The 392,673-nt window shown below is 44.1% G+C and carries 322 protein-coding genes, 1 tRNA gene, 1 other RNA gene and 2 pseudogenes; 129 read left to right on the forward strand and 197 right to left on the reverse strand.

What is annotated here, in order from left to right; all coding sequences use genetic code 11:
* The first annotated feature begins 149 nt into the window (after window positions 1-149).
* The 14 genes and pseudogenes from DYD21_RS09030 to DYD21_RS09090 all read left to right on the forward strand — a co-directional run bounded on the left by DYD21_RS09030 (window position 150) and on the right by DYD21_RS09090 (window position 9,913).
* Complete coding sequence (locus tag DYD21_RS09030; protein WP_199535497.1) at window positions 150-599, forward strand: hypothetical protein; 450 nt, start codon at window positions 150-152, stop codon at window positions 597-599.
* A 4-nt stretch (window positions 600-603) separates the two neighbouring features.
* A complete protein-coding gene (locus DYD21_RS21035; protein ID WP_158551479.1) occupies window positions 604-780 on the forward strand; it encodes a hypothetical protein in 177 nt (58 codons plus the stop codon).
* Window positions 781-998: 218 nt separating this feature from the next.
* Complete coding sequence (locus DYD21_RS09035) at window positions 999-1,316, forward strand: type II toxin-antitoxin system RelE/ParE family toxin (RefSeq protein WP_116035555.1); 318 nt, start codon at window positions 999-1,001, stop codon at window positions 1,314-1,316.
* The gene (gene nadS / locus DYD21_RS09040; protein WP_116035557.1) at window positions 1,313-1,600 is read left to right on the forward strand and encodes a NadS family protein; all 288 of its coding nucleotides are present in this window, start codon (window positions 1,313-1,315) and stop codon (window positions 1,598-1,600) included. Before DYD21_RS09035 ends, nadS begins: the two co-directional genes overlap by 4 nt.
* Window positions 1,601-1,729: 129 nt before the next feature.
* The gene (locus DYD21_RS09045; RefSeq protein ID WP_116035560.1) at window positions 1,730-2,161 is read left to right on the forward strand and encodes a hypothetical protein; all 432 of its coding nucleotides are present in this window, start codon (window positions 1,730-1,732) and stop codon (window positions 2,159-2,161) included.
* A gap of 129 nt (window positions 2,162-2,290) precedes the next feature.
* The gene (locus DYD21_RS09050) at window positions 2,291-3,484 is read left to right on the forward strand and encodes a hypothetical protein (RefSeq protein ID WP_116035562.1); all 1,194 of its coding nucleotides are present in this window, start codon (window positions 2,291-2,293) and stop codon (window positions 3,482-3,484) included.
* Window positions 3,485-3,629: 145 nt separating this feature from the next.
* Window positions 3,630-4,133 (forward strand): immunoglobulin-like domain-containing protein, encoded by a 504-nt coding sequence (locus DYD21_RS09055; RefSeq protein WP_147303543.1) that lies wholly within the window; start codon window positions 3,630-3,632, stop codon window positions 4,131-4,133.
* Window positions 4,134-4,298: 165 nt separating this feature from the next.
* Window positions 4,299-4,625, forward strand: a complete 327-nt coding sequence (locus tag DYD21_RS09060; RefSeq protein ID WP_116035568.1) for a hypothetical protein — start codon at window positions 4,299-4,301, stop codon at window positions 4,623-4,625.
* A 182-nt stretch (window positions 4,626-4,807) separates the two neighbouring features.
* Window positions 4,808-5,203: a hypothetical protein gene (locus DYD21_RS09065; RefSeq protein ID WP_116035570.1), complete on the forward strand. Its 396-nt coding sequence runs from the start codon at window positions 4,808-4,810 to the stop codon at window positions 5,201-5,203.
* Window positions 5,204-5,295: 92 nt separating this feature from the next.
* The gene (locus DYD21_RS09070) at window positions 5,296-5,493 is read left to right on the forward strand and encodes a hypothetical protein (protein ID WP_116035573.1); all 198 of its coding nucleotides are present in this window, start codon (window positions 5,296-5,298) and stop codon (window positions 5,491-5,493) included.
* A gap of 283 nt (window positions 5,494-5,776) precedes the next feature.
* A complete protein-coding gene (locus DYD21_RS09075) occupies window positions 5,777-7,108 on the forward strand; it encodes a kelch repeat-containing protein (protein WP_116035575.1) in 1,332 nt (443 codons plus the stop codon).
* 90 nt (window positions 7,109-7,198) lie between these two features.
* Window positions 7,199-7,465 carry a hypothetical protein gene (locus tag DYD21_RS09080; RefSeq protein WP_116035578.1) on the forward strand — a complete coding sequence of 89 codons (267 nt, stop codon included), beginning with the start codon at window positions 7,199-7,201 and terminating at the stop codon, window positions 7,463-7,465.
* 282 nt (window positions 7,466-7,747) lie between these two features.
* Window positions 7,748-7,978: pseudogene (locus DYD21_RS21485) on the forward strand (type II toxin-antitoxin system HigB family toxin); the annotation flags it as partial.
* A 294-nt stretch (window positions 7,979-8,272) separates the two neighbouring features.
* Complete coding sequence (locus DYD21_RS09090) at window positions 8,273-9,913, forward strand: acetolactate synthase large subunit (RefSeq protein WP_116035583.1); 1,641 nt, start codon at window positions 8,273-8,275, stop codon at window positions 9,911-9,913.
* Between the two features lie 154 nt (window positions 9,914-10,067).
* Here DYD21_RS09090 and leuS read toward each other — a convergent pair whose 3' ends face one another.
* Together leuS and DYD21_RS09100 are read right to left on the reverse strand one after the other, a co-directional pair.
* Window positions 10,068-12,653 (reverse strand): leucine--tRNA ligase, encoded by a 2,586-nt coding sequence (leuS, locus tag DYD21_RS09095; protein WP_116036315.1) that lies wholly within the window; start codon window positions 12,651-12,653, stop codon window positions 10,068-10,070.
* A gap of 157 nt (window positions 12,654-12,810) precedes the next feature.
* Complete coding sequence (locus DYD21_RS09100) at window positions 12,811-13,674, reverse strand: carbon-nitrogen hydrolase (protein WP_116035585.1); 864 nt, start codon at window positions 13,672-13,674, stop codon at window positions 12,811-12,813.
* Between the two features lie 272 nt (window positions 13,675-13,946).
* On the opposite strand from DYD21_RS09100, the gene DYD21_RS09105 reads away from it, so the two are divergent.
* Window positions 13,947-14,816 (forward strand): universal stress protein, encoded by an 870-nt coding sequence (locus tag DYD21_RS09105; protein ID WP_116035587.1) that lies wholly within the window; start codon window positions 13,947-13,949, stop codon window positions 14,814-14,816.
* Here DYD21_RS09105 and DYD21_RS09110 read toward each other — a convergent pair.
* The 8 genes from DYD21_RS09110 to DYD21_RS09145 form a co-directional block, all read right to left on the reverse strand.
* Window positions 14,813-16,363: an OmpP1/FadL family transporter gene (locus tag DYD21_RS09110; protein WP_116035590.1), complete on the reverse strand. Its 1,551-nt coding sequence runs from the start codon at window positions 16,361-16,363 to the stop codon at window positions 14,813-14,815. The genes DYD21_RS09105 and DYD21_RS09110 overlap by 4 nt on opposite strands.
* A gap of 54 nt (window positions 16,364-16,417) precedes the next feature.
* Window positions 16,418-18,016 carry a hypothetical protein gene (locus DYD21_RS09115; protein WP_147303544.1) on the reverse strand — a complete coding sequence of 533 codons (1,599 nt, stop codon included), beginning with the start codon at window positions 18,014-18,016 and terminating at the stop codon, window positions 16,418-16,420.
* Window positions 18,017-18,158: 142 nt separating this feature from the next.
* Window positions 18,159-18,791, reverse strand: coding sequence for a response regulator transcription factor (locus DYD21_RS09120; protein ID WP_116035594.1), 633 nt, complete (start codon window positions 18,789-18,791; stop codon window positions 18,159-18,161).
* 23 nt (window positions 18,792-18,814) lie between these two features.
* Window positions 18,815-21,622 carry a sensor histidine kinase gene (locus DYD21_RS09125; RefSeq protein ID WP_158551481.1) on the reverse strand — a complete coding sequence of 936 codons (2,808 nt, stop codon included), beginning with the start codon at window positions 21,620-21,622 and terminating at the stop codon, window positions 18,815-18,817.
* 266 nt (window positions 21,623-21,888) lie between these two features.
* Entirely contained in the window at window positions 21,889-22,743 is an 855-nt protein-coding gene (locus DYD21_RS09130) for an RNA polymerase sigma factor RpoD/SigA (RefSeq protein ID WP_116035600.1), read from the reverse strand.
* A 155-nt stretch (window positions 22,744-22,898) separates the two neighbouring features.
* Window positions 22,899-24,062 carry a phosphopentomutase gene (locus DYD21_RS09135; protein ID WP_116035602.1) on the reverse strand — a complete coding sequence of 388 codons (1,164 nt, stop codon included), beginning with the start codon at window positions 24,060-24,062 and terminating at the stop codon, window positions 22,899-22,901.
* A gap of 19 nt (window positions 24,063-24,081) precedes the next feature.
* Complete coding sequence (locus DYD21_RS09140) at window positions 24,082-25,521, reverse strand: GAF domain-containing protein (protein ID WP_116035605.1); 1,440 nt, start codon at window positions 25,519-25,521, stop codon at window positions 24,082-24,084.
* Window positions 25,522-25,543: 22 nt separating this feature from the next.
* A complete protein-coding gene (locus DYD21_RS09145; protein WP_116036318.1) occupies window positions 25,544-27,346 on the reverse strand; it encodes a M3 family oligoendopeptidase in 1,803 nt (600 codons plus the stop codon).
* A 270-nt stretch (window positions 27,347-27,616) separates the two neighbouring features.
* Here DYD21_RS09145 and DYD21_RS09150 point away from each other — a divergent pair, with 270 nt between their 5' ends.
* Window positions 27,617-31,240 carry a multifunctional oxoglutarate decarboxylase/oxoglutarate dehydrogenase thiamine pyrophosphate-binding subunit/dihydrolipoyllysine-residue succinyltransferase subunit gene (locus tag DYD21_RS09150; RefSeq protein ID WP_116036321.1) on the forward strand — a complete coding sequence of 1,208 codons (3,624 nt, stop codon included), beginning with the start codon at window positions 27,617-27,619 and terminating at the stop codon, window positions 31,238-31,240.
* Between the two features lie 88 nt (window positions 31,241-31,328).
* On the opposite strand, the gene folE2 is transcribed toward DYD21_RS09150, so the two are convergent.
* From folE2 to nuoL, 19 genes are all read right to left on the reverse strand, one after another.
* Window positions 31,329-32,228 (reverse strand): GTP cyclohydrolase FolE2, encoded by a 900-nt coding sequence (folE2, locus tag DYD21_RS09155; RefSeq protein ID WP_116035607.1) that lies wholly within the window; start codon window positions 32,226-32,228, stop codon window positions 31,329-31,331.
* A gap of 22 nt (window positions 32,229-32,250) precedes the next feature.
* Complete coding sequence (locus DYD21_RS09160; protein WP_116035609.1) at window positions 32,251-32,682, reverse strand: 6-carboxytetrahydropterin synthase; 432 nt, start codon at window positions 32,680-32,682, stop codon at window positions 32,251-32,253.
* Between the two features lie 415 nt (window positions 32,683-33,097).
* On the reverse strand, window positions 33,098-34,750 hold the full coding sequence (locus DYD21_RS09165; RefSeq protein WP_116035612.1) for a T9SS type A sorting domain-containing protein: 1,653 nt from the start codon (window positions 34,748-34,750) through the stop codon (window positions 33,098-33,100).
* A 61-nt stretch (window positions 34,751-34,811) separates the two neighbouring features.
* On the reverse strand, window positions 34,812-37,721 hold the full coding sequence (locus DYD21_RS09170) for a TonB-dependent receptor (protein ID WP_116035614.1): 2,910 nt from the start codon (window positions 37,719-37,721) through the stop codon (window positions 34,812-34,814).
* Window positions 37,722-38,110: 389 nt separating this feature from the next.
* Window positions 38,111-40,249, reverse strand: a complete 2,139-nt coding sequence (gene ftsH, locus DYD21_RS09175; RefSeq protein ID WP_116035616.1) for an ATP-dependent zinc metalloprotease FtsH — start codon at window positions 40,247-40,249, stop codon at window positions 38,111-38,113.
* 222 nt (window positions 40,250-40,471) lie between these two features.
* Entirely contained in the window at window positions 40,472-41,506 is a 1,035-nt protein-coding gene (thiL, locus tag DYD21_RS09180) for a thiamine-phosphate kinase (protein WP_116035619.1), read from the reverse strand.
* A gap of 117 nt (window positions 41,507-41,623) precedes the next feature.
* Window positions 41,624-42,070 carry a biopolymer transporter ExbD gene (locus DYD21_RS09185; RefSeq protein WP_116035622.1) on the reverse strand — a complete coding sequence of 149 codons (447 nt, stop codon included), beginning with the start codon at window positions 42,068-42,070 and terminating at the stop codon, window positions 41,624-41,626.
* Window positions 42,071-42,073: 3 nt separating this feature from the next.
* Window positions 42,074-42,616, reverse strand: coding sequence for a biopolymer transporter ExbD (locus tag DYD21_RS09190; RefSeq protein WP_116035624.1), 543 nt, complete (start codon window positions 42,614-42,616; stop codon window positions 42,074-42,076).
* Window positions 42,617-42,619: 3 nt separating this feature from the next.
* Window positions 42,620-42,889 carry a hypothetical protein gene (locus DYD21_RS09195; protein WP_116035626.1) on the reverse strand — a complete coding sequence of 90 codons (270 nt, stop codon included), beginning with the start codon at window positions 42,887-42,889 and terminating at the stop codon, window positions 42,620-42,622.
* A gap of 38 nt (window positions 42,890-42,927) precedes the next feature.
* Entirely contained in the window at window positions 42,928-43,653 is a 726-nt protein-coding gene (locus DYD21_RS09200; RefSeq protein ID WP_116036324.1) for a MotA/TolQ/ExbB proton channel family protein, read from the reverse strand.
* Window positions 43,654-43,986: 333 nt separating this feature from the next.
* Window positions 43,987-47,436 (reverse strand): hypothetical protein, encoded by a 3,450-nt coding sequence (locus DYD21_RS09205; RefSeq protein WP_116035629.1) that lies wholly within the window; start codon window positions 47,434-47,436, stop codon window positions 43,987-43,989.
* A gap of 187 nt (window positions 47,437-47,623) precedes the next feature.
* Entirely contained in the window at window positions 47,624-48,235 is a 612-nt protein-coding gene (locus DYD21_RS09210; protein ID WP_158551483.1) for a protein-disulfide reductase DsbD domain-containing protein, read from the reverse strand.
* A 317-nt stretch (window positions 48,236-48,552) separates the two neighbouring features.
* Window positions 48,553-49,011, reverse strand: a complete 459-nt coding sequence (rplI, locus tag DYD21_RS09215; protein WP_116035635.1) for a 50S ribosomal protein L9 — start codon at window positions 49,009-49,011, stop codon at window positions 48,553-48,555.
* 14 nt (window positions 49,012-49,025) lie between these two features.
* Entirely contained in the window at window positions 49,026-49,277 is a 252-nt protein-coding gene (gene rpsR / locus DYD21_RS09220) for a 30S ribosomal protein S18 (RefSeq protein ID WP_116035637.1), read from the reverse strand.
* A 14-nt stretch (window positions 49,278-49,291) separates the two neighbouring features.
* Window positions 49,292-49,675, reverse strand: a complete 384-nt coding sequence (gene rpsF, locus DYD21_RS09225; protein WP_116036327.1) for a 30S ribosomal protein S6 — start codon at window positions 49,673-49,675, stop codon at window positions 49,292-49,294.
* A 493-nt stretch (window positions 49,676-50,168) separates the two neighbouring features.
* Window positions 50,169-51,608 carry an NADH-quinone oxidoreductase subunit N gene (locus tag DYD21_RS09230; RefSeq protein ID WP_116035640.1) on the reverse strand — a complete coding sequence of 480 codons (1,440 nt, stop codon included), beginning with the start codon at window positions 51,606-51,608 and terminating at the stop codon, window positions 50,169-50,171.
* Between the two features lies 1 nt (window position 51,609).
* The gene (locus tag DYD21_RS09235; protein WP_116035642.1) at window positions 51,610-51,900 is read right to left on the reverse strand and encodes a 4a-hydroxytetrahydrobiopterin dehydratase; all 291 of its coding nucleotides are present in this window, start codon (window positions 51,898-51,900) and stop codon (window positions 51,610-51,612) included.
* A 6-nt stretch (window positions 51,901-51,906) separates the two neighbouring features.
* Window positions 51,907-53,523, reverse strand: a complete 1,617-nt coding sequence (locus DYD21_RS09240) for a NuoM family protein (protein WP_116035645.1) — start codon at window positions 53,521-53,523, stop codon at window positions 51,907-51,909.
* A gap of 17 nt (window positions 53,524-53,540) precedes the next feature.
* Window positions 53,541-55,562, reverse strand: coding sequence for an NADH-quinone oxidoreductase subunit L (gene nuoL / locus DYD21_RS09245; protein WP_116035647.1), 2,022 nt, complete (start codon window positions 55,560-55,562; stop codon window positions 53,541-53,543).
* A 298-nt stretch (window positions 55,563-55,860) separates the two neighbouring features.
* On the opposite strand from nuoL, the gene DYD21_RS09250 reads away from it, so the two are divergent.
* The 11 genes from DYD21_RS09250 (at window position 55,861) to DYD21_RS09300 (ending at window position 63,290) form a co-directional block, all read left to right on the forward strand.
* Window positions 55,861-56,412, forward strand: a complete 552-nt coding sequence (locus tag DYD21_RS09250) for a Na+/H+ antiporter subunit E (protein WP_116035650.1) — start codon at window positions 55,861-55,863, stop codon at window positions 56,410-56,412.
* An 8-nt stretch (window positions 56,413-56,420) separates the two neighbouring features.
* On the forward strand, window positions 56,421-56,702 hold the full coding sequence (locus tag DYD21_RS09255) for a monovalent cation/H+ antiporter complex subunit F (RefSeq protein WP_116035652.1): 282 nt from the start codon (window positions 56,421-56,423) through the stop codon (window positions 56,700-56,702).
* Entirely contained in the window at window positions 56,699-57,022 is a 324-nt protein-coding gene (mnhG, locus tag DYD21_RS09260; protein WP_116035655.1) for a monovalent cation/H(+) antiporter subunit G, read from the forward strand. Before DYD21_RS09255 ends, mnhG begins: the two co-directional genes overlap by 4 nt.
* The gene (locus DYD21_RS09265) at window positions 57,022-57,267 is read left to right on the forward strand and encodes a hydrogenase subunit MbhD domain-containing protein (RefSeq protein ID WP_116035657.1); all 246 of its coding nucleotides are present in this window, start codon (window positions 57,022-57,024) and stop codon (window positions 57,265-57,267) included. Before mnhG ends, DYD21_RS09265 begins: the two co-directional genes overlap by 1 nt.
* Complete coding sequence (mbhE, locus tag DYD21_RS09270) at window positions 57,264-57,569, forward strand: hydrogen gas-evolving membrane-bound hydrogenase subunit E (RefSeq protein ID WP_116035660.1); 306 nt, start codon at window positions 57,264-57,266, stop codon at window positions 57,567-57,569. Before DYD21_RS09265 ends, mbhE begins: the two co-directional genes overlap by 4 nt.
* The gene (locus DYD21_RS09275) at window positions 57,566-58,006 is read left to right on the forward strand and encodes an MnhB domain-containing protein (RefSeq protein ID WP_116035662.1); all 441 of its coding nucleotides are present in this window, start codon (window positions 57,566-57,568) and stop codon (window positions 58,004-58,006) included. Before mbhE ends, DYD21_RS09275 begins: the two co-directional genes overlap by 4 nt.
* Window positions 57,999-58,367, forward strand: coding sequence for a cation:proton antiporter subunit C (locus DYD21_RS09280; protein WP_116035665.1), 369 nt, complete (start codon window positions 57,999-58,001; stop codon window positions 58,365-58,367). The genes DYD21_RS09275 and DYD21_RS09280 overlap by 8 nt, the downstream gene beginning before the upstream one ends.
* Entirely contained in the window at window positions 58,364-59,848 is a 1,485-nt protein-coding gene (locus DYD21_RS09285) for a complex I subunit 5 family protein (RefSeq protein WP_116035667.1), read from the forward strand. Before DYD21_RS09280 ends, DYD21_RS09285 begins: the two co-directional genes overlap by 4 nt.
* A 100-nt stretch (window positions 59,849-59,948) precedes the next feature.
* Window positions 59,949-61,370, forward strand: a complete 1,422-nt coding sequence (locus DYD21_RS09290) for a monovalent cation/H+ antiporter subunit D family protein (protein ID WP_233505510.1) — start codon at window positions 59,949-59,951, stop codon at window positions 61,368-61,370.
* Entirely contained in the window at window positions 61,367-61,582 is a 216-nt protein-coding gene (locus tag DYD21_RS09295) for a hypothetical protein (RefSeq protein ID WP_116035672.1), read from the forward strand. The genes DYD21_RS09290 and DYD21_RS09295 overlap by 4 nt, the downstream gene beginning before the upstream one ends.
* On the forward strand, window positions 61,572-63,290 hold the full coding sequence (locus DYD21_RS09300) for a Na(+)/H(+) antiporter subunit D (protein ID WP_116035675.1): 1,719 nt from the start codon (window positions 61,572-61,574) through the stop codon (window positions 63,288-63,290). The genes DYD21_RS09295 and DYD21_RS09300 overlap by 11 nt, the downstream gene beginning before the upstream one ends.
* A gap of 43 nt (window positions 63,291-63,333) precedes the next feature.
* On the opposite strand, the gene DYD21_RS09305 is transcribed toward DYD21_RS09300, so the two are convergent.
* The 5 genes from DYD21_RS09305 to DYD21_RS09325 all read right to left on the reverse strand — a co-directional run bounded on the left by DYD21_RS09305 (window position 63,334) and on the right by DYD21_RS09325 (window position 66,879).
* Window positions 63,334-63,891 (reverse strand): DUF421 domain-containing protein, encoded by a 558-nt coding sequence (locus DYD21_RS09305; protein WP_116036330.1) that lies wholly within the window; start codon window positions 63,889-63,891, stop codon window positions 63,334-63,336.
* 124 nt (window positions 63,892-64,015) lie between these two features.
* Window positions 64,016-64,600 (reverse strand): hypothetical protein, encoded by a 585-nt coding sequence (locus tag DYD21_RS09310; protein WP_116035678.1) that lies wholly within the window; start codon window positions 64,598-64,600, stop codon window positions 64,016-64,018.
* A gap of 527 nt (window positions 64,601-65,127) precedes the next feature.
* The gene (gene nuoK, locus DYD21_RS09315; protein WP_116035680.1) at window positions 65,128-65,430 is read right to left on the reverse strand and encodes an NADH-quinone oxidoreductase subunit NuoK; all 303 of its coding nucleotides are present in this window, start codon (window positions 65,428-65,430) and stop codon (window positions 65,128-65,130) included.
* On the reverse strand, window positions 65,427-65,948 hold the full coding sequence (locus DYD21_RS09320; RefSeq protein WP_116035683.1) for an NADH-quinone oxidoreductase subunit J: 522 nt from the start codon (window positions 65,946-65,948) through the stop codon (window positions 65,427-65,429). The genes nuoK and DYD21_RS09320 overlap by 4 nt, the downstream gene beginning before the upstream one ends.
* Before the next feature lie 106 nt (window positions 65,949-66,054).
* Window positions 66,055-66,879, reverse strand: a complete 825-nt coding sequence (locus DYD21_RS09325; RefSeq protein WP_116035685.1) for an undecaprenyl-diphosphate phosphatase — start codon at window positions 66,877-66,879, stop codon at window positions 66,055-66,057.
* Window positions 66,880-67,062: 183 nt separating this feature from the next.
* On the opposite strand from DYD21_RS09325, the gene DYD21_RS09330 reads away from it, so the two are divergent.
* Window positions 67,063-68,061: a MoxR family ATPase gene (locus DYD21_RS09330; RefSeq protein WP_116035687.1), complete on the forward strand. Its 999-nt coding sequence runs from the start codon at window positions 67,063-67,065 to the stop codon at window positions 68,059-68,061.
* A gap of 46 nt (window positions 68,062-68,107) precedes the next feature.
* Here the strand turns inward: DYD21_RS09330 and DYD21_RS09335 are convergent, their stop codons facing one another.
* The 3 genes from DYD21_RS09335 to DYD21_RS09345 all read right to left on the reverse strand — a co-directional run bounded on the left by DYD21_RS09335 (window position 68,108) and on the right by DYD21_RS09345 (window position 71,423).
* The gene (locus DYD21_RS09335) at window positions 68,108-69,028 is read right to left on the reverse strand and encodes a mechanosensitive ion channel family protein (protein WP_116035688.1); all 921 of its coding nucleotides are present in this window, start codon (window positions 69,026-69,028) and stop codon (window positions 68,108-68,110) included.
* Window positions 69,029-69,052: 24 nt separating this feature from the next.
* Window positions 69,053-70,777 (reverse strand): Ig-like domain-containing protein, encoded by a 1,725-nt coding sequence (locus DYD21_RS09340; protein WP_116035690.1) that lies wholly within the window; start codon window positions 70,775-70,777, stop codon window positions 69,053-69,055.
* A gap of 142 nt (window positions 70,778-70,919) precedes the next feature.
* Window positions 70,920-71,423 carry a metallophosphoesterase gene (locus DYD21_RS09345; protein ID WP_116035692.1) on the reverse strand — a complete coding sequence of 168 codons (504 nt, stop codon included), beginning with the start codon at window positions 71,421-71,423 and terminating at the stop codon, window positions 70,920-70,922.
* 97 nt (window positions 71,424-71,520) lie between these two features.
* Between DYD21_RS09345 and DYD21_RS09350 the strand changes: the two genes are divergently transcribed.
* From DYD21_RS09350 to DYD21_RS09370, 5 genes are all read left to right on the forward strand, one after another.
* Window positions 71,521-72,567 carry a glycosyltransferase family 2 protein gene (locus tag DYD21_RS09350; protein WP_116036333.1) on the forward strand — a complete coding sequence of 349 codons (1,047 nt, stop codon included), beginning with the start codon at window positions 71,521-71,523 and terminating at the stop codon, window positions 72,565-72,567.
* A 640-nt stretch (window positions 72,568-73,207) separates the two neighbouring features.
* Entirely contained in the window at window positions 73,208-74,386 is a 1,179-nt protein-coding gene (locus tag DYD21_RS09355; RefSeq protein ID WP_116035694.1) for a lycopene cyclase family protein, read from the forward strand.
* Window positions 74,386-75,327 carry a Brp/Blh family beta-carotene 15,15'-dioxygenase gene (locus DYD21_RS09360; RefSeq protein WP_116035696.1) on the forward strand — a complete coding sequence of 314 codons (942 nt, stop codon included), beginning with the start codon at window positions 74,386-74,388 and terminating at the stop codon, window positions 75,325-75,327. Before DYD21_RS09355 ends, DYD21_RS09360 begins: the two co-directional genes overlap by 1 nt.
* A gap of 79 nt (window positions 75,328-75,406) precedes the next feature.
* The gene (locus DYD21_RS09365; RefSeq protein ID WP_116035698.1) at window positions 75,407-77,998 is read left to right on the forward strand and encodes a zinc-dependent metalloprotease; all 2,592 of its coding nucleotides are present in this window, start codon (window positions 75,407-75,409) and stop codon (window positions 77,996-77,998) included.
* Window positions 77,999-78,209: 211 nt separating this feature from the next.
* Window positions 78,210-79,499, forward strand: a complete 1,290-nt coding sequence (locus DYD21_RS09370) for a phosphatidylserine/phosphatidylglycerophosphate/cardiolipin synthase family protein (protein ID WP_199535498.1) — start codon at window positions 78,210-78,212, stop codon at window positions 79,497-79,499.
* A 46-nt stretch (window positions 79,500-79,545) separates the two neighbouring features.
* On the opposite strand, the gene DYD21_RS09375 is transcribed toward DYD21_RS09370, so the two are convergent.
* Window positions 79,546-80,520, reverse strand: coding sequence for a squalene/phytoene synthase family protein (locus tag DYD21_RS09375; protein WP_116035699.1), 975 nt, complete (start codon window positions 80,518-80,520; stop codon window positions 79,546-79,548).
* 179 nt (window positions 80,521-80,699) lie between these two features.
* On the opposite strand from DYD21_RS09375, the gene DYD21_RS09380 reads away from it, so the two are divergent.
* Entirely contained in the window at window positions 80,700-81,716 is a 1,017-nt protein-coding gene (locus DYD21_RS09380; RefSeq protein WP_116035701.1) for a LacI family DNA-binding transcriptional regulator, read from the forward strand.
* Window positions 81,716-82,678 carry a phosphoribosylaminoimidazolesuccinocarboxamide synthase gene (locus DYD21_RS09385; protein WP_116035704.1) on the forward strand — a complete coding sequence of 321 codons (963 nt, stop codon included), beginning with the start codon at window positions 81,716-81,718 and terminating at the stop codon, window positions 82,676-82,678. Before DYD21_RS09380 ends, DYD21_RS09385 begins: the two co-directional genes overlap by 1 nt.
* 61 nt (window positions 82,679-82,739) lie before the next feature.
* Here DYD21_RS09385 and DYD21_RS09390 read toward each other — a convergent pair whose 3' ends face one another.
* Genes DYD21_RS09390 through DYD21_RS09400 form a run of 3 tightly spaced genes read right to left on the reverse strand, consistent with a single transcriptional unit; the run spans window position 82,740 to window position 84,497 of the window.
* Window positions 82,740-83,459 (reverse strand): SDR family oxidoreductase, encoded by a 720-nt coding sequence (locus DYD21_RS09390; protein ID WP_116035705.1) that lies wholly within the window; start codon window positions 83,457-83,459, stop codon window positions 82,740-82,742.
* Window positions 83,459-84,085 carry a 7-carboxy-7-deazaguanine synthase QueE gene (locus DYD21_RS09395; protein ID WP_199535499.1) on the reverse strand — a complete coding sequence of 209 codons (627 nt, stop codon included), beginning with the start codon at window positions 84,083-84,085 and terminating at the stop codon, window positions 83,459-83,461. The genes DYD21_RS09390 and DYD21_RS09395 overlap by 1 nt, the downstream gene beginning before the upstream one ends.
* Before the next feature lie 22 nt (window positions 84,086-84,107).
* Entirely contained in the window at window positions 84,108-84,497 is a 390-nt protein-coding gene (locus DYD21_RS09400) for a 6-carboxytetrahydropterin synthase (protein WP_116035707.1), read from the reverse strand.
* 370 nt (window positions 84,498-84,867) lie between these two features.
* Here DYD21_RS09400 and DYD21_RS09405 point away from each other — a divergent pair, with 370 nt between their 5' ends.
* Window positions 84,868-86,385 (forward strand): S10 family peptidase, encoded by a 1,518-nt coding sequence (locus tag DYD21_RS09405; RefSeq protein WP_116035709.1) that lies wholly within the window; start codon window positions 84,868-84,870, stop codon window positions 86,383-86,385.
* A 206-nt stretch (window positions 86,386-86,591) separates the two neighbouring features.
* Here the strand turns inward: DYD21_RS09405 and rho are convergent, their stop codons facing one another.
* From rho to DYD21_RS20890, 6 genes are all read right to left on the reverse strand, one after another.
* Window positions 86,592-88,103 carry a transcription termination factor Rho gene (gene rho / locus DYD21_RS09410; RefSeq protein WP_116035711.1) on the reverse strand — a complete coding sequence of 504 codons (1,512 nt, stop codon included), beginning with the start codon at window positions 88,101-88,103 and terminating at the stop codon, window positions 86,592-86,594.
* A gap of 115 nt (window positions 88,104-88,218) precedes the next feature.
* The gene (locus tag DYD21_RS09415; RefSeq protein ID WP_116035713.1) at window positions 88,219-89,484 is read right to left on the reverse strand and encodes a folylpolyglutamate synthase/dihydrofolate synthase family protein; all 1,266 of its coding nucleotides are present in this window, start codon (window positions 89,482-89,484) and stop codon (window positions 88,219-88,221) included.
* Window positions 89,481-90,344 carry an aminotransferase class IV gene (locus DYD21_RS09420; protein ID WP_158551485.1) on the reverse strand — a complete coding sequence of 288 codons (864 nt, stop codon included), beginning with the start codon at window positions 90,342-90,344 and terminating at the stop codon, window positions 89,481-89,483. The genes DYD21_RS09415 and DYD21_RS09420 overlap by 4 nt, the downstream gene beginning before the upstream one ends.
* Window positions 90,331-90,867, reverse strand: coding sequence for a TlpA disulfide reductase family protein (locus DYD21_RS09425; protein ID WP_116035716.1), 537 nt, complete (start codon window positions 90,865-90,867; stop codon window positions 90,331-90,333). Before DYD21_RS09425 ends, DYD21_RS09420 begins: the two co-directional genes overlap by 14 nt.
* 325 nt (window positions 90,868-91,192) lie before the next feature.
* Window positions 91,193-91,918 carry an HNH endonuclease gene (locus tag DYD21_RS09430; protein ID WP_116035719.1) on the reverse strand — a complete coding sequence of 242 codons (726 nt, stop codon included), beginning with the start codon at window positions 91,916-91,918 and terminating at the stop codon, window positions 91,193-91,195.
* Window positions 91,919-92,210: 292 nt separating this feature from the next.
* The gene (locus DYD21_RS20890; RefSeq protein ID WP_147303545.1) at window positions 92,211-92,399 is read right to left on the reverse strand and encodes a hypothetical protein; all 189 of its coding nucleotides are present in this window, start codon (window positions 92,397-92,399) and stop codon (window positions 92,211-92,213) included.
* Window positions 92,400-92,515: 116 nt separating this feature from the next.
* On the opposite strand from DYD21_RS20890, the gene DYD21_RS09440 reads away from it, so the two are divergent.
* From DYD21_RS09440 to DYD21_RS09455, 4 genes are all read left to right on the forward strand, one after another.
* A complete protein-coding gene (locus DYD21_RS09440) occupies window positions 92,516-92,707 on the forward strand; it encodes a hypothetical protein (protein ID WP_116035724.1) in 192 nt (63 codons plus the stop codon).
* Window positions 92,708-93,349: 642 nt separating this feature from the next.
* Window positions 93,350-94,756, forward strand: a complete 1,407-nt coding sequence (locus tag DYD21_RS09445) for a nicotinate phosphoribosyltransferase (protein WP_116035726.1) — start codon at window positions 93,350-93,352, stop codon at window positions 94,754-94,756.
* 7 nt (window positions 94,757-94,763) lie between these two features.
* Window positions 94,764-95,378, forward strand: a complete 615-nt coding sequence (gene pncA, locus DYD21_RS09450) for a bifunctional nicotinamidase/pyrazinamidase (protein WP_116035728.1) — start codon at window positions 94,764-94,766, stop codon at window positions 95,376-95,378.
* Window positions 95,375-96,490 carry an FAD-binding oxidoreductase gene (locus tag DYD21_RS09455; RefSeq protein WP_116035731.1) on the forward strand — a complete coding sequence of 372 codons (1,116 nt, stop codon included), beginning with the start codon at window positions 95,375-95,377 and terminating at the stop codon, window positions 96,488-96,490. The genes pncA and DYD21_RS09455 overlap by 4 nt, the downstream gene beginning before the upstream one ends.
* A gap of 321 nt (window positions 96,491-96,811) precedes the next feature.
* On the opposite strand, the gene DYD21_RS09460 is transcribed toward DYD21_RS09455, so the two are convergent.
* From DYD21_RS09460 to rimP, 10 genes are all read right to left on the reverse strand, one after another.
* Window positions 96,812-98,308 carry an asparagine--tRNA ligase gene (locus DYD21_RS09460; protein WP_116035733.1) on the reverse strand — a complete coding sequence of 499 codons (1,497 nt, stop codon included), beginning with the start codon at window positions 98,306-98,308 and terminating at the stop codon, window positions 96,812-96,814.
* A gap of 170 nt (window positions 98,309-98,478) precedes the next feature.
* Entirely contained in the window at window positions 98,479-99,744 is a 1,266-nt protein-coding gene (locus DYD21_RS09465; RefSeq protein WP_116035736.1) for a pitrilysin family protein, read from the reverse strand.
* 115 nt (window positions 99,745-99,859) lie between these two features.
* Window positions 99,860-101,977 (reverse strand): polyribonucleotide nucleotidyltransferase, encoded by a 2,118-nt coding sequence (pnp, locus tag DYD21_RS09470; RefSeq protein WP_116035738.1) that lies wholly within the window; start codon window positions 101,975-101,977, stop codon window positions 99,860-99,862.
* Window positions 101,978-102,106: 129 nt separating this feature from the next.
* Window positions 102,107-102,376, reverse strand: a complete 270-nt coding sequence (rpsO, locus tag DYD21_RS09475) for a 30S ribosomal protein S15 (protein ID WP_116035740.1) — start codon at window positions 102,374-102,376, stop codon at window positions 102,107-102,109.
* Between the two features lie 48 nt (window positions 102,377-102,424).
* On the reverse strand, window positions 102,425-103,387 hold the full coding sequence (locus DYD21_RS09480; RefSeq protein WP_116035743.1) for a bifunctional riboflavin kinase/FAD synthetase: 963 nt from the start codon (window positions 103,385-103,387) through the stop codon (window positions 102,425-102,427).
* A 5-nt stretch (window positions 103,388-103,392) separates the two neighbouring features.
* Window positions 103,393-104,127: a tRNA pseudouridine(55) synthase TruB gene (gene truB, locus DYD21_RS09485; protein WP_116035746.1), complete on the reverse strand. Its 735-nt coding sequence runs from the start codon at window positions 104,125-104,127 to the stop codon at window positions 103,393-103,395.
* A 5-nt stretch (window positions 104,128-104,132) separates the two neighbouring features.
* Window positions 104,133-104,507, reverse strand: a complete 375-nt coding sequence (gene rbfA, locus DYD21_RS09490; RefSeq protein ID WP_116035748.1) for a 30S ribosome-binding factor RbfA — start codon at window positions 104,505-104,507, stop codon at window positions 104,133-104,135.
* Window positions 104,508-104,526: 19 nt separating this feature from the next.
* Complete coding sequence (infB, locus tag DYD21_RS09495; RefSeq protein WP_116035751.1) at window positions 104,527-107,448, reverse strand: translation initiation factor IF-2; 2,922 nt, start codon at window positions 107,446-107,448, stop codon at window positions 104,527-104,529.
* 60 nt (window positions 107,449-107,508) lie between these two features.
* Window positions 107,509-108,768, reverse strand: coding sequence for a transcription termination factor NusA (nusA, locus tag DYD21_RS09500; protein ID WP_116035754.1), 1,260 nt, complete (start codon window positions 108,766-108,768; stop codon window positions 107,509-107,511).
* A 34-nt stretch (window positions 108,769-108,802) separates the two neighbouring features.
* The gene (gene rimP / locus DYD21_RS09505; protein ID WP_116035756.1) at window positions 108,803-109,261 is read right to left on the reverse strand and encodes a ribosome maturation factor RimP; all 459 of its coding nucleotides are present in this window, start codon (window positions 109,259-109,261) and stop codon (window positions 108,803-108,805) included.
* 271 nt (window positions 109,262-109,532) lie between these two features.
* Between rimP and DYD21_RS09510 the strand changes: the two genes are divergently transcribed.
* Window positions 109,533-110,057 (forward strand): DUF192 domain-containing protein, encoded by a 525-nt coding sequence (locus tag DYD21_RS09510; RefSeq protein ID WP_158551487.1) that lies wholly within the window; start codon window positions 109,533-109,535, stop codon window positions 110,055-110,057.
* 331 nt (window positions 110,058-110,388) lie between these two features.
* Here DYD21_RS09510 and fbp read toward each other — a convergent pair whose 3' ends face one another.
* The 10 genes from fbp to DYD21_RS09565 all read right to left on the reverse strand — a co-directional run bounded on the left by fbp (window position 110,389) and on the right by DYD21_RS09565 (window position 122,800).
* On the reverse strand, window positions 110,389-111,411 hold the full coding sequence (gene fbp, locus DYD21_RS09520; RefSeq protein WP_116035763.1) for a class 1 fructose-bisphosphatase: 1,023 nt from the start codon (window positions 111,409-111,411) through the stop codon (window positions 110,389-110,391).
* Window positions 111,412-111,485: 74 nt separating this feature from the next.
* Window positions 111,486-112,082 (reverse strand): dephospho-CoA kinase, encoded by a 597-nt coding sequence (gene coaE, locus DYD21_RS09525; RefSeq protein ID WP_116035766.1) that lies wholly within the window; start codon window positions 112,080-112,082, stop codon window positions 111,486-111,488.
* Window positions 112,079-113,201, reverse strand: a protein-coding gene (gene prfB, locus DYD21_RS09530) for a peptide chain release factor 2 (protein WP_116035768.1) whose coding sequence is annotated in 2 segments (ribosomal slippage) — window positions 112,079-113,134 and window positions 113,136-113,201 — 1,122 coding nt in all. Because the reading frame shifts where the segments join, the coding sequence is not laid out codon by codon here. Before prfB ends, coaE begins: the two co-directional genes overlap by 4 nt.
* 100 nt (window positions 113,202-113,301) lie before the next feature.
* Complete coding sequence (locus DYD21_RS09535) at window positions 113,302-113,559, reverse strand: hypothetical protein (protein WP_116035771.1); 258 nt, start codon at window positions 113,557-113,559, stop codon at window positions 113,302-113,304.
* A gap of 24 nt (window positions 113,560-113,583) precedes the next feature.
* Window positions 113,584-115,377, reverse strand: coding sequence for an ABC transporter ATP-binding protein (locus DYD21_RS09540; RefSeq protein ID WP_116035774.1), 1,794 nt, complete (start codon window positions 115,375-115,377; stop codon window positions 113,584-113,586).
* 10 nt (window positions 115,378-115,387) lie between these two features.
* Window positions 115,388-116,626: a ribonuclease Z gene (gene rnz, locus DYD21_RS09545; protein WP_116035776.1), complete on the reverse strand. Its 1,239-nt coding sequence runs from the start codon at window positions 116,624-116,626 to the stop codon at window positions 115,388-115,390.
* A gap of 66 nt (window positions 116,627-116,692) precedes the next feature.
* Complete coding sequence (locus tag DYD21_RS09550) at window positions 116,693-118,492, reverse strand: ABC transporter ATP-binding protein (protein WP_116035779.1); 1,800 nt, start codon at window positions 118,490-118,492, stop codon at window positions 116,693-116,695.
* 68 nt (window positions 118,493-118,560) lie between these two features.
* On the reverse strand, window positions 118,561-119,598 hold the full coding sequence (locus DYD21_RS09555; protein WP_116035782.1) for an NAD(P)/FAD-dependent oxidoreductase: 1,038 nt from the start codon (window positions 119,596-119,598) through the stop codon (window positions 118,561-118,563).
* A gap of 177 nt (window positions 119,599-119,775) precedes the next feature.
* A complete protein-coding gene (locus DYD21_RS09560; protein ID WP_116035784.1) occupies window positions 119,776-121,143 on the reverse strand; it encodes an acyclic terpene utilization AtuA family protein in 1,368 nt (455 codons plus the stop codon).
* 46 nt (window positions 121,144-121,189) lie between these two features.
* On the reverse strand, window positions 121,190-122,800 hold the full coding sequence (locus tag DYD21_RS09565) for an acyl-CoA carboxylase subunit beta (RefSeq protein WP_116035787.1): 1,611 nt from the start codon (window positions 122,798-122,800) through the stop codon (window positions 121,190-121,192).
* 124 nt (window positions 122,801-122,924) lie between these two features.
* Here DYD21_RS09565 and DYD21_RS09570 point away from each other — a divergent pair, with 124 nt between their 5' ends.
* Genes DYD21_RS09570 through ftsE form a run of 4 tightly spaced genes read left to right on the forward strand, consistent with a single transcriptional unit; the run spans window position 122,925 to window position 126,827 of the window.
* On the forward strand, window positions 122,925-124,328 hold the full coding sequence (locus DYD21_RS09570; protein WP_116035789.1) for a GWxTD domain-containing protein: 1,404 nt from the start codon (window positions 122,925-122,927) through the stop codon (window positions 124,326-124,328).
* Window positions 124,329-124,368: 40 nt separating this feature from the next.
* Window positions 124,369-125,367, forward strand: a complete 999-nt coding sequence (gene pdxA, locus DYD21_RS09575; RefSeq protein ID WP_116035792.1) for a 4-hydroxythreonine-4-phosphate dehydrogenase PdxA — start codon at window positions 124,369-124,371, stop codon at window positions 125,365-125,367.
* Window positions 125,368-126,153, forward strand: a complete 786-nt coding sequence (locus tag DYD21_RS09580) for a class I SAM-dependent methyltransferase (protein ID WP_116035794.1) — start codon at window positions 125,368-125,370, stop codon at window positions 126,151-126,153. It abuts the gene before it with no gap.
* Complete coding sequence (gene ftsE / locus DYD21_RS09585) at window positions 126,150-126,827, forward strand: cell division ATP-binding protein FtsE (protein WP_116035797.1); 678 nt, start codon at window positions 126,150-126,152, stop codon at window positions 126,825-126,827. The genes DYD21_RS09580 and ftsE overlap by 4 nt, the downstream gene beginning before the upstream one ends.
* Window positions 126,828-127,132: 305 nt before the next feature.
* Here ftsE and recD read toward each other — a convergent pair whose 3' ends face one another.
* The 3 genes from recD to DYD21_RS09600 are packed head-to-tail and all read right to left on the reverse strand — an operon-like array spanning window position 127,133 to window position 135,755.
* Window positions 127,133-128,971, reverse strand: a complete 1,839-nt coding sequence (gene recD, locus DYD21_RS09590; RefSeq protein ID WP_116035799.1) for an exodeoxyribonuclease V subunit alpha — start codon at window positions 128,969-128,971, stop codon at window positions 127,133-127,135.
* A complete protein-coding gene (recB, locus tag DYD21_RS09595; protein WP_116035802.1) occupies window positions 128,968-132,600 on the reverse strand; it encodes an exodeoxyribonuclease V subunit beta in 3,633 nt (1,210 codons plus the stop codon). Before recB ends, recD begins: the two co-directional genes overlap by 4 nt.
* Window positions 132,597-135,755, reverse strand: coding sequence for an exodeoxyribonuclease V subunit gamma (locus tag DYD21_RS09600; protein ID WP_116035804.1), 3,159 nt, complete (start codon window positions 135,753-135,755; stop codon window positions 132,597-132,599). The genes recB and DYD21_RS09600 overlap by 4 nt, the downstream gene beginning before the upstream one ends.
* A 167-nt stretch (window positions 135,756-135,922) precedes the next feature.
* Between DYD21_RS09600 and DYD21_RS09605 the strand changes: the two genes are divergently transcribed.
* Entirely contained in the window at window positions 135,923-137,278 is a 1,356-nt protein-coding gene (locus tag DYD21_RS09605; protein WP_116035807.1) for a carboxypeptidase-like regulatory domain-containing protein, read from the forward strand.
* An 8-nt stretch (window positions 137,279-137,286) separates the two neighbouring features.
* Here DYD21_RS09605 and DYD21_RS09610 read toward each other — a convergent pair whose 3' ends face one another.
* Window positions 137,287-137,646 (reverse strand): hypothetical protein, encoded by a 360-nt coding sequence (locus DYD21_RS09610; protein ID WP_116035809.1) that lies wholly within the window; start codon window positions 137,644-137,646, stop codon window positions 137,287-137,289.
* 2 nt (window positions 137,647-137,648) lie between these two features.
* The gene (locus DYD21_RS09615; RefSeq protein ID WP_116035811.1) at window positions 137,649-138,401 is read right to left on the reverse strand and encodes a ParA family protein; all 753 of its coding nucleotides are present in this window, start codon (window positions 138,399-138,401) and stop codon (window positions 137,649-137,651) included.
* Window positions 138,402-138,815: 414 nt separating this feature from the next.
* Here DYD21_RS09615 and DYD21_RS09620 point away from each other — a divergent pair, with 414 nt between their 5' ends.
* The 4 genes from DYD21_RS09620 (at window position 138,816) to DYD21_RS09635 (ending at window position 141,404) form a co-directional block, all read left to right on the forward strand.
* Complete coding sequence (locus DYD21_RS09620; protein WP_116035814.1) at window positions 138,816-139,187, forward strand: acyl-CoA thioesterase; 372 nt, start codon at window positions 138,816-138,818, stop codon at window positions 139,185-139,187.
* A 2-nt stretch (window positions 139,188-139,189) separates the two neighbouring features.
* The gene (locus DYD21_RS09625; protein WP_116035816.1) at window positions 139,190-139,558 is read left to right on the forward strand and encodes a taurine dioxygenase; all 369 of its coding nucleotides are present in this window, start codon (window positions 139,190-139,192) and stop codon (window positions 139,556-139,558) included.
* A gap of 51 nt (window positions 139,559-139,609) precedes the next feature.
* Window positions 139,610-140,629, forward strand: coding sequence for a UDP-glucose 4-epimerase GalE (galE, locus tag DYD21_RS09630; RefSeq protein WP_116035819.1), 1,020 nt, complete (start codon window positions 139,610-139,612; stop codon window positions 140,627-140,629).
* A 202-nt stretch (window positions 140,630-140,831) separates the two neighbouring features.
* Window positions 140,832-141,404: an ECF-type sigma factor gene (locus DYD21_RS09635; protein ID WP_116035822.1), complete on the forward strand. Its 573-nt coding sequence runs from the start codon at window positions 140,832-140,834 to the stop codon at window positions 141,402-141,404.
* Between the two features lie 50 nt (window positions 141,405-141,454).
* On the opposite strand, the gene DYD21_RS09640 is transcribed toward DYD21_RS09635, so the two are convergent.
* Entirely contained in the window at window positions 141,455-142,531 is a 1,077-nt protein-coding gene (locus tag DYD21_RS09640) for a M20/M25/M40 family metallo-hydrolase (protein WP_116035824.1), read from the reverse strand.
* Between the two features lie 236 nt (window positions 142,532-142,767).
* Between DYD21_RS09640 and DYD21_RS09645 the strand changes: the two genes are divergently transcribed.
* The gene (locus DYD21_RS09645; RefSeq protein WP_158551489.1) at window positions 142,768-143,205 is read left to right on the forward strand and encodes a thioesterase family protein; all 438 of its coding nucleotides are present in this window, start codon (window positions 142,768-142,770) and stop codon (window positions 143,203-143,205) included.
* Window positions 143,198-144,448: an HD domain-containing protein gene (locus tag DYD21_RS09650; RefSeq protein ID WP_116035830.1), complete on the forward strand. Its 1,251-nt coding sequence runs from the start codon at window positions 143,198-143,200 to the stop codon at window positions 144,446-144,448. The genes DYD21_RS09645 and DYD21_RS09650 overlap by 8 nt, the downstream gene beginning before the upstream one ends.
* 11 nt (window positions 144,449-144,459) lie before the next feature.
* On the opposite strand, the gene DYD21_RS09655 is transcribed toward DYD21_RS09650, so the two are convergent.
* From DYD21_RS09655 to pfkA, 15 genes are all read right to left on the reverse strand, one after another.
* Window positions 144,460-145,557: a response regulator gene (locus DYD21_RS09655; RefSeq protein WP_158551491.1), complete on the reverse strand. Its 1,098-nt coding sequence runs from the start codon at window positions 145,555-145,557 to the stop codon at window positions 144,460-144,462.
* Between the two features lie 110 nt (window positions 145,558-145,667).
* Window positions 145,668-146,144: a dihydrofolate reductase gene (locus DYD21_RS09660; protein ID WP_116035833.1), complete on the reverse strand. Its 477-nt coding sequence runs from the start codon at window positions 146,142-146,144 to the stop codon at window positions 145,668-145,670.
* Complete coding sequence (locus DYD21_RS09665; protein WP_116035835.1) at window positions 146,141-146,989, reverse strand: thymidylate synthase; 849 nt, start codon at window positions 146,987-146,989, stop codon at window positions 146,141-146,143. The genes DYD21_RS09660 and DYD21_RS09665 overlap by 4 nt, the downstream gene beginning before the upstream one ends.
* Window positions 146,990-147,052: 63 nt before the next feature.
* Window positions 147,053-147,814, reverse strand: a complete 762-nt coding sequence (gene rnc / locus DYD21_RS09670) for a ribonuclease III (RefSeq protein ID WP_116035837.1) — start codon at window positions 147,812-147,814, stop codon at window positions 147,053-147,055.
* Between the two features lie 2 nt (window positions 147,815-147,816).
* Window positions 147,817-149,061, reverse strand: coding sequence for a beta-ketoacyl-ACP synthase II (gene fabF / locus DYD21_RS09675; RefSeq protein WP_116035839.1), 1,245 nt, complete (start codon window positions 149,059-149,061; stop codon window positions 147,817-147,819).
* A gap of 20 nt (window positions 149,062-149,081) precedes the next feature.
* Complete coding sequence (locus DYD21_RS09680) at window positions 149,082-149,318, reverse strand: acyl carrier protein (protein ID WP_116035842.1); 237 nt, start codon at window positions 149,316-149,318, stop codon at window positions 149,082-149,084.
* Window positions 149,319-149,436: 118 nt separating this feature from the next.
* Window positions 149,437-150,180, reverse strand: coding sequence for a 3-oxoacyl-[acyl-carrier-protein] reductase (gene fabG / locus DYD21_RS09685; RefSeq protein ID WP_116035844.1), 744 nt, complete (start codon window positions 150,178-150,180; stop codon window positions 149,437-149,439).
* 3 nt (window positions 150,181-150,183) lie between these two features.
* The gene (gene fabD / locus DYD21_RS09690; RefSeq protein ID WP_116035846.1) at window positions 150,184-151,068 is read right to left on the reverse strand and encodes an ACP S-malonyltransferase; all 885 of its coding nucleotides are present in this window, start codon (window positions 151,066-151,068) and stop codon (window positions 150,184-150,186) included.
* Window positions 151,068-152,057, reverse strand: a complete 990-nt coding sequence (locus DYD21_RS09695) for a beta-ketoacyl-ACP synthase III (protein WP_116035849.1) — start codon at window positions 152,055-152,057, stop codon at window positions 151,068-151,070. Before DYD21_RS09695 ends, fabD begins: the two co-directional genes overlap by 1 nt.
* 9 nt (window positions 152,058-152,066) lie before the next feature.
* The gene (gene plsX, locus DYD21_RS09700; RefSeq protein WP_116035851.1) at window positions 152,067-153,056 is read right to left on the reverse strand and encodes a phosphate acyltransferase PlsX; all 990 of its coding nucleotides are present in this window, start codon (window positions 153,054-153,056) and stop codon (window positions 152,067-152,069) included.
* Between the two features lie 15 nt (window positions 153,057-153,071).
* The gene (gene rpmF / locus DYD21_RS09705) at window positions 153,072-153,251 is read right to left on the reverse strand and encodes a 50S ribosomal protein L32 (RefSeq protein WP_116035854.1); all 180 of its coding nucleotides are present in this window, start codon (window positions 153,249-153,251) and stop codon (window positions 153,072-153,074) included.
* A 13-nt stretch (window positions 153,252-153,264) separates the two neighbouring features.
* The gene (locus tag DYD21_RS09710) at window positions 153,265-153,786 is read right to left on the reverse strand and encodes a DUF177 domain-containing protein (RefSeq protein ID WP_158551493.1); all 522 of its coding nucleotides are present in this window, start codon (window positions 153,784-153,786) and stop codon (window positions 153,265-153,267) included.
* 40 nt (window positions 153,787-153,826) lie between these two features.
* A complete protein-coding gene (locus DYD21_RS09715) occupies window positions 153,827-154,462 on the reverse strand; it encodes a deoxynucleoside kinase (protein ID WP_116035859.1) in 636 nt (211 codons plus the stop codon).
* A gap of 7 nt (window positions 154,463-154,469) precedes the next feature.
* Window positions 154,470-155,759 carry a glucose-6-phosphate isomerase gene (locus DYD21_RS09720; protein WP_116035862.1) on the reverse strand — a complete coding sequence of 430 codons (1,290 nt, stop codon included), beginning with the start codon at window positions 155,757-155,759 and terminating at the stop codon, window positions 154,470-154,472.
* Between the two features lie 22 nt (window positions 155,760-155,781).
* Window positions 155,782-156,759 carry a 6-phosphofructokinase gene (gene pfkA / locus DYD21_RS09725; protein ID WP_116035864.1) on the reverse strand — a complete coding sequence of 326 codons (978 nt, stop codon included), beginning with the start codon at window positions 156,757-156,759 and terminating at the stop codon, window positions 155,782-155,784.
* A 165-nt stretch (window positions 156,760-156,924) separates the two neighbouring features.
* Here pfkA and DYD21_RS09730 point away from each other — a divergent pair, with 165 nt between their 5' ends.
* From DYD21_RS09730 to DYD21_RS09800, 15 genes are all read left to right on the forward strand, one after another.
* Window positions 156,925-157,896, forward strand: a complete 972-nt coding sequence (locus DYD21_RS09730; RefSeq protein WP_233505513.1) for a polyprenyl synthetase family protein — start codon at window positions 156,925-156,927, stop codon at window positions 157,894-157,896.
* 21 nt (window positions 157,897-157,917) lie between these two features.
* Window positions 157,918-158,688, forward strand: a complete 771-nt coding sequence (locus tag DYD21_RS09735; RefSeq protein WP_116035869.1) for a UDP-2,3-diacylglucosamine diphosphatase — start codon at window positions 157,918-157,920, stop codon at window positions 158,686-158,688.
* Window positions 158,688-161,042, forward strand: coding sequence for a penicillin-binding protein 1A (locus DYD21_RS09740; protein WP_116035872.1), 2,355 nt, complete (start codon window positions 158,688-158,690; stop codon window positions 161,040-161,042). Before DYD21_RS09735 ends, DYD21_RS09740 begins: the two co-directional genes overlap by 1 nt.
* Before the next feature lie 362 nt (window positions 161,043-161,404).
* Complete coding sequence (locus tag DYD21_RS09745; protein ID WP_116035875.1) at window positions 161,405-161,794, forward strand: NADH-quinone oxidoreductase subunit A; 390 nt, start codon at window positions 161,405-161,407, stop codon at window positions 161,792-161,794.
* Window positions 161,795-161,799: 5 nt separating this feature from the next.
* On the forward strand, window positions 161,800-162,282 hold the full coding sequence (locus DYD21_RS09750; protein ID WP_116035878.1) for an NADH-quinone oxidoreductase subunit B: 483 nt from the start codon (window positions 161,800-161,802) through the stop codon (window positions 162,280-162,282).
* 13 nt (window positions 162,283-162,295) lie between these two features.
* Window positions 162,296-162,808, forward strand: a complete 513-nt coding sequence (locus DYD21_RS09755) for an NADH-quinone oxidoreductase subunit C (protein WP_116035880.1) — start codon at window positions 162,296-162,298, stop codon at window positions 162,806-162,808.
* A 6-nt stretch (window positions 162,809-162,814) separates the two neighbouring features.
* Window positions 162,815-164,107 carry an NADH dehydrogenase (quinone) subunit D gene (gene nuoD / locus DYD21_RS09760; protein WP_116035883.1) on the forward strand — a complete coding sequence of 431 codons (1,293 nt, stop codon included), beginning with the start codon at window positions 162,815-162,817 and terminating at the stop codon, window positions 164,105-164,107.
* 4 nt (window positions 164,108-164,111) lie between these two features.
* Entirely contained in the window at window positions 164,112-164,642 is a 531-nt protein-coding gene (nuoE, locus tag DYD21_RS09765) for an NAD(P)H-dependent oxidoreductase subunit E (protein ID WP_116035885.1), read from the forward strand.
* Window positions 164,643-164,648: 6 nt separating this feature from the next.
* Complete coding sequence (gene nuoF, locus DYD21_RS09770) at window positions 164,649-165,944, forward strand: NADH-quinone oxidoreductase subunit NuoF (protein ID WP_116035888.1); 1,296 nt, start codon at window positions 164,649-164,651, stop codon at window positions 165,942-165,944.
* A gap of 136 nt (window positions 165,945-166,080) precedes the next feature.
* Entirely contained in the window at window positions 166,081-167,811 is a 1,731-nt protein-coding gene (locus DYD21_RS09775; RefSeq protein ID WP_116035891.1) for a 2Fe-2S iron-sulfur cluster-binding protein, read from the forward strand.
* 9 nt (window positions 167,812-167,820) lie between these two features.
* Window positions 167,821-168,822, forward strand: coding sequence for an NADH-quinone oxidoreductase subunit NuoH (nuoH, locus tag DYD21_RS09780; RefSeq protein WP_116035894.1), 1,002 nt, complete (start codon window positions 167,821-167,823; stop codon window positions 168,820-168,822).
* A 251-nt stretch (window positions 168,823-169,073) separates the two neighbouring features.
* Window positions 169,074-170,147, forward strand: coding sequence for a M28 family peptidase (locus DYD21_RS09785; protein ID WP_116035897.1), 1,074 nt, complete (start codon window positions 169,074-169,076; stop codon window positions 170,145-170,147).
* Window positions 170,148-170,226: 79 nt separating this feature from the next.
* Window positions 170,227-170,631 (forward strand): VOC family protein, encoded by a 405-nt coding sequence (locus DYD21_RS09790; protein WP_116035899.1) that lies wholly within the window; start codon window positions 170,227-170,229, stop codon window positions 170,629-170,631.
* Between the two features lie 61 nt (window positions 170,632-170,692).
* On the forward strand, window positions 170,693-171,631 hold the full coding sequence (locus DYD21_RS09795) for a mechanosensitive ion channel family protein (protein WP_116035902.1): 939 nt from the start codon (window positions 170,693-170,695) through the stop codon (window positions 171,629-171,631).
* A gap of 326 nt (window positions 171,632-171,957) precedes the next feature.
* Complete coding sequence (locus DYD21_RS09800) at window positions 171,958-172,530, forward strand: DUF4168 domain-containing protein (protein WP_158551495.1); 573 nt, start codon at window positions 171,958-171,960, stop codon at window positions 172,528-172,530.
* 94 nt (window positions 172,531-172,624) lie between these two features.
* Here the strand turns inward: DYD21_RS09800 and DYD21_RS09805 are convergent, their stop codons facing one another.
* A complete protein-coding gene (locus DYD21_RS09805; protein ID WP_116035907.1) occupies window positions 172,625-173,335 on the reverse strand; it encodes a PIG-L deacetylase family protein in 711 nt (236 codons plus the stop codon).
* 60 nt (window positions 173,336-173,395) lie between these two features.
* Complete coding sequence (locus tag DYD21_RS09810) at window positions 173,396-174,148, reverse strand: SDR family NAD(P)-dependent oxidoreductase (protein ID WP_116035909.1); 753 nt, start codon at window positions 174,146-174,148, stop codon at window positions 173,396-173,398.
* Window positions 174,149-174,324: 176 nt separating this feature from the next.
* Between DYD21_RS09810 and DYD21_RS09815 the strand changes: the two genes are divergently transcribed.
* The 9 genes from DYD21_RS09815 (at window position 174,325) to DYD21_RS09855 (ending at window position 191,672) form a co-directional block, all read left to right on the forward strand.
* Window positions 174,325-175,638 (forward strand): glycerate kinase, encoded by a 1,314-nt coding sequence (locus DYD21_RS09815; protein WP_116035912.1) that lies wholly within the window; start codon window positions 174,325-174,327, stop codon window positions 175,636-175,638.
* A 477-nt stretch (window positions 175,639-176,115) separates the two neighbouring features.
* The gene (locus DYD21_RS09820) at window positions 176,116-178,407 is read left to right on the forward strand and encodes an ATP-dependent helicase (protein WP_116035915.1); all 2,292 of its coding nucleotides are present in this window, start codon (window positions 176,116-176,118) and stop codon (window positions 178,405-178,407) included.
* Between the two features lie 147 nt (window positions 178,408-178,554).
* Window positions 178,555-180,075, forward strand: a complete 1,521-nt coding sequence (locus DYD21_RS09825; RefSeq protein WP_116035918.1) for a DUF5723 family protein — start codon at window positions 178,555-178,557, stop codon at window positions 180,073-180,075.
* Window positions 180,076-180,219: 144 nt separating this feature from the next.
* On the forward strand, window positions 180,220-182,760 hold the full coding sequence (lon, locus tag DYD21_RS09830; protein WP_116035920.1) for an endopeptidase La: 2,541 nt from the start codon (window positions 180,220-180,222) through the stop codon (window positions 182,758-182,760).
* A gap of 379 nt (window positions 182,761-183,139) precedes the next feature.
* Window positions 183,140-186,703, forward strand: a complete 3,564-nt coding sequence (locus DYD21_RS09835; protein WP_116035923.1) for a hypothetical protein — start codon at window positions 183,140-183,142, stop codon at window positions 186,701-186,703.
* 52 nt (window positions 186,704-186,755) lie between these two features.
* The gene (rsgA, locus tag DYD21_RS09840) at window positions 186,756-187,667 is read left to right on the forward strand and encodes a ribosome small subunit-dependent GTPase A (protein ID WP_116035925.1); all 912 of its coding nucleotides are present in this window, start codon (window positions 186,756-186,758) and stop codon (window positions 187,665-187,667) included.
* Between the two features lie 88 nt (window positions 187,668-187,755).
* On the forward strand, window positions 187,756-188,859 hold the full coding sequence (locus DYD21_RS09845) for a DUF6588 family protein (protein WP_116035928.1): 1,104 nt from the start codon (window positions 187,756-187,758) through the stop codon (window positions 188,857-188,859).
* Between the two features lie 117 nt (window positions 188,860-188,976).
* Window positions 188,977-190,296 (forward strand): BNR-4 repeat-containing protein, encoded by a 1,320-nt coding sequence (locus tag DYD21_RS09850; protein WP_116035930.1) that lies wholly within the window; start codon window positions 188,977-188,979, stop codon window positions 190,294-190,296.
* A 104-nt stretch (window positions 190,297-190,400) separates the two neighbouring features.
* Window positions 190,401-191,672: a DEAD/DEAH box helicase gene (locus tag DYD21_RS09855; RefSeq protein WP_116035933.1), complete on the forward strand. Its 1,272-nt coding sequence runs from the start codon at window positions 190,401-190,403 to the stop codon at window positions 191,670-191,672.
* Between the two features lie 36 nt (window positions 191,673-191,708).
* Here the strand turns inward: DYD21_RS09855 and DYD21_RS09860 are convergent, their stop codons facing one another.
* The gene (locus DYD21_RS09860) at window positions 191,709-192,452 is read right to left on the reverse strand and encodes a type III pantothenate kinase (protein WP_116035936.1); all 744 of its coding nucleotides are present in this window, start codon (window positions 192,450-192,452) and stop codon (window positions 191,709-191,711) included.
* A 139-nt stretch (window positions 192,453-192,591) separates the two neighbouring features.
* Between DYD21_RS09860 and DYD21_RS09865 the strand changes: the two genes are divergently transcribed.
* The gene (locus DYD21_RS09865; protein ID WP_116036341.1) at window positions 192,592-193,314 is read left to right on the forward strand and encodes an SDR family oxidoreductase; all 723 of its coding nucleotides are present in this window, start codon (window positions 192,592-192,594) and stop codon (window positions 193,312-193,314) included.
* Window positions 193,304-193,693 carry a DUF4296 domain-containing protein gene (locus tag DYD21_RS09870; protein WP_116035938.1) on the forward strand — a complete coding sequence of 130 codons (390 nt, stop codon included), beginning with the start codon at window positions 193,304-193,306 and terminating at the stop codon, window positions 193,691-193,693. Before DYD21_RS09865 ends, DYD21_RS09870 begins: the two co-directional genes overlap by 11 nt.
* 36 nt (window positions 193,694-193,729) lie before the next feature.
* Here the strand turns inward: DYD21_RS09870 and DYD21_RS09875 are convergent, their stop codons facing one another.
* The 4 genes from DYD21_RS09875 to DYD21_RS09890 all read right to left on the reverse strand — a co-directional run bounded on the left by DYD21_RS09875 (window position 193,730) and on the right by DYD21_RS09890 (window position 199,474).
* Complete coding sequence (locus DYD21_RS09875; protein ID WP_116035941.1) at window positions 193,730-195,661, reverse strand: ATP-dependent DNA helicase RecQ; 1,932 nt, start codon at window positions 195,659-195,661, stop codon at window positions 193,730-193,732.
* A 403-nt stretch (window positions 195,662-196,064) separates the two neighbouring features.
* Window positions 196,065-196,802: a succinate dehydrogenase/fumarate reductase iron-sulfur subunit gene (locus tag DYD21_RS09880; RefSeq protein WP_116036344.1), complete on the reverse strand. Its 738-nt coding sequence runs from the start codon at window positions 196,800-196,802 to the stop codon at window positions 196,065-196,067.
* 17 nt (window positions 196,803-196,819) lie between these two features.
* Window positions 196,820-198,739, reverse strand: coding sequence for a fumarate reductase/succinate dehydrogenase flavoprotein subunit (locus DYD21_RS09885; RefSeq protein ID WP_116035944.1), 1,920 nt, complete (start codon window positions 198,737-198,739; stop codon window positions 196,820-196,822).
* A gap of 30 nt (window positions 198,740-198,769) precedes the next feature.
* Window positions 198,770-199,474, reverse strand: a complete 705-nt coding sequence (locus DYD21_RS09890; protein ID WP_116035947.1) for a succinate dehydrogenase cytochrome b subunit — start codon at window positions 199,472-199,474, stop codon at window positions 198,770-198,772.
* Window positions 199,475-199,674: 200 nt separating this feature from the next.
* Here DYD21_RS09890 and DYD21_RS09895 point away from each other — a divergent pair, with 200 nt between their 5' ends.
* The 3 genes from DYD21_RS09895 (at window position 199,675) to DYD21_RS09905 (ending at window position 201,641) form a co-directional block, all read left to right on the forward strand.
* The gene (locus DYD21_RS09895; RefSeq protein ID WP_116035950.1) at window positions 199,675-200,304 is read left to right on the forward strand and encodes a YigZ family protein; all 630 of its coding nucleotides are present in this window, start codon (window positions 199,675-199,677) and stop codon (window positions 200,302-200,304) included.
* 235 nt (window positions 200,305-200,539) lie between these two features.
* Window positions 200,540-201,115, forward strand: a complete 576-nt coding sequence (locus DYD21_RS09900; RefSeq protein WP_116035952.1) for a cob(I)yrinic acid a,c-diamide adenosyltransferase — start codon at window positions 200,540-200,542, stop codon at window positions 201,113-201,115.
* Between the two features lie 7 nt (window positions 201,116-201,122).
* Window positions 201,123-201,641: a PH domain-containing protein gene (locus DYD21_RS09905; RefSeq protein ID WP_116035955.1), complete on the forward strand. Its 519-nt coding sequence runs from the start codon at window positions 201,123-201,125 to the stop codon at window positions 201,639-201,641.
* 261 nt (window positions 201,642-201,902) lie between these two features.
* On the opposite strand, the gene DYD21_RS09910 is transcribed toward DYD21_RS09905, so the two are convergent.
* The 7 genes from DYD21_RS09910 to DYD21_RS09940 all read right to left on the reverse strand — a co-directional run bounded on the left by DYD21_RS09910 (window position 201,903) and on the right by DYD21_RS09940 (window position 208,717).
* Complete coding sequence (locus tag DYD21_RS09910; RefSeq protein ID WP_158551497.1) at window positions 201,903-202,898, reverse strand: LD-carboxypeptidase; 996 nt, start codon at window positions 202,896-202,898, stop codon at window positions 201,903-201,905.
* A gap of 7 nt (window positions 202,899-202,905) precedes the next feature.
* Window positions 202,906-203,502, reverse strand: a complete 597-nt coding sequence (gene nadD, locus DYD21_RS09915) for a nicotinate (nicotinamide) nucleotide adenylyltransferase (RefSeq protein ID WP_116035960.1) — start codon at window positions 203,500-203,502, stop codon at window positions 202,906-202,908.
* Window positions 203,499-204,341, reverse strand: a complete 843-nt coding sequence (locus tag DYD21_RS09920) for an outer membrane protein assembly factor BamD (protein WP_116035963.1) — start codon at window positions 204,339-204,341, stop codon at window positions 203,499-203,501. The genes nadD and DYD21_RS09920 overlap by 4 nt, the downstream gene beginning before the upstream one ends.
* A 7-nt stretch (window positions 204,342-204,348) precedes the next feature.
* A complete protein-coding gene (locus DYD21_RS09925) occupies window positions 204,349-205,320 on the reverse strand; it encodes a polyprenyl synthetase family protein (protein ID WP_116035965.1) in 972 nt (323 codons plus the stop codon).
* 105 nt (window positions 205,321-205,425) lie between these two features.
* The gene (gene fni, locus DYD21_RS09930) at window positions 205,426-206,445 is read right to left on the reverse strand and encodes a type 2 isopentenyl-diphosphate Delta-isomerase (protein WP_116035968.1); all 1,020 of its coding nucleotides are present in this window, start codon (window positions 206,443-206,445) and stop codon (window positions 205,426-205,428) included.
* 406 nt (window positions 206,446-206,851) lie between these two features.
* Window positions 206,852-208,237 carry a sugar porter family MFS transporter gene (locus tag DYD21_RS09935; protein WP_116035970.1) on the reverse strand — a complete coding sequence of 462 codons (1,386 nt, stop codon included), beginning with the start codon at window positions 208,235-208,237 and terminating at the stop codon, window positions 206,852-206,854.
* Between the two features lie 165 nt (window positions 208,238-208,402).
* The gene (locus DYD21_RS09940; RefSeq protein WP_116035973.1) at window positions 208,403-208,717 is read right to left on the reverse strand and encodes a hypothetical protein; all 315 of its coding nucleotides are present in this window, start codon (window positions 208,715-208,717) and stop codon (window positions 208,403-208,405) included.
* A gap of 157 nt (window positions 208,718-208,874) precedes the next feature.
* Here DYD21_RS09940 and DYD21_RS09945 point away from each other — a divergent pair, with 157 nt between their 5' ends.
* The 5 genes from DYD21_RS09945 to DYD21_RS09965 all read left to right on the forward strand — a co-directional run bounded on the left by DYD21_RS09945 (window position 208,875) and on the right by DYD21_RS09965 (window position 212,827).
* The gene (locus DYD21_RS09945; RefSeq protein WP_116035975.1) at window positions 208,875-209,465 is read left to right on the forward strand and encodes a LemA family protein; all 591 of its coding nucleotides are present in this window, start codon (window positions 208,875-208,877) and stop codon (window positions 209,463-209,465) included.
* Window positions 209,466-209,550: 85 nt separating this feature from the next.
* A complete protein-coding gene (locus DYD21_RS09950) occupies window positions 209,551-211,506 on the forward strand; it encodes a M48 family metallopeptidase (protein WP_116035978.1) in 1,956 nt (651 codons plus the stop codon).
* A gap of 101 nt (window positions 211,507-211,607) precedes the next feature.
* On the forward strand, window positions 211,608-211,799 hold the full coding sequence (locus DYD21_RS09955; protein WP_147303546.1) for a hypothetical protein: 192 nt from the start codon (window positions 211,608-211,610) through the stop codon (window positions 211,797-211,799).
* Between the two features lie 20 nt (window positions 211,800-211,819).
* On the forward strand, window positions 211,820-211,990 hold the full coding sequence (locus DYD21_RS09960; protein ID WP_116035983.1) for a type II toxin-antitoxin system VapC family toxin: 171 nt from the start codon (window positions 211,820-211,822) through the stop codon (window positions 211,988-211,990).
* 423 nt (window positions 211,991-212,413) lie between these two features.
* Complete coding sequence (locus DYD21_RS09965) at window positions 212,414-212,827, forward strand: hypothetical protein (RefSeq protein WP_147303547.1); 414 nt, start codon at window positions 212,414-212,416, stop codon at window positions 212,825-212,827.
* 4 nt (window positions 212,828-212,831) lie between these two features.
* Here the strand turns inward: DYD21_RS09965 and DYD21_RS09970 are convergent, their stop codons facing one another.
* Together DYD21_RS09970 and DYD21_RS09975 are read right to left on the reverse strand one after the other, a co-directional pair.
* The gene (locus DYD21_RS09970; RefSeq protein ID WP_116035988.1) at window positions 212,832-213,959 is read right to left on the reverse strand and encodes an FAD-dependent monooxygenase; all 1,128 of its coding nucleotides are present in this window, start codon (window positions 213,957-213,959) and stop codon (window positions 212,832-212,834) included.
* On the reverse strand, window positions 213,956-214,453 hold the full coding sequence (locus tag DYD21_RS09975; protein WP_116035990.1) for a DUF2867 domain-containing protein: 498 nt from the start codon (window positions 214,451-214,453) through the stop codon (window positions 213,956-213,958). The genes DYD21_RS09970 and DYD21_RS09975 overlap by 4 nt, the downstream gene beginning before the upstream one ends.
* Before the next feature lie 80 nt (window positions 214,454-214,533).
* Between DYD21_RS09975 and DYD21_RS09980 the strand changes: the two genes are divergently transcribed.
* Complete coding sequence (locus tag DYD21_RS09980; protein ID WP_116035993.1) at window positions 214,534-215,160, forward strand: TetR/AcrR family transcriptional regulator; 627 nt, start codon at window positions 214,534-214,536, stop codon at window positions 215,158-215,160.
* 455 nt (window positions 215,161-215,615) lie between these two features.
* Here DYD21_RS09980 and ssrA read toward each other — a convergent pair.
* Window positions 215,616-215,983: a transfer-messenger RNA gene (gene ssrA / locus DYD21_RS09985) on the reverse strand.
* Between the two features lie 512 nt (window positions 215,984-216,495).
* Here ssrA and DYD21_RS09990 point away from each other — a divergent pair.
* The 6 genes from DYD21_RS09990 (at window position 216,496) to DYD21_RS10015 (ending at window position 223,466) form a co-directional block, all read left to right on the forward strand.
* Window positions 216,496-218,727, forward strand: a complete 2,232-nt coding sequence (locus DYD21_RS09990; RefSeq protein WP_233505515.1) for a TonB-dependent receptor — start codon at window positions 216,496-216,498, stop codon at window positions 218,725-218,727.
* Window positions 218,728-218,733: 6 nt separating this feature from the next.
* Window positions 218,734-219,627 (forward strand): DUF4249 family protein, encoded by an 894-nt coding sequence (locus DYD21_RS09995; protein WP_116035998.1) that lies wholly within the window; start codon window positions 218,734-218,736, stop codon window positions 219,625-219,627.
* A gap of 449 nt (window positions 219,628-220,076) precedes the next feature.
* Window positions 220,077-220,523, forward strand: a complete 447-nt coding sequence (gene rpiB / locus DYD21_RS10000; RefSeq protein ID WP_116036001.1) for a ribose 5-phosphate isomerase B — start codon at window positions 220,077-220,079, stop codon at window positions 220,521-220,523.
* Between the two features lie 2 nt (window positions 220,524-220,525).
* On the forward strand, window positions 220,526-221,824 hold the full coding sequence (glyA, locus tag DYD21_RS10005) for a serine hydroxymethyltransferase (protein WP_116036003.1): 1,299 nt from the start codon (window positions 220,526-220,528) through the stop codon (window positions 221,822-221,824).
* 79 nt (window positions 221,825-221,903) lie between these two features.
* Complete coding sequence (gene tatC, locus DYD21_RS10010) at window positions 221,904-222,779, forward strand: twin-arginine translocase subunit TatC (protein ID WP_233505516.1); 876 nt, start codon at window positions 221,904-221,906, stop codon at window positions 222,777-222,779.
* A gap of 153 nt (window positions 222,780-222,932) precedes the next feature.
* Window positions 222,933-223,466 (forward strand): FKBP-type peptidyl-prolyl cis-trans isomerase, encoded by a 534-nt coding sequence (locus DYD21_RS10015; RefSeq protein ID WP_147303548.1) that lies wholly within the window; start codon window positions 222,933-222,935, stop codon window positions 223,464-223,466.
* Window positions 223,467-224,184: 718 nt separating this feature from the next.
* On the opposite strand, the gene alr is transcribed toward DYD21_RS10015, so the two are convergent.
* Both alr and DYD21_RS10025 read right to left on the reverse strand, forming a co-directional pair.
* Window positions 224,185-225,261 (reverse strand): alanine racemase, encoded by a 1,077-nt coding sequence (gene alr / locus DYD21_RS10020; protein WP_116036011.1) that lies wholly within the window; start codon window positions 225,259-225,261, stop codon window positions 224,185-224,187.
* Window positions 225,258-226,868 carry an NAD(P)/FAD-dependent oxidoreductase gene (locus tag DYD21_RS10025; RefSeq protein ID WP_116036013.1) on the reverse strand — a complete coding sequence of 537 codons (1,611 nt, stop codon included), beginning with the start codon at window positions 226,866-226,868 and terminating at the stop codon, window positions 225,258-225,260. Before DYD21_RS10025 ends, alr begins: the two co-directional genes overlap by 4 nt.
* 116 nt (window positions 226,869-226,984) lie before the next feature.
* Between DYD21_RS10025 and sppA the strand changes: the two genes are divergently transcribed.
* From sppA to DYD21_RS10055, 6 genes are all read left to right on the forward strand, one after another.
* Window positions 226,985-228,775 (forward strand): signal peptide peptidase SppA, encoded by a 1,791-nt coding sequence (gene sppA, locus DYD21_RS10030; RefSeq protein ID WP_116036016.1) that lies wholly within the window; start codon window positions 226,985-226,987, stop codon window positions 228,773-228,775.
* A gap of 673 nt (window positions 228,776-229,448) precedes the next feature.
* Complete coding sequence (locus tag DYD21_RS10035; RefSeq protein WP_116036019.1) at window positions 229,449-230,297, forward strand: MBL fold metallo-hydrolase; 849 nt, start codon at window positions 229,449-229,451, stop codon at window positions 230,295-230,297.
* Window positions 230,298-230,354: 57 nt separating this feature from the next.
* Window positions 230,355-231,014 carry a lysophospholipid acyltransferase family protein gene (locus tag DYD21_RS10040; protein ID WP_158551499.1) on the forward strand — a complete coding sequence of 220 codons (660 nt, stop codon included), beginning with the start codon at window positions 230,355-230,357 and terminating at the stop codon, window positions 231,012-231,014.
* A gap of 392 nt (window positions 231,015-231,406) precedes the next feature.
* On the forward strand, window positions 231,407-233,164 hold the full coding sequence (locus DYD21_RS10045) for a response regulator (protein ID WP_158551501.1): 1,758 nt from the start codon (window positions 231,407-231,409) through the stop codon (window positions 233,162-233,164).
* 36 nt (window positions 233,165-233,200) lie between these two features.
* On the forward strand, window positions 233,201-236,740 hold the full coding sequence (locus DYD21_RS10050; RefSeq protein ID WP_116036028.1) for a two-component regulator propeller domain-containing protein: 3,540 nt from the start codon (window positions 233,201-233,203) through the stop codon (window positions 236,738-236,740).
* Window positions 236,741-236,855: 115 nt separating this feature from the next.
* Window positions 236,856-240,299, forward strand: a complete 3,444-nt coding sequence (locus tag DYD21_RS10055; protein WP_116036031.1) for a sensor histidine kinase — start codon at window positions 236,856-236,858, stop codon at window positions 240,297-240,299.
* A 109-nt stretch (window positions 240,300-240,408) separates the two neighbouring features.
* Here the strand turns inward: DYD21_RS10055 and DYD21_RS10060 are convergent, their stop codons facing one another.
* The 3 genes from DYD21_RS10060 to DYD21_RS10070 form a co-directional block, all read right to left on the reverse strand.
* Window positions 240,409-241,488 carry a PAS domain-containing sensor histidine kinase gene (locus tag DYD21_RS10060; protein ID WP_116036033.1) on the reverse strand — a complete coding sequence of 360 codons (1,080 nt, stop codon included), beginning with the start codon at window positions 241,486-241,488 and terminating at the stop codon, window positions 240,409-240,411.
* Complete coding sequence (locus DYD21_RS10065) at window positions 241,488-242,303, reverse strand: alpha/beta fold hydrolase (protein WP_116036036.1); 816 nt, start codon at window positions 242,301-242,303, stop codon at window positions 241,488-241,490. The genes DYD21_RS10060 and DYD21_RS10065 overlap by 1 nt, the downstream gene beginning before the upstream one ends.
* A gap of 266 nt (window positions 242,304-242,569) precedes the next feature.
* Entirely contained in the window at window positions 242,570-244,495 is a 1,926-nt protein-coding gene (locus tag DYD21_RS10070; RefSeq protein ID WP_158551503.1) for a PAS domain S-box protein, read from the reverse strand.
* 780 nt (window positions 244,496-245,275) lie between these two features.
* Here DYD21_RS10070 and DYD21_RS10075 point away from each other — a divergent pair.
* A tRNA-Leu gene (locus tag DYD21_RS10075) sits at window positions 245,276-245,363 on the forward strand.
* Window positions 245,364-245,544: 181 nt separating this feature from the next.
* Here DYD21_RS10075 and DYD21_RS10080 read toward each other — a convergent pair.
* The 15 genes from DYD21_RS10080 to DYD21_RS10145 form a co-directional block, all read right to left on the reverse strand.
* Complete coding sequence (locus tag DYD21_RS10080) at window positions 245,545-246,072, reverse strand: hypothetical protein (protein ID WP_116036041.1); 528 nt, start codon at window positions 246,070-246,072, stop codon at window positions 245,545-245,547.
* Between the two features lie 40 nt (window positions 246,073-246,112).
* The gene (locus tag DYD21_RS10085; protein WP_116036044.1) at window positions 246,113-246,298 is read right to left on the reverse strand and encodes a hypothetical protein; all 186 of its coding nucleotides are present in this window, start codon (window positions 246,296-246,298) and stop codon (window positions 246,113-246,115) included.
* 724 nt (window positions 246,299-247,022) lie between these two features.
* Complete coding sequence (locus DYD21_RS10090; RefSeq protein WP_116036047.1) at window positions 247,023-249,167, reverse strand: DUF3466 family protein; 2,145 nt, start codon at window positions 249,165-249,167, stop codon at window positions 247,023-247,025.
* A 378-nt stretch (window positions 249,168-249,545) separates the two neighbouring features.
* Window positions 249,546-249,731 carry a hypothetical protein gene (locus DYD21_RS10095; RefSeq protein ID WP_116036049.1) on the reverse strand — a complete coding sequence of 62 codons (186 nt, stop codon included), beginning with the start codon at window positions 249,729-249,731 and terminating at the stop codon, window positions 249,546-249,548.
* 177 nt (window positions 249,732-249,908) lie between these two features.
* A complete protein-coding gene (locus tag DYD21_RS21040) occupies window positions 249,909-250,079 on the reverse strand; it encodes a hypothetical protein (RefSeq protein ID WP_158551505.1) in 171 nt (56 codons plus the stop codon).
* Window positions 250,066-250,278: a hypothetical protein gene (locus tag DYD21_RS10100; RefSeq protein ID WP_116036052.1), complete on the reverse strand. Its 213-nt coding sequence runs from the start codon at window positions 250,276-250,278 to the stop codon at window positions 250,066-250,068. The genes DYD21_RS21040 and DYD21_RS10100 overlap by 14 nt, the downstream gene beginning before the upstream one ends.
* Window positions 250,275-250,520, reverse strand: coding sequence for a hypothetical protein (locus DYD21_RS10105; protein WP_116036054.1), 246 nt, complete (start codon window positions 250,518-250,520; stop codon window positions 250,275-250,277). Before DYD21_RS10105 ends, DYD21_RS10100 begins: the two co-directional genes overlap by 4 nt.
* Before the next feature lie 81 nt (window positions 250,521-250,601).
* Window positions 250,602-250,835, reverse strand: a complete 234-nt coding sequence (locus tag DYD21_RS10110) for a hypothetical protein (protein ID WP_116036057.1) — start codon at window positions 250,833-250,835, stop codon at window positions 250,602-250,604.
* Window positions 250,832-251,389 (reverse strand): hypothetical protein, encoded by a 558-nt coding sequence (locus DYD21_RS10115; RefSeq protein ID WP_116036060.1) that lies wholly within the window; start codon window positions 251,387-251,389, stop codon window positions 250,832-250,834. Before DYD21_RS10115 ends, DYD21_RS10110 begins: the two co-directional genes overlap by 4 nt.
* A 16-nt stretch (window positions 251,390-251,405) precedes the next feature.
* A complete protein-coding gene (locus DYD21_RS10120; RefSeq protein ID WP_116036063.1) occupies window positions 251,406-252,398 on the reverse strand; it encodes a PriCT-2 domain-containing protein in 993 nt (330 codons plus the stop codon).
* Complete coding sequence (locus DYD21_RS10125; RefSeq protein WP_147303550.1) at window positions 252,395-252,895, reverse strand: hypothetical protein; 501 nt, start codon at window positions 252,893-252,895, stop codon at window positions 252,395-252,397. Before DYD21_RS10125 ends, DYD21_RS10120 begins: the two co-directional genes overlap by 4 nt.
* Before the next feature lie 43 nt (window positions 252,896-252,938).
* Complete coding sequence (locus DYD21_RS10130; protein WP_116036068.1) at window positions 252,939-253,217, reverse strand: hypothetical protein; 279 nt, start codon at window positions 253,215-253,217, stop codon at window positions 252,939-252,941.
* A 96-nt stretch (window positions 253,218-253,313) separates the two neighbouring features.
* Window positions 253,314-253,508, reverse strand: a complete 195-nt coding sequence (locus DYD21_RS10135) for an AlpA family transcriptional regulator (RefSeq protein WP_116036070.1) — start codon at window positions 253,506-253,508, stop codon at window positions 253,314-253,316.
* Window positions 253,509-253,609: 101 nt separating this feature from the next.
* Window positions 253,610-254,815, reverse strand: coding sequence for a site-specific integrase (locus DYD21_RS10140; RefSeq protein WP_116036073.1), 1,206 nt, complete (start codon window positions 254,813-254,815; stop codon window positions 253,610-253,612).
* 214 nt (window positions 254,816-255,029) lie between these two features.
* Window positions 255,030-255,212: a hypothetical protein gene (locus DYD21_RS10145; protein WP_116036075.1), complete on the reverse strand. Its 183-nt coding sequence runs from the start codon at window positions 255,210-255,212 to the stop codon at window positions 255,030-255,032.
* Between the two features lie 491 nt (window positions 255,213-255,703).
* On the opposite strand from DYD21_RS10145, the gene DYD21_RS10150 reads away from it, so the two are divergent.
* Complete coding sequence (locus DYD21_RS10150; protein ID WP_116036078.1) at window positions 255,704-256,516, forward strand: type II CAAX endopeptidase family protein; 813 nt, start codon at window positions 255,704-255,706, stop codon at window positions 256,514-256,516.
* A 240-nt stretch (window positions 256,517-256,756) separates the two neighbouring features.
* Here the strand turns inward: DYD21_RS10150 and DYD21_RS10155 are convergent, their stop codons facing one another.
* The 18 genes from DYD21_RS10155 to DYD21_RS10255 form a co-directional block, all read right to left on the reverse strand.
* Window positions 256,757-258,127: a serine hydrolase gene (locus DYD21_RS10155; RefSeq protein ID WP_116036081.1), complete on the reverse strand. Its 1,371-nt coding sequence runs from the start codon at window positions 258,125-258,127 to the stop codon at window positions 256,757-256,759.
* Window positions 258,128-258,814: 687 nt separating this feature from the next.
* Complete coding sequence (locus DYD21_RS10160; RefSeq protein WP_147303551.1) at window positions 258,815-259,885, reverse strand: exo-alpha-sialidase; 1,071 nt, start codon at window positions 259,883-259,885, stop codon at window positions 258,815-258,817.
* 516 nt (window positions 259,886-260,401) lie between these two features.
* Window positions 260,402-261,256, reverse strand: a complete 855-nt coding sequence (locus DYD21_RS10165; RefSeq protein WP_116036087.1) for a DUF5694 domain-containing protein — start codon at window positions 261,254-261,256, stop codon at window positions 260,402-260,404.
* A gap of 199 nt (window positions 261,257-261,455) precedes the next feature.
* Complete coding sequence (locus DYD21_RS21045; protein WP_158551507.1) at window positions 261,456-262,040, reverse strand: TlpA disulfide reductase family protein; 585 nt, start codon at window positions 262,038-262,040, stop codon at window positions 261,456-261,458.
* Window positions 262,041-263,668: 1,628 nt separating this feature from the next.
* Window positions 263,669-264,013 (reverse strand): hypothetical protein, encoded by a 345-nt coding sequence (locus DYD21_RS10185; protein WP_147303552.1) that lies wholly within the window; start codon window positions 264,011-264,013, stop codon window positions 263,669-263,671.
* A gap of 637 nt (window positions 264,014-264,650) precedes the next feature.
* Window positions 264,651-265,532 carry an endonuclease/exonuclease/phosphatase family protein gene (locus DYD21_RS10190; RefSeq protein WP_116036098.1) on the reverse strand — a complete coding sequence of 294 codons (882 nt, stop codon included), beginning with the start codon at window positions 265,530-265,532 and terminating at the stop codon, window positions 264,651-264,653.
* A gap of 181 nt (window positions 265,533-265,713) precedes the next feature.
* Complete coding sequence (locus DYD21_RS10195) at window positions 265,714-267,396, reverse strand: alkaline phosphatase family protein (RefSeq protein ID WP_158551509.1); 1,683 nt, start codon at window positions 267,394-267,396, stop codon at window positions 265,714-265,716.
* Between the two features lie 218 nt (window positions 267,397-267,614).
* Window positions 267,615-268,628 (reverse strand): aldo/keto reductase, encoded by a 1,014-nt coding sequence (locus DYD21_RS10205; RefSeq protein ID WP_116036107.1) that lies wholly within the window; start codon window positions 268,626-268,628, stop codon window positions 267,615-267,617.
* A gap of 169 nt (window positions 268,629-268,797) precedes the next feature.
* On the reverse strand, window positions 268,798-270,993 hold the full coding sequence (locus tag DYD21_RS10210; RefSeq protein WP_116036109.1) for an alginate lyase family protein: 2,196 nt from the start codon (window positions 270,991-270,993) through the stop codon (window positions 268,798-268,800).
* Between the two features lie 53 nt (window positions 270,994-271,046).
* Window positions 271,047-271,820, reverse strand: coding sequence for an outer membrane beta-barrel protein (locus tag DYD21_RS10215; RefSeq protein ID WP_116036112.1), 774 nt, complete (start codon window positions 271,818-271,820; stop codon window positions 271,047-271,049).
* Between the two features lie 16 nt (window positions 271,821-271,836).
* On the reverse strand, window positions 271,837-273,648 hold the full coding sequence (locus tag DYD21_RS10220; RefSeq protein WP_116036114.1) for a hypothetical protein: 1,812 nt from the start codon (window positions 273,646-273,648) through the stop codon (window positions 271,837-271,839).
* 154 nt (window positions 273,649-273,802) lie between these two features.
* The gene (locus tag DYD21_RS10225) at window positions 273,803-276,178 is read right to left on the reverse strand and encodes a DUF4962 domain-containing protein (protein WP_158551511.1); all 2,376 of its coding nucleotides are present in this window, start codon (window positions 276,176-276,178) and stop codon (window positions 273,803-273,805) included.
* Window positions 276,179-276,253: 75 nt separating this feature from the next.
* A complete protein-coding gene (locus DYD21_RS10230; protein ID WP_147303553.1) occupies window positions 276,254-276,793 on the reverse strand; it encodes a hypothetical protein in 540 nt (179 codons plus the stop codon).
* A 5-nt stretch (window positions 276,794-276,798) separates the two neighbouring features.
* Window positions 276,799-278,958, reverse strand: a complete 2,160-nt coding sequence (locus DYD21_RS10235; RefSeq protein WP_116036122.1) for an alginate lyase family protein — start codon at window positions 278,956-278,958, stop codon at window positions 276,799-276,801.
* A 123-nt stretch (window positions 278,959-279,081) separates the two neighbouring features.
* Entirely contained in the window at window positions 279,082-280,788 is a 1,707-nt protein-coding gene (locus DYD21_RS10240; RefSeq protein ID WP_116036124.1) for a T9SS type A sorting domain-containing protein, read from the reverse strand.
* A 60-nt stretch (window positions 280,789-280,848) separates the two neighbouring features.
* Window positions 280,849-284,073, reverse strand: a complete 3,225-nt coding sequence (locus DYD21_RS10245; RefSeq protein ID WP_158551513.1) for a TonB-dependent receptor — start codon at window positions 284,071-284,073, stop codon at window positions 280,849-280,851.
* Window positions 284,074-284,106: 33 nt separating this feature from the next.
* The gene (locus DYD21_RS10250) at window positions 284,107-285,225 is read right to left on the reverse strand and encodes a FecR family protein (RefSeq protein WP_158551515.1); all 1,119 of its coding nucleotides are present in this window, start codon (window positions 285,223-285,225) and stop codon (window positions 284,107-284,109) included.
* Between the two features lie 209 nt (window positions 285,226-285,434).
* On the reverse strand, window positions 285,435-286,073 hold the full coding sequence (locus DYD21_RS10255) for an RNA polymerase sigma factor (protein ID WP_116036132.1): 639 nt from the start codon (window positions 286,071-286,073) through the stop codon (window positions 285,435-285,437).
* Window positions 286,074-286,410: 337 nt separating this feature from the next.
* Between DYD21_RS10255 and DYD21_RS21490 the strand changes: the two genes are divergently transcribed.
* The 11 genes from DYD21_RS21490 (at window position 286,411) to DYD21_RS10305 (ending at window position 299,721) form a co-directional block, all read left to right on the forward strand.
* Window positions 286,411-286,548: a transposase gene (locus DYD21_RS21490; protein WP_348636183.1), complete on the forward strand. Its 138-nt coding sequence runs from the start codon at window positions 286,411-286,413 to the stop codon at window positions 286,546-286,548.
* A 369-nt stretch (window positions 286,549-286,917) separates the two neighbouring features.
* Complete coding sequence (locus DYD21_RS20895; RefSeq protein WP_147303554.1) at window positions 286,918-287,172, forward strand: hypothetical protein; 255 nt, start codon at window positions 286,918-286,920, stop codon at window positions 287,170-287,172.
* The gene (locus DYD21_RS10265; protein WP_147303555.1) at window positions 287,136-287,489 is read left to right on the forward strand and encodes a hypothetical protein; all 354 of its coding nucleotides are present in this window, start codon (window positions 287,136-287,138) and stop codon (window positions 287,487-287,489) included. Before DYD21_RS20895 ends, DYD21_RS10265 begins: the two co-directional genes overlap by 37 nt.
* A gap of 100 nt (window positions 287,490-287,589) precedes the next feature.
* Complete coding sequence (locus DYD21_RS10270; protein ID WP_116036141.1) at window positions 287,590-287,838, forward strand: hypothetical protein; 249 nt, start codon at window positions 287,590-287,592, stop codon at window positions 287,836-287,838.
* Window positions 287,839-288,302: 464 nt separating this feature from the next.
* Window positions 288,303-291,494, forward strand: coding sequence for a BTAD domain-containing putative transcriptional regulator (locus tag DYD21_RS10275; RefSeq protein ID WP_116036143.1), 3,192 nt, complete (start codon window positions 288,303-288,305; stop codon window positions 291,492-291,494).
* 115 nt (window positions 291,495-291,609) lie between these two features.
* On the forward strand, window positions 291,610-292,992 hold the full coding sequence (locus DYD21_RS10280; RefSeq protein WP_199535500.1) for an FAD-binding oxidoreductase: 1,383 nt from the start codon (window positions 291,610-291,612) through the stop codon (window positions 292,990-292,992).
* Window positions 292,993-293,042: 50 nt separating this feature from the next.
* Complete coding sequence (locus DYD21_RS10285; protein WP_116036146.1) at window positions 293,043-294,011, forward strand: alpha/beta hydrolase; 969 nt, start codon at window positions 293,043-293,045, stop codon at window positions 294,009-294,011.
* Between the two features lie 88 nt (window positions 294,012-294,099).
* A complete protein-coding gene (locus DYD21_RS10290; protein ID WP_158551519.1) occupies window positions 294,100-294,969 on the forward strand; it encodes an alpha/beta fold hydrolase in 870 nt (289 codons plus the stop codon).
* Window positions 294,970-295,039: 70 nt separating this feature from the next.
* Entirely contained in the window at window positions 295,040-295,981 is a 942-nt protein-coding gene (locus DYD21_RS10295; protein WP_116036152.1) for an alpha/beta fold hydrolase, read from the forward strand.
* A 61-nt stretch (window positions 295,982-296,042) separates the two neighbouring features.
* Window positions 296,043-298,154: a PQQ-dependent dehydrogenase, methanol/ethanol family gene (locus tag DYD21_RS10300; RefSeq protein WP_116036154.1), complete on the forward strand. Its 2,112-nt coding sequence runs from the start codon at window positions 296,043-296,045 to the stop codon at window positions 298,152-298,154.
* A gap of 259 nt (window positions 298,155-298,413) precedes the next feature.
* On the forward strand, window positions 298,414-299,721 hold the full coding sequence (locus DYD21_RS10305; protein WP_116036156.1) for an IS1380 family transposase: 1,308 nt from the start codon (window positions 298,414-298,416) through the stop codon (window positions 299,719-299,721).
* A 297-nt stretch (window positions 299,722-300,018) separates the two neighbouring features.
* On the opposite strand, the gene DYD21_RS10310 is transcribed toward DYD21_RS10305, so the two are convergent.
* Window positions 300,019-302,178 carry a carbohydrate binding family 9 domain-containing protein gene (locus DYD21_RS10310; protein WP_147303556.1) on the reverse strand — a complete coding sequence of 720 codons (2,160 nt, stop codon included), beginning with the start codon at window positions 302,176-302,178 and terminating at the stop codon, window positions 300,019-300,021.
* A 724-nt stretch (window positions 302,179-302,902) separates the two neighbouring features.
* Between DYD21_RS10310 and DYD21_RS10315 the strand changes: the two genes are divergently transcribed.
* Together DYD21_RS10315 and DYD21_RS10320 are read left to right on the forward strand one after the other, a co-directional pair.
* Window positions 302,903-303,517, forward strand: coding sequence for a sigma-70 family RNA polymerase sigma factor (locus tag DYD21_RS10315; RefSeq protein WP_116036159.1), 615 nt, complete (start codon window positions 302,903-302,905; stop codon window positions 303,515-303,517).
* A gap of 15 nt (window positions 303,518-303,532) precedes the next feature.
* Window positions 303,533-306,100, forward strand: coding sequence for a serine/threonine-protein kinase (locus DYD21_RS10320; protein WP_116036161.1), 2,568 nt, complete (start codon window positions 303,533-303,535; stop codon window positions 306,098-306,100).
* A 932-nt stretch (window positions 306,101-307,032) separates the two neighbouring features.
* Here DYD21_RS10320 and DYD21_RS10330 read toward each other — a convergent pair.
* The 17 genes from DYD21_RS10330 to DYD21_RS10405 form a co-directional block, all read right to left on the reverse strand.
* On the reverse strand, window positions 307,033-307,953 hold the full coding sequence (locus tag DYD21_RS10330; protein WP_116036164.1) for a hypothetical protein: 921 nt from the start codon (window positions 307,951-307,953) through the stop codon (window positions 307,033-307,035).
* A gap of 131 nt (window positions 307,954-308,084) precedes the next feature.
* Complete coding sequence (locus DYD21_RS10335; RefSeq protein WP_116036166.1) at window positions 308,085-309,005, reverse strand: nuclear transport factor 2 family protein; 921 nt, start codon at window positions 309,003-309,005, stop codon at window positions 308,085-308,087.
* A gap of 141 nt (window positions 309,006-309,146) precedes the next feature.
* A complete protein-coding gene (locus tag DYD21_RS10340; RefSeq protein WP_147303557.1) occupies window positions 309,147-310,076 on the reverse strand; it encodes a hypothetical protein in 930 nt (309 codons plus the stop codon).
* Window positions 310,077-310,210: 134 nt separating this feature from the next.
* Complete coding sequence (locus DYD21_RS10345) at window positions 310,211-311,671, reverse strand: multicopper oxidase family protein (protein WP_158551523.1); 1,461 nt, start codon at window positions 311,669-311,671, stop codon at window positions 310,211-310,213.
* A 73-nt stretch (window positions 311,672-311,744) separates the two neighbouring features.
* Window positions 311,745-312,650 (reverse strand): hypothetical protein, encoded by a 906-nt coding sequence (locus DYD21_RS10350; protein ID WP_116036171.1) that lies wholly within the window; start codon window positions 312,648-312,650, stop codon window positions 311,745-311,747.
* A 91-nt stretch (window positions 312,651-312,741) separates the two neighbouring features.
* Window positions 312,742-313,647: a hypothetical protein gene (locus tag DYD21_RS10355; RefSeq protein ID WP_147303558.1), complete on the reverse strand. Its 906-nt coding sequence runs from the start codon at window positions 313,645-313,647 to the stop codon at window positions 312,742-312,744.
* A gap of 29 nt (window positions 313,648-313,676) precedes the next feature.
* On the reverse strand, window positions 313,677-314,207 hold the full coding sequence (locus DYD21_RS10360; protein WP_116036174.1) for a nuclear transport factor 2 family protein: 531 nt from the start codon (window positions 314,205-314,207) through the stop codon (window positions 313,677-313,679).
* A gap of 58 nt (window positions 314,208-314,265) precedes the next feature.
* Window positions 314,266-315,186 carry a hypothetical protein gene (locus DYD21_RS10365; RefSeq protein ID WP_116036175.1) on the reverse strand — a complete coding sequence of 307 codons (921 nt, stop codon included), beginning with the start codon at window positions 315,184-315,186 and terminating at the stop codon, window positions 314,266-314,268.
* 503 nt (window positions 315,187-315,689) lie between these two features.
* Window positions 315,690-315,890, reverse strand: a complete 201-nt coding sequence (locus DYD21_RS10370; protein ID WP_158551525.1) for an ester cyclase — start codon at window positions 315,888-315,890, stop codon at window positions 315,690-315,692.
* Window positions 315,887-316,075, reverse strand: coding sequence for a hypothetical protein (locus DYD21_RS10375; protein WP_116036179.1), 189 nt, complete (start codon window positions 316,073-316,075; stop codon window positions 315,887-315,889). Before DYD21_RS10375 ends, DYD21_RS10370 begins: the two co-directional genes overlap by 4 nt.
* A gap of 33 nt (window positions 316,076-316,108) precedes the next feature.
* The gene (locus DYD21_RS10380; RefSeq protein ID WP_116036180.1) at window positions 316,109-316,495 is read right to left on the reverse strand and encodes a DUF4440 domain-containing protein; all 387 of its coding nucleotides are present in this window, start codon (window positions 316,493-316,495) and stop codon (window positions 316,109-316,111) included.
* 214 nt (window positions 316,496-316,709) lie between these two features.
* Complete coding sequence (locus DYD21_RS10385; protein ID WP_116036182.1) at window positions 316,710-320,522, reverse strand: collagen binding domain-containing protein; 3,813 nt, start codon at window positions 320,520-320,522, stop codon at window positions 316,710-316,712.
* 509 nt (window positions 320,523-321,031) lie between these two features.
* A complete protein-coding gene (locus DYD21_RS21055) occupies window positions 321,032-321,199 on the reverse strand; it encodes a hypothetical protein (RefSeq protein ID WP_158551529.1) in 168 nt (55 codons plus the stop codon).
* 189 nt (window positions 321,200-321,388) lie between these two features.
* The gene (locus tag DYD21_RS10390) at window positions 321,389-321,781 is read right to left on the reverse strand and encodes a hypothetical protein (protein ID WP_147303559.1); all 393 of its coding nucleotides are present in this window, start codon (window positions 321,779-321,781) and stop codon (window positions 321,389-321,391) included.
* Window positions 321,757-322,056 (reverse strand): methyltransferase domain-containing protein, encoded by a 300-nt coding sequence (locus DYD21_RS10395; RefSeq protein ID WP_158551532.1) that lies wholly within the window; start codon window positions 322,054-322,056, stop codon window positions 321,757-321,759. Before DYD21_RS10395 ends, DYD21_RS10390 begins: the two co-directional genes overlap by 25 nt.
* A gap of 402 nt (window positions 322,057-322,458) precedes the next feature.
* Complete coding sequence (locus tag DYD21_RS10400; protein WP_116036190.1) at window positions 322,459-324,381, reverse strand: serine hydrolase; 1,923 nt, start codon at window positions 324,379-324,381, stop codon at window positions 322,459-322,461.
* Window positions 324,382-324,581: 200 nt separating this feature from the next.
* Entirely contained in the window at window positions 324,582-324,842 is a 261-nt protein-coding gene (locus DYD21_RS10405) for a hypothetical protein (protein WP_116036193.1), read from the reverse strand.
* A gap of 393 nt (window positions 324,843-325,235) precedes the next feature.
* Between DYD21_RS10405 and DYD21_RS10410 the strand changes: the two genes are divergently transcribed.
* The 3 genes from DYD21_RS10410 (at window position 325,236) to DYD21_RS10420 (ending at window position 330,214) form a co-directional block, all read left to right on the forward strand.
* The gene (locus tag DYD21_RS10410) at window positions 325,236-327,209 is read left to right on the forward strand and encodes a hypothetical protein (RefSeq protein WP_116036195.1); all 1,974 of its coding nucleotides are present in this window, start codon (window positions 325,236-325,238) and stop codon (window positions 327,207-327,209) included.
* Window positions 327,210-327,747: 538 nt separating this feature from the next.
* Complete coding sequence (locus DYD21_RS10415; RefSeq protein WP_116036198.1) at window positions 327,748-329,016, forward strand: nucleotidyltransferase family protein; 1,269 nt, start codon at window positions 327,748-327,750, stop codon at window positions 329,014-329,016.
* 175 nt (window positions 329,017-329,191) lie between these two features.
* On the forward strand, window positions 329,192-330,214 hold the full coding sequence (locus DYD21_RS10420) for a hypothetical protein (protein WP_116036200.1): 1,023 nt from the start codon (window positions 329,192-329,194) through the stop codon (window positions 330,212-330,214).
* Between the two features lie 58 nt (window positions 330,215-330,272).
* Here the strand turns inward: DYD21_RS10420 and DYD21_RS21305 are convergent, their stop codons facing one another.
* The gene (locus tag DYD21_RS21305; RefSeq protein WP_233505519.1) at window positions 330,273-330,422 is read right to left on the reverse strand and encodes a hypothetical protein; all 150 of its coding nucleotides are present in this window, start codon (window positions 330,420-330,422) and stop codon (window positions 330,273-330,275) included.
* Here DYD21_RS21305 and DYD21_RS10425 point away from each other — a divergent pair.
* On the forward strand, window positions 330,357-330,782 hold the full coding sequence (locus DYD21_RS10425) for a lasso peptide biosynthesis B2 protein (RefSeq protein ID WP_233505518.1): 426 nt from the start codon (window positions 330,357-330,359) through the stop codon (window positions 330,780-330,782). The two genes, DYD21_RS21305 and DYD21_RS10425, sit on opposite strands and share 66 nt — an antisense overlap.
* Before the next feature lie 106 nt (window positions 330,783-330,888).
* A complete protein-coding gene (locus DYD21_RS10430) occupies window positions 330,889-331,170 on the forward strand; it encodes an HPr-rel-A system PqqD family peptide chaperone (protein WP_116036203.1) in 282 nt (93 codons plus the stop codon).
* A 409-nt stretch (window positions 331,171-331,579) separates the two neighbouring features.
* Here the strand turns inward: DYD21_RS10430 and DYD21_RS21060 are convergent, their stop codons facing one another.
* From DYD21_RS21060 to DYD21_RS10565, 27 genes are all read right to left on the reverse strand, one after another.
* Window positions 331,580-331,744, reverse strand: a complete 165-nt coding sequence (locus DYD21_RS21060) for a hypothetical protein (RefSeq protein ID WP_158551535.1) — start codon at window positions 331,742-331,744, stop codon at window positions 331,580-331,582.
* 45 nt (window positions 331,745-331,789) lie between these two features.
* Window positions 331,790-333,682 carry a T9SS type A sorting domain-containing protein gene (locus DYD21_RS10435; RefSeq protein WP_116036205.1) on the reverse strand — a complete coding sequence of 631 codons (1,893 nt, stop codon included), beginning with the start codon at window positions 333,680-333,682 and terminating at the stop codon, window positions 331,790-331,792.
* Between the two features lie 281 nt (window positions 333,683-333,963).
* Window positions 333,964-335,052, reverse strand: coding sequence for a sugar transferase (locus DYD21_RS10445; protein WP_116036210.1), 1,089 nt, complete (start codon window positions 335,050-335,052; stop codon window positions 333,964-333,966).
* Between the two features lie 760 nt (window positions 335,053-335,812).
* Window positions 335,813-336,988: a YjbH domain-containing protein gene (locus tag DYD21_RS10450; RefSeq protein WP_158551537.1), complete on the reverse strand. Its 1,176-nt coding sequence runs from the start codon at window positions 336,986-336,988 to the stop codon at window positions 335,813-335,815.
* Between the two features lie 86 nt (window positions 336,989-337,074).
* Entirely contained in the window at window positions 337,075-337,764 is a 690-nt protein-coding gene (locus DYD21_RS10455; RefSeq protein WP_158551540.1) for a YjbH domain-containing protein, read from the reverse strand.
* Between the two features lie 605 nt (window positions 337,765-338,369).
* On the reverse strand, window positions 338,370-339,566 hold the full coding sequence (locus DYD21_RS10460) for a carboxypeptidase-like regulatory domain-containing protein (RefSeq protein ID WP_116036218.1): 1,197 nt from the start codon (window positions 339,564-339,566) through the stop codon (window positions 338,370-338,372).
* Between the two features lie 413 nt (window positions 339,567-339,979).
* Entirely contained in the window at window positions 339,980-341,020 is a 1,041-nt protein-coding gene (wecB, locus tag DYD21_RS10465) for a non-hydrolyzing UDP-N-acetylglucosamine 2-epimerase (protein WP_116036220.1), read from the reverse strand.
* Between the two features lie 191 nt (window positions 341,021-341,211).
* Window positions 341,212-341,523 (reverse strand): type II toxin-antitoxin system RelE/ParE family toxin, encoded by a 312-nt coding sequence (locus DYD21_RS10470; RefSeq protein ID WP_116036223.1) that lies wholly within the window; start codon window positions 341,521-341,523, stop codon window positions 341,212-341,214.
* Complete coding sequence (locus DYD21_RS10475; RefSeq protein WP_199535501.1) at window positions 341,511-341,756, reverse strand: hypothetical protein; 246 nt, start codon at window positions 341,754-341,756, stop codon at window positions 341,511-341,513. The genes DYD21_RS10470 and DYD21_RS10475 overlap by 13 nt, the downstream gene beginning before the upstream one ends.
* Before the next feature lie 221 nt (window positions 341,757-341,977).
* A complete protein-coding gene (locus DYD21_RS10480) occupies window positions 341,978-342,850 on the reverse strand; it encodes a hypothetical protein (RefSeq protein ID WP_116036226.1) in 873 nt (290 codons plus the stop codon).
* Window positions 342,847-343,326 (reverse strand): acyltransferase, encoded by a 480-nt coding sequence (locus tag DYD21_RS21420; RefSeq protein ID WP_116036229.1) that lies wholly within the window; start codon window positions 343,324-343,326, stop codon window positions 342,847-342,849. The genes DYD21_RS10480 and DYD21_RS21420 overlap by 4 nt, the downstream gene beginning before the upstream one ends.
* Window positions 343,326-344,345: a DUF354 domain-containing protein gene (locus DYD21_RS10490; RefSeq protein ID WP_116036232.1), complete on the reverse strand. Its 1,020-nt coding sequence runs from the start codon at window positions 344,343-344,345 to the stop codon at window positions 343,326-343,328. The genes DYD21_RS21420 and DYD21_RS10490 overlap by 1 nt, the downstream gene beginning before the upstream one ends.
* Before the next feature lie 19 nt (window positions 344,346-344,364).
* The gene (locus tag DYD21_RS10495) at window positions 344,365-345,519 is read right to left on the reverse strand and encodes a hypothetical protein (protein ID WP_116036235.1); all 1,155 of its coding nucleotides are present in this window, start codon (window positions 345,517-345,519) and stop codon (window positions 344,365-344,367) included.
* Window positions 345,516-346,676 (reverse strand): hypothetical protein, encoded by a 1,161-nt coding sequence (locus DYD21_RS10500; protein WP_116036238.1) that lies wholly within the window; start codon window positions 346,674-346,676, stop codon window positions 345,516-345,518. Before DYD21_RS10500 ends, DYD21_RS10495 begins: the two co-directional genes overlap by 4 nt.
* Complete coding sequence (locus DYD21_RS10505) at window positions 346,666-347,226, reverse strand: haloacid dehalogenase-like hydrolase (RefSeq protein ID WP_158551543.1); 561 nt, start codon at window positions 347,224-347,226, stop codon at window positions 346,666-346,668. The genes DYD21_RS10500 and DYD21_RS10505 overlap by 11 nt, the downstream gene beginning before the upstream one ends.
* A complete protein-coding gene (locus DYD21_RS10510; RefSeq protein WP_116036243.1) occupies window positions 347,201-348,061 on the reverse strand; it encodes a polysaccharide deacetylase family protein in 861 nt (286 codons plus the stop codon). Before DYD21_RS10510 ends, DYD21_RS10505 begins: the two co-directional genes overlap by 26 nt.
* On the reverse strand, window positions 348,058-349,140 hold the full coding sequence (locus DYD21_RS10515) for a glycosyltransferase family 4 protein (protein WP_116036245.1): 1,083 nt from the start codon (window positions 349,138-349,140) through the stop codon (window positions 348,058-348,060). The genes DYD21_RS10510 and DYD21_RS10515 overlap by 4 nt, the downstream gene beginning before the upstream one ends.
* Before the next feature lie 82 nt (window positions 349,141-349,222).
* Complete coding sequence (locus tag DYD21_RS10520) at window positions 349,223-350,287, reverse strand: RimK family alpha-L-glutamate ligase (RefSeq protein ID WP_116036249.1); 1,065 nt, start codon at window positions 350,285-350,287, stop codon at window positions 349,223-349,225.
* Between the two features lie 199 nt (window positions 350,288-350,486).
* On the reverse strand, window positions 350,487-351,731 hold the full coding sequence (locus tag DYD21_RS10525; RefSeq protein ID WP_116036251.1) for a hypothetical protein: 1,245 nt from the start codon (window positions 351,729-351,731) through the stop codon (window positions 350,487-350,489).
* A 33-nt stretch (window positions 351,732-351,764) separates the two neighbouring features.
* Window positions 351,765-352,598 carry a glycosyltransferase gene (locus tag DYD21_RS10530; RefSeq protein ID WP_116036254.1) on the reverse strand — a complete coding sequence of 278 codons (834 nt, stop codon included), beginning with the start codon at window positions 352,596-352,598 and terminating at the stop codon, window positions 351,765-351,767.
* Between the two features lie 13 nt (window positions 352,599-352,611).
* Window positions 352,612-353,841 carry a lipopolysaccharide biosynthesis protein gene (locus DYD21_RS10535; protein ID WP_147303560.1) on the reverse strand — a complete coding sequence of 410 codons (1,230 nt, stop codon included), beginning with the start codon at window positions 353,839-353,841 and terminating at the stop codon, window positions 352,612-352,614.
* Window positions 353,842-353,984: 143 nt separating this feature from the next.
* On the reverse strand, window positions 353,985-354,152 hold the full coding sequence (locus DYD21_RS21495) for a DegT/DnrJ/EryC1/StrS family aminotransferase (protein ID WP_116036258.1): 168 nt from the start codon (window positions 354,150-354,152) through the stop codon (window positions 353,985-353,987).
* 3 nt (window positions 354,153-354,155) lie between these two features.
* Window positions 354,156-355,250 carry a DegT/DnrJ/EryC1/StrS aminotransferase family protein gene (locus tag DYD21_RS10545; RefSeq protein ID WP_116036261.1) on the reverse strand — a complete coding sequence of 365 codons (1,095 nt, stop codon included), beginning with the start codon at window positions 355,248-355,250 and terminating at the stop codon, window positions 354,156-354,158.
* A 133-nt stretch (window positions 355,251-355,383) separates the two neighbouring features.
* On the reverse strand, window positions 355,384-356,082 hold the full coding sequence (locus tag DYD21_RS10550; RefSeq protein ID WP_116036264.1) for an acyltransferase: 699 nt from the start codon (window positions 356,080-356,082) through the stop codon (window positions 355,384-355,386).
* 110 nt (window positions 356,083-356,192) lie between these two features.
* The gene (locus tag DYD21_RS10555; protein ID WP_116036266.1) at window positions 356,193-357,146 is read right to left on the reverse strand and encodes a Gfo/Idh/MocA family protein; all 954 of its coding nucleotides are present in this window, start codon (window positions 357,144-357,146) and stop codon (window positions 356,193-356,195) included.
* Between the two features lie 506 nt (window positions 357,147-357,652).
* Window positions 357,653-358,186, reverse strand: a complete 534-nt coding sequence (locus DYD21_RS10560; protein ID WP_116036269.1) for a hypothetical protein — start codon at window positions 358,184-358,186, stop codon at window positions 357,653-357,655.
* 464 nt (window positions 358,187-358,650) lie between these two features.
* Entirely contained in the window at window positions 358,651-361,056 is a 2,406-nt protein-coding gene (locus DYD21_RS10565) for a polysaccharide biosynthesis tyrosine autokinase (protein ID WP_116036272.1), read from the reverse strand.
* A 171-nt stretch (window positions 361,057-361,227) separates the two neighbouring features.
* Between DYD21_RS10565 and DYD21_RS10570 the strand changes: the two genes are divergently transcribed.
* A complete protein-coding gene (locus tag DYD21_RS10570) occupies window positions 361,228-361,920 on the forward strand; it encodes an IS4 family transposase (RefSeq protein WP_116036274.1) in 693 nt (230 codons plus the stop codon).
* 261 nt (window positions 361,921-362,181) lie between these two features.
* On the opposite strand, the gene DYD21_RS10575 is transcribed toward DYD21_RS10570, so the two are convergent.
* The 7 genes and pseudogenes from DYD21_RS10575 to DYD21_RS10605 all read right to left on the reverse strand — a co-directional run.
* Entirely contained in the window at window positions 362,182-364,050 is a 1,869-nt protein-coding gene (locus tag DYD21_RS10575) for a hypothetical protein (RefSeq protein WP_116036277.1), read from the reverse strand.
* Window positions 364,043-369,781: a hypothetical protein gene (locus DYD21_RS10580; protein ID WP_116036279.1), complete on the reverse strand. Its 5,739-nt coding sequence runs from the start codon at window positions 369,779-369,781 to the stop codon at window positions 364,043-364,045. Before DYD21_RS10580 ends, DYD21_RS10575 begins: the two co-directional genes overlap by 8 nt.
* Window positions 369,782-369,924: 143 nt before the next feature.
* Complete coding sequence (locus tag DYD21_RS10585) at window positions 369,925-373,410, reverse strand: hypothetical protein (RefSeq protein ID WP_116036282.1); 3,486 nt, start codon at window positions 373,408-373,410, stop codon at window positions 369,925-369,927.
* On the reverse strand, window positions 373,407-376,859 hold the full coding sequence (locus DYD21_RS10590; protein ID WP_116036284.1) for a DUF6603 domain-containing protein: 3,453 nt from the start codon (window positions 376,857-376,859) through the stop codon (window positions 373,407-373,409). The genes DYD21_RS10585 and DYD21_RS10590 overlap by 4 nt, the downstream gene beginning before the upstream one ends.
* Before the next feature lie 59 nt (window positions 376,860-376,918).
* Window positions 376,919-379,240, reverse strand: a complete 2,322-nt coding sequence (locus DYD21_RS10595; protein WP_116036287.1) for a S8 family peptidase — start codon at window positions 379,238-379,240, stop codon at window positions 376,919-376,921.
* Between the two features lie 202 nt (window positions 379,241-379,442).
* Window positions 379,443-380,108: a LuxR C-terminal-related transcriptional regulator gene (locus DYD21_RS10600; protein ID WP_199535503.1), complete on the reverse strand. Its 666-nt coding sequence runs from the start codon at window positions 380,106-380,108 to the stop codon at window positions 379,443-379,445.
* A 792-nt stretch (window positions 380,109-380,900) separates the two neighbouring features.
* Window positions 380,901-381,695: pseudogene (locus DYD21_RS10605) on the reverse strand (IS66 family transposase); the annotation flags it as partial.
* Between the two features lie 172 nt (window positions 381,696-381,867).
* On the opposite strand from DYD21_RS10605, the gene DYD21_RS21500 reads away from it, so the two are divergent.
* The gene (locus tag DYD21_RS21500) at window positions 381,868-382,035 is read left to right on the forward strand and encodes a tyrosine-type recombinase/integrase (protein WP_348636184.1); all 168 of its coding nucleotides are present in this window, start codon (window positions 381,868-381,870) and stop codon (window positions 382,033-382,035) included.
* A 63-nt stretch (window positions 382,036-382,098) separates the two neighbouring features.
* Complete coding sequence (locus tag DYD21_RS10615; RefSeq protein WP_147303561.1) at window positions 382,099-383,040, forward strand: hypothetical protein; 942 nt, start codon at window positions 382,099-382,101, stop codon at window positions 383,038-383,040.
* Window positions 383,041-383,541: 501 nt separating this feature from the next.
* Here the strand turns inward: DYD21_RS10615 and DYD21_RS10620 are convergent.
* The gene (locus DYD21_RS10620) at window positions 383,542-384,885 is read right to left on the reverse strand and encodes a C2 family cysteine protease (protein WP_116036297.1); all 1,344 of its coding nucleotides are present in this window, start codon (window positions 384,883-384,885) and stop codon (window positions 383,542-383,544) included.
* Between the two features lie 383 nt (window positions 384,886-385,268).
* Here DYD21_RS10620 and DYD21_RS10625 point away from each other — a divergent pair, with 383 nt between their 5' ends.
* The 7 genes from DYD21_RS10625 (at window position 385,269) to DYD21_RS21385 (ending at window position 392,642) form a co-directional block, all read left to right on the forward strand.
* The gene (locus tag DYD21_RS10625; RefSeq protein ID WP_158551549.1) at window positions 385,269-385,862 is read left to right on the forward strand and encodes a sigma-70 family RNA polymerase sigma factor; all 594 of its coding nucleotides are present in this window, start codon (window positions 385,269-385,271) and stop codon (window positions 385,860-385,862) included.
* 105 nt (window positions 385,863-385,967) lie between these two features.
* The gene (locus DYD21_RS10630) at window positions 385,968-388,850 is read left to right on the forward strand and encodes a serine/threonine-protein kinase (protein WP_116036303.1); all 2,883 of its coding nucleotides are present in this window, start codon (window positions 385,968-385,970) and stop codon (window positions 388,848-388,850) included.
* A gap of 866 nt (window positions 388,851-389,716) precedes the next feature.
* A complete protein-coding gene (locus DYD21_RS10635; RefSeq protein WP_116036305.1) occupies window positions 389,717-389,998 on the forward strand; it encodes a helix-turn-helix domain-containing protein in 282 nt (93 codons plus the stop codon).
* Between the two features lie 5 nt (window positions 389,999-390,003).
* Window positions 390,004-390,780: a hypothetical protein gene (locus tag DYD21_RS10640; RefSeq protein WP_116036307.1), complete on the forward strand. Its 777-nt coding sequence runs from the start codon at window positions 390,004-390,006 to the stop codon at window positions 390,778-390,780.
* Window positions 390,781-391,134: 354 nt separating this feature from the next.
* Window positions 391,135-391,926 (forward strand): ParA family protein, encoded by a 792-nt coding sequence (locus DYD21_RS10645; protein WP_158551552.1) that lies wholly within the window; start codon window positions 391,135-391,137, stop codon window positions 391,924-391,926.
* A complete protein-coding gene (locus DYD21_RS10650) occupies window positions 391,913-392,500 on the forward strand; it encodes a hypothetical protein (RefSeq protein WP_116036313.1) in 588 nt (195 codons plus the stop codon). The genes DYD21_RS10645 and DYD21_RS10650 overlap by 14 nt, the downstream gene beginning before the upstream one ends.
* A 10-nt stretch (window positions 392,501-392,510) precedes the next feature.
* Complete coding sequence (locus DYD21_RS21385; protein WP_255415920.1) at window positions 392,511-392,642, forward strand: hypothetical protein; 132 nt, start codon at window positions 392,511-392,513, stop codon at window positions 392,640-392,642.
* Window positions 392,643-392,673 lie beyond the last annotated feature (31 nt).

Raw genomic sequence — 392,673 nt, forward strand, 5'->3', positions numbered from 1 at the left:
TTGTCTAAAACGAAGCCGAAGTCAAGAGCTCAGAAAATGACAATTCGCTCCATATTATATCTCGAAATTTGTACTTTCCGTCATTGGTAAAAAAGAGATAGACATTGAAATTGACCGGCTGACCAACTCTATCGAAAACAGTGTCACAGGTGAAGTTTTTGATACGGAAGGTTGTTCAACTTGGTAAACCAGACAAGAAAGAGATCAAACCTGCTGAATGGCTCTTCGATTGGGAAGAAGAATTAAATTTATCAGAACGGGAGGTTTATAAATTAGTTACCGTCAACAATCCTAAAATCATTCATGGTTTGTTGTGCCTTGAAGACAAGAGCGATCATATTTTTATTCACATTGTTGAAAGTGCGAATTTCAATAAAGGCACCAACAAAATATATCTGGGTGTAGCCGGGAATCTTTTTGCTTTTGCGTGTAAAGCCTCTTTTGAGAAAGGATATGAGGGATATGTTGCCTTTGACTCCAAGTCTGCGTTAATTGAACATTACAAGAAAAAACTTGGTGCCACACATTTCAAAGGACAACGAATGTACATTGAAACCGTTAATGCATTGAAGCTTGTGAAAAAATATTTTCAGGATTAAAATCATGGCTATAGTTAAAGAACCCAAAGGAGTCGATTTCGTTGTTAAGTCAGAACCCTGGTCTGATGAAGAGCTGAAAGAGTTCAGGAAACTGATGAAAAAGCAGAAGTCCGAGCTCGGTGAAAAAAAGCGATCTAAGATCAAAGAGAATTATAAGAAAGTTTCTAAGCAACCAGCGTAGCTTCTACTCACCTTTCCTGTACTACACCAAATGACCAGCGGCTCAAACGGACGAGTTTATGTTTCTGATCTTTGGATAGTTGTTCGTTTAGCCGTTTAGCCGCCAAGCCGTTATTTGCCTATCCTTTTCTTAAAATTTCGATTTAAAATCACAATTCATTCATCAGTTGCAGATTATACGTCATTGGCGTACTTTCCTTAAAAATCAATCGTTAGTAAATGGAATTCTTTGAAACACCCGTTTTCACAAGGCTGATTCAGAAGCTGATCAACGATGAAGAATATCACCTGCTCCAATTGCAGTTGTCGGTCCGGCCAGAGTCCGGCGATATTATAAAAGGAAGCGGTGGAATTCGTAAACTTAGATGGGCCGGATCAGGACGTGGAAAACGCGGTGGCATTCGGGTGATTTATTATTACTTCACTGAGGATGAACAAATTTATATGCTTTATGCGTATCCAAAGAGCAAAAAAGACGATCTCACTGCAGATCAATTGAAGCAATTGAAACAACTGGTTGAGGAACAACTGCCATGAATGATGAAATGTTTAATGAATTACTCGAAAGCGTCAAACAAGCCGGTGATATTCGGAAAGGCAAACGCAAACCATCCAGACACACTGTGATTGAAGAACCTGATGTTGCAGCGATTCGCGAAAAGTACGACATGACCCAACAGGAATTTTCTTCCCTGCTTGGTATCAGTGTTGGTACCCTTCGAAACTGGGAACAAGGAAGGCGTAAACCTCAGGGGCCGGCCAAAGTACTTTTGAAAATTGCGGAAAAGAGGCCGAAAGCAATTTTGGAGTCTTTATCGTAAACTGTTCGTCAAATAACCAGCGGTTCGTGTGGATTCGTTTTGACTTAGGGACATTGGATCATTTATCGCCTCACCGCACAACCGCCAAACCGTTAGGTTTAAAACGAATAATATTTTAAATCAATATTTATGTTTATAGATTCTGAATTGTATTTAATCTTGGGACTTGCAATAATTCTAGTCTTAATTTTCACTATCGGCTTCAAGTTTTGGGAGGGCGAAAAACAAGATGAATTAGATAAAGCAATTTCACTGCTAAAAATTAATATTTTCGGAGTAGGTTTTCTATCAATAGTCTTATGGTTTATGCTTCCTATAACTTCAACACTTAGTACGTTTGGGTTTCCTGAAACTATCAATGAGATACAATCAAATGAGCAATTACTTGATTATTTACAGAAATATAATAAAGCAATTGTACGCACAACTGAAATAGTTCATTGGTTTATTTTCATCTTTGTTTGGGGATTTTTAACATCACTTTACTCTATCATAAAAACATTCAAAAGTTTACGTGAAGAGCATTATTCTAAAAATGTGGAGGATAAGTTTAACACCTAACAAAGTGGCTAAAGCGGACGAGTTTGCGATTTGGACCTGTATTAAATTATAATGCCTCGCCGCTAATTTACCAGACCGTTATTTTCTCTGATTGAACATATTCATCAATCTCATTATAAAAACGTAACTATGATTCATCATCGATCAAATAATACGATACGATTTGTACTGGGAATGATATTTTTAACAATGTTAACCTCCGAAGGTTTTTCGCAGGGGTTTACTTCGCCTATTCAATGGCATCATTCGATCCACGAAGCACGTGTATCTGCTTTAGGCCAGTCTACAGCTGCTCTCAACAACGGAACTTCTTACCATGCGAACCCTGCTATTCCATTAGAAAATGGGGTTTTGAGTTTGTCAAGCTTTCTTTTTTCCGTTACAGCTTTTGATTCACCTACTGACGGAGCCAATTTATATAGTCCGGCTGTAAGTTTTGCACACGGAAACTTTTCATACTCTGCAATGATTGATTATACATCGTATTCCATCCCTCCAATAGACTCCGAATCCGGCAATTTAGACTTTAGCAACAGGTTGTTTCGCTTTCAAACAGGTTACCAGCTTAATGAAAACTTTTCCATAGGAATTGGATTTCTTTACAGTTCTTATCAATCAACAGAATTTAGTTTTAATAATGAAACTCATGGGGGTGATGCTTCTGCATGGGGAATCACAGCTGGCGCCCATTATCAAAATCAGTTCGAATCCGATAATTTTGTTTTTAGATCACAGACAGGTTTGTCTCTCAATGATATAAGTGAGGGATTTAGTTTTGAAAGCACTGATATGAATGAAACGAATCTACCCGGTCAAATCAGATTAGGATTGGGATTGGACATCTCAAGCAAAAATTTACGACATAACCGTCCTCTGTTTGGAGGTGGAATATATACCGGATTCAGTAAATATCTTGCAAGATGGGAATTTAATGATAACCCTTCTCAGGTATCAACCCCAAGCGGTTTTGAAGCTCTGTTTACTACCTGGAATAGTTTTGAAAGATTTACCGGCTCTGAAATAGCAGAGATATCATTGGGTGAACAAATTTCTACAAGTATCGGCTTTGAACTTCATTACCTGGAAACCATTTATCTGAGATATGGAATCGTAGGTGGTTCAGATTACTGGATTAGGCCACAAAATGGTTTAGGTGCAGAAATAGATCTTTACTATATATCACTGGCAGTTACTCACTTGAACTATCATTCGTCCGACCACTGGGGTCCTCGAGATAATTCTGCTTATGTTCAAGCGACTTTTCGATTACCCATTGATGGTCAGTCAAGAGACACATTATTGGGCAGATTGTTCAATCGATAACTCTTGTTTGCTGTAAATCAGATTTTCAAATGTGAGCCTACAGAAAAATAACCGCCACACCGTAATATCGCTTTTTCAAAATTAAATCGTTATCCAATAGGTGTAATGCTTTGATGAAGTGTATACATCAATAAAAGAGATAAAGATGCAATTGAGTTCAACATATGGCTTCTCCCTGCTGATAGCTTGCTTAATGCTATCGATATTTCAGTCTGGTTGCGATTTACTAAGCCAAAACTCAAATGATTTTCAAAATCTTATCATTCAAACCGAGAAGGAAACGTATTCTAAAGAAGAGAACGAGCTTATTACTGCAAATATACTTAATGAGTCGGCTGAAGCAGTATTTATTACAATGCCGGGCCCTGTAACACTTGATAAAAAAATCGACGGGAAATGGGAGAACTTAGGCAGGTGGTATATTACAGCTGCAATTGCCCCACGCCTTGTTGAAATAGCACCGGAGGAATTTTTATCTGAAATCGCAAAACTAAATACTGACGATCCGATCATTGAGGAAACTGGTTTATATCGTTTTCATTTCAGCATGTATTCATCAAAATTTGATATGGCAGGCGGAGAAAATGGCTCAAAATCCATATTACCGTTGAAATTCCGCATATCAAATACATTCTATATTTCCGATTGATTATAGGTATTGCTGATAATTCCTATAACAAAGCATCTGTTTATGATATAACCAATGCTTCCTGCGAATCGGTTCAGGTTTCTTGCTAAACTTTTAAACCAGTCGCCCGGCCGCAGAAGCACCAAACCGTTATAGTGCCTAATTAATCAAATCAAGGAGATCACAATGAAGAACTCAACAATCATACTCCTTTTTACTTTTGTTCTATTTTCCGTGTCAACTGCCTGTAATACAACTTCGAGTGAAGTTGAAGCAGAATATACCCCAGGTGAAGTAATTATCGCATTAGAAGATGGTATCGAAGAAGCTGATATAGTGCCAAGAATTGAAGAATTTGAACTCCAGTGGAAAGAATATTTCGAGAATATTGGCTACGCTTTAATTGGTGTTCCAGTCGGTGAAGAAGAACTGTGGGTAGAGAAGCTTAAACAAGAGCCTATGATTCGAAATGCTCAACTAAATCGAAAAGTTGAACTAAGAGGAAGTAGTTAAATATTGCACCGGCACTATATCAATGTGCATTAACTGGGAATGCTAATGTGCCGCTGGCTTCCGGTGTTATTTGTCATGAATTTTTAGCCGTTTATTAACCCATAATCTCCGCGCCCGATCTGCGCTGAGCCGTTTTGAGAGACTTGCTAAACGTTTACAGCGTTTGTATTATATGAGTAATAATGATAAAAAAAGCTACATACCCTAAAGCCTTTTCTATAAACGGGTTGTTCGCCTTATCCGTGGTGTTCAGCTTGTTTGCTTTTCCGGGACTAATAAATACAGCTGAAGCCTGCCGTCCACAACCACAGCATATCGAAGTTGTTGCCGACGAACAAGATGTTGCCAAACCTACGGTTTTTTTATACCAGATAGCTGATTCGGAGTTTTCCTCTAATTCGTTAAAAACAACAAGAGAGTATCAATGTAACCTACAAATGGTGTATCAGCGGCAAGTCAAAGAAACGCTGGACACAATTTTAAAACAATACAAAACTTATTCCCCTCCTAACTTATTCTGGATTGCTAAGGTGATCTCTGCACTTCGCGATGACAACCCACATCTCATTTTAGGGTAAAATCACCTGCCTGCCGGTGTATCCGGTTTTCATTATTTAATCCAATTTATGCTCTTGTCAACAGGCAAAAGCAGGCAATCCAATTATTCACCATGAAATCATTCAAAAAAGTCGTACGACTACTTTATCTGGGTTTAGTGATATCATTAGCAACTATAGGTATAGCACTTGTTGGGCCGATTCCTTTGCAAATTACTCATAAAAAGATGCCACTGGAACATCCTATTGAACTGGTGAGATCTGATGACGAATCTGAACAAGAATCGGATCAAATCAAAATTATACATTAACCCATACATCTCAGGCAGCCCGATACATAACAACGTCTCTTGCGGACGGGGCTGCACATGATGGATTTCCGGTGTTTCTGAACTGGTTAGGTTTTACTACTTTGCAAAGTGGCAGAACGCACCGTCGCATAACTGCCAAACCGTTATATGGCAATCCATTTAACAAGCAGATGAAAAAATAAATTCTTTTAGATTCGACTTCTCTAAACAAATTTTAAGCTGATTAATCAAATCAGTATACTTTCAGAAGTGTTTAATAATTCTCTATCTAATTCTTTCACGCATGACAACTAAAAGCCTTTTTCTCTCCCTGCTCTTTCTGGTTCTCGCTTTACTCCCTCTTCAAACAGTTGGCCAAACCTACAACTGGCATTCACTTGAATCTGAAGGAAATGCTACCGAACGCCATGAAAATGCTCTTGTTCGAGCCGGTAATAAATTCATTTTACTTGGGGGGCGCGGAATGAAGCCAATTGACATTTACGATACCCAAACCCAGGAATGGACCGAAGGTGCTCAGCCACCGTTTGAAATTCATCACATCCAGGCAGTAGAGTTAGAAGGACTCGTCTATGTTGTTGGAGCGATGAGTGGCGGATGGCCGTATGAAACATCACTTTCACATATTCTCATTTATGATCCTGTTTTAGATAAATGGGCCATCGGACCAGAAATACCGGAAGATCGCAGACGGGGGGCTGCTGGAACCGTTGTGTACGATGGAAAGATTTATGTCGTTTGCGGAATTATCAACGGCCATACTTCGGGATGGGTGAGTTGGCTGGATGAATTTGATCCAAAAACGAATGAGTGGCGAACATTGCCAAATGCACCGAGATCAAGAGATCACCTTCACGCCGCCGTTGTTGATGATAAACTGGTCGTTGCCGGTGGACGACGATCCGGGTATGGCGGCGGCGGTTTTGAAACGACTGTTGCACAAACAAATGTCTTTGATTTTGATACAATGGAGTGGACTGAACTGCCCTCTCCTGAAGGTGATATCCCAACCCAGCGTGCAGGGATTGCTGCAACCGTCCATCAGGGAAATGTCGCCATAATTGGCGGTGAAAGCGGCAGCCAGGAAACAGCACACAGTGAAGTGGAGATGCTGGTTCTTTCAACTGGAAGCTGGGAATCCCTCCCCTCCTTAAATCGCGGACGACACGGCACTCAGGCCATCTTATTTGATGATATGATTGTGGTTGGAGCGGGAAGCGGAAATCGAGGCGGCGGACCTGAACTGAATTCATTTGAAATCTTTTCATCTGAAGAGAATCCTGAATTCCCCGATACACCCCTCACCAAAGCAGAACTTACCACATCAACCGAAGAAATTATTTTTACTGATGATGATTCCAGCGACAAAGAAGTCATTCTGAGTAGTCAAAACGGAAATCAGGCCAGTTTGATCCAGTATATTCAATTGGATAACACCTCCGATTTCGCACTTAATTTACCCATTGAGTTTCCGTTTGTCCTTGCGCCGGGTCAGGAGATTCCTATTGAAATATCCCGGATCAGCACTGAGACAGGAAATCCGCAGGCAACACTTTTCATCAAACCTTTGGGAAATACTGAGCCCATCAGTGTAAGCATTCGGATTACCGATTAAATCGGATATCTTATCATTTCTAAATGATATAAAATCAGTTTAGGTACAATCTGTTATATTGCCTGTTTAAAAAAACAAAATGAATTCGTTATGAAAAGAGACACCGCATCAAGCATCATAAAATTAACCGCAATTCTTGTAGTATTTTCAGGCATGATACTATTCTCAGTCGTCTATCTTCAAGTTCTGAATATGAATACCATGTTTCAAGAGATGCAAGGTCAGGCGGAAATGTTTAACAGCGCTTTTTCAACTCTCGGCTGGCACGGTTATACAACTCCGATAGTCGTAATTATTTGGGGAATAATGTTATATGTTATGAATAGACCGTTATCTTTTCTAATCGCTAAAAATTGACATAAATAACGGCATTGCGCATAAAATCGGTTTCAACGCAGTATTGGTCACTTTTTATAAAATTCAAAGTGTAATCCCTTATAGTAATTCTGTTTAATAAAACCCTTATTAGTGTCAAGTCAATTTTGATTTGTCGGGTTAAGGAAATAGTCTCATCCGTTGACTTCCCGTCATCGGATGAGTGGATAGGGCTACATGTTACTCTGTGAGCTTATGCAATGGATAATGTAAAGGTCGGACAATTCACCGGATGAAACGAATTCATCCGGTGAAGATTTAAAGGCTTGGTTTACTCAATCATCCCAAGCAAATCTGGGACAATGGGATAGGCAGTTTTTTTTTATAAAAAATAAATATTCACATGCCAGTTTACTTCCTGACAATCGAGTGGTTTTCAATACTATGGGCAATACCTCTAGATTAGTGGTTAAAGTTATTTATTGTTACGAACCGGTTTTCATCCGTCTTGTTTATCCATTTTGTAGGTGCACATGCCCAATCAGAAAAAATTAGACGCAACTACAATTTAAAACGGAACTTTTTTTGCAAATTCATCCAATACATACCTGATACGAATATAAAAATGCCTTTGATGATTTTTGCTCGCATTGAAACACCCCTTCACATTCTGACGATACTGAAGATCGGAATGCATGTATTTTATTATCAATAAGAGCAACTATGGTAATGCCCCTGAAGGGATGCCTTCATCAGGAGTTTTTACAGTATTGCAGTTATTTGCAGAACTCAGATTTTAAATTAAATTATTAAGGTAATGTTCATTTTTCACTCTCATCAGTCACTCCTATGAAAGCATCCGACCTGTTTGTTAAAGCCCTTGAAAATGAAGGTGTTGAATATATTTTTGCCGTTCCCGGCGAAGAAAATGTGGATCTGCTGAACTCACTGAAAGATTCTACGATAAAATTCATTGTAACACGCCACGAGCAGGGCGCTGGTTTTATGGCGGCAACGTATGGCAGGCTGACCGGCAAACCGGGAGTCTGTATGGGAACGCTCGGGCCGGGAGCTACCAACCTGGTTACTCCCGCAGCCTATGCCCAGCTGGGTGCCATGCCCATGATGATAATTACCGGCCAAAAGCCTATAAAAACCAGTAAACAGGCCCGTTTCCAAATTCTGGATGTGGTAAATATGCTACAGCCGGTCACGAAATTCACCAAACAGATTGTGAACGGAAACACCATCCCATCACTGGTACGTGAGAGTTTTCGGCTTGCAACAGAAGAGAGACCCGGGACGGTACACCTGGAACTGCCCGAAGATATTGCCCGTGAAGACACAGACAGCCATTTGTTTGAAGTGGTGGGCCATCGGCGTCCGGATGCTGATGAAACTGCAATCAGGGAAGCTGTTAAAATGATAGAAAATGCTAAAATGCCGCTGCTTATGATTGGTGCAGGTGCCAATCGTAAGGAGACACGGGAGGCATTAACAGAATTCATTGACAGCACTGGTATCTTCTTTTTTTGTACCCAAATGGGAAAAGGGGTGATCGATGAGCGACACCCGCAATACCTGGGTACGGCAGCACTTTCCGATGATGACTTTGTTCACCGCGCGATTGATGAAGCCGACCTGGTTATAAATGTAGGTCATGATACAGTAGAAAAACCACCCTTTTTTATGCAAGAGAGTGGGAAAAAAGTAATCCATCTGAATTTTTTCCCCGCTGAGGTGGACGCCGTCTATTTCCCGCAGCTCAACGTTGTGGGTGATATCAGGACCTCTATTGAGCATATATGCCGTCATATTAACGAGGAGATCGAATGGGATTCCGGTTTTTTCCAGCAGATCAAGGAAGATGTTGACTCCCACCTGAGTAAGTATTTCAACGATACGCGCTTCCCGATGCTGCCTCAGCGGCTGGTCAGTATTATGCGGGACACACTTGCCGATGACGATATCATCACTCTTGATAACGGGATGTATAAAATCTGGTTTGCCCGGAACTACAAATGTTATGCGCCAAACACCCTTTTACTCGATAACGCACTGGCCAGTATGGGGGCCGGTCTGCCCTCAGCCATGCTAACAAAACTAATCAATCCCGATAAAAAAGTAGTTGCAGTCTGTGGCGACGGCGGATTTATGATGAATTCACAAGAACTGGAAACCGCTGTTCGAAACAACCTGGACCTGGTAGTGATCATTGTGAACGACAGTGCCTACGGCATGATCAAATGGAAACAGGAAGATATGGACTTCGACAATTTTGGCCTCGATTTCAACAACCCCGATTTTGTATCCTACGCCAATAGTTACGGGGCTACAGGGCACCGGCCCGAAAGTGATGCCGAGTTCCGTGAGACCCTCAATGACTGCATGAATTCCAAGGGTGTGCACCTGATTGACTTACAGATCGATTACTCATTAAATCACTCTATTCTGAATGTGTTGATCAAAGAGAAAACGCAAAATTTATAAACGTGAGTTCGATTTTTGAATTTGTCAGATTTCACCTGAACAGATTCAGAAAGATCGGCCCAGCTGGCTGCTCCGGGAAATATCATCTCACATTCTTTGGTACAGTTATCAAACCGAATCGTTCATCGGATGAAGCGAATTCATCCGATGAAGATCATTTTACCACAAAATTTATGATCCGTTCCGGCACAAAGATCTCTTTGATGATGGTGGTTTCATCAAGATAACGCTGAATGTTTTTCTGCTCTTTGGCAAGACCCAGAACATAATTTTTATCTTTCGCTTTCTCAGCCGGCACTTCGATGTTTGCCCTGACTTTGCCATTCACCTGTACCGGGTAGCTGATGCTTTTCTCAACAAGATACGCTTCGTTCAGCTCCGGCCATGGTTCGTATGAAATAGACGAAACCTCGCTACCAAGATAGCTCCACAGCTCTTCTGCGATGTGCGGAGCAAAAGGTGAGAGCAGCTTTACAAATGGTTTTGCGATCTCCGATGGAAGTTCTTCCCACTGCTTTGCCTCGTTCACAAAAATCATAAGTGCGGAAATTGCAGTGTTAAACCGAAGGTTTTCGATGTCATCCGTAACTTTTTTTATCGCTTCGTGAAGAACTTTCAGCTGATCGGCATTAGGCTCGGCATCCTTTGACAATAGTGACGCTTCATCCTCATCACCCACAATCAGTCGCCAGGCACGATTCAGAAAACGGTTCACCCCTTCCACTCCTTTTGTGCTCCACGGTTTTACTTGTTCCAGCGGTCCCATAAACATCTCGTAGAGCCTCAGTGAATCGGCTCCATACTGATCCACCACATCATCCGGATTGATGACGTTTCCGCGCGATTTCGACATTTTATGTGCTCTCGATTCCACCTGGAAATCAGTCCCTTTCAAAAAGAAATTCTCTCCGCGTTTTTCAACATCGGTTTCACTGACCCGCTCCCGGGTAATCTCTTCACCATCTTCAGCCTGTTCCGCTGATACATACGATCCGTTCTGTTTAAAAGCTGTGTATTCCATTTCTCCCAGAATCATTCCCTGGTGAACCAGTTTCTGAAACGGCTCCGGAGTAGATACAACACCGCAATCGTATAACACTTTATGCCAGAAACGCGCATAGAGCAGGTGAAGCACCGAATGTTCCGATCCGCCAACATATAAATCTACCGGCATCCAATATTTTTCCTCATCACTCTCTACCGGGCCACCGTCAAATTCCGGGCTGATGTAACGCAGATAATACCAGCAACTTCCTGCCCATTGTGGCATCGTGTTGGTTTCGCGAAGGGCCTCTTTTCCAGTTTCCGGATCGGTGGTTTTTACCCAGTTTTCAGCTTTGGCAAGCGGCGGTTCCCCGGTTTTTGTAGGCTGATAAATATCTATTTCAGGGAGTGTAACGGGCAACTCACTTTCAGGCAGCGGTTTCGGTTTGCCATCCACGTGAATAATTGGAAAAGGCTCGCCCCAGTAGCGCTGACGCGAAAACAGCCAGTCACGCAGCTTGTAATTTATACTCTTCTCCCCTACTCCATTCTCCTCAAGCCAATCGATAATTTTTGACTTTGCTTCGGTGATTTCCAGTCCGTTCAGAAAATCACTGTTAATTGCAATACCATCGCCCACATACGCTTCTCCTTCAAAATCTTCCGGAGGTTGTACAGTTCGGATGATCGGCAGATCAAACGTCTTTGCAAATTCCCAGTCGCGCTGGTCCTGACCCGGAACTGCCATAATAGCGCCGGTACCGTAGTGGGCCAGCACATAGTCGGCCACCCAAATTGGAATCTCTTGGTTATTCGCCGGGTTGATTGCATACGCCCCTGTAAAAACACCCGTTTTCTTTTTTGACTCTTCCTGCCGTTCCAGGTCCGATTTTAACCCCGCTTTCAGAACGTATTCTTCCACATCTTTCCGCTGCTCGGAGGTTGTGATATCACGTACCAGGTGGTGTTCCGGGGCCAAAACCATATAGGTTGCGCCAAAAAGCGTATCAGGACGAGTGGTAAATACGTTCAGCTGTTCATCGTGTTTGGCTACCTGAAACTCAATTTCCGCACCGATCGACCGGCCAATCCAGTTTCTCTGCATCTCCTTGGTTGATTCCGGCCACTCCAGATCATCCAGCCCTTCCAGTAGTTTTTCGGCGTATTCTGTAATCTTCAGAACCCACTGACGCATCGGCTTTCGAACCACCGGAAATCCGCCCACTTCACTTTTGCCATCAATGACCTCTTCGTTGGCAAGAACAGTTCCAAGCTCTGGACACCAGTTCACCGGCGCTTCATCTTCATACGCCAACCCTTTTTCATACAGCTTCAGGAAAATCCATTGCGTCCATTTGTAGTAGTCGGGATCCGTCGTATTCACTTCCCGATCCCAGTCATATGAAAAACCGAGCATCTGCAGCTGTTCCCGGAAAACATTTACGTTTTTTTCTGTCGTTTCTCTTGGATGTGTTCCCGTTTTAACCGCATACTGTTCAGCAGGCAGACCAAACGCATCCCAGCCAATCGGGTGAAGCACATTAAAACCATTCATTCGCTTGTAGCGGGCAAGGATATCCGTTGCCGTATATCCCTCAGGGTGGCCCACATGCAGGCCTGAACCGCTTGGATAGGGAAACATATCAAGAACATAATACTTCGGCTTGTCTGAGGCTTTTTCAGTTTTAAAAGTCTTCTGCTTCAGCCAGTGTTTCTGCCATTTCGGTTCAATTTCAGATGGATCGTATGAACTCATGCGGTTTTTTGGGTAATTATAAATATTCGGTTTGATTTCAAGACCGTGAAGATAAGGAAAATAATAACCCGATAAAGAGAGATCACCGCTCCCGGTAGAATATCTCACATTTTACAAAATTGACATACACGTTTCTTTCGTTGATTCTTGACTTATTCTATCCGTCGATTCTTTTTAAAATGGAATGGTAGCTGTCAATGCGTCGATCTCTCATAAATGGCCATGTTTGCCGCTGTGGCTCAATTTGTGAAGGATCAATTTGTACGGATAAAATTTGCTCGCCCTCCCCGGCTTCGGCAAGGATATCGCCAAACGGTCCCGCTACAAACGAATTCCCCCAAAATAGTGACTTCTCTTCTCTGCCTACACGATTTACACCGGCAACATAACATCCATTTGCAATAGCGTGACTTCTCTGTATCGTTTTCCATGCATTCAAAAACTGCTGTTTTTCATCGGATGATTCAGTGTGCAGCGTTCCAATAGCGGTTGGATAGACCAGCAGATCCGCCCCTTTTAAAGCGGTTATTCGGGCCGCCTCCGGAAACCACTGATCCCAGCAAATGAGAGTGCCTATTTTACCATAAGCAGTATCAAAAACTTTATAACCCAGGTCCCCCGGTGTGAAGTAATATTTTTCGTGAAATCCGGGGTCTTCCGGGATATGCATCTTCCGGTAGATACCCAACAGAGATCCGTCAGCATCAATTACAGCCATAGAATTGAAATATATACCAGCCGATGCCTTTTCGAATAGGGGAACAAGCAGCACAACTGATAATTCGGCAGCTACTTTTGCCAGGTGATTGGTTGCAGGACCGGGAATGGATTCCGCAAGTTCAAAATTTTTCTGATCAACCCTTGAACAGAAATACTCCGTGTTGAATAACTCCTGCAGGCAGATCACATTTGCACCTTCTGCAGCAGCTTCCCGAATGAGAGTCTCCGTGTGTTCAAGATTCTGCTTTTTATCTGATTGAACAGCAGTTTGAATAAGTGAAAGTTTATACGCCCGGCTCATAAGTTTTTTTGTTGATCTCTGACATGTTACCTGTTACTATCACATCAAATATAAATCAGTGAATCTACAATTCCGAAGCTGGTTTGAGCGGTAATAGTGACCTTCCATTCATGCTGCCAAAAATTTGCACAACCAACATGGTTCAGTAAACCCTCTACGCGTCTGCATACACTGTATTTTCAACAATTTTCGTCTAATAATATTTGTTCTTTTTATGAGAGCTTCACAGTTTTTTGCTACATTGCCTTAAACTCCATAAAAACCTATTTCCCATGAAGATACTTGTCCCAACCGATTTCTCTGAACTCAGCCTGAAAGCCATTCAGGCAGCAAATACCTATGCATCCATTTTTGGTGGAAAAATCTCACTTTTTAACTCGCATATACCTATCACCGAACTTGACGAACCGTATGCTCTTGGTATGAGTAACCAGGTGTACCAGGACTATGAATCGATAGAAAATTCAATTCGCGAGCGGCTTACGATTCTGTCTGAAGAAAATGTGGATGAAAAATATCGGGGCGACCTAATTGTTCACGTTGGAAACCCGGCACAAAGTATAGTAGAAGAGGCTGAGGCATACGATCTCATCATTATGAGTACTCACGGACGAACCGGCTTTTCCCGCCTGTTACTTGGTTCAGTAGCTGAAAAAGTGCTGCGGCTTTCAAAAATTCCGGTGATGGTTGTGGAAAATGAGTCTGAAATTGGCTCTTTTAAAAATATCCTGGTAACAACGGATTTCTCAGAGAATGCTGAAGCTGCGTTCCCTCACGCCCTGAATATTGCGAAAAAAACCGGCGGGAATGTAGATGTACTGCATATTTTAAGCCTCGACCAGTTTGAGGAAAATGAAACCGATCCGTCTGTAAAAAAAATCCGTGAACAGCGGATGAAACTAATTGAAAAAGAGCATTTTCATGAGCTGGATGATCGGGTGAAGAGTTATACAATTGTTTCAGAAGATTCACCTCATGAGGCTATCCTGAAGTTTGTAAAGGGATCTTCATACAACCTGATCGTGATGGCTACCGTGGGTAAAACAGGGATCAACTATATGATGATGGGAAGCACAACTGCCAATGTTGTGCGTCACGTAAAAACGGCGGTACTAAGTGTTAAACCACCCAGCCTGGATTAGTTAAATTTTATTCGGAGGGTTCCCATAATCTGGAACAGGTCAGCGGTTCTGAATGCATCTTCCGATCGTAAGCCTGCTACATTTGGAGCGGCATCCGGAAGAGGACTGTAGTCATATTCAGTGTATGTATAGACTGCAGATTCTTCTTCCCAGCGGGTGTAGAGTCCGCCTATTTCAAAGAATGTATCCCTGTTGAGGGCGAAACCTGCACCGGCCGAGAATGTGCTCCTGTCATCTATACCATCAACAAATCTCGATGGCTGATACGCATATCCAGCCCTGATATTCACCAGCGGATTTACACGGTAAGATACCCCGCCCTTAAAGTTCCAGATGGCTTCAAACTGGTTGCTGATAAATTCGTTTTCGTCAATCTGATCTTCAAAAAGCGCATCATCCTCAAAGTCGATCTCAACATTTGCATAGTTCACATATTCCGTCGCCAGGGAAATGGAAAATCCATTGATATTTTCAAAAGCTAATCCGAGGTTGGTTCTGGAGGGATAGCGTATGGAGTAGGAGAACTGGCCATCCAGCTCATCAACGAACGTCTCATTATTATTAAAGGTGGTTCGGATAGTCGCATCGTAGTTCTCATCAACCGAAATACGAGAAGGTAGTGTGTAACTCGCTCCGAGATTTATATTCGGAGTGATTTTATACAAGCCGCCAACCCTGGCCCTGAATCCGCTGTATCGGCTGCGGATTTCATCAGAAAGAAGAATGTTGTCGATATCGGTATCCGGTTCGCCATCACCACTGGAATCAATTGCCAGGAAATTGTAATCGTTAAATTCATCAACCTCCTGGAAAACACGGTCGTATGTTGATCTTCCCGCAATGATTCCCACGCTTGCACCCAGCATCAGGTTGGGCTGGAATTCAGTTGCAATAAACGCCGAATACTCGCCGCCATAACCGCTTTGAATAATTTCACCTTGCTGGCGAATACCGAGAAAATCACCAAACTGATCAAATCCTGTTCTCAATATTGATTCATCCCAGTCCTCAAATTCATCACCATGATCAATCGCGAAGGTATTAAAAGCGATATCGTTATATGTGTTACCTCGTGATTTAAATTGATCTGTGATGGTGCTCCGCTCATTTCTTGCATTAAACCCGAGGGCACGATTTGCCGCACTGTGCTGATTATACCCTGCCCCAATTACGAGACTTCCCTGTGCTGTTGGAAATGAATACACAAATCCAAGATTTGAAAGAGTGGTCTGCCCGTCATTTATAGAACGGGTGTTCCCAAGATAGGTTGCATCTTCATTCACGGTTCTGTAGGTCAGTCCAAACTCACCAAAACTATTATTCATAAGGGCCACACTTGCAGGATTATCTAAAAATGTTGCAAACCCGGATGCCAGCGCCGTGCCGGGCATGATCCCTGTAACCGGATTTATAAGCTCTCTTTGATCGCCAAACTGAACGGCTTGATTACTGTATAGAAGCGGATCATTTACATTCTGGGCGAATGTAGTCACACTCAAAAATGCGCAGAAAATTCCCAGTAAAGTAATTCTTTTTAAGGCAGACATAGTTATTCCGTTCGTATTGGCTGTTAAGAATGAGAGAGTAAAAAACGTCCGATTTTATCTATTCCGGTTATTTGAAGAAGACCGGCTTCTTGTTGATGAACCTGAATTGTTGTTACTGCTTCTGGTTCTCGTCACAGAACTTCCGCTGCTCCGAGTGTTAGACGATGAACGTACAGTTGTTGATGATGACCCCGAATTTGAAGAAGATCGGGATACGTTTGCGCGGCTCCGGCTGCTGTTACCTGAGGATGTGGAAGTCCGGACCTGACTACTCGCAACTTCACCAACGGATCTTGCAACAGCCCGGCCAATTCTGCTTAACGTACCTGATGTTGAACTTCGATTGACTGATGTGCTGCGACTTACAGAAGAACTCCCTCCTTCCACCGTTCTGATCCTGTTTTGAACAGCGGCTGAGGGTGTCGATGAGGTATTGCTTCTTGAAAGTGTAGATGTATTTCGTGTAGAAAGCGCAGAACCACTACTCGTGATCGTTCGCGGTTCGCTGTTCTGACTTCGAAGAATGGTTACAGCACTGGCCTGGGAATCGTCATTTCCTCTTTGCCTTGTATTACTGCTGCCGGAACTTCGGTTATTGTTATTACTGCGCTGAACATTACCACTGCTTCTGTTATTATTATTTCCGGATGACCGGTTCACGTTTCCACTTGAGCGATTGTTGTTACCTGAACGATTTACATTTCCGCTGGACCGGTTGTTATTGGAACTGCTTCGATTTTGAACATTACCGCTGCTTCGGTTATTGTTGTTGGTGCGTCCAACTGAGCCTCGGTTTGTTGAACTGCCGGTTGAACGATTATTCACCGTACCTGATTCGGTTCTCGAACGTACCGTATTGCTTCGGCTATTTACTCTTGTAGACGGAGTTGTGCGTTCAATTTGACGAGTTCGGGTTACGCTTCTGATATTTGAACGGGCATCTGTGCGCTGCGTTTGAATATTACTTCTGCTGGAGGCAGCATTCGTTCCCCGGTTTCTGTTCGAAGCTACACCACCGGATCGCAAACCTGTGGATCGAATCTGATTACTACGTACAGCCCTTGAACTTGTGTTGTTTATGTATACGTAAGTGTTACCGTAAAATCCGTAGTAAGGTCTGTGACCGTAGTGGTATCCCCAGGGATAAACCGAATAATAGGGTGAATGGTGTCTGTAAAAACCATGATGGTGATATCCCCATCCCCAGCCGAATGACATTGAAAAGCTGTGCCGGTACCTCGGGTAGCTATAATAAATCGGGTAGGGATAATACGCATAGTGGTATGGAGCGTAGTAGAATCGGTCGCTGTACCCGTAATAGTTATTAATTACAGTCGTTCCGGGTTGAGCAGAGAGAGTAACCCCGTTTTCATTGTACCAGTTTTGAGCTTCATAATCTTTGAAGAAAAAGGATTCAGCATCTTCCCAGCCATCTTCATACCCCAACTCATAATCTTCCATGTTAACAATTTGTTCCTCACGCTCGGGGCGATCTGCTCTTGCTGTAGCTGGATCCTGTTGTGAGCGCTGAGGTGCAGTAGTTGAAACTGTTGAGCGTTCAGGAGATCCGCTTTGTACTCCTTGTGAACGATCTACCGTTTCAAGCTGGGTATAGCACCCTGTGGTTAGTACGCCGGCTAAGGCTGCAATCAAGACTGTTTTTAAAGTTACTGAGTTCATATCTGCCACCGGGAACTTAATTTTGGGGTTTTTCTCTACCTGAAATTTAACCAATATCAACCACAAAGTATATCACATAAACATGTGAAGGATCTTCTGAACATCAGGTAATACGTCAGATCTCACCTCGAAGCGACTTTGCAATCACTTCCGCTTTGGAGTTTACGTGCAATTTCTTATAAATGTTCCGTATATGCGCCCGAACGGTATCTATCGAGATATCAAATCGGTCTGCTATAAGCTTATAACTCAAACCATCGACCAATCCGTTCACTATATCCTGCTCGCGCGGAGTGAGGTCGCTTTCCGGTTTCTTTTTTTTGCCCGGATCGTTAAAGTGCTGAATCACTTTTCTTGCAATTTGAGGTGACATTGGGGCTCCGCCTTCTGCCAGGTTTTCGATCGACTCTTTAATTTCGGGCAAAGATGTATGTTTTAACAAATAACCGGATGCACCGGCCACCAGCGAATCGAATATTTTGTGCGAATCGTGATAAATGGTGAGCATAATGATCTCAATCTCGGGGTATTTTTCCTTGATGATTCCTATCCCTTCAATCCCTGACATGCCGGGAAGCTGGATATCCATCAGCATCACATCCGGCCTATCATTCTCATTCAGATATTCAAGCATATCTTCTACCGAATCCATTGCCGCTTTACAGCTCATGGTTTCCTGCATGTCAAGATATTTCCGGATTAAATCCCTGATTTTTGTGTTATCCTCTACGATTCCAACATTTATCATACCGATCCTCTTTCTTTATGTATTTATACGGTTCCTTTTACATGAACTGTAAATCCATCGCTATTGTAGATCTGAACATCCGCTCCAATTCGCCTGGAACGCAGTTCGATATTTCGCAAACCTTGTCCGCTTTTTCGCTTGCCGTTTGATTGTGTTCCGTTATCGGAAACTTTCAGTTCAAAATTCTTGCCGTTATATACAAACGTTATATCAACCGTATCCGCATTTGAATGTTTTGCGATATTGTTAACGGACTCTTTAAAAATAAGGTAGATATTCTCTTTAACGTGAACCGGAAGGCGATCGTCCATTTTAATATTTTCAAAATGATAATGGACATCCGGTGTGCCCGCGCGGAACACGTGATTCACATAATCCTGCATTCTGTCGGTCACATCACCAGCTGTATCATTTCTTGCATCAATCGACCAAACGATATCATCCAGGCTTGAAACAATTTTTCTGCTCTGATCACCAAGCTGTTTTAATGTATCCCTCAGCTCATCACTTACATTTCCTGCGCGCAGAAAGTCGGTTTGGAGGGCTAATTCAGTAAGGGATGATCCCACATCATCATGCAGATCACTTGCTATCTGAACCCGCATTCGCTCAATATCAACCTGCTTACGCGTTTTAAAGAACCTGTAATAAAAGAAAATCAACCCGATAATGCCTGCTGTAATGAGCACCAAAAACCACCACTGCATCCATATCGGGCTTTTGATCAAAAAACTGATGGAGGCTTCATCTGTACTTCGGAATCCATCTGCATTGTACGATCTAACCCTGAAATTATAATTCCCCGGCGGCAGCGAAGTGTAGCGCACGGTACGCTCACGTGTGGTTTGCCACTCATCTTCCAATCCTTCAAGGCGATATTCATAAAGTATCTGAGCAGGACTCTCAAAACTCAATCCGTGAAAACTAACCTGGAAAAAGTTCTGATCATGATTAAACTCTTCCGATTGGTCTGCTTCCATCTGCCTCCCGCTCATCATCACCTCTTCAAACTCTATTCCCGGTGGTGTTTCATTAATTCGGACACGATCGGGGAAAAAACGGCTCAGTCCCTCTACGGTTCCCAGCCAGACAGACCCGTCAGATGCAACAAATGAGGCGCCGGCATTCAACTCATTTGCAACCAGCCCCTGGTTTTGGTCAAACAATTTAAACGATTTTAAACGCTCCACCCTCGTACGGGCAGAAAAAAAATCAACGGGATTAAATCTATATAATCCCCGGTTTGTACCCACCCAATACTGTTCTTCCTGATCCTGGAATGAAAAATAAGTAATTGTACCGGACTGATTATCTGATATGATTGATCGCACATTTTCACCATCGTAATAGGCCAGGCCGCTGAAGGTAGAAAACCATTTTATTCCGTCAACATCGATATTGATGTGGATTACACCATTGTTAGGCAAGCCATCCGCAATTGTCAGATGTTCAAACATTCCATCTTTTAAGACTGCAACACCACCATAGGTAGCAAACCAAAAATCCCCCTCCTCATCCTTTTTGATATCCATTACGGTATTGTTCAGCAAACCGCTGCTGGTATTAAACTGCTCATACGATTCGCCATCATACCGAATCACTCCGCTGTTATAGGTGGCTATCCAAAAATCACCAGTGTCTTCATCTTCATACACTTTTCGTATGGTTTGAAAAGGAAATTCACTTTCTGGCAGCGGCGTGAATTCTCCGTTTTCATAAATTGTCAAACCAGCCCTTGCCCCGATCCATATCCTGTTTTGACTATCTTCAAAAATCGTATACACTTTATTGTCTATAAGACCGTCTGATTCACTAAAATGCTCGAACTCTTCACCATCATACCGTAATACTCCGCCTCCGTAGGTTGCTATCCAGATATTTCCAAGTCGATCTTCCTCAAAACCGGTGACTACGTTATTTGTAATTCCGGTATCTACATTGTAATTCTGAAAGAGTTCACCAAGAAAAATATTTGCTCCTGCTCCAAGAGTCCCCAGCCAAACATTGCCTTCCCTGTCAATCATGGTTTCATGTACAATCACCGCATTCAGCCCATCTTCAGTCGTATAGTTTGTAAATGAGTGTCCATCAAAATAGGATGCCCCGGCGTCTGAGCTGACCCATGCACTGCCTTCGCCTGTTATAGAGACTGAGTTGAGCCTGCACTCATTTAACCCGGCTGCTTCATGAAAAATTTGAAACTCCTCCCCCTCTTTTTTGATAAGGCCTGCGTTCGAAGCTATCCACAAAACGTCGTCTTGGTCAACGGTCATATCATTCATTGGAACTTCGGGGTAGCCATTTTGCGATCGATATTTCCTGAAAGTGTTTCCGTTAAAGCTGAATAGCCCCTCTGATGTGCCAAGCCACAACATACCATCTTGTGTTATAGCAAGTGATCTTACCTGCATATTTCGGTATCCGTGCTGATGCGTGATGTTTTCAAATCGCTGCTGTCTGTCGTATCTCCACAATCCGTTTCCTTCGGTGGCTACCCAAATATTTCGGTTTTCATCTTCAACAATAGACAGAATTACCGATTCATTCACCGAATTAAACTGTTCAGGCGAGTGTATTTCCCCATTCTCATAAAAAGCCAAACCACTGTCCGTACCAATCCAGATGCGACCCCGATAATCCTGGAAAAGTTCATTTACCCGGTTGTTAGGCAAGCCATGTTCCTGGTAGAATTGAGTAAACCGTACTCCATCGAATCGATTCAGCCCAAAACCGGTGCCTAACCAAATGTATCCACTTTCGTCCTGGAGCATACTATGAACAACGGATTCACTCAAGCCATGCTCAATAGAATAACTGCGAAAAGGGGTCATTTGGGAGTAAAGGGATTCCCCAAAAAAAGTGAGCAACAGAAATAATATGGCAGAAATTGACGCAGTTCTCATCTTCGAAAGCTAACAACAATTGTTTAAGGTACAAATCGCATATTCATGTTAAGTGTACAATTGACGTCAAGCCCCATTCTCATTTTTTTTAGCGCCAAAAAGATCACTTTCCACAAATAAAAAACCCCGCCGTTTCTGGCAGGGTTTATAATATGATCATTCGATAAAAACTACTTCAGAAAAGTAGTAGCTGATTACCCGAGATACGCCCGGAGTGCAGCGCTTTTGTTATGATGACGCAATTTCCGGAGTGCTTTCTCTTTAATCTGACGTACTCGTTCGCGAGTCAGGTCAAATCGTTCGCCGATCTCTTCAAGTGTGAGTGAATGTTCGCGACCGATACCGAAATAGAGACGAATCACTTCGGCTTCTCTTTTGGTCAGTTTTGAAAGAGCGCGTTCAATTTCAACCTTCAGAGATTCTCCCATCAGCTCATTATCCGGATCGGGGATCTCTTCATTTTCCAACACATCAAGCAGGCGGTTATCTTCACCTTGCGCAAATGGTGCATCCATGGAAAGATGTCGACCGGAAATTTTAAGAGTATCGGCAACTTCCGATACGGTCATCTCCAGGCTTTCAGCAAGTTCTGCAGCAGATGGTACTCGTTCATACTCCTGCTCCAGTTTTGAAAGTTCTTTTCCAATTTTATTTAGTGCGCCAACACGGTTCAGCGGCAGACGAACAATACGGCTCTGCTCGGCAAGTGCCTGAAGAATGGACTGCCGGATCCACCAAACAGCATATGAAATAAATTTAAAACCACGGGTTTCATCAAACCGTTTTGCCGCTTTAATCAAGCCAAGGTTTCCTTCGTTAATAAGGTCACCCAGAGATAATCCCTGGTTTTGATACTGCTTGGCTACAGATACAACAAACCGGAGGTTGGCTTTGGTCAGATCTTCAAGTGCCCTCTGGGAGCCTTTCTGGATCTCTTTGGCTAAGCGAACTTCATCATCAGGTGTGATAAGCTTCTCTTTTCCAATTTCATGAAGGTAGCGATCTAATGATTCAGATTCGCGGGTAGAAATTCCTGAACTTTTAGCCACAATTGATATTATTTAGTTGATTTTACTACGAGAGGATTGTCTCAGCAAATGGGACACTCAGTTTTTATACGTTCGAAAGCGCAAATTGTTGCTTATTTGTATAGTTTCTGACAATCAGGAAAGATACGATTTTTCCAGATAAACCGAAAATCCCTCTACCTGCCAAACGTTCGTCCGGGAAGAGGGTTTGAAATACCAAAAAAGTCGAGTGTAGTAGCAGATACATCAGAAAATGTTTCTCTGATATTCAAACCGCCTGCAGCACTACCCTGCTGATACACCAGGAGCGGAACAAATTCCCGGGTATGGTCGGTGCTGTCATCTGCCGGATCGTTTCCGTGATCACCAGTTATGATCAGAAGATCTTCCGGATCCAGTTTTCCAATCAGTGCCGGGATAGCCCTGTCGATCTCTTCAAGCGCTCTGCCATACCCATCCGGATCCTGACGGTGTCCGTAAATCTGATCCGTATCTATTAAATTTGTAAACACAAAACTACGGTCCATTTTTGCACTTAATAAACTCAGCAGCTGGGACACCCCTTCAGCATTGCTTCTGGTTTTTCTATATTGAGTAAATCCATTTCCCGCAAACAGATCAGCCACCTTACCGATTGAATAGGTTTTAATTCCATTTTCCTGTAACAAACTGAGCAAGTTGGGTTCCGGCGGAACGGATGAGAAATCTCTCCTTTGATCGGAAATTCGCTCATACGTTCCCGGAGATCCGGTAAAGGGACGCGCAATCACTCTTCCCACTTCAAATTCTCCTACCATAATTTCATTCCGCGCAAGTTCACACCATTCATATAGCACGTCAACCGAAACTACGTCTACATGACAAGCAACCTGGAACACGCTGTCTGCCGAGGTATAAACTATCGGCTGACCAGTTTCACAGTGCGCTTCACCATAATCGCGAATTACATCTGTACCGGAGTATGGGGCATTACACAGAACACCTTGCACACCGGTCTGCTCACAAAATGCATCAATCACAGATTCCGGGAAACCACTTGGAAACGTTGGAAAAGGACGATCAAGATGAATTCCGGCCAGCTCCCAATGCCCGGTTGTAGAATCTTTTCCTGCAGATACCTCACGCATTTTCCCCCAGGATGCGAGTGGCTTTTCAACCGGTGGCACCGAAGCGAGCGGTTTGATATTTCCCAGCCCAAGTTTTGCAAAGTTTGGAAGCTCACATTCGGAAATTTCACTAACATGGCCAAGGGTATCCGCTAAAGAATCACCATATTGGTCTGCATCTTCCTGTGCTCCAATTCCAAGGCCGTCAATTACCAAAAGTACAACTCGTTTCATATTCTGACTTCTGAGATATTTATCCGGTGGCGTTCAGAACTCCTTTAAGCTCCTCTTTCGCTTTTGCAATCACAGAGTGAACATCACCCGAACCCGGCAGCACTTTGGCAGATCCATATTTGATTCCAACCTGTATTTTTTTTCCATCTGACAATTCCAGCGGATTACTGAATTTCTCGTGAATGCTATCAACCCAACGCTGATGCTCTTGTTCCGATTTACAGTACACCATGCTGGTAAAAACGTAATCACTGTTAAAACCGATGTATCCTCTGAAATCGTAGAGTGAGGGATTCAGATTTTTCACCATCGTTCGCTGAATGCGATTTAGTTCTTCAAGCCTGTATTTTGACCGAAGGGTTTGAAGGTTATCCAGGGTAATCATCCCAAACCATAACGAATGGTCTGATTTCCGGTCACCTGCCAGTTCACGATTCAGTGCTGCTTCCCAAATATCGGGAATAAAATTTCCATAGTTCTCTGTAAAAAGATCTTGATCAACCGGCAGTTTCCCAAGATTTACCTGGATAGCCAGAACCGCCATCCGGACAAGATTAATCAACTGATGTTTTGTTGATTCTTTGAACGTTAGTGGATTTTTATCATACGCAATCACCACTCCGTGACGCCTGCCATTTACAAGCATCGGAATTGCAAGTGTGGCACCATCGGTGTTAATCTCGTCCGTGGAAACTCGTTTTGGATTCTGATTAAAATGGATAGAAAATTGAGTCTCCCCTTTTTGCAATGCGTCATACGCCATAGATTTCTCTTCAAGAGAAAGGCCGGGAAGAAGCGCAGAACCCGCCGATCTCTCTGACTGCAGCACCGTAGTCCAGACTTCCATACCCCGCAACAATACAGAAACACCTCCATCCGGCAGAAGCTGCTGCATCTCCGTCACCATATTGTTCAGAATTTCTGCTTTATGCTGGCGCGGAGTAATTGAGGAGAGTGACTCTTCGTACTGTTCCCACATTTTCTCTGAGTTATACAGATCGGTCAGCTCCAGGTACGTGTTCAGAACATTTAAAATCGCACTTCGGTATGCAGAAATTGCCTGTTCGCTTGCTGAAGATTTTAGTGGTGTTTCTGTTTCCAAAACGGTAATCGCCACCGTTTCGCCATTATTTACGAATGGAATAAGCATGAGGTGCTTTACCGGCATAAAATCGTAATAATGAGTGAGTTCCTCCTCCTCAATATCAAAACCAACTTTTAGCCGCACAGTTGATTCAAGATCCCGGTATGAATTTAGAAAATGCGCATCAAAACCGGTTCTGTCGCTGAACATTACATTTGGAAGTGTTGTTGAATTGGTTTCCAGAACGAACTGCTCTCTCGCCCGGTTCACCCAGTACAGGCAGGCTGTTTGCGACCCGGTGGATTCGCGCAACAGATGCACCAGGTCATCGATAATTTGTTTAAATTCTACAAGTGCTTTTTCTTCGCGTTTCATGATTGTGATATTACCTTAGTTTCTATATATCAATATCATCGGCCAATTTTTCAGCTTCATCAATCATTTTTTCAAAAAGCTTCAGACCCTGGTTCCAGAACGATTTATCCCGGATATCGATGCCGAGTCCAGACACCAGTTCATGCGGCCAGTCGGATCCACCCGCTTCGAGCAGTTTAATGTAATTTTCTTCAAACCCATCCTGCCCTTCGCGATATGCGTTGTAGAGTGCCAGTACGAGCAGCTCACCGAATGCATACGCATACACATATCCAGGAGTGTGCAGAAAATGCGGAATATAACACCACCATAACTTGTACTCATCCGTAATTTCCACGGAATCGCCATAAAGATCCCGCTGCGTTTCAAGCCAGAGATTAGAAAATTGCTCGGTAGTCTGCTCACCATTTGTCCGCCGGGCAGTATGGATTTTGTCCTCAAAACGATTCATTGAGATCTGCCGGAATACGGTTGCAATCGTATCGTCAATTTTGCTTACCAAAAGCGCCAGTTTTTCCGCCGGATCATCCAGCTTATTCATCAGCCGGTTAAACACCAGCATTTCACCAAACACAGATGCCGTTTCAGCCGTAGTGAGTGGGGTTGATGACTGCAGTTCACCCTGCTTTCCGGACAGGTATTGATGTACTCCGTGCCCCAGTTCATGGGCCAGCGTCTGTACATCACGCAGCTGCCCGTCGTAATTCATAAACACATACGGATGCACAGTTGTTACCGTACTTGCGGAATATGCCCCGCCTCTTTTTCCCGGCTTAATGGCCGCGTCAATCCATTTTTTTTCAAAGAACTCGCCCGCGATTCGCTTCATTTCCGGGTGAAAATCGCCGTATGCTTCCAGTACATTAACTTTTGCTTCTTCCCAGCGGATCTGTTTACGGTTTTTGGCCAGTGGAGCGTAGCGGTCGTAATCGTAGAGCGTATCATAGCCCAGCAGTTTTTTCTTCAGCTTGTAATATCGCTGCACCAGGTGATAGTTGTCCGTCACGGCATCCACTAAACTATCTACAGTAGATTGATCTATTTCGTTGGCAAGGTTTCTTGATGATATCCAGCTTTCATAACCGCGCAGTTTGTCGTTTGTGAATTTATCTGCAAGGATCGTATTGAAAATGTAGGTAAGCGAGCGGGAGTGATCCCTGAAAGTTGCAGTAAGCGATTGATGTGCTTTTTTTCTTAGATCCCGATCCGGGTTGTGCAGTTTGCTTAGTACTTGTTGTTCGGTAAGAGACTCTCCATCAAGTTCAAACCGGGCTGCACCAAGAGTTTCATCAAAGTACCTGTTCCAGGCAGAACGGGAAGTAACCGATTTGGCGCTCATCACTTTTTCAGCCTCTTCAGTGAGCGTATGATCTTTGTATCGGCGGGAAGTGATCAGGTAGTGTTTCCAGCCGGACAGCAGATCTGATTGAATCATCTTATCCGCTTTTTCATCGTCCACTTTCAGCCATTCAACATCAAAAAACACAAGTTTCTGGCTGATTTCAGATCCAAGTTCCCTCGCCTCCTGAAGTAATTTTCCAAGTGCGGGGTCTTCGGTATTTGTAGACCAGATCAGCTGAGCGTATGAGCCGATTTTCCCTGCAAGCTCAATAATAGCCTCATATTCCTGCATGGCCGTTGCAAAACCTGAGGCTTCAAGACGGCTTACTTTTCCTTTATAGGATTCGGAAAAACGATCGGCCAGCAATCTTAATTTCTCTTTATCCTGATGTAGTTTTTTATCGTCCGGTGAAGCGTACAGATCTGAAAGATCCCACACGATTTCTTCAGCTCCGGTTTGCTCATTTTTTTGGGTAGTGCTCATTTTTTTCAATGTAAAAATCTGTTTATAAATTTCGTGATCAATATAACCAATCAACAAGAGGCTTTAAATCTAAGTTTGATAAAAGATTTTACCGTATCCGAATGGGCGAATTGAATCGTTTTTTTGTGATATAATGGTTAATTTAACAACCGCTTTTTAGTGTTTCTGAAGGCTTTTCGGGAAATTTATCTACCCACCTCAGAACTTCACGGCCAAAGTTTTGTTACAGAACATACTGTTATTACCATAACCAACATAGATTCAAATATTTTGAAATCCTTAGAAGCTGTTTTTGGACCTAATTCTGCACTGGTAGAAGAATTATATAACCAATATAAAGAAGACCCCGACAAGGTACCCGATCATTGGCGAACCTATTTTGATGAACTGAACGGAGACAGTGCTAAAGCCCCGGAAGTAAAAAAAGAAGAGCAAAAAAAAGCCCCGGAAAAACCCCGGAAAGAAAAGCAAAAGAAAGAAAAACCGGATGAAGTTTCTATCCCTGAAGGGGCCGAACTTCATAAAATTAAAGGCGTGGCATCCAAGATTGTTGAAAACATGGATGACAGCCTGCAAGTGCCCACTGCCACATCACTTCGGGTACTGCCGATGAAGATGCTCACGGAAGATCGAGCAATCATCAACCGTCATCTGCTGCAGCATGGCGAACCCAAAGCTTCTTTCACCCACTTTATAGCGTGGGCTGTGATCCAGGCGCTGAAGGATTTCCCTTCACTGAATACGTATTACACACGCAAAAACGGAACTCATTATAAAGTTGAACCAGGCCAGGTGAACCTGGGAATTGCGGTAGACCTGAAGTCCCGTGACGGTTCAAGAAATTTAGTTGTACCCAACATTAAGGGCGTTGATAAAATGAACTTTAAGGAGTTCCTCTATGCCTACGCTGTAGTGATCGATAAAGCGAGAAACGGCAATCTTGAGATTAAGGATTTCCAGAATACGACAATTAGTGTTACCAATCCCGGCACCATTGGTACAGTCTCATCGGTACCCCGCCTGATGCAGAACCAGGGTGCCATTATCGCTACAGGCGCCATCAATTATCCGGCAGAATTTCAGTCGATGGCGCAGGATGTTCTCAACCAGCTTGGCGTTAGTAAAGTAATGTCGATTACCTGTACCTACGATCACCGAATTATTCAGGGTGCTGAATCGGGTTCATTTCTACAAAAAATTCATCAGCTGTTAAATGGTGAAGAAACATTTTATGAGAAGATTTTCAAAGATCTGGATATCCCATACGAGCCTCTCCCGTTCGGGGAAGATCAGTACCAGGGACAGCTCAGTGGCGGATCAAACACGCTGGAGCACGATCGGCGGGCGATCGCCGTTTGGCGCCTGATCAATATGTACCGTATGCGGGGACATGTTCTGGCTGATCTCGATCCGCTCGAAGCGTCTCCGGGACACGGCCCCGAACTCGATCTTGAGTATTACGGCCTCACACTCTGGGATCTTGACCGCGAATTTTACTGTGGCGGTCTTGGAGGTTTCAAAACAGCCAAACTGCGCGATATCATCAAACTTCTGCGGGATACGTACTGTGGTAAAATCGGTGCGGAATATATGCACCTCCTTGATCTGGATGAGCGCAAGTGGCTCCGCAAGCAGATGGAATCCACAACCAATACGCCCGATCTTTCAAAAGATGACAAAGAGAACATTCTGCATAAACTGAACCAGGCTATGGCCTTTGAACAGTTTTTGCATAAAAAGTACATCGGGCATAAACGATTTTCGCTCGAAGGTGCTGAAACCATGATCCCCATGATGCATTTCCTCATGGAACGGGCGGGTGAAAATGATATCGAGAAGTTCTTCCTCGGAATGGCTCACCGCGGCCGTCTGAATATTCTTGTAAACATTCTGAATAAGCCTTACAGCAAAATCTTTGCTGATTTTGAAGGCAACATCGATCCAAGCACCATCCAGGGATCGGGCGACGTGAAGTATCACCTGGGTACAAAAGGCACATTCAAGACCGGTGATGGAAAAGAGATCGGACTCGAGCTTTTGCCGAATCCAAGTCACCTCGAATCGGTAAATCCTGTTGTAGAGGGTGCAACCCGCGCACTCCAGGATATGAGCAAAGATGAAAAGCCATCGAAGAAAATTGCACCGATTCTAATTCACGGAGATGCCGCTTTTGCCGGTCAGGGTGTCGTGGCTGAAACATTGAACATGTCGCAGCTTCGCGGATATGAAACCGGCGGTACAATTCACATTATCATTAACAACCAGATTGGTTTTACCACGCTGCCGAGTGATGCGCGATCTACCGAATACGCTTCGGATATCGCCAAAATGATTCTTGCCCCGATTTTTCACGTAAACGGGGATAATCCCGAATCTGCGGTTCACGCAGTTAAAATGGCTCTCGACTATCGCCAGAAGTTTGGCAAGGATGTAGTGATTGACCTGATCTGCTACAGAAAACACGGCCATAACGAAGGTGATGAACCTGCGTTTACCCAACCGGGAATGTACGAAGAGATTGAAAATCACGAAGCAGTGCGTGATATCTATGTGAAAGAGCTCCTCAGAAAGGGGGAGTTCACCGAATCGGAAATGCAGGAAATTTTTGATGAGTTTGATGAGCTGCTGCAACAGGCATTTGAAGATGCCAAGAGCTCTCCAGCCCTGGAAGTTACCGAAAAGATGCTCGACCGATCAGAAACCGGTCAGAAAGAGTGGGATGAATATCCCGATACCACATATCCCGTGGATGACCTGAAAGATATTGCCGTTCAGCTGAATACGGTACCGTCTGATTTTGATGCCAACCCAAAACTGTTGCGTCAGCTCGCAAAACGTGCCGATGCCGCTAAGAAAAACAAGAAGAAAATTGATTGGGGCTTTGCGGAGGCTCTTGCCTTTGGCTCACTTCTCAAAAAGGGAACCCCAATCCGAATAACAGGTCAGGATGTGGAACGGGGTACCTTCAGCCACAGACATGTAGTTCTGCACGGTACAAAAACCCAGCAACGGTTTGTACCACTGAATCATCTCACTGAAGACCAGGCCCGGTTTTATCCCTATAACAGTCTGCTGAGTGAGTTTGCCGCGCTGGGATATGAATTTGGCTACAGTGCCAAAAATCCCGAAGCGCTCGTTATCTGGGAAGCTCAGTTTGGAGATTTTGTGAATGGAGCACAGGTTATTATCGATCAGTATATCTCATCCTCTGAGGCAAAATGGGGGCAACAATCGTCGCTTGTGATGACGCTTCCACACGGTTATGAGGGGCAAGGTCCAGAGCACTCTTCTGCACGGCTCGAACGATTTTTGCAGCTGTGTGCCGAAGATAATATGCAGGTCGCAAATCTCACAAATCCGGCGCAATATTACCACGCTCTCCGCAAACAGGTGCTTCAAAGCAAGCGTAAACCGCTGGTTATTATGTCGCCCAAGAGCTTGCTTCGGCATCCACAAGCGGTATGTAGTGTGGAGGAGCTGGCCAACGGTTCTTTCCAGCCGTTCATTGATGATGCCCGCGAAGACAAAGAAAATGTTGAGCGCCTGGTTATTTGCTCAGGCAAAGTGTACTACGATATCCTGAAAGAGATAGAAGAGGATAAAGGCTCGATTGCCGTTGCAAGACTCGAGCAGTTTTATCCATTTCCGAACAAAGATATCACCAGGGCGTTATCGGCGTATAAAAACGTCAAACAGGTCGTCTGGTGCCAAGAAGAGCCTAAAAATATGGGTGGCTGGTCGTTTGTTGCCCCTCGTATTCAGGCACTTCTCTCCTCTTCTCACGAACTGATTTACGCAGGACGCCATGCTTCGGCATCTCCTGCGGCGGGTCAGAAAAAAATTCACGAGGCTGAGCAGCTCAAACTGATTGAAAAAGCTCTCGGTAAATCTTAACGACAAAACGATTTATAAAAAAAGCTGTGCCATCTTACCGGCACAGCTTTTTTATTTTTTATCAAATGCGACTTTCGATTAGTTCTGATCACCTCATCCCATTCGGCACACCTTTGCATATCCGGCTGACCGCATCGTGGCTGTGAAGGCTTTCAAGGTGGGCGCACCGAACCAAGAAATCGTAGATTCGATCCTCCTCAGAAAGTTTATCGTAAAGGAGCCTTGCCGCGTCTTCCACAAACTTTTGATACGCTCCATTCATCTCTGCAAATGCCTGTTCATCTTCTCTTTTTACCATCACCTGTGTTTCGGTGTGAAGCGCATCCCTGCTGATTTCAACCAGTTCGTCGACAAAAATATCATCCGAAAGCTCAACAGAGATCGATGCCACACTTCTCTGGCTGTGAGGTATAGCTGCTACATCGCGCTGTTCGCGTGCATGCTCTGCAAGTTCAAATGAACAGGGGCATGCGCTGCTGTAGACAAAATCGAGATGCATGAACTTTCTGAAATTTCCATATTCATCCAGCTTTCCCTCGATGGACACATCGTAATACTGGTATCCTTCAAGTCCCGATCGTAAGCTCTTTTTGATCATCGGGTAGCTGTATGAAAGTTTCAGAAAAGCCGAACGGCTATCGAGGTCTCTTTGGTACGCCTCAAGAAGATCTTTTAATTTGCCCGGGTAGAACACCTCGTCTCTGAAATCATAGAAGGTTCGCATAATGCGGCTCATGTTAATTCCCTTTTTGCCGGCATCCAGACCAACGTAACCATCAACTGAGGTTTCCAGGGTCAACAGCTCACCACTCGGCGTGGGATATTTAAGCGGAAGTTTGAAGTTAGAAATTCCTACCTGCTGAATCGGCACATTGGCTCCTTCAATCAGAGAAGATGGTCCGTTTTGAAGATCTGGCAGGCTGGCTTTGTACTGATCGGTTACTGTGAACGTAGGGTCGTAGAATCGTTTTAACTGGGTGGTAATCATACTTCTGAGAGTTGTAGCACTTTTAAATGCGAGGGTTAGGACGATATTCTGCGATGTTTCTTTCCGTCTCATACAATTTTACGGAGTAGAGAAAAGAAGATCCGTAAGATTTCGCATTGATATCGTCTTCAAGTTCCTGGAAAAATGCTTTTACCAAATTCTCTGATGTTGGATTGATCCCTTTTAAAAAAGAGACTTCCAGATTCAAATTTTTATGGTCACACTTATCCAATATTCGTTTTTGGATGATATTTTTTAATACACCGAGATCAATTACATAACCTGTATCGGGATCTGCTTCACCCGCAACGGTTACCTCAAGCCGGTAGTTGTGGCCGTGCCAGTTTGGATTGTTGCATTTACCGAAAGTTTTGACATTCCATTCTTCCGTTTTATCGGGGTTATGCAGCCTGTGAGCCGCATTGAAATGGGATTTTCGCGTTACGTAGATCAATGTTTGTGTATTTATTTCTGTATCGACTGATACAACGCAGACGAGCTGATGCGGGTTCCCTCTGATGTTAATTATTTATCGTTCCAAAAAAAAGTGCCGGTTCCCCGGCACTTTCCTTGTGATCAGCTCATCTCATGTTGAGAGATGAAGTTCATGCAGTAATTTCTTTTACTAAAATTATGATTTTAAATCACCTTAATATTGAGTCTGGATTAACTTCATGTTACCATCAAAAATATATAATAATGATAAGTTTACGATTTAGGAATCCATATATCTGAGGCCTTCCTTTTTTCGGTTGTTACCTGTAACGGGCCAATTATTTATAAAAAAGGCTCTGGTTTCCCAGAGCCTTTTGGTGTTCAGCACACCAATCAGATTCACCGGACAGTGAACCTAATCGTGGTTTCTTTTTTTATTTTAACAATGTCATCTTCCTCGTAATTGTAGCACTATTACTTTGCAGCCTGTAAATGTACATGCCACTGGAAAGATTTGAAGCGTCAAAACTCACTGTGTTCGTACCTGCCTGCTGAACTCCATCTACCAATGTTGCAATTCGTCGCCCGGTAATCTCAAATACTTCAAGTTTTACGTTCTCATTTTGTGGTAGTGTAAAGGATATTTGAGTAGTTGGGTTAAATGGGTTTGGATAATTTTGGGAAAGTTCAATTGATGTTGGCAGCTGAGAAACCTGTTCTTCTGTATTTGTGGAAACGGCTGCCAGAATTCCAAGTTCAGAAATAGCAGTCCATCCGCTGGCCCAGTTTTCAAGGCCAAATGCACCCCGGTAATCAACTTCAGTGAAGAAATCATCATCTTCAGGTATGGGACGAACATTTTGAAATGCCGGACCTGAAGTATTAGGTAATGGATTTAATCCTCCGTCATTCGTTCGGCTGATGCCTTCGAGCTGCGGATCGGCAACTTCATTGAACTTGCCAGATGCCAACAACGCATCGCGTACAAAATCCTGGGGGATAAAATCTTCTGCATTGTTGCCGGCGCCAAAATTCCACCAGATATTGTTGGCAAGATCCAGCTCTCCATCATCGAGCCGCTGACGACTGTCCTGACCTGATTCCAGATCTTCAATGGTGATCCCGCGGCCGCCAAAATCAGTGAAGATGGAATTGTAATAGTAACCACCGGCATTATCCCGAAAGATGAGAGCATCATTATTGCGCGGGTCATCTGCTCCGCTTCCAATATAGGTGACATTGTAAATCAACGGAGTTGCATACGGCTGGCCATCTTCCGGGTCAGTTCCGCCATCGTGCTCCCCTGCCCGGTCGGCATCGGATCCCTGGATTGCAAACCAGAACTGGCCTTTCCCGCGGAATCCTTCATCGTAATCAAAGGAATCATCACCGGCAAACGCGGCCACCAGGTAACGGGTATTTACCGTTCCGCCAAACCATTCAAAACCATCATCAAAGTTGTTAAACACTTCTACATATTCAATAGTGGTGCCACGCCCTACACCGCCCATCGTCAACCCGTTGATCTCATTACCGGCACCAATTTCGGAGCCGCCATAGCGAATTGAAACGTATCGGAACACACCGGAATCATCATCGTCATCGCAATCCATGGTAACCCCGCACCCGTAGATTCCCCGGGTTTCTGTAGACGGAATCCCTTCAATCACCGTTTCACCGGGCTCTGAGTTCAGCGTGGTATTACCCAGGATGATCACTCCACCCCACAGACCATTGACATCCAGCGGTAGATTGCCATTGAGTTCATCGGCTTCAGCAGTAAAGATAATTGGCTGCGTAGATGTACCTTCAGCGAAGATCTTTCCACCACGCGCTACAATCAGTGCACTGGCTTCGGCACCGGTTCCGGGAAGGCCCTTAATCACAGTTCCCGGCTCGATGTTTAGTACCGCACCCTCTTCCACGAACACAAATCCATCCAGAAGATAGATTGTATCATTTGTCAGCGTTAGCGTCTCTCCCGGATTGATCGAAGCATCGTTCAAGGTTACTTCAGCCTGTGCAATTACCAAATTTGGTAACAGCAGCAAGAGAAATGTTAATATGGAAGCAATTTTGTATTTCATATTTGATTGGTTGGTTTTTTAGGGTTGATTTATGATTAGCTGTTTTTGGTTGAAGCATTATTTAAAAAGAGTAGCTGACTCCCAGCGATAGCGAACGACCCAGCTGGTAGCGCTGTACAAAAAAGTCATTACCTTTAAATTCATGCCCCTTTCTGAACTCTTCGTTCAGAATATTCTTGACAGATGCGTTTATTTTCATCTCACCAAAAATTCTCTGTTCTGCAATAAAATCCAGTTGATTTCTTGAGTACTCAAACACGTTTGGGGTACCACCCACGCTTACTTCCGACATTCTTGGCCCGAATACATTGTAGAACAGACTCATTACGGTGCCGATAGACGGGTTACTGTAGGTAATATCTGTATTCACTACATAAGGGGACTGTCCCTGTAGCGGTCGTTTACTGCCGGAGCCGGGATTAAGCGCCCGGATTAACTGTAGCTCATCGTCAGCTATGCTCACTTCGGAATGGACAAAGGTCAGGTTCAGCCCCACATCAAAGTTTTGGAAGATTCCTGAAAGCTGATCGAGTTGTTTACGTAATTCAAATTCAACTCCATAAACTCTTGCTTCACCAACATTTCTGAATTGGATTTCAGGATTGGAAGCTGCTGCGATTGGATTAAACACTTTTTCGATTGGCTTATCGAAATCTTTCATGAATAAACTGATGGCATACAGCTCACCCGGTCTTGGAAACCATTCGAATCTGAAGTCGTAGTTTTGAACCAGTGTTCGCTGAAGTGAAGGGTTGCCAACAACAATATTGGAATTCACAAAATCAAATGAAGCAAACGGAGCCATCTCCCTGAATGTAGGCCGGGCTAGCGTTTTCCCGTAAGCGAGTCTCAGATTGATGTTATCAAAAAGTTCATACACAATGCTGACTGATGGCAAAAGATCTTTTTCGTCAATTCTCCCTGCTGTAAGAGCTGTATCTGCACTGGCTACGTTAATTTCCGTCGTTTCCAATCTCACCCCGCCCGATACCCTTAAGCGGTCAAAAAGAGTCATTTCAGCCATTCCAAATGCAGCCTGAACGGTTTGATTTCCGGAATAACTGTTTCGGCGTTGGGTATTATCAATCAGATAATGATTAAAACGAAAGAAACTCTCGTTTGATCTCTCTTCATCAATTCCTAAGTTTTCAGGGGCGAAAAACTGATTTGGGTCCCCAGTGTAGTTAAATCTGTCTTGTGCGAGCTGAAATTCGCGATCGTTAAATTCACGTTCTTTTTCACTCAAGCTTCCACCAAATTTCACCCTTGTTCTTGTATTAGTGACATTGTCGAGTGGGATTTCTACAAATGCATCAAGCGATCGGTTTTCTTCCTGCAGATCCCTGAAATACCGGGTGGGCCTTGGGTAAATAGATGTACTGACCTGGTAGGTCGTATCAAAATCTCCATTCGAACGCTGCCGGGTCAGAACGTCATTTGTAAAGAACCGAAGATCTGGTTCATTCTGCTCTGTTGTTGATCTGTTGGCATTCCATTCAACACGGATTCCATTTCTCTCCCCAAAAAGCTGATGCTCTCCTTTTAGTTGAACCGAATTCAGTGATCGTTCAGTATATTTCAGTACACGGGTCTCAAATATTCCGTCCTCAGGCAAATCCCGTGTAAACGGACCTGATAAGAATCTTGCTGACGATTCTACATTTTTGCTGTACATATAGTTGACCCCAACTTTATGATTTCTCAGCGGGCTGTATGCCAGATTGACCATTCCGCCCCACAACACCTCCTCTTTTCCATACTGATCGTTTAAAAGAAATTGATTGGAAAGTCCTTCTGTTGTTGCTGCATTACTCGTGAGCTGATACCGGGCTGATTCCCCATCCGTATAGCCAGATATATCTTTTGACTGGCTGAAGGCAGCCATGATACCAAGTGGTTTTCCAAACAGATCGAATTGATTTCCTGCCGACGCAGAAAAACTTTGATCAAATGGGGCCTTTATCTCTCTTGGTGCCATCACTGAGCTAAATGATTTGGTTAAGCGATCCAGCTCAAGGGCGTTTTCTTCATTGGTAAAAGATGAAGATAAAGGTGGAATATTATTGGCGCTTAAAACAGCTTCGGGTATCTGTCTGTTCGATCCCGGGTTCCCAAATATCCCGGTTCGTCCGCCATCATATAAAAGCATATCGCCTCCTGCCCCAACTGCTGTGTTGAACCCGCTTGAAGCAGATAATTTTATCTCAAATCTGTCAGGATAATCTTTCGTCTGAATGTTTACAGATCCACCTGTAAAATCTCCCGGCAGATCTGGTGTGAAAGATTTAGTTGTGGTGATATTTTCCAGGAGAGAAGATGGAAACAAGTCAAATGGAACAGCATTTTTATCAGGATCGGATGATGGAATCTTAGAGCCGTTCATGTTGGTATTCATGTAACGGTCGCCAAGCCCGCGAACGTAAACATACTTGCCATCCAATACACTTGCTCCGGAGACTTTTTCCATGGCGTCTGCAGCGTTCGAACTACCAGAGCGACTGATATGCTCTGCACTGATTGCGTTACTGACAACCATAGATTTTTGTCTCAACGACAAAAGCGAAGCCTCATTATTTCGCATGACTCTGGCAGAAACTATCACTTCATCCATTTCGGAAGTGGCTTGCTGCAGATCTACTTCAAGCCGTAATGTTTGTCCGCTCTCAACTTCAACATCAGTTATCACCTTGGTTGCATATGAAACATAACTGACTCGAAGCGTATACAGACCCGGTTCCACGTTCCCTATAGAGAAGTAACCATCCAGGTCCGTTACTGCACCCTGTTCAGTTTCCTCCACATATATCGTGGCACTAAGTAAAGGTTCACCGGTGCTGCTATCAACTACTCTGCCAACAATCCGTACACCGTCTGATAGTGTTGGTTGTGCGTAAAGATCTGTCGTATCAACTAAACTTACAGCAGAAAGGAGTGCTGCAAGAATGATTGTAAATTGAATTCGTGTTTTCACTGTCCTTTTTTTTGTCAGTTAATGATGTGCTGGACAGCAAGTTACACGGGCAATGTTTCAACACTATTACCGGCTTGTTAACAAATTGTTCTCTTAATGTGTTCTTAATGTAACCTTCACTTAGAGGGCTTTGGAAAACCGTGCTTTCGTCAAATTTCGGCGTTATCGTGGAATCGAAATCCTCACGTATTGTATATACGCTCCGGTTCCGATTCCACTCTGGTCTTGAACTATGACAAAATCCCTGGTTTTGCAAAACCCTCACTTACTCTATTTTTTCTGTATTGAACGTGAGTATTATTGCTGCTCTAAGTGTATGGCGGACAGAAAAAAAGGCTGAATTCTATATGAATTCAGCCTACGTTGAGTATTCTTAAGTAATAAAAGTGTTACACGTCTTCTTTAGTCTGTTCCTTTTTTTTATCCTGTGGTTCTTCAGGCTGTTCTTTCACAGATTCAGATTCACTTTTCTCTTCCTCTTTTTCCGACATCAGATCGAGCTGTTCAGGTCCGTTGCTCTTATCCTTTTTTTCTTTTTCTTCGGAACTCGAGCCATTTGTAACTGCTTTTTTCGAAGTGTCATTCGTTTCAAAAATTCCTTCCGGATAATTTCCTGTGGGACGGTCGCCTAACAGGTCTCGGATATCGTGATGGTTGATCACCTCTTTATCCAGCAGGGTTTCAGCCATTTTCTCCAGTTTATCCTGGTGATCTTTCAGCAGATCAAATGTTCGTTTATAATTAGTTTTTATGATCTCCTGAATGGCCATATCAATTCTCTGGGCCGTTTTTTCAGAGTACTTTTTGTTAAATCCATAACTATTATTCGGATTATTGGAATCTTTAAGTGAAAGGTATCCCAGCTCTTCACTCATTCCATATTCTGCCACCATTGCAAATGCCATAGTGGTAATCCGTTCAAGATCATTCTGAGCACCGGTAGAAATCTTACCAAAGATAATCTCTTCAGCCACACGGCCGCCAAGCAGTGCGCAAATTTTATCGTTTAGTTCTTCAGTAGTCATCAGGAACCGGTCTTCAAGTGGTGTTTGCAGCGTATAGCCTAAAGCAGCAAGCCCACGCGGCACAATACTCACTTTTAGTACCGTATCGGTATGTTCCAGATACCAGCCCACAATTGCATGACCCGCCTCGTGATACGCAACAATTTTACGTTCGTTTGGATTGATCAGTTTATTCTTTTTCTCTAAACCAGCCACAACCCGTTCAATAGAATCCTGGAAATCAACCATTTCCACGGCTTTCTTATTTCGTCTTGCAGCCATTAATGCTGCCTCGTTACACAGGTTTGCAAGTTCAGCCCCTGCGAATCCCGGAGTTTGTGATGCGAGTACTTTTAAATCGATATCATCTGAAAGCTTCAGCTTTTCAACATGGACTTCCAGTACCTGCATCCGTCCTTTCAGATCGGGTTTATCGATCAGAATTTGCCGGTCAAAACGTCCCGGGCGCAAAAGTGCGGAGTCGAGAACGTCCGGGCGGTTTGTTGCCGCCATAATGATTACACCATTATCGGAGTTAAAACCGTCCATCTCACTCAATAGCTGATTGAGCGTATTTTCACGTTCATCATTAGAGTTCATCTGCATACCACTTCCCCGCGATCGCCCGATTGAATCAATCTCATCAATGAATACAATACACGGAGCTTTTTCCTTGGCCTGTTTAAACAGATCACGTACACGGGCAGCACCAACACCTACAAACATCTCAACAAAATCGGACCCACTGAGTGAGAAAAACGGCACATCGGCTTCACCCGCTGTCGCTTTGGCAAGCAGTGTTTTACCTGTTCCCGGAGGGCCGACAAGCAGCACACCTTTGGGAAGGCTGCCGCCAAGATTTGTAAATTTCTTAGGATTGCTCAAAAATTCGACAACCTCTTCGACTTCTGCCTTTGCTTCTTCGAGTCCGGCAACATCCTGGAAAGAAACTTTGCTCTCGGTCTGTTTGTCGTAAAGAGAGGCTTTATTTTTGCCAATATTTAGAACCTGCTGCCCCGGATTCATTCGCTTGAAGATAAAAATCCAGAAGGCAATAATAAGCGCTATAGGAATCAGCCAGATAAAGATTCCGCTCCACCAGTTCTCTTCGACTCTCACGTCATACACTACGTTATATTCATCAAACATAGCCCTGACTTCATCACCCTCAAGCATTGTGGTGGTAAATTTAGGTCCGGAGGGTTCAGATGAACGCCACCTGCTTTCTTCCTGCTCAGGGCGTTCAACTATTCCTTCTTCAATAGCTTTTTCAGAGTATTCCCCTTCAATCTCTGTGTTGTTAATAATCAGGATTTCCTGTACATACCCCTCCTGAACATACTCCAGGAACTCACTATATTTTATTCTTTCAGAGCTGTCACCGGGAGCAACAAGAAAATTAAATCCAATTAAAACGAGAAACAGAACAACGTAGATCCAGATTGGAAAACGAGGTGCTTTCTTTTTTTCGTTTTTGTTTGAACCGGAGTTAGAAGAATTTTTGGATGTCTGTTTTTTAGTCATTTAACTTTTTTGAATATCTTAGCAACCCTAAAGATAGTGTTTTTTCTGCAGAATTATACATTATCAGAATGGGTTCTGAAGATTTTTTCACGGAAATAAAGTTTTTCGAAAGTTGCTATAGTCAACGATTGTAATCCGTTTGGTGAGGATACACCGGTCTGGAAGTGCTTAGAAAGTATAACACAGTGGGTAAACTGAAAGGATAACGGTTATAAGCATTGATTATGTTTCAAAAAGATCAAATTTTATGGTCTCTTCTTCCCCGGTATTGATCACAAACTGTTTTTCGCGTCCCACAATTTTACCAATAACAGCAAAATCCTCAAATTCTGTTTTTAGCTTTTCAACATCTTCTTCTTTGAGTGTAAATAGCATCTCAAAATCTTCGCCGCCATAAAATGCGTATTTATCAACATCTTCCTGCATCTCATCGGCTACATTCCGAACCTCAAAAGAAATGGGAACAGCCGGTGAATACATTTGAACCCCCATATTGGAACTTCTGGCTATATTTTGAAGGTCATTAACAACACCTTTCGTGACATCCGTCATGCTTGTAGGACGAATACCTGTGTTTTTAAAACTTTCGATCAGATCAAACCGCGCTTTAGGCACCAGCTGGCGCTGAACAACAAACTCATATTTTTCAAGATCAGGTTGAAAATGGTCACTGCCGCTCTCTTGCCATGTTTTTTTTTCTCTTAGTAAAATTCTCAGACCAGCCATCGCTGCGCCCAGTTCACCAGTCACGCATATAATGTTATCTTCTTCAGCATCAGACCGTTTTACAGCAGATCCTTTTTCCACTTCGCCGGTAACAGAAACAGAAACGACTAATATTTGATGAGATGCAGTTGTATCACCACCCGTGATCTGTACCCCATAGTCTTTACATGCTGCATCAATTCCTTCGTAAAGCTGTTCCATCATCTGTACCGAATACCGATTGGGAACAGCGAGATTTATATTTATTGTTTTTGGCTGACCATTCATCGCATAAATATCACTTACAGCAGCCGTAACAATTTTATATCCTAAATGTTTGAATGGAGTGTAGGTCAGATCAAAATGAACCCCTTCTAAAAAGATTTCCGAAGACGTTGTGATTTGGCAGCCTTCCTGAACATTGAAGAGTGAAGCATCATCCCCCATTCCGAGTTCTGTTTCCTTTGAAACTGATCCGGTGAATTTTGAGAGTCGTTCAACAAATCGGGCAAAACCGATCTCCTGAATTGTTTTAAAATCGTTTTTTTTCATGAATGGGATTTTAATAAAATAAAAAAAGGCATTTACACAAAGTGTAGACGCCTTTTGATCGTTTGAAAAAGATTCCCGGTTAAAACCGGGAATCGATAATTTTTGATTCGTATCAGACTAAATTTCGCGAAGTGTTGAATAGTTGATACGCAGTGTTCCTGCATGCCTGAGTTCCTGCTGAACATCGGTTACGATGCCAAATTCGGAGTCTGCATCTACGCGAAGAGAAACAATGAGCCTGGGCTCGTCCATCAGTTTATCATACATGATATTACGGATCGACCCCATATCATCTATCAGGGTATCATCAATCTGAACGCGGGTTTCACCAAGTTGTCCGCCACCAAGGCGTTGCGGGCCGATATAAATATAGCTAACGAGCCTTTTCTGCTCGATCTTCTCTATATTTTCAGCCGAGGTATACTCAATCTGTACCTGCAGTTCAACCTCACGAAGTACCGTTGTAACCATGAAGAAAATAAGCAACATGAATACAACATCCGGCATCGCAGAGGTTGGCACCCCCTGTTTCGTTTTCGCCTGCTTCTTTTTAAATCTACTCATAAGTTAGCCCTCATCCGGTTCAGCGATTGATATTCGTCGGGGATACATGTCCCGAATCTCGTCCTGTTGAACACTGTCATCCTCAAGTGCCGAGTATGGAACACCAAAACGATTCTGAGAGGCGACATTCCGCAATTCTGCGTACGCCCCCATCACTTCATCGAGCATATCGATATAAACGTTATACGGTGTTCGCCTGTCGGTTTTGATGGATACGATCGCATCATCCGGTGATTCTGACAAGTTTGGATCGTTCGTTGGATTGTCAACAAAATCCATGACCCTTTGCCTGATTTCAGATATTGCGGCAGGTTCTTCATCGAGAAGCACCATTCCCTGAGCATTCACAAGAATGTTCAGGAGGTTTCTTTCACGAACCGGTGGCGGCTCAATATCATCCGGAATCGGAGGTAATGTCATTCCGATACCGGCGTCCACATCAATGGTTGTTACCACAAGGAAGAATATCAAAAGCAAAAATGCGATATCCGCCAGTGATGAACCATTGATTTCCGGTTCTTCTCTACGTTGTTGTTTATTGAGCATCGCTTAGAGATTAAATGTTCTTCTTGTACTTGATATCACGATAGCCAGAGCCATAAGCGACATCATGATCACAAGAGTGAGCATAGCCGCTCTGTCGACGCTGTTTAAAATTGCGTAACAGATACCAAATATCGCAAGCGGTACAATCATCACGCTCACCTTTTTAAGGCTTGCGCGTCCCTGTGCTACGTTGCGTATGCCTGCAGCCAGTGCTAATATCGCACCGATTGCAATCAATCCCAATCCAAGTCCAATTGCTATTGTTTCAACCATAAGTTATACCTGTTGGTGTGGTTAAATTGAGATTATAATTACACTTCGTCTTCGTCAGATACCTGATCATCTTTAACTACAACAATTGGCTTGCCTTCTTTCATTAAAATAATGGAATCGATCAGCGTAATGGAGCTCTCTTCCATATCTGCAATTATTCGATCGATCTTAGACACGCAGTAGTTATAACCAATCTGCAGAATAATACCTGCGAGAAGACCGGCTGCTGTTGTCAAAAGTGCAATTTTAATACCACGTGCAACAAGACTTGGTGAGATATCAGCTGCTGCTTCAATAGCGTCAAACGCCTCAATCATACCTACAACAGTTCCAAGGAATCCAAGCAGAGGGGCGATCGCAATAAAAAGCGCAAGCCACACAAGTCCTCGTTCAAGGAAGCTCATCTCAATGGAGCCGTAGGTTGTAATTGCTTTTTCCGCGGCTTCAACTCCTTCATCAGCGCGCATAAGTCCGGCCTGAAATACAGAAGCGATTGGACCTCTTGTTTGTGCGCAAAGTTCCTGGGCTGCCGGAATCCCACCGTCTTGAAGAGCTTGCTGAACATCGAGAATAAATTTTCTTGTGTTAATATCAGCAAGATTGAGAGTGATTACTCTCTCGAGAAAAATTGCAAGGCCCAAAATGAGAGCGATCAGCACAGGCCACATCCACTCCTCACCTTCGTTGAATTTTTCTACTAAGACGTTAAAGAAGCCAGCATCAGTTCCTGCCTGTAGGAAAAAATATCCGAGATCCGCTCCCATTTGAAGAACAGACTGAGCTAAAAGTGAAGTCATAAGATTACTCCGCGTTATGTTTTGGTTTTGGGCTTAATTTAAAGCAAAATGATAGATCATTTGAAACTAAATGTCAAAACGTAGTATGGGTTTTAACAATATTATATTGATCTAATCATTCGCATATCAATGATTTAAAATGAGATTTATTAACCAGCTGAGAATTTTAGAAAAACTGAAGTGTAATTTTAACAATTATATTCCGGCTCATCTGCAATTCATTGCGAGATTGAGCCACAATACTCCGAAACCTTTCTATACATTAAGCTTCAGCAGTTAATAAAGCTTGGCTACAATATATTAGAACACAGCACTAACTACCAAACGTAATGTTTGAATTATTTGATTTTGTGCTGTAGTCCTTCCATTGTACTGCAAAGATAACCGAACGAGTGATGTTGCGCGGTAATCACTGTTTAAACTCCATACGATATTTGTACCCGTTCCAATGCCGTCTGTTAATTCAAATTCCGCTTGTCCGGCTGCCGGCCCGTCGATTATAGTGCGCCTCAGTTGCAGCCGCAGCCGGTTTTGAATTCTATTGAAGAGAAAAAGCTGTGTGCGGTTCTCTACTGAAATAGTTCGTGCTGATGCATCACCACCCGGGGCACGGTTCCGCTTAAAGCCATAGAGTGTCCTGAATTCGGTTTGTGCGGAACGATTAATAAATAAACTGAAACCCGGTTCTGCCTCAAAACCTGAGATATTAAAGTTTCGGGATGAAAAGCGTGAGTTTTGATTTTCACTTTCGAGCATACGAAATTGTGACAACAGTCGCAGTGGCCTGCTTACCTGCAATTCTCCTTCAAACAGCATTTCACGATTTTTTGCAGTCTGTACTCCTGCTGCGCGCTGAAACAGACTGTTTGATTGATTGTAGGACATCGAAGCTTCTGCTGTGCGTTCTTCACTTCTCCAGCTTAGCCGCTGCCGAAAAAATTGCTGACCGTTAATGGAAGTTTCTTCATCGAGCAGGACAGATCGGTTCAGAAAATAAACTTTCCGGAGCTCTTCTTCCCGGCTGGTTTCCCTGATTTCAAATAACGACCGAAGTACAAGATGCTCAAGTGCTCCCGTATCTCTTCCCCGCAAGTGTGCGATCATCTCGCCGATCCGAAACTCATTTCTTGCCCTTAACGTTACATCGATCACGGGAAGAAGTTCATCGGATGGCACAAACTGCCGAATGTATGTCCCCTCATTGGGTGTGACCTCCGGAAAGAATTCATCAACCTGCCGAACCCCGTCTTCATTCAGGTCAATCCAGACATACTGGCCAAGTTCAGGCCCTACTTCGATATACGTTTCCTGCAGAAGTGCTCTGCGCTCGGTGTTGGCTTCGTAAAATAGCTCTCCGTCCGCCAGATTATTCAGCAATGAGTAATTCGTTGCTGAACGCATGAGTACTCCCCGGCTTCTTGGCGCGGCACTCTCCTGCTGAAATTCATTTTCAAACGTTTTTTGACGAAACTGCACGCTATTTTCAGTTCTGAAACTGTCTGATGGTCTGTATTCCATCCGAAATCGCTGTGAACGGCTCACAGATTCATCCGCAAGTTGATTATCCAACGGACGCCGGTTCCTTCGATATCCAAGCCCCCCTTCCAGCATTAATGAAGAAAGTTGAAGCTGCAGGCCGGGATTGAGATCGTAAAACTGGAGTGATTCTGAGAGCAGATCCCCATCAAGTGTACGCTGATCCCGGTTTTCAGCCTCCCAGTGAAAAAACGGAGTTACTGTCGATTGGTTCACAGAAAAATCCTGACGGATCGTACCCCGGTTTCTCAGCCAGTCCCCCCTGCGGTTAAGGATTTCATCCCGGCTGTTTACATAACTTGCCGTGGTGAAAATTTGTGGTACTCCCGATTCCTGCAGCTGAAGTTCACCTTCTGCCCGCCTGCCCTCGAACCTGTTGCGCTGAAGCTCTCCAGCGTTTAATCGAAGACGTGAACCGGTATCCCTGGTCAGGCCGGCATAGATCGTTGTTTCGCGCTCCTGATCGCCATCCTCTTCTCGCTGGATATTCCAGCGGCGATCAAACTCAATAACCCGGGGACGATCAAAAAACTCAAACTGTTCGCCGATGTAGTTCTGTTCGATTCCGGCATCAAATGTGCCCATTCGCGATTCAATGCCGGCTATCGAAAGTTCGCCGTTCACTGCATGATCCACGTTTCCGCTGCCGGTTTCTGAGAAACGGTTCGGATCGAACTCACTTATGGCCCATTCCCCGCTCAGCTGAATATGCTCACTTAATTGAAAAGATGAGTTCAGCGACACCATCTGGTGACTCTTCGGGGCCTGCAGCCTGATTACCGGCTCATATCTTCCCTGTCCCGGTCCGGCCCACTCATATAAAATACCATTCACCGCACCACCCACTCTTCGATATGATCCATTTCCTTCGCCAAGATTTGAGAATCGCACCCTGTATACGCCTCGCGGATCCCCGGGCAGATGCCTGAAAATTTCGTACACTTCCCCATTATATACTGTATCAACCCTTGCGTATTGCAAATACTGAGCGTCTTCCCGGAATCCAACGGAATCAGCCCCGCTTACAAAAAGCTCATCCTGATCATCTCCAAGATTTCTGAGCCTGTCGATATCTTCATCAGAAAGATTCAACTGTGTTGCCGGGTTCTTGTTATCCGCCTCACGAATGTAAGTCGCCCCAACCGACAATCTTCCCCCAGCCAGGTTATCTTCGCTGCCGCGTGCTGTAAACAGAGTGCGCGTAAAATTTTGAGTGATATATTGAAACTCCACTACAATTCGGGTTTCATCCGTCACCACCAGGTTGTTTGTGAACGTAATTTCACCCAGGCTATAATCGATAATATATTCATTTTCAGCACCCCGGTTTACTTCATTGCCGTCGATATAAACTGTTTCTGAACCTGCAATCACAATAATAAATGCCTCGTTCTCTGCGCCAGATAACCGGTACGGCCCCTGCACACCTTCGAGACCATTGAACCGCTGTGTTCGAAACTGCCCTCTTGCAACCGAAGCTCCGCCACCAAAATCACCGACAGGCGTGGTGCCGGATCCTACCGCACCCTGTACTCTCCGATTGATGCGTGCAAACCGGCTTTGATCGTACCGAATATCCACATCACCCAGTTCAAGTTCTCCAACGGGAGCCTGAAGCTGGATGTACACCCTGTCGAACTCACGAATAGTTTGAGTCGTGCCATCCGGCTGAATGGGGGTCGACCGATCCGTGAGAGATGCCAGGATCGTAATTTCGTCCGTGATGTTTCCACTCAGATCGAGCCGTAAGCCGCTGTCCAGTGCTAAATCCTGCCGGTTTCCAACGGTAAAACCCCGGGTTAAGCTGCCACTTTGTGACAGATCGGCCTCTCCAAACAAATCATCGCCGGTAAGAATCTGGCGCCTGACAGGTTCATCGATTCCGGTCATACCCTGAAGTGTATCATCAATCACCTGAAATTCTCTGAGACGGAAACTCTGAGTAATATCAAACAGTGGTTTTTCATAGGTGATTGCGACCTCTGTGTATTCCAAAAAAATCTCTTCAGGGATGTGAAATGATATCATTCCGCTATGCGGATCAAACGTCCACCAATCAGAGTTGATTTCCAGGTCATCCGACATTACCTCCACGGTTTCCCAATCGATCAGAAATCCGAGAAAAAAAGTTGTATCACTATCAGCGAGAGTTACCTCTAAGGTGTCCAGATCTGCGCTCTGAGAGTACGACGGTGCTGCAGCCTGCGTGAGCATCACCACAAGTAGGATAAGCAGTTTTATGTAGCTGGATATCGGGATAAAGAAACCTGTTTTGCGCTTGAACGAGGAGCTCCAATGTAAGAATCCCTGCTGATTTTTTATATATCCGCCACTTGTGAATTAACGGAGCAATCTGATCTGAATAATTCTGCGTATCCCGATATCAGAGTTTGATACCATGCTAAACTTTCTGATTCCTCAGAATAAAACCGACCGCTATTAGAAAGATAAGAGATCCCCAAAACATCCACTCTCTCTCGTTCAAGACTGGCAATACTTCTGCAGGAGATGAATAAATCGAATAAAATAGGTTTGAGGATCGGGTAGCTGCAGGCTGGAAAGGAGAGTCTGAAACTCCGGAAACAAAGATCTCAGTAGAAACCTGTTTAGTTTTGGGAGGCAGGCATGAGCGATCATCACACACCTGGTAAAGAACTTCGATCGTTACGTTTTGTATACCTCTGCTGGTGGTATCGAACGCTACGGGGAGCCTAAACACTGCACGTTCGGAGTGCCAGCCAAGTTCTGCGTTAAAATTGGGATCCAGGACAATCTTAGGTTCTGTTTCTTCGATGTCTCCCGCCAGGAACAGGTGATCTTCTACAGATGAGAACGTAGTTGGATAAGGCCCCGCATCTGGATCGTTTTTTGCAGAATAGAGGTGCCAGTCTCCATCAATAGTGGCCGTAACAGAGATCGTAAAGATTTCCCCGGCCTGAACCTCATCGGGAATATCTGAAATTTCATATGAAACAGGGTCAAGTAACTGGGCCTGTGCTGATAAGACGAACATCAGCAGTAAAAAAAGGGGCAGGAACAATTTGCAGAAATTAACCATAAGTTTACTGAAGAGGTACGGATATGTACTGATTCTGAGATTTACTTAACACCTCATCAAGGCACTTTAGTACAATAGAATCAGAGTTCGGCAATAATGTACTGAATAAGTTGAGTTTAGGGAATTCACCAAGGTGATCAGAAACCTGATTTATCAAATAGGATTTATAATCTTGATTTCAGAGATCATTTCCCTGAATTGATAGGTTTCGCAAACAAAAAAGGCTGCTCAAAGAGCAGCCTTTTTTGAATACAAAGCTGGAAGCTGAATGATCAGGCTTCGTCTTCATCGGCTTTAACTACCCAAATTTTGATCTTTGGATTGAGATCGCCAAGAAGATCAATCGTAGCCGTGTATTCACCCAGAGATTTGATATCCTGATCGATGGAGATTTTACGTCTGTCGATCAAAATATCTCTTTCTTCAAGAGCATCAGCTACATCAATATTTGTAACAGTTCCGTGAATTTTGTCGTCTTCTCCCACGGATGCAGGAATAGTAATGGATGTGGTTTCCAGTTTCTGAGCGAGTTCTTTCGCTTTTTCAACCGTGAGTTCAGCACGAAGTTCAGCTTCTCGCTGAAGTGCTTCATACTCTTTTACAGCGCCTGCTGTAGCCATTACAGCCTTGCCCTGCGGGATCAGAAAATTACGTCCGTAACCCGGCTTCACGTCAACCAGATCACCGGCTGAACCGAGTTTATCAACATCATCTTTTAATATCAGTTTCATTCGATTGCTCCGGTTTATCTTAGATTTTCAGTTACATAAGGAATAAGTGCCATAAATCGGGCTCTTTTAACAGCTGTTGAAAACTGACGCTGATGGCGTGCACTATTGCCGGTTACACGACGAGGTAAAATTTTGCCTTGGTCGTTTATAAATCGAAGCAGAGTTTCGGTGTCTTTGTAATCGATGTACTCGATTCCTGCTTTTGTAAATTTACACTCTTTTGTTTTTAAGTGTCCTTTTTTCGGATGGGATGGATTATTAATCATAGTAGTGGGGTTTATTAATTATCGTCAGTGTTTTCTTCCTCTTCGAGATCTTCAAATATGACCGGCAGATCTCCTTTTTTCTTGAGATCGTAGTGGCGCTTCATTTTTGCATCATATTTGAGCGTCAGGTAACGCATGATGTCATCATGGATTCTCATGTTTCTCTCTACAGGTTCAATGGCTGTTTTAGGTGCATTGAAATAGAGGTTCACATAATAGCCGGAGTTTTTCTTCTCAATCGGATAGGCAAGCTGTTTTACTCCCCACTCATCGGTATCAACTACGTCTCCGCCGTTGTCTTCAATCAGTTTCTGAACGTGATCAACAAGTTCTTTAAATTTTTCGTCATCCAGAACCGGGTTCAGGATGTACGTCATTTCATAAAATTCTTTTTTCATCTGAATTTTTCTTTGGTTGTATTCCATTATTGGAAACAGTCACCGATCTATCGCCGGCAACAGAGCCTGTAAAGATAAGCAAGGCTATTCATTAAAACAACGTGAAGCTCCTCTACTTTTTACGAAAAACCTCAGTTGGATTGTTGAATATTAATTATCAAAGTTCCAAGGCAAAATTCGACGAAACACCCCTCCTAAACTCCCCTTGTTAGAGGCTGTGAGGAAATTGTTTTCCAAAAAATTGCACTTAAAAAACTAAGATTTCTGCCATTTTCACAGCTCGCAGACTTTCTGACCCACCCCCGTCCCCTCCCTATCGCGCCCTGACGGGACTTGATAGGGAGGGGAGCTTCAATACAAGCTTTCATACCTTAAAAAATAATGAATGCCTACAAATGAGAGGGTAAATTCTCACACAGCCTCATTAGCGGAGACTTCTACTTGGATACTTCAAGTAGATTATTCATCGAAATGAGGCTACTGTATTCTAACTTTAGATCGTGTAGTAAGATGAGATCAGCTCGATCAACCCGGAAAACGGAAGAACCGGTTCTACACCATAATAGACCGTAAGGATTGCAAGAAATGCCAGTGTAGATGTAAAGAGCATACTTGGCGTTTTGAGTTTGAACTCTTTGTGCGCCTCTTTAAAGTACAGATAAACCATTACGCGAAGGTAGTAGTAAACACTCGCTGCGCTTGCAAGTACCCCGATAATTGCCAGGGGGATCAATCCTGCGTTCACTGCTGCTGCAAATACATAATATTTACCGATAAAACCTACAAACGGAGGAATACCCGCAAGTGAGAACAGAAAGATGGAGAGCATCACACCCATAACAGGCATTTTAAAACCGAGCCCTGCATAGCTTTCAATACTTGTGAAATCAATACCGCGGTTTCTCTCGTAAAAGGCGATCACTCCGAATGCTCCTACGTTCATCAGGGTATAGGCAAAGAGATAGTATAAGACTCCGGAGTATCCCTCTGCTGTACCAGCTGCAAGGCCGACCAATAAATAACCGGCATGGGCGATACTTGAATAGGCGAGCATCCGCTTTACGTTATCCTGAACAAGTGCGATAAGGTTTCCGATGATCATTGTCAGGATTGCAATCACCTGAATTACATTGGTCCAGTCTCCGCCCTCAGCACCCGGAAGCATTCGCGTCATTATCAGAATAAATGCCACAAAAGTTGCTGATTTTGCAGCTGTTGCCATAAAGGCGGTTAATGTTGTAGGAGTACCTTCGTATACATCAGGGGTCCACATGTGAAAGGGAACAGCGCCAAGCTTAAAGAATATCCCCACAAGTAAGAGTCCGGAACCACCAAGAAGCAGCAAAGACGGCTCGGCAGCAGCGGCAATTTCATTAAAGTTTGTGTGCCCGGTCGCCCCGTAAATCAGCGCAATACCGTAGAGCAAAAATCCTGTTGCAAAAGCACCTAATAAAAAATATTTGAGTGCAGCCTCTGCTCCTGTTTTTTCCTCAGATATCAGGCCGGCCAGCACAAAAAGACAGATAGACATTGTTTCCAATCCCAGGAAAAATGAGATCAAGTCGTTCGAAGTTGCAAGTGCAAGCATTCCTACCGTTGCAAAAAGGATCATTGCATATACACTTCCGTCGTGCAGATGAAGTTCATTGAGATAATCCCTGGATATCATCACACAAAAAAGAGTACCGGCAAGCACTACTGCAGACCCAAAAGAACCTACCCCGCCGTATACAATCATCCCTGAAAATGCCACTCCGGTCTCCCCGAACATTGCTGGAAAGACAGCCACAAGCGCAGCAAAAATACCAGCAATTGAGAGTGCATACACCGTATCAGCACTCTTTTTATACGCATCTAACAAGAGTGCTAAAAGCCCGGTTACAGCAATGATAATACCGGGTAAAAAAGCCAATAAATCGTGGGTATAGTTCATACTAAAACGTTTTGTAAATCGCGTCTATCGCTTTTGCAAGTTTAATATCTTTGCCTGTTACTTTATCACCGGCGTCGTGAGTGGCAAGACTGATCTGAACCGTGTTGTAAACATTAAACAGTTCCGGGTGATGCCCCTGATCTTCTGCATCGAATCCAACCCTGACAATGAATGAGAGAGCTGTTTTGAAATCCTCGAATGAAAATTCCCGGTGAATTTTATCATCCGTAAAATTCCAGTCGTTCAGATTTTTGAGTTCCGTCTGAATCTCTTTTTCGGTAAGTGGTTTCATAATAGATCAGTCTCCTAAAACGATTTGTTTATCTGTTTGAGATTGATTGTCAAGCCCATATACTCTTGCTGTCCAATCGGGCAGTTCATCACGGTTCACTTGTTCAAGAACAGCGATGCTTTTGTCCTCTGTTACCGAGATAAAATTATCAACCCAACCTTCTGAATAGACCGTGAAGTCTACCGGACGAATTCCAATCCAAATCATGAAAATGACAAGAGGTACAAGCAGGGATATCTCCCTGGCATTCAGATCGATCATTTTTCGGTTCTCTTCTTTATCGATCTCGCCAAACATCACCCGCTGATACATCCATAGCATATATACTGCTGCAAGAACAACACCTGTTGCAGCCAATACCGCAAAAGTTATATTGCCGTAGAGTTCTGAATTAAATGATCCGATCAGGATAAAAAATTCGCCTATAAATCCATTCAGTCCCGGGAGGCCGATTGAAGCGAGCGTAGCGATCATAAACATCACTGCAAGAACGGGTACAGATTTGGCAATACCGCCAAAATCATCAATCATTCGGGTATGCCGCCGGTCGTAAATCATCCCAACAATCAGGAAAAGTGCTCCTGTGGACAGGCCGTGATTTACCATTTGAATAATTGCTCCCTGAACTGCAATTGTATTGAATGCAAATATTCCAAGTACCACAAAACCAAGGTGGCTTACAGATGAGTATGCTACAAGTTTTTTAACGTCTTTCTGAACCATGGCGACCAGTGCTCCGTAAATAATGCCGATCACAGCGAGCCCGGCGAGCCAGGGAGCAAATTCCATAAATGCATTGGGGAAAACAGGCATGCAAATTCTGAGGAGTCCGTAAGTACCGAGTTTAAGCATGATCGCCGCAAGTACAACAGATCCTGCTGTGGGAGCTTCGGTGTGCGCATACGGGAGCCAGGTGTGGAATGGGAAAAGCGGTACTTTAATACAAAATGCGAGTGCAAAAGCGAGGAACATGTAGGTCTGTTCTACCAGTCCGATCGTAAATTCAGGACTTGAAATAAACCGCCAGTCGGCTGTAAAGCTGTACGTGCCTGTTGCCTCTCCTGCCGTGAAACCGAGATAAAGAAGCGCCACGAGCATGATCAGTGAACCAACAAGCGTATAGATAAAGAATTTAATTGTCGCCTGAATTCTATCGGCCCCACCCCAAATACCAATCAGGAAGTACATGGGGATCAGGGAGAGTTCAAAAAATACGTAGAATACTACAAGATCAAGTGAGGCAAAGGTACCGAGTGATGCCGTCTGCAAAATCAGCAGCATCGCATAATATCCTTTCAGACTTTTTGATACCGATTCCCAGGAGGAAAGAATAACAATCGGCCCCATCAGCGTAGTTAGCATGAAGAGCAAAAGGCTAAGGCCGTCGAGACCTACAAGGTATTTCACATCCATTGTGCTCAAAATCGCAGAACCTTCCGTGACATATTGCGGAACGGCAGAATTTGCAATATCAAAATTCAGCAGAAGCGGAATAGACAACAGAAATGTAGCCGATGTTGCCAGCAACGCAGTCCATTTTACAGCCGTGTCATCTCTGAGCAACAGAACCGCAAGCACACTAAGAAGCGGCAGGTAAATAACTAAGTTTAGAAGAAACTCCATAATCTATTTTTGCGCGATTAAAACAGTAACATTGACATTACAAGGATTACGCCGAGTATAAGGGCGAATGCGTAACTGCTGGTTACCCCGGTTTGGATATAACGAGTGAGGCTGCCTACGAGGCGAACCGTTCCTGCTACGGCATTTACAAATCCGTCCACAATCTTAATGTCGAATACAGCCAGCACACGATCTGAAAATTTCACGGTTGGCCGGACAATGACTGCTTCGTAGAACTCATCAAAATTATACTTCTCTTTCCAAACCACGTAAAGGGAACCAAACTTGGTTGCAATTTTTTCATCAGAAGCCAGCTGCTGGTTATTCCCATACATTCTGAAAGCTGTATACACTCCGCCGACGGCTACAAGAATGGAAAGCATCATCAACCCCCACTCTGCCGGCACGGAAAGTGTAAGTGCAATATCTGCTGCGATTGGTTCCAGCCAGCCCTGCAGCCAGTTGATATTCACATATTCACCTGTAAAGGTTTTCCCGATAAAATTCGGTATCCCCATAAATCCACCGACAATGGAAAGCCCGGCGAGTGTCCAGAGCGGAATGGTCATTGTTTTGGGGCTTTCATGCAGATATTTTTCAGAACCTTCAGCCTCTTTAAATAGCTGTGAGAGTTTAAAGCTGCCATGGAACGTGGTAAGCGTTAGCCGGAACATATAAAATGCTGTCAGGAATGCAGTAATCATCGCAACACCCCAAAGGATGAAATACATAGCGCCGGCAAACTCGCCATAACCCATATTCGTTGCGTGCATCAAAATCTCATCTTTGGAGAAAAATCCGGCCAGCGGCGGAATACCCGCAATCGCGATGGTTGCGATCATAAATGTTTTATAGGTGGAAGGCATCCATTTTTTCAAGCCTCCCATGTTACGAATATCCTGGTGGTCAAACTCCACGTGCTTTCCATCATCGTGCAGTTTATGCTTCAGATGCTCCATCGTATGGATAACAGATCCGGATCCAAGAAAGAGACACGCTTTGAAAAATGCGTGAGTTACCACATGGAACATAGCCGCAGTAAACGCCCCTGAACCGAGAGCCAGGAACATGAAACCAAGCTGTGAAACTGTAGAGTAGGCAAGCACTCCTTTAATATCATTCTGAGTAATGGCAATTGTTGCAGCCACGATTGCCGTAAGCGCACCGACCACAGCGATAATCATCATCACTTCAGGTGATATTACGAACATTGGCGAGAGCCGCGTAATCAGGTAGATACCGGATGTAACCATCGTAGCGGCGTGAATCAGCGCAGAAACCGGCGTCGGACCTGCCATCGCATCGGGCAGCCAAACAAAAAGAGGAATCTGCGCACTTTTACCCGTTGCTCCAATCAGCATCAGTAATCCGATCCAGAAAACCGCGCCTGCAGAGAACAGATCAAGATTGGAGAGAACCACATCAAAATCGAGGCTCCCAACCGCATTAAAGACCATAAACATCGCAATCAGGAAGGCAAAATCCCCTACCCTGTTATATAGAAAAGCTTTTTTGGCAGCATCGGATTTAGCCATATCGGTATACCAAAAACCGATCAATAGATAAGAGCAGAGCCCTACACCTTCCCAGCCGAGAAACAGAAGCAGCAGATTATTCCCCATAATGAGGTTCAGCATGGCAAAAATAAAGAGATTCAGGTAAGCAAAATACTTCCAGTACCCTTTATCGTGATGCATATACCCAATAGAATAGAAATGGATCAACGAACCCACACCAGTTACCACGAGTGCCATAATCAGTGAAAGCTCATCCAGGCGGTAGGCAATATCAACCGTTAAATCACCAACTGTAATCCAGTTAAAGAGTGTTACAATAAGAGCATCTGCCCCTGAACTGTGCCCAATAAAAAAAGAAAGGGATATAAGAAAAGGTATAAATACAGCAAGATTAGCAATGATACCGATCAATGATTTCTTTTCCCGGTAGCCTTCAGAAGCCAAACCGGCCAATCCATTAATAAGAAAGCCAAGTAACGGTAAACCAACAATCAAACTGACTAACGCAGTAGGTGATTCCATTCAAAAGGTTTATTTATTTCACTCTTTCACAAGGCACAATATAGTCGCCGTGATTTAACAGGAGGCAAAGATACAAAAATCTCTTTCAAGATAAACTCAAAAGACAGGATTATTGCCCTATTCTTGAAAAAGATTTCTGATATCTCTTCTTGATTTTTTCCAAAACGTTTTTTCACCGATCTCATGTAAATTTTTATAATTCAGCACGAACTTTAATTGCAGGTAACCCATCTTTTTTGATAAGCTTGGGGCTTAAAATAATTCTGCTGCTAACTGCCTGGCCGAACGCAAAAAACTGATGCATAAACTTTCGACCTATAACCTAACACTCTCTTTCATTTCTCTTATGGCTTTTTGGCTGGCTATGAGCGGAATACTGGATTTTGTACATATCCTGTTTGGAGTTATCACAGTAGCCGGTGTGATGGCACTCAATTATCGCTTAAAGATGTTCCACTTCTTTAAAGATGATATGGATGATCTGCGTGAACTGCGTTTCTGGAAGGCTCCAATTTATGCAATTTGGATGTTTGGCCAGATTATTCTCGCGGGACTTCATGTGCTCAGAGTTATTGGCTCACCCAGAATGCATATTGAAACAACAATGGTAACTTTTAAAGTAAATTTGCCAAGCGCACATGCCAAGATGATTCTTGGTAATTCTATTACCCTCACACCCGGCACGCTAACTATTGATATTGTAGGTGATACGTTTACAGTACATGCGCTTGATAAAGCCTCCTACGAAGGTATCATTGATGATACAATGCCCAAAAAAGTCCTTCAGCTGTTTGAAAATACAGACCGGCCGGTCGTCAGTGACGTAAATATTCAAATCTCAGATTCATAACCTTTTTGATGGAAACCTTTTTTCTTTACAGTGCTGTGTTTCTGACGATCATTATCGCTGTGCCCATCATACGCGTGATTAAAGGGCCAACAGTTTTCGACAGATTGCTTGCAACAAACGCTATTGCGACCAAAACTATCGTATTAATCTGTCTGATTGGTTTTATTTTTGACCGGGTTGATATGTTTCTGGATATCACACTTGCTTACGCAATCCTTGGATTTATCGGCTCATTGATGATTGCAAAATACCTTACCTCAGAAGCAAAAAAACGGGGTGAAGCCAAATGACAATCATCAATATAATCAGCATTATATTTATCACTTTTGGAATAATCTTCATGTTTGTTGGAAGTTTTGGGATTTTGCGGCTGCCCGATTTTTATGCCCGCACACACGCAGTGAGCAAAAGTGATACGCTCGGGATTATCTTTGTCATTCTTGGACTCGTTATATATGAAGGATTTACGCAAAGCGGCTTAAAATTAATTTTGATAGTCATTTTTATTGCACTCTCAAACCCTATTGGCTCACACGCACTTGCAAGGGCCGCACTTAAGAAAGGGCTCAAACCTCTGTTTAGTAGTTCAAAACAAAACAAGAAAAGCTGATGATCTGGGAACTGGAGCTTGTTATCTACATTTTCATTTTGATTTCAGCCATTGTTGCGCTCGAAGTGAAAGATCTACTCGTAGCTGTGGTTATGATGACCATCTTCAGCTTTTTGATGGCTCTTTTGTTTGTAGCCATGGGTGCTATTGATGTGGGATTCACAGAAGCCGTAATTGGAGCCGGCGTTACCGGACTCTTTTTTGTAGCAGCTCTTTATAAAACTTCAAGAAAAACAAACGATTGAAAGCACTTAAAATACTTACGCTCGTATTTTTTGCCGCGGTGCTTATTTATGCATCACTGGACTTGCCCTATCGGGGCGATCCGGGTAACTATATGCATGCCGAACGAAGCATGACCGATACACCTGTGAAGGGAAGTTACTTCATTCAGGAGGCATATAATGACGCACGCACCCCAAATATGGTTACCGTTGTTCTTGGCGATTACAGAAGTATTGATACGTTTGGCGAACAGGTGGTGATCTATGCCGTTGGATTGATCACACTGCTCATTTTCAAAAAACGACGGAGGGACAAGGAATGAAACGTCATTTCGAAAGTCCGATCGTATTACTGGGTGCCCGACTTTTAAGCCCGTACATCATGGTTTTTGGATGGTATGTGATTTTTCATGGCCATTATAGTCCGGGCGGCGGATTCCAGGGAGGCGCACTTTTAGCAGCTTCCGTTTTGTTGATTCGTGTAGCGGGCGGTGCACATCTGGGAAATCTTCAAATTAAAGAGTGGGTCAATAATCCCATTGCGGCAATCGGCGTGTTAATCTATTTCGGAACAGGGTTAGTTGCCGCTCTTGCCGGCGGATATTTCCTTGATTATGGCGAACTGCCTATACCTGGTGTAGAAGCCGCCTGGCTCCGGTACATAGGAATTTTAATCATTGAGGTTGGCATCGGGCTCACGGTAATGGCTGTGCTTGTGATGATTTATGATAACATCGTAACAGGAGAAGATAATGATTGAGTTTTTTACAGGCCACTACGCCTATTGGTTTACCGTAATTCTGCTTTGCGTTGGCACATACGGCATACTGTTCAAGAAAAACCTGATCAAAAAAACAATTGGGCTTTCCATACTGCAAATTTCGGTGGTGATGTTTTTTGTATCGATTGCATCAAAGTGGGATGCTACTGTCCCGGTTCGCGACACAGCTTTTCCGGTTGAAGATGTAGCAAATTATCTGAATCCCCTCCCGCACACCTTAATGCTCACCGCCATTGTTGTGGGTGTTGCAACTCTTGGTGTAGCTTTCACTCTGCTGGTTGCGATTTATAACCGTTACGATACACTTGACGAACAAGAACTGTTAGAAAAAATTCAATGATCGATTCGCATTTACCGGCAATCATTGCTTTAACCTTTCTGCTATTTTCTGTCCTGATTCCGCTTTTTGGTCTTTGGAAAGAAAAGCTTTGCCACCCGCTTGCTGTGCTTGGTGCCGGCATTGCTGCAGCCTATTCCATCTATGGATTTATCACCTACCTTGATACCGGTGCCATCCGGTACTTCTTTGGCGGATGGGAGGCTCCCATTGGAATAGAGTTCGTCTACGATGGACTCTCCGCCTTTTTTGCGATGGTGATCAACACTGTTGCATTTATTGTACTGATTTACGCTTTAAAACCGGCCCGAACGGAGCTTGAAGGCAAAGAGATGCCGTACTACTCCATTATTATGCTGATGATGTTCGGTTTCAATGGCATGGTAATGACCGGCGACCTGTTTAACCTCTATGTTTTTCTTGAAATCGCATCACTCACTGGTTATGCGCTGATTGCAATCGGGAGCAAACCGGCCCCATATGCAGCGTTTCGCTATTTGATCATCGGAACCGCTGGCGGAACACTTTACCTGCTCGGTGTCGGGTTTCTGTACACCGTAACAGGTACGCTGAATATTATTGACATGACGGCGATGCTGCCGATGGTTGCTGAAAATACCGCCGTTGTAGCTTCACTGATCCTTATGGTTATAGGTATAGGGGTAAAAGCGGCTATATTTCCTATGCACGGATGGCTGCCCGATTCGTACACCTATACTGCAACTCCAACCTCAGTGCTGATTGCACCCATTGGCACCAAAGTTGCCGCATATATCCTGTTCCGGGTTTTTCTTTACCTGTTCGGAATAGAGCTTGTTGATGCCGTCGTACCTCTATCCTATCTTCTCGGGCTTTTTGCTTGTGCCGGAATCCTTTACGGATCCATAATGGCCATCGCACAAAATGAAATGAAGCGGATGCTGGCCTACAGCAGTATTTCCCAAATCGGGTACATTATTATGGGGCTTAGTCTCGCAAATCCGTGGGGATTTGCCGGCGCACTGCTTCATGTGCTCAACCACGCCGTGATGAAAGCATGTCTCTTTATGATTGCCGGAAACATACGTATGCAGGAGGGCCATTCCGACATCAGCCGTTTTGATGACGGTTATCGAAAAAAATATCCCTGGACAATGGCATCACTCAGTGTTGCTGCGATCTCCATGATCGGCCTGCCTCCTCTTGCAGGATTCTTTAGTAAGTGGTACCTGGCACTCGGAACTGTGGATAACGAAAACTGGCTCTTTTTAGCCGTGATTCTCATCAGTTCACTTCTGAATGCTGTGTATTTCTTCAGAATGCTTGAGAAAGTATATATGAAGGATCCAAACAAACCGGATGAGAAAACCCTTGAAGTGGCTGAATACAACGAAGTTTCCGGAAGTATGCTCAGCCCGACTATTTTGCTGGCTATATCCATGTTTGTGATCGGACTCGCAAACGTGGCCATTGTAAGTGTTTTGCTGGGAATAGCACCATTTTAGAATCAACTAACGTTAAATTTTTGACTGTCGATTGATGGATCTATCTATCGTACCTTTATTAGCAATTTTAGTGTCACTGGCCGTTGTGCCACTGATACTGATGAGCTCTGCAAAGCCTAATTTGCGAGAGACATGGACCATTCTGGCTGCACTGATTAAGTTCGGGCTGGTCCTGACGCTCCTCCCCGGGGCGATCGATGGTCAGAGTGTGGAGATTCATATTCTGGATCTCGCCCCCGGCCTTCCGCTTGCGCTGAAAGCCGATCCCTTTGGTGTCTTTTTCGCCGTAATTGCATCCGGACTCTGGATTTTCACTTCGTTCTATTCCATCGGGTATATGCGGGGTGCAAACGAGAAGCATCAGACCCGGTATTTTGCCAGTTTTGCCGTCTGTCTCTCCGCTACGATAGGTATTGCGTTTAGTGCCAACCTGCTCACATTTATCCTTTTTTACGAAGCGCTGACGCTGGCCACCTATCCGCTGGTGATTCACAAAGAAAATAAAGCTGCGATTAAAGCCGGTCGCGGATACCTGGCGTATACACTTACGGCCGGTTTACTGCTGGTTGGCGGTGCTGCAATTATCTACTCTTACACCGGCACACTCGACTTCACTCCCGGAGGGCTTTTTACTGAGGTGGATCTTCCTCAACATGTCATGCTGGTACTGTTTATTATGTTTCTTGGTGGTGTGGGTGTAAAAGCCGGTATCATGCCGATTCACAGCTGGCTGCCCGAAGCGATGGCTGCTCCTACTCCCGTGAGTGCCCTCCTGCACGCTGTGGCCGTTGTTAAATCTGGTGTTTTTGCTGTCATTCGTGTGGTAGGATTTGTATTCGGCACCGATGTGATACTCGATTACGGCTTCCAGGATATTCTAATCGTTATTTCCGGAGCCACCATTTTACTGGCTTCACTTCTTGCTTTCGGGCAGGATAACCTTAAACGGCGGCTTGCCTACTCAACAGTCGGTCACCTTTCTTATATCGTTTTAGGTGTAGCCATGCTCACTCCTCTTGGCATGACCGGAGGAATTATGCACATCGCAGCGCACGCCACCATGAAAATCACTTTATTCTTCTGCGCCGGTGCAATTTATGTGAATCTGCACAGAGAAAACATCAGCAATCTGAATGGAATCGCGACCGTTATGCCGTGGACGATGGCTGCGTTTGTGATCGGCTCGATGGGACTTGCCGGCCTTCCCCCGATAAACGGATTTTTCAGTAAATGGCATCTGGCTATGGGTTCACTGGAAGGTGATATGGTTATCCCCATCACAATTCTTGTTGTTTCCGGTCTTTTAAATGCCGGGTATTTTTTCCCGATTATTAAACGAGCGTACTTTGGAAAACCCGAGGGCCTGGAAAAGTATGGTGAAGCTTCACCCTTTATGGTTGTACCGATTATGGTAACCGCCACGCTCTCTGTGCTATTTGGACTCTTTCCGAATCTATTTTTCAACTTTTTTGATCTGGCTGTCGATATTTCAGCATCGATCTTTAATTCTGCATCGCCATGAAGAAAATTTACTGGATCTTAATAGGCCTTGTACTGTTGCTTACACTTGTGCTCGAATTCATGTTTCTGGCTGATTATGACAGCCACTGGTGGAACGCTATACCGGGATTCTACGCCATTTTTGGCTTCCTCGGGTGTATACTGCTGGTTTATGCGGCAACTTTTATTTCAAAGAAAATCGTAAACCGCGATCTTGACTACTATGACAATTGAGTTACTTGCCATACCGGGAGTTCTTCTTGTGCTCGGAGCTGCACTGCTTCCGCTGATTCCGGAAAAACTACGCAGTTCTGTATTTTTGATTTTCCCCGTTGCCGCCCTCGCTATGGCAGCTATGCACCAGGATGGCTACACCCTAACCGGTGCAATCGGAAACTACGATCTTATCCTTCTGGAAGTTGATTCTCTAAGCCGTGTGTTTGGCTTGATTATAGCCTTCGCAGCCGTATTTGGCGGTATTTATGCATATCATCTGAAGGATCTTGGTCAGCAATGCGCGGCCCTGCTCTATGCAGCCGGTGCCCTCGGCGTTGTCTACGCCGGTGATCTTTTCACCCTGATTGTCTACTGGGAGTTAATGGCCGTGAGTTCCACATGGCTGATCTGGGCTACACGAACAGATGCCGCGCGAGCTGCAGGTATGCGATACCTGGTCTACCACGTGCTTGGTGGAGGGCTCCTTTTCGCCGGAATCATTTTACATGTAACCCAAACCGGTTCGCTGGCAATCGAGTCGTTTGAACAGGTTTACTCGATTTCAAACATCCTCATTTTCCTGGGTGTTGGCGTGAATGCTGCATTTATTCCGATTCATACCTGGCTGTCTGATGCATATCCCAAATCGACGATTACAGGTGTTATTTTCCTGAACTCTTTTACGACAAAGTCAGCGGTTTATGTGCTGATCCGAATGTTCCCCGGCTGGGATATTCTCATCTGGATCGGGGTTATTATGGCGATCTATGGTGTGATGTACGCTGTGATCTGCAAAGATATCCGTGAAATTCTTACCTACCATATTATCAGTCAGCTCGGTTTCATGATCGCAGCGATTGGTGTGGGTACAGAACTGGCACTCAACGGTGCCGCCGCACTCGCTGTGAGTAATATTCTGAATAAATCTCTCCTTTTTATGGCTTGCGGAGCCGTATTATATGCAACAGGAACATCCAAAATGTATCACCTGGGCGGATTGGTGAAAAAATTGCCCTATGTGCTGGGCCTCTACCTTGTGGCAAGTTTGTCGATTTCCGGCTTACCGTTGTTTACTGCTTTCGTGACCAAACCGATGGCAGTTACGGCTATAGGCTACTCCGGTTATGATACTGCCATGTTACTTCTGATTTTTGTATCGATTGGTACGTTTTTAAGCGTGGGTCTGAAACTCCCATATTACACCTGGTTCCACGCTGATTCATACGACAAGGAAATCAAACCGATTCCTTTTAACATGTATATTGGAATGGGATTTGTGGCGGTTGTTTGTATGGTTATCGGAATTGCACCATCCACTCTCTATGCATTTCTTCCCTACGAAACTGATTTCAATCCATATACAATCTACCTGTTTGTAGAGATCATGCAGATCGCAATAATGACATTTATCGGTTTCTGGATGCTTAAACACCTCATGAAAGGCAAGCTTGTTATTGCACTTGACCTGGATTGGTTCTACAGAAAAGCTTCACCGGCAGCCTACAGAATGTTTATCAAATCAACCGATGGTTTTTTTGGATGGGCTGAAAAAGTGGTGCTCAACACAGCTGTACTCTCTACAAAGGTTTTCCGTAACCCGATGACATGGCTAAATCCGTTTGGCAATAAAGAAAATGATGCAACAACCTATAGTCCCGGTATGGAAGTGGTGATGAGCTTTATCCTGGTCTGCTTTCTTGCATTCTCTCTTTTTTACTTCTTATAGATACTATCCAAAGTCGTATGGCTAACTGCCCGGAACAGGAAGTTTATTGATTTTCATCTTTCATAAACGACAGATGCTCCTCTCCCCGGATTCCCTTAAAGATCCAGGGTGAGATCCTGTCACTTCGTTTCATCACAGATACATCGCCGGTTGTTTCAAGTACAACTGCCAGAACCTGATCCTCACTCACAACTCCTGCTTCACGCAATTTTGATTTGAGGTCCTCCTCTGTTATTCTCCCGGTGTTTAAGTGATCAGTCAATACTTTCTCCCCCGCCATCAATAACAGCGGCCTGTTATCTACAATCAACTCTACAGTTTTAGAAAGCCTCCGTGAATGAGAAACGATATACTGGATACCGTAGAGCAAAGTTAATCCAAATGCACCTGCAAGAAGCGGAGGATCGTCAGTCAGAAGTGTACTCGCAATAATCGTCCCGATAGCAACCGTAATTGCGAAATCGAAGCTGGACATTTTCGAAAAACTTCGAAGACCTGTTATGCGGGTTAGAATCATCAACGCGATATAAATCCCCGCAGCAGAGAGTAGAATCATAAGAAGTGTGGTGCCTGTAGTTGTTATCCAGCTCCAATCGATCATAAGAATCTCTTTTTTTTGGTTAAATGTTGATTTAAAAAGCACACAGAATGATTGACAATCATGAGCTCCCTCTTGATGGATATCTACGAAACTTTTTAGACCTGTGAACGCTTGCAGCCTTCGCTTAATCCTGAGCTGTCACCTCGTTGTCAACCGGATCAAACTTGTAACGTATTCCGTCAACCTCAAAAACGAGCATCTCATCATCCCACCTGATCGGTTCATATACGGATTCAGGCGGAACGGAACCCGAATGATCCGAAATCCGAACATTCATTGAATTTTCGTTCACAGTGCGGCCCGGCTGACTCATAGTGGCCACCGAGAGTGTTTGGGACGGCGCCGGCCCGATGTTGATAAAAACTGCAAATTCTCCGGATTCACTCCATGGACCCGCTTCTACGGATCCGCCATATTGAAACGCCGCCGGATAAATTTGGTTTTGATCCCTATCAACCAGCCAACCCGCGCCATGTGATATACCGGCTGTAGTTACGGCGAACCACTCCCCTTGTGGCTGCATGACGGCCTCAGTAAATCGCTCAGACGCCCCGAACTCCACTTCGGCATCAACTTGTACCATTGATGGGATATCATCAATCTGAAGTAATATTTCACCCTCATTCGTACTGATTTCATGTTCGGTTTGATGAAGAACGATCTGCTTCTGAGATATATCAGAACATCCATAAAACAGAATCACAAACATGAGTATACATAAAAATGACAACGGAGATCTCATAAATAAAAACAGAGTGGTTGTAAGTGTTACAGATAAAAATTCCTTTTGCAGCTCAGGCAAACCAGAATTATCGCCCGATATACAGTTATATCTATTTTATAAATGCACAGATGTTTCGATGATATAATCAAAAATGGTTTAATTCCCAGAGCGCTTTATCTCGGAGACTATTCAAAAGAATCAGGAGAATATGAATAAATAACCACCGCGGCTGTTTGCGCCCCTGCGGTTAAAAAATTAAAGACACCGATTATTTGACAAGGTATTTGCTTACAGCCTCTCGTTGGGTAGACACTCCAGAATAAACATCATATCAATCAAAAAGGTACGTGATCCAAGCTGATACCTCGTGGGCTCTGTCCAGAGATAGTTCATTTTTCCCCACTGGAAAAAGGCCGCCGCATAATTTCAAATAGAAGAGAACGGATATATAAACAAAAAAAGCCCGGTGGAATCAAATCCAGCAGGCTTTAAAGAATCGATTTTAGTGACCGTTACCAGCGCAAAAGGTTCACTTTCGTAATATCAACCGAAAGATTGTTTCGGAAAATTGCGATAATAATTGCAAGCCCGACAACCGCTTCTGCAGCAGCAACGGCTAATGAAAAGAATACGAGTATCTGTCCGGTAATATCCCCGTGAAACGCGCTGAAGCTCACCAGTGAAACATTAACTGCATTAAGCATCAATTCAACGCACATAAAAATAACAATGGCGTTTCTGCGAATTAATACGCCAATTACCCCAATCGTAAATAATATAGCACTTAGTGCAAGATACCAGTCAATGCCGATCATTCAGAGTCCTCAGTTTTTTTCACTTTATATTGTGCGACCATCAGTGCACCCACAACTGCTGCGGTCAGAAGAATAGCGGTTAGTTCAAATGCGTATAAAAATTCTGTATAGAGTACTTCACCCACAGCCTCAACCGTTCCAACATACAGCATGTCACTGGAAATTTCCGGCAGCATATCCGTTACACCGCCCAAGCTGTAGAGTATCTGTCCGAATATGACAACTCCCAACAAAAACGCCAGAAGATATTTCACCCTGAATTTATCGAACAATTTCTCCTCCTCTTCAACATTCAGGAGCATAATAACAAACAGGAAAAGCACCATAATGGCACCGGCGTAGACAAGAATCTGAATCAGAGCCAGGAACTGAGCCTGGAGAAGCAGATAAATGCCGGCAATTGTTACCAAATTAATGACCAACAGTAGTGCGCTGTTAACTGTATTTTTATTCAAAATCATCCCCAGTGCGCTGGCGATGGCTAATACAGCAAGTAAAACAAATGCGTAGATTTCCATTCAGAAGGTTCTTTTATATTGAAGCCTCCAAGGTAGCCAAATTTAAAAATGGCTTCAAGAAGTTTGTGTTAGTTTTTTGAACTTTAACGCAACGAAAATCGGATCGCTACAGGATGAAATAAAAATAGATTATTCCAAGTACCCCTACCGTCCAGCAATAAAATGAAAAGTAATAAAACTTATCGCGTTTCAATAATTTAATCAGGTATGATAATGCGAGGTAACCCGAAATAAAGGACGTGAAAAATCCTGCGACCAAACTGCCCGCTGGCAATAAAATTTCACCGGCTTCCATCAATTCCAGGATTTCAAGCAGCATGGCTCCTGCAAGGACAGGCAGCACCATCAAAAAAGAAAAATTAGCGATTTTATCTCTTTCAATCCCGAGCAGCAAGCCCAGTGATATGGTAGAGCCGGATCGGCTAATGCCCGGAATGATCGCAAACGCCTGCGCCACACCAACCCAGAGTCCGCGCGATACATTTACATCCTTATCGGGATTTCCAACAAATTTTGTGCTGTAAAGTATGGTGCCGGTTACAAGCAGCATCAGAGAAACAAAACCCGGGTTTAAAAATGCGTCTTCGATACTGCTTTTGAGCGTAAAACCCACGATCATTGCCGGTATCATACTCAGAAGAATAATGTATGAAAGTCGTGTATTCTCATCGTTTTTAAATCTTCCGTCGCGAATTCCGGCCGGCGTGATACTTTTAAACAGGTCTGACAAAATTTGCAGAATCAGTTTTCTATAATAAACGGCAATGCTGCAAAACGAGCCGAAGTGAACAACTATCTCAAATGTTATTCCCGGTTCGATATTTGACCCGGATAGTGCACGCGCCAAAACCAAGTGGCCGGAACTGCTGACCGGTAAAAATTCTGTAATGCCCTGTAGTAAGCCAAGAAGTATCGCTTCAATTATTCCCAAACCTGTTTCCTTGCAACCATTTTTTAATGTTCAATTTTCCCCAATACCAATCTCCAAAAATAAAAGTTACCTTTTGGGGCGGGTATCGTTGTAGAAGTCCGACATTATTCTTTCTTTAACTACCCGAATGACCCGTTGAAAATAGGTAAATTGAACCAAAAATTATCAATAAAGATTGAAGTAATGGAACAAACGATTGACATGCAGGCGCTGGGTGAAAAAATTGAGAAAAGCAGTGCCTTCATTGATGATATTTATCGAGAACTTGAAAAAGTGATTGTTGGGCAGCGATATATGATCGACCGGCTGCTGATCGGCCTGCTGGCTGATGGTCACGTTCTGCTTGAAGGAGTTCCCGGACTGGCTAAAACACTTACTGTATCTTCTCTCTCCAAAGCGATAAACACCAAATTTCAACGGATTCAGTTCACCCCGGATCTGCTTCCTGCCGACCTGATCGGTACACTGATCTATAATCAGAAAGAGGCTGATTTCACGGTTAAAAAAGGGCCTATCTTTTCAAATATCGTGCTTGCGGATGAGATCAACCGTTCCCCTGCAAAAGTGCAGAGCGCGCTGCTCGAATCGATGCAGGAGAAACAGGTTACGATTGGTGATACCACTTTTCCGCTCGATAAACCCTTTCTTGTGCTTGCAACTCAGAACCCGGTGGAGCAGGAAGGAACCTACCCGCTGCCGGAAGCGCAGGTTGACCGTTTTATGCTGAAACTAAATATCGGTTATCCCTCCGAGGCAGAAGAGCTTGAAATTATGCGCCGGATGGCAAAAACCGGTGATAAACCATCGATTTCGCCGGTAACCACTGCAGACACAATCCTGGAAGCACGTGATGTTGTGAATGAAATTTATACAGATGAGAAAGTTGAGAAGTACATCATCAGCCTGATTTTCGCAACACGTAAGCCGGAGAATTACAACCTTTCCGATCTTAATGACCTGATAAACTTTGGCGCTTCTCCCCGCGCATCAATCAATCTGAACCTTGCGGCACGCGCACACGCGTTTATGGAGCATCGCGCGTATGTAACCCCGGAAGATGTGCGATTTGTGGCCATGGATGTGCTTCGCCACCGGATCATCCCAACATTCGAGGCGGAAGCGGAGGAAATTACCAGCGAAGATATCGTTTCCAAAATTCTTTCCACGGTTCCGGTTCCGTAAACAGATCTAACAAATCCCGGAATTTTAAAGAGAAGAGATTCTAAATTTATCTCTTCTCTTTTTTCAAACCTGCCTCGCCTGGTTTCGTTTCATCTTGAATCGCACCGCTTTTTGCCGGTTCAAGATAGCTGATGGTTCTCTGCGGGAATGGAATTACAACACCTTCTCTGTCGAACCGTTTCTTTACGGATTCTATCACATCACACTCCATTGTAAAACTATTTGGCGGATCAGAAGCCCACGCCCACGCCCGTATCGATACGGATGAATCAGAAAGGGCAATGACACGAACCAGAACCCGTGGAGTACCTTTTTCAATATCCTCCGGTTTGCGGTTATCAATATTTAGCGGGTGACTTTCCACCTCTTCTGCCATAATCTGTTTCGCCTTATCAATATCTGAGCCGTAGCTTATGCCAATGGTAATCAGTTTACAGATCTTATCATCATTGTAATTCGAATTTATCAGAATTTCATTGCTGATTAGCGAATTAGGTATTACAATCCGCTGATTTTCAAAATTCCGGATAATCGTATGGCGAAGGTTAATATCCTCAACAACACCGCGCAGTGTGTCTCTCATGCTAATGCGATCGTTAATCCGGTACGGTTTAAAAATGACGATAAAAAGTCCGCTTACAATGTTGCCAAGCGCCTGCTGTGACGCAAATCCAAGAACTATCGCCAGGATTCCGGCACTCGCCAGCATCGATTGGGCGATGTGACGCAACGACGGAATATTCCATATCGCAAAACCAATCCCTGTTACGTATATCAACGCTACAATTGCGTAATAAAGAAATCTGTAATTTGTAGGATCATCAACTTTAAACTGAGTGCTATTCTCTTCAAAACGTTTAAACGCCCTTTTCACAAGCCATTGAGCAATAAACGTCAGTAAAATAATGACGATAATTGTGATCGTGAGAGTCAACTCCTGGTAAACTCCCGAAAGTAGTTCATTCATCTTGCTATGATTTAAATTTCTTATTTACTGATCATTCTGATTATTTCCGTCATTATCTTCATTGCCATCATCGTTATTGGCATCTTCCGGCAGTTCAATGGTTTCGGGAAGCTCTGTTTCTTCCGGCATTCCTGAAAATTCCACCGAAACATCTGAAGTAAATCCCTCCCGAACCGGGATATTCCGCCTTAAAAAGTACGGTTCAGGCCTTCTGAATGGATCAATTCCGCCACGGTCCCACGTTCCGTTTTCATCCAGATCCCTGAAAAGCCTGGCATGGTAACGTACCGGGGCCAGGTTCGAAATTTCAATGGATCCTGTAAATGTAGTATCCAGTTCCATTGTGTTGAATTCATCGCGAAGCATAAGGCGGGTAGATGTTGTGGTGTCGCCATCCGCGGGATTGAACTCGATACTGCCCAGTTGATTCCGCTGCCAAATGTCGGGTTCTACGGTTCGGCGCTCCCTAAAATCGGGATCCCAGATGCCAAAACGATGCCGGATTCCGGTATCCCAGTCTCCGTTCGGCAGTATCCGCAAAATATTGCGGAAGATTTCAACATATTCATACTCTTCCACCATCTGTTCACCTTCATATACAATCAGCGAATCTACGACAGCATCATCGTCTATAAATTTTGAATAGGTAATTTCGAGGGCCTGATCGGGGAAAAGTCCGCCATCGGCATTATCTTTAATCAATCGCAGCAGAGTTGTATCCGGTTCAGCCGAGCCGGTAAATGGATCAACCGTCACTTGCAATGAGTTGCCCGCCTTGTCTCGAAAACCATTCTGTTGAACTGAAAACCGATTTTCTTCCTCCAGCGGATCTTCAGTTTGTGCCAGTACAACACGCGGATCATCCCTGCTGGTGTATAATGGATATGCAGTGGTGTAAAAATCGCCAAGCGAATCGCTGATCGTAAGTTCAGCCCCGGGATCCCATACCACCTCTTCAGACATCCGCAGCCGCAGCCGCTCTTCCGAAAGCAACCCTACTCCCTCAAGACGAGGAGCGGTTGTGTCCGGGCGCTGTATATAGATGGTACCGAGATCCACCTCTTCACCCTGCTCCACAAAAAATGACTCCACATGAAATGGCTGGGCCCGCTCACGTTCACGATTCCACTGGCGGTCCCGGTTGATGTCATCCACCCAAACCGCACTATACATACCTTCGCGCAGATAAGAAAAGTTTACAATCCCGGCCGTATCCGACTGAGCTACATAATTTGCACTTCGGGTAAAATCAAGCGGCTCCCTGAAAAGAAATACACGTTCACCAGCTTCCACACTGCCCTGGTCTGCATCCCTCAGCCTTGCAATTACATTACCGTCGTCAATTACCGGACCGGTGGAGAAAGCCAATTCATATGATGACGTCATCCGGTTATTTCTTGTATCAGACACATCGGACCCCATAACCACAATGATTGTGGTATTTTCGGGTAAAGGCTGAGAAAACTCCACGATGGCCGTTCTTCGGCTGAAACTCACCTCATATTGGATACCAAGACTCGGCTCGATTGAGACATTTGTTCGAACAGACCCTCTGTCGGGGAATTTTGAAAATTCAAAGCGTACTTCATCACCGGTAAAATTTGTAGTTCCCACATCGGGAGTAGTGCTTACAATAACTGGCGGGGTTCGGTCAGGTGGTCCTCCTGTTGGTGCCGATGGTGTTGCACAGCCATAAAATATAAGGAGGCCGATAACAAAATTACCGGAGATAATTCGTAATACGTTCAATCTGCTGAATCTGAGTGGTGTTTATCGACTGAATATAACGAAGATTTCGGCCTTTCGTGAAGATGATTTCAGATCGCGTCAAGTCAGAAATAGGTTTACAGATTTCAAGATCACCTTCTTTGATAGATTTATTCAGATAGTACTACTTCTCCCCCACTTTCCCCATGTTGATGACTTCCATATTTTTCACCTGTCCGAACGTAATTTCAAACCGAACCACTGTTCTGTATAAGTGAAAACCGTGTTTACCGGCAGCTCCAGGGTTCACATAGAGCATTTTGTTGAGCGATTGATCTCTGGCAATCTTCAGAATATGTGAGTGGCCGCAAATGAAGAGATCCGGGGGATTGTTCTCAATTTCATCTTTAATAGGCAGGCAATACCGTCCGGGCAGCCCGCCAATATGAGTCATCCAAACATTAATACCCTCACGGTTAAACCTTTGGTGGAGCGGATACTCTTTCCGGATGTCATCACCATCAATATTGCCATATACGCCATAAACCGGGGCTACCTTCTGCAGCTCTTCGGCAATTCCGATAGATCCAAAATCCCCGGCGTGCCAAATTTCATCGCACCCGGAGAAATATTCCGCAATTCGGGGATCCAAATAGTTATGAGTATCCGATAATAGCCCTATCTTCATCTTCTGCTTTTTTAATGCTTTTTTTGATGATAGGGAACCCAATATACGGGTGCAATCCTATTGTTCATTTTTTTAAAAATCTAATACCTTGCCGGAAATGAATAACTCTTTCAGCATCATTATCGTCTCCTGGAATGGGCTGCATTACCTTAAAGAATTTTTACCTTCTGTTGCCGAATCTGAATATGAGAATTTTGAGATTATCCTTGCCGATAATTCCTCCAATGATGGGAGTGCTGAGTGGATAAACAGAGAGTGTCCACAGTGCAAAGTTGTGAAATTTGATCAAAATTACGGGTATTGCGGCGGAAACAACCGCGCTGTTCCGTATGCAACGGGTGATATACTGATTTTTTTAAACAATGATGTCCGGGTTGATCCGCACTGGCTTAAACATCTGAACCGTTCATTCGCTGATCCACAAACTGCCATTGTTCAACCTAAAATATTATCCCACGAAAATCCTGAATATTTTGAATATGCAGGCGCTGCAGGCGGAATGATCGACCGGCTTGGATACCCGTTTTGCAGGGGCCGATTGTTTGAAAATACTGAACTCGACACAGGACAATATGATGATGATGCCCCGATTTTCTGGGCCAGCGGCGCGGCATTAGCCATCCGAAAAGAGGTCTTCAATGACCTGGGTGGATTCGATGAGGATTTTGAGTTTCATATGGAAGAGATCGACCTTTGCTGGAGAGCATGGAGAGACGGTTATACCACCCGTTTTCAGCACAAAAGTGTCGTATATCATCTCGGGGGCGGTTCAATGCCGATGGGATCTCCCCGAAAAGTGTATTACAACTACCGAAACAGTTTAATCATGCTCACAAAAAATCTCAATTCATCTCTTTTCATAACGATTTTTATTCGCCTCTGTCTTGATGGTGTTGCCGGTATACGATCCATACTCTCCTTAAATCCAAAAGAAACACTGGCTATCATCCGGGCGCATTTTGCATTTTATAGACGTCTTCCCTCATCTCTGAAAAAAAGGTCAGCTGTTCAAAAGAAAAGAAGTGCCAAAAATTCAATCCAGGTGCCAATTTATACCAATCTGGTAATTTTTGATTTTTTTCTGAAAAGGAAAACACAATTTTCCGAACTCCCTGCGGATAAGTTCGGAATGGATATTGATTAGTCAGCTATTCTCAACGTTCAGCCCAGCACCTATTTTTAATTCTAAATGAACTACCTCGGGGCAGAGCCCAGGAGATATCAACTTGAATCCCAAAACTTTTTTATCGAAATGGAGTTTCCTCCTCCAAAGGTATTGTCACTAACATTAGTCAATTATAGATTATTCTCCTGATACTTTTGAACGGTCCCCGAGACAAAAGCGCTCGGGGCAGGCGGCAGTATCCAAAACCCGCCGGGCTGGTGATTCCATCAGTCGGGATTTGCGGTCCGTTTTGCGATGTAAAAACAAAGGTCCATATCACTTAGTGGCAGTAATCATAGAATTGGCCGGTAGTTTTTACAAGCATCGCATGCACTCCCCGCAAACCAAGCACCTCCTTCAGTAATCAAAGGCCGGACTATTTAAAAGTTGATAAAAGATTTTAGGTATATCAGCTCATTTGGGTCTGTTTGAAAAAAACCGTGAAAGTTAGCACCATTGCCTTTGAAGGGGGACTCTCAACCTTTTCGGCCCAAAAGGTTAGGGAATTAAATCAATTATGATTCAACTTTTCGCGGCCGATGGAATGTTTACATGCGGTGAGCCTGTTAACTGCTCATATTTCGTATGTTTCTAAATATTCCGAATCATAAATAAATTCATGTCTGATCAATCATCATTTGATATCATTATTGCAGGTGCCGGAGCTTCAGGACTCAGTCTGCTCTGGAATCTGCTGCAATCTGATGTATTGAACCGGAAAAAAATCCTGCTTCTTGACCAATCACTTGTACCTGCAAATGATAAAACATGGTGTTTTTGGGAAAAAGCCTCACTCCCCGGTCAGGAGTTGATTCATCACACATGGCCGACACTTCAGGTTCGGGCATTTGATGACATTTTCAGCGAGAAGCTGGATTGCTACCAATATCACTGTATTCGAAGTATCGATTACTCAACTTCTATTCTGCAGCTTGCAGCCTCTCACCCCTCTGTTACCTGTCTTGAAACATCAATAACCGGATTTAAATCCGCGGAAACCCATTCAATTGTACATACAACTAATGGTGACTATTCTGCGGAATGGATTTTTCAAAGCGCTGTTAAACCAAAAAATTTCCATTCCCTCCCGGTGGATATCAGCCTGAAACAGCATTTTATGGGAGTAGAAATTGAGACGAGGGAACCCGTTTTTGATCCGGATACAGCGATGCTCATGGATTTTGACACCTCACAGGCTGAGGGCGTCACCTTTTTTTACGTGCTTCCATTCACGCAGACTAAAGCACTTGTAGAGTATACTTTCTTCACGGAAAATGTACTCACTGAAGATCAATATATGAGAGGAATCCGGGCCTACCTGCACAACCGTTATGAGTTATCTGACAACCATTACACCATATTACGAACCGAGCTGGGTTCAATCCCAATGGAAGATCGCCGTTATCCTGCATGGCACACTGACAGGGTTATGAATATCGGAACGGTAGGCGGGCTTACAAAACCATCTACCGGATACACATTTACCCGAATTCAGCGACATTCAAAATCCCTCGTTCGTGCTCTTGAAAATGGAGATCCACTGCCTGAAGCAAACCGGTCAGACTATCGGTTCCGGGTATATGATATGATGCTCCTTTACCTGCTAAAATCAGATCCTTCAATCTGCAAAAAAATATTTCATGATCTGTTTCAAAAAAACAGCTTCGATAAAATTCTACGATTTCTTGAGGAAGATACCCGTGTCCCGCACGAGCTTTCGATTTTCTCCTCTCTCCCCTACACCCCATTTTTCAAAGCGATTTATCAAATGAAACATCGCATTTTTACAGGAGCCTGATGCGTCACTCACAGCAATCTCTTAATCGCATCACGTTGCTACTGAGTGCTTTTTTTATTTTCATATCGCTCGCAGCTCCTGAATTTGCAAACAGTATTGCACTTTGGATTGTTTTGATTTCGGTTCTTGCAATCGGCATACCGCATGGAGCGATTGATCATATGATGGCAGCCGAACTCTACGGTTTAAATCAAACACTAAAAGATCACCTGGTTTTTTATTCGAGCTATCTGCTCATTATGCTGATCATTGGTGCACTTTGGGTCTACTTTCCCGCTGCCGGTATGGCTTTTTTTCTGATCATTTCCATTTATCATTTTGGTCAGGCCGATATGGAAGATTTCATCACGGAGCGGCGTTACTACTCCCGAATCTTGTATGTTAATCGCGGCTTGATGATCATTGGCATCATTTTGTTTGCAGCCCCCTCGGTAACCTATCCAATTGTGGCAGACGCCATTCGAATTTCGTCCGCTGAATTATCAGCTTTCATGCCCGATGCAACCTCTGCACTTTGGAGTATCGCGCTTCTTTATATTGTGATCTCTGCAGGCGGAATATTTACCGGGCAGATTAAAAATAAGATATCATATTGTATCGACAGTGTTGTTTTAGGTGCCGTACTACTTATTACCGGGCCATTGATCGGTTTTGCACTTTATTTTGCACTTTGGCATTCGGCCGGCCACGTGAACGAAATGCGTGCATTTTTTGAACAGAAGAACAGCAGCCTTACACTCGTTCAATTTTATAAAAAAGCTTTGCCGTTTACGCTCGTTTCACTGGCAGGCCTTGCGTTTTTATTGTGGCTGAATCGCTTTTTTATGCTTGAAAACCAATTTTTAACCCTGATGTTTATACTGATCAGTGTACTCACTCTCCCTCACATGCTGATTGTTGAGAGAATGTACAATTCAAAAACAGTGGAGAATTCCGGCTAAAAGTTTTTAAATATTTTTGCGAATCCGCTTCGTAACTTCATCCCGGAGTTTCCAAAATCCTTAACACCAATCGAAAATTATGAGATATACTCTAATTCTACTTTTCGCTTTTTTATTTCTACCGCTGTTTACATCAGCTGAAGCAAACGACAATACGGATGAAAAATTCAATGAACTAATTGAAGATGCTGAGAAGTTTGAAGGCTTCTTCGATTTTTACAGAAAAGATGACCGTCTGATGATGGCTGTGGATCTGAACAAAATCGACGAAGAATTCCTGCTCAACTATCAGATCGCCCGCGGAATTGGCGCCGCCGGACTTTATGGCGGGACAATGCTGAATATTTTCGAAGCTGAAGTAGTTGCCCTTCGAAAAAAAGAAAACAAGATATTCCTGGTCAACAGACCGCACCGATATACCGCTGAAGAAGGCACTCCTCAAGCCCGCGCACTGGAACTTACCTACGGTGAATCCGTTCTCGAAACTGCATCTATCGAGGCGATAAATAGTGACAGCGTAGCTTTGGTCAATGTATATGAATGGTTTGTCGGAGATTTATCCAACATCAGCCAGCGGGTACAGGGCGCACTTTCCTCACGCCCCGGCCAACCCGGAAGAGCTACTTTTGACCGCTCCAGAAGTTATGTGGAAATGGTAGAATCGTTTCCAAAAAACAGCAATATCCAGGCAAATCTGACTTTCCGTAACCAGGAAACCTCAGCACCACGTACCGTACCCGACCACAGGTTTGTGCCGGTTTCCATTTTCTATTCTCTCTCTGAGCTTCCGGAAGAGCCGATGAAACCAAGAGCAGCCGATGACAGGCTTGGATATTTTATGACCGTTCAGAAAGATTTCTCTGATACGGATGATGAATTTTTCGTTCGCAATATCAATCGGTGGCGCCTGGAGTGCGACGGAGAACCGGGTGCTGACGGGCTTTGTGACCCGAAAAAACCGATCATTTATTATCTCGAGAATACCATCCCTGAGCGATATCGCCAGCCAATGAAAGAAGGTGTAGAGGCGTGGAGCGAAGCGTTTGAAGAGGCCGGATTCCGAAATGCAGTGCAGGCAAAAATGCTTCCTGATTCCGCTTCTGCTGGTGATATACGCTACGCAACGCTTCGGTGGAATGTTTCCGATCAGCCGGGATATGGCGCTATCGGTCCTTCAGTTGTTGACCCGCGAACCGGTGAGATTCTGGATGCCGATCAGCTCTATGAAGCCAATATGTTCCTGGGATTCCGAAATACGTTTCGAAATCTCGTTGATCCACAAACGGCCATCAATGAGATTTTTAATGTAGATGAAGATGAGATGGAAGCGATGAAGATGGGAATCAAAACTGAATCTTTCTTCAATGAAATGGGCACACAGGCCAACCTTCTTCGGTCAGCCCTGTTACTCCGTGGTGAAATGACTCCGGGTGAACCGATGCCCGATTATTATGTTGATCAGGCCGCAAAATGGGTTACCATGCATGAAGTGGGTCATACACTCGGGCTTCGTCACAACTTCCGCTCCTCTGTGGATACTCCGTTCGATAAACTGCATGATGAGGAATTTACAGGTCAAAACGGCGTTTACAGCTCTGTTATGGATTATCCATCTCCAAATATCGCTTCGAATGGTGAAGATACCGGTCATTTTTACAATAAAAGTGTTGGTAGCTATGACCGCTGGGTGATCAGTTACGGGTACACCCCTGATGATGATAAAGCAAAAGAGATCGCTCGCCGATCTGCCGAGCCGGGCCATGCCTACGGAACCGATGAAGATGCGCGTGGTGCCGGAGCCGTTGACCCTCATGTAAATGTGTACAGCCTGAGTGAAGATCCGATCGCCTGGGGTCGTGACCGTGCGAACCTGATTCGCGAAATGCTGCCGCTTCTGCCCGATTTTGCATTGGAAGATAATATGCCTTTTTACGAGGTTACCGATCTCTTCCAAAGTGTGTTCTTTCAATACGCTCGGGCACTCACACCGGCTGTGAAATATATTGGCGGACAGCATCAATACCGCGACCATAAGGGAGATCCTGATGGAAGAATGCCGTTTGAACCGGTACCGCTTGAAAAACAGCAGGAAGCGCTGAATACTATTATTGATTACGCATTTGATGCCAATGCCATCAATCTGCCAGAAGATGTTTTTCAGCAATTTGGGGCCAACCGGTGGAGCCACTGGGGCCAAAGCAATACCTGGCAGGGACGTATTGATTATCCGCTGCACCAAACACTTTTAGGAGTTCAAACCAGTCTGATGAGCCAGCTCCTGAATCCAACCCGCCTGGAACGAATCCGGGATACTGAGGTAAAGTTTGGAGCCGAAAATACGGTAACGATACCAGAAGTAATGGAGCAACTGACAAACGCAATCTGGGAAGAAGCGTGGACTGCACCCGGTGGTAACATCAACAGCAACCGGCGGGATCTGCAGCGGGCTCATCTCGAACAGATGATTCGCCTGGTCACCAATGCACCATCGGGCACTCCTGCTGATGCCCGTTCCGTCGCCAGGTATACGCTAACTGACCTGCACGAACGACTTGAACTGCGGCTTACGCCACCTACCTACGATTTTGATGCCTATACAAGAGCACATCTTGCTGAATCAAAAGATCGTATACAGCGTGCACTGGATGCCGGTTTTAGTCTCGAAAACTGACATCACAAAACTATCAAAAAAGGCAGCTATCTTTCGGTAGCTGCCTTTTTTTAATTATCCTCATGATCAGGTCTCTTCAATACATCAATCTTATCAAAACATTTTTTGTGAATTTCTTAGCCTTTCCAACGCATTTTCCAGTTTCTTGGTTACCGATCTGCGGATTATTATAATCAACATAACCGTTTAATCAATTCTTATAACCGCTCCTATGAAAATAAAGCTGAACATAAAAGGTATTCTTATCTCTCTGCTTACCCTGTTTTTAGTTTTTTTGATCGGAACAGTTCTCTTCTTCAATGCCGTACCGAAAGAGAAGCGTCTTCTTGAGCTGATAAATACAGACCACAGCATCGAGGATCCAGAGTTCATCTATGAGAGTTGTTTACTCATTGGCAGACCCTGGACAAAAAACAACCAAATTGAAGTTCTTGAAAACGGTGAAGAGATTTACGATTCCATGGTCGAAGCGATCAACAGTGCTGAACGCACGATTACTTTTGAAACCTACGAATACTACGGTGACGAGGCAGCACAACGATTTTCTGAAGCATTTTCCGCAGCAGCAGAACGCGGCGTAAAAGTACACGCTCTGCTTGATTTCATTGGATCCGTTAATGCTACTGATGAACAGCTTGAGATGATGGAAGAAGCAGGTGTTGAGCTGATTCGCTGGCGTAAACCGAGCTGGTATCAGTTTGCAAGATTTAATCATCGAACGCACAGAAAATTGCTGATTATTGATGGAAATATTGGGTTCACAGGTGGCGCCAACGTCGGAGATAACTGGCTTGGAAGTGTAGAAAACGGAGCCTACAAAGATTATCATTATAAAATACGCGGATCCCTTGTTTCTGAATTGCAGGCCTCATTTTCGGAGAACTGGACATCAGCATCCGGAAGACTCATTTATGGAAACGACTATTTTTCGATCCAGGATAGTGCAGGAAATAAAAAAATGCAGGTTAGTTCAAGTCATCCTCGCGAAGGCAAGCAGAAAATGAGAAAAATGTTTATCTACTCGATGGCATCAGCCAGAGATACCGTTCGGTTTGCAACCGCCTACTTTTATCCAGATCAGCTATTTTTGGATGCGTTGCAGGAGACAGCTGAACGCGGTGTTACTGTGCAAATTTTGGTGCCTGGTGAGAGTATTGATAAGGGTTTTGTTCGCCATGCTTCGGTTAATAACTGGAGAGGAATACTCGAGTCTGGAGTAGAAATTTATGAATATCAGCCCTCGATGTATCACGCAAAATTGATGATAGCTGATAACCGTATGGTTAGCATGGGTTCATCAAACCTCGATAATCGCTCTTTCAGATTAAATGATGAAACAAACGTTAATATCTTGTCTGAAGAGTTTGCGGCTACGATGACTGAACTTTATAAAAACGATAAATCTGAAGCAGAACGCTATACGCTGAAAATGTGGGAAAACCGGCCTTATAGCAATCGGCTCTATGGATGGGTTACCGAACTGTTTGGCGCACATCTATAGGTTTCTTTCAGCCATTTTAATAAATCATTCATCAATCTGAAAATCCTCATTTCCGGGTCTTAAGGTGATAAACCACCTTCGGCAGAATTGAAAATTTTTCCGTGGAATTGAGATAGGCCCGCTCATTGAAAACGTTGTAGTTGTTCTCTTCAATTTTATCCAGAATCCGGCTGTAATTTTCCCGAGCCAGTAAAACAGGCAGGCGGCTGTCTTTAGTAAGCATCGAAACACCTTTATCCGCTTCTGCATAAAAACGTCGCGCACGCGCAATTTGAAATTTCATAAACTGGATAAATTCAGGAGTTTTTTCCCTTCTGATCAGGCTCTGTTTTGAAATACCATACTCCTGCAGCTCATCTTCAGGAAGATAAATTCGATCTCGATTTAAGTCTTCCCCGATATCCCGCAATATATTGGTAAGCTGCATAGCAATCCCCAGGTCTACCGCGTAATCAAGTGCTTTTTTGTCGGAATATCCAAAAACCTCGCTGGTCATCAAACCAACTACCGAAGCAACTTTGTAAGAATAATCGTAGAGTTCGTCGAAAGATGCGTACCGGTTTTTAATCAGATCCATTTTGACGCCTTCAAGCAAAAGCAGCGGCAACTCCAGTGAAATATTATACGTTTTCAGAGTATCAAAAAATGCAATCAGGATCGGGTCTGACTGCTCTAATCCGTTGTAGCTATTGACCAGGTTCTGCTTAAATGTATCCAGGCGCTGCTCTACTTCTTTTTCTGTAATCTGATGATTATGAATTAAATCTTCGGCCTCATCAACCAGATCATCCAGGTATCTGCACAGGCCATATATTGCAAAAATGCTGCGCTGTTTATGATTTGGCAGAAAACGAGTGGCCATATAGAACGTTTTTGCATGGATGCGGGTGATCGACCTGCAGTGTGTATAGGCTTTTTGCAAATCCGCATCATCAAGTTCTGTAATTACACCTTTATGGAAATGTGTTTTTTCATAAAACGGGCGAAAGATTGAAACCGGTAAACGTAACAGACTATTCATGCTTCTATGATTAACAAAATTATCACTGATACTGTTACTAATGATTCAGCGATTCAAAATCGTTCCTTTACCATGAATTAAAGTATTTATCTTGAAATAATTTCACTATTTTTTGTACTTCATTTGAATAGCAGTCAACGTATTCGCTAATTGACCTTTAAAGTTTTATAAAAAACGTAATGGCTCCTCAAAAAAAAATTACCATCTATCAGGTTGCCCAGCGTGCTGGTGTGGCTATTTCTACTGTTTCGCGTGTATTGAACAACTCTCCTAATGTTTCCCAGGGTACAAAAGACAAAGTTGAAGAGGCGATCAAAGAGCTAAACTTTCGCCCCCAGGTATCGGCCAGAAAGTTGGCCAGCCGAAAGCCGCAGATGCTCGCTATTGCCGTTCCATCTTTTACAACACCCTACTATAACGAAGTTCTGAAAGGCGTGAAAGATGAAATCGATGACCTTGATCTTGATATTGTAATTTATAATACGGGATCAAAAAACCCTGAAGAGGGAATCCAGAATTTCTTCAATCGCGGTACCGCCGATACGGTTATTACCATAAGCATTGACATCACTGATGAAGTTCATCACCGGCTGCAGTCTTCTGAAATTCCGATCGTTTTGGTTGGAAGCAGCCACCCGATGTACAACTATTTTGAGCTGAACAACCAGAAAGGTGGATTTATGGCGGGCGAACACCTTGTTAAACAGGGCTATAAATCCTTTGGGATGATCCTTCCCGCAATGAATACAAAATCATCGCTGCTGCGTTACAATGGATTTATTGATGCACTCAAAGAGTTCAAAATGCCGGTAAATGAAAAATTCTTTGTCCGCGGAGAAAGTAAAAAGCACGCCGGATTTACTGAAGAAGCCGGATTTGAAGCGATCTATGAATACGACAGAATGGGTGAATTCCCCGAGGCAATATTTTGCTCAAACGATACACAGGCGATCGGAGCATACCATGCCATTTCAAAGCTGGGATTAAAAATCCCCGAAGATGTTGCTATCATGGGATACGACAATATCAAATTCACGAAGTACCTCGATCTGACAACCATTGATCAGAAAATGTACAGTGTGGGTGTGGAAGCCACCAAACGTCTTGCACAAATCATCCGGAACAAAGATGAAACGAAGGTTCAAAAAACCATCGATCCGGTACTTATCCCAAGAGGTTCAACGCTACGAAAGTAATGACCAACCGCACTGATCGAGAGTTTCCCCTGGAGAACTGCATCTACGACACACGGTGTCCCGGCCTGCCAGAACCGTACCGTGGTAAAGTGAGGGACGTATATCCTCTGAATGATAAGACGCTGGGTATTGTGGTGACCGATCGCATCAGCGCATTTGATCATATCATGGGAGAGGCAATACCGTTCAAAGGCCAGATTCTGAACCTGCTTTCAAAATTTCAGTTTGAAGCCGTTGCCGATATCATTCCTACTCATATGATTGAAGTACCGCACAACAATGTAACGATTGCGCGGCGATGCGATCCAATACCCATTGAGGTGGTTGTCCGCGGATACCTGACGGGGCACGCGTGGAGAGAGTATAAATCGGGAAAACGAATGCTTTGCGGAGCATCTATGCCTACAGGCATGAAAGAGCACCAGGCATTTCCCAAACCGATCCTCACCCCTGCCACAAAAGCGGAAGAAGGCCATGATGAAGATATTTCACCAGCTGAAATTCTCGAAAAAGGGATTGTAGAAGAAAATCTCTGGCAGCAGATCGAACAGAAAGCATTTGAACTCTTTGAACGCGGCAGTGAAATTGCCGACAGGCAAGGCCTGATCCTTGTTGATACCAAATATGAATTTGGACTGTGGAACGGAGAACTCACACTTATCGATGAAGTTCATACATCCGATTCATCCCGATATTTTTATAAAAACGGGTATAAAAGACGTCTGGAAAACGATGAGCAGCAAAAACAACTCTCCAAAGAATTTTTGCGCGAATGGCTGATGGAAAAAGGTTTCAGCGGCAAAGAAGGACAGCAAGTACCCACACTACCCGACTCCTTTCGATGGAGTGTCTATAACCGGTACAAGGAGCTCTTTGAAGTATTAACCGGAAATATATTTGAACCGGAAGAAATCACGGAGTTTAATGAGACACTGGAAAAGATTCTCAAGAGATATCAATAGCAGCTGATAACTTTATCAATTCCTAAATCAGCACAATTCGATTTTGGCTGTTGATTTTTGATTACATGGGAGCTACACGCCCGTGTTGCGGCTGGATGATAATCTCTTCAACCAGCGTTCGTTTGGTTAATTGAGACATGGTAACGATCAAAGAAGCCACATCCGAAGGATTGATTAATTTATCCGGACTCATATCCGATTCTTTCCAGGATGTGGAGTGTGTCTGCCCGAGGTTAATGGCCGTAACTCCAATTTCGGTATCTTTCAGCTCTTCCCGGAGGGATCGTGTGTAACCCAGAAGTGCGTGTTTGGCAGATGCATAGGCGCCGCTTTCAGCCAGGCCGCGAAGCGCGCCCACTGAGCAGATGTTTATGATAAGTGCGCGATCCAGTTTTAGAAGATCCTTCAAAAAACGGTTCACGATATGAACGGCCGTAAATAGATTTACGTCAATCTGCTCTTTAAACTCTCCCGGTGATGTTTCGGTTGTTTTTTTATAAAGATAACTTCCGGCGTTATTGATGATAATTCCGGGAAGAGGAATGTCTGGGTCAATCGAAAGCTGAGAGATCTGATCGGGATCGGTGGCATCACAAACCAGGATTTCTACCTTCGATGCACCCGCTTTTATACACAAGTCACGGGTTTCATTCAGCATTTGCTCATTCCGCGCAAGCAGTAAAATCGGCCGGTTGGTAGAGGCTGCAAATGTGATGGCAACACTGCGCCCTATCCCCCGGCTTGCACCGGTGATGAGTACAGATGATTTGAGATACTCCATTACGGAACATTCATAAATTTGTGCGTCTGCAGGCTAATGCCCCATTGTGGATTTTTCTTCACATAATCCACTATCAGTTTGACAGATGATGGCGTCTCCCACTCCGGCTGCAGCAGCAATTGTGTAGAGGGCGGACATTTTTTAGCATTCAGCTCCGCCCACTCAATATCTTTATTTTTCAGAACCACAACTTTCAGCTCATCTACATACGGGAAATTTTCATCCAGCGGTTTTTTGAAACGTTTTGGAGAGAGCGTGACCCAATCGAGCTGACCGGACAGCGGTGATGATCCGCTTGTTTCGATATGCACATCCAGCCCTTCCTGCTTCAGGCGCACAGATAACGGTTCAAGGTTATGCAGCAACGGTTCTCCTCCAGTAATTACCGCGAATTCAGCGCCGCTATCCACCGCACGCTTAACAATATCGCCAGTTCGGGTCATAGGATGTTTCTCTTCATCCCAGCTCTCCTTCACATCACACCACCAGCAATTTACATCACAGCCGGCCGTGCGAATAAAATAGGCTGCACGTCCCGTATGCGCTCCTTCTCCCTGGATGGTATAGAAATCTTCGACCAATGGATATTCCACAGCGTCCATCTCAAGGTTTCCGGCCTTTTCCATCGTATTTATTGATCTTGTTTGTTTATACATCCTGATCGGTGTATTCAACCCAGCTTGTCTCGGTCTCCCAAACGGTGACGTGAAGATCGATATCAGCCGGTATTCTATTTTTAGTTTCTTTGTGAATATACTCTGCAATTCGCTCTGCAGTGGTGGCTACCGGAATTTCCTCATTCAAAACAGAATGGTCAAGCCCGCCTTTTTTTGAGTCAGACGCTGCCCACTTCAGCTCTTTAAAATCGCACACCATATCCGGTGTTTTCAGGTATTTTGATGGATTCAGTTTGTGTGATTTCGCTTTGATATGCACTTTATAGGTGTGTCCGTGCATACGTCCGCACTTCCCGTCATACCCATCTATAAAATGAGCGGCATCAAATTTAAACTCGGTATGTAGTACCCAGGTCGGCATATCAGTAATTCTTCAACTAAAATTTATTTTTCAGAGCGATGTCAACAATCACAGCCTTTTAAAATAAGGATTATATCGGTAGCAATCATTCTTCGATTTCGCCCTTTCACAGAGTGTATAATTACGCAAATCGGTACATTTTTTTGGGTGATGATACCACACCAAGTTCAGTGTTGAGTTAATGACAAGGAATCCACATTCATTCAGCGGAGGTGCCATCGGTGACACACAATTTTCTGAACCCTCCACACCGAACGACTTTTTACAGCTTCTATTTTGTGTGATCAACTCTCAAAACCTATATTCATAAAATTTCATTTTCTATTTAAAATCGCTTCAATTTCAACCTGCCAATAATTGTATGTATTGCATGAATGATAATGCTACTTCCCTCCACCAAAATATACTATCCGGAATCTTTGTGATTCTGTTAACACTATTGAGTTTTGAATTTACACATGCACAAAATCGAACCCTCGATGCAGACAGTTCTGTTACGACTGAATCGCAGGTAACCATAAACGGGGAGACGATTCCCTATCGTGCGACAGCCGGAACGCAGCCGGTCTGGAATAGTGATGGCGAGCCTGATGCCGCACTTTTTTATGTCTTCTATGAACGTACGGATATTGATGATACAGCTCGCCGGCCACTTGTATTCTCATTCAACGGGGGGCCGGGCTCAGCGTCGGTTTGGATGCATATCGGGTACACCGGGCCGAGATTTCTGAATATTGATGATGAGGGGTATCCTGTTCAGCCATACGGCGTTACAGAAAACAACCATTCTATCCTCGATGTAGCAGATATTGTTTACATCGACCCGGTAAACACCGGTTTTTCAAGAATTTTAAATGATGATGCAGACCGAAACGATTTTTTTGGGGTGAATGCAGACATCCGCTACCTCGCGGAATGGATTGATAACTTCGTTTCACGACACGGCCGCTGGTCTTCCCCGAAATATCTGAAAGGAGAAAGTTACGGCACGACTCGTGTTGCAGGCCTTGCGCGTCAGCTGCAGAGTTCGCACTGGATGTTTTTCAATGGCGTGATTTTGGTGTCTCCCACCGGTATGGGCCTCGAACCGCCGGCAATGACTCCGCGCTCTGAAATCCTGAAATTACCCTATTATGCTGCCACCGCATGGTATCATGAAGAGCTGGAACCCGACCTCCAAAACCTGGATCTATATGATATTCTTTCGGAAGTTGAAGATTTCACCATTGAAACCTACCTCCCGGCAGTTGCCCGCGGCGGAACACTCGACCCGGCTGAACGCGATGACATCGCTCTACAGGTGGCCCGCTACTCCGGCATCGATAAACAACATATCCTGGATTATAACCTCACCATCCCAACCTCATTTTTCTGGAAAGAGCTGCGCAGGGACAAAGGCGAAACCGTTGGGCGCCTCGACTCCCGGTATCGTGGAATTGATCGTATGAATGCAGGAAACAGCTATGATCACGATCCGGCGCTTACCAGCTGGAATCACTCCTTTACACCGGCTATTAATCATTATCTGAGGGAAGAACTGGGGTATCAAACAGATTTAAAGTATAACATATTCGGACCGGTACATCCATGGGACCGCAGCGGAAATTCAACCGCTGAAGATCTGAGAAGAGCTATGGGTGAAAATCCCTACCTGCATGTGATGGTCCAATCCGGTTACTATGATGGTGCTACGGATTATTTCTCTGCGAAATATGTGATGTGGAATATGGATCGCAGCGGGAAGGTGCAGGACCGGCTTCGGTTTGAAGGATACAGAAGCGGCCACATGATGTATCTGCGACAGGAAGATTTGGTAACCAGTAATGAACATATCCGGGAATTTATTCTCGATTCACTCCCCGGTGACGGAGTTCCGGCTGATTATTAACCTCCGTTTGATGAATAAACATTTCTATTATTCGGCATTAAGTCTCTCCGTTTTCAGGCGGAGAGCTATGGCGGGATAATATTGATCGTTGAGAATCTTCTACCCATCACACATAATTCAGCACAACTCAGCGTGGTACTTTGCGAAACTCTGCGAGTATAAAACCATACGATTTTATGGTTTATATACTTATATGCATCTAATTTCTACTTGTTCATCGAAATCAGAAACTCTTCGTTTGAAGGGGTTCCTTTCATTTTATCGAGCAGAAACTCCATTGCCTCAAAGGCATTGTGCTGGTTGAGGTAACGGCGCAAAAGCACCACTTTTTCTCTCTCTTCATCGGAAACGATAAGTTCTTCACGCCGGGTTCCGCTTTTGAATACGTCAATGGCGGGGAAAATACGTCGTTCGGCAAGTCGCCTGTCCAGCACCAGTTCCATGTTACCGGTTCCCTTAAACTCTTCGAAAATTACATCGTCCATCCGCGACCCGGTATCCACCAGTGCAGTTGCAATGATGGTGAGACTTCCGCCATCTTCGATATTCCGCGCGGAGCTGAAAAGCTGCCGCGGTGCTTTCAGCGCTTCCGAATCGATACCGCCCGACATGGTTCGTCCTGAGTTGGTGCCAGCTACGTTATACGCGCGTCCCAGCCGGGTGATGGAGTCCATTAGCAACAGAACATCATGGCCGCTTTCCACAAGGCGTTTTGCTTTTTCAAATACAATTTCAGACAACCCGATATGATTTTCCGGCTTCTCATCAAATGTTGAAGCTACAACTTCGGCATCATTTACCGTTCGCTGCATCTCTGTAACCTCTTCCGGACGTTCATCAACCAGAAGAATGATCACTTTCGTTTCGGGATTATTTTTGTTTACAGAATTGGCAATATCCCGCATAATTGTGGTTTTCCCGGTTTTAGGCTGGGCTACAATCAAGCCCCTCTGCCCTTTTCCAATCGGAGCAAAAAGATCGATCAGGCGGGTGGTATATTGTGATGGATGCGTTTCAAGTTTGTAACGCATATCGGGATAAACCGGCATCAGGTCTTCAAAATCGCCCCTGTTATCCATATCGGTAGGAATACGTCCATTCACTCCCTCTACCCTTAGCAGTGCGAAATAGCGCTCGCCAACTTTGGGCGGACGAATGATACCAATCACACAATCACCCTGGCGCAAGCGAAACCGTTTAATCTGAGATGGAGATACATAGATATCATCCGGGCTCGCCTTATAATTATAGTTTACGGAACGCAGAAAACCATAACCATCGGGAAGAATTTCAAGTGTGCCCTCGTTAAGCAGAAATTTACCCAAATCGGGTTTAATCTCTTCAAGGCGTTCATCAAGCGAAGGGGCTTCTGATTCGGGCAGCACATTGCTTACATGCTTTTTATTTTTTTTATACTGGCCTCTTTTTTTGCCCTTGTGTTCCTGCATCTGCTTTTTGCGGTTCTGGTCCGACCTTCGATTGTCGTACGTCTGAATATGAGAATCCTGTCCATATTCAATATTAGGCACACCAGCCCCGGAAGATGAGTCGCTTTCGGATTTCTGTGTATCCGCAATCCGTTCAATCAAACTCTGTTTTCGAAGTGTTGAAACACCTTTCAGCCCGATTGATTTCGCGATCTCTTTGAGCTCTTTAACAGATTTTTTTTGTAGTGATTCCAAATCAGTATATGATGTATCGGTTTGATTCTCCGACATAAGTAAATATTAATTCTTGAGTAAATTTCATGTAGAATAACGTACTGCCGTATTCGTGGAGTACGACGAAGAAAAGATCAGTTCTTTTGAGTAGTCTGGAAAAGGTTTGAACCGGTTATTGAGCAATAATGTTTCCCATCCATCGCCTAACGGTTTGATAAAAGTAAAAACTTCCTCCAAAAATTACTAATTCTGTTTTTTTATTTACAATCCAGCCTGTTTCTAAATCTTCATCTTTAACAGGCAATTTCGTTGCGTACTTAAAATATTTTTGATATTGCTCCTCCCCGGCAGCCCGTTCCGAATTGATCGGATAATAATATAATGAACCGGTTTTTGATACCAGTGAAGCCGTTTTACTATTGAGTTTATCAGACATCATAGCAAGCACGAATGTCCATTGGTCCAAAGGGGCTATTTCCTTTAATTGCCGGATCAGGAGCGAAAGTGAATCTGTGTTATGAGCTCCATCATAATACCATTGCAGATCCGGGTGCAGCTGACGGAAGGACGCTCCGTCGGGATATCGTTTTTGCCACTCATCTAAGCCATCTTGCAGAGACAGTAATGATACGGGATATTGTTCACTTAAACAACGTACTACTGAATAGACGATTGGCAGATTCAATTTCTCGGACAGCAAAAACGGACGTGCTGCATCTCCGCTCCCGGTAATCATAGTGTGGTATTCCGGAATTTGTGCAGCCTTTATCCATTCAGATTTTACCTTCTCAGCGATCGATTCAATTACCTGATCCGCTTCTGCGGGCAGATTTCCAGTTACCACAGGCCGGCCGGGTTTGATGATTCCCGCTTTTTCAGCTGCAATCTGTGCAATTGTATTTCCAAGAATATCGGTATGGTCCAGGCTAATCGAGGTGACTAAACTTACAAGAGGTTTCACAATATTTGTAGCATCAAGACGCCCGCCAAGCCCGGTTTCGTATATGGCAATATCCACCTCCTGGTCACTAAAATACCAGAACGCTATCACCGCCGAGAGCTCAAAGTAGGTTAAAGAGTGCGTTTCGAGTTCGGTTTCGTGCCGCTGAAAAAATTCCACAAGTTTGGCATCTGGAATCATTTGAGCGTCAACCGAGATCCGCTCCCTGTACTCTACCAAATGGGGCGATGTAAATAAACCCGTTTTATAACCGGCTGACTGGTACACCGATGCAAGTATCCGGCATGTTGTGCCCTTTCCATTTGTACCCGCTACATGAATGCACGGAGTGGAGAGATGCGGATTTCCAATCTTTTCGCAAAAATCCCTGATTGAATCGAGCGAAAAGTTTGCCGCGGATGCACCGCTTCTGCCAAACATCGGTATCGAATCTATGTAACCGTACACATCATCGGCCGTTTGAAATCGGGTACTCACTGTAATGCGTTCCGTTTGTAGTTTTTTAATTCACGACTCAATTCTGTAAAGAGTCCGGATTTTGAATCAAAATCGAGATCATCAATCTTCCGCACCGGCACACATTCCATCAGGCTGTTGGTACACCATATAAAATCACTATCCAGAATAGAATCAGGTTGATATTTTCCCTGCTCTGTTTTTAATCCCATTTCTTCCAGCAGGTTGATTACGATGTTTCTCATCACTCCGGGAAGAATATCACACTCAATGGACGGTGTATGAACGGTATCCCCTGTTACCCAGAACAGGTTGGCGATGGACGTTTCAGCCACATAGCCATCTGTTGTAAGCATCAGGGCGTCATCCGCGCCTCTGGCTTTTGCCTCAATAGCTGCCTGTCTGTAGTGAAGCATGTTGCTCAATTTAAGATCCGAAGGAACGGATGTATTCGGCACTACCGTAACGGATGAAGTCACGAGATTTCTTGGAGATGCCGATCGATTGTAAACATCCGCCGTTATTACCCGGTTCAGTTGAACAGGTTCCCGAACGGAATATCCGTTGGTGCCGGCAATGGATACCTGGATACGAATTTTAGCATCTGAACCGGATAAGTTGTTGGATTGAATCAGATCCGAAATTTCTTCCCTGATGACTGAGCTGTTCAAGGGTTCTGCATGGGAGTGGGTCAGATACTCAATTCCACGGTTCAGCCGGTTGAGATGTTCATCAAACCGTAAAAATGTACCGCTGTAGCTTTTGAACGTTTCAAAACAGCCCGCGCCATGGTAAAGCCCATCTGATTGTGCGTGGATTTTTCCTGCATCTTCAGAAACAACATTGCCATTTAGAGAGAGCGCCATCTTACGACTCCTCATCAAGAAGTTGTTCAATTTTCCGGACCATTTCATCTGTGTCTTTGCCCACAAGATGATCCACAATTTCACCCTTTCGATTTATAAATAATAGCGACGGCATCCCCGGCACCATCAGATCCTGGTACACCGATGTCCCGTTCACAAAAACGAAATCATAGTTCACACCGTCGATATACTCAAGTACTTGCTCATCCCCGTCCCGCGAAGCGGCGGCCACAATAATCAACTCCGGACGATTCTGTTTCTCACCGGAAAGCACCTGGTTTACTTCCATAGACATACCCGACCAGGTTGACCAGAAATGCACAACAACCGGGCTTCCCGAAAACTGTTCAACAGTAACTGAATCCTGCTCTGTGTAGCGATACAGATTCCAACTGCTTAAATCCGCTTCGCGAATTTCTTCTCTGAACGTTTCCTGCTGGTTGGATACATAACGGACTGTGCTGAAAACAATCACAAGTGCTGTTATAGCCGCACAAACAACAAGAAACAGGTTAAAATATTTGGGATCTAAACGCATAAAGAGACTGGATACTTACAGTGTGATGCTCGTTGAATATTCTCGTTAAGATACAAATAAGACTTGGAATCATCAGTGAGCAATTTGGATATGAATGGGTTTTACCTGATATAGATTTTAAAATTGAATAAAAAAAGACATGATTAATCGAACATAGGTATAATGGTATTTGACCAACACATTAAAGATGCCTTTTCTTTGGATCAATCGTTCTATATCAACTTGATCTGTACGATCTATCAAAAACCAATCCACCCAGTGATGAATTCATTTTAAAAGTAATTTATAAGCTCAAATTGAAAATTTTTACTCAAAATAACTACTTCTAAGAACCCACTTTCCGTATATTTCTTATCTGTTCAACCGTGAACGCAGGTCTTTTCGAATGAATCATTGCATGGCAATTCGGGCAGACTGGTATCAAATCAGATATAGGATCAACCTCGTATTCTCCCCCAGTCTCAGATATTTGATTTCTATGATGAACGTGGATAAATCCTTTTCCCACTTCACCGAATTTCTCTTCAAAATTGAAGTCACACACTTTGCAAGAAAACCCGTGATGTTTTAAACATACTTCTCTTGCTTCTGTACTTCTTTCATAAGAGGTTTGAAGAATATTTCTAGCATTACCTTCTATAAAAGTCTGATTGGTACTTTGCTTTTCAATCGAACCAAGATATTTGACAATAGACATTAACAGTCTATCCAAAGAAGATTGATTTTCTCTATTAGTCCAAGCTGGCTTTTTTTTATGTGAATCGATAGCATTGGGTTCTACAAAGAAAGAATCGTCAAATAAAGCAGATGTTGTACCAGTTACTAAGCCTATTTCGCAATCAGGCTCATCTGAAAGTGGCTTTATATAAAACTTTTCAGCTCTTACTTCGTAGCCATCTTCATCAAACTTTTCGATTAACAGAGGATGGACGAAAACAAGCTCATTCTCTTTTCTATTTTGCCTGTGCGGTCTTTGCTCTTTCTCGAATTGAAAACCAGCATCTTCCATCTTGAGTCTGAGCGTGTGATATATTTCCTTTCTATCTGCCATATTTTGTTACTCTGCTTAATGAATTTGCTCATAAAGAGTATAAGCATAGTATTTTACTCTTTGAAATGATTGGTCTGAAATCTCTGAATTTTAGAGATTTGAACAGTCTGTAAACTTTTACTTTATGGGATTGCCGTTTTTCTGATCATACAGTTACACCAATAAAAGATCTGAGACTATGAACGACGAGATATTTTCATATACTTACACGCAAACGACACTAAAGCAGATTACACTTGATGAGCTATCGGATATACTTTGATAAACGGCATTCGATCCCAGAATTTGGGATTTAATTTTGATTGAGGCTATTTTGAGAAATGGAAAACGAAGAAGTTAAAAAGGGAAAAATTCTATCAGGTTTATCTTTTGCTCTATTTGTATATAACTTAGCAGGTGGACGCATATCAGAGTCAGGCAACCTTCTTGGATCAGCTGTTATTGTGGAAAATCCAACTGTAGTTGAAGTATCAATTTTCATCTTTTTTTGTTACTTGGCGTATCGTTACAAAATGGCGTTGCCGAACCCTTTGAAATCATTTAGGAAAGCTACAATGGGTCATATCATAAGAGACAAGTCATATCATAAGAGACAATATGTTTAACAAGTATAAAAAGGTATTACTTGATAAAAAAAAGAGAGAGATAAACGAAGGAAAGGGGCAAGATGAAAATGTCAATTCATTATCTTTTTTTGCTAGTACTGGTATAAATTCTGGATCTATTGAAAAATCACGCAATGGTTACACAATAAGTCTATTAATTAGTTTAAACCCAGGGGGGGGGTAAAAACAATCACACCGAGACTTGAAACATGGCGTGTTTGGTTTTATAGTTTAAAAACAATTTTCTACAAAGAGGATTTTTGGGTGATTATATTGCCTTGGCTTCTTTTTGTAATCGCTTTCTTATCATACATACCTAAAATAGTATGTATAATTCAGGGGAATTATTAAATGGTACTTGCAAACCTCAACAATATCTTCCGCACCTGAGTGGCGTGAAACCTCTATCTATCCGCGTGCGATTCTCTTTCTCATGTAACTGGTCGGCTATGGTATGAAACGATTCTACTAATGAACTGGGGAAAGATAAAGATAAGTGAGATATCTCAGTTCAAACGCCGCCTCCCTCCATACATGCATTGAAGCGGCAAATCGTTGATTATAATTCAGCAGACAATCAACGGAATATGTTTCAAACCCGTCGCACGATCTCGCATGATGGTTGATTGTTGTTTATCTCCATCAAGCAGAGATTCAAAATGGGTGTAACCCGTCAGATCCATCCTCTCGAAAGGTTATGAACGATACTGAAAAAATTCCTATTTCTAACATGTTATGCATGACGAATGAAATTGTAAGCAAAAGGAACACATACACTTCACTATATTTTTGTAGATTCTGCCAACTCTTCATTTAAAGATCACTCATGTATATTGATAAACCGACCTCCTTCACGGATTATTACGAACTTACGATGGCCCAGGGATACTTTTTGGAGGGTGATAGAGAGAAAAAGGGTGTCTTCGATTACTTCTTCAGAAAAGTGCCTTTTGATGGCGGATATGTAGTTTTTACAGGCCTGAATGATCTGCTGGAAGCACTGGAGAATTTCACTTTCCGGGATTCCGAATTAAGCTATCTGAAAAAAGAAGGTTTCGACTCCGGTTTTCTGAACTACCTGGCTGATTTCAAATTTACCGGTTCACTCTATTCACCCAAAGAAGGCGAGGTTGTATTCCCGAATGTACCGCTGATCCGCGTGGAAGGTGATTTGATCGAAACACAGCTCATTGAGACGCTTTTGCTCAATATCCTGAATTTTCAAAGTTTGATTGCGACCAAAGCGTCCCGAATGCGCTATGCCGCTGGTGAAGATGCAACCCTGCTCGATTTCGGTCTTCGCCGTTCACAGGGGCTTGGCGGAATCCACGCTACCCGGGCCGCTTACATTGGCGGATTCGACGGCACATCCAATGTCTACTCATCCCAGCAATTTGGCATACCTGCCAGCGGAACCATGGCTCACTCCTGGGTCCAGTCGTTTGATGACGAACTCGAAGCTTTTCGCACCTATGCCAGACATTTCCCCGATTCCACTGTGCTGCTTGTTGATACATACAACACACTTAAATCCGGCCTCCCAAATGCTATCACCGTAGCAAAAGAGTTGAAAGAAAAAGGGCATTCACTCAAAGGAATCCGTCTCGATAGCGGTGACCTCGCCTATCTGTCCAAACAATCACGAAAATTACTGGACAATGCAGGCTTCACGGATGTGAAAATTGCGGCTTCCAATCAGCTTGATGAGCGCGTGATTGCCAGTCTAAAAAACCAGAATTCCCCGATTGATATATTCGGCGTGGGAACGCGGCTTGTAACAGGGCACAACTCTCCTGCGCTGGATGGCGTTTATAAGCTGAGTGAATCGGGCTCTGAGCCTAAACTAAAAGTATCAGAAAACATTGAAAAGATTACACTGCCGGGAGCTAAATCCGTTCGGCGATATCTGAATGGTGACGGAATGTATTACGCGGACGCCATCGGGATGAAACAGGATGATCCGTTTGAATTGATTCATCACCCAACCTTTCCCGCAAAGGAGGTATCTCTTGAAGGAAGAGAGTTTTATCCGCTGTTAAATGAAATAATGAACAATGGTGAGATCAAATCCAGGCAGGTTTCTATTTCGGATTCGAAGGAATATTGCAGAGAGAGCCTGGCTAAACTTCCGCGGGAGTATAAACGTTTTGATAATCCGCACATTTATAAAGTTGGAGTTACACCGAAATTGTTAACCTTGCGTGATCAGCTTCTTGATCAGCATAAAATCTAATTTACCCATGAAAGCGCTGCTTTTAGTAGATATTCAAAATGATTTTTGTAAAGATGGTGCACTTGAAGTGCCGGATGCCAATCGTATTCTGCCTGTTGTAAACAAGCTTATCGATTCGTTCGACAGGATTATTCAAACGCAGGACTGGCACCCGGACGGACATCACTCGTTTGCTGCCAGCCACGAAGGAAACGAACCGTACGATACTGTGGAGATGGATTACGGAACCCAGGTTCTCTGGCCGGATCACTGCGTTCAGGGTTCTCATGGAGGTGAGTTCCACCCGGATCTGAATACTCAAAAATCCCAGGTGATTATTCGCAAAGGATATCGCAAAGAGATCGATTCATACTCTGCATTTTATGAAAATGACCAAAAAACGAAAACCGGGCTGACAGGCTACCTGAACGATCGCGGAATCACGGATCTCTACACCGCAGGACTGGCTACTGATTTTTGCGTTAAATGGTCAGTTCTGGATGGAATCAAGGAGGGATTTAAGATGCATATCATCGAAGATGCTGTCAAAGGAATTGACATCGACGGATCGCTGGATGCTGCATGGAGCGAGATGAAAGAAGCCGGCGTTGATGTGGTAACCTCAGAAAGCCTGATCTCTTGAGTACGTCAGCCAGTGATTTTGATGTTACGATTCTTGGAGCTGGAATTGCGGGTTTAGCTGCCGCAGATGCACTTTTACAACGCCAGGTAAACGTTGCAATCATCGATACGGGCTTGCCGGGGGGCGGATCATCCGGAGCTCCGCTTGTTCTAATTAACCCAGCTACGGGCCGCCGTGCAAAGCTTGTTGAGCATGCTGAAGAATCCATCATAGCAACAGAAGACCTTCTGAAACGAACCGCGAAATTTGCAGGGGAAATCTTCTATTCAAAAAACGGAGTCCTGCGCCCCGCCTTAACGAAAGACCTTGCTGATGACTTCCGCCGATCTCCTGATAAGTATGACTGGCCGGGCGAAGACTGGATCAGCTGGCTTGATAAAGAACCGTTCGAGAAGAAATATCCTTGGTTTGGGGAGCATTCAGGCGGACTTGAGATTCCACACGCGTTTACGGTGGTAGCCGATCGGTACATAGAATTTCTCACAGATTATTTGCGATCGAAAGGTTTACAAACGTTTTTTGAGACGGATTACAATATCAATACTTCAGAGGATCAGACTTTTTCCATTGATCTTGAAAACGGCCGGTCGTTTTCAACGAAAGCGATTATTTACGCTGCGGGCTCTGCCATCACACAAATTCCTGAATGGGATTTTCTGCCGGCGAATAGCATTAAAGGTCAGCTTCTGGACCTTACATTTGCGGAAGAACTGCCTTTCAATCACTCCGTTTCCAGCATGGGCTATTTCGCTTTCAACCCGGCTACTCCCCATCGGCTGGTTGCAGGCAGCACGTATGAACATCACTACACTCACCTTGACACAGATAAAGAAGGTGAAACATACTTATACAAAAAACTGGAACGTACATTTCCCGGTTTACCAAACCGACGTCATTCCAAAAAAATGTGGGCCGGTGAGCGCGTGAGTCTGAACGACCATAAACCGGTGATCGGGGCACATCCCGAACTGAAAAACCGCTATATCATTGGCGGACTGGGATCTAAAGGAATAATATACAGTCCGCATCTTGCCAAACAGCTTTCAGACCTCGTCCTTGATGGTCGGCCTGTGGATCTTGAATTCAGCCCTTCCCGTTTTCTGGATCACTAAATGGCTTTTCGCCATCTAAAAATTCAACTGCAACTTCGCTTCACAGTCATTTTCGATCCGTTTGGATTCTATGACTGAGATTGAATTCAGAGTTCGAATGATGCCACACCTACGGTGCTTCTATAAAAATCGGTCTCCTTGTACCCCAGAGATTCACTTTGTGAACCTCTGGGGCTACGAATATGCCGCCCCGAAACGGGGCTGGCTTGCAGCCATAAAAAGATGAATGCCATTCATTATATATACGATCTACTGTTTTAAATGAAACCTATTTTGTAGCCAAACCATCGCCATTTTGTGGAAGTTGAAATAGAGAAACCACTATGGACGCAGGCGGCCGAGCATTCTCGGGAACGGAATGGTTTCGCGAACATGGGATAGACCGCAGAGCCAGGAGACCGTTCGTTCCAGTCCGAGGCCGTAACCGCTGTGAGGAACCGATCCATATTTTCTGAGATCAAGGTACCAGTCGAACGCTTCCTCGGGCAGATCGTGCTCTTTGATTCGCTCCTGAAGATTTTCCAGGCTGTCTTCCCGCTCACTTCCGCCAATAATTTCACCGTAGCCTTCAGGAGCCAGCACATCCAGTGCAAGGGCCAGTTTTTCATCTTCTGGATCACGCTTCATATAAAACGCTTTTACCGCCGCAGGATATCGGTGGACCATTACCGGAGTATCGTACTGCATGGTAAGAATGGTTTCATCACTTCCGCCAAAATCGTTACCCCACTCAAAGTTTGCGGCCGACTCTTTCCAAACCGGAATATTTCTGAGGTCCTCTTCAATCTGATCAATTCGCGCGTGAATCTCCTTAACCCGTTCATCAATCTGGGCTTTTCTCCACTTTTTGGCAGATCCATGCTCTTTTTTGATCTCTTTCTCTTCCTGCTGAATATCTTCAAGCTCTTTTTTCCGATCTTCTTCCATCTCATTAAGCATTTCAGCCGTAGCATCACTTTTCAGCTGTTCAACCGCATCGGTATAGGAGATTTTTTTGAACGGTTCAGCGACAGCTTTTTTCAGATATGTAGTATCCCGTTCCAAAGTTTTCAGCTCGCTTTCATGTTTTTCAAGCACGGTACTGATGATAAACTTGAGCATTTTTTCAGCAAGCTCCATGTTCATATCCAGGTCATAAAACGCCATCTCCGGTTCAATCATCCAGAATTCGGTAAGGTGTCGGCGCGTTTTGCTTTTTTCAGCTCGGAAGGTTGGCCCGAAAGTGTACACTTTTCCGTGCGCCATCGCCATCGCTTCAGCGTAAAGCTGACCGGACTGAGTGAGGTACGCTTTCTCATCAAAATAGTCCGTTTCAAAAAGTGTGGTTGTGCCTTCGGCCGCATTCCCGGTAAATATCGGGGCATCCATCTGGATAAAACCTTCCCCCTGGAAAAATTGATGAATCGCGAAAACAATCGTATTTCTAACCTGCATTGCCGCCCACTGGCGCTGACTTCTCAGCCAGAGATGACGGTTTTCCATCAAAAATTCTACACCATGATCTTTTGGTGTGATGGGATAATTTTCAGCCACCTGGTAAACTTTCACATCCGTGGCATGAAGTTCATAACCGCCCACGCTTCTGTCGTCTTTTATCACTTTGCCTGAAATTTCCAGGGAGCTCTCCTGTTTCAGCGTACCGGCGGCTTCAAAAACTTCCGACGAAACTTCCTGCTCCGAAACGATACACTGGCAGAGGCCGGTTCCGTCCCGCAACTCCAGAAAGTGAAGCCCTTTACTGCTCCGGCTGTTATATATCCAGCCTTTTAGCGTTACAATTTCATTTTCGTGATTTGAAAGCTGATGTATGGTCGTCATAAAATAATGTTGTATATCGGTCTTGTGATTATTAAATCAGAAATTCGTTTTGAGAACAAGTTGCTAACCTTATCCTCTTATTTAGTCATCAGATGAGTTGTTAGAAATATCGAGTTATGCTGAATCAATATTAATATATGATTCATGGGTGACTCATCACTGACTTGAAATTAGTTGTCCTTCTGCTCTTTTTCAGGCAGTAATATTGTTTCTGAAAAAAGTGTCGGATCAAAGAAAGATTTCGAGAATTTAAGAAGATCTTCCTGGGTAACTGAATTAATATTCTCCACAAGTTCATCGAGTGAAACGAATCGGTCGAAGTAGATCTGGCTTTTGGCAAGGCGAGTCATTCGGTTACTTGTGCTTTCCTGAGACAGCATCAGTTTCCCTTTCAGCTGTGCTTTAGCCTCAGCAAGCTCCTGCTCCGGGACCGGTTCCTCTCGAATCTTCTCGAATTCCCGAGTAATAAGTTCCCGTACGTGATTCACATACTCTTTGTCTGTTCCAATATATACGCCAAACAGGCCGGAATCGGTATACGATTGGTTGAACGTGCCTATGGAGTAGCAATATCCATACTTCTCGCGAATATTTTGATGCAGTCTTGAGCTCATTCCGCCTCCCAAAACCGTATTGGCCAGCAGCAGCAGATATTTATCTTCATGATCGTAATACAACCCTCTGCGACCCGTTATCATATGAGTCTGTTCGATCGCTTTGTGCAGCTCTTTTTTAAACGGTTTATAATCCGTCAGTGGCTGATCCATCGGTTCAACATCCCCTCTGCTCTCCATATCCAGAGATTCAGAAACCATCTGTACAACGTTTTCGTGATCTGCATTTCCGGCAACGGCAACAATCAGGTTTGATGGTTTATAGCGATCCCCGATATAATTAAAAAGATCATCCCGAGAAAAAGAGGATACCGTTTCCTCAAATCCGATGACAGGCCGGCCAATAGGGTGTTTATTAAATGTGCGCTTGCTGAACTCCTCAAAGATGGTATCGTCCGGGCTGTCGCGATACATTTTCATCTCTTCAATCACTACTTTTTTCTCTTTCACCATCTCCTCTTCGGGAAAGGTAGAGTTTCTTACCATATCAGATAGAACATCCAGGGCAACCGGCAGTTTCGTATCAAGGCAGCGGGCGTAGTAGCAAGTATATTCAGTTGATGTGAATGCGTTCAGGTATCCGCCTACAGATTCCATGCTAAGTGCAATATCATAAGACGATCTGTTTTCTGTGCCTTTGAACAGCATATGTTCCAGAAAATGAGTGATTCCTGCCTGTTCTTCGGTCTCATTACGGCTTCCTGTTTTTACCCAAATGCCAACAGTAACACTTTTCACGCTTTTTATCTCTTCTGTTACAACCTGGATACCATTGGGAAGCGTTGTTTTGTGTACCGATTCGATTTCACTTACTGCTTTCATGCGAATGTTTTTTTGAAAATATTACTGTTAATAAACCTATATATCGCTTTGTAAAAAAAATAGCGCCCTCTGCTCAAGGGCGCTACAAGATTCATATAAAGCAAGGCGAAGAGTGTTACGCTTCGTCCGGATGAGGAAGCAGAGCCTTTCTTGAGAGGCGCAGTTTTCCGCCATGCTCAACTTTAAGCAGTTTAACTTCAATTTCATCTCCTACAGAAATCACATCTTCCACATTCTTCACGTGGTCATGATTCAGTTCGGAAATATGAAGCAAACCTTCTTTTCCAGGCACAATCTCTACAAAAGCACCATACTCTTTAATTGCTTTCACAGTGCCTTTATACGTTGCTCCTTCGTCGAGCTGACCCGCAACGGCCTGGATTCGTTTCTTGGCAGCTTCCGCTTTCTCGAGTGAATCAGCAGTAATAGTAATCTGACCTTTGCCCGCTTCATCCTCTTCGATCCAGATTTCAGTATCTGTCTCTTTCTGAAGTGTTTGAATCACTTTTCCGCCCGGCCCAATCACTGCGCCAATGCTGTCGCCGTCAATCGTCATATTGATAAACTGCGGTGCATATTGCGAGATCGTGTCTCGTTTCTCTGAAATGGTTTTTGCCATCTCTTCAAGAATGTGCATACGTCCGCCGTGAGCCTGCTGGAGTGCCTGCTCGAGGAGTTCAAACGAAATTCCTTTCACTTTCATATCCATCTGTGTAGCTGTAATACCGTCAGCTGTACCGGCTGTTTTGAAGTCCATGTCTCCCATGAAATCTTCCTCGCCCTGGATATCAGAAAGAACTACGGTGTTGTTTTCACCCACAATCATACCCATTGCGATTCCGGCAACCGGTTTCTTCAGGGGCACACCAGCATCCATCATCGCCATAGAGCCGCCACAAACGGAGGCCATGGATGATGAACCGTTCGATTCTGTAATGTCGGATCGAACCCGGATAACATATCCGAACTCTTCCCATTCAGGCAAAAGCATTTTAAGCGCACGCTCTGCAAGGTGACCGTGGCCAATTTCTCGTCGGCCCGGACCTCTTAAAAAGCCGGCTTCGCCCACACAGTAAGGAGGGAAATTGTAGTGGAGCATAAATGTTTTGTCCTCTTCATAAAAGAGAGTGTCCACGCTTTGTGCATCACGTTTGGTTCCGAGTGCAACCGATACCAGTGCCTGTGTTTCACCACGGCTGAAGATCGCTGAGCCGTGAACTCTTGGCAGGTAGCCAACTTCAGTCCAGATATCACGAATATCTTCCGGTGAACGCCCGTCAATGCGGCGCTTATTCTCCAGAATCATATTACGAAGTTCGTTTTTTACCATATCACCGTAAAATTCGGAGATCTGTCCGCCTTCATCTTCGTACTCTTCCTCGGCCGTAATCGCTTCAATGACCTCGTTTTTCAGGTCGCTTACTTGTCCGTTAAACTCTTCTTTTCCGAGACCTGTGCCAACAATATCTTTTAATTTTGATCCAACACGCTCTTCTACTTTAGACTTCAGTTCTTCGTTTACAGGCTCAGGTTCGAATTCTCGTTTCTCAACTCCAAATTCTTCTCTGAGTTCTTCCTGGAACTGGCAAAGTTTTGCAATGGCCTTATGTCCTTCTTTGATCGCTTCGAGCATCTCTGCTTCGGTGATCTCTTTCATTTCGCCTTCAATCATCAGAACACTGTCTTCTGTTCCGGCCACAATCATATCGATGTCGCTTTTTTCAAGCTCATCGATTGTTGGGTTGATGACAAACTCACCATCAATACGGCCAACTTTGACCTGAGACATGGGCCCGTCAAACGGAATATCGGAAATATGAGTAGCTGCAGAGGCTCCAAACGCTCCGAGTACATCCGGCTGGTGTTGTCCGTCTGATGAATAAACCTGGCAAATATACTGTGTTTCGTTGAGGTAACCATTTGGGAACAGAGGTCTTAAACTTCTGTCGATCAATCGGCTGGCCAGAGTTTCACCGTCTGATGGCCGTCCTTCTCTTTTCATAAATCCGCCGGGAAATTTTCCGCCGGCCGTAAAACTTTCTCGCAAATCAACAACCATCGGGAAAAAAGACTGTCCCGGCTTTGCTTCTTTTGCACTTACAACTGTGCAAAGCACCATTGTTTCACCCATAGTTACCATCACTGCACCGTCAGCCAGCTTTGCCAGCCTTCCTGTCTCAACAGTAATTTCTTTTCCGGGTGCAAATTCAACACTTCTTTTAATTGCTTTCATATATAAATGTTCTGTTCCTTTCACTGTTTACAACTATTCTATGAATATGAGTTTTGGAGATGAGAGAATAGCCAAACACAACTCCAAAAAAAAAGGCACACAGTGAGCTGCGTGCCTTTGATAATACGCTTACTTACGAATTCCAAGCTTTTGAATCAGCTCACGATATTTTTCAATATCATTATTTCTCAGGTAGGTGAGCATTCGTTTTCGCTGGCCAACCATTTTCAGCAGGCCTCTCCGGGAAGAGTGATCATGCTTATTCTCTTTCAAATGTTCTGTTAGATGGTTGATCCTTTCTGTTAACAGCGCAATTTGTGCTTCCGTTGAACCTGAATTTTCTTCTGATCCGCCAAACTCAGTTACGACTTCCTGTACTTTTTCTTTACTTATGCTCATTTCAAAAATATATAAATGTTCTATTATGTATAGCTTATAAAAATAAGCTTAATTCGTCTGTTTTGCAACGTTTGGACGCTTTGTTTTCAAAATCTTTACTGCCTGCATTTTATCCTTCGCAAGCTGCTCTTTCAACGCTTCAACTCCATCAAATGACTGTTCATCCCTGATTCTTTTTACAAATTGTACCTGAATCTCTTTTCCATATATATTTTCATCAAAAGAAATAATATGCACTTCCATGGTTAGCCCTTCCCCCTTAAATGTCGGGCGAAAGCCAATATTCATCATTGCCGGATAGTACTCGCCGTCAACCCGGGCCCACACTGCGTAAACCCCTTTTTTCGGAATGATTTTTTTGTCCAGATCGATCTGAATATTAGCTGTGGGATAACCAATCTCTTTGCCTCTTTTATCCCCATGAACAACAGTGCCGTTTAAAATATAGTACCGGCCAAGAAATTTTTCAGCCTGTTCTACATCACCTTTCCCCTGCAGGGCATTCCGGATTGATGTACTGCTTACCGTTTTGTTTTCAACTTCTTGTTTTGAAACTACATGAGATTCGAATGAAAGTTCTTCCCCGAGTGCACGAACGGTTTCAATGGTTCCTTCCCGGTCTTTGCCAAACTGGTGATCGTACCCGATCACGAATTTCTTTACCCCGATTTTTTTCCAGATCACCTCGCGAATAAACGTCTCTGAACTCATCAATGAAAAATCACGGTCAAACGGAATCACTACCATTTCATCGATTCCCAGATCAGCCAATAGTTCGCAGCGTTCAGATAACGTGCTGAGTAATTTGATGCCGTCGGAACCCGGATTGATGATATCGCGCGGATGTGGATCGAATGTGACAATCACACTTCTGCACCCGCACTCTTCAGCTTTATTAAGCACAGATTGAATCAGCACTTTATGACCCTCGTGAACACCATCGAAGGTTCCAACTGTCAACACCGTGTGATCATCGCGTTTAACATCATCAAGAAATACCAGTTTCGACATGGTTCTTATTTTTTCAATTTCTGGTCGAATTCTTCCGGCAACAAAGCATCATCAACAAAAAAATCTCCGATGGCAGTTCTTCGCAGTGCCGTCAAATGAGCCCGGCTATTCAGCTCCAGGCCAAGATCGTGACCAATGGAACGAATATACGTACCCTTTCCGCAACGTATCCGAAGATCAACCTCCGGTAAACGGCAATCCAGGATCTCAATTTGATCTATTGTAACCTGGCGTGGTGGTGTTGTGACTTTCTCTCCCCTGCGCGCTTTTTTATAAAGTCGCTCGCCTTCTACCCGAATTGCAGAATAGATGGGGGGTGACTGAACGATTGTACCGGTAAATTTCTCTTTTATAACGTTCTCGATTTCCTCTTTAGTGATGTGCTCCCATTCAGAATGTTCATCTGGCTCGAGTGCCGCATCATAACTTGGGGTGGATGAGCCGAATCTTACGGTTGTTTCATACACTTTATCCCCGTCCTGGAATTGAGAGATTGTGCGGGTAGCTTTTCCGGTGCATATAATTAAGAGTCCGGTAGCGAGGGGATCCAGTGTTCCTGCATGACCCACTTTTTTTGGTGGAACACGATTTCTAATATATCGGACAACATCAAAGCTGGACCAACCTAACGGTTTATCCATGAGTATGGCGGCGCCGGTGGTAAATGAATCCGGACGAATGATGGCGCTGTTTTTGGCAACAACAGGAAGCTGATCAATTGGAATCACCTGTTTAGCCATAGAGATCAGTCGTTACCGGAAGATTCGTTTCCGGAACGCTGCTCTTTTACCTTGGTAAAAAGCTTTTCCATCTTATTCACATATTCTGCAGTATCATCTTCAAAAAACAGAAGTTCAGGAATTCTTCGCACCTGGTTTTTAATTTTTGATGCGAGATCATACCGGATTCTATCCTGGTTATCATCAATGAACTGGTAGATGGACTGCGGATCCCTGTCTTGAGTAAAAACACTCAGGTACACCTTTGCAATGGAAAGATCATCCGTAAGACGAACCTGCGTGACTGTTATAAACGTACCTGATGGCTGATAGCTCTGCTGGAGAATCTGCCCCAGGTCTTTTTGAATAACGGAAGCAAGTCGTTTTGTTCGAATACTCATGGAGAAACTCCTGTTATACCTATTTTGCGTCTTCTAATGTACGCTTCTCTTCCTTGATGGTGTAACTTTCAAATTCATCGCCGACTTTGACATCGTTATAGTTTACAATACTGATTCCGCATTCGTAACCAGATTGTACTTCTTTCACATCATCTTTAAAGCGTTTCAGTGAATCAATCTCACCATCCCAGATGACAACACCATCACGAATAATTCGTATTGGATTGTTTCTGTGAATTTTTCCTTCGGTCACGTAACATCCGGCAATGGTACCCACTTTTGACACCTTAAAGACTTCACGAACCTCAACCATACCCATAATTTCTTCTGAAATTTCGGGGCTGAGCATTCCTTCCAGTGCGTCGTGGACTTCATCAACAGCATCATAAATCACGCTAAAGAGTCGAATATCGATGCTTTCCGCTTCAGCGAGTTTCCGGGCTGAGGCAGTTGGCCTTACCTGGAAACCAATAATAATGGCGTCTGATGCGGATGCAAGCAGCACATCAGATTCGGTAATTGCACCCGAACCGGTATGAATGACACTCACGGAAACTTCTTCTGTACCAAGTTTCTGGAGGGCTCCTGAAAGTGCTTCAATAGAACCGTCAACATCAGCTTTGATGATGATATTCAATTCGGATACTTCTCCAAGTGCCATTCGTCTTGAGAGATCATCCAGGGTAAGATGTTTCGTTCTTCGTAGTGACTGTTCCCGGCGAATTTGCTGCCGCTGATTTGCAATATCTTTAGCCGTTTTTTCATCAGCCGGTACAATCAGCCGGTCGCCTGCCTGTGGAACCGAATCGAACCCGGTCAGCTGAACAGGAGTGGATGGCCCCGCTTTTTTAAGCCTTTCACCATGTTCATTTTCCATAGCACGTACCCGGCCGAAACATGGCCCGGCAACAAATGGATCACCTACTTCAAGTGTACCGTTTTGAATTAGAATATTGGCGACGGTACCTTTTCCTTTATCAACGCGGGATTCCAGCACAATTCCCTGAGCAAGTCTGTTTGGGTTGGCCTTCAATTCGAGCAATTCAGCTTCGATTAATACTTTTTCAAGAAGGTCATCAATTCCCATTCCGGTCTCTGCTGATACTTCGGCGATCTGGGTGTTTCCACCATACTCCTCAACAATCACATTGTGTTCGGTGAGCTGTTGTTTAATTTTGTCAGGATTTGCACCGGGTTTATCCATTTTGTTTATCGCAACAACAATAGAAACACCGGCTGCTTTGGAGTGATTAATCGCCTCAATGGTCTGGGGCATCACAGAATCGTCGGCTGCAATAACAAGAATCACAATATCCGTTGCCTGGGCACCACGGCTCCTCATAGCGGTAAACGCCTCGTGACCGGGAGTATCCAGGAAAGTAATCTTTTTATTATCTTCGGTTTTTACTTCGTATGCACCCACGTGCTGAGTAATTCCCCCAGCCTCACCGGCTGCTACTTTTGCTTTCCGGATGTAATCAAGAAGTGAAGTTTTACCGTGATCCACGTGCCCCATAACGGTAATAATCGGAGAGCGGGGTTCAAGATCTTCAGGATCATCCTCCTCTTCCACATAAATTTCTTCGACAACCTCATCGGCATCTACAAAATTGACGTCATAATCGAATTCATCTGCCACAAGTTCAATCGTGGCGGCATCAAGCCGTTGGTTGATTGAAACCATCATGCCAACGTTCATACACGTTGTAATAACGTCGGTTGGTTTTACTTCCAGAAGTTCAGCAAGATCACTTACGGTAATAAATTCGGTTACATCAATGACATTATCTTCAAGTTCACTGAGCTCATCCTGTAACTGACGCTCCTCTTCCCTTTCTTCTTTTCGCTGCTTTCTGCGTTTAGCCCGTTTACTTCCTACGGTATCAGAATCCTTCATGCGTGCCATCGTTTCACGCATTTTCTTATCTACATCTTCCTCATCAACTTTGGAACGACGAGATTTTTTCTTGGTTTTTTTAGTCTTTTTAGTGGATTTGTCAGAGTCTGATTTGGTTTTACGCTTCGTCTGCTGCTCGTCATCTCCCCTGTCTTTCCGACGTTTGCGTTTCTTAACCTTCTTCGACTTATCTGAAGTGAAGGATACCTTACCTACCACTTTTGTCCCTTTAAGACGACCGGCAGAACCGCGGATCACTTTTCCTTCTTCTTCGTCTTCGTCGTCATCTTCATCCTCTTCTTCTGCTACCTCATCATCTTCTACATCCTCTTCATCATAATCATCATCTGCGTCTTCATCATCATCTGCGTCTTCATCATCTTCTGTCTCTGCATCACTCTTCTCTTCAGCAGCAGGTTTCTTTATCTCCTCTTCAATTTCAGTTTCAGTGCCTGCCGGTTTAGTATCCTCATCGGTTTCTTCTGATTCTTCCGGTTGGGCTTCAGCTTCTGCAGCTTTTTCGGTTTCAGGTTCAGGTTTCTCTTTCTGTTCCTCAGCTGCTGGTTTTTTCTCTTCTTTTTCCGGTTCCGGTTCTGGTTCTTTTTCAGCTTCCGGCTCCGGCTCTGGTTCGGGTTTTGGTTCCGGCGGAGTCTCCATCGGCTCGAGAGAGCTTTCCGGTGATTCTACATTTTTAGGTTTCGACTCTGACTTTTTCTCAGATTTGGGTTCCGGTTTTTCATCTTCCGGCTCCAGGTCATCAAGCGGTTCGAGAAAACTGTCTAACGTTACGCTCTCGTTACGGTTCGACATAATCTGGCTTCTGCGGCTTTCGTACTCTTCGCGCGCCTTGGCATGCTCTCTGCTTTTTTCCTTGTCATCGCCATATTCGGAAGCCAGCACCTCGTACATTTCGGGCGTAATCTTGGTATTCGGACGATTAGCAACATCAAAATCATGCTCTCCCAATGTATCGACAATCGATTGGGTCGCAACATTAAATTCTGATGCAACTTTAAATAGTTTTTTTGGCTTCTTGTCCGTCATATAAAAGTGTAATGGATTTTTATCAGTAATTCTTAGTTAACCGCACCCCTAAAGTTACGATCAATCTTGTTCGTCCTCAAATTCATAGGCAATGATATCGATAATTCGTTCTGCTTCTTCCTTATCGATTTTGCCTTCCGTTCGCCGGACGAGTTCTTCTTCATCGAGTTCAAGCACTGCACGAGCGCTGTCACAACCAATATCATGCAGCAATGCGATGGTTTCTGGCCCGAAATCAATTTCAAACTCATTGATGTCAATATCATCTTCTTCTTCAACTTCGCGGAAGACGTCAATTTCAACTTCTGCCAGTTTAGAGGCCAGCCGTATATTCACTCCACCTTTACCGATCGCTTTGGATACTTCATCGGCAGGAACGAGAACGTTGGCTTGTTTCCCATCGTCCGTAAGCTCAACTTTTAAAACTCTTGCAGGCTGAAGCGCACGTTTGATAAACTCAAATTTATCCGGCGTGTAATTGATTACATCAATATTTTCATTTTGAAGTTCCCGAACCACAGCGTGGATACGAATTCCCTTCATACCTACACATGCACCAACAGGATCTACCCGCTCATCGTGCGATTGTACCGCCACTTTTGAGCGATCTCCCGGTTCACGGGCAATTCGCACCAGTTCAATAATTCCGTCAAACACTTCAGGAATCTCGTTTTCAAACAGGCGTTCCAGGAACATGGGTGATGTTCTGGAGATAATCACCGTTGGATTGCCCCCGATTCTTTTTACCTCAACAACAACCGCACGAATCGTATCTCCTTTGCGGTAACGATCTTTATAGATCTGCTCATTTTTCGGAAGCAGAAGTTCCACACCGTTGTGATTAACAAGGATATCTTTATTATTTCGAACCTGGTAAACATCTCCTAAAATAATGTCCCCGATACGGTCGGAATAATCTTCAAATATGTTGTCTTTTTCAATTTCACGGATACGCTGAGCCAGTTGCTGCCTGGCCATGGTTACCGCACGCCGGCCAAAATCAGTGATCGAAATCTCCTGGGCATATTCATCGTACAACTCCAGATCCGGATCCTGCTTTTGTGCTTCCTCAAGGGTAATTTCTGTAACAGGATCTGTAAGTTCATCCGCAGGAACCACTTCCCGAATATGAAGAATCTGAATCTCTCCGCGATCAGCGTTCAGGATTACCTCAAACGCTTCATCTGAATCGTATTTTTTACGAATCATCGTTCGGAAAACATCCTCAAGAATCGACAAAAGAAGATCCTTATCGATACCTTTATCTTTTGCGATCTCCGCGAAGGATTGGATAATTAATTTTGAGACGTCGTTTTGCATCGGTAAAGGTGATTTTTTTGGATTCGGTTACCGGCTAAATTTTTGGTACGATTTTCGTTTCTACAAGATCCTCAAACCGTATGGATACTTCATTGCCTTTATTCTGTTCAATTTTAACGAGATCGTCAGACACTTCTTTTAAAATTCCTTCAGCCTTTTCATAGCTGCCATCTTTTTTAAATTTGATGCGGGCTGTACGCCCCCGGTTCTTTGCATACTGCCGCTTATCCGTCAACGGCCTGCTCAGGCCGGGAGACGAAACATTTAACCGGTACGATTTTTCAAAAATTTCTTCTGATTCCACCAGGAATGAGAGTTCTTTGTTAAGTTTTGTACACTCATCAAGATTTACACCCCCATTTTCTGAATCCACTAAAACCCAAACAACAGGCATCTCCTGCTGCTTGATCTCTACATCAACCAAAAACATATCTGATTGGCTGACAAGAGGTTCCGCCAGTTCTTTAATGCGCTCTAATGGATTACTTATCATTCCTTAAAGTGGTTACAAGTACAAAAAAAAGTGAGAACCTCGCGGCGCTCACTTAAGTTTCGTAAAATAGGCTTATATCCTTTAAAAACCAACCACTATCCCATTTCGATTTATCACCTGTTGATGTAATTGCGGGTTTTATTTTGTTGCATCATTGAGGTACAGAACGTTAAGGATAGATTTTTCCTTTTTTGGTTCAACATTCAGAGTTATCTTAATTACAGTTTCTAAAAATCCAATCACGCTACATTTAATGATCCAGCCCAGAATAATGATGAGTTTTCCTGATCCCTCCTCCCTATCAACTTCCCGTTCGTTCATAGTCATATTCCTGCTGACGCTTTCCACAGTTTATTTCTCCGCCTGTTCGGAAAACGAACAAGGAGAATCTGAATCCGCAGTAGAAGAACGGATTCTCGAATACGAAACCACGATCACATTCCTGAATGAAAGAGGAAACGAAATTTCTGAAATTGAAGCAGCTGTTGCTGATGATGATGCAAGCCGCAGCCAGGGACTCATGGATGTTCACTCTCTGCCGGTTGATGCCGGAATGCTCTTTATTTTCGATGATAACCAGCAACGAAACTTCTGGATGGCAAGTACGCCGCTTTCACTCGATATCATTTTTGTAAACGAAGAGTATGAAATCGTACGCATTCACCGAAACACTTCCCCCTACTCACAGGAGAGCATACCATCGGAACTTCCGTCCAAATACGTTGTGGAAGTAAATGCGGGATACACCATGCGCCACGATATTAATGAAGGCGGACGAATACAGATTGGCGAATAATATTTCCTTCAAAGATATTCTCGCAGCACAACGGCCCAAAACGTTGGCTACACTAAGATGAATTGTATTTCTGTCATTCTATTCATTCACGGTATAGCCGTGCAGATTAACCCGCTGATTTTCGCAGATAATATTGGACATATCCGCGTTACTCCGCGATATACACAGCGAAATCTGCGAAACCCAAAGCTGAGTATGATTTTAACAAGTGTGAATAAACCTGTTTCTAATGTTGGAAAATGGATAATGCATTCTACCTGAATAATATTTTGAACAGCTAAATTCTCGCGGATACCTCTACCTTGCACGGAATAATTCCAGATTGAATAGCTTAAACGGGTACTTCGGCTTCTTCTGTAATAAACCGAATCACTTCTTCCACATTCTTTCGCGATCCTATATAAATAGGTGTGCGCTCATGGATTGCATCCGGCTGAATTTCCATTATTCTCTTATTGCCATTGGTAGCCACTCCCCCCGCCTGCTCGATAATAAAACTGAGCGGATTACATTCATACATCAATCTCAATTTTCCTTCAGGATAACGTTTACTCGATGGGTAGATAAATATTCCGCCTTTTACGAGAGTCCTGTGCACATCCGCAACCATTGAACCAATATACCGGGCGGAATACGGCCTTCCGCTTTCCTGATCCTCCAGCTGGCAATATTTGATATATTTCTTCAAGCCGTTTCCCCAGCTGTTATAACTTCCCTCATTGATACTGTAAATCGTACCGTGATCCGGCATCTCAAAATCATCATCCGATAAGATAAACTCACCAATACTGGGATCAAGCGTAAATGCGGACACCCCCATTCCCGTCGTATAAACCATAATTGTTGATGAACCGTAAAGAACATATCCGGCTGCTACCTGTCGAATACCGGGCTGAAGAGCATCAGATTCTACAATATTAGGATCAAAACGTGACTGCCTCATGTAAATTGAGAAAATACTTCCGATCGATACGTTCACATCAATATTGGAAGACCCGTCAAGCGGATCGAGGTAGACAATATATTTTCCGCCCTGACTGTTCAGCCGCACTATTCCATCATTCTCCTCAGAAATTACCATACAGGTGATAAGTGAACGGTCGAGTGCCGATATAAGCTGCTGATCTGCAAAAAGGTCGAGCTTTTTCACTGATTCACCGTGAATATTCCTGGAGCCATCCACACCAAGTAAACTGGTGATTCCAGCTTTATTCACCTCCCTTGAGATGATTTTTGCCGCCAGGCCGATATCTCTTAACAGCTGTGAGAGTTCACCGGTTGCTCCCGGAAACCGGTTTTGTGATTGAATGATATACTCATCGAGTGTTACGAGTTTTGTTGGTTTATTAGTCATGATAAATAAGTCTTATTTTCTTTTTTTGGAACCGCTTCCAAAGTTAAATAAGATTTCTTCTAACCTGCAATTAATTAGTTATTTCCAATCAGTTTTTGATACATCTCTTCTGCTCTCTCTTTCAGCTCTTTTTCGGTACCGTTATTAAAAAGTATATAATCTGCCAGGTGATGAAGAGAATCAAAATCGGGCTGTTTTTCCATTCGGGCGATGATTTCAGCTTCGCTGCTGTCATCCCGGGCAGAAACCCGTTCCAGGCGTTTTTCCCGATCAGCGGTCACTAAAACGACTTTATCAACATAATCCGGACGCCCGTTATTCAGCAAAATAGCGGCTTCATAAACAAAAAGCCGGACGCCGGACGCCCGGGCATCTTCGATCAGCTGTTTTGTTTTTTTTTGGATGGCGGGATGTACAATACCATTCAGTTCACTGACCCGGTTTTTCTCAAAAGCCTCCCTGATCAGATGAGGCTTATTCAGAGAGCCATCATCCCTGTAGGTCTGCCGCCCAAATACTTCAATCAGCTTTTTTTTTAGCTTGGAATCGGTTCGCATCATCTCTTTTGCAAGATCATCAGCAAATATCACGACAGCCCCGCGTTTTTTCCATAACCTGGCTACGGTTGTTTTGCCAGATCCGATTCCGCCGGTCAGTCCTACGGTTATCATACGGTCTGTTCAGCCACGCGGCTCATCAGGTAGGCTTTCATAAACGGATCAAGATCACCGTCCATCACGGAATCCACATCGCCGGTTTCGTGGTCTGTACGATGATCTTTAACCATATTGTACGGGTGAAAAACGTACGATCGAATCTGAGATCCCCATTCGTTACTGCTTTTGGAGTCTTCCAGCTTCTGTTTTTCACGCTCCTTAATATTCTTTTCGAGTTCATAAACCCGGGATTTTAACAGAACCATCGCTTTTTCGCGGTTTTGGAGCTGTGACCGTTCCTGCTGGCACTCAGCAACCACTCGTTCCTCACTGCCGTCGGAAAGTTTCCCTGTCCAGATCAGACGAACACCGGTCTCCACTTTATTCACATTCTGGCCACCAGCACCACTGGCATGAAATCGCTGAAGCTCAACATCACTATCGTTGAGATTCACCTCAATAGTGTCATCAATGATTGGAGATACGAACACCGAGCAGAACGACGTATGCCGTCGGGCGTTGCTGTCAAACGGGGAGATTCGAACCAGACGATGCGTTCCGGTCTCCGATTTTAAAAAGCCGTAGGCATTTGCGCCTTTCACTTCAATTGTGGCACTTTTAATGCCAGCTACGTCTCCATCCTGGTATTCCACAACAGATACATTGTAATCGTGTTTTTCAGCCCAGCGATTGATCATTCTAAAGAGCATCTGGCCCCAGTCCTGGCTTTCCGTACCACCTGCGCCGGGATTAAATGTAACAATAGCATCCCGGTGATCATCATCACCACTAAGCATATTCTGCAGTTCGAGATCATCCAGCTTTTGAATAAATGTATCGACCTCCTGCTCAAGCTCCTCCTGCACATCTTCACCCTCTTCCTGGAACTGCTGGTACACCCTGATGCTCTCCCTGAGTTCATCAAGCTGATCCCAACTTTCAACGAGACTTTTTTGATGGTCAAGCTGACGCATAACGCCCTGGGCTTTTTCCGAATCATTCCAGAATTCAGGATCCTGTGTCTGTTCCTGAAGCTCTATAACCCTGACTTTTCGTTTATCGTAGTCAAAGATACCCCCTGAGCTGATCCACACGCCCAAATAGTTTTTCCAATTTATCTGCTTGAATGCTCATTTCTAAAATTCTATTAATTTGATAATTATTTTTTCCAGGTGAACTGCAAAATGGTAGTCTTTGAGAAATATCGTCCAAAAAACCACCCCTACAGCCAGTATCACCCCTTCTTACTAAACAAAACTGAGATTAATACGCCTGCAAGAATTCCGCTTGCAAAAGCAGTTCCAACACCTATCTCAGGATTTGCCCTCACATATCTCCGGGCAGTTCGAAATTCCCGTCGGATTTCATTTTTAATTTTATCTTTTTCAGAATCCAGGCTGCGTAAAATCTGTGTGTATTTATCTTCCATGTTCTTTTTCTCCTGTTTCAATGCATCTTTTAGCTCTTCTTCTGTTGATTTTGAGTCGTTCATGGCGATCGATACTTAGAATTAAAATTAATCGGATTCAGATCCGGTCTCAACCAGATCCTGGTCTTTATACTGCAGTTCGTACAACTTTCGGTAAATGCCATCCTCGGTTTGAATTAATTCATCATGGCTACCAGACTCCCTGATTTTACCTTTGTGCATCACCAGAATGCGATCCGCACCTTTAATCGTTGAAAGTCTGTGTGCTATTACAATTGAAGTTCGCCCTTTCATCATTCGTTCGCAAGCCCTTGAAACGAGATGTTCGGTTTCGGAATCCACATTTGAAGTCGCTTCATCCAGAATCAGAATTTCGGGGTCGTAAACCATCGCTCTCACAAAGCAGATCAACTGCTTTTGGCCCATTGATATGGATGCTCCTCTCTCTTTCAACTGAAAATCATATCCTCCCGGCAGTTTTTTTATGAAGTTGTGCGCCTCCACTTCTTTCGCCGCACGGACCACCTCTTCCCGGGATATATTCTCATTTCCGAGAGTAATATTTTCGAGAACGGTTCCTGTAAAAAGGGCATTATCCTGTAATACCAGTCCAAAATGTGAGCGCAGCTGCCGGAGCGAAAGATTTTGAATATTCACTCCATCCAGGAGAATTTCTCCTTTTTGTATGTCATAATAACGTAAAAGAAGATTGATAATCGTAGATTTACCCGCGCCTGTGGCTCCTACAATTGCCAGCAGCTCACCCGGTTCAGCTGTGAATGAGATATCCTGCAGGATTTTTTCCTCATCTGTATTGTAGCTGAAATCCACATTTTTAAACTCAATAGCACCTTTCACTTTCGGCTGATCAACCGGATCATCGGTCTCCAGCACTTCTTTTTCCGTGTCCAGAACATCAAAAATCCGTTCAGATGACGCAAGCGCTGATTGCAGAGTATTATACTTTTCGGAAAGTCCCCTGATAGGATTAAAAAATTGCCGGACATACTGAATAAATGCGAGAAGCACTCCAAATGTCAGCTGATCCATCAATGCACGTGCACCACCATACCAGACAACCAGCGCCATTGCAAGGCTGGCCAGAACTTCTACCACCGGCCAGAAAATGGAAAAATAGAAAATAGTATCAAGATGCGCTCTCCTGTGATCGCTGTTGATCTTGCTGAAACGTTCCTGCTCTTTCTTCTCGCGGTTAAACAGCTGAACAATCGCCATGCCGTTGATATGTTCCTGCACAAAAGAATTTAGCCGTGCGATCTGATCTCTTACATTCAGAAATGCAACACGGACTTTCGATTTAAACCAAAAGGTTGAATAGAAAAGGATCGGCAGCACCAGGACAGAAACTATGGTAAGCTCCCAGCTCATCATCAGCATAAATCCGAGAATGAAAAAGATCCTGAACAGATCCCCTACCATGTTTACGATACCGTCGGAAAGAAGTGAACTCAGCGCTTCAATATCACTGGTTGTCCGGGTAATCAGCCGGCCAATTGGGTTTGTATCAAAAAACTGAACATGCAGAGACTGTATCTTCTCATACACTGCGTTCCGCAGACTGTAGAGTGCGCCCTGCCCAAACCAGCGGGTGATGTAAGTATTTGCCACCAGAATAATGAACTCTCCGATCAGTGCAGCAACAAGCAGAAGTATGATATACATCAGCCCGGGGATATCCCCTATGGCAATGTAATCATCTACAGCAACCTGTGTGAGTTTTGGGCGAACAGTTCCCAGAAATGCCGCAGATAGCGTAAGAAAGATGGCAAAGATGCCCCACCATTTATAGGGCTTGAAAAAGTAATAAAGCCGCCGAATCAAATCTGAATCGACGGCTTTAGAAGATTTTTTAGAACTCAAGAGTTTTTAATTAGAATCGATCGAAATCGTCAAACGGTGTACGTGGTGTAATCGGTTTTGGCTTGCGTTCGTTCGAATCTCCTGAAGAATCCGAACGTCTGCTGCTGCCACCTGATGATCGCCTTGAGCTGCCACTATCGGATGATGTAGAGCTGCGACGTTTACGGCCGGAAGAACTGCTTCCGCCTTTTTTATCAAACTTCTTTCGTTTTCTGAAACGTTTTTTGCTATCTGATTTACCTTTCCCCCTGCCGGATGATTTGCTCTTATCGGATTTGTCCTGATCAATTTCCTTGATATAAACTTTCGCCTGAACAATTCCTTTTTCTTTGGCCGGATCTGTAAAAATAGGCCGCAGTTCTGTTGCAAGCCAGGCCGGGAAGAATTTCTCACGGGCTTCACGCAGCAGCACAAACGGATTGGTGTATCGTGCAGAAAAGTGCGAAATCACAAGCAGTTTGGTTTGTGATTCATTTGCAACACGAGCGGCATCCTCGGATGTTGAATGCCCCGTTTCAGCAGCTTTATCCGCAAGGCTTGTACTGAATGTTGCCTCGTGGTACAGGATGTTAGTATTCATAGCCAGCTTCACGGAATTCGGGCAATATTTGGTATCCGTAATATAGGCAAAGCTATCACCGGGGCGCGGATGGCCTACAATATCATAGGATTTGATTTCGGTGCCATCATCAAGGATAACATCTTCGCCCGCTTTCAGAGCTTTATACTGTTCGTCTTCGGTGATACCAAGCTTTTCAGCCTTTTCGGCATCTACTTTCCCCGGTTTGTCTTTCTCCTGAAACCGATATCCCAGGCAGAAGGACGTGTGATTTAGGGGTCTTGCCTCCACGTAATATTCTTTCTCATCAATCACGCGCTGTGATTCAATATCCTCAGGTACTTCAACATATTTGATTTCGAAGTTGAGATCGATGTTGGCAAACTTAAAATTGAACTCAACAAATTCCTGGAGACCTTCCGGGCCAACCAGTGTAATCGGTTTATCACGGCGCTGAAGCTGCAATGTAGCTAATAAGCCAATCAGACCAGAATAATGGTCCACATCGTAGTGCGAAATAAAGATATTTTCGATTTTTGAGCGTTTCAGACCTGCCTGCAACATTCTCATTTGTGCGTTTTCTCCGCAATCAAACAGGTGAACATCTCCTTCGCGCCATAAGGCAACGGATGAAAGATGGCGGGTTGCAGTTGGGGTGGCAGATGCTACTCCTAAAGGTACTATGATCATGTGATTATCTCCCGTAGTGTTGTGGGTTCCTGCCTTTCAAGCAGGGTCGCCCGCTGTGTGTTTGGTTTATATTTGAGCTAATTGTTGTTCCAGTAGTTGTTTTTGATACATGCGTGCATAACGTCCTTCTTGCGTTAGCAGCTGTTCATGGGAACCTTGTTCAACGATAGAACCGTCTTCAAGATAAAAAATTATATCGGCGTTTTTAACAGTAGAAATACGATGTGATATCATAATTGTTGTTCTGGTCAATCGCTGATCCCGAAGGTGTGATAATATTGCATCCTCCGTCTCCGTATCCACTGCACTTAGCGAATCATCTAATATGATGATAGATGGTTTTTTTATGAGAGCCCGGGCGATAGCTGTTCGTTGTTTTTGCCCTCCCGAAAGAGTGACTCCTCGTTCCCCTACTATTGTCTCGAATTTTTTTTCAAATTCCAAAATATTTTGCAAAACATGCGCATTTTCTGCCGCTTCTTCAATCTGTTCTTCAGAAGCTGAATCTACACCAAATGCAATATTTTCTTTGATCGTTGTAGAGAACAAAAACGTCTCTTGCGGCACAAATCCAATTCCGCGCCTGAGAGCTGATGCAGACCATTTTTTAACATCGGTGCCATCCACTTTTATCACTCCTTCCGTTGCATCAAAAAGTCGCGGTATCAGGTTAACCAATGTTGTTTTACCTGCGCCTGTGCGGCCTACAAATGCAGCTGTTGTTCCTTTTTTTATGTGAAACGAAATTTTATCGATGGCTTTTTCTTCAGATTCGGGATAACTGAATGAGACATTTTCAAATCTCACATCACCTTCAACTTCCCTGTCGCTGTTAAACTGTTCTTCAGATTGACCGATTTTCACTGGTTCTGTGAGAACTTTATCAACCCGTTCCCATGAGGCCAGCGATTTCTGGAACGTATTCACAGTATAGCCAAGTGAAGCAACCGGCCAGGTGAGATACGCCACGTAAATCACAAATTCAGCAATGTTCCCCACAGTAATCAATCCATCAATCACCATCATACCACCCTGCCAGATAACAATGACTACAGAAGCTCCGATCAACAGGTTCAGCGTGGGGTGAAAAAGCGACTCAACCAAATCAAGTTTAAGTTTCTGTTTACGGTACAGATCACTCTCTTTATCAAACAGTTTCTGCTTATACGCTTCCCTGTTAAATGCTTTTATGAGGCGAATACTGCTGAATGCCTCTTGTGCAGCGCCGGCAATATCAGAATAACGCTGCTGGATGATGATTTGATATTTATTGATATAACCGCTGACCCAGTATGCAAAAGCGGATAAGAACGGCAGCGGCAACAAGGCCCAAAGCGTCAGGTCAGTATTTACAATGATCATCATTGTAATGATAAAGCCGGCACGTGTGATCGTATTGATGGTATACATTACAACCGGGCCAAAATATTCACGAACGCGTGATATATCTTCGGTTGCACGCACATAAACTTCGCCCGATTTATTCGACTCAAAATAACGCTGAGGGAGTTCGAGAAGTTTACCCATCACACGGTTTCGGATATCAAACTCAACATGCCGTGATCCCACAATAAGCGTCTGCCGGGTAGCAAATAACAGTATTCCGTAAAGCATTACGGTTCCGATCAAAAGAAGCGAGTTCCACGCAAGAATTTGACCTGCTTCACTTGAAAATAGAATGTCTGTGAGTGATCCATACTCCCCGCCGTAATCCTCGCCCAACATTTCTACTTCGTCCATGGTCCGGCGAATCAGAACCGGAATCCATATCAAAAAGAAATTTGAAGCCGTTAAAAAAAGTGCACCAAGGATAAATTTTCCCTTGTACTTTTTTAAGTAGGCGTTGAGTTTATGCAGTGCATCCACGCTTTTATCCGGTATTGAATTGGGGATTATAAATTTACATCCCCGGAGTTCCCGCTACTCCTTGTTATTTAGTCGGTATATTTTTTGATCCAGTCTTCAGCCAGTTTAAACCCTGAAAGATAGGCGCCATCTACCGTGTTATCAATGAAGTAGTCGCCGGTTAAAGCGAGGGGTGCGTCATCAAATTCCAGTTCGGCATATGGCCTGTCTAATACTTTCAAAGCCCGGCTGTATCTCCAGAAATGAACCTGGCTCCATTGTGGTGCCATCGCCCATCCTCCAATTGTTGTGGCAAGTTTGTCGAGCATATCTTTACGTATGGCATCTTTGTCAAGCTTGCCAAGTGTTCGGGTGTATTCAGGAGTTGCCTGAACTACGAATGAACACTCCTGGTTAAAACTTTTTTTAGTGGCTTCGTTCGAAATAAATTTCAGCGGGCTGTTTTTACAAATAATTCCTTCCCATTCAGGCAATTCCCGATCGCCATAACCTGCCATGAGTGTGTAGCAGGGCGCATAATGCACTTCATCAATTTCACGGATAATTTTAAGTGTGTTGGTCTCATTTGTTGTAGTCTGAAGCAATCCGTATGCCTGGGCTGCGGGTGCGGCTATTATTACTGCGTCCGCCTCAAATGTATTCCCGGCCCTCAAATTAATCATCCAGGATCGCTTTTTGCTGCGATGGGCACCAATATAGGTAAGCCCGCCCGCATGAGTTTCGGTCTTTACATCCACCCACCGGCTGAGATATTTTCCGATACTGTTCATTCCTTTTGTGGCGGTAAATGAATCATTCTTATCGGGATTTGGGTTTTTTTTGTGGAAATCACTCCCGTCATACAACCATATGGATTCTCCCCACCGTTTTACCAGCTCCTGATCCATCAGCTCATCCGTGAACTCCTTAAATTCTTCGGACCGCGGCACAAAATAGTTCAGCCCGTGGTCCATTTTAGCGGACCCGTTTTTCCCGGCATAGCGTGTTGCCATTCTTCCGCCATATCCCCTGCTTTTTTCAAGAATCGTTACGTCATGACCTGCATTTGCAAGAAGACGCCCGGCCGTCAATCCGGAAATACCCGCGCCAATTATTCCAATAACCATAAGTTCGTATTGTTCTCAGTTTTGCTGAATTAATTTCCCGAAAGGTAATGAACTGAAGCTTTTACTGCCTAACCTTTTTACGTAAAAAATATATACGGAGCTATCGGCAATGCAGATAGCCCATATTCAATTTAATCCGTTAACCCGGACTTCTTACAATCCCCGATGGAATTCGGATTAACTCTCAAAGAGTGTCACTTTTGGAAGAGCTGCTTTTTTACTCAGCAATGCCGGCCAGTATGCAACCACTTCGCTCGCTTTGGGGCGCCCGCCCGCAAATCCGGTCACACCGCTTGGACCAGTTAAAATCAGCGGTGCAACTTCTTTGCCGAACCGGTTCAGATCTTCTTTTGAGCGGCTTTGAACGGCAATTCTGAGCTGAACCTCATTCAGATCTTCCAGATCAGACAGATCAGATATCGGGTTTTCATTGCAGGCGTTAAGCCCAACCAATTCCCGGTTGACTTCTTCAAACCCGATCCCCAGGTTTTCCGCACGTTTGAAAAGGATATCGGCCGCAACCTGCGCTTTTTTGGCTGCATCAGGCCAGCAGTAAACCAATGTGGATGAAAGTTTATACCCATCGATGTAACTTGCCGACACTTTATAGGTTGGCGTGGCTTCTGTTCCTTTTATGCCAAATACCCTCACCCGGTTTTCACCCTCCTGTTCCAGCTGCACAGAAGTAAAATCTGCAATGCAGTCAGGGGTGATATATTCTGCCGGATTCCCGATTTCATATAAAAGCTGCTCTTTTACCGTCATCTCCGAGACAAGACCGCCGGTTCCTTCGTGTTTGGTCACGTAAAATGATCCGTCCGGATACGCCTCAATAATCGGGAACCCGATATTCACGAGATCTTCCACAGTTTCCCAGTCAGTGAAATTACCTCCCGATGCCTGTCCGCCACACTCAATAATGTGACCTGCGATGGTTCCGGCCGACATCTTATCGTAGTCATTGAAATCCCATCCGAACTCGTAAATCATCGGCGCAAGAGTGAGGCCTGTGTCGGTCACTCTGCCGGTGATAATTACATCGGCATCTGTTTCGAGCGCCTCAACGATCGGGGCAGCGCCGAAATAGATATTCGCGCTCAGCAGCTCGTCCTTCACTGAAGTAATCGGTTCGCCGGTTTCCATGTTCTTCAGCTCGTGACCCTCAGCAATAAGCGAATCGAGCGATGGCAGAATGTCATCTCCATCCACTACGGCAATTTTCAGTCCTTCAATACCCTTCTCCCGGGCCAGTTCTAGAATGGCGTCTTTACATGCCCGGGGATTTACGCCGCCGGCATTGGAGATTACTTTCACTCCATCCTGTTTGATCTCGTTAAACACGGCTCCCACCACATCCACAAAATCGCGGGCATAACCATATTTCTCATTTCTCATGCGCTGTTTTTGCATGATCGACATGGTAACCTCGGCGAGGTAATCCATCACCAGGTAATCAATTTTCCCATTTTTCACCTGGTTGATGGGAGCGTCCGGCAGATCACCCCAAAAACCTTGTCCTGATGCTATTCTTATATTTTTCTTCACAAATCTGTTGGTTTAATTAAAATTTGATGTCAGTCAGAACTGAAATTTATACCTGCAATACACCTGTTTTAAATTCTTCAATCGTTGGATTTTGATTGGCATCTTCGATTGCCCGCGAGATCTTCATCCGTGTCTCCTCCGGGGTGATAATTCCATCTATCCAAAGCCTGGCCGCGGCATACCGCACATCGGTCTGCCTGTCGTACCTGCTTTTGATGCGTTCCAAAATCTCTTCACGCTCCTCGTGACTGATTTTTTTATTCTTTTTCTCCAGCGATGAAACTTTTATCTGGGTAAGGACTTTCGCCGCCTGGGTTCCGCCCATCACTGCAATTTGCGCTGTAGGCCATGCGTAGATGAAGCGGGGATCGTACGCTTTTCCACACATTGCGTAATTTCCTGCACCATAACTGTTCCCCATAATGATGGTGATTTTTGGCACTGTTGAGTTTGCCACAGCATTCACCATTTTTGCGCCATCTTTAATGATACCACCGTGCTCACTGCGTTTCCCAATCATGAATCCGGTTACATCCTGCAGGAAAATAATCGGAATTTTTTTCTGATTGCAGTTCATAATAAACCGGGCGCCTTTATCTGCACTATCAGAGTAGATCACCCCGCCAATCTGCATTTCACCCTGTTTACTTTTTACAATTTTGCGCTGATTGGCTACAATTCCCACGCTCCAGCCATCGATACGGGCGTAGCCGGTGACCAGCGTCTGCCCGTACCCTTTTTTAAATTCAACAAACGTTTCGGCATCCGCCAGGCCTTGAATAATGTTCATCACATCATAGGGCCGATTTCTGTCTTTGGGAAATTCCTCCACCATCTTCTCTCCATCAATTTCGGGAGCGATCGACTCATGCCTTGTAAAGTTCGCTTTGGGAGAGGGACCTAGATTTTTTACCAGCCGGCGTATGGTTTGAAGGCACTCGGTATCGTCCTTCATTTTATAATCGGTCACCCCGCTGATTTCCGTATGAGTAGACGCACCGCCGAGTGTTTCATTATCCACCTCTTCGCCGATTGCCGCTTTCACCAGGTAACTGCCGGCCAGAAAAACGCTTCCAGTTCCGTCTACAATTAAAGCTTCGTCACTCATGATTGGCAGATACGCACCGCCGGCCACACAGCTTCCCATGATAGCCGCAATCTGTGGAATTCCCTTGGCGCTGATTACCGCATTGTTTCTGAAAATACGCCCGAAATGTTCTTTATCCGGAAAAATTTCATCCTGCATGGGAAGATAAACGCCTGCAGAATCCACCAGATAGATAAGGGGAAGATGATTTTCGATAGCAATTTCCTGCGCTCGAAGATTCTTTTTTGCAGTCATCGGGAACCAGGCCCCCGCCTTTACTGTGGCGTCATTTGCCACGATCATACATCGCCTGCCTCCTACCGAACCAATTCCCGTAACAACCCCGGCTGAAGGGCATCCGCCCTCTTTTTCATACATCTCATACGCAGCCCAGAGGCCGATTTCATCAAAAGGAGAATCCTCGTCGAGTAAAAATTCAATCCTCTCCCGAGCCGTCATTTTTCCTTTTTTATGCTCTTTTTCAATTCGCTTTGCACCACCACCCTCTTTGATCTCCTTTTCCGTTTTTCGGATGATCTGCAACAGGTTACTTTGCCAGGATTCACTCATTTCTGCGGAATTATATTTAATTTATGTTTCTTTAAATAATACCATCAGTTTTGATGACGTTTGAAGATACAGAAATCAAAGCTTTTCAAAAGCTTTAAAACAACAGAACATTGTTCCTACCATAATGAACTATCTGACCCCGATTCTTATCACCCTGTTACTTTTAATGCCCGTGATTGCGGATGCCCAGCAAAGAGGAACCCAGCAGCAGCGAGGAACTACGTATGAATCGCTCCTTCAGCGATCCGATCAGCCCAGTTCATACATCACCCACGTTATCCTGCCGGAAAATGATGGCAGCGCACTTACAGGTGTGATGTTTCGCCTTGACTACGATCTTATCCCTTTTCTGAGAGTTCGATCTTCCGACACGTCTGCTCCTGAGGATGCTGAATATTTTGCCCCCGTGCATATGGGACTCGAAATTTTTGAAGGCACACATCGAACCTCCCGGCGGAGTTCATCACAGGACGGCCAATCGATATTCAGAGATTCATTTCAAGACACGATATACGTGCAGTCGTTTGAGGAGACCCGCTCACGTTTGCAGCATGTGGAAGGAATCATGTCAACACGCCTTCAACCCGGTTCCTACAACTATGAACTTCAGCTCAGGCGTGCACAATCAACAAGGGAACAGAGCTCCACAAGGCGAAACATTTCCGTACCGCAATATGATACTCTCGGAAATGCCGGACTGATACTGCTGAGTGAATTTCAGCAGGATAACAACCTGGTAACCGGTACATTTCTAAATTATGGCGAAAACGTACTTTATGGATCTGATTACGAAGTTTTGGTTCTTCTGCCAGATACTGAAGATGAAGAGTATCACTTTACACTTCACCAGATGGAGAGCGGCACCTCCTCCGACGTTTTGTCTGATGCGGTTTTCCGCGATACACTCCGCGCACAGGAATTATTCAGGGCATCCGATTTTGAACTATCAGGCCGGTCAGACGGCGTCCGGCTAACGATGACACCCAACGACACGGGCACCCGGTTTGGCTCTATTTCTGTGCCCAATTCCGGTTTTGCGAACGCCAGGTTTCGCCTGCAGGTGCGAACTTCGGATGATGAAGTCATTGCCCAGAGAATTGTGAACTCACGCTGGCTTGATATGCCTGTGAGCCTTCTGAATATTGACGTTGCTATCAATATGCTTCGCTTTATTGTAAGTGACAGTGAATTGCGACGCCTGCAATCCGGTTCAACTGCAGAAAAAGAACGGAAGTTCAGAGAATTCTGGGAAGAGAGAGATCCCACACCTGAAACCGAGTTTAACGAATTGATGGCCGAATACTACAACAGGATTGATTATGCGTTCAGAAACTTCAGTTCCCTGCAAACTCCCGGTTATGAATCTGATCGTGGTCGCGCATACATTCTTTACGGTGAGCCCGATAATGTAGAGCGCCGGCTGCCAACCGATCAACCGACACGGGAAATTTGGGAATATCCGGGCCGGACCCTGGTTTTTGAAGCAACTACAGGCTTCGGTGATTTCCGTTTGATTTCTGAACGATAATGGGTTTCGCCCGGTCCCTGAGTTCCCTATTTTAAAATATATGAAGCCAACAATAGCAATTAGCATGGGTGATCCGGGCGGGATTGGTCCGGAGGTAATATTAAAAACCATCCACGAGTTTGGAACCGCCAAAGCTACACCGCTTCTGCTTGGAAATTCCTCCGTGTTTAAGTTCTACGCAGATTCGATCGGGTTTGATCTTGATATTCACATCGTTGAAAATGCATCCGATGTCGTTCCAGGTCAGATCAACTTAATTGAAGCCGCTATGATGGATCACGAGATCCGGCCCGGAAGACTTGATGCTGTTAACGGCAAGGCGGCAATGCAGTCTGTGGCAAAAGGAATTGAGGCTTGTCTTTCTTCCAGCGCCGATGCTCTCGTTACGGCTCCGATATCAAAAGAAGCGATCACACGGGCCGGGTACCGGGTTCCGGGACACACGGAATTTTTGGCAGAAAAAACGGGCACCCACCAGGTTCTCATGATGCTTGTCAGCGGCCCGCTGCGTGTTGCCCTCGCAACCATTCATATTCCGCTACGGGATGTCGCCGGACTGCTAACGCCCGAACTCCTGACCACCCGACTGCAAATTTTGCACAACTCTCTTCAGGCTGATTTCAACATTCCGGAACCGAAAATTGCGGTTTTTGGACTGAATCCGCATTCAGGTGACGGAGGGGTTATAGGCCGTGAAGAGATCGACCTGATCACTCCGGTTATTGAAAAATTGAATCGCAGCGGATATTCGCTGAGCGGTCCCTTCGCAGGAGATGGATTTTTTGGGAAACAGATGCAGAATAAATATGACGCTATTTTCGCCATGTATCACGATCAAGGGCTCATTCCATTCAAAGCACTAACTTTTGGTAAAGGTGTGAATTTTACGGCCGGTTTGCCGATTATTCGCACTTCGCCCGATCACGGAACAGCTTTTGATATCGCAGGTACGAACAGTGCAGATCATCACTCGTTCTTATCAGCATACTCTCTTGCAATAGAAATGGCACAACACAGAAAAAAAGTAGCAACCTGCTAATTGGAAAATATCTCAGATTATATCGAACCGAAACGACAATATTCAATCCTGGCTGAGATTTACGATGCAGTAATGCATGATGTGGATTATGAGGCGTGGGCGGATTACATCGACGAAGTGATCATGCGTCACCACCACGAAGCGCGTGATATCCTGGAACTCGCCTGCGGAACCGGTACGATGGCTATTTCGATGGAAGAACTGGGTTACTATACGATCACAGCGACCGACCTTTCTCCGGATATGATTCGTAAAGCGCGTGAAAAAGGAGAAGAAAAAGAATCTGACGTCAGCTTTCAGACGCTTGATTTTCTCGACATCAACCTGGACAAAAAGTTCGATGCCGTGTACATGGTTTTCGATAGCCTCAACTATCTTCACAACACCAGTGATATCGCAAAGCTGCACGAACAGGTTTATAATGTTTTGAACCCCGGCGGCATCTTTGTATATGATTTCACAACACCACGTAACTCAAGGAAAGCGATCCGTTATCTCGATAATGAGAATGAAACCGTGAACGAATATTTTAGCTATCAAAGATCCAGCCGGTATGATGAAAAGCAGAAAATCCACACCAACACTTTTGATATTTCGCTGAAAAACCTGGCTGACAGCAGCCAGGTTAAAAATTACAGGGAAGAACACCAGCAGCGAATCTACACGATGAACGAGCTCTATCCCATTGTAGAAAAGTCGCCGTTCAGCCTGGTGAAAGCTTACGATGGTTTTGAACTGAAACCCGCACACAAACGCAGCCTGAGAATCACAATGGTATTACGATGACAGAAAACAGTGTTATTGATTTAAATAACGTTACGGTAGCCTTCAACGGAACAACAGTGCTCGAAAATATCAACTTCTCATTGGACGTGGGTGAATTTTGTTACGTAATCGGTAAGACCGGAGCAGGAAAAAGTTCCTTTTTAAAACTTCTCTACAGAGATGTACTGCCCACCCGGGGAGTTGTGAGAGTTGCCGACTATGAAGTTTCAAATTTACCTGATAACAAAGTCCCTTTTCTCAGAAGACGCCTCGGCATCGTATTCCAGGATTTTCAGCTGCTTCCGGATAGAAATATTTACGAAAATGTAGCCTTTGCCCTTCGCGTTACAGGCCAGAAAAATCGTTACATCAAACAGCGTGTGTTAGAAGTTCTTGGCCTCGTTGGGCTCAGCCATAAACGAAAAGCAATGCCGGCTGATCTATCCGGCGGAGAACAACAGCGCGTGGTTATTGCAAGAGCACTGGCCAATGAACCGCGGATTCTGCTCGCTGACGAACCAACCGGTAACCTCGATCCCGAAGTGAGTGCCTCCATCATGGAACTACTAAAAACTATCAATAATCGCGGAATGTCCGTATTGATGGTAACGCATGATTATGAAGTTGTTCGGAGGTTTCCATATCGAACGGTGCAGATTAAGGATGGCGGACTGGAAGATATTAAAGTAATCTGATCCGGAAGATTCGGTATCATTAGAGCCACTCTAAACGGGAAAGATGAGCATAAAAAGCAAGAGGCCTGGCTTTCAACCAGACCTCTCTAACTACGTTGGCTTTCGGGGTACAACTCTTATCGAGTTATAACATTGGGTCTAACGTACATGCCTGATCTTTGTTCCATACTTTTTTAAAAATTTTTCTCTTTTTTTTCTCATCTCTCAGGCACTATAACATTGATTTTATTCATCATTAAAGTGTTTAACCGGTATCAATTATAGGATATCATCGCACTGAAATTACCAACACGGTTAAAAATCCACTATAATCCGGAAAATCTCTCTGTCTCACGGTTTGACGCCTTGATAAACAATTCTAATTCCCCGTATAAGGAAAACCCTTTTTTGGCCCGGGTAATCGCGGTGTACAAAAGCTCCCTGGTGAGTATCGGCGTGTCTTTAACCGGCAGCAAAAAGTTCACCTGACTAAACTCTGATCCCTGGCTTTTATGTACCGTTAAAAAATAGGCCGGGGCAAAATGAGTCAGCTGTTCCGGTTTGATTTTTTTGATTCCGGATCCCGACTGCACAAATACTCGGTAATTTCCATCATCCTGAAGAATGCATACGCCATGATCCCCATTAAAAACACCCAGATCATAATTATTTCGGGAGATGATGATTGGCCTCCCATGAAACCACCCTTTTTGCATTTTCACAACCCGTGCGGACGCTACTGCCTGCTCGGCAAGCCGGTTCAGCCGCTCTGAACCCGATAGTCCTCGCCTCAGGGCTGTCAGCCAAACGGACTTTTTCCAAAATTCAAGGGCCTCTTCGGGGGTATCAATTTTTTGTACACTTTGAACCTTATCACGAATATCAGCGGTAAGTTTCCCGAAATCATTTTTCCGGTTTTGAAACGAATTGAATCGGATATCATCAAACGAGTGAAACAAATCCTCGGTGCTTTGAACCGAATCTATCCCCCGGTTTACTGAAGCGGCCAATTGCCCGATACCGCTGTTTTCATCAAATCGATAACTTTTGGTCAGATATACAATTGAGTCATCAATTTTACTGGATGATGGAATTTGATCTGCTAACGGAATACCCAGATTTTTCAGCAGATCTTCGGTTTCAGGATTAAACGTGTTTTCCTTTTTTCGGCACAAATCAGCAAATACAGATCCGGCTTCCACCGAAGCAAGCTGATCTTTATCACCAAGCAGAATCAGGCGCGTCCCTTCATCGAGGTGACGAATCAGTCGGGTGATCAGGGAAAGGTCAATCATTGAAGCTTCATCCACGATTACGATATCATACCGGAGCATTTTCCGGCGAACCGGCGGAAGCAATCCATGCTCCTCCACTGATCTCAGCAGCCGGTGAATGGTCTGTGCTTCAGAGGGAAAAGAACGGAGCTGTTCGTCTGTCAGGTTCAAATTTTGAAGCTCCCCAAACAGCGCTTCGCCCATTCTGCCCGCAGCTTTTCCGGTTGGTGCTGCGAGGGCAATACGAAGTGGTTTTTCTGATGTTCGCTGCAAAAGGGTTAGCATTCGTGCAACAGTCGTGGTTTTTCCGGTCCCGGGGCCGCCGGATACAATCAAAAAGGATTTAAAAAGTGAAAGTGCTGCTGCCGTTTTTTGCCAGTTGACACTCTTGCCTTCAGCCGGGAAAAGACGATCCAGCTCCGCTTTTACCGAATCGGAAACTGAAAAACCGGTTTCTGAGCGGCTTTTTTGTTGAATCCACGATTTTAAATTCTGTTCCTGTTTATAAAATCTGTGTATGTATAGCCTGTTATCAATGAGTGTAAACGGCTTACCCGAGCCCGGTTTCCCAATAATTTTGCTATGTAACAGATCCAGTTTCCCGGGATTCAGGTTTTGATATTCCCGTTTTTCCGGTTCTGTAATTTGTATCAGCTCCTCCACGCTTCGGTCAGCCGGCATGCAAACATGACCATCTCTGACAAAAAGAGACGTGAGCGCCACCGCAATTTTTTCATCTTCTGAGAGTTCGCCATATTCTGATTCCAGGTATCGAATCAATTCCAGTTCATGGCGCTGAAAAATCTCTTTAAGAGAAATTTCTTTTCTCTTCGCACCTGAATTCTCAGGCTGATCAAACAGAGTTGGCGTTTGCTTATTCCCTTTACTCATTCTTCAGCCGGATTGATTATGTTTGATGGTTCAGATTTCATCACACCAAGAGTTTGCTCGAGTTTCTGGATAACTGACAGGTCCGGTTTATGAAACCACACGCCGTTACTGCTGCCCGGTTTCATCCCCCGTACAAATAGGTACGCTACTCCGCCAAAATCGTTTTCGTAACTAAAACCGGGCACGCGAGTGCGTAAATAGGCTAAAAGGGCAACGGTATAGAGGTGATATTGCAGATCGTAGTGGTTCGCCCGGATTTCATGTCTCAAATCTTCCTCACCATAATCATCTACAGAATCCCCGAGATAATTTGATTTATAGTCGAGGATATAATATTTACCATCCTGCCGCGCCACCAAATCAATAAAACCGGTCAGATACATTTGGCTGCGGGAATCCGGAATGGTATTTCCGTTTTCATTCCGAATGATTTCTATCAGTTCATCACCATACACTTCAGCAGCTGGAAAGTGAAACTCCAGTTCGCGAATTTGATCATCATTTCTCAACTTGTTCAGTGAAAAACCGGGGATTTCTGCGCCGGTTACATCACTGAGCATCTGAAGGATTACATCTTTCCATTTTAGATCAAATTGATACTCTTCAAGCAGTTCCTCAACCGCATTCCCAAAATCATTTGCAGCAAATTCTGAGAAATCGAACGATTCGTGCTCAAATAATTTATGAATAGCCGTACCCGCAGTTGCCCCTTTTGGAAACTGGAAAATGGACTCTTTTTGCGATTTCTCTGATTCCGATTCAGGTTCAAACGCTTCAGAATACTGCTCGATAACCTGGTCAAAATCAGGTTCTGCAGGATCCGAAGAGTGACCTGCCAGCGAAGAGAAACTCTCCACCCGATTTTTCACCTGCAGTGTTTCCCGGCCGATGTACGGCTCAAACTCAATCTCATCTCCGGCCCCGGGTTGGGTGATTTCTATGTCGGAAAGCGGTTCATCTCTTTCAATAATCTCAAAGCCAATTTCGGGCACAGCAGACAGTTCTTTAAATCGATCCAGAATAATTCCCTCATCAGGTTCTTTTCCATCCTTTAATTTTACGCGATCTTCGATGAATTGCTTCGTTTTTTCCGTTCCCGACAGCGCAGCTCCGAGTCCGGAAAAAAGGGATTCTGTGTGGGTTGACCAGAAGACAAATGAACCGTATTCGGCACGTGTCAGCGCTACGTACGTTTTCCGCACCTCCTCCGCAATCGACTCCAGGTCCGCCGCTGTTTCGGCAGCTTTTCTGCGTTCACTTTTTTCCCGTTCAATGTTGATATAAAGCTCACTTTCTCCTGGTTTATGATACTCAACCGGTGATTTAATTTTATTTTTATGAAACGACGGTTCGTGGCCCATCCATAATGTCGGGCAAAAAACAAGCGGAAACTGAAGCCCCTTACTCGCATGAACGGTCATGATTTTCACCAGGTGCTGATCGCTTTCGAGCTGAAGCTCTTTCTCCTCTTCCCGTTCGGTTTCATCCATCTGCCGCAGCAGCCAGCGGTGCAGCATACGCGGCGCACGTTCATTTATCCTCTCCTCTTGTGCACAAACCTCTGCAAGATGATACAAATTTGTAATGATTCGCTCCGAACCCTCAAGAGATGCCAGGTTTGCGAGCCTCCCCTCTTTATGGATAATTTCATAGAACATGGCATAAAATCCCCGTCGCTTCCAAACCGAGTTCAACTCCATCAGTTCTTCGGAAAGTGACTGGTAACGCTCCTCATCTTCGGTCAGATTGTGCAGCCGGTTCAGATCCTGGCCAAACATGCCGGTTAACAGGAGTGCATGTACCGCTCTGCTGTTCAGCGGATTTAAAACGGCATTCATCACAATTTCCAGTTTAGTGGCTTCCACTGTTTCGAAGATGGTTTGATTGGTTTTCGTCACCGAATCAATCCCAATCTGTTTCAATTTTCGCTGCAGTGTCTTTGCATCTTTATGCCGGCTGATCAGAATCGTAATATCGCCGGCACGAACAGGCCTGTCACCGATTGTTGCCTCACCGCGGGAAGCCATACCGAGTATTTCACCAATTTTTTTTACGGTTTGAGAGAAGGCAAAACTGCAGGCATTCCCCTTGTTTGAATCAATACCGCTACGCGCAATAACTGAAAGTGATGGCACCGATTCACCACGGATTACCAGAGAATCGGTGTGATTTTCCCGTCCTGCTTCCGAAGGCCTGAACTCTATTTCTTCTTCGATAAACGCATTTCTTTCACCTGAAAAAAGCTCGTTCACCGCCCGGATATACCCCGTTGTGCTCCGGTAATTTTTCGTGAGCGTATAATCGGATCCCACCCCATCTTTTCTCGCCCTGAAATAGGTATGCAGGTCCGCACCCCGGAAAGCGTAAATGGCTTGCTTTGGGTCACCAATCATCATCAAGCTGCTGTCACTGTTTTGGGCCGGATAGATTTTGCTGAATATCTCGTATTGAATTGGGTCCGTATCCTGGAATTCATCCACCAGCGCAACTGGATACCGTTTTCGGAGTTTTCCGGAGAGTTCAGCACTATTTTCACCTGTGATGAGAGAGTCGTGAATATTTGTAAGCAGATCATCATAACTGCTGATTTCCGATTCTGCCGTCAATTCCTTTCTCCGCTCCGATATCTCCCGAAACGCCTGGATTAGCAAAGTGGACTGAACTTTTTTTACCTCACCGGCCTTCTCAGCCAGTTCGGAACAGAGATCAAAAAACGGGTGCTCAGGAACCGGGTTTCCATTTTTCCTGAGGTTTTCATCATCATACACATAATCTGATGTCAGATAAACCAGCGCATCGGGCTTATCCTGGCTGAATGATCTGTCATAAAGATAGAATTCAAACTTCCGTATTCTGGAATCTACATGCTGCGCATAGCCGCTCAAATCACATGTTCTCATGATTTTCAGAATCGTCTCTTTTTCCGCGTGCCAAAGATTTTTCAGATCGGCTTTCAAATCAATCAAGTCCTTCAGAATCGCTTTGGGATCATCTACAAATTCACCTTCGGCAGTCGCATACGGCTTGTCAATCAGCGGCTTGATCCCACCGTAACTGATCAATTCGCCGGGAGTAGCTGCAATGGAAGTCAATTTTGAAATGAGATAGTGACCGGCTTCTGAACCGCTGTTCTCATGCATGAAGGTTCTCCAGTAGTCATCAGCCGCCGTCATCAATAGCTGATCGGTGGGACTCACATTTAACTCAAAAGGCGTACCCGCAATCAGCGCCTCTTCCTGGAGAATTTTTTGGCAAAATCCGTGAATGGTGAAAACCTGGCAATCATCAAAATTGTGCATCGCCCTGCGAAGTGCTTCAGCAGACTTCAGGTTTTTTCCATAACGGCTGTAGATTTCACTCAAAAATGGATCTTTATCACCCGGCGGGTCACTCCCTTCAACCGTATCCAGAGTTTGCCGTAGTCGTTCAAGAATTCGTTCACGAAGTTCAGCCGTCGCTTTTTTGGTGAAGGTCACGGTTAGAATTTGCTCGATATCGAGCTCTCGTTCAAGCAACAGCCGGATAAAAATCCCAACAATGGTATATGTTTTCCCGGTTCCGGCACTCGCCTCAACCAGCACTCGGGGTGAGAATTCAAGATCAAAAATCTGATTCAGTTCTTCTCTCATACCACAGGTTCCATATGGTTCATCATACAATTAAGCAGCTCCCGGAACTGCGGATGGATATATTCAGGTTCAAAATCGGGTTCATCCCCGGCAAGAAAAGTCACGAACAAATCCCGGTTTTCTGCAAATCGGTTGTATTCCGACCCTTCGAATATTTGTGCGGCACTCTCTTCCGGAATACCATTCTCTTTAAAGATCGCTTTTTCATACGCATAAGAAGTGGACGGAAATAGCATAATGGGTGATTCTATTCCCGATCTGAATATCCGAACTGCCAGTTCCAATTGCTCTTCAGCGTTTTTTACGGGCTGAAAGGCTATCCATTTGGGTTTCGGTTTTTTCAGATCGCACAAAAAATTGGATTCTGAATCGGGAAAATGCCCCGATACGTTTCCGCACAGATGCCGGATCCAGCTCCTGAACACCCTTCCGCCATTGAAACCCGACGGTGTGATATCGAGCATCCGTTCTGCAGAATAACTTAGCAGAGATCCATTAATGGAGATAGATTCTGTTTGAATATTGAGGTCGAAATTGTTGATTTGCGGTTCAAACCCTTCTTCACGAACCCATTCGATCGCTGAATCAACCGAATGAATGATTTCCCGCAACACAGTTTCACCCTGCCAGCCCTGGGGTACGGTTCCGGTACGATAGAGCAGATTTAGAATCTGATCTTCATTTTTATCCTGCATCCTCCATCCAAAGACACGATCAAATAATTTGTGATACTCAAGGCTGCTTAACTCAAATTCTTTTTTTCTCTCTTCTGCGCGATTAATTTCCGGATTGAACCGGCTCTTGAAAAACGTCTGAACCGGGTTTGCGTAAAATCTGTCAAGCTCTTCAAATGGGATAAAATCTCCGTTCTCTTCAATGGAAATGGGATCGCCCGGCTGAAGGCCCCGTACTCCCGTACCCCGCTTAAACATCCGTTCAGATGCCAGAAACTCTGTTTTCGCAAAAGATGTCCCCTTCCTGAAATTCTCCCGTGAAAACCCGTGAAGCGGTGAATTATGTACAATATCTTCTGCTTTTTTTCCCGTAGTATCTGCGATAAAATTTACCCATTCATTCACAATCGGCGAAGGTGGAATCGGCTCATTGTCCACACGGCTCATCCCGATATAACTGCAGTAATGAACATCGCCGGCTGCCATAACCGATTCCAGGAACAGATTGCGATCTTCATTCTTCCGGTTTCGGTCGGTCGGCGCGGGATTCCGGGCCATCAGATCAAAGTCAGCTGACTTCGGTTTTCGGGGAAAATCGGCTTCGTTGAGACCAATCAGCGCAACTACTTTTGCAGGGATCGATCTCACCGGCACCATCGTGCTGAATGTTACACCGCGTGAAAAGAGAGCCGTCGAGGCAGAGCTGTTTTCGAGCTGTTTTTTGAATTGCGCACGAAAAAGACGAAACGTGATTTTCTGTTTGGTTCCGGAGGTTTCTGCCGCTTCAGTGATCCTGTCAAGGCATCTTCGGATTTCATCACTTTCCTTCTCTTTTAAAACACCATCAGAGCAGAATGAACGAATGAGTTTCAGGGTAAAATCACACCAGCCAGACACCGTTTTTTTTGATTCGGATACTTTCCCAAAATCTCTCAGATTCCCAACGAAACCTGAAAAAGCGGACCAGTCCTCTTCCCGGTCTCGTCCCTGGATCTTGTGGAAGTGAATTTCACCATCGTCGAACGGATCATCCTGCTCCCCCATCAGCATCCCTTTCCAGCCGCGATTGAGTGCCGATTGCCAGGTTTGCAGATCACTTTCCGGCTGTCCCGCCGCCCGTCTGTGATCCCCATCCGCACCCCAAATCACGTGATTCTCTTCCATCCACCGCTTGATACGGGACGCACCGGATTCCGATACATCATACCGGCTCCGGACCTCTTCTTCCAGGAACAGGTCCATCACCTCTGTGAAGCTCAGGCGTGAATCGATCAGATCCAGCAGTTGTGTGAGCACGCGCTTCAGCCCGCTGCCGCTAATCCCTCCAAAACCGGCGTGATACGGGATGGAAGGAAACCCCTTCTGTTCCGTTCCAAACACCGCTTGAATAAACGGCAGGTACGTTTCAAGGTCGGGGGTTGCAACTAATACATCATCCGGGCTCAGATCCGGATCATCCCGAAAACGGCGCAGCAGAAACTGGTGAAGGTTTTCGATTTCACGCAGAGGCGTATGACACGAACGAACCTCAACTGAACTCAGGTCACCTGTCCATCCATCGGGATTCCTGTTCTCCAGGATTGATTTTTGAACGTGACTTAAAAAAGAATCGGGATTTGAATCAACCTTATCAATAACAAACTCATTCGCAGTTTGATGAAAATCGTACAGTAATCCGACCCCCTTCTGTTCTTCGCCAAACGCCTGAACCAACGCGTTCTCATTCTCAGACGCTTCACTTTTTTTGTGCTGCAGATCCATCCGAAAAACTAAAACATCGGTTTGTGATGATGTATTTTCCGCCATTTTAACGATCGCGACAGGAATCAAACCCGGATTAAAAAAATAAACCGGCTGCGGATGTTCCGTTTTGCCGGACTTTAGATCGTTTGTTATCTCCAGAATTAATTCTGCTTTATTGGGAAACCCGGTTCCCTTCTCGCGTTTTTTTCTCTCCTTCTCCAGTTCATTCCACAGTTTTGCCTGCCACTGCTCGTCCGAATCTGCCGAAATATTCCCTTTCTGCCACCCAGTGATCAATTCCGGCCTGTACACGATATACTGGTCATAGACCGATGAAATCCTTGCCGAAAGCTGAAATACCGCCTTTTCTTTGATCTCTTCAGGCTGCATGCGAATATATCGATCGGGCCGTGAGAATTTAGAGCGTTTGTCATCATCCATAAGCAGATCAAACAGAGACCATGTCAGCGGGCCAGGATCTGATGGAAGCTGCGAAGGAAGTGTTCGATACGACTTTCGAATCTGCTGAAACTGCCACTCCGCAGGCAATAAAAAGTGACAGTTGGCCAATATTCCGTTCTGTTTTGAAAGAATCAGCCGAAGCCACCGTGATGTATCAAGGTTGGGAACAACGATCTGAACCGGCTCGAACGGATCTTCCGGGATTCGCCCGACTAATTCCGCAGCGAGCTTTTCGGCGAGATCTGTTAAAGAGTGACTCTTGTAAATGTGGAGCATAAAACGGGTCTGTAATTATCGGCCTTCCGGGTTGATCAGATGATACTGAATTGTGGAATGTATCAAAAGTAATGAGCCCGGGTGACAGACTGTGTCATCCCGGGCAAAAAAATTTTGCGTATTACTAACGATTTAGTATAATAACAGCGAACACTTAAAAAATAGAGATGAACAAGCTGAAAGTTGTACTCCTGTTTTTACTGATTACAGCCGGGCAAACGGCAGAAAGCACTGCACAAACTACTATCAAAGGCACCGTTACGAGCCTGAATGGTGAGCTGATTCCGAATATTGTGCTCACTCCTCACCCAGCCGGTCAAACCACCATTTTCAATCGGCCGACCGAGGTGATCGCCGGCCCTGAGGGGTCATACGAAATTACTATTGCGGAACCCGGCATTTATAACTTATCCATAGCGGCAGTACACCATCAGAACCTGAGGCTTCCGGTGATGATTTACGATCAGGAGAACATTGAGATGGATATCCGGCTGGTGCCGCGATACTATAATAATGGCATGTATTTTGATCAGGAACCGTACCGGGAGTGGATTCGGGTGTATGGCAATTTCAACAATTATGATTTTCATACCGCACCGATTTTTGACCTGAATAGTGATGGCTCGATATCAGCTACCATTCCGGCCGACCGCGATACGGTCCGTTACCAGGTCCGCGGAATATCGGGAGGCCCTGTCCCGCTTCCCGGTGAGGCTCTTACGGCGATCCGACCGAACCGAACATTCGAGGGGGTAATCATCCCACCGGCTAACGCTGATTCCATCGAATTGAGATTTGATCCAAATGAACAGACGAAGTATCAAAAAAATGTAGGCCCGATTTCACCGACCCCTGCCCACAGGCCCAATGCCAGACTTTCGTTTTCAAATCCATCTGACTATTTCTGGATTCAACCTCTCTCACTGGTTCAAACCACTTACAAAAACTATGAGATAAATTCTTCTGATAATACTGTCGAACCCGATTCAAATGACCAAAATAACGGAGAGCTGTCCGGTTGGATGAATAGAATTGCGAACAATGCAAAAAAGTATAGAAAAGAGATTCGGACAACGTTAGAAGATGATTCACTGCATCCGCAGCAGCGAGCAGCACTTTACATCGCATACTTGGGATTGCTCAATCAGCAAGTTCGATGGAATGAGCATGTGGGAGAGGATTCACCAGAGGACGGACCCGGACCTGAATTTCTTCTGCAGGTTATACAAGAGGTTCATCCGCTGCACCCGGTGTGGGGGCGAAATCCGGGAGCTGCTACCCAATTACTGGAACAGTCCGGTTTCAACCCTGAGGTTGTGGAGTATTCAGAGAAGATGGTTCGTGAACATACCGATGATTTGGTTGTGCGGTACCTTGTACTCGAACTGATTGAAAAGAAAGCTCATCAATATGAGGATGCCCGGGAGATGCCGGAATACAGCTGGATTGTGGAACGATATGGTGAAAACCATCTCGCCCGGCAAGCGATTGTTGCCTACTTACGCGGCTCCCGAACCGATTAATGACCGGTTTACCCTGTAACTCTGCCGAGATGTGCCTGTATAGCAGCTTCAACAACGGATGAATAAGAAGCTTTTGCAGAATCCGCCCACTCTTTTAATTTATTCAGAGTTTCCACTTCAAGATAATAGCTGGCCACTTTCTTTTCGGGGCGATCCTGCTCTTCAAGATTCTCCTGCTGAGCTTTTTGCGCTTTCATTTTTTCCGTAAAGGAGTTCGCCAGCGACATACTGCTATCATTCTGGTAGTCACTGAAGATGCTGTCGCTTCGGCCCGACCGCGGTCGATTATCCCCCACATAACTGAACTCCGATTTTTCATCACCAAGCGAATCGATTGGAGAAAATCCTAAACTTCGTTTCAAGCCCATGATTAATATCCGTTTCTGATCTCTTTGGCTAACTCGAGGTAATCTTTTGCGCCGTGACTTTGGCTGTCGTATTCAAATATTGTTTTATGATGTGAAGGGGCTTCGGCAAGTGCGATATTATCGCGGATGACCGTATTAAATACTTTCGCTCCAAAATGCTCGCGGATATGCCCCACTACCTCTCTGTTCAGATTTTTACGCTTATCGAAGAGAGTGCATACAATGCCTTCCACTTTCAAATCTGGGTTGAGACGCTGCTGAACGATTTTGATCAGATCCATCAATTTTGAGAGTCCGTGCAGGGCCAGGTATTCACTCTGCAGCACAATCACCAGTTCATCAGCTGCTGTAAATGCGTTCAGTGTGAGAAGCCCGAGGTTTGGAGGGCAATCGAGAAGAATGAAATCATAATCATCCTCAATCTCTTTCAGCGCCGATCTTAGAATCTGTTCTCTTGCAGGTTCATTGACCAGTTCCATCTCTGCTCCGGAAAGCTCAATGGATGCCGGTAACAGATCGAAACCGTTATGCTCCATCACAATATCACGGGCAGACAATTGCCCCTTCAGCATGTGATAGATATTATTTTTCATTTTTGAAGAGTGAATCTTCAATGAATACGTTAGGTTCGCCTGCGGATCCATGTCAACCAGAAGCACTTTGTAACCAATTTTACTCAGTCCTGCCCCGGTATTAATTGTGGTCGTCGTTTTACCGACTCCGCCCTTTTGATTTGTAAATGCTATTTTTCTCATAAGAAGGAAGAAATTGTTAGTAGATCTGTTAACAGGAGTAATCAGGAACCCATTTGTTACAAGAAATATTAAATATCCTTAATATTTGAAGGGTGTAACCTTTCACCTCTCTTTATCGGCATTTTTTCTTTTTTTGTTCAGTCACTCTGTGATTTTTTGATATAATTCTGATAAATGCCCCGGTTCGATAGCCTTATTACATATCGGGTCTTTTTAATCACATAAAGATGAAAAAATGCTAATCTCCCTGCAGATCCTACCATTATGGTTTTCAAATCTGTTATGGTGTATCCCATTTTTACAATATCTTGCAATCAGAAAATATCATCCCTGTTTCGATGTGTTTCAGAAATGTTGATACGAATAACTTCACAAATTGATCGATAAAAACAGATGTCCAGTAAATATCCACCTATGCGATTTTTCAGCCGTAAACTCATCAAACCTACCGATTTAAACGCGCACGGCACCCTTTTTGGAGGCTCTGTTCTTGCCTGGATTGATGAAGAAGCAGCTATCTATGTGATTTGCCAGCTTGGAAAAGGAAATATTGTTACAAAATTTATGTCGGAAATTAATTTTGTGAGCTCTGCAAAACTTGGAGATATCATCGAAATCGGGATGGAAACCGTGGATTTTGGCCGAACATCGATAACTGTACGGTGCGAAGTCCGTCAAAAATTTACACATAACACAATTATCAGCATCGATAAAATTGTGTTTGTCCACATGGACAAAAATGGTAAACCAGCACCACATAATGTTACTGAACCTGCAAACGAGTAATTATGACTACTGACAAAGGCCCCATTGACTTTCAAATCATCAGAGATATGCTCTATAACGACGAAGCTTATGTGGATGAGTTTTGTCAGGCATCTGTAACTTCATTCACGGAATTCAAGAACAACTTCCACAAAAATGTTATGGAAGAAGATCTTGAAACGCTCAGGCGTACCGGCCATAAAATTAAGCCGGTTGCAAAAATGCTTAAGCTCGATCCGCTTCTCGAAACGTATGAGAAATCTAAAATCTTACTCTCAGAAAGTTCTGATGAGGATATAGCGAAAATGAAGAAAAAATATGCTGATGATATGGATGCATATTGTGATAAGATACTTCAGCAGCTAAAAGAACGAAGTGAAAATGTGAGCTGATTTTAAACCATCATCAAAACAATAACTATTGATCAAACATAATTGAATAGAATGGAGACTATACTTGTTACCGGCGGAACCGGATTTATTGGAAGTCATACTATTGTTGAGCTTCTCACTGAGGGATACCGAGTTGTCGCAATGGACAACCTCTCGAACAGTAAAGTAACGTCTCTTGACCGGGTTGAAGAAATCACCGGCAAACGTGCCGAATTTATTAAAGCTGATTTACTTGATGAGCCAGCCCTGGATCAACTATTCAGTGAAAATAACATCGATGCTGTCATTCATTTTGCAGGGTTAAAAGCGGTTGGAGAATCCGTGGAAAAACCGCTTATGTACTACACAAACAATATTACCGGAACCGTGAATCTATGCCGTGCGATGCAAAAGCACAATGTTAAACGACTCGTTTTCAGCTCATCTGCTACCGTTTACGGTGACCCCTCCGAATCCCCGTTAACTGAAGATTCCAGCCTTTCGGCAACCAACCCGTATGGACAAACCAAACTTACAATTGAATATATTTTACGTGATTTATGTGTTAGCGATCCCTCCTGGAAGATAGCGCTGCTCAGATATTTCAACCCGGTTGGAGCACACCAAAGTGGAATTATTGGTGAAGATCCATCCGGAATCCCCAATAACCTGATGCCATTTGTAACCCAGGTAGCTGTAGGTAAAAGAGAAAAACTGTCGGTTTTTGGCGGTGACTATCCCACCCACGACGGCACCGGAGTCAGAGATTATATTCACGTAGTAGACCTCGCAAAAGGCCATCTGAAATCCCTGGAACATCTTGATAATATTTCAGGTGCCGAGGCCTACAATCTGGGCACTGGCAAAGGATCCAGCGTGCTTGATGTAATACATACCTTTGAAAAGGCAACCGGTCAGAACATTGACTACGAAATTACAGATCGTCGCCCCGGTGATGCCGCGATCTGTTTCGCTGATCCTTCAAAAGCAGAAAAGCAGCTAAACTGGCAAACTGAACTCACGCTTGAAGAGATGTGCCGTGATGCCTGGAACTGGCAGACAAAGAATCCGAATGGATATGAACGAGAATAGTCATATCCATTCGATTAATAATTCTTTTAAATTGTAATAATAAAGTTTGCCCTAACAAGTGAGATTATCTGCTCATCATTTGTTAGAACTCAGGGTAACTCATCCAAATATTAGAATTTTAAAAAAAATCGCTTTATTCTGTAAGGGTTTTCACCTATTTGGATCATACAAATGATATCCAATCCAAAAAGATGAGTAAAGCATGAACAGTTCAACCACAAATACAGACGTAACATCACTACTTCATCAGCTCGAAGATGAAGGTACAAAGGCTTATAATAAACTTTTCCCGCTCATCTATAATGAACTGAAAGACATTGCTTCAGTTCAAATTGCATCGGAACGAAACGATCTTACACTGAACAGAACAGATCTTGTGCATGAAGTATATATGAAATGGCTTCAGCAAGAAGATCTTGAATGCAATAGTAAAAAACACCTCATGAGGCTTGCATCTAAAGCAATGCACCAGATTCTTGTGGACTATGCCCGAAAAAAGCTGGCTTCGAAACGGGGAAGCGGTGCAGTGAAAATTGAGCTGGATGAAGAGACACTTGATGTCAAAGAGGCTAAGGAATTTCTGGAACTCGATCACGCCTGTAAAGAACTTCGCATGATTGATGAGCGTATGTACGATATTGTAGAATTGAAGTATTTCAGCGGTCTTTCAGTTTGCCAGGTTGCCGAAACTCTTGATATTTCAACAAGTACCGTAAACCGGGAATGGAAAAAAGCCAAAACGCTGCTCTACATGAAATTAAATAAAGAAGAATAAATCTGATTTAAAAAAGCCGCTTTGAAAATCCAAAGCGGCTTTTTTAGTAATTACAGAACGGTAAACGCCTGATCCGGTTCCATCGAAAGTACCGATTCGGCCATCAATTCAATAAGTTTTTCCAAATCATCGAGTGAGGCTGTCTCAACCGGTGAGTGCATATATCGAATAGGGACAGATACAAGCGCACTTGGAATGCCGGTTCGCTGGAAAAATATACTGTCTGTATCTGTACCGGTTCGTACACTTGTTGCTTCGTGCTGGAGAGAAATATCCCTTTTTTCTGCTGTTTTTTCTATAAGTTTTACAACTGCCGGGTGGTTGGCACCTCCGTGCTGTACTGTAGGTCCTTTTCCAAGCTTCACTTGTCCGTGTTCTTTTTGATCTATCCCGGGAGAATCGGTTGCGTGGGTTACATCCGTTACAATGGCTGCATCGGGCATGTGACGGTAACTCATCATGCGGGCACCAAATCCACCTACTTCTTCCTGAACAGAATTTAAAGCAATCACATTGACCGCGAGATCTTTATTTCTCTCTTTCAGATATTTCATCGTTTGGGCAATTGCAAAACCACCAATCCGGTTATCCAGCGCCCGAGCCGTTATAATTCGGTCATTCAGGTATTCAACATCATCTGCATAAGTGACCGGATCTCCAATCTGAACCACTTCAAGAACCTCTTCCCTGTCGGATGCCCCAATATCCACATAAATATCTTTCCAGGCCGGTTCCTTACCACCGCCATTTTTTTTATCCTGCAGGTGAATGGCGGTATTTCCAACAACTCCGCTTACCTTGCCATGTTTCCCGTGAATAACCACTCGCTTCGCACGGGCTATTGTAGAATCACTCCCCCCAAGTTTATTGAGGTAGATAAAACCATCATCTGATACATATTGAACAACCATACCAATTTCATCTGCATGTGCTTCCAGCATCACTGTCATTACATCTGAACTGGTTTCGATTTTAGCAATTCCGGATCCATACGCATCAGACTCTACTTTATCACTGAATTGAGATAAGTAATCGAGCCAGATTTTTTGTCCTGCAGATTCATATCCCGTAGGACTTGGGGTAATTAAAAGTTCTTCGAGAAATTTTGAGGTACTTTTATCAAACATAAATTGTGTTCTATTCTATTTTTAATTTTTCAGAAGATAGCGATTTCATGCATTAATCAAGATCATATGCATAATGATTTATTTAAATGATTAAATTCCAATCCTCATTAACGCGGTTCTGAATTCTTTTAAATGGCATATAAGATTAACAGGCTGATAAAAGTTCATAAAACTGTTAAAATGCCTTAGTAAGTGGTATTATTTGTACCTCAATTCAAATCAAACCGATTTCTCTTTTGAAAAACACATTTCAGCCGAATGAATTTTTCCATAAAACCTCTGTTGATATACGTTTTCGCGACCTGGACCCTCTTCAGCACGTAAATAACGCCGTTTTTAATACCTATTTCGAGGAAGCCCGCATCCGCTTTATTCAAACTATTCCGGAACTGCATTCATCCATGCAAAATGGTTTCAGTTTTGTATTGGCACATCTCGATCTCAAGTACATCAAACCTGTACTTTACGATGAAAAAATTTCTGTTTACAGTTCGCTAAAAGAAGTTGGCAACAGCAGTGTAACAGGAATTCAGGCGATATTTAACCAAAAAGGTGAAATCAAAGCGGTTGCACAGACAACCGGTGTCTGGTATGATGTAAAGAAAAAGCGGCCTGCAAAACTGCCGGATATTTCTAATCTCGATCAGTATTTTTTAAAATCTTCAGATGGATAAAAGCAGCCAGTATAAAATTTTCAGTGACCCTATTCACGGATTTATCACAGTTCCAAAAGGTGTGATATTGAAGCTCATCGACCATCCTTATGTTCAGCGTTTACGCAGAGTACGGCAACTGGGGTTAGGATACCTTGTGTTTCCTGCTGCAGAGCACTCCCGATTCTCCCATGCTCTCGGCGCTCTTGAACTCTGTCAGCGTGTCCTGAAAAATTTAGTTGAAAAAGATACAACTATCAGTGATGCGGAAATCAAGGGAACTTTAATTGCTATTTTGCTGCATGATGTAGGACATGGTCCCTTTTCACATACTCTTGAGCACACTTTAATTGATGATTTCAATCATGAGAAAATGAGCCTGAAAATCATGCATCAGTTAAACAAAGAGTTTGACGGTGAGCTAACGACTGCTATCGATATTTTTACTGATCAGTATCCAAAGAAATTTCTCCACCAGCTGATATCTTCACAGCTTGATATTGATCGTCTCGACTACCTGAAGCGGGACAGTTTTTTTACGGGGGTATCAGAAGGTTCGGTTGGTATCAACCGTATTCTGAAAACAATGCGCATTTTAAACGGAAATGTTGTTATTGAGAAGAAAGGGATATATGCGGTCGAAAACTATATTCTCTCCCGCCGATTGATGTATATGCAGGTATATCTGCACAAAACTGTTCTTAGCGCGGATTCCCTTCTGAAACAAATATTCCGAAGAGTTGAGTATTTACTTCAAAATGGTGAATCACTCCATACACCTTCCTGGCATCTGGAGTATTTTTTAACAGAAAAGAGATCAGCCAAAAAGTCGATTTCAGATGTAATAATGAAACATTATATGGCACTGGATGATCATGATGTTTTAATTAGTATTAAAGCATGGGCAGAGCAATCGGACCCAATTCTGCGGGACCTCTCCATCCGATTTCTTCAGCGGGATCTCTTCAGATCGACTTTTTTACCTCAAAATAAGATTGATAAGCAGATCGGGAAATTTACATCTCAGACCAAACAGGTTTTAAAACAAAAGGGGCTCCCCTTCGATGATGAATCGGTTTCATATTACATCGATATAGACAAGAGTTATAGTGAAGCTTACAAATATGAAAATGAGAGTATCTGGATCCTGGAAGGGAAAAGTAAAGCAGTGGAATTTTCAAAAGCTGTGGATACCCGGCATATCATAGCTCTCACGCAACCGGTAGTTAAACCATATATAGTTCACCTGAAGGAGCTAAATTAGCAGGGAGAATCTCAATTTGGGATATTTGATGAAACATTGATCCCGATTTTTGCCAGCAACTCCTCTTCTTTAAATGGCTTCTGCATCAGGTCGTCAAACCCTGCATCAATTAACTCACCTCTTGAATATCGTTGAGTTGCTGTTACAGCAATAATCTTTGATGCTGAAAGGCTTGAAGCCCCATTTCCGCGTATAACCTTAACTGCTTCAATCCCATCCATTACAGGCATACTCAGGTCCATCAGAATCATATCTGCTTTCCAGTTTTCAAGAATCTGCAGTGCTGCCTCTCCATTCGATGCCTCCTGTACATCAATTCCATATCTTTTCAGCATAAGTTTGAGGAGCGTTCTGTTTATGGAAACATCATCAACAACTAATATTTTCTTGATATTATTCGAACCCAAATCCGAACCCGTTTTTTGTAAATCCACACGGACTGAATCCTGTTCAGCGCCAAGCAGATTTTTGATTTTACCATCTAAAAGCTTTGAGTGATAAATAATTTTTTCAAGAAGCTTATACTGTTCATCTGTGAGGTCAGCATCTTTGCTTAATAGTTGTGAAAAACCGATCACAGCGTGCAGTGGAGTTTTTAATTCGTGAGACAAATCGACTCCGCCAGATTCATTCTCTGCTTTTTTTAAATCGGGAAGAGTCTTCAAATACCTTCCAACAATATTTCGAGCTGCATCCTTTACGGTAAAATACTTTACCATATAAATTTTATCATCTCCCCCCTGTATTTCAATTACAGAGGAACTGTTCTCATGGAAACTTCGCGAAAGTTTTTTAAGCTGTGGTATCTCGTTTATATTTTTCCCGGCAAGCGGCAACTCATTCTCATTAAATAAAGCTGAAAAACCAAAGTTTACGTAACGAATAAATCCCTCCGAATCGATAATGGCATTTCCTGTACCGGAATGATCCAGTATGGATTTAAGAAACGTAGTTTTCGCCTCTTCTGATAATTTCAGATCATTTGATCTATTCCCATTTCGGACATAGATAAAGAGAATAACGGACAATACAATTACCAAGACCAGCAGAATCAACTGGGCAGGAATACCGTACAGCCCGATCTCGTTAAGAATAAAAAAGTAAGACAAATTTTCAGCCACGGTAATATTTTCAGAATCAATTTACCGTAACATACAGGCTTTAATCTGGGTTTTCAGTTAGTCTTTTTTAATTGTATAACCAAAAGTCCGATAAAGAATTAAGAGCGGTTCCGAACATACTTTAAGAACGTAAGTGAGCCACTTTCCTGTCTGAATTTTTCTTTCCATACCTCACCTATTTGATCTCTGTATTCAGGAAAAAAAGTATCTCCATCGTAGGCTTCATCGATCTCTGTGATAATCAGCTCATCGGCCATGTTTATTGTTTGTCGGTAGATCTCTCCGCCTCCAATAACAAACACCCGCTCTTTATCCGATAAGTGATTCAATGCGTCATCAATTGATGAGAATGTCGGGACATGGGGATATGATTGCGATCGGCTTAAAACCACGCCTTCCCGACCCGGGAGTAGTTTTTCTCCAAGTTCTTCAAATACAATTCTGCCCATCAACAAGGTATGCCCCATAGTCGTTTGTTTAAAAAACTTCAGATCTTCCGGGTAATGCCATGGAAGTTCTCCATCTTTACCGATAACCAGGTTGGGATCGTGGGCTGCAATTAAAGTTAAAATCATACGGCTACCGGAAACCGGATTTTATCGTGTGGATTGTAGTTTAAAAGTTCAAAATCTGAAAATTCAAGCTGGTTGAGCGGTTTTTTCTGAATTTTGAGTTCAGGGAGTTTCCTGGGTTCTCTCTTTAATTGCTCCTTCAGGCCTTCCACGTGATTTTCATATATATGTGCATCTACAATTGTATGTGCAAATACTCCCGGTTTCAGGTTTGTTTCTGCCGCAATTGCCATCGTTAATGCGGAATAACAGGCCAGGTTGAATGGTATACCTAAAGCAATATCTCCGGATCGCTGTGTAAGGTGGCAATTCAGCCGGCCATTCGAAACATTAAAAATATACATCACGTGGCATGGTGGTAATCTCATTTCATCGAGCAGCCCCGGATGCCATGCACTCACAACTATACGGCGGCTATTGGGATTTTTTTTAAGCATATCAACTGCCCGCTGTACCTGGTCATATTCATCATAGGCCCATTTTACGTTTTCATCTGTACCTTTCCCGGGATATGAAGCGCCGCTTTCGCTTTTCAGCGCGGGAAAACGTCTCCAGAGTGTTGGATAGATCGGCCCCACATACCCGTCATCATCGGCCCATGCATCCCAAATATGGCAATCATTTTCATCTCTTAACCATCGGATGTGATCTTCTCCTCTCAGATACCAAAGTAATTCAAGAATCACAGATCGAAAGAACACTTTTTTTGTCGTCAGAAGTGGAAATCCTTCTGCCAGGTCAACTTTATAATGTTCAGCGAAACACGAAATTGTAGGAATTCCCGTTCGATTCTCTTTTATAACACCATTATCAAGTACGTTTTTAACAAGATTGAGATATTGCTTCATAGTGTTAAATGTAAATCATTATTTAAATTTCTGAGTGTACAGGATAAAGTTATTTGATACCCATTATGTTTCATCCCGTAATAACAGAGCGAGGGCTTTTTCGGCCGCGATCTGTTCAGCATCTTTTTTATTCTTTCCTTTCCCTTCTGCTTTCAATTCGCCCTGTAAATAGACCGCAACTGTAAAGGTTTTATCATGAGCGGGACCCTCTTCATCAATAACCCGGTAGTCGGGCAGAGGTTCATTCAGAGCTTGTAAATACTCCATCAGAGAACTTTTGAAATTATCCGCTTTCACTTCAAGCGACTTCAGATCAAGGTGTTTATTTATAAGTTTATCTGTAAACTCTGAGGTGAATTCGTAGCCTTTGGTAAGATAAATCGCGGCAACAACAGATTCGAACAAGTCTGCGAGAACACTTTTTGAAACCTCAATTCCCTGTCCTGATGCTCGTTCGCCTATCTCCATCACTTCATTTATCTGCATTGATCGCGCGATCTGGGCAAGCGTTTTTCCTCTTACTACCTTAGCTCTTAATTTAGTGAGGAAACCTTCATTGGCGAGTGGATATTGATCGAAAAGAATTTCGGTGACAACGAGATCCAATACCGCATCACCCAAAAATTCCAGACGTTCATACGTTTCATGAGCCTGTATTTTTTTCCCATCAATGATAGACCGATGGCGCAATGCCCTCAGGTAGATGCCGCGATCTTCGGGTTCAATTTTGAAACCGAGGAGCTTTTCAAGTTTTTTAATGCGTGCGGAAGGTTCTTTAAACTGATCTGTTGGTGCTGAAAACCAATTTTTTAACCTTCCTAGCATTTTTAGTCATCGAACTTTTTAAAAATGAGAGTAGTATTATGTCCACCAAAACCAAAGGCGTTATTCATGGCATAGGTTACATCCCTTGCAACTGATTCATTTGGCGTGTAGTTAAGATCGCATTCCGGATCTGGGGTAACCTGGTTAATTGTTGGTGGAATAATCCCGTGATAAGTCGTCAGAAGCGCAGCAATCGATTCAGCTGCACCGGCTGCACCGAGCATATGTCCGGTCATCGACTTGGTAGAGTTGAGATTCATTTCATATGCATGATCACCGAACACTTTTTTGATGGTGTTCGTCTCAGCAAGATCACCGAGAGGAGTAGACGTACCGTGCATGTTGATATGATCAACATCATTCGGGGTGATTCCAGCCATATTGAGTGCCATATCAAGGGCAAGTTTCACGCCATTGCCGTCCGGGTCGGGTGCGGTAATATGATGTGCGTCAGCTGAGAATCCATATCCTGAGATTTCACCGTAAATTCGGGCACCGCGTTCTAAAGCGGATTCAAGAGATTCGATGAACATCATCGCAGCACCTTCGCCGAGGACAAAACCGTCCCTGTCTTTATCAAAAGGTCTGGATGCAGTTTCAGGGGATTCATTTCGTTTGGAGAGAGCTTTCATCGAACTAAACCCGGAAACTCCAATCGCCCAAACGGGGGATTCTGTTCCACCACAGACGGCCATATCTGCCTGGCCATACTTTATAGCATCGTATGCCAGGCCGATATTTTGAGATCCGGTTGCGCACGCTGAAACAGCGCAGTAATTCGCTCCTCTAAAACCATATTTAATAGAAATATGGCCAGCAGGCATATCAGGAATGAGCATGGGAATAAAGAACGGATTCACACCGCGCGGACCATGTTCATGATGATCGACAGACTGGTCGTAAAATGTTTTCATTCCTCCGATACCGGTCCCTACAATTACAGCAACACGATCTTTGTTGATAGAGTCAAGATCGACCTTACTGTCTTTAATCGCCTCATCAGCGGTTATTATACCGTATTGAGAGACATTATCCAGCCGTCGGGCTTCTTTACGCTCAAAAAACTCACTTGAGTCGTAGTCCTCAATTTGTCCGGCAAATTTTGTAGGGTAATCTGTTGTATCGAAGTGTTCAATGGTACGGACTCCACTTTTGCCAGAAACCAAACCATTCCAAAATTCAGGTGCGGTCTTTCCGACAGGTGTTAGTGCTCCAATACCTGTTACTACTACTCTACGTCCAGTCATATTATATGTTTAAGTCTGCTTTATTGTTTTTGCTGCAGATATTTCACAGCGTCGCCTACCGTAGCAATATTTTCAGCATCTTCGTCGGGAATGCTAAGGTCAAACTCTTTTTCGAATTCCATAATGAGTTCAACTGTATCCAGAGAGTCGGCACCCAGATCATTCGTGAAGTTAGCCTCGGTCACTACTTCTGACTCATCAACTCCAAGTTTGTCAACGATAATTGCTTTTACTTTTGATTCTACGTCTTGTGACATTTCGATCGGTTTTTTTTATTAAAGTTTAAGATAAATAAGAAATCCGTCGCTTATAATACGACATCTATACGAAAAATAACACGCTTTGCGTTATTCTCCCTATTATATAAAAATGTTTCTACATTGCCATTCCGCCATCCACCCGAATTACCTCACCAGTAATGTAAGAACTTAAGTCTGAGGCAAGAAAAGCGGCTGTATTGGATACTTCTTCAGGATTACCGGCTCTGCCCAGCGGAGTTTCTGCTTTGATTGATTCAAGAACTTTTTCGCTCAATTGTTCCGTCATCTCTGTTAGTATGTAACCCGGGGCAATTACATTAGCACGAATCCCGCGGCTTGCGAGTTCTTTGGCAAACGACTTCGTGAATCCAATGATGCCTGCTTTTGAAGCTGCATAGTTACTTTGTCCGGCATTACCAGAGAGACCAACTACAGAACCAACGTTAACAATAGAACCGCCGCGAGCTCTCATCATCGGTTTGGCTGCAGCTTTGCTATAGTTAAAGATACTTTTCAAATTGGTATTTATTACTTCATCCCATTGTTCTTCATTCATTCGAAGAATGAGATTATCACGGGTTATTCCGGCGTTGTTTACCAATACATCGAGAGAACCCCATTCATCGACTACAGATTGAATAACCTCTTCAGCTTTTGAAAAATCTACTGCGTCAGCCTGAAAAGCTTTACCTTTAACATTTTTCCCGGATATCTCCCCGACAACCTCTTCGGCAGCATCCACTGATCGGGCGTATGTAATTGCAACGTTAGCACCGAGATCTGCAAAATGCAGCGCCATATGCCGGCCTATTCCCCGGCTGCCACCTGTTATCAGACAGTTTTTTCCTTTTAAATCCATGATTTATTGATGACCTGTAATATTAGCATTAGAAACGGTTCTCTTTACAAGTCCCTGCAGTACCTTTCCGGGACCTACTTCAGTAAAATCGGTAATTCCGTTCGATTCCATATTTAAAAGCGTTTGCGTCCAGCGAACCGGGGATGTTAGTTGAGCAATCAAATTTTCTTTCACAACATCTGATTTTCTCGTTGGTTCCGCAGTTGCATTGCTGTAGAATGGACAAACAGGATCGTTAAATTCAATATTGTCAACCTTCTTTTTGAATCCATCGAGTGCCGGTTTCATCAGGGGGGAGTGAAAAGCACCGCTCACCGGCAACATTTTAGCGAGCCTGCATCCGCGCTCTTTGGCAATATCAACTGCTTTTGAAACCGCATCCTCGTCACCTGAGATAACGAGCTGACCGGGACAGTTATAATTTGCGGCGACTACCGGTTTATTAATCTCTTCTGAGGCTTCAGCACAAATATCGTCAACAACAGCATCATCCATGCCGATTATAGCTGCCATGGTACCCGGATGAATTTCACCGGCTTCCTGCATAAGATCCCCGCGCAGCTGTACCAGGTCGAGTGCTGTTTCAAATGATAAAACTTTAGCCGCTACAAGTGCAGAAAGTTCACCTAAACTATGCCCTGCTACTGCATCAGGTATAATATTCATTTCATAAAAAAGGGCTACGGAGTGCAAAAAAATTGCCGGCTGGGTATAACGTGTCTGCATCAGCGTTTCTGAGGGGCCTTCAAACATAATCTCAGTAATAGCATATCCCAGTTGTTCGTCAGCGCTCAGGAAGAGCTTTTTAACATCATTGCTGGAATCAAAATGGTCTTTCGCCATACCGACGAATTGTGAACCCTGCCCCGGAAAAAGTATTGCGTTCATTATTTACCCCATTTTAAAAATATAGAACCCCATGTAAGCCCGCCGCCAAATGCAGAAAGCACGAGGTTATCACCTTCACTTAATTCATCATTCCAATCTGCAAGGCAGAGTGGTATGGTGGCTGATGTTGTATTTCCATATTTACTGATGTTGATCATAACCTTCTCTTTATCCAGCCCCATACGCCGTGCTGTTGCGTCGATGATTCTCAGGTTTGCCTGATGAGGCACAAGCCAGGATACATCGTCGGGCGCTAAATTATTTTTCTCCATAATTTCGAGAGAAACATCAGCCATTCCTTCAGTAGCTCGTTTAAAAACAGAACGGCCTTCCTGCCTCAAAAAATGCAGTTTTTGTTCAACTGTTTGTTCTGTCGCCGGCATGACGCTGCCTCCGGCGGGTTGATAAAGCATACGATCCTCATCACCGTCAGTGTAGTGAATGTAATCGATAATCCCCACTTTTTCATCTGTTGCTTCAAGAAGAACTGCAGCGCCGGCATCACCGAATAGAATACAGGTTGTTCTGTCTGAATAATCAAGAATAGAACTCATTTTATCAGCCCCGATTACCAGAACTTTTTTTGCCCTGCCCGATTCAATCATCGTACCGCCGGTGGTCAATGCAAAAAGAAACCCGGAGCATGCAGCAGACAGATCAAAAGCATAGGCTTTATCTGCCCCGATTTGTTTTTGCACGAGGCAGGCTGTGGCCGGAAAGAGATAGTCTGGGGTTACGGTAGCAACAATGATGGCGTCAATCTCATCCGGGTCAACATCGGCGTCTTCAAGTGCTGCTTTTGCTGCACGCGAGGCCATGTAAGAGGTACCCCTGCCTTCACCTTTTAAAATTCTGCGTTCGGAGATACCGGTCCTGGATGTAATCCATTCGTCGTTGGTATCCACCATGGTTTCAAGTTCTTTATTCGTAAGAATATAATCCGGCAGATATTTCCCTACACCGGTTATCTTAGCATAAATTGGAGGCATGAAATTGGTTTAGTTAAGAGAGGCTTTAATCTTTTCATTCACCCCGTTTTCGATACAATTTGAGGCGTTTAAAATCATACTTCTGATCGCAAATGGGCTGCTTCCTCCATGCCCTACGAAACTGATACCGTTCACTCCGAGAAAAGGAATCCCGCCAACGTGTTCGTAGTCAAATGTATGCATAGCTTTTGTTAAAACAGTAAACATTTGTTTTTGCACATCTTCACTGATTTCTAATTCGGAAATATGCTTTTTAAACAGTTCCCTGAGGATGCCCGGTATAGATTCTCCGAACTTTAGAATTACATTACCTGTGAGACCATCCGTTAAGAATACATCAGCTTTACCACTGAGAATATCTTTCCCTTCAATATTTCCTATGAAGTTATCAAACTGTGCTAATATTTTGTAAGAATCTTTGAGCAGATCCGTCCCTTTTTCAGGTTCTTCACCAACGTTTACAAGACCGATTTTTGGATTTTCAACTCCCAGAATTTGCTCGGTAAAAATCGAGCCCATTAATCCAAACTGGTAATACATTTCTGGCTTGAGCTCAAGGTTTGCTCCTGCATCAACTAAAAGCCGAACCCCTTTCACTGTTGGATACAACGCACCAATTGTAGGGCGGATGACTCCTTCAATTTTCCCAAGGAGAACCGTAGAAGCTGCAAGCAACGCACCGGTATGCCCGGCACTAACAAATGCATCGCACTGGCCCGCTCTGTGATGTTTTAGACCTACTGATATTGATGAATTTTGTTTGTCCTTCAGCACTGAAGATGCAGAATCATCCATAGTGACAATCTGGTCTGCATGTAGAATATCAACCCGATTGCTATCAAAATCGATTTCAGATTGTTCCAGCTCGTCCTGAATTAATTTTTCAGGACCTACAAATACCAGATTAAGGTCAGCTCGTTCGGCTAATGCCTCGAGACCTCCTTTAACCGGATTTTCTGGAAAGTGATCTCCACCTACTGCATCTACAGCAACGATCATAAATGTTTAATTGGGTTATTCTGACTTAAAGACTACCTGCTGACCTCTGTAATGCCCGCACTCCATACACACATGGTGATATCTGTGAAGCGCACCACAGTTTGAGCACTCAGCAAGTGTGACGTCCTTAAGACTCTGGTGGGCTCTTCGCTTGTTTTTACGAGCTTTGGAAGTTTTTCTTTTCGGATGTGCCATCTACTTACAATAATTATTTATTCTTTAATTTCTTCAGTTTTTCCCATCGCGGATCAATCGCTTGTTCATCGTCCTCACCGAGGTCTCCAAACTGTGCAGTTTCAAACTCGTTGAGTTTTCCGGACTCATCAACATACTTCGGATGAATTTTTTTGATCGGGATATTCAGCATGATAGTGTCGCGCACCTCATCTGAAATATCGAGCACCAATTCATCAGCTGGAATCTGTTTAACCGCGCTTTCAGCGGTTACAGATTCTTCAATCTCACCGGGCTGAAACAGAATATCAAATTTTCCTTCAATCTTCTTTTCAAATGGCTCGAGACTCCTGTCACAGATTAGTTCAACACTGCACTGTAAACTAAACGAGACCTTAATGAAGTGATCTGTTCTGAAGAAGTTGATATGCACCTCACCCTCCAGAAAGCTGATTTCTTCATCGAGCTCAAAAAACCCTTTCGTCAGCGACCGCTCTTTTGAACTTTCGCCTTCGGGCAATTCCTGTATGTCGAATCTTAATTTTTGCTTATCCACAATAGCCATCTAAAATACAGACTTATCTTTTCGAAAGCAATCAGTTAAATAAACCAAAAAGCCGCTGTTCTACCAGCTCAATAACTTTTCCAAGATCTTCTTTACTATTAACAAAATCGAGATTATCAGTATCAATAATCAGTTTCTGATGGCTGTATCTGTCAATCCAGTTTTCATATAACTTGTTCAGTTTTTCGAGATAATCGATTCGGATTGTATTCTCATAGTCCCTGCCCCGTTGCTGAATCTGGCGGACGAGAGTGGGAACCTGTGCCCGAAGGTAAATCAGCAGGTCTGGCGGACGAAGATAATGACTCATTTGATGAAAAAGCGCGGAATAATTCTGGAAATCCCGGTCGCTCATCAAATTCATGTTATGCAGGTTTTTTGCAAAAATCTCTACATCCTCATAGATCGTACGATCCTGAATAATATTCTCACTTTTACTGAGCATCTCTTTTTGATGCTGAAAACGGCTGGATAGAAAATAGATCTGGAGATTAAAGCTCCAGCGCCTCATATCTTCATAAAAATCAGATAAATAGGGATTGTCTTCTACAGATTCGTAATATGGATTCCACGAAAAATTTTCGGCAAGGAGTCCTGTTAGTGAAGATTTTCCTGCACCAATATTACCCGCAATTGCAACGTATCGCCCTTTTTTTTTGTCGCTCATTTATAATCTATTGTTTACCCAGAAGGGCGTACATCGCTTTTTTGTAATTTTCGACACCAGGCTGATCAAATGGATTCAAACCGAGCATATACACATAAACCCCGGTAAAAAGTTCATAAAAATAGATGAAACGCCCGAGCTGCTGCTCATTTAAACTGGTCAATTCTACCCGTATCACAGGTACGCCGCCGTCTATATGAGCCTGGCATGTACCCTCAAGCGCACTGTTATTAATTTCGTAAATCGGTTTATCTGACAGATATCCGAGCTGGTCTACATCAGAATCCATTTCAGTGAGGGTCAGTTTACTCATCGGTTTTTTCACCGTAAGCACCGTCTCAATTATATTTCGCTGCCCCTGCTGAATAAGCTGACCAATACTGTGCAGATCTGTTGTGTATGATGCGTTAGCAGGAAAAAGACCCTTACCCCCTTTCCCTTCACTTTCACCAAGCAGCTGCTGAGTCCATCCGCATAATTGGTTGAGCTCCGGTTCAAATGAACTCAAAACATCAATAGCATACCCTTTTTCGTGTAAAAGGTAACGGGTAGCCGCATATTCGAGAAGTTTTGACGGATCTTTTTCAAGGGCTTCATACTCCGCTACAGCGCCATAATAGAGCGTCTGTATATCGATACCGGCTACTGCAATCGGCAACAGACCTACGGGGGTAAGCACCGAAAATCGTCCGCCTACATCTTCAGGAATGACAAATTTGTCGTACCCTTCCTCATCAATAATTTTATTGAGTACTCCTCCTGTTTCGCCGGTGGTTGCAATAATTCGCTGTGTTGCATCATCGCCGTATTTGCTGTGCATCCATTTCCGGATCTGTCTGAACGCAATGGCTGTTTCAAGAGTAGAACCTGATTTTGAAATCACATTCAGGTACACACTTTTTATTTCCCCGTCAGCTTTAGGCTGATTAAGATAGTGTATGAGTTCTTCCAGGTATTGAGCACTCAAATGGTGACCGGCATAGATGATTTCAGGGCCGCTTTTCCGAAATGGTTTAGAAAGTGCGTCTATCACAGCACGAGCTCCCTGGTACGAACCGCCAATCCCGCAAATAATAAAAATATCTGCATCATTGCGGATCTGTGCTGCACGCCGCTCAACTCGCTCCAATTCTGCATCATTTGGTGATTGCAGTATCCTCCGCCAGCCAAGCCATTCATTTCCCTTTCCGTAGCCATCCTGAACTTGCCGGAACGCACCGGAAGCTCTATCATTGGCACCCTGATGTTCTTCTGCTGTATAAAACTCCTTCGCCCCTTCTATATTTATCTGAAGCATGCCTTTTTCGTCTTCTTTTTAGTTATCTGAGTTTTTTTGCTAAATCCAGAAGTTCAAAATTAATTTCCTTCTTCTTACCAAATGTCATTTTAAGGGGTGTGATTTTGATAGCATTATTCACAATTCCAACCATTACCTGGGTGTGACCCTCAGAAATCGCCTTGACTGCAGCCGACCCAAGCCTGCTGGCAAGAACCCTGTCTCTCGCTGTGGGTGCGCCACCGCGCTGAACATGACCAAGAATGCAGACTCGCATCTCATATTTCGAAAAATCGTCCCGAAGTTTTTCGGATAGTTTCAGAGCGCCGCCTGTTTCGTCACCTTCAGCAACCACAACCAAACTGCTGCGGCGCTGCTCGTGAAGAATTCCATTCAGATTTGTTCGTACTTCATTAACGTCTGTTAGTGATTCCGGCAACAGTATGAGTTCTGCACCACCGGCAATACCAGTATCAAGTGCGATAAACCCTGCATCACGCCCCATCACTTCAACCAGAAAAAGTCGGTCATGGGCATCAGCAGTATCGCGGATTTTATCGATTGCATCCATTGCAGTATTAAGTGCCGTATCATACCCAATCGTTTCATCAGAACCCACAAGGTCGTTATCAATCGTAGCAGGAATTCCTATCACGATGATATTATGCTCTCTGGCCAAAAGGGTACCGCCTTGAAATGACCCGTCCCCTCCTATTATCACCAGAGCCTCAATACCTTCCTTTTTTAGAACATCAGCAGCTTTTGCTCTGCCTTCTTCTGTTCTGAATTCCTCACACCGGGCGGATTTCAGCATTGTTCCGCCCCTTTGAATGATGTTGGATACATCAGTTGGCCCGAGCCTTTTAAAATCTCCGCTTATCAGCCCTTTAAATCCATGTCGGAAGGCAATAACTTCGTAGTTTTCGCTGCTTGCGGTTCGCACAACTGCCCGAAGTGCAGCATTCATTCCGGGAGAATCTCCGCCACTTGTTAGAACACCTATTGTTTTCAATGTAAATATGATATTTTATTGCAGTATTGAATAAGCTGGTAAACTAACCACACATTCATCATTCCGCAACTTTTTAATGACAGGTTTCATTATTTTGTTGCTTCATTTTGAAAAGATAAACTCCTTATGCCGGATCAGGCTATTTTAGAATCAAATTCAAAAAAGAATCCCTCTTTGAAGTCTCTCTCAGAAATCACACATCCTATACAGAATGATCTTACTGTATTCAGGGATTTCTTCAGGGAGCAGACCGATACTGATATATTTTTACTTAACAAAGTGATGCGGTATCTGCTTCGTCAGAAAGGGAAGGAAATTCGCCCCACCCTGGTTTTTATGACCGCCAGAATGTTTGGGGATGTCGATAGACGCAGTTACATTGCTGCAACTATGATTGAACTACTGCATACGGCCACTCTGATCCATGATGATGTGGTGGATGAAGCTGATATACGCCGTGGTTTTTTAAGCATAAATAAACTTTGGAATAACAAAGCAGGAGTTCTGCTCGGCGATTTTTTACTATCCAAGGGCCTGCTTATTGCGCTCGACAACAAAGAGTACGATATGCTTCAAATCCTGTCCGGCGCAGTGAAACAGATGAGTGAAGGAGAACTCCGGCAGCTAAAAACAGCACGCCTCTTTAATATGACAGAGGAACGCTATTTCCAGATTATCTCAGAAAAAACCGCCAGCCTGATATCCGCTTGTTGTGAATGCGGGGCATCTGCTGCAACGGATAACCAGCAGACCATTCGTGCCATGAAAGAGATTGGCCTTAAAATAGGGATTGCATTTCAGATAAAAGATGACCTATTTGATTATGGACTCGATGATGTCGGCAAACCGAAACGTAACGATATTCAGGAACGTAAAGTAACGCTGCCGCTCATAAAAGCATTTGAGAATTCTTCAACAATGGAGACCCTTCGTATTAAGCGCCTGATGAGAAAACGAAAAAAGAGTTCCAAAGATGTTGACAGAATTGTAGAATTCGTCCATCAAAAAAATGGCCTTCATTCTGCCAGGTTATCAATGGAACAATATGCAGAAGAAGCCCTGGAAAAACTCAGCTCATTACCCGTTCAAAAAGGTGCTGATGATTTTCAGGCTCTCGTAGAATTTATAATCAATCGAAAAAAATAGAACTTAGCCAGTCTATCAGTTATGGATCACCTGTTTTTATCTGATGTACATTTGGGTGCGTTCAACGATCAAACCGATCGCGAGGTTCGGCATGACCTTGCTGAACTCATCCGGTACTGTAGTGATAAGGGCATTAAAATGCATATCCATGGCGATTTGTTTGATTACTGGATGGAATATCCAAACTGGAGGCCCGACTTTGGCAAAGAGATCCTGGCTTGTTTTAAAGACTATATGAAAAAAAACAGTGCAGTTAATTATGTGACTGGTAACCACGATAACTGGACAAAGGGATATTTCGAAGAAATCGGTTTTAATGTCAGTAATGACTTTTTTGATCTGTCCATCGACGGCAAACGCTTTTTTATTCACCATGGAGATGGCTTGAGTGATCCGGATCTGGAGCTCCCCCGCCCCCCCATGCACAGACTTTTACGAAACAAAATATTCGTAAAGCTGTATCAACGGTTGCTGCCACCAAAGGCCGGGATTCACACGATGAAAGCGTTCTCGAACTACAGTAAACGTCGCGCTTACTGCGATCCAACTGTACTGAACAAATGGTCTGAAGACTTTTTAAAATCTTCCGACTATGACTACGTTATATCCGGGCATGATCACCAGCCACGTGTACGCACTTTTAATTACGGCACTTACATGAACACCGGGACATTTTTTGAACACCGAACCGTGGGATTGTATACTGATAATGAACTTCAGCTCGTTGTCTGGGATGCTGAAGAAAAAACATTTGAACCCTGCAACGGCAGGCTTGAACCAATTATTAGTTAATGAACGACGATACAAACGATTTTGATAAAGAACGGTATTTCAACGATCCGGAATACCGAAAAAAAGTTTTAGCAGAACGAAAAAAGGCTGAAACGTCTGATAATGAGCATCCGTCTGACGAAAATTCAGCCCCCGCCCAAAAGCGTAATCCTTTAGGAAGGAAGATCCTTCTTGGCGGCGCGGCACTGCTCTTGCTTATCGCTACTGTATCAGTTGCATACACGGTATATCTGTTCCAGGGGCTTCCCTCGATTCAGGAACTCGAAAACCCTCAAACGGCAAATGCATCCGTTGTGAAAAGCCGTGATGGCGTGGTTCTGGATCGATACTTTACAGAAAACAGAACCTATGTTCCCATTGAGCAGATTTCACCGAATATTGTAGATGCACTTATTGCAACTGAAGATCACCGTTTCTACACGCACTGGGGAATTGACCTCGAGAGGCTTGCCGGCCTGCCAATATATTGGCTTCAGGGAAGATTTCAGGGCGGTTCTACCATCAGCCAACAGCTTGCGAGAAACTTGTACCGTAAGATCGGGAGAGAAGTATCCGTAACCCGAAAACTCCGGGAGATGCTCACTGCAATTCAGATTGAGCAGAATTATACTAAAGAGGAAATCATTGAGATGTACCTCAACACCGTGGAGTTTGCAAACAGTACTTTTGGAATTGAATCTGCCTCGCAAACCCACTTTGGCAAACCGGCAAGTGATATCACAGTCTCAGAAGCTGCTACACTCGTGGGGATGCTTCGAGCGGTATATGCTTATAATCCCCGGATTTTCCCGGAGCGTTCTATGCAGCGAAGAAATGTTGTTCTGGGACAGATGATGCGAAGGGATTTCATAACTCCCGAGATTTTTGCAAATCTAAGCAGCGAAGAAATTGTACTGAATTACCAGCCCCCATCCCGCTCAGGTCGTGAAAGCCGTTATTTCGGTGAATATGTTCGCCAGAAGGTAACAGAATGGACACGTGAAAACGGGTATGACCTCTACACCGACGGACTCACCGTCTACACCACGATTGACTCAAGACTGCAGCGACATGCAGAACGTGCCGTGAGTGAGAATATGGCTGAATTTCAGCCCCAGTTTGAACGGGAATGGACGAGTCCCGGCGGTGAATACATGGATCGGTTTTGGGAAGAGTTTCCAGGATTTCTCCGAGAATTCATTCGCGACACCGACCGATATAAAAATGGATTCAGTAAATTCGAAACTGACCAGGAATCGGTTGTCTTCGAAAATCTCATGGCAGACGAGGCGTTTGTTGATTCAGTAAAAAGGGCCCGAACCAAACTTCAGGGCAGTTTTGTGGCTATCGATCCCAACAATGGCGGGGTGCTTGCCTGGGTGGGCGGCATGGACTACGGGCAGCAGCAGTTCGATCATGTATACCAATCAAAACGCCAGGCCGGTTCAACTTTTAAACCGTTTGTTTATTCGATTGCCGTGGATAATGGCTATATGCCCTATCACAGGTTTTCAAAATACCCGATGAGTTTCATACAACAGGGTGGCGGAATCTGGAATCCAAAAGATCGGGTCGTTCCCGACGGCCCTGAAATGGTTCCATTAAGAGATGCTCTTGCCCGAAGTCTGAACAACGTTACCGTTCGCTTACTCCCTGAGATAGCAGGTGCCCCCGGTACAAACCGGCTGCAGGACCTGGAACCGGCAGCGCGAAAGATCAGGGAAATGGCAACACTCCTGGGGATCGACTTAAGCGGGGTAAGCGGGAATTACCCATCCATCGCCCTAGGAACGGCAAATGTATCTCTGCTCGAACTTGTAAGTGCATACACAACATTTGCAAACGAAGGAGTTCATATCGACCCGATCGCCGTAACCCGGATTGAAGATAAAGAAGGTAATGTACTTGTGGAGTACTTTCCTGATTACAGCGGTGAAGCTATCAGCCCCGAAACGGCTTATTTAATGATTGACATGATGCGCGGCGTAATTCGCGGCGGCGATGGTTTCCACGGTACGGGAACCCGGCTGGCAGGTACATATAATGTTCAACAGGATGTAGCAGGAAAAACCGGTACCAGTCAGAACAGTTCCGATAACTGGTTTGTTGCTATGATGCCTCATATTGTTATGGGTTCATGGGTAGGCGGCGAAGACAACTTCGTACGTTTCCCTATAAACAGGCCCGGAAGCATCGGGCAGGGTGCGCGAACCGCTTTGCCTATTGTTGGGTCTTTCATCAACTACGCCAGGGAGGATCCTGATACCCCCTGGAGTACTGAACCTTTTCAGCCGCCACCGGGATTTGTGATGCCTGAAGATCCTGAACACGATATGCAACCGGTTGATGATGACCGTGGCAGAATTGGCTGGTAGAATCATTAACAGAAATGTTGAAATTTTATAAAACGAACAGCTAATTGATGGATGACCTTCTAAGGGGGAATTCACTTATGACATCTTATGACTTGCAGTAGTTTTTTTAAAGAACCCGGTTTTAAATAAATAAACCGGGTTTTCTTTTTGCCGTATACTGATTCTACTTCTTATTAAGTCTTCTGCTCCGGCTCGTGCAACAAGCATTTATTGATTTCCGGGCAAATTCATCTCCAAAAAACTTTAAAAAAACGTTCCAAATTGGATTAAAAAGACCCTATATTGGAGCCTTAAATTAAGTCATGTAAACGGAACAGTTACGTTGGGCATACAGCTGCCTTTTCAAAAAATTTCAGATATCTATGCTTGAACAATATATGCCAATCATCGTGTTGCTGGGTGTCGCATTCGTATTGGCCATACTTTTGATGTCGCTTTCTCGCCTATTAGGGCCATTTCGTCCCAACAAAACCAAACTAACCGCCTACGAAAGCGGTATGGATCCCGTTGGCGAGGCCCGGGATCGATATTCCATTGCTTTCTATTTGGTAGCCATGGAATTCATTATTTTTGACCTTGAAGTTGTCTTTATCTATCCATGGGCCGTTGCATACTTAACCCACGGCGCAGGAACGTTCGTCGCTATGGTAGTATTTATTGTAATACTCTTCATTGGTTTGATCTACACTTTGAAAAAGGGCACTCTCGACTGGGATATGAAGAAACTTAAACACGAAGCCGTTAAAAAATAAGAATTATGGGTTTAGAAAGCGCACTTGGAGAAGGATATTTAACGAGCAGAGTTGACAATCTTGTGAACTGGGCCCGCGCAAATGCCGCATGGCCAATGCCGATGGGACTTGCCTGTTGTGCAATTGAAATGATGGCTTTTGCCGGACCAAAATATGATGCCGCACGATTCGGATCTGAAGTGATGAGATTTTCACCCCGTCAAAGTGATGTAATGATTGTTGCCGGCTGGTGTACCTATAAAATGTCTCACGCAATTCGAAGAATCTGGGATCAGATGCCGGATCCTAAATGGTGTATTGCGATGGGTGCCTGCGCTTCAACCGGTGGAATGCACAGGTGCTATGGAGTTGTACAAGGTGTTGATAACTTCCTGCCTGTTGACACTTACATCTCAGGTTGTCCTCCGCGTCCGGACGCTGTTCTGCACGCCCTGATGAAAATTCAGGATAAAATTAAAACAGAACACTCTGTAATGCTCGATACCTAATCTATAGATTTATATGAGTTTAGAACTATCCGAATCTCTCCAAAAAACTGTTGATGCACTAACGGAAGCATTTCCTGAAAAGCTGATTGAAGTCTATCAGTCATCAGGCGATACATTTGCTCGCATCGAAAAAGATGCACTTCTTGAAGTGTGCAGATTTCTGAAAGAAGAGCAGCATTTTATCTACTTAAGTGACCTTTTTGGCACTGACCGATATACTTCTGATGAACGTTTTGAAGTGATTTATAACCTCATTTCAATGAAAAATCAGACCCGGCTGTTCGTAAAAGTCCGGTGTGAAGAAGAAAATCCAACCGTTGATTCCGTTTCGCCGATATGGCCTGCTGCCAACTGGAATGAACGGGAAGTGTATGATATGTTTGGAATTCGTTTTAACAATCATCCGGACCACCGGCGAATATTTCTACCCGAAGATTTTGAATATTTCCCGCTTCGTAAAGAATTTCCGTTGCTTGGAATTCAGGGTTCCATTGATCTTCCGCAAACTAATCCGGATACAGAATAGTACGTTATGAAATTATCTGATATTCAGTCCAAGGTTAACTCCACGTTCTTTGTTGAGCACCAGAAGAAGCTTTACCAAAGCCTGGAAGATAAGCATACAACCATCGAGGAACTTGATGACGGGGATCCGCTGAGTTCTAAAATGATACTGAACATGGGGCCGCAGCATCCTGCAACTCACGGGGTTTTGCGTCTTGTATTGCAGCTTCACGGCGAAACGATTGAAAAGGTTAAACTGGATATTGGTTATCTGCACAGAGGAGTTGAAAAGATTGCGGAGAATAAAACCTACCAGGAATTCATGCCCTATACTGATCGCATGGATTATCTTTCGCCCTACAGTAATAACGTAGCGCTCTGTACTGCGGTTGAAAAAATTGCAAATGTTGAAGTGCCGGAACGTGCGCATTACATCCGGATGATTGGCTGCGAACTTGCACGAATATCATCCCACCTTTTATGGCTTGGAACGATGGTTATGGACGCCGGTGCCGTTTCATTTTTTATCTGGACGTTTAAAGAGCGTGAAAAGATTTATGATATTATGGACCGCCTCACGGGACACCGGTTTACCGTATCTCATGCCCGGATTGGGGGTGTTGCAAACGATATCACCGACGAGGCGATGGGCGCAATCAAAGAATTTGCTGAATCATTTCCGAAAGAAATTAGAGATTACCACAAACTGCTCGACCGAAACCGGTTGTTTTTCGACCGGAACGAAGCCGTTGGTGTATTGAAGACCGAAGACGCTATTAAAATCGGGGCCGCCGGCCCTGTTCTGCGAGCTACCGGGTACGGATACGACGTGAGAAAATTCGCTCCCTACGCCCGATATGATGAAGTGGAATTCGGTGTTCCAACCCGGCTTGAAGGCGACAATCTTGCAAGATATTTTGTTCGGATGGAGGAGATGTCCGAAAGCATTCGAATCATTAATCAATGTATTGATAAACTTCCAAAAGGCCCCGTGCGTACGGATAACGCAAAGCAGGCCTACCCTTCCAAAGATGAAGTCTATTACTCCATGGAAGGTATGATTCATGACTTTATGATGACGGATACAGGTATCTGTCCCCCGGAAGGCGCGGAAGCCTATCACGCCGTGGAATCTCCAAAAGGAGAATTAGGATACTTTATTCAAAGCGACGGAACCGGTCATCCCTGGAGATTAAAAATTAATGCACCCTCCTTCAGTAACCTTCAGGTACTTGAAAATATACTTGATGGTGAGATGGTCGCCGATACCGTGGTGATTATTGGTGGAATTGACCCTGTAATGGGTGAAGCAGATAAATAATATTATGACGTACGAATTCGATAAAGACGACCTCAAAAAAATCGACGACATCAAGGCAAAGTACCCGGAAGTAATGCCGGCCACTCTGCCTGTTTTATGGCTTGCACAAAATAAATTCGGCCATGTTGAACCGGAAGTTCAGCGCCTTGTCGCAGAAACACTTGGCCTGCCGGAAGCCCATGTTCACGGTGTTGCAACCTTCTACACACAATATTATAAAGAGAAGAAGGGAAAGCACGTTCTCGATGTATGCACCTGCCTGAGTTGTCAGCTTTGTGGCGGATATGATATGTTAAATCACATTGAGGACAAACTGGGTATTAAAGCCGGCGAAACTACGGAAGATGGAATGTTTTCCGTCCAGGAAGTGGAATGCCTGGGCGCATGCGGATACGCCCCGATGCTGCAGGTTACCAACGATAAATACGTGAACAACCTCACGAAAGAGAAAGTTGACAAACTGATTGATGACCTGAAAGCCGGCAAAACGCCCGAATACGAAGAAATTAAAATGCCCCTCCGTAAAGTTGACTAAAAAGTTATGAGCACAGCAGACTGGAAAAATTACGAACCTGTATTGATACCTAATACTAAAGATCTGCACAAGATCGACGTGTATCAGCAGAATGGCGGATACAGTGCTCTGAAAAGTGTACTAACTGATAAAAAGAAGTGGGAAGGCCCGTCTGATGTCATAAATGAAGTGAAGGCGGCAAATATTCGCGGACGAGGAGGAGCCGGGTTCAATGCCGGTTTAAAATGGTCGTTCATGCCGCCGGCTGACGGCGGACCGCGTTATCTTGCCTGCAATGGAGATGAGTCGGAGCCGGGTACATTCAAAGACAGAAAAATCTTTGAGTATAACCCACATGTATTTATTGAAGGAGCTCTTATTGCTGCATATGCGATGGAAATCACCTCAATCTATGTTTATATCCGAGGTGAATACAAAGATTACATCGATATGATGCAAAAAGCTGTGGATGATGCTTACGAAAAAGGTTTTATCGGCGAGGATATTTTAGGATCCGGCTACAGCGTTGATTTTTATGTCCACTCCGGTGCAGGTGCATATATCTGCGGTGAGGAGACTTCCATGCTCGAATCTCTTGAAGGAAAACGAGGATACCCGCGGGTAAAACCTCCGTTTCCAGCTCAAAAAGGATTATGGGGCCGTCCTACCACAATCAACAATATTGAAACGCTCTCGCATGTCGTTCCTGTGATTAATAAAGGAGCGGACTGGTTTGCCGGTATCGGTGCCAAAAATCATCCCGGACCCATTCTTTACGGAATTTCCGGTCATGTAAACCGCCCCGGTGTATACGAACTGCCATCCGGAATCCCTGTTCTTGAACTTATCAATGATGTGGCCGGAGGAATGCGTAATGGCAAGCAATTGAAAGCTGTCATTCCAGGTGGTTCTTCCACGCCGATTTTGCGGGCAGATCAGCTGGATGGTGTTACCATGGACAGCGATTCACTCCGTGAAGTGGGAACCATGCTTGGAACTGCCGGGATGGTGGTTATGGATGAAGATACCGACATGGTTGATATGCTATGGAGAATAGCACATTTTTATCATCATGAATCTTGCGGCCAATGCACACCCTGCCGTGACGGCACCGGGTGGCTTGAAAAAATCTTATTGAAAATTAAAAACGGCGACGGCGAAATCAAAGATCTTGATCTGCTGCTGGACATCACCACGCAGATGGAAGGACGAACAATATGCGCCCTCGCTGATGCCGCTGCCTGGCCTGTACGACATACTATTAATCGATTCAGAGATGAATTTGAAGCCAGGTGTAAAAAATCTGTACACGCAATCGCATAACGTAAACAGATGATCTGTTTACGGTTGAAAATTTAAGTCTGTTAACTGTGAATGTAAGGATGGTAAGAATTCGGAAATTTAGCGATTTACGGATCTGCAACATCATTCATTCACCCACAAATAATCAATTCCAAAGATGCCTGAAGTAATAATTGACGGAAAACGGTTTGAGTACGAAGGCGAGCACAGGCTCCTGCAGTTTATTCTGGATCAGGGACTCGAAGTGCCGTTTTTCTGCTATCACCCATCAATGTCAGCTCCTGCTAATTGCAGGCAGTGCATGGTTAAAGTGGGTCAGCCTGTAAAAGACCGCGAAACCGGTGAATATGAACTTGATGATAAAGGTGACCGGGTGATCCGCTGGTTCCCAAAACTTCAGACATCCTGTAATATCCAGATATCTGATGGTATGGTTGTGCAAACTCAGGAGACGGATGACCTTGTTAAACGAGCTCAAAAAGATACACTTGAGTTTATTTTAGCCAACCATCCACTTGACTGCCCCATTTGTGATCAGGCCGGTGAATGTCCGCTTCAGATTCAAACCTATAAGTACGGACCCGAAGGCAGCCGTTTTGAAGTTAAAAAAGTACACAAACCAAAGCGGGTTCAGCTTGGACCCCGTGTTATCCTGGATGCTGAACGATGCATTAACTGTACACGATGCGTGCGGTTTACGAACGAAATCAGTAAAACTCATCAGCTGACCATTACCTCACGTGGCGATAAAAATTACCCTGTTGCTGCGCCGGGGCGTGAGTTTGATGACGCATATTCACTTAACACCGTAGATATCTGCCCTGTGGGTGCACTCACTTCCGCAGATTTCAGATTCAAAGCCCGTGTTTGGGAAATGAACCAAACACCCAGCATCGACATCACCAACGGCAAAGGGTGCAACATCGACCTTTGGACCCGGGATAATCTTGTCTTGCGCATCACTCCACGGCAAAATGAAGAAGTCAATGACTACTGGATGCCCGATATAGGCAGGGAAGCTTACAAAATTTTCAACGAAAACCGGATCTCCCGGCCGATGCAGAAGCTCGAAAACGAACATGTGCAATCCTCCTGGAAAAACGCTGTGGAAACGCTGGCCGAGCATGTTGAGCAAACCGATAAAAATGATATTCTGTTTATTGGATCGCCTCACGCTTCTGTAGAGGAAAATTACGTTTTAATGACAATCTCCGATCTTCTTGCCGGATCCACTCCTGTGTTTACCCCACACATTATTGATGGAGCCGGGGATGATTTTCTGCTCACCGATGACCAGGCACCAAATACAAACGGATGCCGCCTGCTCGGGCTCGATGAACAATCCGAAAGTGAGTTGAAAGCTGCGGTTAAGAAAGCGAAGCTCGTCATTATGCTGAGTGATCATCTGATCGACCGCGGTGTCCTTGAAACGTCTGATTTTAACGATACGTTTCTGGCCATGTTTGCAACCAATCATGGAGAAACCACAAAAGCTGCCGATCTCGTGATTCCGGTAACAACTGCAGCAGAACACGCCGCAAGCTATGTTAATGTGGATAAACGGATTCAGAGAACTGTTCCTGCAAAAGAGACGAAATATACCAACAGACGGCTGGATCTTGAAATGTCGGAAGGCCGCCTCGACCGATATGGAACAAGTTTTGATAACTGGAGAACCGAGGATAACAAAGTTGACTGTCTCCCTCTCTGGACGATTAGCAACGAAATTACAAACCGGTTAGGACTGGATGTTCGCTTTTCAAATGGCCGGGAAATACTGTCTACGATTGCAGATACGATTCCGGCATTCTCAGGAATTTCATACCAGGTCATAGATGAACATTCCGGCATAGACCTAAATAAAATTGAAAAAACTGTAAAATCTTAACCCATAGGAATGGCTGAAGTTACCGTCACCTCATATATCATTCTCGGCACTGCTCTTTTTATGCTCCTAAATTCTGCGGCCGTTGCTGTTTATGCAGAACGCAGAGTAGCCGCATTTATCCAGAACCGGGTAGGACCAAATCGTGTGGGTCCGCTTGGACTGCTACAACCGATCGCTGATGTTGTTAAGCTCTTATTGAAAGAAGATGTAACTCCAAACAACAGTTATCGCTTAATACACACCGTAGCACCGATTATTCCCGTTATCACCGCTTTGATGACGGTTGCTGTCATTCCATTTGGAGAAGGCATTTATGCTGTAGACATCAACGCCGGCGTGCTATATCTGCTGGCAGTGGCCTCTCTCGGGGTTTATGGAGTTACGCTTGCAGGATGGGCATCTAACAGTAAATATTCCCTGCTTGGCGGATTACGGGCTGCTGCACAGATGATCAGCTACGAACTTCCGCTGGGAATGGCCGTGGCATCCGTTGTTATTTTTGTTGGGTCACTCAGCGTTGTGGACATTGCTGCTGCGCAGGAAAACTGGTGGTTTGTCTTTCTGAATCCAATCGGCGCTATCATTTTCATCGTGGCGGCATTTGCGGAAAGTAATCGTACCCCGTTCGACCTGGTTGAGGCAGAACAGGAGCTTGTAGGTGGATTTCACACCGAATATAGTTCTATGAAATTCGGGATGTTTTTCCTCGCAGAATACATGCACGTTGTGATTAACTCCATGTTGATGGTTACCTTCTTTTTTGGTTCCTACCACCTACCGTTTGCTGGATACTGGCTGCCTGAACTTCCAACCGTAGCAAAAGCCATTCTCGATATTTCAGTCTTTACCGGAAAAACCGCGTTTTTTGTATTCTTCTTTATATGGGTTCGCTGGACTATTCCAAGGTTTAAATTTAACCAGGTGATGAAACTTGGCTGGAGCAAACTGTTGCCGCTGAGCATTATTAACTTTATTGTGATCGCAGGAATTCTCTATTTGATTTACGCCTGATCCTGCTCACCATTTTTCATAAAAAGCCGCGGATATTCATTCGCGGCTTTTTTTTTATCCACTACCCAAGTCTTCAGCAAACCATTTACAGCCGGTTGTGCATACTCTCCTTGCTGATTAAATCACCGAATCCCGCAGATGAACTGCTGTTCAAATATCACAACTCAGCAAAACTCTGCGCGGTACTCTGCACAAATCTTCAAGAATAAAAAAATCAAAATCATTTATATCTTCGCATTATCTTTAATTCTATGCCGAATCCCCGATTACATCAAACTGAAAGAAGAAAAAGAGAGCGAAGGTTAACAGCCATTCTCTATTTAATTTCCATCGCTGTGATGTTTACATCGATTCTGATTATTTTTGGCATCTGGTTATGGATGATGCCGCCATCCGTTATTCCGCAGGACAATCATGATTTTAACAATCAGGATATTCAAATGAGTGAGCAGATCAGACAGGATGTTGTACATCTTGCCGACTCGATTGGAGAGCGCAACATGCATACTCCGGGTTCCATGGATTCAGCCAGGGCGTACATCAGCCGGCGTTTTAATTCCTTAGGCTACAACGTTGAAGAACATCACTACACCCTCCGCCGGGGAATCTATTCGGGGCGATCTGCTACAAACCTGATCGCAGAGATCCCGGGATCCGGTAATTCAGATGAAATTATCGTTATCGGGGCGCATTACGATACCGTTTCGGGTTCACCCGGTGCTAATGATAATGCCAGCGGCATAGCTGTATTGCTGGCCACAGCGGATCAAATGAAAGATTATCGTCCATACCGAACGATTCGTTTTGTGGCATTTGCCAATGAAGAGCCGCCATTTTTCCAAACTGCGGATATGGGAAGCTACGCCTACGCTAAGCGAAGCGCAGAACGTGGTGAAGCCATACGCGGAATGATCGCTCTCGACGGCCTCGGTTACTTCGATAACTCGCCCGGCTCGCAATCCTACCCCCTGCCCGGCCTTGGCTTCGCATACAGTAAACGCGCGACCTTCATCGGCCTTGTGACACGCCTTGGAGATTTAAACCTGTTACGAAGCGTTTCTGCCGGTTTTAAGGAGAGCGGAGCTATTGCCACCGAATCTGCCGCACTGCCCGGATTTTTGCCCGGCGTTAACTGGTCGGATCACTGGTCATTCTGGCAGCACGGCTATCCCGGCCTGCTCATAACCGATACGCTGCCATTCCGTGATCCACACTATCACTCTCCGTATGATACGCCAGGCCGCCTCGATTATGAAAATATGGCCCGAATTTCATCAGCACTGACGCTTGCCGTCCAGAATCTCGCTGACAGCGATACAGAATAGGCGTACACCTCTACCCTTCTCGAAACTAAAACTTTTTCAGTATTTTGAAATATTCTCTGAATATCAAAACAACGTTCGAATGAAAATTACAGAAACCTGCCTTTATGCTGATGATCTGGAGAAAGCAGAATCATTCTATTCTGGTGTGATGAAATTTGATCTTATCCAAAAAGAGAAGCAACGTCACCTGTTTTATCGCTGTGAAAATGGAATGTTACTGATATTTGATCCCAACTCTACACTCCGGGAAAGCAGTGATGGCAGCAAAAATCCGGTACCGCGTCACGGAGCCACCGGGAGTGGTCATATTGCATTTACGGTATCCCCTGAAAACTACAGTAACTGGAAAGGCCGCCTGCAGAAACAGAACATTGAAATTGAATCGGAAATCAAGTGGCCGGGCGGTTCTGAATCGTTCTACTTCCGGGATCCTTCCGGCAACAGCCTGGAAATCATAAAAGGTGATATGTGGGATTTAAACTGAGATTAAGTGCCAAAAACAGTACATTAGGCAGATAAATTTAATAAAAAGCGATTTATATTTTATGGAGACCGGTGAGTTAAACGATGCGTATGGAATTGTAGTGGGCAGAGTCGAAGAGTGGATTACCACTTTTTTTGAACTGCTGCCTAACATGGTCGTGGCTATATTTGTTCTGATCTTGTTTTACGTGCTGGGCCGGATTGCGAGGCGAGCTGTATCCAATCTTTTTTCAAAAGTTACTGATAATAAAACCATTACCAGTCTTCTTGAAACAATCATAGGTATCTCGATCGTCGGTATCGGGGTGTTTATTGCGCTGAGTGTTTTGCAGCTCGATGGTGCGGTAACATCACTCCTTGCCGGTGCCGGTATTATCGGTCTTGCACTTGGTTTTGCATTTCAGGATATCGCCTCGAACTTTATCTCCGGAGTGATTCTATCCATTCGCCATCCATTTGGAATTGGTGATATCATCCAGACGAACGATTTTTACGGTACGGTACAAAAGCTGAACCTTCGCAATACAATCATGAAAACTGTAACCGGACAAATTGTATATCTGCCGAATAAAAAGGTTTTCGAAAATCCGCTGGAAAATTTCACCTCAACCGGGTTGCGCCGTATCGACCTTTCGTGCGGAGTTTCCTACGGAGACGATCTTGAAAAAGCAAAACAAGTGGCCGTCGAGGCAATCGATAAAGTAGATAGCGTTCTATCCGACAAGGGTATTGAATTTTACTACGATGAATTTGGTGACAGCTCCATAAATTTTAAACTTCGCTTTTGGGTAACTTTTGTAACAAATCCCGATTTCTGGTCCGTGCGAAGTGAAGCGATAATCGCACTCACCAAAGCGTTTGATGAGAACGATATTATGATTCCTTTCCCCATCCGCACACTCGATTTTGGTATTCGGGGCGGAGAGAAACTGAATACCATGATCAGCACATCAAAAGACGGAAACCCGAGCGGAGGTACTACTTCCGAAGACCGGGGATAGTGCGGGGTGATTTTTGTTTCAAACACCATCTTATTCTCACCTCACATCATCTTATTCTCACCTCACATATCGAGTCTTTTAGGTGTGCTCGCTTTCCTTTTGTCGAATTCATAAATGAGTTGACAGATTTTTCGGATGTGGATCTATATCGAAGAATTCACCTTATCCATTGATATTCCAGCGAAAAATATTCTGTGATAATGCTGATCAATTACTGTTCAATGAAGTAAAATCCCTTTAAAACTGAATAAATGTGGAACACTGAGCTCTTAAGAAAGTTAATGACGGTAACTGAACAATTTTAAACCAACTAAATTATCAATATGATGAAGTATTTTTCATTGCTCGTTTTAGCACTTTCTTTTATTGCTTGCCAAAGCGATTCAACTCCGGAACAATCGGCATCTGACCAATCCATGCAGCAAGATCAGATGCAACAAGATCCAATGCAGCAGCAACCAACAGCTCAAACGGATGTATCAGATGAAGAACTTGAACAGTTCGCCGAGATCTCAAGCGAATTGCAGGGTGTGCAAATGGAATCTCAACAAGAGATGATAACCATTGTTGAGGATGAAGATCTCACACTCGAAGTTTACAATCAGATTGCCGAGAGCCGACACATGGGACAGTCCGATGAAGATTTAAATGTCAGTTCTGAGGACATGGAGAAATATGAGCGCGCTTCTGAAGGAATCGCTGCGGTAGAACTCGAAGTTGAAGAAGAGATGGAAGAAAGGATAGAAAACCACGACATGTCATTAGATCGATTCCGTGAGATTAACGTTGCACTGCAGCAAGATCCTGAACTTCAGCAGCGAATTCAGCAAATCATGCAAGAACAACAAGGCATGCAGCAACCTGGTATGCAACAGGAGCCCCAGGGCGACCAGTACTAAATTCTGATCTAAATGAAATCAACAAATCCCGAAAGATTCATTTCTCTCGGGATTTTTTTATGTCTTACAACCGGCTAACTAATACGAAGTTGAATCAGCTCTCCATTTTATCTGTAATGCTGTCTAATCTTTCAGTAAGCTGTTCGCCAAATACCTCAAATGGCACTTCTTTTGTAACCACATCCTTCACACCGCTTTTTTCGATGATCTCCTGGTACGTTTCGTAGCAATCAAGCGCATCAAAAAAAGCCTGCATATCTTCATGACTACATTTCTCTACATAAGCGATTTCCTCATCTGATGACGCTTCCAGCCGGAATTTACCCTTCGTATCTACCTCACCCATCCGGGTAAAAAATGCCAGTCTTTTCGGGTAACTGCTTCCCTGTCGTTTCAATCGGCAAAACACACTTTTTACCACGGCATGGCTCACCAGGTGGTCATGGAATCCGCTTACCCCATGCACCGCGTATGTGATAATTACATCCGGTTTCAGTTTATGAATATGGTCTTCTATGACCATTTCGATTTCATACGGATCCAAATGTTTTAGTTCATTATCAGGCAGATCAAGTACGGTCATCCCGGAAAGACCCAGCGTTTTTTCAACACATTGCATTTCCTTAAAACGGATCTCCCCCATCTCCTCTTTACTGACGCCCAGCCTGTGCCGCTGTTTGGTCGCCTCTCCTTTGGTAAGTGTAAGAAGATAAACTTCATGACCCTGACGAAGCTGTGCGCTCATCGCCGGTGCAGGGCCAAAGGATTCATCATCGGGATGTGGAAAAATGTAGAGTATTTTCATTTGAGGATACCTATTCAATTAGAATTACAAATTGTGGGATGGATCAATTTTTCAGGTGATTCAGATCATGTACGAACCGCCATTTATATGAAATGTCTGTCCGGATGCATGCGGAATGGAACCTTCTGCCAGGAAAGCCACGAGTTTGGCAACTTCATCCGGCTGAGTGATCTCATCAAAAGCTGACCCTGCCGTAACATGATCTTTCCCAAGGAGGTTCACGGCATCTTTCGCCATATCCGTTTCGATAAATCCGGGAGCTACAGAGTAGGCAACCACTCCCCGCTTGCTGTAATCCCGGGCGATGCTTTTTGTGAGCCCGACGAGCCCCGCTTTGGATGCAGCATAAGCCGCATATTCCTGCGTATCGCCGCGATAGGATGCGCGGGATGCAATATTGATGATCGACGCTCCAGAAGTTTGAGAATTCGGTTTCGTATGAAAGTTCAGGAACCATTTACACAACAATGCCGGAGCTTTCAGGTTGATATTCATCGTTTGGTCCCAAACCTCAAGCCAATGATCATCCGGCCCGGCGTGATCCGCATCCACAAAAATTCCGGCATTATTGATTAAAACATCGGGCTTCTCCTGATCAAGGATCTGAAGTATTTCCTCTTTTAAACGGCTTAAATCAGACAGGTCCAGGTGGATTCCTTTAAACCGGGATTGTTTCTTCAACACATCAGGGAAATCCGATTTCCGGGCAGTGCCTATAACCTTCCACCCTTTTCGGAGGCACTCCCTGGCGATTTCAAGTCCGATTCCACGTGAGCATCCGGTTAAAAAAACAGATCGATTGTGTTCTGCCATTATCTTTTTGCCGAAACATAATCAGCTATTCACCATCAAACAATTCATTTTTGTTATTCACCGGTACAATTTAAACAATGGATATAAAGCGATGGAACTCCTACTTTAGATAGTCGAAATGTAACATCACAAAAAATTGTTCTCAGGATAAAGGGTTTATTTACAACAGGTTAAATATGATTGAGAAGGCTAAAAAATATTTTACTGAAACACTTCAGCACGTATCACCGCTGTCTGTGATACCAAACGAAGTAGAATGGAAACCGGAAGAACGCACGCTATCGGTTCAAGACAAAACATTCTCTTTAAAGGATGATCAGCCGGTTTACCTGATCGGTTTTGGAAAAGCTTCCGTTTCCATGGCCATTGCAGTTGAAAAGATTTTAGGTGACCGTATTACGGATGGAATTGTTATCTCCCCAAATGAGTGGAATGAGAGAAACAGGTTCCAGGTATTCAAAGGTTCGCACCCGCTGCCGGATTACGACAGCCTCTCCTCCTCCCTCGAATTAGTACGGTTTATGCAATCGCTGCCGGATAACGCACTTGTTTTGAATCTTGTATCAGGCGGTACGTCATCGCTGTTTTGTATTCCGGCCGGAGATCTTGAAATTGAAGAGATCAACGAAATATATTCACTTTTGATAGGATCCGGCGCTTCCATCCATGAAATCAACACGGTTCGAAAAGTATTCTCACAAGTGAAGGGCGGACAAATTCTGAAATGGCTCAACCGTACCACTCTGATCGATCTGATGATATCAGATATCACGGATGATGAAATCAGCATGATTGGCAGCGGGCCCTCCGTTGCTCAGCCAATCTCGGCAACTTCTGCTTTCCAGGTTTTAAAAAAGTACGGCTTGTATCAGAAAATCCCGCACACTGCACGTCAGCTCCTCGCCGTAGAGATGGATGCGGAAGTGATTGACAAACATTACAGGAAAACGGAAGATTTCAGCCGGCATCACTCTTTTATCATCGCATCCGCAACCCAGATGGCACAAAAATGTGCCGAAATAATCAAGGCAGATGGATATGACGTACACCTGGAAAAGAGCGCGTGGTCAGGGGCGATTGAAGAGTTTGAGCATCACATCTTCACAAAAGTTAAACAGCTGAACGATCAGGATAGAAAACCTGCTGCTCTGATTACCTTTGGTGAGCCCACCGTAGAAGTGACAGGAAGCGGGCTGGGTGGTAGAAACCAGGAGCTGGCACTGCGTATGGCACTTAAATTGAGCTCCTTTGAAAATGATATCAGTTTTTTGAGTGCCGGAACCGATGGAATTGACGGACCGACAGACGCCGCTGGTGCGGTAGTGACCAACAAGACCATAAAAGAGGCAAAAAAAGAAGGTCTCGATCCCGAAGAATATCTGCGCGAAAACGATAGTTACCACTTTTTTGAAAAAGCCGGCGGTCATCTGAAGCCAGGTCCAACCGGAAACAATCTGATGGATCTGCAAATCACATTGATTGAGAATTAGGATGAAAAGAGTGTTTTAATAGTATAGCTGCCTAAAATATTATTCAGGTCGAATACATCATCTCTTTACCAACTATTGGAACAGATCTGATCACATTATCAAAATCGATGCCAACTCTGTTTTTCGCGGATTTTCGCTGAGTATATCACTGAGTTTCGCTGAATCAACCTGAATGAATAGACTACAAAAAACTATGAGAAAATTAGTTTCAGAAATTTTGATGGATAAATTTACCAGGTTCATTTACAAAATTAAGTACTCCCAGCCCTTCTGACTCATCCCGTCCCTCACTAACGCGCCCTGGCGTGACTTTTCAGAGAGGGGAGCTTCGTAATGAAACTTTTTTGCATTTAGAATTTAACAGAACCCAAATTTGTTATCGTATTTTTTCTGCAAACTGATTCCATAGGTTGTTTGATTAATTTGTAACTTTGGAAGCTGAACCAAAGAGCGAATCGCAGAGCCCCAACGAATTTCATGAAACAGTTTTCCCTGCAGCCAGACCCAAATCATCAGCCGCCCACACCCGTCGATTTTCTCAAGGGATTAAATAAGCAACAGAAAAAAGCTGTTACTCACACCAGCGGTCCTCTTTTGATTATAGCCGGTGCCGGCAGTGGAAAAACCAGGGTACTCACGTTCCGGATTGCGTACCTGCTGCAGCAGCATAAAGCTCTGCCCCAGGAGATCCTTGCATTGACGTTTACCAATAAAGCGGCTCGTGAAATGCAGAATCGTATCAAAGCATTAATCGGGGATCGGGCGAAGAAACTCTGGATGGGAACGTTTCACTCTATCTTCTCAAAAATTTTACGGTTTGAAGCGGAGAAAATCGGATTCGATTCCAATTTTTCGATTTATGATACATCGGATTCGGAATCAGCTATTAAGCTAATTCTTGGTGAACTCAACTACGATCCGCGCGAGATTCGTCCGCGTACGATTCAGCGAAAAATCAGTGATGCGAAAAATCAGCTTATCACACCAAACGCCTACAAAACGCGGTTTGTGCAAAGCACGCTTGATGATATCACTGCCCGGGTGTTTGAGGTTTATGATGTTCGTCTGCGTCAGGCCAACGCGATGGATTTCGACGATCTGCTGATCAAGCCAATTGAACTTTTTGAGCAACATCCCGATGTGCTCGACACCTACCAGGATCGTTTTAAGTACATCCTGATTGATGAGTACCAGGATACCAATCATGCGCAGTATAAAATGACGAAGATGCTCGCCAGCAAATATGAAAATATCTGTGTGGTGGGCGATGATGCCCAGAGTATCTATTCCTTTCGCGGGGCCGATATTTCCAATATCCTGAACTTTAAGAGCGATTACGAAAACGCGGAACAGGTTCCCCTGGAGCAGAATTACCGCTCAACCAAATATATTCTGCAATGCGCTGATTCGATCATTAAAAATAATGATAAACAGCTGGATAAAACGCTCTGGACAGAAAATGATGATGGAAATCCCATCACCGTCCTGGAGAATTTCGATGAACGGGATGAGGCAAATCGCGTGGTGCAGCACATTCAGAATTTAAAAATGCGTGAAGGCCACTCGAATAACGATTTCGCCATTTTGTATCGAACGAACTATCAAAGCAGGGTATTTGAAGAGGCATTTCGAAGAAAAGGTATCGCGTATCAGCTTGTTGGCGGTTTGTCATTTTATCAGCGAAAGGAAATCAAAGATGTCCTGGCGTATCTCACTCTGCTGGTCAATCCGGATGATGAACAGGCTTTACTGAGAATAATCAACGAACCGAGCCGTGGAATTGGAAAGAAAACGCTGAATGACCTGCTGAAAAAATCGAGGGATCAAAAACGATCGGTTTGGTCCATCATTCAAAATGTGGAAGGTTCTGACCTTTACAAGCCGGCTATATCAAAAATCAAGCAGTTTGTGGCGATGATTCACACGCTTCGAAATGATCTGGAAGCCGGCGCATCCCTGCTCGATACAACCAAAAAAATGCTTGAAGCAAGCGGCTATGTGAAAGCCCTGATTGAAGAAAACAGCGCAAAAGCACTCACGCGCCGAGATAATATACTGGAACTGCAAAACGCCATCTCTTATTACGAACGACATAATAAAAAACCTACGCTCAGCTCTTTTTTGCAGGAAATCAGCCTCATCACCGATTCTGATAAATATGATGAAGATAAACCTGCGGTAACCATGATGACGGTTCACGGTTCGAAGGGACTGGAATTTCCGGTGGTGTTTATAGTAGGACTTGAGGAGAATTTATTCCCAATGGGCGGGCGTGACGGTGAGGAGGCAGACTTTGAAGAGGAACGGCGCCTTTTTTATGTGGCCATTACCCGTGCTGAAGAACAACTGTTTTTCAGCTATTCAAAAATGCGGTATCGTTTCGGGGAAGAGAACCGCCAGATGCGCTCACGTTTTCTGGATGAGGTGGATCCCGGTGTGGTCCGGACTGAAACTGGTGCAACAATCCGGCAAAACAGGGAGCGTTTCAGCGCTGAAAAATCGACACCAAAAAACAATGATACCGAAGTTGAGTACGACTGGAAAGAGCCGATAAAGACCAAAAAGCCATCCAGCAGCGGCTTTGAAATTGAAACTACTTATGATAATGATCCTTTTCAGGCCGGCACTACAGTTATGCACCCGGCCTTCGGTCCCGGTAAAATTTTACAGCGAACAGGATCAGGTAAAGATTCAAAAGTTGTTGTATTTTTTAAACAGAGAGGGCAAAAAACGCTTATGTTGCGTGCCGCCCGGCTTCAGGTTTTATAATTTTTTTATAAAAGAGAAAAATATCAGCGGCTTTTCATGCTGAGTGACTAAATATTCTGCCGTTTATAGAGTTTCTATGAAACAATATTACCCGGCAGTCAGTTAATACACCGCTATTCGTAATTATTTTCTGAACAGATTAAATCGTTGAATAAAGCAGCTACATTACTTATCGCTGTCTGTTTTTTTGTGATTCCACTCACAACAGATGCACAAATTTCATACAACCCCGTGAGCATGGGATTGGGCGGCGGCGGAACGTCGTACATCACCGGTTATGATGCGCTTTTTATCAACCCGGCTAATATTCAGCTCCGGGAGAAAAATTACCGTCTTCAGTTTTCATTTGCAGAAAGCGGGGCTTATATCGATACGCCTCTGCGCATTCGCAATGCCGGTAAGAGGTTCGATACGTACACAAACCTTTTCAACCCTCCAGGCTATAGCGAATATTTGCTTTCAGATGGAGACAGAGAAACCCTTTTAAGCAGGCATTACCCTGCCGGCCGGTTAGACCGACAGTTCAGGTCAGCTACCTCGATTAACTGGTTTGGAATAAAATGGTTCAGAGATGAGCGGAGTTATGCATTCAGCGTCAGAACCCGTCAAAGCAGCCGCTTTACTGTGGGCCGCGGCTGGTATGATGTGAACCCCGTTGAAACAAATGATGGTTTTGAAATCGACCGCACGTTATCCCACAGTTTCCAGACGCTCCATGAAATTTCGTTCGGTTACAGTGAATCATTCAGCTTTTTGAGCGGGCTTTTTCCCCGCATCTCCAGGTTTAATATTGGTATCGCTCCAAAAATTGTGATATCGGGGGCGTCGTACTCCACACGTTATGCTGATTCATACACACAAAGCGACGCACAAAGCCCGTGGGTTCGGGAATCTTCCTACAGTTTTGAAAGTACCGGAACATTTAGCGAACAGGCTCAGCAGCTGGCTACCGGTTTCAATCCCGTTGTGGCTGGTGAAACTCAATTTGGCACTTCGGATCTCACACGACCTGCCGGCATCGGCGCCGCTCTTGATCTTGGCATAACCTATATCTTTACCTTCGGGGATGACCTGTCGCTAATCAGAAGAGGTGAAGAAGCCACTGAAAAATCTCTGCGCCTGAGCTTATCCGTTACCGACCTGGGGATGATCCACCACTTTGATGACCCGTTCCGGTCAGAACTCTCCACATCAACTTCAGAAACCGATGATCCGGGTTCACTTTCAAATTACTCTTATTCAGGCGCTGTTCTTCAGGATTTTCAGTTCCTCGCTGCAGATGGCATTCATCCGCTGCAGGAAGCCGGTATACAAAACAGGGGTTCCTATCAATCCATGCTGCCGACATCCATTCAATCGGGGGTTCTGTTTCAGATCAACAGGATAAAATTAATGGGTGATTTCAGCCTTGGACTCAACGATAACGCTTTCCAATCCACAAAATTCAAAAGTTTTATCGGTGCAGAAGTACGTCCTTTTTCATTTCTTCCACTTCGTGCCGGCACTCGCCTGGCTACGGAATTACCTGGCTATTATAGTTTTGGTGCAGGGCTCGAAACCACCTATTTTGATGTGAACGCTGCTGTGCAATTTCGAAGCACAGCCGCAGGGCCTACGCTTGAACCGGTCGCTGCATCAGCTGTTGCTATAAAATTTTATATTCCATAACTGCATTCTGCCCAACTGTCAGCTTCTTTTATTTATATCACAATTTGGCAGAACCCGCAGACAACTTATGACGTTATGAAGGCAAGCCTTTTTTTGGCTCTCTGTTTGCAGACACTATGAAAAATTTCCTAACGAATATTCTATATGTTTGATCAACGATTTAAAATTGAAGCTTCTTTCGACGAACAAAATGATGGGTTCGATGACTTTGAACAAGCCATCCCCCTGATGAGTGAAGAAGAAGAAAAACGTTTAACGGAATCTGAAATTCCGGATAATCTGCCCATTCTGCCTCTGAAAAATACCGTTCTTTTTCCAGGTGTTGTGGTCCCCATTACCGTAGGCCGGGATCGCTCACTGGAGTTGGTAAAAGAGGCGTACGAAAATGACAAAATCATTGGTGTGGTAGCACAGAAGGATGAATCGGTGGAAAATCCCACCAAAGATGACCTTTACAAAATGGGTACAGTCGCCCAGATTCTAAAGCTCATTAAAATGCCCGATGGTAGTAAAAGTATTGTCATTCAGGGTAAGAGCATCTTTGAAGTGCTTAAAGTCACGCAGGAACAACCATTTTTCCGTGCTGATGTAGAGGCTTTCAAACAGGAGATGGACCTCTCAGGGCTGGAGCTTGATGCTTCCATCCGATCCATTAAAGAGACGGCAAGTAAAATTGTTAATCTTTCCCCAAATATTCCTTCTGAGGCCTCGATTGCCATCAACAACATTTCGAGCCCGTCCTTTTTACTGAACTTTATCTCCTCAAATCTGCAGGTAGATCTTGCCGCAAAACAGGAGATTCTTGAAGTTAGAAAATTCTCAGACCGGCTGGAAACAGTAATGGAACACCTGAACAAGGAACTCCAGGTACTGAACTTAAGTGAAGAGATCCGCACGAAGGTGAAGTCTGACATTGATGATCAGCAGCGTGATTTTTACCTGCGCCAGCAGATGAAAGCGATCCAGGAAGCGCTCGGTGAAGATAGTGAGCAGCAGGATATCATCACTCTCAGAAAACGACTGAACGAGAAAAAGGGGCTGACCGATGATGCCAAACAAACGGTTGAAAAGGAACTTCAGCGTCTTGAAATGACGCCGAGTTCATCACCAAACTACGGTATCATTCATAGCTACGTGGAGTGGATTCTGGATCTGCCGTGGGGTGAAACATCGAAAGATAAACTTGACCTGAAACGCGCCCGAAATATTCTGGATGAAGATCACTACGGGCTGGAAAAGGTGAAAAAGAGAATCGTTGAATATCTTGCTGTCCTGAAATTAAAAAAGGATATGAAAGCTCCGATTCTATGTTTCTACGGCCCTCCGGGAGTTGGAAAAACCTCGCTTGGAAAATCAATTGCACGCTCGCTGAACCGTGAATTTGAGCGATTCAGCCTGGGTGGCATTCATGATGAAGCAGAAATTCGCGGCCACAGGAGAACGTATATCGGCGCACTGCCGGGACGAATTCTCCGATCCATGAAAAAAGCCGGCACCGGAAACCCGGTAATGATGCTCGATGAGATCGATAAAGTGGGTAGTGATTTCCGCGGCGATCCTACTTCAGCCCTGCTGGAAGTTCTCGACCCTGAACAGAACAACGGCTTTATCGATAATTATCTTGAGCTGGAATATGACCTCTCCAAGGTGATGTTTATCGCAACGGCAAACTCGCTGGATACAATTCCCGCACCGCTGCGTGACCGGATGGAAATCATCAACATCAGCGGTTACACTCTTGAAGAGAAGGTCCAGATTGCCAAAAAATACCTGATTCCAAAACAGATTGAGGAAAACGGGCTGAACAAGAAACAGATTAAAATCTCCAAAGCTGCTATCGAACGGATTATAGAGCAGTATACCCGCGAATCGGGTGTACGGAACCTGGAACGGCAAATTGGATCCGTCTGCCGGAACGTGGCAGCAAAAATTGCCAGCGATGAGATAGAAAAAATGAGCGTTGGAGTAAACGATGTTCAGGATATCCTCGGTAAGCGCAAATTCTTCTCTGATGCGGCCGAGCGGACAACCGTTCCCGGTGTATCAACCGGACTCGCGTGGACTCAATACGGCGGTGATATTCTCTTTATCGAAGCGAGCGTCAGCCGCGGCACGGGGAAACTGCATATTACAGGTCAGCTTGGCGATGTGATGAAAGAGTCTGCGATGCTGGCGATCAGTTATTTGCGCGCCCGGTATGAAGAACTTGGAATTCCGGAAGAAGCATTCAAATATTGGGATCTCCACATTCACGTTCCGCAAGGTGCTGTACCAAAAGACGGGCCATCAGCCGGTATTTCGCTGCTTTCCGCCGTCGCTTCCATCTTTACCCAGCGTAAAGTAAAAGGAACTCTCGCGATGACGGGAGAAATCACACTGCGCGGACTGGTACTGCCTGTAGGCGGAATCAAAGAGAAAGTGCTGGCGGCTAAACGGGCCGGTATTGAAACTGTAGTTCTTCCAAAAAAGAATGAAAAAGATGTGGAAGAGATCGAGGACGAAATCATGGGCGATCTGAAAGTAGAATATCTTGAGCGGATGGATCCGCTGCTCGACCTCGTTCTCGAAGAGGAGCCGGTGACCGATCCTGAAACGTTCTTCCATGTACCTGATAGCCATAAAAGCAGTGCTGATGGAACCAATTCCAAAGGCGATGCCCGAAAAGAAGTCGCTGTGATGGATTGACCCCGATATCGAAATGATCCAAAAAAGCCGTATCAGATTCCTGATGCGGCTTTTTTTTGTTTCAGGTGTATGTATGCTTCTTCGGTAACGATTTTAATCAAGTTGCGGAGAATTTTTCCGCATTGCCCGAAGATACGCAGGACTCCAAAGAGTGTGTTTGAACAGATTTCTGTAGTAAAATCCAAAAACAGCAAAATGCTAAGATTATTCAATGACTCTCTCAATGTTTATTTTGCACTTAAATAACATGTATTAATCAATTTAAAATCAGTTCTTAATTCGTATTATTTCCCCCTTCTTGATTTTCATAAAATTATGTTGCTTTATACAGGTATAAATCTAAGAGATTATTTCGGGTTAACATTAGTACTCTCCTCGTATGAAAATCGAAGGTTACCGAATATGGGCCATACTTTTCGTTGCAATTTTTGCACTCAGCGGATATATGTATTTTACCATACTCGAAAACCGCGATCAGCTTCAGGAACAAAGTTTTCGCAGTCTTGAACTGACCAAAAACAACCTACTCAGCAGCTGGGACAATCTGAGTGTTCGCACAGAGCCACCCTATAATTTCGATGAAATTTCTGAATCGGATCTGCGTGAACTGCTTCAAACATTGCTGAACCAGATGCCGCCAAGTAATTTTTTCGATCTCACATTTCTCACCGATCGCAGCGGCAAACTGCTTATTTCAAGCCCGGAAATCCCTCTCATCACCCTTCCGCCGGAATATCTTGATGAAACAGAGAAACTGGGTGCCATTCGTGAGGAGATATCAATTTCAACACGGGAGTACCAGGTTTTTCGTGTTCCGATCACTCTCGAAGAGCAAAGTCAGACGCTCTCGGAAGAAGGCACGCTGGGTCTTTACCTGTTTGGAGCCATCAGCCAGGATAAGTTCGACCGTGCGGGAAGGCAAATCAGTTTCACCGGAATCTACCTGTTGTTCACTCTGCTTATGCTGCTGATTATTTCTTTCCCTATTCTCAGAGTTGTGGGAATGGGACGCGGGGATACTCTTTTGCGAACTCATGTTTATCAAATCGGGCTTTCCATTGTATTACTTGCCGTTTTTATCGGTTTCTCAATTTCATATATCATGAGCAGAAATGAGATCAAGACCGAACATCTTCAGAACATCGATCGGCTGATTGAAGAGGTCACTGATCTTCAAAGGTCGGAACTTGGCCGATATACGGATCTTTTTCACTCCTACTTTTCAGATGAAGATCTAACCGCCGATCCCGCCTTGAGATATAATGAAATATTTGAAATACGGGCCGACGGTTACGTTAACAGATTCAGAATCAGCGATTTGGATACCGATTTAACCGAGAATCAAATGCAGGATATTCCAAACCTTTCCGGCAGATACTATTTTCGGGACGCACGGGAAGATCAGTTTCTGCTGGGGTCTCATTACTCATATTCAGATGGAATCCAGGAAGGTGTTCTTAGCCGTCGGATATCCGAAGAGGAACTGGGTGAAACCGACGGGGAAGTGAGGGCCATAACATTTGGATTTAATCACTTTTTTGAAGCAGATACGGTTCATCTGAACCGCATCGGGCTGAAATATCTAATCATGAATAGCTCCGGTGATGTTTATTATCAAACGCCATCCATCCGAACCAACATTCCAAACATCAAAAATGCCATTAGTTCCGATCAATGGGATCAGGTATACGCGCTGATGAGGAATAATCCGGGTCTTGCTGGATCACTTGAAGTCCCGGTCTCATTTGAAGGGCAAAACTACGTAGCCCATCTCAACCGCCTCGAATTTGGAATCGATTCCGAAATTGAGCCGGCCTGGATGCTTACATTCAGGGACAAAAATCTTCGTTACATGCGCAGTTACTCCATTTTTCTCTACTCTTCAGCCGGCTACCTGATCCTCATTCTATCATTTATTTTCATTTTCACGAGCTTTTATCTATCCGGCAAAACAAGTCATTTCCTTAACCTGAAAACATTTGCATACTCATGGTTCCGGCCATCTGTCAGAAGAAGGAAACAGTATTTTTACCTGGTTGTTGTTCTATTTTTACACCTGCTATTTTTCATCTATATCCTTACAATCGACTTTCATAATTTCTGGCTTGTAGTCTTCCTATTCTGTGAAACCGTCGCTGTTATTGCCCTCTATCGTTATGTGCTGCTGTCGAAATTTCTGGAAAGTTGGAAGAAAAAACGTTATTGGAAAGTGCCATTTTTGATTTCCATAATCGTAATTGTTTTCCTCAGTTTCAGCTATATCGCCGGAACTTTGAGCGGCGGAAAGTTTGGGTTAATTACAACTCTTTTTCTATTTCAGCTGGCCGGTTTTGCAGGGATTATTGTATTCAAAGTAAAAAAGTGGTTCGCATCCGGAATTACGGCAGGATCAATCCATGAAGTAAATTCCGAATCAGTTTATGCATTCTCATTTACACTTTGGGTGCTCGTGGTTGGGCTGATCCCGGGATATATCATCCATCACTCAGCTTTTCATCATGAAAATGTGATCTGGCAGCAGGCGGTGCAAAATGAGCGTCCGGTTCAACCCGAGCTGCCGTCTCCCCTAACGGATGAGGAAACCTCTTCATACCGGCAGCTGCTGCTCAACCAAATGGAATATCAGCGGAGACAGTGGCTCGTAAATTATACCGGAATTGAATATCCCGTGATTGACCGTTATATCTATTCAGATCGCGCCACGATTTTAAGTGCATTTCAGCATGATCACCATACGCACGAACACGGAAAAGAGTTCTCGGCACATCTGCTGAATCTTCTGATATTTTTATTGATAGGCTACCTGTTTTTTATCTCCGTACGGCTTCTTGCAAGGCAGCTTTTTCTAACTGAATATTGGGATTATGGGAATAAAACCGAATTCATAGAATCGATCCGTACAAAAACATATTTGGTTACGCTGGACAACCAAAAGGGACTCGATTTTTTGAACTCCCGTTTTGATGAGAAAATCAGATTCACCATTCTGGATTTGTCTGTTCCCAATCTCACCGAGGAATTTAATGCTCCTATCTTTCCCGAAAAGGAAAAAAACAACAGTTATCTGCTGATGAATATCGACCATATACTGAATTCATCAGAGAATATTAACCGGCTGACATCCTTTATTCACATCTGCCAAAAGCATAACATTTTGCTGGTGCTAACAGGATCCAAATCGGTAAAAGAACTGCGAAATATCACTCCAAAAAAAGATGACCCCGAATTTGAACAGGCCATGCAGAACTGGTCGGAAGCGATGAGCCAATTCAGTACAATTACAATCCCCATTCATTACGGAATTGATTCGTTGCAGCTTGTTGAGCGCTTTGCAGAAAATGATTTTCTGAATATTCTTGACAACGAAGTCGAATTCGGGCCACACCGTGAGGAACTTTCGCTCCTGCTCAGTAAAGAAATTTCAGAAACGAAAGAGAATGTATTTCCGCTTAAGAATTTTGAGAAATTCCTGCTTTCAGTTCAGCGATATAACAAAGCTTATTTTCAGAATTTGTGGGATAAACTCTCTTTTCGTGAAAAACAGATGGTGTACAATTATTCAAACGAAGGCTTTGTAAATTATCGCAATTTTGATGTACTCACAGAGCTTCTTGAAAAAGGGATTTTCAGAATGAATTATCGGGATGAGGAGATTGGCCTGTTTAGTAAAAGTTTCACCAATTTTGCATCCAATGCGGCCAACAGCGAACTGCTAAAGAAGTTTAAAATTGACCGAAAAGAGAACGGAAACGTCACTCATATTAGAAATGCCATTCTCACGTTTATTTTCCTATCCATTCTTGGGCTGAGCCTGGTAGCCCCCGAAGTACTGGACCGCTATGTGGGTGCTATCAGCGGGGGGCTTGCCATCCTCAGCACTCTTGCCTCTCTTCTGAATAAATACGCAGTAAAATTTCCATTTTTAAAAGATGTACAATCGTAAGCACTGATTATTTTCCCTAAAAATGATCCGTAAATAATGTATTTTTGGATCTATGAAAAAAAGCGGAAAAGTGATACAGTCAACGGGTAAATGGTACAAAGTTTCTTCTGACGGAGAGATCTTTGACTGTCGTATTCCCGGAAAATTCAGGTTAGTTGAGGAGTCTGTCACAAATCCCGTAGCTGTGGGAGACAATGTAGATTTCACCGTTGGTGATGATGGCAGCGGTATGATTGATTCCATCCATGATCGAAAAAACTATGTTCCGCGAAAATCGACCCGGAGTAACAAAGATGAACAAATTCTTGTTGCCAATATCGATCGCGCCTGGGTGGTTCAGTCGATTCGCCAGCCTAAAATAAAACGGGGTTTTATCGATCGGTTCCTGGTTGCCTGCGAAGCGTATGAAATTCCGTCCGGGATTATCATCAACAAAACTGACCTGGCAAATAAAAGAGATCTGAACGAAATACATTCCATCACGGATACGTACACGGAAATCGGATACCCGGTCTTGCAAACGTCTTTAGAAGATGACTCGTCCATTGAGAAACTCCGCGAGGAATTACAAAACAGAACGTCGGTCTTTATCGGCCACTCCGGCGTCGGAAAAACAAGTTTGATTAATGTCCTTGATCCTTCACTCAATCTTGCGGTGGGTGATATCTCCTCCTATTCTGATAAAGGCAAACACACAACCACCTACGCCCGCCTTCTCTCTCTGAATGAGAACAGCTACCTTGTGGATACTCCCGGAATAAAAGAATTCGGACTGGTGAATATCGAACCGTATGAACTCTCCATCTTTTTTCCGGAAATGCATGAGGCCAGGCTGCACTGCAAGTTTAACAACTGCACTCACAATCATGAACCTAAGTGCGGTGTTATCGAAGCGTTTGAACGAGGCGAAATCGATCCGGACCGATACGACTCCTATCTGAATATGCTTGAGAGCATAAATTAAAATTTTTTAATAATCTGTTTGAACTCTTCTAATTTTTTGGCAATTTGGTAGTCAAATAAAATCATAGAGCAGATCAGACCAAAATATCATGCTAAAAAAATATATTTCACTCTTTGCTATCACTCTGTTTTTTATGCTGCCCTGGCAAAACAGTTCAGCCCAGGTAAACAATATTGGTGAATTTGTAAGAGCCGGTACGGATGATGCGAGCCTGCTTCTGGAAAACTATCTGCGTCCGTACACAAGCGGCTTCGGAGCCAACCTGAATACAGGATGGAATAATTCGGCGCGACCCTACCGCACTCTTGGTTTCGATATTCGGATAAGCGGTGCGATGGCTTTTGTCCCTGCATCAGATGAAGTATTTGATGTAGCCAGCCTTGAACCTCAGTTTCAGGAGCTTGAACTATTCAGCAGTTCGGGAATCACCCCTACTATTGCCGGAGATGATGTTACAGGCGTACGTGTGGGACGTACGTTTGAGAATCCCCAAACCAATCAAACCGAAGAACTTTTCTCTTTTAATTTGCCGCGCGGAACGGGGTTTCCCCTGGTACCTTCACCTATGATCCAGGGAACGATAGGAATTCCAAATGACACCGATATTTCGCTCAGAATTATGCCGTCCGTATCACCTCCTGATGTAAACGGTCAAGTTAGCCTTTTTGGAATTGGAGCAAAACACGGCCTGAACCAATGGTTGCCCGGCGGCACGGTTCTGCCTATCGACCTATCTGTTCAAATCGGCTATACCCGTTTTAATTTTGATATAGATGCGAATGTGCAGCCCGAAAGCGGCGGTGATATTTATAACCAGTATGAAAACCAGCCCGAAATTTGGGATGGTCAGCAGATCGAGCTTCAATCTTCTGGCTACACTGCTAATCTGCTGGTTGGAAGAAATCTTCCGATTCTCAGTGTGTTTGCCGGGGTTGGCTTTCAATCATCTACTACAGAGATTGCAACCCGCGGTGCCTACCCGTTAACCGTTCCCAATACCAACATGTCGCAGTCCGAATCAAAGGCCATTGAGCGAATTGACGACCCGATTAGCATCTCCAGCAGCGGGGACAACTCCATTCATGCTCTTGCCGGTTTTCGTGTAAGGCTCGGCTTTATTGCTTTATCTGGTTCGTACACAATTTCAGAATATCCCGTGGCAAATGTCGGGATCGGTATCAGTATGAGATAAATTAAACACAGAAAACCCTACGTTTCGGCCAAGATTTACAGTAGATTTGATGGTTGATCTTCTCATTACAGTAGATATTACCTCTACATAAAACATCATCACAATCTATTTTCTGTCATGTCAAATTTTTGGTATCAAAGCGTTGCCTGTCTGTTATTTTTGTGTCTTATAATAGTTAGCTGTTCAGATGAACCGGATCGCATGTATGACATGTATGAAGGCGATCCGATCGTCTTTAATCCCGATGGCGGCTGGTGCTGGTTCCAGGATGAACGCGCTATCATCGATGAAGGAAAATTGCTGATTGGTTCCGTCTCCTCAACAGGAGACATCACGCTAACCCACTACAACTTTGAGTCCGCCGAAAGTGATACACTCACGATCCACTACCAATTCCAGCAGAATGATCACGCACAGCCTGCACTCATTAAGCGAACCGACGGCCGGTACCTGATCAATTATTCAGGTCACTTCGGGGAATATTCCAAATGGAGAATTTCGGAAGAGCCGGGTGACCCAACCCGGTGGGGACCGGTTCAGCAAGTAGATGTGGGTGACCTTGTAACCTACTCTAACCTGTATCATCTGCAGGATAATGACCGAACCTACAATTTTCATCGCGGAATCGACTGGCACCCGAATGTAATGGTTTCTGATGATGACGGCGATAGCTGGGAATATTTAGGCCGCCTGTTTATTGAGGAAGGTGAACGCCCGTATCCGCGTTATGCAAGTAATGGCCAGAGCCGTATACATTTTGTAACGACCAATGCGCATCCCCGGGATTTTGTAAACAACATCTATCACGGGTATGTTGAAAATGATCGCCTGTTCAATTCGGAAGGTACTGAAATTGGAGCGATTGATGGCGCTGAAACCGAACGTACAACGGATGATTTCACCATGATTTTTGAGGGGGATGAAGAGAACATTCCCTGGACGAGTGATATCCGGATCGACGCTGACGGCCATCCTTATATCGCCTATTCCGTTACAAAAGACCGAATCCGTACCGGTGAAGGAGGTATGGATCATCGTTATCGGTACGCCCGGTGGGACGGCGAGCAGTGGAATGATTACGAAATTGCCTACGCCGGTACCCGGTTATACGCTAATGAAGATGAATACACCGGGCTGATTGTCCTCGATCCGGACGATCCCGATATTGTATATATCTCCACTGATGTACAGCCGGAAAGCGGAGAGCCGCTGATCAGCGAATCGACCGGTGAGCCTCAATACGAGATCTTTAAAGGCAGCACCTCAGACAGTGGAGAAAACTGGAACTGGGAAGCCATAACGGAACACTCTGCCGAAGACAACATCCGTCCATATATAACATCAGACGGAAGCGACCGGGCCTTACTGTGGCTCAGGGGTGAATATCGAACCTACACCGATTACTCTCTTGAGATCGTGGGATACGTCTCAAGATAAACCGGATTCAGAAACAGAGTTCATACAGATAATCCGTATATTCCGGTACACTTTTTTAAAGCCACGCTCAGAAAAGCGTGGCTTTTTTCATTTTTATACTATTTATGACATTTAATTCACTCCATTTAATCGATCCAATTCTTAAATCATTAAAAGAGCTTGGATACACACAGCCCACCCCAGTTCAATCAAAAGCCATCCCAATTGCCCTGAAAGGAACTGATGTCCTTGCATCAGCACAGACCGGTACTGGTAAAACCGCTGCTTTTGCTATACCCATTTTACAGAATCTGAGCAGTAGTACGGATACAAACCAGAGAAACAGGAAAATCCGCAGCCTGGTTGTAACACCCACCCGGGAACTTGCCATACAGATTGATGAGAGCCTGAAAAATTACGGCCGATATACCGATCTGAGAAGTACCGTGATATTTGGAGGTGTGAACCAGAAAAAACAGGTAAAAGAACTTAACCGTGGCGTGGACATTCTCACGGCAACACCCGGACGCTTACTCGACCTGATGAACCAGGGGCACATTTCACTTCGGGATGTAGAAGTTTTTGTACTTGATGAAGCCGACCGCATGCTCGATATGGGCTTCATCCATGATGTGAAAAAGATTATGGCGGATCTGCCAAAAAAACGCCAGACCCTCTTCTTTTCTGCAACCATGCCGCGTGAAATTGTTTCGCTTTCGAACTCCATCCTGCATAATCCTGTAAAAATAGAAATCACCCCGAATGAGCCAACCGTTGAAGCGATCTCGCAGGGCATTTACTTTGTGGATAAAGGAAATAAAAAACAACTGCTGCTTGATGTACTGCAGGATAGTGAAATCGAATCGGCACTTGTTTTCACACGCACCAAGCATGGCGCTAACAAAATTGTAAAGCTGCTCAACAAAAACAGCATTGAAGCAGAAGCCATTCACGGAAATAAATCACAAACGGCGCGTCAGCGTGCGCTGGGTAATTTTAAAGACCAGAAAACCCGTATTCTGGTTGCAACGGATATTGCCGCGCGCGGTATTGATGTAGATGAGTTGAAACACGTCATCAACTACGAAATACCTAACATTCCTGAAACGTATGTTCACCGAATTGGACGAACGGGCCGTGCCGGAGCCAATGGCACTGCACTTTCATTTTGTGATGCGGTTGAAAAAGAATATCTCCGTGATATTGAAAAACTCATCGGGAAAAATATCCCGGTTGTAGACGACCACGAATACCCGCTTGTGGATCACAATCCTCCTGATCCCAAAAATCAGCAGAATTCCAACAATGGAAAGTCCAGGAAGAATAACAACAAGAGCCGCAATCAGCAGAAGAGCCGATCAACTTCCGGGCGTAAAAGAAAACGCAGCAGGAACTGAAGAAATCAATGATCCCTTATCCTATCGGTAAGGGGATCATACTTCCTTTTCTTTATTCAGGCTGAGGTATGCTCTCATCCCATCAAAAACCAGCTCTTGCCGAAAATTCACGCTGAGTGAAAATCGCTTTCGCAGATCTTCAGAAAGTTTCAGGCCATCACCACCCGCACTATAGATTTTTACGGATGGGTTCTGTTTCCTGTACTTCTCTACAAATGAAGCAATGGAGTAAATAAATCCGCCATAAACTCCCCAGCGAAGGGACTCCTCTGTTGACCGCCCCGGGAAATGGTCGGGCAGTGAATGATCCGTTTGCGGCAGCTCGGGCAAAATTTGCTGCATCCCTTTCCGGTATACCGCCAGACCGGGCATGATCACGCCTCCCTTGAAAGAAAAATCCCCTGACATGTAATCGATCGTACAGGCTGTACCTGAATCTATGACAATAACATCCTTTCCGCCAGCATCTGTGGCCGCGCCAAGACACGCCAGAACCCTGTCAATTCCCAGAGTCTCCGGTGTCTTGTAATCCAGTGATACAACGCCAAGGTTTTTGTATGTGATCTGCTGAACATTAAGGCGGTTGTGGGTGTCATTTATCACCTCAGTCATATCCTTCCGAACAGACGAGAGCAGAATCTGTTCGCCATCCGTTAGATTTTGCATCTCTTTTTTCAGAAGGGCTGGCTGCTCTGTTTCTACACGGAAAATCTCATCAAATTTTTCAGGGTGAACTCTCACTGCTTTTACAGCTGTGTTTCCGGCCTCAATAAAAATCATATCCTGATAAGGTTATATACATTGAATCTTACCATCTGACTGCCTATAAATGTATCTTCGTAAATGGTTTCTTACTGCATTCTGTTTTGTAGCCGAATATAGTAAAAACATTCACCTGAACGCATCAATAATTTATTTTATGGATATCAAAAACAAAATCGCCATTGTAACTGGAGCAAGCAGCGGAATTGGCACAGAATTCAGCCGAAAACTCATACAGGAAGGAGCAACCGTTTACGGACTTGCCAGGAATATTGACCGGTTGAAGGAGCTGCAAAACATTTTAGGCGAATCATTCCTGCCAGTAAAAATGGATGTAACCGATCACGAAAAAATTGCTTCCTGGGTGGGTAAAACGTTTACCGAAGGCAAAGGTCCTGATATTCTGATCAACAACGCCGGACTCGGCTTGTTTGGCCCCGTAGACGAACTGAAGCTGGAAGATTGGGAGACCATGATGAATGTAAATGTAAACGGCATTTTTTATCTCACCCGTCAGATCGTGCCGCTGATGAAGCGATCCGGCTCACACTCGCACATTATCAATATTGCATCTATTGCAGGAATGCTCGGTAATCCAAATCTATCGGGTTACAATGCAACCAAGTTCGCTGTCCGCGGTTTTAGTGAGGCGCTTTTCAAGGAGCTTCGGTATGATAAAATCAAAGTAAGTTGTATGTTTCCCGGCTCCATCGCCACCTCTTTTTTTGATAACGTGGATGAATCGGAAACGCACGATAATATGATGCAGCCCGAAGACGTTGCTGATACCCTCATGCATCTGCTCAAAACACCCGATAATATGCTGATTAATGAAATTGTGATGAGGCCGCTTAATCCCAAAAATCCGAATGAGTCGTAATTTTTCGTTTCTCTTATTTTTCCTATTGATAGCTGTGGCCGTTTCATGCAGTGATCCGGACAGGCCAGAAGATCTTCTTGATGAGGATCGCTATGTCCACATTTTTACGGAATTGGTGATTATCCAGCAGCTTACTGATGATCAGCTCGGGCCTGTTTCCCGGGAATATCTCGTGGAGCAGGTGTATGAAAAATATGATGTCAGTGAAGATCGGTTCAATCGATCACATCACTATTTTCAGCGTCAGCCCGACAAACAGCTTGAACGAATCGATCGAGTTGAAAACCGGATCAAAGCGAAGAGAGATCTTTTCCAGGAACGCCTGGATGAAAAAACGGAGGGAGAGCGTACCCAGCCGGCCGTGCGCGATACTACCTGATCATTCACGAGTATTACAAAACAATTCAGTGTGTCTTTATCTCCTGAGTTTGTAAACCTTGCCCTCATCTTCTACACGCACCACCCGCTCCTCGCGAGCCATTATTCCCAGTATTGATTTCAGTTTCGATTTTGCCCAACCGGTCTCCTCAACCAGTTGATCGAGGCTGTGTGTTCCGTCATCCAGTAGCTGTTCCATCCGTTTAATCTCTTGATCATCAGGTGAATAGGCACCGTTACCGGAACCTTTAATGCAATTATCACAATGACCGCATGGTGAAGTCTCCGTCTCGCCAAAATATGTTCTCAGGAACTGCTCACGGCAGCCATCTGTCTCAATATACTGCTTCATATAATTGAGCTTGGTCAGTAGCACATCCCGATAATGATACGCTTCGTTGTGATCGATCTGGAGTTTTTTCATTCGTGCATCCATCAGCCGAATAAGTGGCTGATCCCCAAGTTTTTCAACATTCAGTATCCGGTCATGCTCCGCAAAAACGTGTAGACCTTTCTCCAGCTGACGCGGTGTGACGTTTAGTTTTTCACACAGATACGATTCATCCAGGTAATGCATCTGTTCAAAAGCATCGGCGCCGAACTGACGAAAGATCGTATCCAGAAATTCCATTTTTTTTGAGTCAGAGCTCTGAATTTGAGTCCGTATATAATGACGGCCAGCTGTAAACTGCACCCCGATTTTTGATACATGCAGCTCCGTTTTTTCTAAAACTCCCAGTCTTTCCAAAACCCGGACTGACACATCCACCTGCTTTTTTTTAAGCCCGGTTCTCTTGGCAACGCGATCGTAGCTGACCGGTTCCGGTTTGATGGATTCACTGCCGATGGCAAGTTCCAGTTCATCACAAAGTCCGTTATACACATTTTGAAGGATTTTATATTCGGGATACCCCCCTTCAATTCGTTTTTTTGCAAGTTCTGCATCTCCCGATTTATAGATCAGAATTGGATAACTTTCGGCACCATCACGCCCTGCACGTCCCGCTTCCTGGTAAAATGCCTCGATCGAAATCGGCATGGTGTGATGGATGACAAACCGGCAATCGGCTTTATCAATTCCCATACCAAACGCATTGGTTGATACCACAACTGGAGTCTTACCGCTGATCCACCGTTTCTGAATTGCTTCTCTGTCACTGCTCTGCAGGCCTGCGTGATATGCCTCCGATATTATCCCGATTTTTGAGAATTCAGCTGCCCATTTCATGCAGTCTCTTCTTGTACTGCAATACACGATTCCGCTGCCTTTTTCTGCTCCTTTTTGTACAGCATTTAATAGTGAACGGCGGCGCTGTGGGGTTTGATTGACCCACCACAACAGGTTTTCTCTGCCAAATCCACCTGCTATGATCGTGGGATTTTTAAACCCGAGGTTTTTAATGATATCGTCTTTCACCTCTGGAGTTGCGGTAGCGGTGAGTGCAATCCAGCGTACCTGATCCGCCGCGTCCCCCAGTTCCTCTCGTATCTGCCTGTAACTGGGCCTGAAACTATGTCCCCATTCTGATATACAGTGTGCTTCGTCTACAGCCAGCAAGGAGATATTCAGGTTTTGCTGTTCATGTTTCCAGAGTTCTGTAGTGAGTCTTTCCGGGGCGATATACAGAAGTTTATACATTCCGTTTCGGGCATTGACCAGCCGCTGTTCAACCTCATATCCGGGAAGCGTACTGTTGATAAAGGTTGCCCGAATACCATTTTTTTTGAGCTGATCCACCTGGTCTTGCATCAGGGCAACGAGAGGGGAAATCACCACGGTAAGGCCATCGAAAAGCAGTGCGGGCACCTGGTAACAAAGTGATTTTCCGCCACCGGTTGGAAACAGAACCAGCGTATCTTTGCCATCGAGAACAGATTGAACCACTTCATCCTGGCTCGGCCGAAAGGAATCGTACCCCCAATATTTTTGTAGCGCCTTCCGGGCGTGTGATAAATCAGGTGTATCCATCTGATAATCAGGTTCTGTTCAATTCACGTTAAGATTTGCTGAATAAAAAGATAATCATTTCCGGGTATTCGCACACAGTGTGGAAAAGTCTGCCCCAAGGGTATAATTCATTCTTTAATAACCTTAATTCGATTAATAACCTATTTCATTTATTCAGTATCAAGTCTCCCCTAACAAGGGGAGATTTAGAGGGGTGTCCATCGGTTTTTGCCACACTATGATGAACATCCCCCTTCCCGAAGGGATCCCTTTGGGGCAATCCCCCTTTTCTAAGGGGGACCTTTTAGGTTCTCATTTTAGAATAGAACTCAGGTTTATAGTTTAAACAAAAAAAAGGCGCGGATAGAGTTATATCCACGCCTTTATAATTTTTACAGATTTTTGATTGAAAATCGGATTCAGATCAAACGACTGCTTTCATGTATCCACGACGCATTTCCGCGATGGCAGAAATGCTGATACCTACCGGACACACTGCTTCACATTCAGCATGATTGGAACAATCTCCGAATCCTTCCTTCTCCATCTGCTCAACCATGGCAACAGAGCGTCTGTTACGCTCAGGCTGGCCCTGAGGCAGGCTGTTCAGGTGTGCAAGTTTTGCTCCTGTAAAGAGAGATGCCGACGAGTTCGGGCAAGCCGCAACACATGCACCGCACCCGATGCAGGTAGCATAGTCAAACGCTGCTTCGGCTGTATCTTTCTCAACCGGAATTAAGTTCGCTTCAGGTGCAGCACCTGTTTTAATCGAAACATAGCCGCCCGCTTCAATAATGCGATCAAAAGCAGAACGGTCTACAACAAGATCTTTGATAACAGGAAATGCTTCTGCGCGGGGTGGTTCGATTACGATGGTATCGCCATCGCTGTAATTCCTCATATGAAGCTGACAGACAGCCGTCAGGTGCTTGGGCCCGTGCGCCCGCCCGTTGATCACAAGGTTGCAGGAACCACAGATTCCCTCGCGGCAGTCATAATCAAACTCAACCGGTTCTTTCCCTTCTTTAATCAGGTTTTCGTTCAGTACATCGAGCATCTCCAGGAACGACATATGCTCGCTCACACCGTTCAGTTTGTAGTCCTGAAACCGGCCCTTTGCTTTCGCATTTTCCTGGCGCCATATCTTAAGGTTAATCGTCATTTCACTCATAATATTCCTTATTTGTAACTTCGTTGTTTCAGTTCCACAAACTCAAAATTGAGATCCTCTTTGTGGAGGGTGGTTTCAAGTTTACCGTTTACGCCATGATACTCCCATGCCGATACATATGAGAAATCTTCATCATTCCGGATCGCTTCCCCCTCCGCAGACTGGTATTCCTCGCGAAGGTGGCATCCGCATGATTCGTCTCTGTCGAGCGCATCGAGTGCCATCAGTTCAGCCAGTTCGAAGTAATCGGCCACACGAAGGGCAAATTCCAGGTATTTGTTGTAGTACGTTGACTCACCCGGCACACGAACGTTTTGATTAAACTCATCACGAAGTGTACGGATCTGTTTCACAGCCTCTTCCAGGCCCTCTTTGCTTCGGTTGATCCCAACTTTATCCCACATAATCTTTCCGAGTTCACGGTGGAACTCAATTACGGTTTTGTCACCGTTTATGGAGAGTAGTCTATCGAGCTGTTTTGAGGAGGTTTCTGCCGCCTCTTTAAATGAGATATGATCTGTATCAATTTTTGAAAGATCAGCATCTGCAAGATAATTCCCAATCGTGTACGGCACGATGAAATAACCGTCTGAAAGACCTTGCATGAGTGCACTGGCACCGAGACGGTTTGCCCCATGATCGCTGAAGTTCGCCTCTCCGGCTACAAAAAGGCCGGGAATATTGCTCATCAGGTTGTAATCCACCCAAAGGCCGCCCATGGTATAATGAACGGCTGGGAAAATTCTCATCGGGGTTTCATACGGATTGTCATCCGTGATATTCTGGTACATATCAAACAGGTTGCCATATTTTGCGGCGATAGCATCACGCCCTTCCCGTTTGATGGCATCGCGGAAGTCGAGATACACGGCAAGCCCGGAATCGCCGACTCCCAATCCCTCGTCTGTCACTAATTTAGCATTCCGTGATGCAACATCCCGTGGCACCAGATTTCCAAAACTTGGATATTTTTCTTCCAGGTAGTAGTATCGATCCTCTTCTGGAATCGCGTTCGGTTTGCGGGTATCCTTGGGATCGCGCGGCACCCAAACACGGCCGTCATTTCTCAAACTCTCACTCATCAGGGTCAGTTTGGACTGATAGTCCCCGCTCACCGGAATACACGTTGGGTGAATTTGTACAAAGCACGGATTCGCAAACGCAGCACCGCGTTTATGACAACGCCATGCGGCTGTTACGTTCGAGTTCTTTGCGTTCGTTGAGAGATAGAAAACATTTCCATATCCACCTGTACAGAGAACAACCGCATCCGCCTGAAACTTGTTAATAGAGCCATCCACTAGATCGCGTGTGATAATTCCCCGCGCCTTTCCGTCAGCCACTACCAGGTCAAGCATTTCATGGCGGGGGTAATTTTTGATCTTTCCGGCATGAACCTCTTTCATCATCGACTGGTATGCACCAAGCAGAAGCTGCTGACCGGTCTGCCCTCGGGCATAAAAGGTTCTGGACACCTGCGCACCACCGAAAGACCGGTTATCAAGCAATCCACCATATTCACGGGCAAAAGGAACACCTTGGGCAACCGCCTGGTCGATAATATGATTTGAATTTTGAGCCAGACGATACACATTTGCCTCACGGCTTCTGTAATCTCCGCCTTTAATGGTGTCGTAAAAAAGACGCCAGACACTGTCACCATCATTCGGGTAATTCTTTGCAGCATTGATACCGCCCTGTGCCGCGATACTATGGGCACGGCGCGCCGAATCCTGAATACAAAACGTTGATACCTGGTAGCCGAGTTCAGCAAGGCTTGATGCGGCAGATGCACCTGCAAGGCCGGTTCCCACAACGATAACTTTAAACTTTCGCTTGTTATTCGGAGATACAAGCTTGATATCTTTCAGGTGTTTGTTCCACTTTTCTTCGAGAGGACCTGAGGGTACGTTAGATTCTAATTTCATAATTGCTGAGTCTTTATCGATTAAAATGAGTTACCGGCACTGTATAAGTGCTGCTTCACAACCACCGCCAAAATAAATATAGAGCGGTATAAAGAGGAAACCGACCGCCAGGACGACAGCGAACACGGCTCCAACGGAATAGATGATTGCAGATGCTTTTTGACTGCGAACTGTAAGCGATGTGAAAGCACTCCAGATACCGTGCCCGAGATGTGTGCCAAGCAACAACATCACAAACGCATACCCAAAAGCGTAAAATGGGTTCTGAAAGGTTTCGATCACAAGCGATTTGATATCATGAGTCTGCTGTCCGTCAATCATAACGGTACCCGTATCGCCAAGAGCGAAAGTATTGATGTGAAAAAAGACAAATATGAGCAGAACTACTCCGGTAAACGCCATGCTGCGGGAGCTCAGACTTTGACGGCTGGGTCCGCCTTTACTGCTGTAAACCTCGTAGTTTTTCGGACGTGCCTTGCGTTTCTGCAGCCAGATGGAGATGCCAATCCAGGTGTGAATAGCAAAAACCACAACCAGACCAATTCGGGCAAACCAGAGCAGCGGCCCAAAATTGTGAAGTACCATGGAGTAACGGTTCATTGCGTCCGGTTCTCCAAATATTGCGAGGTTGCCTCCGAGGTGAAAAATGATGAAAAGAACAAGAAATAGCCCGGTTAATCCGGTCAGGATTTTTCGGCCTACCTGGGATTGGGCGGCTTGTAATAGTGACGGCATATGATGTCTTCAGATTTTAGTAAACGCAGCTTATCTTGGATCGAAAAAAGTAAACAGTCCACTACGTAGTTTGGTTCCGTTTTCAAGACTATAAATTCACCTTATTTATGTTAAAAGGCAAGGAAGAAGCGGTTCTAATCAGGCATTGTTGTATATCCAAAAATTGCATGTATAATTATGAAGCGAACTAACAAAATTTTATGAAGCAATACTCGATTACCAAAGCGTATCAAACCGATTTTAAAGTAAAAGGTTCAAAATTTATCGCCTTTCTATCTCCATGCAACCAAATATCATCTGCAGATCTGTATGTGGAATCGATCAGGGAGGAGCACCCCACGGCAACACATCACTGCTACGCATATCGTGTAAATCCGGCCGATTGCATCGAATATAATCAGGATGATGGAGAACCATCGGGTACGGCGGGTGCACCTATTTTAAATTCGCTCAAATTGGCTGAACTTGTGAATGTTATTTGCGTGGTTGTCCGATATTATGGCGGCACCAAACTTGGCAAAAGCGGTCTGATCGACGCCTACTCATCGGCTACAGATTTAGCCATTTCGAAAGCTCAATGCCATAGAATCACTCCAACGGAGCAGTTTGAGATTGTTTACAGCTACGATCAGCAATCGCTGATTGATAAACTAAAACACACGTTCACCCTGTTTGAAATCGATTCAGCATATGGAGAACATGTGAAACTGGTACTGGAATGTCCTGAAGCCGAATCAAAAGGTTTAGAAACACGACTTCAATCCATTTCTCACCTCTTAATCAGCGTTGAGCGAATCAAATCGTCATTCCATATTTTTGATTCACGATAATCGCGTTCAAATTATTTTATCTGCATCGTTGTTTTTACTTTACTATGAAAGTGTCACTGTTTTGATTCTTGTAGTCATCGGATGAGTTTTTTATGAAATATTAAGTAATATCGGATCAAATTATGATTTATGGGCAACTCATCCGATGACTTAATTAGGATCGATCATTCTTGACACTACACAAATCGGTAGTAAAATCATTTTACAGCACAACCACTGAATTTTATACCAACTCATGAAAATTTATACCAGAAAAGGAGATACCGGGGATACAGCGCTCTTCGGGGGTTCAAAAACCAAAAAAAACAATATTCGTATCCACGCCTACGGAACGGTTGATGAACTCAACTCAACCCTTGGAATGGTTCTCTCCTACTCTATTTCCAAAATTGGAAAAGAAATTTTAAACCAGGTACAGCATGATCTTTTTGTTGTAGGCGCAATGCTGGCGACGCCCAACCCCGAAAACTCAAAGATAAATGAAGTGGGAGAGCAGGAAGTAAAACAGATGGAAGAGTGGATTGATACTCTTGAAACAGATCTCGAACCACTGAAATCATTTATTCTTCCCGGCGGGAGCGGTGCCGGTTCTACCCTCCATTTGGCCCGCACAGTTTGCAGAAGGGCGGAGCGGGAATCGGTTGAACTCTCACAAAATGAAGCAATTCCGGAGAGTGTAATTATTTATCTGAACCGGCTTTCTGATCTTCTTTTTGTGCTCGCACGCTACGAAAACAAACACCAGGGTGTTGAAGAGACTCCATGGATTCCGGTCCGCGAAAAGAAGAAAAACAAAAAATCAGAAACGTAATTCACCTATGTCAAAATCTATCGATCTGAAACCTGACTGGAAACGCTGGTTCTGGGGATACTTTTTTGGTGTTCTTCTGATTCCGCTCTTTGGAATCGGGATTATCGTTCTTTGGAAAGTTCATCAGAAGAAGAAAAGTTATCGTTATACGGTAACGGATCGGCAAATAACGGCTATTGGTGAAGGTGTTTCTCAAACCGTAGACCTCATCAACATTAAAAACCTTGATGTTGAGCAAAACTGGGTAGATCAAAAGTTTGGTATCGGGGATATCGTACTGAACACCGGATCACGCACAATTACGCTGCTCGGACAGAACAACCCGGAAGCGATCAGCGATTCCATCTCAAAAGCAATTTATGCCGAAAAGAAACGGATTGAATCGTTAAACAAAGTTGAAGAGAAGAAAATTGAACCTCCCCCTCCCGGAACACTCGACAAACTGGATTACCTGACGGGATTGTGGCAGCAGGGATTATTGAGTGATGAGGATTTTAAAAAGGAGAAGAAAAATTTCGAGAAATAGGTTTAGTTTACACCTAAGAAAATGCACTTAAATTAATTAAGGTTTTTGCCATTCTCACAGCTCCCAGACTTTCTGACCCTCCCCCGTCCCCTCCCTATCGCGCCCTGACGGGACTTGATATGGAGGGGAGCTTCAATAAAAGCTTTGACACCTTAAAAAATAAATAATGCCAACGAATGAGAGTGTAAATTCTCACAGCCTTTCGAAGGAGGGCATCAATTTTTCCGACCCAGAGGATCGGGGAATTAAACCACTAATAGATTAAATCACAGAAGATTCTTTCAGCCAAAACTCACCGCTGCCCGCATCAAGTTCTGCAATCCCGCCAGCCGGAATTGTGAAATTATCCTCTTCATGACCAATATCTGCGTTCATCATAGCCGGTATATTCAGCGGTTTGATGTATTTTTCAATCACTTCAGCCAGTGAGAATGTAGGATTCGGCCCTGCTGAACAATCCGTGCATTTGCCGAAGATAAACCCGGAAATTTTATTGAGTGCACCCGCCTGTTTTAAATGAGCCAGCATCCGGTCAATTTTATACGTTCTTTCTCCGATATCTTCAACAAAGAGGATTGCATCCCTGAAATCGGGCTGGTAAGATGTACCTAAAGTGGTGGTCAGAATGGTTAAGTTCCCTCCGATCAGCCGACCCTGCGCACTCCCCGCCTGCAGGGTACGGACATCGCTTTTCGATTGATACCGGCTTTCCTCCCCTTTCATAATCACCGACTCAAAACTCTCTTTGGTCAGATCTGTCCAGTCGGAATTGCCATTTGGGCCGTGAAATGTGGTAAATCCGCAGTATGACATAAATGCATGATGGAGCGTCGTATTATCACTAAAGCCGCAGTAGACTTTTGGGTTCCGGGCGATGGCTTTAAAGTCAAGGTATGGTAAAATTCGGGAGCATCCCCACCCTCCCCTGACCGCCATAATTCCATCAATTTCGGGATCCACGAACATCTGGTTTAGGTTTTCAGCACGCTCACGGTCCGTTCCCGCAAGGTAACCATGGCGATTCCTAACGTTTGACCCGAATTTTGTTCGAAAACCAAAATCAGTCAGAACCTGTACCATTCGGGTGTAATCATCATCATTAAAGACAATTCCGGCGGGTGCAGTTAATCCAATCAAATCTCCCGGCTGCAGTCTTTTTGGCTTCCGAAGTACTCCGGTGCCCGTCAGTTTACTGCCAACCGCCCATGGAGCAACCGTGATACCACCCAGTGATTTTAAAAAATCTGTTCTTTTCATAACGATCTTACCGGTCAGAATAGAGTTTATGCTTTCGGATATAATCAAGCACCGCGTCCGGAATCTCACCTTCAAAAGAAACCGGATCATCAGCTGAACGGATATCGGTTGAGGAAATCTCAATCTCCTCATGATCTACAAAAACAGCGTTTTCAAGTATCTCAGAATCTTGTTGATGGCTTTCGAAACCGGGACGTGCCGCTACCAGCAGAATCACACGATCCAGTATTTCCCTGTACTTATGCCATTTGTGAAACGATGTAAGATTATCTTCACCAATACAGAGAAAATAGGTATTTGAGGGATACCTTGTTTGCAGATGTTCAATGGTCTGCAAACTGTAAGATGGCTGAGAAAGGTTGTTTTCTATACCGTTAACGATCACCCGGTCCATTCCGGAAAACGCAAGACGAAGCATTTTACTTCGGTGGTGGAATGATGTTTTGTTTGGAAGTTCTTTGTGCGGCGGTGAAGCGGTGGGTAAAAGATGGAGCTCATCGATCAAATTGCTGCTGAGGAATGAACCGGCCACTTTGATATGTCCATTATGAACCGGATCAAAAGCACCTCCAAACAGGCCGATTCTAAGCCCACGCTCCATCATTCATTCTGAGCTACAGATTCATCGGAGGATGATGGTGATGACTGACGTCCCGCAATCCGTTCAATTTCACGGGTGGCGCGATCATAAAGGCTTTCGGCACGACTTCGGTTTTCACCACGTGGAAACAGCTGCAGATACGTTTCATAACTTGCCACTGCCTCTTCGTAACGCTCTTTTTGCCGGGCCTGAACGCTGTTATCTGCATAAATTATGTAGGCTTCGATTTGATCTACCAGCGATCGTTCTGCCCATACTGTCTCGGGATAGGAATCAATTACAATGTCGTGATACACAATTGCGGCCTGGTACCGATTGGTTCTCATATAAAAATTTGCCGCTTCATACTGTTTTCTGGCCAGCTTCTCGCGCATTTCTTCAATGTACCCGGAAGCCTCCGCAACAAGTTCTGAATCAGGGTATCGCGAATTGAAGAGTCGGAATCGATCGATTGCCTGCCGTGTATAGGTTTGGTCGAGTTTATAACGGGGGCTCATCTGGTAGTAACTCAAAGCCTGTTTAAAATCTGCCTGCTCGCGCCGTTCAGAACGCGGGTAGAAGCTCGTATACCTTTGGTATTCGGATGCTGCTATCAGGTATTGCCGGTTATTATAATAACTTTCGGCGAGTAAAAACTGAGCTTCCTGCCCTACATCTGTGCCTCGCCCGATAGAAACCACGGTTTCAAAAGCGCGGGCAGCTGTTGACCAGTTTTCCTGGTCATATTGAGATTTCGCCTTTTCGAAAGCCACATCAAGAGTATCGCCCGGACGGATAAGATCCTGACTACGGCAGGAGACAAGTGCAAATGCTGCAACTAAAATAATAATTAATGTGCGCATAAATGATTTAATAATCCCGTTTCTTTAAAGTTGTAATCAATTTTATAAGATCTCGCTTATCTTCTGTTTCACCAAATCTTTCTACAGATTTGATTGCAGTACTATACATCTGTTCAATTGTCTGATTAGCAGAATCTATTACACCGTGTGTTTTGTAAAGTTCGATCACCTGCTGAACATCAGATGCTGCCATTGGTTTGTTTTTCAGACACTCCATTAACCATTTTTTCTGCTCTTTATTGCAGCGCTCCATGGCAAGTATCATTAAATATGTTTTTTTACACTCATAGATATCACCAGCTACGCGTTTTCCGAACTTATCGGGATCAGCGGTTACATCAAGCAGATCATCCTGTATCTGAAAGGCCTGGCCAAGATTGGAGCCAATCGTTTGAAGTAAATGCAGTTCATCACGAGAACACCCGGCAACTACCCCCCCCATTTGAAGTGATGCCTCAAGAAGTGCAGCCGTTTTACCACGGATCATTTCCATGTACTCATTTAAGGACACGCTTTCTCTCGTTTCAAATTCCATATCCAGTGCCTGTCCCTCACAAACTTTATGGATGCCTTCCAGAAACAGGTTCACAACTTTTCGGTAATCCACATCTTCATCAAGACGGTTTAGTAAAAGCATCGAGCGTGTATACATGCTGTCGCCTGCAAGAATAGCAACTGAAGGACTCCATTTTTTGTGAATTGCCTGCTCCCCTCTCCTGAAGTCGGCCTGGTCCATTATATCATCATGAATCAGCGTAAAATTATGAAGTAATTCAACGGCAAGTGCTGCCGGCATTGCTTTCGTTCTTTTCGTTCCGCAAAGACCGCACCCCATGAGTGTCAAAATCGGACGAAGGCGTTTCCCTCCGTTCTGTATCATATAAACTTGCGGCTGATAAAGAGATGCAGGTGATTCAGGAATATCCAGCTTTTGCAGAGCCTCTTCTACGCTATGGAGATAGTGTGATAAAAACTTCAAAAAAACTTCCAGATGTGGTTTAAAAATGCAGTCTCAACTTAGCCGTAATTATGACGCTAAGAAGAATTTCAAGTGGCAAATATACAAATTTGGTATTGGATCAACCTATTTTTTTATCAAATCCCTGTGGCTGCATTGAGCCGGTGCCCGCCGCCCCAGCAACAGGCAGATTTGCTTTAATTGCTCTTTCAGCCGGTTTAAAAATTTCTGGAGCTCATCTTCTCCGCCATTCACCAGGGCCCGGATCACAGGGCCGGCCATTGCAGTAAAATTCGCGCCAAGAGCAAACGACTTCATGATATCTGATGCCGTGCGCAGCCCGCCGGATGAAATCAGCTCAAAACGAAACTCTTCTCTCAATAGAGCCACCTCTTCCAGGCATTTTGTTGTGGGCATTCCCCAGTCGTTCAGGAAGTCCGTTTCAGTACGATCCGCTTTTCGCAGGTTTTCAACCTTTGCCCAGCTTGTTCCGCCGGATCCCGCAACATCAATCACCGAAACACCTGCAGCAAGCAGTCTCCTGGCCACTTCACCTGTAATTCCGGCTCCTGTTTCTTTGACAATAATTGGCAGATCGGCATCGATAACCAATTTTCGAATTCCCGATTCGATTCCCCTGAACGCGCGGTCTCCTTCAGGCTGAACAAGTTCCTGCAGCGGATTCAGATGCACGATAATAGCATCGGCCTGTATTGACTCGATGAGAACTTCAAGCTGATCGTCTGTCAACCCGCCGGCAATTTGTGCACCTCCAATATTGGCAGCAATAAAAGCGGTGGGAGCCTCATTCCGAACCACTGAAAAACTATTTATTTCTTCAGGATGATCGAGCAGTGCGCGCTGACTGCCCACACCAAACGGGAGATTATTTTTTTCGCAAAATCTTGCGATCTGCGCGTTAATTTGTCCGGCATCGGTGTAGCCGCCTGTCATAGAAGAGAGAAAAAGCGGAAATGAAAATGACCGGCCAAGAAGTGATGTTTCCGTTGAAATATCTTCGAGGTTTAACTCCGGCAATGCGTTGTGGCGAAACTGATACTGTTCAAAACCGGCGGACCCGGAATAGTTCACATCTTCGTTCACACATAAATCCACATGATCTTTTTTCCTTTCCTGAATGCTCATAACCTCAGTTCAATTCTTGAATTATGTTCCCCCTTAGAGAGGCTGTAAAAAAAAACACAATCAATTATATAAGCCATTTATTTTTGCCACGAAGGCATAAAGTCACGAAGATACACGAAGTTTAAAAGAATCAGACAAATCTACTTCGTGAATCTTCGAGTTCTCGTGGCTTCGTGGTGAATTTTATAATTCTCAATAAGTATTGATACATTATTTTCTCATATCCTTTAGAAAAGGGGGATTGCCCCAAAAGGAACCCTTCGGAAGGGGGATGTCCATCAGCTCTGTGAAAAAACCGATGAACACCCCTCTGAATATACAATCTCTATTCAAGAGCATAAAAGCTTGCTTAAGAAAATCGTTCACTAAATTGCCACGATTATTCATCCTAAGTGATCAAACCGAATCATTCTTTCTCTGAGCGAATATCATTCTCATCAATGACTTCTTTAAGCTCTTCAACATTTATTCCCAGCTTAACTTCCATCTCTTCAAGTGTAATATTCTTCGTCTCGGGCATGATTTTCCATACAAACAGCAACTGAAGCACCATCATGAACGAGAAGAATGCAAAAATCTGGGTGCCGGAGAATGCACTTAACACCGTTGGTGTGATCAGTGTGATAATTGCTGCGAACACCCAATGTGTTCCCGATCCGAGTGACATTCCGTAATCGCGCACTGCATTTGGAAATATTTCAGAGATAAACACCCAAATCACAGCGCCCTGCCCTATGGCGTGTGAGGCAATAAATGCACATACAAATATCACAACGACGGTACCCTCAGCCCCGGTAAAAAAGGCCCACGACACACCGGCAAGTGACGCGATGTATCCAAAAGATCCGATGTACATCAGAGATTTTCTGCCTGCCCTGTCGATCAAATACATCCCGAGCAGTGTAAACAGCAGGTTCACAACTCCAAGCGAAACCGAAGCTCCAAGTACATCTCCTGCTTCCACACCGGCCTGTTCAAAGATTCGCGGTGCATAATAGAGTACAAAATTGATACCGGACAGCTGGTTGAAAAATGCGAGCAAAAACGCGAGGGTAATCGGGAACCGAAATCTTTTCGAGAAGAAAACGGATGATCCCGCTGTTTTAGAAACCGATTTTTTGATCTGAAGAATCAGGCGGTCGATATCTTCCTTGGGATTCAGTTTTTCAAGAAGCGACTTAGCCTCCTTCACCCGGTTTCTTTTGAGTACAAGCCACCGCGGACTTTCCGGCACACCCATCACGAGCAGCAGGTAAATCGTGGCGGGAATTGCCTCCACACCCAGCATCCAGCGCCATGCCTGATCATCAAAAATAGTTCCAATGAGGTAATTTGAGATGTATGCGATCAATATTCCGAACACAATATTAAATTGATACAGAGCAACAAGCTTTCCCCTGTTGGCTGCAGGAGTGATTTCGGAAATATATACAGGTGCAGCTACGGATGAAGCTCCGACCCCCAGTCCGCCAATAAATCGTGAGATTGAGAAGATATATGGATCTGTTGCGAAAGCCGATCCAAGTGCGGAAACCAGGTATAAAACACCAATCCAAAATAGCGTTTTCCGCCGGCCGAAACGATCACAGGGAATGCCTCCAAACAGTGCACCGATCACCGTTCCCCACAGTGCCATCGACATGATAAATGTACCGTGAAACAGATCCGACATTTCCCATAAATTCTGAATCGGACGATCCGCGCCGGAAATTACAATTGTATCAAACCCAAACAGAAAGCCGGCAAGAGCAGCTACTGCACTGGAAAATAGTATTGTTTTATTGTTAAACATGTAAGTAGGTTAGGTTCCATTTTCAGAAATGCTCCAATCAAATCTACAAATGACTTTAGTATAGGAGGTTTTATTAATCGCACGCATAATGCAATCAACCCGCAATAAACTACGTGTAGTTAATCAATCATTTTGACTTTTAAAAGTGGAACCTTTCCCGTGCACTTACCCTGTTCCGCTGATGATCACTGAAGAATCATTCTCAGCATCAAAGTCAGGGTTGAAATGTTGATGCAGAACCCGGTTCAGCAAAAATTGGAGTGCTGATTTTGCCTGAAGTACTTCAACATACGTGTGGCTTTTTTTCTGATTTGATATGAAATAATCAATTTGCCAGGGCCTGATTTGCGATGAATGGTCAATTGAAAACTCGTTCAGAAATCTCCGAACCCATCTCAAAGCCGCGATTTCAGATTGATAGCTTGCCTGGGTTCTTCGATATTCCGTTCTGAAAGCGGAAAGTATGCGTGTTTTCCTCATAACTTTTTCTCCTTTTTATTCGTATGAGCCGAAAACCATCAACCCCTTACACTTTTTTTTAAAAAAATATGTCTCCGCTTTCGGTTGAAATCTCTTTGCTCCGCTGGCTACAACTTGTATATTCATCCAACTTTCACACATTCAAAACAGATCTCCCATGACTACTGCAATTATTATTCTTATTGTTGTTCTTATCATTTTGATCGCCTTCCCGGTTTCTATCTATAACCGGCTTGTTTCCCTGAGAAACCGATTTAAAAACGCATTTGCCCAGATTGATGTGCAGCTTAAGCGGCGATATGACCTTATCCCGAACCTGGTAAATGTAGCGAAGCAGTACATGAGTCATGAGCGGGAAACGCTGGAAGCCGTTATTCAGGCGCGAAATCAGGCCGTTAGTACCGAGAAACAGGTAGCGGATGAGCCGGGAGATCCCGATGCCATGCAAAAACTGATGGGAGCAGAGAAAAATCTCGGAGGTGCACTCGGCCGTCTTTTTGCACTCTCTGAAAACTATCCCGACCTGAAAGCCAACCAAAATATGATGCAGCTTACGGAAGAACTCTCTTCTACAGAGAATAAAATTGCGTTTGCCCGCCAATCTTTCAACGATGCCGTGATGAATTACAATACGGCAAGGGAAAAGTTTCCCGCGGTGATATTTGCCGGAATGTTTGGCTTCAAAGAGGCACGCCTTTTCGAAATTGAAGTAGAAGATGAGCGAAAAGCACCTGAAGTGAAGTTTTAACACTTTTGAACCTCGCATCTAAATGTATCGAGCAGAAACATCATAACGATCTGCTCGGGAATCAACCAATGATGAAATAAGCCGCATGGATTTTTTTGACGCACAGGATCGCGCCCGCCGAATGACCTGGAAATTGATCGGGCTTTATACCGCTGCAGTAATCTTAATTATCGTATCCATTTATTTCGTCACGCTGATCGTGTTTGGATATTCAGGCGCCCCGGGTGATTCCCGGCTCTGGCAGCCGGGACTTTTCCTTACCGTATCAATTGTTGTGTCAATTCTAATCATGAGTGGCACGTTTTTTCGAATCTCCCAGCTTCGTAAAGGTGGAAGCGCTGTAGCTGAAATGCTCGGCGGACGTAAAGTTGAACCCTCCACAAGAGATCCCAAAGAACGCCAGCTGATCAACATTGTTGAAGAGATGTCAATCGCCTCAGGTGTTCCCGTTCCCGATATTTATCTGCTCGATAATGAGGAGAATATCAACGCATTTGCTGCCGGTTTTGGAACGGATGATGCCGCAGTGGGTGTCACCCGCGGTGCACTCACGCAACTGACTCGTGATGAACTTCAGGGTGTAATCGCTCACGAATTCAGCCACATATTTAATGGCGACATGAGACTCAATATCCGCCTGATTGGAATCCTGAACGGCATCCTGCTTCTGCATATTATGGGAATGATTTTGATGCGAAGCTCACTCCTTTCCGGCGGGCGCGGGCGCTCATCCAGCGGACAGGGAGGCAGCGGTGGTCAGGCTGCAATTGCGATGATTGTTCTCGGCCTGGCGCTCATCATCATCGGCTATATTGGTATGTTGTTCGGACGAATGATCCAGGCAGCGGTCTCACGCCAGCGCGAATATCTTGCCGATGCAGCCGCAGTACAGTTCACCCGCAACCCGGATGGAATAGCAGGAGCTCTTGAAAAAATCGGCCGAACGAAAAAAGGCGGTAAAATTGAAGACGGCCACGCCATGGAGTTCAGCCATCTCTTTTTTGCAAACAGCTTTCACACTGCACTCGACAAACTTTTCGCAACTCATCCGCCGCTAAAAAAACGGATCGCAGCCATCCGGCCCGGCAATGACCCTGAACAGATCCGCAAAAAAGAACGGATCGAAAAGCAGCTCAAAAAAGATCAGGCCAGGCAGACATCAACCGAAAGTAAATCGCCAGCTTCTACCGTCATTCCAGGCGGCACACTTTCTGAAACCGGCTTATCACCGGAAGTGCTGCTCGCTGCAATAGGCTCCATGGACAGCAGCGGTGTGGATGAAGCGAGTAAGCTGATGAGTGAAATCCCGGATGAGCTCCACGATGCAGCACACGAACCGTTCCGTGCAGAAGCGCTGATTTATTCCCTGCTTTTAATAAACCGGGAAGGATCCTCAACAACCCTGCCTGATTGGAGTGCCGAAATTATTGATCCATATATGGCTGAACAAGTTGATAAACTACTGCCTGTACTGAATCACGGTAAACGGGAATGGTCTCTCCCGCTGGCTGAAATATCGATGCCGGCGCTGCGGAAAATGAGTGAAAGCCAGTACCGCAAATTCCGGGAGACGATGAAGCTGATTATCGAAAAAGATGACCGCGTAAGCCTGTTCGAGTTCTCTATCGAAAAACTGGTTGAACACCGGCTTGATAAACATTTCAGAAAAGAGAAATCGGAAAAAATTCGTCATCATCATCTAAAAACGATTCGAAAACAACTTGCAATCATACTGTCAGCCCTGGCAAATACTTCCGGTAAAGACAGCGAGAAAGCGTGGGAAGCCGGTATAAAATCCATGGGGAAAGCCGCACCTGATGGAATGATTTTACTGAAAGAAGATGAGTACACGTTTGATGATCTGGATGAGGCTCTTGATGAACTGGATGCATCCGCCAACCCGGTGAAACGGTACCTTCTCAACAGCATGATCCACACCGTTCTGGCTGATGATAAATTAACACTCGATGAGCTTGAACTGCTGCGCGCCATGGCCGAAGCGATCAGCTGCCCGATTCCTATACATGTGATGCCTCGTTGATGGTTATTTGTGTAGATAATGAAATGCCCCCTCTTCAGCGAAAAGTGAGACTGCCTGCTTGAAAGTTGGAAAAAGGCCAGAAAAATAAAGTCTCCCACCTTTTGGTAAAATCACTGAACCTAGGAGAAGTCCATCCGGAAAGAGATGAATTTCATGAGAATGAAGTATTGAGTTATCTCCAGGTTTCTATCTCCTATTTTCTGGCTATTGATGATATCGAAAGTGCTGAGAACAGAATGAAGATGATGGACGATATTGACCCTGAAGCGCCGTTGACTTTTGATGCCGTTTGAAATTATTTTACACCGATAAAATGTCTGAAAATTATGCTAAAGTACGAGCCGGTTGTGAGGCAAAAGGTGAATTGGTTGGGCCAAATGACCTGCTGAATGCAGCCACCGTATTGGCAAATAATGGAACCCTTGCCACCCGAAATACAAAAGAGTTCAGCCTTATACCCGGCATTAAATTAACCGAATGGTAATTTATAATACTGAACCTGAAATGAAAAAGATCCGGATGTCTCCCCGGAACCCTTCAGGGTGGATCTGGATAAGTACGGTAACCGATAGCATAATAAATGCGGCCTCTCGACACTAATCCACAACAACAAGGATTGAAACTCGACGACCTACGCTCTCGTAAAGCGTAGGTCGTCCTCTCCACACTAATCCATGACAACACGGGTTGAAACAGTGATTCTGCGGCCGTTGCGCTCTGCGGTTGCAATCCTCTCAACACTAATCCACGACAACAAGGATTGTAACATTAGTGCGTTTGTAACCGTCTGATCTGTATAAAATCCCTATCGACCCTATTCACCAATAAAAGGATTTGTAAAAAATAATCAACTTATTATTAAACAAGCATGTTTCAGCAGGATTACATACTCAGACAAATTAACCAGATGGCACAGGTACTTGCATCAATTTTATCCCGGCTGATCATCAGCAGAGACGAACAACAATGGGTGAATGGAATTGAACAAACTGATCAAGCTTTAAAAGAGCATATCGGACTAACTTATTCAGAACTGCTTGACATCCCTGATGATACATTTATAGACACTCTTCAGTCCGTTCATAGTATTGACCGGGACAGCCTGGAGCGTATCGCAGACATACTGCTGTTGATTGGGGATGAAAACTCAAAAAATCAACCTATGGATGATGAAAAGAGGGTTTTATATAACAAGTGCCTTTTGATTTATGAACATATAAACGGCACCGGAAAGTTATATTCACTCGATGCCAGGTATAAAATTGATCGAATACATGAAGTTTTAAGTCGGGATTCCATGAGAATGCGAGATAGTAAATAGTTTATTACTCAATTTTATATAGCCTCTTCATCTGATTTTTGACCAGAAACGGCGGCATCATTTTCATCATAATCTTCATCACGTACTGACCTGATGCCCGTGCCACCACCTGCCCATACAGCCGGGAAGTTTTCACCACGTAGTCTACTTTCTTGCGACGTTGCTTTTCGAACTGCTGAAATATTTTTTCAGGTTCCTGATTTTCCTGAAAACTGCGGCTGATATAGTACGCATCTTCAACGGCCTGACACCCGCCCTGCCCCATATTCGGAGTCATGGCGTGAGCGGCATCACCCATCAGACACACCCGGCCTTTATGCCAGCTTTGCAGACGTTCCATATCTGAAATATCATTTCTGTTGATGTGATCGGTGGGGGTTTGCTTAATGATATCAGAAACCATAGCCGAAAAACCGTGATAGGTGTTCAATAGCTTTTCTTTGAGAAAATCAGTGGTATCTTTCTGATTCTTTGGAGCATTCGCTACTGCAAACCAATATACCTGTGATTCCGAAATCGGTGAGAAACCAAACCGGATGCCATCCCCCCACGCTTCGTAAGCCCTGTTTTTCATAAAATCCGGCAGATGTATCTTTGCAATACCACGCCAACAAGTCTGTCCGCTAAATTTTACGTCTGAATGCGGAAATAACTGCTTTCTCACCGCAGAATGTATTCCATCAGCCCCCAGTAACAGATCTGATTCTGCCGACCCGTTTACAAAATCAGCAATCACTTTATGATTTACTTCACTATAGGTTACAAATTCCTTATTGGTATGGACCGTATTTTCCGGCAGGGCATTCAGTAAAATTCTATGCAATCGTGCTCTGTGGATGGAAACAATTCGAAAGTCTTCTTTTGAGTTCCCGGAGTTCACCGGCATCATAAATGGCCTGAGATTTTTATCGGTGAGAGCAACCCCATCAAGCAGAATTCCTGCTTTTCTTATTTCATCTCCCACACCCAGCCGGTCAAGAACTGCCATAGCGTTTGGCTGCATCCAGATCCCCGCGCCCACATCACGAAATTCAGGTGCCCGTTCGTATACCTGCGCCTTTATACCGGCATTCTGTAACGCCAAAGCCGTAGTCAAACCTCCAATTCCCGCCCCGATAATCGAAATATTCATGCGATACCTCCATGTGCATTTTTCACCATAACACGAAGAACAAGCTTGTGAAATGGTTTAATCATAAACATATAGATCCGGCCCATTCTGTTTTGATACTGCACCAATGTCGTCACCTTAATGTTATACTCTTCTTCTCCCGAATTAAACACACTCACTCTGAAATTCAAATGCTTATCATCGCCGCCTAAAATAATTTCGTTTTCTTCGATGGAGTGAATTTTTAAGAATCCAATATAACCACCCACTTTGAAATGGGTATTAAAATCATCGGGAACAGTCGTTTTAAGCCCTGCAAATTTTACCAGGAAGTTCCTGATACTGAACAAGGGTTTAATTTTTGGTGGGATGCTGCTGAAAACAAGTTTTGCGGCCTGCTCCAGGGTATCCGTGTGATTGGTGACGGCAAATGTATCCTTAAAATCAATTTGAGGTAATGCCTTTTTGATTCCGTTGGTTTCCGGAACGGTGTCTTCTATTACCCTGGGTTTCATATTAGCGGCTATGTTTTGTACTTTAGTACAATTATACTAAAAAATAATAATTAGTACAAAAGTACTATTAAGGTTTTTCCATGAGTCAGACTAAAATTAAGATACTTGCTACTGCTCTTACATTATTTAACCGGCATGGATTGCCCAGCGTAAGCCAGCATAAAATATCAGATGAACTTGGTATAAGCCCTGGAAACCTGACCTACCATTTCAGGCAAAAAGATGACATTGTCGAGGCGCTTTATTTTGATATGGTGACCGAGATGAATGAACTTTTTGAGGATGCAAAAACTGAACCAGCGGGAATAAATGACTTTATAGAAATAACCGATAGAATGTTTCGTCTGATGATGAAATACCGGTTCATTTTTATAGATATCATCTACCTGCTCCGCAACAATGCGGCCATTGCATCAGACTGTCAAAAGGTCTTTGCGATTCGAAAAGAACAGTTTTTGGATACCATTGAGCAGCTTGTAAAAAAGGAAGTGCTCAGAGAAGAAAAGCTACCCCGGGAGTATGACTATTTTTTTCGGCGATTGGAGCTTTTGACGGATTTTTATCTGCCGGCCAGTGAACTAACTGGTGAATACAGTGAGAATATGAGCAGCGCTGATTTTCGCAAACAGGTTATTTATTCGATATATCCATATCTCACACCAAAAGGACTGAAAGAATTACCCGAAGAGTTCAGAGCGCTTAAATAACGCAGTACTATCAAAATGCTACGGTATCCCCGTTATTCTAATTAGAAAAGCTGGTACTATTGGAAAGCTTGTGGTACCTAAAATTATCCATTAGTAAGGTTATCAAACCCATCACAGCAAAAAAATCCCCTCAAGTTGAATAAACTTGCGGGGACAATAACTTAGTGGAGGTGCGGAGGCGAAGCACTGCTTCGCAACAGCAACGTTCGGATTGATTCCAGGTTTGACAAATCACCGAAGTTCATATTTCAGGTATTGACCGAAATAAAAAAACCCCGACAAGAACAGATTCCTGCGGGGCTTAATACTAAGTGGAGGTGCGGGGGCGGAGCATGCCTCCGCAACATCAACGCTCCGGTCGTATAAAAATGAAATCTAACCTGAAGCTTACTAATCTGAATTTGTTGCCAAAAAAAATCCCCGTCAAAGCATCAAGCCTTGCGGGGATTTGAATTAAGTGGAGGTGCGGGGAGTTGAACCCCGGTCCGGGAAGGTAAATCGTCAAGCATCTACATGCTTAGCTATTGATTAAGTTTCGGATGAAGCAATGCTCAACAGCAAAGCGACTCCATCCTATTCTGCATTAAGTTCTCCTTCCACCCAGCAGACATGGGCTTGGGAAAAGTCTATCTAAGTCGGCGCTCACGGCAGGGTCAATAGACGAACACCTGCGAGAACGGACGGCTTGCTTTACGCAGCCAGTCGGTATGAGTAATTGTTGTCAACTACTTTTTATCCATGATGGTTGATTTACGAGAACCATCGGGCACTCTCGGCATGCAGCCTGCAATTGTACGCAGCCCGTCGAATCCGGTACACCCCCAATATGTGAAAGAACAATAAACTGACTTGACTCAGCTTATACTAACGACTGCAATCTGCAAATCGTATATCTTAAGATAAGCACTTTTTGATTTCTTTTCTTCTCCACCTGATGCTCTTTTCACCGGGGCTATTTGCCTCTAAAACCATCGATTAAAGATAAATAGTCATTATTATTGATTTTCAGCTCTTCTTCATCGGCTAATTTGTGAAATTACAGGCAAGCTGAAATATCGAATTTTGTTCGAATATTCCGTTTCCATGAATACCACCGGTACACCCTGCTCAACATTCTTCGATATTGATTAACTCAGGAATAGAACGAATCCAATTCAACACCAATCCTTTTTCCCACCTGCTATATAGGTATCTGTAACTTTTCATGTTTACATATTTTAAATGAACTGTGATGAATGCAACCTTATCATTTTTAGTTCGTACGTTGCACCGATATTTAAATTTAATGATTCCCCTTTGAGACTAATATACCTTCTGCTATTATCCCTTTTTCTTTTGATTTTACCTGATACATCTGATGCGCAGCAAACCGCATCGGTCAACGGGTATATCACTGACAGCCGGACCGGTGAAACACTGATTTCGGCAAATGTTGCTATTCTTGAACTCAATCGGGGTACATCCACCAATACATCCGGTTACTATTCAATCACCAATTTACAACCGGGAACCTACACTCTTGTATCTACATATATCGGGTATCGCCAGTTTGAACAGGAGATTGAACTCACTGCCGGCGAAACCAACCGGATCAATATTGAGATGGATCCCGAGGGTGTTGAGCTGGAGACACTTGTTGTTGAATCGGAGTTCGAACGCGAACAACAGCGGAATATCGGCACTGCGCAGATATCAACCCAGCTGATCAAAAGCCTGCCTCCTGTTCTGGAGCCCGATGTCTTCCGGTCCGTGCAGCTTCTGCCGGGTGTAAAAGCCGCCAGTGACTTTTCGAGCGGCCTTTACGTGAGAGGCGGCAGCCCTGACCAGACCCTGATTCTGCTGGATGAGACAACGGTTTATAATCCATCTCATTTTTTCGGATTTTTCTCCACTTTTAATCCCGATGCGGTAAAAGATGTTCGGCTGTATAAAGGCGGGTATCCTGCTGAGTATGGTGGACGCCTCGGATCGGTCCTTACAGTTTTCAACAAAGATGGTAACCGAAACGAAACAAGAGGTTCTGTCAGTCTTGGTCTGCTTGCTTCCCGAATAAGCGCCGAAGGGCCTACCAGTTCCGGTTCATGGATGCTTGCCGTTCGCCGATCAACTCTTGAACCGCTTTTGGCCGTGCTGCGCCGAACTACCGACAATGTACCCGACAGCTTCTATTTTTATGATGTTAACGGAAAACTTAATTTTGATCTGACCGCCAACGACCGGCTTTCCCTCGCGTTTTATGCAGGAAATGATGATGTAAAGTTCCCCTTTGGTGACGATGCATCCATCGGCCTGAATTACGGTAACCAAACCGTGAGCGGGCAATGGCGCCGAATTCTATCCGACCGGCTTTTTCTGAAAACGACCGCAACCGGATCCCGCTACTTTAATCAACCCGAGTTTAATATTGGAGGAACCCCATTTGAAAGAGACAATAATATTTACGATTTCTCACTCAAATCAGACCTGGAGTATCTTCCGGATGATGCACATACCATTTCAGCAGGAATCTGGGCTGGAAACATCACGCTGCGATATACCGACAAGTTTGATGGTGCGGAAACCTTTAACTCACGAATTCAGTCGCAATATGCATCGGCTTATATCCAGGATCGCTGGCAGCCCGATAACCGCTGGATTATTACCGGAGGAGTTCGCGTAAACAGTTTTTCCGAGGGTGATTATCTGCGCATTGCTCCGCGGCTCTCAACCGAATTCAGGCCCACATCAACCATTCGCCTGCAGGCCGCATACGGACGTTATTACCAATTCTTAACTCTGATTTCAAATGAAGCCTTCTCCGGGTTTGATCTCTGGCTCACCACCGACCGCGGGGTTCCTCCTGCCTACGGTGATCAGTTCGTTTTAGGCGCCAAAACCGTTCCGTTTGAAGGATATGGATTTGATGTGGAAGTTTATTTCAGAACCATGCGTGACCTTTTTGAACTCGACCCGTTTGTGATTGATCCTGCCGGTCTCAATTATGACGAGCTGTTCCGATTTGGCGAAGGATACGCCTACGGTGCTGAATTTTTATTGGAGCGACAAATCGGACGACTCACCGGGTTTGTGGGCTATACATTTGGTATCACGCGCCGGAAATTCCCCGGTTTCAACACCGATATTACCAATCCGGGTGCCGGAGCGCGTTTTTATCCGCCTAAATACGATCGCCAGCATGATATGAATCTGATCCTAAATTATCGTCTTTCGGGCAGGTGGAGCACTTCAGCGGTATTCAGCTATGCCACGGGACAAGCCTACACCGAACCACTGGGCCGCACTGAATTTTCTCAGGTGCCCTGGGGAAATGTGCGTCGCGAATCTTTCACCATTGGCCGGCTGAATGCATCCCGTTTGCCTTCGTATCACCGTTTAGATCTTTCGTTCAGTCGGCAGGGTAACTTTTTCGGAATGGGTGAAGCTGAATGGCAGTTTCAGCTGATTAACGCCTACTCAAGGCGAAACATCTGGTTTTATAATTACGATTTTGATGAAAATCCGGTTGAGCGCAACGAAATTACTCTTCTGCCCATTCTGCCATCCGTTTCATACACCGTTAACTTTTAGAATATCATGCATAAATTATTATCAATCATATTCGTTTTTCTTCTGCTGATTTTTGCGGGTTGTGATATTTACGAACAGGATGAGTACCAGGAACTTGTGGTGATGGAGGCATACGCAATCGCCGGTCGTCCCCTGCCGGATGTGCGCCTGTCTGCCACAGTTGAGGCGACACAGGAATATAATTTCAGTGATGCTGCCCTGAATGGTGCATCGGTTGTCGTTACTCTGCTGGATGAAGGCGGAAACACAGACCAATCTTTCAGCTATTATCGTCAGTCTGATGGAATATACCGTGCAGCGAATCGCAATTATCTTGTGGAAGCGGGTCAAACCTATCGGATTGATGCATCTTTCAACGACCGTCCGGAGGAATTGAGAGCAGAGACCACCGTACCGGCTCAGTTTGAAATTCTATCTGATGTTGAAGAGTCGTATGTATATCAGTCAGAAAACCAGCTTGAAGTGGTATTAACGGCCACCGAGTCAAATGCACGCCAAAATATTTATGTATTCAACACCATTGCAAGGGAAGCTTCTATAGATAACTTGACTCCTTTTTATTTTGATGCGGTTGAAAACCGGGATGCCTCTCTTTCCGAATTCCTGAACAACTCCTCCGGCCTCATTAACGAAGGGAATTTTGATATACTTGATAATCAGACTATCCTGCTCCGGTTTCCCTGGATAGGTGTGGCGTTTTACGGAGAAAACCAGGTGGTGACCAATTCTGTGGATCAGAACCTGGCCGATCTTGTTCGTTCCGAAGAATTGCAGCTTGGCGGCTCAACCCTCCCCCCCGGCGAAATTCCCAACCTGATTTACAATGTTGAAGGAGGCATCGGTGTGTTCGGGAGCATCTCATCCGATACCGTTGTCACCCGTTTCCTTCGGCCAAATTAAACCTCATCTGCGAATGGAGCAATCAGACATGGTATTTCTGAGGGCTCTAAATTATGCGAAAGACATCAACCCATTTAGTGTCGTTTCAATGATGTATCGACGGGTATGTTTGGTGCAAATCTTCACCGGATGAATTCGCTTCATCCGGTGAATTGTCCGACCTTTACATTAACCAGTGCATAACCATATAGAGTAATATCTCACTCCTAACAACTCATCCGATGACGTGGAGTCAGCGGATGAGGGTATTTCATTAACCCGACAAATCAAAATTGACTTGACACTAGGTGCAATATTCTAAAACCAAAAGATTTCCATGAGAAATACCATGTCTTTTCCTGGCAGGATTACCGGGCCCTATATTTCCTGCAAATTGGTTTTCGACTGACTGATTTTTTCGAGATATTTAAGTCTGTTATTAAAATACTTTTACACACCTGATTTCGATTATGATCATTCCTATTGCCAGTGACCACGCGGGGTATGAAGCGAAAGAGACTACGAAGAAAATTTTGGAATCGATGGGTTTTACTCCGGTTGATTTCGGTACCCATTCTCCGGATTCGGTGGATTATCCCGATTTTGCCATCCAGGTGGCTGCCAAAGTCAACAACGGCGAACATAATCAGGGAATCTTAATCTGCGGCAGTGGTCAGGGCATGTGCATGACGGCCAATAAATACCCCAATGTGCGCGGCGCCCTGGTTTACAACCCGGATGTAGCCTCCATCACACGGCAGCACAACAATGCCAATATTCTTTGCCTGCCCGGCAGAGAGTTAACTAAAGAGCAGCTGGAAACGATTCTAAACTCGTGGTTTAAAACCGAGTTTGAGGGCGGCCGTCACGAACGGCGTGTGAACAAAATTCAATCTCTTACAGAAAAAAAGAATTAACCATGGATGAACTGATCCACCAGGATCCTGAACTTGCAGGTTACATCCGGCAGGAAACGGAACGGCAGAATTTCAATTTTGAACTGATTGCGTCTGAGAATTTTGCCTCACGCGCCACCATCGAAGCGATGGGAACCGTACTTACCAACAAATATGCCGAAGGATATCCCGGCAAGCGGTATTATGGTGGCTGTGAATTTGTGGATAAAGTGGAAGAGCTCGCCCGTGAGCGTGCAAAAAAACTGTTTAAGGCAGACTGGGTGAATGTTCAGCCTCACTCCGGGGCATCCGCAAATGCGGCTGTTTACCTCGCATTTATGAATCCCGGTGATACACTCCTGGGACTCGACCTGGCTCATGGCGGCCATCTCACACACGGATCTCCGGTTAATTTTTCGGGCATCACCTATAAAGCCGAATTTTACGGTGTTGAAAAAGATACCGGCCGTATCGACATGAATAAAGTTCGCGAAAAAGCGAAAGAAGTGAACCCTAAAATGATCTCCATCGGAGCGAGTGCGTATCCCCGCGATTTTGACTACCAGGCGTTCCGCGATATTGCCGATGAAGTTGGCGCTTTCCTCTGGATGGATATGGCTCACACCGCCGGACTGATTGCTGCCGGTCAGCTGAATGACCCGCTGATGATCAGTGATGTTGTCACTACCACTACCCACAAAACCCTTCGGGGTCCGCGTGGCGGCATGATCTTGGTTGGCAAAGATGGTGAAAACAAACTTGGCGTAACGGCCCGGAAATCCGGCCGGGTGAAAAACTGGAGTGAAGTTCTTGATTCAGCTGTTTTCCCCGGCAGTCAGGGTGGCCCGCTGATGCACGTCATCGCCGCTAAAGCTGTGGCATTTGGTGAAGCACTGAAGAGCGATTTTATAGAGTATCAAAAACAAGTAAAACGCAATGCTAAACACCTTGCTGAAGAGTTTACAAATCATGAATACGATCTTGTAAGCGGCGGCACGGACAATCACCTGATCCTGGTAGATCTACGCAGCAAAGGCCTCACCGGGAAAGTTGCTGAAGAAGCACTCGACCGTGCGGGAATCACTGTTAATAAAAACATGGTTCCATTCGATACTGAAAGCCCGTTTGTTACCTCCGGAATCCGGATTGGAACCCCGGCCCTTACCACAAGAGGATTTGGCGAAGCGGAATTCACAAAGGTTTTTGAACTCATCGATACCGTACTTAAAAATCCCACGGATGAGCAGAATCTCACCGCTGTTAAAGTACAGGTAAAAGAACTTTGCACACAGTTCCCGCTATATGATCTTGAACAGGTTTAATGGATTTATTATTTAGAATAATGTCCTCGAATTATAAACCGCTGCCCCATCCGGGACCATATGTACAGGGACTGCATCTATGAGTGATACACCCGACCAGGATTCCTCAAAAAGAAAAATTATGGGAGCTCTATTACCAAAAGCGAAAGCTCCCAAAATCGACCCAACGGCATCTATGTCGTTTCTCGACCATCTTGAGGAGCTTCGCTGGAGAATCATCAAAGGGCTGATTGGCGTTGCGGCTGGTATCGTGATAGCGTTTATATTTGCCGATTTCTTTATCCAGGAGTTTATTCTGGGACCGGCACGTGCCGATTTTTTTATGTACCAGATTATGCCGCTGAATGCGGTTGATCTGTCACTCATCTCGAGGCGTTTGCCGGGACAGTTTTTCACATACTGGGGAACGCTGATTATTATCGGGGGAATCATCGGATCGCCTGTTTTATTTTACCAGCTCTGGGCGTTTATCGAGCCCGCACTTGGATCAGGTAAAAAGTTAAAGACAATCCTGAATGCGCTTTTCATCAACTTCTTTTTTCTTCTCGGAATCTCGTTCGGATACTTCATTCTTGTACCTTTTGCCGTTCAGTTTTTCACTCAGTTTATCATCTCGGATGTCATCAGTAACGAATTTGATATCAATGAATACTTTACGTCTGTTGCGTTATGGACGTTATCCTGTGGAATTCTGTTTCAGATTCCCGTTGTCAGTTACTTTCTGTCAAAAGTAGGATTGGTCACACCCGAAGGAATGAGGGCATACAGAAGGCACGCCATTGTAGGCGCACTCGTTTTATCAGCCGTTCTAACACCGCCTGATCCGGTTTCACAGCTGATGATTGCGTTTCCCCTGGTGCTGCTCTATCAATTTTCAATCGTACTGAGCCGTTTTGCACATTATCGACGCAAGAAAGAGCTGGATGCTGCGTTAGGCAGTGGACTCGGCGATTAATCTCTCAATGAAGTTTTATCCCGGGTAAATATTTGCGATCTTTCATGCTTGTGCTCATTTTTTGACGAAGTGACCTGAATCGCTATAACAATTGAAAAATGGTGCGAAAGCACCGAGTAAATTAACTTGAATCAACTTTTTCCAGATCTGTATATGAAGAATTTTTCTCTTCTCCCCTTTGCCGCATTTTTGTTTGTAACTCTCTTCACTTTTGGATGCTCAACCGATTCCGATTTCAACCTCCAGGAGCCTACATACGACAGCGTTCCCGAGCCGTTTAATATCAGCGGAGTTGATGAAGAACCTGTACAGGATGGTATCACTAAATACGTAGTCGAAGAGGGGCGCGGTGAAGATCGTGTGGTGATCCGGGACGATCTGTTTATCTTTTTTACTCTTCGAAATATGGATGGTGATATCATTTACAGTTCCTACCAAAACGGAATGACTTCGCCAACTGTTGTTTCCGTTACAAGTATCTCCGCACAGCGTTCGACCAATTTCAACGCTCCCCGTGCATACACCAGCGGACTAAGAAAAGGGCTAATCGGAATGAGAGAAGGCGAAAAAAGAGTCCTGATTGTACCCCCTTCTGAAGGTCTGGCCAATATTCAATCCGGTGGGTTAACCGAACAATTCCGAAACGATACACTCCGGTACGATATCGAACTGAATGCTATTCTCTGATTTGTTTTTTCTGAGTTCGATACTCCCAGTCTTTCTGACTCACCCCCGGGCCCCTCTCTATCGCGCCAAAAAACGGCTTTTCAGAGAGGGAATAAATTCATGGATCTACAAAGGTAAGTTTCCGAAACTTGAGCCTAAAATTCTCATAGTTCTGAGGCTGGTGTTTTTCCGGTCCTGACTATCGGGACGAAATTGACTAATTTCATTTATTCAGTATAAATTCTTTTAACAAAGGGATCCGATCCCGAAAACTTTCTGACGAGGAGAGGGATGTCCTGTCGGTTTTTTTACAAATCTGATTCACATCCCCCCTTCCCTTTAGCAATGTCACTAACTTTGATAACTAGCTTCCAAACGAAACCTAATTTACTTTTGCACAATAGATCTTGTGTCGATTTCGTAGTTCTTCCGGCCTTTGATTACTGAAGGAGGTGTTTGGTTTGCGGGGAGTGCATGCGATGTTTGTAAAAACTACCGGCCAAATCTTAGATTACTATCACGAAGTGATATGGACCTTTGTTTTTACATCGCAAAACGGACCGCAAACCCCGACTGAAGGAATCACCAGCCCGGCGGGTTTTGGATACTTTTGACCGTTCAAAAGTATCAGGAGAATAATCCATATTTGCCCAATATTAGTGACATTATTCCCTTTATGGGTACCCCCCTCCCTTTTTTTCGAAGGAGGACTTTTGAGGTCATTATTTAAGAACTCAGGTTATGAGTAATCCGTGTAACTGCGTGCCATTCTGCCATTAAGCGCAGTTAGTATTTCATGTACGTTTGTTCCTGCGGCTTCCGCCCACTCCGCTGCACTCCAGGCCTCTCCGCCCATCAGCACAACCTCTTCATCTACCGCTATTTTTACATCTCCAAGATCCACCATGGTGTAATCCATGGTGATATTTCCAACTACAGGATAAAATTCACCTCTGATCTTCACCTGAAGTTTGTTGCTCAGCGACCTCAAAATACCATCCCCATACCCTACCGGGATCGTGCCGATATACCCGCTTTTTTGAGCCGTCCATTTTTGGCCATAGCTAACACTTTCTCCCGCTTCAATTGCTAAAGTTTGAACGATTCGGCTTTTCCAGGTCAAAGATGGAGTCAGCCAATCCACCTGTGTTCTCCCTGCCGTATATCCGAGCTGGGCGAGCCCGGTTCGGATCATATCAAACTGATTATTTTCATTATAATGAACCGCTGCCCCGGTGTTGCTCATATGAACGAGAGGTATCTCTTTAAAATCTTTCAGAATCTCGCGGAATATCTCTTGCTGAGTGTTCACAAAATCAGAACCGGGATCATCGGCTGTCTGGTAGTGCGAGTAGATTCCCGAACAGATCAGCCTCTGGTTGGCAACGGCCATTTTTCGCACTTTACCCGCCTGTGATGGTTTAAAACCCAGCCGGTTCATACCCGTATCAAAATGGATATGGTACTTTGTGCCGTCCATCAGCGTGGAAAAGTGGGGGAAATCGCTGAGTGTAGCTGTCAGTCCGTGTGTCTGATAGGCTGCTGCACTCCGGGGCGATGGCACTTCAAATACCAGTATCGGTTTCTTAATGCCGCCAAGCCTCAGCTCAATCGCTTCATCAACCGTTGCCACACCAAACCAGTCCACGTCAGGTTCTGCCCTTTTAGCGACTTCAATAGCGCCGTGACCATACGCATTGCATTTAACCACAGACAATATCTTTTTGATGCCTGTCCGTTTTCGTAACTGTTTTAAATTTTTTGTGATACTGTTGAGATCGATTTCGGCATACGAATTCGGGAAGTGAAGTTTCAACGTCTGGCTCCAAAAAGTTTTTTTCGTTTGTGTTTTTTTAAAATAACATTCGCTGCATTATATCCTGCAGCTCCAAACACACCGCCGCCGGGATGGCACGATGCGCTGGAAAGATAGAGGTTCTTTATAGGTGTTTCGTACTGACTGAGTTCCGGGGTGGGCCTGAACATAAACATCTGGTCGAAATTCATCTCCACGTGCATCACGTTTCCGCGCAGCAGACCATGTTTTCGTTCAATATCGAGCGGCGACTGAATATACCTGTCAATCAGTTTTCCTTTCATGTTTGGCGCGTACCTGGTGACCACATCATATATTTTATCCGCTTCACGCTCACGGATATCATCCCAGTTTTTACCACCGGCGAGCTCGTAGGGATGCCATTGCGCCCACGCAAAAAGGGTGTGATTTCCATCCGGGGCCACATCGGGATCAATTTTGGAAAATGTCATCGCCAGCACCGCGGGATCTTCAGGCGGTAATCCTTTCATGTAATCTCCAATCGCGCGCTTCATATAACCGACCGATGGTGCCAAAAGCTGCATTCCGTTATGGATGTGAGGATCACCCGGGCATGCGCTGTATTCAGGCAGTTCTTCAACCGCACACCGGATGACCATTCCAAAACCGTTACCCACCTGGATATTTTCCACTTTTTTAAAAAGAGAATCATCCAGATGTTTTCGGCCAACCAGTTTCAGCATCGTCGTTTGAACGTGAGCGTTTGATACCACCAGGTCTGCATCGTACGATTCGCCCGAAGTGGTAATTGCACCTTTAGCAATTCCATCTTCAATCCGGATTTCACTCACCGGCTGATCCGTAAATATTTTACCGCCGTGCGCTTCGATCAGGTTTTTCATCGCTTGCGTGAGCATTCCGCTGCCTCCTCGCGGATGTTTGGCGCCGCTTTGGTGAAGCATCGACTGCCACCCGGCAAAATCCCCGGTTGCGCTCTGATCTGGCAGCGGTCCCGATTGTGCTGCAAACCAAGTAAGTGCTGCGTGCATGTGCGGGCTTTCGAACGCATTTTCCACCACGCTGCCATAACTGCCCAGAATTTTCTGCAGACCGGTAATCTGCTCCCCTTTTTTAAACATCGAGCCGTCGCGGATCTGCCCCTTAACCAGCTCAGTAATAATATTTTTACCATTCGGCGGCACCATAAATGCTTTCAGCACTCCTCTGTTGATCCGCTCCCAGAATTCAATAAAATCGCGATAGTTCTGCACATCTTCCGGCGCTACTTTTGCGATGGAGTCTATTGTTCGCTCCAGGTCTTTGTGAAAATGGATCACCCCTTTTCCATCGGGAACGGGATAACTCATAATCGGGTCCATTTCGATATATTCCAGCCCGTAGTCGGTTAGCTCAAGCTCTTCGATAATTCCGGTCTGATGGATCATGATATGCACCGAAGAGCCGACATCCATCCGAAAACCGTGCGGATTTTGCTCCGAGCGAAACATCGTTTCCGTGCAGACAGCACCGCCAACGGTATCCCGCCGTTCGAGAACACCGACACGATATCCCTGTTTGGCAAGGTAACACGCCGTAATCAGTCCATTATGTCCTGAGCCAATAATTAGTGCATCAAATTTCGTCATTGTCCGTAGAGGATTTTGCAGGGTGTTTTCATTCGATTATTTCTTAAGTTCCAACACCGAAAAGATATCATCAATTCACCCCGTTTCTCAAAAATACCAAAGTAAATACTACGAATATGAAATTTCTTAAGACCTTTTTGGCATCCGTTTTGGGTACCATCATCGGTATATTTCTTCTGCTGTTGATCCTTTTTGCCACCATCGTCAGCAGTTCTTCCGATCCCGAGCCGTATGTTCGTTCTAATACCATACTGAAATTTAATCTTTCCGGTGATATTCCGGCGCGCGTTACACCCGATCCTTTTGAAGAGATTTTCAATCCTTCAGCCGGTCCAAGAGTTTCTCTGCAAACCCTGAAACGGAATCTTGAGAAAGCGGCATCACACGATAATATCGACGGTGTGTGGATCCGCACCAACCAGGTTACCGCATCCTGGGCAAACCTGGCAAGTGCTTATGACTACCTGCAAGAATACAAAGAGAGTGGCAAGTTTCTCTATTTTAGTACAGATGACATCGGGATGAACGAAAAAGCGTATTTCCTCGCATCTGTCGCTGATTCAGTATTTACACCGCCCGAAACCAATTTTGAATTCGACGGTTTCGTCACCCAAATCTCTTTTTATCGCGAAATGCTCGATAAGATCGGCATTGAACCAGAAATATTCCGCGTTGGCGAGTATAAATCAGCTGTTGAACCATTTATTCAGCGAGAAAGCTCACCGGAAAGTGAAGAGCAGATTCGTGAGATACTGAATGGCGTTTCCGGTCAGTTCGTCCGCGCAATGGAAGCTCGCACGGGTAAATCGGCCGATGAAATTCATGATATGCTCAATACACCACCAATTGACCGACTGCAGTTCGCTCTTGATAATGGGTTAGTGGACCAGTTTGCTTATGATGATGAAATTGAAGATCTCATCAAACAGCGAATCGGAGTTGAAGAAGATGACGATCTGAGGACTATCAGTTTCGGAAGATATTCCCGGGTGACGGGTTCTTCAGCGGGTCTCGACGATCCCTCCGGCAGTGATAAAATTGCTGTGATATATGCTTCCGGAGCCATCATGCCGAATCTCGGCCAATCTCCGTTCGGAAACCAGAATGTGATTACAGCATCATCCGTGCGAAGCCAATTTCAATCAGCGCTTGAGGATGATGATGTTAAAGCGATTGTGTTCCATATCAACAGCGGAGGCGGTGCAGCCACCACATCTGACCTGATCTGGAATGATGTACGCAAAGCGGCTGAGAAAAAGCCGGTTATCGCTGCCATGGGAAGTGTAGCTGCTTCAGGAGGATATTATATCGCTGCAGCAGCCGATACCATCGTTGCGGCTGAGAACACCATCACCGGATCTATTGGAATTTTCAATCTTCTGTTCAACTCGCAGGAACTATTTAATGAAAATCTCGGCATTGAGTTTGACACATTCAAGACTCACGAGTATGCCGACCTGTACGACCTCACCAGTCCATTCACCCCGAATGAGCAGCGAGTCATTCAGCAAAACATCGAAAACGGGTACGAGTCGTTTCTGAACCGAATGGCCGAATCGCGGGGAATGACGCGCGATGAGGTTCACGAAGTTGGGCAGGGACGCGTCTGGACCGGGGTTGCCGCACAGGAAATTGGTCTTGTAGATGTGGTTGGGGGAATTGACCGCGCCATTGCCATTGCCGCTGAGAAGGCAGAAATCGATGAATGGACGATCGACTCTTATCCCAAGAGTCGCGATCTTTTTGAAACACTTTTCAGTTCTGGCAATGCCAAATTCCAGGCGTGGATGATGAATCTCCTGCCCGATCCGCTGAACCGAAGTGAAACACAGGATCTGATGATGCTGATGGAGCAGCCACAAGGAACGAACTGGGCGCTTCTGCCGATTCGGTTTGATGTGAATTGATCAACAAAACCGGTATTTGAAAGTCTGGTCGATCAAACAGAAGATCGAAAATTACGATATCAATGATTGGGGAGTATCCCCGGCCGTTGATCATTGTGATTTTCGATTTTTTTGTTTTAATAAGCGGTATACAGTAAAGTGTTAAGTCAATTTTGATTTGTCGGGTTAAGGAAATAGCCTCATCCGCTGACTTCACGTCATCGGAGGAGTGGATGGGGCTACATGTTACTCTGTCAGCTTATGTGATGGATAATGTAAAGGTCGAACAATTTTAAACCGCAAAGGGCTGAGGCAGCCGCGGAGGTTGTTTATTCATTTTCTTTGCGTATTTAGCGACCTTGGCGGTATATTTTTTCAGGTAATCACAATATCATACATCATTTTCTCACAGCCTCTCAAAGGGGGTCTTTTATCCTTTGAGGTTGCACAAAAGCATTCACAGAATTCTCAGAACGAAAATACCTTAAGCAGGCTATGTATGGTTTATTGAACTCCCCTCCATATGGAGTGTATTTGCGACATAGGGAGGGGCCGGGGGTGGGTCAAAAAGACCGGTGATCAAATTCAACTCATAAACTTAAATTAATTAGTCGCTGATTAATGGGTATCCACTTTTTATCAGCCTCGGAATTGAACCACTTATGTTTAAAACAACACAACAACTCAAAACCACATGAAAATCGGCCGGTTTACCTTAGAGCAGCTCAGTGAAGGGTTTTTTGAGCTTTTTAAAGACGGTACTTTCAGTAAAATGGATCCCGCCCGGCTGAATAACGCCGCAGAAGATCCCACTCTCGGAAGATACTCCTCCGCCCTGGGAATTGATCCGCTCCTGATCTCCGATGGCACCACACATATCGTAGCAGATGCAGGTTTGGGATGGGGCCTTGATCAAAAAAGTTTGTACAATGAAACGTCCAACCTCATCACAAATTTAGAAATTTTCGGTCTTACGCCGGATGACATATCGATCGTGATTCTTACCCATCTTCACTATGACCACGCTGCGGGATGCACTCGTGTGGATTCCAGCTTCAAAACGACACCTACGTTTCCAAATGCGCGCTATGTTGTTCAGAAAAAAGAGTGGGAGTTTGCCCTGAAGGAGTTTCAATCGAAAAGTGAAATCTCCGGGGCCGACTACCGGCTTGATGAGCTGTTTCGTCTGGCTGCCGACGAACGGTTTGAGTTTATAGATGGTAACAAAACGCTGACTGACGGCATCGACCTGATCCTGACCGGAGGCCACACTCCGGGTCACCAGATCGTAAAAATTACCGACGGAATCCAAATGGCCTATTTCCTTGGAGATCTGATTCCGACTGAACATCATCTGAATCACTACGCTATGAAGACGCTCGACTTCTCCCCTCTTGAGGCAAAAAAATCGAAAACCCTGATTTTACGGGAAGCGTACCGCGAGCAGGCCCAGCTTTTTTTCTACCACTCGCTGTTCAACAAAAACGGGCTTCTCGCAAAAGACCGCAACCGGAATTACATCCTGAAAGAGGAACGCCGGTGATTTTGAAAATGTCAGTTACAGGTTAACTAATTATTCAACCCCATCCATAACGCGGTTTTGTCAAAAACGCCCGATCATAACGAGTCACTCCCCTTTATTCCGGCGCAGGAATCTGCTTTTTTTATACAGATATTCGACTGGTACTGCCGGTGGCTTTTTTGGAGACGATTTGATTCTGTTTCCATCCATAGCGATTACAAACCTGCCGATGGGGCAAAAACGATCTATTTCCTGAATCACAATTCCTGGTGGGACGGACTGATTCCTTTTCTGCTCAACCAACGCTGCTACCGGCAGAATGCGCGTGGAATGATGGAGGATAAGCAACTTCATCAATACCCGTTTTTCAGGAAACTGGGTGTATTCTCTATTAACCTGGGTTCACCCCGATCGTCGATGCAATCCCTGCGATATGCCCTCGAATCGATGGAGCGGCCAAATGCCTCACTCTATATCTACCCGCAGGGGAAAATCGTCCCGTTTGGAACTGAAAATATTGAATTCAGAAAAGGAATTGGCTGGCTGGCAAAAAAATTACCCGGTACGGACCTGGTGCCCATTGGAATTTATATACACACAAAAAAGAGCGATCGCCCCCGCCTGGAAATAAAGGCCGGTAGTGCCGTGAACGTCGATCGAAATCTGCCCTCAGAACAGATCAACGCGGTGCTGGAAAGTAAACTCTCTCATCTTTTAAAAGAACTGTATCAAGATTGAAAACGGCAGGCCTGTGCAAGATTTAATTTTAATGAATTAATTCCTATCTCATCAATTAATAAGACATTATACTTCGAAATTCACTGCCTCTCTTCTGTTTACAAACATTTCGCACCCTCTTCAGGCTTTAGAAAGCACGTAATTTGCCGATAAAGCTGAAACCCCCTCTTGTATTGCGTTATGGGTTGTATGTAGTTGTGATTTCATTCCCAGCTTCTGTTATTGGTAAACGGCAAAAGGAGTTGAGTGAAGAAAAACAAACCATGGAAAATTCTGACATTTTAAGCAGATATTAATAAACCTGGCGTCTTTCTGAATGATAACAAAGTTCTGCAGACAGACTTACTGCTGCTAAACCACTGAATGGATCAAATTATAAAATGAGTACGGGCATGGAGCAAAAACAACGTATTCTTTTGGTAGATGACAACGAGTCTATTCATGAGGATATTAAGGCAATTCTAAACATCAACCAAAAGGATGCCGATCAGGAAATGTCGGAAATCGAAAACACTCTTTTTGGATCTTCCTCTGCCGGAAAAGCGGAGCCTGTTGCCAATATCTCCTATCAGATTGATCACGCCTACCAGGGAGAAGAGGCGATCGAAATGGTGGATCGGGCCCAAATAGAGGGGAACCCCTATTCGCTGGTGTTTATGGATGTGCGCATGCCGCCCGGCATGGATGGAATTGAGGCAATTCAGGAGATCTGGAAAGAGCATCCGTATACTGAAATGGTCATTTGTACCGCTTACTCGGACTATACGTGGGATCAGATTGTAAAAAATCTCGGCACGACCGATAAGCTGCTCTTTATGAAAAAACCGTTTGATGCCACCGCACTCAAACAGACGGCTTTAACGCTGACCACAAAATGGAACTTACGCCAGGAAGCGATTGCCTATACCGAAAAGCTCGAAAAGGAAGTTACCGAACGCACCAAAGACCTTCGAAAACTTGTGAAAGAGTATAAGCAGATGAAGGATAAAGCGGAAGAAGCCACAGCAACAAAAAGTGCTTTCCTTGCTACAATGAGCCATGAAATTCGTACGCCAATGAATGGTGTAATGGGAATGAACGATCTGCTGCTGGAAACCGCACTTGACACACAGCAGCGTGAACTTTCTGAACTGGTGAAAAAAAGTGCCGACTCCCTCCTTCGCGTAGTAAATGATATTCTGGACTTTTCAAAAATGGAAGCAGGCAAAATGGAGCTTGAATCTGTTCCATTTAACATCAGTGAAGTGATTCACGATGTAATCCAAACCCTGAATTTTTATTCACGAGCCAAAGGAATTTTAATTTCGCAACACGTAGACGATTCCGTTCCCGATACACTGATTGGAGATCCAACACGAATTCGTCAGCTTCTGCTGAATTATGGCAGCAATGCCGTAAAGTTTACGGAAAAAGGTGAAGTACTTATTAAGGCCGAAAATCTCGCTGCAGATAACGGTATGCATTCCATTCGTTTTTCAGTTAATGATTCCGGAATTGGAATCTCCCCGGAAAAACTCTCCGGAATTTTCACTCCATTCAAACAGGCAGACTCCTCAACTACCCGGAAATATGGCGGAACCGGACTTGGGTTGGCAATCTGTCGTCAGCTTGCTGATTTAATGAAAGGAGAAGTGGGTGCCGAAAGTCAGCCGGGTATTGGATCCAAATTCTGGTTCACCGTTTCACTCGATGAGTTCGATCCTGATAAATACGGTGAGGCTGATGGTAAAGACATCACATCCGGTGAGATCGATCCTGCCTTGAAAAAACTTAAAATCCTGGTTGTTGAGGATGATAAGGTGAACCAAATTGTCGCAAAAAAAATCCTTGAAAACGAAGGGTTTACTGTAGATATCGTGGAAACGGGCATAGCAGCCGTGAAGGCAACCGAGCTGAACGACTACTCTTTTGTTCTGATGGATATCCACATGCCCGAAATGGATGGTTATGAAGCTACTTCACTCATTCGGGAGATGGAGCAGCAAACCGGCAAACATTTGCCAATCATTGCGTTAACCGCATCTGCTATGGAAGAGGATAAAGAGCAAAGCCTGAAATCAGGCGCCGATGCACATCTTGTAAAACCGATTGACAAGCAAAATCTGCTGTCGGTCCTGCAGCAACATAGTAACATAAAACCTGTGAACTAATTCACTGCTCAACTGGAGAGTCCCTGAAAAATATCGATGCCTATTTCCATGCTCTTTTACAAACTCCATATCGTCTGCAGGCATCTTCATCAAAAAGCATTCCGGCTGATCACTCCCCTCTTTGCACTTCTTCTGCTAATTCTGCTCAATTTTGAAAATTCTGCCGCCGAACCGCCGGAACTGAAATTTCAGAGAATTTACGACGGACTGATGAGCGGACGCATCACCGCCATTCACCAGGATCACACCCGCTATATGTGGGTGGGGACCAACAGCGGATTGCATCGGTATAACGGAATCGAATTTGAAGTGTACCTGTCTGGAAGCGACTCAACAACCCTCATCAGCGAATATATTGGCTACATTTTTGAAGATCAGCAGAATCGACTTTGGATTGGCACCGCCGGCGGCATCAACTTATATGACCGGAATACCGATCGGTTTATCCGGTTCCCATTTGAACAGCACGATAGCTACAATCCGGAAACCACAAGCGGCGTTCGAAAAATTCTGGAAGACCAAAACGGAGTGATCTGGGTTGCCGGAGGATCTGAAAACCTGTATCGATTGGATAACGTCAATCAACAGCTGACAGCCTATGCACCCGGATACAACTACGGTATCCATTCCATGTACGCGAATGAGGACAACTCCCTCTGGATTGCAACACGAAGAAATGGGTTGATCCGCCTCAATACAGAGAATGGTTCCGTAGTTGAAGAGCACCGCCATGATCCCAATAACCCGGCTTCGCTGCCATCCAACAATATCGAAACCATTATCAAAGACAGAAACGGAACTCTTTGGATAGGCACACTCGGCAGAGGATTGGCAAGAATGGAGACGGACGGCAGCGATACAGTCTTTCACCGATACCATCACGTTCCGGGAGACAGGCATTCGCTTCTGAACAATTTTGTTCTCACCCTGCACCTCGATCGCGATCAGAATTTGTGGATTGGCAATGAAAATGGCGGCCTCCATTTTTATGATCCATCAGCAGACCGGTTCTATCAATATCAAAACGATCCGAACAGCCAGTATAGCCTGACCGATAACTCCATCTGGGTGATGTATCACGATATGAACGGCCGCTACTGGATCGGAACGGGCCAGACCGGGCTGAACATTGCAGACAGATTCAATCACAAGTTTTCGCACTATCGTGAACCGATGATCCGCGGAGGTTTAAAAAGTTACGTGATGCGTGATGTTCTTGAGGGCAGCCGGGGCGAAATCTGGTTTGCAACCGATGGCGGTGGAATCAGCCATTTTGACCGGGAGACTGAAACATTTACCAGTTACCTGCATGATCCCGACGATCCTGCATCAATCGGTTCAGACGCTGCGCTTCATCTCAACTTTGATAAGGCAGGACGTTTGTGGATCGGAACGTTTCGCGGCGGGCTGAATATCCTCACCGACCGAGAAAACGGAATATTCACTTCATTTCAGGAATTCTTTCACATTGATGATGAACAATTTCCATCAGATAATATATTCGCAACCCACTTTGATCATGAACACGATACAATCTGGATAGGCTCCTATGGCGAGGGACTCTACCGGCTTGATCCGAATACGGGACAATTCGACCGGTTTCATTCGGAAAGTGGTTCGGCAGCCATTGCAAACTACATCGTTAACATTTTTGAAGACAGCCGCAATAACATCTGGATTGCCACACTGGAAGGACTGTTTCGAATTGCATCAGAGGATAAAGACCAGGTCCGGTTCGAAAAATTTACTCATGATCGTGCTAACCCGGAGTCTTTACCTCGAAATGTGGTTCATCATGTAATGGAAGACAGCCAACAGAATATCTGGGTTGCCACTTCTGACGGACTGGCTCGATTTGATGCGGAAACAAATACATTTATCACTTACACTACTGATGACGGGCTTGTAAGCAACAACATCAAATCGATCAATCTCGATCTGTACGGAAATTTATGGATTGCTACTAATCGCGGGATATCCCGGTTTGATACTGAAACCCAAACCTTTAAAAATTTTACCCGAACAGACGGTCTTCAAGGTGATGAATTCTCGCAATACTCAACAACCAGCCTGCAAAATGGTGAACTGGTATTTGGCGGGATGAACGGATTTACCATTTTTCACCCCGATGATGTGGTCGACAACCCTTTTGCGCCGCCTGTTTATATCACCGATTTTAAGCTTCTGAACCGATCTGTGGCTATTGGCGGCGACTCACCCCTTCAAAAACACATCTCTGTCACGGACACCCTCAACCTGTCGTACGATCAGAACATTTTCACATTTGAGTTTATCGGGCTGAATTACACGCAAACCGTGAACAACCGGTACGCCTACATGCTGGAGGGATTTGAAGACGATTGGAATTACGTAGGCACCCAGCGAAATGCCACATACACCAATATGAATCCCGGCAACTATACGTTTCGGGTTAAAGCTGCCAATCACGACGGCGTGTGGAACGAGATGGGAGCTTCCCTCGTACTCAATATTGCCCCACCCTTCTGGCAAACCAACTGGTTTTACCTGTTGATGGGTTTCCTTGGAGTCAGTTTTTTTGGTTTCATTTATCGCTACAAAGTAATGCAGGTACAGCAGCAAAATCGTCTGCTTGAAAGAGAAGTGGCTGAGAGAACCGAAGATCTGAAAGAGACTCTCAGAAAGCTGAAAGAATCGCAAAAAGCGGTGGTGGATAAAGCTCATAAAGCGGGGATGGCCGAAATTGCAGCCGGCGTGCTTCATAATGTGGGAAATGTACTCACCAGCGTAAATACCTCTGCCCTTTTGATCAAAGAGAAAGCAGACCGATCTAAACTGACCGGCCTGGTAAATGCGAACCAGATTTTGCGTGAAAACATTGACCGGCTTGATGAATTTATAGCCAATGATCCGAGAAGCAAGCCGCTGATGGAGTACTACCTGAAGCTCGAAGAACCTTTACTGCAGGAACATCGTGATTTGGTTTACCAGGCGGAACGGCTTTCGGAAAAGATCAAAATAATCAATGAGGTGATAGCGGCACAGCAGAACTATGCCGGGGCGAGTATGTTTGAAGATCATATCTCACTGACGGATGTTATCGAAAATGCGCTCTCGCTACAGGCAGGGTCCATTGAAAGGCACGGGCTGAATGTAGTGCAGGATTTCAAGACCCGGTCCTCCGTTAAAGCCCAGCGGGCAAAACTGATCCATGTGCTGGTGAATCTCTTCAAAAATGCGAAAGAGGCGATGGAAGAAAACCATCCGGAAAACCGAACCATTCAAATTAAAACCTGGCAGGATGATCAACATATCTACCTGACGGTTACCGATAACGGTTCCGGTATTAAACCTGCGCATCTTCAAAAAGTATTTTCTCACTCCTTTACGACTAAAAAAGATGGTCACGGTTTTGGCCTTCACAGCAGTGCAAACTATATGCAGGAGATGGGCGGCAGCATCGAAGCAGTGAGCGAGGGGTTGGGCAAAGGATCCGTTTTTAAACTCACATTCCCGATTTCAGATTCACCAACAAAATCTAATGAGGAACTAAACGAAATTGACCCTGCCTCACACAACGGTAAACCATCAACGTAACAGAGGAGCCCGGGATGATTCAATTACAAATCAATGCAGTTCGAAAAGGGCAATGGACCTCGGGGCTATGGTCTGATAAACATTCTGTTAAATCAAACATCGGGGCTAAAGAGTCATGAATCAAATCCGGAAATATCTTTTTCTGATTCTACTTCCGGTGTGCTTCTCTGCTGCAGCTACACATGCACAAGTGCCCTCTGAAGCGATCCGTTTTGACCACCTGACCGATGCCGACGGCCTGTCACAGCGCACCGTTGAAGCGATCATACAAGACAGCCACGGCTATCTCTGGTTCGGAACGTATGATGGTGTGAATCGCTACAACGGGCACGAAATCACCGTCTATAAATTTGATCCGAACCTGCCAAACAGCATCAGTTTCAATGAAATTTCGGCCATTATTGAAGATAAAGAACAAAACTTATGGATCGCTACGGATGGCGGCGGACTGAACCGGTATGTGCGGGAACTCGATCATTTTGTTCACTACAGTGCTGATCCTTCCAAACCGGACAGCCTGAGACTCAGTGACAATGCCATTTACGCACTCGCGGAAGATGCCGACGGAGGAATATGGATCGGTACTGAATACGGCCTGAACTATATGGATCCTGAAACCGAAACTTTTACACATTATTATGCAGATAGTGATGACCCAAATCGGTTTAGCGAAAACAGTGTTCGAGCACTTCTAACTGAAGATGACGGTACGTTGTGGGTTGGAACGCTTAACGGCTTTCACAGGCTGAATCGTCAAACCGGTGAATTTCGCAGTTTTTATTCCACATCTGGTGAGGGAAGTATCTCAGATAACACCATTCAGGTGATCTACCGGGATCGGCGGGGTACGTTATGGATCGGCACACAAAATGGAGGGCTGAATTATTATGATGAAGATGAGGACCGGTTTTATGCGTACCAGCATGACCGGAGTGACCCCAACAGCATCAGCGATAACTCTATAACCAATATCCTGGAAGACAGCAGGGGGATTCTGTGGATTGGAACTGAAAATGCCGGCCTAAATGTCTTCGATCGTGAAAATAACCGGTTTATCCATTACAAAAATGAACCGGGAGATCCATCCAACCTGAATAACAACGCGATTTATTCCATCTACGAAAGCAGAGATCAGATTCTGTGGATCGGAACGTATAATGGCGGATTGAATATCACGGACCGGAAATTTGCCATGTTTGAGCATTACAGCCACGATCCCTATCAGCCAACATCTCTCAATACCCATTCCGTTTTCTCCTTTTTTGAAGATAGTGCCGGGAATTTCTGGGTGGGAACAGATGGCGGCGGGCTGAACCGATTTGATCGAAAAACCCGAACCTTTACAGCATACCGGCACGATCCTTACGATTTGAACAGTCTTCCAAACGATGTCGTGTTCGACATCGAAGAGGATCAGCATGGCAATCTATGGATTGGTACATATCGTGGCGGACTCAGTAAATTTGATACCAAAACGGAAAGCTTCACCCATTTTCGCCATAATCCGGATAACCCGGACGGGCTGAATAACGAGAATATTTTCGCACTCTATTTCGACCCGGAAAATCCAAATCATCTGTGGATTGGAACCAATGGCGGCGGTATCAATCTTTTTGATATCGAAAATGATCAGTTTTATCATTTCACCCAGCATGAAGAAAATCCGCAGGCATCCAGCAGTAACTACATCCGGGAGTTTTATGATGACAGCCGGGAAAATTTCTGGGTTGGTGCTTACGGCAATAATTTAATCCGGTTCAGCAAATCGGATCATACATTCCATAATTACGAACTTTCCGGGCTGAGTTTCCTGAGCAATGCTATTCAGTCAATATACGAAGATTCGGAAAACAGGCTCTGGCTCGGCAGCCGAAGTGGCGGTTTGATTCTTTTCGACCGGGAGAGCGAAGAGTTCACCTCATTCACCACTCGTGAGGGCCTGCCCAGCAACATTATTTATGGTATTCTTGAAGATGAAAGCCGGAATCTCTGGTTAAGCACCAATAACGGAATTGCAAAATTTAATCCCGAAACGGGGTCATCCGTAAATTACGGCGTGGAACACAATCTCCAGAGCCGCGAGTTTAACCAGCGGGCATTTTATAAAGACAGCAGCGGTTACATGTATTTTGGAGGAGTGAACGGATTTAACCGCTTTCACCCCGACAGCGTCCGCCACGACGAGCACGTTTCTCCGGTTGTGCTCACCGATTTTCTGATTTTTAATGAACCGGTACCCATCGGCAGGGATAACTCTCCCCTGACGAAACACATCAGCCTGACAGACTCTATTGAACTGTCGTATGATCAATCCGTTTTCACTATAGAGTATGTAACGCTCAATTTTGATGCCGGAAAAGGGGAACAATTTGCCTACATGCTCGAAGGGTTTGACAGCGACTGGAACCGTGTGGGAGATAAACGTTCAGCCACCTACACCAACCTGAATCCCGGGGAGTATACCTTCCGGGTACGAGCGGCCAACAGCAGCGGGATGTGGGGTGATGAAGTTTCGCTCGGAATTGTAATCACGCCACCCTTCTGGCGCACAGCCTGGTTCTACATGTTGATGATCCTGCTGATCGGCAGTACGGGAACATACGGTTTCAGGTGGAAAGTCCGATCCATTTCGGAGCAAAACCGGCGCCTTGAGGATGAAGTTGCCCGTCAGACTCATGATTTAAAAAATACACTTGGAGAGCTGCGCGATACCCAGGCGGAACTGGTTGAAAAAGCCCACAAAGCGGGAATGGCCGATATTGCCACCAATGTACTGCACAATATCGGTAACATTTTGAACAGTGTAACCACCTCTACATCCCTTATTTCAGATATCCTGGATAAATCATCCGTGGAAAAACTTCATAATGCAAACATGCTGCTCGCGGCAAACCAGGAGAATATTGAAGAGTTTATTGTGAATGATCCCAAAGGGAAAAAACTGCTGGAATACTACCTCAAACTCGATAAACCGATCACGAAAGAATTTGAACAGCTCAGCAAGCAGAACAGCCGTTTGAAGGAAAAAATCCAGCTCATTTCGGATGTTGTTGCCGCTCAGCAAAACTACTCACGTGCAAAACGCCTGGCTGAACCGCACTCACCACGGCAGCTTATTGAAGATTCCATTGCATTGATGGACAACAATTTCCAGCGATCTGATTTAATCTTTGAGCGGGATTATCAGCCGACAGACCCGATACGGATCGATAAGAGCAAGATGATTCACGTAATCATCAACCTTCTCAAAAATGCCGGAGAATCGATTCGTGAAGCAGATCCGGACCGAAAAGTCATCACAATTCAGCTGAGGCAGGATGAAGATTCCATTCGTATGGTCATATCAGATACCGGTGGTGGAATCAGTCACGATAATCTTCTGAAGATCTTCAATCACGGGTTCAGTACAAAATCCACCGGTCACGGATATGGGCTTCACAGCTGTGCTAACTATATGAAAGAGATGGGCGGAAGCATACATGCAGAAAGCTCCGGTAATGGTAAAGGCGCATCGTTTATACTCACTTTTCCAAGAACCGTATCGGCTGAGAGCGAGTGAACTGATTTTTCTCCGCTACCTAAAGAAAGCCGATCTGGCGAGGAACTTATTTTTAATCTCAGTCAAGCTTTTGGAAGACAGCACACTGCACACAGCAGGTTTAGTGCGGTTAGCTATCTGCTAAAGGGATCTGCAAAGTAAAAACAGAACCCTCTCCCGGTGTGCTGCTAACCGTCAAGTCACCCCCCATCATACGGGCAAGTTTTTTGCTGATGGGAAGCCCCAGTCCAAATCCTCCTTTATTTGAATCGGATAGATTTTGTTTCATCTGAATAAACGGCTGGAAAATCTGGTCAATTTTTCCGGAAGGAATACCGATCCCTGTATCCTTTATGCAAACCTTTACAAATTTGGGGGTCTTTTCGGTAAACAATTCAATCTTTCCGCCGTGATCAGTGAACTTAATTGCGTTTTTCAAAAGATTCATAATAACTTGTTGAAGCCGGTCTGCGTCTGCCCATACTCTCAAATCCGTTTTATCACCCCGGGTTAATTTCAACCCTTTGCTTTCGGCATCATGCATAACCATCATATAGGATTTAACAAGTATCTCCTCGAGTAACACAATTTCTTTATTTATCGTGAAATGACCCGTTTCAAGTTTAGCAAAGTTCAGGATATCATCTGCCAGTCTTGCCAGGTTTTTGCTCGCATTTTTGATCAGGCCCAAATATTTATATTGATCACTGTTTCCTTTGCCATTAATCTCATCCGATAGCAAATCTACTGTTAACAAAATTACACTGAGTGGCGTACGTAGCTCGTGTGACATCATCGAGAGGAACTCCTCCCTTTCATCGCTGGTTTTTTCAGCTTTCTTTTTATCGTATAAAATTCTGTCTTCAAATTCAGATCGGCGCTGCATCCAAACTACAATACAGCGATTATTAAACCCGGAATTTTCAGTAGTTCTCTCCGCGTTAATCAAAACCGGGATTTGTTCTTTCTCTTTTGACAGCAGAGTAAGAAAGATCTCATCAACCCGGTTTTCCATCTTTAGCATTGGGAAAAGGTGTGTTTGATAGAATACTCCTGATCCCGGAGTGAAAATAGATTCAATATGTTGATTTATGAGTTCATCCTGCGAATAACCCACCATTTCACAAAACCTGTTATTTACCCGGCCCAGTATTCCCTCGTCGTTAAATTCAAGGTACCCGCACGGTAAGTTATCCAGAATGATGTCCATTATATTTTTAAAATCTGGTTAAGATAGTTCTCGATGGCTTCAATCGTTACATCCGGGTGACTCAAATGCGGGCAATGGCCATTTGCCGGAATGATTTCAAACGTACTCTTCCCGATCTTTGAGTGCACATATTCACCTACGTTTACCGACGCGATTGAATCCTCCTCACACTGAATAATCAATACCGGTGTATCTATTTTTGGCAGATCATCACGGTTGTCAGCAAGAAATGTGGCTTTGGCAAAATCATGTGCTATAACGGGATCGGTAGAGCAGAAACTATTTTCCAGTTCCCGGGTCAGCTCAGGACGCTCTTCATTCTTCATGATTTCAGGAGCAAAAAAATTCGCCCATCCGATATAATTTTTTTCCATCAGCTCCAGTAACTCCGTAATTGTACTTTTCTCATACCCGCCATGGTATTCAGGTGGATCATTCAGGTAGAACGGAGAAGGGCCAATCATAATCAGGCTTTTAAAACGTTGAGGCTGCCTTATGGAAGCCAATGCTCCGATCATTGAGCTTACCGAGTGCCCGACAAAAATAACATCATCCAATTCCAATGCATGAATAATATCCAAAACGTCCCGGGTATATCCATTCAGGGTTTTATATCTCTCAGACGTATACGCACTGATATCGGAATTCCCGGACCCCACATAATCAAATAGAATAATTTTAAACTGTTTCTCAAATGCAGGTGTAATGAATCTCCACATATTTTGATCACAGCCAAAACCGTGTGCAAACATAAGAGGGATATCACCATCCCCGAAAACCTTGACATTATTACGCTGAATTATGTTCTGTCTCATAAATAATCATGAAATATTTTGGCTGCAATGGAGTAACCAACTGCCCCTTCAGAACAGTCTGCTCAATAATTATATCAAGGTTTTGATCTATGATAACGTTATAAACCACATTTCCAAATAATACACCCCGGGAAGTGCCTGCTATGTAATTTAAAAAGCAGATATAGTTGACTGTACATTGTGTTTGTTTCCAGGTCAGCAGGTCTTTTTATACAAAGCAAGGGATTACATTGATTAGTGCTTCCCTCAATAACAAATGTACCGGTTCAAGCATCACCGGGTATGTATCTCGCACTGGAACCTTTAATTTGTTCTTTTCTAAAGGAAACGGTAAACGTGGTTCCTTCTGAACTGTCTGCTTTTATATCTCCATAAAGTTGTTTTACTAAATGGCTAATCAGTTTTAAGCCCAGGGTTGCAGGGTTTTCGAAGTTCACTCCCGGATCCAGGCCTACTCCGTTATCCTGTACGGATAAATGGACAAATCCGTCTTTCTCCCGGAGTGTAACCTTTATTTTACCATCCCGTTCATCCGGAAAAGCATGTTTCAGGGCATTGATCAAAAGTTCGTTTACCAATAATGCACATGGTATGGCCTGGTTAATGTTCAGGCTCAGGGAGTCTGTATCCAATTCAAGTTTTAAAGATTCAGCTTCTGCCGTAAACGTCTTAAAAATGGTAGAACTTAACTCTTCCAGATACTTTCCAAAGTGTATGTCGGTGAAATCGCTGTGTGAATATAAAGATTCATGTATCAGGGCCATCGACTTAATGCGCATCTGGTTTGCCGACAGTATATATTGAAGTTGTTTATCTTCTGTATTATAAATTTCAAGTTGAAACAGACCGCTTACAATGGCCAGGTTATTTTTAACGCGGTGATGAATTTCCTGAAGAAGTACTTCTTTTTCGTTCAGGGAAGTATGTAATTTTTCCTCTTTACTTTTGATTTCTTCCAGTGCTTTTTTCTCTTCTGTGATATCAATTCCAATTCCTATTACATAATTATCATCATGCAGCTGGAATTTAAAACTGACTAATAGGTGCGGAATAACTTCACCCTCTTTGGAAAATATCTTTAATTCTCTCCTTGCGTATCCTTCTGATTGAACTTGCTGAAGTGACTCTTGAGCAACCCGATGATCTTCTTTTGCTATAAGTTCCATATACAGCTTGTTTTTCAACTCTACAGAAGTGTATTTTGAAATTTCTTCCAAATTGCTATTCCATTTTCTCATTCTGCCTTCGCTATCTATGAGAAAGAATATTCCGGGCAGGTGATCAAGAATACCTTCTGTAAATTTCACTTGTTTAAGTAAACGCTGCTCTGTTCGCTTACGGCGGGTTATATTTCTTGCGGTGACGAAATATTGCCCCCTTATTTTTGAAACCGAAATTTGCAGCCACAATTGCTGTCCATTTTTGGTAGCAAATTCAACTTCCTCTGAAGATTTTTCCTCCGTGGAGTTTTCAATCCATTTTTCAAATTCTTTTTTGAATTCTCTATCCATCAGATATTCGGTTAAGGCTGTTTCCCGCATTTCTTCAGGATTATAACCGAGCAGTTTTCTGACCTCTCCTTTAATCTCTGTAATCTCAAAATTTTTAGAGTCAAGAATCATCATGACATCTGTAGAATTGCGCAGAAAGGTGGCAGATTTCCTGAGCTTTTTATGTTCCTTTATTAATTGCTCACGTTTGAGTCTGAGCTCTAACTGAGACTCTACCGCTGCTCCCAGTACTTTGAGTCCCTCTAATTGGTTCTCATTCACTTTCTGGGGTTTATTGTCAAGTACGCAAATTGTGCCGATGTTATATCCATGACTGCTTTGTAGTACCACTCCTGCATAAAACTGGTATTTTTTTGAACTGACGTAACTGTAATTTTTAAATCGGTCGTCTTTTGTTAAATCGTTAACTACCAGGTACTTTTCCTCTTGTATGGTAAAAGTACAGACACTCTCATTTCTTGGCAGTACTCTTAATTCCCAGTTTACACAAGATTTCGTCCATTGACGGTCGTGATCCAGAAAATTGATCAGAGCACAGTCAGCATCGAACAGATAAGCGGCCACCTTTGTGATATCATCAAACTCTTCTTCGTCTGGGGTATCCAGAATATCGTATTGCAGCAGCTCTCTTACTCGTTCTTTTTCATGATTCGGATCACTATTATATTTGTCAGATCTCATCATTTACCTCTTGTTTATAGTACCCCATAATTTAAATAAAATTAACAGTCTACAGGAGGGCATCAATTACGATTATTGCTGTAAACCATTGGCAATTAATGATGTAAAAACCGAATAGTTCATATTATAATACTCAAAACACTATATATTTCCGAATATTACGGTTATAGGGGTCAGAATGTGCCGGTTCCTGGTTTGTTACCTTCCATGCAGGATTTTTCGAATCCGGGTGACGTTCGTTGTAAGCCTAAGTAATTACTCCATCGCTCAGCTTTCCCGGATCGACATCCCTGGTAATGTTAGGCTCCGGATATTTGAGTATTCTGGTATTCAATAGAATACTGCCGGGGATCTTGATATGGGTTCAGATTTTCCGCTTTCAATTTATAATTCAATGACAGCAACTTTCACCTTCATATTTCGAAGAAATCTGCTAAACCTGTGGAGGTGCAGCTTCACACACTACGGATCGATTTATCCCCATTCCGTTCCTGAACCTACCTTTTTCTTGCCAATATTATTTTTCTAAGGAATTTTAGTTTCTGTAATACTTTCTGAGGTAATTGAAAAAAATTACTGAGAATTGAAAAGAACTTTGAAGAAGTAATTCGTAAACCCTTATATTCAGAATCTTGATTTTACTTTGAGCAATTTGGGTGTTCACATACGCTATGAAATGAACATTTTATGAGTAAATCGTTTGGAAAACTACCTCATAACCGGGGTAATTAATTACGATTTACAGCCTAATTACTTGAAAGTAATCAATATAGACATTCAGCCTCGGTGGCGGAATTGGTAGACGCGTTGGACTTAAAATCCAATTGGTATTTAAATGCCAGTGCCGGTTCGAGCCCGGCCCGAGGTACTCTAAACCCTTGCAAGTCAATAGATTATGATTTGCAGGGGTTTTTTGTTTCAACTCTGTTTAGAAACTCCATTCTCTCTGGTTACAATGTGGTTACAAGGGAATTAATTTTAACCCCCCTATTTTTTACACTTTATACCGGGTGTTTTGAGAGCATTTAAATATTTGATGAGCTTTGCATTTAATTTTCTTTCCAACCAAGTTCTTTTAATCTACTCTTTATAAAATTTTCGGTTAATAACTCTCCTGTTTCATCATCCCTGACTTCAGCTATTTTGAAATGCTCGTCCGTAATATTTGAAGTCTTGATTTCATAGAGTGCATCTAACAGTGAGCTTTTCTCTGATTTTTCATTCCCTTTAAACTTATGCTTATCTGCTTTTTGTAAATAGTCTGTAACAGGAAGTACAAGCTTCGTGCTATGAAGTTGGTTCATCAAGGAGTCATAATTAGTAAATACATCTCTGCATTCCGGGTATCTTGACGCCTGCTCCAAAACTTCAATTGCTTTCTCACAATTTTTTATTTTAGAACTTGTCGTTTTGACTGATTCAATTTTCCTTGCATAATTATTTGTCGCACTGGCCATTCTTTGAAGTAAATCAATGTTCTTGGCTTTTTCTTTCTTTTTTATACTAAAGAAAGTAGAAATTAAAATTATCAATACAACTACGATAAGTATTATTAAGAACCCCCAAAAAACTCCCATAAACCTCCATTATTTATAGTTACAATTGCTTATTCATCAATTAATCAATGTTTATTTTAACTGCAAGTGATATTAAATGAAGTTGTGTTTTAAAATACCCGTACCAATGCGGCTGTTTTAAAAACTCTATCCAGAGTTGATCTTCTTCATCCGGTGGCAGCCCTTCAGATATGTATGTTTCAATTCGTTGCTGCATCTCGATTTGCTGATCTATCTTATCACTCATGATTACCCTCCTTTTATTGGTGTTCTCTCTTGTATGATCTCAAAAAGGTTAACCCCTTACAGTTTTTTTAGTTATGAAAGCAACTAAACTGCACGATAATTACGTCTAATTTGATAAAACTTGATTAATCAAATAAAACGGCTTTCAAATTTCGATTTTAAGAGCCTGAAAATATTTTGCAATGGTTATAAACATTCCATATTTAATTGGTTATCAGAATATTAAGTTATGTTAGGTTTCCAGATGATACTTTACCCCTTTTAGTAGTGCCGAAATTCACTTAACATACAGGTTGGAATCAATCCCTCTTCAACGTTGTAAAAACCAGTCTTTTTTTAGTCGTCCGATTTGTCCAATTCTGTAAACAACGCCTAAATGATTAAAGTGATTTTAGCCGTTAGATTTTCTGAACTGTATCGCAGTATGCTATCAATAATAATCATAAAGCTTTCCTTTAACCTAATAGAAATCAGATCTATTAGGCAAGCATACAGGTAAGCTTACTAATTACATGCTGGTCAATATTCTGCAGAGCAAATTAAAGGACATACGAACACTTTATTTCCAAAACTTCAGCCATTTTTAATTCAGCTGGGTAAATCCAAAATGGACTTGGCCGGGTAGATAGATGCATTCGTTTTAGGTAGTGCAGATGAAAATTAGCATAAATTTGCCTTATATTATATTTCAATACAAGACGAACCCATATTGAGAACATGCTGGTTTAATAGCTTGAATCAACAGCTATTTTATTAATGTCTATCATAACATTCCACTTTACAGCTCGTCGGAAATCTCCTTTTTCACAATCTCCCACAACCTGATTATTCTCATTGACGTCATACGCACGGCAAGAACCATCCTCTAATGTTGGAAGCTCAATTGCTCCATGAACGGGATCATAAAGAAAGCCATCCCTGTTCACACTTTGCCCTAAATTATTGAGTGAATAATGTGAACTCATTTCCCCATGATCGTTTATACTTCGGATTGGGTCTGTACCCAAATCTGTCATGCCATTCACCTCATCCCACAAAAAGTAACGCCTGCCAGAGGAGGAGTGGGTTGAGTTAGCGCTCCAGCCTACCACCTGAGCCAAATTATTAATATCAGTGGCACGGCTTTGTGAGTAACCAGGTAATGTACCAAGGTCAGTCATTCCAGTATCTTTATGCCAGATAAATGCACGTTGCTGACCTGAAGCATTTTCTGCATATCCAACAACCTGACCTTGATCATTGATAGCTAATGCATCACTTCGATGAATAGCCCCTCCCAATAAACCCCCAAATTCAATAAGTGACCCAGAATCATAGGAGTATGGGTATTCAGCATAAACAGCAGTATATCCATTAAACCCTGCAACTTGGCTATGGTTATTAATATCAGAAACTGGCTGCTGACTTAATGGCTCTTCAACCATCATACCTCCAACGTTTAGTAAACCCTCATCACGTGTCCACTTAAAACTTGTATCCTCATAATAATAACGACCAAGATTGGTTTTACTACAATCAAGACTCAAGCATACCCTTAAATCTTGGTTCCCTACAACTTCTCCGTGATCATTAACTGCCCTCGCAAAAGTATCATCAACAAAATGACCGCCTCTAGGATCGTCAGAATCGGCTGCAGTTTCTCCAAATATATCTATCTCAATGATTTCAATATTAATTTCAGGATCATCCGGTAACTCACCATCTATTTTTTGATATAATCCCCCGGCATGTGCTGCTAAAAAGATGTTTCCAGGGCAATTGTAATCTCCTAGATCAACTGGAAAAGTGTGGGAATCTGTAGGTTTACCATCGTAGCTATAAGCAAATCTTCCCGGTGCTACATTACCTGTGTTTCCAACCCATGGGAACTCTTCAAGCGAACAACCAACCCATAGGTGGAGATCATTCAACAGGTAATTGTTATACGGACTGTAGGTAACTTCCATATCGCTACCAGACTTTGAAATATCCAGTGTGCCAATGGTGGTGCCAATATCTTCTGCAGGCATCGTACCGTCATCGTCTCCGCCACCTGCAATCAGTTCTGTTACAGCAAGAGAAAAACCGCTGTCGAGTTCAAATATCCAGCCCCACTGCCCTTTCCCTTGTCCTCTGATTCCAAGCTGCTCCCGTAGATGGGGATCTCTAAAACTGTGCTGCCCGTACGCCCATACCGACTCTGATACCTCAATAATAATTGTTTGCGTATCGGTAGACGTTTCTGCAACGACTGCATAGGTGGAGGCTGTGTTATACTCGAAGGATTCATAATTGTCAATTACATGCTGTACAATTTGCTTGGTCTTTCCTGTATCGAAATTTAACCGCCCGTTGTCAACCATTCTCGGGGGTAGCTGATCAGCGGTGATACTGTTCAAGTTAAATTCCGGAAAATCCATAAGTGTCCATATTGCTGCCTGAATTTCACGATAGGTAAGTTTACTGTCGTCCATCATCAGAGATTCCCTGATATTTAACAGGTAGTTTAGCGGTTTCCACTGCTGGTCTCCATAGGAAGAAAATAGCCTTAAACCTGAGTGTGTAGTGTTATTGGAATCAATAGGTTTATTCCACAAAATACACCAACCACTGCCCGGCCCTTGAGCAATATATTTATTGGGATTAATGTTCGCGATATTAAACTCGAAATAGCTTTCAGTTCCCGGGTTTACAATAACTGTTGAATTTTCTCCTCCCTCAATCAGTTGAAGCTCCGGAATAACGTCCAAAGACTCCTGTAAACCCAGACTTTGTTTTGTATCACATGATGAAAACGCAACGATAAGACTCACCAAAATAAATGGTAAAATCAAATTGTATTTATAGTTCGTCAGCCATACTCTCTGCGTAGAATTGGTCATATTCAGCATACTATCCCCGTTTTATTTGATAGGACTGCCCGTAATACCCCTAATGTTCCAGGCTGAATTACCCCTGCTTCAACCCTCCAGTATTATCTCTTGTAACCCTACCGTTTTGATTAATTTTAAACATCTCTTTCAGTACATTTGCTCTCATTAATCTAAAATGATTCGTAGTAGATTCAAGTTAAAAGGCTCTAATGTTCTATTGGTTTAATTACTATGCAGTGATAAATTTTAAAAAATATATTGCGAGCTTATTAATGCTTCAGTGTGAAAGTCGAACTTGATAAAACTTGATTAATCAATTAAAACGGCTTTCAAATTTCGATTTTAAGAGCTTATATCACTTCACACAATGCTATTGTATTACTGAATTTTAGCTATTCAGGCCGGGATTGGCTTAAAAAAATCCTTTAGTAGATTGATATAATCCTGTTCACTTTTAATCTGTTCAGGTTTAATACAATCATCTATTAAACGTGCATACCGAATATGCTCCCTACGTTCAGCATCATTTTTAAACCCGTCTGCATTTTCTAATTGTTGTATTCTTTTTTTAATTGATTTCATAACACTTTCGGCTCTAAATGGAATATCCGCCTGGTAAATCCAGACTCTGAAGTTTCCTCAGATTGTAGTACCCTGTTGTATTTATCCTGGTTCTGTACATGATCTTTACAACTCACAATCACAATATCCAGTTTTTTGATCCTGACGGAATCGTGCTTCTGCTCCAATTTCAATAGTCTACTTTCGAGTGTTTTCATGTTGATTTCTATCAGGGTTATAAAGGTTATCCAGTTCCGCTTTTCCTTCAGGTGTTTTCTCCCATGCGTAATATTGACCTAAGCCATTCATAACTTCCTTGCTAGGCCTTACGGCTTCCAGTTTGGATATTCTCTTTTCAAGTTGCTTCATTTTCTGCCCTGTTAATTAGTTCAATTAATCGTTTCAATTCCCCATCTGATAGCAGGGAATAATCTTCGTTTTCTCCTGTCTTTTTTATCAGTTCTTCAACTTCAATTAGTTCTTCATCTGAAAACTTTGAAAAATCAACTTCTGGATCTGTTGACTGTATCTCTTCCAAATGTTGAACCCTCTTCTCAATCTGTTTCATGATACTTTTCTCATTTGATTGTTTTCAAGTGCTTCGATCCGTTCCACAATCTCCCCGGTTTCTACTAATCTACGATAGCTATTTATTAGCGTGCTTATAGCGTTTGCAGATCGGATCTTTTCGTTGTTATCTGCATTGTCATCTAAAAGAATGCGTTCCATCTCCTGCAAGGCGTGAGAGCCTATTAAAAGTACCTGCTTAACCGTGTATGCTTTGCGCTTTCTGCTACGTCTATCTGCCATTACAAATTCATCTAAGTTACTGTAAAGTATGTTTTTAGTTTATGTATAGGGGGTGCCAAATAAATGACACTCCCCTAACATCTAACCATGACGTAACGCCTTTTCATACGCTTTTCTGCCATGTTCTTTAATGTAGCTGAGCTTCTTATCTGTTGTCCATGTGGCTGGATTCCCTTCAGGTTCTGCCTGAGCTTCATCGTTTTTAACTATATCAGCCCATTCCATCCCGGTGGCTCTTTCCAGTGCTTTTACATCACTTTCAGAATAATAGCCATCATCATTTTTAAGAGCTTCTAAATCTATTTTTAAATTCATTGCTGTAATTGTTTTGAGTTAATGGTGTTCATGGCAAGCATACCGGCTGGCCGTTGTTTCGATATCAAAATTTCAGAGTGTTGTTTTATACCCTTCGTGCCAATAGTAACGCCTTCACGTTCTGCACTTTTTGCCATTTCGTTAATACCCTGAATAGCTTTATCTGCCTGATGAAGTGCATCGGTAAGACTATCAAACAAAGGCTCTGATTGATTTTTGTAGTGCTGTGAAGCTTGTTTTTTGAATGCTGCATCAATCCCGGCAAACTTATCCTTTAGTAGTGAGACAGCTTTCTTTTGAACTTCAATATCGGTTTTAACCTGTTCGAGTTTGTCTTTAATGTTGCGGTTCTTTTTTTCGGCTTTCTTCACAGAATCGGCAGAACCTTCACCAATAGATTTCCTGGCCCGTTCATCGGTCAACGTCTCATACGATACCTGAAAGGAGTCCATCAGATGAACCTTTCCCGATTCGAGCTCATCCAGCTTTGTCTCTGCATCTATAAGCTGTTGACGTGCAGCACAATGTTGTTTCTTAGTTTCTTCGTAATTCATGATTTTTTGTTTGTGTTTAGTTTAAATGAAAATCCCAATCGGCAGGGTATCCACGCTCGTCAAATATTTCCCCGGTATAGGGGTTCATTCCATAAGGTGCAGATACTTTGCTCTTAGTATCGCCCTGTAATACTCTATCTTTTTGATAAGCATGGTTAGTATCGAGTGTTACGCCAAAGTCTTTGCAGATACCAAAGAATGATGCGATAGTGATACCCTGCCCGTTACTGTTGAGGCAATTATCAAACTGTTCATCACATTCAGCTGTATCATATTCAGAATGCCATTGGCTTAGTTGATGAAAGTATATTCTGCCTGATTCGCCAAACTCTTCAGCAAGGGCAAAACCTATTTTCAGCCATTTTTCATAACCCTCAGTAATATCAATTCTGTTGGCCTGAATCTTACTAATCAACTGCTCAACTTTCGTGCGGTTATCTCTGCCATTTGATGACGCTGGTATCTTATCAATCAGATAGTGAAACACATCAGCGTTGTGATTGAAATAGGGGTCGGGGTCGTAACTTCTGAATCTGAATGATGCTACGTTTGACGGTGCAGGGTCAATACTCACACCTGCATTGCGAAACGCTTGCTGAATCGCTCTGAAATGGCTCTTATGACGTTCGGGGTGCTTAACAGGGATCAACCCCCACAACCCATTCCCTGACGTGCTATAACTCAAATAAGCTACAAAAGGGTTATGCTGAATCTTATATTTCAGTTCATCCATGTTGACAGGGTTATCTTTGCTATCAACATCAAACTGAATCAGTCCGGAATGTTTTATCAACCCCGATTCACTTCTTTTATTGAACGCACCTGAAGGGGTTATTCCTGGTAACTGTTTTTTGCTACTCTTGTAGTCATCACCTGATAAGGTTCGTAACTCTCGAATGACTGATTGATTACTTTCATCACAGATCCATTCAATCAGATTTACATGTACAGGGTTACTGCTATCCTGTACATTCTCAAACTTCGATACGTCTACATTTAAACAACTCACGGTGCAAACTGTTTGAATGGTTCTAACTCTTGAGCCTTATCCGTATCTATATCCCTATCCGTATCTCTATCTATATCCTTATCCTTATAGGTCTCAAAGGGTTCTTTTAGAGGTCTAATAGAGGTCTTTTTTTCTTCGTTTAAATAGCTTTCAGGCAAGGTTTCAGGATAGTTCACAGAAAACCATGAAAGCAGGTTCTGTTCTTTAATTAATTGCAGATAACTTTTGTGTGCAGGATTATTCGGGTGCAAAGGTTTCTTCTGGCAGTACTGAAACTTCACAAAATCAGTTATCAGCCATTCACCTGAAGGCATTACGTGAATAAGTTCATCAGCTTCATTTATTGCCTGTAAGAAGTCATCTAAAAATTGTTGGGGATTTCCTTCAATATCCAGATTAAAGGCTATCAACTTTGGATTAGGTGTCCATACTCCAATATTATCGCACCTGTCATTTATGAAGTACCAACACAACTTTTGATGCGGTGTTAATTCCATAAAGACAGGGTCATCCCAAATATTCGTTTCTGTGAAACGCTTTTTACTCTGCACGCTGAACCCCCTCAAACAATTCTCTTTGTAATTCAGGCGGGAATAAATCCGGGTCTGTCGATAAAAATTCAGCTTTGTGCCTTGTTTTCGGATCTTTGCCAGTCTTGATTACAACAATCTGTTTCCGGCGCTTTAGATCCCGAACGTAGTAACAAACATTGCCACGTAATATTCCACACTCATCAGCAACCTGAAGGCGGGTTTTAGGGGTCTCCTGAAAAGCTTTAAAAACTTTTTTTAGTTGGGTTTTATACGTTTTGTCATCCATAGCGATTTTCAATTTTGAAGTGTAGAATTGGTCTGAAAACCGTATTATGAAGTAGCGATTTTCAGAAAGGGTTACCGTTGCAGCGGTGCCCTTTTTTTATGCCAATTCCATATTTGAAGATTCTCGTTGGCTCTCGATCCATTCGTTTATCTCTGATTCAACGAATCCAGTAGCTTGTTTTGAAATGCGAATTTTGTCTGGAAAATCCGGCTCCTTCATACGTCTGTATAAAGTCGGAATACTAATTCCCAGCTTAAGGGCTACTGTCTTGGGACGAATTATTTTATTCATTTTTAACAGGGTTTATTCATGTTCAACTCTGTTAAAAGCTACTCATAGATTTTATCTATGTCAAGTGATAGAGAAAATCTATCAGGTATTTTTCATCTTATTTAAAGGACGCGCTTTTGTAAAGTTAAATTTGAGGTAAGCTCTGTAAGGTGTCCGGCCCAAAGGTTAAGAGCGTTTGTTTTCTGCTCTGTAAAATCGGAATTTATGTAGCGTGAAGTGATTGCATTGCTGGCAGATAGACCCTTATGATTAAGCACCTTGCCAACGGTTATAAATTCAACTCCTAAATCGTCAATCATTTTAGTTGCTACGATATGCCGCAAGTCATGCAGCCTGAAATCGTTTAGCATGGTTTCATCTCTTATACGTTCCATTGCATTCATGAAGTGCGATAAATGGCCTGTCTTATCCCTCTGTGAAGCGAAAACATACTCACTGTCATCATTTATTGACTTCATTTTTTTGAGCAGGTTTAAAGCCATATTTGGTAACGGCACCTTGTGAGGAGTTTTATTTTTAGTGTCGGCCTGGGGAATGATCCACATTCGATTATTGATATCACTCCATTTCATTTTTGACGTTTCACCTAACCGTTGGCCTGTAATTAGCAGCATCTTCAAAAGGCTCTGCATCGGCTCCCACTCCTCACTAATAGCATTCCAAATAGCTTTAATGTCATCGTCTGTATATCGTACGTCTCTGGACTTTTCATCGGTAAGTTTATCCATACCTTTGATCGGGTTCTCTGTGATATGTCCATCGTCTAATGCTTCATTAAATACCTTCGATAGAATGGCCTGCAAGCGGTTGGCGTTGGTCGGGTGATCTTTGGCCTCTGTCTTTAAAAAGGATCGAACATCGGGGCGCTTAATATCCCTCAAAGACTTATCAGAAATTCGATCATCGAGAACCTTGTTAAGTCTGGACTTGTACGTTTTTTGTGTAGATGCTTTCAGTTTCCTTTCCAGATAATCATTTTTAAACTCCTCTATGTACTCTCCTAATGTAATCGGGTTCTCTCGCTTATTCTTCTTCTTCTCTGTAATCGGATCCAATCCATCGGAAAGCATTTCTTTCCATTCTCCGGCTTTTTTCCGGGCCTCTCCTAATGAAACATCTCCAAACTTGCCGATTGTACGCTGCGTAGATCGTCCATCGTACCAATACCGGAAAGCGAAAGACTTGTGTCCGGTAGGTGTTACCCGTAGGATCATTCCCGATTGAACATTGTCGTAAATTTCGATTCTCTTTTCAGGAACCGGATAATCTTTAACGAAAGTGTGAGTAAGTGTTTTCTTTTCAGCCATAACAATAATCTGGTTTCGGTTACAATGTGGTTACAAGGCAATTTTGAGTACCTTTGATAACCGTTGATTATAATTTAAGCTGAAAACCCCTGAATTTCAATAGTTTAGCGTATTAGTAGAAAAGAGTTGATTGCAGTAGAATATTGTAGATTTTGGACTTAAAATCCAATTGGTATTTAAATGCCAGTGCCGGTTCGAGCCCGGCCCGAGGTACTCAAACAGACAAATAAGCCCCTGACTTTATTGAGTTTAGGGGCTTTTTGTTTTCAATGGGTAAAGGTATAGGTAAAGGTTTTTCCCTGCTTTTTAATAGATAGGGAGTGAGAATATTGATTTCCACCGGTTCAATTCTTGAGAGTGAAACCTGTCTCACCATCTCCTTTTTAAAACTGTTCATCAGTTTGAATAACTTGGTAAATAAACAGATCTAACTCGTATGTCAGGACATGCTGATTACAAGATTTATTTTTTACTAATTAATTTCTTTTCCATTAAACCACCCTGCCCTGAAAGTACAGAGTTTTGTTGCGAATAAGTTCGGTGATATTATTATCGAAGACATCAACCTTTTTGATGCCTAATTGTAAGATTCTACTGACCGGATCAAATTCCATGCTGAGCATCTAAATGGGTAGTCCAGCATGGGGAGACCTGGCAGGCTTTCAAGCTCATCGCAGTGATTGGTTCCCTAAATTAGTCCGCTGCTAAACAGGTTTTCCCGGTCTGGAGAGTACATAGAAATCCGCTTCTGGTGATCGTAAATGGCTGGAGTGAAGAAACGCGGACATCACCTTGCTTATTAGGATAAATCTGATATTTTAAAAAAACAGATCTCTGTTCGGTTATTTGTGGCGACATTATCGCGGTAAGCATATCTAAATATAACAAATGAACATTCAGGAGAAAGGTGAATATATAATTCAGAGGAATAGAATCCTGTTTTTTATCCTGATCAGTTTTGCATGGTCTTGGTTGTACTGGGGGGTTATTGTACTGCCCTTTGGTTTTGAGGATCAGTTCCTTGCTCAAATTCCATTTGCGTGGGGACCTCTCATTGCTGCACTTGTAATAACCAAAAAATCTAATGGAAATCTTAGTGGCTGGGTCCGGGGACTTGCAAAGTGGCGATTGAAAATACGATGGTATCTTATTGCCCTGCTTATCCCGTTTATTGATGTGTTTATAATCCTCGGTGCACATGGCTTATTTGGCGTGCCTTTTACCTTATCCGACCGCCCTATATCTGAATATCCGGAGCGATTTATCACCACTCTGCTTATCGCCGGATCACTCGAAGAGTTTGGATGGCGCGGCTTTGCTCAGAGTGAGTTGCAAAAAAAATGGACTGCTTTGTGGAGCGCAATTTGTATCGGACTTCTCTGGGCTATCTGGCACTTTCCAGTCGTTTATTTTGGATCTGCAAGCTATCAGCCTTCCGATTTCTTTGGGATGCTGATCATTCTCCCACTTTGGTCGATCATTATGGCCTGGTTATTTAATTCCTCAAAAGGAGCACTGATTATACCGATGCTATTTCACGCTTCCACAAATACTCCGAATCCAGTCAGGATTGCGGATGCTGCCTCCGAAACTGCCAGCATGACGATTGAGTTGATAATTCTTGGATTCTGGATTCTATTACCGGTATGTATCATCATGTATTATGGATCACAACACCTTGCTGACTCCAAACAGGATTGATGAAAGTGGACATCATACAGCGTATTCCACACTCCCTGTACTTCTACCCCGTTCCTTTGCTCCCAGCTCCATGAAATGGATACCCTGCCCCCACTCCGATCTATGACAAGTTGAATGATTTCCTGAGAACGACAAGGGGCAGCCAAATTTGTTATGCAAATTAAATATCCACCAAAAAAGGTAACTTCAATTTATCAATACAACTCCATATCGATAATCGGCTTTGCTCTTTTGGGCAGGTTATTTGCGGATAAATGCAAACTCTTCACCGTTCTGATGCAGGATAAATTGATCGTAGGAGCCGTTTTCCGGTTTCAGGAACTCAATCACAGCACCAGCCTCAAGCAGACTGAAACGGTGCTTGCCAGTAGCTGTAAGTGGAAAAGCAGGCTGGTGATCGGTCCGGGCGGTTAGCCGTCCATCTTCCACCCCTATCGAAATTTCTAAGGATAAATCTTCGGACTCATAGTCCCCGGTAAGTCGCTGCAGATGGCCCTCGGTTAGATCCACCGTTTGTAATTCCGGAAGCTCCGGCTGTTCACCTCTCCAGGCTGTAAGCATTGTATTCCGAATCTGGCTGTCTGAAAACCGTAGGCCGTTCGCTGTGATGCTCAACGATATTTCCTCTTTCGGAAGATAGGTCAGGTTTGATCGAAATGAATCAATACCGCCGGTATGACCGTATCCATAAAGCTCATCTTCCTCGAAGGAAAATTCGATCAAGCCCAGACCATAGCCATCCCTGAATTCGGTCATTCGGTCCAGATTGTGCTGTCCGACTAACTTTCCGGTAAACAGAGCCCGAGCAAATTTAGTCAGGTCAGAAGGTGTGGAGATTATAGCTCCTGCCGCATGGATCCCGCTCACGTGGGTTTCCGTTGACGGATTCCAGTGCTGTTCTACTTCGGAGTATATATAGGAGCGAGCTTCGCCATTGCGTACCGAGATGACACCACCGTAATTAGTCCGGTTGAGCTCCAGAGGTTCGATGACTCGCTCCCGAAGCACCTCCGCATATGATTTTCCGGTTATTTGTTCAATAATATAACCAAGCAAAAGAAAATTTGTGTTGCTGTATTGGGCACGTTCTCCGGGTTCGAAGACCGGCGAACTTCCAATTATTCGTTCAAGTATCTCGCTACGGGAACGGGGCTCAGTCATCCATTCGGTGAATCCTTCAGCACTGGTAAAGTTGAAGAGTCCGCTGCGATGACGCAGCATATGCTCCAAAGTGATCTTTTCTGCGTTGGGCAGTTCACTAAAATAGTCAGCCAGCCGGTCTTCCAGTGAAAGATGTTCTTCATCTGTAAGCTGAAGTACAATGACTGCGGTGAACATTTTGGTAATCGATCCGACTCTGAACTGTGTTTCCGGGCCGATATCTATCTCTTCATGGTAACCGGCCTGTCCGGCCTGATATTCATATATTACTTCATCAGAGTGCCGCATGGCTACACTGCCCATGAATCGATCGTTTTCATACAGATGCTCCAGCCACTCAGTAAGCGCCTCGTGCTGAAAGTCACCACAGTTTCTGCTTTCCCAGGCCACCATGCCCACCATCAGAAATGAGGCAATTATCCATAAACCAACTTTTTTCCTGTAATTCATACGTCGAATGGATATAAGGTCTATTTACCTTTTTTTGAAAATTCTTGGTTGGTTTCAAAAGTCCTCTGAATTGATAATCTAAAAGGTGAGTTTTAGAGGGGTGTATATCTAAGTTGTTAATACTTATCTGTGTGTATTATTGATCAGTTATAATAATCATTTTAAAAAAAGAGGCCCGAGGGCATTTTTTTATCTATTCTATGAATCAATTTTCAAAAATACGAAACATGAAAACAGACAAATCTCTGCTAAGTATTAAAATTCTTAGCAGAGATTAACACTCTTTAGCATTTTATTAGACAAACTGATTGGCCAATAATCGACTCCTGCAATCAAAGAAGCCTATTCATCTAATTTTTAGCATCTTAGCAGTAAAAAAGAAAAAACGTCAAAATCAGATCAATAGAAAATTCTGTTTCCATAGAAATCAATTAATTCCGATAGATTTTTTAAACTTCTGTTTTATTTGGTCGGACTAACTAACAACCTTTTTCTCTATATGCAACATTGGGAAATACTCATGACCATATGTTTACTTGATGTTTACTTGAAATTTTTTTCTATACCAACTCTACTTGAACGAAGCTACAAAGATTTCAGATCTTTAGAGGGTGAAACGACACATTTATGCTAATCGAAAAACTAAAACCACTATTTATTCAACCTGAAATAATCATCTATGAACAGTTAATTTAACGTGTGTATAACTTCATATATCCCTCCTCCATCCAGTGCTATAAAAATCCTATCTTTGTCACCCTCAGTAATGAGTTGCATGTCGAGAATGCCGCCATACGGTTCATTTTCGAAAATTTCTTCTTCCCAGGTTTCGCCCTTGTCCATGCTGTAAAATAGCTTGAGAGACTGAGGGTCATCAACAGCTTTGAGCCAACCTCCGGCAAAAAGAATATCCGGGTTGAGGTTGCTAAAAGCGATTCCAAAGAAAAAACGAAAATTGTGATGTTTATCAATAGAGGTTTGCCAGCTTGCTCCATTATCATTGGTTTTCATCAGTGCCCCTTCATAGCCCGCAAAGATAGTTTGAGAACTTTGTTTGTCAAAAACAATTTCCTTTACCGTGGTGGGATTAGGTACCAAATCTGTCCATCGATCGGTTTCTTCCTCGTCAACAAGGCGTACTAGATATCCATCTTCAATAGGTCCCTGGCCACCAGCCCAAAGTTCATTTTCTCTCTGCGGATTTATTGCAATGGCTGAGGTTGGTCCTGCTATAGCGCCCCATTCACCCCAAATAAGATCCCAGGAATTTCCCATATCCCCAGATTTGGCAATGGTATAATTACTTGTAGCGTAAATGGTATCTTTATGAGATGGGTGCCTGAGAAATTCAGATAATATTTCCCCATCTTCGTTGCCACCAAAATTCGACTCCAGCTCCTGCCACGATGCTCCCCGGTTATCCGATTTGTGAATTTCATACTCGTGTTCTGTGTCTCTGTTGGCAACTGAAGCAAAAAGGATTTGATCAGAATAGATCAGAAAGGCTTCTATGTTGTTATCTTGCAAGCCAACAGGCTCAAAACTACTTGTTGATTGTATGTTTTTTCGATATAGGCCATCATTTGTAGCGGCATAAAGAAGATTTCCATCTATTTCGATTTTGTTTACTGTGAGGCCATCCAGGCCTAACTTGTTCCATTCAAAAGAGGGCTGTTTAGGTTCAGTGGCGTCAGTACCACAGGAAATAAGAATTGATGTGAAAGAAAGTAGAGCAAGTAAAATAAACCTGTTTATCATACTTCTGTTGAACACTTTAATAATTGAATGTTCCGCTTTATGTGGCTTATTTTCAACGGAAGCCACCATATTGAATTGCGCTGACCGCTTAATACGATGACTCTGTGCAGCCACATCTAATCGTTCAAGTAAGAATTACGCAAATAACCTGTTCGTGTTACTAAAACTTATCCCTGATTTCGTAAACCGGATATCCATAAAGCATCCAGTCCGGATATCCCTGTTTCAGGCGTTTTACTTTTTATCCTTCCCTATTTAAGCGAAATCTCCTATCCCCAATATAGTCAGGAGATGCCGGATCGGGGTCCGGCATGACGAATTTGATGATGAATGTTCTTCTTTCCCCGCTCTTTATGGACACCTCAGTTTAATTTTGTGAACATAAAAGAAAAAGAAATAGTCCTCTTCATAGTGAACGCGCTGTTGATTTGTTTGTCATCACCTTAAGGCAAACATTTGATGAAATTATTCATCTTCTTATCCTTCATATATAACAAAGTAAACTCGACAGACAGATTATTCAATCAAATAATCAAACGTATCAACCATTTCGTATTTGGGATCACGGCTCATAAAGTCTCTGAAAAAGGCGGTGTGGCTTGCTCCCATCAGGATAAACACCCTGTCATCTTCATCCAGGTTAACCCGGTGTAGGTTTGAATACATTCTGAGGTTTCGCTGGTAGTATTTGGCAGCCTCATCAGCCCCTTCAAAACCGCCTTCATTAGCTGTATAGGTGAGCCTGTCAGCATTGACGGTAATAAGAAAATCCAGGTACCTGTCATGGTTTGTCAGTTTTAGTTTTTCAAGAAGATTTAGATTATCCCGGTCTACATCTACCGAAGGAAAAAACTGCAGCAAGTTGTCGGAATAGGCATCATACCGTTCGGGGTCGATATCATTTGTCATGATAAATTGGCCAATCATGTAATTGTATCTCATTTTGTGATCGATGCCATAGATACGTTCTGTTCCGCTAAGTCTTCCCAGTTCAAATGCCAGGAGTTCTATTTCTGACGGATTCTCAAAAAACATGTCGGGGTTATCTTTGTAGCGGAAGAATGCTTCACGGAGCTTTTCATTCTGCTCAGGCGGTGTTTCTACCAGAATCACGGTCGGTTCAAAAGCAGATAGTTTTTCTGCGATTTCATGAACCTTTTTTTGATTTTCCCGATCATGCTCATCAAATTCCGTGGTGTTTGCATCCGTGGTAAATCCCATATGAAATGTTCCAAAATTCAGGACCTGAACCTTTTCTTGTAATGGATTGATTTGATGCTGATAATTTGATATAGCTTCAATACTATTATCAATGTCATGAACTAAGGTAAGCACTCCAATGATCGTGAAAAGTATTTTCAAATAAGTCATTTTCTGTGAGTTTAAATGGCTGGATAATTCGGTTTAAAAAAATTATGAGGTCTAAAGGAATTGACTCCAGGCTGAAGACAATTTATCCGAAAGACTAAATTACACCGAGTACCCTTGTTGTCGTTATCTCATTACAATGCATTAGTTTTGCCACTAATTACCATATTTTAATCGTTTTTAGAATTTGTGAGTGTATCTTTTATGATGAAGGAAGATGATTATTAATCATGGCATACAGCTCATCTCCGTTAAATCCTTCTACCCGTTCAAGAATTTCTCCTTCCGGTGAAACTAAAATTTTGTGTGGGCTTCCGGATACTCCGAAGGCGTTAAATGTGTCTCTCATTTTTTCTCTGTCACTGCCAAAGACAATGTGCTTCCACGGCATCGGGGAATCTTCCCTAAACTCCCTGACTTTTTCTTCACTCTGATCGTAGGAGAGTGCTATGATCTGGAAGTTTCTGTCCTGCAGTTCGGTATAGGTTTCATACAGGTGGGGCATTTCATTTACACAAATTCCACAGGAAGTGCCCCAAAAGTAAAACAGAGTGTACGTTCCGGCAATAGATTCATTGGTGAATGTGGTGTTGCCGTCCATCTCTTCAAATCCAAAGTCCGGAAGATCGCCTGTTGTCTCGCTTAAGGTTTCGTTGTCCAGATCGTCAATGCCACAAGAAGGGGGGCCTGATAGTGCCATAAACCCGATAAAAACGAGCGTGATTGTGGTCCAGATTATGGATACGACAATAAATGTTTTTTTGATCAGCGTTATTGTTTTCTTCATTGTTTTCTCTTTTGATTCATAAACTATTTCGGTGAACCCGGAAGCATTAAGTATGCTTTTGGGGTTCTGGGTGTGTCCTACGAAAGCAGTACATTGATGTTTCGACGACTTCTTTGAATGCAGATGATTATGTGGGGTGTGGCCACTGAGTATCTGTTTATTCAAATACTGACGATTGTTCATCAGATGGATTTTGTAGATGTCGGGGAGATTTCCATTGATGGTAGCAAGGTCATTTTGCCAATGCCAACAAACACAAGGCAATGAGATAGAAGCGGGCTTGGAAGCTGGAAGATCAATGGAGTGTGGAGGGGGGTGAGTTGATGGATATGGACGGGAGTTTTGGAGTCGAAAATCAATCGTTGAACCGGTCATGGCATCATCAAACGCGCAAGGGGATTCCATCAATTTCTGCCCAGAGGCCATGAGAAGGTCAATGGAGAGTGAAACTGGCACTATACGACCGAAATAGCCAAACTGGTAGAATGCGCCTGCATTCACGAGCGGATGCACACTTTGACGATTGAATCGCATCAGAGGTAAGTCTGACGACTATTTAAATCTAGTTAGACAGAAATTGTTGGGTAGTCCGACAGACTCCTGGGATCGGTGAATCTGAAAATGCTATCCGGAAATAGAAAAAGCTATTGACCTGGTACCCTATGCCCAAAACACTTATCAGGGAACATGGTTTGCATTAGACCTGGCTGAAATATATACATTAGCAGGTAAACACGGCAAGGCAATAGATCAACTTGAGTTTTTACTCTCAGTGCCCGGTTTTGTATCAAAAAACGATTTACAAATATCGCCAACATGGGATCCACTTCGGGAGTACCCGGAATTCCGGGAAATGGTGGAAAACAGAACTGAATAATTAAACTGGATTTTAATTTAAAGGCTTCCCTCCTAATATGACTAACTAAACTATATTTCAACCACTAAACAAACTATCCATTTTTGCATCAAGACCATCAGTATCAAACTTTTTCAGGTACCGCTCAGTCACTTTGATAGTTTTATGCCCTAAGGCTTTTGATCTATCGTAAATACTCCAGTCTTGCGTCTTTACAAGATCAGTAAAAGAATGTCTGGCCATGTGAAATGATACTTTTGTTTGGCCCGAGTCACTCATACAGACAAATAAGCCTCTGAATTTATTTAGTTTAGGATCTTTTTGTTTTCAGTGGGTAAAGATTTTTCTGCTATTTATTCTCTTAAACATTTATTTTGATGAATATATTATTATCATCAGCTTCAATGAATTTTGAGCCATGAGAGTGTATTTAAAATTTCATTTAGACTGTGCCCCTCTAATTTTTTGGTATGCTACTCTACACTAATGTTGAACCGTTCATTTAAGTCACACATATAATGTCTACTGATGAAAACTAATAGCTTTCAAGATCAATTTGTATTGAAAGTGCACAGCTCATTACAGGTCGTTTCTTATTTAATTTCCAGAGTTAATAAATGTGCAGGAATCCATTTTCAGCTTTCACTTATTTTTCTGAAAAATAATGCCCTTACTCAAGCGGATCCGGCCCTTGAATTAAACAAAAATACCTTAGACAAATTGCTAATTGAGTCGATTCAGGGACTAAAATCTCTTTTCATGAATATTTAATTCACCTTGACGGCTGCAACCATGATATGAATGCCATGGATTTTAGCCGGGTCATCAATGCCATCATGAAGAGTTCGGATTTGATTACAAAGAAGGCGGTAAGATCCTGGTCCAGATGAGCGACCATTCGGTAAAGGCGACCCAAATGTTCCTGAAAATTGCAGCGGCTTTGCAATCTGGCAGCATAACTATTGCCCATAGCAGCATCGTCCAGACCTTCTGTAAACGCAGGCAAACGGTACTGAAAAAGAAAATGGACTACGAGTCCCAGCGCGGGGACTTTAGCCGGTAGCCATACAGAAACAGGTAGTACATTACCTGTCCCTGTTTGCAGCAAAATTTTCATACGCATACATAAACAAACAACGATTATGAGCTATTATCCAAAAAATAAGATAACATCGGCGACCTAAGCGATTTATAATCAAAAAGCAGCCTCACCGGCAACCAAGAGTTTTACGCGTACATGACTGCTATTTTTGTGGTTGGGATAGGGATTGGTGTGTTTGGCTTTTAAACAGATCTATTTGGACACCATTTACAATGCCAAAAAGAACTGACATAATGGATGTTTCGAGATCTTTATTCTCTGCGTTATTTTTTTCAGCCGTAACCCGATAATGCGGTGAAGCAGCACTTCGTCTCCAAAGCAAAAAGCAATGTGAGAAGAAATGACAAGGTGATCATCAAAAAGTGAACCTGTTAGTCAAACGAACTAAAAAGAACGCATCATCTATTTCCTACTATATTCTCCAGTCAGCCTCATCCAGTATATAAACCAGGTGAAAATATCTTTGCTGATCTGTTTCAACACCGTAGTGCAGATGCTTTGTAATCATAAAATTCTCACCTGCGACAAAACTCGATCTACCAAATGAACAGAATACAATTCAGACGGCACCAAACTCCACATCAACTCTTCTTCAATTTAGGCAAGGTCTATAATCTCACCCGATTTAGTTTCAATTTTCATCCGATTTCAATCAAGGAAGAATGATTTCAGAAATTACTGGAAGATGATCAGAAGGAAAACGTCCATCATAACGATCATCGAGAATACGATGATTCAGAACCCGGACTCCCTCACTAACGAAAATATAATCAATTCTGGATTCCGGGAGCCTGAGCTCTTCCCAGTTATTGGACGATGCCGTTGGACCTTCATGACCGGTTTCCGACGCATATCTGGCATCATTGAACCTGGAATTTTCTCTAAAAATCCCGTAAGCACTTGAACTTTCCGAAAAATTCAAATCTCCAGTTATTATGACGGGAGTATTTTCTTCAATCTTAGATGCCCGCTCCAGTATAATTTTGGTACTTTCAACCCGGGCCATATCTCCTCTGTGATCAAAATGTGTATTGAACACATAGAAGATCTTATCATTCAGAAGATCATTAAATTTGACCCATGTAACGATTCTTGTTATTGCCGAATCCCATGAAATACTACCTGGCATCTCAGTTTCTTCCGAGAGCCAAAATGTATTAGTTGCAATCAATTCAAATCGGTTTTTTTTATAGAAAATGGGAGAAAATTCACCGGCATCTTTACCATCATCACGACCAACACCCACCCAGTCATAATTCGGCAACATTTCTTGCAATTCATCTAGTTGATGTCGCAAAGCCTCTTGGACACCTATTATATCCGATTCATATTTAGGCCCCATCATTTCAGCTACATGATCACTTCGATGCGGCCAAGCATTTTTCCCATCATCTGGATTATCAAATCGGATATTATAAGACATCACAGATATAGACTCATTGAAAATCAATCCACAACTTAACCAATCTTCATCCTTAAGTTCAGTTGATCCGCCAATCAGTAATAATAAGAGGGTTAAATTTAAAATTTTCATTAATCTTTCCAGCCAGAATTTTGTTTTAGGTTAGGATATTCTTTGAATATGCATTTGTTATATTTTCTATTGAAATTTGTGACTTTCTCTAACTCTTCTGAGTATTTGGCAACCAGATTTATTCATCACTTGCGTGGTTTATATACAGCAAAATGTATTCACCAGATACGGAGTTTTACTACTATCGTCTCATCAAATCATTCAGCGGATTGCCAATATTTCCGCTCGGGAACGGTGAATTAAGAAACACCGAGACCGTTGAGGCGATATCCGAAACATAAACTTTCTCATTGGATTGGCCGTGAGTAATCCCATTTCCTAAAAATATCAGAGGGATGTGGGTGTCATAAACCCAGCCGGATCCATGCCCGGTCCCGCCGGTTCCCGACCCATGGGTTTGCGGCTGTAACCAGACAATTACATCACCCGATCTTTTCTGGTGGAAAGCATGCATTGCACGTGCCCGCATTCCTGTGGTATATTCCTGGTTCTGGAGTGCATCTGCCGTAATTGCCCCTCCCACGACATCCAGTGACAAAACAAATCTCTGAACCTCTTTTTGGATAGCCACATGATCCATTCCGTTTTGATCAATATAATCGTGATCTAGAAAGAGATTCTGGTTGCTGTAAGCTAAAAGAAAATCCTCGCCATAGGTCTGTTCCAGGTATTCACGAACTGCCTGCTGCACTTGTCCACCTGCTGAAACTCCAAATTCCGAATGTCCTGTCGGAATACCCAGATCGCTCATATACTCAGGTATATATGCCCCTCCGTGATCGGCTGTCAGGAATACTAATACATTATCCATCCCGAATTCACTGTCCAGATAGTCGAAAAAATCTGCCATGTAACGATCAAGACGCAAATAATAGTCCTGTACCTGTTTGGAGCCCGGCCCGAAGCGGTGGCCAATCGCATCGGCTGCTGAAAGGGCAATCATCAGCATGTCTGTTACATCGCCCCGGCCAAGCTCTTCCCCTTCCATAGTGGCAACGGCAAGCTCAAACAATAACTCGTCAGCAAAAGGCGTGGCATTGAGTAGACCGGGCCCCTGATCATGTTCTTCAACGAGATAAGCCAGGTCAACGGGAAATGTCGGGGTATCCATTCCTGAAAACGTTCCTTCATAGGGATTATCGTCCGGCCGACTTTCAACATAACCTTCAACCGGAAGTAGGGTTTCCCAGGTACGGGTAAGATATTCCTGTGGAAGATTTCTGTCATTGAAATCCTGCAGCCAGCCGGGCAGTTCGTCCATGTAATAGGTAGATGTAATAAAATTTCCTGTTGCCCCTTCATACCAATAAGCATCACCAGTATGCCCGGCAGGTAAAATGGCTCCCCTGTCCTTGCGTGAAATACCCACAGTTTTTGACCTCTCTCCTGTAAACATAAAAAGTTCATCCCCAACAGTGGTAGTAAGCATATTAATTGGTGATTTTTCGCCATTATATTCCGGCCGCGATCCCACCCCCTCATAACCAGACCCGACAGCCTCAATCACGTTTATATTGCGATCCAGTTCACGCACATACCAGCTGTTGCCTATCAAACCGTGTACACTGGGCGTTGCCCCGGACAGCTGTGCAGCATGTCCCGGTCCGGTGGAAGTTTGCAGATGACGAAAATAGGCATTCCTGAAAGTATGCCCTTCATTTAACAGCCGTTTGATTCCTCCTTCTTCATAATGATCCCAATATTTATAAATGTAATCCGGCCTCATCTGATCGACGATTAAGCCAACAACCAGATTAGGAGTGTCGTAATGGGGCTTATCAGGAGTATGTTGCTGGGCTTTAATGCCACTTGCTCCGATTAGCATTATAATCCAAATAGTATAGAAGCTGATTAATGATTTCATATTAATTAATATGAGTTGTTGTTGATTAGTACGTGATATAAAAAATAGTTTTGGATTTTTATCTATCTTCATTTCTTACAATTACATAAGACAGCTGGATATAGATGGTAATTTCAGATCCCTCGATCTCAACCCTGACAAATAAGTTGTTTTGAGATACATCTGAGATCTTTATTCGGTTGCCGAATTTGAACCATTCCTTATCATTGACAACCGGATTATGAGGGTGCAACTCCAACATTATTTAGGCTAAATTCATCTAAATGTGCCGTTATTCTATTCAGTTCATCCTGGGTTAAGGTAAAACTCAATGCCCCTGCATTTTCCTTTACCTGGTCTTCATTTCGAGCGCCCACCAATACACTACCAATTCCTGGTCGGTTAGCGGTCCAATGTATGGCCAGTTGCGCAAAAGAAGCGTTATATTTATCTGCAATTGGTTTAATTTTGGACAATAGTTTATTTGTCTGAAGGACATTTTCATCCGTAAAATATTTACTATCTTTTCGAGTGTCGTAGCCGGTAAACTTGAAATGTGGTGTTATTTTTCCCGTAAGCAAACCACGCTGTAACGGACTATATGGAAGGATGTGCATTTGTCTTTCAATCGCTTGCGGAATCACGTTTTTCTCAATCTTGCGATTAATCATACTATAAGGCACCTGATTGGAGGCAAGAGGAATCGTTTTCAGAGCTTCATCTACCTGTTCTGTAGTATAATTACAAACTCCGGCTGCACGTACTTTTCCTTCATCAATCAATTCGGTAACAGCCTCCATGGTTTCGGAGATTGGTGTAGAACCGTCCGGCCAGTGAATTTGATACAGATCTATAGTTTCTATATTGAGCCGTCGAAGACTGGCCTCGCATTCTTTTTTTACCCGTTCTTTTGAGGCCCATCTATATATTTTTACAGGATTACCCGCATCATCCTGACTGTTAGAATGGAATCTGCCGTCATTTGTCTCCCAATTAAGGCCATATTTGGTGAGAATTTGGTATTGATTACGATCTGTATTTTTTAGTGCTTTTCCAATCAGTTCTTCACTCTTTCCGAATCCATATACTGGAGCGGTGTCAATCGTAGTCATTCCAAGGTCAACTGCGGTTTTCACAGCTTTGATGGCGTCAATCTCGTCTGCACCGCCCCACATCCATCCACTTATAGCCCAAGCACCGAATGCAATGGGAGATACTTGTATGTCTGAAAGTCCAAGTTGTCGTAATTCCATTTATTAACCTATCTAAAGTTAGTTAGTATATCCCGTTTTTTTCCATTTTCTGTAATTGGATAATAAACAGATCCAATTGGAATATGGGATACTGTGGTTAATTTTCAGTATGTCTGTGACAAACCAAGGTGATTCAGGAATTTTCAGCACCAAAAGCTAAAACTGATTCTTACTCAATTCCAGGAGTGCCTCTAGTCAGTGGCACCGTCACAATTGTTGGTTCCTCACCCTCAATATGAATTCTTACTTTACCGGTATTCTGATCCATGAGATCTGCCCCAACTTCCGGCACTGATCCACTGGCCGGAACCAGAACCCAGGCAAAGGTAGAATTATTATCGATCTGTGCTGTATAAACAGCCGTTGGAGTGGGTTCTTTATTTCCATAAGTCTCACTATACCAGCCCCGTATATATGGCTCGGTTTGACCTTTGATGATCTCAACATCCCAGGAAACCTCACCGGCGGGAACAAGGCGTAAATTCCCTTTGGAGGTGTCATTGGATACCACCTGTATGTCCTCAATCACCGCATGTACATCCGGGGCAAAATGCCATAACGCTTCCAGTTTTCGAGGCCTGTCGGTAGTTACCCGGTCAACAACCACCCAGTATTTTCCCCTGACATAAAATACGGCACGAGTATGTTCAGCTTCACCTTCTGTATTCTCATATCCTCCGGTAAATGTATCTACAGCATAATCAAATTCTTCAGTATTTACATAATCAATCCCTTCCTCCAGCGGATCTTCTGCAATTCTATCCCAGACATCCTGGCCGGCACCATCTATTAAAATTACGTTTTGTGAAAATGAACTGCGAAAATAACCTCTCCACATGGTGGGATCAAAACTGAAATAGTCCTCATGGGTATATCTTCCGGTATCTACCAGTAAATCCCTGCCGTATGCATGAACGGATAAATGCAGCATATCCCGGTGCTGATGGCCGGTTCCGTAAGGTCCAGTATGGAAAAACCCCCAGTGGCTATCCGCATCCCAGCCGTTGCGCATAACATGGATTCCAGCCCATGGAAATACCCGCGATGGCAATCCGTCAGGTTTCATGCCCTCTTCCCCATTTGTAGCGATGTATATCCAGTCGGGCCTGTCAAAAATATCTGCTGCACCTAAAACGACGGAAGCCATATCTCTTCTGTCGGAGTCGTTATTCAAAGGTTGGTAACCATCAGGACGCATACTATATACAAGGTAGTTGTACATCTCCTCTACTCTCTTTAAGTATAAATCGGAAACTGAACGACCGGCATTGCGATAATTTTCTATCAAGGTCTCAAAATGCCTCAGTGCAACAAGTTGATACGTGCTTGTTAACTCCGTTTGAACACCATCAGGATACACCTGTATTTCTAGTTCTTCTTCCATCTTTTCGAGTGCATACTCAACCCAATCATCAGCCTGTTGGAATTCAGGAAATGCCAGACCCACTAAGCCAAGACCGTTCAGCTCCATAGTTCCATGATTATGTCCTATAGCATGATGTTCCTTCAGATAAAGTGCATGTATGGGAATACTTGATAACATCATTATACGGGCCGCCGGAGAAAAATCCTCAGCATTCTGAAATCCATAAAAAGCCTGGGGCCAGGTATCTCCCATTCGATTACCGGCTTCGAGAACACGCCAGATTACTTCATTTATATCCCGCCAGTCCAGTTCAACAGTTGTGGTTCGCAGAACCTCCCATATTCTATGATCCTTATCAGGCAACGGGTTATGTAGGATCCAGTCCCGTATGATCAGATCGAATTTCTCTGCATAGGCATCCTGACCAGTTTCATGCCAACCTCTTAATAGATCAATGAAAAATCGGTGTCTGTTTATAAAATAACCGAATTCCGCATCGTTTCGTGGTCCGTGATAGGTCCAGTCCCACCCACCGTTTTCAGTCAGTGGAATTTCAGCCAAACCATTTCGGGTAATCTTATCATTCAAGAGTTGCTCTGCACGGTTTCGATCTTCAGTGCTTTCAAATGTATAGGGTTTCTCCCTCAGCCAGAGACCGGAGTCTGAATTCTTGTAATAGGTAATCAGCCGGTTTGCGGCTGAAACCGTATCTGCATTTTGCAGCGACTGCGATACAGGTTCGAGACCGGGATACTCCAGATCAAGATGAGAAAATAAAGACCTGATAATTTCGGGATGAGACTCCCATAAATCCTCTATAGAAATGATATCCTGCCAGCCTGAGTTCAAAGTATCATCTGCGGTTTCGGTTAAGCACCCCCAGGCATCATCAAAACAAATAGTTGAATGAGAACTAGCATGAACATTTATGATTAGTGCTAATATCAATATCGGAAAGAGTATTAGTGAATGGAGGAGATTTCCGGTGATTGTATTCATTCTGGGATCTGTTTTATTATTTCACAAATATTGTTAATGATGTTTCATGTCTGCTAGAACCGCACCCCAAGGTTTGCAATAAATCCTCTGTGGAATGTGTTGCTTTCATAGAATTTCAATGAATCTGTAAAACCATGGGAATAGTATCCCTCTATAAAAAATCCATAGGGAAAATGCAGCCCCATCCCCAGATCAGCACTAAAATTTATTTTACTGTAATGCTGGTCCACCACACTGGCAATATTGGTTTGTGTATGTGATTCTCCCTGCGGCGTTCTGAGAGCAAAAGAATGATCAAAACCCGCTACTACAGAAAATGTGGGTCCGAGAAGAACATAGGGAGTAACTGTACCGACCGGAACAGAGTATATAAAACGGATCGGAGCTTCAATTATATGGAAGGTGACGGATGAATGTACGTTTTCATTAAAGATTTCATCTTCCGAAAAAGGCCCGCCCATCTCCCGGTTAAATTCAAAACCGTGTAATTCTTCATCCATAAAAAGTTCTACCCCGTCATAAATCACACGATTAATATGATTATCCAGATTACGCTGCGTCTTTTCCACGTAGTTTAATTCAAAACGTATATTCAGATCTGATACCCAGTCGTTAAGAATCTCCGAACTTATAAACAACCCGATTTGATAACCCGATTGCCGTTCTGCCTGATCAATGGTACTGCCCTCAATAGCGAAAAGATTGAATCCCCCCTTTATTCCGAAGTGGACGGATTGTTCAGCTTCTTGTAACCCTTGTGAATATGATCCTTTATTGATTGTAAGGCATACTATCAATGTTATAAATACTGTTGCTGTTCGTTTCATAACAGGTACCCTTTTTTTATGTTATCCGTATTTTATGCTGAAATGGGGTGATTCCTGTCAAAACAACAGTCGGAAGATCCATTTTGGGCAGGGTTCCCCGTAAATCCGCATTTGAATGCAAATATGTGCCGGGTCCAAACGTGATGGTACTGCCGCCGGCCCGGTAACTGCCAAAGCCGTTTTTCAGGAAATAGGTATCCTCAAGCTGTTCATGCCTATCTACGCCGGTAAATACACCTTCGGGCCTGAAAATCAATTCTACCGTTGTGGGAACATTATCAGTGCCCTGTGCACTGACTTCCACTTCAAAACCACCCTCGATTTCACGAATTACAGCACGCTGGATTAATGGATGCACTCGTGTCCGCTCCCGGTGTTCTGTGTGCCACATCAGGCCATACGTGTCATAAAATTCAGGATCAAAATTCCAGTTATTTCCGATGGGCGTTTTTTCTTCCGGCACCGGCTGAACATAAAATCCCTCTGTTTTTCGTTCCAATACCCAGGCTCCATTTTCTTTCCGGATATCATCCGATTCAAATTGACCCATACCTGAAAATGAATTACCGAGTCTCATTCCCCACAGAATGGCATCTCCTTTGTGAAAAGCGAAAAAGATGCCTTTTTTTGTATAACGGGATATAATGGATGCATCGTAATTTCCACGCCTTACCCGCACCACTCCTGATCCGCGGAATTCTTTTTCATAATTACGCGGCAACGATCCCGACGGTGGCAGTGGTGACCACAGGTCCGGATCTTCAAGGAAATACTTCAAATCTCCGGTTAGCTGATTAAAATGATTTCTTTCGATATGGCGACAGGCTGCGGAATATGTTTGGTTGTCATCACGCAGGGCCAGATAACGATAGGAGTAATACTGGTTACTTAAAGACAGCATTCTTCGGCCATCCCGTTCCACCCTTTCCGATACCTCTTCCACCACCTGTCCGTTTGACGTGATATAGTAAAGAGTCATATCCAGGTTTTTTCGCACATAGTCGAGGAGTTCTGGTTTGTCAAAAAACTTCGACGTCATAACAAGTGCTCTGTTGGTATGCGCGCTGTATCCAACGGTGTCACGTTCTCTGTACTGGCCATCTTCATCGATGTCTATTCCCTCGGTAAGCCATCTATTGGCCCTGTCAAGATATCGTTCATTCGGCCACAATTCGTTGATCCGGCCCAGGGCATCACACATAATCCACCGGTGATTGGGCGTATGAACTCCGCCATCGACAAGTGCATCACTTGCCTTTTGCAGAAATGTTTGCAACGCCTCCAGTGTTTCTTCTGCCCCCGGGATATTATTTTTTGTTCTCAGTAATTTAAAACCGGGAGTCAGACCTCTGACACGGAAAGCCGTATCAGGTGGTGAATAAAAGTTATGATTCAATAAATCTATTGTTCCATCCTCATGCTGAACCCGAACGAGATAATTTGCAGCTTCTCTTACAATTTGCATCAACTCTTCAGACTCGTAATATTGTGATTCGGGTAATGTGATTGAACATATAGCCCTACTGATAAACCCGGAGGTGGAGTTGACAGACGGCAGGCCGTATCCATCCAGAAAACCACCGAAGTCCGGATCAGACGTGTCATTTACACGGCCATTCTTCAACATCTGTGGAAGATTGCCAAATCGAGTATCATTTAATGAGATGAGATCTATGATCCACTGCGGTTTTCTCCTGATTTTCTGTTTATCACCTGTAGCATCACCCTGTCTGTAAGGTACAAATACCAAACCTGCTCCCAGCGTAGTTCCGGTCAACTGCAGGAATTTTTTTCGTGAAAACAAATTGTGAATATCAGGATTATTCATTTGTATGATTTTTATCTGAAGGTTTTGGGAGATGATGGTATATAAGATCTATCATCATTTACGTGTTCATTTCCCTGATCTTCTTTAAATGAAAATGAATTATTCTTATCAGATGGTTTTATCGAACCCCAGTTTTCATTTCATACTCATTACATTAATTGTTAAAAAAATCAATCACCACTTCCATGGTTTCTGTGGATGAAAAGCCCTCGACAGAAACTTCCTGTTGCTCCTTTTCTTTCCATAAAATCAGGTCATTGTTGACACGCATTGCAATTCCACCCCGGGCTTCCAGTACCTCTGCTGTATGAACTGCCGAATCCTGTTCTGAAGATGATGTTTGTTCTGTGCTCAGGACTGTAACAAAACGAGTGGAATTTTCCGGGTCTGTTGTTGATGCCGTTAAATGAAACTGATCCGGCATTTGGCTGGGAAGATGATGACTTTCAGGAAGTGTTTCCGGATCAGGCGGAGGCGTATCAAAACCTGAACGCAGATCGATCGAAAGATTGCCAGGTTCCAGGAATCGTACCGAAAGCCGGGCATCTCCATGAGTTGACATCACTGTTCTGGTTTGATGATCAATCTGTATCTCGTTGATGGTGTGCAGAAGCCACTGATAGGTCGATTCCCTATCACCTGAAATGATATCATCAATTATGACGAAATAATCAGGCCGGTTAAACAGCACATATCGATGAAAACGATCCAGGCGTCCTTCATAGGCTTCTGTGGCATCTCCGACCGCGAATACATAATCCCCGAGCTCCTGGTGTTCAATAATTCTGCCTCTGGATTGACTGCTGTGGGATAGCTGGCCTTTATTATCCACCAAAATTGAGTTATGTGCTTTTGTTTGCCTGATCCACTCATCGTTGTGGGGATGAGTTCCGGGGTAGCGGTATCCACTGATTATGGCCAGGGATTCCCGGAATGCCTCAATTATAAATGAATTCTGATTTGCATGATTATGACTGACGGCTCCATAGGGATTGCTTTGAAACAACATCAGGATATTGTTTTCAGGATCTGCCATATTGCTGTGCATCGCCACAAGACCGACATCCCTGAAAGCATGGGATTGCGGTAAATCGAAAGGAGGCTTTGGCTGCACGATATCTGCCGTATCCACATGAAATGCTTCCCTGCCTAGTTCCACCGGCATGGATGCCGGGAACCGGACATCGGGATCAAATAAATTAAACTCCCCGTTTGACAACCTGCCGATGCCGTACTCTTCGGCATGCCATCTGAAATAGGGATTATTGTACATTGTTGTCAGCATTGAGGTTACCCGCCCCGCTTTAGATTCGATTGGCGTATTGTGTTCATCCCCGGGAGCCGAAGTCGGACGATGGGGATATGCGGCATAAAGCCCGTAATACCCGGTATTTTGAAGAAATGGTTTGTCTTTGACCGGGATTCCGAGCCTGTCAAGCTCATTCATGGCTCGCATCATCCGGCGAATATAGGCCGTCCAGTAATGTACACCTTCATGCCAGCCGCCCTCGGAGCTTCCCCATCCGGGATATGTGCTCCAGAGCAACTTTAAGGAATAATCAAACCAGTCCTGCGCTTCGGGAACATCGTGTGCCAATACCACGCTGCTTTCTAATATGAAACCCAGCATTCGTATGGCGTGATTGTGATATGGACGTGTTTCCAGCGGTCGGTCCCGGTGGATATCGTAGTGAATCTGCTCCATTCTCTGTGTTAAAGCACTGATACATTTTTGCCGTTCTGATTCACTCAGGTAATCATAGATCCAGTCGAATGTCCAGGGAGCGTGTTCGGCTATATCCAGACCCAGTTCGGAAGGCCAAATCACACTTGAAGGGCCATCAACATCCCACTCCATATAATTCATCAGCCGTCGCCTGGCCTCTTCCGCATATTTTTGGTCTCCAGTATACACATAAGCCAGTGCAGCAATAACCATTCGTTGAGTGTAGGGCCTCATCGTCTGCCAGTTTTCAGTGTACACTTTTTCAAAATCTTCATATTCATCCCATGGATCAGGTTCCGCAAAGAGCGGTTCGTTCATCTCCAGGATTTGATCAGCCATTGAAATAACGGGTTCAAGGATGTGAGAAAACCTTCCGTTCTCGTCAGAGCGAATGTTTGATACTACTTCGGGTGTAAAAAATAACCGCGGGCGTTTTTGAGGAATATGACTCAATACTTCATCAACAGATATAAAAGGGAAATTTACAGCATCTTCTGGAATTTCGAACGCGCGTATTTTACTGTAACATACTTCTTCGTCTTCATTACTGTAGCCATACCGCCAATACCATTGCCCCGGCTGCATGGTTTCCTGTGGAATGAATACAGTCATGTCTAGATTCTTTTCAGTAAATGTATTATCTGGTTGAAAATCCTTTGACTGGGAATATTGAACGATATAGCTGTCCACTGATTCGTGTGGCAACCAGACAAAAGCAGGAGGATTGGTTTCTGTAGTATCACCTTCGTCCGGTGAATAGTTTACTTCATCTTCAGCCGGTGGCCGATCCAGGCAATTTGCCATAGATAAATCTGAAACAGCCAGACTTATAAAAAGGATCAAACAAAAAGTTAAAGGGCTTGGATTCATATGACAGGTTTAAATTTTGGAATAAGAAGTAAACTTACCGGTAAGCTTAAATTCCTTACCTGATTTATTGCCATTCAATGTTACATCAAAGGATCCACTGACATAAGCTTGTGACACTTCCATAATTATCACCTCACCCGAAATGGATGAAACACGCTCTTTTGAGACAGCTTCATCACTGTTATTATCTTCATCATGTTCATCAGTATATGGCACTCCACATACCACTCCTGAACGGGGTTCTTCTTGAGAATTCGTGAGATATTCACCTTTTTTCAGGCCTTCATCTGACAATTTGAGTATATGAATACTGCAGATGACAGGCTCCGCGTCTTCCAGATAAAAAGAGATCATGCCCGGCATGGAAGAATAGGTGGATATTCCGGAGAATTGCATGTTATCCTCTCCATAAATCAGTGTGGCTTCAAAAACATTATCAGGTTTTTGGTCAGTAATGTTATCGAAAAAAACTGTTATCATCGAAATAGCTGTCAGGCAGGCGATGACATATTTGAACCTAAAGATCACAGACATAATTATTTTCCTCATATCGGTCAGTTAAGATTATTAATTTCTGGCAGTCCATCGTCCAGCGGAACAGTTACAACAACCGGCTGTTCACCCGCTACTTGTATCTCCACATCCACATTATCCTCATTAACAATGGTAGATTGAACTTCGGGAACGAGCCCGTCTGCCGGGACCAGTATCCATGCAAAAACAGAATCACCCTCGATATTTGCTGAATAGATAGCTGTAGGATTGGGTTCTTTCTCACCATACGTCCTGCTGTACCACCCCTGGTAATAGGGTTCGGTCTGGCCTTCTATTATTTCGAGCTCCCAGTGAATATCACCTGAGGGAACAACCCTGATATTTCCTTTTCCCTGATCATTGGAAACAACCTGTAGTTCTTCTATCACTGCATTGGCATCAGGTGCATATCGCCACAGGGTTTGTATCTCTCGTGGCCGGTCTGTTGTTAAACGATCCACAACCACCCAATACCTGTCTTTTACATAAACTACTGCCCGTGTATGATCCGCCTGACCTTCAATTCCTTCATAACCGTCGCTAAATGTACCCCGGGCAAAATCCAGCTCTCCAGTATTGATGTAATCCCGGCCTTCCTCGTGGGGTTCTTCTGCGATTCTTTCCCATACATCCTGGCCGGCGCCATCCACCAGAATTGCATTTTGCGAAAAGGTACTTCGGAAATATCCCCGCCAGACTGTGGGATCAAAACTGAAATAATCTTCATGAGTAAATCGTCCGCTGTCAACCAAGAGGTCTCTACCGTATGCGTGAACAGACAAATGCAGTTTATCTCTGTGTTGATGTCCGATTCCGTACGGCCCGGTTTTAAAAAATGCCCAGTGACTCATCCGGTCCCAGCCGTTTCTCATAACATGAAGTCCTGCCCAGGGAAATACCCGTGAAGGCAGACCATCAGGTTCCACACCCTCTTCACCGTTTGTTGCGATAAATTTCCAATCCGACCGGTCATAATTTTCTGATGCCCGCAAAACACGCGGGCGCAGATCCTCCCGGTCGGAGTCATTGTTCAGAGGCTGAAAGCCATCGGGGCGCATACTGTAAGCCAGGTAATCATACATTCCTTCGATATGTTGCAGGTAGGAATCAGGAACCGCTCTGCTGGCTTCCCTGAAATTTTCGACCAGGTTTTCAAAGCGGCTCAGTGCCACCCAATGTGTATTTGTTGCCAGTTCCATTTGTACTCCATCGGGATATACCTGTCCACCGTTGATTTCAGCTTCCATTACTTCCAGTGCATAGTCGATCCATTCTTCGGATTGTTGAAATTCCGGAAATGTCAGCCCTATATAACTCAGCCCATTCATTTCCATGGTGGCCCAATTGTGGTGAACCTGGTGGTATTCCTGCAGGTAGTCGGCATGGATAATAAAACTGTGAATCATTAATAGCCTGGCAGCTGGTGTAAATTCATCTGCTTGTTGAAAGCCAAAAAAAGCCTGTGGCCAGCTCTCTCCCATTCGGATACCTGCATCAATATCACGCCAGATTACTTCACCAATATCACGCCAGTCCAGTTCTTGTGTAGTTGTTCTGTGGACTTCCCAGAACCTGTCGCCCTTTTCGGTGAGGGGATTATTAAGAATCCAATCGCGAACGATTTGATCAAATTTTTCAGCATATTCAGCATTTTCAGTCTCGTGCCAACCATTGAGTAAATGGAAAAAATATCTGTGTCTGTTTAGATTATAGCCAAATTCATCATCCTGATCTGGTCCAGTATAATTCCAATCCCATCCTCCACCATCAGTTGTTGGAATTTCAACTGTGGCACCGGTACGGGTAATCTTGTTTTGTAGTACATTTTCGGCTTGTTCCTGGTCATCGGGGTCAGAATATTCGTACGATTTTTCCCTCAACCATTTTGCTGATTCTCCAGATCGGTAATAGTCTAAAAGTAAATTAGCGGCAGACAGAGTATCAGAGTTTTCAAGGGCAGTTTTTACCGGCTCTAATCCGGGATAGTCTATATTTAGTGATGAAAAAATAGTATGAATTTTTCCCGGATACTGATTCCAGACGTCTTCAGTGGTGGTTATATCCTGCCAAGCGGCAGCCGGAGATTCCTGCCTGTCTTTATTATTATCATTTACCACGAAGACTATTCCAAGTATAGATAAGATGAATAAATAAGCGGGTGAGATAGTAAATATGTTCATCACAGATTTTGTCTTTTTAATAAATGATTTCTGCCATTTTCAGAGTATAAAAAGCAGGAATGTGTTCTCTGCATAAGAACACACCCCTGTATTTTCATATATCACACTGATCGTTTGATGGTCTTACTTAATCAGAGTTATTTTCATTGATTGAACCCTACTTCCGGCTTCCATTCTAACTAAATAAGTACCGCTGGAAAGACTGGAAGCGTCGTATGTTACAGCATACGTGCCTGCAGAATGTGCGCCCAATTCAATATTATCAACCATTTGCCCGAGAATATTATACACTTTAAGTGTTACATCCGAGGATTCAGCCAGTTGATATTGTATGTTGGTTGTAGGGTTGAACGGGTTGGGATAGTTTCCTAACAGTTTGAATTCGGTAGCTATCTGGTCAGGCTCTTCAATGTTTGTCGGCATTTCTCCAGCTTCCCAACGATCCTTCAACTCAGGGAACCAGTTCAAATCCCCAATAGGAAAACCATTCTCGGCGGCCGTGAACGATTGTGCTGACTCGTTATAACTGAAATCGCGCCATGTATCAACACCAATAGACCCTGAGAATGGAGGATCCTCATCATCTCCGTTAAAATTTTCTCTTCTGTCCCATGGTAAAGGAAGTTCTTGGGAAGGATCTTCAAGATATGCCGTTATGTATTCCACAACATTTTGATAGTCGGGACGGTCGGTAAACTGTAGTTCTTCTTCATTTTCAGTGATGTTATCTTCAAAAACCAGTACACCCAGTTCCTGCAGGTTGAATCCTGTTGAATCCATCATCTGATCATGTATAAATGGCCGTGCCGCCGGTTCTTCGGTAAAAGCCACCGAATCTCCATCAGCTATGTTAGCATCCCAGTGATCCTGCAGCACCTGCACATATTCCTGCCGCATAGTGCCAAGATTATTATTGCGAATCACCAGGTTTCGGTCCTCATCATTAAAGGCTTCAATCGGGTCGGCACTCATAAACGTCAATACGCTGTGATCAGCATATCCAGTACCGTCTCGGCCAGAATTACCACGCCAGCCGATATTGACCATATGATTGTTTGTAAATACCAGCTCTTTGGCAAGTCCGATCTCCAAATGGTATCCCCAGTCCACAACCGTGTTATGATCGAATTCAAAATAGTTTACTGTTCCGCCAAATGTTCGAAGCGGGAAATGAGTACCCAAGTACATCGTATTGTTTACAAATACGAGACTGTCTGCATTATTTCCCCTGCTGTCCCATACCCGGCCACAACTCGGATCCGTGGTTTGACCCATATGTTTGAATTGGGAGTCGGATACAAACCAGCTGATGTTATCGGCATCGCTTCTTAGTATGAAACAACCATGATGAGCGAAATAGGAGTTTTCTATTCTCCCCGTATGCCCTTCGGTTCTGATTCGCATATTTCCGTTCCAGGCTCCCTGATCATCAATCCCGGCATAATAGACTCCCCGAACCGTTAAGTCATTTTCGGCATGAATAGGATGGTGACCTGCAAAATCGATGTCTACACCTGGCCTAATGATGGGTGGATGCCCATCGCCCTCTTCGGCTTCTATAATGAGGTGATAATCTTCGTTTATAATGGTTGCCTCTGTCCAGTATACTTCGCCGCGCTGCAATCTAAAGATAACCCCATCGGCTCCATTTTCTTCTATGGCCATGTTGAGATTACCGATTTCTGCCGGATAATTATCTGGTTCGACGTCTATATATGTTTGTGCGTTAACCTCATTAAACACACTTAGAATACAAATTAAAAATAAAAGCAGAGTGGCTCTTAATCCCTGCATCACAATTTTGGCATGTTGCTTTGTATCAATGTACATACGCTGTATCTCCTTTTTGTTATGGTTTTAATGTACTTCAGATGATTTCGGGACTGTAACTCAAAAAGTTAACCTCACCCCCAAATCAAAAGATCTTCCGAAAAACTCTCTTTTTGTCGGAAAAACATCACTAAATAGTTGAGCAGCATCTGGTTCATTGGTAATGTTGTGCAGATTCAGATAGATGCTCAAATTTTCTCCAAACAGTTGCTGTCTGATCACAGCGTCAAACCGATTTAATTTTTGCGTATTGGAATCAAACTCGGGTTTCAATCCAACAGAAAACAGCTGGGGACCCTGGTGTAACATTGTTACACGGGCGGAAAAACCACGATAATCGTAACCTACTGAAATATTGGCGACATAATCTGGTTGTTGAGGCATACTGCCAACACGGAATGTATCAACTCTGACAATACCTTCTGAGGTACGAATAGCCTCAGACCTTGGGTACTGAGTCTCCGTATTCATGGCAGTGATATTGGCGTTGATAACTATCCCATTAAATGGTGATCTTAAAAACGTGAAATTACTTTGCCACTCAACTTCTAGTCCTCTTACATTTGTTTCAAGGGGATTATTAAATGGCTGCACAAGCTGATAATTACGTTCCGTTCGGCTCAGACCAAGTTCCTCATAGTCAGCTAGAATTCTCATCTCTCTCAAATAGATCAGATTATCAATTTCCTTATAAAATCCGCCGATTGTAAACATGCCAATCCGGTTACCAGAAAAAGTGAAAAATAGATCATAATTTATAGCTTCAGATGGCAACAGGCCCGGGTTTCCTCTTCGAACCCACCGGCCTTCCGGATTTATAGCTGAACGTGGAACCATTTCAGAAAAGCTTGGGCGGGAACTACTTTTGGTATATGCCATCCGAACCTGGAACCAATCAGTCATTTCATATCGCAGCTGAAACATCGGAAATATTTGATCGAAGTTTCTTGTCGCACTCGTATCTGCAACCCAGCCTGTATGATTTAAAGTACCGGACATTACACCATGAACTGCCTCATACTGGCCATCAGTTTGTTCATACCGAACACCGGGCATGAACATCAACCGTGATCCTATGTTCATTTCGGCCATAACATACGCCGCAGATATACGCTCTTTACCTCCCTGATTGTCAGTCAGTGCAGACAGATCATCTACGAATCGACTTCTGTGAATATGATAAATAGAGTTTACCAAATCCCGGTCAAGTCCATGGGGTAATCCAAAATTACCCAGAAACAGATTTTCTCTGCTATAATTTTCATCCACATAGTTAATCATGGAAATATTACCCAGATCGGTGGTGACCATTTCCCTGCCTTCTTCACTAATCAGGGTAGCATCATTGAAATTTGCCATAAATAGAGAGGTTAGCCTGTTATCACGGTCACGTGCTTTATCTAATATTTTCCCTCCAAATTTTAAATCACCCCGAAATAAATCGGAAACCGCCCAGGGCAGTGTTATATCTATCTGACCTATCGCATCTCTTTCCCTGGCATCAATTTCTGTTAAGTCGGTACGTCTCAATTCGGTATTGCGAAAATCATTATATGCAAAATCTGCCAGTGTGGTGATATCGCCTCTTAAATTAACCTCAGGTCGAAAGGCATTTCGCTCACGAAATTCGGCATCGTGATCAAATGGATGATGTCGTGAAGAAACGCTATGGGACAATCGCCATTCCAGTTTTACATTATTCAGCGAAGGAAACGAATGCTCCCCTGACAGTCTGGTTGAATATACATCCACTTCAATTTCTCGGGTTCGATAATGCCATTGTTGCCGGTTTTCAGCCAAAAGCAACCTACGCCTTAGCTCTCCTACATCTCTGTTGAGGCGGCTTGCAAATCCTGAAAGAAAGATTGTTCCATTCGGTATATGTATATCAAACATTAAACTCCCGCCAATTCGATCTCTTGTTTCGTTTGTAGCAAATACGTTCATATCACTTGTTTCAAGAGGAGCATGAGGTTCCCCGGCCCGCCTCGGCCTGACAACACTGTATGTTGTTAATAATTCATCAGAACTGCGGTCATTACGCTGTATATCAAAAGAACCAGCAAACCCAATTCGGTTTTCCCAGAACCGCCGGCTGCCGCTCACGGACGCACCAAAATTCTCAAATGCCTCTACTTGCCCACTATACCCTCCTTTCAAGTTGAAACGGAGAAAAGATTCTTCAGGAATATTTGCAAGGTTAAAATTAACCGTGCCGCCAATCGCATCGGCATCCATATCCGGCCGGTTGGATTTATACAGTTCGATACCAGATAGCATTTCCTGTGAAATGAAATGTAAATCCACCGATCGCCCATCAAAGTCGGTGGAAGGAAGCCGTACACCATCGAAAGTAATGTTGTTATAACGGGAAGAGAGTCCCCTGATGGCAACATTTCTCGCTTCTCCGCCATCCCGTACAATTGAAACACCCGGTAGCCTACCAAGTGATTCAGCAGCATTTGCATCAGCCAACTCTTTAAGACGGTCTTCCGATACAACATTAACAATAGAATTGGAGGAAAGCTGTGTTCGAATAGCCTGTGCTTGTCCAAGTGCCTGTGCACCGATAACTACCTCTTCACCTTCAACCTGATCCAGTTCAAGAGAAATATTTCTTTCTATAGTCTCACCAGCAACAATAGTTATCTCAATATTCTTGGTTATATAGCCAAGGTAGCGTACAATAAGAATTAGCTCTCCGGCAGGCAGTCGTTGCAGAGTATATTCACCATCAATATTTGTAGCTGTACCAATAGATGTATCTTCTACCAGAATATTCGCTCCGAAAAGGGCTTCTCCTGTTGAAGCATCTGTAACTCTACCTGTTATAGAACCGGTTTGCGCCTGTGAAATAGCATACGCCTCTAAATCAGAACGAAAACTACTCCGACTTCTCAGTAATACCAATTGCTGATTATTAGATATGGCAAACTGAAGTCCAGTATCATCCAGGATTTCCCAAAGTGCTTCATACACCGTAAAAGATTTGCCATCATACGAATATTTCTTTTCCTCCTGTAGAAGCGCTTTTCTGTACATTAATTTTAAACCTGCCTGATCTGCAACTGAATTCAATGCTTCTTCGAGTGTTGCGTTCTGCAGATGAAGATTAATTACCTTATGAAGACGTGCATAAGCATCGCTGTCTTCTTTCGGCATTTGATTCTGAAACGCCAATATCTGCTCGCTGGTGCTGGTCGATTCTGAGTTTGAAACCTGTGCAGTAATACCAGGTACAACCATCAAAATCGCAACCAGAGCTGCTATGAATCGCACCAACATTGTTTGTAAGATTGTCCTCAAAATCATCAGATATTACTTTAATGAATCTTTTTGAATTTCATCAGCCGGGCTGAAAGTTATTATTTGTCCCTCTCTGGTAAAGTTCAGATCAAGAGACAGTGCAATTCCTTTCAAAATTTCCATCATCGGCTGAGTATAGTCTATTTCTGCAGTAAGCCTTCTTTCCTTTATTCCACTACCTTCTGCAATAATTTTTACTGCATACCATCGTTCAATCAGCGGTAAAATTTCGCTCAGTTTCCTGTCTTCTAAGATAAGCCGACCTTCAATCCAGCCCAGATGCCAGCGCAGGTTTGTAACTTCACTAACTGTCAGGGAATAATCATGAGCCAGTATACCTTTTTGATTTTTTGAAATAGTTACTTCCTGATTAATGGGTGAAGACTGATCCCGATTTCCACCCAGTGACACACTACCCTCTTCTACAATCACCTCAATATTTTTAAATTCACCTGGCCAGGCCCTGACAAGAAATTTTGTTCCTAATACACGGGTATAAGCTTCTCCTGAATGTACTACAAATGGCACATCGGGATTGGGAGTCACTTCGAAATATGCCTCCCCTTCAAGAAATATCTCCCTCTTATTTGAATTGAAATGAAGCGGAACTTCCACCTTGCTATCCGCATGTAAAACAACCTTTGAACCGTCATTTAGGGTATAAACAGCTCTTTCACCGTTTTTTGTGGACAATACTTTTTTTGCAATCTCCTCTGCATTTTCAGCCTTTTGCAACGCCTGATGATTTTGATATGTCAGCAGGCCGGTAGTTAGCAGAATAAGTATTGAAGCAGCAACTAACGCAATACGCCTCAAATGTCTGCCGGGATGTTCCTTAGCTTTATCATTTAATACTTCAGAGTGATCTCTGCGAGAATAACCGTTCTCCGTAAACTTTTGATTTACTGCACTCGGTGTTTTATCCATTCGATCCATATTATACTCAAGGGTCTTCCAGGCATTATCTACGTTAATTTCATAGGGGAAACTTCCTGATTCAACCCAAATTTTATATATGAAATCAATCTGCTCTTCCCGCTTAGAGTCAGCTTTGATCCAGATTTCCATTTTTTTAGCCTCCTCTTTGGTCAACTCACCTGCAAAGTACTTTGCCAGTTTTACCCATGGCATATTGTGGTCCATATTTCTTACTACTTAGTAGTTATTACGTTATTTATTAGCTATTACACATGAGATTGGAGGTACTGTGACAAAAGAGAAAAAAAAATTGGTATTACTTGGAATTTTTTAGTGAGTCCAGATACTGAAGTTTGTTGAATGTAGAAACTCTACCAAAAGATCCTTCTATTATCTTTTTAGCTTTGACAAACTACTTTACATTAAAACAACGTTTTAAAAATCGATGCCAAAGTTGTTAAAAAAAGAGGTGCATAATCAGAAAGGTTCTTTCGCAGCATCTTTAAAGCCCGTCCCATCTGTGTGTTTACTGTATTTATAGATATATCCAGATGGTTAGCTATCTCTCTGTAGGTAAGGCCGCTATTCCGGTTCAATAAGAATATTTCCTTGCAGTGTATAGGAAGGCAATCAATCTCTTTTTGAATAGTATCTTTGAGAACTACAAGGTCCGTATCTTTTCGAAGAGTAGAATTGCTTTTGAGTTCCGTAAACAATTCTAAAAGTTCTTCTTCAGTGGCGTTTTGAATCTTTTTATGCCTGATTTCATTTAATGATTCATTTTTTATGGCAGCAAATAGGTATGGTTTGACTTTACCGGGAGGATCCCAGCTTTCTTTATTTGACCATATCCTCAAAAAAACAGTTTGTACTATATCTTCAGCATGTTGCGGGCAGCGTATAAATGTAAACGCATACCCGGTAAGCTGTTTATAGTATGTTCTGAATATTTTTTCAAAAGCCGCCCTGTCGCCCTCTTCCCGAACCTTTCTCACCCATTGCTTTTCAAGTAGTGGAGATTCGCTAAACTGTTGATAATCAAACTTTGTTTCAGGCTTCATGATAAATATGATTCAATCTCTTTATCAACACCACTCTCATCACTTTAGAGCAAAAGTTTATCTATGTACAGAATTATATATAGATAACTTTACTATTTTCTATATACCCAAATGAAAAAAAATTTGCAAGTAGCTTGTATAATACTCTTTAATTTGTCAGTCCAAATCAAAACCAAATTTCAGGTTAACACCAGTGTAGAATTTCAGTATCCACCCGACCAACTACATAATGAATAGAGCCTACCGGTTGACTATGGCTGGGGCTGGCTGAAGTTCTGAGGATAGAGAGAGCACATGTCGTTGTATTTGGTCTGCAGGATGTTGGCCAACACATGGTATCCACACGGAGTATACCCCAAACACATCGATAAGCCAATTAGTGAAACTAATGAAATGGCGAACCTCGAGAATGCTTCAAAAAATTCCTAAGCTAAAGAAAAGGTACTGGGGCAAGGCGACAGGCAACGGGATATGAAGTGCATAGAGTACAGAAAATATGGAGCCATACTGGAGAAAATAAAAAGGACTCAGGTGATCCTTTTCGCTAACTTCATCAAGCTTGGACTAAGCTTTGAAGTTGTTTTATTAAGAGTCGGATGCCAATGATCTATATTATCGATCAAATAAAGCTAGGATAAATTTTGTACAAACTTTTTGTTCAAATTGAGGTACTTAAATGGGAAAAAGTTTTTTCAAAAAAAGGAAAAGTATTAACCCAAAATTGTCATTAGGATGATTTTCTAATGACCGCCATTAGGAATTTACAGCTGTAAGTTACTATTATTTGGGTTGTTAGTTGTGCAGTCTTCTCTCCTGTTCACCCGTACGCTTTCCTTACACGCCAATGGACTTTAATATTGCTTTTACCGATAAAGAAATCACCCCCTGGGGCGGCATTCTTTTGATGAAAAAGATGCTTGATCGTATGGATTTTGATGGATGCCCGGACAGGCTGCCCCTGCTGGCTCAGGGATCCAACCGGGGGTACTCGCCACACCAGTTAATCAAGCAGTTTATGTGCGGGGTGAAGGTTGCGGAGAACCGGATCTTTTTAATGACGATGTGGGTGGATCCGTTCTTTATGCAGCCGGCCATGTGATCGGAACAAACGGCATGGGGAACTTTGCCGGATCACTGCGTACCGATGATATAAGTGGATGCCAGGCTCCCTGGAATGCGTTTGATTTGGAGCTGATAGAACAAGAAGGAGAACTTGACATGTGCCGTGAAGGATTGGTTGACCCACAGTCAGCCGAAATTCACCTGGTCATTCGGACACACGGGGAGAAAATTCCGGGAATGGTTAATGAACAGATCAACACCTATGCAGGCGGTTGTACTGCTGAAAGTTCATTTGGCGCCAGCAACGGGCCCAATGAGTGTGCGGATCAGCAGTTTGCAATTCACACCCCATAATCAAATGATTCAAAATCAATAAGAGCAATGGGTTATACTTCAATTAAATATTCTATTTACGAAGTATAATCCTTTCTTTAATCAAAAAACAATACGAACCATGGTTGCAGAGGCAGGGTTTGAGGATATTCAAATTCATCTTGACATCATCTCCATGCGATATCCGTCACCCGAAGAGTTTCTGAGACGCGAAGCTGCCAGTTCACCACTCGCCGAAGAGATCGAAACAATGGATCCGGAGATACGAAAGAAGCTGGTTACTGATTTGAAACACTCTCTTGAAGTTTATACAGACGACCGGGGAGTGGTTTTTCCTATGGAGACTTTCATGATTATTGCTCAGAAATAAGAATAGTTTTATAAGATTGAACATTGATCAGAGGCATTATCATGAGTTAGTTTTTTAACCATTCCTCTCCTCATTCCTTATTTGGCCTTCCGGTTAAAGTTCATTGTAATCTATCTGGAAATTCTGATAAAAATGATAGTAAAACTGGGGATTTTTGGCTTAATATTAATAGAATAGACATCGATTAGCGGTTGAACATATGACAGTAGAGAACCTGCGAGATTCTGCCAGGTCTTAGGAGAGTTTGATGTATTGATTCGCGACTCATTCCGTCCCGATAAGATTATTGGGATAGAATGGTTGTTTTACTCGATATATCAACCGCTAAACGTGACTATTAAGTATCACGGGCTTCAAAGGCGACGATGGCCAGAAACCCGGAACCTTGCATAGATGTATTTTGGAGAACAAGGAATAGGGCGAGTTCATACAGCTAAAGCTGACCAAACGGGTGCTAAACAACCATGAATAGCAATCTTCAAATCCGGCTTTTCGGTGCTTTTCATGTAATTTGTGAAAACAAGCCAGTACCCGGTTTGCACTCGATGCGGCTGCAAACATTATTGGTATATCTGGTTTTAAACAGAGGTTCACCCCAATCTCGCCAACACCTCTCCTTTTGTTTTTGGCCCGATTCAACCGAAGCACAGGCAAGAACCAACCTGAGACAGTTGCTGCATCGCCTGCGTAAGGCCATTCCTGATAACGATCGGTTTTTACTCTTAGACAAACAAACCGTTCAATGGAACCCCGAAAGCCCTTTTACCCTGGATGTGGCTGATTTTGAGCATGCTATCGACCAGGCAAAAAAGTTGGCAGATCAGCATGATCCTGCTGCAATGGCCAGGTCATTTGAGAAGGCTGCCGAACTCTACCGGGGCGATCTCTTTCCCGAATGTTACGAGGCGTGGATTGAGCCTTTCCGCACCGCTCTGAAAAAAAAATACACCGCGGCACTGCAAAAGCTAATCGAATATTTTGAAAACAACAGGCGCTATCAAAAAGCGATCAATTATGCCGAACGACTGCTAAATTGCGATAACCTGCAAGAAAAAACCTGGGAAGATCTGATGCGCCTACACGCGCTGAACGGTGACCGCTCAAAAGCACTCCGGTTATACAAAGAGTGTGAAGAGGTGCTTCAACAGGAACTCGCCGTTGAGCCTGCCCCGGAACTCCAAAAAACAGCCGAACGCCTGGCCGACGGAGAAATACCCGGTGGAGATGAATCGGATAAAGAACCCAAAACCGGAAAACAGCTTTCACCGGATTGGGATCTGGTGGGGCGAAAACATGAATGGAAAACCCTGCTTCACAACTGGAAGCAGGCATTGAATGGGGCTTGCCGGTTTGTCTGTATATCAGGAGAGCCGGGGATCGGAAAATCCCGGCTGGGGCTGGAATTGCTGCATAACGTGAGAAGGCAGGGATATACAGCGGCCTATTCCAGATCTTATGAAACTGCGGGAATGCTCAGTTACGGGCCGGTTGCCGGTTGGCTGCGTGAAGAAGGGTTTTACAAGCTATGGCCACGGCTGGATCCTGTTTGGCTAAAGGAATTAGCGCGACTGCTGCCTGAGCTGCTGGTTACCTTTCCCGAGCTTCCGCATCCCGGCCCTCTCAGTGAAAAATGGCAGCGGCGTCATTTTTTTGAAGCACTGGCAAAAGCGTTTCTATCCGAAGATAAACCCAAACTACTTTTCCTGGACGATCTTCAGTGGTGCGACCGGGAAACCCTGGAATGGCTGGCCTATCTGTTTCATGTTGAGGAATCAGCGAAGCTGATGGTAATCGGGACCCTCCGTCCGATGGAAGGAGCGGCCAATGAATCCCTCCAAAACCTACTGACTGAATTGCGCAGCGCCGGCAGTATGACAGAGATCAATTTGGACGGCCTTGTCGAATCGGAGTCTTTGGAACTGGCCGCTCAGGTGATCGGGAGTGATATGAATCCCAATCCGCATATTTTTAGAGAAAGTGAAGGAAATCCCCTCTTTGTTGTGGAGATGATCAGACAGGGGTATTTCAGGGGCGTGGAGTCCGGTTTTGAGAAACAGAAACCATTGGCTGATTTGGATTCAGAACACTATAGCGAATCTATGCCACTTCCTCCGAAAGTAAATGCCATCATTTCCGCCCGGTTTGAACAGCTAACCGAAAAAACCCGCGAGTTGATGTGGCTGGCCGCAGCCATCGGGCGTGAATTCAGATTTGATATCCTTGTGTATGCCTCCGGTCTGGAAGAGCCGGTTATCATTCGGTCACTGGAAGAACTTCTGCACCATCATATCATCAAAGAATTACGTTCCGGGGGGTACGACTTCAGCCACGATAAGCTGCGCGAAGTTGCTGCCCGTACCATGACCAACACCCGGAAACGATATCTCCACAAACAGATCGCCGGGGCAATTGATGCCCTTCACAGCCATAACCTGAATGCCGTCAGCAGCCGGCTGGCTTTTCATTACGACCGTGCCGGTATGGTGGAGAAGGCCATTGCCTGGTACCAGACTGCCTCCGAACATGCCCGAGAGATCTATGCCAATGAAGAGTCCGAAATGCTGTTAAAACGGGCAGTTGAAATGCTAAACGAACTCCCGGAAGGGGATGAGCGTAATCGGCTGGAACGCGACCTTCAGACGGGGCTTGTACTCACACTGTTTCATATAAAAGGATACGGAGCGGATGAAGTCCTGGAAGCATGCGACCGGATCTTTTCCTTATCTGAAAACTTGAATGAGCGGTCTCCATTCCCTGTCAAACGGATTTATGCCATTTCCATCTTAGTTCATGGCCGTATCGAAGAATCCGTACAGATCGGCAGGGAGTTATATGACCAGGCCATATCAACCGGAGACAACATCGAACGTGTGGAAGCCTGTTATGTTTTGGGTGTAACACTTAGCAGGCAGGCCAGATTCGCTGAAGCCAAAAAATTTTTCCAGGAAGGGCTGGACTTGTATAATCCCGGGGATCAGCAAGAGCACATTCTCCGATTTGGCCAGGATCCTTCTGTCGTCTGTATGGTTCGCCTGGCTATGGCGGAATGGCTGGCCGGAGACAATGAAAAATCACAAAAGCTTGGAGATGAAGCTCTGCAACAGGCAACAAAAATAGATCACCCGTATACCCTGAATTATGTGAAGACCCACTTTGCCTGGCTCTGTAATCTTTCACACGATGTAAACGCCACAATAAAATTATCTGAAGAAGTTTTGGCAACCTCAAGCGATCATAGCTTTCCGGATTTTATGTCAATTTGTGAAATACTCAATGGGTACTCACAACATCGTTTGGGTTTTAAAGAAAAAGGAATTAATGGGATGCTGGAGGGGCTGCGGTTACTTGACCTTGCAGAAATTGGGATCGATCGTCCGTATTTCAGCAGCCTGGTTGCAGATGCGTTAAGTGATCAGGGAGAATGGGAGGAAGCGATGGCCATTTCGAACCGGGCTGTAAAAGAAAGTGAAGAGACCGGTTATCAGTGGATGCTGCCGGAGATATACCGAATCAGAGGGAATATTTACCTGAGAAAAAGTCCGCCGGATCTGGTGAACGCTCAAAAGAAATTACGAAAGGCCGTCTCCAAAGCCCGGAATCATAAAATGCCATTTCTTGAGCAGCGTGCCCGGGCCAACCTGAAAAATATACAATGAGAATCCAAAAAAATTCCTGACGAAATTGAGCTAAATGGTTCCATATAACGATCACAGAACGATAAACATTTAAATTTCGGAAGCTGTTCAACCCAAAAACTTAACGGAGATCAAAATGAATAAAAACAATGTTGAGAACCTGAAAACTGCACTAAGGGGAAAACTCGTTCAGCCGGGTGACACTGAATATGATGAAGCAAGAAAAATATATAATGAAATGATCGACCGGGAACCCCGGTATATCATCTATTGCCAAAATACATCGGATGTGATCTCAGCCGTCAATTTTGCAAGGGAAAACAGTATTCGAACCTCCATTCGCAGTGGCGGTCACAACGGCCCCGGGCTGGCGTTGGTGGACGACGGTCTGGTGATCGATCTTTCAAGAATCGACTTTACTCATGTCGATCCACAGAAAAAAACGGTGCTGGTCGGAGGCGGCGCCACCTGGGGGCAGGTCGATCACGCCACCCACGCATTTGGCCTGGCTCTGCCAAGCGGGATTGTATCTACAACCGGTGTCGGAGGGCTTACCCTGGGCGGCGGTCACGGCTACCTGACCCGAAAGTACGGTCTGACCATCGACAACCTGCTAAGTGCAGACGTGGTACTGGCCGACGGTAGTTTCGTCCACGTAAGCAAAGACGAAAACCCGGATCTGTTCTGGGCTTTGCGCGGCGGCGGCGGCAACTTTGGTGTGGTTACTTCCTTCGAATATCAATTACACCCTGTCAAAAATGTCGTCGCAGGCCCCCTGTTCTGGCCTATCGACAAACTGGAGCCCACCCTGAAGTGGTACCGGGAGTGGCTGCATCAACTGCCGGAGGATGTGTATGCTTTTTATCTGACGGCCGCCGTTCCCGCGGGCGATCCCTTCCCCCAGGCAATCCACGGCGAGAAAGTATGCGGGTTGCTCTGGTGCTATACCGGGCCGGAAGATCAATTTGACGGCTTCATTCAACAGGCACGTGATGTTGCCGAACCGCTGTTTGAATTCACTCCGGAAATGCCTTACCCGGCGCTACAAAGTATGTTCGACGGACTCTATCCCCCAGGCTACCAGTTGTACTGGAAAGGCGATTTTGTAAAGGAGATCCCGGATGAAGCCGTTGCCGAACACCTTCGGTTTGCAGAGGTACCCACCCCACTATCAACCATGCATCTTTATCCGGTAGATGGAGCTGCACATAAACCCGATAAACATGATACCGCCTGGAATAATCGCGATGCTATCTGGTCGATGGTGATCGTAGGAGTGGATCCGGACCCGAAAAACAACGAAATGATGACAAATTGGGCCCGGGATTACTGGGAAGCCCTTCATCCTTACACCCTCGGTGGGGCCTACATTAATTTTATGATGGAGGAAGGAGAAGATCGCATCAAAGGTACCTACGGGGATAACTATGAAAGGCTTCAGAAAGTGAAAGACAAATACGATCCGGATAATTTTTTCAATGTGAATCAGAATATTGAGCCGGCATCGATTTCGGTTTAATGAAGCCTCTACGTAACTGATTTCTCATAAAGAAGAAAAAAGGTTAAACGATGAAAAAAGTACTTTTTGGTTTATCAGGATTCATTGGTTTGGTAATCGTTATTCTCGCAGTAATGATTGCCTGGCCAATGTATGAACCGGACTCGGATCAGACGATTGAACTAATACCTGCAGAGAGATTGTCTGAAGTAAAACCGGGCTCCTACTATACCGCACGTGACGGAGCTGAACTGCCGCTCAGGGTTTATCCATCCGAAGAGGATGAACTTGCACTGATTCTTCTGCATGGTGGAGGCGGCTATGGGGTTTATATGCATGAGATAGCCTCTTTTTTGTCAGCTGAATCGGTTGCTAGTGTATATGTACCGGATCTGCGCGGGCATGGTGAAACCCCAGGACGGCGGGGTGATATCAAATACGTTAATCAGCTTGAGGACGATCTTGCCGACCTTATCGCGGACGTAGGAGAACAGAATCCGCAGGCAAGAGTAGTCGTTGCCGGCCACTCTGCCGGCGGGGGCCTGGCGATACGTCTGGCAAGTGGTGAACAGAATATGGGTGTTGACGGATATTTGTTGCTGGCACCATTTCTCGATAAAGATGCACCTACAATACGTGAAAATTTTGGCGGATACTCACATGTCCGCCTGCCGAGAATAATCGCTTTAAACATATTGAATAACTTTGGTTTCACGGCATTGGATGGACTTGAGGTTGTTTACTTCAACAGGCCTCAGTTCTATCGAACGGATTATCACACACTGAGCTGGTCATGGCGTATGGCACAGGGTTTCGGGCCCCGGAACTATGAAAAAGATTTGGCAGAGATCGACAAACCCATGCTCCTGGTGGTTGGAGAACAAGATGATACGTTCTATGCCGAAGAATTTCCCGCGGTGATGGAGGAGTATGCTTCGCATGCGGAAGTAGTGATTATACCCGGCCTGAATCATGTCGAAGATATACTTCGGGATGAAAATACTATTCAATTATATGCGGATTGGCTGCAGAATTTATAGGATTCTAACATACAGAGGTATGAGGGTTTATATTATTTAAAATCATCACTTTATGTCTGTTAGCATCATAATAAATAGGAAGAATAGCATGAGATACTCAATAAAAAACAACACAATCATTAACTCAACCATAATATTAATAACACTATTAATCTTTAGCGATTATCCGCTAAATGCGCAGGAATCTCATAAAGTAATAACTCCCGATGGCGCGGAGATCTATTATCGTGTGTGTGGGGAGGGCCCGCCTCTCTTACTTGTACACGGCTTTTTAGCCACCGGCGAACTTTGGGAACCATTCTTGGATGATCTTGCATCGTCGTACACCGTGATTGTACCCGATATGCGGGGGCATGGGAGATCAAGTAATCCGGACGATACATTTATCCACAAAAAAAGTGGTGGGGATATGCTTGCGGTATTGGATGACCTTGGCATCGAGGAGGTACAAGCTGTCGGGTTCAGCAGCGGTGCAATGAGCTTGATACATGCTGCAACCTTGCAGCAGGACAGGTTCAAGTCTCTTGTCCTGCTCGGCGGTACAACACATTTCCCGGAAACGTCACGAGCTATTCAGCGAAATGTCAGACTCGAGGGGTTTCCTCCGGAAGTTCTTACGCTGTTACGACGGTGGCATCCGGGTAATGATGAACAAATCCGGGAATTGTCAGCGAATTTTCGTGATGTGGCAGCGAATTATCGGGACATGAACTTCACGGAACCATTAATGGGGACAATATCGGCAGAAACCCTGATTGTGCATGGTGACCGCGATGAACATTTCCCAATGGAAATTGCAGTGCGTATGTATCGGGCAATTCCCGATGCCTATCTCTGGATTGTACCCAATGGAAATCACGGCTTACTATTCGAGGGATGGGGCGGTTCTTTCCCCGGTTCCGGGGAATTTATTCACGTGATGCAGGAGTTCCTTTCTGGCGAGTGGTCGCAACAATGAATGGCAATAGACAAAAAAAGAAAATCCCCCAATAAGAATATCAATCTGTTATCCAAAAAGGAGAACAATCATGACTTACTTAACCAAAACTTTTTCAATAACCATCCTCATGCTGCTGTTCGCGGTCGCTGGGTGTAGTAACGATAACGAGGTTGAGGCGGATTCCGGCGAAATCGTGACCGAAGAACAGGAAACCGTTGTAGCTTCTGATGACCCTGAACAGAAGACCGTCCGCTCAGCCGATGGCACCCGCATCGCATACACCAAAGTCGGATCGGGCCCGGTACCATTGGTAATGGTCCATGGTGCTCTTAACAGTAGTAAACAGTGGACACCTGTTGCCGGGAAGCTGTCAGAGTTGTCTGACCAATTCACTTGCTATGTGGTTGACCGATGGGGGCGCGGTGGAAGCGAGGGCCGCCCTGAATATTCACTGGAACACGATGTAAACGATATTATTGCAGTGCTCGAAGAAGCCGGTCCCGATACTTACCTATTGGGACATTCTGGGGGAGCTATTATTTCACTCGAAGCAGCAAAACGTGCACAGATCGCAGGCCTGATTTTGTATGAACCGCCTTTACATGGATTTCATGGAAAATTTGTGGATGACATCTGGGAGCGAATCCATAGTGCAGCTAAGGATGGGCGTTATGAGGAGTCATTGGTAATTTTTCTCATAGAAGAGGCAGGGGTTCCGGCTGAGGCGTTGTCAGAAATGCAAACAACCCCCCATTGGGATCACCTACTCGAGCATACGCCGCACACCGTAGCCGAAATAGAAGCGCTTGTAGATGCACAATTTGAAGTGGACCGGTACAGTGATATATCCGTACCGACGCTTTTGCTGGCGGGAACCGAAACTGCAGATCATCCGTCATTTGCAACTCAGGCACTCGATGACCTGTTACCAAATGCCCGGACTGCGTGGCTTGATGGTGAGGGTCATGCAGCTAATGAAACTTCTCCCGAATTGGTTGCACAAGAGATTATTGAGTTTGTAGACAACTAAGTTAGCGGCGCGTCATGATTATCTCTCAAGGGGATGATAAATAATAAAAAACTTTCTCACTATGAAAACAGGAAATCAAACCTACTCTAAGAGATACCCTCTTTTATTCACTTCAATTTTAATTATCGTTGCATCATGTGCCGATGATCCGGAAATATTTCCGGCATCAGAATCAGTAGTCAACACGGAGCGGATTATGGCTGCTGCGGTTGAACCGGGCAACTGGCTGACCCACGGCGGATCGTACAACGAACTTCGGTTCAGCGAACTTGATCAAATCAACCGGGAGAATGTAGACCGGCTTGGCCTGGCCTGGAGCTATGACTTTTCAATGCGCGGGGGTGTGCAGGCCACACCGTTGGTAGTGGATGGAATTATGTATCTGACTGGCCCGTGGAGTACGGTCTATTCGATGGATGCCCGAACGGGCGAACTTTTATGGCAGTACGACCCGGATGTGCCGCGGCTTCAGGGGCTTAAACTATGCTGTGGGATGGTAAACCGTGGAGCGGCACTCTATGAAGGAAAAGTATATGTAGGAACGCTGGATGCCCGGTTGATTGCACTTGATAAAGAAACCGGGGAGTTGGTGTGGGAAACGGTAACAGCAGATGCTGATATTGGATATTCAATTACCGGCGCCCCGCGTGTGTTTAACGGAAAGGTGGTGATTGGCAACGGCGGGGCTGAATTTGGCGGTGTACGCGGATATGTAACCGCCTACGATGCAGAGACGGGAGATCAGTTGTGGCGCACCTATACGGTGCCTGGGAACCCGGCAGATGGATTTGAGTCAGACGCCATGGAATATGCCGCTGAAACGTGGACCGGAGAATGGTGGAAATTTGGAGGCGGTGGAACCGCTTGGGATTCCATTGTCTACGATCCTGAACTCGACCTGCTGTATGTGGGAGTAGGAAACGGTTCGCCATGGAACCGTCTGGTACGCAGCCCCGATGGCGGGGACAACCTGTTTCTGGCTTCAATCATGGCACTTGATCCGGATACCGGTGAACTCGTATGGTATTATCAAAACACACCCGGTGAAACCTGGGATTTCACGGCCACACAGCCGATGATCCTCACCGGCCTTGAAATTAATGGTGAGGAGCGGCAAGTGCTTATGCAGGCTCCGAAGAATGGATTTTTTTATGTGCTCGACCGCGCTACCGGGGAGCTAATTTCGGCTGAACCTTTTGTTCCCGTCAACTGGGCCAGCCACTTAGACATGGAAACCGGCAGGCCTGTAGAGCTGCCGGAGGCGCGTTATGAGGATGCGCCCTTTATCATGACACCCAGTCACCTTGGAGGACACAACTGGCACCCGATGTCTTTTAACCCGCAAACAGGCCTCGTTTACATTCCTGCCCAAGTGACTTGGAGGAGGTATGCACATGATACGGAGTTCGCATTTAGGGAAGGAGAGATTGCTCTGGGAGTAGCGAGCTCACGTGAACCGACACCCCCGTCAAGTGGGCATCTGCTTGCCTGGGATCCAGTGGAACAAGAAGAACGATGGCGTGTCCCTCGCGAGGACATGTTAAATGGAGGAGTACTCTCTTCCGCCGGAGATCTTGTTTTCCAGGGCCGGGGAAGCGGGGAATTTTCCGCATACGATGCGTACAACGGAACACTATTGTGGGAGTATTCATCCGGGCTCGGCATTATTGCACCGCCAGTAACCTACAAAATTGATGGTACACAGTATGTGACCGTGGCGGCAGGTTGGGGTGGAATGGGTCCCATGGGCCGGATAACAGCCCCGCCGGGTGAAGCATCGAACTACGAACAGCGTGGCAGGGTCATGACTTTCGCTCTCGACCACGACGAGCCCCGCCCGCCGCTCAGCCCGAGTGCTAAGATACCCGATCCGGACGAGCTTGATCTTGACGTACTCGGACTCCCGGATGACACAAGTTCTTTAGAGCGTGGAGAAACCCTCTTCGCTGCCAGCTGTTCTCATTGCCACGGGCCAACAGGCGATGCCCGGGGCTCCATGCCAAGCCTCTTGCGAATGCCGGCCGAATCTCACCAGGCATTTCAGCAGATTGTCAGGCAGGGTATTTTTGAGCCGATAGGAATGCCTGATTTTGGCGAGCGCCTATCCGAAGAAGAGGCAACACTTATACACGCCTGGATCATCTCGGAGATAGAAGCAAGCGCAGATAATTAAAACCTGAGTTTCTTTCACGATCAGTCTTTACTGCACCATTTACACCTCAACAGTACAACGTAACTTTAGTATAGTAGAGTCCCACACCCAAAAAATTTCGCTTTTAACCCAAAATTGTCATTAGGATGATTTTCTAATGACCGCCATTAGGAATTTACAGCCGTAAGTTACTATTATTCGGGTTGTTAGTCGTGCATATTCGGGTTGTTAGTCGTGCATTCTTCTCTCCTGTTCACCCGTAAGCTTTCCTTACACGCCAATGGACTTTAAAATTGCTTTTACCGATAAAGAAATCACCCCCTGGGGCGGCATTCTTTTGATGAAAAAGATGCTCGATCGTATGGATTTTGATGGATGCCTGGACAGGCTGCCCCTGCCGGCTCAGGGATCCAACCGGGGGTACTCGCCACACCAGCTGATCAAACAGTTTATGTGCAGTGTGTGGTGCGGAGCCAACCGGTTTGAACACACCGAGGTCACCCGGGCCGACGAGGTCGTGCGCCAGCTTTGGGGTTTTCAGCGTATGGCCGGCCATAAAGCCTTTCAGCGGTATTTTGCCAAGTTTGATCAGGGTGATAATCAGCGGGTGTTTACGCAGATGTACCAGTGGTTCTTCAGCCAGCTGCAGTTCGATAAGTACACCCTGGATGTAGATTCCACGATCCATACGCGCTACGGGAATCAGCAGGGAGCCAAAAAGGGATACAATCCCCGCAAGCCGGGCCGCCCTTCCCATCATCCGCTGATGGGGTTTGTGGCCGAGACGAACATGGTGGCCAATTATTGGCAGCGCAGCGGCGATGCTCACACGGCCAATAATCTGGAGGGGTTCCTGGCCGACACGGTCAGCAAGCTGGCAGGCAAAACTATTGGCTTGCTGCGCGCCGACAGCGGTTTTTACAGCAAATCGGTCTTTGACTACCTGGAGGGCGAGGCCATTGACTACATTGTTGCCGCACCGATGTACGCCCCGCTGCAACGACTGCTGGGCGGCCACAAGACCTGGTGGCGCCTGGCCGATGGGCTGGAGATTGGCGAGTCGGTCTACCAGAGCCCGCTGTGGCAGGCGCCTCGCCGGGTGGTGATGGTTCGCCAGCACGTGCCCACACGCCCTAAAGCCACAGGGCGTCAGCTGCGGCTGTTTGCCGAGCAGGGAATCTGCAAGAACTATCGCTACAGCTGTTATATCACCAGCCTGGATCTGTCGCCGGAGCTGGTCTGGGAGCTGTATAAAAAACGCGCGGATGCTGAAAACCACATCAAGGAGCTCAAATACGACTTTGGGTCCGGCAGCTTTAACATGCAGGGATTTTTTGCGACCGAAGCAGCCTTAAACGTGGTGATGATGGCGTACAACTTCATTAGCCTGTTCCGGCAAGTGATCCTTCAGTCAAAAATAAACCATCAGCTAAAAACCCTGCACTACCAGATCTTCAACATTGGTGGGTATCTGACCAAAAACGGAAACCAGAGGATACTGAATCTATCGCTGGCCATGAAACGCCGCGAATGGTTTACCGGACTGTGGATGAACACCAGCAAATTCACCGTACCCCTGAGAATCTAAATCTCTGATGACAATTTTGGGATTATTTCTCCTGTCACCTCTTCTGTAAAGGTCCAGCTGGCGACATTGATAAAATGCTGCTTCTCAAGTCCAGGGCATTCTCGAAGCGACAGGATATCTTAACTGTTTTATAGTGTTGTCGATTGACGCATCGCAATACGAAAGCCTCACATCATAAATAGATTCAGGAATGGAAGATTATGCCTCCCATATTTTCTGCCTTTCTAAAGCCATTTCATATAGTAACATATCGATCTCTAAATGTTGAAGCCATTCATCCGATTTCCCTACATGTTATCAAAACGTATAGTCAAACTTCAGCATCACTGCACGACTTTCTGATGCCGGTAGTCTGGGCGTTAATCTATCCCGGTCGGCATTGAGTGTTTCATTGTACACCAGGTAGAAGTTGTTGCCATCTTTCGGATTATACCTGAAGCGGGAGTTGATGACCCCGATATCGTTTGCACTATTGAACTGAACAAATGAGGAAAATGTGAGGCTGGTGCTGAATGTAAACTCAGTCCTGAACCGTGCTACATGAGCAGTAAGATCCTGGTTCCGTTCACTAAACTCTATCCTGTTAAACTGGTAGAACAGATTCAGGTTTACGATTCTCGCTGGATCCCAGGTCGGTGTAACACTTGCCGTGAAGCGTGTTCCATCAAAAAATCCGCCGCCCCCGGCTCTGAAAATTGCCCTTAATGATTCTCCCCTTGGTGTGTGATAACTTAATGATGTCTCCGGAAAAGTGTATCGACCTGCGGGTATCTCCACATCATTCGCCAGTTGAAATGCCTGGGGGATATCCTCGGTAATGTACGTAAACTCAGCGTTGGCAAAGTCTCCCCGTTTCCAGGTTATTTCAACAGAAGGTCCGAATTCTGAAGTTTCAAGGCTTCTATCTTCGTTACTCAGATAGAGTGAGCCATTCATGGAGGCCTGAATCCTCTGTAGGGAAGAGTCATCCCCCAATGTCCATCCCCAGGAAATTCTTTCGCCAAAACGCATGTAATTTCTCCGCAGTTGAAATCCCATGGCCGGTTCATATAGTTCTCCGGAATAATTATAATTGAAGTTATAATTGAAGCCGTCAAAACTTCGCCGCTCCCAGTCTGCCTGCAGCCGCATGGATTGAAAACTGATTACGGATGCACCGGGATCACTGTCGGTTGTCTGTGCAAGATTAATATTCAGAAAATCATCACCCCAGAGGTTAAAAATTCCGTCGAGCCCATAACTCAGGTTATAGTTTCCGTTTTCATCAATACGGCTTGTAAGCATACCACCTGCGTACGATTGAGGATTAAAAAGCTGCCTCCTGACGCGGACTACACTGTGGTTTTCTGACAACAACCCCTGGTCATGTGCTGTCTGCATCGACAACAAGCCTATATCCCATCCGCCTGTACGGCTAATTGTACGCGCACCTCCCAAAATTCGTACCGGCTGTCCCTCGTGTAGGCCAATCCTGCGGCTGTGGAAAAGCCGGTCAGACCCGCCAAATGTAAAATCAAAAACTGCTGCGCGTTCCAGGAAGAACTGCCGCCGTTCGGGGAAGAACAGAGAGAAGCGAGTCAAATTCACCTGCTGATCGTCGGCCTCGACTTGGGCAAAATCGGTATTCAATGTCAGATCGAGTGTGGTATTATCGGTTATTCCTATTTTCAGATCCAGTCCGGCTTCATAGGTCAGCTCCCTATCGTGCCGGTAGCCATCGTCCCCTTCGGGTAATGTAGCTTGCCGCTGTATGCCTCCAAGAAGATAGGGCGTAATAAAGACAGGAGTATGGCTTTCAACATTATTTAAAACGATATTTTGGGTTTGAGAAGGTTTAACAAAACTCCATAATCCCCAATTTGGTGGTACTTCCGGAAAGATCTCTAAAGTTACATTATGAGCTGAGTACCGGTACGCAATCAATCCCATTTCCACACGCCCCTCTTCACTTTCAAACCGCAGGCTGCTGAACGGGATACGCATCTCTGCTGTCCAGCCGTAATCGGTGATCACTGCTTCAGCTTCCCAGATCGTATCCCAGAAAATATTGAGATTGCCATCCAGGGCATCATTGCTAATGGCACCATCCATTCTCGACCCGCTTGGAGTTACATTAAACATGAGCCCGTTTTCATTATCGTTAAAGGTATCTAAAATAATTGCCAACCCATCCATAGCCATGTTCGCCTGGTTTCTTTTATAAGTCGGTGCACTGATATTCTCCGGGTCACCATAACACCTGCAGCTTACATAGAGATAATCTTCATCGTGAGCGATTCTAATTTGGGTTTGATCCAAATCGACAGATTCACCAAACGAAGGCCAGTGAGTGACCAAAGGGAGCGGTTCGATGGCTTTCCAGGCGGGTTCGTCAACGTTGCCGTCGAGAGTAATGGGCCCGTTCAATTTCGGTATCTCATAGATATCAAATGTTTGGGCACTGAGGAGACTGGGCATAAATAAAAGCAGAAACACAGATCCGATTAAGATCTGATTGCATCTGTATAGAATTGTGAATTTATACATTCCAATTTCTCTTCATTTGATCTTATAGATTCTTAAACGCAATCTCTATCTCGCGGTTAGATCTCTTTCTGATCTGCAGTTATGAATCTTTCCGAAGCCAAAATTATTAACAATATCACTCCTTCATTTCCCATTTACGCTTCCATTTTTAAAGCTAAAACAAGTCTGATGCTTTATTTTATATGCGTAAATTAATATTGAAAGGGGACAAATAAATAATATGCAAAGAGATACTTCTTGCATGAACACTCACAGTCTTTTTGAGTGTCAATCAGAAATCGTTAAAATGAATTGTTTTGGATTTTTTTTAGTTTTTCAAATTCAAAAAAAGTTTAAAAGGATATATTATTGTTTCAAAATAAACAGTAGTGGACTTTGCAAAGCCCATAATAAACCTGTTATTGGATTTTAAATTCGGAGTTTATAAAAAACGGGTGTATCTGGTGTTATAAATCAACTCATTGACCTCTAAACCAAGATTTCTCCTTGATTTACTTCAATTTTTTGGCTTTTATTTATAGTAAGGCTTATTGGTAATTTAGGTTATATGTTGAATCAATTTTAGGTATAAAATCTTTCTTTCAGTTCATAAAACCGATTCAGAAATAAATATCATCAGCATATAGAGATCGTTCAACTTTTTGGGGGTTCAAAGATGAAAAGATCCAACAGATCGATTACTCGGATGCTTAAGGGGATAAGTGAGGGAGCAGATCATATCTACGATGAATTATTTCCTATTGTATATGAGAATCTGAGATATATTGCCAACAGACAACTTAATAAGGAATTTGACAACGTAACACTTTCCAAAACTTCACTGGTTCACGAAGTTTACCTAAAGCTGAATGATCAGAATGAAATTGACTTTCAGAACAGGTCTCACTTCTTTGCCATTGCATCAAGATGTATGCGCCAAATACTGATTGATCACGCAAGAAAAAAGTCTGCAAAAAAGCGTGGTGGCGATAAAAAAGATATCACTTACCTGGATGGCCTGATGAAAATTGAACATAGCGCAGAGCAACTCATTGACCTTGATAGTGCCTTAAACCGACTGAAAGATTTAAATCCGCGTCTGGTGAAGGTCGTGGAGTGCCGTTATTTTGGGGAGATGACCATTTATGACACTGCTAATGCACTTGGAATATCGGAACGCACTGTGAAAAGAGACTGGAAAAAGGCGAAAGGCTGGCTCTATAATGAGCTTAAAAATCGATTTGAAACCAAACAGGGAAACAAAGAGAACGTAAGCCTGGAACAGAACTAAAAAACCGGAGGTCGTATGAAACGGTCTGACTGGGAGCTGATCGAAAACATCGTTGATAAGGCTCTTGACTTGCCCGTGGAACAACGCCGTAAATTTATTGCCGGGAGATGCAAAGACAAACCGGTCATCAAAAAAGAAGCACTTGAGCTGCTGGAATCTATTGAAAAAGGAGATCTGTTTCCGGGTGATCAGACCGATCCGAAATTTGATCTGATTCAGAATATGCTGGACGGATTGAACCATTCCGAACTGCATCAAAGTCTGATCGGGAAAAAAATTGGCAGCTACCGTTTGGAAAAGCTGATTGGTAGTGGAGGAATGGGGGCCGTTTTTCTGGGTGAACGGGCTGATGGCCTTTTTGATCATACCGTAGCGGTAAAAATCATAAGAAGAGACTTTACTGATGAGAGTATCAGACACCATTTTGACAATGAGCGCAGAATTCTCGCCAAATTAACTCATGAGGGTATTGCCCAGCTATACGACGGCGGAGTGACCGATGAAGGCTGGCCTTACCTTGTAATGGAATATGTAAACGGCATTCCCATAATTCAATATTGTAACGAAAACCGGCTGACCATCAAACAAAGGCTCGAGCTATTTCGAGCTGTTTGCAAAGCTGTTCATTTTGCTCACTCTAAATTGATCATTCACCGGGATCTGAAACCGGCGAATATCCTGGTAAAAGAAAACAATAAGATCAAAATTCTTGACTTTGGAATTGCCCAATTTCTGGAAGACCAAAATTTTGCGGAACCTCCAAGATTTTTATCTCCAAATTATGCATCTCCCGAACAGCTAACAGAGAATCTTGTTTCAACGGCAAGCGATATATATAGTCTTGGTTTATTGCTTCATAGATTACTGGGCGGTTTTCATCCATATGAGATAAATGGACTAGATTTAAGTGAGCAATTGGAAGTTATCAAGGAGAATCTTAGTAAAAAGCCATCTGAACGTCTACGGAAGTTGCCCCGGGAAAATCGAGAGGAGATTGCAGAACAGAGAAAAACATCCATCCGGTCATTAGAAAAATCAATGTCGGGCGATCTGGACTCCATACTACAGAAATCATTAAAATTTAATTCCGATCAGCGATATGTATCAGCAGGTGACCTGCAAAATGATATCGACAATTTTATTCAGAATCTGCCGGTAAGTACACTTGCCGACAATAAATTCTATCGGTTTTCCAAGCTGTTGAAGCGAAACAGAATAACATTTGGTTCCATTGCAATAATTCTGTTTATGATTACAGGATTTGCCCTGTTTCACACGAATCAAATCGCAACGGAGCGAACCCAGGCTCAGCTTGAAGCAGACAAGGCCGAAGAAATTACTTCTTTTTTGATTGAGCTCTTCGATTCCAGTAATCCGACCTATGCGCCCGGTGAAGTGATCACCGCAGAGGATTTACTGGAACAGGGTCTTGAGCGCGCCGACCAAATTTCGGAGTTACCCGTTAAATCGGATATCCTGACTACAATTGGTAAAGCATATACGCGACTTGGAGAATACGATACCGGCAGCGAGATATTTCAACAAGCAATTGATTTAAACCAATCTATTTATGGACAAGAATCAGTTGAAACTGCAGATGTGATCTTCCATCTGGGTTTAAATTACGCTGCCACGTATAACTGGGACCTGTCACTACCATATTTAAAAAAGGCATATGAAATATATACTGACCACCTCGAACCTGATCATTCAAATGTTGTTAAATCTGCCCTCCGGCTGGCTACAACTATGCGGCATACCGGGCAGCCGGACTCAGCATTGAAACTGGCGGATTCGCATTTCGAAGCTATTGAACACGACTATACAGAGCACGACAGCGAGCTTCTTTCTGCCCTATTTCAATATGCGTACGTACTGCGGGGTGCCGGAGAAATTGACAGGTCAGAGGCAATTTACCTCGATCTGATTGAACGCTATGAACAGTCGAATGATACTCTTAACAATAGCATGGCTGCTAACCATAACAATCTTGGTTCAATCTACATTGAAAAAGAAAAATATCATAAATCTGAGCAGCACTACAGGAAATCACTTGATATAACCAATTATATTTATGGGCCTGACCATCCTTTAACGTTGAGAGTCCGTGCAAATATGATCTACCCGGTCTCTAAACTGGGCAGGTATGAGGAGGTTGCCACCATAATACAAGAAATAATTACACTGACTAAGGATAGGTATGGATGGGAGCATTGGAGAACCGGAGCCGCAATCGGAAGGTTCGGCCATTTTTCATTACACAGGAAAGATTATGCGAATGCTGATTCACTGTTTCAAGAAACTCACAGCATTTACAAAAGCGTACTGGGTCCGGATCATTTCTGGACCGCCCGCATGGAAGGTTATTTAACTTTGACCAATCGCCTATTGGGCAATCACGAAACTGCTGATTCCCTCTATAAACATCATATGGCCGTTTTGAATGACCAACAGTCAAACTTTTCCGACTCTCAGATCGGCCGATTACAAAGTTTAATAGATGCGTTCAAGGAAGCTGACGGAGATTTCAATGAAGAGATTTCCAATTATCAGTCCTTGCTGCCCGAAGGTAATGGACAGTAGCACCTCACCCATTGTTTGTTCATGCTAATTTAAATCATGCAATTGTAATTTGTAACGATTGATGCAAGGTTTTTAAACGACATTGCGCATAACCGGCACAAGCATTGATGCTAAATTAGCAACTAACCCGAATATTTCACGATAATTTTTTGAAAGTCGTGTAACCAATAGTAACATTACAGTTTAGGATAATATTTAAAGATTGGAAAGAATCACAGGGTGTTTTCCAGCGCTCCGAGCGAAGCGATTCCCACGAAGTGAAATTTATCCCTCTGCTTCGTTTTATATGGGAACTTACTCCTTCGGATATGAACTCTCGACCATCCCAAGCTGTATCTATTATCTAAGTTCATCCCAATTATGTCAATACTCTGAAAGCTGTCCATTGGCCACGCCAAAACAGAATAATTTCCATCAATATCATGACCGAAAAATTCTCCTTCTCCCGTTCCGGAAACCTCTAACCGCACCGTTGCGTGGTTGTCTGCCCCCACGACATGAATAGATTAGAGTGTTACATCAGGAAAGGTACTCCAGTATTCCTCAATCATGTTTAAATATGCATTAAGCTTCATCTCATCTCCGGATAGAATAAACGGATCTGTCAGAATTAATTATATCGCAGAGCGGTCTTGTTCGTTAAATGCTTCAACAAACTGCATAGCAAGCTCTTCATTCTGGGATGCGGCCGTTTCACTATCAGCCTGCTGCCATGATTAAGCGGCCAGTGCGATACAGGTAACGAGGCATATAATTATAGTGTTAAAGTGTGATAATCTGTTTTATGTATTCATGGTTTAGTTATTTAGCAGATCGAACGTACCCGTCCGGCAGCTATGCACAGCGATGTATTCTCAATTCGAAACAGTCGAAGTTTTAGCTTCGATCTGCATTGCTAGCCTCTTAATGAATTAGAGACAAAGCTCCGGTAGTTACGGCGCGATGGTGACATCTTTCAGGACTCCTACATTCCAGTAGTTGAATCCGCGCACGAACAGATACCGGCCCGGCTCGAGGTCAACAGTAAAATAGCCGGTCGTACCCGGCTGAAGTGCGTGCATTCCACCAATGAACGAGGCCGGAGCGGGATGGCGGAGGCCATTCACCGCGAACCAGTCCATCCACTCAGCCACCTCCCGGACATCTTTGTCACCATCAATTTTTGCAATGTGCACGTTATCACCCTCCTGATCCGCAGTAACACTGAAGGTCAGATTGCCCGCCGAAAGATCGCCGTTCATCACTATTGAGTCATCGGTGAATACAATCTCGATATCAGCTTCCGGTGGTTGAGCCTCTGAGTTATGACCGCTCACGACAAGCTCCCGTACCATACCTTCCATCAGGTGAAATTCGCCATCTTCGTCCTTTATGTAACACTCCAGTACGTATGTGCCGGGTTCCATATAGAGCATCACTTCGGTGGAAAGGCCGGGCGCTACGATACCGGAGCCGCCGCGGTACTCGTAGCCGACTTCGATCTCGCCCTCCTCAAACATCTCGAAGACTTTCCCGAGGGCCTCCTCCTGTCCGATGTGTCCTTCGCGGTGAGCAATCCAGGCATCATTCACCGGCGGAAGCACACCTTCCGTATAATCCTCGAACGTCCACCCCTCATCCAGAAGTAGGGGCACGAAAAAGTGCTCTTCATCGCCTTCATTTGTGAAGTGAAAGGCCGTCCATCCTGATGGTATCTCATCAGGGGCATCAAACGCATAATCCATCGCGATAATTTCCACCATGTTCGAATGGCCAGATTTATCTGAACCTGAGTAATACTGTGCAATCCCCGCATTAAAAGTCCATGCAATAATCAGTAGTAAATTGATAAGTAGTTTAAGCCAAGTTTTCATGATTATACTCCGTTCTTTTATTATTAGATATTAACTTTTCTTAGCGAGATGGTTGCCAGCTTGTTTTTTTAATCTCTACTCATAAGGATACGGACTCTCCATTACGCCAAGTTGTGTCCATAAAACAAACCTCAGATTTCGCCGCGCTCCGGGCCGTATGCCCCCTCGCCGGGCAACGGGGTGCCCTGCCAGCCCGCCATCTGCCAGCGGCCGTCCTCTTTTTCCCAGATCATCGTGTGGCGCACGACGGCTGTACCCTCATCCTCGGGATCCACCCACTTCGAGCGTCCGGTGACCACGGCGGTGTCCCCGAACTGCCGGACGCGCGTCTCGTCGTTGACGATCTCCTCCATAAAAGGAAACCGGCCAGCCTCGACGATCTCCACTGCTTCCTGCTTATCGGAGTAGCTGGCGTCGGCGTTGATGGCAAGTAAATCCTCGGAATACAGCCGATCAATGGCCCCGGCGTCTCCCGGCAGCTCAAAGGCATCGAACACTTCGCGCTCCAGTCGTTGCAGAGTCTCATCGTCCTGGTTGGAGCTGACGGGTGAGATCTCCACGGCGGCGATCTGCTCCCAGAGATCGAGATCGTCTCTTTCTACGTGCATCCTAGCAATTTGGCCTTCTTGCACGCCAAGCAGAATGATCTCCGTTACTTCGAACTCCTGGCCGCTGATGTCATGGCCGTGATACTCGCCCTCGCCGGTGCCAGTAAGTACGCCGCAAACCGTCACGTAGTCCTCGGCGGTCAAAACATGGGTGGGATCAAACTGCATATCCGGGAAGATCTCCCAGCCCCCTTCTACGTGATCGAGGAAGGCCTCGCGTGTCATTTCTTGCTCCCCGTAGGTAAACGGATCGGTAATGACATCTTCCAGTGCCTCGCGGTCTTGGGTGTTAAGGGCCTCGACGTAGCTGGTGGCCAGCTCTTCGTGTTGGGCTGCAGCTGCTTCACGATCAGCCTGCTGGCATGATGAAGCGATAAATACCAAGCCAAGAAGAAATGTTAAAAATATTACGACTGGATTTGAAGAAGTGATTAGTTCATTCATGATCTTGTTATTTGTGTCTTTATAATTCCTATCCGAAAATTTTGGAATCCAAGACGTTGTCAGGAACCTCACTTCGTTCAGCACGCTGACAGGTCGTTTATTTTACCTCGAATACTCCCATCATTCCCCGGTATACTCAATTCATTCAACTGTAAATGCCTTATAAAGACCCTCGCCCTGAGATACAAATACAACCCATGCATATTCCCCGGGTTCTGTGATATCCAGAGAAAAGTATGCGGTGTCAACATCACTCACGAATCCGAAACCTCCTAGGAATTCAACAGGTGAGGGTGATCTCAATCCGCCAACTTTATACCAATCCATCCATTCGTTCACTTTATCCAGGTTTGTTTCTTCATCCATGCGAACCAGGTGTACATTGTTGTGAAAGAATTGTCCTGCCGGATTCCGACTGAATTCAAGTGCAAAGGCATGGGTGCCTGTTTCCGGTTCCCAGTCTACTTCAATTTCATTTTCATGCAGGGTAATTTGTGATTCTCGATTTGGTTCAGGTGTGTTTGCAGCTTCTTCCATCACGGTGAACTCCCAATGCATTCCCTCAATAATATGGATGACTCCATCCTCAGTTTTCAGCCAACAGACCATCATATATTCTCCCGGTTCCAGGTAAACCGTTCTTTCTGCACTTCTGCCGGGAGATGTCAGCCCGCGGGTTGTTGAATACCGAACATCACCTGACCAGGCAGGCAGCATCTCATTCACTCTGTCATTGATTCCCGCGCGCTCTACTACGCCTTCCTGGTATTCACGTAGTACGGTTTCCCAGGCACTCATATAGTCCGTAAGGTATTCTTCATGTGTGGCTTCATTAGGAAGCTGAACCAGACTTATTTCATGGATATTACTGGCCATTTGATTATTCAAAATAAATGTGATCCATCCGGTTGGAAGTTCATTGGGTGCATCAATGTCAAAAGCGTGGTCCAGGGCTTCTACATGAACAATCGATGGCTGGTTCTGTGCGGCTGCGTTATCAACTTTCAAAAGCCCCATGCCCATAATAATGATTGAAATGATTTGAATTATAATTCTGTGAGAATGTGACATTGTATTTCTTTTTTGGGTTAAGATTTCTGTTATAGTTTCGCTTTACACCTGTTGATTTTGCTTGCTTACTGGTTCTAATTTTTACATGCGACGCTGTCAGGAACCTCTCTCCGTTCGGCACGCTGACAAGTCGCTTATTTTACCTCTAATACTCCCATCATTCCTTGGTCTTCGTGATCCAATATGTGGCAGTGGAACATCCACTTGCCGGGATAGTTGTCGTATCGCACAATGAAGCGGGCCGATTCGAAACCGGGCACATTAACAGTGTCTTCCCATTTTCGTTGTGAGACCGGCTCACCGTTGCGGTCAATCACCTGGAACTGAAAGCCGTGAAGGTGGAACGGGTGGTCCATTCCAACCAGGTTTCGGATATCCCAGATTTCGGTGGCTCCCAGCTCCGCGGTTTCATCCACCCGGTTCATATCCATCGTTTTGCTGTTGATTTTGCCGTTGGACATCCTCATGACTCGTGTTTCGGTTACGTCATCAACATTCAGTTCAGGAATTTTCCGAAGGGATTCCGGCATTTCAAAAGGTTCCTGAACAGAAGATTCATCCGTATACCGCAGAGTGAGCAGATCATTCTTTTCATCCCAGTTCGATGGGCGAAACATCGGCATGTAGCGGTCATACGGCAAATCCTGAAGTGTTATTTCACTTCCCGGATCACCAGTACCATGAACAAGCAGTTCAGCTCGTTCACCGTTTGAGAGAATGATTTCGTCCACTTCTTTTGGGCGCTCAAACAGTCCGCCGTCGCTGCCTATATGAGTAAAGGTGTGCCCATCAAGTGCCAGCCGATAAATTCGGGCACCGGATGCATTTACGATCCGCCAGCGCTGAGTTTCCCCGCTTTGGATAGAGAGCTCGGGCATGATTCCATCATTCACGAAAAGCACGTCCCCCTCGCGGCCGTTCATATCGTCCACGCGTTCCTGACGTGAGCCGGGCTCAGCGAACTCGATCTCCCCGTCCTCGTCAAACCGGTTGTCGGATAAAATCAGTAAGTGTTCGGTCAGAGTATCAGGCAGCGGATCATCGGGATCGCGGATGATGATGCCGCCGTAAAGACCCATCCCTACCTGCCAGGCTGTGTGATGGTGCGGGTGCGGATGGTACCAGTAGGTTCCTGCCGTCCCTTCATGGATTCTGAATGTATAGGTGAAGGTTTCGCCCGGTTCAACGGGATGGAACGGGCTGCCGTCCATCACAAAAGGAAGGTGAATGCCGTGCCAGTGCACGGTGGTTTTTTCGGGCAGGTTGTTTTTGAAGTGAATAATCACACTGTCACCTTCCGATGCTTCCAGAAGCGGGCCGGGCACACGCCCGTTGTAGGCATAGACATCGGTTTCAATGCCTGGCACGAGCGAAATACGCTCTTTGGATGCCGTCAGTTCCACCTCCACAATGCCCGGTTCGGATGAGATGTTCTCCAGAACGGGATGGCCGGCAATCGTATCTTCAGTGACTGCCTCAGAGTCGGAATGAGAAGGGCCCATTTCTCCGGCCATACTGATTGCGGAGAATGATAATATTGGCAAGATTACTGCCGGGAAAAAACTTTTTGAAGTAAGTAATTTCAAATACCTCATACTATTATGGTTATTTTGATTGGAATGGTGGATTATCGATTTTAAATATTCGGTATCAACGGAGGCGACGAGCCTACGGGTCGATGGTAACTTCTTGCCACACATCACGATCGTACGTGAGTTGCGAGATGAAGAGGTATCGGCCAGGCTCCAGATCAAGTGTAAAATACCCTTTCCCGCCCTCGGGCAGTTGATGGATGCCACCGATGAACGTAGTTGGCGCAGGTGGCCAAAACTGCTCCAGGTTGAAGGGCGTCATCCAGTCGATGATTTCCTGCATCTCTGTATCGGTCTCGATGCGGGCTACATGTACGTTGTGACCAAACTCTCTCGTGTGCACCTCTACAGTACGATTTCCGGCTGCCAGGTTGCCCTCCACAGTCATTTCATGGTTGGAGAGTGTAATCTCGATATCAGGCTCCGGTGGTGTCGTTTCGGAGGGCGCTTCAGTAACGGTGAGTTCACGCACCATGCCCTCCATGTTGTGGAGCTTGCCGTCCTCGGTCTTCGTGTAACAATCCAGGATGTAGGAGCCGGGCTCCAAGTGCAGCGTCACCTCCAGCACATGGCCGGGCTTTACGATACCGACTCCCCCGGCGCGCTGCATTTCGTACCACCAACCGGGGACTGCTGCTTGGAATCTTTCTACCGCTTCCGCACGATCTATATCTCCCGCCCGCTGCACATGCCAAATCTCAGCCAATGGCCCGACGTAGTCGGCCGCATAATCATCGATCGATTTATCCTCGGGCAGCCGGACGATCCACATCAAGTGCGGCTCCTCGCCCTCATTGACAAATTCGAACGTCGTCCATCCCGAAGGTATTTCATTGGGGGCATCGAAGGCGTAATCTTGCGCCGTCACCTGGATTACGTGATCTGAATAATCCGTATTAGATGAGTGCATTTGTGTCTGGGCTTTATACATCATCATCCCGAATATGATTATTGAAAAGCTAAAAATTTTGAATAATCGCATAATTAACACCTCTTTTTTTAATTGATTATTACCTAATATTTGAAGAAAAAATTATTATTCCGCCCAGAAACAAAGCTTTTTTTAGTCTCTTTTATTCTATCGTCACTTCCTGCCACACGTCGCGGTCGACCGTGGTTTGCGAGATGAAGAGATATCGGCCGGGCTCCAATTCGAGCGTGAAATAGCCCGTTCCGCCCTCGGGCAGATAATGGATGCCACCGATGAACGTAGCCGGTGCGGGCGGCCAGAAATATTCCAGGTTATAGGGCGTAATCCATTCGATGATATCTTGCATCTCCGTATCGGTCTCGAGGCGGGCCACGTGTACGTTGTGACCAACCTCCTCATTATGTACCTGAACGGTATGGCGGCCCGGCGTCAGATCGCCTTCAACAACCATCTCATGATTGGAAAGCGTGACCTCGATATCGTGGTCAGGCGGTGTCACATCGGAGGAAGCATCCGTTACATGAAGTTCTCGCACCATGCCCTCCATGTTGTGGAGCTCTCCATCCTCAGTCTTCATGTAGCAATCCAGAATGTAGGAGCCCGGCTCAAAGTACAGGGCCACCTCCAGCGTATGACCCGGCTTTACTACGCCTACTCCACCCGCGAGAGTCCTCTCGGCTCTCCACTCAGGGAATGCTGCTCTGGTTTTCATAAGAGTTAGTGCACGATCAATTTCACCAGCCCTCTGTTCATGCCAGATCTCAGTCCGTGGCACGACGACATCGGCTGCGTAATCATCAACAGATTTTCCATCCGGCAGCCGCTCGATGTACATCAAGTGCGGTTCTTCTCCTTGATTTGTGAACTCGATCTTTGTCCAGCCGGACGGAATCTCATCCGGCGCATCGAAGGCGTAATCTTCAGCCAAAATGGTGATGGCGTGATCCGTATGATCCGCTTCAGATGAGTTCATTTGAGCTGAGACCTGTTGGTTAATCAAGCCAACTATTATCAGTATAAATGCGAGTAGTTTTAGTATTGCTTTCATAGCTAAGTTGGAATCGGTTAGTTGAAACATCAATTGTCATCGAGGTCCGGGCCGTACGCTGCCTCACCGGGCAACGCGGTCCCTTGCCAGCCGACCATCTGCCAGCGACCGTCCTGTTTTGCCCAGATCATTGTGTGGCGCACGACGACAGTTCCGAGATCTTCCTCGGTGCTCACATACTTCGAGCGTCCGGTGATCACGGCGGTGTTACCGAACTGCCGAACGCGTGTCTCGTCGTTGATGATCTCCTCCACAACGGGAGGCCGGGCGGCCTCGATCATCTCCACTGCGTCCTGCTTATCGGAGTAGCTGGCATCGGCGTTGATGGACAGAAAATCGTCCGAATACAGCCGGTCGATGGTTTCCGCATCCCCCGGCAGCTCCGTGGCATCGAACACTTCGCGCTCCAGCTGCTTGAAGAACTCCTCGTCGTAGTCTTCGGCCAGCTCTTCGTTATGGCTGGCAGAAGTTTCGCTGTCACTGTTTCGAGGCTCACATGATAATAGTAATAGAACTGCTGTAGCTATAGTAATAAAGGAAATCATTTGTGTGTATCTCATTTCTGATCCTCCATTGATTTTCTAAAGTTGACTTAGAGTAGGTGTAATAAATGATTTCTTACTCAATGTTCACTTCCTGCATCACGCCAAGATGTCCGGTGTTCTCAGCGACAAAGAGGTATCGGCCGGGCTCAAGGTCAAGCGTGAAGTATCCCGTCTGGCCTTCCGGCAGCATCTGCATACCGCCAAGGAGTTTGGTTGGAGCAGGGGTCTGCATACCCGTAATTTCAAAGGGATTCATCCATCGAACGATCTCATCAATGTCCATGCCCGGTTCGATGCGAGCCACATGCACGTTGTGACCGAAGCCTTCTTCCGGATTTTCCGCCACGTACACCGCCACCGTATGCGTGCCGGGGGTCAGGGTGCCCTCGATATCCAGTTCAAAGTTTGAGAGCGTGATATCGATGTCGGCCTCGGGGGGCGCTGCCTCCGAGCGAGCATCGGTCACGGTGAGCCCGCGCATCATGCCTTCTATGGAGTGGAACTCTCCGTCCTCGGTCTTTGCATAGCATTCCAGATAGTAGTTGCCGGGTTCGAGTTGAACAGTTGCCTTGGTGGTAAGGCCGGGTGAAATAAGACCGGGACCGCCCATAAATTCGACAGCCCAGAACCATTTGGGCAATTCGACCCCGAGTTTTTCAAAGGCTTCTTCCTGAGAGATTTCGCCATCTCTCAACTCGTACCAGATCTCATTACATGGCGGCGTTACCTGGCTAGCGACGTCATCGAATGTCTTACCTTCAGGAATCCGGGCGATGATCATAAAGTGTTGCTCTTCCCCTTCATTGGTGTACTCAATAGTTGTCCATCCCGCGGGTATCTCATCCGGCGCATCGAAGGCATAATCTTCAGCCAGAATAGTGATGGCGTGATCCGAATGATCAGCGTCAGATGAGTGCATTTGTGCATCGCTTTCCTGAGTGATTACTCCTACACTAATGAGTAGTACAAATAGTACGCTGTATAGATATTTCATGGCGACTTGTATTTTGAGATTTTCGATTTATATACTCTATCTCCTCAGAATTTTCAGATGCTGGACTCAAACCGTTCAGAAACGACCCTCATTACATAAAGTGTGCTTCTATTTATAACTGCGTAAAAGAAATTGCAGATGGGACATTTTGATATCAAAGTTACTGAAGACTCATTCAGATTTATTCAAACCAAAAATTATTTGTGAAGCCGGAAGCCTTTTGCCCCAAGGGCCCGGTAGTTAACGGTATGCTATGGCTAGCCTGTGAATTTTAAGCACCTGGCTGCTTTGTATGCTCTATAATAGTCCCTCTTGACCGACTGTAAAGCCGGCAGAGATAGCAGTTAGTGCCATTCTTTAAAAAAATAGTGATCTGGAAAAGGAGGCTTTTCAAATATGGACTCATTCTTCTTACTGCTGATCGATTGGCTTTAGTAAACCTGAAACAATCTCAGGTCATCGATTCAGGCCAAAAAAGATCGCCCCTCCAGATTCTACGTTATCTATTTTTCCGGATACGGACTCTCCACTATCCCAAGTTGTGTCCAAAAACCAAGTTCATTCCAGTTATACCAGTATTCTGAAATGCGCCCGTCCTTAATGCCAAACAGTATGGTTTCTGTTGCCCATACTTTTTTCCCATCAATATCGTGGCCTAATAATTTTCCTTCGCAGGTACCGGTATAAACTATGCGAACTGTCACGTAGTCGTCGGATCCTGCAAGTATAGTGGTTCAAGGTTAAAATCAGGAAAGGTCTCCCAGGCTCTGCGGATCATATTCAGTAAAAAATCAGGCTCATGTTCCTCAACATATATTTTGATCTTTTCAACCAGTACAACCTGCAAGGCATCGGGGTCTTGGGCGTTATAGGCCTCAATATATTGCATGGTAAGGGCTTCCACGAATACAAATTAGACAGTCTAACTATCCGATAAACTGCTGTTAAATATATCACGGTGTAGTTTCCATTCACCCCCCTTGAGCTTCCAAATGACAATATATTTTGATCGGTCGAGAATTTCTTCGTTCTGATTCATTAAAATTGCGTTTCCAACTTCAATAGCGGTATTCCCGTAATGTTCAACTTCCGAGGTTTTCAGTTGAATTTGCTCAATGCCCATCTCCATCACTGCCTGCCAGAATTTTTTTATGGCATCTCTGCCTGTAACGAAATCCGCGTTCGGAGGCAGCACTTCCCCGTCTATTGAAAACAGCTGAGATACTCCTTCCGCATTACCGCTGTTGTACCTCAGCATGAATTCCTGATTTCTGTTTTCAATGGTATTTCTGATGGCCAGGTTTGCCATAATTAGTACCTTTTTATTTGATATAATGGAAGTTTAAAAACATTGAAACTCAGCCCTCCTTTTCTCCAATTGCTGATTTTCAAACTTTATCCCGATTCGCGTTAAATGATCTTACCCTTTATTTTTTAAGCGTGAGTTTTCGGGCTTGTTCAAAGCCATCGGTCCGCAGGCAGACTCTTAAACCTCGAATCTTTGATTTAATACAATTATTGAGTTAGAAATCTGGCCATTCTGTTGGAGGATGATCACTTTCCTTCCAGTACCCGCAAAGGTGTTTAGTCGACGGTGCAGGATCATGAAACATGTCTATCACTCCGCCAAAACGTATAGATCCCGTGATCGACGCATCACCTGGTCTTAACGCTCCTGGTCCATCAGAGAATGTGAGGCTGAAAGCTTCCCCACTAAAGACAGCAATTTCTTCGCCAACAACTTCAATAATATCTCTCCGGAGTGAAAGAACCTGGCCCCCAACGGGCAAGTTATCCGGATCCCATGTTGGGGCCCCCCACGACACTGCATTTAAATTTAAATCCGGTAATGGATGTGGATCCGTCGTGAATTTCACTCCAAAATTACTAATGTATCTGTTATATGGCGGCAACTGACTGGGTTCAGAGTAATTTTTAACCACGATATTATATTCACCCTCATGTGAAAATCCTTCTAAATCTACTGAGACTCCTACCAGGAAATCGTCTAAAGGCGTCGGATAGATTACTTGATATGATTGTCCATCGTTTAGTATACCCACACCGTCATCATCACCAAAACCAACAACACATTCACCTATAAGATGATGGTTATCAGTTACCACTTCAATGTAAGAGCATATCGGTTCATCCACTACAGTAAAACTGATCTCATCGATTAGAGGATCATCAAACTCCGGTGGAAAGTATTCGAATTCGATGGCAATATCTCCGGGCCCACCAGGAGCAAATTCGCCTTCAGAACTGAGGGATCCTGACCCTTCAATGAACGTGTAATTTACTTGATCAAAGGGTACTTCGTCACCGGCAAAGGTGGCCGAAAAATTGATTGTTTCCTCAAGTCCGAGACATACAGGATCGGGCGCTACATTAAAATCGCCAACGACAACTGTGGCGCGGCCTATGCGCGGCGGCTCGCCATCAGCCCGCGCGCCGGTTTCGGCCGTGCTGGTTGCCCGAACAATATTGGAGCCTTGTTCCATTGGAGCTGCATAGGTCACATCCTGATCGAATTCTCCTTCGATGTTAATGAAAAATCCGTCGTCGGCACTCCATTCAACCGTTTTATCAATAGCATTTTCCACCTCCGCAAAGAGGTCGATTTCCTGACCAGGCTCAACGATAAACGGTGACGTTCCTCCCCCAGGGCCAGTGATGGTTACATCTATTTTTTGTACTTCTATGAAGGTATTGTTTACGGCATCTTGTCCCAAGAACACATCCCCACCTTTAGTTCGCACCCGCAATTCGGAAACACCAACAGCATTCGCCAAATAACCTCTTTCATCGTCTGTAAAGACAATTGAGGGTTCGCCTGTTTCCGTTTCTTCAATCCGAAGCTCCCACTCGAAATACTCCTTTTCGTCAGGATCTGAACGTTTTGGGTTATGGTCCACCTCATAAGGCCGCGCATCAAAATCTCTTTCTACAATATCGAGGTCCTCCATTTCGTCAACAAGGATATCTGTGATTTCACCGATGAGCTCTTGGGCTAGTTCACTGCGTCCTGACTTTCGGGCTAACATGTTTGTTACATTTCCTGCCCCAAGTTGTGGTATCGGCTCCATTGCCATGATGAAATTGAACGTGTAGTCCTGGCTTTTTGCGCTCAATACTCCCTGCCATCCACCCGCTTGCTCGTCGTCCTCTTTGTATAATGCCGGATCGGCTTCTATTTCAAGGTGTGTTAACTCCGCTGGCAAAAGGTGGTACATGAGATCGGCATACATCCGGAGCGCCTCCATCATGGATTCGGACATCGCGGCTGCTTCTGCCAGTTGTGAAACGGGATCGAACGCTCCTGGGTCTTCCGGCCCATAGCTGGCAATTAAACCGATAATTTTATCCTGAGGAGCGCGTACCGTTCTAATTGTCTCTCTTAACCGGTCAAATACTTCGAGAGCCCCCATCCAGCAGTCCAGCTGATCAGGTGTGGAGATATTCCACGGAAGCTCCAGACACTCTGGCATATGCGGCTCCATTTCAGCCTGGGTAACGAGAGCAGCCTCATTTCCATTTTGAAGATTATCCATTAGAGAGGTATACCCGGCCTCAGCCGCCAGTGCATTGACAAGTTCCAATGCATCATCCAGCGATTCACCTTCGAGCCTCGGCGCATCCCCGGACAACCTGTTGCGGAGATTGTTCGGATAGTTCGGGCTATCGATCATCTGAAAACCTGCTGCGAGTGGTGCAAGTAACACTTGTTCATCATTAAGCTCAGAAATATTGATATGACGAAGCTCTTCCGGATCGTACCCAATCCGGTCTGTTTCACCCTCGAGGAACTCCTCCAATTCGTCAATCAGGCCCGCAAACAGACCCTGTGCAGGCTCCAGCGGCTCAACATTGAACTCTCGGCCCGGACACACAAACTCCTCGTTTTCATCAAAAAAGGCGATCTCCCCCGGTCCTCCATCCATCACGTTGCCCGGATGAAGCGGCACTACAAGCACTGCAGCATCGCCGGCCGTGCGTTCGACGTAGACCAAGTGTCGATCTTCGTTGCCGGGAGACTCGATCGATGCATCATAGAGCCAAGCCCACGGCTCATCGCCAAATTCCTCAGCAAGCCCATATAGATCAACTTCATTGGTTGGTCGAGCTGAATGTTCAGCTAATTCAATGTCTTCACAAACTGATAGATCAAATCCTGACAGGGCGCTTAACAGGTATTGCAAGTGGGGAGGGACCGGATCGGGAAATCCGTCACCGAAGTTTTCAGTAACGAGTGCTTCGAGCGCTGCGACCAGTTCGTCGGCGGATTTATTCTCAAGAGCATCCATAGCCGCCTCGACGGTCTCCTGCAAATCTTCCTTTGAAATGAGTGTGCCCATCATCAGATCTGGACCCCAATACTCTGCGGCTAACGTTGTTGCCGTGTTTACGTAGCCCGAGGCGTACTCATCTGCGTCGTGAACGATTGCAGAAAGACGAGGCTCGGAGTCTACGATCACAAGTGCGTCGATTCCTACCGGCACGTCCTCGGCCTCATACTTACCATCGTCATCAGTGGTCGCCGTTGCGATCGGGTCGGCGCCATCAGGATACTCGCTCGCATCGTAGACCGCAATCTCGGCCCCAGCGACCGGCGCCTCACCGCTGAGCGGATCCGTCGTGGAAAACCCTGCCATGCTGGCCTTTGCACCGCCAGTGGCTGGTCCGTAAACCTGTCCCTCAAGAGTCATACCTTCCTCCTTAATTCTGGAAACAAGCTCAATGTCATAGCTGACTGACTCTCTAAAGCTCAGGGTGGTCTCGTAGTGTTCGAAACCATCGGCCTCCACTTCGAGTCGCAGTTCATTTGGCGCTTCTCCTTCAGCAACGGTAAATGAAAGCTCGTAGGAACCATCATCATCGGTTTTGGCCGTTTGAACAGGGCTTTCAGTACCGGGTAGATAGACGGACACTTCAGCCCCTTCGATGGGGTCACCCTCAGTTTTTAGCGAAGCCCTCTCGTCATCTATATCCGTTTCTACAGGTATGGTTTCACGTTCATCTGAAATCTTACGCTCCTCCCTTCCTGAACGAAAATCTTCCGGATCATCACTTCGCTGCACCTCCACTTGTCCGGCCTTTTCGGTTTCTTCTAACTGAATTTGGCTTCCTGATGCATCAATAACCACACCTTCTATTATCACGTCAATATCATTACCCGGATCCGGCGCTGTGGGTGCCGGATCGTCTCCACAGGCAACCATCCCCACTGAAAAAGCAGCAACAAGCGCTGCAAACATCAGAATTACACAATTACCTGCTCGGAGAAAATTAAAAATACCATCAAAACGGTTCTTGGTCTGTACCCTGTTATCCATAGTTCTACAATTTTTAATCTTATGATTTATATGTAATTGCAGACAAAACTTGCCCAAAAACAAAGTGCCTTACTGAGTTTACCTGGTAAATAAGTATGGGTGGCACCCGTTCATCAGTTTTATGCGTATACTATTTTGAGATGGGGACAAAATCATTCATGATAAAGGTGAGAAATCTGGCCTATCCTTTTACAGAATACTCATCGAGGCAGAATCTTGATTTGATTCTTTTTCTATGCAGTATACTAAAACCAGTCTATCAGATAATCGATAATCCGATGACAAACAATCCTCATCCCGATATAAAGAATAGGCACTTTTACCAGCTACTCCTCTTTTGCCGTATCAAAACTCGAGAAACTGACTTTCCTGGCAGAGTTCAATTTTAATACTAAATAGATGCTCTCTTCAATTCCTGTATACTTTTGATCCAGCGCTGTTTTGTTTCGCCCAGAGTTGGTAGTGTCTCACCTGATCCAGTACCTTTCAACACCGGCCCGGCTTTTTCGTCATGCGATGTTTTCAAGGGAGCGGCGGCCCGCCTTATAGTTGTAACGCCAAAACTCGATCACGTCCACTCTCAGAATTACCTTGTACTCTTGTACCTTCAGGTTGGCCATCGCCGAAAAGACTTCCACTATATGATCGAAATAGCCACCGGAAGAAATGCCGATCATCAGTGATTGCTGTAAGGAATGAGAATAAAAATTATTTGCAAGTTGACAAGGCCGATTGCAGACGATAAAAACCTATTGATGATAAACCTCTGGGCCTTTTGAACCCAGAGGCCGTAATCTGGCAACAGATTTGCTGTTATTTATCTCCAATATCCGTGATGGCCTGTTGACGGTATTTCATTCCGCCGTTCAGTACGAATTTTTGCCATTTCTGTACGATATCGTGTTCAAAGCGAGCTGTTGCTTTTCACCGGCGTCAGCCACCACACCCCCATCGGTGTACTTTGGATATACTGTCAGAGAAAGTCTTATGGAAGCTGGGAAATTGAACATTTTTTCACGGGTGGCCACCTCAATATTTTTGAATCCCGCCTGTTCCATAAACTGGCGGAGTTCCTTTGTATCATTCAGGGTGAATTCCTGGCCTGCGGCTCCTGCGGCTTCCAGGCAGATATGATTTTCCACTTCCTGAAAGAAGACAGTGAATAACTCTCCCGCTTTTCCCGGCACATTTATGTAAACTCTTCCGGCATTTGCCAAAACCCGGATCATCTCGTTCAATGCGGCAGGTTTATCCTCCACAAATGAAGGCTGGCCTGGCAGAGGACCACATCAAATGATTCGTCGGGAAGGGGCAACTTTTCCGCACCGGCTTCATGCCAATCCACTAGTGCATCTATGTTGACGACCGAACGGGCTACTACAAGCATACCGGGATTAATATCGAGTCCGGTGATCGATCCGGACGGCCCGTTTTTTGGGGCAGCCAGCCTGGTGTCTACGCCGGTTCCACAGGCTACATCCAATACCCGTTCACCAGGTTGTATATCCGCCAGCCGGATCAGATCCTCAGCCAACGGCCTGCTTATGGCTGGGACAAAAAACCGTTCATAATATTCGGGTGCTTTTAACCCAAAATTGTCATTAGGGTGATTATCTAATGACCACCATTAGGAATTTACAGCTGTAAGTTACTATTATTCAGGTTATTAGCCGGTCAGTTTTTTCTTCTGTTCACCTTAAGATTTACTTACACGCCAATGAACTTTAAAATTGGTTTTTACCGTTTTATTGAAAACAAAAAATTAGCATTGGGATAGTATACTCTAGCCAATACAAAACTTTTTTTTGAATGTTCGTATTTTCATAATAGCACCTGATATTGTAGAATTAGAAACATGAATCTGAAATGGATTCCCGAAACCTTAATCCATACTGTTATTGACTTTTTACACCTCCAGAAAGATGTATTGGTAATATCAGTTTCGTTCCCAATCGATAAGCTCAAAGCCTGCTGAGCGCCACTGATTGTGTCGATTGGTGATCCCTAAAGGATCCCAATTTCCATCATCATCCTTGTCGCCGCAATATCTGTAATTACGGTTTAGACGTTCATCAGAGTCGGAACTCTCCCATATTCCAGCCCAACGCACTCCGTTGTTTGTATTATATCGCTCGATATCAATCAACTTCCAGCCTGCAGCACGCCGTTGATTCCGCAGATCTCCAAATTCATCCTGCGTGTAATTTCGGTTCAAGAGTCCATCTTCACCTTCAACCCATACACCTGCCCAACGCAAATTACCTTCATGAGTAAAAGCCTCAATATCAATTAATTTTAACCCAGACTCTGCCATCTCTTCTCGTTTATCCCCAAAATCACTCGTGCTGTAATACCGAAATAGGGCATACGGTCCCGAACCCGGTCTGAAAAGGCCCGCCCACCTTCGTTCTCCGTTAACCATATATGTTTCAACATCTACCAACCTGTACCCCAAATCACTTTGTTCTTTCCACTTCTGGTTAAATTCGTCCCTGGTAAAATTTCTCCACATTGCATTTCCACCCGTTCCTTTTCTAAAAATTCCATCCCATCTCAACTCTCCATTCTCAGTATAGGCCTCAAAATCATCTGTGTAGTACTGATGTTCACGCAAATAACTCCACTCGGATCCAAAATCATCGTTGGACAAACCTTTACGTATAATCACATCGTCTCCGGTACTACGCCACACTGCGCTATATCTGTTACTACCAGACTGATCTGTGCACTCAGTGACGATTGCTTCATCACTTACATTCCAAGTTGTTACTCCCATGGCAGTGGCCACACGCCTGGCAAGTCTATTGCGATCGGCATGTCGTCCATTTATATATACAAACACCCCCAAACTATCAGAACGGCCGGGATACAAGTCCATTTTTGTTCTTAAGTTATTATGGTCACCTCCATGCTCAGCTCTGTTGCCACCTGAATATCGATATATACCCAAACGATATATAGAATTACCAGTACTTTCATTCCACATTCTTTGAGTATTTAATAACAAAGTACCCTGGAGAAGTGCATTGCCAAACAGTGCCAAGTCACGAATATTTGACTCCCATCCGCCTCCAGGTAAAACACTCGTTTTTGAGCCATCACTTCTGTCAACAAGTCTACCTCCAGACATGTTGTAGCCTTCAGATTCTCCCATCCCCTGCTGCAGCGAATTTATTTCCAAAGGCTGAGCTATATTATCCATCACCCAATCTGCATAACTCTCACCGGATGCTTCTTCGAAAGCAGCTACTGCAAGAGAAAAGCCATATGTTGAATATTTGTAAGCGCTACCCGGACTAAAGCAAAGATCTTGGTCTTTAAAGATATCAACTGCATTTTCAGCGTTAAAAGCATCATCACCGTGTGCAGTAAAATCAGGAGAAGGTGAACTGTTACCTGGACAATTATCCGTATTCGTATAGTGAATAATACCCGAACGATGCGATAAAAGTTGTTTGATTGTGATATTTCCCTTTTGTCCGGTATCAGGCCAGTAACTAACATGATCACTTACTTTATCCTCAATAGAAAAGTCATCATCCTGTTCATCTAAATGTAAGATTGCTACAGCAGTCAATGGTTTTGAAATAGACGCCCACCTGAAAACGGTGTTAGCAGTTATCGGTTCATTACGACTCAAGGATGTATGACCATACCCATTTGCATGAACAATTTCCCCGTCTTTCACCACCGCTACTGCAGCACCCGGTATATTTTGTTTTATTATCTCATCTTGTACAACTTTATCTACTTCAGATATAGTTGGATTGGTTTCTGAAGAAGAGCCTAACTCTTCCATTGGCACACAACTCTTGAAGGTTATCATCGCGAGAATGACTATGATAATTCTTATTTTCATGGTTACGTTTTTTTGTTGATGTTAAACAGTTATTTGTCTTCAGCATTTTATATAGGGGGTTTGGTTTATTTTCTATAGACAAATAAAACCCCTCTGTAATTAGTTGCGTAAACATTATTTAATTTGGGCCATTTAATACAATCAATAGCTTTATCCTGCATTAAGCGCTATAGTATCAAGCCAACCATATCTTTCATTAATTAAGATTCAACATTTCGAGATGAATGTTCTCGATCTTCAGCAACACGGTTTCTCTGATTGACATACTCATAAAGCTCCATCTCCATCAATAAATAATCAATCCACACTTCCGATTTTGATACTCTGCCTAACAACTCGATGGAATTTTTCCAGTCCATCTTACCCAGTGCAAAATTGTGGATGTCTTTGGTTAGTCTGATCTCTTCATTCATATTCACTCCAATCTCTTGTTGGTGGTTGTAATAGTATGAGCGAAACAACGGTATTCCCTTACAGAAAAAAACTATTATTTAACCTTATCCACCCGACCAACTGCATCTTTCGGGTGGATACGAATAGACTGCAGAATTGACCGGAATCTTTGGAGGAGAGGGCTGGAGACTTTTTTTTAGGTTAACTCCAACTTGCAAATGGCATCCATGCCTGGCAAACTCCAGGTATATCAAACAGATTTTTCCGTTTGTTGCCTATAATAAAGCTCTTACTCTTGTAGATTGATATCTTGGATTTTTTCACTTTGCCATGAATAAATGGAAAAACGCTTATATGCTTATCGTTGGAAAGGGAAGCATTCGTATTCAAATTGATTATTTATCATTTTCTCCGTAATAGAGCTTTTATAACCCGAATATTTCACCAAGAAACTTTTAAGCATGGATTCTGAAAAGAATACATCAAGAGAATTTGGAATACAATCTAATCTTAGCAAAAGAACTTTAAACATCTTTCTTAAGGAAGGCTTTGAATCTATTTATGACCTTTTAGATTACTATAAAAAACATGGTGATTTCCTTTCAATAAATAGATGCGGTAAAAAGTCAAACAGAGAATTGATTGAATTGTGTGAGAAATATATTCCCAAAGGGATCAATCACGTTTCAAATAAGATTGAAGAAGTAGAGCCACTCAGTCCTGCATTTGAAAGATTGTTCATTCTTCAGTTTAAAGTTTTGTTTAAAAGGTTAAGTACCGAGGCTAAAGATTTCGTTAGATCTAAAATCGGAGTGAATTATCAATTCAACGACATTATAACAGAACTTTCAAAAACGAAATTTGATGAACAAGAAATTAAAAAAACTACTCTAAACGAAATCTCCACACTTGTACTTGATTACACTTCTAAGCTTGACAAATTACACGAATTTAGTAGCTCAAAAGAAGTTGAGAGAGAAGTATTTAAGTCAATTTTTCACGGTATAAATATCAAAGATGCTGAACTTGAACACTTGTTTGATGAAATAAAACGAGACTATGATTACTACCCTATTTTTAAGATAGCAGATCACGTAATTAGATCAGGCAACATTTTTAAAAATCATGAAGACTATATTTTTGAGCATTATTTAAAATATTTTAAGAAGGAAAAATACAAAAATACTTTAGAGGAAGTTGGTTCTGAGCTCGGTTTAACTCCTGAAAGAGTCAGGCAAATCAGAAATGGATTGTTAAAAAAGTTTTCAAATCAATTTCATTTTATATCAATTTTATCATTTTTTGTCGATGCAGATCAAGCCTATGGAATCGATGGAGGCAAAAGCTATATTTATCTAACTGATCAGATCGTTGAAAACATAAACCGTAAAGAAAAAACAAATTTCTCAAAACTGTTTATGTCTAAAGTTTTCATAGCATTGACTGGCGAAAAATTCATGCTATCAGGTTATGAAATGAATTATCACACAACTCTTCAAAAAAGAAAGCGCTTAAGCCTAAAAGAACCATACCTGATATCAAAAGAGTTAGATAACTATTTCGATCTTAAGGCTTTTGTTAATGATATAGAAAAAAGGCACGAAGATGGCATTAGGGATACATATACTCTAAATCTTAAAACTTATATTTCAAGATTCTGTGAAGAATTTGATCTGGAAAAATTGAATGCTTTAGAAGGACTATGTAAGATTATTGTTTTTAATGAATTTGACATGATTGTCAATCACAGAGCTGAATTAGTATTTGAGAGAAATAAGAAAAAGCATTTTTACGAATTAGCACTTGAGGCAATCGAAAAGATGGGGTTCAATAAAAATGGTTATCACATAAGTCAAATTAGCAACAAAATTAGCGAGCTTTACCCCGATATAGACTATGCTTCTAATATTAATTCGCTAAGAAGTGCCATCAATAATCATAAAAGCATTTTTATCTACTTTGGGAGAACCAGTACCTACGGCCTCAAATCGTGGGAAGAGAAATTTGATAATGTAAAGGGAGGAACCATTCGGGATATAGTTCAGGAATTTCTATTGGATAGAGATTCTCCCCAACATATCTCAGTAATTTTGAATTATGTTAACCAGTTCAGAGATACTGAAGAGGATAATATTATTGTTAATCTGAAATTAGATAACTCCAAGACGTTTGTAATCTATGATGGCAGATTTATAGGATTGGAAAAGAAAAGTTATGCTGATAAAGACCTCGAATTTGTACAACCCAAAGGGTCGATATTCACAAGTGAAAGCCTTAAAAAATATTTACCGGGCAAATTTGAGCATGTAGTACAAGAAATTTGCTCTGAACATAATTTAAGAGGTGTTCAGGTTTCTTCAATCTTGAAAAAGCAGATACATAATAAACTTTTGAAAATTAATGATACTGAAATAGTAAGGATTAATCATGAATAGAGTTGGAGAAATTGGCTCTATTCTATGTGGGTAGCGCGGAATCATGAGATCGCTACAATTACCAATTGCCTGTTACTTATTGCTGTCCCCGAAATAATCGGGGGCAGGCGGTAAATAACACAAAGAAAGGAGATGCCACACCGTGGCGTGGCATGACATAATTTGTTTACGAATTAACTTCACTAACGCCCTTTTTGTACTGCTTTTACCATTTTTTTAAATAGAACTCAGGTTAATTAATTTTCTTTCCATTGTAGACTACATCTATCCAGATTTATCTGCAAAAGCACGTAGGGAATGGGGTGTTCTGCTGGAAAACTATTTATAGCGCGTCATCAAGTCCAATTTAAGGACGATTCTTATCAGACTTTCTCCCAACAACGCCGGTCCATAATGGTTTTGGCTGACTTCCCAGCTCTAAGTGAAGCCAGAATCTCCCCAGGCAATAACCGTTCACCATCAACTTAACCCAGCTTCTATTTCTATCGTAATTCCTCTATCTTTTGTACTAATCTAAGATTCACAGTTTTTTACCAACATGCCCAATCTACCGCCCGGCTCTGACCCAAGTATTTCAGTTCTGCTCAACTGTTTGCACAGGGAGCCACATCGTTTTCCCACAAAACAGCTTACTGAAATGAACCGGAAGCAGTGGAAGCGCCTGGGCGATTGTGCAACTGAACACCGGGTGGTACCTCTTTTGTATCAAAGGCTTATGGCTGCCGGCGATGGGATCCAAACCGAAGCCTCACGTTCTTCACTTGAGTATATGAGTGCATACAGCCGGCAGGTATCTAAAAACAATCTTCTTTTCTACGGGGAACTTCGCAAACTGCTATCAGCGCTTGATGAAAAAAACATCCCCGTTATTCTCTTGAAGGGCATCTATCTTGCGGAGCACGTCTATGAAAATCGCGGGCTGCGGGAGATGAATGACATGGATCTTCTTTTCAAAAAAGAACACCTTGAAATAGTTTACCAATTACTGACTGAGATGGGGTATCAACCAATATCTCACGTATATATGAATGATATTAATCAAATCATTCAAATCAACAAACATTTACCCAGGCTCATAAAAAAAGATGTTGCCGGTATTGAAATTCACTGGAATATTACGAAACCAGGCAGATCATATCATATTGAACCTGATGGTATCATTCAAAGAGCTTCACCCATAAATAAAGCCGGCGTTAATGCTCTCTCATTAACAGCAGAGGATTTGCTTCTTCACCTTTGTCTGCATACCTCGTACCAACACAATTTTGCGTTCGGTTTGCGCCCATTTTGTGATTTGAAGACGGTGATTGACCGGTTTGATAAGCTGGACTGGGATGAAGTTTGTTCCCGATCGGCCGAATATGGATGGAGACGGGGCGTTCTTCTCTCCCTGGTGATTGCAAAAGATTTTTTGGGTGCGGATGTACCCGAAGACATAATAAAACGGCTTCATGCGGATGATTCTATTCCCGCACTTGTGGAGACAGCCCGGAGGCAAATCCTGACAAAAAAAGAAGATTCGAAAGCAGCCGGAAATGCTGTTATAACTTTTGCATCTGCTGAGGGCTTGACCGGAAAAACATCTGCGGTAATCAAGCGCCTTTTTATATCCAAAGATCAGATGATTGCAAAGTATCCAATTCGCCCCGGCTCCCCGATGATCTATCTTTGGTACCTGGTCCGGTTTGGCCAGATGATATGGTTCCATACCTCTAAAATACTACGCGTTTCACGCGGTGATCCGGAGTACACCGGCATCATCGAACGAAAAGAAGAATTACACTCCTGGTTGAATAAAGAAAATTAGATGATTCTGTGGAAATGTGGTTATAAAACGGGTTTCTGCATTTATCTTGTCTGTCCATACCTACATTTTATAACTCAAATTATAACTCAACCATGTTAAGAGTTTTCAGTATTCATTTATCATTGATCGATGTTGAGTTCAGTTTCCGGCAATAGTTTCGTATTTTTTGTACCGCATGAAAAAGCTTTCTACACACATTCCTGCCGATTTTCCATCCGTCGATGAACTCTATTCTATTTATGGAAAGAGGGTCAGAAGCAACTACCCAATGCCACTTCCGCAGGCCGGGGACGGACTGGTGGATCTTACGATCCGGTATGACGGAATTGTACCGAAAACTGAGGACCGCTCCCCAAACACCATGTACCGCACCTGGCAAAAAGAAGGAAAGAGTTGGCACCTGCGAATTTATAATCAATATGGGCACACTAATGAGTTCTCTTTTAGCGGGGATGGAACTGATATTCGTGCGACCCAAAGCTGGCCGGAGTGGCGTGATACGCTTTTCAACCTGATGAACGTGGTGATGGCCTCTGCGGCATCAATCCAGGGAGATAACATATTGCACGCATCATCGCTCGTCCGCCACGATAAAGCGTTGCTGATAACCGGAATCAGTGGTGCCGGGAAATCATCTCTTTCGGCCGCATTTGCCGCCAACGGCTTTTCGGTGCATTCTGATGATATCGCCCTCATTCAAAATGATAATGATGGTAACCCGGTTGTGATGCCGGGCTATCCGCGGATCAAAGTGAAACCGGGCATAACGAAGTATGTAGAGAATTTGAATGGTGCGAACCTGATTCCGCTTACTGTTGATTCTGATGCGCTAAGGGCCGTTGAAAAACTGAATGGCCTCAACCAGGGAATTGAGGACGCTGAAAAATGGCTCACGGCCGGTGAACTGCCCGGGGGATTTTATGACAGTCCGGCCCCGGTTCATGCAATACTAATTCTTGATGAGCGCAGAGAAGATATCAGCGTTCCGGTTGTTACGGAAATGAAGAATGCGCAGGCGGTGATGGGTCTTGTCGAGCATATCTATGGCCGGGAGTGGCTCAATCTGCCAGGACAAAAATCGCTGGAATTTTGTATACAGCTTGCCAGCCGGTTGCCGGTCTACAGGGTAAACTTGCCGGACAACCTGCACCTTCTGCCGGCATCGGCTGATCTGCTGTACCGGGAAATCATGGGCTAATTCTGATCTTATGCAAAATAAAAGTAAATATACCGCTTCTAAACCCGCAACGACGGGATTAGTAACAAGGTTTTTCAGTAAACCGGCCCGTTATCGCAGGCGACTGATGGAGGCGCTCTTTTGGATTGCTGTCATGCGATTTGTGATAAGATTCCTGCCATTCCGGGTGCTGAAGAGACTGGTCGGGGGTTCCGAAGGTCGCGTTCATGACCGTCAGGATAGATCGCACCTGGAATCTGGATCAATAATGGAAATGGAAACAACTATAGAAGCGTCAGACGGCGCAGTCGAGACTGTTCAGGATATCGTTAGGGCTGTCAGATCGGTGAGCCGGAGAACTCCATGGGAGAGTAAGTGCCTGGTTCAATCATCTGCTGCAAAAATCATGATGAATAAGGCGGGTATTCCAAGTGAATTATGCCTCGGAGTACTGAAGCCGGGTTCTGCACAAAGATCAGAATCCGGCAAAAATGAGATGCGTCCCCACGCCTGGCTCATTGCCGAAAACCACGTGGTGCTTGGAGGAGAGAACCTTGAACAATACGTGATGGTATCACGGTTTAGATGACGTTTAGATGAAAGCGAATTTAAAATTTCAGTCTTTTTAGAAGCTATCAACAAACGTATTGTTAACAGATAAAAGAAACTAAACCAACCAAAAGATTACCTCATATATGATTACTCCAAATAGTAAAATTAAACGGTCGTCCCGTCCCCTCTCCTCGCAGGTTGCCGATGAACTGGTGATGTTTGATACAGAATCAGGCAAATATTATGGATTAAACAACATAGCCACTGAAGTCTGGAATAAGATTGAAGAACCTGTTACGGTTGAGGAACTGTGCAGAGCACTGACGGATGAGTTTGATGTGACACCTCAGCAATGCCGCGAGGATATGCTGGAGTTCCTGCCGCAACTGGTGGAGAAAGGTTTGATTGAGGTTGAAAAAGTCTGAATGACGTGAAGTGCATGGAGAGACATTAGGAAGACATGGTATTTCTCAGGACCTGTAACCCAGCGTCAGCTGGTACTTTGTAGATGTTCAAATGCTGAGAATGGTGTTATTGTACAGAAATGCCATGTCTGTTAGGTGAGAGGAATAGACATGGTATTTCTCAAGATTCAGAGTTTGGCATGGATTGGGAAGTTGTTGAAGTTCCAAAACTGGGAATGGAGATTTTGAATTGAATTACAATATATTGGGACAGGGAGTCAAGTGTGAAAGAGACATCGCATTTCTGAGGACTGGAAGTTTTGCACGGTCAATAGTCTTTAAGGACGCAAGCAGGCAAAATAATTGTGCTAATACACGAGAAATGCCATGCCTGACGTTCGTGCTAGTCTGCTTGGTAATAACGCATCGCTTAAGAGACTTGTTGAGGGGAATACGGCAGTCCCGGTTGTTGTTCGGTATTGCGAAAGTCTTCCTCCATAACTTTCGGTTTAGTCCAGGGCCGTTTGGACAGGTTGGGCTTCTGGGCTTTTTGCTGCGGGTCGTGCTTGTGCTGGTCGCTGGATGCTCTGTTCATAATGCTTAAATTTTAAGAAATAAAAAGGTCTGTTGTAATTCGGCGTTATTTAATCAATGTCATGCGGCGGGTCATCGAACCCTGACCGGTATCCAGATGATAGATGTAGGTGCCGCTGGAGAGGTTCGAGGCGTCAAAGGTTACTTCGTGCGTTCCAGCGTTCATCTGCCCATTGACCAGCGTTGCCACTTTCCGTCCGGTGATATCGAAGACGTTTAGGGTTACGTGGCTCTGCTCCGGCAGCGCGTAGCTGATGACCGTGCTCGGGTTAAACGGGTTCGGGTAGTTTTGCCGCAGGCTCAGCTCCGTTGGTAGTTCTGCCGGGCCGTCGATGCTTACCGAGGTTTTTGCGGAGATGACAAACCGCGGGCTGTCTCCGGAGCTTTTGGCCATTTTAGGTCCTTCGGCAAGAAGCGCCATCGGATCGGTAACGGCTTTTTGCCGATGCCCCTCAAGCGTAAATTCATACTCAGTTTGCCCGTTTAGCTCAATGGCTACGTTTTCCCTGCGATCTTCCAGGAACAGCGGCTGGCCGAAAGAACCGTTGATCTCGGTGGTACGAAGTGTATAGGTACCGGGCAGGGTGGCGTCTACCTCCAGGGGCAGTTCAAAGTCGCTGCCGGGCCGGGGCAGCATGCTGATGTCGAACAGCCCGCCGGTTTTCTTCCCAGCAAGCAGAGTGTGATCTGCAGAAAGCGGCTGAAGCTGGTGAGCGTCGCCCTTAGTCTGCTCCAAAGAGCCGCCTTCGCTAAAGACCATCCAGGCGGAGTTGCTCATGCCTTGCCCGCTGAGCTCCAGGCGAATGACGTCACGTTCGGGCTGTTTACCAAGAAAACCGCCTTTAATTATGGCGTCCTCCGTAAATTCAACAGAACCATTACTCCCAATAGTCTGGACAAAAAAGCCCTGGAACGGGGCGAGGATACCGAGTTCAATATCACCTGCTGTACCATTCCATGTTTTCCAGCTTCCTGAACCGACTAGTCCATCTTCGGTATCACCACCGGCATTACCACTTTCATCGTTTACATCCCAAACGTAAACAACGTCCGTCAGGTTGGTTTTCGCTAACTGATCAAAGAATATGGGGGAAGCAAACGGGTTGCCGAGCAGCGTCCAGCCTCCATTATTACTGTTTGCATCTTGCGTAAATCCTGCGCTGTTTTCCTCACCGCTCACGGACAACGTCTTGGGAAAAGAGCCTTCCACATCGAACTCATCATCCTGGAATACATAGACCAGGATCCCGGTACCCGCGCTGATCGTGCCGGACAGATCGGTTACCCCGATCCAGTTGTCGCGGGAGTTTCCCGTAGCGGTGTTATCCCATGTAAATACGTTGGGATCGCCATTACTGGTATTGCCGCCAACGGCACCCTGGGTATAGATGGGAGAGAGGAAGTCTGAAAACGAAGTCTCTACAGGGGTGGAGAGCAGGCGGTAGCCTTCGAGGCCGGTGATTTGAACTGTCGATTTTTTCACTTTTCCTGAGAGAATAACAGTAACATTTTCTGTCCCGGAAGAACTCAATGTAATATTACCACTATATGTATCTGCACCCAGACCGGCAGCTAATCTCACATAAATCGTTTCAGAAACTGAACCTCCTGATTGGGAAAGGGTAATGTTACTATTTGTGAACCCGCTGCCGGGTGTTGTACTGATTTCGAAATTAGAAGGAGGTGCTACTGTGATATCTCCCCCAAGATCTGTGCCTTCAACAGTAAAGCTTTGCTCATTGGATGGACCGGAACCTTCAAGATAATCCAAGCCAGATAAGCTTGATGGATTTTCATCAATTATTGGATCACTAACAAGGTTCTCGGGCGATATGCTATGCCCGTGCCCCACCTGCATCCCAAACAATAAAATCACCAAAGTAGCTGCGGCCGCGGTTGTAATCAATTTGCGAAGAAAAGGCTGTATTGTCTGTTTCATGTGAGTACCCAAGTGTGTATTGTAGTTTGCCAGTTTAAATCAAATTTAGCAGGGAAAAGAATCCCCATTACTATGCTGCTGAATTTGTCAGTGTTAAATCTTTTTCTGGAATATTTTTAAAAGTATTTGGCCGAAGTCCGATTTATTGGAAACGGAGTGATACAGGCCTCCCGAAGCCAGTGTTATACTGGTCCTGATATTCGCGATCAGATCTCCTATCGTTAGTATTGGCTGGAGATGACAGCCAGTGGCAGATTTTTCTGTCAAATCTTCCATCATAATCAGGCACTTCGCGCGCGTTTAATGAGAATATTGTAGAAAGCTTTGCAGAAATAATGGATGTCGGTTCGAATCGGTTTTTCTTTGTAAGCTTCGATATAGGCGCGTTCCGACTCCATGATCTCCTCAAACGTCTCAGGCATATCCACATAAAACGGAGGAACGAGACCCGGCTTGACGGATGTGCGTAGCTCTTTCATCTCATCGGAGTAAAGACTGAAATAGTGTCGGCTCAGGGGACGCACCCCAACAAGTTTCATCTCCCCTTTTAGTGCGTTCCAGATCATCGGCAGCTCGTCTATCCAAAGCTTTCGGAGAACCCGTCCCCAGCTTGTAATTCGGAAATCGTTATTGATTTTACCGCCGTTCTGAAGGTCATTCTTTTCGTATATATAATCCTGGATATATTCAGAAAATGGGTGCATGGTGCGGATCTTGGAGACATTGATTAACTCGCCCTTGTAGCCAACCCTCTTGAGGGTGACCAGTACACCGTAGGTAGGTTCCATATCAAACAAAGGATCAGTCACCTTTTTGGCGATAAACCAAGTTTTGTGACCGATCAGGCGGTGATTGAGCACCTTAAAACCACAGGAGTGCAGACGTCCGAGCGTTTCAGTTCTGCTAAGAACCCGGTTGCGTCCTTTGGTGATGGCGTAGTAGATCTTGTGGGTCAGCCTTGTTTTGGGCATCACCCGCTTCAGAATAAAATCAAGGAAATAGTATAAGTAGTTGAAAGGCTTTGGAAATTTGGCCAGGATTCGTTTGCGGCGTGACCCGACCGTCTCGGCACAGACTAAGATATATTTTCCCTTCTGGAGATGTTGATTTGCAGTTTCAAGAAACTTATTAATGGTCCTGATATCGTTAAGGCGCTCAACATTAGCGTACCCGGAATGATCCGGATTACATGGCCTTAACTGTTCAGGCTGAATGGTGTTGATCCAGAAAAAATCATCTTCGGTAAGTGCCCCGTGAAAGGTATCATTAATAAACGCGGATATCTGAGTATCAACTCTTGTTTTCCGTCCAATCCATGATTTTAAAGCAGGCTTTAATTCTCTCGCCTGTACTGATGATGCAGTGCTCATATTATTCCCCTAAGCCCAGTGATAAATAAGTGCCCCTAACGCAGCTTTCTCAGATTATAGAGCGTATTGATTACTTATAAAAGTTAAAAATAATTAATATAATTACTGTAGATATAGTCATTATGCTATAAGAAAAGATATATACTGCCTGATACAGCAACGTATATTGATAAGTGATGGGATAGATTTAAACAAGTTCTCTCGAAAGATATAAACAGCTGTTGCTCAATGGTTTAGAAATACTTAAAACCAGAAGAGCAGCGTTGAGTTCTGCACAGAAAATCACTGTATTAATTTCCCTGCGCCATCTTAATTCGCAGAAATGAATCTCTCTTAGTCTCTCCGTCACTTCCTCCCTAAATATCCAGTTCCCTGCGTATCAAATATCACCCTGAACATGGGAGGCCTACTGTATGTGGAGTGTGCTCCCGCAATCCTGCGGGACCAGAAAAACACTGGCTGCGGCAGGTTGAATGTTTGCTCTCGCGAACGTTGAACTGTTGAGTACGCCCCCGCACTTCTGCGGGACCAGAAAAGCACTGGCTTGGGCGTGTGGAGAGTGCCTGCGGCACGTTAAACTGTTGAATCGTTCTTCGACCTTTACATTTTTTGCCAACTTATACGATTCGCCGATTCAACGTGAGCGGAGCGAACTCTCGACAGTTCAACGATTCAACGCGCGACAGCGCACTCCACGCGAACACAGTGAGCACTCAACGATTCGCGTGAGCATTGAAAGTACAATATGAATCGGGATCTTTCAGAAAAACCTCTTCAACTCATTTTTGATAAACGAGGGGTAAACCTGCATGAGTTGCTCTTCGAACCGGATGCCTGTTTCGTACGTCCGCGCCCGGAAATCGTTTCCCTGGTATCGGTATGCAATTGGGAATCGCGGGGCCGGGCGAATGCGAACAGGGCCTGCATCACGGTATTTTCGCGGTGATAATGGCAGTGACATATAAAATCCAAAATTGGATCCAAGCCGTGTGTTAATCCCAAAAAAGCCAAATTCCACTTCACTAAAATGGCGGTGCACCTGTACTCTTGTACCAAAATCATCGTACAAAAACCGGCCGTACTGCGCACGTATATTTAAATCATAGGACCTCCAGCGGTAATCAGCCGAAAGAGTGTAGAATGAATAAGGCCGGTTCTCTGTAATTGGAAAATTAACTTCACCCGTAAACGATGTAAACCGGGTGTAGCCGGCATCCAAGGTTAGGGAGAAAATCTCTTGATACAGAAAAGCCTTAATGGCTGAATGCACCCCTGCCCTGTTGCGGCCGAAGATTCCCGCTGAAACGGCTCCATGCAGGCCTTCATCCAGGGTAAAATGACGTGAAAGTGTTGCAAGGGCCGGCCTGATATATGTATTGTCATCAAAATTATTATAAAGTGGTACAGCTAATCTTGCATTGGCCGTAAAACCCCTGCCCAGCGGTAAGGCAATTTCCGGCTCAAGATCAAATGCAAAACGGTAGGGTTCATTGTAATTGCCCAGCTGGTAACGCATTCCCAGGCCGACGGGAAACACCGGCCTGAAACGGGTTCGGTGCCGCACTGTACGATGACCGTCCGCACGGGCAAATGGGAGTGAACGTGTATGTAGTGTGATCTCTGTGGCATCAAGCCAGGCTTCATACCTTTTACCGCCATTTAAAAAACCGTCCAGGCTGCTTATGGATGTGATGACAGCAAGTACCGGCACTTCTGACTGGCGAATAATTACAGTAAGTGAATCGGCTGAAACCTCAGCCCGGCCTGCAAAGGTTAATACATTGGCTAACGCCTCAGCTTCTGACCTGTAGATTCGATTTTCATAGGCAACGAACAGGTGAGCGCCTGTTTTCATGACTGTAACATTTTCGAAACCATGTTCTGTAAGCTGACCTGCAAGGGACTGAGGCTGTGCTGCCCCTGGTAAAAACAGCATGGCGAGGACCCCGGTTATGAAGCCATAGCACAGTTCTTGAAACCTTATAGATTTCGGTATACAACCGATATTGAACGGGTTATGGTTCATAGTGTTACCCTGTAACTAATTCCGCCGGCAGGGTTTTTCAATTCCATAAGGCCGGCCATAAGCTGTACCCGGTTCAATATCAGCAGCTTTGCGGCTGCATTCCAGCGGAATGAATCATTTTCGGCCATTATTTCAAACCAGGGCAGAGCTTGATGTGATAGTGACATCCCCCCGAATAAGCCGTCATATACCTGTGTAGCTTCATTAAACAGGTCAAATGCGTAACCCGCATGCAGGGCGGCTCTAAACCCGGCGGCGGAGAAGTGCTTAGTAGTGACAAGGTAGTTTGCACCAAAATATTTATTTGCGGCAACATCAAACGCCTGCCCCGGGTCATGAACTCCAAACAATAGTGCGGGGCGATAGCCGGACTCCCGTATAATAAGCACACGCGCTGCAACCATCCGGTCCATAAACGGTCCGCTGGTTCGTGAGCTTCGGTCAACTCCCAGCAAATAGGTGTATCGGAACATCAGCTCAATTCGCGGCAGGAAGGTCAGCGTCGCGAACCCATACCTGTTATCATGTAACCCTCTGCCGTACAGGCTGTATTTCGCGGGTATCTGATGGACACCCGCCATGAACGTCCTGTCGGACATCATTTCCGCCGTCGGTATATGGAAAAGCCCGGTAGTTCCTGTTAGTGATTGTGCGGATACCCGCCCGGTAAACTGTAAGAATACCATTAAGAATAGAATTGCCGGCAGACGGTAAAAGCCTGTTATATATAAAGATTTATAAAACGGGGAAAGTACTCGTTTTATCCCGGACAGCATCTGCAGGTTTAAAATTTAAAAGTAGTGAGGGTTGTGAGTATAAAGAAAAAATTGTGATCATGCTTGTGCCTTCGAACAGCTATGTGGAAATCTCGCAACGGCGCGACGGCGCGGTGTGTTTTGGGGGATAATAGATGAGAATGGTCTTTTTGCCTTCGAGTAACTGTGTGGGATTCTCGCAACGGCGTTAAGGCGCAGAGTGTGGGCCCTCGCAACGGCGCGGTGTGTTTTGGGGGATGCGAGATGAGAATAGCCTTTTTGCCTTCGAGTAACTATGTGGGTAGCTCGCAACGGCGCTAAGGCGCAGAGTGTAGGCCCTAGTAGTGGCGCGGTGTGTTAGCTTGGGGGATCATAGATGAGAATGGCCTTATCGCCTTTGAGTAACTGTGTGGGTTTCTCGCAACGGCGCTAAGGCGCAGTGTGTAGGCCCTCACAACGGCGTTAAGGCGCAGAGTGGGTTTAAGGTGGGCTGGATTAAAAAAAGTTACACATTAAAACTGCCTCTTCGTATTCCCTTAAGAGCCACCAGAGTTGTGGCAATCTTTAAGTATGGTGCGAAACTGTATCGGTTTTTCCTGAACTTCTGAATGTTCAATTTCTGTTTTTGAGGGCAATTCCCGAACTGTAAACTCTCGTATTTTATTTCTGACCTCAATAGTAACTTTTTTAAATGGAACTCCTTTAAATGTTTTATCAAGAGTATAGGTCTGGCCTGAAAGTTTGGAGGCAAGATTTGAATGTTGCTGCGCAAGAGTCTTAGCATCACCTGACTCCAGTGTGTATGATACCGTTACATCTTCCTCGCAGCCGCCTTGTTCTACAACTTTGAAGTCGGTCCAGCTTACACTTTGCCGCACCTGCAGGTTAGCAACGACCGCATAATTCTGTAAGCCCGGTGCTTTGGCACGCATCTGCCGGCCGCGTGAACCTTTATTCTGCATTTCATTCGAACCAGATACGCTACTCTCCACTATCTCAAGCGGTATATTGCCGGGCTGAAGGGTGTACGTCAATTCCCCGGCGTACTCGCTGGCAATTTGCATTGGAATTTCGATAGATACCGATTCATTTAATTCCCCAATACCATTGTCAAAAATGATATAACTCTGAACCGTACCTTCATACGTTTCATCAATATCAGTTGGTATAATCCGGTTAGCAGAAATTTGTACGTGGCCGGTTTCATCAGCCAGGCTTGAAGGCAAAGCATAGGGTGAAAATGACAGGGTAATCGGCTCCCCGAAAATTTCATTCTCTACAGATGGTGCTGTGCGAATGATCCCGCCTTCGCGGTAATCAATTACCTGGGTATCGGCACGCTGTTGTAAAACCAGGCTTACTTCATCATAATGGCTGGTGACATCTTTCCCAGGTAAATCAACTGTAATATCTGTTTCAGCATCAAGATAACCTTCCTTTTTAACGGTAATTTTGTAGGTGCCATCCTGGAGATTGTCCAGGGCAAACGTCGATTTTGTTACACCGGATTGATGGTGTGATACAGGGCCTTCAATGTCCAGCGTATATCCCGTTATGGAATTTTCATTAACATCAACCACATTAATCAGTAATTGTTGTTCATTTTCAATTTCCTGCCCGGGCAAGTCATATGAATTCCAGTCGCTGCAGGAAGAAAAAACTGAAATGAGCAGTATGAGAAAAATTGGAGAGTTGTAGTATTTCCTGTACTTCTCTTTAAATGATGAACTCATGACGTATGAATTAGTAGTTTATATATGATCTGACTTGTACCCGGCCTGTTTATGTTCAAATGTTATATTGAAGATAATGTTGAATCCATGCTTTACTCAGTAATAATGCGGATTGAATTCAGACCCAAAAGCTACTCAATACTGGTTACAGGAAATGCTTGTTATTTTAAACCTGACTTCATCGAATTAACTTCCCTTCCTGCAAAAATAGTACCTGCCAGTTATTTTGTACCCCGGAATTTCTAAAAATAACATCAGTATAGCATAGAATTTTCTCCATACTTTAGACCACATATATAATAAAAATTACACTTATTAATACAAATTAATTTTTAAAAAGTAATTTATTTGTTTTACCCCCATCTGCTTATCCCAGACTGTGAAATGCCCATGGTACAACTGCGGGGGCGTTCTCAACGTGAGCGCCAGCGAACAATCTCCTCAACCATCCGTTTCGCTACATTCTTCCCATACAGATCAGGCCTCACTTTCTTAGGAGTAAAATCCATGATCTTGCCTGCAACGTTCTCATCCTCTGCATCCAGGAGCATATTCCATTCTGCCTCTACCGTTTCCACCCACTCTGTTTCCGGGCGAATGGTGATACACGGTTTTCCGGCAAGGTAGGCCTCCTTCTGTAACCCCCCGGAATCCGTAATGACCTTTTCGCACCCTTTAAGCAGTTTTTGAAATTCAAGATATCCCTGGGGCGGACTTAGCTTAATGTTATCCGGAACCTGGATACTGTTTTTATCGATTATATTCTCTGTACGCGGGTGAACAGGGAACTTCACCTCACGGTCCAGCTCCGACAGCATGTTAAGCAATTTCTGAAGCTTTTCAGGATCATCAACGGTGTAGGGCCGGTGCAGTGTCAGCAGGTAATATTCAGTTTCGGGCAGATGATCTCCGAGGATATTGTTGTGCACATATTCAAAGGTATCGGCCATGATATCCCCGGTGAGGATGGTACGGTCTTTTAACCCTTCCCTTTCCAAATGCTTAACCGCCTCCGGGGTGGGCGCAAACAGCAGGTCTGCGGTATGGTCGGCTACCACGCGGTTGATCTCCTCCGGCATGGAGCGGTTGAAACTTCGTAAACCGGCTTCGATATGCAGCGACGGCACTTCCATTTTTGATGCTGCCAGGCAGGCCGCCAGCGTAGAGTTGGTATCGCCGAAAGACAGGACCATGTCCGGTTTTATTTGCTCGATCTGCTCTTCAATCCCCTCCAGCATCTTTCCGGTCTGGGCTCCGTGTTTTCCGGAACCGATCTCTAAATTAATATCGGGCTCAGGAATATTGAGCTGCTCAAAAAACAGGTCCGACATCTCCGCGTCGTAATGCTGACCGGTATGGATGATAAACTCTTCATGATTTTTCCGAAGCTCGCGAGATAAAGGCCCTAACTTGATGAATTGTGGACGTGCGCCTACGACTGAGATGATTTTCATTGGTTCTGTCTTTGTGATTAATGGTTTTGAAATGGATGATTGAGTACCGCAGAATAACCAGCTAATAACCGCAGAGTTGCACAGTGTTATCCGCAGAGGGTCACCGAGTTTCTATATTCCACAGTGCGACACTGTTGTGTACTCTGTGTCCCACTGTGGTTAATAACCACGGAGTTTTTAACTTCTCAACCTTAAAGAAGTGATTTAAAAATTGTATTACTTCCGGGATCCATTCGGCTATGGTGGACAGTCAGGATATCAGCCTGATCATCATTTACTAAACGGTATATTATCCTGTAATATCCAAGAATAATTTCCCTTATTGAATCATCATCAATTTCGGGAACGATCCTGCCCGCCCTGATTTGGCTCTCAAGTACTTTTACAGCCTTAAAAAACCTCTCCGTTTGAATGGAAGCATATACACGGGAATCTTTTGCTATATATTCAGCGATCTGGTCAATATCGTTAATAGATTGAGGCGTCCACCTTACCCGAGCCATTTACCGAGTTTTTGTTTTGCTTCTTCGGTGCTTACTGTTTTCTTATCCTTTGATTGCTGCAGGCCGGTTTCAATTTTTTCAATCACCAATAACCGCTCAAACAGCTCATCAACCGAAAACTGGTCCGGCAGCTGTTCAAGGCCCTGAATTACACTTTTTTTGGAAATCATATCTATACTCATTTTTTCAAAAATATATCGAATAAAATCAAAACCTGCAGGATGTATTACCATTCAAATACCGTACAGGTTTAGGAGTTGAAAAGGAAGTTTATACGTTTATATAGCCAAGATTAACATTAAACCCATGAGCATTCCAATATAGTTTATGCGTTTATTCATTCACTTCGTGAATTTGTTTATCCGTTTATGAACACCTAACTACATAAACTTATAAACGGATAAACCCTTAAACCTTTCAACTGATAAACTTATAAACTAATCAACCCATAAACTCATAAACCCTGAAACCTCACAATCCCTGCTTTTACAATATTCTTAAAATTCTGCCACACCAACTCCTGAGTCCATAAAACCGGATTATCCGTCCACCGCTGGGGATGAAAATTCATCATAATCTGGTTGGGGAGTTTGCCGGATTTGCAAGCGTTGATAATGTCCTTAGTCGATCGAAATGAATACTTTTTTGATAGTGAAAGTTTTGAGTTTTTAGTGTTGGGTGTTGAGTGTTCGCTCTCTCTCCCACTCTCCCCCTCACTCCCTCTCCCACTCTCCCCTTCACCCAATCTCTCCGTCACAGGCACCTTGTCCCTAATGCTAACCCCCTCCCCGTCCCACCTCCTTCCGGTATCTGTCAAATACAGCACTTTCGAAAAATCGAGATCGAAGTAGGGTTCCGCAATAATTCCTAATTCACGATAATCGTACTTCTTCCAAACTTCTTTGTTGTCGTACGGCGAACGCGGGCTGCCGTGCATGCAGATGGTTTGTACGTCTGCGACCTCCCGAAGCTGCGCCAGGTGCTTTTTTGCCAGCCCGTACGCCTTGTCCACATCCCCCTTGGCGAAGTCCATATCTTCGTAGTGATAGCCGATTTCGTGGCCCATGGATGCGATTTCCCTTATTACCCCATCATCGAACGACTGCGGCACCATCCGGAAATAGTAGGTTCCTTGTATTCCGTTCTCATGCTGAATTTTAGCAAACTGAAGAGAATGTTCTTTTCGAGCATCTACGTCGTGGCGTAGGAGGATTACTTTTTTTTCAGGTTGTTCTGTAAACTCGCGATAAGTTTGGAAGCCATAACCTACTTCAATAAAGCTTATAAGAAGTTTCTTATAAATTGATACCGTAAAATCTTTTTTCACTTCTCAAACGTTTTGATCACTTTTGCCGGCATTCCTACCGCAACTGAATAATCCGGTATGTCTTTCGTAACGACTGCCCCTGCACCGATAACTGCCCCTTTTCCAATTGTTACTCCCGGCATGATGATCGCACCAATCCCAATGTGTGCTCCATCTTTAATTTTAACACCTGCCACTTTTAGAGGGCACTCCATAACAGGTTTATCTATTTCATAAAATTTTAGATCGCGCTGATGGCATAATATCATAACCCCTCCTGTCACCCACACATTTTTACCAATCTCAATTAAGTCCGGATTTGAATCGTCAATTTGAACTGTCCTGTTAATTTTGGAACCTTTTCCAATTTTAACACCTCTCATTCTGTGCAGCATCGTAGTTATATGTGCCGGGAAGGTAAAGGGTATGATAACTGAGATTATCCGAATCCAGATACCTTTTACCACAGAATTGAATGTACGTTCATTATTTGACATCAGAGTTGGTTGATATAATTTAACAACTGCACATTGGGATCTTGAATAGATTTAAAATAAGATACTTTTCTCTCATTCCATTCTGACTTTGATTCATCGTCCTCTAATAATTCAAATGCTTTATCCACTGCCATATCTATAGAACTAAAGTTATGCAACAGATTTAATTGATTTTCAAGAAATACAAAGTTGCTCATATCATCGGGTCCCACGAAAGAATTACAGCGTATTGCAGGTGTACCCAGTAAAGCGGCTTCAGTAGCCATAGATTGGGAGTCCCCCATATAGAGCGACGCGTGATGCATAAGCTGGTGCATAACATTTGGTGATGCACTGAATTTATTTCCTTCCAATTCAACTGGCAGCTTTTTTTCTGATGATATAATTACCCGCCCATACAATTCCAGTTTTTTTACCAATTCAATTTTTTCTTGGTCAGGCAGTCCGCTCTTTCCGATATCATGATTTGCCCCCCAGCCGATAAATCTTAAAAGAATTAATTTTTGATCCGGATTAATTCCATGCTTTGAAAGTATTTCAGGATTTGGTGTAAAGTAATCCGGGTGCAGGTAACAGCTTTCAAAAAAGGTATCCAGCTTCACATGCTTCTTACCAAAATCCAGCTCAAAGCAATGCTGAGTTATTATAAGGTCCGATAACCTGGATACAAATTTATTGGTCAGTGCCACAACTTCGGAATCCGGGGTTATAATTGTTTTATAACTGAATAATGGAGACAAAAACGCAGAGTAGGGAGAAGCTTTGCTGAATACCACATCGGGTTTAAATGCACGAATAACTTTGGCAAATGCAGCCATTAACCCCACTGAATTGGTAAGCTTATTCACAATACCGGCTTTCACACCCCCGATTTTCACATATTCAACTCCTTCACTGATTAACAGTTCTTCAAGGATATCTTTTGCCTTGATGACAAATAAAAAATCATCAAACTTATGGTAGATATGCTTCACCTGGTAATAATGCTTGGGGTGATGAAGTTCAAAGAGTACTTTCATGTAATAATCTAACTATCATTTAACTACTTATTGAGTGAGGGTTAATTTTTTTTGTAATTAAACGAACAAACCCATCTATACTCTTTAAAAAGGTTACGATTATGTCTTTCTGTGAAATATCATTATGAATGACTTTGACGATATCACCATCTATCTTTGCAATATTCTTCTTACTCAATAGGGTATCTCTTTGATAAAGCCAGTCGTTAAAGATCCATTTATATGCTATTCCAGATTTGTATTCTTTAGTTTCTACTTTTTTTCCTTTTGCCAAATTATAATAGTCCCAAGCTATTGATAAGCCAATTTTTTCAGAAAGTGCATATGAACCCCAAAACTTGGGATTGATCTCCATCAGAACCAGCTCTCCTTCTGCCGTTTCTTTGAATTCTATCATCGCCACGCCATTCCATTCCAATGAGGTAAGAATCTTACGCCCAATTTTTTTTAATTCTTTATTGTTAGTACTGACCGCAAATGTGCTGGAGCCGCCGGTTACAGGGTACTCGTGTATTCGTCTATGTGTATAGTCGTATATACATTCTCCGTTTTTGTACAATCCGTAATACCCCACTCCATGCCCTAAAATATATTCTTGAATAACCGGTGGTTGTATATTTCCTTCTTTATATCCATATCCCGTTAAGATTTCTTCAACCTCTTTTAAGCTATTGCAATATTTTACACCTGTTTCACCCACGTTTACAAATTTAAGAACCACCGGAAAAGAAAGTTCAGATAATCTTTCTGAAATTTTACTCAAATCATCTGACGTATCATAAATAGTTTTAGGGCACAGAATATTGATTGATTCCGCATATTTGAATGTCTTTCTCTTATTCTGAGCCAACCTGACTTTCTCTTTTTCCGGAAGTAAAAACCGGGTCTTCGTTGTAAGTATTTCTCTGTTTTCAGAAACAAGATATACGCTTTTATTGCTAACCGGGATCAAAACATCCGGTTGATCTTTTTCTAATTGGCCTACCAACCGGTCCACATCTATTACCGCTTTAAATTGAAAACACACTTTATGTCTTAAAATCCTTGAAAAATAAAAGGGAGTAAGCTTTTTATTAAAATGAGCTTTGACCTTCAGGCCTCTTTCTGCCAGGCTTTTTGCAATTTCATACCCATGCTTGGTTTCACAGTCTGTTACGATAACATCAAATTTCATTGACACCGGTTCTTGAAATTTATGTATTCACTTAACGCATACAGCATCCAGGCCTGCCCCCAACGAACGTAATTCACTTTATTAACAAACAGCGGGTATTTCTGATAATAAAAATAGTTTTTTTCGTAAGAGTAAAAATTTTCAACGGCATAGTGATAAATCCTGTCTATAAATGAATAATCAAATTCCAGAGATTTACTGAACTTTGATAGATAATAAATGGCTGATGCCTGGTTGTGAATATCTATAGGATATTTTTTTGGTAACCTCCAGTAAATGGCTCCATCCGGTGAAACCTGGTTTTCCAAATAAAAATTAAGGCCCCTCTCAATAGTTTTATCAAATTTCTTACTACCTGTTGCATTTTTAAAATTCAAAAGACTTGAAATTACATACAGTTGATGAAAATCAGTTTGATATTTCTTACTGTTTCCCTGTAGTGAATAAGGAAACAACCCGTTCTCTTCCTGGTGATAAACAATATAATTGAGAAGTTTTTCAGCAAATCCGATCTGTTTACCCGATTCATTCAGTTGATAATTTCTCACCAAAATATCGGATGCAAGTCCAATAGCATTAAAGACAGTTGTATCTTTTTGTGTATCATAATTTAATTTCAAGCCCTCTCTATGCTCCTGAACTTCTAAATCCATTAAAACAAATTCACTACAGCTCAGTAATACGGATTTAATTTCTTCATCCCGATAATGTTGATAATGGTTAAACAATCCTTCATGAACATATGAGGTTGCGACAACATCTCCTATATTATTATTTCGCACTGTTTTCCTGTTTGCATACTCAAATGGCAACCCCCAGCAGGCACCGTGATACCCATCAAATTTATCGTTAAGAATAGATCCAACCAGCATTTTAATTTCATCCTCGGATTGACCTATTGAAGATATTTTTAAAAGAGAACTCAGAATCAAGGATTTTCCTTTTGGAATAAGCGTTTTTTCCACACCCATTGCCGGGCGAAAGTTTACAGGGCTTCTTTTATTCACCTGCGTCAAATAAAAAAGAACACGGTGGGGTAATTTCTTCCAGGCTTTATCCCCACAGTTCAGCAGGTCATAGGGATCATACCCTTTAAAATCTTTATCCCTGACTTTTTCATAACAATCACTATAAATCTGCACCGGGTTATTTTGCATCTTTGATCTTAAATGGTTCTATCAGTTCACTTTTTTTAAAAAGTGACAATAATTTTTCGTCAGTTATGCTGTCAGAAATTGCATATTCATAGTTATAAGTATCTTTAGGGAAATGATGCAGCAGATAATCAATCTTTCCCTTGCCATGGATATGCATGAAGGTTTTTGTATCATTTTCAAAGTGGCTACCCTTTGCATTTATCTGTAACCGTTCACCTAATATTCTGACATAATTATCTGGAGAGGCACTTAATATCAGCAACTCAAATTCATCGCCAACAAATTCACTTTTTAATTTATTTAATAGTGGTTCATTTAAAAAACTTGTCAAATTTCCGGTTAAATTATTCAGTTCAGGATCTTCTTCCAAAATTAACCGGATGGTATATTTTTTAAAATCCTCGAGTCGAATGAACCGAAAGCGCCTCAGCCATTTGAGAATAAGTGCATAAAAAGAACCGTTTTTAATTTTTTTATTGATATAAAACCGAAAACTGTCTACACCTATGAGTGTATGATCAAGATCAATGACAACTAATTTTTTCTTCACTATTCAATTTATTTACGATTTCGTCACAGGTTAAAAATTCAGCACCTCTTTTTTTCCCTTCCTTAATAATTTCCTCATATACCCAGGCATATCCCGGAAACTCCTCTTCATTGAACATTCTCTGGTGCCAAAGGATGGTGAACGGCACCTCATGTTTCTCCGAGTGGTCCATCCATTTGATTGCAAGTTTTAACGCTTTTTGAGGGTTATGGCCGGCTTCGCTAAATAGGTAGCACTCCATCAGGGTTAACGGTATTACAAACAGCCCACTTTTTTTATGGGTAAAGGGCGCTATGCGATCATCTTTATACCCAATACCATCCGTTCGGCCAAGTGACGCATCATACTCAAACCCCGCTTTTTTGTGTAACTCCCAGGTCAGCGGTTCTTCCATATTTAGGTAATGCTGGCGTATTCCTGAAACACTATGGCCAAGAATTTGCTCAAGGTGATCCTTTTCCTGTTTCAAAAGTTCCAGGTTCTTATAGGACAGGTAACTGCCATGTACGCCTATTTCCCAGCCTCCGGCATCCATATCCCGGATCACCTTTTGTATCTCTTTGTTTTGATAGCTGTACCGGCCATACGCCAGTTTCCAGGTGGTTGGTTTTGACCATGTAGCCGGCATGGTTTCTTCTAAAAAAAAGGTGGTTGACCGCACCCCATATTTTTCCTCGATGCCCATCATTTTTTCAAACATCCAGTAGGGGTTGTTGCCCTTTAAAAACGGTCTGAATCCTGAGATTCTCCCCTTCCTCAGATCATGCGTGATATACTGCCATGATTTTGATATACGGTCAATATCGTGAGTCAGGCAGATCTGCAGGTTACTCATACACGTTCCTCCACTACATCATCAATAATTTTCTCCAAGCGTGCAGCTACTTTGCTTGCATAAAAATGTTCTTTCGCATAATTGTAGTTATACTCCGACATCTCTTTCATCAGCTCCGGCCTGCCCAGCAGATATTCAATCTTCTCTGCGATATGCTCCGGTTCTCGGTTATCCAGGAACAGCCCCATTTTGCCATCTTCGAAAAAGTCGGGAATGCCGCCGACTCTGGTTGTTAGTACTGGAAGGCCGAAAGCTATGGCTTCTAATACGGAATTTGGCATGCCTTCGTGATAGGATGGAAATAGGAATAGATCGGCCGATATTAAGCAATTCATTTTATCTTCACCTTCCACATACCCTTTCAAGGTAATTCCATCTGTATCAAAATTGTATATATGCTCCTTTAAATTATCCATTGCCGCGCCGTTACCTGCAATAGTTAATTGAATATCCCTGCCCTGTTTTAAAAGAAGACTTACAGCATCTACAGCTTCGAAAATTCCTTTTGCTTTTTCAATCCTGGAGAGAAACAATAGATTTTTTACTTCAGACTTTCTTTCCCTGAATTTAAAATCATTCAACAGCTTTTCATCAACAACGGTAGTTTCGGTTGAAATTTGACCTGTGTAACCCCAATCACTAAGCTTCTTTTTAAATTCTGATGATAATACTATGATATGATCTGCTTTGAGAAACGTTTTTTGTAACCAAAATCTCAGGATTCTTGAATTATTTATCTTCTTTTCAAAGGATGGATTCCAGCCTCTGAAAAAAATGATTCTTTTATGCTTTTTAGTTGATAGTAATGAGAAAATTCCATCTCTTACAAACCCACCATAACCGAGTGAGCTGCTAATAAGAATGACTCCACTATTTCCATCTTTATACGCTGACTTATAAAAATGGATATAATCGGTTATGAATCGCCATATCTTATTCTTTTCTGAAGATTTACCACGATAAACATACGTGCAATTTTTATCAAGAAACGGTTTCAGCACTGAATAATAATTCGCTACACCACCGGGATTATCAAGACGTGGCACGAGTATAAATTTATTTGCTTTTATTTCAGACACTTCTTTTTATAAATTTTTGCATTAAAACTTTTCCCCAAAAAACTAACTACACATATAATTTTCATCGTAAAACATTAAGTATTCATTGAAATGTAATATTATGTACAATACCTGCCATATCAAGTGCATATTTTAACCGAAGATCGTAACACTGATTTCGTGCAAAATCACCAAATTCAGAGATCCAATTATTGTCTCTATAAACATATCTCGCAGGCTTCCCATCAATCAGCATTTGATAAGGATCTGATTGTCCAAAATAGGTTTGAATTTCGTTTACCAGATATTTACCGTCCGATGTTTCAAATAGATCATATGCTGCACTTTTGATTTCAAGTTTATCTGAAATCTCTTTTACAAATTGTAAAACAGATAATGGCGGATTCTCATACCCTTTCAGTTTGGAACCGCTTGCCATCCCACTTTCTGCAATTTTTTTGTGCGCAAAATATGACTCCCCAATTCGAACTACCCGCCACTCATATTCATGAGGAATAAATTCCTGAAAAAGAATTTCACCCTTTTGACGGTATTGGTAGCGTTTGCGATATGCATTCAGTTTTTTTAGTAGTACACCTGGATTTGTTATTTTATTCCAGGTTCTGGAAAGTTTATTCCCCTGCCTTAGATTTGGCCCAATTCGTTTTGGAAAACCCCTTCCTTTAAAAACTTCATAAACGAGTTTCTCTGCTTCAATTTTATTCCTAAGAAATTTTATACCAACACCGCCTGCACCTGAATTTGATTTAGCAATTATTGGATAGGATTTTGATTCATTAAAGATATAGTCAAGCCCTTTTTCGTATTCTGTATAATAGTATGTCTTGGGATGAGGAATATCATTTTCAACCAATATTTTTTGTAACTCAGGTTTGTTCTCATAGATTTTTATTGCTTTAAAGTCAGGATAAATCGGGACATCGTAATTTTTCAAGACTTGAAGATGTATTTCATCATATTTTCTTTTTTTATAAATATCAAAAGAGTTAGGACATCCTATTACAATATTCGGTTTAAATTGAGAAATCTTAGTATTCCAATCTTCTTCAATTTTTGAGCAAACATAATCTGCTTGGATTCTTTCAAGTGCATTAATCCATTTTGATGAAAATGTTGACTCATTATCCGATATAATTAATACAGTCATACAATTATTAACTATTACTGTTTATAAACTAATTTATTCATCTGAACTATTCAGATAAACTATTCATTGAACTTATGATACCACTCATGAACAGCATTAATAGTCCTCTTAATCCATAATTAGACCATTCACCAACTATTGCAAATAACAAAGCCATTACTTTTTTTTGTATAATATTGAATTCAGTACAATGTACGTTTTACTCGCTTTTTTCATTAAGATAAATAGTCTTCATTACACCTAAACAAGCTCCCAAATAAAGCATTATAAATGTTCTAAAAGTAATATTTCCCCACCCACCAGAAATAGACATCAGCAATGACATTATAATGACTACAAAAATTATGGTTTTTAATTCCCGTATCTCTCTTATATCCTTTAAATGTTTGTAGTACTTATTATTTTCCAGAAGAATCATTATATGCAACCATAGATATAAAAACAGTCCAATTAAACCAGCTCCATATAAATAAACTGAATAATCAACATGAATAGACCTATTGAATCCAAAACCTGGCAAAACTCCCACATGATCAAATAAATCTTTTCCAAAAAAAGTTGATAAAATTCCATCTTCAGACACAACTTCCACTGTTGTAATAAACTCACCTACCCTATCAGTTCTTTCTTCAGCTATCTGCTGAATATTGCCCATTCTCTCGATCAAATCTCTCCTGTGTTCATAACGATCTAATAATACATTAATATAAATGGGTGAAGTTATAAGTAATATCAATCCAGATATAACTATATATTTGGAGATTCTTATTTTATAAGGGCTATAATAAATATATGTAAGTAACCCTGCAATAAGTGCAAGTAATGCACCTCTTTTAAAACCAATGACAACAATTAATAAAGTTGTTATAGTGATGAATAATAGCACATATTTATTAGACGCATAATTTTCCTTTTCATCTATAAACATGGTGTAGTAAACAGGCACTGCAACCAGTAGTATCAACATATCTTTAACAATATTGACATTTGTTTGACCAGTATAAAAAGTGCCCTCTAAATAAGTAGATATTCCAATGCCAAGTATATTTGAAATAATAATATATATACAGATTAAAGTTAGTATATATATGTAAGTTCTATTCAGCATTTCAAATCGCCTAACGGAATTAACCACATAATAACCAATAGGAAGCATCATAAGAGTAATGTATACTCTTGAAAACATTGTCAGTGAGTAAGCAGGATTCTGTGAAAAGAGAGCCAATAAAAATAGGTAAATTAAAAATAAATAAACATATAAGGTAAGTCTGTTTAATTTTAAATTGCTTAATAAAAAATATGTTACGAATATTATAGCAACATATCCTCTTATCAACCCTAAATGAATATTCCCTCTTGCCCCTGATTCAACAAGCAAAACTACACTATTAAGTAGCAGAATTGCAATAACAATCCAAAATTCAAATTTACTCTTCAACTTCATAATTTCAACTTCCGAATAATGAAATATTAATGTTTACAGATTGTTTTTCATGTGATCGTGAACTTTAAATACCTCTCTAAGTTGTATGCTAAAAAGTAAAGATCTTATTTTTTTTTGATATCTTTTCTTTAGATAATGTTTAGCATCTTTCTTTTTACCATCAGGACAAAATCTGGATACATTTGCAATTAATGAATCAAAGTAAGGTAGGTTAGCATCTCTGTTCCGATCACTTACTCTTCCTTCAACTGTTTTCTTATGTAATGCACCGGGAAAATTATAAAATGCAACTTTATAGTTTAACGCAATTTTAAACCACATATCTAAATCCGGACCATGGTTAAGTGATGTATTAAAAAAACCAACTTTTTTAAAAACATCTTTTCTTATCACCACAGTATCAGAACTCGCAATTGATGATTTTGCTGATCTAATAAGATAATCTTCAACAAGACCTTTGTAGTTATTTTTCAAACCAATAAAGCGTTTTCTCTTAATTTTATCTGGGTATTCTAAATTATATCCACTGCAGTACATGCCCGCCTCAGGATATTCTTTTATTAAATCAACCATATTCAATAGATAATCATCATACCAGATATCGTCAGCATCCAAAAATGAAATCAGTTTGTAATTAGCTTCTTCAATACCTCTATTTCTTGCAGTTGCCTCTCCACCATTATTTTTATTAACCAATTTCACTTTCTCATCTTTTATATCCCTGACCTTATTAACACTGTTATCAGTTGACCCATCATTAACTACAATAATTTCAAAATTCTTATACTTCTGATTAAGAACTGAGTGTATAGTTTCTGTTATATACTTTTCTTTATTATAAAGTGGAACTATTACAGATATATACATATTGTAATCTACTCTATTGCTTTGGTTTTATTATTGAAAATATTGCGTAACTACTATAAGTATAATATATACTCATGAAGATAGTATATAGAATCAAGGTTGAATAAATTTCATATTCAAAGAAATATGATAATGTAAATGGTATAGTCGCCAATAGTATCTTAGAAAGATTTATTTTAAAATAGATGTTTTGCAGATTTAAAACATTTAATATGTTTATAAATGGTAGACTAAGAAATTGAAAGAATAAATAAATTGTGAGGATACTAGTAATTAATCCTGCTTGGTACCATTCACTTCCAAAAATAAGTTGAAACAGAAAGGGTGAACCGAAAAGCAAAATGGTACACGGAAGAATACTTACTATTGCTAATCGCTTGAGAATATTTATTGATAAATTGTAAATTTTTTCAGAATTATCTTTTCCAATCCTGGCAATTTCACTATAAAATGCTTGACCTGTTGATCTTCCCAAAAGCCCTATAGGAATGCCTATAACTGTCATCGCTAAACCCAATTGTCCAGTGGTATTAGAACCAAATTGGAATGCAAAATATAGCACTGGAATTTTACCTGCTACTATTAAAAGGAATTGTGACGGTAAGCTATACATCGGGAGTTCCTTATAATATCGGAGTAAGAAGAAAATCTTTTTGAAAGTAACTTTATACCAATAATTTCTAAAATCTTTTAAGAATATTTTTAGAAAAGCTAATATTCCACCTGCCTTCTTGAGAACAACTCCAATTAATAAACCAATTGGTTTCAATCCAAATAAACCTAATCCGATTTTGGCACTTGCAGAAAATACGGATTGCCAAACACTTGTTTTTGCAACTACATCAAAAGATTTTTTTCGGATTGCCCATTGTGACAATAATTCAAAAATTGACGCCCCAGCCAAACCCAATATAAGTAACCACCAGTAAGAAGTGATTTCAACCATGTTAAAAAATGCGAAAATCAACTCTCCATAAAATAAAAGTATTATAGTACAGAAAAGTGTTATCAAACCAATTAAACTTAGTATCAGAATAAATAAATTAAATGCTAATTCATCGCTTTTTGGTAAAAGTAATGCAACTATATATCGCATGTCTGCAAAAACAAGAAGTATCACCAGAGCTGCCGTAAATACAGCAAGAATTCCAAAATGTTCAGGTGTATAAATTCTTGTAATAAATGGCATTGCTGCTAACCCAATAATTTTGGCAATACCAGTTCCCGACGCAAGAATACTCATGTTTTTGAAAACATTTTTTGTAGAACCTTCACCAAGAACTTTATTAAATATATTTTTAATTATTCTATGCAATAAAGCTATTCTTAAGTTGAGGATTAAATTCTTAAAGTATTCAGTAGTTACAGTTCACAGTGTGTCATTGGTCATATATTCTCAATTATTTCACCTCTGATTTCATTCTGATCATCAATGTTGAGGAATGGATGCATGGGCAAACTCATCACTTCCTTTGAAGCCTTTTCGGACTCTGGAAAATCACCATATGTATAGCCTAAATGTTCGAATACCGGCTGCTCTTTACAGTGTGTCAGTGTTCATAGTAATTCAATCAATTTTGTAGCTATTTCCTTCTGCTCATCCTCGCTGAGGAATGGATGCATCGGTAAACTTAACACTTCACGAGAAGCCTTCTCAGATTCGGGGAAGTCACCATACTCATGTCCCAGGTGTTCGAATACAGGCTGTTCATGAAAACACTTCGGGTAGTAGACGCCAATCGGAATTCCTGACTCTTTCATGCCGGCAACGATTTCGTCCCGCCTCCCTTCATCCACGCGGATGGTGTACTGGGCGTAGACGTGGGTGTTGCCATTCAAAACTTTCGGTGTGGTGCAGTGTTCTTTTAACAATTCGCTGTAGCGGGCGCCAATATCGCCTCGTTTTTGTATTTCATCCGCAAACCCGGGCCACTTGCCTAAAATGACGGCCGCCTGCATGGAGTCGAACCGCCCGTTGGTGCCTACATGGGTGTGGTAGTGGCGCTTCACGCCGCCGTGGGTGCGGATGGCGCGGATGGTTTCGGCGAGGTCGTCATCGTCCGTAAACAGGGCCCCGCCGTCGCCATAGCAGCCGAGCGGCTTGGCCGGGAAGAACGAGGTGCTGCCCACCAGCGAGGCCCCGCAGCTTTTTTTACCGTTGCGGGTGGCGCCAAAACTCTGGGCGCCGTCTTCCATCACGGCAATGTCGTGCTTTTCGGCAATGGCGTTAATGGCTTCCATCTCCGGCATCTGTCCAAAGAGGCTGACGGGGATGATGGCTTTGGTGTTATCCGTGATGGCGGCTTCAATCTTTGAAGCGTCCATATTAAACGTATCGTGCTCAATATCTACAAAAACCGGCGTGGCACCCACCAGCATGATCACCTCCGCCGAACTGATCCACGAAAACGGAACCGTAATCACCTCATCGCCCGGCCCAACGCCCAGCGCCCGCAGGGCAATCTCCAGGGAGTGCGTACCGCTGCTGGTCGTAATGCAATGGCTCACCCCCACATAATCCGCCAGCGTCTCCTCCAGCTCATGCACTTCCGGGCCCATGATGTATTGGCCGTGTTCTAATACTTTGTGAATACGGGTATCAATTTCCGTTTTATATTTCTCGTACTGTGATTTTAAGTCAATAAATTCCATTTCGGAGTCCTAATTAAGTTCGTTTTGGTGAACCACTAAGGTCACAAAGATATCCACAAAGGACACAGTGTATATTGTTTTTCTTTGTGCGTCTTTGTGCATTCCTTTGTGTACCTCTGTGGTTAACCCCCACCTATTTAAATTCATCGTAAGTTTTTGATCCGGATGAAAGATCCTCCGGCAGTGATTCTTCCTCATCCAGATCGAGGCATTTAAGCTGTTCTGCTTTTCCTGCACCTTGAACCCTGTGCCCTGTACCTTGTACTAACTGATACCTAAACCCACTTTCAGGACAGACCATGATGCCGTCCGGATCCGGATCAGAGAGATGATGCCCATGCCGACTCATCCACCCTTTCTGCTTTGCGGGGTTGCCGAGCATGAGGGCGTAATCGGGGACGTCTTTGGTCACTACTGCCCCTGCCCCGATAAATGCGTATCGTCCGATGGTGATGCCGGGCACCACCGTGGCGTTAGCGCCGATGCTGCAGCCTCTTCGGAAAAGAGTCTTTTCATACAGCGAATGGCGGTTCACCTGGCTTCGGGGGTTCGTGACGTTGGTCAGCACACAGCTCGGGCCGAGGAACACTTCATCCTCCAGCTCGCAGCCGGTGTAAATCGAAACGTTGTTCTGCACCTTCACCCTGCTGCCGATCTTCACATCATTCGCCACAAACACATTCTGCCCAAACACACAGTTCTCGCCGATCTCTGTATTTTTAGAAATATGACAGAAGTGCCAAATCTTCGTGCCGCTGCCAATGGAGACGGGTTCGTCTACGTAGACGGATTCGTGAATTTTTACGTTATCGATGTTTGTGTTACGAGGCATATTTTTAATTTTTTTTTTAACCACAGAGGTTCACAAAGGTATCCACAAAGGACACAGTGTATATTATTTTTCTTTGTGTACCTCTGTGCATCCCTTTGTGTCCTCCGTGGTTAAACCCCCAGTTCTTCTATACTCGGATGCATTATTCCTTTCGGATTCTCCGTCAATTCCATAGTTCGTAGTTTATGCACCAATTCTATTGATGGTCGCGCGTCATCAATGCCAAAGCCGTTGCCATTTATGGTCTCCTCGTATACTTTTGTGTGCAGATCGGTGAAGCCGCCGCTGAACTCCAGCTCTTCGCCGTCCACGGTGATGGTGCGGTAGGTACGCTTGCCATCGCCGGCACTTGTGGGTATATCCTGCGGTTCAAGTGAGAGGTACCACTCCACATCGGCGTTCGGCAATTCGAGGAAACCGCCCATGCGGTTCTTTTCACGCACATACAGCTCTACGGTATCCGGGGCACCAAAAAGCCACATCAGCATATCAAAAAAGTGGATCCCGATGTTGGTACCGATTCCACCCGATTTTTCCATATTCCCCTTCCAGGAGTAGTGGTACCACAGCCCGCGCGAGGTGATGTAGGTCAGCTTAATCTTATGGCGTTTGCCGTTGTTCCGTGTAGCCAGCTTCTCTTTCAGCTCCACAATTGACGGGTGCACCCGAAGCTGCAGAATGGTCCACACCCGCTGCCCGTACTCCTCTTCCAGCTCCTGCAGTACATCCAGGTTCCAGGGGTTCAACACCAGTGGTTTTTCGCAGATGACGTCCGCATCCACACGCAGTGCCAGGCGGATGTGCGCATCATGCAGGTGATTAGGAGAACAAACCGTCAGGTAATGAATCGCATCGCCGTTCATGGCCCTCCTACACTTTTCCAGGTGGCGGTCGAACCGTTCTACCTCGGTAAAAAAGCTGGCGTCCGGGAAGAAGCTGTCAATAATCCCCACGGAGTCATGGGGATCAACGGCAGCCACCAGACGGTTTCCCGTGTCCTTAATCGCTTTCAAATGTCTCGGTGCAATGTACCCGGCCAACCCAGTCAATGCGAAGTTTTTCATGATGATTCGTAGTTTTGGTTAAATATTAAATACCTAAAGCCAAATTCTCTTTTCTAAAGTCTCTAAAGCAGTTTTCTATGGTACAAGGTACAGGGTGCCCCGGCATTTCCCGCAATTCTGCGGGACCAGAAAAACGCTGGCGCCGGGACTGCGAAATACACGCAGCAGGTAACCTTTAACATTTAACAGTGACAGCGTTTCAACATTCAACTTTCATTTTTAAAACTCATCACTAAACACTAATCACTCAAAACTTTCAGACTCTGCCAGGATATCGGCGAACTGCCACGAGGGTTGGGACTGCGATCCGAGTCGGAGGCAATTCCAACGAAGTAGATACTCGCAGCACGCCTTCAAACTCTGGCAGGTCCTTATCTACAATCAACAACTAAAACTAAACCCTAAAAACTCAAAAACCGCACGCTTTAAGGTCTTAGGGCCAAACCCTGATCCCTGTACCCTGCCGGGGCTTTTCCGGTCCCGGCGAATGCCGGGGAACCTTGCACCTACAATCTATCAACAATTAAAAACCCTGTTGCGACGGCTGTTAATACCGGAGCAATGACGCGAACATAGTCGACGAAGGCGGCGCGGCGTTTGACTTCCAGGCTGATGATTTCGTCGTTGCTGAGTCGGTACCTTCGCAGTTCTGCCGGGTAGGGTTCGTTGTAGCGGAAGCGGAAGTTCTGTACGGTTTCCTCCCCCGTCTCGTGGTCGTATCGCGAGATGTTTACCTCCAAGCGCATTTTGGACCAATCAAGCGTCGTTTCTCCGGTCCGGAAGCCGATCGGGCCACGTGCGTAGGATATCAGCTCATGGGCGCGGGTGCCGCGCGGCACCACATAGCGACCGGGCGCGCTCACATCCCCCCATACATTCACCGAATCCGCGAGCTGTCCCGGCTCAGCAATCCGCACAATCCCCTCCGCCAGTCGAAACATTTGCGACGTCGGTACTTCACGCTGCTGGGCGGTTGTATTTTCGACAGTGTATAGACTGGTCACGATTAAAAGCAGTACAAGAAATAAAGTCTGTTTCATTTTTAGGGGATTGGGGAATTAGTTTATATGTGAATTAGGGAATTTGGGTATTGGGTATAAAATTTCATTTTATGTGGCGGCGTTACATGGAATTTTGTTATATCGACTGCTTTTATACGCCGCCCTTTCTACTAAAAAGTTAACCTGTCATTCTGAGTAAGCCGAGCAGCCGAATGGCTGAGAGGCGCATCGAAGAATCTCCCTGTAATGGGGATTAGTTTATTTGTGAATTTGGTGATTAGTTTATTAAGGAATTTGGGTATTGGGTATTGGGTTTCATTTATTCCTTTGTGCAACTTCGCGCATACCTCCGTGTCCTCTGTGGTTAATACAGAATGCTTGCAGGACCATGCTCTTCGGTCATCGGTCCTCCGTCCCCGGTCATCTCATAACTCATCACTAAAAACCGGACGCTTACAGGACCACGCAAAAGCGCGTGGACGCTGTCAGGTCCTCATAACTCACTAAGCCTTTTCCTTATGATATTCATCATACGCTTCATAGGCGTAATAGTAGTTGTCGTTTCCGTAGTAATAGTCGGAGCTCTTATGGTGGTCGAAGCCTAAGAGCACGGTGCCAAGGATGTTTGCGTGAATTCGCTCCAGGTTCCCCAGGGTGTGTTCCAGCTGGGTCTCTTTGGTCTTGTTAAACCTGGCCGCTACAACAATACCATCTGCCAGGCGCATCATCGGCGCGGCGTCAGTAATAATTCCGTACGGGGCCGTATCAATCAGAATATGGTCGTATCGTTCTTTCAGTTCAATAATCAGCTTTCTAAGAGCTTCACTCTGATTAATGGCTGCCGGGTTGGGCGTCTTCGTCCCGGCCATCAGCAGATCGATACCGGGTGCGGCAGACGGTTTAATTGCCTCTTCAAGCGTAACATCCTCAAACAAGACTTCTATCAAACCGGGGCGTTGAGATTCCTTCCAGAGAATATGCAGTTTCGGGCGCCTGAGGTCAAGGTCTACTATGAGCACTTTTTTACCCGCTTCGGTCAAGGCCACAGCTAAGTTGCTAACAATTGTGGTTTTCCCCTCGCCCTGCGCAGAACTGGTTACAAGGATGGTCTGAAATTTCTCATCCGGCTGCGAGTAGACAATATTGTTATGCAATCGCCGGAACGATTCCGCCACCGGAGAGATGCGATCCACGAGCGTCAGTATGGTTGAAGATACCTTCCGGCCATCTGCTACGGGAATGGTATCATCCCCTTTAAATTTCTCTTTAACCACTTTTTTAATATCAGGGATCACCGACAGTACCGGGTAGTTCAGTTTTCTCATTTTTTCAGTGCCGTCAATTACTTTGATGAGGGCCTCACGTCCAAACGCATATCCCATACCCACAACGCCGCCAAGCAGCAGGCCGATCAGGCCGATCATACGGGTTCGCGGCTCCACCGGTCTTCCCGGCATCATCCCGTAATCCACCGGCCGGCCGAGGCCAAACTGTGTCTGCTCCCAGAACGCGGTTTCGGCGTACTGGTCGGATACGGTAAGGAAAAGCTGTTCATTTATTTGCACGTCACGCTGCAGGCGGGCAAATTCTACCATATTCTGCGGCAGATTTTCAAAAAACCGGTTCTCCTCGGTCAGCCGCTCGTCTAGTACTTCCTGCTGCGCCTCGTGCTGGCTTTTTTCCACATTCAGTTCAATCAGGCGGGTCCGGAGATCCAGCAATCGCCCTGCAATACCGCCATCGCTGCTCCTCAGAAACGTGAGGTACTCTTCCGACTCATCCACCAGCCGTGATGCCACGCGGTTAATTTCTTCCTTCAGCATCGCAATATTATTGTTGATTTGTACCAACTGGGGCTCCCGCTCAGGGTTCTCCCGTAGTCCGGGATTGCGGTTGAGCAGCAGCATTCGCTCGGTCTCCAGTTCGGCAAGCTGAAACTGAAGTCGCTCCATGCTTGAGCCTACACCCTCGGCAAACTGCTGGGCCAGGCCGGGGCGGATCTCATCAATCTGCCGTTCGTAGTTTTCAATCGCCGTATTGATTGCCACAAGACGGGTACGCACCTGTTGCTTTTGACTTTCAAGTTCTGAAATACGTGTAATCAGCTGCTGGGTCTGTCCGTCCACAGCCACGATGCCGGAGCGGTCCATAAATTGTTTCAGCTGCTCCTCCTTTTCCCGAAGGTTTTCCTCAATCTGCCGCCGTTCGTCCTCCAGGAACCTCATCGCAGAGTTGGCCGCCATCCTGTTCTGGTCTGTAGAAAGTTCAGAATAAGAATTAATTGCCTCGTCCACCATCCACTGTGCTTCCATCGGCGAGTAACTGCGGAAGCGGATTTCGACCACTTCCGTGTCGCGGTCAACTCTGCCATACGAGATATTATTCCGTATCCGCGTCGCAACTGCACCGGCACTCACTACCGTTGAATCGATTGGATATTCTTGCCAGAGTACCGGAAACCGCTGGCCGTTTTCCATCAGGTCCTGCTGCATCACTTTATCGGCCAGCATGTTAGACATCCGCCGTGAGCGCATAATCTGCAGCTCATTGCCCAGCGTGCTGCCCATACCAAAACCGTAGGTAGCGCTCAGAAGCTCAGACAGATCGCCCCCTATCTGTCCCCGGCTGCTCTGCGATTCGGTAATCAGCAGCGTGCCATTGCTTTCGTATACCGGGATAGTATTATAGGCGTAGGCGAGGGCACCTATCGTAAAGAGCAACGTAATGCCGATCACAGCCCACTTGCGCCGCATGAGTACGGCAAAGAGATGTTTCAGGTCAATTTCGTCGTCCGGTGAGTGCCCGCGATCCCCACGCCCCTGCTGGCTGCCATTTGAATAATAGCCCCTGTTCCCATTATTGCTGCCACTGCGGTAGTTTGATGAAGGGTCGACATTGTTGTCTGACATATAAATTCCCCGATAAAGTAAGCCTCAGATTCTTGAAGAAAGAAAAAGTAAATAAAGTTCAGAAACAAAAATTTCACTCACCATTCCCAAAAATTAGGTAAATATAATGCATTGCTTTTAAAGGTTTCGGAGAAGCCATTTGGAATTGCAACATAAAGTGGACAATCGTTTATGCATTCATGTGTCTCCACCCTACCAACCGGCCGGTGGATTTGCTCCGGTACGATCGTTGTGGATGACAGGGGCTATTTTGATTTCGGGCTGCTTGCTACCCGCATCGAGGACGAAAATTACTTCGTGACCCGGATGAAGTCCAATACAGTGTATGAGTCGATTGGCGAATGTGACCTTCCCGAGGAGGAAGACCAGCACATTCTAAAAGATGAACGTATTTATTTAACCGGGACAGCGGCCATAGAGGCGGGAATTGATCAGATTCTCTTGCGACGGGTGGCCATCTATAAAGCCGATGAGAACAAAATCATTGTCGTGATTACCAACAATAAGCAATGGTCGGCAGCCACAATTGGCGACTTATACAAACGGCGGTGGCAAATCGAGATCTTCTTTAAGCTCATCAAGCAAAACCTGCAAATAAAAACGTTTTTAGGCACCAGCGAGAACGCTTGTAAGTCTCAGATCTACGTTGCCATGATTGTATACTTGCTGCTGGAACTCATTCGCCGGTCGATCAGCAAAGTCTATCACTGCTTTGGACACTTTGTGACGCTCATACGAGTATGCCTGACGCAGTATAATCGTCTGGAATACATCACCAGCGAAATTCAGATTACTGTACAAAAAGCCAAAAAGAAGCATAAGCCACCACCGGATACCACCCAACAATCGCTGGCGCTCGGGTAGTTTTTATTTTAGAATCTTGTAAATTATATGCGTTTAACGAAAGTCAACGTACTTTCTATGTCAATCTCAGAAAATGTTCGGACAGGAGTGACTATATATAGATTATTGGGCTAAATAATTGAATTGGTGATATGATAAAAACTACTCTGATGAGACATCTTATTTTTATACTCAATCTTTAATTTATCACGTAGGATTCTAACTTTATTTGCAACCATCATCTATCAATTTAATAAATTCTTTGGTCGTTCTGTTTTAATCCTAAATTTCAGATTCTGAATCTTTCTTTTCCACCGGGACGATCTGATCGAACGCCAGACCGCTATGTCCCTCTCCGCGTCCTGTTTTTTTCCTGATACCCAGCCAGTTAAACACTTTTCCGTTATACCACCGAGTTCGCTGGAAAGCTTTGTGAATTTTGACACCGGCTCTTGGGATCTCTTCTTCATGAATATAATATGGGATCTTTTTCTCTTGGTCCAACCCTTCGCGTAGCAGCGAAGTCCGAGGTTTAATCTTCTTCGGTATTTTAGGATCATTTTTCAAAATCCTCGGCATAGCCGCACGCTGCAATTCAATCTCCCTCTGGCTTTCGTTTTTGTGAACCGGGATAAAAGGAATCCACTGTTCCGGGACAGAATTCACAACCTGATACCGGATATTGGCGTTGGATCCAATCTCTTCGGTCGGTTCAGAGGAGTTTTCCAGATCCGTCAACTGCTGCAGTTTATTTCTGATCTCATGTCCGGCCTCCCGTCCGGCTTTACTTTTACCAGTCATAAGCGGGATCTTCGACTCAACGCCCCACACCATATTGGCAATCTCATCGCGTAGTAAATAAACTTCTTCCAGCGGTTTGCCCTCCAGCACTTTTCGGGCAACCGGCAATACTGACAGTCCCGTGTCGGCCGGAACTTCCTCGCTGCCTCTGATACTGTGAGTATACATATTCCAGCGATGCCAGTCTTCATTCGATCCCGATCCAGCGGCTTCTATCCACGTTTTTTCTCCGAATGAATTGGTGACCGTCAACCCCCTGACGTTCCCGAGGCTCCCCACCGGCAGGGTAAATGGAACCAGGAACCAATCGTTGGAATAAACCAGAAAGAAATCAAGCAGGAGCAACTTGTTCAGATCAGTTGTATCGGGCTTTACGAAGCCGATATTGGTTTTCCAGTTTTCCATGGTCCACCAGCGCGGATGGGGCATGCCGCCGAATGTGACGGATGTGGGAATAAATGTTCGCGTGATGCTTCCCTCCGGGTCTTCACCGGATGAATCGATGTCACCAAGCGATGTCGTCTCGTTGTCCAAATCCAAGTTATACCAGTCAAGGTGACCGTGATAGTACTCGTCGGCAGTAAGCACCCTTTCTTCTTCGCCTTTCGGGGCCGAACAGGCAAATTGATGTTCCAGATACGACGGTTGCCAGGACGGATTCTCTTTATCCTGCTCGTGCGATTGGTAATACAGCCGTTCATACCACTCCATGAATTTATCTGCAGCAACATCAATTTCCGGTTTTTGAGCATCCCCTACACCTTCGATATCGTGATAGGAAGGTAGGCCGGGATTGTCTTTCAGAAACCGGTAAAAACGGTATCCGTCCATACAGCGTCCGGCTACGGCTGTAACTTTCTGCCAGGTTTTAACATGAGCACAGATATGGGCATCGGACTCGCTCTCCGAATCCGGCTGAACAATTTGGTAGTTATCGATATATTCCTGCTTCAAGTCAGAATCTATCCGGTTTATCCATTTCAGCCACTGCCTTCCCATTAACAAGCGGATGTCGAGGGCGATATCTTTTGATCCCTGCCGGAAAGGTATTTGTTGATGTTCGACTTTAACCTCCAGTGGAATATCTTTTTCTATCGCCGTAGCGGGAGCATCACCGGCCTTATACTTGGTAAGGGAGGTCGTCTCCATATGAGCTTTAGCCAGTACGGGTGATCCCGCATCATCACCTATAAACTCCCCCATCTGCCACTGTTTGGATACCATCCACAACGCATCGCGGACCTCTGCCTTCAATGCGCGGTCAAAATCTTCGCGGCGCGGTCGTCCTTCGAGACGATTCCAAAGTGTCAATGTTGGTATATAGCTGTTTATCTTATTTAGTTTAGCCATTGTCTTCAGGATTTTCTGTTTCCAGGTTGGCTTTTATTCCATAGTTTAAAAACATCGTGACCGGGTGAACCGTCATCGTCGCAATGGTGGCGGGCAGGAACCGTGTGTATCCTGTTCGATCGATCTGGTCGGGTTCTACAGCCCGCAGTTTCGCAAGATCGAGGGTTTCGTGAAGCGACTCAACGATTTCTTTCCACGTCCACTCCCCAGTAAATGCCGATGGAGTGACCATCAGCATCGTCTGCGGCGGTTCGCAGTTGGGACGATCGTAATGAAAAGTCAACCCGCTGGTTTCATCTTTAGCGGGAATTACTTCGGTCCACTCATCGACCATCAACCCGCATTGTGATTCGGACGGATTAAATCCGGGCATATAGGCTGTATATAAAAGTTTGTCGCTTTCAATTTCCAAGTCGGACGGGTATGAGAGTCCCAGCCAGCTATCGTTTTCGATATAGGGCAGTTGCACCGGCGTCAGGTTTAGCGTCTGATCTTTTATGCCCTCTGCTGTCATAACAAGGCTTTCCCAAGCGCTCAGTTTTTCACGAACCCTGGCTACTCCGTATAGCCAGTCATCCACGGGAAAGTCGTTCGATTGTTCATTTATCTGATAATCCAGCAGCTGATCCGGGTCTTTAAGAAAATTTTGCAGTTCTGTTTCATGGTCGGCCCCAAACCAAAATTCCGGTACCATCACAAAATCGTCACCCAGCATCAATCTTGCGGCTTCGGTCAGCTTATTTATTTTTTCATCGGTTGCCGCTACTTCTTCCGCTTCCTGTTTCAGGTTATCTACCTCGGCCAAATCTTCCGACACCGACTTATGCAGTCTGACAGCCTGCTTCAGTATATCTTCAGAAAGTATAACCACCTGCTTTTCATCTTCATCCGTTTCAAGCGGCATATGGTCGAAAGAGTTCAACCCAATTTTTAAATTAATAACGGCCTCTAACAGATCAGATATGTTGGCGTGGCTGTCGGTCAGGAAGTTCTGTAATTCTGTGTATTTGTCGTCGAAATCGTCCTTTTTATCATCGACGTTGGTTTTAAGATCGGTTAAGGATGAGACCGTTCCTGTGTACTGCGTACTGATTACCCGCTCGGCTTTGAGCAGGATTTCAATTTTCTCATCGTCATCCACGGCTACCGGCAACCGATTGTTAACCAAATCGTCGTATGTGTCAAGCTTCTCATTCCACCGTTTTTTGTATTTTACCACTTCTTCATACACCGTGTTGTAAACCGCACGCTTACGATCATAGACATGTCCAAATCCTGCACCCGGCAGTCCGAATCTGCCAAGCCGACTTAGATGATCTATAAATTCGTCTGATATGATATCAAAATTCGCTAAAATAGCAGATTTGTTTCCCATCGTCACCTCCAGATCTTCTTCGTCAATCAAAGCATCCAGCTTATCGATAACATTAGCTTTCAGATCATCCAGAATATTCTCCAGGGAATCCTTTACCAGTGTAATTCGGTTTGTATCGATGCTGGCCGCAGCATCCTGTTCTTCACTCGCTTCGTTCTGCAGCATTACGTCGGTGGGCCGCAACGGACGTGAAGAAACGATCAACGTTCTCAGATCAGAAACTATCGAAGCAATCTCAAAAAAGGTAACTTTGTTTTCGACCAACTGTGTATAATTGATTTCAATAACCGCATGCGGGGGCAGGCCGAATTCCCTGTATGCAGCCTGCAAAATATACTCATCCAGAGCGGTAAGGTTCTTCTCGCTTTCGACACTTAGCATATACAGCAGATCGATCGGTACCAACCCCAAATCATCCATGGAGAGTGTTTCTTCGACATCTGCGCCGGCAATATCGTCATCTTTATAATCAGGAATACGATAGGTGATCACACAACTGATATCCGAAACGGAGGGTAATACATTCTCCAGCCAGGCATTGACGGCGGGTTCCGCCTTACTCCTCGGGTTTACACCCGAAGCGGGATCGATGCCGGAAGGCAGATGCACGCCAAAGCGATGGGTAAGGGTTGTACCGCTGCCTGGCGACTGAACGACATCCGGCAACTGGGGATAGTCGCCTTTGCTATAGGCATCCAAGGCCCCGCCGGCACGGTCGTAATTGCCCTGTACCACCTGATGAACGCTCTCAGCCATCGCCACATCGGCAATCGCATCCCGGATATTCATAAGCCGCTGCACTTCTGCGTTGATGGCATCTTCTTCATCGGACGAAGCCGATTTCAGCTCGACGGGTCTGTCTTCAAACGGAAAGCCGAACGGATAAATCTCATTTCCGGTCTTCTTGACATGCTCCAGCAAAGACAATCCGTCAACGACATTCCGGGCTTCTATTTTCCCGACCGCCCGGTCTTCATCCAGCTCGTCTTCATCTTCCCCGACCGCGGTCGATTCCATCCGGTTTGAAATCAGCGGAAACACCTTGCGAAGCTCATAAATATAGACATCCAGTTCTTCATCGTTGTTATCATGCAGCCCCCGTTCAAGCTGGTATCCCAGCAGTGCGCCCAGGCTTTGTCCCTCCTGCATGCCTTCGATGATCTCCATCGCCATCCGGACCCGTTCGGACGACAGATTTACTTTAAATATCTCTTTCTCCAACTCCGAGGCGTTTGATATATAGGCATTTCGCAATACCGCTGCCGTAAGTCCGTGGTTGATAGACGGGGCAAGAACATATCCCGCGTTGGTATCGTCTTTTGTAATATCATTTTTTCCTTCAGGATCAAAGAAATCCCTTAAATCGGGATCCGGCTCGTACGGTGTAAGCGTTTTTTCTTTCGGCCTCAAGTCTTCGACAAATCCGTACGCGCCAAGGTATATCCCCTCTTTTGCATTCTCATCGTTGTTTTCGCTGCCAAAGCGCATCGCGTGAAGCTGAAGATGCAGAAAACCCAGCATCCAGGCATCCAGCCGGTAAGAGCAGCAGTCCAGATGTTCTGCGAAACAGCGTTCCAGCCGCGCCGTCGGCACATCCTTAAGTCGTTCGAGCGCTGCAACTACTTCGTGCAACTGTCCAGATTGCGGGGTGACGACGTTCGTTTTCAGCAGCTCGGAAATATGATCGGCGATCATGGTATCACCGGCTATTCGGTCTTCTTTCCTGTAGATAAGATCCCACTTACTCTGTAGCTCGGCCTTGTTAGCTTCTACATCGATGAAATTGGTATCGATCCTGGCGAACGCCGCTTCGGATCGGTTCAGAATTTCGGCATTGCGATAGAGATTCAGACTGGTGTTTCCGAACTCGAGATTAAGGGCGTGGCGAAGCATATCGTATAGCAACGCATCGGGCTTCTTATTATCGGCAAATCCGCGTTGATTTCTGATATTGCGATGATTTTCCCTGGCGTTCTCAATCAGCCACTCAATATAGTTCTGGCCGGTTTCCGTATAGGCACGAATCGTGTTCGTTTCACTGAGCGGATTGTCGTCAATCATCGGTTTTTCCACATCCTCCTGTGCGGTAAGAAAAAGCTTTTCCAGGATGGGGATCTGCGGATCCTCTTTCATATCGTGGTTGTATCCCAGATCCTCCAGGAGCTGAATACCGCGGGCTTTATAAAACGTTTCAAAAAATTCTGCCAGCTGCTTGATGAGATCATCCGATTGGCCCTTAAGCTTCAATGAATTAATATGCTGCAGAAAACTTTGTGCAACGCGCCGGTCAAATTCTACAGAGGTGGCGTGCAGACCCAGAGCCTGCAGCAGGAGCTGGTGGGCATCTCCCTCCTTACCGACGTAGGCCACCTGTTTGACAAGATCTTCCCAGTCCGTTCTGACTTTCTGAGAAATTGAGTACATATCCTGCAGTACCGGGATGTGATCGGAATAGTCCCTAGCAAAAGAGGTGCGCGGCTGATCCAGCCATTTCAGATCACTTATCGTACTTACCGGCAATATGCCATAGGGCTGATCGCCAACCCGGATAGATGGAAACCGGCCGCGGCCACGGACATGATTAATCAGGAACCAGCGGGTCAAATCCCGTTCCCACTCGTTCGTTGTGGGGGTTACCATACTCTCCAAAAAATATCCGATGGTGGCATTCCACAGGGCCGTATTCATATCCGAGGCCTCACGCTGATCGGTCTGATAATAATTTTCGACGAGCTTCAACGAAGCTTCATCTATGTCGATTCCCAGCAATTCCGCCAGCCAGCGTCCGTCGCGTTTTTCGCTTCTTTCATGCGGATCGTCTTCATTCGTCTCTTCAAAATACCTCTCATAGGCCTCCTCGGCGTCTTCGGATTCGGAATACCCGGAGCCATCGTCTTCGGTATTGTTCGTTGGAGTACCCTGGGGCAGTATCGAAAACCCGTTGTCTCCGTAATGATGATTACGAATCAAATTTTCCAGTTCGGCTTTGCCCTGCTGTTCGTCGGCGGCAATTTTAACTCCCAGCACAAATAGACGGTCGAAACCGCGGTCGTATTGCTCTTTAGTGAGATCAACTTTGAATCCCAATCCCATATCGACGGCTTCATCAAAATTGAACAGCCACTTGGTTTCGGCCTGCCCCGACAGATATTCTATATATTTGACCGCTTTTTCGTCGTCGGACAGTTCATCAAACTCATCACCGTATACATCACGCAACAGAGCATCGACATCGTCGCGGGTATCGGGTCCCACAATCAGAGGATCCGGAATGCGCTCTCCCAGCTCATTTATAACGGGTTCACTGTTGTCGCCATGGAAGCCGAGCAACACAAATTTTTCCGGAAAGGTCGAGACTTTAGCCGCCTGCGCCCATGCCGTCAGCTTTGTGTCGGTATTCTCCGTTTTTGGGAAGTGCAAAAATGCCACCGAAATATCATCGGACGTCACATCTTCGCTCGGCTCTTCCAGATCGATATTCTGGGGTTTATACTGTTCGGTAAGCCGACTGGCTGCTTCATCATCTATTGCCAGCGCATCTGTTAACTGTTCAAACGCTTCGTCCTTCGCACCGGCATCGTCTCCGGCAAGCAGGATGTTCTGCCAATATTGACTCAAGGCGTCCCGAACTTCGGTAGCCGGTAGCTCCTCCGTGGGTACCACCAGCAGAATATCCGACTCGGTATTGCGTTTCGGTTTTTTATCATTATTGTTTTGTTCGGTATTGACCGGTTTATATTGCTGGGTAAGCCAGTACGACCGGCCCGCATTAAAAAATCCCATCAGTTTACGCCAGGCTCCGATCTCCTTCTCCTTCACATAAGATCTGATGGCATCGTTACCGGGCTTACCCGCTTTCCATATAGAGATCCAGTAATTTTTGATCTGCTGTAGCTCGCTTTCGGATAGGGTTTCGTCAAATGTGTCAATGGAACATTCATCGGGAAAAATACGCACCCAGAGCTGGTGCTGAAGATCGCCGGATTCCCCGTTGGTTTTTTTGAAACGGGTTTCCAGCCGCACAGGTAAAAGCAGCAGCGGATATTCATCGGAGAGTTTATCCATGTTATTCCGCGGGTCGGCAAAAGGCTGAAACTCTTCAAACAGCGAGGCCTTCTGTCCCAGCGTATCTGCCAGCTGGGATTTGCCTCGGGAAATCACCTGTTTCAGTTCCCGCTCCCGGTCCAGCAGAGCCTCGAATTCATTGCTTTCTTCGCCTTTACTGCGTTTGACACTTTTTTTCCGAATTTCCAGTTTTTTCAGGCGTTCCTTTGCATGGAAAACATCCTTCTTTTCGCTTTCCACCTGGATTCGAACATCCCGGATCTGTTGTTGCAGTGGATTGAATTCGGGCATTTCTGTCAGGTTAAGTTTAAATGTTCATAAACATTAGCAAGTATCTGTTTCGCCCCACCCTGTTCCCATTCCAAAAACGCGAAATATAAACAGATACTAATCATTGGATATCAGTTACATGATGCAAAAAAAATACATTCGGCTTATTCATCGATATCAGGCAGCATTTCAGTAGCGTGAATCGCCACCAACACCGGAACCTGGTATAGGATATAGGCCAGTTCGGCCGAGCTCATCTCTTTATTCCATTCAATATGTAGATCTTCACTCTGCTGCTCTTTTTTCACGCTTCCATCTTCCAGGATCTGGTTGACCGTAATAGTTGGCGTATCGCCACTTATATCTATAAACCCTTCGCCTGAATCGATATCGATCCAGCCGAGATCATTCCACACTTCCAATTTTCCATCTTCCATATGGCTTTCATCACCAGCACCCAGGCCAAATCGCGGCTCACCCGGACGCTCTTTGATTACGAAAAACCAGCCGGGATCATCCCAGGTAATGCCCTCTCCGGCACATCGTTCGTCAACCGGCTCGCTCTCCTTGCCAGTTCCTCCTTTTGCTTCACACACAGTCAGGTCAAATCCAAAAAAGTAGATATCGGGTTCAACTTTTGCCTCATACAACGGAGATTTCAATACTGTTCTCGGTGGATTTCCCTGCTCCTCTTCCGACAGCGGACGGAGGTCGCGTTCTTTTGTGGGATCGATGGCATCTGAGTCTCCGTTAAGTACGTGCTCTCCGTCCTCATCTTTCCACACGGCCCGCTGCGCGTAAATGACGGCATTAGGATATTTTTTCAACAGTTCGCCACGGATAACCAGTACAACTTCCTCATCTTCTCCCTCTGCTTCGCGATGATCGTGATCACCCAGGTCGGAATATTTCGACCAGCGATGAAGCTGGGGAATATCTTTCAGTTTCTCCTTTAGCTCCTCCTCCGTGAGGTCTTCGGAATCGAAATAGCCTCGGGCTTCCCAGAACTGACGGAAATAGCTGCCTCTCTGATCTGTGGGATATTCGCGCCACAACAGCTCCCGGGCGAATTCGTGGTTCAGTCCAACCATATAAGATTCGATAAATTTCTGATTTGTCTCCAGAATAGAGATGCTATTTTGCGCTATGTGGTTGATATTGGGCAGAAACAGTTCGGAGGATTGATCAACCAGCGGTTTATACATCGGCAGGTCAATTTCAGGATAGGCCATCGCCTCTACAAATTCTTCTTTAAGCTGGTCCCTGATCCTGTCGGGAATGATCACACTTCCCCACACCCAACGCGGGATTGTAATCTCCGGGTCAAGCGACTCAAACATGACATCATTGACCAAAGATATATCGAGGGCTGGTTTCGGCTGTGACTGACTCTGCCTGACCGACTCTTCGACGAAGGTATAGGCATCTTTAAGCGCCTTTTTGAACCGCCCGGCTTCTTCGCTGTCTTCTGTACCGCGGGAAGGGGTGAAATTTTCCTCCGGCGTGGAAATCCTGAAATCGGGACTCCGTGGCAGATCGTCCACCGCTTCCGGCGTCTGGTTTTCTTCCAGGACCGACTCAGCAGCCGATTGTTGCTTACTCCATGTACTAAAACGCCTGTACAGGTACACCATTGCGGCTGCAAAAACTATCCCCACAGAGTAAAACGTTGTGCCAGGATTCACAAAGATCAAAATAATAAATAATAATATCGCCAGGAGCAGGGGAAACCATTTCATCCAGGGATATTCCGACAGGAGGTCGATAACAAACCCGGGTACGTTTTTGGGTCTTGTCTCTTCATACAAATCTTTGGGAGTGAGAATCTCGGGAGGCGTTTCCCGTTCGGGGGCTGCACTCACTTCACCTTTGTTAATCCGGTCGAGCAGGTTGTCCGGTGTAATATCATCATCGAACGGCAGCCGCTTCATAAGTGTGCCACGCGGACGGGTAAATTTGCGCATCGATACCGAGAGTGCTGCCCGCGGGATTCGGCTCCGGTTCACTTGGTGATAGATAGTATGACGGTTGTGCGTTACGGTTCCGTTTTCCTGAAATTCAAAATCATGGGTAACCCTTTTATGCAGTGGAGCCGCCAACATCGCCCACTTTTCGGGACGTTGTTCTTTTATAGTTTTCATATGGCTTTGATGCCAGATGTAAGTGGTCTCTTTCGCCAATTGAGCACCCCGGATTTTTTTGTTCGACTCCAGCACGTCGCCTATCTGCTCCCATGCGGCTTTCATGTAATCTTCCTGGTTCTCCTGCACTATTTTTGTACCAAATCCCGATGCCACTCTCCACCGGGGATCAAGGTTGAGCTCGTGGATCCAGTTGTTATTGGGAGAGATGTCGCTGCCTTCACGCTCTTTCAACAGTCGTTTGGCAAGCGCATGCCAGCGACCATATAGCGGAGCAGTAATCAAGGGGTCCGGATTGTGTTCGATATCGTAATCCGTATCTGGATCAATTTCCGTTACCTCATCGCCGAGAGATACTTCTGTAATTCCAGAATCCTTATTCGCCTGCCCGGCGTCAACCACTTCATAGCTGTCTGTCAAATTAATGAATGCAGCGAGATCTTCCTGAAAGGGATGCGGGTACGATTCGGTGCCGTTCAGCGTTGCCCACTTCCGGTATTTTTCAACAACGGCAAATTCTTCGGGCGAATAAAAAATATCCGGTATTCTCAATGCCCCGCCCAGCTTCAGAATTCCATCCAGTTTCTGCTCTTCACTCACCTCGGAATCATCTCTTATTCCCTCGATGTTGGCCCCCGGCTTCTGCACATCCATGTCGCGAAGACCAACTCGGCTGTCCACCGGCTGGGGTTCCAGCAGCCGCACCAGGTACTCAAAATCGCCTACCGTTCCTGTGCGGAAATAATAGCGGTGGTAATACGGAAGTTCATCCGGGTTCGCGTCGTTCCACGCCATTTCATCGGCATTCGCATCGAACGGGTCTTTACCTACTCCGGCCCGCCTTCCACTTTCAAAAACCGGTACCAGAAAGGCGTGATATGCGGTATTGGCCTCCAGTTTCCTGGGACACATAATGCGGGAATATGCCATGTCCGGGTCTTCATCAAGTACGCTGGCCAACTGCTCTTGGATCGCTTCTGCGTCCTCCGACAGGAACGTCTCGTCGATTACAGTCTTGTTTACATGCACGTGCGCCCAGGCCCAAAGCTGATCGGCCGAAGGGAATTTCGCCCTCGCTTCCGGCCGGATATAAGGCAGCGGCCTTTCTTTGATATTCTTACCGTCTTTAAACTCATCTTCTTTTAACACCACGAGCATTATCCAGGGCAATAATCGGTGTTCCTGAGGTTTCACCGGCGAATATCTCCACGGCATATCCTCATCATAGAATTCGATAAACGGTAGATAATTGGGCTCAAAATTGGTGATCCTATTTCCGGGTTCCATCCGTATAATCGCTTTCGAAGCGATACCCGTAATATCACCGGGGCCGTAAATTTCTATATCCTTCTTTATGGGCGGCCGTGTTTCAGAACCGTTGTCAAGGGTCTCACCGACAAGCGTTAGTTCAACCGGAATGGTGGCCCGGTTACCAGACTGTCCCTCTATCTGGTTGGCAATACCTTGGCGTACCCATGGTAAAAACGAATATGTAGCCATCGTACTCATGCTGCGGTATTGATTTCGGTATTGGGAATCACATGTAATTGATCGGCGAATTTTGCATCGTTATGAATTTTTTGCTCCATAAATTCCTTCGCTTTGGCCTGGCTTGTAAATGACTTGACCGTTCCATTTTCCCCCATGGGTTTGTTATCGGTATTGAACGCCACAGAATACTCATGTGGTTTAACTTCTATAACTTCATCAAAAGGCTGCATCCGTTTTTTATGCTGGTTCGAGAGTACCGATTTGCGTACCGCGCTACCGGCCAAAAAGTGTTGGTGGAGCGCTTCATGGAGGAAGCTGAATCCGTTTGCAAAGAAACTGAAGAAGGGTTTTATAAACCGCTTATAATAACTGTCGATAATGATCGATTCGTAACGGATGACCCGCTTCACGGCCTGGCTGGTTTTAATTTGTTCTCCTTCCACCGCTACTTCCACTCCGCCGTTAAGCGGTTCAAAAGCGGCGCTGGAGAGGCGGCCGGAGTCTTCGATATCCTTATACTGACCGATCGCAAACTGTTCTTCAATGTCCGACACCACCATATTACCGCCCCCGTTCACGGCGGCTTTAAGCTTCAGTTTATTCACATCCGAAGGACGCTGGTTTCCTACTTTGTCCATATTGAAATTCAGAGGTACTTTACGCTGGCTGATGCGCAGAGTGCCTATCGGATGGAGGACCAGTTGATCTTCAAACGATTCGCCCAGTTCTCTGAGCGAAACCAACGTGCTACTGCTTTCCGGCAACCAGGCCTCCCAGTTGGTGAGGGCGTTCAACTCTTTTTCGATCAGGGGGAATACGGCTATCGGGTCGAGCTTGGTATCCTCATCTTTACCCCAAGTGTGGCTGAACGGTACCTTGATTTTGAAAAACAGCAGGCTGATTTTTCCCTTCCCCTCGATATACCAGGGAGTCGGTCCTTCCAGTATTCCGCTGAACCCGACGCTGAACATTCCAACCCCGAATACCTTGACGGACAGACTGATGGAAAGGGAGAAGCTGAAGAAGAACGGATCGAACTGGAACAGGGCGTCGAAAGCAAGGAATCCTTCTATTTTAAATTCTGACACTCCAAAAAACAGCTCGGCCCGGGCACCGAACTGCACTGTGTTAGACGTTACAGCGAAGTACGCATCAATGCGTACTTTGGCATTGGATTCATTCAATATTATAGCTGAAATCCGGGTAGGTTCCGGGAACGGCAGAGGCGGCGGTTTGTACCGGGGATGAAAGCCGCCGACACTCACCACAAAATTAGCATTGTTGCCCCAGTTAACCAACAGGCCCATTCCCCCTTCAAGCGTGATGAACAAAACCCTAGAATCAAACAATACTGCATAGAACCACAGCCGTTCGTTAGAAGGCTCGATCCGGCCGATAAAGTTCACCTGCAGGCGCAGTACATCCGCTTTTTCGTCCGGAAGTATAACTTTAACAACACCCAGAATGGTGATATCCACATTCGGGAGCTCTAGTATAATTCCGATTGAAATATCTATCAGGGTTGGAGTTCCCCACCCGATTTTTGCCATGGGTCCCACCAGGAAGGCGTCATTTTGAGGAGGAAAAAACTTTCTCAGATCACTGATAATACGGGGCGCATTCTCGACCACATCTTTGGGAAACATAATGCTTTCCACTGATCCCGTCCGAATGCCATCTTTCAGTGATTCAATACTCACTATGCGGTTGATACCCAGTAGGCCTCCAACACCATTCAGGGTAAATCCGAACCCGAGCTGGATACCCGTACCGAACTCCACCGTAATGATGATGAGCATCGAGAATCCCCTCGAACCGTCGGGCATTTTAGTCGTGATCAGTCCGATCGCCTTGAGGGCGATCCAGTCGCTGAAAACCAACTCCAAGGCGCCCGCATACTCTTCGCGGTCGAAATCAAAGAATAGATACCCGCCGCCTTTCACCGGTCCGGCATCCACCGCAAGACCCACACCGTTGGGTGGTTTGAAGGTGAAGGTCAGGTTTAGGGGTCCCAGATTGCCACTTTGATCGTCGGGGAAATCAATTCCAAGTTGAGCTCCCATCCGTTCAACAACACCAGTGACAGGCCCAAGTTTTGTAGTAATGTCAACTGAGGTCTCAAAATTAATCGGAGAATCGTCAGTTGAGATGGTACCACCTAGGTGAAAAGTGTTTAACTGTATAACCCCTAAATCAATGTATGTAGGTATCGAAATTTCGATACCACCACTTCCGTGAAACTGCATACCTGTGCTTGGCTGCCATTGTCCTCCAAGATCAAAATCGCTTTCTAAATTAATTTCACCAAGGATGGATTGTATAAAACCATCTCCGGAAGAACTGCCTATTTGCAGTTTTGCCCCTTTTAGTTCTATTGTGGCAAAGGGTTCTAGTGCGGCTTTACTATCAGCATTTACAATAGAATTTATGCCGATCGTCAATCCGATTCGTTGTAATCCCAGTTCAAGTAGTCCCGGCTCTGCCAGCAATACTATTCGCCTATCCGGGTATTCTGCTTTAAACCCGCCGCTGACATCCATTTCTACCGACCCCGACAGGAGATCGAAATCGACGTTCAGGGGAGGTGCCAACTGAATGGATAAGCCAGAATTAAAACGGGCAGCAACTTTTAATACCAGAGACCATAAATCACTTAGTCGATATGTTTGCTCAAAATCTTCGACTGCTGGTAATCGTAACCTGGCATCGAGCCCCGGTGGTGATTTCGAACTAAGTACAGACAATCTGAATAGATAGGCTTCTAAAAACGGATCTAACCCTGACGTTTCTACAATTATAGAATCTACATCGGTTTTTTCGAGGAAATTTTTAATTCTAGGAAATAACTGAGAGCCATCAAAATCAGGTTTGCCGAAATCAAATACATCTATCATGTAATTTTCCGGATCCGAAACCAGTGTTTTAATATTATCGAAGTTTATAGCCCGATGCTGATACGGGGGTTGCAAGGAATCTGAACTATTAGGTTCTACTTTGTAATCATCTATTAATCCCAGTACTCCGAGTGTAGCTACGGTTCCACTTGATTTTGTTTTGAAGTATTCGATAATCAGAAAATCCAGTAGTCGGCGAGCCAGATGTTCCGTAAATGCCGAGAGTTGATTTTTCTCATCCGTTGAAAGACCACTCGATGATGAAATTGAGTCAATAGAATCGGCAAATTTATCTATTGAACTAATGATATCTGCAAATGTGTTGGTAAGCTTCATAGATGTGATTAACATCTGCTCGGTATCCTCATCATCTATTGCATTCACCAACGTTTCTATATCGTCAGGTAAGCTCGATAAACTGGCAGCCATGTTACTACTTTCTGAAATAACAGGGGATGCCTCTGCGATAACGGGCGGGAGTTGTAAGCCGAGTTCGGAAATCAGACCAACAAATCCTGCTTCTTCCAGTCTATTTTTTAATGGCAGTAGCGAGATTCCTAATTCGCGTGCCAATATTGATAGTGTACTTGTTTCGGACACAATATAACTCCCGTCATGGATTGATTTAGAAACTAATCCTGTAGGTTTAGCGAACTCAAACGATTCCCCACTAATGAGCAAACAAATGAGGCATGACGTGTGATATCACTTTTTAGTGATTCACTGCCATATTTTTTAAGTACTTCAAAAAACCTGTCAAAGCCTTTTCTTACATCTCTGGTGCTCAGATTTTTTGGTAATTTGGTATTCGGATTCTGTGCGGTTCTAAGCAGGTACTGTACGAAGCTTGGTCCCATGCACCGTTGCCAGATAGTGGCTACGCGTTTGTTTGTGGAGATAAGATGGAAGATTTCATCGAAATGAATACTTATCAAGGCTGACAGTAATACACCTTTTTTACTTTCATTCAATCTTACATTAAGTAAGTGCAATGCTTTTTTGAAATCGGTGTAAGGCCAATTAAATAAACCACTCATAGCATAGACAGGACTTTCGAGTATCGGTGCAGATGGTCCACCACCTCCACCACCTCCTCCACCTCCTCCACCCGGTGGAGAAATCGTTTCGGTAACAGCATTTAAAGAATTTAAAATACCTTTGCCCCACACCGGGGATGGCATATCAGAGTCACTGAGTCCCGATGGAATTTTTGCCCCGTTTTCTAAAAATCGGCGGATAAGGCGAAAACTAATTTCTGAATTTTTTTGAAGCATGAGGGCAACGGTTCCAGTGACGTGGGGAGCGGCCATGCTCGTGCCTCTTTTATCAATATAAAACGAATAGCAACAGTCAGAACAAATGCCGCCGCTTTCTAAAATTTTGGGTGCTGCAATAGCTATACCTGGCGCAGTAATATCCGGCTTCTGCCGCCCGTCGATTGTAGGACCACGAGAAGAAAAATCGGCAATGTCACCCGATTCATGGTTGTAAGCTGCGACGGTAATAATATTAGCCCCGGTACCCGGCATCGTCAGGGTTGTACTTTTATCCCGATCGGCTTCAACAAAGAAGGGGACTTTATCACCAGTATCACCAATCCAACAATGAACATCAGTTTCATTTCCAGATGTTTCCTCCAATTCAATCTCCCAGTTACCGGCCAGAATATTCCCACTTCCAGGAGGCAGCATTCTGATATCAACACTATGCATATTCCGGGGATCACCAAATACATCCTGTCCCGGTGGCCGGTTCAATTGGGAGTTAACCACTACATTTGTACCATCCGGAAAATTCAAAGTCAAGGTATTTCCTGGAGAAACAGGCCCCTCAGTGTTGCCGTTGCGATCGGTTAATGAAAAATCCAACCGTCCCGCACCAGAATACCATATTCCCATAGAATTAGCGTCCGTATCACCCGCGGGAACTGTAAATGTCCAGCTTTCAGAATCATTCGCTGCAACCGTTACTGATGCATGACGCTTATCATTTGCTGAATTTCCAGCTGATTTGACTACTGCACGTCCTTCAGTTCCACCCAGTTCATTATCAATACGCTGTTCATCAGCACGTGTCCCGTCGTGTGAACCAATTGCACCACCATCAAAATTACTCCCGAGACTGATATTAATGACACATGGCGTCGTATCTGCTACGGCAAATATATATGATACTGCATCAGCAATTCCCGACGTGTTACTTGCTTTGACTACAATGATATCGGCTTTTGGAGCAAGTCCGACATACGTATCGCCACCGCGGCAATTCCCTGGTTGTGAACCATCACCCGCCGCAATCCCAGCTACATGAGTTCCGTGCCCACTTGGATCGCCATTTGAATTAGAATCACGATGGCGTACTGTCGTCCCGGAAACGGACGAAGTTCCTCCTTCATTTGTATCGATAGTAAAATCAATATCGTCGCTCGTGTATTCGACACCACTGGCACCTGAAATTTCACTGGGTGCCGATTCTTCTGATTGTGCTGTTAATGACTGATCCCAGATTCTTAAGATTCGTGTTTTACCATCATCGTCACGAAACGATTTATGCATAAAATCAATACCGGTATCGATGATACCTACAATAATGCCTTCACCTGTAAGACTGGGATCCATATTATGCACCTGATCGGCTTGAACTGCAGGTACACTACCGTCGAGCTCAGTCTTGATGGGGTAAGAAAGATCTATCTTCTCAACAATTTCCAGACGTGCCAAATCAATAACCTTATCCAGGACAATTTTACCTGAAACTACACCTTGTGCATCTACCCCAACTTGCAGACCGACCGCTTTAAGCGCATTAATGTCACCTGTATATACTACCATGACATTCAGAATATTTTCTTTCACCTCACCACCGGATGTCATCCCCATTAGTTCGAGAATAATACCGGTGTCCAATTTTTTCCGAACATCATGTTCAATTGAATTCGGATCAAAATCCGTCATCGCATTCCCTTTATTGATCAGTTAGTATCAGCGCAGTATTTACACATATACGAAATAGCTGTTTACCCCAAGAATTATTTGGCAGTTGATAATTAGTTGCCATTAAACAGACGATCTAATTGATTTAAATCATCTATTACAATAATAAAAGCTTAACTAAATATTTAACTCATCTCAATCCCCAAAAATGGTGATTTTCAATTCAAAGAGAGATTATTTTCGAAGCTTTTTTGATGAGCTCAGCCGTATTTTTGACCCTGAATTTTTTGATCAGATTTTTTCGGTGAGAGACAACAGTATGCTGGCTTAAATAGAGCTTTTTGGCTATTTGCTTGGATGATAATCCGCATGCAATCAGTTTCAGTACCTGTTTTTCTCGATCAGTAACATCATTTGCAACTCCATTGCCATCCGCCCCGGAATCATTCGGCTGTGAAATGTCCAAATAACTGTTGATCAGCTCCCGCTCCGTATTATCATATAGCAGGTTCAGGGCTATCCGTTTTTCCGCATACCGTTTGTGGTAAATTTCATGTTTAACACTGATCCACTCGCCGCCGGGTTTTTTAATATGGTAGGCAAAACTGTATGTACCCGGCCGGGCGAAATCCCCGAAAATGGCAATGTTGAGCTTCTGGCTGACCACCAAACGTTCTTTCGGTTTCAGCAGCGAGTACCAGAAATCCCAGCCCGATTCGATCAGCGTTTCCGGACGATAGCCCAGCACTTGCTTGACTGATTTACTGCAATATTCAAACTTTTGCTTTTCTATATTAAATAAGCTAATAACCATCCTGCTGAATTCACTGCAGACGTCATGAAGTTCAGTAACGTTTGCGTTGTATTTCTCCTTAACTGAATTATTCATCTCAAAATCTATTTATTGCTGACTGATGGTAATTTATTCCATTTAGGGTAAGTAGTCAGTAAGATGATCTATAGATAGCGTATTTCTATGCACCTATTAACAAGAGTATTTTTTCAGTCAAAATGCTACAAATACATATGTTACAGGAGTTTAATTTTAATTCTCTATCCTGCTAAGCTACAATTCACCTTTATTTAAGTAGAATGATCTCTAATATTAAATAAGGTGATATTTAAAGAAATAACTTACAAATATAAATTTAAAAACATCAGGATCATGAATAATCAACTCATGACTTAAAATTAGCCTCACGCCAGAGCGCCTATAATTATAAGATGAAGCTTATACAATTTCTAATGTTATAAAACGATTGGTAAAGTACAACCCGTTCGCCGAAAACATGCCATAGATGGGGTTCGAGTTGAACCGGCCTGTGTGTGCCCGACAGAGGTGTCTTTGGCTTACGCTAATGGTTGCCATTCCATTTAAGGGTGGAAGTCACTTGTTGGTCACGCTGGAGAGCAGGAAGCCATTATTCGCCAGTTGCTGATAGAGCTTCTTTGAGTTTAGCCAGTCTGCCTCGAAAGAAAGGCCATGCCAAAGGAGGTGATGATGCAACTCCTGCGGGATGGGTCAGCATCAAGTGAAATATCTAATAGGTAGTAAGATAATAACATAACTAGTCAAGTAAAGGCTGGAAAGCCAAATTCCGATTATCAAAGAACTGCGCTTTTCGTTTAGAACAATGTATCCACCCGACCAACTACATCTTGAATGTAGCCGGCCGTTTGGCTATGGCTGAGTGAAGTTCTGAGGATAGAGAGATCGTACGTCGTTGTATTTGGTCTGCAGGATGTAGGCCAACACGTGGGTGAGCCACTGCGTGGGGTTTACCCCATGCAGCTTACACGTTCCCAGCATCGAGTAGACCATGGCGGCTCGCCGGGCCCCTTTGTGCGATCCGGCAAACAGGTAGTTTTTTCTGCCCAGCGCCAGCGGACGGATGGCATTCTCCACCAGGTTGTTATCTATTTCCAGCAGCCCGTCATGCAAATACTCGCTGAGCTTATCCCACCGCTTGGCGCTATAGGCCATGGCTTTACCGATCTGGCTTTTGGGCAATACCCTTTTTACCTCCTCGTGAATCCACGATCCCAGCGTATTGATAATGGGAAGCGACTGCTCCAGGCGCAACTTTTTACGCTCGTCCGGCGAGAGTCCTTCTTCGCGGGCCTGCTGCTCGGTCGCGTATAGATCCTGAATCCAGCTCAGCGCGGTCTCGGCACGCTCGCGATCATTGTCCAGTGCGCGTTCAAATTCCCGCCGGGCATGCGCCCAGCACGCCAGATGTACCACGCCCTTGCGCTGGCCAACCTCCTCATAGGCGACATAGCCATCGGTCTGCAGGTATCCGGTAAACCCATCCAGCAGTCGTTTAGGGGCGGGCGCCCCGCGGGTCGGCTGATAGTCAAACAGCACTGTTTTTTCGATCGGGCTGTGGTAGACCCAAAAATACCCCTGATGGCAGGCCCCTTTTTTGAGGCTTTCCAGCACCTTAATCGGCAATTCGTCGACCTGAATATACCCTCGGGCCTTGGTATCGGCTGCAGGGACGGAACAAAATCATACGTGTACTCGCTGAACTGATCCGTCCCTTGAAATATTACTCAAACAGGTTAGAACATCATCCGAACTCAATCCAAGACACTTACCTGCTGAAATCAGCTAACTCTACGATATCTCACCTAACTCTGAATTAATCAAAAAAAACCTTAAACAAATTTGCGAACCTGTCGATACAGGGACTGAAATCTCCTTCCAAATGGCCAGACATTCGTTTGCCGATCTCACAAGATCAAAGGGCTGGAGAATTAACGATATATCCAAGGCTTTAGGTCATACAAACATCAGAGTTACCGAACAGTAATTGAAGAAATTTGACCGTGCAAACCTGGATTCTAAAATGGAAAGTCTCTTTAATTAATTCAATATGAAGTACCCAAATATGAACGTAGATGATTCAATTCAATCCGATAATGCAAAATATACCTTCAGTTTAGATGACCTCATTGGAATAAATAGTTATGATGATGTTTATCCAGACGACAATTTAGTAAATCATGTAGCAGAGCCAGTAATGGCTTATGGATTTGACCAAAGTGAAGCTTATAAGTCAACGTTCGACATCAATAAAACGGTCAATCCATATATCAGAGATTTAAAGAGTGATGATATCGATCATTTGAAAAAAGTTGTTTCCAGTACACTCAATAATTACAAAAGCATATTGGAACAAAACCCCGAACGAATTCTCAAACTCATAGAGGATTTTGGAAAACATATTAAAGTCATTAATAAAAAATTAATGGGCTTTTATGAGCATATTAATGAAATACTTCAAAACATAGACTCTGAAACAGATGATTCATTTAATCTGACAGAAAAAACATTTTTTGAAATTTTGGATGATATACAATTAGCTTACTCGATTTTACCTATGAATTCCCTGGATAAAAAAGTACAAGAAGAGATTGAGGCTATTTTACATAGAAGTATTAAGCATCACCAGCCGGTGAAGCTAGGGTATATGAGATTGCGAGCGTTACAAGTCGTCCAGAATAATTATCACAGTCATTTGTTTCAGGATAAAATGCACGACTTAGAAAATGCGTGCCATCGAATAATCACAAAAGAAAAAATTGATGAGGTAAAAAGAGGAATAGATCTATTAACTCCTGAAGGTAGATATAGTATATTTGAGGAGCTGACTAAGGAGCGTAAAGATGGGACTAAGATGAAAAGAAAAGATGCAGTTGAAATCATAGAGAAAGAACTATTCCTTCGTTACAGGTTACAAATTAAGCAATTCCATAATTCCAAAGCTGCTTTTCTTAATACATATGACACTTGGAAAAAACGGTTAGAAGTTTAAATAGATCGTAAGGAAAAGAGACATTTTGATCCTATATAGAAAATGATGGTAAATAAACATTTACTGTTTTGTGTCATTTTTGAAATCACTTATTATTCCGAGTATTAGTGATTTCAATTTTGACACAACTATCAAGTAAGATGTATGTACCGGTTAGGGTGTTCTGCTTTTTATAGAATTCATTGATACTTTAACTTACACAGCTAATGAAGGTGGGGATAAGTCTGGTATATCTTTTCGAAGTAAGGCAAGCTAGATTCAAATGAAAATGGCAAGTAGATATTGATCAAAATTATAATCGTTTATTAAAATTTAACAGTCAACGTTGGTCCTGAAAAATTCTAAAATGTAATAAGCGGGCATATTCTTAAAGTACTGATCATAAGGTTCTTTATGGTTAGATTAGAAATTATTTTAACTTTTTGCGTGCATATGCAGTAGCAGTGTTAGCTTCACCCGCTACTGTCATATACAGGCTCTTATGGGATGGTTAGATAGAATTTATGGTTTTACTACAGCAATTCTTCTGAAATAGCTTTTGAAAGTTGTTGCTTCAATAGCAAACACTCCTCTTGCTCCAAATACAATAGGTTTCCACCAATCCACATGTTTAGCAAGCCAACTACCACTTAAAGTATAATCAGTATCCCAAGTCATTCCCCAAGGGTTTCTTAGTACTACGTAACGTTTATTATTTTTATAAAACCATCCCAAAACTGAATATGCGTGACTAGCGGCCAGATTAGAATCTGAATAAGTTACCTTATCTGGAGATGCATCGCCACTGGAGTATGTGCTTGCAACCATTGGATGTATGGTTTTCCTACTTACTGAATTAGCTCTAATAAATGACCATAGATTAGTGGCTGAATGATCTTTTGTAAGCCTATTTGTAACATTCTTTTCATTTGTTAATTGTTGAACCGCAGTTACCGGATTTCCCCATCCACTTGCTGTAATATCAGGTTTATCAGTTGTATTTTGGGTAATCCATTTTGCAAATGCTTTTTCATAAACCCCTGGCCATATTTCTCCGGGATCAAAGGATCGACAATAAACAAAATTATTAGTTGACGAATTTAATGGTAATTTTTCACTAACCTCAATCTCAGCAGTTTTTTGGTTTTTGGAACCTATGCTGCCTATTTGGTGGAATTTTATCATACAGGTAAATTCTTCTTGGGCAGTACCGGTGGATCTTGTTTTGTGAGCAATTAAATAAGGTCTGGTCCAGGCTACACTGGATAGTGCAGCAATGAAATAACAGTTAGCTACCGCCCCTTGTATAGGATCAAAAAAATCAGCAGCTTTATTAAAGAAATTACCCGGATCTTCCCAAAGAATATTCTCAGGTTCCCATTCTTTCTTTTTATTACTAACTTTGTCTTTTAATAAAACTAGATTAGATAAATGCTCAGGCCATTCCTTATTAGACAGCCTACGCGGTATGCTCGAACCTAAATTTATTTCCAGTTTAAGGTTGTGTGAAGGATCCCTCACTAAGTCCCGAATGTTGATTCCCTTATCACGGTTATCTTCGAGAAATTTAATTAAATTGTCAATTGAATCAATATTTCCGGCTTCTGTTTCAACCCCGTCCCCAACTTTCCTTATTATAATATCATCTTGAGCAATCTTTTCAAGCGAAAAGTCTCTTTTCAATTGTAGTCCAGCGAATAAAGGGGAGTTAAATTTTGGATCAAATAACTCCTGATAAGGGGTCTGAAGGACTGTTTCCAAAATTGCTTTCGGATTTTCAACTTTATCCCAATTAATTTTCTTACTAGTAATTAATTCTGCTAAAGCAAAAGGGTTTACAATACCAGTGTTGTCTTTATTTTTCATAACGATTCTACTTTTATTAGTCTTACTCTTAAGGCTTTTCAGTTACGCCCCGTTTATTTAAGTGGTCTCTGGTCTCCACTAATCGGTTCAGGTTTAGAATTTATTTGTCCACACTTGGAAGTCAGCCATATATTATAATAGCTGTCTTTGGTTTAAAGCTTGCCTAAAACGTGTTTATTAACCTACTCTGCTTGCTTATTACGGGTTCATTAATTAAGTTTTTGTAGCATATTCAGGTATTTTTCTGTAAATGCAATCGGAGAAAAATGAGTCTTCTCTTTTATATACACCGAATCATGTGTGTTTGCATCATTTCGGGATGATAGGTGGCTTGGGCAGTTTATAGAGAGAATTCTATGGGATTCAGAAATAACCATATGAAGATGTCCCAACAAGAGACTGTTACAAAACTACTTCGAAATTACCAGGCTGGTAATAAGGAAGCGGTCAATGAGCTCTTCGAGCTTCTTTACAGAGAACTGTATAATATTGCGGACGGGCAGCGAGTCAAGTGGCAGCAAAATAACACCCTTAACACAACTGCCCTCCTTCACGAAACGTACATCAAACTGGTCGATCAGTCACACAAAAGCTGGGAATCAAGAGCACATTTTGTAGCGACAGCGTCCAGGGCGATGCGTCATATCCTTATAAATTATGCCCGGGACCGTAACCGATTAAAACGCGGCGGTGACTGGAAAAAAGTTACATTGGGGCAGTTAGAGTTCTCTGATGCTACTAATGAGCTTTTATCGGGCACGCGAATTGAAACCATTGTCTTACTTGATGAAGCTTTATCGAAACTTGACGTTATATACCCAAGGCAAAGCCGGATTATTGAATGCCGGATTTTTGGAGGTTTGTCAATCAAGGAGACTGCTGCGGCTCTCGGGATCTCACCCATTACGGTGACGCGGAGCTGGAAGACGGCCCGGCTTTGGTTGTGCCGTGAACTGGATTCAGGAATGAAATCCTGAGATTTATTTGGGGAGATTAATTTGAAGGGGTCTCAAATATCGCAGGGAATATTTATTCCATGTGTCGGCAGGTACTAATCACTGTTGAATTAATCGCATGATCTAATGGAAAAACTGGATCAATGGTTAAAAATTGAAACACTGATCGAGCAATCATTAGCCTTGCCACCTGAAAAACGTTTCGGTTTTCTTAGCCGTGAGTGCGGAACCGATGAGGGCCTTCGAACCGAAATTGAATCCCTACTTCTCCATAGTGACACAGCTGATCAATTCATCCGAGATATTTCCGAAAAAGTAGTTTCACCTTCATTTGAAGAACTATTGGAGATACAGCCTGCCGCTAATAAAGATGACGAACTTCAGATCATCGGGCAAAAAGTTGCACATTACAATATAATTGAAAAGCTGGGCAGCGGCGGCATGGGGGTCGTTTACAAAGCCTATGATACAAAACTGAATCGAACAGTGTCGCTGAAGTTCCTGAACCCCCCATTCTTGCAATCGGAGGATGACAAGCAGCACTTACTACTTGAAGCGCAGGCAGCCGCTGCTCTGAGCCATCCTAATATTTGTACAATCTACCAGATCAATGAATACGACGGACAGCAATTCATTGTCATGGAATTCATTGACGGGGTAACATTACGGGAAAAACTTACTCCCGATGACTGTACTCCCAAAATGCAGGAATCCAATGCTTCAGAACTGAATATTGAAACTGCAATCGACTATTCCATACAGATTGCTGAAGCCCTGCAGAAAGCACATGAAAAAGAGATCATCCACCGTGACATCAAACCTGAAAACATTATGGTGGATTCGAAAAATCGAATCAAAGTAACGGATTTCGGACTTGCAAAATTTATTGGGCCTGGGAATTTGACAAAGGACCGGCATGAACTCGGTACTCTAGCATATATGTCGCCGGAACAGATACAAAAAGGATCGGTTGATCAACGATCAGATATTTTTTCCTTAGGTGTTGTACTCTATGAGATGCTTACCGGTTTACACCCATTTGGATGTGAGAATAAATCAGATACAATCTATTCGATTGTGAACAAAGATCCGGCTGCTCTATCGGAAATTCTCCCGCAAAAATTTGCAGGATTGTCAACCCTGGTTAACAGGGTTCTGGAAAAAGATCCGGATAATCGTTATCAATCACTACATCATCTTGTTAAGGATTTAAAGTGCTGTGCCGGGACTTTACCCATGCTGGTTGAGGCACCTGATACCTCGCAATATTCAATTCTTTTACGCACCAAAGTGGTAAGCAGAACGGTTATTTTAGCACTGGTTTTTTTTTCAGGTTCCTGGTTTTTGTCTCCGGGATATGAATCTGCAGCCGGTAATCTGCATAATTCTATTGTAGTACTTGAGCTCGAAAATCTGAGTCCCGATCCTGCTCATACATATATTTCCGACAGTATTCACGAGGAGATTATCAACCGACTGGCGGGTATCAGTTCTATCACAGTTTTTGCACATAGCTCCGTGACCGGTTATCCGCCTGAGGAACGGGATTTGCAGCAGATAAGTGAAGATCTTGGAGTTACAACAGTGATGGAAGGCGCAGTTCAAAGATTTGGGGAAAAATTGCGTGTTTCGATTACATTAACCGATACAGAGAGCAAAACAACTGTTTGGTCTGCTACCTATGAAGATGACATTGATAGTTTTTATGATATTCAGGGTCGCATCGCACGTGAAGTTGCAGAAGCTCTTGAGGTAAAACTATCGTCCGATGAACAAAATCGCCTAGATGAGCAGTTGACCGAAAGTTCAGTGGCATATGATTTCTATATTCGTGCCCTTGAATATAACAGCCGGCCGGGGCCTCTGCGGGATCATTATCTTACCACAGAATTACTGCTCAAAAGATCTCTAGAAGAAGATCCGGAATTTGCCCAAGCTTATGCATTGCTTGCGATAACGTATTCAAATCTATACTGGTTTTTTGGTCAGACGCCTGAGCGATTACAAAAAATAAAGGAAGCAGCCGAACAGGCGCATCTACTGGCCCCGGAACTACCTGAAACTCACCTTGCACTTGGCCTGTATTATTACTGGTCGGATATGGATTATAATCGGCCTTTAACATATTTCAAATCGGCTCTGCAAAAATTCCCTAACCATCCTCAATTACATCTTTTTATGGGTTTAACGTACCGACGGGCAGGAAGCTGGGAGAAAGCGGAGAAACATTTGAAAAAAGCGCTTAATCTTGATCCGCGAAATATTAGCCCTCACCTGGAGCTGTCCTGGCTCTATATTTGGACCCGGGAATATGATAAAGCAGAAACGAAGGTCATGAGACAGATTGATCGGTTTCCGGATATGCCCCTCAATATGTTTAAAGCTTATATAAATTATCATAGGGATGGTTCTTTTAATGAGGTTAAAACCTGGGGAGAAAAGAGGTCGAAGATGTTGGAACTGGAAATCTATTTTTATGGCATTTTCAATTATTATAACCGGGATTGGGAAAGTGCATTGCTGGTCTTTGAAAGTATCGAACCGGAAATAGCCATTGATACTGATAATAGTTTTATACCCCGGCTTTATCCGATCGCCAAATCTCTTCAGTTACTGGGTGAAAGAGTGGAGTCTCTGACTTATTACAAACAGATCCAAGTACAGCTGGAAGAATTACGTGATAAGTATCCGAATGATCCACGCTATCGTACGATTTTAGGTAAAGTGTATGCTAGGATAGGTGAATCTGAAAATGCTATCCGGGAAGGAGAAAAAGCTATTGACCTGGTACCCTATGCTCAAAACACTTATCTGGGAGCATGGTTTGCATTAGATTTGGCTGAAATATATACATTAGCAGGTAAACACGGCAAGGCTATAGATCAACTTGAGTTTTTACTCTCAGTGCCCGGTTTTGTATCAAAAAACGATTTACAATTATCGCCAACATGGGATCCACTTCGGGAGTACCCGGAATTCCGGGAAATTGTGGAAAACAGAATTGAATAATTAAACTTAACTCTGAATCCTCTCTATGCCACTTTTTCTTCTTCCCTATGAATGGAAATTCACTCATTTATTTTATCTATTTTTTAAACAAAGCGCACTATAATCGAGTATGGGGTTTGGCCCAAGATTGAGCCTAGTATTCCTTTTTATAATTATCCGAGATGATCGAAAAATGTCACTAACAATTACTCAATGCTCTCTTTCAACGGTCAAAAACAAACAATTCTTTCACACCTACAATAGTACTGTTTTAAAACTAACCTTAGCGCAGCAAATCATCCCGATTAAATCTTAGTAAGGTTGAAGATCAATACTTCATCCAACTAAAGCCCAAATACTATTTCTTGAGCTGGCTTCTCCTACCACTGTCATGTCAACTGCCCAAATTAATGCCTATTTGGCTACAACCGGATAGATTTTAAAGAAAATGATGAAGCAGTGGATAGGGACGGAAAGAGATTGAAACTCCAATTACTTGCAGAGAATATTCCCCTTTCTCATAAGATAATAAATAGCCTTGATGATACCAGTTTATCTACGTTGAAATTAAATTCATTCATTCTTTCTCCTCTCGAAGGCAACTTGCTACAAAACCTTGAATCGCTAGCCCACGTAATACGTCACAAGTTTCAAGTTCAACAATGAAATGTCAGCACCAAAGCATAACCGATTTATTCATTTTCCAACATTCTCAAACTTTTCTGAACTTTTTTTGCAGTCAATTCTTAATCACCCGCCACGTAAGTCACTGTTTTTATTAAGCACCTGACATTGTCCAAGCCCTGTTCTGACAATGTCCTCTGGAATCCCAGGGCACGTAGCGAGACCTTAGGTACGTCAACTACAACGAAAACCAAGGTGAAACAATGGACGTACTTACACAGCTCCGCTCGGAATTAGAAGAGCTATATGACTTCGCAAAAGAGATCAACCAAACGCTGGACCGATCTAACAACAAGCTTTCGAATAAAGAATCCTACGATAAGCGGTGGCTCACAAATATTGAGGCGATGACATATTTGGGGGTTTCCAAATCAACGCTTCAACGCTACCGCAGTGACGGACTGCTACCCTATAGCAAAATTGGCCTGAAACTCTACTACAAGGTGTCCGATATCGAAACCCTGCTCAAACAAAACCAGACGTAATAGCCATGATTGATCACCAACGTGATGCTACAAAATCTGACTACTTATGGGTGCCGGTTGAATTGTGTGAATTCACGTTGAAGAATAATTTTACCCGGCAGTTGAGGCTGTACCTCTACCTGAACTGGGTTTCAAGCGGATTGCTCAGAATGGACACCGAGTTAAGAACGAGCAGTTCTAGCGCTCTTGACATATCCGTCAGGACGATGTACAGGAATTTGAAAGGTCTTATGAAACGAAACTGGGTTGGGCAAAACCCAGCCACAAAAACCTATTTCATCAGGGGATTTGAAAATGTCAGAGCCATTGAAGGGTTCAGATCCAGAAGTGCAGCCAAGCTATACATAACCAACTTACAGGATACTAAAACACTCCAGGGATTTTGTACTGCAGCAATCGTTGGTAACAGAGCATTTAGAAGAAAATGGGAGGAAGGTCGTCTGAACGGAAAATCCGACGTTCATACCAGGACACCTTCTTCCCACCAATTTATAGAATGTTCAGCGAGCTATCTGAATATGATCCTTTCTCTATCTATACCTACCTGTCACAGGTTGAAACAGAGAGCGTTGGCCAATGGCTTCATACATCTGAAAAAGAATGAAGCCCCTATTGAATATCGGTCTTCAAACATATGGGAAATCAATAAGTACCGGAAAGCTATGGGGCATTACTTCATTAAAGTAAACCGCAGCGGGGTACATACAGAGGTCAGGCCGGATCTGGTTTCCTCAAATCTGAAATATAAAACAAGAAAGAACATCAGACCTCAGTCGGACTGATTCAACCATCAATGCAGGACATGAATAAACGAATACAAATAAGACACAGAAGCTTGAAAGGAACGCCGTGGTATTCTGCACGGACTCGAATGGGCGCGCCAGCTCAACCTAATCCAGGGGCTCGTCCTCTTATCGGGCCAGTCGATGCTTGCGGTGGCATTCTCGCCGGTACCCCCTCCCTGGCTCAAGAGCTTTGTGGCCCGATGTGTCCGGGTAGAGGGGGTGACGAGGCACTGTCGTTTGCTGCGTGGCCTCTACGGGGTGAAGGCTTTACGATGGCTATTTGCCAAGCTGGAAAGCAATCACTCACCCAGTAGGCCTATGAAATCCAGCTACTTCAAGACTCACAGACAAATGAAACTTTTCACCAAATCTATCATGATGAAAACCATATCGATTACCAATCAGAAAGGAGGTGTCGGAAAAACGACGACCGCCGTGAACTTGTCGGCCGGATTGGCCCGCAGAGGCTTCCGGGTGCTGCTGGTCGACTCCGACCCTCAGTGTAACGCCTCCACGCATCTGGGAGTGACCCATGAGGAGGACAAGCGAACGCTGGACGATCTGTACTACCAGCCGGAGCTTCAGCCATCTGAGGTTATTCAGCCAGCCAGAGGGTTTGACCTGCTACCGGCCGGGCAGGCGCTGGCCTACGCCGAACAGAAACTAGCCGGGGTGCCGGGCCGGGAGATGATCCTCTCGGAGAAGCTGGCGGGACTATCGGCCCATTACGATTTTTGCATTATCGACTGCCCACCTAACCTGGGCTTTCTGACCATCAACGCCTACACCGCCTCTGACGGGCTGATCATCACCGTCAAACCGGAGTATTTTGCCCTGGAGGGCCTCAAGCAGATCCACTCGATCCTTGGCTTTATCCGAAAGCGGCTGAACCCTGACCTGGACATTCTTGGCTATGTGATCACGGACTTTGACGCGCGAAAGAACCAGCACAAAGAGATCCGCCGGGCTATGTTTCGCACCTTCAACGGGAAAGTTTTCGATACGACCATTCGTACCAACGCCAGGCTCAGCGATTGCTCGTCGGCCGGGAGCAGCATCTTCGAGTTTGCCCCCAAAACCTACGGGGCGATCGACTACCTGAACCTCGCCAAAGAGCTGGAGGTACGTCATGGGCAAGCCTGATTTCGATGAGTTTTTGAGCAGTATTCCAAGCCAGCCGGATGCCCCGGAAAAACCTGATGATAATCCATTGCCAGAATCGGCTGACCAGCGTGACACCAGTGAAATGTCAAGCCAGACTGAACAGTCGAACCTGTCAGATCCGCTTGACCCGTCAGAAAATTCAGAACAACCTGATCCATCGGGAAATCCAAAACAGTCTGGCCAATCGACTCAATCAAAACAGGCAGATCAGGCAAGTACGTCAAAACAGCCAGATAATGTAGATCAACCAAATCAGCCAAGACAGTCAACACCGCCACGACGTGCAAATCAGTCAGATCAGCCCAGTCAGCCTGAACAGTCAAATCAGTCTGACATGTCGAAACAGGCGAATCAACCTGATCAGCCAGAGGAGCTGATCACCTTTTCGGTGCGCATGCCAACCGGCTATATCGAGCGCATCAAAGCGATCACCTGGTGGGAGCGCTGCACGCACCGAACCTTCCTGGAAGAGGCGGTTGAGCGATACCGGGAAATGCATGGCCAGAAGCATTTAGACAAGGTTATCGCCGATTACAACAACCATAACTCCTAAACACGACACAATGGATATTCAAAACCTTGACAAATCGCTGTTACATCAGCTCAACGCAAATCAGTTATCCATAATGGATACAGTCGTCCGATGGGAAATCAGCCGTGGTGGTTTAGCGACCGGAGGCGATGCAGGCGAATGATATACCTACTCCCTCTCTCCCCTTTAAAAAC

Source organism: Rhodohalobacter sp. SW132 (assembly GCF_003390325.1).
Taxonomy (GTDB): domain Bacteria; phylum Bacteroidota; class Rhodothermia; order Balneolales; family Balneolaceae; genus SW132.

What these genes read in the sequence shown, in the direction of transcription:
- DYD21_RS21035 (WP_158551479.1), top strand. Translation starts at nt 604, where the DNA reads ATGGCTATAGTTAAAGAACCCAAAGGAGTCGATTTCGTTGTTAAGTCA.
- DYD21_RS09035 (WP_116035555.1), top strand. Translation starts at nt 999, where the DNA reads ATGGAATTCTTTGAAACACCCGTTTTCACAAGGCTGATTCAGAAGCTG.
- nadS (WP_116035557.1), top strand. Translation starts at nt 1,313, where the DNA reads ATGAATGATGAAATGTTTAATGAATTACTCGAAAGCGTCAAACAAGCC.
- DYD21_RS09045 (WP_116035560.1), top strand. Translation starts at nt 1,730, where the DNA reads ATGTTTATAGATTCTGAATTGTATTTAATCTTGGGACTTGCAATAATT.
- DYD21_RS09050 (WP_116035562.1), top strand. Translation starts at nt 2,291, where the DNA reads ATGATTCATCATCGATCAAATAATACGATACGATTTGTACTGGGAATG.
- DYD21_RS09055 (WP_147303543.1), top strand. Translation starts at nt 3,630, where the DNA reads ATGCAATTGAGTTCAACATATGGCTTCTCCCTGCTGATAGCTTGCTTA.
- DYD21_RS09060 (WP_116035568.1), top strand. Translation starts at nt 4,299, where the DNA reads ATGAAGAACTCAACAATCATACTCCTTTTTACTTTTGTTCTATTTTCC.
- DYD21_RS09065 (WP_116035570.1), top strand. Translation starts at nt 4,808, where the DNA reads ATGATAAAAAAAGCTACATACCCTAAAGCCTTTTCTATAAACGGGTTG.
- DYD21_RS09070 (WP_116035573.1), top strand. Translation starts at nt 5,296, where the DNA reads ATGAAATCATTCAAAAAAGTCGTACGACTACTTTATCTGGGTTTAGTG.
- DYD21_RS09075 (WP_116035575.1), top strand. Translation starts at nt 5,777, where the DNA reads ATGACAACTAAAAGCCTTTTTCTCTCCCTGCTCTTTCTGGTTCTCGCT.
- DYD21_RS09080 (WP_116035578.1), top strand. Translation starts at nt 7,199, where the DNA reads ATGAAAAGAGACACCGCATCAAGCATCATAAAATTAACCGCAATTCTT.
- DYD21_RS09090 (WP_116035583.1), top strand. Translation starts at nt 8,273, where the DNA reads ATGAAAGCATCCGACCTGTTTGTTAAAGCCCTTGAAAATGAAGGTGTT.
- leuS (WP_116036315.1), bottom strand. Translation starts at nt 12,653, where the DNA reads ATGAGTTCATACGATCCATCTGAAATTGAACCGAAATGGCAGAAACAC.
- DYD21_RS09100 (WP_116035585.1), bottom strand. Translation starts at nt 13,674, where the DNA reads ATGAGCCGGGCGTATAAACTTTCACTTATTCAAACTGCTGTTCAATCA.
- DYD21_RS09105 (WP_116035587.1), top strand. Translation starts at nt 13,947, where the DNA reads ATGAAGATACTTGTCCCAACCGATTTCTCTGAACTCAGCCTGAAAGCC.
- DYD21_RS09110 (WP_116035590.1), bottom strand. Translation starts at nt 16,363, where the DNA reads ATGTCTGCCTTAAAAAGAATTACTTTACTGGGAATTTTCTGCGCATTT.
- DYD21_RS09120 (WP_116035594.1), bottom strand. Translation starts at nt 18,791, where the DNA reads ATGATAAATGTTGGAATCGTAGAGGATAACACAAAAATCAGGGATTTA.
- DYD21_RS09125 (WP_158551481.1), bottom strand. Translation starts at nt 21,622, where the DNA reads ATGACCCCTTTTCGCAGTTATTCTATTGAGCATGGCTTGAGTGAATCC.
- DYD21_RS09135 (WP_116035602.1), bottom strand. Translation starts at nt 24,062, where the DNA reads ATGAAACGAGTTGTACTTTTGGTAATTGACGGCCTTGGAATTGGAGCA.
- DYD21_RS09140 (WP_116035605.1), bottom strand. Translation starts at nt 25,521, where the DNA reads ATGAAACGCGAAGAAAAAGCACTTGTAGAATTTAAACAAATTATCGAT.
- DYD21_RS09145 (WP_116036318.1), bottom strand. Translation starts at nt 27,346, where the DNA reads ATGAGCACTACCCAAAAAAATGAGCAAACCGGAGCTGAAGAAATCGTG.
- folE2 (WP_116035607.1), bottom strand. Translation starts at nt 32,228, where the DNA reads ATGATTACCACCCAGTTAAAACGATTCTACGACCCTACGTTCACAGTA.
- DYD21_RS09165 (WP_116035612.1), bottom strand. Translation starts at nt 34,750, where the DNA reads ATGAAATACAAAATTGCTTCCATATTAACATTTCTCTTGCTGCTGTTA.
- ftsH (WP_116035616.1), bottom strand. Translation starts at nt 40,249, where the DNA reads ATGACTAAAAAACAGACATCCAAAAATTCTTCTAACTCCGGTTCAAAC.
- thiL (WP_116035619.1), bottom strand. Translation starts at nt 41,506, where the DNA reads ATGAAAAAAAACGATTTTAAAACAATTCAGGAGATCGGTTTTGCCCGA.
- DYD21_RS09185 (WP_116035622.1), bottom strand. Translation starts at nt 42,070, where the DNA reads ATGAGTAGATTTAAAAAGAAGCAGGCGAAAACGAAACAGGGGGTGCCA.
- DYD21_RS09190 (WP_116035624.1), bottom strand. Translation starts at nt 42,616, where the DNA reads ATGCTCAATAAACAACAACGTAGAGAAGAACCGGAAATCAATGGTTCA.
- DYD21_RS09195 (WP_116035626.1), bottom strand. Translation starts at nt 42,889, where the DNA reads ATGGTTGAAACAATAGCAATTGGACTTGGATTGGGATTGATTGCAATC.
- DYD21_RS09200 (WP_116036324.1), bottom strand. Translation starts at nt 43,653, where the DNA reads ATGGGAGCGGATCTCGGATATTTTTTCCTACAGGCAGGAACTGATGCT.
- DYD21_RS09205 (WP_116035629.1), bottom strand. Translation starts at nt 47,436, where the DNA reads ATGCTCACGCAGGCTGCAGCACCGTCGTACTCTCAGAGCGCAGATCTG.
- DYD21_RS09210 (WP_158551483.1), bottom strand. Translation starts at nt 48,235, where the DNA reads ATGTTCGTCTTATCAGCACAGGCCCAGTTACTTGACCCTGTTTCATAT.
- rplI (WP_116035635.1), bottom strand. Translation starts at nt 49,011, where the DNA reads ATGAAACTGATATTAAAAGATGATGTTGATAAACTCGGTTCAGCCGGT.
- rpsR (WP_116035637.1), bottom strand. Translation starts at nt 49,277, where the DNA reads ATGATTAATAATCCATCCCATCCGAAAAAAGGACACTTAAAAACAAAA.
- rpsF (WP_116036327.1), bottom strand. Translation starts at nt 49,675, where the DNA reads ATGAAAAAAGAATTTTATGAAATGACGTACATCCTGAACCCGGTTCTG.
- DYD21_RS09230 (WP_116035640.1), bottom strand. Translation starts at nt 51,608, where the DNA reads ATGAACTATACCCACGATTTATTGGCTTTTTTACCCGGTATTATCATT.
- DYD21_RS09235 (WP_116035642.1), bottom strand. Translation starts at nt 51,900, where the DNA reads ATGAAACCACTTACCGAAAAAGAGATTCAGACGGAACTCAAAAATCTG.
- DYD21_RS09240 (WP_116035645.1), bottom strand. Translation starts at nt 53,523, where the DNA reads ATGGAGTTTCTTCTAAACTTAGTTATTTACCTGCCGCTTCTTAGTGTG.
- nuoL (WP_116035647.1), bottom strand. Translation starts at nt 55,562, where the DNA reads ATGGAATCACCTACTGCGTTAGTCAGTTTGATTGTTGGTTTACCGTTA.
- DYD21_RS09250 (WP_116035650.1), top strand. Translation starts at nt 55,861, where the DNA reads ATGCATAAACTTTCGACCTATAACCTAACACTCTCTTTCATTTCTCTT.
- DYD21_RS09255 (WP_116035652.1), top strand. Translation starts at nt 56,421, where the DNA reads ATGGAAACCTTTTTTCTTTACAGTGCTGTGTTTCTGACGATCATTATC.
- mnhG (WP_116035655.1), top strand. Translation starts at nt 56,699, where the DNA reads ATGACAATCATCAATATAATCAGCATTATATTTATCACTTTTGGAATA.
- DYD21_RS09265 (WP_116035657.1), top strand. Translation starts at nt 57,022, where the DNA reads ATGATCTGGGAACTGGAGCTTGTTATCTACATTTTCATTTTGATTTCA.
- DYD21_RS09275 (WP_116035662.1), top strand. Translation starts at nt 57,566, where the DNA reads ATGAAACGTCATTTCGAAAGTCCGATCGTATTACTGGGTGCCCGACTT.
- DYD21_RS09280 (WP_116035665.1), top strand. Translation starts at nt 57,999, where the DNA reads ATGATTGAGTTTTTTACAGGCCACTACGCCTATTGGTTTACCGTAATT.
- DYD21_RS09285 (WP_116035667.1), top strand. Translation starts at nt 58,364, where the DNA reads ATGATCGATTCGCATTTACCGGCAATCATTGCTTTAACCTTTCTGCTA.
- DYD21_RS09290 (WP_233505510.1), top strand. Translation starts at nt 59,949, where the DNA reads ATGAGCTCTGCAAAGCCTAATTTGCGAGAGACATGGACCATTCTGGCT.
- DYD21_RS09295 (WP_116035672.1), top strand. Translation starts at nt 61,367, where the DNA reads ATGAAGAAAATTTACTGGATCTTAATAGGCCTTGTACTGTTGCTTACA.
- DYD21_RS09300 (WP_116035675.1), top strand. Translation starts at nt 61,572, where the DNA reads ATGACAATTGAGTTACTTGCCATACCGGGAGTTCTTCTTGTGCTCGGA.
- DYD21_RS09305 (WP_116036330.1), bottom strand. Translation starts at nt 63,891, where the DNA reads ATGATCGATTGGAGCTGGATAACAACTACAGGCACCACACTTCTTATG.
- DYD21_RS09310 (WP_116035678.1), bottom strand. Translation starts at nt 64,600, where the DNA reads ATGTTTGTGATTCTGTTTTATGGATGTTCTGATATATCTCAGAAGCAG.
- nuoK (WP_116035680.1), bottom strand. Translation starts at nt 65,430, where the DNA reads ATGATCGGCATTGACTGGTATCTTGCACTAAGTGCTATATTATTTACG.
- DYD21_RS09320 (WP_116035683.1), bottom strand. Translation starts at nt 65,948, where the DNA reads ATGGAAATCTACGCATTTGTTTTACTTGCTGTATTAGCCATCGCCAGC.
- DYD21_RS09330 (WP_116035687.1), top strand. Translation starts at nt 67,063, where the DNA reads ATGGAACAAACGATTGACATGCAGGCGCTGGGTGAAAAAATTGAGAAA.
- DYD21_RS09335 (WP_116035688.1), bottom strand. Translation starts at nt 69,028, where the DNA reads ATGAATGAACTACTTTCGGGAGTTTACCAGGAGTTGACTCTCACGATC.
- DYD21_RS09345 (WP_116035692.1), bottom strand. Translation starts at nt 71,423, where the DNA reads ATGAAGATAGGGCTATTATCGGATACTCATAACTATTTGGATCCCCGA.
- DYD21_RS09350 (WP_116036333.1), top strand. Translation starts at nt 71,521, where the DNA reads ATGAATAACTCTTTCAGCATCATTATCGTCTCCTGGAATGGGCTGCAT.
- DYD21_RS09355 (WP_116035694.1), top strand. Translation starts at nt 73,208, where the DNA reads ATGTCTGATCAATCATCATTTGATATCATTATTGCAGGTGCCGGAGCT.
- DYD21_RS09360 (WP_116035696.1), top strand. Translation starts at nt 74,386, where the DNA reads ATGCGTCACTCACAGCAATCTCTTAATCGCATCACGTTGCTACTGAGT.
- DYD21_RS09365 (WP_116035698.1), top strand. Translation starts at nt 75,407, where the DNA reads ATGAGATATACTCTAATTCTACTTTTCGCTTTTTTATTTCTACCGCTG.
- DYD21_RS09370 (WP_199535498.1), top strand. Translation starts at nt 78,210, where the DNA reads ATGAAAATAAAGCTGAACATAAAAGGTATTCTTATCTCTCTGCTTACC.
- DYD21_RS09375 (WP_116035699.1), bottom strand. Translation starts at nt 80,520, where the DNA reads ATGAATAGTCTGTTACGTTTACCGGTTTCAATCTTTCGCCCGTTTTAT.
- DYD21_RS09380 (WP_116035701.1), top strand. Translation starts at nt 80,700, where the DNA reads ATGGCTCCTCAAAAAAAAATTACCATCTATCAGGTTGCCCAGCGTGCT.
- DYD21_RS09385 (WP_116035704.1), top strand. Translation starts at nt 81,716, where the DNA reads ATGACCAACCGCACTGATCGAGAGTTTCCCCTGGAGAACTGCATCTAC.
- DYD21_RS09390 (WP_116035705.1), bottom strand. Translation starts at nt 83,459, where the DNA reads ATGGAGTATCTCAAATCATCTGTACTCATCACCGGTGCAAGCCGGGGG.
- DYD21_RS09395 (WP_199535499.1), bottom strand. Translation starts at nt 84,085, where the DNA reads ATGGAAAAGGCCGGAAACCTTGAGATGGACGCTGTGGAATATCCATTG.
- DYD21_RS09400 (WP_116035707.1), bottom strand. Translation starts at nt 84,497, where the DNA reads ATGCCGACCTGGGTACTACATACCGAGTTTAAATTTGATGCCGCTCAT.
- DYD21_RS09405 (WP_116035709.1), top strand. Translation starts at nt 84,868, where the DNA reads ATGAATGATAATGCTACTTCCCTCCACCAAAATATACTATCCGGAATC.
- rho (WP_116035711.1), bottom strand. Translation starts at nt 88,103, where the DNA reads ATGTCGGAGAATCAAACCGATACATCATATACTGATTTGGAATCACTA.
- DYD21_RS09420 (WP_158551485.1), bottom strand. Translation starts at nt 90,344, where the DNA reads ATGAGGAGTCGTAAGATGGCGCTCTCTCTAAATGGCAATGTTGTTTCT.
- DYD21_RS09425 (WP_116035716.1), bottom strand. Translation starts at nt 90,867, where the DNA reads ATGCGTTTAGATCCCAAATATTTTAACCTGTTTCTTGTTGTTTGTGCG.
- DYD21_RS09430 (WP_116035719.1), bottom strand. Translation starts at nt 91,918, where the DNA reads ATGGCAGATAGAAAGGAAATATATCACACGCTCAGACTCAAGATGGAA.
- DYD21_RS20890 (WP_147303545.1), bottom strand. Translation starts at nt 92,399, where the DNA reads ATGAAAATTGATACTTCAACTACAGTTGGATTTTCCACAATAACAGCT.
- DYD21_RS09440 (WP_116035724.1), top strand. Translation starts at nt 92,516, where the DNA reads ATGTTTAACAAGTATAAAAAGGTATTACTTGATAAAAAAAAGAGAGAG.
- DYD21_RS09445 (WP_116035726.1), top strand. Translation starts at nt 93,350, where the DNA reads ATGTATATTGATAAACCGACCTCCTTCACGGATTATTACGAACTTACG.
- pncA (WP_116035728.1), top strand. Translation starts at nt 94,764, where the DNA reads ATGAAAGCGCTGCTTTTAGTAGATATTCAAAATGATTTTTGTAAAGAT.
- DYD21_RS09460 (WP_116035733.1), bottom strand. Translation starts at nt 98,308, where the DNA reads ATGACGACCATACATCAGCTTTCAAATCACGAAAATGAAATTGTAACG.
- DYD21_RS09465 (WP_116035736.1), bottom strand. Translation starts at nt 99,744, where the DNA reads ATGAAAGCAGTAAGTGAAATCGAATCGGTACACAAAACAACGCTTCCC.
- pnp (WP_116035738.1), bottom strand. Translation starts at nt 101,977, where the DNA reads ATGAAAGCAATTAAAAGAAGTGTTGAATTTGCACCCGGAAAAGAAATT.
- rpsO (WP_116035740.1), bottom strand. Translation starts at nt 102,376, where the DNA reads ATGAGCATAAGTAAAGAAAAAGTACAGGAAGTCGTAACTGAGTTTGGC.
- DYD21_RS09480 (WP_116035743.1), bottom strand. Translation starts at nt 103,387, where the DNA reads ATGTCGAAACTGGTATTTCTTGATGATGTTAAACGCGATGATCACACG.
- truB (WP_116035746.1), bottom strand. Translation starts at nt 104,127, where the DNA reads ATGGCTAAACAGGTGATTCCAATTGATCAGCTTCCTGTTGTTGCCAAA.
- rbfA (WP_116035748.1), bottom strand. Translation starts at nt 104,507, where the DNA reads ATGAGTATTCGAACAAAACGACTTGCTTCCGTTATTCAAAAAGACCTG.
- infB (WP_116035751.1), bottom strand. Translation starts at nt 107,448, where the DNA reads ATGACGGACAAGAAGCCAAAAAAACTATTTAAAGTTGCATCAGAATTT.
- nusA (WP_116035754.1), bottom strand. Translation starts at nt 108,768, where the DNA reads ATGCAAAACGACGTCTCAAAATTAATTATCCAATCCTTCGCGGAGATC.
- rimP (WP_116035756.1), bottom strand. Translation starts at nt 109,261, where the DNA reads ATGATAAGTAATCCATTAGAGCGCATTAAAGAACTGGCGGAACCTCTT.
- DYD21_RS09510 (WP_158551487.1), top strand. Translation starts at nt 109,533, where the DNA reads ATGATGAGTTTTCCTGATCCCTCCTCCCTATCAACTTCCCGTTCGTTC.
- fbp (WP_116035763.1), bottom strand. Translation starts at nt 111,411, where the DNA reads ATGACTAATAAACCAACAAAACTCGTAACACTCGATGAGTATATCATT.
- coaE (WP_116035766.1), bottom strand. Translation starts at nt 112,082, where the DNA reads ATGATAACCGTAGGACTGACCGGCGGAATCGGATCTGGCAAAACAACC.
- DYD21_RS09535 (WP_116035771.1), bottom strand. Translation starts at nt 113,559, where the DNA reads ATGAACGACTCAAAATCAACAGAAGAAGAGCTAAAAGATGCATTGAAA.
- rnz (WP_116035776.1), bottom strand. Translation starts at nt 116,626, where the DNA reads ATGATCATAGTACCTTTAGGAGTAGCATCTGCCACCCCAACTGCAACC.
- DYD21_RS09555 (WP_116035782.1), bottom strand. Translation starts at nt 119,598, where the DNA reads ATGGTTATTGGAATAATTGGCGCGGGTATTTCCGGATTGACGGCCGGG.
- DYD21_RS09565 (WP_116035787.1), bottom strand. Translation starts at nt 122,800, where the DNA reads ATGAGTGAATCCTGGCAAAGTAACCTGTTGCAGATCATCCGAAAAACG.
- DYD21_RS09570 (WP_116035789.1), top strand. Translation starts at nt 122,925, where the DNA reads ATGAACTATCTGACCCCGATTCTTATCACCCTGTTACTTTTAATGCCC.
- pdxA (WP_116035792.1), top strand. Translation starts at nt 124,369, where the DNA reads ATGAAGCCAACAATAGCAATTAGCATGGGTGATCCGGGCGGGATTGGT.
- ftsE (WP_116035797.1), top strand. Translation starts at nt 126,150, where the DNA reads ATGACAGAAAACAGTGTTATTGATTTAAATAACGTTACGGTAGCCTTC.
- recD (WP_116035799.1), bottom strand. Translation starts at nt 128,971, where the DNA reads ATGAGTAAAGGGAATAAGCAAACGCCAACTCTGTTTGATCAGCCTGAG.
- recB (WP_116035802.1), bottom strand. Translation starts at nt 132,600, where the DNA reads ATGAGAGAAGAACTGAATCAGATTTTTGATCTTGAATTCTCACCCCGA.
- DYD21_RS09600 (WP_116035804.1), bottom strand. Translation starts at nt 135,755, where the DNA reads ATGCTCCACATTTACAAGAGTCACTCTTTAACAGATCTCGCCGAAAAG.
- DYD21_RS09605 (WP_116035807.1), top strand. Translation starts at nt 135,923, where the DNA reads ATGAACAAGCTGAAAGTTGTACTCCTGTTTTTACTGATTACAGCCGGG.
- DYD21_RS09610 (WP_116035809.1), bottom strand. Translation starts at nt 137,646, where the DNA reads ATGGGCTTGAAACGAAGTTTAGGATTTTCTCCAATCGATTCGCTTGGT.
- DYD21_RS09615 (WP_116035811.1), bottom strand. Translation starts at nt 138,401, where the DNA reads ATGAGAAAAATAGCATTTACAAATCAAAAGGGCGGAGTCGGTAAAACG.
- DYD21_RS09620 (WP_116035814.1), top strand. Translation starts at nt 138,816, where the DNA reads ATGCGATTTTTCAGCCGTAAACTCATCAAACCTACCGATTTAAACGCG.
- DYD21_RS09625 (WP_116035816.1), top strand. Translation starts at nt 139,190, where the DNA reads ATGACTACTGACAAAGGCCCCATTGACTTTCAAATCATCAGAGATATG.
- galE (WP_116035819.1), top strand. Translation starts at nt 139,610, where the DNA reads ATGGAGACTATACTTGTTACCGGCGGAACCGGATTTATTGGAAGTCAT.
- DYD21_RS09635 (WP_116035822.1), top strand. Translation starts at nt 140,832, where the DNA reads ATGAACAGTTCAACCACAAATACAGACGTAACATCACTACTTCATCAG.
- DYD21_RS09640 (WP_116035824.1), bottom strand. Translation starts at nt 142,531, where the DNA reads ATGTTTGATAAAAGTACCTCAAAATTTCTCGAAGAACTTTTAATTACC.
- DYD21_RS09650 (WP_116035830.1), top strand. Translation starts at nt 143,198, where the DNA reads ATGGATAAAAGCAGCCAGTATAAAATTTTCAGTGACCCTATTCACGGA.
- DYD21_RS09660 (WP_116035833.1), bottom strand. Translation starts at nt 146,144, where the DNA reads ATGATTTTAACTTTAATTGCAGCCCACGATCCCAACCTGGTTATCGGT.
- DYD21_RS09665 (WP_116035835.1), bottom strand. Translation starts at nt 146,989, where the DNA reads ATGAAGCAATATCTCAATCTTGTTAAAAACGTACTTGATAATGGTGTT.
- rnc (WP_116035837.1), bottom strand. Translation starts at nt 147,814, where the DNA reads ATGCTAGGAAGGTTAAAAAATTGGTTTTCAGCACCAACAGATCAGTTT.
- fabF (WP_116035839.1), bottom strand. Translation starts at nt 149,061, where the DNA reads ATGACTGGACGTAGAGTAGTAGTAACAGGTATTGGAGCACTAACACCT.
- DYD21_RS09680 (WP_116035842.1), bottom strand. Translation starts at nt 149,318, where the DNA reads ATGTCACAAGACGTAGAATCAAAAGTAAAAGCAATTATCGTTGACAAA.
- fabG (WP_116035844.1), bottom strand. Translation starts at nt 150,180, where the DNA reads ATGGATTTAAAAGGAAAAAACTGTCTGATAACAGGTGGCAGCCGGGGA.
- fabD (WP_116035846.1), bottom strand. Translation starts at nt 151,068, where the DNA reads ATGAACGCAATACTTTTTCCGGGGCAGGGTTCACAATTCGTCGGTATG.
- DYD21_RS09695 (WP_116035849.1), bottom strand. Translation starts at nt 152,057, where the DNA reads ATGCCTCCAATTTATGCTAAGATAACCGGTGTAGGGAAATATCTGCCG.
- plsX (WP_116035851.1), bottom strand. Translation starts at nt 153,056, where the DNA reads ATGATCGTTGCTGTAGATGCAGTAGGTGGAGATCACTTTCCAGAAAAT.
- rpmF (WP_116035854.1), bottom strand. Translation starts at nt 153,251, where the DNA reads ATGGCACATCCGAAAAGAAAAACTTCCAAAGCTCGTAAAAACAAGCGA.
- DYD21_RS09715 (WP_116035859.1), bottom strand. Translation starts at nt 154,462, where the DNA reads ATGAGCGACAAAAAAAAAGGGCGATACGTTGCAATTGCGGGTAATATT.
- DYD21_RS09720 (WP_116035862.1), bottom strand. Translation starts at nt 155,759, where the DNA reads ATGCTTCAGATAAATATAGAAGGGGCGAAGGAGTTTTATACAGCAGAA.
- DYD21_RS09735 (WP_116035869.1), top strand. Translation starts at nt 157,918, where the DNA reads ATGGATCACCTGTTTTTATCTGATGTACATTTGGGTGCGTTCAACGAT.
- DYD21_RS09740 (WP_116035872.1), top strand. Translation starts at nt 158,688, where the DNA reads ATGAACGACGATACAAACGATTTTGATAAAGAACGGTATTTCAACGAT.
- DYD21_RS09745 (WP_116035875.1), top strand. Translation starts at nt 161,405, where the DNA reads ATGCTTGAACAATATATGCCAATCATCGTGTTGCTGGGTGTCGCATTC.
- DYD21_RS09750 (WP_116035878.1), top strand. Translation starts at nt 161,800, where the DNA reads ATGGGTTTAGAAAGCGCACTTGGAGAAGGATATTTAACGAGCAGAGTT.
- DYD21_RS09755 (WP_116035880.1), top strand. Translation starts at nt 162,296, where the DNA reads ATGAGTTTAGAACTATCCGAATCTCTCCAAAAAACTGTTGATGCACTA.
- nuoD (WP_116035883.1), top strand. Translation starts at nt 162,815, where the DNA reads ATGAAATTATCTGATATTCAGTCCAAGGTTAACTCCACGTTCTTTGTT.
- nuoE (WP_116035885.1), top strand. Translation starts at nt 164,112, where the DNA reads ATGACGTACGAATTCGATAAAGACGACCTCAAAAAAATCGACGACATC.
- nuoF (WP_116035888.1), top strand. Translation starts at nt 164,649, where the DNA reads ATGAGCACAGCAGACTGGAAAAATTACGAACCTGTATTGATACCTAAT.
- DYD21_RS09775 (WP_116035891.1), top strand. Translation starts at nt 166,081, where the DNA reads ATGCCTGAAGTAATAATTGACGGAAAACGGTTTGAGTACGAAGGCGAG.
- nuoH (WP_116035894.1), top strand. Translation starts at nt 167,821, where the DNA reads ATGGCTGAAGTTACCGTCACCTCATATATCATTCTCGGCACTGCTCTT.
- DYD21_RS09785 (WP_116035897.1), top strand. Translation starts at nt 169,074, where the DNA reads ATGCCGAATCCCCGATTACATCAAACTGAAAGAAGAAAAAGAGAGCGA.
- DYD21_RS09790 (WP_116035899.1), top strand. Translation starts at nt 170,227, where the DNA reads ATGAAAATTACAGAAACCTGCCTTTATGCTGATGATCTGGAGAAAGCA.
- DYD21_RS09795 (WP_116035902.1), top strand. Translation starts at nt 170,693, where the DNA reads ATGGAGACCGGTGAGTTAAACGATGCGTATGGAATTGTAGTGGGCAGA.
- DYD21_RS09800 (WP_158551495.1), top strand. Translation starts at nt 171,958, where the DNA reads ATGAAGTATTTTTCATTGCTCGTTTTAGCACTTTCTTTTATTGCTTGC.
- DYD21_RS09805 (WP_116035907.1), bottom strand. Translation starts at nt 173,335, where the DNA reads ATGAAAATACTCTACATTTTTCCACATCCCGATGATGAATCCTTTGGC.
- DYD21_RS09810 (WP_116035909.1), bottom strand. Translation starts at nt 174,148, where the DNA reads ATGGCAGAACACAATCGATCTGTTTTTTTAACCGGATGCTCACGTGGA.
- DYD21_RS09815 (WP_116035912.1), top strand. Translation starts at nt 174,325, where the DNA reads ATGATTGAGAAGGCTAAAAAATATTTTACTGAAACACTTCAGCACGTA.
- DYD21_RS09820 (WP_116035915.1), top strand. Translation starts at nt 176,116, where the DNA reads ATGAAACAGTTTTCCCTGCAGCCAGACCCAAATCATCAGCCGCCCACA.
- lon (WP_116035920.1), top strand. Translation starts at nt 180,220, where the DNA reads ATGTTTGATCAACGATTTAAAATTGAAGCTTCTTTCGACGAACAAAAT.
- DYD21_RS09835 (WP_116035923.1), top strand. Translation starts at nt 183,140, where the DNA reads ATGAAAATCGAAGGTTACCGAATATGGGCCATACTTTTCGTTGCAATT.
- rsgA (WP_116035925.1), top strand. Translation starts at nt 186,756, where the DNA reads ATGAAAAAAAGCGGAAAAGTGATACAGTCAACGGGTAAATGGTACAAA.
- DYD21_RS09845 (WP_116035928.1), top strand. Translation starts at nt 187,756, where the DNA reads ATGCTAAAAAAATATATTTCACTCTTTGCTATCACTCTGTTTTTTATG.
- DYD21_RS09850 (WP_116035930.1), top strand. Translation starts at nt 188,977, where the DNA reads ATGTCAAATTTTTGGTATCAAAGCGTTGCCTGTCTGTTATTTTTGTGT.
- DYD21_RS09855 (WP_116035933.1), top strand. Translation starts at nt 190,401, where the DNA reads ATGACATTTAATTCACTCCATTTAATCGATCCAATTCTTAAATCATTA.
- DYD21_RS09860 (WP_116035936.1), bottom strand. Translation starts at nt 192,452, where the DNA reads ATGATTTTTATTGAGGCCGGAAACACAGCTGTAAAAGCAGTGAGAGTT.
- DYD21_RS09865 (WP_116036341.1), top strand. Translation starts at nt 192,592, where the DNA reads ATGGATATCAAAAACAAAATCGCCATTGTAACTGGAGCAAGCAGCGGA.
- DYD21_RS09870 (WP_116035938.1), top strand. Translation starts at nt 193,304, where the DNA reads ATGAGTCGTAATTTTTCGTTTCTCTTATTTTTCCTATTGATAGCTGTG.
- DYD21_RS09875 (WP_116035941.1), bottom strand. Translation starts at nt 195,661, where the DNA reads ATGGATACACCTGATTTATCACACGCCCGGAAGGCGCTACAAAAATAT.
- DYD21_RS09880 (WP_116036344.1), bottom strand. Translation starts at nt 196,802, where the DNA reads ATGACGATTAACCTTAAGATATGGCGCCAGGAAAATGCGAAAGCAAAG.
- DYD21_RS09885 (WP_116035944.1), bottom strand. Translation starts at nt 198,739, where the DNA reads ATGAAATTAGAATCTAACGTACCCTCAGGTCCTCTCGAAGAAAAGTGG.
- DYD21_RS09890 (WP_116035947.1), bottom strand. Translation starts at nt 199,474, where the DNA reads ATGCCGTCACTATTACAAGCCGCCCAATCCCAGGTAGGCCGAAAAATC.
- DYD21_RS09895 (WP_116035950.1), top strand. Translation starts at nt 199,675, where the DNA reads ATGAAGCAATACTCGATTACCAAAGCGTATCAAACCGATTTTAAAGTA.
- DYD21_RS09900 (WP_116035952.1), top strand. Translation starts at nt 200,540, where the DNA reads ATGAAAATTTATACCAGAAAAGGAGATACCGGGGATACAGCGCTCTTC.
- DYD21_RS09905 (WP_116035955.1), top strand. Translation starts at nt 201,123, where the DNA reads ATGTCAAAATCTATCGATCTGAAACCTGACTGGAAACGCTGGTTCTGG.
- DYD21_RS09910 (WP_158551497.1), bottom strand. Translation starts at nt 202,898, where the DNA reads ATGAAAAGAACAGATTTTTTAAAATCACTGGGTGGTATCACGGTTGCT.
- nadD (WP_116035960.1), bottom strand. Translation starts at nt 203,502, where the DNA reads ATGATGGAGCGTGGGCTTAGAATCGGCCTGTTTGGAGGTGCTTTTGAT.
- DYD21_RS09920 (WP_116035963.1), bottom strand. Translation starts at nt 204,341, where the DNA reads ATGCGCACATTAATTATTATTTTAGTTGCAGCATTTGCACTTGTCTCC.
- fni (WP_116035968.1), bottom strand. Translation starts at nt 206,445, where the DNA reads ATGAGCATTCAGGAAAGGAAAAAAGATCATGTGGATTTATGTGTGAAC.
- DYD21_RS09935 (WP_116035970.1), bottom strand. Translation starts at nt 208,237, where the DNA reads ATGTTTAACAATAAAACAATACTATTTTCCAGTGCAGTAGCTGCTCTT.
- DYD21_RS09940 (WP_116035973.1), bottom strand. Translation starts at nt 208,717, where the DNA reads ATGAGGAAAACACGCATACTTTCCGCTTTCAGAACGGAATATCGAAGA.
- DYD21_RS09945 (WP_116035975.1), top strand. Translation starts at nt 208,875, where the DNA reads ATGACTACTGCAATTATTATTCTTATTGTTGTTCTTATCATTTTGATC.
- DYD21_RS09950 (WP_116035978.1), top strand. Translation starts at nt 209,551, where the DNA reads ATGGATTTTTTTGACGCACAGGATCGCGCCCGCCGAATGACCTGGAAA.
- DYD21_RS09960 (WP_116035983.1), top strand. Translation starts at nt 211,820, where the DNA reads ATGTCTGAAAATTATGCTAAAGTACGAGCCGGTTGTGAGGCAAAAGGT.
- DYD21_RS09965 (WP_147303547.1), top strand. Translation starts at nt 212,414, where the DNA reads ATGGCACAGGTACTTGCATCAATTTTATCCCGGCTGATCATCAGCAGA.
- DYD21_RS09970 (WP_116035988.1), bottom strand. Translation starts at nt 213,959, where the DNA reads ATGAATATTTCGATTATCGGGGCGGGAATTGGAGGTTTGACTACGGCT.
- DYD21_RS09975 (WP_116035990.1), bottom strand. Translation starts at nt 214,453, where the DNA reads ATGAAACCCAGGGTAATAGAAGACACCGTTCCGGAAACCAACGGAATC.
- DYD21_RS09980 (WP_116035993.1), top strand. Translation starts at nt 214,534, where the DNA reads ATGAGTCAGACTAAAATTAAGATACTTGCTACTGCTCTTACATTATTT.
- DYD21_RS09995 (WP_116035998.1), top strand. Translation starts at nt 218,734, where the DNA reads ATGCATAAATTATTATCAATCATATTCGTTTTTCTTCTGCTGATTTTT.
- rpiB (WP_116036001.1), top strand. Translation starts at nt 220,077, where the DNA reads ATGATCATTCCTATTGCCAGTGACCACGCGGGGTATGAAGCGAAAGAG.
- glyA (WP_116036003.1), top strand. Translation starts at nt 220,526, where the DNA reads ATGGATGAACTGATCCACCAGGATCCTGAACTTGCAGGTTACATCCGG.
- tatC (WP_233505516.1), top strand. Translation starts at nt 221,904, where the DNA reads ATGAGTGATACACCCGACCAGGATTCCTCAAAAAGAAAAATTATGGGA.
- DYD21_RS10015 (WP_147303548.1), top strand. Translation starts at nt 222,933, where the DNA reads ATGAAGAATTTTTCTCTTCTCCCCTTTGCCGCATTTTTGTTTGTAACT.
- DYD21_RS10025 (WP_116036013.1), bottom strand. Translation starts at nt 226,868, where the DNA reads ATGACGAAATTTGATGCACTAATTATTGGCTCAGGACATAATGGACTG.
- sppA (WP_116036016.1), top strand. Translation starts at nt 226,985, where the DNA reads ATGAAATTTCTTAAGACCTTTTTGGCATCCGTTTTGGGTACCATCATC.
- DYD21_RS10035 (WP_116036019.1), top strand. Translation starts at nt 229,449, where the DNA reads ATGAAAATCGGCCGGTTTACCTTAGAGCAGCTCAGTGAAGGGTTTTTT.
- DYD21_RS10045 (WP_158551501.1), top strand. Translation starts at nt 231,407, where the DNA reads ATGGAGCAAAAACAACGTATTCTTTTGGTAGATGACAACGAGTCTATT.
- DYD21_RS10050 (WP_116036028.1), top strand. Translation starts at nt 233,201, where the DNA reads ATGCCTATTTCCATGCTCTTTTACAAACTCCATATCGTCTGCAGGCAT.
- DYD21_RS10055 (WP_116036031.1), top strand. Translation starts at nt 236,856, where the DNA reads ATGAATCAAATCCGGAAATATCTTTTTCTGATTCTACTTCCGGTGTGC.
- DYD21_RS10060 (WP_116036033.1), bottom strand. Translation starts at nt 241,488, where the DNA reads ATGGACATCATTCTGGATAACTTACCGTGCGGGTACCTTGAATTTAAC.
- DYD21_RS10065 (WP_116036036.1), bottom strand. Translation starts at nt 242,303, where the DNA reads ATGAGACAGAACATAATTCAGCGTAATAATGTCAAGGTTTTCGGGGAT.
- DYD21_RS10070 (WP_158551503.1), bottom strand. Translation starts at nt 244,495, where the DNA reads ATGAGATCTGACAAATATAATAGTGATCCGAATCATGAAAAAGAACGA.
- DYD21_RS10080 (WP_116036041.1), bottom strand. Translation starts at nt 246,072, where the DNA reads ATGGGAGTTTTTTGGGGGTTCTTAATAATACTTATCGTAGTTGTATTG.
- DYD21_RS10085 (WP_116036044.1), bottom strand. Translation starts at nt 246,298, where the DNA reads ATGAGTGATAAGATAGATCAGCAAATCGAGATGCAGCAACGAATTGAA.
- DYD21_RS10090 (WP_116036047.1), bottom strand. Translation starts at nt 249,167, where the DNA reads ATGCTGAATATGACCAATTCTACGCAGAGAGTATGGCTGACGAACTAT.
- DYD21_RS10095 (WP_116036049.1), bottom strand. Translation starts at nt 249,731, where the DNA reads ATGAAATCAATTAAAAAAAGAATACAACAATTAGAAAATGCAGACGGG.
- DYD21_RS21040 (WP_158551505.1), bottom strand. Translation starts at nt 250,079, where the DNA reads ATGAAGCAACTTGAAAAGAGAATATCCAAACTGGAAGCCGTAAGGCCT.
- DYD21_RS10100 (WP_116036052.1), bottom strand. Translation starts at nt 250,278, where the DNA reads ATGAAACAGATTGAGAAGAGGGTTCAACATTTGGAAGAGATACAGTCA.
- DYD21_RS10105 (WP_116036054.1), bottom strand. Translation starts at nt 250,520, where the DNA reads ATGGCAGATAGACGTAGCAGAAAGCGCAAAGCATACACGGTTAAGCAG.
- DYD21_RS10110 (WP_116036057.1), bottom strand. Translation starts at nt 250,835, where the DNA reads ATGAATTTAAAAATAGATTTAGAAGCTCTTAAAAATGATGATGGCTAT.
- DYD21_RS10115 (WP_116036060.1), bottom strand. Translation starts at nt 251,389, where the DNA reads ATGAATTACGAAGAAACTAAGAAACAACATTGTGCTGCACGTCAACAG.
- DYD21_RS10125 (WP_147303550.1), bottom strand. Translation starts at nt 252,895, where the DNA reads ATGGAATTAACACCGCATCAAAAGTTGTGTTGGTACTTCATAAATGAC.
- DYD21_RS10130 (WP_116036068.1), bottom strand. Translation starts at nt 253,217, where the DNA reads ATGGATGACAAAACGTATAAAACCCAACTAAAAAAAGTTTTTAAAGCT.
- DYD21_RS10135 (WP_116036070.1), bottom strand. Translation starts at nt 253,508, where the DNA reads ATGAATAAAATAATTCGTCCCAAGACAGTAGCCCTTAAGCTGGGAATT.
- DYD21_RS10140 (WP_116036073.1), bottom strand. Translation starts at nt 254,815, where the DNA reads ATGGCTGAAAAGAAAACACTTACTCACACTTTCGTTAAAGATTATCCG.
- DYD21_RS10145 (WP_116036075.1), bottom strand. Translation starts at nt 255,212, where the DNA reads ATGAACAGTTTTAAAAAGGAGATGGTGAGACAGGTTTCACTCTCAAGA.
- DYD21_RS10150 (WP_116036078.1), top strand. Translation starts at nt 255,704, where the DNA reads ATGAACATTCAGGAGAAAGGTGAATATATAATTCAGAGGAATAGAATC.
- DYD21_RS10155 (WP_116036081.1), bottom strand. Translation starts at nt 258,127, where the DNA reads ATGAATTACAGGAAAAAAGTTGGTTTATGGATAATTGCCTCATTTCTG.
- DYD21_RS10160 (WP_147303551.1), bottom strand. Translation starts at nt 259,885, where the DNA reads ATGATAAACAGGTTTATTTTACTTGCTCTACTTTCTTTCACATCAATT.
- DYD21_RS10165 (WP_116036087.1), bottom strand. Translation starts at nt 261,256, where the DNA reads ATGACTTATTTGAAAATACTTTTCACGATCATTGGAGTGCTTACCTTA.
- DYD21_RS21045 (WP_158551507.1), bottom strand. Translation starts at nt 262,040, where the DNA reads ATGAAGAAAACAATAACGCTGATCAAAAAAACATTTATTGTCGTATCC.
- DYD21_RS10185 (WP_147303552.1), bottom strand. Translation starts at nt 264,013, where the DNA reads ATGAAAATTTTGCTGCAAACAGGGACAGGTAATGTACTACCTGTTTCT.
- DYD21_RS10190 (WP_116036098.1), bottom strand. Translation starts at nt 265,532, where the DNA reads ATGAAAATTTTAAATTTAACCCTCTTATTATTACTGATTGGCGGATCA.
- DYD21_RS10195 (WP_158551509.1), bottom strand. Translation starts at nt 267,396, where the DNA reads ATGAAATCATTAATCAGCTTCTATACTATTTGGATTATAATGCTAATC.
- DYD21_RS10205 (WP_116036107.1), bottom strand. Translation starts at nt 268,628, where the DNA reads ATGGAATTACGACAACTTGGACTTTCAGACATACAAGTATCTCCCATT.
- DYD21_RS10210 (WP_116036109.1), bottom strand. Translation starts at nt 270,993, where the DNA reads ATGAATACAATCACCGGAAATCTCCTCCATTCACTAATACTCTTTCCG.
- DYD21_RS10215 (WP_116036112.1), bottom strand. Translation starts at nt 271,820, where the DNA reads ATGAAACGAACAGCAACAGTATTTATAACATTGATAGTATGCCTTACA.
- DYD21_RS10220 (WP_116036114.1), bottom strand. Translation starts at nt 273,648, where the DNA reads ATGAATAATCCTGATATTCACAATTTGTTTTCACGAAAAAAATTCCTG.
- DYD21_RS10225 (WP_158551511.1), bottom strand. Translation starts at nt 276,178, where the DNA reads ATGGCAAATTGCCTGGATCGGCCACCGGCTGAAGATGAAGTAAACTAT.
- DYD21_RS10230 (WP_147303553.1), bottom strand. Translation starts at nt 276,793, where the DNA reads ATGAGGAAAATAATTATGTCTGTGATCTTTAGGTTCAAATATGTCATC.
- DYD21_RS10235 (WP_116036122.1), bottom strand. Translation starts at nt 278,958, where the DNA reads ATGAACATATTTACTATCTCACCCGCTTATTTATTCATCTTATCTATA.
- DYD21_RS10240 (WP_116036124.1), bottom strand. Translation starts at nt 280,788, where the DNA reads ATGTACATTGATACAAAGCAACATGCCAAAATTGTGATGCAGGGATTA.
- DYD21_RS10245 (WP_158551513.1), bottom strand. Translation starts at nt 284,073, where the DNA reads ATGTTGGTGCGATTCATAGCAGCTCTGGTTGCGATTTTGATGGTTGTA.
- DYD21_RS10250 (WP_158551515.1), bottom strand. Translation starts at nt 285,225, where the DNA reads ATGCCATGGGTAAAACTGGCAAAGTACTTTGCAGGTGAGTTGACCAAA.
- DYD21_RS10255 (WP_116036132.1), bottom strand. Translation starts at nt 286,073, where the DNA reads ATGAAGCCTGAAACAAAGTTTGATTATCAACAGTTTAGCGAATCTCCA.
- DYD21_RS20895 (WP_147303554.1), top strand. Translation starts at nt 286,918, where the DNA reads ATGGACTTTAATATTGCTTTTACCGATAAAGAAATCACCCCCTGGGGC.
- DYD21_RS10270 (WP_116036141.1), top strand. Translation starts at nt 287,590, where the DNA reads ATGGTTGCAGAGGCAGGGTTTGAGGATATTCAAATTCATCTTGACATC.
- DYD21_RS10275 (WP_116036143.1), top strand. Translation starts at nt 288,303, where the DNA reads ATGAATAGCAATCTTCAAATCCGGCTTTTCGGTGCTTTTCATGTAATT.
- DYD21_RS10280 (WP_199535500.1), top strand. Translation starts at nt 291,610, where the DNA reads ATGAATAAAAACAATGTTGAGAACCTGAAAACTGCACTAAGGGGAAAA.
- DYD21_RS10285 (WP_116036146.1), top strand. Translation starts at nt 293,043, where the DNA reads ATGAAAAAAGTACTTTTTGGTTTATCAGGATTCATTGGTTTGGTAATC.
- DYD21_RS10290 (WP_158551519.1), top strand. Translation starts at nt 294,100, where the DNA reads ATGAGATACTCAATAAAAAACAACACAATCATTAACTCAACCATAATA.
- DYD21_RS10295 (WP_116036152.1), top strand. Translation starts at nt 295,040, where the DNA reads ATGACTTACTTAACCAAAACTTTTTCAATAACCATCCTCATGCTGCTG.
- DYD21_RS10300 (WP_116036154.1), top strand. Translation starts at nt 296,043, where the DNA reads ATGAAAACAGGAAATCAAACCTACTCTAAGAGATACCCTCTTTTATTC.
- DYD21_RS10305 (WP_116036156.1), top strand. Translation starts at nt 298,414, where the DNA reads ATGGACTTTAAAATTGCTTTTACCGATAAAGAAATCACCCCCTGGGGC.
- DYD21_RS10310 (WP_147303556.1), bottom strand. Translation starts at nt 302,178, where the DNA reads ATGCCCAGTCTCCTCAGTGCCCAAACATTTGATATCTATGAGATACCG.
- DYD21_RS10315 (WP_116036159.1), top strand. Translation starts at nt 302,903, where the DNA reads ATGAAAAGATCCAACAGATCGATTACTCGGATGCTTAAGGGGATAAGT.
- DYD21_RS10320 (WP_116036161.1), top strand. Translation starts at nt 303,533, where the DNA reads ATGAAACGGTCTGACTGGGAGCTGATCGAAAACATCGTTGATAAGGCT.
- DYD21_RS10330 (WP_116036164.1), bottom strand. Translation starts at nt 307,953, where the DNA reads ATGAAAACTTGGCTTAAACTACTTATCAATTTACTACTGATTATTGCA.
- DYD21_RS10335 (WP_116036166.1), bottom strand. Translation starts at nt 309,005, where the DNA reads ATGAATGAACTAATCACTTCTTCAAATCCAGTCGTAATATTTTTAACA.
- DYD21_RS10340 (WP_147303557.1), bottom strand. Translation starts at nt 310,076, where the DNA reads ATGTCACATTCTCACAGAATTATAATTCAAATCATTTCAATCATTATT.
- DYD21_RS10345 (WP_158551523.1), bottom strand. Translation starts at nt 311,671, where the DNA reads ATGAGGTATTTGAAATTACTTACTTCAAAAAGTTTTTTCCCGGCAGTA.
- DYD21_RS10350 (WP_116036171.1), bottom strand. Translation starts at nt 312,650, where the DNA reads ATGCGATTATTCAAAATTTTTAGCTTTTCAATAATCATATTCGGGATG.
- DYD21_RS10355 (WP_147303558.1), bottom strand. Translation starts at nt 313,647, where the DNA reads ATGAAAGCAATACTAAAACTACTCGCATTTATACTGATAATAGTTGGC.
- DYD21_RS10360 (WP_116036174.1), bottom strand. Translation starts at nt 314,207, where the DNA reads ATGAGATACACACAAATGATTTCCTTTATTACTATAGCTACAGCAGTT.
- DYD21_RS10365 (WP_116036175.1), bottom strand. Translation starts at nt 315,186, where the DNA reads ATGAAATATCTATACAGCGTACTATTTGTACTACTCATTAGTGTAGGA.
- DYD21_RS10375 (WP_116036179.1), bottom strand. Translation starts at nt 316,075, where the DNA reads ATGCAATATATTGAGGCCTATAACGCCCAAGACCCCGATGCCTTGCAG.
- DYD21_RS10380 (WP_116036180.1), bottom strand. Translation starts at nt 316,495, where the DNA reads ATGGCAAACCTGGCCATCAGAAATACCATTGAAAACAGAAATCAGGAA.
- DYD21_RS10385 (WP_116036182.1), bottom strand. Translation starts at nt 320,522, where the DNA reads ATGGATAACAGGGTACAGACCAAGAACCGTTTTGATGGTATTTTTAAT.
- DYD21_RS21055 (WP_158551529.1), bottom strand. Translation starts at nt 321,199, where the DNA reads ATGATCGGCATTTCTTCCGGTGGCTATTTCGATCATATAGTGGAAGTC.
- DYD21_RS10400 (WP_116036190.1), bottom strand. Translation starts at nt 324,381, where the DNA reads ATGAAAATAAGAATTATCATAGTCATTCTCGCGATGATAACCTTCAAG.
- DYD21_RS10410 (WP_116036195.1), top strand. Translation starts at nt 325,236, where the DNA reads ATGGATTCTGAAAAGAATACATCAAGAGAATTTGGAATACAATCTAAT.
- DYD21_RS10415 (WP_116036198.1), top strand. Translation starts at nt 327,748, where the DNA reads ATGCCCAATCTACCGCCCGGCTCTGACCCAAGTATTTCAGTTCTGCTC.
- DYD21_RS10420 (WP_116036200.1), top strand. Translation starts at nt 329,192, where the DNA reads ATGAAAAAGCTTTCTACACACATTCCTGCCGATTTTCCATCCGTCGAT.
- DYD21_RS21305 (WP_233505519.1), bottom strand. Translation starts at nt 330,422, where the DNA reads ATGAACGCGACCTTCGGAACCCCCGACCAGTCTCTTCAGCACCCGGAA.
- DYD21_RS10430 (WP_116036203.1), top strand. Translation starts at nt 330,889, where the DNA reads ATGATTACTCCAAATAGTAAAATTAAACGGTCGTCCCGTCCCCTCTCC.
- DYD21_RS21060 (WP_158551535.1), bottom strand. Translation starts at nt 331,744, where the DNA reads ATGAACAGAGCATCCAGCGACCAGCACAAGCACGACCCGCAGCAAAAA.
- DYD21_RS10435 (WP_116036205.1), bottom strand. Translation starts at nt 333,682, where the DNA reads ATGAAACAGACAATACAGCCTTTTCTTCGCAAATTGATTACAACCGCG.
- DYD21_RS10445 (WP_116036210.1), bottom strand. Translation starts at nt 335,052, where the DNA reads ATGAGCACTGCATCATCAGTACAGGCGAGAGAATTAAAGCCTGCTTTA.
- DYD21_RS10450 (WP_158551537.1), bottom strand. Translation starts at nt 336,988, where the DNA reads ATGCTGTTTTTACCAGGGGCAGCACAGCCTCAGTCCCTTGCAGGTCAG.
- DYD21_RS10455 (WP_158551540.1), bottom strand. Translation starts at nt 337,764, where the DNA reads ATGGTATTCTTACAGTTTACCGGGCGGGTATCCGCACAATCACTAACA.
- DYD21_RS10460 (WP_116036218.1), bottom strand. Translation starts at nt 339,566, where the DNA reads ATGAGTTCATCATTTAAAGAGAAGTACAGGAAATACTACAACTCTCCA.
- wecB (WP_116036220.1), bottom strand. Translation starts at nt 341,020, where the DNA reads ATGAAAATCATCTCAGTCGTAGGCGCACGTCCACAATTCATCAAGTTA.
- DYD21_RS10470 (WP_116036223.1), bottom strand. Translation starts at nt 341,523, where the DNA reads ATGGCTCGGGTAAGGTGGACGCCTCAATCTATTAACGATATTGACCAG.
- DYD21_RS10475 (WP_199535501.1), bottom strand. Translation starts at nt 341,756, where the DNA reads ATGGTAATACATCCTGCAGGTTTTGATTTTATTCGATATATTTTTGAA.
- DYD21_RS21420 (WP_116036229.1), bottom strand. Translation starts at nt 343,326, where the DNA reads ATGTCAAATAATGAACGTACATTCAATTCTGTGGTAAAAGGTATCTGG.
- DYD21_RS10490 (WP_116036232.1), bottom strand. Translation starts at nt 344,345, where the DNA reads ATGAAAGTACTCTTTGAACTTCATCACCCCAAGCATTATTACCAGGTG.
- DYD21_RS10495 (WP_116036235.1), bottom strand. Translation starts at nt 345,519, where the DNA reads ATGAAATTTGATGTTATCGTAACAGACTGTGAAACCAAGCATGGGTAT.
- DYD21_RS10500 (WP_116036238.1), bottom strand. Translation starts at nt 346,676, where the DNA reads ATGCAAAATAACCCGGTGCAGATTTATAGTGATTGTTATGAAAAAGTC.
- DYD21_RS10510 (WP_116036243.1), bottom strand. Translation starts at nt 348,061, where the DNA reads ATGAGTAACCTGCAGATCTGCCTGACTCACGATATTGACCGTATATCA.
- DYD21_RS10520 (WP_116036249.1), bottom strand. Translation starts at nt 350,287, where the DNA reads ATGACTGTATTAATTATATCGGATAATGAGTCAACATTTTCATCAAAA.
- DYD21_RS10525 (WP_116036251.1), bottom strand. Translation starts at nt 351,731, where the DNA reads ATGAAGTTGAAGAGTAAATTTGAATTTTGGATTGTTATTGCAATTCTG.
- DYD21_RS10530 (WP_116036254.1), bottom strand. Translation starts at nt 352,598, where the DNA reads ATGTATATATCTGTAATAGTTCCACTTTATAATAAAGAAAAGTATATA.
- DYD21_RS10535 (WP_147303560.1), bottom strand. Translation starts at nt 353,841, where the DNA reads ATGAGTATTCTTGCGTCGGGAACTGGTATTGCCAAAATTATTGGGTTA.
- DYD21_RS10545 (WP_116036261.1), bottom strand. Translation starts at nt 355,250, where the DNA reads ATGGAATTTATTGACTTAAAATCACAGTACGAGAAATATAAAACGGAA.
- DYD21_RS10550 (WP_116036264.1), bottom strand. Translation starts at nt 356,082, where the DNA reads ATGCCTCGTAACACAAACATCGATAACGTAAAAATTCACGAATCCGTC.
- DYD21_RS10555 (WP_116036266.1), bottom strand. Translation starts at nt 357,146, where the DNA reads ATGAAAAACTTCGCATTGACTGGGTTGGCCGGGTACATTGCACCGAGA.
- DYD21_RS10560 (WP_116036269.1), bottom strand. Translation starts at nt 358,186, where the DNA reads ATGAAACAGACTTTATTTCTTGTACTGCTTTTAATCGTGACCAGTCTA.
- DYD21_RS10565 (WP_116036272.1), bottom strand. Translation starts at nt 361,056, where the DNA reads ATGTCAGACAACAATGTCGACCCTTCATCAAACTACCGCAGTGGCAGC.
- DYD21_RS10570 (WP_116036274.1), top strand. Translation starts at nt 361,228, where the DNA reads ATGCATTCATGTGTCTCCACCCTACCAACCGGCCGGTGGATTTGCTCC.
- DYD21_RS10575 (WP_116036277.1), bottom strand. Translation starts at nt 364,050, where the DNA reads ATGGCTAAACTAAATAAGATAAACAGCTATATACCAACATTGACACTT.
- DYD21_RS10580 (WP_116036279.1), bottom strand. Translation starts at nt 369,781, where the DNA reads ATGCCCGAATTCAATCCACTGCAACAACAGATCCGGGATGTTCGAATC.
- DYD21_RS10585 (WP_116036282.1), bottom strand. Translation starts at nt 373,410, where the DNA reads ATGAGTACGATGGCTACATATTCGTTTTTACCATGGGTACGCCAAGGT.
- DYD21_RS10595 (WP_116036287.1), bottom strand. Translation starts at nt 379,240, where the DNA reads ATGACGGATTTTGATCCGAATTCAATTGAACATGATGTTCGGAAAAAA.
- DYD21_RS10600 (WP_199535503.1), bottom strand. Translation starts at nt 380,108, where the DNA reads ATGAATAATTCAGTTAAGGAGAAATACAACGCAAACGTTACTGAACTT.
- DYD21_RS10615 (WP_147303561.1), top strand. Translation starts at nt 382,099, where the DNA reads ATGAAGTACCCAAATATGAACGTAGATGATTCAATTCAATCCGATAAT.
- DYD21_RS10620 (WP_116036297.1), bottom strand. Translation starts at nt 384,885, where the DNA reads ATGAAAAATAAAGACAACACTGGTATTGTAAACCCTTTTGCTTTAGCA.
- DYD21_RS10625 (WP_158551549.1), top strand. Translation starts at nt 385,269, where the DNA reads ATGTCCCAACAAGAGACTGTTACAAAACTACTTCGAAATTACCAGGCT.
- DYD21_RS10630 (WP_116036303.1), top strand. Translation starts at nt 385,968, where the DNA reads ATGGAAAAACTGGATCAATGGTTAAAAATTGAAACACTGATCGAGCAA.
- DYD21_RS10635 (WP_116036305.1), top strand. Translation starts at nt 389,717, where the DNA reads ATGGACGTACTTACACAGCTCCGCTCGGAATTAGAAGAGCTATATGAC.
- DYD21_RS10640 (WP_116036307.1), top strand. Translation starts at nt 390,004, where the DNA reads ATGATTGATCACCAACGTGATGCTACAAAATCTGACTACTTATGGGTG.
- DYD21_RS10645 (WP_158551552.1), top strand. Translation starts at nt 391,135, where the DNA reads ATGAAACTTTTCACCAAATCTATCATGATGAAAACCATATCGATTACC.
- DYD21_RS10650 (WP_116036313.1), top strand. Translation starts at nt 391,913, where the DNA reads ATGGGCAAGCCTGATTTCGATGAGTTTTTGAGCAGTATTCCAAGCCAG.
- DYD21_RS21385 (WP_255415920.1), top strand. Translation starts at nt 392,511, where the DNA reads ATGGATATTCAAAACCTTGACAAATCGCTGTTACATCAGCTCAACGCA.